This window comes from Bradyrhizobium sp. Pa8, from assembly GCF_052588265.1.
Genome location: NZ_CP176767.1, coordinates 7642360 through 8101439 on the forward strand (window position 1 = coordinate 7642360; position 459080 = coordinate 8101439).

Annotated in this window: 415 protein-coding genes, 3 tRNA genes and 7 pseudogenes; 173 read left to right on the forward strand and 252 right to left on the reverse strand. The window is 63.4% G+C overall.

What is annotated here, in order from left to right; all coding sequences use genetic code 11:
• Positions 1-208: 208 nt before the first annotated feature.
• The 4 genes from ACKWRH_RS36205 (at position 209) to dapA (ending at position 2299) form a co-directional block, all read left to right on the forward strand.
• A complete protein-coding gene (locus tag ACKWRH_RS36205) occupies positions 209-676 on the forward strand; it encodes a hypothetical protein (RefSeq protein ID WP_445217432.1) in 468 nt (155 codons plus the stop codon).
• Positions 677-696: 20 nt separating this feature from the next.
• Positions 697-975, forward strand: coding sequence for a hypothetical protein (locus ACKWRH_RS36210; protein WP_445217433.1), 279 nt, complete (start codon positions 697-699; stop codon positions 973-975).
• Positions 976-1108: 133 nt separating this feature from the next.
• Complete coding sequence (locus tag ACKWRH_RS36215; protein WP_041953127.1) at positions 1109-1363, forward strand: hypothetical protein; 255 nt, start codon at positions 1109-1111, stop codon at positions 1361-1363.
• 18 nt (positions 1364-1381) lie between these two features.
• Positions 1382-2299 carry a 4-hydroxy-tetrahydrodipicolinate synthase gene (gene dapA / locus ACKWRH_RS36220; RefSeq protein WP_445217434.1) on the forward strand — a complete coding sequence of 306 codons (918 nt, stop codon included), beginning with the start codon at positions 1382-1384 and terminating at the stop codon, positions 2297-2299.
• 36 nt (positions 2300-2335) lie between these two features.
• Here dapA and ACKWRH_RS36225 read toward each other — a convergent pair whose 3' ends face one another.
• Positions 2336-2629 (reverse strand): hypothetical protein, encoded by a 294-nt coding sequence (locus tag ACKWRH_RS36225; protein WP_445217435.1) that lies wholly within the window; start codon positions 2627-2629, stop codon positions 2336-2338.
• A 199-nt stretch (positions 2630-2828) separates the two neighbouring features.
• Here ACKWRH_RS36225 and ACKWRH_RS36230 point away from each other — a divergent pair, with 199 nt between their 5' ends.
• From ACKWRH_RS36230 to ACKWRH_RS36250, 5 genes are all read left to right on the forward strand, one after another.
• The gene (locus tag ACKWRH_RS36230) at positions 2829-3020 is read left to right on the forward strand and encodes a hypothetical protein (RefSeq protein WP_445217436.1); all 192 of its coding nucleotides are present in this window, start codon (positions 2829-2831) and stop codon (positions 3018-3020) included.
• 17 nt (positions 3021-3037) lie between these two features.
• The gene (locus tag ACKWRH_RS36235) at positions 3038-3436 is read left to right on the forward strand and encodes a hypothetical protein (protein ID WP_445217437.1); all 399 of its coding nucleotides are present in this window, start codon (positions 3038-3040) and stop codon (positions 3434-3436) included.
• 90 nt (positions 3437-3526) lie between these two features.
• A complete protein-coding gene (locus ACKWRH_RS36240) occupies positions 3527-3655 on the forward strand; it encodes a hypothetical protein (RefSeq protein WP_014492765.1) in 129 nt (42 codons plus the stop codon).
• Positions 3656-3811: 156 nt separating this feature from the next.
• Complete coding sequence (gene upp, locus ACKWRH_RS36245; RefSeq protein WP_445217438.1) at positions 3812-4447, forward strand: uracil phosphoribosyltransferase; 636 nt, start codon at positions 3812-3814, stop codon at positions 4445-4447.
• Between the two features lie 33 nt (positions 4448-4480).
• Complete coding sequence (locus ACKWRH_RS36250) at positions 4481-6049, forward strand: AMP-binding protein (protein ID WP_445217439.1); 1569 nt, start codon at positions 4481-4483, stop codon at positions 6047-6049.
• Positions 6050-6079: 30 nt separating this feature from the next.
• On the opposite strand, the gene ACKWRH_RS36255 is transcribed toward ACKWRH_RS36250, so the two are convergent.
• Genes ACKWRH_RS36255 through ACKWRH_RS36275 form a run of 5 tightly spaced genes read right to left on the reverse strand, consistent with a single transcriptional unit; the run spans position 6080 to position 11472 of the window.
• Positions 6080-7312 (reverse strand): acetyl-CoA hydrolase/transferase family protein, encoded by a 1233-nt coding sequence (locus ACKWRH_RS36255; protein ID WP_445217440.1) that lies wholly within the window; start codon positions 7310-7312, stop codon positions 6080-6082.
• 31 nt (positions 7313-7343) lie between these two features.
• Positions 7344-8510, reverse strand: a complete 1167-nt coding sequence (locus ACKWRH_RS36260; protein ID WP_445217441.1) for an acyl-CoA dehydrogenase family protein — start codon at positions 8508-8510, stop codon at positions 7344-7346.
• Between the two features lie 36 nt (positions 8511-8546).
• The gene (locus ACKWRH_RS36265) at positions 8547-9836 is read right to left on the reverse strand and encodes a TRAP transporter large permease (protein WP_445217442.1); all 1290 of its coding nucleotides are present in this window, start codon (positions 9834-9836) and stop codon (positions 8547-8549) included.
• 12 nt (positions 9837-9848) lie between these two features.
• Entirely contained in the window at positions 9849-10403 is a 555-nt protein-coding gene (locus ACKWRH_RS36270) for a TRAP transporter small permease (protein WP_445217443.1), read from the reverse strand.
• A 40-nt stretch (positions 10404-10443) separates the two neighbouring features.
• Complete coding sequence (locus ACKWRH_RS36275) at positions 10444-11472, reverse strand: TRAP transporter substrate-binding protein (RefSeq protein WP_445217444.1); 1029 nt, start codon at positions 11470-11472, stop codon at positions 10444-10446.
• A 223-nt stretch (positions 11473-11695) separates the two neighbouring features.
• On the opposite strand from ACKWRH_RS36275, the gene ACKWRH_RS36280 reads away from it, so the two are divergent.
• The 4 genes from ACKWRH_RS36280 to ACKWRH_RS36295 are packed head-to-tail and all read left to right on the forward strand — an operon-like array spanning position 11696 to position 15009.
• On the forward strand, positions 11696-12898 hold the full coding sequence (locus ACKWRH_RS36280) for a CaiB/BaiF CoA transferase family protein (protein WP_445217445.1): 1203 nt from the start codon (positions 11696-11698) through the stop codon (positions 12896-12898).
• 46 nt (positions 12899-12944) lie between these two features.
• Positions 12945-13397, forward strand: coding sequence for a MaoC family dehydratase (locus ACKWRH_RS36285; protein ID WP_028160689.1), 453 nt, complete (start codon positions 12945-12947; stop codon positions 13395-13397).
• Positions 13397-14248 carry an HpcH/HpaI aldolase/citrate lyase family protein gene (locus tag ACKWRH_RS36290; RefSeq protein WP_445217446.1) on the forward strand — a complete coding sequence of 284 codons (852 nt, stop codon included), beginning with the start codon at positions 13397-13399 and terminating at the stop codon, positions 14246-14248. Before ACKWRH_RS36285 ends, ACKWRH_RS36290 begins: the two co-directional genes overlap by 1 nt.
• 17 nt (positions 14249-14265) lie before the next feature.
• Positions 14266-15009 (forward strand): IclR family transcriptional regulator, encoded by a 744-nt coding sequence (locus ACKWRH_RS36295; protein WP_208088442.1) that lies wholly within the window; start codon positions 14266-14268, stop codon positions 15007-15009.
• A gap of 10 nt (positions 15010-15019) precedes the next feature.
• Here ACKWRH_RS36295 and ACKWRH_RS36300 read toward each other — a convergent pair whose 3' ends face one another.
• From ACKWRH_RS36300 to ACKWRH_RS36345, 10 genes are all read right to left on the reverse strand, one after another.
• Entirely contained in the window at positions 15020-15436 is a 417-nt protein-coding gene (locus tag ACKWRH_RS36300; protein ID WP_445217447.1) for a hypothetical protein, read from the reverse strand.
• Between the two features lie 143 nt (positions 15437-15579).
• Complete coding sequence (locus tag ACKWRH_RS36305; RefSeq protein ID WP_445217448.1) at positions 15580-16371, reverse strand: transporter substrate-binding domain-containing protein; 792 nt, start codon at positions 16369-16371, stop codon at positions 15580-15582.
• 55 nt (positions 16372-16426) lie between these two features.
• On the reverse strand, positions 16427-17218 hold the full coding sequence (locus ACKWRH_RS36310; RefSeq protein WP_445217449.1) for a fumarylacetoacetate hydrolase family protein: 792 nt from the start codon (positions 17216-17218) through the stop codon (positions 16427-16429).
• Positions 17215-18126 carry an alpha/beta fold hydrolase gene (locus tag ACKWRH_RS36315; RefSeq protein WP_445217450.1) on the reverse strand — a complete coding sequence of 304 codons (912 nt, stop codon included), beginning with the start codon at positions 18124-18126 and terminating at the stop codon, positions 17215-17217. The genes ACKWRH_RS36310 and ACKWRH_RS36315 overlap by 4 nt, the downstream gene beginning before the upstream one ends.
• Entirely contained in the window at positions 18126-18914 is a 789-nt protein-coding gene (locus tag ACKWRH_RS36320) for an SDR family oxidoreductase (RefSeq protein WP_445217451.1), read from the reverse strand. Before ACKWRH_RS36320 ends, ACKWRH_RS36315 begins: the two co-directional genes overlap by 1 nt.
• Before the next feature lie 17 nt (positions 18915-18931).
• Complete coding sequence (locus tag ACKWRH_RS36325) at positions 18932-19903, reverse strand: Bug family tripartite tricarboxylate transporter substrate binding protein (protein ID WP_445217452.1); 972 nt, start codon at positions 19901-19903, stop codon at positions 18932-18934.
• A gap of 40 nt (positions 19904-19943) precedes the next feature.
• Positions 19944-21380 carry an MmgE/PrpD family protein gene (locus ACKWRH_RS36330; RefSeq protein ID WP_445217453.1) on the reverse strand — a complete coding sequence of 479 codons (1437 nt, stop codon included), beginning with the start codon at positions 21378-21380 and terminating at the stop codon, positions 19944-19946.
• Between the two features lie 17 nt (positions 21381-21397).
• Positions 21398-22852: an MmgE/PrpD family protein gene (locus ACKWRH_RS36335; RefSeq protein WP_445217454.1), complete on the reverse strand. Its 1455-nt coding sequence runs from the start codon at positions 22850-22852 to the stop codon at positions 21398-21400.
• The gene (locus tag ACKWRH_RS36340; RefSeq protein WP_445217455.1) at positions 22842-23876 is read right to left on the reverse strand and encodes a PdxA family dehydrogenase; all 1035 of its coding nucleotides are present in this window, start codon (positions 23874-23876) and stop codon (positions 22842-22844) included. Before ACKWRH_RS36340 ends, ACKWRH_RS36335 begins: the two co-directional genes overlap by 11 nt.
• 17 nt (positions 23877-23893) lie before the next feature.
• The gene (locus tag ACKWRH_RS36345; RefSeq protein WP_445217456.1) at positions 23894-25207 is read right to left on the reverse strand and encodes a cation:dicarboxylate symporter family transporter; all 1314 of its coding nucleotides are present in this window, start codon (positions 25205-25207) and stop codon (positions 23894-23896) included.
• A gap of 134 nt (positions 25208-25341) precedes the next feature.
• Here ACKWRH_RS36345 and ACKWRH_RS36350 point away from each other — a divergent pair, with 134 nt between their 5' ends.
• Both ACKWRH_RS36350 and ACKWRH_RS36355 read left to right on the forward strand, forming a co-directional pair.
• Positions 25342-26307 (forward strand): LysR family transcriptional regulator, encoded by a 966-nt coding sequence (locus ACKWRH_RS36350; protein WP_445217457.1) that lies wholly within the window; start codon positions 25342-25344, stop codon positions 26305-26307.
• On the forward strand, positions 26304-27842 hold the full coding sequence (locus ACKWRH_RS36355; protein ID WP_445217458.1) for a hypothetical protein: 1539 nt from the start codon (positions 26304-26306) through the stop codon (positions 27840-27842). The genes ACKWRH_RS36350 and ACKWRH_RS36355 overlap by 4 nt, the downstream gene beginning before the upstream one ends.
• Positions 27843-27848: 6 nt before the next feature.
• On the opposite strand, the gene ACKWRH_RS36360 is transcribed toward ACKWRH_RS36355, so the two are convergent.
• Positions 27849-29150, reverse strand: coding sequence for an MFS transporter (locus ACKWRH_RS36360; RefSeq protein WP_445217459.1), 1302 nt, complete (start codon positions 29148-29150; stop codon positions 27849-27851).
• A 360-nt stretch (positions 29151-29510) separates the two neighbouring features.
• On the opposite strand from ACKWRH_RS36360, the gene ACKWRH_RS36365 reads away from it, so the two are divergent.
• Genes ACKWRH_RS36365 through ACKWRH_RS36375 form a run of 3 tightly spaced genes read left to right on the forward strand, consistent with a single transcriptional unit; the run spans position 29511 to position 33280 of the window.
• Entirely contained in the window at positions 29511-30725 is a 1215-nt protein-coding gene (locus ACKWRH_RS36365) for an ABC transporter substrate-binding protein (RefSeq protein ID WP_445217460.1), read from the forward strand.
• A 7-nt stretch (positions 30726-30732) separates the two neighbouring features.
• Entirely contained in the window at positions 30733-32466 is a 1734-nt protein-coding gene (locus ACKWRH_RS36370) for an FAD-dependent oxidoreductase (RefSeq protein WP_445217461.1), read from the forward strand.
• A gap of 19 nt (positions 32467-32485) precedes the next feature.
• Entirely contained in the window at positions 32486-33280 is a 795-nt protein-coding gene (locus ACKWRH_RS36375; protein WP_445217462.1) for an IclR family transcriptional regulator, read from the forward strand.
• Between the two features lie 137 nt (positions 33281-33417).
• On the opposite strand, the gene ACKWRH_RS36380 is transcribed toward ACKWRH_RS36375, so the two are convergent.
• The 10 genes from ACKWRH_RS36380 to ACKWRH_RS36425 form a co-directional block, all read right to left on the reverse strand.
• Positions 33418-34197 (reverse strand): SDR family NAD(P)-dependent oxidoreductase, encoded by a 780-nt coding sequence (locus tag ACKWRH_RS36380; protein WP_445217463.1) that lies wholly within the window; start codon positions 34195-34197, stop codon positions 33418-33420.
• 57 nt (positions 34198-34254) lie between these two features.
• Complete coding sequence (locus ACKWRH_RS36385) at positions 34255-34845, reverse strand: thiamine pyrophosphate-dependent enzyme (protein WP_445217464.1); 591 nt, start codon at positions 34843-34845, stop codon at positions 34255-34257.
• Positions 34845-35387: a thiamine pyrophosphate-binding protein gene (locus ACKWRH_RS36390; RefSeq protein WP_445217465.1), complete on the reverse strand. Its 543-nt coding sequence runs from the start codon at positions 35385-35387 to the stop codon at positions 34845-34847. Before ACKWRH_RS36390 ends, ACKWRH_RS36385 begins: the two co-directional genes overlap by 1 nt.
• A gap of 319 nt (positions 35388-35706) precedes the next feature.
• Positions 35707-36399, reverse strand: a complete 693-nt coding sequence (locus ACKWRH_RS36395) for a GntR family transcriptional regulator (RefSeq protein ID WP_225005418.1) — start codon at positions 36397-36399, stop codon at positions 35707-35709.
• 116 nt (positions 36400-36515) lie between these two features.
• The gene (locus ACKWRH_RS36400; RefSeq protein ID WP_445217466.1) at positions 36516-37259 is read right to left on the reverse strand and encodes an aspartate/glutamate racemase family protein; all 744 of its coding nucleotides are present in this window, start codon (positions 37257-37259) and stop codon (positions 36516-36518) included.
• A gap of 9 nt (positions 37260-37268) precedes the next feature.
• Positions 37269-38534 (reverse strand): NAD(P)/FAD-dependent oxidoreductase, encoded by a 1266-nt coding sequence (locus ACKWRH_RS36405; RefSeq protein ID WP_445217467.1) that lies wholly within the window; start codon positions 38532-38534, stop codon positions 37269-37271.
• A gap of 3 nt (positions 38535-38537) precedes the next feature.
• A complete protein-coding gene (locus tag ACKWRH_RS36410; RefSeq protein WP_445217468.1) occupies positions 38538-40199 on the reverse strand; it encodes a thiamine pyrophosphate-binding protein in 1662 nt (553 codons plus the stop codon).
• Complete coding sequence (locus tag ACKWRH_RS36415; RefSeq protein ID WP_445217469.1) at positions 40196-41422, reverse strand: pyridoxal phosphate-dependent aminotransferase; 1227 nt, start codon at positions 41420-41422, stop codon at positions 40196-40198. The genes ACKWRH_RS36410 and ACKWRH_RS36415 overlap by 4 nt, the downstream gene beginning before the upstream one ends.
• Before the next feature lie 10 nt (positions 41423-41432).
• Complete coding sequence (locus ACKWRH_RS36420; RefSeq protein ID WP_445217470.1) at positions 41433-41786, reverse strand: RidA family protein; 354 nt, start codon at positions 41784-41786, stop codon at positions 41433-41435.
• 15 nt (positions 41787-41801) lie between these two features.
• Complete coding sequence (locus tag ACKWRH_RS36425) at positions 41802-42719, reverse strand: NAD(P)-dependent oxidoreductase (RefSeq protein ID WP_445217471.1); 918 nt, start codon at positions 42717-42719, stop codon at positions 41802-41804.
• A 237-nt stretch (positions 42720-42956) separates the two neighbouring features.
• On the opposite strand from ACKWRH_RS36425, the gene ACKWRH_RS36430 reads away from it, so the two are divergent.
• The 7 genes from ACKWRH_RS36430 (at position 42957) to ACKWRH_RS36460 (ending at position 47433) form a co-directional block, all read left to right on the forward strand.
• Complete coding sequence (locus tag ACKWRH_RS36430; protein ID WP_445217472.1) at positions 42957-43793, forward strand: transporter substrate-binding domain-containing protein; 837 nt, start codon at positions 42957-42959, stop codon at positions 43791-43793.
• A 6-nt stretch (positions 43794-43799) separates the two neighbouring features.
• Complete coding sequence (locus tag ACKWRH_RS36435; RefSeq protein ID WP_014492727.1) at positions 43800-44462, forward strand: amino acid ABC transporter permease; 663 nt, start codon at positions 43800-43802, stop codon at positions 44460-44462.
• Entirely contained in the window at positions 44459-45217 is a 759-nt protein-coding gene (locus ACKWRH_RS36440; RefSeq protein WP_445217473.1) for an amino acid ABC transporter ATP-binding protein, read from the forward strand. Before ACKWRH_RS36435 ends, ACKWRH_RS36440 begins: the two co-directional genes overlap by 4 nt.
• Before the next feature lie 37 nt (positions 45218-45254).
• The gene (locus tag ACKWRH_RS36445) at positions 45255-45983 is read left to right on the forward strand and encodes an aspartate/glutamate racemase family protein (RefSeq protein WP_445217474.1); all 729 of its coding nucleotides are present in this window, start codon (positions 45255-45257) and stop codon (positions 45981-45983) included.
• 282 nt (positions 45984-46265) lie between these two features.
• The gene (locus ACKWRH_RS36450) at positions 46266-46694 is read left to right on the forward strand and encodes a universal stress protein (RefSeq protein WP_445217475.1); all 429 of its coding nucleotides are present in this window, start codon (positions 46266-46268) and stop codon (positions 46692-46694) included.
• Between the two features lie 76 nt (positions 46695-46770).
• Positions 46771-47223: a universal stress protein gene (locus ACKWRH_RS36455; protein ID WP_445217476.1), complete on the forward strand. Its 453-nt coding sequence runs from the start codon at positions 46771-46773 to the stop codon at positions 47221-47223.
• A gap of 87 nt (positions 47224-47310) precedes the next feature.
• Positions 47311-47433 carry a hypothetical protein gene (locus tag ACKWRH_RS36460; protein ID WP_445217477.1) on the forward strand — a complete coding sequence of 41 codons (123 nt, stop codon included), beginning with the start codon at positions 47311-47313 and terminating at the stop codon, positions 47431-47433.
• 150 nt (positions 47434-47583) lie between these two features.
• On the opposite strand, the gene ACKWRH_RS36465 is transcribed toward ACKWRH_RS36460, so the two are convergent.
• A complete protein-coding gene (locus tag ACKWRH_RS36465) occupies positions 47584-48330 on the reverse strand; it encodes a metallophosphoesterase family protein (RefSeq protein ID WP_445217478.1) in 747 nt (248 codons plus the stop codon).
• Positions 48331-48592: 262 nt separating this feature from the next.
• Between ACKWRH_RS36465 and ACKWRH_RS36470 the strand changes: the two genes are divergently transcribed.
• Positions 48593-50290: a GMC family oxidoreductase gene (locus ACKWRH_RS36470; RefSeq protein WP_445217479.1), complete on the forward strand. Its 1698-nt coding sequence runs from the start codon at positions 48593-48595 to the stop codon at positions 50288-50290.
• A 33-nt stretch (positions 50291-50323) separates the two neighbouring features.
• On the forward strand, positions 50324-50785 hold the full coding sequence (locus ACKWRH_RS36475; protein WP_445217480.1) for a GNAT family N-acetyltransferase: 462 nt from the start codon (positions 50324-50326) through the stop codon (positions 50783-50785).
• Between the two features lie 51 nt (positions 50786-50836).
• Here the strand turns inward: ACKWRH_RS36475 and ACKWRH_RS36480 are convergent, their stop codons facing one another.
• Positions 50837-51448, reverse strand: coding sequence for a TetR/AcrR family transcriptional regulator (locus ACKWRH_RS36480; protein WP_445217481.1), 612 nt, complete (start codon positions 51446-51448; stop codon positions 50837-50839).
• 79 nt (positions 51449-51527) lie between these two features.
• On the opposite strand from ACKWRH_RS36480, the gene ACKWRH_RS36485 reads away from it, so the two are divergent.
• The gene (locus ACKWRH_RS36485; protein WP_445217482.1) at positions 51528-52412 is read left to right on the forward strand and encodes an NmrA family NAD(P)-binding protein; all 885 of its coding nucleotides are present in this window, start codon (positions 51528-51530) and stop codon (positions 52410-52412) included.
• A gap of 50 nt (positions 52413-52462) precedes the next feature.
• Here the strand turns inward: ACKWRH_RS36485 and ACKWRH_RS36490 are convergent, their stop codons facing one another.
• Both ACKWRH_RS36490 and ACKWRH_RS36495 read right to left on the reverse strand, forming a co-directional pair.
• A complete protein-coding gene (locus tag ACKWRH_RS36490; RefSeq protein ID WP_445217483.1) occupies positions 52463-53956 on the reverse strand; it encodes a carboxylesterase family protein in 1494 nt (497 codons plus the stop codon).
• A 23-nt stretch (positions 53957-53979) separates the two neighbouring features.
• Positions 53980-55320: an MFS transporter gene (locus ACKWRH_RS36495; protein ID WP_445217484.1), complete on the reverse strand. Its 1341-nt coding sequence runs from the start codon at positions 55318-55320 to the stop codon at positions 53980-53982.
• 208 nt (positions 55321-55528) lie between these two features.
• Between ACKWRH_RS36495 and ACKWRH_RS36500 the strand changes: the two genes are divergently transcribed.
• Positions 55529-56179: a TetR family transcriptional regulator gene (locus tag ACKWRH_RS36500; protein ID WP_445217485.1), complete on the forward strand. Its 651-nt coding sequence runs from the start codon at positions 55529-55531 to the stop codon at positions 56177-56179.
• 144 nt (positions 56180-56323) lie between these two features.
• Here the strand turns inward: ACKWRH_RS36500 and ACKWRH_RS36505 are convergent, their stop codons facing one another.
• The 6 genes from ACKWRH_RS36505 to ACKWRH_RS36530 all read right to left on the reverse strand — a co-directional run bounded on the left by ACKWRH_RS36505 (position 56324) and on the right by ACKWRH_RS36530 (position 62220).
• Positions 56324-57109: an ABC transporter permease gene (locus ACKWRH_RS36505; RefSeq protein WP_445217486.1), complete on the reverse strand. Its 786-nt coding sequence runs from the start codon at positions 57107-57109 to the stop codon at positions 56324-56326.
• Positions 57106-57918: an ABC transporter permease gene (locus tag ACKWRH_RS36510; RefSeq protein ID WP_445222539.1), complete on the reverse strand. Its 813-nt coding sequence runs from the start codon at positions 57916-57918 to the stop codon at positions 57106-57108. The genes ACKWRH_RS36505 and ACKWRH_RS36510 overlap by 4 nt, the downstream gene beginning before the upstream one ends.
• Before the next feature lie 68 nt (positions 57919-57986).
• Positions 57987-59033, reverse strand: coding sequence for an ABC transporter substrate-binding protein (locus tag ACKWRH_RS36515; protein WP_445217487.1), 1047 nt, complete (start codon positions 59031-59033; stop codon positions 57987-57989).
• A gap of 28 nt (positions 59034-59061) precedes the next feature.
• Positions 59062-60369: an NAD(P)/FAD-dependent oxidoreductase gene (locus tag ACKWRH_RS36520; RefSeq protein WP_445217488.1), complete on the reverse strand. Its 1308-nt coding sequence runs from the start codon at positions 60367-60369 to the stop codon at positions 59062-59064.
• Between the two features lie 15 nt (positions 60370-60384).
• Positions 60385-61101, reverse strand: coding sequence for an HAD family hydrolase (locus ACKWRH_RS36525; protein ID WP_445217489.1), 717 nt, complete (start codon positions 61099-61101; stop codon positions 60385-60387).
• A gap of 36 nt (positions 61102-61137) precedes the next feature.
• Positions 61138-62220, reverse strand: coding sequence for an ABC transporter ATP-binding protein (locus ACKWRH_RS36530; RefSeq protein WP_445217490.1), 1083 nt, complete (start codon positions 62218-62220; stop codon positions 61138-61140).
• 212 nt (positions 62221-62432) lie between these two features.
• On the opposite strand from ACKWRH_RS36530, the gene ACKWRH_RS36535 reads away from it, so the two are divergent.
• Positions 62433-63371 (forward strand): LysR family transcriptional regulator, encoded by a 939-nt coding sequence (locus ACKWRH_RS36535; RefSeq protein WP_445217491.1) that lies wholly within the window; start codon positions 62433-62435, stop codon positions 63369-63371.
• Between the two features lie 20 nt (positions 63372-63391).
• Here ACKWRH_RS36535 and ACKWRH_RS36540 read toward each other — a convergent pair whose 3' ends face one another.
• The 7 genes from ACKWRH_RS36540 to ACKWRH_RS36570 all read right to left on the reverse strand — a co-directional run bounded on the left by ACKWRH_RS36540 (position 63392) and on the right by ACKWRH_RS36570 (position 70892).
• Positions 63392-64543 carry an alpha-hydroxy acid oxidase gene (locus tag ACKWRH_RS36540; RefSeq protein ID WP_038956970.1) on the reverse strand — a complete coding sequence of 384 codons (1152 nt, stop codon included), beginning with the start codon at positions 64541-64543 and terminating at the stop codon, positions 63392-63394.
• A 113-nt stretch (positions 64544-64656) separates the two neighbouring features.
• The gene (uxuA, locus tag ACKWRH_RS36545; RefSeq protein ID WP_445217492.1) at positions 64657-65847 is read right to left on the reverse strand and encodes a mannonate dehydratase; all 1191 of its coding nucleotides are present in this window, start codon (positions 65845-65847) and stop codon (positions 64657-64659) included.
• 13 nt (positions 65848-65860) lie between these two features.
• On the reverse strand, positions 65861-66910 hold the full coding sequence (locus tag ACKWRH_RS36550) for an L-idonate 5-dehydrogenase (protein WP_445217493.1): 1050 nt from the start codon (positions 66908-66910) through the stop codon (positions 65861-65863).
• Complete coding sequence (locus ACKWRH_RS36555) at positions 66907-68313, reverse strand: TRAP transporter large permease (RefSeq protein ID WP_445217494.1); 1407 nt, start codon at positions 68311-68313, stop codon at positions 66907-66909. The genes ACKWRH_RS36550 and ACKWRH_RS36555 overlap by 4 nt, the downstream gene beginning before the upstream one ends.
• Positions 68314-68317: 4 nt before the next feature.
• The gene (locus tag ACKWRH_RS36560; protein ID WP_445217495.1) at positions 68318-68896 is read right to left on the reverse strand and encodes a TRAP transporter small permease; all 579 of its coding nucleotides are present in this window, start codon (positions 68894-68896) and stop codon (positions 68318-68320) included.
• 137 nt (positions 68897-69033) lie between these two features.
• Positions 69034-69993: a sialic acid TRAP transporter substrate-binding protein SiaP gene (locus ACKWRH_RS36565; protein WP_445222540.1), complete on the reverse strand. Its 960-nt coding sequence runs from the start codon at positions 69991-69993 to the stop codon at positions 69034-69036.
• An 89-nt stretch (positions 69994-70082) separates the two neighbouring features.
• Positions 70083-70892, reverse strand: a complete 810-nt coding sequence (locus ACKWRH_RS36570; RefSeq protein ID WP_445217496.1) for a FadR/GntR family transcriptional regulator — start codon at positions 70890-70892, stop codon at positions 70083-70085.
• 147 nt (positions 70893-71039) lie between these two features.
• On the opposite strand from ACKWRH_RS36570, the gene ACKWRH_RS36575 reads away from it, so the two are divergent.
• Positions 71040-72524, forward strand: coding sequence for a mannitol dehydrogenase family protein (locus ACKWRH_RS36575; protein WP_445217497.1), 1485 nt, complete (start codon positions 71040-71042; stop codon positions 72522-72524).
• Positions 72525-72622: 98 nt separating this feature from the next.
• Positions 72623-73030, forward strand: a complete 408-nt coding sequence (locus tag ACKWRH_RS36580; RefSeq protein ID WP_014492699.1) for a nuclear transport factor 2 family protein — start codon at positions 72623-72625, stop codon at positions 73028-73030.
• Positions 73031-73054: 24 nt separating this feature from the next.
• On the opposite strand, the gene ACKWRH_RS36585 is transcribed toward ACKWRH_RS36580, so the two are convergent.
• Positions 73055-73810: an HAD family hydrolase gene (locus ACKWRH_RS36585; protein ID WP_445217498.1), complete on the reverse strand. Its 756-nt coding sequence runs from the start codon at positions 73808-73810 to the stop codon at positions 73055-73057.
• Between the two features lie 143 nt (positions 73811-73953).
• On the opposite strand from ACKWRH_RS36585, the gene ACKWRH_RS36590 reads away from it, so the two are divergent.
• Both ACKWRH_RS36590 and ACKWRH_RS36595 read left to right on the forward strand, forming a co-directional pair.
• Positions 73954-74802 carry an NAD-dependent epimerase/dehydratase family protein gene (locus ACKWRH_RS36590; RefSeq protein ID WP_445217499.1) on the forward strand — a complete coding sequence of 283 codons (849 nt, stop codon included), beginning with the start codon at positions 73954-73956 and terminating at the stop codon, positions 74800-74802.
• 121 nt (positions 74803-74923) lie between these two features.
• Entirely contained in the window at positions 74924-76192 is a 1269-nt protein-coding gene (locus tag ACKWRH_RS36595) for a serine hydrolase domain-containing protein (protein WP_445217500.1), read from the forward strand.
• 59 nt (positions 76193-76251) lie between these two features.
• On the opposite strand, the gene ACKWRH_RS36600 is transcribed toward ACKWRH_RS36595, so the two are convergent.
• On the reverse strand, positions 76252-77139 hold the full coding sequence (locus ACKWRH_RS36600) for a dienelactone hydrolase family protein (RefSeq protein WP_445217501.1): 888 nt from the start codon (positions 77137-77139) through the stop codon (positions 76252-76254).
• 101 nt (positions 77140-77240) lie between these two features.
• On the reverse strand, positions 77241-78467 hold the full coding sequence (locus ACKWRH_RS36605; RefSeq protein WP_445222541.1) for an MFS transporter: 1227 nt from the start codon (positions 78465-78467) through the stop codon (positions 77241-77243).
• A 546-nt stretch (positions 78468-79013) separates the two neighbouring features.
• Between ACKWRH_RS36605 and ACKWRH_RS36610 the strand changes: the two genes are divergently transcribed.
• Positions 79014-79595, forward strand: a complete 582-nt coding sequence (locus ACKWRH_RS36610; RefSeq protein WP_445217502.1) for a MarR family winged helix-turn-helix transcriptional regulator — start codon at positions 79014-79016, stop codon at positions 79593-79595.
• A gap of 14 nt (positions 79596-79609) precedes the next feature.
• On the opposite strand, the gene ACKWRH_RS36615 is transcribed toward ACKWRH_RS36610, so the two are convergent.
• The gene (locus ACKWRH_RS36615; RefSeq protein ID WP_445217503.1) at positions 79610-80542 is read right to left on the reverse strand and encodes a hypothetical protein; all 933 of its coding nucleotides are present in this window, start codon (positions 80540-80542) and stop codon (positions 79610-79612) included.
• Positions 80543-81359: 817 nt separating this feature from the next.
• On the opposite strand from ACKWRH_RS36615, the gene ACKWRH_RS36620 reads away from it, so the two are divergent.
• Positions 81360-82130, forward strand: a complete 771-nt coding sequence (locus ACKWRH_RS36620) for a response regulator transcription factor (protein ID WP_445222542.1) — start codon at positions 81360-81362, stop codon at positions 82128-82130.
• A 122-nt stretch (positions 82131-82252) separates the two neighbouring features.
• Here the strand turns inward: ACKWRH_RS36620 and ACKWRH_RS36625 are convergent, their stop codons facing one another.
• From ACKWRH_RS36625 to motA, 38 genes are all read right to left on the reverse strand, one after another.
• The gene (locus ACKWRH_RS36625; protein WP_445217504.1) at positions 82253-82711 is read right to left on the reverse strand and encodes a hypothetical protein; all 459 of its coding nucleotides are present in this window, start codon (positions 82709-82711) and stop codon (positions 82253-82255) included.
• On the reverse strand, positions 82708-83220 hold the full coding sequence (locus ACKWRH_RS36630; RefSeq protein WP_445217505.1) for a flagellar biosynthesis protein FlgN: 513 nt from the start codon (positions 83218-83220) through the stop codon (positions 82708-82710). Before ACKWRH_RS36630 ends, ACKWRH_RS36625 begins: the two co-directional genes overlap by 4 nt.
• A gap of 39 nt (positions 83221-83259) precedes the next feature.
• Positions 83260-83745 carry a rod-binding protein gene (locus tag ACKWRH_RS36635; protein WP_445217506.1) on the reverse strand — a complete coding sequence of 162 codons (486 nt, stop codon included), beginning with the start codon at positions 83743-83745 and terminating at the stop codon, positions 83260-83262.
• Positions 83742-84161: a hypothetical protein gene (locus ACKWRH_RS36640; protein ID WP_445217507.1), complete on the reverse strand. Its 420-nt coding sequence runs from the start codon at positions 84159-84161 to the stop codon at positions 83742-83744. Before ACKWRH_RS36640 ends, ACKWRH_RS36635 begins: the two co-directional genes overlap by 4 nt.
• Positions 84162-84166: 5 nt before the next feature.
• Positions 84167-84919, reverse strand: a complete 753-nt coding sequence (gene fliR, locus ACKWRH_RS36645; protein WP_445217508.1) for a flagellar biosynthesis protein FliR — start codon at positions 84917-84919, stop codon at positions 84167-84169.
• Positions 84916-86997: a flagellar biosynthesis protein FlhA gene (gene flhA / locus ACKWRH_RS36650; protein WP_445217509.1), complete on the reverse strand. Its 2082-nt coding sequence runs from the start codon at positions 86995-86997 to the stop codon at positions 84916-84918. The genes fliR and flhA overlap by 4 nt, the downstream gene beginning before the upstream one ends.
• A 76-nt stretch (positions 86998-87073) precedes the next feature.
• Positions 87074-87340, reverse strand: coding sequence for a flagellar biosynthesis protein FliQ (gene fliQ / locus ACKWRH_RS36655; RefSeq protein ID WP_014492683.1), 267 nt, complete (start codon positions 87338-87340; stop codon positions 87074-87076).
• Entirely contained in the window at positions 87337-87756 is a 420-nt protein-coding gene (gene flgD / locus ACKWRH_RS36660; protein WP_445217510.1) for a flagellar hook assembly protein FlgD, read from the reverse strand. Before flgD ends, fliQ begins: the two co-directional genes overlap by 4 nt.
• 15 nt (positions 87757-87771) lie before the next feature.
• On the reverse strand, positions 87772-88191 hold the full coding sequence (flbT, locus tag ACKWRH_RS36665) for a flagellar biosynthesis repressor FlbT (RefSeq protein ID WP_445217511.1): 420 nt from the start codon (positions 88189-88191) through the stop codon (positions 87772-87774).
• Positions 88191-88535 (reverse strand): flagellar biosynthesis regulator FlaF, encoded by a 345-nt coding sequence (gene flaF / locus ACKWRH_RS36670; protein ID WP_028147157.1) that lies wholly within the window; start codon positions 88533-88535, stop codon positions 88191-88193. The genes flbT and flaF overlap by 1 nt, the downstream gene beginning before the upstream one ends.
• 54 nt (positions 88536-88589) lie before the next feature.
• Positions 88590-89636, reverse strand: coding sequence for a flagellar hook-associated family protein (locus ACKWRH_RS36675; protein ID WP_445217512.1), 1047 nt, complete (start codon positions 89634-89636; stop codon positions 88590-88592).
• 3 nt (positions 89637-89639) lie between these two features.
• Positions 89640-91115, reverse strand: coding sequence for a flagellar hook-associated protein FlgK (gene flgK / locus ACKWRH_RS36680; RefSeq protein WP_445217513.1), 1476 nt, complete (start codon positions 91113-91115; stop codon positions 89640-89642).
• A 34-nt stretch (positions 91116-91149) separates the two neighbouring features.
• On the reverse strand, positions 91150-92382 hold the full coding sequence (locus ACKWRH_RS36685) for a flagellar hook protein FlgE (RefSeq protein WP_445217514.1): 1233 nt from the start codon (positions 92380-92382) through the stop codon (positions 91150-91152).
• Between the two features lie 97 nt (positions 92383-92479).
• Positions 92480-93061 carry a lytic transglycosylase domain-containing protein gene (locus ACKWRH_RS36690; RefSeq protein WP_445217515.1) on the reverse strand — a complete coding sequence of 194 codons (582 nt, stop codon included), beginning with the start codon at positions 93059-93061 and terminating at the stop codon, positions 92480-92482.
• Complete coding sequence (fliK, locus tag ACKWRH_RS36695) at positions 93012-94337, reverse strand: flagellar hook-length control protein FliK (RefSeq protein WP_445217516.1); 1326 nt, start codon at positions 94335-94337, stop codon at positions 93012-93014. Before fliK ends, ACKWRH_RS36690 begins: the two co-directional genes overlap by 50 nt.
• Complete coding sequence (locus ACKWRH_RS36700) at positions 94334-95524, reverse strand: chemotaxis protein (RefSeq protein ID WP_445217517.1); 1191 nt, start codon at positions 95522-95524, stop codon at positions 94334-94336. The genes fliK and ACKWRH_RS36700 overlap by 4 nt, the downstream gene beginning before the upstream one ends.
• Positions 95521-96861, reverse strand: a complete 1341-nt coding sequence (locus ACKWRH_RS36705) for a MotB family protein (RefSeq protein ID WP_445217518.1) — start codon at positions 96859-96861, stop codon at positions 95521-95523. The genes ACKWRH_RS36700 and ACKWRH_RS36705 overlap by 4 nt, the downstream gene beginning before the upstream one ends.
• Before the next feature lie 6 nt (positions 96862-96867).
• Positions 96868-97569 carry a hypothetical protein gene (locus ACKWRH_RS36710; RefSeq protein ID WP_445217519.1) on the reverse strand — a complete coding sequence of 234 codons (702 nt, stop codon included), beginning with the start codon at positions 97567-97569 and terminating at the stop codon, positions 96868-96870.
• On the reverse strand, positions 97566-99194 hold the full coding sequence (fliF, locus tag ACKWRH_RS36715; protein ID WP_445217520.1) for a flagellar basal-body MS-ring/collar protein FliF: 1629 nt from the start codon (positions 99192-99194) through the stop codon (positions 97566-97568). The genes ACKWRH_RS36710 and fliF overlap by 4 nt, the downstream gene beginning before the upstream one ends.
• A gap of 300 nt (positions 99195-99494) precedes the next feature.
• A complete protein-coding gene (locus ACKWRH_RS36720; RefSeq protein WP_445217521.1) occupies positions 99495-100460 on the reverse strand; it encodes a flagellin N-terminal helical domain-containing protein in 966 nt (321 codons plus the stop codon).
• Between the two features lie 299 nt (positions 100461-100759).
• Positions 100760-101728: a flagellin N-terminal helical domain-containing protein gene (locus tag ACKWRH_RS36725; RefSeq protein WP_445217522.1), complete on the reverse strand. Its 969-nt coding sequence runs from the start codon at positions 101726-101728 to the stop codon at positions 100760-100762.
• Positions 101729-101996: 268 nt separating this feature from the next.
• Entirely contained in the window at positions 101997-102959 is a 963-nt protein-coding gene (locus ACKWRH_RS36730) for a flagellin N-terminal helical domain-containing protein (protein WP_445217523.1), read from the reverse strand.
• A 261-nt stretch (positions 102960-103220) separates the two neighbouring features.
• Positions 103221-103961, reverse strand: a complete 741-nt coding sequence (gene fliP, locus ACKWRH_RS36735; protein ID WP_014492667.1) for a flagellar type III secretion system pore protein FliP — start codon at positions 103959-103961, stop codon at positions 103221-103223.
• Entirely contained in the window at positions 103958-104401 is a 444-nt protein-coding gene (locus ACKWRH_RS36740) for a flagellar basal body-associated FliL family protein (protein ID WP_445217524.1), read from the reverse strand. The genes fliP and ACKWRH_RS36740 overlap by 4 nt, the downstream gene beginning before the upstream one ends.
• A 42-nt stretch (positions 104402-104443) precedes the next feature.
• Positions 104444-105139, reverse strand: coding sequence for a flagellar basal body L-ring protein FlgH (flgH, locus tag ACKWRH_RS36745; RefSeq protein ID WP_445217525.1), 696 nt, complete (start codon positions 105137-105139; stop codon positions 104444-104446).
• Complete coding sequence (locus ACKWRH_RS36750) at positions 105140-105910, reverse strand: MotE family protein (protein ID WP_445217526.1); 771 nt, start codon at positions 105908-105910, stop codon at positions 105140-105142.
• Positions 105911-105977: 67 nt separating this feature from the next.
• Positions 105978-107108, reverse strand: coding sequence for a flagellar basal body P-ring protein FlgI (gene flgI, locus ACKWRH_RS36755; RefSeq protein WP_445217527.1), 1131 nt, complete (start codon positions 107106-107108; stop codon positions 105978-105980).
• A complete protein-coding gene (flgA, locus tag ACKWRH_RS36760) occupies positions 107105-107560 on the reverse strand; it encodes a flagellar basal body P-ring formation chaperone FlgA (protein ID WP_014492662.1) in 456 nt (151 codons plus the stop codon). The genes flgI and flgA overlap by 4 nt, the downstream gene beginning before the upstream one ends.
• Positions 107561-107595: 35 nt before the next feature.
• Positions 107596-108384 (reverse strand): flagellar basal-body rod protein FlgG, encoded by a 789-nt coding sequence (gene flgG, locus ACKWRH_RS36765; protein ID WP_063981298.1) that lies wholly within the window; start codon positions 108382-108384, stop codon positions 107596-107598.
• A gap of 17 nt (positions 108385-108401) precedes the next feature.
• Positions 108402-108731: a flagellar hook-basal body complex protein FliE gene (locus tag ACKWRH_RS36770; RefSeq protein ID WP_014492660.1), complete on the reverse strand. Its 330-nt coding sequence runs from the start codon at positions 108729-108731 to the stop codon at positions 108402-108404.
• A 2-nt stretch (positions 108732-108733) separates the two neighbouring features.
• Complete coding sequence (flgC, locus tag ACKWRH_RS36775) at positions 108734-109150, reverse strand: flagellar basal body rod protein FlgC (RefSeq protein WP_445217528.1); 417 nt, start codon at positions 109148-109150, stop codon at positions 108734-108736.
• Between the two features lie 11 nt (positions 109151-109161).
• On the reverse strand, positions 109162-109542 hold the full coding sequence (gene flgB, locus ACKWRH_RS36780) for a flagellar basal body rod protein FlgB (protein ID WP_014492658.1): 381 nt from the start codon (positions 109540-109542) through the stop codon (positions 109162-109164).
• An 85-nt stretch (positions 109543-109627) separates the two neighbouring features.
• Positions 109628-110713 (reverse strand): flagellar biosynthesis protein FlhB, encoded by a 1086-nt coding sequence (flhB, locus tag ACKWRH_RS36785; protein WP_039153365.1) that lies wholly within the window; start codon positions 110711-110713, stop codon positions 109628-109630.
• A gap of 13 nt (positions 110714-110726) precedes the next feature.
• The gene (locus ACKWRH_RS36790; RefSeq protein WP_014492656.1) at positions 110727-111767 is read right to left on the reverse strand and encodes a flagellar motor switch protein FliG; all 1041 of its coding nucleotides are present in this window, start codon (positions 111765-111767) and stop codon (positions 110727-110729) included.
• A 2-nt stretch (positions 111768-111769) separates the two neighbouring features.
• The gene (gene fliN, locus ACKWRH_RS36795) at positions 111770-112144 is read right to left on the reverse strand and encodes a flagellar motor switch protein FliN (RefSeq protein ID WP_014492655.1); all 375 of its coding nucleotides are present in this window, start codon (positions 112142-112144) and stop codon (positions 111770-111772) included.
• 76 nt (positions 112145-112220) lie between these two features.
• Positions 112221-112532 carry a hypothetical protein gene (locus ACKWRH_RS36800; RefSeq protein ID WP_445217529.1) on the reverse strand — a complete coding sequence of 104 codons (312 nt, stop codon included), beginning with the start codon at positions 112530-112532 and terminating at the stop codon, positions 112221-112223.
• Positions 112513-113454, reverse strand: coding sequence for a flagellar motor switch protein FliM (locus ACKWRH_RS36805; RefSeq protein ID WP_028153460.1), 942 nt, complete (start codon positions 113452-113454; stop codon positions 112513-112515). The genes ACKWRH_RS36800 and ACKWRH_RS36805 overlap by 20 nt, the downstream gene beginning before the upstream one ends.
• Positions 113451-114347, reverse strand: coding sequence for a flagellar motor stator protein MotA (gene motA, locus ACKWRH_RS36810; RefSeq protein WP_445217530.1), 897 nt, complete (start codon positions 114345-114347; stop codon positions 113451-113453). The genes ACKWRH_RS36805 and motA overlap by 4 nt, the downstream gene beginning before the upstream one ends.
• Before the next feature lie 142 nt (positions 114348-114489).
• On the opposite strand from motA, the gene ACKWRH_RS36815 reads away from it, so the two are divergent.
• The 8 genes and pseudogenes from ACKWRH_RS36815 (at position 114490) to ACKWRH_RS36850 (ending at position 124426) form a co-directional block, all read left to right on the forward strand.
• Positions 114490-115290, forward strand: coding sequence for a DUF1217 domain-containing protein (locus ACKWRH_RS36815; RefSeq protein ID WP_445217531.1), 801 nt, complete (start codon positions 114490-114492; stop codon positions 115288-115290).
• 3 nt (positions 115291-115293) lie between these two features.
• The gene (flgF, locus tag ACKWRH_RS36820) at positions 115294-116022 is read left to right on the forward strand and encodes a flagellar basal-body rod protein FlgF (protein ID WP_445217532.1); all 729 of its coding nucleotides are present in this window, start codon (positions 115294-115296) and stop codon (positions 116020-116022) included.
• A gap of 48 nt (positions 116023-116070) precedes the next feature.
• Positions 116071-117396: a flagellar protein export ATPase FliI gene (fliI, locus tag ACKWRH_RS36825; protein ID WP_445217533.1), complete on the forward strand. Its 1326-nt coding sequence runs from the start codon at positions 116071-116073 to the stop codon at positions 117394-117396.
• 847 nt (positions 117397-118243) lie between these two features.
• Complete coding sequence (locus tag ACKWRH_RS36830; protein WP_445217534.1) at positions 118244-118879, forward strand: MarR family winged helix-turn-helix transcriptional regulator; 636 nt, start codon at positions 118244-118246, stop codon at positions 118877-118879.
• Between the two features lie 824 nt (positions 118880-119703).
• Positions 119704-120727, forward strand: a pseudogene (locus tag ACKWRH_RS36835) (ketopantoate reductase family protein).
• A 214-nt stretch (positions 120728-120941) separates the two neighbouring features.
• Entirely contained in the window at positions 120942-121760 is an 819-nt protein-coding gene (locus ACKWRH_RS36840) for a YkgJ family cysteine cluster protein (RefSeq protein WP_445217535.1), read from the forward strand.
• A 105-nt stretch (positions 121761-121865) separates the two neighbouring features.
• Positions 121866-123377, forward strand: coding sequence for an ATP-binding protein (locus ACKWRH_RS36845; RefSeq protein WP_041953082.1), 1512 nt, complete (start codon positions 121866-121868; stop codon positions 123375-123377).
• Positions 123378-123477: 100 nt separating this feature from the next.
• Positions 123478-124426 (forward strand): IS630 family transposase gene (locus tag ACKWRH_RS36850; RefSeq protein WP_445215585.1). Its coding sequence is split into 2 segments (ribosomal slippage): positions 123478-123813 and positions 123815-124426, totalling 948 coding nucleotides; the frame shifts between segments, so codons are not numbered across the junction.
• A gap of 6 nt (positions 124427-124432) precedes the next feature.
• Here the strand turns inward: ACKWRH_RS36850 and ACKWRH_RS36855 are convergent.
• The 10 genes from ACKWRH_RS36855 to ACKWRH_RS36900 form a co-directional block, all read right to left on the reverse strand.
• Complete coding sequence (locus ACKWRH_RS36855; RefSeq protein WP_445217536.1) at positions 124433-126736, reverse strand: TonB-dependent receptor; 2304 nt, start codon at positions 126734-126736, stop codon at positions 124433-124435.
• Complete coding sequence (locus ACKWRH_RS36860; protein ID WP_445217537.1) at positions 126726-127790, reverse strand: HoxN/HupN/NixA family nickel/cobalt transporter; 1065 nt, start codon at positions 127788-127790, stop codon at positions 126726-126728. Before ACKWRH_RS36860 ends, ACKWRH_RS36855 begins: the two co-directional genes overlap by 11 nt.
• Positions 127791-128043: 253 nt before the next feature.
• The gene (locus ACKWRH_RS36865) at positions 128044-128784 is read right to left on the reverse strand and encodes an ABC transporter ATP-binding protein (protein WP_063981254.1); all 741 of its coding nucleotides are present in this window, start codon (positions 128782-128784) and stop codon (positions 128044-128046) included.
• On the reverse strand, positions 128781-129629 hold the full coding sequence (locus ACKWRH_RS36870; RefSeq protein ID WP_445217538.1) for an ABC transporter ATP-binding protein: 849 nt from the start codon (positions 129627-129629) through the stop codon (positions 128781-128783). The genes ACKWRH_RS36865 and ACKWRH_RS36870 overlap by 4 nt, the downstream gene beginning before the upstream one ends.
• Positions 129629-131452, reverse strand: a complete 1824-nt coding sequence (locus ACKWRH_RS36875) for an ABC transporter permease (protein WP_445217539.1) — start codon at positions 131450-131452, stop codon at positions 129629-129631. Before ACKWRH_RS36875 ends, ACKWRH_RS36870 begins: the two co-directional genes overlap by 1 nt.
• 56 nt (positions 131453-131508) lie before the next feature.
• Positions 131509-132666, reverse strand: coding sequence for an ABC transporter substrate-binding protein (locus ACKWRH_RS36880; RefSeq protein WP_445217540.1), 1158 nt, complete (start codon positions 132664-132666; stop codon positions 131509-131511).
• 59 nt (positions 132667-132725) lie between these two features.
• Positions 132726-133310, reverse strand: a complete 585-nt coding sequence (locus ACKWRH_RS36885) for an alkylhydroperoxidase domain protein (RefSeq protein WP_445217541.1) — start codon at positions 133308-133310, stop codon at positions 132726-132728.
• Between the two features lie 12 nt (positions 133311-133322).
• A complete protein-coding gene (locus ACKWRH_RS36890) occupies positions 133323-133946 on the reverse strand; it encodes a CMD domain protein (RefSeq protein WP_445217542.1) in 624 nt (207 codons plus the stop codon).
• Positions 133947-133982: 36 nt separating this feature from the next.
• On the reverse strand, positions 133983-135017 hold the full coding sequence (locus tag ACKWRH_RS36895; protein ID WP_445217543.1) for a putative FMN-dependent luciferase-like monooxygenase: 1035 nt from the start codon (positions 135015-135017) through the stop codon (positions 133983-133985).
• Between the two features lie 124 nt (positions 135018-135141).
• Complete coding sequence (locus ACKWRH_RS36900) at positions 135142-135924, reverse strand: MetQ/NlpA family ABC transporter substrate-binding protein (protein ID WP_038944047.1); 783 nt, start codon at positions 135922-135924, stop codon at positions 135142-135144.
• 157 nt (positions 135925-136081) lie between these two features.
• Here ACKWRH_RS36900 and ACKWRH_RS36905 point away from each other — a divergent pair, with 157 nt between their 5' ends.
• Positions 136082-136354: a hypothetical protein gene (locus ACKWRH_RS36905; RefSeq protein ID WP_445217544.1), complete on the forward strand. Its 273-nt coding sequence runs from the start codon at positions 136082-136084 to the stop codon at positions 136352-136354.
• A gap of 6 nt (positions 136355-136360) precedes the next feature.
• Here the strand turns inward: ACKWRH_RS36905 and ACKWRH_RS36910 are convergent, their stop codons facing one another.
• The gene (locus tag ACKWRH_RS36910; RefSeq protein WP_445217545.1) at positions 136361-137806 is read right to left on the reverse strand and encodes an MATE family efflux transporter; all 1446 of its coding nucleotides are present in this window, start codon (positions 137804-137806) and stop codon (positions 136361-136363) included.
• Between the two features lie 146 nt (positions 137807-137952).
• On the opposite strand from ACKWRH_RS36910, the gene ACKWRH_RS36915 reads away from it, so the two are divergent.
• A complete protein-coding gene (locus tag ACKWRH_RS36915) occupies positions 137953-138531 on the forward strand; it encodes a TetR family transcriptional regulator (RefSeq protein WP_445217546.1) in 579 nt (192 codons plus the stop codon).
• Between the two features lie 58 nt (positions 138532-138589).
• Here the strand turns inward: ACKWRH_RS36915 and ACKWRH_RS36920 are convergent, their stop codons facing one another.
• Entirely contained in the window at positions 138590-139135 is a 546-nt protein-coding gene (locus ACKWRH_RS36920; RefSeq protein ID WP_445217547.1) for a hypothetical protein, read from the reverse strand.
• 263 nt (positions 139136-139398) lie between these two features.
• On the opposite strand from ACKWRH_RS36920, the gene ACKWRH_RS36925 reads away from it, so the two are divergent.
• Positions 139399-141186 (forward strand): peptide ABC transporter substrate-binding protein, encoded by a 1788-nt coding sequence (locus tag ACKWRH_RS36925; RefSeq protein ID WP_445217548.1) that lies wholly within the window; start codon positions 139399-139401, stop codon positions 141184-141186.
• On the opposite strand, the gene ACKWRH_RS36930 is transcribed toward ACKWRH_RS36925, so the two are convergent.
• Entirely contained in the window at positions 141149-142243 is a 1095-nt protein-coding gene (locus ACKWRH_RS36930) for a cupin domain-containing protein (protein ID WP_445217549.1), read from the reverse strand. The genes ACKWRH_RS36925 and ACKWRH_RS36930 overlap by 38 nt on opposite strands.
• A 105-nt stretch (positions 142244-142348) precedes the next feature.
• Between ACKWRH_RS36930 and soxC the strand changes: the two genes are divergently transcribed.
• The 5 genes from soxC (at position 142349) to ACKWRH_RS36955 (ending at position 146054) form a co-directional block, all read left to right on the forward strand.
• On the forward strand, positions 142349-143620 hold the full coding sequence (gene soxC / locus ACKWRH_RS36935) for a sulfite dehydrogenase (protein WP_445217550.1): 1272 nt from the start codon (positions 142349-142351) through the stop codon (positions 143618-143620).
• Complete coding sequence (locus ACKWRH_RS36940) at positions 143607-144155, forward strand: c-type cytochrome (protein ID WP_445217551.1); 549 nt, start codon at positions 143607-143609, stop codon at positions 144153-144155. Before soxC ends, ACKWRH_RS36940 begins: the two co-directional genes overlap by 14 nt.
• 10 nt (positions 144156-144165) lie before the next feature.
• Positions 144166-144633, forward strand: coding sequence for a DUF302 domain-containing protein (locus ACKWRH_RS36945; protein ID WP_445217552.1), 468 nt, complete (start codon positions 144166-144168; stop codon positions 144631-144633).
• 32 nt (positions 144634-144665) lie between these two features.
• Entirely contained in the window at positions 144666-144983 is a 318-nt protein-coding gene (locus ACKWRH_RS36950; RefSeq protein ID WP_445217553.1) for a hypothetical protein, read from the forward strand.
• 756 nt (positions 144984-145739) lie between these two features.
• Positions 145740-146054 (forward strand): baeRF12 domain-containing protein, encoded by a 315-nt coding sequence (locus ACKWRH_RS36955; RefSeq protein WP_445217554.1) that lies wholly within the window; start codon positions 145740-145742, stop codon positions 146052-146054.
• Between the two features lie 529 nt (positions 146055-146583).
• Here the strand turns inward: ACKWRH_RS36955 and ACKWRH_RS36960 are convergent.
• Positions 146584-146970, reverse strand: a complete 387-nt coding sequence (locus ACKWRH_RS36960) for a hypothetical protein (protein ID WP_445217555.1) — start codon at positions 146968-146970, stop codon at positions 146584-146586.
• 247 nt (positions 146971-147217) lie between these two features.
• Here ACKWRH_RS36960 and ACKWRH_RS36965 point away from each other — a divergent pair, with 247 nt between their 5' ends.
• Positions 147218-150592, forward strand: a complete 3375-nt coding sequence (locus tag ACKWRH_RS36965) for an AAA family ATPase (RefSeq protein WP_445217556.1) — start codon at positions 147218-147220, stop codon at positions 150590-150592.
• Positions 150593-151017: 425 nt separating this feature from the next.
• Here the strand turns inward: ACKWRH_RS36965 and ACKWRH_RS36970 are convergent, their stop codons facing one another.
• The 7 genes and pseudogenes from ACKWRH_RS36970 to ACKWRH_RS37000 form a co-directional block, all read right to left on the reverse strand.
• Positions 151018-151716 (reverse strand): VOC family protein, encoded by a 699-nt coding sequence (locus ACKWRH_RS36970; RefSeq protein ID WP_445217557.1) that lies wholly within the window; start codon positions 151714-151716, stop codon positions 151018-151020.
• 515 nt (positions 151717-152231) lie between these two features.
• Positions 152232-155156, reverse strand: coding sequence for a polyprenyl synthetase family protein (locus ACKWRH_RS36975; protein ID WP_445217558.1), 2925 nt, complete (start codon positions 155154-155156; stop codon positions 152232-152234).
• Positions 155157-155296: 140 nt separating this feature from the next.
• Positions 155297-155737: a hypothetical protein gene (locus ACKWRH_RS36980; RefSeq protein ID WP_445217559.1), complete on the reverse strand. Its 441-nt coding sequence runs from the start codon at positions 155735-155737 to the stop codon at positions 155297-155299.
• A 132-nt stretch (positions 155738-155869) separates the two neighbouring features.
• Positions 155870-156784, reverse strand: coding sequence for an encapsulin (locus ACKWRH_RS36985; protein ID WP_445217560.1), 915 nt, complete (start codon positions 156782-156784; stop codon positions 155870-155872).
• A gap of 128 nt (positions 156785-156912) precedes the next feature.
• Positions 156913-157797, reverse strand: a complete 885-nt coding sequence (locus ACKWRH_RS36990) for a DUF3237 domain-containing protein (RefSeq protein WP_445217561.1) — start codon at positions 157795-157797, stop codon at positions 156913-156915.
• A 662-nt stretch (positions 157798-158459) separates the two neighbouring features.
• Positions 158460-161678, reverse strand: coding sequence for a DUF3237 family protein (locus tag ACKWRH_RS36995; protein ID WP_445217562.1), 3219 nt, complete (start codon positions 161676-161678; stop codon positions 158460-158462).
• Positions 161679-161979: 301 nt separating this feature from the next.
• Positions 161980-162273 (reverse strand): annotated as a pseudogene (locus tag ACKWRH_RS37000) (helix-turn-helix domain-containing protein); the annotation flags it as partial.
• A 558-nt stretch (positions 162274-162831) separates the two neighbouring features.
• Between ACKWRH_RS37000 and ACKWRH_RS37005 the strand changes: the two are divergent.
• Positions 162832-163080, forward strand: coding sequence for a hypothetical protein (locus ACKWRH_RS37005; RefSeq protein ID WP_445217563.1), 249 nt, complete (start codon positions 162832-162834; stop codon positions 163078-163080).
• 1552 nt (positions 163081-164632) lie between these two features.
• Here the strand turns inward: ACKWRH_RS37005 and ACKWRH_RS37010 are convergent.
• The gene (locus ACKWRH_RS37010; protein ID WP_445217564.1) at positions 164633-164824 is read right to left on the reverse strand and encodes a hypothetical protein; all 192 of its coding nucleotides are present in this window, start codon (positions 164822-164824) and stop codon (positions 164633-164635) included.
• Between the two features lie 479 nt (positions 164825-165303).
• On the opposite strand from ACKWRH_RS37010, the gene ACKWRH_RS37015 reads away from it, so the two are divergent.
• Both ACKWRH_RS37015 and ACKWRH_RS37020 read left to right on the forward strand, forming a co-directional pair.
• The gene (locus ACKWRH_RS37015; protein WP_445217565.1) at positions 165304-165570 is read left to right on the forward strand and encodes a hypothetical protein; all 267 of its coding nucleotides are present in this window, start codon (positions 165304-165306) and stop codon (positions 165568-165570) included.
• A 195-nt stretch (positions 165571-165765) separates the two neighbouring features.
• The gene (locus tag ACKWRH_RS37020) at positions 165766-166320 is read left to right on the forward strand and encodes a DUF1365 domain-containing protein (protein WP_445222543.1); all 555 of its coding nucleotides are present in this window, start codon (positions 165766-165768) and stop codon (positions 166318-166320) included.
• Between the two features lie 243 nt (positions 166321-166563).
• Here the strand turns inward: ACKWRH_RS37020 and ACKWRH_RS37025 are convergent, their stop codons facing one another.
• The 5 genes from ACKWRH_RS37025 to ACKWRH_RS37045 form a co-directional block, all read right to left on the reverse strand.
• Positions 166564-167226: a LuxR C-terminal-related transcriptional regulator gene (locus tag ACKWRH_RS37025; RefSeq protein ID WP_445217566.1), complete on the reverse strand. Its 663-nt coding sequence runs from the start codon at positions 167224-167226 to the stop codon at positions 166564-166566.
• A 318-nt stretch (positions 167227-167544) separates the two neighbouring features.
• Positions 167545-168900, reverse strand: coding sequence for an HlyD family type I secretion periplasmic adaptor subunit (locus ACKWRH_RS37030; protein WP_445217567.1), 1356 nt, complete (start codon positions 168898-168900; stop codon positions 167545-167547).
• A gap of 12 nt (positions 168901-168912) precedes the next feature.
• Positions 168913-171468 carry a calcium-binding protein gene (locus ACKWRH_RS37035; RefSeq protein ID WP_445217568.1) on the reverse strand — a complete coding sequence of 852 codons (2556 nt, stop codon included), beginning with the start codon at positions 171466-171468 and terminating at the stop codon, positions 168913-168915.
• Positions 171465-173222, reverse strand: coding sequence for a type I secretion system permease/ATPase (locus tag ACKWRH_RS37040; RefSeq protein WP_445217569.1), 1758 nt, complete (start codon positions 173220-173222; stop codon positions 171465-171467). The genes ACKWRH_RS37035 and ACKWRH_RS37040 overlap by 4 nt, the downstream gene beginning before the upstream one ends.
• An 84-nt stretch (positions 173223-173306) precedes the next feature.
• Positions 173307-182330, reverse strand: coding sequence for a peroxidase family protein (locus ACKWRH_RS37045; RefSeq protein ID WP_445217570.1), 9024 nt, complete (start codon positions 182328-182330; stop codon positions 173307-173309).
• A gap of 995 nt (positions 182331-183325) precedes the next feature.
• Here ACKWRH_RS37045 and ACKWRH_RS37050 point away from each other — a divergent pair.
• Positions 183326-184885 (forward strand): hypothetical protein, encoded by a 1560-nt coding sequence (locus tag ACKWRH_RS37050; RefSeq protein ID WP_445217571.1) that lies wholly within the window; start codon positions 183326-183328, stop codon positions 184883-184885.
• A 789-nt stretch (positions 184886-185674) separates the two neighbouring features.
• Here ACKWRH_RS37050 and ACKWRH_RS37055 read toward each other — a convergent pair.
• The 3 genes from ACKWRH_RS37055 to ACKWRH_RS37065 all read right to left on the reverse strand — a co-directional run bounded on the left by ACKWRH_RS37055 (position 185675) and on the right by ACKWRH_RS37065 (position 187937).
• Entirely contained in the window at positions 185675-185833 is a 159-nt protein-coding gene (locus ACKWRH_RS37055) for a DUF2934 domain-containing protein (protein WP_445217572.1), read from the reverse strand.
• A 217-nt stretch (positions 185834-186050) separates the two neighbouring features.
• Entirely contained in the window at positions 186051-186266 is a 216-nt protein-coding gene (locus ACKWRH_RS37060; RefSeq protein WP_445217573.1) for a hypothetical protein, read from the reverse strand.
• A gap of 711 nt (positions 186267-186977) precedes the next feature.
• A complete protein-coding gene (locus ACKWRH_RS37065; protein WP_445217574.1) occupies positions 186978-187937 on the reverse strand; it encodes an IS5 family transposase in 960 nt (319 codons plus the stop codon).
• Positions 187938-188318: 381 nt separating this feature from the next.
• Here ACKWRH_RS37065 and ACKWRH_RS37070 point away from each other — a divergent pair, with 381 nt between their 5' ends.
• Together ACKWRH_RS37070 and ACKWRH_RS37075 are read left to right on the forward strand one after the other, a co-directional pair.
• The gene (locus ACKWRH_RS37070; protein ID WP_445217575.1) at positions 188319-188492 is read left to right on the forward strand and encodes a hypothetical protein; all 174 of its coding nucleotides are present in this window, start codon (positions 188319-188321) and stop codon (positions 188490-188492) included.
• Between the two features lie 8 nt (positions 188493-188500).
• Complete coding sequence (locus ACKWRH_RS37075; protein ID WP_445217576.1) at positions 188501-188878, forward strand: hypothetical protein; 378 nt, start codon at positions 188501-188503, stop codon at positions 188876-188878.
• Between the two features lie 229 nt (positions 188879-189107).
• Here ACKWRH_RS37075 and ACKWRH_RS37080 read toward each other — a convergent pair whose 3' ends face one another.
• Both ACKWRH_RS37080 and ACKWRH_RS37085 read right to left on the reverse strand, forming a co-directional pair.
• Positions 189108-189374, reverse strand: coding sequence for a hypothetical protein (locus tag ACKWRH_RS37080; protein WP_445217577.1), 267 nt, complete (start codon positions 189372-189374; stop codon positions 189108-189110).
• Positions 189375-189758: 384 nt separating this feature from the next.
• Positions 189759-190373 (reverse strand): tetratricopeptide repeat protein, encoded by a 615-nt coding sequence (locus tag ACKWRH_RS37085; RefSeq protein WP_445217578.1) that lies wholly within the window; start codon positions 190371-190373, stop codon positions 189759-189761.
• A gap of 980 nt (positions 190374-191353) precedes the next feature.
• Between ACKWRH_RS37085 and ACKWRH_RS37090 the strand changes: the two genes are divergently transcribed.
• A complete protein-coding gene (locus ACKWRH_RS37090) occupies positions 191354-191563 on the forward strand; it encodes a PRC-barrel domain-containing protein (RefSeq protein ID WP_445217579.1) in 210 nt (69 codons plus the stop codon).
• Between the two features lie 742 nt (positions 191564-192305).
• On the opposite strand, the gene ACKWRH_RS37095 is transcribed toward ACKWRH_RS37090, so the two are convergent.
• Together ACKWRH_RS37095 and ACKWRH_RS37100 are read right to left on the reverse strand one after the other, a co-directional pair.
• Positions 192306-195479, reverse strand: a complete 3174-nt coding sequence (locus ACKWRH_RS37095) for an AAA family ATPase (protein WP_445222544.1) — start codon at positions 195477-195479, stop codon at positions 192306-192308.
• 84 nt (positions 195480-195563) lie between these two features.
• A pseudogene (locus ACKWRH_RS37100) lies at positions 195564-195641 on the reverse strand (zinc-ribbon domain-containing protein); the annotation flags it as partial.
• A 1287-nt stretch (positions 195642-196928) separates the two neighbouring features.
• Between ACKWRH_RS37100 and ACKWRH_RS37105 the strand changes: the two are divergent.
• The 6 genes from ACKWRH_RS37105 (at position 196929) to ACKWRH_RS37130 (ending at position 203660) form a co-directional block, all read left to right on the forward strand.
• Positions 196929-197930, forward strand: coding sequence for an autoinducer 2 ABC transporter substrate-binding protein (locus ACKWRH_RS37105; protein WP_014491732.1), 1002 nt, complete (start codon positions 196929-196931; stop codon positions 197928-197930).
• 112 nt (positions 197931-198042) lie between these two features.
• Entirely contained in the window at positions 198043-199527 is a 1485-nt protein-coding gene (locus ACKWRH_RS37110) for a sugar ABC transporter ATP-binding protein (protein WP_445217580.1), read from the forward strand.
• Positions 199520-200524, forward strand: coding sequence for an ABC transporter permease (locus ACKWRH_RS37115; RefSeq protein ID WP_028150069.1), 1005 nt, complete (start codon positions 199520-199522; stop codon positions 200522-200524). The genes ACKWRH_RS37110 and ACKWRH_RS37115 overlap by 8 nt, the downstream gene beginning before the upstream one ends.
• Positions 200521-201528, forward strand: a complete 1008-nt coding sequence (locus ACKWRH_RS37120) for an ABC transporter permease (protein ID WP_445217581.1) — start codon at positions 200521-200523, stop codon at positions 201526-201528. The genes ACKWRH_RS37115 and ACKWRH_RS37120 overlap by 4 nt, the downstream gene beginning before the upstream one ends.
• 6 nt (positions 201529-201534) lie before the next feature.
• Positions 201535-202950, forward strand: a complete 1416-nt coding sequence (locus ACKWRH_RS37125) for a carbohydrate kinase (RefSeq protein WP_445217582.1) — start codon at positions 201535-201537, stop codon at positions 202948-202950.
• Positions 202947-203660: a class II aldolase/adducin family protein gene (locus tag ACKWRH_RS37130; protein ID WP_445217583.1), complete on the forward strand. Its 714-nt coding sequence runs from the start codon at positions 202947-202949 to the stop codon at positions 203658-203660. The genes ACKWRH_RS37125 and ACKWRH_RS37130 overlap by 4 nt, the downstream gene beginning before the upstream one ends.
• A 1953-nt stretch (positions 203661-205613) precedes the next feature.
• On the opposite strand, the gene ACKWRH_RS37135 is transcribed toward ACKWRH_RS37130, so the two are convergent.
• The 4 genes and pseudogenes from ACKWRH_RS37135 to ACKWRH_RS37150 all read right to left on the reverse strand — a co-directional run.
• Positions 205614-205994: a hypothetical protein gene (locus ACKWRH_RS37135; protein WP_445222637.1), complete on the reverse strand. Its 381-nt coding sequence runs from the start codon at positions 205992-205994 to the stop codon at positions 205614-205616.
• A gap of 51 nt (positions 205995-206045) precedes the next feature.
• Positions 206046-206833, reverse strand: a pseudogene (locus tag ACKWRH_RS37140) (phospholipase effector Tle1 domain-containing protein); the annotation flags it as partial.
• A 17-nt stretch (positions 206834-206850) separates the two neighbouring features.
• Positions 206851-207321 (reverse strand): hypothetical protein, encoded by a 471-nt coding sequence (locus ACKWRH_RS37145; protein ID WP_445217584.1) that lies wholly within the window; start codon positions 207319-207321, stop codon positions 206851-206853.
• A pseudogene (locus tag ACKWRH_RS37150) lies at positions 207278-207530 on the reverse strand (hypothetical protein); the annotation flags it as partial. The gene ACKWRH_RS37145 and the pseudogene ACKWRH_RS37150, both read right to left, overlap by 44 nt.
• 328 nt (positions 207531-207858) lie before the next feature.
• On the opposite strand from ACKWRH_RS37150, the gene ACKWRH_RS37155 reads away from it, so the two are divergent.
• Positions 207859-208059, forward strand: a complete 201-nt coding sequence (locus ACKWRH_RS37155; RefSeq protein WP_445217585.1) for a hypothetical protein — start codon at positions 207859-207861, stop codon at positions 208057-208059.
• Entirely contained in the window at positions 208056-208493 is a 438-nt protein-coding gene (locus tag ACKWRH_RS37160) for a hypothetical protein (protein ID WP_445217586.1), read from the forward strand. Before ACKWRH_RS37155 ends, ACKWRH_RS37160 begins: the two co-directional genes overlap by 4 nt.
• Here the strand turns inward: ACKWRH_RS37160 and ACKWRH_RS37165 are convergent.
• The 4 genes from ACKWRH_RS37165 to ACKWRH_RS37180 form a co-directional block, all read right to left on the reverse strand.
• A complete protein-coding gene (locus ACKWRH_RS37165; protein ID WP_445217587.1) occupies positions 208490-208996 on the reverse strand; it encodes a hypothetical protein in 507 nt (168 codons plus the stop codon). The genes ACKWRH_RS37160 and ACKWRH_RS37165 overlap by 4 nt on opposite strands.
• A 182-nt stretch (positions 208997-209178) precedes the next feature.
• On the reverse strand, positions 209179-209463 hold the full coding sequence (locus ACKWRH_RS37170; RefSeq protein ID WP_445217588.1) for a DUF3892 domain-containing protein: 285 nt from the start codon (positions 209461-209463) through the stop codon (positions 209179-209181).
• Between the two features lie 410 nt (positions 209464-209873).
• On the reverse strand, positions 209874-210317 hold the full coding sequence (locus ACKWRH_RS37175) for a hypothetical protein (protein WP_445217589.1): 444 nt from the start codon (positions 210315-210317) through the stop codon (positions 209874-209876).
• 497 nt (positions 210318-210814) lie between these two features.
• Positions 210815-211069, reverse strand: a complete 255-nt coding sequence (locus ACKWRH_RS37180; RefSeq protein WP_445217590.1) for a hypothetical protein — start codon at positions 211067-211069, stop codon at positions 210815-210817.
• Between the two features lie 542 nt (positions 211070-211611).
• Here ACKWRH_RS37180 and ACKWRH_RS37185 point away from each other — a divergent pair.
• Both ACKWRH_RS37185 and ACKWRH_RS37190 read left to right on the forward strand, forming a co-directional pair.
• Positions 211612-212307: pseudogene (locus tag ACKWRH_RS37185) on the forward strand (alcohol dehydrogenase catalytic domain-containing protein); the annotation flags it as partial.
• Between the two features lie 137 nt (positions 212308-212444).
• Entirely contained in the window at positions 212445-212720 is a 276-nt protein-coding gene (locus tag ACKWRH_RS37190; RefSeq protein ID WP_445222545.1) for a zinc-binding dehydrogenase, read from the forward strand.
• 221 nt (positions 212721-212941) lie between these two features.
• Here the strand turns inward: ACKWRH_RS37190 and ACKWRH_RS37195 are convergent, their stop codons facing one another.
• The 5 genes from ACKWRH_RS37195 to ACKWRH_RS37215 all read right to left on the reverse strand — a co-directional run bounded on the left by ACKWRH_RS37195 (position 212942) and on the right by ACKWRH_RS37215 (position 216720).
• Positions 212942-213181, reverse strand: coding sequence for a hypothetical protein (locus ACKWRH_RS37195; RefSeq protein WP_445217591.1), 240 nt, complete (start codon positions 213179-213181; stop codon positions 212942-212944).
• Positions 213178-214827, reverse strand: a complete 1650-nt coding sequence (tnpC, locus tag ACKWRH_RS37200) for an IS66 family transposase (protein ID WP_445217592.1) — start codon at positions 214825-214827, stop codon at positions 213178-213180. Before tnpC ends, ACKWRH_RS37195 begins: the two co-directional genes overlap by 4 nt.
• 69 nt (positions 214828-214896) lie before the next feature.
• The gene (tnpB, locus tag ACKWRH_RS37205) at positions 214897-215244 is read right to left on the reverse strand and encodes an IS66 family insertion sequence element accessory protein TnpB (RefSeq protein ID WP_445216771.1); all 348 of its coding nucleotides are present in this window, start codon (positions 215242-215244) and stop codon (positions 214897-214899) included.
• Positions 215241-215636 (reverse strand): IS66-like element accessory protein TnpA, encoded by a 396-nt coding sequence (gene tnpA, locus ACKWRH_RS37210; RefSeq protein WP_445216772.1) that lies wholly within the window; start codon positions 215634-215636, stop codon positions 215241-215243. Before tnpA ends, tnpB begins: the two co-directional genes overlap by 4 nt.
• 943 nt (positions 215637-216579) lie before the next feature.
• Entirely contained in the window at positions 216580-216720 is a 141-nt protein-coding gene (locus ACKWRH_RS37215) for a ribbon-helix-helix protein, CopG family (protein WP_445217593.1), read from the reverse strand.
• 334 nt (positions 216721-217054) lie between these two features.
• Here ACKWRH_RS37215 and ACKWRH_RS37220 point away from each other — a divergent pair, with 334 nt between their 5' ends.
• Both ACKWRH_RS37220 and ACKWRH_RS37225 read left to right on the forward strand, forming a co-directional pair.
• Entirely contained in the window at positions 217055-217579 is a 525-nt protein-coding gene (locus tag ACKWRH_RS37220) for a hypothetical protein (RefSeq protein ID WP_445217594.1), read from the forward strand.
• The gene (locus ACKWRH_RS37225) at positions 217566-218516 is read left to right on the forward strand and encodes a DUF2971 domain-containing protein (protein ID WP_445217595.1); all 951 of its coding nucleotides are present in this window, start codon (positions 217566-217568) and stop codon (positions 218514-218516) included. The genes ACKWRH_RS37220 and ACKWRH_RS37225 overlap by 14 nt, the downstream gene beginning before the upstream one ends.
• Positions 218517-218545: 29 nt before the next feature.
• On the opposite strand, the gene ACKWRH_RS37230 is transcribed toward ACKWRH_RS37225, so the two are convergent.
• The 5 genes and pseudogenes from ACKWRH_RS37230 to ACKWRH_RS37250 form a co-directional block, all read right to left on the reverse strand.
• The gene (locus tag ACKWRH_RS37230; RefSeq protein ID WP_445222546.1) at positions 218546-218890 is read right to left on the reverse strand and encodes a transposase; all 345 of its coding nucleotides are present in this window, start codon (positions 218888-218890) and stop codon (positions 218546-218548) included.
• Positions 218891-219221: 331 nt separating this feature from the next.
• Positions 219222-219623 (reverse strand): annotated as a pseudogene (locus ACKWRH_RS37235) (IS110 family transposase); the annotation flags it as partial.
• A 140-nt stretch (positions 219624-219763) separates the two neighbouring features.
• On the reverse strand, positions 219764-220267 hold the full coding sequence (locus ACKWRH_RS37240) for a hypothetical protein (protein WP_445217596.1): 504 nt from the start codon (positions 220265-220267) through the stop codon (positions 219764-219766).
• A 114-nt stretch (positions 220268-220381) separates the two neighbouring features.
• Positions 220382-221506: a DUF3800 domain-containing protein gene (locus ACKWRH_RS37245; RefSeq protein ID WP_445217597.1), complete on the reverse strand. Its 1125-nt coding sequence runs from the start codon at positions 221504-221506 to the stop codon at positions 220382-220384.
• 93 nt (positions 221507-221599) lie between these two features.
• The gene (locus tag ACKWRH_RS37250) at positions 221600-222385 is read right to left on the reverse strand and encodes a hypothetical protein (protein WP_445217598.1); all 786 of its coding nucleotides are present in this window, start codon (positions 222383-222385) and stop codon (positions 221600-221602) included.
• A gap of 669 nt (positions 222386-223054) precedes the next feature.
• Between ACKWRH_RS37250 and ACKWRH_RS37255 the strand changes: the two genes are divergently transcribed.
• The 4 genes from ACKWRH_RS37255 (at position 223055) to ACKWRH_RS37270 (ending at position 228800) form a co-directional block, all read left to right on the forward strand.
• Positions 223055-224275: an AAA family ATPase gene (locus ACKWRH_RS37255; RefSeq protein ID WP_445217599.1), complete on the forward strand. Its 1221-nt coding sequence runs from the start codon at positions 223055-223057 to the stop codon at positions 224273-224275.
• Positions 224265-226790 carry a S8 family peptidase gene (locus ACKWRH_RS37260; protein WP_445217600.1) on the forward strand — a complete coding sequence of 842 codons (2526 nt, stop codon included), beginning with the start codon at positions 224265-224267 and terminating at the stop codon, positions 226788-226790. Before ACKWRH_RS37255 ends, ACKWRH_RS37260 begins: the two co-directional genes overlap by 11 nt.
• 314 nt (positions 226791-227104) lie before the next feature.
• The gene (locus tag ACKWRH_RS37265) at positions 227105-228475 is read left to right on the forward strand and encodes a tyrosine-type recombinase/integrase (RefSeq protein WP_445217601.1); all 1371 of its coding nucleotides are present in this window, start codon (positions 227105-227107) and stop codon (positions 228473-228475) included.
• A 139-nt stretch (positions 228476-228614) separates the two neighbouring features.
• Positions 228615-228800: a hypothetical protein gene (locus ACKWRH_RS37270; RefSeq protein ID WP_445217602.1), complete on the forward strand. Its 186-nt coding sequence runs from the start codon at positions 228615-228617 to the stop codon at positions 228798-228800.
• A gap of 446 nt (positions 228801-229246) precedes the next feature.
• On the opposite strand, the gene ACKWRH_RS37275 is transcribed toward ACKWRH_RS37270, so the two are convergent.
• On the reverse strand, positions 229247-229834 hold the full coding sequence (locus ACKWRH_RS37275; RefSeq protein WP_445217603.1) for a hypothetical protein: 588 nt from the start codon (positions 229832-229834) through the stop codon (positions 229247-229249).
• A gap of 1220 nt (positions 229835-231054) precedes the next feature.
• On the opposite strand from ACKWRH_RS37275, the gene ACKWRH_RS37280 reads away from it, so the two are divergent.
• From ACKWRH_RS37280 to ACKWRH_RS37290, 3 genes are all read left to right on the forward strand, one after another.
• Positions 231055-231471: an eCIS core domain-containing protein gene (locus ACKWRH_RS37280; protein ID WP_445222547.1), complete on the forward strand. Its 417-nt coding sequence runs from the start codon at positions 231055-231057 to the stop codon at positions 231469-231471.
• Positions 231435-231662, forward strand: coding sequence for a PRC-barrel domain-containing protein (locus ACKWRH_RS37285; protein ID WP_445217604.1), 228 nt, complete (start codon positions 231435-231437; stop codon positions 231660-231662). The genes ACKWRH_RS37280 and ACKWRH_RS37285 overlap by 37 nt, the downstream gene beginning before the upstream one ends.
• Positions 231663-233265: 1603 nt before the next feature.
• Positions 233266-233700 (forward strand): bleomycin resistance protein, encoded by a 435-nt coding sequence (locus tag ACKWRH_RS37290; protein ID WP_445217605.1) that lies wholly within the window; start codon positions 233266-233268, stop codon positions 233698-233700.
• 410 nt (positions 233701-234110) lie between these two features.
• On the opposite strand, the gene ACKWRH_RS37295 is transcribed toward ACKWRH_RS37290, so the two are convergent.
• Positions 234111-235145 (reverse strand): IS110 family transposase, encoded by a 1035-nt coding sequence (locus tag ACKWRH_RS37295; RefSeq protein WP_445216185.1) that lies wholly within the window; start codon positions 235143-235145, stop codon positions 234111-234113.
• Positions 235146-235438: 293 nt separating this feature from the next.
• Here ACKWRH_RS37295 and ACKWRH_RS37300 point away from each other — a divergent pair, with 293 nt between their 5' ends.
• Positions 235439-236050 (forward strand): 2-hydroxychromene-2-carboxylate isomerase, encoded by a 612-nt coding sequence (locus tag ACKWRH_RS37300; protein WP_445217606.1) that lies wholly within the window; start codon positions 235439-235441, stop codon positions 236048-236050.
• Between the two features lie 4 nt (positions 236051-236054).
• Here ACKWRH_RS37300 and ACKWRH_RS37305 read toward each other — a convergent pair whose 3' ends face one another.
• From ACKWRH_RS37305 to ACKWRH_RS37315, 3 genes are all read right to left on the reverse strand, one after another.
• Positions 236055-237833 carry an adenylate/guanylate cyclase domain-containing protein gene (locus ACKWRH_RS37305; protein WP_445217607.1) on the reverse strand — a complete coding sequence of 593 codons (1779 nt, stop codon included), beginning with the start codon at positions 237831-237833 and terminating at the stop codon, positions 236055-236057.
• Positions 237834-238156: 323 nt separating this feature from the next.
• Positions 238157-238906, reverse strand: coding sequence for a bestrophin-like domain (locus tag ACKWRH_RS37310; RefSeq protein ID WP_445217608.1), 750 nt, complete (start codon positions 238904-238906; stop codon positions 238157-238159).
• Between the two features lie 33 nt (positions 238907-238939).
• On the reverse strand, positions 238940-240277 hold the full coding sequence (locus tag ACKWRH_RS37315; protein WP_445217609.1) for a TAXI family TRAP transporter solute-binding subunit: 1338 nt from the start codon (positions 240275-240277) through the stop codon (positions 238940-238942).
• Between the two features lie 550 nt (positions 240278-240827).
• Between ACKWRH_RS37315 and ACKWRH_RS37320 the strand changes: the two genes are divergently transcribed.
• The 3 genes from ACKWRH_RS37320 (at position 240828) to ACKWRH_RS37330 (ending at position 242952) form a co-directional block, all read left to right on the forward strand.
• Entirely contained in the window at positions 240828-242093 is a 1266-nt protein-coding gene (locus ACKWRH_RS37320) for a metallophosphoesterase family protein (protein WP_445217610.1), read from the forward strand.
• A 62-nt stretch (positions 242094-242155) separates the two neighbouring features.
• The gene (locus ACKWRH_RS37325) at positions 242156-242590 is read left to right on the forward strand and encodes a hypothetical protein (protein WP_445217611.1); all 435 of its coding nucleotides are present in this window, start codon (positions 242156-242158) and stop codon (positions 242588-242590) included.
• Positions 242587-242952, forward strand: coding sequence for a hypothetical protein (locus ACKWRH_RS37330; protein ID WP_028151240.1), 366 nt, complete (start codon positions 242587-242589; stop codon positions 242950-242952). Before ACKWRH_RS37325 ends, ACKWRH_RS37330 begins: the two co-directional genes overlap by 4 nt.
• A gap of 91 nt (positions 242953-243043) precedes the next feature.
• Here the strand turns inward: ACKWRH_RS37330 and ACKWRH_RS37335 are convergent, their stop codons facing one another.
• The 6 genes from ACKWRH_RS37335 to ACKWRH_RS37360 all read right to left on the reverse strand — a co-directional run bounded on the left by ACKWRH_RS37335 (position 243044) and on the right by ACKWRH_RS37360 (position 247848).
• Positions 243044-243721: a hypothetical protein gene (locus ACKWRH_RS37335; protein ID WP_445217612.1), complete on the reverse strand. Its 678-nt coding sequence runs from the start codon at positions 243719-243721 to the stop codon at positions 243044-243046.
• Between the two features lie 182 nt (positions 243722-243903).
• Positions 243904-244428 (reverse strand): hypothetical protein, encoded by a 525-nt coding sequence (locus tag ACKWRH_RS37340; protein WP_445217613.1) that lies wholly within the window; start codon positions 244426-244428, stop codon positions 243904-243906.
• A gap of 59 nt (positions 244429-244487) precedes the next feature.
• The gene (locus tag ACKWRH_RS37345; protein WP_445217614.1) at positions 244488-246074 is read right to left on the reverse strand and encodes a tetratricopeptide repeat protein; all 1587 of its coding nucleotides are present in this window, start codon (positions 246072-246074) and stop codon (positions 244488-244490) included.
• A 196-nt stretch (positions 246075-246270) separates the two neighbouring features.
• On the reverse strand, positions 246271-246753 hold the full coding sequence (gene greA, locus ACKWRH_RS37350; protein ID WP_445217615.1) for a transcription elongation factor GreA: 483 nt from the start codon (positions 246751-246753) through the stop codon (positions 246271-246273).
• A gap of 99 nt (positions 246754-246852) precedes the next feature.
• Complete coding sequence (locus tag ACKWRH_RS37355) at positions 246853-247338, reverse strand: hypothetical protein (RefSeq protein WP_445217616.1); 486 nt, start codon at positions 247336-247338, stop codon at positions 246853-246855.
• 171 nt (positions 247339-247509) lie between these two features.
• Positions 247510-247848 carry a hypothetical protein gene (locus ACKWRH_RS37360; RefSeq protein ID WP_445217617.1) on the reverse strand — a complete coding sequence of 113 codons (339 nt, stop codon included), beginning with the start codon at positions 247846-247848 and terminating at the stop codon, positions 247510-247512.
• Positions 247849-248101: 253 nt separating this feature from the next.
• Here ACKWRH_RS37360 and ACKWRH_RS37365 point away from each other — a divergent pair, with 253 nt between their 5' ends.
• Positions 248102-248335: a DUF3551 domain-containing protein gene (locus tag ACKWRH_RS37365; protein ID WP_085398745.1), complete on the forward strand. Its 234-nt coding sequence runs from the start codon at positions 248102-248104 to the stop codon at positions 248333-248335.
• 176 nt (positions 248336-248511) lie between these two features.
• Here ACKWRH_RS37365 and ACKWRH_RS37370 read toward each other — a convergent pair whose 3' ends face one another.
• Both ACKWRH_RS37370 and ACKWRH_RS37375 read right to left on the reverse strand, forming a co-directional pair.
• Positions 248512-249030 carry a hypothetical protein gene (locus ACKWRH_RS37370; RefSeq protein ID WP_445217618.1) on the reverse strand — a complete coding sequence of 173 codons (519 nt, stop codon included), beginning with the start codon at positions 249028-249030 and terminating at the stop codon, positions 248512-248514.
• A 38-nt stretch (positions 249031-249068) separates the two neighbouring features.
• Complete coding sequence (locus ACKWRH_RS37375) at positions 249069-250616, reverse strand: acetolactate synthase large subunit (protein ID WP_445217619.1); 1548 nt, start codon at positions 250614-250616, stop codon at positions 249069-249071.
• A gap of 378 nt (positions 250617-250994) precedes the next feature.
• Here ACKWRH_RS37375 and ACKWRH_RS37380 point away from each other — a divergent pair, with 378 nt between their 5' ends.
• Together ACKWRH_RS37380 and ACKWRH_RS37385 are read left to right on the forward strand one after the other, a co-directional pair.
• Positions 250995-251570 carry a L,D-transpeptidase gene (locus ACKWRH_RS37380; protein WP_445217620.1) on the forward strand — a complete coding sequence of 192 codons (576 nt, stop codon included), beginning with the start codon at positions 250995-250997 and terminating at the stop codon, positions 251568-251570.
• 84 nt (positions 251571-251654) lie between these two features.
• Positions 251655-252470: a DUF2927 domain-containing protein gene (locus tag ACKWRH_RS37385; RefSeq protein WP_282523331.1), complete on the forward strand. Its 816-nt coding sequence runs from the start codon at positions 251655-251657 to the stop codon at positions 252468-252470.
• A gap of 58 nt (positions 252471-252528) precedes the next feature.
• On the opposite strand, the gene ACKWRH_RS37390 is transcribed toward ACKWRH_RS37385, so the two are convergent.
• From ACKWRH_RS37390 to ACKWRH_RS37400, 3 genes are read right to left on the reverse strand one after another with little or no spacing between them, the layout of a single operon-like run.
• Positions 252529-253668 carry a DSD1 family PLP-dependent enzyme gene (locus ACKWRH_RS37390; protein ID WP_445217621.1) on the reverse strand — a complete coding sequence of 380 codons (1140 nt, stop codon included), beginning with the start codon at positions 253666-253668 and terminating at the stop codon, positions 252529-252531.
• Entirely contained in the window at positions 253658-254317 is a 660-nt protein-coding gene (locus ACKWRH_RS37395; protein ID WP_445217622.1) for a helix-turn-helix transcriptional regulator, read from the reverse strand. The genes ACKWRH_RS37390 and ACKWRH_RS37395 overlap by 11 nt, the downstream gene beginning before the upstream one ends.
• A gap of 9 nt (positions 254318-254326) precedes the next feature.
• Positions 254327-255454 (reverse strand): threonine synthase, encoded by a 1128-nt coding sequence (locus ACKWRH_RS37400; RefSeq protein ID WP_445217623.1) that lies wholly within the window; start codon positions 255452-255454, stop codon positions 254327-254329.
• A 374-nt stretch (positions 255455-255828) separates the two neighbouring features.
• Between ACKWRH_RS37400 and ACKWRH_RS37405 the strand changes: the two genes are divergently transcribed.
• From ACKWRH_RS37405 to upp (ACKWRH_RS37415), 3 genes are all read left to right on the forward strand, one after another.
• Positions 255829-257085, forward strand: a complete 1257-nt coding sequence (locus tag ACKWRH_RS37405) for a GTP cyclohydrolase II (RefSeq protein WP_445217624.1) — start codon at positions 255829-255831, stop codon at positions 257083-257085.
• Positions 257086-257092: 7 nt separating this feature from the next.
• Positions 257093-258331 (forward strand): URC4/urg3 family protein, encoded by a 1239-nt coding sequence (locus ACKWRH_RS37410; protein WP_445217625.1) that lies wholly within the window; start codon positions 257093-257095, stop codon positions 258329-258331.
• A 162-nt stretch (positions 258332-258493) separates the two neighbouring features.
• The gene (gene upp / locus ACKWRH_RS37415; protein WP_014492299.1) at positions 258494-259123 is read left to right on the forward strand and encodes a uracil phosphoribosyltransferase; all 630 of its coding nucleotides are present in this window, start codon (positions 258494-258496) and stop codon (positions 259121-259123) included.
• Positions 259124-259132: 9 nt separating this feature from the next.
• Here the strand turns inward: upp (ACKWRH_RS37415) and ACKWRH_RS37420 are convergent, their stop codons facing one another.
• Both ACKWRH_RS37420 and ACKWRH_RS37425 read right to left on the reverse strand, forming a co-directional pair.
• Positions 259133-260245 (reverse strand): M48 family metallopeptidase, encoded by a 1113-nt coding sequence (locus tag ACKWRH_RS37420; RefSeq protein ID WP_445217626.1) that lies wholly within the window; start codon positions 260243-260245, stop codon positions 259133-259135.
• 3 nt (positions 260246-260248) lie between these two features.
• Positions 260249-261403: a YjgN family protein gene (locus ACKWRH_RS37425; protein ID WP_445217627.1), complete on the reverse strand. Its 1155-nt coding sequence runs from the start codon at positions 261401-261403 to the stop codon at positions 260249-260251.
• A 305-nt stretch (positions 261404-261708) separates the two neighbouring features.
• On the opposite strand from ACKWRH_RS37425, the gene ACKWRH_RS37430 reads away from it, so the two are divergent.
• Positions 261709-262974, forward strand: coding sequence for a cytochrome P450 (locus ACKWRH_RS37430; RefSeq protein ID WP_445217628.1), 1266 nt, complete (start codon positions 261709-261711; stop codon positions 262972-262974).
• A 98-nt stretch (positions 262975-263072) separates the two neighbouring features.
• The gene (locus ACKWRH_RS37435) at positions 263073-264347 is read left to right on the forward strand and encodes a cytochrome P450 (protein ID WP_445217629.1); all 1275 of its coding nucleotides are present in this window, start codon (positions 263073-263075) and stop codon (positions 264345-264347) included.
• A gap of 228 nt (positions 264348-264575) precedes the next feature.
• Here ACKWRH_RS37435 and ACKWRH_RS37440 read toward each other — a convergent pair whose 3' ends face one another.
• The gene (locus tag ACKWRH_RS37440) at positions 264576-265496 is read right to left on the reverse strand and encodes a LysR substrate-binding domain-containing protein (protein ID WP_445217630.1); all 921 of its coding nucleotides are present in this window, start codon (positions 265494-265496) and stop codon (positions 264576-264578) included.
• A gap of 125 nt (positions 265497-265621) precedes the next feature.
• On the opposite strand from ACKWRH_RS37440, the gene ACKWRH_RS37445 reads away from it, so the two are divergent.
• The 4 genes from ACKWRH_RS37445 to mdlC all read left to right on the forward strand — a co-directional run bounded on the left by ACKWRH_RS37445 (position 265622) and on the right by mdlC (position 270540).
• A complete protein-coding gene (locus tag ACKWRH_RS37445; RefSeq protein WP_445217631.1) occupies positions 265622-266791 on the forward strand; it encodes an acyl-CoA dehydrogenase family protein in 1170 nt (389 codons plus the stop codon).
• A gap of 11 nt (positions 266792-266802) precedes the next feature.
• The gene (locus ACKWRH_RS37450; RefSeq protein WP_445217632.1) at positions 266803-267906 is read left to right on the forward strand and encodes a CaiB/BaiF CoA transferase family protein; all 1104 of its coding nucleotides are present in this window, start codon (positions 266803-266805) and stop codon (positions 267904-267906) included.
• Between the two features lie 15 nt (positions 267907-267921).
• Positions 267922-268773 carry an FAS1-like dehydratase domain-containing protein gene (locus tag ACKWRH_RS37455; RefSeq protein WP_445217633.1) on the forward strand — a complete coding sequence of 284 codons (852 nt, stop codon included), beginning with the start codon at positions 267922-267924 and terminating at the stop codon, positions 268771-268773.
• A gap of 144 nt (positions 268774-268917) precedes the next feature.
• A complete protein-coding gene (mdlC, locus tag ACKWRH_RS37460) occupies positions 268918-270540 on the forward strand; it encodes a benzoylformate decarboxylase (RefSeq protein ID WP_445217634.1) in 1623 nt (540 codons plus the stop codon).
• A gap of 5 nt (positions 270541-270545) precedes the next feature.
• On the opposite strand, the gene ACKWRH_RS37465 is transcribed toward mdlC, so the two are convergent.
• Positions 270546-271322 (reverse strand): SDR family NAD(P)-dependent oxidoreductase, encoded by a 777-nt coding sequence (locus ACKWRH_RS37465; protein WP_445217635.1) that lies wholly within the window; start codon positions 271320-271322, stop codon positions 270546-270548.
• Between the two features lie 76 nt (positions 271323-271398).
• On the opposite strand from ACKWRH_RS37465, the gene ACKWRH_RS37470 reads away from it, so the two are divergent.
• Complete coding sequence (locus tag ACKWRH_RS37470; RefSeq protein ID WP_445217636.1) at positions 271399-271854, forward strand: MarR family winged helix-turn-helix transcriptional regulator; 456 nt, start codon at positions 271399-271401, stop codon at positions 271852-271854.
• A gap of 205 nt (positions 271855-272059) precedes the next feature.
• On the opposite strand, the gene ACKWRH_RS37475 is transcribed toward ACKWRH_RS37470, so the two are convergent.
• Complete coding sequence (locus ACKWRH_RS37475) at positions 272060-272854, reverse strand: SDR family oxidoreductase (RefSeq protein ID WP_445217637.1); 795 nt, start codon at positions 272852-272854, stop codon at positions 272060-272062.
• 93 nt (positions 272855-272947) lie between these two features.
• Positions 272948-273643, reverse strand: a complete 696-nt coding sequence (gene trhA, locus ACKWRH_RS37480; protein ID WP_445217638.1) for a PAQR family membrane homeostasis protein TrhA — start codon at positions 273641-273643, stop codon at positions 272948-272950.
• Positions 273644-273826: 183 nt separating this feature from the next.
• Between trhA and ACKWRH_RS37485 the strand changes: the two genes are divergently transcribed.
• The 4 genes from ACKWRH_RS37485 to ACKWRH_RS37500 all read left to right on the forward strand — a co-directional run bounded on the left by ACKWRH_RS37485 (position 273827) and on the right by ACKWRH_RS37500 (position 279070).
• Entirely contained in the window at positions 273827-275296 is a 1470-nt protein-coding gene (locus ACKWRH_RS37485; protein ID WP_445217639.1) for a YcjX family protein, read from the forward strand.
• On the forward strand, positions 275293-276318 hold the full coding sequence (locus ACKWRH_RS37490; protein WP_445217640.1) for a YcjF family protein: 1026 nt from the start codon (positions 275293-275295) through the stop codon (positions 276316-276318). Before ACKWRH_RS37485 ends, ACKWRH_RS37490 begins: the two co-directional genes overlap by 4 nt.
• 155 nt (positions 276319-276473) lie before the next feature.
• Complete coding sequence (gene nhaA / locus ACKWRH_RS37495; RefSeq protein WP_445217641.1) at positions 276474-277706, forward strand: Na+/H+ antiporter NhaA; 1233 nt, start codon at positions 276474-276476, stop codon at positions 277704-277706.
• Positions 277707-278869: 1163 nt separating this feature from the next.
• Complete coding sequence (locus tag ACKWRH_RS37500; protein ID WP_212452275.1) at positions 278870-279070, forward strand: hypothetical protein; 201 nt, start codon at positions 278870-278872, stop codon at positions 279068-279070.
• 12 nt (positions 279071-279082) lie between these two features.
• Here ACKWRH_RS37500 and ACKWRH_RS37505 read toward each other — a convergent pair whose 3' ends face one another.
• Complete coding sequence (locus ACKWRH_RS37505; protein ID WP_445217642.1) at positions 279083-279325, reverse strand: hypothetical protein; 243 nt, start codon at positions 279323-279325, stop codon at positions 279083-279085.
• A gap of 257 nt (positions 279326-279582) precedes the next feature.
• On the reverse strand, positions 279583-281088 hold the full coding sequence (locus tag ACKWRH_RS37510) for a glycosyltransferase family 39 protein (RefSeq protein ID WP_445222548.1): 1506 nt from the start codon (positions 281086-281088) through the stop codon (positions 279583-279585).
• Between the two features lie 426 nt (positions 281089-281514).
• Here ACKWRH_RS37510 and ACKWRH_RS37515 point away from each other — a divergent pair, with 426 nt between their 5' ends.
• From ACKWRH_RS37515 to ACKWRH_RS37530, 4 genes are all read left to right on the forward strand, one after another.
• Complete coding sequence (locus ACKWRH_RS37515; RefSeq protein ID WP_445217643.1) at positions 281515-283245, forward strand: adenylate/guanylate cyclase domain-containing protein; 1731 nt, start codon at positions 281515-281517, stop codon at positions 283243-283245.
• Positions 283246-283380: 135 nt separating this feature from the next.
• Entirely contained in the window at positions 283381-284580 is a 1200-nt protein-coding gene (gene sorA / locus ACKWRH_RS37520) for a SorA family sulfite dehydrogenase catalytic subunit (protein ID WP_445217644.1), read from the forward strand.
• 12 nt (positions 284581-284592) lie between these two features.
• Positions 284593-284901 carry a SorB family sulfite dehydrogenase c-type cytochrome subunit gene (gene sorB, locus ACKWRH_RS37525; RefSeq protein WP_071917135.1) on the forward strand — a complete coding sequence of 103 codons (309 nt, stop codon included), beginning with the start codon at positions 284593-284595 and terminating at the stop codon, positions 284899-284901.
• A 207-nt stretch (positions 284902-285108) separates the two neighbouring features.
• A complete protein-coding gene (locus tag ACKWRH_RS37530) occupies positions 285109-285309 on the forward strand; it encodes a cold-shock protein (RefSeq protein ID WP_008134691.1) in 201 nt (66 codons plus the stop codon).
• Positions 285310-285479: 170 nt separating this feature from the next.
• Here the strand turns inward: ACKWRH_RS37530 and ACKWRH_RS37535 are convergent, their stop codons facing one another.
• Entirely contained in the window at positions 285480-285941 is a 462-nt protein-coding gene (locus ACKWRH_RS37535) for an Lrp/AsnC ligand binding domain-containing protein (RefSeq protein WP_038954741.1), read from the reverse strand.
• 114 nt (positions 285942-286055) lie between these two features.
• Here ACKWRH_RS37535 and putA point away from each other — a divergent pair, with 114 nt between their 5' ends.
• The 3 genes from putA (at position 286056) to ACKWRH_RS37550 (ending at position 291174) form a co-directional block, all read left to right on the forward strand.
• A complete protein-coding gene (gene putA, locus ACKWRH_RS37540; protein ID WP_445217645.1) occupies positions 286056-289067 on the forward strand; it encodes a bifunctional proline dehydrogenase/L-glutamate gamma-semialdehyde dehydrogenase PutA in 3012 nt (1003 codons plus the stop codon).
• A 116-nt stretch (positions 289068-289183) separates the two neighbouring features.
• Complete coding sequence (locus tag ACKWRH_RS37545) at positions 289184-290389, forward strand: CaiB/BaiF CoA transferase family protein (RefSeq protein ID WP_445217646.1); 1206 nt, start codon at positions 289184-289186, stop codon at positions 290387-290389.
• 137 nt (positions 290390-290526) lie between these two features.
• Positions 290527-291174 (forward strand): glutathione S-transferase family protein, encoded by a 648-nt coding sequence (locus tag ACKWRH_RS37550; protein ID WP_445217647.1) that lies wholly within the window; start codon positions 290527-290529, stop codon positions 291172-291174.
• An 11-nt stretch (positions 291175-291185) separates the two neighbouring features.
• Here the strand turns inward: ACKWRH_RS37550 and ACKWRH_RS37555 are convergent, their stop codons facing one another.
• The 6 genes from ACKWRH_RS37555 to ACKWRH_RS37580 all read right to left on the reverse strand — a co-directional run bounded on the left by ACKWRH_RS37555 (position 291186) and on the right by ACKWRH_RS37580 (position 296616).
• Positions 291186-291353 (reverse strand): hypothetical protein, encoded by a 168-nt coding sequence (locus tag ACKWRH_RS37555; protein ID WP_445217648.1) that lies wholly within the window; start codon positions 291351-291353, stop codon positions 291186-291188.
• Between the two features lie 81 nt (positions 291354-291434).
• Positions 291435-292985: a hypothetical protein gene (locus ACKWRH_RS37560; RefSeq protein ID WP_445217649.1), complete on the reverse strand. Its 1551-nt coding sequence runs from the start codon at positions 292983-292985 to the stop codon at positions 291435-291437.
• Positions 292986-293078: 93 nt separating this feature from the next.
• Positions 293079-294104: a hypothetical protein gene (locus ACKWRH_RS37565; RefSeq protein WP_445217650.1), complete on the reverse strand. Its 1026-nt coding sequence runs from the start codon at positions 294102-294104 to the stop codon at positions 293079-293081.
• A 347-nt stretch (positions 294105-294451) separates the two neighbouring features.
• Positions 294452-294949 carry a TPM domain-containing protein gene (locus ACKWRH_RS37570; RefSeq protein WP_445217651.1) on the reverse strand — a complete coding sequence of 166 codons (498 nt, stop codon included), beginning with the start codon at positions 294947-294949 and terminating at the stop codon, positions 294452-294454.
• Positions 294950-294954: 5 nt separating this feature from the next.
• A complete protein-coding gene (locus ACKWRH_RS37575; protein WP_445217652.1) occupies positions 294955-295875 on the reverse strand; it encodes a TPM domain-containing protein in 921 nt (306 codons plus the stop codon).
• Between the two features lie 132 nt (positions 295876-296007).
• Complete coding sequence (locus ACKWRH_RS37580; protein WP_445217653.1) at positions 296008-296616, reverse strand: LemA family protein; 609 nt, start codon at positions 296614-296616, stop codon at positions 296008-296010.
• A gap of 171 nt (positions 296617-296787) precedes the next feature.
• On the opposite strand from ACKWRH_RS37580, the gene ACKWRH_RS37585 reads away from it, so the two are divergent.
• Genes ACKWRH_RS37585 through ACKWRH_RS37595 form a run of 3 tightly spaced genes read left to right on the forward strand, consistent with a single transcriptional unit; the run spans position 296788 to position 300003 of the window.
• A complete protein-coding gene (locus ACKWRH_RS37585) occupies positions 296788-297642 on the forward strand; it encodes an enoyl-CoA hydratase (protein WP_445217654.1) in 855 nt (284 codons plus the stop codon).
• Between the two features lie 4 nt (positions 297643-297646).
• Positions 297647-298795 (forward strand): acyl-CoA dehydrogenase family protein, encoded by a 1149-nt coding sequence (locus ACKWRH_RS37590; RefSeq protein WP_445217655.1) that lies wholly within the window; start codon positions 297647-297649, stop codon positions 298793-298795.
• 11 nt (positions 298796-298806) lie between these two features.
• Complete coding sequence (locus tag ACKWRH_RS37595) at positions 298807-300003, forward strand: acyl-CoA dehydrogenase family protein (protein ID WP_445217656.1); 1197 nt, start codon at positions 298807-298809, stop codon at positions 300001-300003.
• Positions 300004-300211: 208 nt separating this feature from the next.
• Here the strand turns inward: ACKWRH_RS37595 and ACKWRH_RS37600 are convergent, their stop codons facing one another.
• The 3 genes from ACKWRH_RS37600 to ACKWRH_RS37610 form a co-directional block, all read right to left on the reverse strand.
• Complete coding sequence (locus ACKWRH_RS37600; RefSeq protein ID WP_445217657.1) at positions 300212-302536, reverse strand: xanthine dehydrogenase family protein molybdopterin-binding subunit; 2325 nt, start codon at positions 302534-302536, stop codon at positions 300212-300214.
• Between the two features lie 229 nt (positions 302537-302765).
• Positions 302766-303644, reverse strand: a complete 879-nt coding sequence (locus ACKWRH_RS37605) for a dihydrodipicolinate synthase family protein (protein WP_445217658.1) — start codon at positions 303642-303644, stop codon at positions 302766-302768.
• A 64-nt stretch (positions 303645-303708) separates the two neighbouring features.
• Entirely contained in the window at positions 303709-304674 is a 966-nt protein-coding gene (locus ACKWRH_RS37610; RefSeq protein ID WP_445217659.1) for a VOC family protein, read from the reverse strand.
• 198 nt (positions 304675-304872) lie between these two features.
• Here ACKWRH_RS37610 and ACKWRH_RS37615 point away from each other — a divergent pair, with 198 nt between their 5' ends.
• Both ACKWRH_RS37615 and ACKWRH_RS37620 read left to right on the forward strand, forming a co-directional pair.
• On the forward strand, positions 304873-305739 hold the full coding sequence (locus ACKWRH_RS37615) for a S1C family serine protease (protein ID WP_445217660.1): 867 nt from the start codon (positions 304873-304875) through the stop codon (positions 305737-305739).
• The gene (locus ACKWRH_RS37620; protein WP_445217661.1) at positions 305736-306107 is read left to right on the forward strand and encodes a response regulator transcription factor; all 372 of its coding nucleotides are present in this window, start codon (positions 305736-305738) and stop codon (positions 306105-306107) included. The genes ACKWRH_RS37615 and ACKWRH_RS37620 overlap by 4 nt, the downstream gene beginning before the upstream one ends.
• Before the next feature lie 12 nt (positions 306108-306119).
• Here ACKWRH_RS37620 and ACKWRH_RS37625 read toward each other — a convergent pair whose 3' ends face one another.
• The 4 genes from ACKWRH_RS37625 to ACKWRH_RS37640 form a co-directional block, all read right to left on the reverse strand.
• Complete coding sequence (locus tag ACKWRH_RS37625) at positions 306120-307196, reverse strand: sensor histidine kinase (RefSeq protein WP_445217662.1); 1077 nt, start codon at positions 307194-307196, stop codon at positions 306120-306122.
• Positions 307183-307875, reverse strand: a complete 693-nt coding sequence (locus ACKWRH_RS37630) for a response regulator transcription factor (protein WP_014492257.1) — start codon at positions 307873-307875, stop codon at positions 307183-307185. The genes ACKWRH_RS37625 and ACKWRH_RS37630 overlap by 14 nt, the downstream gene beginning before the upstream one ends.
• Before the next feature lie 100 nt (positions 307876-307975).
• Positions 307976-308554, reverse strand: coding sequence for a hypothetical protein (locus tag ACKWRH_RS37635; protein WP_445217663.1), 579 nt, complete (start codon positions 308552-308554; stop codon positions 307976-307978).
• 342 nt (positions 308555-308896) lie between these two features.
• Positions 308897-311233: a Tex family protein gene (locus ACKWRH_RS37640; protein WP_445217664.1), complete on the reverse strand. Its 2337-nt coding sequence runs from the start codon at positions 311231-311233 to the stop codon at positions 308897-308899.
• A gap of 420 nt (positions 311234-311653) precedes the next feature.
• On the opposite strand from ACKWRH_RS37640, the gene ACKWRH_RS37645 reads away from it, so the two are divergent.
• Positions 311654-312760 carry a ring-opening amidohydrolase gene (locus ACKWRH_RS37645; protein ID WP_445217665.1) on the forward strand — a complete coding sequence of 369 codons (1107 nt, stop codon included), beginning with the start codon at positions 311654-311656 and terminating at the stop codon, positions 312758-312760.
• A 111-nt stretch (positions 312761-312871) separates the two neighbouring features.
• A complete protein-coding gene (locus ACKWRH_RS37650) occupies positions 312872-314341 on the forward strand; it encodes an amidase (protein ID WP_445217666.1) in 1470 nt (489 codons plus the stop codon).
• A gap of 38 nt (positions 314342-314379) precedes the next feature.
• On the opposite strand, the gene ACKWRH_RS37655 is transcribed toward ACKWRH_RS37650, so the two are convergent.
• Positions 314380-314697 (reverse strand): hypothetical protein, encoded by a 318-nt coding sequence (locus ACKWRH_RS37655; RefSeq protein ID WP_212484393.1) that lies wholly within the window; start codon positions 314695-314697, stop codon positions 314380-314382.
• Positions 314698-314858: 161 nt separating this feature from the next.
• Between ACKWRH_RS37655 and ACKWRH_RS37660 the strand changes: the two genes are divergently transcribed.
• Complete coding sequence (locus ACKWRH_RS37660; RefSeq protein WP_445217667.1) at positions 314859-315767, forward strand: PaaI family thioesterase; 909 nt, start codon at positions 314859-314861, stop codon at positions 315765-315767.
• Positions 315768-315835: 68 nt separating this feature from the next.
• Positions 315836-316201, forward strand: coding sequence for a hypothetical protein (locus ACKWRH_RS37665; RefSeq protein ID WP_038942774.1), 366 nt, complete (start codon positions 315836-315838; stop codon positions 316199-316201).
• On the opposite strand, the gene poxB is transcribed toward ACKWRH_RS37665, so the two are convergent.
• From poxB to ACKWRH_RS37680, 3 genes are all read right to left on the reverse strand, one after another.
• On the reverse strand, positions 316198-317934 hold the full coding sequence (gene poxB / locus ACKWRH_RS37670) for a ubiquinone-dependent pyruvate dehydrogenase (protein WP_445217668.1): 1737 nt from the start codon (positions 317932-317934) through the stop codon (positions 316198-316200). The genes ACKWRH_RS37665 and poxB overlap by 4 nt on opposite strands.
• Before the next feature lie 80 nt (positions 317935-318014).
• Positions 318015-318647 (reverse strand): 2-dehydro-3-deoxy-6-phosphogalactonate aldolase, encoded by a 633-nt coding sequence (locus ACKWRH_RS37675; RefSeq protein ID WP_071909642.1) that lies wholly within the window; start codon positions 318645-318647, stop codon positions 318015-318017.
• Positions 318648-318660: 13 nt separating this feature from the next.
• Positions 318661-319575, reverse strand: a complete 915-nt coding sequence (locus ACKWRH_RS37680) for a 2-dehydro-3-deoxygalactonokinase (protein ID WP_445217669.1) — start codon at positions 319573-319575, stop codon at positions 318661-318663.
• Positions 319576-319815: 240 nt separating this feature from the next.
• On the opposite strand from ACKWRH_RS37680, the gene ACKWRH_RS37685 reads away from it, so the two are divergent.
• Together ACKWRH_RS37685 and ACKWRH_RS37690 are read left to right on the forward strand one after the other, a co-directional pair.
• Complete coding sequence (locus ACKWRH_RS37685) at positions 319816-320913, forward strand: LLM class flavin-dependent oxidoreductase (RefSeq protein WP_445217670.1); 1098 nt, start codon at positions 319816-319818, stop codon at positions 320911-320913.
• Between the two features lie 57 nt (positions 320914-320970).
• Positions 320971-321525: a flavin reductase family protein gene (locus ACKWRH_RS37690; protein WP_445217671.1), complete on the forward strand. Its 555-nt coding sequence runs from the start codon at positions 320971-320973 to the stop codon at positions 321523-321525.
• A gap of 279 nt (positions 321526-321804) precedes the next feature.
• Here the strand turns inward: ACKWRH_RS37690 and ACKWRH_RS37695 are convergent, their stop codons facing one another.
• From ACKWRH_RS37695 to ACKWRH_RS37705, 3 genes are all read right to left on the reverse strand, one after another.
• Positions 321805-323658 (reverse strand): sigma-54-dependent Fis family transcriptional regulator, encoded by a 1854-nt coding sequence (locus tag ACKWRH_RS37695; RefSeq protein ID WP_445217672.1) that lies wholly within the window; start codon positions 323656-323658, stop codon positions 321805-321807.
• 234 nt (positions 323659-323892) lie between these two features.
• Complete coding sequence (locus ACKWRH_RS37700) at positions 323893-327195, reverse strand: carboxyl transferase domain-containing protein (protein WP_445217673.1); 3303 nt, start codon at positions 327193-327195, stop codon at positions 323893-323895.
• A gap of 194 nt (positions 327196-327389) precedes the next feature.
• The gene (locus tag ACKWRH_RS37705) at positions 327390-329072 is read right to left on the reverse strand and encodes a methyl-accepting chemotaxis protein (protein ID WP_445217674.1); all 1683 of its coding nucleotides are present in this window, start codon (positions 329070-329072) and stop codon (positions 327390-327392) included.
• 297 nt (positions 329073-329369) lie between these two features.
• Between ACKWRH_RS37705 and ACKWRH_RS37710 the strand changes: the two genes are divergently transcribed.
• Complete coding sequence (locus ACKWRH_RS37710; protein ID WP_445217675.1) at positions 329370-329870, forward strand: hypothetical protein; 501 nt, start codon at positions 329370-329372, stop codon at positions 329868-329870.
• Between the two features lie 11 nt (positions 329871-329881).
• Entirely contained in the window at positions 329882-330355 is a 474-nt protein-coding gene (locus ACKWRH_RS37715) for a hypothetical protein (RefSeq protein WP_354244350.1), read from the forward strand.
• A gap of 142 nt (positions 330356-330497) precedes the next feature.
• Here the strand turns inward: ACKWRH_RS37715 and ACKWRH_RS37720 are convergent, their stop codons facing one another.
• On the reverse strand, positions 330498-331097 hold the full coding sequence (locus ACKWRH_RS37720) for a TetR/AcrR family transcriptional regulator (protein ID WP_445217676.1): 600 nt from the start codon (positions 331095-331097) through the stop codon (positions 330498-330500).
• Between the two features lie 171 nt (positions 331098-331268).
• Between ACKWRH_RS37720 and ACKWRH_RS37725 the strand changes: the two genes are divergently transcribed.
• On the forward strand, positions 331269-331646 hold the full coding sequence (locus tag ACKWRH_RS37725; RefSeq protein WP_445217677.1) for a tautomerase family protein: 378 nt from the start codon (positions 331269-331271) through the stop codon (positions 331644-331646).
• A gap of 121 nt (positions 331647-331767) precedes the next feature.
• Positions 331768-332163, forward strand: a complete 396-nt coding sequence (locus tag ACKWRH_RS37730) for a GFA family protein (RefSeq protein WP_445217678.1) — start codon at positions 331768-331770, stop codon at positions 332161-332163.
• A 48-nt stretch (positions 332164-332211) separates the two neighbouring features.
• Here ACKWRH_RS37730 and ACKWRH_RS37735 read toward each other — a convergent pair whose 3' ends face one another.
• Complete coding sequence (locus tag ACKWRH_RS37735) at positions 332212-333141, reverse strand: CobW family GTP-binding protein (RefSeq protein WP_445217679.1); 930 nt, start codon at positions 333139-333141, stop codon at positions 332212-332214.
• 4 nt (positions 333142-333145) lie between these two features.
• Positions 333146-334636: an amidohydrolase family protein gene (locus tag ACKWRH_RS37740; RefSeq protein WP_445217680.1), complete on the reverse strand. Its 1491-nt coding sequence runs from the start codon at positions 334634-334636 to the stop codon at positions 333146-333148.
• Positions 334637-334973: 337 nt separating this feature from the next.
• Between ACKWRH_RS37740 and ACKWRH_RS37745 the strand changes: the two genes are divergently transcribed.
• Both ACKWRH_RS37745 and ACKWRH_RS37750 read left to right on the forward strand, forming a co-directional pair.
• A complete protein-coding gene (locus ACKWRH_RS37745; protein WP_445217681.1) occupies positions 334974-336104 on the forward strand; it encodes a hypothetical protein in 1131 nt (376 codons plus the stop codon).
• Positions 336105-336527: 423 nt separating this feature from the next.
• Positions 336528-337331 carry a tetratricopeptide repeat protein gene (locus ACKWRH_RS37750; protein WP_445217682.1) on the forward strand — a complete coding sequence of 268 codons (804 nt, stop codon included), beginning with the start codon at positions 336528-336530 and terminating at the stop codon, positions 337329-337331.
• Between the two features lie 87 nt (positions 337332-337418).
• On the opposite strand, the gene ACKWRH_RS37755 is transcribed toward ACKWRH_RS37750, so the two are convergent.
• Complete coding sequence (locus ACKWRH_RS37755) at positions 337419-337952, reverse strand: 2'-5' RNA ligase family protein (protein ID WP_445217683.1); 534 nt, start codon at positions 337950-337952, stop codon at positions 337419-337421.
• 306 nt (positions 337953-338258) lie between these two features.
• Here ACKWRH_RS37755 and ACKWRH_RS37760 point away from each other — a divergent pair, with 306 nt between their 5' ends.
• The 9 genes from ACKWRH_RS37760 to ACKWRH_RS37800 all read left to right on the forward strand — a co-directional run bounded on the left by ACKWRH_RS37760 (position 338259) and on the right by ACKWRH_RS37800 (position 349156).
• Positions 338259-338942: a vWA domain-containing protein gene (locus ACKWRH_RS37760; protein ID WP_445217684.1), complete on the forward strand. Its 684-nt coding sequence runs from the start codon at positions 338259-338261 to the stop codon at positions 338940-338942.
• A gap of 5 nt (positions 338943-338947) precedes the next feature.
• Positions 338948-339712 carry a PP2C family serine/threonine-protein phosphatase gene (locus ACKWRH_RS37765; protein WP_445217685.1) on the forward strand — a complete coding sequence of 255 codons (765 nt, stop codon included), beginning with the start codon at positions 338948-338950 and terminating at the stop codon, positions 339710-339712.
• Positions 339709-341925 carry a protein kinase domain-containing protein gene (locus ACKWRH_RS37770; protein ID WP_445217686.1) on the forward strand — a complete coding sequence of 739 codons (2217 nt, stop codon included), beginning with the start codon at positions 339709-339711 and terminating at the stop codon, positions 341923-341925. The genes ACKWRH_RS37765 and ACKWRH_RS37770 overlap by 4 nt, the downstream gene beginning before the upstream one ends.
• 145 nt (positions 341926-342070) lie before the next feature.
• Entirely contained in the window at positions 342071-344245 is a 2175-nt protein-coding gene (locus ACKWRH_RS37775) for a DEAD/DEAH box helicase (RefSeq protein ID WP_445217687.1), read from the forward strand.
• Positions 344242-344925 (forward strand): DUF2290 domain-containing protein, encoded by a 684-nt coding sequence (locus ACKWRH_RS37780; RefSeq protein WP_445217688.1) that lies wholly within the window; start codon positions 344242-344244, stop codon positions 344923-344925. Before ACKWRH_RS37775 ends, ACKWRH_RS37780 begins: the two co-directional genes overlap by 4 nt.
• 357 nt (positions 344926-345282) lie before the next feature.
• Positions 345283-346023 (forward strand): recombinase family protein, encoded by a 741-nt coding sequence (locus ACKWRH_RS37785; protein WP_445217689.1) that lies wholly within the window; start codon positions 345283-345285, stop codon positions 346021-346023.
• A gap of 324 nt (positions 346024-346347) precedes the next feature.
• Positions 346348-347034, forward strand: a complete 687-nt coding sequence (locus ACKWRH_RS37790; RefSeq protein ID WP_445217690.1) for a hypothetical protein — start codon at positions 346348-346350, stop codon at positions 347032-347034.
• Between the two features lie 85 nt (positions 347035-347119).
• Positions 347120-347770, forward strand: a complete 651-nt coding sequence (locus ACKWRH_RS37795; protein ID WP_445217691.1) for a hypothetical protein — start codon at positions 347120-347122, stop codon at positions 347768-347770.
• A gap of 123 nt (positions 347771-347893) precedes the next feature.
• On the forward strand, positions 347894-349156 hold the full coding sequence (locus ACKWRH_RS37800; protein WP_445217692.1) for a hypothetical protein: 1263 nt from the start codon (positions 347894-347896) through the stop codon (positions 349154-349156).
• Positions 349157-349189: 33 nt separating this feature from the next.
• Here the strand turns inward: ACKWRH_RS37800 and ACKWRH_RS37805 are convergent.
• Both ACKWRH_RS37805 and ACKWRH_RS37810 read right to left on the reverse strand, forming a co-directional pair.
• A protein-coding gene (locus ACKWRH_RS37805; protein ID WP_445215585.1) for an IS630 family transposase occupies positions 349190-350138 on the reverse strand; the annotation gives its coding sequence in 2 pieces (ribosomal slippage) (positions 349190-349801 and positions 349803-350138; 948 coding nt in all).
• 719 nt (positions 350139-350857) lie between these two features.
• Positions 350858-351034 (reverse strand): helix-turn-helix domain-containing protein, encoded by a 177-nt coding sequence (locus ACKWRH_RS37810; RefSeq protein WP_244441931.1) that lies wholly within the window; start codon positions 351032-351034, stop codon positions 350858-350860.
• A 138-nt stretch (positions 351035-351172) separates the two neighbouring features.
• Here ACKWRH_RS37810 and ACKWRH_RS37815 point away from each other — a divergent pair, with 138 nt between their 5' ends.
• The gene (locus ACKWRH_RS37815; RefSeq protein WP_445217693.1) at positions 351173-351589 is read left to right on the forward strand and encodes a hypothetical protein; all 417 of its coding nucleotides are present in this window, start codon (positions 351173-351175) and stop codon (positions 351587-351589) included.
• Here ACKWRH_RS37815 and ACKWRH_RS37820 read toward each other — a convergent pair.
• The 4 genes from ACKWRH_RS37820 to ACKWRH_RS37835 all read right to left on the reverse strand — a co-directional run bounded on the left by ACKWRH_RS37820 (position 351586) and on the right by ACKWRH_RS37835 (position 354763).
• Positions 351586-353418, reverse strand: coding sequence for a DUF6538 domain-containing protein (locus ACKWRH_RS37820; protein ID WP_445217694.1), 1833 nt, complete (start codon positions 353416-353418; stop codon positions 351586-351588). The genes ACKWRH_RS37815 and ACKWRH_RS37820 overlap by 4 nt on opposite strands.
• Positions 353419-353516: 98 nt before the next feature.
• Positions 353517-353591, reverse strand: a tRNA-Glu gene (locus tag ACKWRH_RS37825).
• A 139-nt stretch (positions 353592-353730) separates the two neighbouring features.
• Entirely contained in the window at positions 353731-354321 is a 591-nt protein-coding gene (locus tag ACKWRH_RS37830; protein ID WP_445217695.1) for a DUF2846 domain-containing protein, read from the reverse strand.
• 97 nt (positions 354322-354418) lie between these two features.
• Positions 354419-354763, reverse strand: coding sequence for a hypothetical protein (locus ACKWRH_RS37835; RefSeq protein ID WP_445217696.1), 345 nt, complete (start codon positions 354761-354763; stop codon positions 354419-354421).
• Between ACKWRH_RS37835 and ACKWRH_RS37840 the strand changes: the two genes are divergently transcribed.
• From ACKWRH_RS37840 to ACKWRH_RS37855, 4 genes are all read left to right on the forward strand, one after another.
• Entirely contained in the window at positions 354762-355769 is a 1008-nt protein-coding gene (locus ACKWRH_RS37840; RefSeq protein WP_445217697.1) for an RluA family pseudouridine synthase, read from the forward strand. The genes ACKWRH_RS37835 and ACKWRH_RS37840 overlap by 2 nt on opposite strands.
• Before the next feature lie 216 nt (positions 355770-355985).
• On the forward strand, positions 355986-356885 hold the full coding sequence (rpoH, locus tag ACKWRH_RS37845; RefSeq protein WP_282523267.1) for an RNA polymerase sigma factor RpoH: 900 nt from the start codon (positions 355986-355988) through the stop codon (positions 356883-356885).
• 392 nt (positions 356886-357277) lie between these two features.
• Positions 357278-357619 carry a hypothetical protein gene (locus ACKWRH_RS37850; protein WP_445217698.1) on the forward strand — a complete coding sequence of 114 codons (342 nt, stop codon included), beginning with the start codon at positions 357278-357280 and terminating at the stop codon, positions 357617-357619.
• 287 nt (positions 357620-357906) lie between these two features.
• Positions 357907-358299: a hypothetical protein gene (locus ACKWRH_RS37855; RefSeq protein ID WP_445217699.1), complete on the forward strand. Its 393-nt coding sequence runs from the start codon at positions 357907-357909 to the stop codon at positions 358297-358299.
• A 113-nt stretch (positions 358300-358412) separates the two neighbouring features.
• Here ACKWRH_RS37855 and ACKWRH_RS37860 read toward each other — a convergent pair whose 3' ends face one another.
• The 4 genes from ACKWRH_RS37860 to ACKWRH_RS37875 all read right to left on the reverse strand — a co-directional run bounded on the left by ACKWRH_RS37860 (position 358413) and on the right by ACKWRH_RS37875 (position 361947).
• Positions 358413-359039: a peptidoglycan recognition protein family protein gene (locus tag ACKWRH_RS37860; RefSeq protein ID WP_445217700.1), complete on the reverse strand. Its 627-nt coding sequence runs from the start codon at positions 359037-359039 to the stop codon at positions 358413-358415.
• A gap of 34 nt (positions 359040-359073) precedes the next feature.
• Positions 359074-360285, reverse strand: a complete 1212-nt coding sequence (locus ACKWRH_RS37865) for a GGDEF domain-containing protein (RefSeq protein WP_445217701.1) — start codon at positions 360283-360285, stop codon at positions 359074-359076.
• Positions 360286-360905: 620 nt separating this feature from the next.
• Positions 360906-361517, reverse strand: coding sequence for a LysE family translocator (locus ACKWRH_RS37870; protein WP_445217702.1), 612 nt, complete (start codon positions 361515-361517; stop codon positions 360906-360908).
• 55 nt (positions 361518-361572) lie between these two features.
• A complete protein-coding gene (locus tag ACKWRH_RS37875) occupies positions 361573-361947 on the reverse strand; it encodes a response regulator (protein ID WP_445217703.1) in 375 nt (124 codons plus the stop codon).
• Positions 361948-362066: 119 nt separating this feature from the next.
• Between ACKWRH_RS37875 and ACKWRH_RS37880 the strand changes: the two genes are divergently transcribed.
• Positions 362067-362897, forward strand: a complete 831-nt coding sequence (locus ACKWRH_RS37880; protein ID WP_445217704.1) for an SDR family NAD(P)-dependent oxidoreductase — start codon at positions 362067-362069, stop codon at positions 362895-362897.
• A gap of 114 nt (positions 362898-363011) precedes the next feature.
• On the opposite strand, the gene ACKWRH_RS37885 is transcribed toward ACKWRH_RS37880, so the two are convergent.
• Positions 363012-363818, reverse strand: coding sequence for a lytic murein transglycosylase (locus ACKWRH_RS37885; protein ID WP_445217705.1), 807 nt, complete (start codon positions 363816-363818; stop codon positions 363012-363014).
• A gap of 154 nt (positions 363819-363972) precedes the next feature.
• On the opposite strand from ACKWRH_RS37885, the gene ACKWRH_RS37890 reads away from it, so the two are divergent.
• Complete coding sequence (locus tag ACKWRH_RS37890; protein ID WP_445217706.1) at positions 363973-364905, forward strand: OmpA family protein; 933 nt, start codon at positions 363973-363975, stop codon at positions 364903-364905.
• 547 nt (positions 364906-365452) lie between these two features.
• Here ACKWRH_RS37890 and ACKWRH_RS37895 read toward each other — a convergent pair.
• Positions 365453-366401 (reverse strand): IS630 family transposase gene (locus ACKWRH_RS37895; protein WP_445215585.1). Its coding sequence is split into 2 segments (ribosomal slippage): positions 365453-366064 and positions 366066-366401, totalling 948 coding nucleotides; the frame shifts between segments, so codons are not numbered across the junction.
• A 170-nt stretch (positions 366402-366571) separates the two neighbouring features.
• Here ACKWRH_RS37895 and ACKWRH_RS37900 point away from each other — a divergent pair.
• Complete coding sequence (locus ACKWRH_RS37900; protein ID WP_445217707.1) at positions 366572-366808, forward strand: hypothetical protein; 237 nt, start codon at positions 366572-366574, stop codon at positions 366806-366808.
• Positions 366809-366918: 110 nt separating this feature from the next.
• Here the strand turns inward: ACKWRH_RS37900 and rpoD are convergent, their stop codons facing one another.
• Both rpoD and dnaG read right to left on the reverse strand, forming a co-directional pair.
• Positions 366919-369081, reverse strand: coding sequence for an RNA polymerase sigma factor RpoD (gene rpoD, locus ACKWRH_RS37905; protein ID WP_445217708.1), 2163 nt, complete (start codon positions 369079-369081; stop codon positions 366919-366921).
• 378 nt (positions 369082-369459) lie between these two features.
• Positions 369460-371478 carry a DNA primase gene (gene dnaG, locus ACKWRH_RS37910; RefSeq protein ID WP_445217709.1) on the reverse strand — a complete coding sequence of 673 codons (2019 nt, stop codon included), beginning with the start codon at positions 371476-371478 and terminating at the stop codon, positions 369460-369462.
• A 243-nt stretch (positions 371479-371721) separates the two neighbouring features.
• Between dnaG and ACKWRH_RS37915 the strand changes: the two genes are divergently transcribed.
• Positions 371722-372285: a chlorite dismutase family protein gene (locus tag ACKWRH_RS37915; RefSeq protein WP_445217710.1), complete on the forward strand. Its 564-nt coding sequence runs from the start codon at positions 371722-371724 to the stop codon at positions 372283-372285.
• Here the strand turns inward: ACKWRH_RS37915 and ACKWRH_RS37920 are convergent.
• Positions 372282-372680: a gamma-glutamylcyclotransferase family protein gene (locus ACKWRH_RS37920; RefSeq protein ID WP_445217711.1), complete on the reverse strand. Its 399-nt coding sequence runs from the start codon at positions 372678-372680 to the stop codon at positions 372282-372284. The two genes, ACKWRH_RS37915 and ACKWRH_RS37920, sit on opposite strands and share 4 nt — an antisense overlap.
• Before the next feature lie 205 nt (positions 372681-372885).
• On the opposite strand from ACKWRH_RS37920, the gene ACKWRH_RS37925 reads away from it, so the two are divergent.
• Positions 372886-373692, forward strand: a complete 807-nt coding sequence (locus ACKWRH_RS37925; protein ID WP_445217712.1) for an N-formylglutamate amidohydrolase — start codon at positions 372886-372888, stop codon at positions 373690-373692.
• Here the strand turns inward: ACKWRH_RS37925 and ACKWRH_RS37930 are convergent.
• From ACKWRH_RS37930 to ACKWRH_RS37945, 4 genes are all read right to left on the reverse strand, one after another.
• Positions 373689-374672 carry a DUF3592 domain-containing protein gene (locus ACKWRH_RS37930; RefSeq protein WP_445217713.1) on the reverse strand — a complete coding sequence of 328 codons (984 nt, stop codon included), beginning with the start codon at positions 374670-374672 and terminating at the stop codon, positions 373689-373691. The two genes, ACKWRH_RS37925 and ACKWRH_RS37930, sit on opposite strands and share 4 nt — an antisense overlap.
• An 89-nt stretch (positions 374673-374761) precedes the next feature.
• Complete coding sequence (locus ACKWRH_RS37935) at positions 374762-375379, reverse strand: LysE family translocator (RefSeq protein WP_445222549.1); 618 nt, start codon at positions 375377-375379, stop codon at positions 374762-374764.
• Between the two features lie 71 nt (positions 375380-375450).
• The gene (locus ACKWRH_RS37940) at positions 375451-375984 is read right to left on the reverse strand and encodes a hypothetical protein (protein WP_445217714.1); all 534 of its coding nucleotides are present in this window, start codon (positions 375982-375984) and stop codon (positions 375451-375453) included.
• A 2-nt stretch (positions 375985-375986) separates the two neighbouring features.
• A complete protein-coding gene (locus ACKWRH_RS37945; RefSeq protein ID WP_445217715.1) occupies positions 375987-377435 on the reverse strand; it encodes an LVIVD repeat-containing protein in 1449 nt (482 codons plus the stop codon).
• Positions 377436-377551: 116 nt separating this feature from the next.
• Here ACKWRH_RS37945 and ACKWRH_RS37950 point away from each other — a divergent pair, with 116 nt between their 5' ends.
• From ACKWRH_RS37950 to ACKWRH_RS37960, 3 genes are read left to right on the forward strand one after another with little or no spacing between them, the layout of a single operon-like run.
• A complete protein-coding gene (locus tag ACKWRH_RS37950; protein ID WP_008544842.1) occupies positions 377552-377866 on the forward strand; it encodes an ArsR/SmtB family transcription factor in 315 nt (104 codons plus the stop codon).
• The gene (locus ACKWRH_RS37955; RefSeq protein ID WP_085400444.1) at positions 377859-378329 is read left to right on the forward strand and encodes an SRPBCC family protein; all 471 of its coding nucleotides are present in this window, start codon (positions 377859-377861) and stop codon (positions 378327-378329) included. The genes ACKWRH_RS37950 and ACKWRH_RS37955 overlap by 8 nt, the downstream gene beginning before the upstream one ends.
• Entirely contained in the window at positions 378326-378838 is a 513-nt protein-coding gene (locus tag ACKWRH_RS37960; protein ID WP_445217716.1) for an SRPBCC family protein, read from the forward strand. The genes ACKWRH_RS37955 and ACKWRH_RS37960 overlap by 4 nt, the downstream gene beginning before the upstream one ends.
• A 154-nt stretch (positions 378839-378992) precedes the next feature.
• On the opposite strand, the gene ACKWRH_RS37965 is transcribed toward ACKWRH_RS37960, so the two are convergent.
• The gene (locus tag ACKWRH_RS37965; protein WP_445217717.1) at positions 378993-379763 is read right to left on the reverse strand and encodes a DUF2189 domain-containing protein; all 771 of its coding nucleotides are present in this window, start codon (positions 379761-379763) and stop codon (positions 378993-378995) included.
• A gap of 297 nt (positions 379764-380060) precedes the next feature.
• Between ACKWRH_RS37965 and ACKWRH_RS37970 the strand changes: the two genes are divergently transcribed.
• The gene (locus ACKWRH_RS37970) at positions 380061-382292 is read left to right on the forward strand and encodes an ATP-binding protein (protein ID WP_445217718.1); all 2232 of its coding nucleotides are present in this window, start codon (positions 380061-380063) and stop codon (positions 382290-382292) included.
• A 2-nt stretch (positions 382293-382294) separates the two neighbouring features.
• On the opposite strand, the gene ACKWRH_RS37975 is transcribed toward ACKWRH_RS37970, so the two are convergent.
• From ACKWRH_RS37975 to ACKWRH_RS38005, 7 genes are all read right to left on the reverse strand, one after another.
• Positions 382295-382738, reverse strand: a complete 444-nt coding sequence (locus ACKWRH_RS37975) for a hypothetical protein (RefSeq protein ID WP_028159430.1) — start codon at positions 382736-382738, stop codon at positions 382295-382297.
• A 2-nt stretch (positions 382739-382740) separates the two neighbouring features.
• Entirely contained in the window at positions 382741-383094 is a 354-nt protein-coding gene (locus ACKWRH_RS37980) for a nuclear transport factor 2 family protein (protein WP_445222550.1), read from the reverse strand.
• Positions 383095-383189: 95 nt separating this feature from the next.
• Positions 383190-383657, reverse strand: a complete 468-nt coding sequence (locus ACKWRH_RS37985) for a MarR family winged helix-turn-helix transcriptional regulator (RefSeq protein ID WP_445217719.1) — start codon at positions 383655-383657, stop codon at positions 383190-383192.
• A gap of 12 nt (positions 383658-383669) precedes the next feature.
• Positions 383670-385280, reverse strand: coding sequence for an acyl-CoA synthetase (locus ACKWRH_RS37990; RefSeq protein WP_445217720.1), 1611 nt, complete (start codon positions 385278-385280; stop codon positions 383670-383672).
• Positions 385281-385404: 124 nt separating this feature from the next.
• On the reverse strand, positions 385405-386547 hold the full coding sequence (locus tag ACKWRH_RS37995) for an epoxide hydrolase family protein (protein ID WP_445217721.1): 1143 nt from the start codon (positions 386545-386547) through the stop codon (positions 385405-385407).
• Between the two features lie 127 nt (positions 386548-386674).
• Positions 386675-387130 carry a GatB/YqeY domain-containing protein gene (locus ACKWRH_RS38000; protein ID WP_445217722.1) on the reverse strand — a complete coding sequence of 152 codons (456 nt, stop codon included), beginning with the start codon at positions 387128-387130 and terminating at the stop codon, positions 386675-386677.
• 33 nt (positions 387131-387163) lie between these two features.
• Entirely contained in the window at positions 387164-387892 is a 729-nt protein-coding gene (locus ACKWRH_RS38005; protein ID WP_445217723.1) for an alpha/beta fold hydrolase, read from the reverse strand.
• Between the two features lie 146 nt (positions 387893-388038).
• Between ACKWRH_RS38005 and carA the strand changes: the two genes are divergently transcribed.
• Together carA and ACKWRH_RS38015 are read left to right on the forward strand one after the other, a co-directional pair.
• On the forward strand, positions 388039-389229 hold the full coding sequence (gene carA, locus ACKWRH_RS38010) for a glutamine-hydrolyzing carbamoyl-phosphate synthase small subunit (protein WP_445217724.1): 1191 nt from the start codon (positions 388039-388041) through the stop codon (positions 389227-389229).
• 140 nt (positions 389230-389369) lie between these two features.
• Positions 389370-389891: a cupin domain-containing protein gene (locus ACKWRH_RS38015; protein WP_445217725.1), complete on the forward strand. Its 522-nt coding sequence runs from the start codon at positions 389370-389372 to the stop codon at positions 389889-389891.
• Positions 389892-390011: 120 nt separating this feature from the next.
• Here ACKWRH_RS38015 and ACKWRH_RS38020 read toward each other — a convergent pair whose 3' ends face one another.
• On the reverse strand, positions 390012-390536 hold the full coding sequence (locus ACKWRH_RS38020; protein WP_063985503.1) for a Dps family protein: 525 nt from the start codon (positions 390534-390536) through the stop codon (positions 390012-390014).
• Positions 390537-390651: 115 nt separating this feature from the next.
• Here ACKWRH_RS38020 and ACKWRH_RS38025 point away from each other — a divergent pair, with 115 nt between their 5' ends.
• The gene (locus tag ACKWRH_RS38025; RefSeq protein WP_445217726.1) at positions 390652-391353 is read left to right on the forward strand and encodes a class I SAM-dependent methyltransferase; all 702 of its coding nucleotides are present in this window, start codon (positions 390652-390654) and stop codon (positions 391351-391353) included.
• 54 nt (positions 391354-391407) lie between these two features.
• Positions 391408-391483: transfer RNA gene (locus ACKWRH_RS38030), tRNA-OTHER, on the forward strand.
• 135 nt (positions 391484-391618) lie between these two features.
• Here the strand turns inward: ACKWRH_RS38030 and ACKWRH_RS38035 are convergent.
• The gene (locus tag ACKWRH_RS38035; protein ID WP_445217727.1) at positions 391619-391990 is read right to left on the reverse strand and encodes an ArsR/SmtB family transcription factor; all 372 of its coding nucleotides are present in this window, start codon (positions 391988-391990) and stop codon (positions 391619-391621) included.
• A gap of 112 nt (positions 391991-392102) precedes the next feature.
• On the opposite strand from ACKWRH_RS38035, the gene ACKWRH_RS38040 reads away from it, so the two are divergent.
• The 3 genes from ACKWRH_RS38040 to greA (ACKWRH_RS38050) all read left to right on the forward strand — a co-directional run bounded on the left by ACKWRH_RS38040 (position 392103) and on the right by greA (ACKWRH_RS38050) (position 397566).
• Entirely contained in the window at positions 392103-393272 is a 1170-nt protein-coding gene (locus ACKWRH_RS38040; RefSeq protein WP_445217728.1) for an MFS transporter, read from the forward strand.
• Between the two features lie 144 nt (positions 393273-393416).
• Positions 393417-396881, forward strand: a complete 3465-nt coding sequence (gene carB, locus ACKWRH_RS38045) for a carbamoyl-phosphate synthase large subunit (protein WP_445217729.1) — start codon at positions 393417-393419, stop codon at positions 396879-396881.
• A 211-nt stretch (positions 396882-397092) separates the two neighbouring features.
• Complete coding sequence (gene greA, locus ACKWRH_RS38050; RefSeq protein WP_007596674.1) at positions 397093-397566, forward strand: transcription elongation factor GreA; 474 nt, start codon at positions 397093-397095, stop codon at positions 397564-397566.
• Between the two features lie 116 nt (positions 397567-397682).
• Here greA (ACKWRH_RS38050) and ACKWRH_RS38055 read toward each other — a convergent pair whose 3' ends face one another.
• The gene (locus ACKWRH_RS38055) at positions 397683-398162 is read right to left on the reverse strand and encodes an Lrp/AsnC family transcriptional regulator (RefSeq protein ID WP_028150670.1); all 480 of its coding nucleotides are present in this window, start codon (positions 398160-398162) and stop codon (positions 397683-397685) included.
• A 265-nt stretch (positions 398163-398427) separates the two neighbouring features.
• On the opposite strand from ACKWRH_RS38055, the gene trxB reads away from it, so the two are divergent.
• From trxB to ACKWRH_RS38075, 4 genes are all read left to right on the forward strand, one after another.
• Positions 398428-399393, forward strand: coding sequence for a thioredoxin-disulfide reductase (gene trxB / locus ACKWRH_RS38060; RefSeq protein ID WP_445217730.1), 966 nt, complete (start codon positions 398428-398430; stop codon positions 399391-399393).
• A gap of 5 nt (positions 399394-399398) precedes the next feature.
• The gene (locus ACKWRH_RS38065; protein WP_027534296.1) at positions 399399-400322 is read left to right on the forward strand and encodes a LysR family transcriptional regulator; all 924 of its coding nucleotides are present in this window, start codon (positions 399399-399401) and stop codon (positions 400320-400322) included.
• A 464-nt stretch (positions 400323-400786) separates the two neighbouring features.
• The gene (locus ACKWRH_RS38070; protein WP_445217731.1) at positions 400787-401695 is read left to right on the forward strand and encodes a 4-hydroxy-tetrahydrodipicolinate synthase family protein; all 909 of its coding nucleotides are present in this window, start codon (positions 400787-400789) and stop codon (positions 401693-401695) included.
• 114 nt (positions 401696-401809) lie between these two features.
• The gene (locus ACKWRH_RS38075; RefSeq protein ID WP_445217732.1) at positions 401810-401980 is read left to right on the forward strand and encodes a hypothetical protein; all 171 of its coding nucleotides are present in this window, start codon (positions 401810-401812) and stop codon (positions 401978-401980) included.
• Positions 401981-401986: 6 nt separating this feature from the next.
• Here the strand turns inward: ACKWRH_RS38075 and ACKWRH_RS38080 are convergent.
• Positions 401987-402935, reverse strand: a protein-coding gene (locus tag ACKWRH_RS38080; protein WP_445215585.1) for an IS630 family transposase whose coding sequence is annotated in 2 segments (ribosomal slippage) — positions 401987-402598 and positions 402600-402935 — 948 coding nt in all. Because the reading frame shifts where the segments join, the coding sequence is not laid out codon by codon here.
• 436 nt (positions 402936-403371) lie between these two features.
• Here ACKWRH_RS38080 and ACKWRH_RS38085 point away from each other — a divergent pair.
• Positions 403372-403518 (forward strand): hypothetical protein, encoded by a 147-nt coding sequence (locus tag ACKWRH_RS38085; RefSeq protein WP_014492080.1) that lies wholly within the window; start codon positions 403372-403374, stop codon positions 403516-403518.
• Positions 403519-403593: 75 nt separating this feature from the next.
• Here ACKWRH_RS38085 and ACKWRH_RS38090 read toward each other — a convergent pair whose 3' ends face one another.
• Positions 403594-404271, reverse strand: a complete 678-nt coding sequence (locus ACKWRH_RS38090; RefSeq protein WP_028150667.1) for a ParA family protein — start codon at positions 404269-404271, stop codon at positions 403594-403596.
• A 434-nt stretch (positions 404272-404705) separates the two neighbouring features.
• Positions 404706-405041: a hypothetical protein gene (locus tag ACKWRH_RS38095; protein WP_445217733.1), complete on the reverse strand. Its 336-nt coding sequence runs from the start codon at positions 405039-405041 to the stop codon at positions 404706-404708.
• Positions 405042-405486: 445 nt separating this feature from the next.
• On the opposite strand from ACKWRH_RS38095, the gene ACKWRH_RS38100 reads away from it, so the two are divergent.
• On the forward strand, positions 405487-406431 hold the full coding sequence (locus ACKWRH_RS38100) for an AEC family transporter (RefSeq protein ID WP_445217734.1): 945 nt from the start codon (positions 405487-405489) through the stop codon (positions 406429-406431).
• 24 nt (positions 406432-406455) lie between these two features.
• On the opposite strand, the gene tenA is transcribed toward ACKWRH_RS38100, so the two are convergent.
• Both tenA and ACKWRH_RS38110 read right to left on the reverse strand, forming a co-directional pair.
• Positions 406456-407130: a thiaminase II gene (gene tenA, locus ACKWRH_RS38105; protein WP_445217735.1), complete on the reverse strand. Its 675-nt coding sequence runs from the start codon at positions 407128-407130 to the stop codon at positions 406456-406458.
• A 209-nt stretch (positions 407131-407339) separates the two neighbouring features.
• Positions 407340-407906, reverse strand: a complete 567-nt coding sequence (locus ACKWRH_RS38110; RefSeq protein ID WP_445217736.1) for a DUF4126 domain-containing protein — start codon at positions 407904-407906, stop codon at positions 407340-407342.
• Positions 407907-407941: 35 nt separating this feature from the next.
• Between ACKWRH_RS38110 and ACKWRH_RS38115 the strand changes: the two genes are divergently transcribed.
• From ACKWRH_RS38115 to ACKWRH_RS38125, 3 genes are all read left to right on the forward strand, one after another.
• Entirely contained in the window at positions 407942-408367 is a 426-nt protein-coding gene (locus tag ACKWRH_RS38115) for a hypothetical protein (RefSeq protein WP_445217737.1), read from the forward strand.
• Positions 408368-408413: 46 nt separating this feature from the next.
• Positions 408414-409937 (forward strand): hypothetical protein, encoded by a 1524-nt coding sequence (locus tag ACKWRH_RS38120; protein ID WP_445217738.1) that lies wholly within the window; start codon positions 408414-408416, stop codon positions 409935-409937.
• A 219-nt stretch (positions 409938-410156) separates the two neighbouring features.
• The gene (locus ACKWRH_RS38125; RefSeq protein WP_445217739.1) at positions 410157-411083 is read left to right on the forward strand and encodes an HTH domain-containing protein; all 927 of its coding nucleotides are present in this window, start codon (positions 410157-410159) and stop codon (positions 411081-411083) included.
• Positions 411084-411486: 403 nt separating this feature from the next.
• On the opposite strand, the gene ACKWRH_RS38130 is transcribed toward ACKWRH_RS38125, so the two are convergent.
• From ACKWRH_RS38130 to ACKWRH_RS38155, 6 genes are all read right to left on the reverse strand, one after another.
• Positions 411487-412785, reverse strand: coding sequence for a DUF2235 domain-containing protein (locus ACKWRH_RS38130; protein ID WP_445217740.1), 1299 nt, complete (start codon positions 412783-412785; stop codon positions 411487-411489).
• A gap of 303 nt (positions 412786-413088) precedes the next feature.
• Positions 413089-413862, reverse strand: coding sequence for a S1 family peptidase (locus ACKWRH_RS38135; protein WP_283017711.1), 774 nt, complete (start codon positions 413860-413862; stop codon positions 413089-413091).
• Positions 413863-414021: 159 nt separating this feature from the next.
• Positions 414022-415668 carry a hypothetical protein gene (locus ACKWRH_RS38140; RefSeq protein ID WP_445217741.1) on the reverse strand — a complete coding sequence of 549 codons (1647 nt, stop codon included), beginning with the start codon at positions 415666-415668 and terminating at the stop codon, positions 414022-414024.
• A 106-nt stretch (positions 415669-415774) separates the two neighbouring features.
• The gene (locus ACKWRH_RS38145; protein WP_445217742.1) at positions 415775-416215 is read right to left on the reverse strand and encodes a hypothetical protein; all 441 of its coding nucleotides are present in this window, start codon (positions 416213-416215) and stop codon (positions 415775-415777) included.
• A gap of 81 nt (positions 416216-416296) precedes the next feature.
• Positions 416297-417166, reverse strand: a complete 870-nt coding sequence (locus ACKWRH_RS38150; RefSeq protein ID WP_445217743.1) for a TIR domain-containing protein — start codon at positions 417164-417166, stop codon at positions 416297-416299.
• 30 nt (positions 417167-417196) lie between these two features.
• Positions 417197-417955: a hypothetical protein gene (locus ACKWRH_RS38155; RefSeq protein ID WP_445217744.1), complete on the reverse strand. Its 759-nt coding sequence runs from the start codon at positions 417953-417955 to the stop codon at positions 417197-417199.
• 207 nt (positions 417956-418162) lie between these two features.
• On the opposite strand from ACKWRH_RS38155, the gene ACKWRH_RS38160 reads away from it, so the two are divergent.
• The 4 genes from ACKWRH_RS38160 (at position 418163) to ACKWRH_RS38175 (ending at position 424800) form a co-directional block, all read left to right on the forward strand.
• Positions 418163-418834, forward strand: coding sequence for a recombinase family protein (locus ACKWRH_RS38160; protein WP_445222551.1), 672 nt, complete (start codon positions 418163-418165; stop codon positions 418832-418834).
• 1819 nt (positions 418835-420653) lie between these two features.
• Complete coding sequence (locus ACKWRH_RS38165; RefSeq protein WP_445217745.1) at positions 420654-421469, forward strand: hypothetical protein; 816 nt, start codon at positions 420654-420656, stop codon at positions 421467-421469.
• Between the two features lie 1112 nt (positions 421470-422581).
• A complete protein-coding gene (locus tag ACKWRH_RS38170; RefSeq protein ID WP_445217746.1) occupies positions 422582-424528 on the forward strand; it encodes a hypothetical protein in 1947 nt (648 codons plus the stop codon).
• 134 nt (positions 424529-424662) lie between these two features.
• Positions 424663-424800, forward strand: a complete 138-nt coding sequence (locus ACKWRH_RS38175; RefSeq protein ID WP_445217747.1) for a hypothetical protein — start codon at positions 424663-424665, stop codon at positions 424798-424800.
• 871 nt (positions 424801-425671) lie between these two features.
• Here the strand turns inward: ACKWRH_RS38175 and ACKWRH_RS38180 are convergent.
• The 3 genes from ACKWRH_RS38180 to ACKWRH_RS38190 all read right to left on the reverse strand — a co-directional run bounded on the left by ACKWRH_RS38180 (position 425672) and on the right by ACKWRH_RS38190 (position 428083).
• The gene (locus ACKWRH_RS38180; RefSeq protein WP_445217748.1) at positions 425672-427285 is read right to left on the reverse strand and encodes a tyrosine-type recombinase/integrase; all 1614 of its coding nucleotides are present in this window, start codon (positions 427283-427285) and stop codon (positions 425672-425674) included.
• A gap of 96 nt (positions 427286-427381) precedes the next feature.
• Positions 427382-427458: transfer RNA gene (locus ACKWRH_RS38185), tRNA-His, on the reverse strand.
• Between the two features lie 190 nt (positions 427459-427648).
• A complete protein-coding gene (locus tag ACKWRH_RS38190; protein ID WP_445217749.1) occupies positions 427649-428083 on the reverse strand; it encodes a phasin in 435 nt (144 codons plus the stop codon).
• Positions 428084-428786: 703 nt separating this feature from the next.
• On the opposite strand from ACKWRH_RS38190, the gene ACKWRH_RS38195 reads away from it, so the two are divergent.
• Positions 428787-432227 carry a PAS domain-containing protein gene (locus ACKWRH_RS38195; RefSeq protein ID WP_445217750.1) on the forward strand — a complete coding sequence of 1147 codons (3441 nt, stop codon included), beginning with the start codon at positions 428787-428789 and terminating at the stop codon, positions 432225-432227.
• Positions 432228-432237: 10 nt separating this feature from the next.
• Here ACKWRH_RS38195 and ACKWRH_RS38200 read toward each other — a convergent pair whose 3' ends face one another.
• The 12 genes from ACKWRH_RS38200 to ACKWRH_RS38255 all read right to left on the reverse strand — a co-directional run bounded on the left by ACKWRH_RS38200 (position 432238) and on the right by ACKWRH_RS38255 (position 445438).
• Positions 432238-433791, reverse strand: a complete 1554-nt coding sequence (locus ACKWRH_RS38200) for an FAD-dependent oxidoreductase (protein WP_445217751.1) — start codon at positions 433789-433791, stop codon at positions 432238-432240.
• Positions 433792-434067: 276 nt separating this feature from the next.
• Complete coding sequence (locus tag ACKWRH_RS38205; RefSeq protein ID WP_445217752.1) at positions 434068-435240, reverse strand: acetyl-CoA C-acyltransferase; 1173 nt, start codon at positions 435238-435240, stop codon at positions 434068-434070.
• A gap of 188 nt (positions 435241-435428) precedes the next feature.
• Complete coding sequence (gene serA, locus ACKWRH_RS38210) at positions 435429-437018, reverse strand: phosphoglycerate dehydrogenase (protein WP_071909593.1); 1590 nt, start codon at positions 437016-437018, stop codon at positions 435429-435431.
• Between the two features lie 224 nt (positions 437019-437242).
• The gene (locus ACKWRH_RS38215) at positions 437243-438415 is read right to left on the reverse strand and encodes a phosphoserine transaminase (RefSeq protein WP_445217753.1); all 1173 of its coding nucleotides are present in this window, start codon (positions 438413-438415) and stop codon (positions 437243-437245) included.
• Positions 438416-438494: 79 nt separating this feature from the next.
• Complete coding sequence (locus ACKWRH_RS38220) at positions 438495-438686, reverse strand: hypothetical protein (protein ID WP_445217754.1); 192 nt, start codon at positions 438684-438686, stop codon at positions 438495-438497.
• Between the two features lie 173 nt (positions 438687-438859).
• On the reverse strand, positions 438860-439324 hold the full coding sequence (locus ACKWRH_RS38225) for a GNAT family N-acetyltransferase (RefSeq protein WP_014492057.1): 465 nt from the start codon (positions 439322-439324) through the stop codon (positions 438860-438862).
• A 30-nt stretch (positions 439325-439354) separates the two neighbouring features.
• Positions 439355-439945 carry a glutathione S-transferase family protein gene (locus ACKWRH_RS38230; RefSeq protein ID WP_445217755.1) on the reverse strand — a complete coding sequence of 197 codons (591 nt, stop codon included), beginning with the start codon at positions 439943-439945 and terminating at the stop codon, positions 439355-439357.
• 75 nt (positions 439946-440020) lie between these two features.
• Positions 440021-440908 (reverse strand): outer membrane protein, encoded by an 888-nt coding sequence (locus tag ACKWRH_RS38235; protein WP_445217756.1) that lies wholly within the window; start codon positions 440906-440908, stop codon positions 440021-440023.
• Positions 440909-441076: 168 nt separating this feature from the next.
• The gene (locus ACKWRH_RS38240; protein WP_028151808.1) at positions 441077-441913 is read right to left on the reverse strand and encodes an outer membrane protein; all 837 of its coding nucleotides are present in this window, start codon (positions 441911-441913) and stop codon (positions 441077-441079) included.
• Between the two features lie 220 nt (positions 441914-442133).
• Positions 442134-443402, reverse strand: coding sequence for an MFS transporter (locus ACKWRH_RS38245; RefSeq protein ID WP_445217757.1), 1269 nt, complete (start codon positions 443400-443402; stop codon positions 442134-442136).
• A 306-nt stretch (positions 443403-443708) separates the two neighbouring features.
• The gene (gene glmM, locus ACKWRH_RS38250; RefSeq protein ID WP_071909589.1) at positions 443709-445052 is read right to left on the reverse strand and encodes a phosphoglucosamine mutase; all 1344 of its coding nucleotides are present in this window, start codon (positions 445050-445052) and stop codon (positions 443709-443711) included.
• 218 nt (positions 445053-445270) lie between these two features.
• Positions 445271-445438: a hypothetical protein gene (locus tag ACKWRH_RS38255; RefSeq protein WP_445217758.1), complete on the reverse strand. Its 168-nt coding sequence runs from the start codon at positions 445436-445438 to the stop codon at positions 445271-445273.
• A gap of 105 nt (positions 445439-445543) precedes the next feature.
• Here ACKWRH_RS38255 and ACKWRH_RS38260 point away from each other — a divergent pair, with 105 nt between their 5' ends.
• Positions 445544-446683 carry an alpha-hydroxy acid oxidase gene (locus ACKWRH_RS38260; protein ID WP_445217759.1) on the forward strand — a complete coding sequence of 380 codons (1140 nt, stop codon included), beginning with the start codon at positions 445544-445546 and terminating at the stop codon, positions 446681-446683.
• A 134-nt stretch (positions 446684-446817) separates the two neighbouring features.
• Here the strand turns inward: ACKWRH_RS38260 and ACKWRH_RS38265 are convergent, their stop codons facing one another.
• From ACKWRH_RS38265 to ACKWRH_RS38305, 9 genes are all read right to left on the reverse strand, one after another.
• Positions 446818-447438 (reverse strand): hypothetical protein, encoded by a 621-nt coding sequence (locus ACKWRH_RS38265; protein ID WP_445217760.1) that lies wholly within the window; start codon positions 447436-447438, stop codon positions 446818-446820.
• 14 nt (positions 447439-447452) lie between these two features.
• Positions 447453-448079: a hypothetical protein gene (locus ACKWRH_RS38270; RefSeq protein WP_445217761.1), complete on the reverse strand. Its 627-nt coding sequence runs from the start codon at positions 448077-448079 to the stop codon at positions 447453-447455.
• 67 nt (positions 448080-448146) lie between these two features.
• The gene (locus ACKWRH_RS38275; RefSeq protein WP_445217762.1) at positions 448147-448986 is read right to left on the reverse strand and encodes a shikimate dehydrogenase; all 840 of its coding nucleotides are present in this window, start codon (positions 448984-448986) and stop codon (positions 448147-448149) included.
• 52 nt (positions 448987-449038) lie between these two features.
• Positions 449039-449683 carry a YoaK family protein gene (locus ACKWRH_RS38280; RefSeq protein WP_445217763.1) on the reverse strand — a complete coding sequence of 215 codons (645 nt, stop codon included), beginning with the start codon at positions 449681-449683 and terminating at the stop codon, positions 449039-449041.
• Between the two features lie 66 nt (positions 449684-449749).
• On the reverse strand, positions 449750-451504 hold the full coding sequence (locus ACKWRH_RS38285) for a SulP family inorganic anion transporter (protein WP_445217764.1): 1755 nt from the start codon (positions 451502-451504) through the stop codon (positions 449750-449752).
• A gap of 96 nt (positions 451505-451600) precedes the next feature.
• Positions 451601-451873, reverse strand: coding sequence for a helix-turn-helix domain-containing protein (locus ACKWRH_RS38290; RefSeq protein WP_014492044.1), 273 nt, complete (start codon positions 451871-451873; stop codon positions 451601-451603).
• Between the two features lie 356 nt (positions 451874-452229).
• A complete protein-coding gene (locus ACKWRH_RS38295) occupies positions 452230-454278 on the reverse strand; it encodes an elongation factor G (RefSeq protein ID WP_445217765.1) in 2049 nt (682 codons plus the stop codon).
• Positions 454279-454431: 153 nt separating this feature from the next.
• The gene (locus ACKWRH_RS38300) at positions 454432-454914 is read right to left on the reverse strand and encodes a DUF992 domain-containing protein (protein ID WP_445217766.1); all 483 of its coding nucleotides are present in this window, start codon (positions 454912-454914) and stop codon (positions 454432-454434) included.
• A gap of 172 nt (positions 454915-455086) precedes the next feature.
• On the reverse strand, positions 455087-456289 hold the full coding sequence (locus tag ACKWRH_RS38305; RefSeq protein ID WP_039157959.1) for a pyridoxal phosphate-dependent aminotransferase: 1203 nt from the start codon (positions 456287-456289) through the stop codon (positions 455087-455089).
• A gap of 562 nt (positions 456290-456851) precedes the next feature.
• On the opposite strand from ACKWRH_RS38305, the gene ACKWRH_RS38310 reads away from it, so the two are divergent.
• The 4 genes from ACKWRH_RS38310 to ACKWRH_RS38325 all read left to right on the forward strand — a co-directional run bounded on the left by ACKWRH_RS38310 (position 456852) and on the right by ACKWRH_RS38325 (position 459004).
• Positions 456852-457502 (forward strand): glutathione S-transferase family protein, encoded by a 651-nt coding sequence (locus ACKWRH_RS38310; RefSeq protein WP_063985535.1) that lies wholly within the window; start codon positions 456852-456854, stop codon positions 457500-457502.
• 152 nt (positions 457503-457654) lie between these two features.
• The gene (locus ACKWRH_RS38315) at positions 457655-457831 is read left to right on the forward strand and encodes a hypothetical protein (protein ID WP_445217767.1); all 177 of its coding nucleotides are present in this window, start codon (positions 457655-457657) and stop codon (positions 457829-457831) included.
• An 85-nt stretch (positions 457832-457916) separates the two neighbouring features.
• Entirely contained in the window at positions 457917-458063 is a 147-nt protein-coding gene (locus tag ACKWRH_RS38320; protein WP_200889981.1) for a hypothetical protein, read from the forward strand.
• Between the two features lie 128 nt (positions 458064-458191).
• Positions 458192-459004 (forward strand): PAS-domain containing protein, encoded by an 813-nt coding sequence (locus ACKWRH_RS38325; RefSeq protein ID WP_445217768.1) that lies wholly within the window; start codon positions 458192-458194, stop codon positions 459002-459004.
• The last annotated feature ends 76 nt before the right edge of the window (positions 459005-459080 follow it).

The following is a 459080-nucleotide window of genomic DNA, read 5'->3' on the forward strand; positions in this document are numbered from 1 at the left end:
CTAGGGTCTTTTCAAAAAGCCCTGCTTCTATAAGCCTTCACCTTCGGCGAAGACGGCGGTCGGCGATCTGTCGCTCATACCCGGAAGATTCCGTGCACTTATGAAATCCCTATATCTCCCGTCCCATCCCCATCTCGTTTTCAAATGCGCTTCCAGCCATCTTGGAGAGGCCGGCCGACTGACCGACGCCAATTCCAGGAGGCCTCACATGACCGCCGCTCTCCGACGCCTTGCCCCACCTTCCCTCAACCAGCAGCTTCGCGCGGCACCGGCAATGACGCGCCCGCTGATGCTCGACATCATCGATCTCGCCTGCCGGCGCTTCCCGTCGCGCGGACAGAGCGGGCGCAGTGCGCATATCATGCGCTTGGTTGATGCCGAGGCATGGACCGACGCCGCGCTGGCGCTGATCGAGCTCGAGCTGCCGCTGTGGCAGGTCCGCCGCATCGCCTATGACGAGGGCGAGTGGCATTGCGCGCTGTCGCGCGAGCGCGAATTGCCGGACTGGCTGGACACCGCTGTCGAAGCCCGGCATGCCGATCTCGCGCTGGCATTGCTGTCGGCCTTCATCGAGGTGCAGGCATTGGCCGTGGAGGTATCGCGGCCGAGCGTTCCCACCGTGCGCCCCGCTCCGGACCCGCTCTATCAGCCGGTCGCTTGCGAGAATTTCAGCTAGGCCAAGCGGAGGTTCGCGCCTTGCCGCAATCTTCGAACATGTCGCGGGTCCTCAGCCCGACGCGGGTGATCGCGCGCTTTGCCGTCCGCCTCGCACTGCTCGCCGCCTTCGCAGCCTTCGGCAGCGTCGGCTTTGCACGCAGCCTCTCCGCCCTGCTCTGGATGTCGATCATCCTGTGCGCCCTCGCCGGCCTCGTCAGACGCGAGCCGCTGTTCGGTGTCGTCCTCAATCATTGGGACGAAGGCGTTGCCTTCGGCGCGCTGTTCGCGCTGGTTCAGGTCGTCAACGAGCTGGCCTGAACATCGGGCTTTATGACCTTCCTATGAGATCGTCGCGCAGCCTCACTCGAAATCATATTCGCTTGAAAAGATATTGATCGGGTGGTCGCGGGACACGCACCCGCCGCCCGCGTCAATCGGAAGGAATACGAAAGTGAAACTCGTCGAACCTCCCTCGTGCAGCTCACCCTCGACCGTCGTTTTCATCGGCCGCAACCACAGGGGACAGTGGGTCGCCCAGCAGCAGAACGGCCTCTACGGTGGCCTGTTCGTCAACCGCGCCCAGGCCATCAAATATGCGCTGTTCGAGAACGGACAGCACCCCGAAACCATCATCGAGCTGCCGCGCGAGATCGAGCTCGACATGGGCAGGAGGCCCGATGCCGCCGCTCCCAAGCGCGCCGCCTGAGCTCCTCGGCAAAAAAACATGTTCATCCCACCCTCCGCCTGGTTCACCGGGTTCATACCGGACCTGCCGACGCCGTTCGATTCGGCCGACGCGATCGACCTGAAGGCGCTCGCTGCGCTCTGCGAGCGTCAGATCACGGCCGGCGTGCCTGCACTGGTGGTGTGCGAGACCGCCGGCGAGGCACCGACGCTCTCGCCGGCCGAGCAGGCGCTGGTCATTCGCACCGCGGTCGATGTCGCGCGTGGCCGCGTGAGGATCATTGCCGGCGCCGTCTCGAATTCAACGGGCCACGCCATCGAACTCGCGCGGCGCGCGGAAGCCGCCGGCGCCGATGCCGTGATGTCGGTGGTGCCCGCCTACAACAAGCCGATGCAGGAAGGAATGCTCGCGCACTTCCGTGCCATTGCCGGCTCGATCGGCCTGCCCGTGATCCTGCATGACACCCCCTCCCGCACGCTGCGCCCGCTCGCCGACGAGACGCTTCTGCGTCTCGTCGAATCGCGCCGGTTCGTGGGCCTGCGCGATGCGAGTGGCGACATCACCCGCCCGATGCGCCTGTCCCGCCACCTGCCCGCCGGCTTTCGCTGCCTATCCGGCGACGACACCACCGCCTTCGGCTTCATCGCGGACGGCGGCGATGGCGCGATCTCGGAGGTTGCCAACATCGCGCCGGATCTCTGCCGCACGATTTTTTCACATGTCAGGCAGGGCCGGCTGCAATCCGCCCGGTACCTTGACAGGAGGCTGATGCCGCTCATCGCGTGTCTCGCCAAGGAGAGCCCGGCCGCACTTAAATGTGCACTCGGCGTGCTTGGCCTGATGTCGCCCGCCACAAGGCTTCCGATCGTTCCGCTGGACGCAGCCGCGCAGAGGGAAGTGGTACGCGCATTCGCCGCGATCGCCGACGAGGAGCTGATCGACCGCGTCGGCGCCTGAGGCGTCGCACGGCATCCGGGTATCCCCATGCGGCAATCAATCGAAGGCCCTCACAGGCTGCTCCGTGCCTGGCAGCTCGCGCTGCTGCGATTTGCGGTGACGCTCGATGAGTCCGACAGGCTTAATGTCGCCGCGCTCGCAGCGGAGCTCGATCATCTCGGCAGCGGCGCCAAGAACTCCCTCCACTTCTTTCGGCGGACCAGCTCGCAACTCTGTGCGGCCATCAGCGGGCAGCGCCAGAGTGTGGAAGCGACGCTGGAATGCTTCTGCAAGCAGATCGAGGAACCGCGGCTGCGGAACGCCTTTGCCGCGGCGATCGGGATGACGCATTCGGATCCTGCGCCGTCTCAGGCCCGGCCGAAGCGGAACCCCGGTCTCTTCAGAGGGCTGCCGGCGCGACGGTCGGCATCTTTATAGCATTCCTACACTGGTGCCTCGGCGCTCGTCTCGCAATCCTACGCAACGATGGACATCATACGAGACAGATCGGAGTGGCCGTCTCGCCGCCCGAGGCACAAGGACTTCGAAAATGTCGGTAATGACACATGGCTTTGACCGGCCCTTCGGCGGGGCCGAACGCGAGTCGCGCATTTCCGGGCCGCGCAAGGCCCAGCTCAAGCGCATCGCGCTCAGCGTGCTGACCCTGCTCTCGATGGGCAGCGTGCTCACGGCGCTGATCGCGCTCAAGACCGCGATCTATGTCTGGCATCTCCACGCCTGACGGCATGGGAGACTATCATGACCTTGCAGATGTGTGAGGAAGCCGCCATGGCCGCGATCGCCCTTCAAGCCACGCGTCGCCAGCTTGAGCGACCGACAATGGCCGCGTCCGCGGCGGCACTCAGGCCGATCGACCCGGATGTCATAAGCGCCGCCATCCCCGCCTTCTTCATCGGGCGCAACGGCGCCGGCCTCTGGGTCGCGCGCGAGGCGCATGGGCGCATCGGCGGTCTCTTCCTGTTCAAGAGTTCCGCGGTCGATTTCGCCAACCGGCAGAGTGGACCCGCAAGATGCGCGCTGGTGTTTCCCGCCGAGACCTTCGAGCTCGATATCGAGAACCGCGGCAATCCGCTGATTGCGCTGGCGGAGGGCGCGAGGCGGCTCCTGGCCCGCGCGATGACAAGGCTGCGGACATGATCGAGCTCAAGATCGCCATCCTGGTTGCGGTGATGGGTGCATTGCTGCTCGGCATGCGCATCGGCGTCGCGCCTGCCACGGACAAGTAGCATGCAGCTCCTCAAGGGAAATCTGGAGCAGGCGGTCACGACGACGATCCTGACCATGACTCTGAGCCTGGTCTGGGGCGCGATCCTGACAATCGTGATCACGCTCGTGGCGCGCGGGCTGGGAGTTTAGAACCCGGCATATCGATGGACCGCGAATTGACCATGGCTGCCTACGAGGCGAGCAGCCGGGTGCGTAGCACCGTCGCGATACCCGCCTGAAGCCGCGTCCCCGCGAAAAAATCTGGCCGATCTGGCGCAATTTCACGGAACCGTGTAGATCGGTTTCATGAGCACAAGCAGCGTCAACGTCGTCACCCACCCCCTGGTCCAGCACAAGCTCTCCCTGATGCGGGAGAAGGACCGCTCGACCAAGAGTTTTCGCGAGATCCTGAACGAGATCGGGATGCTGCTCGGCTACGAGGTGACGCGCGATCTGCCTTTGGAGCTGGTGGAGATCGAGACGCCGATCTCGCCGATGCGGGCACCGAAGATCGCCGGCAAGAAGCTCACGCTGGCGCCGATCCTGCGCGCCGGCGTCGGCTTCCTCGACGGCATGCTGGCGCTGATGCCCTCGGCGCGCATCGCCCATATCGGGCTCTACCGCGACCCCGAGACATTGCAGGCCGTGGAATATTACTTCAAGGCGCCGCAGGACCTGTCCGACCGCACCGTGATCCTGATGGACCCGATGCTCGCGACCGGCAACTCGGCCTGCGCCGGCGCCTCCCTGCTCAAGGCGCGCGGCGCCCGCGACATCCGCTTCGTCTGCCTTCTGGCCGCGCCCGAAGGCATCGCACAGTTCCAGAGCGAGCATCCCGACGTGCCGGTCTGGACCGCCGCGATCGACGAGCGGCTCAACGACCACGGCTACATCGTGCCGGGCCTGGGCGATGCCGGCGACCGGATGTTCGGCACCAAGTAGACAGGTTTGCGCGATCGGGTTAGTCCGGTTGCCATGAGCGTCAACCAATTTTCGCTTCAATCGCTGATCGGCACCGAAGGCGCCGAGCCCGCCTTCGCGTTTGACGGCAGGCCGGTCTCGCGCGCGGAATTCTCTGGGAAGGTCGAGCAGACCGCCGCATGGCTTGCCGCACAAGGCATCGGCCAGGGCGACGTAGTTGCGGTCTGGCTGGTCAACCGCGTCGAATGGATCGCGCTGCTGTTCGCCGCCGCCCGCTGCGGTGCGATCGTCGCCGCGGTCAATACCCGCTACCGCAGCGCGGAAGTCGGTCATCTGCTCAAGGTGTCCGGCGCCAGGCTGATGGTGGTTGAGGCCGCGTTCCGCTCGATCGATTTTGCCGCCATCCTCGCCGAGGTCAGCAGGGACGAAGTGCCTGCACTGCAAAGGCTCGCGGTGGTCGGCGGGGATGCGATCCCCGCGCACTGGCCCTGTGCACGCTTCGATGCGTTCGAGAAGTCCTATCCGCCAGCGCCGCCGGCGCAGGATGTCGATCTGCCGGTGCTGCTCTACACGACATCGGGCACGACCAAGGGACCGAAGCTCGTCGCGCATTCGCAGCGGACGCTCGCCACGCACGCCGCCTCCGTCGCCAAGGCGCTAAACCTCTCGCCACGGCGCCATTCGCTGCTGGCCATGCTGCCGTTCTGCGGCACCTTCGGCATGACCAGCCTGCTCGGCTTCATCGCAGCCGGCGCGACCATCCATGTGCTCGATGCTTTCGAGGCGGCATCAGCGTTGAAGGTCCTTGGCGAACACAAGATCACGCACGCCTTCGGCTCCGACGAGATGTTCCGCCGCATCCTCGCGCTCGCCGACGCACCACGGCCATTGCCGCATCTCGAAGTCTGCGGCTTCGCCGCGTTCCAGCCCGGCTGGCGTGAGCTCGCCGCGGAGGCCGAGGCGCGCGACATGCCGCTGTTCGGCCTCTACGGTTCGAGCGAGGTGCAGGCGCTGTTCTCGATCGCCCGCTCCGGTGATGCCTTCGCCGATCGCATCGAAGGCGGCGGCTGGCCGATGTCTCCCGACGCGGAGGTGCGCGTGCGCGATACCGAGACCGGGGAGCTGGCGGCGCAAGGCGTCTCCGGCGAGATCGAGATCAGCGCGCCCTCGCGCTTCCTTGGCTATTTCAACAACCCTGATGCGACGCGCGATGCGATCACCGCCGACGGCTTCTTCCGCACCGGCGATATCGGCCGCTTGCGCGGCGACGGTGCCTTCGTCTACGAGACCCGCGCCGGCGATGCGATGCGGCTCGGCGGCTTCCTGGTTGCGCCCGGCGAGATCGAGGACGAGCTCAAAGCCTGCACGGGGGTTGCCGACGCCCAGGTTGTCGCGGTCGATCTTAGGGGGCAGGCGCGCTGCGTCGCCTTCGTGATTCCGGCCAAGGAGCCGCCGCAGCAGGAGATGCTGGTGGCGCGCCTGCGCGAGCGGCTCGCCGGCTACAAAGTGCCGGCACGAATCTATATCGTCGACGCGTTCCCCGTCACCGACAGCGCCAACGGTGTGAAAATCCAGCGCGCCCGGCTTCGCGCCATGGCGATGGAACGGATCGCCGCCGAATAGGCCGGCCTGTTTCAGATTGCTCGCGAGATTCTAGCGCGCGGCGCGAAGTTGCGCCGACAGCGCGTCACGGTGCCCGGGCGCCGCGATCGCGATCATGCGGCGCGCGCGCTCGGCAAGTCCGCAACCGCGCAACTCCGCAACGCCCCATTCGGTCACGATGGCATCGACGTCGGCGCGCGGCGTCGTCACGGTCTCCACGTTGGCGACAATGCGGCTGGTCCCGTCGGACGCCGTCGCCGGCAGCGCCATGATCGCCCTGCCCTCGGGCGATGCATTGGCACCGCGCACGAAATCGAGCTGCCCGCCGATGGCGCCGATCGCGACGCCGTTCAGCGCCTCGGAATTGACGCTGCCGTCGAGCCCGACCTGGAGCGCCGAGTTGATCGCGACCAGTCGCTTGATCCGCGCCAGCACGTTCTGGCCGTGCGTGTACAACGTCGGTCGCACCGAAACCGCCTTGTTCTCGTGCACGAAGCGATAGAGTCGCTTCGTGCCGATCACCTGGTTCGTCACGGTGATCCCGGCATCGATTCCCTTCTCCGCATTCGTCACCGCACCACGCTCGACCAGATCGACGACGGCGTCGTTGATCAGGCCGGAATGGATGCCGAGATTGCGCGCATGCGACAGCGAGGACAGGATCGCGTCCGGAATGCGGCCCACGCCGAACTGAAGCGTGCTGCCGTCGTCGATCAGGCTCGCCGCCTGTGTCGCGATTTTTCGTGAGACGTCATCAAGCGGCGCCGGCGGCAGCTCGACGGGCGGACGGCGAGCGCCGACCCGCAGATGGATCGGTGCGTCCGCAGGCCATTCAGCGCCAAACGTCCAAGGCGCATCCGGATTGATCTCGGCGATGACGACGCGCGCGCCCCGTGCGGCATCGATGACATAATCGTTGGAGAGGCTAGCGCTCAATCGACCATCGCCGGACTCGGCGAGTTGCACCAGCACCACATCCGCACGATGGCGCCGTGAGGCGAAATCGGCGCAGAAGGCGCTGTAGTTGCTCGGGATTACGTCGAGCCGACCCGCTTTCGCAAGCCGCCGCACATTGCCGATCACGCCATAGCTCTGGAACGAGATGTTGGGCGCGCACGCGGCGGAAAACGTGTCGGAGAACATTGGACCGACCATCATGCGGAACGCCGGCAGATGCGCGGCTTGCGCGACCAGCGCTTCGGTCAGGGTGACCGGCTCAGCCGTTGCCTGACCGCACACGACACGGTCGCCCTCCCGGATCAGGCCGGAGAAGTCGAGGTTCATTGGCGTCCCTGCTAAGCGATCCGCGCGAAGACTAGTAAGATTTCGCCAGTCCGAGCACCTTTTCCGCGATGAAGCTGAGCGCAAGCTGCGGGCTGACCGGCGCGATGCGCGGGATCAGGACTTCGCGCAGGTAGCGCTCGACGTGGAACTCCTTGGCGTAGCCGAAGCCGCCATGGGTCATCACGGCCTGCTCGCAGGCATGATATCCGGCTTCGCCTGCGAAATATTTCGCGGCGTTCGCGCCGGCGCCGCAGGGCAAGCCCTTGTCGTATTGCCAGGCCGCCTGCATCACCATCAGCCAGGCCGCCTCGAGCTCGACCCAGTTGACCGCGAGCGGATGCTGGATGCCCTGGTTCTTGCCGATCGGCCGGTTGAACACCACGCGCGTCTTGGCGTATTCAGTCGCGCGCGACAGCGCGAGCTTGCCGAGGCCGACCGCTTCCGCCGCGATCAGGATCCGCTCCGGGTTCATGCCTTCGAGGATATATTGGAAGCCCTTGCCCTCTTCGCCGATGCGGTCCTCCATCGGGATCTCGAAATCCTCGAAGAACAGCTCGTTGGAATCGACGATCTTGCGGCCCATCTTCTCGATCTCGTGGACCTTGATCTTCTTGCGGTCGAAATCGGTGTAGAAGAGGCTGAGGCCATGGGTCGGCGAGCGCACCTCCTCCAGCGGCGTGGTGCGCGCCAGCAGCAAAATCTTGTGCGCGACCTGCGCGGTGGAGATCCACACCTTCTGGCCGTTGACGATGTAGCGGTCGTTCTTGGCCACCGCGCGCGTCTTGAGCTGGGTGGTGTTGAGGCCTGTGTTGGGCTCGGTGACGGCGAAGCACGCCTTCTCGCGGCCCTCGACCATCGGCGGCAGCATGCGCTTGCGCTGCTCCTCGGTGCCGAACACGACGACGGGATTGAGGCCAAACACGTTGATGTGCACCGCGGAGGCGCCGGACATGCCGGCGCCGGATTCCGCGATGGTGCGCATCATGATCGCGGCTTCTGTGATGCCGAGCCCCGAGCCGCCATAGGCTTCAGGCACGCAGATGCCGAGCCAGCCGGCGTCCGCCAGCGCCTTGTGGAAGTCGTGCGGGAAGCCGCCGTCATGGTCCTTCTTCAGCCAATAGGCGTCCGGAAAGTCTTCGCAAACTTTTGCGACGGCGGCGCGAATGGCTTCCTGCTGATCGGTGAGCGCGAAATCCATGTTCTTGATCTCCTTATTGGGAGCCGAGCTCCGATCCTAGCGCCCCATCTGCGAGGGCAGCCAGAGAATGATCGAGGGAAACGCCACCAGGATCGCGATTGCGATCAGGTGCGCGATGAAATGCGGGAAGGTGCCATGAAACACTTCCGCCACCGGCCGCTTGGCATAGCGGGCAACGATGAAGCAGTTCAACCCTACCGGCGGCGTGATCATGCCGACTTCCGCGGTGACGATCTTGATGACGCCGAACCAGATCGGATCGAAGCCGAGCGTCTTGATCAGCGGCAGCACGATCGGCACGGTCAGCACCAGGATTGCGATCTGGTCCATGAACGAGCCGAGCACGATATAGCCGCACAGGATCAATGTAATGATCACCCATCGCGAGGCCGGCAGGCTGCCGATCCAGGCGACGAGGTCCTGCGTCACATGGGTCAGCGTGAAGAAATACCCGAAGATCGAGGCACCGACCAGGATCATGATGATCATGCAGGTGCCGTGGCAGGCGCGCAGCAGCGTCGCATAGAGCGAGGACGGCGTGATCTTGCCCTTGACGATCGCGAGCAGGAAGGCGCCGAACGCGCCGAAGGCAGAGGCTTCCGTCGGCGTCGCGACGCCGAGATAGATCGTACCCGTCACGATCGAGAACAGCACCACCATCGGCGAGACCTGCCACAGCAGCGCGAATTTCTCGCGCCACGGTACTGATTTCGCGGCCGGCGCGCGCGAGGGATCCTGCCAGACCAGGAAGTAGATCGTCACCATGATGGTGAACGTCACCAGGATCGCCGGGATGATGCCGCTGATCAGCAGCTTGCCGATGTTCACTTCGGCCAGCAGGCCGAAGATGACGAGCGCAACGCTGGTCGGCAGCAGCATCGACAGCGTGCCGGAGATCGCAACGACGCCGGCCGCCATCTTCGGCTCGTAGCCCTGGCGGATCATGGCGGGCAGGCTGGTCGAGGACAGCGTCGCGGCCGAGGCGGTCGAGGTGCCGCAGATCGCGCCAAAACCGGCGCCGGCGAGCGCGGTCGCCATGCCGAGGCCGCCGGGGATGCGGCCGACCCAGGCCGAGGCGGTCTTGAACAGATCGTCTGCGACACCCGACAGCAGCACGAGATCCGCCATCAAGAGAAACATCGGAATGGTGATCAGCTCGTAGGACGAGACGGTCGAGAGCGGCGCGGTCTGCAGGATGCCGAGCAGCGTGCCCCATCCACCGACCATCACGAGGCCGACCGAGCCGGAAAAGGCCATGGCGAAACCGACGGGCGTGCCGAGCGCGAGCAGGCCGAACAGCAAGGCGAGAACGATGAAAGGGGTCATGAATGCCTGCCGTTACTCGAAGCTGCGTGCTTCGCCGACGCCGGTGACCGGCGGCAGCGGATAGAGATCGCGGCCGCTGACGAGGCTCAGCACATTGCCGACGAGCTGCAGCGCCAGCCGCAGCACCAGCACGCCGCAGCCGAACGGCACCAATGCCGCCGAGATCCAGGTCGGCCAGGGGATCGCGCCGGAGAGAACGTCGTGCTGCTCGTAATTCTCCAGCGCGCGCTCGAAGCCGACCTTGCAGATCAGGATGAACACAAACAGGCCGGCGAGCGCGGTGACGATCTCGGACAGCCGACGCCCCGTCAGCGAAAAGCGCGACAGGAGGATGTCCACCCCGACATGGACATGCTCACGCAACGCGTCCGACAGCGTGAAGAAGAACACGCCGGCGAGGAGATAAAGCCCGATCAGATCATAGGTGAAGGAGAGCGGACTGTTCAGCACGTAGCGCATGAACACGTCGGTCACGACCAGCAGCATGATCACGAACATGAACACCACCGCGATCACCGTCAGCGCGCGCTCCAGCGCGCCGAGCACATCTCCTGCCCGTTTGATCACCTCTAGCGCCTCCCTGTTGGATGTCGGACTACCTGGCGCTCTACTTGGTGCCGCCGGCGGCGAGCAGATCGTCGAACTCCTTCAGCGCGGCAGACGCCTGCTTGCCGCGGCTGTCGAGCCCGCTCGCCCACTCCTTGCCGACGCCCTTGAGCTTGTCCTTGATCTCGGTGCGCGTCGCCTCCGGCAGCGGATCGAAGCTGATGCCTTCGTCCTGCATTTGCTTCTTGGTGACTTCGCCTTCCTTCTCGACGCCGGCGCAGGCTTGCGGCGTAATCGCCTCCGAAGCCTCGTTCATCGCCTTCTTCACGTCGTCGGGCAGCTTGTCCCAGACCGACTGGTTGATCGAATAGGCGACGATGAAGCTGCCGAAGCTGACGCCTTCGGTGGCGTGCTTGACCAGCTTGTCGAGGCCGTAGGAGACGACGCTGTCGAGCGGGAACAGCAGCCCGTCCATCGTGCCGCGCGACAGCGACTCGTAGGCATCGGGCGCAGCCATGCGCACCGGCACGGCGCTGAGCGCACGCAGCGTCAGATCCTGCGCACCACCCGTGGTGCGCAGCTTCAGGCCCTGCATGTCCTTGGTGGTTTCCACCTTCGACTTGACGGTCCACACCTGGTAGGGCGGCAGCACCACGGCGAGCAGCAGCTTGATCTTGTTCGGCGCGTATTCCTGCTTGGCGAGAATGCCTTCACGCGCGGTCTTCCAATAAGCGAGCGTGCCCTGGCAGCTGGTTGCGAACGCGCCCGGCAATTGCGCGACCTCCGACAGCGGCATCTTGTCGGAGACATAGGACGGCCCGATGTAGCCGATGTCGACCACGCCGGACTGCGTCAGACGCAGCATGTCGGCTGCCTTGCCGATTTGCTGGTTTGGATAATAGGTGAAGGTCACCGCGCCATTGGTGCGCCTGGTGACGTCGTCCATCCAGGGCTTCAGCATCAGGCGGACGAGATAGTGACCGGCGGGGAAGCTATCGGCGACCTTCAGCTCCAGGGCCTGCGCCTGCAGCGTCGAGACCGGCAGCGAGAGAGCGAGCACTGCTGCGGCCCTGACCAGATTCTTCTTCATGTCGTTCTCCTTGACGCGTCCCCACACCGAACGCGGCAGCGAATTGCTGCGGCACCGTCCGGCCCTCGCTCTATTTCTTGCTTGAAAATGTACATATAGGTGAATTTATATGTCAAGTATATGAATTGTTCATGGAGCTATGCGCCACGGACCGGGTCGCCGAATTGACATAGCCGCTTTATGAACTCTAACTCCACGTATATGAATTTATACAAGAGGCCTCATGGGACCGCTCGCCGGCTTCACCATTCTCGACCTGACCTCGGTGCTGATGGGCCCCTACGGCACCCAGGTGCTGGCGGACATGGGCGCCGAAGTCATCAAGGTCGAAAGCCCCGAGGGCGACATCGTTCGCCAGATCGGTCCGGGCCGCACACCGGGCATGGGCGGGATGTTCCTCAATGCCAATCGCGGCAAGCGCAGCATCGTGCTCGACCTGAAGAAGACGGAAGGCCGCGACACCTTGCTGCGGCTGGCGAAGCACGCCAACGCGCTCGTCTACAACGTGCGCCCACAGGCAATGGCGCGGCTCGGCCTCGACTACGAGACACTTCGCGAAATCAATCCCGCGCTCGTCTATGTCGGCGCGTTCGGCTACGGCCAGTCCGGGCCCTATGCCGCAAAGCCCGCCTACGACGATCTGATCCAGGGCGCGGCCACTATTCCGACGCTGCTTGCGGCGGCCGGCGACGGCACGCCGCGCTACGTCCCCGTCACCATCGCCGACCGCATCGTCGGCCTGATGTTGGTCAATGCGATCATGGGCGGGCTGATGCATCAGAGCCGCACCGGCGTCGGCCAGCGCATCGACGTGCCGATGTTCGAATCGATGGCGGAGTTCGTGCTGGTCGATCACCTGGGTGGTCTGACCTACGATCCGCCGCTCGACCATGGCGGCTACGCCCGCCTGCTGTCGCGCTATCGAAAACCCTACAAGACCAGCGACGGCTATCTCTGCGTCCTCATCTATAACGACAAGCACTGGCGCAGCTTCTTCGAGGCGATCGGGCAGCCGCATTTCCTCGATCGGCCGCGCTTCGCCAACCACGCCGCGCGGACGAAGCATATCGACGAGATCTATCAGGAGATCGGCCACATCTTTCTCACACGTACCACCGCAGAATGGCGCGATCTGCTCGAGCGCGCCGACATTCCGGTGATGCCGATGCATACGCTGGAAACGATCCTCGAAGATCCGCATCTCAATGCGATCGACTTCTTCAGGACGGTGGATCATCCCGTGGAAGGCCGCATCCGCCAGATGCGCGTGCCCTCCACCTGGAGCGTGACCCAGCCGGAAACCGCCGGCCCCGCACCGACGCTCGGCCAGCATGGCCGCGACATTTTGCGCGAGGCCGGCTTCTCGACCGACGAAATCGAACAGCTCGCAGAGCAAAAAGCAGTTCACCTGGCCGCGCCGCCCTAACGGCAGCGCTGGCCAGAATCGCAGCGATACAGGGAGGGAGACCGCGATGGCCGGACTTTATTTCGAAGACTTTTCCGTAGGCCAGGAGTTCAGACATCCGCTGACCCGGACCGTCACGGAGATGGACAACACCATGTTCAGCCTGCTGACGCTCAATCCGCAGCCGCTGCACATCGACGCACATTTCGCTGAAAAGACCGAGTTCGGCCAGCGCATTTTCAACAGCCTTTACACCCTCGGCATCATGATCGGCATGACGGTCTATGATACGACCATGGGCACCACCGTTGCCAATCTCGGCATGACCGACGTCACGTTTCCAAAGCCGGTCTTCCATGGCGACACGTTGCGGGCGACGACGAAGGTGCTTTCGTTGAGGGAATCCAAATCGCGCCCGAGAGCGGGTATCGTCGAGTTCGAGCACCACGCCTTGAACCAGAACGACGAGATCGTCGGCAAATGCCGCCGCATGGCGATGATGCACAAGAGGCCGGTCTGATGCGTTCGATGCTGTTCGTGCCGGGGGATTCCCCGCGCAAATTCGAGAAGGCGAGCGAAGGCAAGGCCGACGCGCTGATCATCGATCTCGAGGACTCCGTCGTCACCGACAAGAAGCCTGAGGCGCGCGGGCTGACGCTTGCGATGCTGAAGGGCTCTCGCGGCCCCCACCAGCTCTATGTCCGCGTCAACGCGCTCGACACCGGCCTGACGCTCACCGATCTCGCCGCGGTGATGCCGGGCAAGCCCGACGGCATCGTGCTGCCGAAATCGCAAGGCGGCGACGACGTGCGCCAGGTTGCAACCTGGCTTGAAGCGCTTGAGGCAGCCGCCGGTATCACGGTCGGCGCGACGCGCATCGTCTGTGTCGCGACGGAGACCGCCAGCTCGATCTTCGGCCTTGGCAGCTACAAGGGCTGCTCCCCCCGCCTCGCAGGCCTGATGTGGGGTGCGGAGGATCTCTCGGCTTCTCTAGGCGCCACGGAAAAAGCCTCGGGCGGCGTGTTCCACAGCCCCTATCGCCTCGCGCGCGATCTCTGCCTGATGGCGGCGGCCGCAGCCGAGGTAGCGCCGATCGACACCGTCTATACCGACATCGACAACCTCGCCGGCCTCGAGCAGGAAACGCGCGCCGCGCGGCGCGACGGCTTTTCGGCGAAGGCGCTGATCCACCCCAAGCATGTCGACGTCGTCAACGCGGCATTCGAGCCGACCGAGGCTGAGCGCACCTGGGCGGAAAAAGTGATCGCCGCATTCGCGGGCAATCCGAACTCCGGCACGCTGCGTCTCGACGGCCAGATGATCGACAAGCCGCATCTTCGCGCCGCGAAGAAGATCCTCGGCCAGACCTAGATCGGAACGCCGCCACCATGATCGTTCGCCAAGCCGCCAACGTCCTGGAGATCATGGAATTCTTCGCGCAAACGAGGAAGCCGGCGACGCTTGCCGAGATCGCCGATCATTTCGGCTGGCCACGCTCGTCGACCTTCAACCTGCTCGCGACGCTCTCGGAGAAGGGCTATCTCTACGAGCCGCGGCCGCGCGCCGGCTTCTATCCGACGCCGCGATGGCTGGCGATGGCGCGAATGATCTCCGAGGTCGAGCCGCTGCCGCCGTGGACGCATCAGCTGATCACCGATCTCTCCGCCGAGACCGGCGAGACTGCATCCATCGTGGCGCCGGCCGGCGTGATGGCCGTGTTCATCGACGTCGTCGAATCCCAGGCCGCGATCCGCTATTTCGCGACCATCGGCCACCGCGTGCCGATCCACGCCACTGCCAGCGGTCGCGCCCTGTTGCTGCAATATTCGCAGGAAGAACGCGACTCCGTCTATCGTAAGATCGAATTCAAGCAATACGGCCCGTCGACGCCGATCAGCATCGAGGCGGTCGAGATCGAGCTGCGCAATTCGATCGCGCGCGGCTACTGCCAGAGCTTCGCCGATTACAGCCGCGACCTCGCCGGCGCGGCGATCCCGCTGCCGATCGGTGATCGCCGGCTCTCCGTCGTCGTCGCAGGGCCGGAATTTCGCATTGGCCCAAAAGTGCCGGAGGTGGCCGCGCTGATCGCACGGACCGTCGACCGGCTGCGGCCGAAGACGACCGCGGCCTAGAGCCGGAGCCTCATTCGAGTCCCTGAACGGGCGGGGTCGAAGTCTCTGCCGGCGGAGCCGGGGCAGCTTGAACTGGCTGCACCGGGGGGGCGGCTTGAGCCGGCGGATTGCTGGCAGCTCCGATCTGGCCGTTGGCATTCATCGCCTCACGTGCGCGCGGCGGAGCGCCGGTCGCGGCTGCGCGGTACGCCTCGCGGCGTGGCGGCTGCTGGTGTCTTGCCGACCGCGAACCTCTCACGCCCCATGACCTCGCGATTGAAGGACCGGCGGTATAGCCAATCACTGCACCCGCGACCGCACCGACCGGACCGAGCACGACGGCGCCGGACACGGCGCCTATCGCCGCAGCACCAGCGCGCTCCTGCGCAACGGCGCTCGCAGGCACGCCAGCCAGCAGCACGACCGCAGTGATCAAAACTTTCTTCATCGGAGCGCCTCCCTCTCGGGAGATCAGTCTTACTCAAATATGGCCGCACGAGGTTTGTTCGTTGCCCAACACGAGGCAATGGCCGATGGAACTCCGGCAATTCAAAGACTCCCGCCGCCAGTCGCGGTTCCAGCGGGGCCAGATCACGGCGCGATCTTGTCGCCGGTAAATCCGTTACCATCGAGCGCACGACGCACGGTGCCGTCGACCTTGGCTTCATCCAGGAAGCGCGCCGCCCAGGCCTTCGCCGCGGCCTTGCCCTTGGGAACGACCACGACCACGCCGGTCGATTGAATCCCTTCGTCCAGCACCTTGGTTCCGGGCAGCTTTCGCGAAAGGTCTTCCAGAGCTCCCATGCCCATCGCCAGAGCATCGAGCTGCCCCTTGCCGATCAATTCGGCCGCCTCTTCCGGCTTCACGAACTTTGTCAGCTTCGCCTGCTTCAAGGATTTCTCGACCGTGCGTGACGTCGATGTCCCCTCGATGCAGCCGACCCGCATGCCGGCGCGATCGACATCCGCGACGATCCGGATGTCCGAACCGGCCCGCACGAGGTAGCCGCTCATATAGGCAACGTAAGCGGGGCCCTGGTCCACGAACTGTTCGCGCTTGACGTCCGCCGGCATGAAGGAGAGATCCCAGACGTCCTTGCTGCTGGCCGCGGCGATCTCGTCGGAGCTCTGATATTCGACGAGCCGGAGCGGAACGTGCAGCTTGTCAGCGGCGGCCCTGGCGAGCTCGACGGTGACGCCGCGCGGCTTTCCGGTGGAAGGATCGCGCGTGGTCCAGAAGGCCGACGCGGCCGGGCCGACGGCCACCGCCACGCGGAGCGCTCCCGTCGGCGCGATGTCGACGGCGCCTTCGGCTTTCAAGCTGGGAATGGAGGTCATGATGAAGACCAAGCCCAACGCAGCAATCAGACCACGCCGCAACATTTTGCGCCTCCAAGGGCGATCCGACCTCTCCCCGCAAGCGGGGAGAGGTAAAGAACTACACAATCTTGATCGACATATCGGGCAGGCCCTCGAGCTTGCACAAGAGCACGTCGCCCTTCACCACCGGGCCGACATTCTCCGGCGTGCCGGAATAGATGATGTCGCCGGCCTTCAGCTCGAACGCTTCGGAGAGCTTTGCTATCTGCTCGGCAACGCTCCAGATCATCTTGCTGAGATCTGAACTCTGCTTGACGGTGCCGTTGATCGCCAGCGAAATGGCGCCTTTCTCGAAGTGGCCGGTCTTGCTCGCGGGGTGGATGGGACCGATCACCGCGGCGTGGTCAAAGCTCTTGCCGATCTCCCAAGGCTTCTTCTCCGCGGCCATGCCGTTCTGGAGATCGCGCCGGGTCATGTCGAGGCCGAGCGCGTAGCCATAGACATGGTCGAGTGCCTTGTCGGCCGGGATGTTGGTGCCTCCCGATTTCAGCGCGGCGACCAGCTCGACTTCGTGGTGATAGTTCTTGGTCAGCGACGGATAGGCATGGTCGGCAACCTGGCCGACCGCGACGTTCTGGATCGCGTCGGTCGGCTTCTGGAAGAAGAACGGCGGCTCGCGGTTCGGATCCGAGCCGCGCTCGATGGCGTGCGCGGCATAATTGCGGCCGATGCAGTAGATGCGGCGGACCTGGAACACACTCGTCTCGCCGACGATCGGGATCGAAACCATCGGGACCGGGAAGATCGGCTTGGGTGCGGCCTGCGCCGCAGCCGGGGCAGTGTCGGCAAGGCCCGCCGCTGTCATCGCGGCTGCGGCCGTGAGCACGCTGCGTCGCGTGGTTTTTGTCATGGCTTCACTCCCTGATTTCGTCGTTTCTTTTCTGAACGCCAGTCATAGAGCCAAACGGAGGGCAGGCCAACGGCCCACCCTGTACGTCTTAAGTCGCGACGCGATCGAAGAACGTGCGAACTTTCCGCGCGCAGACGTCCGGGTCGGTGGCAGCGACGTGGTAGGAATCGCCGGGCAGCACCTCGAGCTTCGAGCCCGGAATCGTCTCCTGCCACGCCTTGACGGAGGTAACGTCGCCAAGCCCCGAGCCGGTCGTCGTAATGACCAGTGCCGGACGCTTGATCGACGGAAGCTCGCCGGTGACGTCGACCGTCGGCACCATCTGAAGGAACGCTTCCAGCGTCGAGGCCTTGGGTCTTCGACATCAGCTTGATCCACCAGTCTAGCGCTTCCGGCGGCAGCGACGAGCCGAGCCGGCCTGCGGTGGTCTCGCGCACCCAGGGCTCGACGCCCTGCTCGCGGATCTGCTTGCGCCAGGTCGGTGCCCGCTCGTTGAACGAAGTGAGCGAGGCCGGCGCGCCGACCGCGGCGACCGCGATCACGCGATCCGGGTGCTTGGCGGTCAGATGCATCGCCAGCGTGCCGCCGATCTTGCCACCGACCAGGAAGACGCGATCGAGCTTCAGCACGTCCAGCATCCGGATGATGTCGTCGCCGAGGCCGGCGAAGCGATAGACATAATCGCCCTGCATCGGCGTCGAATCGCCATAGCCGCGCAGGTCCGGGCGCACCACGAGATGATGCGTGGCGAAATACGGCACCCAGCGCCGGAACGCCTCGCCGCTTTCGGCGAGCCCGTGCAGCATCACGACCGGCGGCTTGGTGTCCCACGGCAGCAGATAGTCGTCGATGCGAACCGCAAGCTCGCAATCCTCGCTGACACCGATCTTCCGCAGTTCGCTAGCCATCAGATACACCTCGTTCCACCGCCATCGACATTGATGCAGGTACCAGTAATGAAGGACGCGCGGTCTGAACAGAGGAACGCGACGATGCCGGACACCTCATCCGGCCGCCCGACACGGCCGAGCGGCACCGAGGCGATGGCAGCGGCATTCGTCGCGCCCTGATCTTGCCCGGCGATCACCGCGCCCTGGGAGATGAGGCTGTCCCAGCGGTCGGTCTGCACCGGTCCGGGATTGACGCCGGTGACCAGCACATTGTCGGGCGCGCATTCCTCGGCGAGCGCCAGCGTGAAGTTGAGCAGCGCCGCGTTGACCGCGCCGCCCGCCATATAGGCCGCGCGCGGCTGGTGACCGCTGCGGCCGATGATGTTGATGACACGACCCCAGCGGCGGTCGCGCATTTGCGGCAGGACATTGCGCGCGCAGCGCATGTAGCCGAGCAGCTTCAGCTCGATCGACTTCGCCCAAATCGCATCGGGCGTCTCGGCGATCCGGCCCATCGGCGAGGCGCCTGCATTGTTGACGAGGATGTCGACGCGGCCGAAGGCGTCACGCGCGGTGTCCATCGCGCGGGCGATGTCGTCGGGCTTGGTCATGTCGCCGGCACAGGCGATCACGCGCCGGCCCGTCTCCCGCGACATCTCCTGTGCGGACGCGGCAAGGCGCTCGGCGTCGCGCGCGACGATGACGACATGCGCCTGCTCGCGAGCGAGTTCGGCGGCAATGGCACGGCCGATGCCGATGCTGCCGCCGGTGACCACGGCGACCTTGCCGCCCAGGTTCAGATCCATGACGCTACCCTAACTCGCTAATCGACCGTGGCGCCGGAGGCCTTGACGAGCTTGCCCCATTTTGCGGTTTCGTCCGTCATGAATTGACCGAATGCGTCGCCGAAAACGGTGCCGGGCTCGGCCCCGAGTTCAGCGAGCCGCTTCTTGACATCCGGCATCTTCAGAATGGTCTCGAGCTCGCCGCTCAGCTTGGCGAGCGCGGGCGCAGGCGTCTTGGCCGGCGCCACCAGTCCGAACCAGGACGAAGCCTCGAAGCCGGGAATGGTGTCGGCCACGGTCGGCACGTCGGGCAGTGCTTCCGCACGCTTGGCGCCCGCGACCGCGATCGCATTGATGGCCTTGCCTTGCACCTGCGGCAACACCGCGGGCATGTTATCGAACATGAAGGGGATCTGGCCTGCAAGCAGATCGTTCATCGCCGGCGCCGCGCCGCGATAGGGCACGTGGACGATGTCCACGCCGGCCATGCTCTTGAGCAATTCGCCCGCCAAATGATTGGTCGAGCCGATGCCGGACGATCCGAAATTGAGCGAGCCGGGCTTCGCCTTGGCCAGCGCGATCAGCTCGCCTACGTTCTTCGCCTGCACCGACGGATTGACGACCAGCACGATCGGGACCGAGGCAATCAGCGCCACGGGCGCAAAGGCCTTCGCGGGATCGAACGGCAGCTTCTTGTAGAGCGAACCGTTGATCGTCAGCGGAGGCGGCGCGGTCAGCAGCAGGGTGTAGCCGTCTGGCTCGGCGCTCGCGACCGTCTCGGCACCGATATTGCCGCCGGCGCCGCCGCGGTTCTCCACCAGGAAGGTCTGGCCGTTCCGCTCGGTCAGCTTCTGCGCGACGATACGGGCGATGATGTCGTTGGACCCGCCCGCCGGGAACGGCACGATGATCTTGACGGGGCGGGAGGGATAATCCTGCGCTAGAGCCGCGCCGGAGAACAGAACGGCCGCACAGGCGGCCAGAAAGGTGCGTCGCATAACCCCGCGCATGGGCACTTCCTTGATGTTTGTTTTGTTGTTGATTGATTCATCACGCCGTCAGCAATGGCCTCAACTTGCCGACGTCGTCAAGCCGTTCGAGATTGCCGATCTGGTCGATCAGCCTCTCGGCCCTGTCACTGCCCAATACCGGTGCAATCAGATCCCGCGTCTTGGCCGCCACTGCTTCCGTGCTCAGCGGGTTTTCCTTGGTGCCCGGCGGATATTTCGTGAAGTGCTCGACCTTCTTGCCATCGATCGATGTCACCTCGACGACAGCACCGCGCGGCGCCGCCGGGTCCATCAGCGACTTGTCGCCGGCGAGCGTCACCTTGGCGCGCTGTTCGAGGATCTTGGGGTCGTGCATCAGCGCGACGTCGTGACTGTCGTTGAACGACACGGCGCCCTTGACCAGCGCGACAGCCACGAGATGCTGGCAGTTGACGTCTGGCATCGCGCTCTCGCCCACAATTCCCATCGCATCGGTCGGCAGCCTGACCAGGATGCTACGCACGTTATCTGGCGTGAGGCTGTGCTGCTTGCGCAACGTCAGCATCGCATCCAGCGGCGACTGGATGGGATAGCCGACCGAAAAGGTCTTGATCGCGGTCTCCGCGACGTAGAAGCGGCTGCCGAGATCCTTCACCATCTCGTCCGGCTTCGGATCGGTCGACAGCGCGATGAAGAGATTATGAGTGCCGTCGAGCACGTCGTCGACGCCGGTCAGGCCTGCCTTCACCATGTCGACTGCCATGACGCCGTTGCGCGCGCCCATGCCGGCGAAGTCGAACGCTTTCTCGATATGGTCGTGGTCCTTCACCCAGCTCCACAGGCCAGAGACCTGCTGCGACGAATAGGAGATCGCGTAACGCATCCCCTTCTCGTCGAGCCGGGCCAGCGAAGCGGCGGCGCCGAGCGCGCCGAAGGTCGACGACGTTCCCTCCGCGCTCCGGTGCGTGCCGCGAACGAGATCCGGGCCGAGCGCCATCAGCAGACGGCAGCTCAAATCGTAGCCGAGCGCCACGGCTCGAATGAACTCCCGCCCACTGCGACGCTCGCGCTCGCCGATGGCAAGCGCGGCAGGCACGACCGAGCATCCCGGATGCGCCTTGGTGACAGGCTCGAAATCGTCGGTCTCGTCGGCATGTCCACACATGGCGTTGGCCAATGCCGCGTTGACCGCCGTGGTGCGGAAATCGGAACCGATCACGGATGCCTGCTCATCACCGCCGAGCGTGCGAATATATTTCAATGCCATCTCGCCCGGCCGCATGCGTGAGCCCGACACCATCGCACCGAACGTGTCGAGAACGCGATGCTTGCATTCGAGCAGGACTTGCGGCGGCAGTTCCTGATCGCGAGCGGCAACCATGTAGCGGGCAAGGCGCTCCGTCACACCGGGGCCTGCTGCGAGAGCCGCACGGCCGCCGGAGGCGGCCAGAGCAGCAATCGAGCCGGCGGATTGCAGGAAACGACGGCGCGACGGCATGGCTCTCTCTTCCGCGGTCAGGACGCGACCGACATCTTTGCGATCTCCGCCGCGCTCGGCAGGTTCTCGACGTTCCAGCAGGCGTCCATCACGCGCCGGATCGCGGCCGCGGGAATGATGCCGTCGGCCAAATCAGAGAACTTGGTCTCGAGCTGCTTGTCGGTCATCGGCACCTCGACGCTGCCTATGGCGTGCTCGATGTAGCGGTTGAGCTTGCGGCCGTCCTTCAGCACGATGGTGAGATCGACTTGCTCCGGCTTGATGCCCGGCGTGATGACCGGGTTGACCTTACCGCGCAGCGCAACGATGGTCGGATCGGTCACGGCACGGTCGCTGAACTGCTTCTCGCCGCCGGCACCCTCGACGATCGCCACCGCGACCGCGTGGTAGATGCTGAACTTGCCTTCGAGACCCAGCTTCGGCGTCTTCTTGCCGGTCAGCTCCAGCACCAGCGGATGGACCTTGAGGTCGACGCGCTCGATCTGATCGGCGGTCACCTTGCTCTCGTTGCGGAGCTGGATCGCCGCGTCGATCGCCGGGTGCATGACGATGCCGCAGGCGAATGGCTTGTAGGTATTGAGCGCGGCCTCGTAGCGTTTGCCGAGGTCACCCAGGATCTCGTTGTAATCCTGCTTGGTGCTGATCGTGTTGGCCCAGCCGCGCTTGGCCTCGATCATGGCGTCGGACGAGGTGAAATTCTTCGAGGCCAGGATCGCCGCGAAAATGCCGCTTGATGCAGCACGGCCTGGATTGAAGCTCTTGTTCATCGAGCCGAAGGATTCGCGCAGGCCCACCGGCTGCGAGGCGGCAAGGCCGAGCGCCCATGTCATCTGCTGCTCGTTCAGCTTCAACAGCTTGCCGACGGCCGCGGCCGAGCCGAACACACCGGCGGTGCCGGTGATGTGCCAGCCGACATCGTAATGGTTCGGATAGACCGAGTTGCCGATCCGGCACTCGGTCTCGACGCCGAGCACCAGCGCGTTCAGGAATTCCTTGCCCGATACCGGCTGCATTTCCGACAGCGCCAGAATGGCCGAGGCCACGGGACCGGCAGGATGGATGATCGTCTTCAGGTGGGTGTCGTCATAGTCGAAGATATGGCTCGACACACCGTTGATGAAGGCCGCGTTCATGATGTCGAACCGCTCGCGCCGCCCGAACAGCGAGGCCTGCTGCGGCCCGGAGAACGGACCGAGCGCGGAGACCGCAATATCGACCGTCTCGTGATGCGATCCGCCGACGGCGACGCCGACCCAGTTCAGCAGCGTGCGCACGCCTTCCTTGCGCACATTGGCCGGCAGGTCGTCATAACTCGCGGTCACGAGATAATGCGCCAGCGCGCGCGTCACCTCCTTGGGTGGCGCTGCGGCGGGAGCTGCGGTGGGTGCCTGCGCGAATGCCGCGTTGGCGCCGACAGTGGCAAGCGGCAGTGCGGCCGCCGCCTGAAGCAGAGTCCTGCGATCAGTGTGCATAGGCAGCCTCCTTGACCTTGATCGATACCAGTTGTGCCGCAAGCCGCACCGCGCTTTCGAGCGCACCGGTCTTGGCGACGCCTGTGCCGACGATGTCGAACGCGGTGCCATGCGACGGCGTGGTGAAGACGGTCTCAAGGCCGGCGGTGACGGTGACGCCGCGGTTGAAGCCGCGCAGCTTGGTCGCGATCTGGCCCTGGTCGTGATACATCGCGACCACGCTGTCGAACTCGCCGGCGAAGGCCCGAACATAGACGGTATCGGCGGGATAAGGTCCCGTGCAGGCAATCCCGGTCTTCGCGGCGGCTTCGACCGTAGGCCGGATCATCTCGATCTCGTCGCGGCCGAACAGGCCGCCCTCGCCCGCATGCGGATTGAGCGCGGCGACCGCGATGCGCGGCTTGGCAACGCCGGCCTTCTTCATCATACGGTCGACCAGCACGATCGCGTCGGTGATGCTGGCCGGATTGATGCCGTCGAGCGCCTCGCGCAGCGACTGATGCCCGGTGACGCGCGACATCCACTGGCCGTCGAGCACGTTCATCTCGGAGAAATAGGTCCTGTGGCCGAGCAGGCTCGCGAACATCTTGTGCTCGTCGGGAAACTTCCAGCCGCCATCGAACATCGCGCGCTTGTTGAGCGGCGCGAACGTGATCGCGTCGACTTCCCCGGCCTTGGAGAAATCGATCGCGCGCGCCAGCGTCTCGCCGGTCAGCCGGCCGGATTCGGCGCTCGCTTTGCCGATCGGGAATTTTGCGGGATCGGTGTTGCCGAGATCAACGAGCTGCACGGTGCCGCGGCCCCAATTGGCAGCCTTGGGCGAGGCGATCCGCTCGACCTTCAGCTTCACGCCGGCATGCGCCATGCCCATCTCGAGCACGCGGGCATCGCCGACCACGACGAGGCGGGCGGCATCGGCGAGCCGGTCGTCGGAGAGGATGCGCGCGATCTGTTCGGGGCCGATGCCCGTGCAATCGCCTGATGTCAGCGCGATGACGGGCCGTTCATTGGTGCTGGTAGCCATATCGAAACCTTGGATCCTTACTTCACTGCCTGGATTTGAGCGGCGGACTGGGCCCAGTCCTCGCGGTTGAATTCCCCGTCCCACTTGGCGACCACGATCGCGGCGACTGCGTTGCCGATGGTGTTGGTGATGGCGCGCGCCAGCGACATGAAGCGGTCGATGCCGAGCAGCAGCGCGAGACCTTCCGCCGGGAGTCCCGCCGCGACGACGGTCGCGGCAAGCGCTGCGAACGCACCGCCGGTGACGCCGGCTGCGCCCTTGCTGGTGAACAGCATCACCACGAACAGGCTGAGCTCCTGCGCAGCGGTCAGCTCGATGCCGTAGACCTGGGCAACGAAGATGGTGGAGAGCGGCAGCGTCAGCGCGACGCCATCGAGATTGAAGGAATAGCCGGAGGGAATGACGAGGCCGGCAACCGCCCGCCCGACACCCGCCTTCGGCAGCTTCTCCATCATGCCGGGAATGGCGGTTTCCGACGACGAGGTGCCGAGCACGACCAGCAGCTCATTGCGCAACAGGCGCAACACGTCCATCAGGCGAATGCCGGCAAGACGGCAGATCACATTGAGGATGACGAAGATGAAGAATGCCATCATCGCCCAGGCCGTGCCGACCAGCAGCGCCAGCGCATAGAGCGTGGCCGCACCGAACTTCGCGACCGTGAAGGCCATGGCCCCGAACGCGCCGATCGGCGCCAGGGCCACCACGACATGGACGACGCTGAACACGAGCTCAGTCACCCGCTCCAGACCCGTGCGCAGCGGCGCGGCCTTTTCGCCGAGCAGCAGCAAGCCGATGCCGCAAAGAAGCGCGAGCACGAGAACCTGAATCACGTCGCCGGTCGCGAACGCGCCGACAAAACTCTCCGGGATCATGTGCTGGATGTAGGCTGACAGCGACCCGACATGGGCCTGCGAATAACGGGCGACGGTCTCCGCCTGCTGCGCCGTGGCATGCGCCACGCCCGCGCCGGGCTGCACCCAGCGCACCACCACGAAGCTGATCAGCAGGCAGATCGTCGTCACGGCCTCGAAATAGGCAAAGGCCTTGAGGCCGATGCGGCCGACCGCCTTCATATCGCCGACCTGCGCGATGCCGGTGACCACCACCAGGAAGATCAGCGGCGCGATCGTCATCTTGATCAGCGAGATGAAACAATCGCCGAGCGGCTTGAGCTCGACGGCAAAGGCCGGGAACAAGGCGCCGAGCAGTGCGCCGAGCGCGGCACCGGCGACCACCAGGACATATTGCTCGCGCCAGAGCGGCTTGCGGCGGCGTTCGGAAACCGGGCTGGATATCGGCTCAGACAGCGGAGTTACGGCGATCTGCAATTGATTTCCTCCAACGCATCGTCGCGCCATGCGGCGTGGCGCCTTGTTCTGGTTTTGTGATGGCATTTACATTGGACCAGCAGCGCCCGAGGCGCTAATGCCGTATCGGCATGATTTGAGGACGAAACCGCATCATGGACCTGATCTGGCTGGAGGACTTCCTCGCCATCGCCGAGGAGGGCGGGTTCTCGCGCGCCGCCCAGCGTCGGCACGTGACCCAGCCGGCACTGAGCCGCCGCATCAGGTCGCTCGAGGAGTGGCTGGGGACGCCGCTGTTCGAACGCTCGACCCACACGATCACGCTGACGCCGGCCGGCGAGAGTTTTCGTTTCGTTGCGGAGGACGTGCTGCGGCGGGTTCTGGTCGGACGCGAGGGAGCGCTCGAAGTGGCGCGGCTGAAGGCCGAGACCATCACCTTTGCGGCCACGCACGCGCTATCGCAGACGTTCTTTCCGGAATGGATCCGCAATTCCGACAGCGCGCGGGCCGATTCCGCCGTGCAGCTCGTCGCCTCCAATTTCGCCGGCTGCGAGAAGCTGCTGCTGGATGCGCAGGCCCACTTCCTGCTGGCCCATCATCATCCATCGCTGGTGACCCGGCTCGACATGGAGCGCTTCCAGCGCTTCGAGCTGTCGAGCGATCTCCTGATCCCGATCACCGCGCCAATGACGAAGCCATCTCGCGGCAGTCGCCGGAGCAAAGCAAAGCCGCGCTACTCCCTGCCCGGCACGGCCGATGCGCCGCTGCCCTATCTCGCCTATCACCCGGGCTCGGGCGTCGGACGCATCGTCACGTCGTTTCTGGCTGTGAAGGAGCCGTCGGCCTTTCTCGTTCCCAGCTTCGCCGCGCCGGTCATGCTGCTGGTCGACATGGCACGCGAAGGACGCGGCATCACCTGGGCTGCGCAGAGCCTTGTTCAGGCCGATCTCGACAGCGGCCGCCTGATGCGCGCCGGCGGAGCGGATTGGACCATCGCCATCACCGTCTCCCTGTTCCGTCCACGCGCCCGCATGACCCGCGCCGCCGAAAATTTCTGGAATACGGTTCGCAAGGGCCGGCCGGGAGGGAAATCCATCGCCGCTGCGCCGCGGACCAGATGACCGTGTCGCGGATCAAGTCGGCCTTCGGGCTGCTTCGGCCGCAGATGCTGCTGATGAGCCTGCTCGCTGCCACAACGTTAGACGCGGCGCGCGCCGGCGACGCATCCATCGCACCCGCCGAGCTGAAAGCGATCGGCACGGTCGATACGCGCTTTCAATCCTACAATATCGAGATGGTGGAGGTGACCGGCGGCTGGTTCTGGAAGCCCTATCCGCGAACGATGCGCGCGCTCGATGAGCGGGATCGTTACGGCGAGAGGCCGCCGATCGATCTTGCCAATGCGCGGTTGCGCAAGCTCGCCGCCGCTTTGGCGCCGGCCTATCTGCGCGTGAGCGGCACCTGGGCCAATGCGACGTTCGTTGCCGACACGGACCGTGCACCGGCCAAGCCCCCGCCCGGATTCAATTCCGTGCTCAGCCGCAACCGATGGCGCGACGTCATCGACTTCGCACGCGCCGTCGACGCGGAGATCGTCACCTCCTTCGCGATCAGTCCGGGAAGCCGCGATGCGGATGGCGCGTGGAAGATCGATCAGGCGCAGCGCCTGATCGACACGACGCGTACTCTGGGTGGCCACATCGCGGCGGCGGAATTCATGAACGAGCCAACGCTCGCGGCGACGAACGGCGCGCCGCCGGGATATGATGCCGTCGCTTATGGCCGGGACTTCAGGATCTTTCGCGAATGGATGCAACGCGCGGCGCCGGAGACGCTGATCGTCGGTCCGGGTTCAACCGGCGACGCGCCGTCGCCATCCGGGCCGGGCATCACCACGCGCGATCTGCTCGCCGTATCCGCCCCCGGCATCGATCGCTTCTCCTATCATCACTACAACACGCTCTCGCCGCGCTGCGGCGGGCGCGACGATCCGGCGCAGGCGCTCTCAGCGGACTGGCTGGCACGCACCGACGCGACGTTCGCGATCTACCGGGCCCTGCGGGACGCATTCGAGCCGGGCAAGCCGATCTGGCTGACGGAGACGGCAAACGCCGCCTGCGGCGGCAATCCATCGGACAAGACGTTTCTCGACACATTCCGCTATCTCGACCAGCACGGACGCCTGGCAAAAGCCGGCGTCCAGGTGGTGATGCACAACACGCTGGCCGCCAGCGACTACGGTCTGCTCGACGAGGGAACGTTCCGTCCGCGGCCGAACTACTGGGCTGCGCTGCTCTGGCATCGGCTGATGGGGACGATCGTGCTCGATGCGAACCCGGTCGCCGCGGCAGATCTCCATCTCTACGCGCATTGCCATCCGGGAATGCGGGGCGCTGTGTCCGTGCTCGCAATCAACGCGTCGCGGCACGCATCATCGACCCTGACGCTGTCACACCCCGCCAAGCGTTACACGATACATGCGACGCGGCTGCAAGACGCGACAGTTCAGCTGAACGGCAAGGCGCTCGCGCTGAGTGCCGATGACGAACTGCCCCGACTTGAGCCGCGCGCAACACCTGCGGGAGCGATCCGGCTTGTGCCGGCGACCGTCACCTTCCTGGCGTTTCCGGACGCAGCAAACCCCGCCTGCCGGTGACCGCGCTTACGACTTCAGCGCGTCGCGCGCCGTCTCCGGCGCCATCAGCGTCGCGATGATCGTGATGACCGACAGCGCGATGATGTAGACCGACACCGCCCAGTACGAGCCGGCCCATGCGAGCAGTGCGGTCGCAATCAGTGGCGAGAAGCCGCCGCTGAGCGCGGCCGCGACGTTAGCGCCAAGCGATGCACCGCTGTAGCGCACCTGGGTGCGGAACAGTTCCGGCATGAACGCGGCCTTCGGCCCGAACAGCAGCGCGTGCGTCAGTGTCATCGTGACGACGAGCGCGAACGTGATCAGCGCCGGCTCCCTGGTGTCGAGGAACCAGAACAGCGGAAACGCCAGCGCCACCGAGAACACCCCGCCGGCGAGATACAGCGCCCTGCGGCCGAAGATGTCGGAGAGCCAGCCGGCGAGCGGCAGCGTCGCGAACTCGACGATCGCGGCATAGACCACCGCGTTCAGGATCACTTGGCGAGGCAAGCCGAGTTTTGTCGTCGCATAGACCACAGTGAAGACGGTGAGGAGATAGGCGAGCCCGACCTCCGACACCGTGATGCCGATCGCGAGCAGAAAACTACGCCAGTCGCGGCGCAGCACCTCCAGCACCGGCTGCGCCAGCACTTCCTTGCGCTCCACGACTTCCTTGAAGTGCGGCGTTTCCGCGAGCTTGAGGCGCACGACAAAGCCAACGCCGACGAGCAGGATGCTGATCAGGAACGGCACGCGCCAGCCCCAGCTCAAAAAGTCGGCCTCGGGCAATTGCGTCATCAGGCCGAAGATGCCCGTGGAGGCCGCGACGCCGACGGGAAAGCCGATCTGCACCAGGCTGCCGTAGAAGCCACGGCGATTGCCGGCGTGCTCGACCACCATCACGACAGCGCCGCTCCACTCGCCACCGAGCCCGATGCCCTGGACGAAGCGCAGGATGATGAGCAGGATCGGCGCCCAGACGCCGATCTGGCTGTAAGTCGGCAGGCAACCGATCAGGAAGGTGCCGAGCCCCATCGCGATCATGGTCGCGACCAGCATGGTCTTGCGGCCGAGCCGGTCGCCGTAATGCCCGATGATGGCGCCGCCGATCGGTCGCGCCACGAAGCCGACCGCATAGGTCGAGAATGCCACCAGCGTTCCGACGAAGGGATCGAAGCTCGGAAAGAACAGCTTGTTGAAGACAAGTGCGGCTGCCGTGCCGTAGATCAGGAAATCGTACCACTCGATCGCGGTGCCGAGCGCGCTTGCCCACACCACATGCGCCGTCGTCGATTTCTCCGCGGCCGCGGAGACCCCCGTTGCTGCCGTCATGCCCTGCCCCAAAGATTCCGGAGCGCATCATGGCCAATCGTGTGGACGGTTGCAACCTGCGGAGGTGTTCGCTCTTCGCCGACCTCCGACGCGAGATTTGCGCGCAGCTGCCTCAACACCCGTCATTGCGAGCGCAGCGAAGCAATCCAGACTCTCTCCGTGGAGACGGTCTGGATTGCTTCGTCGCAAGGGCTCCTCGCAATGACGGGTGTTGAGACAGTCGCGGCTCCGTCGTCCCGTCCACTAGGAGGAACCCCCTCCACCCCCATTATTCGCCATTGACAAACTCATTCGCCATTATCTAATTTACCTCCAGAAATAGCCAGCCGCGCCAAGCGGCCAATAAGAGAGGGAACGACGATGAGAGGGTTTTTGGCCTGCGCCATGCTCGCGGCCATGACTTCGGCTGCCATGACCACGGTTGCGAGCGCGCAGGTCTCCGACGACGCGGTGCGGATCGGCGTGCTGACGGATCTGTCGAGCTGGGGCCGTGACAACAGCGGGCCGGGATCGGTCGAGGCGGCCAAGATGGCGGTCGAAGAGTTCGGGTCGACCGTGCTCGGCAAACCGATCGAGATCATCAGCGCCGACCACCAGATGAAGACCGATGTCGGCGTGCAGATCGTGCGCGGCTGGTTCGACAACGGCAAGGTCGACGCCGTCGTCGACATCCCCAACTCCGGCATCGCGATCGCCGTGCACAACATGGTGCGCGAACGCAACAAGATCGCGCTGCTCTCCGGCCCCGGGGCGAGCTCACTGACCGACGAGCTCTGCAGCCCGAACACCGTGCACTTCACCTACGATACCTACGCGCTCTCCAAGGTGACGGCCTCCGCCGTGATCAAGGAAGGCGGCAAGTCCTGGTACTTCATCACGGCGGACTACGCTTTCGGCCAGCAGCTCGAGAAGGACGCCACGCGGTTCATCAACGAGATGGGCGGCAAGGTGCTCGGCGGCGTGAAGCATCCGACCAACACGGCCGACTTCTCCTCCTTCGCGCTCCAGGCGCAGAGTTCGAAGGCCGACGTGGTGGCGTTCGCCAATGCCGGCCAGGACACCGACAATGCCATCAAGCAGTCCGGCGAGTTCGGGCTGGTGCAGGGCGGCCAGAAGCTGGTCGGCCTCCTGATGTTCGACACCGATGTGCATGCGGTCGGCCTGAAGGCCGCGCAGGGAACCTACATGACGACGGCGTCGTACTGGAACATGGACGAGGCGACCCGCGCCTGGTCGAAGAAATTCTACGAGCGGACCAAGGTGATGCCGACCATGATCCAGACCGGCGTCTACGGCTCGGTGCTGCATTATCTGAAAGGCATCAAGGCCGCCGGCACCGACGACCCCGCCAAGGTGATGGCCAAGATGCGTGAGCTGCCGATCGAGGATACATTCGTTCACGGCGGCAAGCTTCGCGAGGACGGCCGCGTGATCCGCGATATGTATCTCGCCAAGGTGAAGTCGCCGGATCAGTCCAAGGAACCCTGGGACTATCTCGAGATCGTCAAGACCGTGAAGGGCGAGGATGCCTTCCGCCCGGTCTCCGAATCCAAATGTCCGCTGCTGAAGAAATGAGGTCCGCATGACCGGCAACGAGCGCAACGCAATTGAGACTTACGAGTGCGATGTGCTCGTGGCCGGATCGGGGGCCTCCGGCATGTCGGCCGCGATCACCGCTAGATATCGCGGCCTCGACGTGCTGATCGTGGAGAAGGAGCCGCGCTTCGGCGGCACCACCGCCCGCTCCGGCGGCTGGCTCTGGATCCCCGGCACGTCGCTGGCGAAGGCCTACGGCATCGAGGAGGCGCCGGAGCAGGCCCGCACCTATCTGCGGCACGAAGCCGGCAACAATTTTGATGCCGCGCGGGTCGATGCCTTCCTCAGCGCCGGCCCCGAAGCGGTCGACTTCTTCACCAGCAAGACCGCGCTGCGCTTCGACATGCCGCTGGTGTTTCCCGACTATCACGCCGAAGCGCCGGGCGGCGCGCAGGGCGGCCGCTCCATGGTGACGCGCCCGTTCGACGGCCGCGAGCTCGGCGACCAGATCAAGACGCTGGGTAAGCCCCTGCCCGAGCTCACCGTGTTCGGCATGATGCTCGGCTCCGGCAAGGAGATCATCCATTTCATGCGCGCGACGAAGTCGCTGACCTCGGCGGCCTATGTCGCAAAGCGCCTGTCGCGCCATTTGATGGACGTGCTGCGCTATGGCCGCGGCATGACCTTGACCAACGGCAACGCGCTCGCCGGGCGCCTCGCAAAATCCGCGCAGGATCTGAAGATTTCGATGTGGCTGTCCTCGCCGGTGCGCGAGCTGACGGTCGAGAACGGCACTGTCACGGGTGCCATCGTCACCCGCGAAGGACGCGAGGTGCGCGTCCGCGCGCGGCAGGGCGTCGTGCTCGCCTGCGGCGGCTTCCCGCATGACGTCGAACGCCGCAAGAAGATGTTTCCACACGCACCGACCGGCCATGAGCATTATTCGCCGGGACCGACCGGCAACACCGGCGACGGCCTGCGCCTTGCAGAAAGCGCCGGCGGTCATGTCGAGGACCGCCTGCCGAACGCGGCGGCCTGGGTCCCGGTATCGGTGACCAAGCGCAAGGACGGTTCGAGCGGCGTGATGCCGCATTTCATCGACCGCGCCAAACCCGGCGTGATCGCGGTGATGCGGGACGGCAAGCGCTTTGCCAATGAGGGCAATTCCTATCACGACTTCGTCCAGGCCATGGTCAAGGCGGCGAAACCCGGCGAAGAGATCGCCGCGTATCTCGTCTGCGATCACCCGACGCTGCGCAAATACGGCCTCGGCTGCGTGCCGCCGTTCCCGATGCCGCTCGGTCATCACCTCGATACCGGCTATCTCATGCGTGGCGACACGCTGGAAACGCTGGCTGCGAAGGCCGGCATCGACGCCAGGGCGTTCACCGAGACCGTCGAGCAGTTCAATGCGACCGCGCCGCTGGGTCATGATGCCGCCTTCGGCAAGGGCTCGAAGGCCTATAACCGCTACCAGGGCGACGCCATGCACGGCCCAAATCCCTGCATCGCACCGATCAAGAACGGTCCGTTCTACGCCATCAAGATGGTGATCGGCGATCTCGGCACCTATGCCGGCATTGTCACCGACGAGAACGCGCGGGCGCTGGACGCCGAAGGCCGGGTGATTCCCGGGCTCTATGCCGCCGGCAACGACATGGCGAGCATCATGGGCGGCAACTATCCGGGCGCCGGCATCACGCTTGGGCCGGCGCTGACCTTCGGCTACATTGCAGGCCGTCATCTCGCCGACAGCGCCGCGAAGCGCAACGCGGCGTAAGCCACGCGCCAGGAGACGCATGAAGAGAGAAAGCCGCGGCATTCAGTCGATCGAGGTCGGCGGTGAACTGCTCCGCGCGCTCGCCAAAAGCGGCGAGCCGATGATGCTGCGCGATCTCGCCCGCGAGGCCGGCATGACGCCGGCCAAGGCACATCCCTATCTGGCGAGCTTCTCCCGCATCGGACTGATCGAGCAGGACGAGACCACCGGCCGCTACGAGATCGGCGTGCTGGCGCTGGAGCTCGGCCTGATCAGCCTACGCCGGCTCTCAGGCGTGCGCATTGCGCAGCCCAAAATCGCGGCGCTCGCGAACCAGATCGGACATGCGGTCTCGCTGGCAGTCTGGGGCACGCATGGCCCGACTGTGGTGCAGCTGGAGGAGCCCGGCCAACCCATGCACATCGTGATGCGCGCCGGCTCGGTGATGGCGCTGCTGGAGACCGCCACCGGCCGCGCCTTTGCAGCGTTCCTGCCGGAGAAGACCATCAACGCCGCGCTCGAAAGCGGCCTCGACCGTCATGGCGTCGGCTACAATCCGAAGCGGGCTGTGAAAGGCGCGAAGGTCGCCGAGATGCTCACCGAGGTCCGCAAGCACGGCCTCGCCCGCGCGCTCGGCGATCCCCTGCCCGGCGTCAATGCATTCTCGGCACCGGTGTTCGACCATGCCGGTCATGTCGCACTGGTCATCACCGCGATGGGGCCGGAAGGCACGTTCGATGCGCGCTGGGACAGCCCGATCGCCCATGCCCTGCGCGACTGCGCCGGCGGGATCTCGAAGCGGCTCGGCCACGGGATGACGATCGCGGCGGAGTGAGAGTCTCGCAGCCCGACACAACCACCGCGATGCCCCGCGAAAGCGGGGCATCGCGGTCCTTCGGTTCTATCGTAGCCGTCACGGAGTACTGGATCGCCCGGTCAAGCCGGGCGATGACAGCGAGAATAGGTCGCCCCCTACTTCTCCCTCACCGGCACAGTGTAGTTCAGGATCAACCGCCCACCATCGGGATAGATCGTCTGCCCGGTGATGTAAGACGCGTCATCACTCGCCAGGAACGCCACGACGGAAGCCACCTCGCTCGGCTCACCACCACGGCCAGCCGGCGTACGTGACATCACGGTCTTGCGGGCATCCTCCGAGGTGTAGATGGACGATGCCACCATGTCGGTCAAAATCGTACCCGGTCCGACCGCCACGACGCGGATGTTGTGCGGGGCGAGCGCGACCGCGGCGACCGAGGTGAGCTGCTTCATGCCGCCCTTGGACATCGCGTAGGTCGCAAGCGCCGGGATCGCCAGCAGCGCGTTCACCGAGGACATGTTGATGATGACCCCGCCGCCTCCCTGCGCGATCATCTGCTTCGCCGCCGCCTGCACGCCGAAGAACGCGCCCTTCAGGTTGATGCCGATGATTTCGTCGAATTCCTCTTCGGAAATCTCCAGGATGTCGCGGTTGCGGGCGACGCCGGCATTGTTGACCATGATGTCGAGCCGGCCGAATTCCCTGACCGCGGTCGCCACCGCGCGATCGACATCCGCACGCCGCGCGACGTGACATGGCACGGCGTACAATTCCTTGGGCTTGCCCAGCTCGTTGACGGTCTTCTCGAGCTCATCCGTATCGACGTCCGAGATGACGACCTTGACGCCGTCGTCGAGGAACCGCTTTGCGCACGCCTTGCCAATGCCGCGCGCCGCGCCGGTGATGACGGCGACCTTGCCGGATAGTTTCATGGGTCTCACTCCAGGATAGCTGCTCAGGCAGCGAGCTATCCCGGAGAGGACCCCGGTTCAAGCCGCCGCGAAGCCGAGATGAGCACGGAACCGGTTCTTGATAAAGACGGCATCGCGCGAGGGCAGCGAGCGCGGCGGATTTTCCGCCAGAACCTTGATGACAAAAAGCCGCGGGCCATCGGACGGTCCGGCGATCTCTGCGGCGAGGCGTTGCACCTCCTCGAGCGTCCGCACGGTCGCGGTTGCGGCAAAACCACAGGCGACCGCGATCGCGGTGAGATCGACGCCGCGGCCGGTGTGGCTCGCCTGCATCCCGGTCTCGCCAAAATGCTGGTTGTCGATCACCACGATGTCGAGATTGCGCGGGCGCGCGACGCCGATGGTGGCGATGCCGCCGAGCCCCATCAATTGCTCGCCGTCGCCCGTCAAGGCAAGGACGCGCTTGCCCGGCTGCGCCTGCGCGAGCCCAAGACCGATCAGCGCGGCGCCCCCCATCGCGCCCCAGAGATAAAAGTTTCCGTCGTGATCCCCCACGGAATGCAGGTCGTAGGTGGGCGAGCCGAGGCCGGAGACGACCAGCGTGTCCTTGCGGTCCTTCAGGAGCGCGGCGACAGCGGCGCGACGATCGAGTTGAGCTTGCATTGGCATCACCACTTCTTCTTGCCGATCAGGCGTTGCCCGATCAGAACCGCGATCTGCTGATCGGACTCGTAGGCGAGCGATGCCGCCGATTCGACGGTCTCGACCAGATCCTCCGGCGTCTCCGCACGCATCACTTTCAAGCCGATCGCTTCCAGCGACGGCTGCGTCGCCCGGCTCATCGGCACCTGCCACGGATTGAACTCGGCCCATTCGCCGCGCATCGTCACCAGCATCAGCAGCGGAAAGCGCCCGATCGCCGACAGCGACAGCATGTTGATGCAATTGCCGACGCCGCTCGACTGCATCAGCAGCACGCTGCGCTGCCCACCGAGCCAGGCGCCGGCGGCGATGGCGATGCCCTCCTCCTCGGTCGTCAGCACGTTGGTGGTGACGTCGCGGTCGGCCGAGAACATCCGGATGAGCTGGCTGTGGCCGGCATCAGGAACGTAGGACATCTGCCGCACGTCGGCGGCCTTCAGGACGCGATAGAGCTCGGACGGCCAGTCGTCGCCGCTGCGCGCTTCGGGATTAGTTTGAGGGCTGTGCACCGCGTGTCTCCGTGGAATTCGGGCGGCACGCTAGCGATGTTTGACCGCGAAAGCTCTGACCGTCTGGCACGATCAGATATCGAGGGATTGTATAGCTGCGGCAAAGCGCGATGCGCATTGCTGCGCCCTCTTCCCTTGTGGGAGAGGGCATCACCGCAGGTTGAGACATATTCACGAGGGTGAGGGGTTGTCTCCGCGCACTCATGCGCATCCATATGGACGGAGAGATACCCCTCATCCGGCGCTTCGCGCCACCTTCTCCCCCATCCGCCTTCGCCAAGGCTTCGGCGGACATGAGGGGAGAAGGGAAGGAAGAACCTCAATTCGCCGCAGACCTCGCCGCGGCCGGCATGTAGATCTGCGCGTAGCCTTCCTTGATCGCGGAGGTGATGCGGTCGAGGCGGCGGTCGATGTGCTTTTCCAGCACTGACACGCAGGCCTCCTCGTCGCGCGCCTTCAGTCCTTCGACGACTGCGCGATGCTCGGCCTGGGTGTTGGAGCGATTGATGCGGTCCATGTCGATCCAGCGCACGAAGCGGATGCGGGCGTTGACGTTGCGCAGCACGCGCAGCATCTCGGCGTTGTTCGACATCCCCATCAGCCGCTCGTGAAAGGTCTCGTCGAGTTCGACCAGCTCCACCGACGAACGCTCACCGGGATCGGGACCGGTGGCTTCGAGGAATTTCAGGAGCGCATCGATGTCCTCGTCCCTGGCGCGCTTGATGGCGAGGCGGATCGAGGCGACCTCGATCGATTTGCGCAGCTCGTAGAGATCGAAGATCTCGTGGGCGTCGAGCTCGCGGCAGAAGAAGCCCTTGCCCGGCGTGAAGCGCAGGAAGCCTTCGGTGTTGAGGCGGTTGAGCGCTTCGCGCAGCGGCGTGCGGCTGACGCCGAGGCGCTTTGCCAGCTCGCCCTCGTTGAGCCGTTCGCCCGGCTTGAACTCATAGCTCACGGCCATCGCCTTGAGCTGTTCATAGACGCGATCGACGATACTATCGGAAGCCAGTTCCACGTTGCTCTTCACTGCATTCATACCCGAACACAGCCCAATATACCGGGGCTGTACGGACGATTGCAATCCAAACAGCTGCCTAGCACATCTTGTGCAGAGCTTTGCGACAGCCGGACTCAGGCAAACGCGCGCGGGCGCAGTCCAGCATGAAACCAGGTGATCATGGAATAGACGTCGTAGACCGGCAGTCCAACTTCGGCCTGCAGGGCTGCCGCATAAGGCGGCATGTTGGTGCATTCGAGCACGATGGCGCCGACATCCGGGTTTTTCGCAACCAGCTCCTTGCCTGCCTCGACCACGTCACGCTCGGCCTGGGCCACATCCATGTCGTCCTTCTCGGCCTTGATCAGGACGCGAAAGAATTCCTTGCCGTGCTCGGTCCCGACCAGTGGCGTATCGAGCGGCACGCCGGCGCCTTCGAGATGGGCCGGCGTCAAGGTCGAGCCTGACACCGTGACGAGGCCGACGCGCTTGCCCGGCGGCAAGGTCGCCTGCACCCACGGCACCTGCATCAGCGACGAGGTCGCAACGGGAACACCGACGGCGGCTGCGATCTCCTTCTGAAACAGCGAGAGGAAGCCGCAATTGGTGGTGATGGCTTCCGCGCCCAGCCGGACCAGGTCCTTCGCCGCATCGATGAAGTCAGGCAGCAGGCCGGCGGCGCCCTTCAGCACTACCTTCTCCGGCGACGCGCCGCTCACCACGCGATAGAGCACGGGGAACGGCCAGGTCGTGCCGTTGCCCATGTCGCCGGGAATGCGGGGAAAGCGCGCTTCCAGCATCAAGATGCCGAGCGGCGCGCCATAGATGGCCTTGCCGCCGCGGGCGATGCGAGAGGACGAGTTGGCTGGATAGGTCATGGTGCGTTCTCAGAGGAAACGAGTGGGCGCGAACGGCGCGAGCGGAATCTCCGGCTGCTTGCCGCTCAGGAGCTGCGCGACGAGACGGCCGGTGCGGGCCGATCCGACCAGGCCGACATGGCCATGGCCGAAGGCGTAGACGATGTCGCGCGAGGCGCGCGCATGGCCGATGCAGGGCAGGCCATCGGGCATGCTCGGCCGATGACCGAACCAGGTCTTGATGCGCGAGGGCGGAATGTCCTTCGGCAGTTTCGGGAACATGCTGAAGAGGTTGTTGCGCAGGATCTCGGCGCGCTTCCAGTTCGGCGCGGCCTCAAGGCCGGCGATCTCGACCGTGCCGGCGGCGCGCAGGCCCTTGTCGGTCCAGTTCACCACCATGCTGACGTCGGACGCCATCATCGAGCTGCGCGGACCCGATTCCGGGTTCTCGATCATGACGTGATAGCCGCGCTCGGTCTCGAGCGGCAAGGGATCGCCGACCGATGCGGTGAGCTGCTTTGACCGCGCGCCGGCGGAGACCACCGCGGCATCGCAAGCAATCTCACCGGTTTCGGTGAGAACGGCAACGAGCTTGTCGCCTGAAAGCTTCAGACCGGTCGCCCTGGCATGAACGAGCTTGGCACCGCTCGCGAGCGCATGCTGGGCCAGCGCCGCAACGTAAGCGCCGGGATCGCGGCAGCGGCCGGCTTCCTCCACCACCACGCCAAACGTGTAGCGCGGATGCAGATCCGGCTCGCGCTGACGCATCTCGTCGGCGTTGAGCTCCAGCCATTCGACGCCGACCTTCTTGCGCAGGCGCCAGCCGAGATTGCTGTCGAAATTGCCGCGTGACGGGAATACGTGCATCACGCCGTTGCGCTCGACCAACTCAGGCACGCCCGCTTCTTCCGCGAGCTTCTTGTGCAGCAGCGGCGCGTCCTTCAGCAGATCGCGCAGCGCAAACGCCGTCTTCTCGACCCGTGCCTCGGTCCAGCCCGAGAGCAAATACTTGATCAGCCAGGGCAGCGCCTTCGGCAAGTAAGACCAGCGGATCGCGAGCGGGCCGAGCGGGTCCATCAGATAACCCGGCACCTTCTTCCAGAGGCCCGGCTCGGCCGGCGGAATCACCGAATGCGAGGAGAGCCAGCCGGCATTGCCATAGCTCGCCGCCTGTTCGCCACCGGGCTCGCCCGCGTCGATCAAGGTGACGCGATGACCCTCGCGTAGCGCCTCGATGGCGCTGACCACGCCGACCGCGCCGGCTCCGATGATGGCGACGTGGCGGCCTTCGGGCATCGCTTAGGCCTTCACCGCGGGCGTGAAATCCTTGCCGACCGAGATCGCCCTGGAATCGATGATGCAGTGGAGGATCGACGGCTTGCCCGAGGCCAGGGCGCGCTCAAAGGCCGGCGCGAACTCTTCGGTCCGCTCGACGCGCTCGCCATGGCCGCCGAACGCCTTGGCGTACATCGCGAAGTCGGGGTTCTTGAGCTGGGTTCCGACGACGCGGCCGGGATAATCCCGCTCCTGGTGCATGCGGATGGTGCCGTATTGCGAATTGTCGACGACGATGACCACGAGCGGCGCATCGTACTGCACGGCTGTCGCGAATTCCTGGCCGTTCATCAGGAAGCAGCCATCACCGGCAAAGGCGACGACGACGCGATCCGGATATTGCCGTTTTGCGAGCACCGCCGCCGGTACGCCATAGCCCATCGAGCCCGAGGTCGGCGCGAGCTGGGCGGCAAAGCTGTGGAAGCGGTGATGACGATGGATCCAGCCGGCGTAATTGCCGGCGCCGTTGCAGACGATCGCGTCCTTCGGCAGGCGGTCGCGCAGCCAGGTCATGACCTGGCCGTACTGGAATGTGCCCGGCAGCTCACGCGCCTTGTCGGTCCAGGCGAGGTAATCGGCATGCGCCTTGGCGGCCTCGCCCTTCCAGGCAACGGCGCCAGCGGGCTTCAGCGTCTCGACGGCGGCGGCGAACGCGGCGGGCGTCGCCTGGATCGCGAGCGCCGGCTGATAGATGCGGCCGAGCTCTTCGGAGCCCGGGTGCACGTGGATCAGCTTCTGCTGCGGGGTCGGAATGTCGAGCAGCGTGTAGGACGAGGACGGCATCTCCGACATGCGGCCGCCGATGAGGAGAAGGACGTCGGCGCTATCGATACGCGCCTTCAGGCCCGGGCTCGGCCCGATGCCGAGATCGCCGGCATAATGCGAATGATCGGCGTCGATCAGCGAGGCCCGGCGGAACGAGGTCGCGACCGGCAGGTCGAACCGTTCGGCAAAGCGCGCGATGCTCTTGGTCGCCTCATCCGTCCAGCGCGAGCCGCCGAGGATAACGAGCGGCGCCTTGGCGCTTGCGAGCATGGCGCCGACGCGCTCGATATCTGATGGTGCCGGCCAGCTCACGGCCGGCTCGATGCGCATAGCGTCCGCAACGGCCGCCGTCTCGGTCAACATGTTCTCCGGCAGCGCGATTACCACGGGACCCGGACGGCCCTGCATGGCGACGCGGAAGGCACGCGCGACCAGCTCCGGAATGCGATCGGGGCGATCGATCTCGACGGCCCATTTCGCCATGGTGCCGAACACCGCCTTGTAGTCGAGCTCCTGGAACGCCTCGCGCTCGCGCATGCCGGTGTCGACCTGGCCGACGAACAGGATCATCGGCGTCGAATCCTGCATCGCGATGTGGACGCCGTGGCTCGCATTAGTGGCGCCCGGGCCGCGGGTGACGAAGCAGATTCCGGGACGGCCGGTAAGCTTGCCATAGGCTTCCGCCATCATCGCAGCACCGCCTTCGGCGCGGCAGATCACGACGTCGATCGGGCTGTCATGGAGCGCGTCGAGCGCCGCGAGGTAGCTCTCGCCCGGCACGCAGGTGACGCGCTCGACGCCTTGGGCGACGAGCTGATCGACCAGGATCTGGCCCCCGGTGCGGGTGTTGCGAATGGTCATGACAGCTCCCTGCAGGCTTTGGCGATGCGCATCACGGCCTCGCGCAAGTTTTGTTCCGAGGTGGCGTAGGACAGGCGGAAATAAGGTGCAAGGCCGAAACAGCTGCCCGGCACCACGGCCACGTCATGCCTCTCCAGCAGGAAGCGGCAGAACGCGGCATCGCTGTCGATAACGGTCCCATCCGGCGTGCGGCGGCCGATCAGGCCGGCGCAGCTGGCATAGGTATAGAACGCGCCTTCCGGCCGGCGGCAGGTGACGCCATCGATGGCGTTGAGCGCATCGACCACGATGTCTCGGCGGCGCTGGAACGCGGTGCGACGCTCGATCAGGATGCCTCGCGGCCCCGTCAGCGCGGCGATCGCGGCGGCCTGGCTCACCGAGGAGGGATTGGTCGTGCTCTGGCTCTGCACCACCGCCATCGCTGCAATCAATTCGCGCGGACCGCCGCCATAGCCAACGCGCCAGCCGGTCATGGCGTAGGCCTTGGAAACACCATTCACGGTCAGCGTGCGTGATTTCAGGCTCGGCTCGAGCGCCGCTGCGGTCACGAACGGCATGCCGTCATAAATCAGGTGCTCGTAGATGTCGTCCGCCATCAACCAGACATGCGGATGGCGCTTGAGCACATCCAGGATCGGGCGAAGCTGCGCGGCCGAATAGGCGGCTCCGGTCGGATTGGACGGCGAGTTCAGCAGCAGCCAGCGCGTCTTCGGCGTGATCGCGCGTTCGAGATCGGCGGCGTCGAGGCGAAAGCCGTTCTCTTCGCGGCAGGGCACGTCGACCGGCGTGCCGTCGGCGATCCGCACCATGTCGGCATAGCTGGTCCAATAGGGGGCGGCGAGGATGACCTCGTCATCTGGACTTAAGCTCGCCATGAAGGCGTTGTGGATCACCTGCTTGGCGCCGGCGCCTGCGGTGATCTCGTCGGCGGCATAGACGAGATCGTTCTCGCGGCGGAATTTCTCGGCGATGGCCGCCTTCAATTCCACGGTGCCGTCGAGGATGGTATATTTGGTCTGGCCGGCGCGGATGGCGCGCATCGCCGCGTCCTTGGCATGATCGGGCGTATCGAAGTCAGGCTCGCCGGCGCCCAGCACGATCACCGGTCGCCCCTCACGCTTCAGCCGCTGCGCGACTGCGCCGATCTTCAAGATCTCGGAGACACCGATCGCGCTGATCCGTTGCGCAGGGCGGAAGCTCGATGCGGGCGCCTGGACAGTCACGGCCGAGCCTTTACTTGCGTGCGGCGATCGCGATCACCTCGATACGGTAGGCGGGATCGGCAAGCTCGACCTTGCCGCAGGCGCGGGTCGGCGTGTTGCCCGGCACGACCCAGGCATCATAGACCGCGTTCATGGCGTCGAAGTCGTCCATGTTCCTAAGCCAGACCTGCACGCTGAGCAGGCGCGACTTGTCGGTGCCGGCGCGCGACAGCATGTCGTCGACCTTCGCCAGCGCCTCTTTCGTTTGCTGGGTGATATCGGCGGCCTTGGTGTCCGCCACCTGACCAGCGAGGAAAACGAGATCGCCGAACACGGAAGCGCGGCTGCGGCGGGCGTTCTGGTCGATGCGGGTGATATCCGACATGGGATGTCCTTAACTTTACTTGCCGGTGGCGATGATGCGGCGGCAGTGGTCGAGCGCCGCGCCGATGAGGTTGTCGCTCGCCTCGGGCGTGCGGAACGCCGAATGCGCCGACAGCGTCACGTTCGGCAGCTTGGTCACGGGATGACCGGCGGGCAGCGGCTCGACGGTGAAGACGTCGAGGCCGGCATGGCCGATGTGGCCGGAGCGTAGCGCGTCGAGCATTGCGTCCTCATCGACCACAGCGCCGCGCGCCGTGTTGATCAGGATGCTGCCGGGGCGCATCTGCGCGATGCGCTCGCGCGACAGGAAGCCTTTGGTCTCGTCGTTGAGCAAGAGATGCAGCGAGATGACATGGCTTTCGGCAAGCAGCTTCTCCAGCGAGACGAACTCGACGCCGGGATGGGTCTTCGGCGTCCTGTTCCAGGCGATCACCTTCATGCCGCAGCCCGCCGCCATCCGCGCGGCTTCCGCAGCAATGCCGCCAAAACCGATCAGGCCGAGCGTCTTGCCGGTGAGCTGCATCGCATCACGGCGCAGCCAGTTGCCCTCGCGCATACCGCGGTCCATCTCGCCAAAATTTCGCGCAGACGCCCACATCAGCGCGATCGAGCATTCGGCAACGGCCGTATCGCCATAACCCTTGATGGTGTGGACGGAGATGCCGCGCTCAGCGAGCTCTTCCGGATTCATGTAGCTGCGCGCGCCGGTGCCGAGGAAGACGACGTGCTTCAGCTTCGCGCATTTCTCGGCAATCGCTGATGGCACCGCGGTGTGGTCGACGATCATGATCTCGGCATCGCCGAGCAGGCCGGGCAGATCGTCGGGCTTGATCGAGGGATTGCGGTTGATGCTGACCGGCAGGCTCGCAGAGCGCAGCAGCTTGTCGGTCACCGCTGCCAGGGTCTCGTTCGCATCGACGAATAGGGCGCGCACAGGCCTCTCCTTCAGATCACTTCCATGTTGCGTACAGTCTTGTATTCAGACTTAAATGCAATTTACAACCCCTCCCCATCAGGAATTTTACGCAATCCTGCCAAGATATTGGGCTCATTTCTGCCTTGCCGCCCAAACGGTCAGCAAATCAAAATACCGGATTGCATTTTATCCTGAATACAGAAATAGTCCAGCGGCCGGAGACGATCCGACCCAAATTCCAGGGAGACAGAAACCATGAATCGCAGGGACGCTCTCACCACTGTCGCGCTGGCAGGCGCAGCGATTGCCGCCGCGAGCAGCTCGGCCAGGGCCGACGCACCGACCTCGACGCTCGACCGCATCAAGAAGAATGGCGTGCTGCGCGTCGCCGTCATCGTCGGCCAGGAGCCCTATTTCCATAAGGACCTCGCCACCAACGAATGGTCGGGCGCCTGCATCGACATGGCCAAGGACATCGCCGGCAAGTTGGGCGCCAAGCTCGAGACGCTGGAATCGACCTGGGGCAACCAGATCCTCGACCTCCAGGCCGACAAGGTCGACCTCGCCTTCGCCGTGAACCCGACGCCGGAACGCGCGCTCGTCATCGACTTCTCGACCCCGATCCTGGTGCACTCCTTCACCGTCATCACCAAGAAAGGCTTCGCCAAGCCGCAGACCTGGGCCGAGCTCAACAAGCCCGAGGTCAAGATCGCCGTCGACATCGGCTCGACCCACGAGACGATCGCGCGCCGCTACTGCCCGAAGGCGACCATCCTCGGCTTCAAGAACCGCGACGAGGCGATCCTTGCCGTTGCGACCGGACGTGCCGACTGCAACGTCTCGCTGGCGGTGCTTTCCGTCTCGACGCTGAAGAAGAACCCGAACCTCGGCGATCTCGCCATTCCGCGGCCGCTGCTGACGCTGCCGACCAACATGGGCATCCGCGCCGAGAGCGATCGCCGCTACAAGGATTTCCTCAGCGCCTGGGCCGACTACAACCGCTCGATGGGCCAGACCCGCGACTGGATGCTGAAAGGCTTCGAGGCCGTCGGCCTCACCGCCGACGATCTTCCGGCCGAAGTGCAGTTCTGATCGGCCATGTATGTCTGGGACTTCGCGGCGCTCAAGCCGTATTGGGGCCTGATCTGGCAAGGGCTCCTGGTCACCGTGTATTACACGGTGACCACGGTGGTCGCGGGTCTCGCCATCGGACTGTTCGTCGGCATCCTGCGCACGACGGCACCACGCTGGGTCACGGTGCCGTTGCGTCTCTATATCGAGGTGTTCCGCTGCACGCCGCTGCTGGTGCAGCTGATCTGGGTCTACTACGCCCTGCCCGTGCTGATCGGCGTCGACATGTCGCCGGCGATGGCCTGCTTCATCGCGCTATCGCTCTATGCCGGCTCGTTCTATGCGGAAATCTTCCGTGGCGGCATCGAGGCCGTCGACACCGGCCAGTGGGAAGCCGGCCGCGCCATCGGCATGCGCCGCGGCAAGATCTTTCGCCGCATCGTACTGCCGCAGGCAACCCAGGTGATGATCCCCTCCTTCATCAACCAGACCATCATGCAGCTCAAGAACACCTCGCTGGTGTCGGTGGTCGCGGTCGGCGACCTGCTTTACCAGGGCACTGTCATCACGGCGTCAAGCTACAAGCCGCTCGAGGTCTACACCACGATTGCCGTGCTCTATTTCGTCGTGCTGTTCCCGCTGACGCTGGTCGCTGATAGGGTCGAGCTGAAGATGGGAGCGCACCGATGAGTGCTCTGATCGCTGACAACATCCACAAGGCGTTCGGCGACCACGAGGTGCTCAAGGGCGTATCGCTCTCGGTCGCACGCGGCGAGGTCGTCACCCTGATCGGCGCCTCCGGCTCCGGCAAGTCCACCTTCCTGCGCTGCCTGAACCTCCTGGAAATGCCGCAGCAGGGTGAGCTTGCCATCGGCACGCACAAATTCGCCTTCGGCAAGGGCATGCGCGCCGCCGGCGATGCCCAGCTCGCGCTGCTTCGCCGCAGCGTCGGCATGGTGTTCCAGCATTTCAACCTGTTCCCGCACATGTCGGTGCTCGGCAATGTCACCGAAGGGCCGGTGCAGGTGAAGGGCATGGCGCAGAACGAGGCCAACGCGCTCGGCCGCGATCTGCTCGCCAAGGTCGGCCTCGCCGACAAGGCCGACGCCTTTCCGAGCCGCCTGTCCGGCGGCCAGAAGCAGCGCGTCGCGATCGCGCGTGCGCTCGCGATGAGGCCAGACGTGATGCTGTTCGACGAGCCGACCTCGGCGCTCGATCCCGAGCTTGTCGGCGAAGTCCTCTCCGTCATCCGCAGCCTTGCGAGCGAAGGCATGACCATGGTGCTGGTGACGCACGAGATGGCCTTCGCCGCCGACGTCTCCACCCGCGTCGGCTTCATGAACGACGGCATCTTGGCCGAGATCGGCACGCCCGAAGAGACCATCCGCCAGCCGCGCAGCGAGCGGCTGAAGGCGTTCCTGGCCCGGTTTCACGAGACGCATTAGACTGCCGTCACGACCATCCCAGATCGGTGGGTAGATTATGAAACTTCGCGGCGGCTTCACGAATTACGGCGAGACGATCGGCATCCTGATGCTCGATACCCGCTTCCCTCGCCCGCGCGGCGACATCGGCAATGCGCTCTCCTATGATTTCCCGGTGCGCTACAAGATCGTGCGCGGCGCACACGCCACGAGGATCATGGGCGACCATCCCGATCCCGCCCTGCTCGAGCCGTTCGTCGCGGCGGCCCGCGAGCTGGAAGCCGACGGCGTCAAGGCGATCACGACGAGCTGCGGCTTCCTCGCGCCATTTCAGCAGCAGCTCGCGGCTGCCGTGAACATCCCGGTCTTCACCTCCAGCCTGATCCAGGCGCCGTTGATCCATGCCATGCAGCCGCCGGGCAAGGTCATCGGCATCTTCACCGAACGCGGCCACCACATGAACGAGGGGCATTTCCGCGGTGTCGGCTGGTCGCCGGACGAGATCCCCGTCCAGATCCAGGGCATGAAGCCCGATGCGCAGTTTCCCGCAACCTACATTCTCGGCCGCGAGGAACTGGACACCGACGTGCTGCGCGCCGAGATGATCGAGATGACGGAAGCCTTCATGGCGTCCTGCAGAAACCCGGGTGCGATCCTGTTCGAGTGCACCAACATGTGCCCGTTCTCGCGGGACGTCGCCGAGGTGTCGGGGCTGCCGGTGTTCGACATCAATACATTGATCAACTTCTTCTACCGCGCAGCCCATCCCGTGCCGTTCCTGCGCTAGACGGACACAGAGTTCACCGCAAATGCGCTAGAGCATGATGAAATAGGTTTGGCCGGCGGCCTCGGTGCTCACCTCTCCCCACCGGTCGCGTATGAGGTGCCCTCAGCCACTGGCAGCGGCGCGATAGCCGCCTCCGCAGACGTCCGGGTTGTGCCCAATTGCGGACATCCGGATCGCGGCAAGGTGAGCCAATAGGTTGATTTATCTCAAGACTGCAGTCGGAGCGCGAGCTAGCATATCTTCGCAAGGCAGCGATACGTCCAGACAATCGGGAGGTAAAGCATGTACCGGCATATTCTCATTCCGACAGACGGGTCTGAGCTAGCGGAGCGTGGGGTGGCGCAGGGGTTGGCGCTGGCGAAATCCCTTGGAGCCACCGTATCTTTCATCTTCGTTGTGGAACAATTTTCCGAAGTGTCAGGCCGGTTCCTTGAAGCAATCGCAACATATGCTGAGCTGCGCAAGGAACAGGCCAAGAGCGTACTGGACGGTGCGGCAAATGCGGCCAAAACGGCCGGTATTTCCTGCGAGACGATTCAAGTGGAGAGCGGGCAACCCCATCAGGCCATCGTCGCAGCAGCCGCGGATAAGGGCTGCGATCTCATCGTCATGTCGTCGCATGGGCGCGGCGGACTTTCCGCGCTTCTCATCGGGAGCGTGACGAACAAGGTGCTGACGCACGCGAAGACCCCCGTCCTGGTCTGTCCATGAATATGCAGCCCCCTGTTGAAGTCAAACCAGCGCGCCGGAAGATGGCGACAAGGCCGTCGAGAAACGGAGTCTCCAAATGTACACCCGGATTCTCTTAAGCACAGACGGATCGGACGTCGCGAGAAACGGCATCAAGCATGGGATTGCTTTGGCAAAGGCCTTGAAGGCCAAAGTGACAGTCATCGCCGTGACGGAATCACTGCCGATCGACTACGGGAGCGGACACGCCTCGGGATGGATACCGTCGCAGCAGGAAATTGATAGCTTTGACGCTGCCTGCAAGGAACGTGCGGGCAAATTCCTCGATGAAGCGCGTGCCATGGCAGAGCAGGCCGGGATATCTGCAGAGCTCCTGCATGTCCCAAATGCACACCCGGCCACCACGATTATCGCAACGGCAAAGTCCGCAGGTTGCGACTTGATCGTCATGGGCTCTCATGGGCGCCGGGGTCTCAAGAAGCTATTCCTTGGAAGTCAAACATCGGAAGTCCTGGCGGACGGAAGCGTGCCGGTGCTGGTCGTGCACTGATTCCGGAGAAACACTGCGCTTGGGAACGCACAACAAGCACGCTGAACATGCCGGCCCAAAAGTTCGACTGCGCTCGCTGGAGCGTGCTTGTTCGACCTTACGTCCCGCGAGGACGCGCGAAAGGATACCGTCATGATCGAGCTCACGGTCAATGGGATCAAGCGCCAGCCGTGGGCCTGCTGGAGCATCTGCGGCACGATGCATCATTGAACGGCTTCATCCCGCGCGGATGGGCACCCGGTGCCGGCCGCACGACCCCGCCGGGCACGTTTGAGGATCATGTCAAGGATATGGCCCTGTGGGGCGCTGCAGGACAACCGTGTCCGAACTGACGGTCTTGCTTTTGCTGTAGCAGCAAGCCTACTCGCGCTGCTGTTGAACCCAACCCGTCGCAATCGCACTCGCCCAGATGAGCATGCCTTTGCTGCGCGCCAGTGCCGCCATGGCCGTGGTGTCGTAGGGCACGTAGCGGATCGTCGCGGACCAGCCTGCGCCGGCATGCTCCAGAATTGCGTAGCACGCGTGAGGCGTGCCGACTTCGACCACGTAGGGGACAGGCACTTTCCCGTCATAGCCGGGCAACCCGACGCTGCCGGGATTGACGACCAGCCGCCCATCCCTCAAACGCACCACGCGCGGAATATGGGTGTGGGCGCACAGGATGATCTCGGCGTCGATCCCCTCAGCTTCAGCCTCGATCGCGTCGATGCCGCTCGGACGTGGGCAGCCGTCGTCGGCGATGTGGTCGAGCCAGAAAGCTGCGTCATCCCTTGGCGATCCATGGCACAGGAACACCCGTTCCTTATACGTGAGCGTGGACGGCATGCTTGCCATCCACTCGAAATGCTTGCGCTCGAGCTGACGGAAATCGCTGCGAGCGGAGCCGCCGGCCTGCCAGAGCTCGACGAGGATTCGATCCTGGTCGCCCCGGATCGACGGAAAGCCTCGCGCCATCAACAGGTCCGCGGTCTTGGCCGCCTCGAGCGGGCCACTGACGTGGTCGCCGAGGTTCACGACCTCGTCGATGCCGAGCATGGCAATGTCCGCAAGGACGGCTTCAAGTGCCGGACGATTCCCATGCACGTCCGCGATGGCAGCAAATCTCATAGGGCCCCTCCCATTCGGAATGGCCGATTGTTCTCGCTATGCGGGGAATGCAGGACTGGCTAGTCAATTTAGCTACGTCTCTTTAGCTGCATTTGTAGAAGCGCCCGCAAGCTGAGGATCAAATCGGCGCTGGCAGAAGAATTACACGATCGTGGTTGCCAGGCAAGCGATGCGAGTTACGAACTGTCGCGGCAATGCCGACGTGACCTCGGGAAAATAACGCGCTACGTTTCCCGGACAAGACCAAGAGGAAACGCCAATCGTGTACGACTTCATTATCGTCGGCGGCGGCTCGGCGGGGTCCGTGCTGGCCCACCGGCTCTCCGCAAAGAGCGCCAACAAGGTCCTGCTGTGCGAGGCCGGACAGGACACACCGCCCGGCAACGAGCCAGCCGAGATCAGGGACAGCTATCCGGGCACGGCCTATTTCGATCCCCGCTTCCACTGGACCGAACTCAAGGTCACGACCCAGATCGTCAGCCACAACAATCCCAACGAAGCGCGTCCTCCCCTGCGCAAATACGAGCAGGCGCGCGTGCTCGGCGGCGGCTCGTCGATCAACGGCCAGATGGCCAACCGCGGCGCACCGACCGACTACGATGAATGGGACGCGCGGGGCGCCGACGGCTGGAGCTGGAACGACGTACTGCCCTTCTTCAAGAAGGTCGAGCGCGACCTCGATTTCGACGGGCCGTACCACGGCAAGGACGGTCGAATTCCGGTACGCAGAATTCCGCGTGAACACTGGACGCGGCATTCGCAGGCGTTCGCCGACGCCTTCCAGCAGGCCGGCCATCGGTTCGTGCCGGACCAGAACGGCGAGTTCGTCGACGGCTATTTTCCGGTGACGCATTCCAATCAGGCCGAGCAACGCGTCTCGGCCGCGATGGGTTATCTCGATCGTGACACGCGCAAGCGCGCCAATCTCACCATCTCCACCAACACGCAGGTGAGAGGGCTGCTGTTCGAAGGCACGCAATGCGTCGGCGTGAAGGCGATGGTCGACGGGCGGGAACAGGAATTCCGCGGCCGCGAGATCATCCTCTCCAGCGGCGCGATCCATTCGCCGGCGCATCTCCTGCGCGCCGGCATCGGCCCGGTCGGTCACCTCAAGGATATGGGCATTCCGGTCCTGATGGGACTGGCAGGCGTCGGCCAGCGCCTGATGGATCATCCTTCGATTTCGCTGTCGTCCTTTGTCCGCCGCGGCGCGCGCATGAACGAGCACACCAGGCGCCACATGCAGCTTGGCCTGCGCTATTCATCCGGGCTGTCGGGCGTACCGAAGGGCGACATGTTCGTCGTTCTGCTCAGCAAATCGGCCTGGCACGCGGTCGGCGAGCAGATCGGCTCGCTGCTGACCTTCGTCAACAAGACCTATTCCGAGACCGGACAGGTCAAGCTCGCCTCGCGCGATCCCGCCGCCGAGCCGATCGTCGAGTTCAATCTGCTGTCCGACCGCCGCGACCTCGATCGCCTGATGAGCGGCTTCCGCAAGATGGCGGCCGTGCAGATGAGCGACGCGGTCAAAGCGGTGACGGACAAGCCGTTTCCGGCCGCCTATACGGACAAGGTGCGCAAGATCGGCGTGGTCAATACCAAAAACAGGATCCTGACCAAGATCGCCGCGACCTTGATGGACGGGCCGGCGGCGCTGCGCCACTACCTGATCGACAATTTCGTCGTCGAAGGTTTTACCTTCGACCAGGTGATGAACGACGACGATGCGCTGGAAGCCTTCGTCCGCAAGGCGACCATCGGGGTGTGGCACGCCTCGTGCTCATGCCGCATGGGCCGCGCCGACGATCCGATGGCGGTGGTCGATAGTCAAGGCCGCGTCAAAGGCGTTCAGGGCCTGCGCGTTGTCGACGCCTCGATCTTTCCGGTGGTGCCATGCGCCAACACCAATTTTCCGGTGCTGATGTCGGCGGAGAAGATCGCTGCGGCGATGGTACAGTGAACGCTAGCGACTGCCGGGCAAATGGAGGGATCAATGGATTGCACCATCCGCCCGGCGCGCGAAGAGGACAGCGGCGAAATCAGCGCCGTCATTCTGCGCGCACTGCGCGAGACAAATGCGAGGGATTACACAGACGAGATCATCGAGCGGGTCGAGCATAACTTCAGCCCGACCGCCGTTCTGGAACTGATCCGCAAACGCACGGTCCTTGTTGCCGCCGTCGGCAGCCGCGTCGTTGGAACGGCGAGCCTCGACGAAAGCGTCGTCCGCACGGTCTTCGTGGCTCCCGACGTTCAGGCCCAGGGGATCGGCAAACGGCTGATGGCCGAGATCGAGCGCATCGCGCGCGAGCGAGAGATCGCGTCGTTGACCGTCCCGTCTTCAGTCACCGCTGAATCCTTCTATGCTCGGCTCGGGTTCAAGGCTGTGCGCGACAGCTACTATGGCGACGAACGCACAATCATCATGGAGCGATCGCTCGCTGCCCCTATGTAGGCCTGGATTGGCTCGCAGGCAGCCATGCCGCGGGCCGAGCGAACGTCCACGTCAGACCGTACGTTGGGTGGCGGTGACAGTTGGGACGAATGGCCATGCCAACATTGCAAGCTCTACGACGCGGCGAAGCTCGCCGACAGTCGCGCCAGCTTGTGGCAAATTCATTATCGCCTGCAACACACCAAGGTAGTGCCACGCTAATCCGTCGATGTCCGCCGTCGCTGCCAATTCTCCACTTGCGACCGCCTCGCGTAAAATGCCGCCGAGGATCGCGCGCTGCCGCATAAGTCCCTGCCGAGCGACCGACTGGCCTGCCGGAGGCAAATCGACCATCTCAGCGCACGATCGGGCCAGCATGCATCCCGCGGGCCGCGCCGTCTTGCCTTCTCTGGGGAGGAATTCCCGCAACAGCGCTTCGAGCTGTTTGCGCTTCGTCTCGCCTCGAACAGCGCTCATGCGCCGCTCGACGCGCGCGACGTAAGTCGAAAGGACCTCCCCGAATAGCCCGTCCTTGTCTTGAAATCGCTTGTACATACTGGACCGCGACAAGCCCATCGCCGTCGTCAGTTGATCGATCGACGAGGCCGAATAGCCGTGACGCCAAAACACATCCATCGCGGAATTGATCACGGCATCGTCATCGAATTGGGGTTTTCCACTCATGCCATTCCCGCTTGACATCATGGAACGATCGTTCCAAGTATCTTGAACTGATCGTTCCAAGATACGAAAGGTTATCCGGATGTTCAACCCCTCCCAGCGCAGCGCCGGCCGTACGCGCATTGCGGTTGCGGGAGCCACAGGTCGTGTGGGCTCCGCCTTGATTTCGAAACTGTTCACGGAACCGGTTGAGATCGTGGCATTGACCCGCACGTCGGATGCTGGACGTCTGCCGTCCGGAGTTTCGCTTGCGACCGTGGACTTCGACGCGCGATCGACTTTGGACAACGCGCTGCGCGGAGCTGACCGTCTGTTCCTCGCGCACGGCACGTCCCCCCGGCAAGTCGCCAATGAAATTGCGCTGATCGACGCAGCCGTGGCCGCCGGCGTTGGCCACATCGTCAAATTGTCCGTGTTGGGACCACCGTCTCGGTTACATCCTTTCGACTGGCATGCGCAAATTGAGGCGCATCTTGCGACCTGCGACGTAGGCTTCACGGTTTTGCGGCCATCGAGTTTCGTCGATATCCTAGCGCGGGCTGGCGCTCCCGTTGCCAATGACGCATGGGGCGGAGCAGCCGGCGATGGATTGGTCAACCTGATCGACACCCGCGATGTGGCAGACTCGGCTTTCGCTGTCCTTCTCGACGACGCGCACTTAACGTCTCAGCGCGCCTATCATCTGACCGGGCCAACCGCGGTAAGCATGCCTGGGATAGCAAATGAAATGTCCAGATTGCTTGGACGTGTCGTCACATATCAGCACCGAAGCCCTGCGGAGCAGCGTGAGAAGCTAATCGCGTCGGGACTCAACGAATTTGTCGCCGACCTGCTGCTCGGTCTGGATCGCCTTTTCTACGAATCGGTCCTCGCAGAAACCACGTCAACTGTTCGCGCGTTGACGGGCCACGCTCCGCGCCCGGTAACCGATTGGCTGGGCGACAACATCTCCGTGTTTCAGAAATAGCTCAAGCTGAGGCGACGCATCATGGATTCTCATCTCATGGTGCTGCCTTGCTACATCGCAGTCTCGGCTTGGGCCCCGCCGGACTGCGCCAATAACTCCGCCCACACGCGGAAGCGCGCGCCGTCGTTGAGCGGCACGATGTGAAACGGCTGGCCGAAGATCGCGAGTGGCTCATGGCCCGGCTCGAACCGCGGCCAGGCTTGCGCGACATCCGGCCTGCCAGTCGTGACGAAGCGCAGCACGCTCGCCTGAAACCGCGCGGCGACATCGATGTCGGCCGGCGTCATCGGCCCGCCCTTGCGCCTGAGGATCGGCCGATCGATGAAATCAGGCAGATGCGCCCACAGGCAGGCATTGTCCGCGCCATGGGTTGGTCCCTGCGACAGGAACGGCTCCAGCGCCGGGCGATGATCGAACCGGCTCAACCAGACCGCTCCGCCCGCCGCAGCATGACGCCGCGCGAGATCGGCCATGGGGCGATGCCAGAACGCATCCGACAGCAGCGCCTCGTACGGATCCTCGTCGAGGCGCGCGGTGGCGCGATAATAGGACAGCAGGCGACACCAGCCGGCATCACCGAAGGCGGTACGCACCTGGCGTTCGGTGGTGCGGATCATCGCGGCCGGCGGCGCGCTCTTCAGGAACATCACCATCTCATCGCGGCAGGAGCCGAGCCAGAGCGGAATGTCGCGCAAAGTTCCATCGGTGAAGACGTCGCGCGGCTCGCGCGGGATGACCGTGCCGTCGAGCACCGGACCGAACACGGTGCCTGCGTCCGTCTCGTCCGCGAGCCTGCGTCCGACGCGCTCTATCGCCGCGAACAGCTTTGGCAGCGGCACGGACGCAATCGCGCTGGGATCGCGCGCCAGCTCGAGCTCCTCGAGCGCGTGGCGCGCGACATCGTCGGCGTGACCTGCACTCATGATGTCGCGCCCGGGCGCGCTTAGCGCGAGCGCACGGATAAACTTGCCTCTTGCCTGCGGCAGGGTTGCGAGCGCGGTCACCATGGAGGCGCCGGCGGATTGTCCCGACAGCGTAATCGCATCCGGATCGCCGCCGAAGTTCGCGATGTTGGCACGGACCCAATCGAGCGCTGCGAGCGTATCCTGGAGCGCGAGGTTGTTGGCTTCGGTGAGGCCGTAACGATGCAGTTGCAGGAAGCCGAGCGGCCCGAGCCGGTAGTTGATGGTGATGATGACGGCCGGGCCGTGCGCGGCGAGGAAGGAGCCGTCATAGTCGGCACCGCCGCCGGTGACGAAGGCGCCGCCATGGATGAAGAACTTGACCGGCAGCGGGTGATCCGCCGCCGGCGCCCAGATGTTCAGGCTGAGACAGGATTCCTCATCAGCATGATCGAGATGGTCGGGCTGCGGCGCATAAGCGCCGTAGTCCGTGCATTGGCGCGGCTGCGTCCACGCGAGCGGCGGTGTCGCTCTGGCAAAGCGCCGCGCGGTCGCGAACGGCACGCCCTTGAAGGCGCGCAGGCCGGGCTGCTCGGCGCCGATGATCGGCCCGCTGGTGGTCGAAACTGCGTTGGCCAACATGCGATCGCAATCCTGTCTGTCGTTCAAGCGCGCTGCTTGCCGAGATCGGCGATGTCGACATTGTGGGTTTCGCGCGCGGTGGCCGCTGATGCCGCCGAGATCACGCAGCAGCAGGCAACGAAGATTGCCACGGGAATCCAGCCGTTCGGCCCCTCGCCGACCAGGCTCGCACTCACCAGCGGCGTGAAGCCGGCGGCGAGGAAGCCGAGCTGCGTGCCGATCGCCGTGCCGGAGTAACGCACGCGCGCGTCGAACATCTCCGCATAGAACGACGGCCAGATCGCGTTCGGCGCGGCGTAGATGATGCCCGAGAGGATCATCGCCGCGGCGAAGATCGCCAGCGTATTCCCCGATGTCACCAGCATGAAATACGGGAACACCAGCACGGCACAGCCGAGCACGCCACCGATGAACACCGGCTTGCGGCCGATCCTGTCGGCCAGCAGCGCCCACAACGGCTGGGTGACCAGCGCCGTGACATTGCCGAGCACGCCGGCCCACAGCATGGTCGGGCGCGCGACCCCGAACTTGCTGGTGGCATAGCCGAGCGCGAACACCGCGGTCATCGTGCTCACGGTGGCGATCAGCGCGCAGACGATGACGCGAAGCACGTCTGGCCAGTAGTCGCGCAAGAGCGTAACGACGGGGAAGCGCGCCACCTGCGCCTTGTCCTTGATGTCTTCGAAGACGGGCGTTTCCGGCATGGTCCTCCGCACAAGGTAGGCGACCAGCAGCACGAGCGCGGAGAGCAGGAACGGAATGCGCCAGCCCCAGCTCAACAACTGGTCTTCCGGCAGACTCGACACCGGGATGAACACCAGTGTTGCAAGGATCGCGCCGGCCTGGGTGCCGCTCAGGGTCCAGCTCGTGAAGAAGGCGCGGTTCGAATTGGCGGAATGCTCCAGCGTCAGCGAGTTGGCTCCGCTCTGCTCGCCGGCAGCCGACAGGCCCTGCAACAGGCGGAGCAGCGTCAGGATGACAGGCGCGGCGTTGCCGATCGTCTTGGCATCCGGCAACAGGCCGATCGCCAGCGTCGAGCCGCCCATCAGCACCAGCGTAAACAAGAGCACCGTCTTGCGGCCGATACGGTCGCCGAAATGGCCGAGGATGACGGCGCCCACGGGCCGCGCAACATAGCCGATACCGAAGGAGAGCAGCGCGAGCAGCGTCGCGGTCGAGGGATCGACATTGGCGAAGAACACTTTTGGAAAGATCAGCGCCGCCGCGGTGCCGTAGATGAAGAAGTCGTAGTATTCGAGCATGCTGCCGACGAAGCTGACCAGCGCGGCGCGCTTCGGCAGCTTGTTCGGCGTGGCTTCCGCGCTGGATGATGCGCGCAGCGGTGCGGTTGACGTCAACGTCATTGAAAGCTCCTCCCCATGTGGCCCGTGCGGTTCGCGTCAGGCAGATCGCCTCGCGCGCGTTTTCTGGTTCTGGTTGCCGCAACTTTGGTCTGGAGCGATAATGTACGAACTAGTACGTTTATGCAATACGCATTGGATCAGTGCCCGGACGGGTGAAATTTGCCTTCACCTTCAAGGTGATCCGTGGAAACTGGCGGGAGAAACAGTGATGCTCGAGTGCATGCCGCCCCCATCGAAGCGCACCAACGACCCCGAGCGCACCAAGCGCGACATCCTCGAAGTGGCGATGGCCGAATTCGCCTCGGAGGGCTATTCCGGCGCCCGCGTCGATGCGATCGCGGCGCGCACGCGTACGTCGAAGCGGATGATCTATTACTATTTCGGCGGCAAGGAGCAGCTCTATCTCGCGGTGCTGGAGGAGGCCTATCGCAGCATCCGCGCGCTGGAGGACCAGCTCGACATCGGAAGCTGCGACGCCCGCGAGGGATTGCGCCGGCTGATCGAGGCAACCTTCGACCATGACGAGCGCAATCCGAACTTCATCCGCCTCGTCAGCATCGAGAACATCCACCACGGCAAGCACCTGAAGCAGAATCTGCAACTGCGCCAGCTCAACGCCAGCGTGATCGCGACACTCGACGGCATCCTCGAACGCGGCCGCGGCGAAGGCGTCTTCCGCGGCGACGTCGATGCCATCGACCTGCACCTCGCCATCTCCTCCTACTGCTTCTTCCGCGTCGCCAACCGCCACACCTTCGGCGCCCTGTTCGACCGCGACCTCAGCGAGCCCAGGGTGCTGGCAAAGAGCAGGACGCAGATCGTGGATATGATCCTGGCGTGGCTGGCGGCGACGGCTTAACAGCCACCACACACTCGCTGTCATTCCCCGCGAAGGCGGGGAATCCAGTACGCCGCGGCCTCTCGACTCAATCACCACCCTCTCGGAGTACTGGATCGCCCGCCTTCGCGGGCGATGACACCGAGGGCGAAGCGACAGCGCCCCTCACCCGCCTTTCTTCCCCCGCGTGCTCGCCAGCAGCACCAGCATGAACGACGCCGCCGTCATCAGCGTCGAGATCGCGGCAATGGTCGGGTCGATCTCGTCGCGGAGCGCAGTGAACATGCGCTTGGTCAGCGGCTGATACTGGCCGCCGGAGATGAACAGCGCGACGATGGTCTCGTCCATCGCCGAGATGAAGGCGAAGATGCCGCCCGCGACCACGCTCGACTTGATCTGCGGCAGCGTCACCGCGAAGAAGCTGCGCAGGCGATTCATGCCGAGGCTGCGCGCCACCAATTCCTGTGCCGGATCGAAGCTCTGCAGGCCCGCCAGCACCGAGATGACGACATAGGGCAAGCCCAGCATCACGTTCGCCAGCACGAGGCCGGGCATGGTCGCGACCAGGCCGACCTTTGCATAAACGAAAAAGATGCCGACCGCGGTGATGATGATCGGCACCACCAGCGGTAGCAGCAGCGCCATATGGATGATGCGCATGATGCGCAGCTTCGACTGGCTGATCGCGTAGGCCGCCGCAACCCCACATGGCGTTGCGATCAGGACCGTGAAGAACGCGACCGTCAGCGTCACCCGCGTCGCCTGCATCCAGGCCGGATTGGCGAAATATTGCTGGTACCAGCGCAGCGAGAACGACGGCGGCGGGAACGTCAGGAAACGCGCACTGGAAAACGAGATCGGCGCGATGATGAGTACGGGCAGGATCAGATAGACCAGCACCAGTGCGCTGATCACGTAGAGGACAATCCGTGCGGGCGAAGTGCGCGTCATTTCTGCCCCAACACGCGATCGAGCGAGAGGAAGCGGCTGACGGCGAAGAAGATCAGGAGCACGCTGAGGAGCAGCACCACGGCGACCGCGCTCGCGGCACCGAACTGGTTGTAGAGCTCGACATTGCGGCTCACCAGCATCGACACCATCACGGTTCGGCCGCCGCCGAGCAATTCCGGCGTGATGTAGAAGCCGAGGCAGAGCACAAACACCATGGTGCAGCCGGCAAGCACGCCCGGCAGCGACAGCGGCAGGAACACGCGGAAGAAGGTGAGCGACGGGCTCGCCCCCAGGCTCGCGCCGGCCTGCATCAAATCACCGGGGATCTTCTGCATGGTGGCATAGAGCGGCAGCACCATGAACGGCAGCAGGATGTGCACGGTCGCAACCACCGTGCCGAACGTGTTGTGCACCAGCGCGAGCGGCTCAGAGATGACATCGAGATAGCGCAGAAACTGATTGATCACGCCGGTGCGCTGGAGCAGCGCCAGCCAGGCATACGCGCGCACCAGCACGGACGTCCAGAACGGCAGCACCACCAGCGACAGGATGAGGATGCTCCAGCCTTTCGGCACGGCATTGGCGAGGTAGGCCACGGGATAGCCGAGCAGCAGCGCGATCACGGTGACCGCGAGGCTGATCTCGAAGGTCAGCGCAAAGCTGCGCCAGTAGATGTCTTCCGTGAAGACCCGGCGATAGTTCTCCAGCGTAAAACCGTCATGGTAGATCGACTGCCAGGCGAGCCAGCCGACCGGCAGCACGATCAGGAGAAGAATCACGAGCAGCGCCGGCGACACCAATGCCAGCATCAGCGCATGCTCGCGGCGCTGATGCTTTTGGGAGGAATCTGGCACTGTTATCGTCAACGCTGCCTCGCTCACTTCTGCATGAAGGACGCCCAGCGCTTCTCGGCGGCCTCGCCTGAGGGCGAGGACCACCAGGCGTAGGACATCAGCGCCTGCTTGGCCGCGTTCGCCGGCTCGCTCGGCAATTGCGCGGCGCGCTCGGGTTTGATCACGCCGGTCTCGAACGCCTTCGGATTGCCCGGACCGTAGTCGATGTTGAGCGGCAGATTGGCCTGGTGCACGGGATCGACGGCCTCGTTGAGGAATTTCACCGCGGTATCGAGATTCGGCGCGCCCTTGAGGATGCAGAGCGAGGTGCTCTGAAGGACGCCCTGGTTGTAGGTGAACGACACCTTCGCGCCCTCCTTGGCCACCGCGCTGACGCGGCCGTTCCACGCCATCTCCATGTCGACCTCGCCGTCATTGAGCAGCTGCGCCGACTGCGCGCCTGACGTCCACCACACCGTGATGTGCGGCTTGATCTCTTCCAGCTTCTTGAAGGCGCGGTCGACGTCGAGCGGGTAGAGCTTGTCCGGCGCGACGCCGTCGGCCATCAGCGCGGCCTCCAGCGTCGCGAACGGATGGTTGCGCAGCGCGCGGCGGCCGGGAAATTTCTTGACGTCCCAGAAATCGGCCCAGCTGTTCGGCGCATCTTTCGGGAAGGTCTTCTGGCTGTAGGACAGCACGCTGGAATAGAACTCGTAGGACACCGAATAGGGACTGCGATAGGCCTCCGGCATCGCCGCGCCGTTTGGAATCTTCGAGAAGTCGAGCTTCTCGATCAGCCCCTGCTCGCCGCCGCGCAGGCAGTTACCTGTCGGGGTATCCACCACGTCCCAGATCGGCTTGCCGCTGCCGACCTGCGTCTTGATCGCGGGCCAGGCGTCGGGAATGGAGTCCTGGTTGATGGTGATGCCGAGCTTCTTGGCGGAGGGGTCAAGGATCGCCACCGTCTGCGCCGCCTGATAGGCGCCGCCTTGCGAGACGAAGGTGATCTGCTCGACGGCGCGCGCCGCAGTGGTAAATCCGATTGCGCCCAGTACGGCGCAGCCCAATCCAAAATTCCGTGTCGTCGTCATCCTCGCCTCCTCCATCGCCAAAGAGATCTCACTGACCGATCGCATCGAGAAACTGGTACCAGCCGGCGACCATGCGCACGGCCGGCTCGCGCAGCGGATAGAACGGGATCGCCTTCATGCGCCTGATATCGAGCAGCCCGACCTCGGGCGTCTCGCCGCGGACAAAGGCGGCGAGATAGCGGCCCATCAGGCTCGACATCGCAACGCCCGCGCCATTGTAGCCCATCGAGACCAGCGTGCGGTCGTCGAGCCGGCCGATATGCGGCACCGAGTCCAGCGTCATGCCGACGAGGCCCGACCATGTGTAGGCGAGCGGCACATCGGCAAGATCCGGGAAGATGCCGACCATCGCCTTGCGCAAGGCGTCGAAGGCGGCTTGCGAGTCCTGCTTGCCGAAAGCACCGCGGCCGCCGAAGATGACGCGGTTGTCGACCATGCGGAACCAGCGCATCATGCGCTTGGTCTCGGTGTAGGTGCGCCCCGTCGGCATCAGCTTGCCCGCGAGATTGCGCGGCAGCTGCTCGGTCGCGACCATGGCGCTGCGGAACGGGATCAGCGTGCGCTGCATCTGCGCGGTCGCGCTGGTCAGGTCGGAATAGCTGTTGGTGGCGATGATCGCCTGTTTCGCGCGCACCGCGCCTTGCGGCGTCTCGGCGACGATGCCGCCATTCTCGCGCCGGAGCTTGACCACCGGCGACTCCTGGAAGATCGGAACGCCGCGGCTCACCACACCATTCGCGAGCCCGCGCAGATAGTTCAGCGGATGGATACCGCCGGAGCCGGGATTGAGCACGCCGCCGACAAAGATGTCGGAGCCGGTTTCGTCACGCACCCCGCGCTTGTCGAGGATGCGGACTTCGGCAGAGCCCATCTCGCGCGTCATCCAGTTGGCTTCGTCGATTGCGGCCTTCAGCGTCGTCTCGTTATGCGCGGCCTTGACCTGGCCCGTGCGCGTCAGCGCCGCGCTGGCGATGCCGAATTCGGACACCAGCTCCTCGACCATGTCAGTCGATTCATGCGCGATCTCGTACATGCGCTTCGCCATGGCGCGGCCGTGGGTGGCGTCGATCTCGCGGAACGACAGGCGAAACTTCGCGGTGATCACCCCGCCATTGCGCCCGCTTGCGCCCCAGCCGGGACGGTTCGCCTCCAGCACGATGGGGCTAAGCCCGCTCTTGGCGATGTGGTGCGCCGCGGAGAGGCCCGTGTAGCCCGCACCGATGATCACCACATCCGCCTGTCGCTCGCCCGACAGCACGGGAAACGCGCGCGCCGGCTCCGCCGTGGCTTCCCACAACGAGTTGGCCAATGGCAATGCGCTCCAGTCCCGTGTCATGCCGCCGCTCATGCCTTACGCCGCCGGTCCGATCGCCGCGTCGGCCAGCGCCTTCAGTGTCGGGAAGTGGAAGTCCGGCTTGGTCAGCGTCTCCACCGCCGGCGTGCCGCCGAAACCGGCGATGCCCTGGCGGCGCTCGATCCAGCACACCTTGTAGCCGAGCTTTCGCGCGATCCCGATGTCGTGGTACTGGCTCTGCGCGACGTGCAGGATGTCGGACTGCTTGTAGCCGAAGGCGGACTGGCGTCCCTTGTTGTAGGCGAAGAACTCCGGGTTCGGCTTTGCAACGCCGGTATCGTCGGCGCAGACGGTGTCGTCGAAGGGATTGCCGAGCGCGTGCGCGTAGCAGGAGAGCGCGACGCGATCCGCATTGGTCATCGCCACCAGCCGGAACTTCGTGCGCAGGCGCTGCAGCGCCTCGACCGAATCCGCGAACGGCCCCCAGCGCAGCACCGAGAGCTGGAACACGTCGCAGGACGCATCGTCGGAGGGAAGCCCGAGCTCCTTGGCGAGATGGCGATAGACGTGGAACATCGCCTCGCTCGAGCGCTCATAATGCTTGTCGCGGCCGCGCTTGTAGGGCTCGAAGATCTGCTCGTCGCTGAGCTCGGCCGGCGACTTGCCGGAGATCTTTCGCACCGCGGAAAGCACGCCGGTCTCGAAATCGATCAAGGTGCCGACGACGTCGAAGGTGAGAACCTTGAAATTGCTGAACGAGGCTGCTGACGACATTTTTGGTTTCTTCTCTCGGTTGAACAAGGCTTGAGTTCAGTCCCCCGCCCTGGGGACAACGATGGTGTCCTCGGGGTGAAGGGTCACGGTGAGGCTGCCGCCGAGCGGCGGGATGCGGCTGTAGGCCTGGTGATAGCTCGGCTGGCGCAGGCTGAGCGCGATGCCATCGGTGAGCGCCAGGAAGATGCGGAGACTCTCACCCTGGTAGACGATGTCGGTGACCGTTCCGGTCAGCCGGTTGCAGGCGGCATCCTGCGCGCCGTCGTCGATCAATAGCTTTTCGCTGTGCACAGCGAGCATCAGGGCATCGCCTGAGGGAATGGCGCGGGCGCTGCGCAGCAGCGCATTGCCGAGCGCGACGCTGGAGGCATCGACGCGGCGAACCGGTAGCATCGTCGCTTCGCCGATGAAGCTCGCGACGAAGGAATCGGCCGGATGATCGTGCAGCCGCTCGGGCGCGTCGATCTGGATCAGCCGGCCGTCCTTCATGACGGCGACGCGGTCGCTCATGGTCAGCGCTTCGCGCTGGTCGTGGGTGACGTAGATGATGGTGGCGCCGATGCGCCGGTGCAGCGCGCGCAGCTCGATCTGCATGGATTCGCGGAGCTGCTTGTCGAGCGCGGAGAGCGGTTCGTCCATCAGGATCAGGCGCGGCTCGAAGATCATCGCGCGCGCCAGTGCCACGCGCTGGCGCTGGCCGCCGGAGAGCTGCGCAATGCCGCGCTCTTCATAGCCGGCGAGACCGACCATCGCGAGCGCCGCGCGCACCTTGTCGGGCCAGCTCGCTTTCGGCAGGCGCCGTGCGCGCAGGGGAAAGGCGACGTTCTCGCCGACGCTCATATGCGGGAACAGTGCGTAGTTCTGGAACACCACGCCGATGTCGCGCTTGTGCGGCGGCATCCAGGTGACGTCACGGCCGCCGAACAGGATGGTGCCGCGCGATGGCAGGATGAAGCCGCCGAGAATTCCGAGCAGCGTGGTCTTGCCGGAGCCGGAGGGCCCGAGCAGCGAGACGAATTCGCCGGCGCCGACATTCAGCGAGACGTCGTCGAGAGCGCGAACGGCGCCATACGCCTTGCTCGCGGACCTGATCTCGACGCTTTCCGCTCGTTTGTCCAACGATCGACCTCGCCTCGTTCCCTGCAATGGCGTGCCTCACTGCGCGCCATAAGCCTGCTTTATAGACAGGGATTTTGGGCACTCACGGCGGAAGCGTGCACCGCACCAAATCTTCGTTCGCAGGCCCTGTCTTTAGGCTGTGATGCCAATGACACCAGACTTGGCAAAACTCGGCAATTGCCAAATTCTCACCGCGTCCATAACATGGCGTTATGCCCGAGCTGCGCCGGATGCTGCCCTCCAGTAACGCCCTGTTCGTCTTCGACGCAGCGGCGCGCAATGGCAGTTTCACCGCGGCGGCAGCCGAGCTGAACGTCACGCAGCCGGCGGTGAGCCGGATGCTCGGACAGTTCGAGGAGCATCTCGGCGTCCGCCTGTTCGATCGCACCGCAGGGCGCGCGGTGCTCACCGAGGAAGGCGAGCTGCTTTATCGCCGCGTGCTCGAAGGCTTTCGCAGCATCGAGACCGGGCTCGTCGAGATCGAGCGGCGCCGCAAGGGCACCGAGACGGTGACGCTGTCGGTCTCCTCCGCCTTCACCACGCATTGGCTGATGCCGCGCATCGACAAGCTTCAGAAGCAGTTTCCCGAGGTCGATCTGCGCTTCCAGCTCATCTCCGGCGCGCTGCGCGGACCGGTGGAGAATGTCGATCTCGGCATGCGCTTTCGTGACCGCGACGAGCCGTCATCCGGCGGCACGCTGGTGATGAAGGAAGTCATGCTGCCGATGTGCAGCCCCGGCTATCTCGGCGAGACCGATCCCGCCGAAGGCAACACCATCATTCGCCTCGCCGAGACGCCGGGCGATTGGGCGGCGGATTACGCCTCGCTTCTGACCGGCCGCCGCGGGGCGGCCAAGGCGCTGAGCTTCACCGACTATGCCGTCGTGATGCAGGCCGCCCTGCTCGGCCAGGGCATCGCGCTCGGCTGGCTGACGGTGGCCTCGCACTGGCTCCTGACCGGCGCGCTGGTGCCGGCCTCCGATACGCTCACCACCACGCGGCGCATCTGCGAATTCCTGCCGCCGCGCAACCGGCCGATGCGCCCCATCGCCGCCGAAATCCGCGACTGGATCATCGCGCAGATGAAAAGCGAGATCGCCGCGATCGACCGGCTCTATCCGAAACTCGGCGCGATGGCTGCCTGCTATTGAGGCCGAATGATCACGGCGCGCTACCCGGGCCGGAAGCGAAGATTGGCGCGCGATAGCTGGCTGATCGACGTGCATCCCATCAGCTTCATATCGCGCACGAGCTCGGCCCGCAGCAGGCCGAGGGCTCGTTCGACGCCGGGCCGGCCGGCGGCGGCGAGCGGATAGAGATAGTATCGTCCAAGCCCGACCGCCTTGGCCCCGAGCGACAGCGCTTTCAGGATATGGGTTCCGCGTTGGATGCCACCGTCCATCATCACGTCGATGCGGTCGCCCACGGCATCGACGATTTCGGCGAGTTGATCGAAAGCCGAGCGGGAGCCGTCGAGCTGGCGGCCGCCATGATTGGAAAGGACGATCCCGGCACAGCCGATATCGACCGCGCGGCGCGCGTCTTCCACCGACATGATCCCCTTCAGGCAGAACGGGCCGTTCCAGGTCCGCACCATCTCCGCGACATCGTCCCAATTCATCGCGGGATCCAGCATTTCCGTGAAGTAGCGGCCGATCGACATGGCGCCGCCGCTCATGTCGACGTGCTCCTCCAGTTGCGGGAGCCTGAATTTCTCGTGGCTGACATACTGGATACCCCACATCGGCTTGATCGCGAACTGCAGCATGCCCGCAGGCGTCAGGCGGAAGGGAATGCTGAAGCCGGTACGCAGATCGCGCTCGCGATTTCCCCCGGTGATGCTGTCGACCGTCAGCATCATCACCTCGACGCCCGCGTCCTTGGCGCGCTGCATCATGGCGCGGTTGAGACCGCGGTCCCGGTGGAAATAGAATTGATAGACCTGCGGCGTGTCGTGGGCCTTGCGCAATTCCTCGAGCGACACCGTGCCCAGCGAGGAGACGCCGAACATGGTGCCGTAGCTCGCCGCAGCAGCGGCGACGGCACGCTCGCCTTCATGATGAAACAGGCGCTGCAAGGCGGTCGGCGAGCAGTAGAACGGCAGCGCGAGCTTCTGGCCCATGATAGTGACCGAGAGATCGACGTCCTGCACGCCACGCAGCACGTTGGGCAGAAGGTCGCAATGCTCGAAGCTCGCGCTGTTGCGGCGATGGGTGGTCTCATCGTCGGCCGCGCCATCGATGTAGTCGAAGATCGGACCGGGCAGTCGGCGGCGCGCCAGTCGCCGGAAATCGTGGAAGTTATGACACTGTGTCAGGCGCATTTCTCAACTCCGCTCACGGCATGCTCTGCGCGTCGATCATCTTGCCATCGCGCCGCGATGCTGTCTGCGGCCGCCATCGCGGCGATTTCTCGCCTGATGGCGCCGCCGGTCTCCTATCGATGCTCGATCGCCCTGATCGCGCCGCGGAGCTCGGCGAGGCCGCGCAGGCGGCCGATCGCGGTGTAGCCGGGATTGGTGCGCTTGGTGGCGGCGAGATCGTCGAGCATACGATGGCCGTGGTCGGGACGGAACACGATTCTCTTGTCGGGCGAACGCCGTGCGTTCTCCTTCAACAGCGCCTTCAGCACCGCGACCATGTCGACGTCGCCATCGAGATGATCGGACTCGTAGAAGGACAGGCCGTCGGCCTCGCGCTTGGTCGCACGCAGATGGGCGAAGGCGATGCGCGGGCCGAAGCGCTCGGCCATCGCGGGTAGATCGTTCCCGGCGCGCACGCCAAGCGAGCCGGTGCACAGGCAGATGCCGTTCGCCTTGGACGGCACCGCATCGAACAGCGCCTGGTAGTCGTCGGCGGTCGAAGCAATGCGCGGCAGGCCGAACAGCGGGCGCGGCGGATCGTCGGGATGCAGCGTCAGGGAGATGCCGAGTTGCTCGGCGACCGGCGTGACGCGACCCAGGAACTCGGCGAGATGCTGCCGCAGGATTTTTGGCGTGATGTCGCGATAGGTCTCCAGCCGGTCGCGGAATTGCGGGATCGTCATCGGCTCGGTGGTCGAGCCCGGCAGCGCGCTGGCGATGACCATGACGAGGTAGTCGATATCGGCCTGGCTCATCTGGTCGAACAGCTTTTTGGCGCGCGCCTGCTGCTCGGGCGAATACTCCTGCACGGCGGCGGGACGCTTCAGGATATGCAGCTCGAACGCGGCAAAGCGGTCCTGGTCGAAGCGCATGGCGCGGGCGCCGTTCGGCAGCTCCCACTCCAGATCGGTGCGGCACCAGTCCACCACCGGCATGAAATTGTAGCAGATGATCTTGATGCCGGCCGCGGCCACCGCTTCGAGACTCGCGATCCACGCCTCGATCGAGGCCGTCGCCTTAGCCCCGAGCCGCTTGACGTCGTCGGGGATCGGAATCGACTCCACCACCGACCAGGTCAGTTGCGAGCGGCCGGGCTGGCCGTGCTCGATGAAGTTCTTGCGCTCCTCGACCGCCTTGCGTGTCCAGGCTTCGCCGATCGGCACCTGGTGCAGCGCCGAGACGATATCCGTCGCCCCGGCCTGCCTGACATCGTCCAAAGACACCGGATCATCCGGACCGTACCAGCGCCATCCCTCGAGCATCATGTGATCACTCCAATCAGTTCGCGGTCAGCACGACCTTGACGCTCTGCGAGCGGTCGAGCGCCAGCCGCAGTGCGTCCGGCGCGGTCGACAGCGGCCGCTCGGCGGTGACCAGCGCCAGCACGTCGACGCTGCCGGCGCCAATCAGTTCCACCGCGGTCATGAACTCGAAGCCGAAGCGGAACGAGCCGCGCAGGTCGATCTCCTTGGCCATCACCGCATTCGACGGCGTCGGGATCTGCCCGCCCGGCAGATTGCCGATCTGCACCACAATGCCGCCGCGCCTGACGATGCCGATCGCGCTGGCAAGGCCCGCGGCCGTGCCCGAGACCTCGAACGCGACATCATAGGGTCGCGATGCGGCCTGTGCCTTCAGTCCTTCCTCGCCGGCCGAGACGTTCTCGACATGCGAAGCGCCGAGCCGGGTCGCAAAGGCCAGCGGCGCCGGCGCGATGTCCGCCACCGTGATGTCGGCCATGCCGGCGCGGTGTGCGGCGAGCATGGTCAAAAGCCCAATCGGGCCGGCACCGAAGATGATGCCTCGCTTGCCCTCGATGTTGCCGGCGCGGGCCACCGCATGCAGGCAAACCGCGAGCGGCTCGGCCAGCGCTGCGGCCTGATAGGACACGTGATCGGGAATCTTCACGCATTGCGCGGGGATCGCGTCGAAATAGTTGGCGAAACCGCCCTGCATGTGCGGCGTCTTCGAGGCCGAACCCATGAAGTAGATGTTCTCGCAGAGATTCGGCCGCCCCTCGCGGCAGGCGACGCAATGGCCGCACCAGCGCGACGGATTGACGGCGACACGGTCGCCTACCTTCAGGTTCGCTGCGGAACCTGCGATCTCCACGACCTCGCCGGAGATCTCGTGGCCGAGCACGAGTGGCGACTTCACGACGAAATCGCCGGTCCGGGCATGACGAAAATAGTGCATGTCGGAGCCGCAGATGCCGCCCGCACCGAAGCGGATGCGCACCATGCCATCAGCGAGCCTGTCGAGCGGATGCTCGATCATGCGCAGATCTTCGGGGCCGAACAGGGTTGCGGCGAGAGCGGTGGAGGTCATTTGGAGAGTCCCATGTATTTAGGCAGCCAGAGGGTCAGTTCGGGAATGTATGTGATCGCGATCAGCGCGACCATCAACGGCACCAGCCAGGGCAGGATCGCGACCGTCGTGCGCTCGACCGAGAGCTTGGCCACGCGGGCGAGCACGAACAGCACCATGCCGAGCGGTGGATGCAACAGGCCGATCATCAGGTTCAGCGTCATGATCAGGCCGAAATGGATCGGATCGATTCCGAGCTTGAGCACGATCGGCAGCAGGATCGGCACCAGGATGGTGATCGCCGCCGTGGTGTCGATGAAGCAGCCGACGAACAGGATCAGGACGTTGGCGAGCGCCAGGAACACCCATTTGTTGTGGGTGATGCTGAGCATCCAGTCCGAGAGCATTTGAGCTGCCTGCGACACCGTCAGCAGCCAGGCAAAGATCGAGGCCGCCGTGACGATGAACAGCACCGAGGCCGTGGTCTCGATGGTGTCGAAGGTCGCCTTCGCCACGGTCTTCAATGTCATCGTGCGGTAGCGGACGAGGCCGCGGAACAGCGACCAGATCACGGCTGCGACCGCGGCCTCCGTCGGAGTGAACCAGCCGAGCGTCATGCCGCCGATCAGGATCACCGGCGCCATCAGCGCCATCACCGCCGAGAAGTCGAAGTACCAGTCGATCGCGAGCAGCGTGCCGAGGCCGATGACAACGGCCATGTTGGTGGACATGCCGGCCAGCACCATCAGCCAGATCGCGAGCGGGAAAGCGAGCACGATGGCGATTTCGAGGCCGGCCGAGCCGAGTTGCGGCCAGGAGAACGGCGTATCGCTACCCCATTTGTTCTTGTATGCGAAATAGGTGACCGTTGCCATCATCAGCAGCGTCATGAAGATGCCGGGGATGACGCCGCCGAGGAACAGCGCCCCGATCGAAACGTTCGCCATCATGCCGTAGATCACGAAGGGCAGCGACGGCGGGATGATCGGCCCGAGCGTCGCCGAGGCCGCGGTGACGCCGACCGAGAACTCGGTCGAATAGCCGTGGTCCTTCATCGCCTTGATCTCGATGGTGCCGAGCCCGGCGGCATCCGCGATCGCGGTGCCGGACATGCCGGAGAAGATCACCGAGCCGATGATGTTGACGTGGCCAAGGCCGCCGCGCATCCAGCCGACCAGGGCGACCGCGAATTTGTAGATGCGGCCGGTGACGCCGGCGATGTTCATGAGATTGCCGGCCAGGATGAAGAACGGCACCGCGAGCAGCGGAAAGCTCTCGACGCCGGCGATCATGCGCTGCGCCAGCGTGACATCAGGCGTCACGCCGCTGACCAGGATGTAGAGCAGCGACGACGCGGCCATGGCAATCGCCACGGGAACGCCGAGCAGCATCAGGATGAGGAAGCCTCCAAGCAACAGCAGCATAACGTTACCCCTCAAAACCGTCGTAGGCGCCGGGACGTTCGAGGATCGAATAGCCCTGTCGCAAATGTTGGATGGCCACCTGCACCGAGCGCAGGAACATCAGCACGAAGCCCGCGAGCACGGCGTAATAGACGTAGTCCTTCGGCAGATTGATCGTGGTCATCGATTCATCGCCGATGATCTGGATGTAGACCCAGACGAGCTTGATGGCGTAGCCGAAGAAAGCGATCCGGATCAGGTCGATCGCCGTGGACAGCGCGCGCGCCACGACGTGCGGCAGATAGCGGTAGATCAGGTCGACCTGGATGTGCCGTGAAAGCCGTACGCACATCGAGGAGCCGATGAAGACCACGCCGATCAGGCAGTAGGTCGCGATCTCCTCGGTCCAGGCATAGCTGTCGTTGAGGACGTAACGGGTGAAGAACTGGAGGAAGACGGCAAGCGCCATCACCCAGAAGATCACCAGCGCCACCCAGTCCTCGAAAGCGTAGACGCCGAGATCGACCTTCGGCACCGCCTCTTCCTCGAAGGTGTGGGCGATCTCGTCCCCGGTGATCTGCCGGTGCACTTCGACGGTGGACATGGGGTTACTCCTCAAAACCGGTCACGTCGTTCCGGGATGGTGCGTTAGCACCAGACCCGGAACCTTGAGATTCTCAGGCGCGCAATTGCGCACCATAGTTCGGCTCTTCGAGCCGCCGCGGAATGACGACTACGTCGTCATTTCACCGCCTGAATGCGTTCCCAGTCGGCCTTGCGATAACCAAGGGTCTCGAACGGAACGTTCTTCAGCACGATGTCGCGGAACTCGTTCTTGTCGACCTCGGTCACGGTCAGACCCTTCTCCTTGAAGAAGGAAACCAGCTTGGCCTCGTTCTGCTTGATCTCCGCGGTCGCTTTCGCAGCGGCCTCCTGCGCGACGTCGGTGAAGATCTTCTTGTCTTCGTCGCTGAGCTTCTTCCAGAGCGCGCCCGCCACCACCGTGTTGAGGTGGTCGACGATGTGGCCGGTCAGCACGATGTGCTTCTGCACTTCGTAGAACTTCTTGGCCTCGATCGTGGTCAGCGGATTCTCCTGCGCCTCGACGGTGCCGTTCTGGAGCGCGAGATAGACTTCGGCGAACGCGATCGGCGCAGTGTTGGCGCCGCAGGCGCGCGGCATCGCCAGATAGGCCGGAACGTCGGGCACGCGCATCTTCAGGCCCTTGAGGTCGGCGCAGGACTTGATCGGCTTGTTCGACGAGGTCTGGCGCACGCCGTAATAGGTTACCGCGACGATGTGGTGGCCACTCTTGTCCTCATAGCCCTTGGCGAGCTCCTTGAAGATGTCACTCTTGGTGTAGGCAAGGAGATGGTCGGCGTCGCGGAAGGTGTAGGGATAGTAGGTCACGCCGATCGGCGGGAAGCTCTTGGCCGCGAAGCTCGAGCCGGAGATGATGATGTCGACCGAGCCGAGCGAGAGGCCCTGGTTGATGTCGGCTTCCTTGCCGAGCTGCGACGCCGGATAAACGTCGACGGTATAGCGCCCGTTGGTGCGCTTGCCGATCTCCTGCGCGGCCCATACCGAAGCGGTGTGGAACGGCTCCGAGGTCTCGTAGACATGGGCCCATTTGAGCTTGGTCTGCGCCATGCCGGGATTGGTCGCCGCGAACATTGCCGCGACCGAAGTCGCCAGCACCATCGTCATCTTCTTCAACACTGACTTATCCTCCACTGACTAAAGTCTGCTTCTTGTTCGCCCGCCCCAAAACCGGGACGAGCCGCCCAATCTCATCGTCGCCGCACGCTGCCGCTTTTGGCCGGCGTCTTCGCGCGTTTTGGCTTTTCCGGTTTCGCCGGCGTGCGCGCGACCCGGCCTCGCTCCGCGGGCGATCCCGCGGCGGTCTCGGCACCAAAGTTCTGCGCAAAGCGCTCCTGCGAGCGCGCCAGATGCTTGCGCATGGCCTCGCGCGCGGCGTCCGGATCATGCGCCGCAATCGCGTCACGCACGGCGCGATGCTCGTCGAGCGCAGTGCGCCAGGTGCCCGGGCTCTCGAAGTAATGCGCAAGCTGCGCGAAATAGGGATTGAGGCGCTGGTCGAACAGCTCGCCGACCACGCGCACCAGCACGGCATTGCCGAGACTGCCGGCGATCGCGACGTGAAAGGCACGGTCGTGCACCATCGAGGCCTCGCCGGGATGCTCGACATTCTCCATCGCGACAAGCGACGCATCGATGCGGGCGATATCGTCCTTGGTCGCCACGCGCGCGGCCTGCTCGGCGATCGCGCTTTCCAGGAATTCGCGGGCGCGCAAGAGCTCGAACGGACCTTCGATGACGGCGGCCGCCGGCGTGGGCGTGGCCTCCGCGGGCTCGCTCACATAGATGCCTGAGCCGACGCGGATGCGGACGCGGCCCTCGACCTCGAGTGCGATCAGGGCTTCGCGCACCGTCGGCCGCGAGATCCTGAGCTGCTCGGCGAGTTCGCGCTCGGTCGGCAAGCGGCTGCCGACCGCGTACTCGCCGCTGTCGATCAGGTTTCGCAATTGATCGGCGACCTGGCGGTAAAGCCGTCTCGCCTCCACAGCTTCCAGCGGCACGCTGGCCTCCCCGAAAGGGTCTCGCCGGGAAGCATCGCGTCCCGGCGGCCCGCCAATTTTTGGAAAATTGGTCTTACCAATTGACCGAAGCATTGACCGAGGACGGGTGCCATGTCAAGCAGCGGCCAAACACAGGGAGAGACGACCATGCGCCATAATTCAACGCGTCTTGGCCGCGCCAATCTCGACCGGCTGCCGCCCGCCGTCCGCCGCCCCGCCTATGACCGTTCGCGCGTTACGCCCGGCATCGTGCATCTCGGCCTGGGCGCATTTCATCGCGCGCACCAAGCCGTTGTCATCGACGACTGCCTTGCCGCAGGCGGCTCATCCTGGGGCATCGTCGGCGCGAGCCTGCGCAGCCCGGACACGCGCAACGCCCTCGCCCCGCAGGATCATCTCTACACTGTCGCCGTACGTGCCGCCGGAGGCACCGAGCACCGCGTCATCGGCGCGCTGCTCGACAGTGTCGTCGCGCGCGAGAAGCCGGCAGCACTGGTCGAGCGGATGACCGATCCCGCCATTCGCATCGTCTCGCTGACGGTCACCGAAAAGGGCTATTGCCACACGCCGCAGACCGGCGATCTCGACGAGCGGCATCCGGATGTCGTGCACGATCTGAACAATCTTGACGCGCCGCGCTCGGCGGCCGGCTTCATCGTCGCCGCACTGGCGCGTCGGCGCGCACAGGGGCTAGCACCCTTCACCGTGCTCTGCTGCGACAACCTCGCCGCCAACGGCCACACCGTGCAGCGGATCGTGACGCAGTTCGCCGCGCTCCGCTCGAAGGACCTCGGCAAGTGGATCGCCGATGCGGCCACCTTCCCGTCGACCATGGTCGACCGCATTGTACCGGAGACGACGGACGCCGACCGGGATGCGGTCTCGAACGCGCTCGGCATGCGCGACGCCTGGCCTGTGATGACCGAGCCGTTCACGCAATGGGTGGTCGAGGACCGCTTCACGGCGGGGCGGCCCGATTTCGCCGCCGCCGGTGTCGAGCTCGTCACCGACGTCAAGCCGTTCGAGCTGATGAAGCTGCGGCTGCTCAACGCCAGCCATTCGGCGCTGGCCTATCTCGGATATCTCGCGGGCTACGAGACCATCGCCGACACCATGCTGGATCCGCATTTTGCCCGTCTCGCCGCGCAGGTGATGGAAGAGGCCGCGGTGACGCTGACGATGCCGGCTGGCACCGATCTCGCCGCCTATCGCGCCTCGCTGCTCAAGCGCTTCGCCAATCCGGCGCTGCATCACCGTACCTGGCAGATCGCGATGGACGGCTCGCAAAAGCTTCCGCAGCGCCTGCTCGGCGCGATGCAGGATCGCCTGCGCAAAGACCTGCCGATCGCGACGCATGCGCTCGCGGTGGCCGGCTGGATGCGTTACGTCACCGCACGCGACGAGCAGGGCCGCGCCATCGACGTTCGCGATCCGCTCGCCGCCGAGCTCGCCGCGCTGGCGCGCGAGGCGGGTCCCGTCGCCGAACGGCTCGCGCCCGCATTGCTCGGGGTCGAGAAAGTGTTCGGACCGCTGGGCACTGAGCCGCGCCTGCGCGAGGCCGTGACCACGGCGCTCGGCCGTCTCTATAAGGATGGTGCGCGGCGAGCGGTGGAGACACTTGTCTCGGCGTGACCACAAAGCAGGCAATGCTGCACTGCGGTCCAAATCGAACGCAAAGTCGGACGGAAGTCGCGCTTGATTTTTGCCTGCCATTGCCCCACCCGAGAGGCATGGCAAAGGACAATAAGGTCATCGCCGCGAACGCGGCCTTCTACGCCGCCTTTTCAACGGGCGACTTCGACGAAATGGAGCGGATGTGGGCGGATGACGACGCCATTTCCTGCATCCATCCCGGTTGGCCGGCCATCATCGGCCGGGCCACGGTGATCGGCAGCTGGCGCGACATCCTGCAAAATCCGGAGCGGCCGCAAATCGTTTGCGCCGAACCGCAGGCGATCGTCGACGGCGACAGCGCGCGCGTGCTCTGCATCGAGATCGTCGACGGCACCGCTTTGGCCGCGGCCAACCATTTTCGGCGCGTCGGCGACGGCTGGCGGCTGGTGCACCATCAGTCGAGCCCAATCGCGCAGATTGTCGAGCAGGCTGAGGACGATAGAACGAGCCACCGCGTCCACTGACCGCCGCGGGCCGGCGGACGCTTTCTACAGTGCATGGGGTTGTTTTTCAGTTTTTTGTTTTGAGCCCCCGAGTTCCGACAAATCGTCGAGCACGACCTGCGCCGCACTGAAATCATCGTCCCGAAAGAACATGCTTCTGGTGATGAGCACCGGAATGTTCGCCCGCGAGGCCGCGATCAGACCGTTGCGGGAATCCTCGATCGCGACGCAGTCGGCTGCGCCCAGCCTCAGCCGCGCCAGGGTTTCCAGATAGACATCCGGCGCCGGCTTCTTGTGGCGGACATCGTCGCCGGCGACGACCGCATCAAAATCCGCCGCCCAGCGCGTTCCCAGCGCCTGCGACAGCAACGCATCGATATTGCCGTGCGAGGTGGTGGTCGCGATCGCGAGCCGCTGGCCGCGGGCCTTCGCGGCAGTGAGCAGGTCCGCCACGCCGGGCCTTAAGGGACAGCAGCCGGTTTCGATCAGCTCGGCGTAATGCGCGGTCTTGATGCGGTGAAGGGCTGCGATATCGGCATCCGGCAATGGTGGCGCGACCTGCAGCCTCGCGTGAAAGGCGCGCATGCGCTCCTTGCCGCCCGTGACACGCAGCAGCTCCTTGTAGACGTCCCGGTCCCACTGCCAGTCGAGACAGTGGCGAACGAAGGCATGGTTGAAGGCCTGCCGATGCAGCTCCTCGGTTTCGGCCAGCGTACCGTCGACATCGAAGATCAGCGCGGCGGCGCGCCCGATCAACTCCCCGGCACCGCATAGCACTGCAGCCGGCGCTTCTGCCTGCATGACCGACGCCTCCCTCCTGACAAGCGAGCATCGCCTGCCCTGGCCGGCGAGTAAAATTGCAATATCTTTTGCCGGACCCAAAAATCCCTTATGAGCTAACGGCGCGCAGCTCGCGCGAGCGGGAACTCCAGCACGGCAGACGCATGCGGCTCTTCATCCTCGGCCTCGGCTACAGTGCCCGGCACTTCGTCCGCCAATTCGGCGGCACCTTCTCGCATATCGCCGGCACCGTGCGTGATCCCGGCAAGCGAAACGACCTTGCCGGCATCGAGGTGCATGCCTTTTCCGGAAGCAGTCCGACCCGCGAGGTGATCGAGCGAGTCCGCGACGCCGATGTCCTTCTCATATCGATCCCGCCCGGCAGCGCTGGTGACCCCGCAGTTACGGCCTTTGGCGACGCGCTCGCGGGCCGGCGGCGGAAGATCGTCTATCTCTCCACCATCGGCGTCTATGGCGATCACGCAGGCCGCTGGGTGGACGAGAGCACGCCGCCGCAGGCCACGCTCGACCGCACGCGAACGCGCGTTGCGGCGGAGCAAGCCTGGACCGCCGCGGCGCGCGGCGATGTCGCGATCCTGCGGCTTGCGGGCATCTACGGTCCCGGCCGCAACGCGCTGATGACCTTGCGGGCGGGGATGGCCCGGCGCATCGTCAAGCCGGGACAGGTCTTCAACCGAATCCACGCCGACGACATCGCGAGCGCGATCATGGCCGCGGTGAAGCATGGTGACGGCGGCACCTGGAACGTCTGCGACGACGAGCCGGCGCCGCCGCAGGATGTGATCGCTTATGCGGCGAAGCTGATGGACCTTGCGCCACCTCCCGAAGAGCCGTTCGAGACCGCCGAGATGTCGGCGATGGCCCGCAGCTTCTATGCCAGCAGTGCCCGGGTCTCCAACGCGAAACTGAAGCAAGAACTCGGTGTCACGCTTGCCCATCCGACTTATCGGCATGGCCTGGATGCGTTGTGGCGCGCGGGGCAAGGACGATAGGTTTCGGTTATCTCCGACGCGTCCCAGACATGCCCCGCCCGCGGTTGACTTCGCTCTGGCGCAGCCGTGATCTAGCCGCTCGGCGAGCCACCGCAGAACGAGCTCGCCTTGGGAGGATGCAATGAACAAGACGATCGCCATGATCGCGGCGGCGGCTGCCGTCATCACGTTCGGTGCGGCGCGCGCCGCACCACTGCCCGAAGCCAACCCTGATGACGCCGGTTTCTCGAAGCAGGGTCTCGCGCGGCTCGACAGCTTCTTCGCGCGCGAGATCGCCGCCAAGCGCGTCCCCGGCGCCGTCGTTGCGGTGGCGCGGGACGGCAAGCTCGTGCACTACAAGGCCTACGGCATGCTCGATCCCGACAAGGGCACGCCGATGCCGGTCGACGCGATCTTCGCGCTGGCCTCGATGACGAAGCCGATGGCGGCGGTCGCGGGCCTGACGCTGATGGAGCAGGGACGGCTGCCGCTCCAGGCCAAGCTGTCCGATTACTATCCCGGCTTCGCCGACATGAAGGTCGGCACGACCGAGGCCAACGGCTCGCTCAAGCTCGAACCGCAGGCGTCCCCGATCTTCATCCACGATCTCTACCGGCATACGTCCGGATTGATGTATGGCGGCCGCCCCGACTCATCGAGCCCGGTGGCGCGGCAATACCCCGATGGCGTCGCCCCGGCGGTGGAAGGCGACACTGAGGCCTTCATCGACCGCATCACAAAACTGCCGCTGGCGCATCAGCCCTCGACCGAGTTCGAATACGGCTTCTCGATCGACGCGCTCGGCGCCGTCGTCGAGAAGGTCAGCGAGCAGAGGCTCGGCGACTATCTCGCCGCCAATGTGTGGCAGCCGCTCGGCATGAAGGACGCGACCTTCCACCCGACCGACGCACAGCGCCCTCGCCTCGCCCGCCCGTTCGCCAACGATCCGCTGACCGGCAAGCCGCAAGCCATCAAGCTGCTCGACACCCCGACCAAGTTCGACTGCGGCGGCGCCTGCTCGTTCGCGACGATGGGCGATTACATTCGCTTCGGCCAGATGCTGGTCAACGGCGGCGAGCTCGACGGCCAGCGCATTCTTTCCCCGAAGACCGTGCATCACATGACGACCAACCACCTCGGTCCCGAGATCAAGAACAATGTGGCGAACATCGAGCCGCATCGCGCCGGCTTCGGCTTTGGTCTCGCGGTCGCGGTCCGGACCAGCGAGGGGCTGTCGTCGGTTCCCGGCAATCCCGGCGAGTTCAGCTGGAACGGCGCCTACGGGACGCAGTTCTTCTGCGATCCCAAGGAGCGTCTCGTCGTGGTGGTGGGAACGGCGGCGCCGGGCGAGCTCAGGAAATACTATCGCGAGCAGGTGCAGGACATCGTCTATGGCGCGATGGTGAAGTGAGACCGGCGCGCTGGAACAGAAAAGGGCGGCCGCTCAGGCCGCCCTATTCGAATCTGGCGTCAGCTCAACACGCCGTACGTCTTGAACCAGGCCTGGGCCTGCTTCCAGGCATCTTCCGCCGCATCCTTGCGATAGCTGCCGCGATAGTCGGCATGGAAGCCGTGCGGCGCCTGCGGATAGATCTTGAATTCGGCGATCTTCTTGTCCTGCTCGAGCGCGACCTTGAACTGCTCGACCTGGGCCACGGGAATGCCGGTATCGGCGCCGCCATAGAGGCCGAGCACGGGCGCCTTCATGTCGGGGGCGAGCTGAAGCGGGCTCTTCGGCCACACCGGATTGGCGGGATCGACCGGCGCACCATAGAACGCGACACCAGCCTTGAGGGTGCCACTGTAGGCGGCGTATTCCCAGACATTGCGGCCACCCCGGCAGAAGCCGATGATGCCGAGCTTCGTGGTGTCGCCACCTTGCGATCCCGCCCACGCCACCGTCGCATCGAGATCGGACAGCAGCTCGGCGTCCGGCTTGGCATTGACGACCGGCAGCAGATCCTTGATGTCGGTGACCTTGGTGAGGTCGACACCCTTGCGGAAGTAATAGTCGGGCGCGACCGCGAATGCGCCGAGCTTGGCGAGGCGCCGTGTCACGTCCTTGATGTATTCGTGCAGGCCGAAAATCTCCATCGCGACGATGATCACCGGCGCCTTGGTGTTGCCGGCCGGGCGCGCGAAATAGGCAGGCATCTTTTCGGACCCGACCTTGATCCTGGCGTCGCCAGCCTGGAGGCCGCCGGTATCTGTCGTGATGATTTCGGCACGGACCGGACCGGCCGCAAGCGTGTAACCGGCAGCGACGGCCGCGGTGGCGCTCATGAATCCGCGGCGCGAGACCGGGGCGACTTTCGTCAGCCCGACGACGTCGGATGTCATGGTGGTTTCGAAGCTCATCGGTCGATCCTTCCTGACGCTTGGCCCTGATTCCTCAGGCGGCGCATTCGCCGATAAATGCCGGCGAAACGCAAATCACCAGCCTGCGAGCATGTCCGCGTTCAGGCCATGCCCTGACGTCTTTTCACCGGCGCCGTCTCGGGCATCAGGCTCATTGCGACAAGTCCGACGATCGCCGCAAGCAGGAGGTACCAGGCCGGTGCCAGCGGATTGCCGGTGACGTGAAGGAGCCAGGTGACCACGAGCTGCGCCGTACCTCCGAAGCTCGCGATCGCCACCGCGTAGACGGTCGCGAACACGCCTCCACGGATGTTCTGGGGCAGCGCTTCGATGAAGGTCGCATAGAACGCGGTGAACGGCAGCGAGCCGATGATCGATAGCACGCCGAAGCCGATCAGGAGCGACAGCGCACCCGGTGCATGGACGATCCACAGGAAGGTCGGATAGGTGAGCAGGAGGGTTGCGAGCTGCGGCCAGATCATGATCGGCTTGCGGCCGAGACGATCGGCGAGCCATCCGCCGACCAGTGCGCCGACGAACTGAATGCCGTTGCTGACGAGCGACACGGCGAAAGCCAGTGTCGACGACACGTGCAGGGTATTCTGCGCATAGGTCGTCATGTATTGCGTGACATAGGTCGAGATCGTGCCGCTGGCCAGGATCATCAAGGCCAGCGCGATGACGCCGAGGTGACGCCGGGCTTCCGAGAGGTGACCCGTGCGCTCTTTCGCTGCAAGACCGGCATCGGCATGCGGAATCGTCTCGGGCAGTGTCCGCCGCATCCAGAGCCCGAACGGCAGGCAGACGGCCCCGATCAGAAACGCCACCCGCCAGCCGTAGGAGTCCAGCATCTCCGGCGCCATGGTCGTGCTCAGGATGACGCCGACCAGCGCGCCGGCGGTCGCCGCGATCTCCTGGCTCGCCGGCTGCCATGCCACGACCAGCGCCCGATGCTCGGGCGGGGCAATCTCGAGGAGATAGGCGGTGGTCGGTCCGACCTCGCCGCCGAGGGCGAAGCCCTGCGCCATGCGCGCCGCAATCACGATGATGGGCGCGGCAACGCCGATCATGCGATAGGACGGCGTGAGCGCGATGGTCAGGATCGCAGCTCCCATCAATGCAAAGCTCAGCAGCATGGCGGGCCGCCGGCCGATCCGGTCGGAATAGATGCCGAGCACGATCCCGCCGATCGGCCGCGTCACGAAGCCGGCCCCGAACGTCGCCAGCGACAGCATCAGGCTGCCATACTCGCTTCCGGTCGGGAAGAAGGTATGGCCGATCTGGATGGCGAAGAAGCTGTAGGTAATGAAGTCGTAGAATTCGAGCATGTTGCCGATGGTGGCTGCGAATGCTGCTCGTTTGACGTTGAACGGCGCCGCTTGCTCAATTCCCAACGACACTTCGACTTCCCTGGATTCGCTCGTTTGCCGGACTTAACCGTCTGGCTGCATTGCGTCGCAACATCCATTAACCGAAAGAGACGGTTCTCTCCCGGCCAGCCACATCGCCAGGCCTTGCTGGTGATGCGCCTGTTCGCGCATTCGAAACCCCAGGCCGCAACAAATGGGCCCCGCAGTGGCGACTATGACACATCATGTTGCTCAGACGTCGCACATCACCGTCAATTCGCGTGCAAGCTGTCGTGATTTGACTGAAATTTTCAGAAGAGTTGAGCCGTGCGATTTACTCGAACTTTCTGTGTGACGCTCTAGTTCCACGGCCGGAAGTTCCATCTGCACGACGGAGACAACTTCCAAGGCGCGGTCTCTCCATCCGGCAACGGACGAAGATTCGCCCGAGAACTTCATTCTCGTCCACCCAGATTGCGCTACCAAAGGCTCAATTGAATAAAGCTTGTCCCACCTGGAACTGAAATGATTTTGGCTCGCGAAGCGATTGAATTGTTGGGACAGATGGCCCGCATCCTGTGGTTCGAAGGCACCAAGCATGGCTTACGCGACCGCGAATGGATGGCCCTGCGCTTTCTCTCCCGCGCCAACCGTTTCTCGCGGACGCCCTCGGCGCTCGCGAGCTACGTCGGCACCACGCGCGGCACCGCCTCTTTCATTATCGGCGAGCTCGAGCGGCTCGGATATCTGGAACGAAAGCGCTCCGCGACGGACAAGCGTTCGGTGACGCTGAGCGTGACGCAGCAGGGCAAGAAGTTCCTGGTGCGCGACCCCGTCAGCGTTCTCCTCGAGCCGATCGCCGTCCTCGACGACGAGGCCAAGATCCGCTTTCGCGACACGCTCCGGCACGTGCTCGATCAGGCGGACGCGGCCGAGCAGCGGCACCATACCGACGTCTGCAAGCGATGCATCTTCCTGCGCGAGGATCGCACCGCCACGGACGGCAAGCCCGGCGCCGCCGAGTTCAGCTGCCGGCTGTTTCGCGCACCGATCGCCGAGGCAGAGATCGATCTGCTATGCACCAGCTTCGAGCATCATCGCCAATAGGAGGCGGCCCTCGATCACGGCGTCGCCTTGCGTGACGAGTAGATGACGCCGCCGCTGGACTCCACCACCAGACGGCCGTTCTCGTTCTTGATCTCTTCGATGCGGCCAAGCCCGGGTACCTGCTGTCCAAGCACGGCCTCGATGACGCCGTTCGGACCTTGCAGGATCGCAATTCCCTCATAGGCTTGGCGGACCGACCAGCCCTTGACCACCTTGCGCGGCGCCGACGGAGGAACCGAACCCGTGATCTCGGGCGCGGCAACCGAGGCCATCATCGGCATCGTCTGCGAGGGCGGCTGCGAGGCAACGGCCGCCGGTGCCGGCGCCTGGGCCTGAGCCTGGGCGAGCTTGTCCAGCTTCACCGTCGAGGACGAGCTCACCCGCTCGATACGGTCCAGATTCTCGGCGAACCTGCCGAAGCGATCGTTGGTTGCCTTGCTCGACTGATCGACCGCGGTGCGCAGGCCGTCGAGATTTTCGGACACGCCCGACACCTGCTTGCGCAGCAGCGCGACAGTCTCGCGCAGATTCCTGATCTCCGTATTGGCGGCAACGTTGCTTTGGGCGGGCTGCATGGTGAGATAGGCGATCACGCCGGTGCAGGCGCAGACCACCAGGATCGCAGCGACCGCCAATGTTGCGAGCGGCGCGACCCATGTCGGACGCGGCGGCGGCGGCTTGGCCACGATCACGGCCGGCTTCATCACGGTCGGCGCAGGCTTCGGTATCGCCATCTTGTCGAGGCGCGCCTTGGCGCGAATGCGCTTCAGCCCCTCGAGCGCCTCTTTCGCCAGGGTTTCGTCGTTCGCCGCAGCCGACACACGCTTCGCGCTTGCAGCGGGCTTGGCCGTCTGTGTCGTGTTTGTATCGCGCGCATCCGGAGCCGGCTTCGCCGCGGCGGAAACATCAGCGGTCGCGTTGGGACGAGCTTGTCCATCGGACAACATGTGAAAATGCTCCGTTCGGTTCGATCTATCGAACGTTGAAGTTATTTGCCGAAGCTTGCCTGAAACGTGCGCAGCGAAAACTTTTCATCGCGCCCGATGCGACGTCGCATGAGTCAAAAGCGTCATGGACGTGGCGAGAGTGCGACTCGAAAGACACACACTCGCCAAGATTTCGCCAAGCTGGAGTCGCCGCGCCATACATGAGTCGAATTGTCGCATGGGGAAACACCAGCAGGAGAGTCAATCCCGGGTTGAAAACCCCCTTATGCGCACGACCCGCAGCACTGCACAAAACAGCTGTGATTACGCGGGGATGCGGAACTTTAGAAACGCTACGGTGCAAAACTAGTTCGATTATCAAATCAACTGATGCGGTCGCACATACAAAGAAACAACCAGAAACAAATCAACAGCATCAAACACGCATAGCAACCGCTTTGTTGCGCGCGCTTGATCGGAAATCGGCAATTGTTACGGTCCTACTCAAGTGATTCTCGCCAGTTGGCGAGGAGGTCGACAGAGTTCAGGTGCGTTCGAACGCGATAAGCAAGTTGGCGCAACTGTTCTAGGTCTGTCTCAATCCGCTCCGCGGGGTGATCCGTAAGACACCCGCCGAGCCTCACGCAGTAAGCGTTCAGTATCGAGTCGAAGTAGCAGGCCTGCACACGCAGGCACTGAATGCGTAGGGCTGCCCGCGAATATCGAAACCATAATAACGGTTCGCGGGATGGAAATATCGTCAAACAGCATGGTTGCCGAGCCGGGCATCACAACAACCATCCGGCCGCAACAAGTGCGAAACAGGGGCGAAAGACTAATGTATATTATCGTTGACGATCGCGAGAGCGTCACCAACAGCTACGTTGGAGGGCTCGTTCGCGAAGGTGTATCGTCGATCGGCTTCTCCTCCGGAGAATTCTGGGACTGGCTGCAATCTGCGAGTGAACCGGATCTGGCGGCGGTCGACGCCTTTCTCCTCGGGGACTGCGATGCCCGCGGAAGCCTGCCGCGGGCGATGCGCAAGCGTTCCTCGGCGCCCATCATCGCCATGAGCGGCCAGAAGATGCTCAAGAACACGCTTGAGCTGTTCGAATCGGGCGTCGACGACGTCGTCCACGTGCCGATTCACCTGCGCGAGATCCTCGCCCGAACGGCCGCAATCGCGCGCCGCCGGGTGGGCGAGCTACCGAGGCCCTGCGAGACCAGGATCCAGGTCTTCTTCAACGGACGTGACCCCGAGATCGCGGGCCACGCTCTCACCCTGCCCCGCCGCGAGCTGCGCATTCTCGAGTATATGGTCAGCAACCACGGCAAGTGGATCACCAAGACGCAGATCTTCAACGCGGTCTACGGCATCTTCGAGTCGACCTTCGACGAGAGCGTGATCGAGAGCCACGTCAGCAAGCTGCGCAAGAAACTCCGCGACCGCCTCGGCTTCGACGCGATCGTGGCCCGGCGCTACGTCGGATACCGCCTCAACATCCCGGCCGGCGAGACCATCGACGGGCCGATGCAGGAACTCGACGAGGTTGGCATCCTCCTGAACAGGGCACATGCCGCCCCGGCGGCGTACCCGGCCGGAAACTGACGCGGCAGGGCACCGCCACGAAAACGACAACGGCCTCTGCGGAGTACCCTTCGCAGAGGCCGTTGCACTTTCAGCGGCGGGGATGGCGGAACAGCGGCCTCGCGATGCCGGCGCTGCGACAGCTATGGCTTCTGCTGGAATTCTTCCTTCGAAACATAGTTGAAGTCCTCGACCAGGACGTCCTGGACGACGTCGGCCTGCATCCGCTCGTTGACGCGCTGCTTGATGGCCGTCGTGAGGATGGAAAGGTCGTAACGGGCGAGCTTCCTGAAATCGAGGCGGTCGTCGGCATAAATCCTGCGGAAAGCCTCGTCGACGACGAACGGCTCCGGCGGGACGTTGAGCTGGTGCATGGTCCGCGCCTCAACGGTGTAGACGAAGCGCGCCACGATGTAGCCCTGCACGCTGCCGCCTTCGACCATTGGCACGCTCAGCGCCCGCGTCTTCTGGTATTGAAGGCCGTCGAGATATTCGTCCTTCGCCGGCAGCAGGCTGCCGTTTTCCTTCAAATAGGCCACGGCATAGCTCGTGCCCGCGGTGAGGATGCATACCCAGAGCCCGGCCAGCACGAGTCTGATCATTTTCCGTCCTGTGCTGTGCGGCCGGTATAGGTGCCGTCCGACTCGGCTTCCTTGATCGCCTTGACGATGATGGCCGCGACCTCGCGCACCGCATCGTAATGCATTTCGAGGATGGAACGGTTTCGCTCGAGCTTCTCGCGCAACCGCTGGATCTCCTCGGTGATCTCGACCTCGTTGCCGAGGTGCATCCGTGCCCGCATCAAGCGGACGAATTCGAGCATGCTCCGGCTCTTTCGGGCACTGAAGTCGTCGAAATCGATCTTCTTGCCCGTCGCGAGCGCGACCGTCTCCTCTTCGACGATGTTCTCGAGCCGGCGGATCGCAGACAGCAGGCCACTCACCTCGTCCGATCTCGCCGCGTCGGTGCCGTCGTTCACCACGTCACCGCCGAGATTCGGCAGCAGCGCGGGCAAAAACGCATCGCCTGCTGCCGCTTCCAGCGTCATCGCCTCGGCGTCCACGACCGGCTGCTCCACCACCAGGACCGCCGCACCTTCTTGTGCTTGCATAGGAAATTCACCCCTCAACTTCTGTCACCCATTCCCGGATCATGATCCGGTCTTTTCCGTAACGCCGGGCCCCGTCGGATGCGCAGCGGCGAGTTGCTTGGCAATGCCAATGCCCTTGCCCTTTGCCAGCTGAGCACCAAGCTGCTCCGCCAGCATCGACTTCCAGACGCCGCCAGCCGTGCCCTTGCCGAAGACCTCTTCCGATTCCTTCGGCAGCATCGTCTCGACGAAGGTCTGGAGAATGAACGCCTCGAACTTCCGGTACACCTCGCCGGATGCGGGCGCCTTGATCACCCGCACCGGCGGCCCGTTCACCGCACCCGACTGCTGCGCTTCAGCAGCCTGCGCCGCGGATTGATCGGCAGTCGCCGCCTTGGCCTTGCCGGCCTCCGCGTCCATCGTGGCGGCGAAATCGGCGTCCGACGATTTGAGTGCATCGAGCTTCGCGGTCGCCGCCCGCTGCGTCACGGGGTCGGCGGCATCGAGGACATCGAGAACGAGGTCGGGCGTCGCTGTCACGATCATGTCTTGTTCCGGCTGGCTGGCCGTGGCGTCCAGTCGCGCACGGCGGGGCTTATTCCCGTCATCTCTTCGAGCGAACGTGCCTCCGCGTCGCGAAGCTTGTCTGCGAGCGCGGCCTTCGCGACCTGCTCGAGCTGTTTCACACGGCGGGTCTCCGCGCGGACCTGGTCGAGCTGCTGCGACGCCTGCGCCTGGACCGCGCGCGCACCGGCGCTCGTCCTGTTGAGGCGCCGCGCGATTGAATCGCTCGACGACCCCGCCGGCGGCTTGCCCTCGCTGAGAGTTCCTACCAGCCATTCCTGCTCGTCCTGCAAGCTGCGCTCCTGCTGCCGCAGATGCGCGAGCTGCCATTCGGACAGCCGGAGCTGAAGCTTCACGAGCGAGACCATCCGGCAGAGCTTGTCCGCGCGCGACGTCATGACCATCACTCCGCCAGCCACGACGAGACGCCGAGCATGAATTGCGTCAAGAGCTCGTCGCTGGTGAGGTAGAGCAGCAGGAAGCCGCCGAACAGCACGAAGGGCACCGAGATGAAATAGACCGGAATCGCCGGCGTCAGCTTGTTGATCAGGCCGACTGCGAGGTTGACGATGACCGAATAGACGATGAAGGGGCTGGTGATCCGCAGCGTCAGCACGAACGCCTCGGACAGGCGGTTGACGAGCTGGTCGAGCGCCATGCTGCCGCCGATCCTGTTGCCGGGCTGCCAGACGTCGTAGGAGTTCATCAGCCCGCGCAGGACCTGCCAGTGCTGGTCGGTCATGAAGAACAGCGTGGTGACGGCTGCCATGATCAGCGGGACCAGGGCCGGCGCCGGATCGGTGTCGCCGACCGGCGTTCCCGGGATGTTGCTCAGCCCGATCGCGCTCGCCATCACGGTCGCCATGGTCTGCAGCGCGAGGAAGAACACGCGCCCGCCGAGCCCGATGACGCTGCCGACCACGAGCTCGGAGCAGATCAGGAGTGCAAGCGTCAGCGGCGCGGCGTTGTCGGTGAGAGGTTTCAGGACCGAGATCAGGATCGGCGTCAGCGCAAACGTCGTGACGAGCGCGACGAACAGGCGGACCTGGGCCGGAACGTTGACGCTGGAATAGCCGGGCACGAGCATCAGGCAGGCGCCGATGCGGCAGAACACGATGAACGTGACCAGCACGCTGTCGGCAAGGCCGCTGATCACGATATGGCTCCCAGCGCCCTGATCTCGGCACTGCGCGCGACCTCGACATGCGACAGGACCGGCAAGGTCGGGAACACCCGCTCCAGGATCATCCGGACATAGGGGCGGGCTTCCGGGGTCACCGCCAGAACCACGCTGGTGCCGTTCTCGGTGAATTTTCGGATCGCGGCGCTGGCTTCGGTTGCGAACTGCTCGATCAGGCGAGGATCGGCGTCGAATTCGAAGACTTCGCCCTTGGCGTCGCGCTTCAGGCTCTGGTGGAACGCCAGGTCCCAGCGGTTGCCGAGGCGGACGACGTTCAGCACACCGTTGTCGGAAAGGTCGCCGCAGATCTGCTGGGCAAGTCGCGTCCGCACATGCTCCGCGACCTGCTCGGAGCGCCGCACATGGGGTGCGATCTCGGCAATGGCTTCCAGGATCAAATGGAGGTTACGGATCGACACGCGCTCGGCCAGCAGGATCTTCAGGATCGCCAGCAGGCCCGAATAGGAGATCTGCGACGGGCAGAGATCCTCGACCAGGCGCTTGTATTCGGGATCGAGACGGTCGAGCAGCCCGCGCATGTCCTTGTACGACAGCAGCTGCGCGAGATTTGCCCTGAGCACTTCGCTCAAGTGCGTGAGCAGCACGGACAGGTTGTCGACCGGCTTGCAGCCCTGACGCTTCACCTCGTCGGTGAACGCCTCCGTCACCCACAGCGCCTTCATGCCGAAAGCGGGTTCGATCACCTCTTCGCCGGGCACGTCGGGCTTGCCGTCCTTGTCGACGAGCACCAGCACCTCGCCGAGCCGCAGCTCGCCATGGGCGATACGCGTGTCGTGGATCCGGATCTGGTATCCCTTGGGATCGATCGACAGATTGTCGCTGAGCTTGATCTCCGGAATGACGAAGCCGTATTGCTTGGCAAACTTCTTGCGGAGCTTGCTGACCCGGTGTCCAAGCTCGGTGCGCGCGCCCAGCAGATGGACCGACAGATGGCCGCCGAGCGACACCTCGATCTCTGCGGTCTTGAGCGATTCCTTGACGGATTCCTTGGCATCGGCGTGGGCCCGCTCGTCGGCCTTGCGCGCATCCTCTTTCCGCTCCCGCGCCGCCTGCCGCCTCGGCAGCGAATAGCCGACGAAGGCCATGACGCCGCCGAGCAGAAAGAAGGGTGCCATCGGCAGCCCCGGCATCAGGGCGAGCACGAACATCATCAACGCGGCGGCCGACACCGCGCGCGGGTAGCCGCTGAGCTGGCGGAGCACGGCCTGCTCTGCCGAGCCCCTGGTGCCGCCCTTCGAGACCAGCAGGCCCGCCGACAGCGACACGATGAGAGCCGGCATCTGCGATACCAGACCGTCGCCGACGGAAAGTTTCGTGTAGACGTCGGCGGCGCGTGCCAGCGTCAGCCCGTGATGCGTCACGCCGATGATGATGCCACCGAAGATGTTGATCGCCGTGATGAGCAGGCCGGCGATTGCGTCGCCGCGGACGAATTTCGAAGCACCGTCCATCGCGCCGAAGAACGCGCTCTCCTCCTCGAGCTCGCGGCGCCGGCGCTGGGCCTCCTTGTCGTCGATGAGGCCGGCAGAGAGATCGGCGTCGATCGCCATCTGCTTGCCCGGGATGGCGTCCAGGGTGAAGCGGGCACCGACTTCGGCGATACGCGTTGCACCCTTGGTGATCACGACGAAATTCACCGTCACCAGGATCGCGAAGATGATCAGACCGATGACGAAGTCACCGCCCATGACGAACTTCGAGAAGCCGGCAACGACGTGACCCGCGGCTTGTTCGCCCTCCCCGCCCCGCGATAGGATCAGACGGGTGGTCGCGACGTTGAGCGCCAGCCGCAGGATCGTCGCGATCAGCAGCACGGTCGGGAAGGCGGAGAAGTCGAGCGGCCGCTGGATCCACAGCGCGACCATCAGGATCAGCGCGGACAGCGCGATCGAGAAGGCGAGGCCGAGGTCGATCAGGATCGGCGGTATGGGCAGGAACAGGATCGTGAGCATGGCCACGATACCGCCCGCGAAAAAGGCGTCAGCCCCCAATCGTCGCTGGGTCGGCAGGCTAGCAGCTAATGTATCGGCCATGGGTCACCGGCAGAGGGTCCGCCCCGCAATCTGCCGTGCAAAGCTTACGCGAGGGTGGTGGCCGGGCTCTCGCGGATCAGAAGCCGTGCTCGATCCGCGAATAGACCATCTCGGTGAAGGTGGAGAGATGGGCGCCGATGAAGGAGCCGGAAACGGCAACGACCAGGAGGATGACGATGATCTTCGGCACGAAGGTCAGCGTCACCTCCTGGACCTGGGTCAGCGCCTGGATCAGCGCAATGGCGGTGCCGACAAGCATCGCAGCGCCGACGGCGGGGCCGGAGGCGACGATGATGGTCCAGATCGCCGCCTGGACGATGTCGAGGGCGTCCCGCTCGTTCATGACTGGCTGATCGTAAGGCCGGGCCCGACCGCGACCTTCGTGCCGTTCTCAAGGGTCGCGATGGAGCCGTCGCTGTTGATGGAGATCGAAACGACCTTGCCGCTGAAGTTCGCGCCGGTCGCGTCGGTGAAGCTGACGGTCTTTCCGATCAGCCCGTTGGCCTGCGACAGCGACTGCGACGACAGCAGCGCATCCAGCTTCGAATTGGTCTGCATGGCCTGCTCGACCGTCGAGAGCTGGGCGAACTGGCTCATGTATTGCGAGGTATCCATCGGATTGGTCGGATCCTGGTTCTTCATCTCGGCGACGAGGAGCTGAAGAAAGGTATTGTAGTCGACCGTGTTGCTCGCCGTGTTCCTCGTGGAATCGGTCGCACTGGACTTGCTGGTGCTGTCGGTCGCGCTGGTGACGTTCATGTAGCCTCTCCGCTGTCAGGCAGCCTGGAATGGGATCTCGGTGGCGGCGCCGGCCAGGCCGGCCAGGATTGCGTCCTCCACCGGGAACAGCGCCCGGATCCGTTTGAGCGCCTCGAAATAGCGGGTCGTACCGACCAGCTCGTGGATCGCGGCGAGCCCGTCGAGCATCTCTCGGCTCTCGCAAACCGCGAGCAGGGCCGCGTGATGCTCCCCGTAGAGCGCGACTGCGGCGCCGATATCCGTCGGGTTCATCAGCATGAGCTGGACGATGAAATAGAGCTGCCGCATCGCCGTAGTGGCGTCGGAAGCCTGCATGACCTGCCCTTCGAGCAGGAACATCACGTCGTTGACGAGCTCGACTGAGACCTTGCGGTCCACCCGCAGCACAGCGCCGTTGACGTAGATCCGCTCACCCGCCCGCAAGGATATTTTCATCAGAGGGCGTCTCGGATCAGGCGGTTTATTTCGATGAGCTGCATCACGTCGTTCGACTTCTCCTCGCGAAGCCGATCGGCTTCCTTGACGACCCACAGGCCGATCGAGATGATGTCGGCGCGCAGCTTTTCCGGGAGTGCGTTCTCCGGATGGGCGAGATCCTCGATGAAGATCGTCCACAGCCGCCGCACGTAGAGCAGGCTCTCGACCAGATCTTCGAAGCTGAAGCGCCCACCCTGGACCCGCTCGAGCCGGTCGATGCCGAGACTGAGCGCCTGCCGCTCGCGGCCCCGCGCCTCATAGCCGCTATCGTCGACAACCGCTTCATAGGCTTCAAACGTCATTAGAACCACTCTGCGCAGGAGACCGAATAACAAGACAAGGGTGCAGACCCAGACTCAGAGATAGTTGATGAGGCTGATCTGCTGGAGCTGCGACGTCAGCGCCAGCGCCGTCTTGATCTGGGTCTGCAACGTGTTGACCCGGACCGAGGCCTCCGTCGGGTCGACCGCTTCCAGACCGACGATCTGATTGTTCAGAATGTCCTGCTGCGCCTTGAGTTTTTCGGTGGCGCCGGTGACCCGCTGCTGGACTGTGCCCATGCTGCCGCCGAGCGTAGCGAGGTCATTGATGGCGTTACCGACGAGGCCGATGGCCTTGTCCACGACGACCTGGAACGTGTCCTGGCTCAGCTTCGCGTTCCCGAGATCCGCCATCATGGTGTAGGCCTCGGCGAGCCTGCGGAAGCCGATCTGGTTGGCGCTAACGGACGTATCTGCGATCTCGGTCGTGGAGATACGGCTTTGCATGGTCTGGTCGGTGGCCGTTGACCAATTGGTGTTCCAGGCCGGGCTCGCGAACTCGGCATCGAAGGTGGTGTCGAGGAAGGTCTGCATCTGGGCCGGGGTAATGGTGCTCACGCTGGCCGAGGATTGCGAGAAGCCGAAGGTCGCAAAGAAATCGGCGTCGACCTGGTTCTTGCTGGCCGAGCCGGCGGTGTAAGCCGTGATCGGCTGGTTCTGCGTGTTGATGCCCGAGAACAGATACGAGCCGTTATAGGAGACGTTCAGCGCGCCGATCAGGTCCTGGAGGTTGGAGGACGCAGGCGGCAGGATGATCCGCCCGCCACCGTCGGTGCTGCGGGCTGCGATCAGGTCCTTGAGGAAAGAGGTAGCGGTCGTGCCGAGCTGGGTGATCCGGTTCTGCGTCGTGTCCAGGCGCCCCGAGACGAGCCCGTTGGTATCGACGAGTTGATCGGCGAAGCTCAGGTCCGCCCGCAGGGTGACGTCGCTTCCAGTCGTGGCACCAAGCTCGAGGCCGACATCGGCGAAGCGGCCGGTGGTGGCTTCCTTCGACGCCTTGGTCAGCGCGGCCTGATTGTTCGTGATCGAGGACCTCAACGACGAAGACAGCATCAGGGTCGAGATGTAGTTGGCGCTCATCATGACTTAATTCCCCACGGCGGCCAGCAGGCTCTGCAACATTTGGTCGACGGTCGAGATGATCTTCGACGACGCCGAATAGGTCCGTTCGACCTGAAGCATCAAGGACATCTCGTCGTCCATGTTGACGCCGCTGACGTTCGACAGCGCCGCGGAGCTGCGGTCGAGCAGCGTGTTCTGGTAGGTGGCGTTGTCGTCCGCGGCCTTGCGCTGGTTTTCGATCCAGCTCGTCGACGACGCCGCGAAGTCGATCAAGCTGCCGCTCGGCTTGCCTTGCGTGGTTGCATCGAACGGCTGCGACGCATCCATGTTGCCGATGAGCTGCTGCAGCCTGGTCGAGTAGCCGGCATTGCCGGTGGTGTTGTATCTGTAGGCGACGTTGCCGCTGATCGCGCCATCACGCAGCAGGTTGGGATTGCCGCCCTGGGCCGGGTCGACCGACGCGGCAACGCTGATCGAGCCGGCCAGGCCGACCGAGACGGTCGCGCTTGCAGGCATCGCGGGTGAGCCGGGATAGGTGAAGAGGCCGGGCCGGTCGGGCAGCGCCGCGCCGGACTGGTCGACCTCCTTGAAGGATTCGACAAGGCCGCGTGCGATCTCGTCGAGCTGGCTCTGATACGTGACCGTGGCGTTGTCGCGCAACTGGGCGAGGCCGGCGAGCTTGCCGGTCTTGATCGGCATCACGGAATTGGCGCCGGTGACCGGGACACCGTCGATATAGACGGCATTGCCGGTGGTCCCTGGCGTATAGATGTTGGTCGCCGCGAAGCTGACCGAGCGCGCCGTCTTGTCGAACAGCACGACGCCGCTGTCGGTGTAGAGCGCCGCGTCGCCGTTGGCGCGCAGCGTCATCGAGACGCCGACCTCCTGCGACATCTTCGAGACGATGTTGTCGCGCTGGTCGAGATAGTCAGTGACGTCGTCACCGGAGATCGTCCCCTTCACGATCGCGGTGTTGACCTTGTCGAACTGGGTCAGGAGCTGATTGATATTGGCGACCGAAGTCGCCATGTCGGCGTCCGCGCCCTGGCGTACCGTCTGCACGGTCTTGGTGGCCTGGTTGAGCGCGGTCGCCATGTCCTTGGCGGACGTGACCGCCGCCTGCGCCAGCGTGGTGTTGTCCGGAGCGTTGGCATATTGCTGGAGCGCTTGCTTCAGCTTGTTGAGCTGGGCGGCTGGCGACTGCCCAAGTTCGGGATCGTCCACAGTCGAGGCCGATATCTTCTGAAGACCGTCCAGGATCGCATTCTGCTTGGCGGACCCAGACGTCGCGATCAGGACGTTATTATAGAGACCCGAGCTGGCGGCGCGTTGGATCGCCGCCACATAGACGCCGGCCCCGGGGAGATTGTCCAGCACGGCGATCTTGCGCGAATAGCCGGCGGCGCTGGCACCGGCTATGTTGCGCGAGATCGTCGACGACTGGATGCCCGACGCCATGAGCGACGCACGAGCGGAGTCGAGAGCGGCGGTAAGGGACATGATTTGCTCTTGCCCGGAATGAGCGCTTGAGGATTCAGCGCTTCAGGTTGACGACGACGTCGAGAAGATCGGCGCCGGTCTGGAACGATTTCGAATTCGCAGTGAAGCCGCGCTGCGCCTCGATCATCCCGGTGAGTTCGTCCGCGAGGTCGACGTTGGAGTCTTCCAGCGCGCCGGACTGGATCGTGCCGAGCCCGCCGGTGCCCGCATTCGCGGCCTGTGCATTGCCGGAATTCATGTTGGTCGAATAGACGTTGCCGGGCTCCGGCGTCAGATTGTCGGGGCTCGCGACGTCGGCGAGCATGAGGGTGTAGAGCGTCAGCTGCTGACCGTTCTTGAGGATCGCCGTCACGAAGCCCGAATCGTCGACATCGACCTTGTCGATGGCCGACGGAACGCTGCCGTTGACGGTCGCCTTGAAGCTGAAATCGGTGCCGACCTGCGTCATGTTCGACAGGTCCAGGGTCAGCGCCGCACCGCCGGGGACGGTTAAGGCGAGAGTCGTCGGGCTCGCCGCGGCCAGCGTGCCTTTGCCGGTTGCGGTCGTATCGAAGGTGAAAGTGGTGGCGGCACCGACCGACGCACCTGTCGCGGCGTTGTAAGCCTGAATCTGCCAGGTGTCAGAGCCGGCGGCCGTCGCCGTGTGGGACATGTAGACGTCGAGCGTAACGGCCTGGCCGATATTGTTGTAGGCCACGATCGAGCTCTTCGACGAATATGACGCCGGCCCGGGCGGACCGGCGATCACAGCCGCTTTCGGATCCAGATTGCCGGTCGTGAGCGTTCCCGCCGTCGACGGCACGGGCACTTGCGAAACCTGGGCAATGTTGACGATCTGCATGCCGGACAGGCTGTTCTGCGAGAAATTGGTCACCTTACCGGGCTGGCCCAGGAGGTAGTAGCCGGCCGCGTTGACCAGATTGCCCTGGGCGTCCGGCACGAACGAGCCGGCGCGCGTCAGATATTGCTGCGTGTTGTTGGCGTTCGACACCACGAAGAAGCCGTTGCCCTGCACGGCGAGGTCCGTGGTCGACGTGGTGAACTGCGTGTGTCCCGCGTCGCTGATGGCGTAGCGAACCGTCGTCTCGACGGCGCCGGAGTCGTAGTTGCCGGAGCCGCTCTTCAGGATCAGTGACGAGAATTCCGTCGAAGCCCGCTTGTAACCGGTCGTGTTGACGTTCGCGATGTTGTCCGAAACCGTCGACAGCTTGTTGGACTGCGCGCTCATTCCGGAAACGCCGGTGCGCATAACACCATACAGGCTCATGAAGTAGGCTCCTTTGTCAGGTTGTATCTACAATGCGGGTTCTTGCTTGCGCGGGGCTGATGATTGGGATCCGTGCACAACTTTCAGGTTGTAGCGGTCATGTCGTCTTCGGCTGACAGAACGAGCGCGCCTTGTCGGTCCACGCGCCGAAGCCGCTGGACACGAGATGCGCGACGATGTGACAGACGTAGCGCTTCTGCGCGGGCTGATTGTTAGGGCCTGCGTTGTAGCGCGCGACCGCCATGGTCCAGCTGCCCTCGCGCTGCTTCAGTTCTTTCAGGAAGCGTGCGGCGTATTCGACGTTCTTCGCGGGATCGAACATCGCGCGCACCGACGTGAACTTGTCGCCGTGATAATAATGGTTGATCTGCATGCAGCCGAGGTCGATCAGCTTGATGCCCTTGCTGCGCATCGCCTCGAAATTCGCGATCGCGTCGTTCATGTCCTTGGCGAACACGGTCTGGCCGTCGGCGCCGAGCGCGTAAGGGTGGAGCGCGCCGCGCCGCCCGGTCTCGGTGAGGCCGACCGCATAGAGAATGCCGAGCGGGATCCCATGCTGCTGGGACGCACGCGCCATCTCGCGCTCGCAAGGGCGCGCGTTGTCGGTCGCGGCCTCAGCGGCGCCCGCGCTACAGATAAACAGGGCCGCGACGAATCTGCGGCCCCACGTCCTGGTCATGACGCGTCTCCTGGTTGGACTGGCGCTCCTGCCGGGCCTGCTTCGCACCGCCGTCCGATTGCCCGGACGACGTGCCGGCGCCGCCGAACGTGCCTTGCGACTGCGACGATGGCTGTTGCTGGCCGGAGAGCTGCGGCTGCGGCTGGCCGGAGCCGCTCTGGAATCCGTCCAGCGAGCCGTGCTGCACGGGCGCGACGTCGGCGACATAGCCCGCCGACTGCATGAGATCGCGGATCGAGTCGCGCTGCTGATCCAGCATCAGGCTGGTGTCCTTGCGCGCGGCCGCGAGGTGAACTGAAACCTCCGAGCCGACGAGACGAAGGCGTACCGTGACGTTGCCGAGCGCCGGCGGTTCGAGATTGATCGTCAGGATCTTGAGCGGCTCAGGCGCATTGGTCTGCGACGTCGCGAGATCGGGGGCGGTGGACGCCGTCGGAGCCGGCGATTCCTTCAGCTCGGCGACGACTGCGTTGGCGACCTGCTGCGTGGCGCTGAACTGCGCCGGCGGCAGATGGGTCTCCTGCTGGACCACGGTGACCTTGGTCGCTTCGGGCAATGCGTCCCGCGCCGAGGCTTTGACGGCGCGTTCGACATTGGCCGTGACGGCCTCGAAGCCTTGCGTTGCGGGCATTGTCTTCGACGACGCATCGCTGCCTTGCTGCGCGGCTGCCGCCGCCTGCGAAGGCGCGGCCTGCGAGCGCGCGCCCGTTGAAGCGGCCGCGGGCGGCGCGGGTTCGGCAGACGTGACCTTCGCCGTGCCCTGGACCTCACGCTTCGTCGTGGCAGAGCGCTCGTCGCGCGCAGGCGCATCCTTCTTGTCGGCCGCCGGCGATTGCAGCTGCGGCTTCACGGCCGGCATGGCGGCGAGCTGCTGTTCGACGACCGCCGGAATGCTGGATCGGGCCGAAACTTCGGTCTTCGCGCTGTGGTCGACCGGAGTTTGCGTCTCCGGCGATTTTTCAGTTTTCTCGTCGGACGATTTGCGAACGGGTTCGGGCTCGTCATCCGCCTCGGTGCGTTCCCGCACCGTCTTGTCCTTGTCGGCCGGGCGCGCGAGGTGCGTGCGCAACGATCCGGCCTTCGCGCTCGTGTTGCCACCCTCGTCGTTGAGCGCTCGCTTCGCGAGATTCGAGACGGTGTGCAGCAGGTCGTTGAACGACGAATCTGCCGGCGATTTCGCTCCGGCGGACTTGCCCGAGCGCGATGCGCCGCGCATGTTGAGGCTTTCGGCGAGACCCGAAAAGACCTGTCCGGAGGTTCCACTGAGCTTCGTCATGGGCGATCCCTGGTAAGGCGTTCGAGTTCGCCGAGCTGCTTCCCCGCGCGCGCCAGCGTCTCAGTCGACGCGGCGAGATCGAGACGCGCCGGCGTGACCGGAGGCTTGTCGGCGCCGGCGGTGGATCCGCCCGCGAACGGCTTGCGCACATCGAGTGCGAGCTGCAACGTTGCATTCAGCAACGGAACATCGCGCTCGGGCAACTTCGAGCGGTCGAGTGCCTTCAACTCGGCAACACCGCCATCATACTCGTCAGTGAGCGCCCGCGAGACGCCGCGGAGGAAATGTGCGCGCTCGCGATCCTCCGAGGCATCGGCGCTGAGCGTCAGCGCACGCTCGCCTGCAAGCCGGGTCACCGCCAGCCGTCCATGCACCATCGCGGTGCGCGCGATCACGAGATAAAGCTTGAGGCGGCTAGCGCGGTCGATCTGCTCCAGCAGAGTGACGATCCGCGCAAAGCGGCGCTCGTCGAGAGCAATGCTCGATTGCGTCAGGCCGGAAGCGAAGCGCTGCCAGAAGTCCCCGGCATAGACCGAGTTGCGGTAATGGCGGATATAGGCGAGCGTCAGGAACTCGAACTTGTCGAAATCCTCGGCCTGCCCGACCAGCAGGATCTCGCGCCGCAGCGCCGCCTCCTCCACCAGCGTGCCCGGCAAGAGCAGCCGCGCATCGTCCAGGCGCTCGATCGCGAGCGATGCCTCGGCGCGCGCAAACAGCGCGCCCTGGACCAGCGCGACCTGCCCGCCCAGGCCCGTTGGCAGCGTGCGCGGCTTGACGTCCTTGAGCAGTTCGCGCGCTTCGTCCTGGCGGCCTTCGACATAGGCCAGCGCGCCATTGAACAGCCGCTCATCGACGTTCAGCTTGTCGCGCGGCAGCTTTCGGACGACCTGCGGCCCGCCGCCGCTGAGCAAATAGATGATGACGGCCTGGCCGTTCTGCGCGTTGCTCCACACGCCCGGATCGGCGGCGAGGAACTTTTCGCCGACCTGCCGGGTCAGCGCGATGTGGCTGCCATGCGCCGCGGTGTCGCCACGGGCAATGCCATCCTGCACCGCCTGCAATGTGCGCACGAGCTCATAGGGCTCGCCCGAGGTTGAGGCCGGGGACGGTGCCGGATCGGCAAACGCGCATACCGTCGTGAACGGCAGCAGCATCAGCAGTGCGACGCCCAGGAGCGGCCTGGTCAAGGGCGCTTCTCCCGGATCAGGATCTCGATCCGGCGGTTCTGCGCCGCCGCCGGGTCGCTCGGAAGCTTCGGCCGCCGATCGGCGTAACCCTCGACATGCTCGATCCGCTGCGCATCGACGCCGGATCGAACCAGCATGTAATAGGCCATCTGCGCGCGCGCCGTCGACAGCCGCCAATTGTCGTAGGTCTCCGACTTGTACGGTCGATTATCGGTGTGGCCGCGCACGATGATCACACCCTGGCGTTTCGTCAGCAGCGGCCCGATCTTGTCGATCACGCGGATCAGCTCAGGCCGCGGCTCGGCCGAGCCGACCGCGAACATCCCGAAGCTCGCATCGTCGGTCAGGCTGATCAGAAGGCCTTCCTCGACCTGGCGCACCTCGGCCACCGGGCCCGCACCGGCCTTGATGTCCGATAGCGCATCCGCGATTGCAGACTGAAGCTGCTTGACGGTCGGCTGCTGGGTCTGTGCCGCATCGCGCGATTCGGAATTCTTCGCTTGATCGCCGGGGCGTGGCTGCGCGGCGGCATTGGCTTGAGCGCCAGCCTGGGCGCCCGGTTGCGGCGCATTTGCCTGGGCACTGCCATCGCGTTGAGCCTGCGAAGGCGCAGGCCCCGGCGGCAGCAGGGGCGACAGGCTTGCAGACGACGCGTCCGCGTTCGGAGCCACGCTGCCGCCGGCATCGTCCTGCTTGGCACGTTGCGCCTGCGGCTCGCCCTGACCTGTCCCGGACACGTTGTCGCGCGCGGACGCGTTCGGCTTTGGCTCGCTGTCGACGAAGTGATCCGCATCCTTGGACGTCTGCGGCGTCAACTTCCAATAGCCGGGATCGAAGGGATCGCGGTAGGCATCGCCGCCCTTGAGGCCGTCCTCTTCGGCGGAGGTTAGCGCGCCGGCACGGCGCTGGCCCGAAGCCTGGTTCGCGCTGTTGGCGATCTCGGCAAGCGTCGCATAGGGATCGCGGAACAGAACCTTCTCTTCGAAGGAGGCAGGCTTCTCCGCCGTCGGCGAGTCTCCGCGACGTTCTTCGTTCGGCCCGGCCGGCTGACGCTTGCCGTCCTGGCCTTCGAACTGCGTCGGCTCCTTCTTGGTGAGATCCTTGAGGCCCTTCGGGGCGGGTGCGTTCTCCGCGAGCTTGATCGGGTTGAAATAGCTCGCGACCACCTGCTTCTGGTCCTGGTTGAGCGCATTGAGCAGCCACATGACCAGAAAGAACGCCATCATCGCCGTCATGAAGTCCGCATACGCGATCTTCCAGACACCACCGTGATGCGCCTCCTCGGCGAAGGCGCTGCGCCTGCGGATGATCACCAGCTCGTGCTTGACTTCTTCCATGGCGGACTACCGGCGCGCCTCATTCAGACGTTCGCGCCACGCCGCAATCTGCGTCTCGATCACGGTCTGGTCGGCGACAACGCGGACCTCGAAAGTCTCGGCGGCTTCGTATTCAATCCCGGTTCGCCGGGCCGTCTGGAGCTGCGAGCGCACCAGATCGAGCAATTCGCCCGGGCCGGTGATCTTGAACACCGGCACCGGCGAATTGCCGGTCAGCGCCGCGATCTGCTCGACCAGCGATCCGATCGCCTTGTCACGGACGGCGTCGGCGAGGAAAGGCAGCAATATCCGCGCGACCGAGCTTGCGATGTTGGTTTCGATCTCGCGGCAGGCCGTCTCGAAGCCGCTCACGATCGTGGCCGCCTGCTGGTCGGACCATTTGGCCCGCTCCTCGCCGAGCCGGATCGCGCTACGGACGCGCTCCTCGGCAACCCTGGCATCGCCTTCCGCGACACCGGCGGCATGGCCGCGACGATAGGCATCCTCGAGAAGATTGACCGGCGGGGCTTCCGCCTCGGGCGCCGGAAGCGGCGATTGAAGCTGCGGCTGCGATTGGGCCTGACGCGGCGGCTGAGGCTGCGACTCGCGCCGCACTTCCATCGGCCTTGTCAGCACATCCTGGATCTTGGGGGGCGGAGGCGGCGGTGGAGACTTGGCCCGCCCATTCGCGTCGAACTGCGTCAGGAGTTTTCCGATAGCCGCGTTCATGCTGCCTCCTCGCGCCGCATCCAGTCTTTAAGGATTGCTGCCGCCTGCATCTGATCGAGCCGGACGATCTGCTCCAGCCGCTTCTGCGGCGTCCGCTGCATCTTGCCTTCGAGATCCTCGACGAGGTTGAGCTCGGGGTCCTGACTGTCGGCCAATGCAAGGGCTGTTGCAGCTTCGAGCTCGGCGGCCTCGGCCGCCTCGGTCTGCTCCTGCGCTGCGCGATGCGTCAGAATGCCGTTGACCGCAGGGCGAAGGCCGAACCAGACCAGCATCGAGGCAACGGCCAGGATGGTGACCGCATTGATGACGCTGCCGAGCTGCTTGTTGATCATCTCGACGAAGCTGATCGGCGGCACCGGCGCCAGTTCGCGCGAGCCTTCGATGAAGTCGACGGCCGTGACCTGGATCTGGTCGCCGCGCTGCTTGTCCAGCCCGCCTGCCGTCGCCGCGAGCTGGCTGATCTCGGCGAGCTTGCTGTCGACGATGGCCTGGTTGCTCTTGTCGCCGAGATCGGCGACGAGCCGCGCGCGGTTGACCAGCACGGCGATGAAGAGTTTCTTGACCAAATAGCCGTCGCTCACCGTCGTCGTTGTCTTGGACGACACCTCGAAATTGGTGACGTCCTCGCGGCGGGTCTTGTCCTCGCTGGAATTCTTTGTGCCGCCGGCATTCACCTGCTGGTCCGGCAGGTTCTGCTGCACCGTGGTCGGCGTCGAACGGTCCGCATTCTGCGACGATTCCTTCTCGCGCACGTTCCGGACCGAACGCTCGGCGCGGCTCTCCGGGTCGTAGACCGTCTCGTTGGTCTGCCGCTTGTCGGTGGAGAGCTGCGGCGCGACGCTCACCTCGAAATTGTCCAGGCCGAGATATGGCGTCAACGCCTTCCGGATGTTCTCCTGCACCATTCCGCCGACCGTCTTCTGGAGGCTCGCCATCTTGGTCGGGGCCGCACTGGCCTCGTCCTCTTCGGCGAGCAGCATCGAACCATCGGCATCCAGCACCGTCACCTTGTCCCGGCTCATGCCGGGAATGGCCGCCGCGACGAGGTGGCGGATCGACTGCGCCGTGCGCGCCTCGATCGCGCCGTCGGTGCGCAGCACGACCGACGCTGAAGGCGGCTGCTGCGTCGCCCGGAACGAGCCGCGCACCGGCATCACGATATGCACCCGCGCCGCCTTGACGCCCTTCATCAACTGCACGGTGCGCGCGATCTCGCCTTCCAGCGCCCGCAGCTTGGTGACTTCCTGCATGAACGAGGTCAGGCCGAGCGAGCCGATCTTGTCGAACAGCTCGTAGCCGGAATTGGCGCTGGTCGGCAGCCCCTTCTCGGCAAGCAGCATCCGCGCCTGCATGGTCTGGCTCGGGCGCACCGAGACGGCGTCGCCGGCCGTATTGACGTCGAATGTGATATTCTGCTCGCGCAGCGCGGCGCCGATGCGCGTCACGTCTTCGCGATTGAGGCCAGTATAGAGCGTTTCGAACTCAGGCCGGCTCAGATAATAGGCGCCGCCGACGACGGTGACGAGAACGGCAAAGCCGATCAGTCCCAAGGCCATCAGGCGTCGCGGCCCAAGCTCCAGCAGATTGTTGAGCAGTTGCTGTACCTGCGCACGACTGAGCAGCATGTGACCTCGTACCAATGCGAACGTATGGGACACTCCGCTGCCAACCTTGTCTGAAGGTTGCGCCAGGAGGCGAATGTGTCGGTTCGCGGGCGAGGCGTTGCAATTTTACAAGAATCTTGGACGACGCGGTCAGGTCAGGAGCAACAAGCGGACGCACGGCAGCGCGATCGGCTGCGGCGTGTTGCATGACGTCTGGCGTCGGGAGATCTTCCATTACGGGCACATCTTGTGCCGCCACACCCGCCGGTCATGGCGGGGACCGTGCTCCCGGGGGAGCACGGCTGTTTCCAAAGCCGGAGCTTACTTGAACAGCGACAGGATGCTCTGGCTGTTCTGGTTGGCGATCGAGAGTGCCTGAACGCCGAGCTGCTGCTGGGTCTGCAGGGCCTGAAGGCGGGTCGATTCCGCATTCATGTCGGCGTCGACGAGCTGACCGACACCGCGATCCACCGAGTCCATCAGGGTCTTGACGAAGTCTGTGTTGGTCGCGATGCGGTTCTTGACGGCACCGAGATTGGCGGCGGCCGAGGCCACCGTGTTGATCGCGGTCGTGACCTGCGTGATGTAGCTGTCGAGCAGGACCTGGTCGGGCGCCGAGTCGGTCAGTGCGCTGATGCTCAGGGTGCTGACCGAGGCCGCGGCGGGAGCGGGCGTCGGACCGCCGGCGGGCGGAGCGACGGTCGTGTCGAGAATGCCGGTCGGAGATGCGCCGCCGGTGGTGTAGAGCGCGAAGCTCGCGGTCGTCACCGTGATGGAGCCGATGGTGGGCGTGCCGCCAACGCGAGAGTACGACGACACCAGGTTGAAGGACGCCGGCGTGGCCGCGGGACCGGTCGAGGTGTTGATGCTCAGCCAGTTAATTCCGTTGAAGGTCGCGGAGTCGGCCTTGAGCCTCATATCCTGCTGAATCTGGGTGATGTCAGCCTGGATCTTGGTGCGGTCGATACCGGCGGTCTTGGCTTCGACCAGCAGCGCCTGGAGCTTGGTCAGGCCGGAATTCTTGTCACCGATCACCGAGGTCAGAGCGGTGTATTCGGTGTCGACGGTCGCGGCCGACAGACCGAGCGAGTCGGAGACGGCGGAGAGCGCGGCGTTGTCGGAGCGCATCGAGGTCGCGATCGACCAGTAGGCGGCGTTGTCGGACGCGGTCGAGACGCGCTGACCGGTCGAGATCCGATTCTGCGTGGTCGCGAGCTGCGAGCTGACATTGCGGAGGGTCTGCAGCGCGGTCATTGCAGACGAGTTGGTGAGCAGACTTGAACTCATTTTTGACGTCCCCTTGAAACGGATTGAAATTTTTTGGGACATACCGGGCTTGCACCGGTACGACAGGGCGGCATCATGCCTTTGGGCGGCGAAATAGCGGCCCAACCCGTCGTAACGGCGGCGATAGCACGCGAAGTTTGTGCGAGGCTTGTGGCTCCGCGGTGGGCCGGAACACGACGAGCCAGGTCAAGGCGTCAAGTCGAATGTCCGGGCCGGGATCATGGCGCGCGACGAGCTTCCGCCAAAATGGAAAGGCCGCGCTTCGCGAGAAGCGCGGCCCCCCTTGATAGTTTTGAGGCTTAGCCGCGGAACAGCGACAGGATGCTCTGGCTGTTCTGGTTGGCGATCGAGAGCGCCTGAACGCCGAGCTGCTGCTGGGTCTGCAGGGCCTGAAGGCGGGTCGATTCCGCATTCATGTCGGCGTCGACGAGCTGGCCGACACCGCGATCCACCGAGTCCATCAGGGTCTTGACGAATTCGGTGTTGGTCGCGATGCGGTTCTTGACGGCACCGAGATTGGCGGCGGCCGAGGCCACCGTGTTGATCGCGGTCGTGACCTGCGCGATGTAACTGTCGAGCAGGACCTGGTCGGGCGCCGCGTCGGTCAGTGCACTGATGTTCAGGGTGCTGACCGAGGCTGCGGCCGGGGCGGGCGTCGGGCCACCGGCGGGCGGGGCGACAGTCGTGTCGAGAATGCCGGTCGGAGATGCGCCACCGGTGGTGTAGAGCGCGAAGTTCGCGGTCGTCACCGTGATGGAGCCGATGGTGGGCGTGCCACCGACGCGGGAGTACGACGACACCAGGTTGAAGGACAACGGCGTGGCCGCGGGCCCGGTCGAGGTGTTGATGCTCAGCCAGTTAATTCCGTTGAAGGTCGCGGAGTCGGCCTTGAGCTTCATATCCTGCTGAATCTGGGTGACGTCAGCCTGGATCTTGGTGCGGTCGATACCGGCGGTCTTGGCCTGGACCAGCAGCGCCTGGAGCTTGGTCAGGCCGGAGTCCTTGTCGCCGATCACCGATGTCAGAGCGGTGTATTCGGTGTCGACGGTCGCGGCCGACAGACCGAGCGAGTCGGAGACGGCGGAGAGCGCGGCGTTGTCGGAGCGCATCGACGTCGCGATCGACCAGTAGGCGGCGTTGTCGGACGCGGTCGAGACGCGCTGACCGGTCGAGATCCGGTTCTGCGTGGTCGCGAGCTGCGAGCTGACATTGCGGAGGGTCTGCAGCGCGGTCATTGCAGACGAGTTGGTGAGCAGACTTGAACCCATTTTTGATGTCCCTTTGAAGATTGAACTGATTTTGGGGACATACCGGGCTTGCACCGGTACGACAGGGCGGCGTCATGCCTTTGGGCGGCGAAAAAGCAGGCCCAACCTGTCGTAGCGGCGACGATAGCCCGTGAAGCTTGTGCGAGGCTTGTGGCTCTGTGTCCCAGCCGCAACAGGGCAGCCGAAATGACCGCATGCGCGCGGTGGCACGCCAAACGAAAGGGCCGCGCTTCGCGAGAAGCGCGGCCCTCCCCGGATGGTTCGAAGCTTAGCGGAACAGCGACAGGATGCTCTGGCTGCTGTTGTTGGCGATCGAAAGCGCCTGAACGCCGAGCTGCTGCTGGACCTGGAGGGCCGCCAGGCGGGTGGACTCCTGGTTCATGTCGGCGTCGACAAGCTGGCCGACACCGCGATCCACCGAGTCCATCAGCGACTTCACGAAGTCCGTGTTGGTCGCGATGCGGTTCTTGACGGCACCGAGATTGGCGGCGGCCGAGGCCACCGTGTTGATCGCGGTCGTGACCTGCGCGATGTAGCTGTCGAGCAGGACCTGGTCGGGCGCCGCGTCGGTCAGTGCACCGATGTTCAGGGTGCTGACCGAGGCTGCGGCCGGGGCGGGCGTCGGGCCACCGGCGGGCGGGGTGACAGTCGTGTCGAGAATGCCGGTCGGAGATGCGCCACCGGTGGTGTAGAGCGCGAAGTTCGCGGTCGTCACCGTGATGGAGCCGATGGTGGGCGTGCCACCGACGCGGGAGTACGACGACACCAGGTTGAAGGACGTCGGCGTGGCCGCGGGACCGGTCGAGGTATTGATGCTCAGCCAGTTAATGCCGTTGAAGGTCGCCGCATCGGCGGTGGACTTCATCTGCTGCTGAATCTGGGTGACGTCGGCCTGGATCTTGGTGCGGTCGACACCGGCGGTCTTGGCCTGGACCAGCAGCGACTGAAGCTTGGTCAGGCCGGAGTCCTTGTCGCCGAGAACCGTGGTCAGAGCGGTGTACTGCGTGTCGACGGTCGCAGCCGACAGACCGAGCGAGTCGGACACGGCGGAGAGCGCGGCGTTGTCGGCGCGCATCGACGTCGCGATCGACCAGTAGGCGGCGTTGTCGGACGCGGTCGCCACGCGCTGGCCGGTCGAGATCCGGGTCTGCGTGGTGGAGAGTTGCGAACCGACAGACCGCAGGGTCTGGAGCGCGGTCATGGCGGTCGAGTTCGTAAGCAGGCTTGACATTGCGAATGTCCCTTTATGTACGCGTTACATTTTTCACGAGGGGACATACCGGGCTTTCACCGGTACGGAGGGGCGGCATCATGCCTTTGGACTGATGTGGGTGGGGTCCAACCCGCCGTGCCGCATTGCTAGCACGCCGAATCTTGCGCCGAGATTAAGATCGGCTTGAATTTCTCTGTAATATCATATAGTTAACATTACTCTCTGCTAACCATAGACCGGCACTTTTCGCTAACCATAACCGGCCGGCGATCGCGGTCGCTACGAGAACGACCGCACCAGTCCGGAGGCGAGCAGGTTCCAGCCGTCGATCAACACGAAGAACAGCATCTTGAACGGCAGCGCGAGGATCGTCGGCGGCATCATCATCATGCCCATCGACATGGTCAGCGTCGCCACGATCATGTCGATGACGAGGAACGGCAGGATGATGAGGAATCCGATCTCGAACGAGCGCCTGAGCTCGGAGATCATGAAGGCCGGAATGATGACGCGCATGTCGATGCGCTTGTCGTCGAACTTCTTGCGGAAGCTCTCCGCGGCGAGCGCCTCGAAGGTCTGGAGATCCTTGTCGCGGACATGGGCCAGCATGAACTCGCGGAACGGATCGGTGATCTTCAGATAGGCCTCTTCCTCCGAGATCTCGTTCTTCATCAGCGGCTGGACGCCGGTTTCCCAGGCGCGGTCGAAGGTCGGCGCCATCACGTAGAAGGTCATGAACAGCGCGAGGCTGATCAGCACCAGATTGGCCGGCGTGGTCTGAAGGCCGAGACCGGAGCGCAGGAACGACAGCGCCACCGCAAATCGCGTGAAGCTCGTCACCATGATCAGCAGTCCCGGCGCCACCGACAGCACCGTGATCACCGCCATCAGTTGGATGATGCGGCCGCTGGTCGAGCCGTTGCCCGGCGGCAGCAGCGAGTTGAGGTCCGGAATCTGGGCCAGCGCCACCTCGGGCAGCACGACCAGAACCAACGCGAGCAGCAGGACTCTCACTCTCACTGAATCACCAAGGTCTCAATGATCAATTCGCGGATCTTGCCCGACGAGCGGATGTTGGCGCGCTCGGTCAGGTCGTCGCGCAGATGCTGAAGCCCGCGCGATCCCTCGAACTGGCCAACCGATGCCGACCGCAGATAGGTCACGATGTCCTCGCTGATATGGGCGGCCAAGATGCCGGCATCCTCGTCGCTCATGCTATCGGTCACCATGGAGGCTTCGACACGGGCCCAGTTGTTGGCCGGCGCGGCGAGATTGGTCACGATCGGGGACAGCTTTCTCAACCGCGCGCTGCCGGCGTAGCTGGTGGCAATGGGCGGCGGCGTGGCGCTCTTCTTGGCGTCGGCGACGCGCTCCGCGGCCGCGAACAGATGCAGGCCGGCAACCGCGCCCGCACCGATCGCGATCAGGGTCAGCACCACAATGGCCGCAATCAGGCGCATCACGTCCCCTGCCCTCGCGGCGCGGCGCGGTCGGCGCGATTCTCAGAATGGTGCCACGGCGTCATAGATCCGATGTCCCCATCCAGGCTGCTGCACGTCAGACAGATTTCCGCGACCGCCATAGGATACGCGTGCCTCGGCGATCTTCTCGTAGGAGATCGTGTTGGTGCGCGAGATATCGCGCGGTCGCACGATGCCGCCGACGTTGAGCACGCGCATCTCGGTATTGACCTTGAACTCCTGCGAGCCGCTGATCATCATATTGCCGTTCGGCAACACGTCGGTGACGATGGCGGCGATCGACAGCTTGATGTCCTCGGTGCGGTCGATCTGGCCGTTGCCCTTGATCTGGGTGTTGGTGCTGAGGTTGGCGCTGGTCTGGCCCTTGTCCTGCCATCCGGCGACGTCCATCAGCCAGTCCAGCCCGAACTTGATCTGCGAATCGCGCGAGCGGTCGGTCTTGTTGTCGAGCTTGGCCTTGTCCTGCATGGAGATGATCACCGTCACCACGTCGCCGGTGCGCCGGGCGCGGGGGTCACGGTAGAGATCGGTGCCGTCGTCCCAGGTCGAGCGATAGCTGACGGGCGAGCGCAGGCGGGGCGTCACCGGAATCGGATCGGCCTGCGTCCGCAGGCCGCTCCCGACCGGCGTCAAGCGCGGACCGGTCAGGACCTCGGCCGGATCATTGACGCATCCGGCAAGCGATAACAGCGACAGGATGAGGATCAGATTCTTCATCTATTTGGTCTTTCCGTCATCCACGCGACGCATTCCGCCGAGTAGATCAGCAAGGTGCGCCGCGCGTGCCGTCTCCATCTCGTTGAAGATCGCGCTCGAGCTCCTCGGACTGAGTTTTGCAAGCACGGCGGCAGCGGTCTCGTCCGCCATCCCGGCGATCTGGGTCGCCGCGGCATCCGGCTTCATGCGCGAATAGATCTCGACGACGCTCGCTTCGGCCTTCTTCAGGAAGTCGTCACGCAGCGCCATCCACTTCTCGTATTCGGCGCGCTTGGCCTCGACCTCGGCGATCCGCTCCCGGAGCTGGGTCTCGGCCTTCTCCAACTCCCTGAGCTGCCAGGCCAGCCGCGCATCGACGGCGGGGTCGGCGACATTGCTGCAGAACAGGGCGACCTCATTGTCCGCAGGTACCGCAGCCTGTGCCGGTGCGGGCTTCGGCGGCGCCGTGACGCTGCCCGGCTTGGCCGGGCGCACGGGCGCGACTGCGGGCGCCGGCGCAGGCTTCTCGGGGGCCGGCACGGCCCCCGTGATCGCAGGTCCGGAATCTTCGGCGGCCCACGCCGTCGCCCGGAACGACGCATTGTCGCCCGGTATCGACGAGGCCGCCGGATACGGCTTCTGCGGTCCGGCCGCGCGTGCACGCGCGAACGACAACAGGTTGAGCGGCTTCGATTGCTTGGCCTCATCCAGTGCCAGAACGGGCGAAGCGCATCCGAACGCGCAGGCCGCGACCAGGAGGAGGAGTTTGGCTTTGTGATCCAGCTTCAGCATCGGGCCGCGTGCGATTCTCGGTCGAGACCTGAGCATTGAGCGACCAAGCTTGCACGACGCTTGTGCATCATTGCACGATGACATCGGCCTGGAGTGCGCCGGCCGTTTTGATCGCCTGGAGGATCGCGATGATGCCCGACGGCTTCAGGCCGATCTGGTTCAGCCCGCGCACCAGGCGCTGGAGGTCGACGCCGCTCAGGATCGCCACCTGCGATCCGGCCTCGTTGGCCTCGACCACGGTCTGGGGAACGACCACCGTCTGCCCCCGCGAGAACGGCGCCGGCTGCGACACCACGGGAAGCTCGGTGACACGAACTGTCAGGTTGCCGTGCGTCACGGCGACGGTCGATATGCGCACGTCGCGCCCGATCACCACCGTGCCGGTCCGTTCGTTGATCACCACTCGCGCCGGCGTGTCCGGCTCGACAGTCAGCTCGCCGATTTCGGCGAGAAAGCGGACGGGGCCGATATGGCGCGGCTTCGACAGCACGATGGTGCGGTAGTCGCGCTCGAAGGCGATCTGCGCGCGGTAGCGGCCACCGGCGTAACCGTTGATGGCGTCGAGGATGCGCGTCGCGGTGACGAAATCGGGGTTCTTGAGCTCCAGCACCAGGAACTCCATCTCGTGGAGACTTCCCTGCACCTCGCGCTCGACCAGCGCACCGTTCGGGATGCGGCCCGCCGTCGGCGTGCCCTGGCTGACGTTCTGCGCCTGCCCTCCCACACTGTAACCGGCGACCGTGATCGCGCCTTGTGCCACCGCATAGACGGCGCCGTCCGCCGCCCGCAGCGACGTCATCACCAGCGTGCCGCCGAGCAGCGAGGTCGCATCGCCGAGCGACGATACGGTCACGTCCATGCGCTCACCCGCCCCGATCGAGGGCGCCAAATCCGCGGTCACCATGACGGCTGCGACGTTGCGTGTGCGCAGCGTCGTCGGACGCGGGGGATTGTTGGTGCTCGTGGTCTCGTTCCTGACGTTGATGCCCATGTTCTCGAGCATCGATTGCAGGGACTGCTCCGTGAACGGAGCGTTGCGGAGCGTGTCGCCGGTGCCGTTCAAGCCGATGACGAGGCCGTAACCGACGATCTGGTTTTCGCGCAATCCCTTGATGTCCGCGATGTCCTTGATGCGGACGGCCGCCTGGGCGCTGGCGGCGGAAACGAGAAGGACGAGCGCAAGCAGGAATCTGGTCATGATCCATCCACGACCTTGACGGTGCCGTCCGGCTGGACGACGCCCCTGATGATAACGCCGGTGTCGGTGTTTCGCACCGGGATGAGCGCGCCGGTCGCGCCCGACTGCATCGCCGCGCCGTAAGTGACGATCGACAGGCCACTGTCTTCCACCACGACCTTGACCATGGCGCCGCGGGCAATCGTCCAGGGATCCTCCACCGAATTGGTCGGAATCGGCTGACCGGGCAGCAGCGTGCGCCGCGCCATGCGTCCGACCAGGATCTGGCGTCCTTCGATGAACATGGCAACGCCGAGCACGTTCGGCGCGAAGGCGCGTTCCGTGATCATGTCGTCCCGGATCAACTCGCCGGCTCGGATCGAGACGGCCGGCACGGGAAGCCGCTTCTCCTCGGCCGCAGCGAGGCGCGCCGAGACGAGAACCAGCAGCACGGCGGCCAACCCGCGCACCATCAAGCCCACCCTGTTCGACATCGAGAACACCGGAACTAGCGCATGCCCTTCGAGACCGTCTGGGCCATTTCATCCGAGGCCTGGATGACCTTGGCGTTCATTTCGTAGGCGCGCTGCGCCGAGATCAACTCGGTGATTTCCTTGACCGGATCGACGTTCGAGGCTTCGAGATATTGCTGATTGATCTTGCCGTATCCGGAATCGCCCGGCAGCCCGACGACCGGCGTGCCGGACGCCGTGGTCTCGCGATAGAGGTTGCTGCCAAGCGGCTCGAGGCCCGCTTCGTTGGCGAAATTGGCGAGGTTGAGCTGGCCGATCTGCCGCGGATTCACTTCCGTGTCCAGCTTGGCAAACACCTGTCCGGTCTGGTTGACGACAACCTGAACCGTTCCTTGCGGTATCGTGATTGCGGGATCCAGCAGATAGCCGTCAGTGGTGACGAGCTGGCCGTTGGCGTTGGGGCTGAACGAGCCGGCGCGAGTGTATTGCACCTCGTTGTTCGGGCCGAGCACCTGAAACCAGCCGCGGCCGTTGATCGCGAGGTCGTAGGGGTTGCCGGTCTGCGTGAGCGCGCCCTGGATGTGCAGCTTGCGGATGGCCGTCGACTTGACGCCGAGGCCGAGATTGGAGCCTTCCGGGATCGGCGAGGAGCCGTTGACGTTCGCGACGCCCTGCATGCGGTCCATCTGGTAGAACAGATCGGTGAATTCCGCGCGCGCACGCTTGTACGACGTCGAGTTGATGTTGGCGATGTTGTTCGCGATGACTTCGATGTTGGTCTGCTGGGCGTTCATGCCCGTGGCCGCAATGGCGAGCGATTTCACAGCTTCATTCCCTCAGATCAAATCGACATCCGGACGACTTCTTGGTAGGCCTGCACGACCTTGTCGCGAACCGCGACCGCCGTCTGCAGGGCCTGCTCGGCCGACATCAGCGCCTCCACGACCTTCCGGGTCGATTCCTTGCCCTGCATCGCCGAGATCGACGCCGCTTCGCCCGCCTTCAGCGTCCCGATCGCGTCCGTCGTCACCTGCTTCATCACCGATTCGAATCCGACATCGTCGGTGGACTGAATGGCGGTCGGCGCCGCCGGCGCGATAGCCTGCGTCTCGGTCGCGCGGCTCGCCGCCTGCCCGGCGGAAATCGCGGTGGATGAAATCGCCTCAAGCATTGTCAGCTCCTCAGCAGGTCGATGGTCATGCCCAGCATCGACCGCACCTGTTTCACGACCTGGAGATTGGCTTCATAGGACCGGTTGACTTCCCGCATGTCGGCCATCTCGATCATCATGTTGACGTTCGGCAGCTTGACGTAGCCGGCCTTGTCGGCGGCGGGATGTCCCGGGTCGTACTCCACGCGGTACGGCGTGGTGTCGACCCCGATCTCCTTGACTTTCGCAAGCTGCGCGCCCGAAGCGCGGTCCATGGCGGCATCGAAGGTGATAGTCTTGCGCTGATAGGGATCGGCGCCGGCCGTGCGCCCGGTCGAGGTCGCGTTGGCAAGGTTTTCCGAAACGATGCGCATGCGCGTCGACTGCGATTCGAGCCCGGAGCTCGCGACCGTCAATGACGCTTGCAGTGAGTCCAGCATGTCAATTCACCTCAGCTCTTCGCGCTCGACAACAGCATGCGGTGGAACGACCGCACGACCGCCGAGTTCATCGAGTAGTCGCGACTGACGTCGCTGCCCTTGATCATTTCCTGCTCGAGGCTGACGGAGTTGCCGGAGTGAACCACTTCCCAGCTGTCCTTCTTCGCGGTCTTCCGCGTATCGGTCTCGGCCGCGGACAATTGCATGTGCGAGGGCGACGTCGTCGCGAGCCTGACCGGCGTGGCGTCGAGCACCTTGTTGAAGGGCTCGACGTCGCGCGCCTTGAAGCCCGGCGTATTGGCGTTGGCGACGTTGGTCGCGATGGTCGACTGGCGGAGCTCGAGGTACCGCGCCTGCGACGATGCGAGTTCGAAGAGATAAAGCGGTCCCACGACGGCCCCATGCTGATTTCTTAAGATTAAATTTAGGGCCGCAAGCTTTCGTCAGGCTGATGCAGCCGACGCTATGCTCGGAAATCTACTGAACCTTCTCGGTCCGCGGCGCCTGCTTGGACTGCAGGAAGTAGATGATCTCGGCGACCGGCCGGAAGAATTCGGCCGGAATCACCTGGTCGACCTGAACCGCCTCATAGAGCGCGCGCGCCAGCGCCTTGTTCTCGATCACCGGGATCCGGTTCTGCTCGGCGACTTCGCGGATCTTCAGCGCGATCACGTCCATGCCCTTGGCGACGACCATGGGCGCTGCGTTTTCCTCGCGCTTGTAGCGCAGCGCGATCGCGAAGTGCGTCGGGTTGGCGATCACCAGCGTCGCGCGCGAGGCGGATGCGATCATGCGTTGGCGTGAACGGTCGCGCGCCAGCGAGCGCAGGCGCGCCTTGATTAGGGGATCGCCCTCCGCCTGCTTGTGCTCGTCCTTGATCTCCTGCTTGGTCATGCGCAGCTCGCGCCGCCAGTGGAAGCGCGCCCAGGCGAGATCGATCGCGACCAGGACGATGGTGGCGATGCAGATCGCCGAGACGATCCGCATCGCGATGTTGAGAATCATCTCCGGCAGTGCGACCGGATCCGTGTACATCGCCTCGAACGCCCTGGCTTCGGACGAGCGCAGCACGAACACGACGACGACCGTCACCGAGACGAGCTTGAACAGGGACTTGGCGAATTCGACGAGGCCCTGCGTTCCAAACAGCCGGCTCCAGCCGCTGATCGGGGAGATTCGCGACAGCTGCGGCTTGATGCGCTCCAGCACCAGGCGCGGCGCATTCTGGAGCAATGATGCGGCGAGGCCGAACACCGCCAGGGTGACGACCAGCGGCACCAGGAATCGCAGCGCCTCGAGCCCCACCACCGTGAGCAGGTTGCGCGCGTCCGCGCCATTGCTGAGAGGGAAGCCTTCGGGATCGTCGAGCAGGCTCTTCAGCGTCGGCGTCAATTGCTGTACGCCCTGGCCGATCAGGAACGCCTGGATCACCATCAGCGCGGCCATCGAGGCGAAGATAGACGCCTCCCGAGAGACCGGGATTTTGCCCTGTTCGAGCGAATCGCGGACTTTCTTCTCGGTCGGCTCTTCTGTCTTGCTCTCCTGATCGGATGTTTCTGCCATGCCCGTTCAGCGGTCAGCGGAAGACCAGCTCATCCTCCTGCTCGGGGTTGAGCTCGATTTCGCCCTTTTCCGCCAGGTCGAGTGCGAGGTCGGTGATGACGCGGCGCGCCTCCAGCACGTCGCGCTGGTTCGACGGCTCGCCGATGGCGAGTTCGTGTTCGACGACGCGGCGGACGCGCGAGGCAACCGAGGACAGGATAAGCTCGCGGAAATGCTTGTCCGTGCCCTTCAGCGCGATAACGATGCGATCGGTCGGCACCTGGTCGAAGATCATGGTGCGCGCCTTCGGGGTCAAATTGACCACGTCGTCGAAGGTGAACAGCAGTTCCTTCAGAACTTCGGCCGACTTCGGACGCTTCTCCGACAAGCTCTTCAGCATGTCCTCGATATGGCCGCGCTCCATCTTGTTGATGATGTCCGCGACGCGCGCGTAGGTGTCGGCGCCGAGGTTGCGGGCGAAATTGAGCGTCAGGTCCTCGTGCAAGGTCTTCTCGAGGACTTTCATGGCGTCGTCGACGATCGGCTTGAGGCTGAGGACGCGCCGCATCAGCTCATTGCGCAGGCTCGACGGCAGCTGGCTCATCACCTTGGCGGCGCAGGACGGCTTGACCTTGGACAAGATCAGCGCCGCGGTTTGCGGATGCTCCTTGGAGAGGTACGTCGCCAGCGAGTTTTCCGACACCGACGAGACGCGGTCCCACACCGACCGGCTCGAATTGCCGAGCAGGTCCGACATGATTGCCGAGACCTGGTCGGCCGGCAGCACGTCGCCGAGCACGGCTTCGAGTCCGCCGATGGTGCCGAGAATGTTGGCGCCCATCGAGAATTGCTGGGCGAATTCCTCGACGATCGACTCGAGCTCCTGCGCGGTGATCGGCCGCAGCTCGGCCGCGGCCTTGGTGACGATGCGGATATCCTGCGGCTCGAACTGCGAGAGCACGCTCGCGGCCGCCTGCCGGCCCATGGCCAGCAGGAGTGCCGCGACCTTTTCCGTTCCGCCCAGCGTGGCAACGCCTCGCTGCTTGATAGGAGCGACGCCGACCTGTGCCGCCATGATCAGGTATCACCCTGCCCCAGCGGTCCGACGATCTCCGTGAGCGAGACGCCGAAGCGGGAATTGTCCTCTTCGACGACGACCACTTCGCCGCGGGCAACGACGCGGCCGTTGACCACGACGTCGACGGGCTCGCCGACGCGGTGATCGAGCGGAACCACCGCGCCGCGGCCGAGCTTCATCAGGTTCGCGACCGGAATGGTCGCTGATCCCAGTACCACCTGCATCGTGACGGGAATGCGCAGGATGGCATCGACATTGGCGAATTTGCCGGTTTCCTCCGCCGTGCGCGCGGCGATCTCCGCCAGCCGCTCCAGCGGAGACGCATCGGTCTCTCCCGATGCCGATGCAGACTCATATTCGAAAGATTGCGCCATTTGGTATCGCCTCTTGGTATTTCCGCTCCCGGAGCGCCGCGACGGTCCGATCGCACGTGTTCTGCAGGTCCCGAATTCAATGCTTGTTCGCCTCGCCGCTCACGGTTGCGGCCGGTTGGAGCCCGCTCCGCGCGTCGAGTGCCGCGATCGCCTCGTGGGCCTGATCAATCTTCGTGCTCAGCAGATTGGCGAGCCGGCCGAGATTTGCGGTGGAATCATGCGCGGCGGTGATGACGGTGTCGAAGGCGCCCGCCGTCTCGTGGACGATGGTCGAGAACTCGCCCTGGTAGCTGCGCAGCCGCGCCAGTTCGCGATGCATCCGGGTCACCCTCATGCTGGTGAAGGCCAGCGCGATCAGCAGCACGGCATCAACGAGATAGGATATCATCGACGAACTCCCGCTTCTGATCGACGGGATCCGCCACCTGCATGGCGTAATAGCCATCGAGCTGGCCGATCTGACACCAGAACAGCACCTGGTTGTTGCTCTCGAGCCGGGCCAACGTGCGCGGCGTGGCTTCGAGCTCGAGCACCTGCCCCACCTTGAATTGCACGACGTCCTCGAGGGAAATCATCTTCTCGTCGAGCACCGCGCTCAGCGTCACTTCGGTACGGTGAACCTCACTCTCCATCTGCTCGCGCCAGCGCGGATCAGCCGCGCGGCCGTCGCTGACGACGACGTGGGCGAGCTTCTGCCTCAGCGGATTGAGCGCGGAGTGCGGAATGATCAGGAACATCTGGCCGCCGCGATAGAGCGCCTGCACCATCATGTTCGCGCAGATCGACATATTGCTGGCGCGCCCGATCGCGAGCGACGCCATCGCCGTCTCGACTCGCTCGACACGGAAGGTGACATTGGAGGTGCCGGCGAAGGCGCCCTGCAGCGCCTTGGCGAACCGCTCAAACAGTGCCTGGACCAGCCGGATCTCGATGTTCGAGAAGGTGCGCTCGACGTCGAGCGGCGGTTCGGCGCCGTCGGAGCCGAACATCGCCTCGACCATCGTGAACACGAAGTCGCGATCCAGCATAATGATGACGCGCGAGTCCCACTGCTCGGCATAGAGCACGGCGGCAACCGCGTTGCCCTCGTAGTCCTTGATGATGTCGCCGAGCGGGTCGTTGGTGATGCCGTTGACGGAGAAGTAGCACGGCGTTCCCGCCATCGGCTGCAGGCTGTCGGTGCACGATGCCGCCATGCGATCGAAGATCACATTGAGCATCGGCATGCGTTCGATCGATATGCCGGCGGCGTCCAGCAGATAGTTCGGCAGCTGCTTCCGCTGATCGACGTCGAGGTCTTCCGTCATCATGCGCGGGCAGCCTTCGGTTCAGCCTCGGTCGCGACGGCCTTGGGACCTGCGATCGTCTCGTTCTCGACCACGTCGATCGACGGCCGTTCGCCGCTCGCGATCATCTTGCGACCGTGCTCGACGGCGATCTGCGGCATGGCGCCGTTCATGAACGCCAGCAGCGTCTGCTTGACGATGATGTAGGGCCGGCAGCGCTTCTCTCGCGTCATCTTGATCTTCAGCGCGAAGGGCGAGAGGACGCCGTAGGACAGGAAGATGCCGGCGAAAGTGCCGACGAGCGCCGCGCCGATAAAGCCGCCAAGGAGCTTCGGCGACTGGTCGAGCGCGCCCATGGCCTTGATGACGCCGAGCACGGCGGCGACGATGCCGAGCGCCGGCAGCGCCTCGGACACCGTCACCATCGAATGGTAGGGCGCCAGCTTGCCCTTCACGATGGTGTGGATCTCTTCGTCCATCAGCGCTTCGATCTCATGCGTGCGCGCATTGCCCATGATGATGAGGCGGACATAGTCGCAGATGAACTGCAGCAGCGGCGGATCGCCGAGCACGCTCGGGAACGCCTTGAAGATCTCCGAGGACGCGGGATCGTCGATATGCGCCTCGACCTCGTTGCGGCCCTTGCCTCGCAGCTCCCGCATCAGGGCATGGAGCGCTCCGAGCAGATCGAGGTAATAGCGCTCACCCGGCACCGCGCCGGTGATGGCCTGCATGCAGGCCACGCCGGTATCAACGACCGTTTTCCACGGATTGGCGACGATGAAGGTGCCGATCGCGGTGCCCATGATGATCACGAACTCCCACGGCTGCATGAGCACGGCCAGATGCCCGCCCATGGCGGCAAATCCGCCGAGCAGTGCCGCTACCGTGATGAAAATCCCCACGAAACTGAGCAACGCGCCACTCCATCGCCGATCCCACCGGGGATATCTAGTCGGCGACGCTTGCGCGAGGCTGGCTTCGTGGTCGCCAGCCCCGCGCAAGCATTTCGCGGCAGCTTGAGACGAGGTCGCAACGGCGGCCAGAGGGGCGCGTGCCATGCTATCCACGATCGCGGACTACACCAGACTGACCAAGGACATGGGCAAATCGCTGACGCAGGTCGCGACCCAGCCGGACGTCAGCCGCGACACCGATTATTTTCTCAGCCATATCGGCAATGTGAAGACGATCGACGACTTCCTGAAGGACTACCGCCTCTACTCCTACGCGATGAAGGCCTTTGGTCTCAGCGACATGACCTATGCCAAGGCGTTCATGCGCAAGGTGCTGACCGAGGGTGTCTCCGACTCCAAGAGCTTCGCCAACAAGCTGACCGACACCCGCTACCGGCAATTCGCCGCCGCCTTCAATTTCGCCGCCCTCGGCGACAAAGCGACCCAGACCGCCGCGGCCACGAGCGGTACGGCGACCCAATACGTCACGCAGACGATGGAGGAGAAGGCCGGCGACCAGAACGAGGGTCTGCGGCTGGCGCTCTATTTCACCCGCAAGGCCTCCACCATCAGCACCTCCTACCAGATCCTCGCCGACAAGGCGATGACGCAGGTGGTCCAGACCGCGCTCGGCCTGCCGTCGACCATCAGCGCCGCGAACATCGACGCCCAGGCCAAGTTGATCACGAGCAAGATCGACCTCACCGATTTCCAGGACCCGGCCAAGGTCACCAAGTTCGTGCAGCGCTTCGCCGCGATGTGGGATGCGACCCAGGCCCAGAACGACATCAACAATGGCAACTCGACCAACTCCGCACTGGTCCTGATCGGCGGCGCGTCGTCGATGGCCGGCATGGATACCGACATGCTCACGAAGCTTCAGTCCATCCGGTTCGGAAAGTAAGTCATGCAATCGGCCCTCTATGTGGGATTGTCGGCGCAGGTCGCCCTCGAAAAGCGCCTCCAGACGATCGCCAACAACGTCGCCAACGTCAACACGGCGGCGTTCCGCACCGACGTCGTGAAGTTCGAGACCGTGCTGTCGAAGGCCGGCGCGAACCCGGTCGCCTTCTCCTCGCCCGGCGACAACATCATCTCGCGCGAGATGGGCAGCATCACCGAGAGCGGCAACCCGCTCGACGTCGCCGTGGTCGGACAGGGCTGGATCGCCTTCGCCGGCCCGAACGGCACGGTCTATACGCGCGACGGCCGCCTCCAGATCGCCCCCAACGGCGATCTTCAGACCGTGTCCGGCTTCCCCGTGATCGATGCCGGCGGCGCGCAGATCACGCTCGACCCGAACGGCGGACCGATCGCGATCGCCCGCAGCGGCGCGATCACCCAGGACAACAACGAGATCGGCTCCATCGGCCTGTTCAACATTCCCGCCGATGCCAATCTCGAGCGCTACGGCAATTCCGGCGTCACGCCGGACCGGCCCGCGACCGCCATCGCCGATTTCTCCCGCGAGGGCTTCAAGCAGGGCTATGTCGAGGGCTCCGGCGCCAATCCGATGATGGAATTGACGAAGCTGATCGCGGCTTCGCGCGCCTTCGACGGCACCAATTCGATGATCGAGGGCACCGAGAGCTCGCTCCAGAACGCAATCCGGACGCTGGGCGAGCCGGGCAAATAGACTTGCAAGTAGACTGCGCTGCATGCGCATTGAGGGTGGACGGTTTCCTTGAACGCTCTTCGGCAACTCGAGTGGGCGCTGCTGGAGCTTCAGCAGAGCACTCCCCTAGCCAGCGTCAGCGGCGCGATCTCCGAGATCGCTCCGACGCATTTCCGTGTCTCCGGCCTGTCACGCTTCGTCAGGCTTGGTGAACTGATCGGCGTCAACTCCGGCGGCAAGCCCCAGATCGGCGAGGTGGTGCGGATCGACAGCGAGGGCATCATCGCCAAGCCGTTCGACCGGCAGTTCGCCGGCGGCCTCGGCTCGGTCGCCTACCGGATGCCGCCACTGTCCTTCGCGCCCGATCCGAGCTGGAAGGGCCGCGTCATCAACGCGCTAGGCGCGCCGCTCGACGGACAAGGTCCTCTCACCCCGGGATCCCGCACCGTCTCGGCGGAAGCCGAGGCGCCGGCGGCCATGAAGCGGGCGCGCGTCCACAAGCCGCTGCGCACCGGCGTGCGCGTCATCGACCTGTTCGCCCCTATCTGCGCCGGCCAGCGCGTCGGCATCTTTGCCGGCTCCGGCGTCGGCAAGTCGACGCTGCTGGCGATGCTGGCCCGCAGCCAGGGCTTTGACACCGTCGTGCTGGCGCTCGTCGGCGAACGCGGCCGCGAGGTGCGTGAATTCATCGAGGACGTGCTCGGCGCCAACCGCAGCCGCGCCATCACCATCGTATCGACGGGAGATGAAAGCCCGATGATGCGGCGGCTGGCACCGAAGACCGCCATGGCGGTCGCCGAATATTTCCGCGACCGGGGCGAATCGGTCCTGCTGGTGGTCGATTCGATCACCCGTTTCGCCCATGCCGCCCGCGAGGTCGCCCTCGCCGCCGGCGAGCCTGCGGTCGCCCGCGGTTACGCACCGACGGTCTTCACCGACCTGCCCCGCCTGCTGGAGCGCGCCGGCCCCGGCGAGGACGGATCCGGGACGATTACCGGCATTTTCTCCGTGCTGGTCGACGGTGACGATCACAACGAGCCGATCGCCGACACCATCCGCAGCACCCTCGACGGCCACATCGTGCTCTCCAGGCACATCGCCGACCAGGCGCGCTATCCCGCCGTCGACATTCTGGCCTCGGTCTCCCGCCTCGCCCACAACGTCTGGGACCCCGAGGAGCGCGAATTGGTGAGCAAGCTGCGCACCATGATCGCCAAATACGAGGACACGCGCGACCTTCGCCTGATGGGCGGATATCAGTCGGGGCGTGATTCGGGTCTCGACCAGGCCGTCGACATGGTCCCGAAGATCTACAGCGCCATGCGGCAGGACGCCTCGGCAGGGCCGAGCGCCGATCCATTCCGCGAGCTGCGAGACATGCTCAAGGGCGACTAGCCGGGCACGGCCGGCAAGCCCGTCGTCGCGGGCCTGCTCATTATCGCGTCAGTCGATCACGCATATCGCTACGCCTCCGGCGCATGCGCACCCGTTGCCGACTGCCGCCGTCCGTCGCGCGCGCATCAGCCGTTCGGTGGAGATCGTGGCGCCGAGGCGAAAGCGATCCAGCGGACCCGTCTCGCGGTCATTACCACAACAACCGCTGCGTGCAATCCCTACGAGTTCCATTGGCGATTCTGTGACGGATCGCACAAGTTGTGGATGACGCGCCGCTGCGCGTCTCCGTCATGCACAAGCTTCCATCAATTTGCATCAACGGCGGACAGCAACAGGCGTGCAATCAAACCGTCGCACATTTGCGTGCAAGTAGCTTGTTACACTGCGTATTGCGATCACCATCATGTGTCCTGACGAACGAGATTGTCTTGAACGTTACAATCGCTTCGAGCGACAGCCAGTCTTCGGGAGCGTCTCTACTTGATTTTGTTGAGAAGCTCATTCATCGTTTCGGTGGAATACAAGAAACGTCTGCGTGTGACTTGAACTTCAGGGGCTACGGTTGAACAATACCGATCCATCGTCCGGCTGTGACGGCAACTCGGGCTTTCGTTCGACGACGCCACGATTGGCACACCATCATCGACACAGCTTCTCGCGCCGTATCTCGCAGGGTCCATCTGTCGAGGTCGGCGGCAGAACGGTCCGTGCTTTCGCGCGAGAGGCGGGCCCTGCGTATGTGTCGGACATTGTGGTTGATGCGGCTTCTCGCGAAGGACTCGTGCGCAACGACGGAAGGCGGCTCCGGGGCGCCGCAGACGTGATACCCGGGGCAAGGTAGGAATTCATGCCGTTGGCACGCGAGGCCGTCGAGCTGCTGGTTCAGGCGGCCAGAGCCTGGTATTTCGAAGGCAATCAGCACGGGTTGCGCGACAGGGAATGGATGGCGCTGCGCTTTCTCCACCGCGCCAACAGGTTCTCGCGCACGCCGTCCGCGCTGGCCGGCTTCATCGGCGCGACCCGGGCCACGGCATCGCAGATCGTGAAGACGCTGGAAGCCAAGTCCTTCCTGGTGCGAAAGCCGTCGCACGAGGACAAGCGGTCCGTCGTGCTCCACGTCACCGCGCAAGGCGAGAAATGCCTGAGCCAGCACGACCCGATCAATCACGTGGTGAACGCGGTCACGTCTCTCGGCACCGACGAATGCATCAGGCTGCGCGACTCGCTGCGCGAGATCCTCAATCACCTCGACGCGGCCCATCAGCGGCTCGATGCCAGCATCTGCCGCGACTGCATGTTTCTCGCCGAACGCAGTCCCGGCACTGGCAAGGGACGTGCGAGCGCCGAATTCATGTGCCGGCTGTACCGCGCCCCGGTTTCCCTCGAGGAGACCGAGCTCCTCTGCACCAGTTTCGAGCGCACCCGCGACCGCCCGAAGATCGAGGGGCATCTCGAACGCGCGCGCATGGCGAGCCAGGGATGAGGCGGGCGTTCGCGTGATGGAACGCGCAAGTTTCGCGCGGATGCGACGACCGGAGCTTGCGTAAAGTTTCTCAGCAGGATCGTTCCTCGAAACACGGCTCGTTTCCTCCGGTCTCCCGGACGCGCTGACGAAGCACGGGGGCATGGTGGCGCACGCTCCCTCCGCAACGTCATTGCGAGCGCAGCGAAGCAATCCAGAATCCCTCAACGGAAAGACTCTGGATTGCTTCGCTGCGCTCGCAATGACGGAGCAAGGGGCTGCACTGCAGTTCTCAGACATGCACGCGTAGGATGGGTAGAGCAAAGCCGGAAACTTACAGGCAAGACGAACCTGACAGCGCGCTCATCCGGCACGAAGTTTTGGGCTCACGGAGAGCAATCCGCCCTGCCTTTGACCTCTCGCGCCCGACGCTGCCGCGTCCCGGCTCGCGACAGTGACGACACAAGATCGCCCCTCTTGGTGAGCCGGGATGGGCGGCAAATACGACAAATCCGAATTTCTTGAAAACGGAATATGTTCGCCGTGACTGCTTGACAGCGGCACGCTCCAAACCGGTCAGGTGTTTTGCCTGTCGGACAATACCGGTTCGCGAAGGCCCGATAGAGCGAAGCGAAATCCGGCTTCTTTGCCGAGAGCTAAGGCCGCCCCGGATTGCGCCGCGCTCAATCCGGGCGACCGATCACCGCGCCCGCCCGGCAGTCCACTTCGCCTTGTATGCATTATCCCAGTTGCCATCCCCGCGGACTTCGCTTTACATGCCGGCAACTCGCCCGCGGATGACGGCCGGGGCTCAAAAATCACACACATTTTCAAAGGGACGGAATATGGCGCGTAACATCCTGATTCTCGGGGCTTCCTACGGTTCCCTGCTGGGCACGAAGCTGCTGATGGCGGGCCATAACGTGTCCCTGGTCTGCCGCGCCAAGACCGCCGAGCTGATCAACCGTGACGGTACCGAGGTGCGCATCAAGCTGCGCGACGAGGCGGTGCACCGGGCGATCTTCTCGCGCGACCTGCCCGGCAAGCTCGACGCGGTGACGGGCGATGCAGGAGCCGCAATACACCAACCACACGGTCCGTGTTCTCATGGTCAAGATCGCCGCGGCGAAGCTGCCGTGCCTGTCGATCATGAACATGCCGCCGCTGCCCTACCTGAAGCGGATCCCGTCGCTCGCCGACTTGGATCTCGAGGAGGCCTACACCAATGCGCAGGTGTGGGAGCGCTTCGAGCCCGGCCTGGTGACGCTGTGCTCGCCCGACCCGCAGGCCTTCCGTCCGCCGGAAGAAGCCGCGAACGTGCTTCATGTCGGCCTGCCCACGAATTTCAAGGCATCGGCCTTCGCCGACGAGAAGCACAACAAGGTGCTGCGCGAGCTCGAAGCCGACATCGACGCGGTGACGCTCGACGGTCACGACGTGCCGGTGAAGCTGAAAGTGTTCTCTTCGCTGTTCGTGCCGCTGGCGAAATGGTCGATGCTGCTGACCGGCAACTATCGCTGCATCACGCCGCACGAGCCGCAGTCGATCCGCGACGCCGTGCACGGCGATCTGGCGCGCTCGCAGACGATCTACGACCATGTCGACGCGATCGCCCGCCGTCTCGGCGCCGATCCGCAGGACCAGGTGCCGTTCGCGAAATACGCCAAGGCCGCCGAGAGCCTGCTCAAGCCGTCATCGGCCGCGCGCGCGGTCGCAAGCGGTGCGCCCTTCATCGAACGCGTCGACCTGCTGGTGAAGCTGATCTCGCATCAGCTCGGCACCCCCAATGCCGAGATCGACCGCACGGTCGAGACCGTGGACCTGAAGCTGAACGAGAAGATCGTGCAGGGCGGATCGGGCGCGCAGTAGCAGCGTGTCGGCGCGGCCATTTGGGCCGCGCCGACAGCGCCCGGAACCGGCCTTCCCGGGTGTTTTGGCCCAAAGCGGACCATCCTGTGCGACCTCCGTTTGCGCAAATCCCGCATCCATGCGACTGCTAGCCGTCACGCCGGGTGCCGAATTATCCGCAGGTTCCGGGCCGGCGCGATAGCCGGATAGAAGGCCGAAGAACAAGTAGAAGACGATGGATCAGACGGCGTTGCAGGTCGCTCGCGCGGTGGAGGCCGGCGCGACGACGATGAGGGGGATAGTTGACGCGACCGGCTTGTCCCGCCTCAAGGTCGAGCGCGCGCTGAGCACGCTGGAGAAGCAAAAGCTCCTCATTCGCGACGGCCAGGGATTTCGGCCGGCCAACCGGCAGGCGCCGCCACCGCTGACCCGGCAGTGCGGATCGTGCAACGCCTGCTGCGACATTCTCGAAGTTGCCGCCGTCGACAAGCCGGTGAACCAGTTGTGCAAGCACTGGCAGAACGGCACGGGATGCACCATCTACGACCGCCGTCCGCAGATGTGCCGCTCATTCGTCTGTGCCTGGTTGCAGGGCCATCTCGACGACGACTGGTTTCCCGAGAAGGCCGGGCTTATCGTCCATTTCAGCCAGGACGCGGTCAATGTCACCGTCGACGACCATTGCCCCGATCGCTGGCGGGAAGAGCCTTATTTCAGCAAGCTCAGCGAATGGTCGCTGAACGGCATCAGGCGGATCGGAAACCGCGGCTATGCGACCCTCATCGTCTCCGGCGCCGACCGATTCATGCTGCTCGGCCGCACCATCGTGCCGGAACCGACGTTGTTCGGCACCGCGTTCCTGCCGCTGACGTCGGATACGTTCCGCTTCTGGAAGGCGACATCGCCCGAGCATCTGCAGCGGCTGCACGAGCGCATCGCCGAGATCGAGCGTGTCCGGCAGGAATTCGGCTCCTGTGCGATTCCCGAGAACGAGGACGACGATCCGCAGGCGCCCTATCGGCCCGCACTTTTACGGCAATCGAATCACGCCTGAACTCCGCCGTGGGCAACACCGCATGATTCGCACGGTGCCGCTCGACGCGCCCCGGCCGGGTTGATAAGCCCCTGTCCGCGAATGATGGGGACTTGAGTCGGGGACATGACAGTTGCGATCGAGATGGGGCAGACCACGGCAGGCGCCGCGGCCGCCATGGACCTCGAGGAACTGCTGGCGACCCGGCTCCTGGTGCAGGGCAATTCGGGCTCCGGCAAGTCGCATCTGTTGCGGCGGCTGCTCGAACAGAGCGCGCCCTGGGTGCAGCAGGCCATCATCGACCCCGAAGGCGACTTCGTTACCCTGGCCGAGCAATTCGGCCATCTGGTGATCGAGGCCGAGGATCACACCGAGCGCGGCCTTCAGGTCGCCGGCGAGCGCGCGCGGCTGCATCGCGTCTCCACCGTGCTCAATCTCGAAGGGCTGGACGCCGAGAACCAGATGCGGCGTGCCGCGGCGTTCCTCGGCGGCCTGTTCGACGTCGATCGCGATCATTGGTACCCGATGCTGGTGGTGGTGGACGAGGCGCAGCTGTTCGCGCCGGCGGTCGCCGGCGAGGTCTCGGACGAGGCGCGCAAACTCTCGCTCGGCGCGATGACCAATCTGATGTGCCGCGGCCGCAAACGTGGCCTCGCCGGCATCATCGCGACCCAGCGCCTGGCAAAACTCGCCAAGAACGTCGCGGCGGAAGCCTCCAATTTTCTGATGGGCCGGACCTTCCTCGACATCGACATGGCGCGCGCCGCCGACCTGCTCGGCATGGAGCGGCGGCAGGCCGAATCCTTTCGCGATCTCGAGCGCGGACAGTTCATGGCGCTCGGCCCGGCGCTGTCGCGACGCCCCCTGCGTTTGCATATCGGCCCGACCGATACCCACGCGCGCAATTCCACGCCGCGGCTGATGCCGATGCCGGAAGCCGCACTCGAGGATATGCGCGCCGTCATCCTGGCCGCGCCGCCGCCCGATGCCAGCCGCCCGCAGCGCCGGCCCGCGCCCGATCTACTCGAGCAGCTCCGCGCCGCGAAGGCGGCCGCGCCGGAGATCCGGCCTGAAGTGGCCGAGGTGCCGGTCAGTGCCGAGGAGCTCGCAGAACGGCGCGAGCGCGTGGATCGCACGCTTCGTGCCGTGCTCGCCGAGCCCGATGCCGGCTTCCGCGCCGTCGGCGTGCTCTATCAGGAGTTCGTGGTTCGCTGCCGCATCGAGGGCCTCGGCTCCGCCGTGCCCGATCTGAACGAATTCCGCCGCATGCTGACACGCGCACGCGCCGGACTCGGCGCCGAGCATGCCGAGGACGACGCCTGGCAGGACGTGTCGCTGCGCGCCTCGATCCTGCCCGACGACATGCAGGGCGTGTTCATGATGATCGCACGCGCGGCGAAGGAAGGCTGGCCCTGCCCCGGCGATGCCGCCATCGCGCGCGCCTACGGCTCGCATTCGCTGCGCCGCGCCCAGCGCCTGCTTGGCTACATGGAGGAGCAGGGCCTGATCGTCTGCCAGCTCGACGGCGGCGGGCGCCGGATCGTGACGCTGGTGGAGCTGGCCTGGGCCACCGCGCCGGGCGATCCCAACGGCGACGATCTGCCGGCGGAGCCGGTTCCGAGCGCGGCCTCGGCTTGAGATCGCCTAGAGCCTTTCATTGCTTAATTGAATCGGAGGGGATTCCGGTTTTTGGCGGATTGTGATTCAAGATGCTGACTGGATTGGAGGCCAGCATCGCATGACCCGACCTCTTTCCCTGGATCTTCGCGAGCGTGTGGTGGCGTCGGTTTTGGCGGGCGAGAGCTGCCGGTCTGTGGCGGAACGGTTTGGTGTTGCGGTCTCGTCGGTTGTGAAGTGGTCACAGCGGCAGCGGGCGACCGGCTCGGTTGTGCCTGGCAAGATGGGCGGTCACCGCAAGCCTGTGCTTGATCCGCACCGCGCCTTCATCGTCGAGCGGATCACTCAGACGCCGCACCTGACGCTGCATGGTCTGAAGGCGGAACTGGCAACCCGTGGGGTCAAGGTCTCACACAACGCGGTCTGGCTGTTCCTGCGTCGGGAAGGGCTGCGGTTCAAAAAAAACACTGTTCGCCCTCGAACAGGCTCGCGCCGACGTCTCTCGTAGGCGCCAGCGTTGGCGATCCTGGCAGGCCGGACTTGATCCGGGCCGGCTCGTCTTCATCGATGAGACCTGGATCAAGACCAACATGGCCCCTTTGCGGGGCTGGGGCCCCAAAGGGGCACGCCTGCGCGGCTTCGCCCCACACGGTCACTGGCGTACCCTCACATTCCTCGGCGCGCTCCGTCATGACCAACTCACGGCACCCTGCGTCTTCGACGGCCCGATCAACGGCGAATGCTTCCGCGCTTATGTGAAGCACCTTCTCCTGCCAACCCTGCGCGAAGGCGACATCGTCATTCTCGACAATCTCGGAAGCCACAAGTCGAAAGCTGTCAGGCAGATGATCCAGGCTGCTGGCGCCAGGCTCTGGTACCTGCCGCCATACTCGCCCGACCTCAACCCGATCGAACAGGCCTTCTCCAAGATCAAACACTGGATGCGGCAAGCTCAGAAGCGCACCATCGAGGACACTTGGCGCCACATCGGTCACCTCGTCCACGACATCCAGCCTCGCGAATGCGCCAACTACTTCGCCAACGCCGGTTATGCTTCAGTCAAAATGTGAAACGCTCTAGAACGTCCCGGCGACAGTCAGGCGAAAGGTCAGCGGCTCGACCGGGTGCAGCACGTAATCCATCACGCCATTCTGGCAGACCGCCGTCGGCGCGACGCCGCCGGTGCAGAGATTGTACAGCGTGTCGGTCTTGAGCAGCGAACCGTAGGCGTAAGTGATCTGGTTCGCCTGCGTGTTGAAGAGATTGAGCACGTCGAGCTGGATGCGCCAGCCGTTGTCGATGCGATAGCCTAGGCGGCCGTTGAAGATGCTGGTCGCGGACGAGCGGAACGCATTGTCTTCCGTCAGCGGGCTCGACGCCAGATAGCGCCAGCGCAAAGCGCCGAACCAGCCGGTCTTCTCGCCGAGCGTGATGCCGGCCGATGCCACCATCGCCGGCGCGTTCGGGATGTAGTTGCCGGGTGCGTTGCCGATTTGCGCTTCGGGATAGCCCGCGAGCGAGGCGTAGACCTCCGCCTGCTCGCTGTCAGTGCCGCGGAAGCGCGCATGCGTCATGGCGAGATCGGCATCTATGTCGATCCACGAGCGCGGGCGGTAATGATTGGTCCACTCGAAACCGTAGCGGCGGCTGGCGCGGGTCGCCGAGGTATCGCCGGCGTCGCCGGAAAACAGTATCTCGGAATCCTGGTCGAGGATGAAGACGCTGAGCGAACTGTCGAGGCCGGGAACGATTTTGGTGCGGACGCCGACCTCCGCGCCCCTGGTGCGGACCAAGAGCGGCGACGGCGTCAGTCGCGTGGCGGGATCGCTCGGATCTTCCGTCGTGGTCGCGCCGCGCGCGTCGTTCGAGTGCATGCCGTAGCCGGCGCCGAGGAAGAATTCGGTCTGGTTGAACGGGCCGAGCACCATGCGGAATTTCGGGCTGCCGAGCGCGGCGTCGGCGCGGTCGGAATTGTTGACGTTGAACAGCGAGGTGACGTCGGCCGCATAGTAATCGCCGCGCAGGCCGACAGTGGTCCTCAGCCAATCCGTCCAGCGCACGGTGTTCTCGGCATAGACGCCAACGCTGCCCTCGCCGACCTTGTCGCTGCGAATGCTGGAGAGGAAGCCGCGCTGGAACGTGTTGCTCAGCGCCAGATTGATCGAATCATAGCGCGATTGCAGGCCGATCGTGGTCTGCATCGTTAGGCCGGCGAACGAGCCGTTCAGCGTGCGCGAGATGTTGGCGCCCGCCATGAGGCGGTCGTCGTGCTGGTGGAACTGGTCGCCGAGCACGGGATCGCTCAGAAAGTAGGTGAAGTTGTTGAAGAGGTCGAGCTGGCTCTTCACGACATAGGCGTTCGCCTTCCACGAGCCGAGATCGTCGCTCTGCGCCACGCGCCCCGACAGCGCGAAGCGGTTGGTGTTGCCGCCGTCGCTCGGGTCTTCCGAGCCGAACCGATCGAGCAGGCCGCCCGTGATCGCGCGCTGCGGCACCTGATCGGTCGAATTCCATTTGTTGGCATAGGCCATGCCGGTGATGGTCAGGCCATCGGTCACAGTGCCCTGGCTGTAGCGCACGAGGCCGTTCAGCTTGCGTACATTGTCGGGATCTACCCAAGGGCCATTGTAGGCGCCGATTTCGCCGGCGACGAGCAGCGAACCGTCACCGACCTTCGCCGAGTCCATGCCGAGCATGCGCCGATAGCCAAAGCTGCCGGCGGTCACCTGCGCGAGGCCCTTTTCGGTACGGTCGATCAAGCCGATACGCGCACTGCCGACGGAGGCGAAATCGCTCTCGTCGGCGAAGTACGGTCCTTTGCGCACATCCATCGCGCTGATGGTTTCCGGGATCAGCCAGTTCAGGTCCGCATAGCCCTGGCCATGCGCGTGGGTGCGCATGTTGACGGGGACGTCGTCGACATAGATCGCAAAATCGGTACCGTGGTCGAGATTATAGCCGCGCAGAAAATACTGGTTGGCTTTGCCTTCGCCGGAATGCTGGGTGACGATCAGCCCCGGCACCGCTTCGAGCACTTCGCCCGGCCGCGCGAACGGACGCGCATTGATCTCCTCGCCGGAGACAGTGATCTCGCTCGCCATGCTCGGCGGCCCCTCTGCGCCGGAGGCGACGCTGCGCGATTCCGGCGTTTGAATTGCCGCCGGCGTCACCGGATTACGGCTGGCAGCCGGAATCGTGCGGCTGGCCCGTCGCGGCGCGGGCGGCTTCTTGTGACGCGGCGCTTCGCTCGCGACCTGGACCTGCGGCAGTTCGCGCGCGATACCGGCGTCCTGCGCAAGCACATCGCCGCCATCGGCGAGCAGGATGCAGGCCGAGAGCGCCGTCAGCGCGCCGAAGCGCCGGCCGGGCTTAGGTGGCATCGGCGCGCCGAAGCACGTTTGCGCGCGAATTGTCGCTCGCAAACATGCGGCGATAGAGCACGACCGAAACGAGCCAGGCGATCGCGAACAGCGCGATCACGGCGAAGCCGACATTGGCGAGCGACTCGTTGAGGCCGTCGACCAGCGTCCACACCCCGCCGGTTAGACCAAGCCGGTCGGCGATCAGGCCGAGCGCCTCGATGGCGCCGATCAACAGCGCCACCGCGACGGAGGCGCCGGTGATGGTGAGGTTGTACCAGAGCTTTCGCAGGGGATCGACGAAGGCCCAGCGATAGGCGCTGACCATCAGCGCCGAGTCGGCGGTGTCGACCAGCGCCATGCCCGACGCGAACAGCGCGGGAAAGACCAAGACGTCGATGAGCGAAGCGCCTCGCGCGGCTTCGGTTGCGGAGATGCTGAGCAGGCCGATCTCGGTTGCGGTGTCGAAGCCGAGCCCGAACAGGAACCCGAGCGGGAGCATGTGCCAGGGCTTTGTCACCAGGCGGAACATCGGGCCGAGCAGGCGCGCCAGGAATCCACGGCTCGCCAGCAGCGCATCAAGCTGCGCGGCGTCGTGGATGCCCTGCGCGCGCGCGATGCGAAACGTCCGCCAGAGGCCGACGAAGATGGCGAGATTGATGGCCGCGATCACGAGCAGGAACAGCGCCGACACCGATGTGCCGATGACGCCGCCGATATCCCTGAGCAGGCTGTCGCCGCCGAGGCTCACCACACCGAGCGCCAGCAGCATGGTCGCGACCACGACCACGGTCGAATGGCCGAGGGCGAAATAGAGGCCGACGCTGCGCGGCGCACCGCCCGCATGCATCAGCTTGCGCACGACATTGTCGATGGCGGCGATGTGGTCGGCGTCGACGGCATGGCGGAGGCCAAACACCCAGGCGAGCAGCGCGGTCGCCATCACCGTCGGCCGGTCACCGAACGCCGCGAAGGCCCAGGCCCATGCAGCGACGTTGGCGGCGACGAGCCCGCCGAACAGCAGCACGGTGGCGGGCTCCACCGCCCGCAAGGACCATCTCGTCACGAGTATCATTCCGTCCGCACGCCCCCTCGGCCTGCGGTATGATCTTTTCATAGAATGATCACACTAACCAATGCAATTCCAGGGGGCCGCTTTGCAGGAATGCTTGTAACCATCCTTCGAGACGCCCGCTACGCGGGCTCCTCAGGATGAGGCCTGGATTCGCGGCCACGTTGCGAGCAGACCCTCATGGTGAGGAGCCCGCGCAGCGGGCGTCCGGACGATGCTCTGCATCGCCGAGCGAACCATGCAGGCCGAGATGGTGCTACGCAGCCTCGGAACCACCAAGATAGGCATCGCGGATGCGGGGGTCGTCCTTCAGCGCCCGCGCCGGGCCTGAGAGCACGATCTTGCCGGTCTGGAGCACGTAGGCCTCGTGCGCGATCTCGAGCGCGAGGCTGGCGTTCTGCTCGACCATGAAGACCGACACGCCTTCCTGGTTGATGGTGCGGATCAACTCCAGCACGCGGTCGACATAGAGCGGCGACAGGCCCATGGTCGGCTCGTCCATCACGATCATCCTCGGACGGCTCATCAGCGCGCGCGCCATCGCGACCATCTGCTGCTCGCCGCCGGACAGCGAGCCCGCACGCTGCGACAGCCGCTGCCCAAGTTTCGGAAACAGCGTCAGCATCTTGTCGAGATCCTGCGCCACCGCATCGCGGTCGTTGCGCACGAAGGCACCCATCAGGATGTTTTCGCGCACGCTCATGTCCGCAAACAACCGCCGCGCCTCCGGCACGGAGGCGATACCACGACGGACGATCTGCGGCGTGGTGAGCCCAAGCAGCGAGGCGCCGTCGAAGGTCACGTCACCCGAGCGCGGTTTCACCAGGCCCAGAATGATCTTCATCGTGGTCGACTTGCCGCTGGCATTGCCGCCGAGCAGGCAGACGATATGGCCGCGGCCGACCGTGATCGACAGGTCGAAATGCACCTGCGCCTGGCCGTAGAAGGTGTTGACGTTCGAGAGCGCCAGCAGCGGCTCGGATGCGCCAGTCGTCATGCCACGCCCTCCCGTTCCGGCGTCTCCGACAGGCCGTGGCCGAGATAGGCCTCGATCACCTTGGGATCGCCACGCACCACTTCGCCCGGCCCTTCCGCAATCTTCTTGCCCTCGTCCATGACGATGACGCGGTCGGAGAGGCGCATCACCATCTCCAGCTTGTGCTCGATCAGGAGGATGGTCAGCCCCTCGGCCTTCAGCTCGGCGACGAGGCCCTGCATCTCCCCCGTCTCGGTCGGGTTCATGCCGGCGGTCGGCTCGTCGAGCAGCAACAGGCGCGGCTTCAGCGCGAGCGCGCGCGCGATCTCGACGCGGCGGCGGTTTGCATAGGACAGGCTGTAGGCGGGCTGGTCGATCCGCGGCAGCAACCGCTCGCCGAACCGTGCGAGAATGGCCTTCATCTCCTCGCGCAGTCGTTCCTCTTCGTCTCTAACGCTGGCCGGACGCAACAGCGCCAGTCCCAATTCCAGCAGCGGGCCGATCACTGGCACCGCGGGCTTCACCGCGCGCAGCCGCGTGTGCGCGCCGATCAGGACGTTGTCCATGACGCTGAGATTGCCGAAGACGCGACCGAGCTGGAACGTGCGCGCGATGCCGCCGGCAGCAAGCCGTTCCGGCGAGAGACCGGTGATGTCCCGGCCTTCAAAGCCGACATTGCCGGCATCGGGCCGATCGAGCCCGGTCACGAGATTGAACAGCGTCGTCTTGCCGGCACCGTTCGGGCCGATGATGCTGATGAGCTCACCCCTGGCGAGATCGAGATCGATGGCGTCGACGGCGGTGAGGCCGCCGAAGCGGCGCGTCAGTCCGCGCAGGGACAGCATGGGCGTGTGCTGCTCCGCCATCATATCGTCCCCAACAGGCCCTGCGGCCTGAACCGCACGAGCAGCAGCAGCACGATGCCGTAGATCAGGATGCGATACTCCGCCGCGATCCGGAACACCTCCGGCAGGCCGACCAGCGCCACCGCCCCCACGATGGCGCCGACCACGTTGCCGAGGCCGCCGAGGATGACGACGGTCAGCGCCAGGATCGATTGCTGCGTGTTGAAGGTCTCGTGGTTGATGTAGGAATAGAGATGCGCGGCGATGCCGCCGCTGACGCCGGCGGCAAAGCCGCCGAAGATGAAGGCCAGCGACTTGTAGCGGTTCAGGCTGAGGCCATAGGCGCGCGCGGCGATGTCGTCGTCGCGGATGGCGCGAAAGCTGCGGCCGAGATGCGAGCCGAGCAGCCGCCCCTGCAGCAGCGCCAGCACGACCATCACGACGAAGCTGAACCAGTAGATCGAGGTCGGGCTGACCAGATCGTAACCAAACAGCGACAGCGGCGGAATGCCGGAGATGCCGATCGGGCCGCGCGTGACGCTCTCCCAGTTCAAGATCACCAGCGACACGATCTCGCCGATGGCCAGCGTCGCGATCGACACGTAATGCCCGCGCAGACGGAACGACGGCGAGATCAATGCCGTGCCGAGCGCGGCACTCATCAGGCCACCGCCAATGATGGAGAGGCCGACCGGGACGGAGAGATTCAGCGACAGCAGTGCGGAGGTGTAGGCGCCGATCGCGAGCAGCGCGGCATGTCCGAGCGAGACCTGTCCCACCGTGCCCGCAACCAGCGTCAGGCTGAGCGCGAGCATGCCGAGCAGCCAGGCGTTGATCAGGGTCTGGAGCACGTAGAAGGACACCGGGAAGAACGGCAGGATCGCGAACACGCCGGCGGCGACCAGCAGCGCCCAACGCGGAATCCGCACCGGGCGGCTCGGCGCAACGAACGTGCCGGTGAGCGGCTCGGGCGGCGCCTGCCGCGCGCTGGCGAACAGGCCGTTCGGGCGCAGCACGAGCACGACGACCAGCAGCAGGAACGCGAACAGATTGCGGTAGCTGGTGCCGAACACAGCGACGCCGTAGCTCTCGACCAGCCCGAGCAACAAGCTGCCGATCACGGCGCCCGGCACGTTGCCGGCACCCCCGACCACTTCCGCAACGACGCCCTTCAGCGTTGCCTGCAGGCTCATCGCGGTGTCGATCTGGTTGTAGTACATGCCGACCAGCAGGCCGGAGACGCCGCCGAGCGCAGCCGCAATGCCGAACACGGCCTGATTGACGCGGTTGACGTCGACGCCCATCTGCATCGCGGCATCGCGGTCCTGCGCGGTGGCGCGCACGGCCCAGCCGAGCTTGCTGTAGCGCAGGAACACGAACAGCAGCAGCGCACTGGTGAGGCCGACGCCGGCGATCAGCAGATCGAGAGGTCCGATCGTGCCACCACCGACCTGGAAGCGAACGTCAGGCAGCTGGCTCGGCAGCGCGCGCGGGTTGGGCGAGAACGTCAGCATCACCAGCTGATCGAGCACGAAGCTGATGCCGATGGTCGCGAGCAGCGGCGCGATGCGTACCGAATTCTGGAGCGGACGCAGGCCGAACCGTTCGATGATCAGTCCGACGATCGCGGCCGCCACCGCGACCACGATGATGGTCAGCGGCAGCGGCGTATGCAGCTGCACCACCGCGACCCAGCCGATATAGGCACCGACGAGATAGATCGAGCCCTGGGCGAAGTTGATCAGCCGGCTGACGCCGAAGATCAGCGCAAGCCCGACCGCAACGAGGGCGTAGACATTGCCGACGATCAGCCCGTTGATCGTGTAGTCGAGCCAGGAAGACACGCTGATATCACCGCGTAGAGAGGAAAGCGGCCGGAGCCCCCGCTCCGGCCATCAGGTCAGGTCGGCTTGCCGTCCCAGAGCGCGAACTGGCCCTTGCGTACGACGAGCTCGGCATTCATGGCGCCCTTGACGCGACGGGTCGCGACGTCGAACGTCGCGGCGCCGAAGATGACGCTCGGCACCTCCTTTACCTTGGTGAAGGCGTCACGAATGGCGCGGCGATCCGTGCCGCCAATCTTGACGACAGCCGCCGCCATGTTCATCGCGTCGTAGGCGTAAGCGTTGAACGCGTCGGGCTCGAGCCCGTTGTACTTCCTCTTGAAGCCCGCGATGAACTTCTGCACCTCGGGTCGCGGGTCTTCCGGGAAGTAGCGCGTGCCGACATGGACCTCTTCCACCGCCTCGCCGCCCAGTTCCAGAAACTTCGGCGAGTAGACCGAGCTTGCCGCACAGATCACCTGCTTCAGCCCGACCTGTCGTGCCTGGCGCGCGATCAGTGCGCCGTCGGAATAGTAGGAGATCAGGATCAACCCGTCGGGATTGGCATCACGTACGCGCACCAGCGTGGAGCGGAAGTCGCGCTCCTCCGCGATATAGCCCTCGGTGACCGCGATCTCCGCGCCATATTCCTTTGCGGCATTGACGAAATAGTCGCGGCTGGTGCGGCCCCAATCCGTGTTGAGGTGCAGCACCGCGAGCTTCTTGAGGCCGAGGCGCTTCACGGCATAGGACGCCAGCAACGGCTGCTCGTCGGCCTGGCTGACCGAGGTGCTCCACATGAAGTCGCCGCCCTTGGTGAAGTCAGGGTGCGAATTGGTGAAACCGAACTGTACCAGGCCCGCGCGCTGATAGATCGGCGAGGCCGCCATCGAGGCTGGGCTGGAGAAGTCGCCGAGCTCAAGGACGATGCGGGGATCGGAGACGAATTTCTGCGCGATCGCCACCGACTGGCGCGGATCGCTCTGGCTGTCCTCGAAATTGTAGGCAAGCTTGCGGCCGTTGATGCCGCCGGCCGCCTGGATCTCGTCGAGCGCGAGGTCAAAGCCCTGCTTCCATTGCGTGCCATATTGCGCGTTCGGCCCGGTCAGGGGCCCGCTGACGCCGAGCAGGATCGGCTCGGCGGATTGCGCGAAGGCTGTCCGCGAACCGGCTGCTCCCGCCATCATGGCGGCGAGCGAGCCCTTGACCAGGGTACGACGATCGATGTTGCTCATGCACGGCTCCATCCACTCTGTGTTGATATAAACAGCAATTCTTGTGCCGATGGGATTGCCTATTTCGAGGGCTCACCGAGCGACAGCATCAGCCGGTTCGCCCAGTTGAAGAACGACGCGCCATTGATGACATCGACGATCTCGGCATCGTCGAGACCCGCGCGGCGCAGCTCCTCGATATTGTCAGGGCCGAACGCGATCGGCGTCGCCGCCAGCGCCACCGACGCCCTGACCACCGCGTTCCAGCGCTCGCCGAGATCGGCCTTGACGCCCTCGTCGAGCAGGCGCTGCACGTCATCACGGCGCTTGGAATAGGTGCTGGCGAAACGCGCATGTACGGACGCGCAATAGATGCAGCCGTTGTAGCGCGAGGTCGCGGCCGCCGCGAGCTCACGCTCGGCGCGCGGCAGGCCATCGGCGACGTTGTAGAAGATATCCTTGTCGGTCTTGGTACGGGCTTCCAGCACCTCGGGATCGCGCACGAGAAGGCGGAAGTATTCGGACTTGGCACGGGAGCGATCGACCAGGCCCGCGAAATGCCGCTCGGTCAATTCGGCCTCGGGCAGCGGGTCGATCCACGACACCCAGCCGAGTTCGTCCTGGGTGAAGACGACGGGCGGATTGACATTGTTTGCAGCGCTCATGATGCAGTCTCCTTACGCGCCGGCCGCAGCGCTTGCGGTGCCCAGCGAGGCGCCGAGCACGCGGAGGCCCGTGACGACGCGCACCTGGAACGACAGGAACGCGACGAGCTGAGAGAAAGTGACGATGCCGGTGTCGGACCAGCCGGCGGCCAGCAGCGCCTTCATGTCGGCGGACGCGGCATCGCGCGGGCGGAACACCAGCAGATGCGCATGCTCCAGCGCCGCGGCGAGCCTGGCGCCAAGGACGGACTTGCCCTCCGCACTCACGCGATAGATCAGGCCGGCCGTGTTCTCGACTGACAGCCGTCCGGCCGGATATGCACCGTACGGGCCTGACGTCTCGCCGCGTGCGATTTCGACCTCGATCGCCTCGGCCAGGCGCGCACCATCGGCGGTCGCCGCGAGCTTCGCCCGGTAGAAGGCGACCACATTGGGCTCGCGGTGAAGGCCGATCACGAAGAGCGCGACTGCGGCGCGCTCCACAAGCGAAAAATCGCCGGCGTCGATCGGCTCGAACAGCGAGAGATAGCTCTTCTGCGCGTTCTCGCGCGCCTGCAGGCGGTGTGCGCGAATGCCATCCAGAGCCGTTCCCGGTTCGATCCCGGCGAGCGTGTCGATGATATCTTTCGTAGCCATCATTCAGCCTCGTGCAACGCGATCATGTCACTCCGATCAGCCCGCCAGAGCCACGTCAGCCGCCGTCCGGGTCCAGCCCAGCGCCGGCGCGACTTTCTCGGCGACAAGCTCGATCGAGCGCAGGATATGAGGGTGCGGCGCGTCCACTGAATGCGCCTGGAAGACGAGGTCGGTCACCCGCTCCAGGGTGGCGTCAGCGCGGAGCGAGGCGATGACGTCGTCGGCCGCGCCGACATGGGTGTCGAATGCGGTGATCATCTCCTCCAGCGTCTCGCCCGGCCTGGCGTGACCGCCCTTGAAGAACTGCGGCAGCGCGCGACGCAGCCCGATGTCGGCAAGGCGCATCGCTTCGGTCCGGTCGTCGGCGACGAAGACGCTGCGCGAGGCCATGATCCGGGGCTCGCATCCCGGCGGCAGCGCTTCGAGATAGGCATCGATCACCGGATTCTGGATCTCCGCCAGCGTTGCGCGCGGCGCCTCCTTGGTCCGGGGCTGGGTGCGCGACAGCAACAGGCCATCGCCGGCCTTGCCCGCGCGTGCACCACCGGCGACCGAGAACGTCGCCTGCCAGATCCGCTTGTCCAATTGGGGCCGCTGCGGATAGAGCGTATCGCCGCCGGTGAGCGGCTTGCCGACCAGGGCGGTGCGGACCACGTCCAGATTGCGGGCAAAGATCTCGTTGCGCTGGGCGCTGTCGAGGCCGAAAGCGGCAAAGGCCGACGGATTGCCGCCGGTGCCGACGCCGAGCTCGAAGCGGCCGTTGCAGAGGAGATCGAGCACGGCGGCATCTTCCGCCACCCGCACCGCGTTCTCCAGCGGCAGCGTGACGATGCCGGTGCCGAGACGGATGCGCGAGGTTTGGGCTGCGACGTAACCGAGGAAGGTGAAGGGCGACGGCAGGCCGCCCTCGCGCTCGTGGAAATGATGCTGCGCGATCCACGCGGAATCGAGGCCCGCTTTCTCTGCGCGCACGATCTGCTCGGCGGCGAAGCGGTAGCGCTCCGCGGGCGGGGCTTCATCGAGGAGCCGCGTGAAGAACCCCAGTCGTTTCAGGTTTGCAAAGCGTTTCATACGACCCCTGTCGGGCGAGGATGGGCCCCGATGATGTCGGTTGCCGCAGCTCCAGACAAGCGGGCATTGCGCAAGGCTGCCCGCCGGATCGCCCGCTGCGCTGGACCTTGGCTAGGCAGATTGCCTACCAGCTCGGCAGCACCGCGCCCTTGAACTTGGTCAGGACGAACTCCTTCACCTCGGGCGTGTGGTAGCTGTCGACGAGGATCTTGACCCAGGGCTTGTCCTTGTCGGCGGCACGTACCGCGATCAGGTTGACGTAGGGACCCTTCGGGTCCTCGCGCAGGATCGGATCCTTGACGGGATCGAGGCCCGCCTGGGTTGCATAATTGGTGTTGATCGCGGCGGCATCGACATCGTCGAGCGCGCGCGGCGCCTGCGCCGCATCGACTTCGATGAATTTCAGCTTCTTGGGATTCTCGGTGACGTCGAGCACCGTCGGCTTGAAGCCCGTGCCGTCCTTCAGCTTGATCACGCCCTTGTCGCGCAGCAGCAGCAGCACGCGGCCGCCATTGGTCGGATCGTTCGGGATCGAGACCTTGCCGCCTTCAGGGATATCGGCGAAGGCCTTGTGCTTCTTCGAATAGACGCCGATCGGGAAGTTCACGGTCAGCCCAACGGATTCGATCTTGTAGCCGCGGTCGGCCTTCTGGTTGTCGAGATAAGGCTGGTTCTGGAACGAATTGGCCTGGATCTCACCGGCATCGAGCGCGGCATTCGGCACGACGTAGTCGGAGAACTCGATGAGCTGGATGTCGAGGCCCTGCTTGGCGGCGATCGGCTTCACCGCCTCGAAGATCTGCGCATGCGGGCCCGGCGTCACACCGATCTTGATGGTCTCGGCGGTTGCTGCGGCCGACCAGGCGGCAAGCGCGGTTGCGAGGATCAGGGGGAGGCGAAACGACATCTTGGTCTCCAAAACTCAACGAAAATGATTGGAACCGTATTCGCTTCTCCGCGAGGCGAAATCAATGAAATGGAAATCCATATTGCCGGCCTGTTGCGAGGAACACCTTCTCTATTCGGCGCAAAATAGGAAACGAATTGGCAGGTCATAGGGCGCGTTGCGCAAGCGTGATGGGGGCATCACGGCAAAGTGTCGCTCCGGATGCGAGATTGGCGGCAAGATCACCAAGGAGTTCAGCCATGACCGCCCTCGCCGCCTCGAAATTCGCGAGCCGGAACCGCCTCGAAGCCTCTATACCCTGCTCCAGGGCGTGCCGTTCAATTCCGGCGGCGCGCTGACGATGAAGCTGATCAGCGCGTCGTCGCTCAAGCTGCTGAGCAATTTTCTGCTGCTGTCGGCGCTGGCTGTCGGCGTTGCCGGCATCCAGTGAGCCTGTTTACTCGGCGCGCCACGTCCACGGCGACACCATGATCAGGACGCAGATCGCGGCATAGGCGGCGAGCGAGGCCGTGACCATGGTGGCGAGACCCGCCATGCCCGCGCCAAAGCTCGCCACTGCGATCCAGCCGCCGCCGGCCGCGATCAGGATGCGCGCGACGGACGAAGCCAGCGGCCCCATCGCTCGGCCGGTGCCTTGCACCGCGAACGAACTGACAAAACCGAAGCCGAGCGCGGCATAGGCCGGCGCGACGATGCGCAAATAGGTCATGCCTTCGCTGACGACGTCCGTGTCATGGCTGAAGAGGTGGAGCCAGGCCGTCGGGAAGATCGCAACCAGCAAGCCGATCGTGCCGGTCATGATCATGCCGACCACACCGCTGATCCAGCCGATCTTTCGTGCCCGCGCGGTCTGGCCCGCGCCCATGTTGACGCCGACCATGGTCAGCGTCGCCGTGCTGATCCCGAACAGCAGCGGGATCATGATGTAGTCCAGCCGCGAGGCGATGCCGTAGCCGGCGAGCGCGGAGGTGCCGAACAGGCCGACCGCGCCGGTGACGAGAATGACCGTGAGGTTGGTCAGCACCGCGTTGAACGCGGTGGGGATGCCGACCTTCAGCATGTCGGCGAAGATTTTTGCGCGCAACGGCACGATGTGCAGCTTCAAGCCAGTCGCGCCCGTCGACATGTAGCGCAGCAGGAACAGCATCGCCGCGCCGTAATAGAGGCCGAAGGCGATGCCGGCGCCGCCGATGCCGAGCCGCGGGATCGGCCCGAACCCGAAGATCAGTGCCGGCGAGACCGGAATGGTCACGATGGCCCCGACCAGCGTCACCAGGGCCGGCACTTTGACGTTGCCGGCGCCGCGCAGCGCGGCAGCCTGAAGGTTGACGATCCACACCGGGATGGCGCCGGCGAACAGATAGTTGGAATAGGTGGTGGCGGCGGCAAGCGCACCATCGGTGCCGCCGAGGGCACGATAGAGATGCGGACCACCGAGGACGACGCCGAGCGTGAACAGGCCGCCGGCAATGATCGCGAGCACCACGGCATGATACAGCGCCGCCTCGGCATCGGCGCGGCGGCCGGCACCGACCGCGCGTGCCACCGAGGACGCAACGCCGGAGCCGAACCCGCCGTTCGACATCATGGTCATCAGCATGAAGATCGGGAACACCAGCGCGGCGCCGGCGAGCGCATCGGTGCCGAGATAGCCGACATAATAGGCTTCCGCGATGTTGACGGCGGTCTGTGCCACGAGGACGGTCACGGTCGGCAGCGCGAGCTTGAGCAGCGTGGGCAAGATCGGCGCGGTCAGGAGCGCGGCGCGTCTTTGCTCAGCCGCGCTTGGTGCGGGCGGAGCCGCCTGGCGAAGCGGCACCGCGGTGTGGGCCACGAATGGCGCGGCGGACAAGGCTGGCGCGGCGGCATTCTCGACGGACATGGGTTCGATCCTGTGGTTCCCTCGGACCGCCCCCGGTCGGCCAGCACATTGCATTATGATCATAATGTATTATTATGACCGTAATGCAATAGAGCAGACCTCACGTTTTTGTGGCATAGGGGGCGGCGGGTTCGCAGGAGGCGGAATTGGCGCGCTATGACAAGGGACACAGGGACACGACGCGGCGGCACATTCTCGATGTCGCATCCTCGCAGTTCCGCGAGAGCGGCATCGCCGCGGTGGGCCTCGCCGGCATCATGGCGGAAGCGGGCCTGACCAACGGCGCCTTCTACACGCACTTCGCCTCCAAGGAGGATCTGGTGCGCGCGGTACTGCTCGACGCGCTGGAGCGGCGCGAGCAGCGGCACAAGGACAATCTCGAAAACGGCGTCGCGCTCGAGACCGTGATCCGCGACTATCTCTCGCCCAGACATCGCGATCGCGCGGCGACCGGTTGCCCGACCGCGGCCCTCGTCTCCGAGATCGCGCGGCATCCGAAGGCGACGCGCGAGGCCTTCACCGGCAAGATGTCCGACATCCTCGCGCTGATGGCAGCGCAAATGCCTGAAGGCACGCCGGCGGAGCGGCGCGGCCGCGCCATCGCGGCCTACGCCACCATGGTCGGCGCGCTGCAATTGTCGCGCGCGGTGAGCGACAGGCAATTGTCGGAGGAGATTCTCGAGAACGCGGTGGATGCCGCGCTGGCGCTTGCGAAGGGGCGCTAGTGCATTCGCCCCTCCGTTCGCACCGGATCATCGTAGCCCGGGGCGTCCTGCGTGTTGCTCAGCTCCTCGCGTCGAGCTGGCTGCTGCGGCCGGACGAACTTGCTTGCGATGCATAAGCGGAAGCCGCAGCCGATGCCGGTGAATAGTGCGACAGCGATTCGGCGAGTTCTTCGGCGGCCTCGGTGAGCTCCTTCAGGACAGCGTCGCTGTCCGTGGCATGGCCGCCGGAGGAATGCAGCACCTCGAACGAGATTCCATTCGGAAGATCGACATGAACCTTGTCGATCCCGACGGCGTCTGGCGTGTCGCCGTGCTGCGCCTGGTCGGCGTCGGACGCCGGATCACCCGATATCTGCTGGCTCGCGAGCTGCTGCACGAAATCCTCGATGGACTTGAGCGCGCTGCTGTCGAAGCCGCCGCCACCGAAATGGACGATGCCGATCGACATGCCGTTCGGCAGGTTCACCTTGACCTCGTCGTAGGGCGTGCCGCTCTCCAGCAGCGACGAGAACATCGAGGCGCCGTCTTGTGAACCGGCGGATTTGGATGAAGGCGACCCCGCCGCGCTTCCACCACCGATGCTGCTCATGCTGCCGACGCTCATACCCGTACTCCACTGTCATTGCCAACGCACGCTTTGCGTGCAATGCGCATGCCAGATGAGAGCCTCATTGCCATCAAGGGCTTATCGCGAAATCCGGCCGGCATACCTTTCACACCGGCAACTATGTCCCGGCAGAAGCTGCCGATCTCCACGTTCGCCATTTCGTCGCGGGGCCTTGCGGCATCGCCGGCATTGCCGCCTCGCGCACGATGCAACATGATGGGGTAGCGGCGACGATTTTTCTTCGAGGTGGAGGTCATTCGATGAACGAAGACGAGATTCGCAAGTCCATCGCGGAGGTGAAGCAAGGCACGCTGTCGCGGCGCTCGTTCATCCGGACCATGGCTGCGGCCGGGATCGCGGCGCCGGTCGCGAGCCAGATCCTGCTCTGGAACGACGTCGCGATGGCGGATGCCACGCTGCAATACAAGCCGACCAAGGCCGGCGGCGGCGGCCCGCTCAAGATCCTGCTGTGGCAGGCGCCCACCCTGCTCAATCCGCATTTCGCGATCGGCACCAAGGATCAGGTCGCATCGCGCATCTTCTTCGAGCCGCTGGCCGGCTGGGACAAGGACGGCAACCTCATCCCCTGCCTCGCCGCCGAAATTCCGACCAAGGCGAACGGCAGCCTCGCGGCCGACGGCATGAGCGTCATCTGGAAGCTGAAGCAGGGCGTGAAGTGGCATGACGGCAAGCCCTTCACCGCCGACGACGTCGTCTTCACCTGGGCCTATGCGGCGGACCTCGCGACCGCCGCCTACAGCACGGGATCCTACAAGGACATCACCGTCGAGAAGATCGACGACCACACCGTCAAGGTGCTGTTCAAGGCCCCCACCCCGTTCTGGGCCGACCCCTTCGTCGGCTCGGTCGGCCAGATCCTGCCGAAGCATCATTTCGGCGACTATGCCGGCGCGAAGTCGCGCGAGGCGCCGGGCAATCTGAAGCCGGTCGGCACCGGCCCGTACAAATTCGTCGAGTTCAAGCCGGGCGACCTGATCCGGGCCGAACGCAACCCCGACTATCACGTCAAGAACCAGCCGCATTTCGACACACTCGAGGTCAAGGGCGGCGGCGACGCGGTCTCCGCGGCGCGCACCGTGCTCCAGACCGGCGAATACGACTATGCCTGGAACCTGCTGGTGGAGGAGGAGGTCCTCAAGCGCATGGAGGCCAGCGGCAAAGGCAGGGTCGACATCACGCCGTCCGGCAACGTCGAGTTCATCATCCTCAACACGACGGACCCCTGGACCGAGGTCGACGGCGAGCGCTCCAGCGTCAAGACCAAACACCCGACGCTGTCCGATCCGGTCGTCCGCCAGGCGTTCAACCTCCTGATCGATCGCGAGGCGATCCAGAAATTCATCTACGGCCGCGGCGGCATCGCCACGGCAAGCTTCGTCAACCAGCCGCAGCAGTTCAAGTCGGGCAAGCTGACCTACACGTTCGACGTCGACAAGGCGAACAAAATCCTCGACGACGCCGGCTGGAAGCGGGGTGCGGACGGCATCCGCGAGAAGGACGGCAAGAAGCTCAAATACGTCTTCCAGACCTCGATCAACGCCCCGCGCCAGAAGACGCAGGCCATCATCAAGCAGGCCTGCCAGAAGGCCGGCATCGACATCGAGCTCAAGTCGGTCACCGCATCGGTGTTCTTCTCGTCTGACGTCGGCAACCCCGACACCTACTCGAAACTCTATTGCGACATGGAGATGTACAACACGACGCAGCCGCAGCCCGATCCGGAGCGGTTCTTGAACCAGTGCGTCTCCTGGGAGATCGCCAACAAGGAGAACAAGTGGCTCGGCCGAAACATCTCGCGCTGGTCCGATGCCGAGGCCGACAAGGCCTACAAGACCGCGCAGCAGGAGCTCGATCCGGTCAAGCGCGCCGCGCTCCTGATCAAGGTCAACGAGATCTTCTGCGAAGCCAATATTCTGGTGCCGCTGCTCTCCCGCAACATCGTCGGCGCCGGCGTCAATAGCCTCATGGCTGACATCTCGGGCTGGGACGTCACGACCTGGAATCTGGGGAGCTGGTATCGGGTTTGACAACGGGCGCCCGAGGACCCGGCTCCCTCAAAGCGCCGGGTCGCATGCCGTATCTGCGCATGATGGCTTTGCTCAGCGCGCCTTCGGACGCATACCCGACCTCGCCGGCGATCTTCGCGATCGGATCGGAGGTGCCGGCCAGCCGCTTGCGCGCGACCGTCAATCTCAGATCGGACAAGAACGTCATGGGCGCGACCCCCGCGCGCTTTTGAAAAGCGCGCACCAGCGTCGCGCGCGAGGCGATCGCCACCGCCGCCATGTCGTCGAGCGTCCAGTCCCGGGCGAGATCGTTGAGAATCGCCGACACCACACGGGCCGTCACGCGGTCGCGCAACAGCGACACCGTTCCGTTCCCGGAGGCATCGTCCGAAAGATGATCGCGGAGCATCATCACGAACAACGCTCTCGCGAGGTCGGCCGCGACCACCTCCGATCCAACCCGTCCAGCGTCGAGCTCTTCGCGGATGTCGATCAGCAGGCGCCGAAACCGTTCCAGCAGCGGCTCCTCCGCCGTGCGCAGGATGATCTCGTCGGGAAGCGCGGCGATCAGCGGGTTCTCATCCGACGTCTCGAACAGAAAACGGCCGCACAGCAGTTCGGTATCGACCTCGGCCTCGACTGTTGCGCGCTGGCGGACCCCATTGCGGACCCCGGTCGTAACACGCCCGGCAGCGCCGCCCGTCCGGCTGCGGACCGCGTGACTGTCGCCATGCGGCAGCAGAAGGATGTCGCCGGCTTCCAGCCGCTGCGGGCCGAGGCCCGGCCGCTCGACCACGCAAGCGCCGCGCGTGACCATGTGGAATTGCGCCCATCCCTTGCCGTTCGGCGCGTGTAGCGACTCCCAGCTGCCGCCGAATTTGCAGGAATCCTCGAATATTGGACGGATCCTGAACAGCGGCACCATCGCCTTCAACAATTCCGCCGCGTCCGTTTCCGACATCCCTCTCCCCTTGATCCGCCCGGACATGTCTCCGAGCCGCCTGGCCATTCCACGGAGCGGCCAAGCGCATCTAACGTGTGAACGGGCGGTCGCGCGCATGAGTGCCCCAGTCCTCATGGCTTCTAACACAACCTAACGAGCAATCCTCACGGTGTTCGGTCAATGTCACGGCATGAAGGCGGCAGGGATTTCCAGAAATCACGCTTATCGAGGGGAGATCATATGACGTCCAAGACGCCAATCGAGTTGTTGCCACGGCCTGCGAATGTGTCGCGCCGCGGCTTTGTGGGAGGCCTGTCGGCGGGCATCCTTGGCGCGGTGGCGTCCGAGGCGGCGGGCGCCGAGACGCTCGCCGACGTCCCCGATCGCGGGCCCGGCGCCGATCTGAGCGCGCACAGCGAACGCTCCCGGTTTGCAAAACTCGATCGCATCCCCGAGGCCACGCCGGGCAAGCGCAACGTCGATCCCGGCGATGCCATCAATTCCAAGACGCCGCACCAGAAGCTCGTCGGCAACATCACGCCGACCGACCTGCACTACGAGCGCAGCCATTCCGGCGTGCCCGATATCGATCCCGCGCAGCACCGGCTGCTCATCCACGGCATGGTGCAAAAGCCGCTGGTCTTCAGCGTCGACGATTTGAAGCGGATGCCGTCGGTCACGCGCGTCGTGTTCATCGAATGCACCGGCAACGGCTGGGAGAACTGGAAGAAGGCCGATCCTGACGTGACGGTCCAGAACACGCATGGCCTCGTCAGCACCAATGAATGGACCGGCGTTCCGCTCAAATTCCTGATCGACCTCGTCGCCAAGGACAAGGGCTCGAGCTGGATGCTGGCGGAGGGCGGCGACGGCGCGGGCGTCGATCGCAGCATTCCCCTCACCGACGAGATCGTGAACGAGGCTTTCGTCGCGTACGGGCAGAACGGCGAGCCGCTGCGGCCCGCGCACGGTTTTCCGATGCGGCTGGTGATGCCGGGCTTCGAAGGCAACCTCAACATCAAATGGCTGCGGCGCCTCAAGTTCGGCAGCGAGCCCTGGATGACGCGCTGGGAGACGGCGCGCTACACGCAGCTGCTGGCCAACGGCAAGGCGCGGCAGTTTCAGCTGCGGATGGAAACCAACTCCGTCATCACCCAGCCCTCCGGCATGATGCAGATCCAGCCGGGTTATAACCGCATCTCGGGTCTTGCCTGGAGCGGCCATGGCAAGATCGCCAAGGTCGAGATCTCCACCGACGGCGCCAGGACCTGGAAGCCCGCGCAATTGAGCCAGCCGGTGCTGTCCAAGGCGCAGGTGCGCTTCCAGATGGATTGGGTCTGGGACGGCAAGCCGACCAAGATCGTGAGCCGCTCGACCGACGACCACGGCAACGTTCAACCGGACCGGCAGTCCTTCATCGCCGCGATGGGGACCAACGCGCTGTTTCACTACAACGCCCAGCAGACCTGGAGCATCGACGAAGCCGGGAGGGTCCGCAATGTCCTCGCATGACAAGCTGTTTCTCGCCGGCATCCTCACCGCCGGCCTGCTCGCCGCGCCCGCGCTGGCGTTCGATTTCGGCCGTCCGGCGACGCCGGATGAGATCAAGCTGTGGGACATCGACGTCGGTCCTGACGGCAAGGGCCTGCCTGACGGCAGCGGCACGGCGGTGCAGGGCAAGCAGATTTTTGCCGACAATTGCGCGGCCTGTCATGGCGACAACGGCCAGGGCGGCATCAAGGATCGTCTCGCCGGCGGACAGGGCACGCTCGCCTCCAACATGCCGGTCAAGACCGTCGGCAGTTTCTGGCCCTATGCGACGACCCTGTTCGACTACATTCATCGCGCGATGCCGTATCCGACGCCGGGTTCGCTCAGCACCGACGAGACCTATGCCGTCACCGCCTACATATTGAGCCTCAACGGCATCGTTCCCGCCGACGGCAAGGTCGACAAGGACTCCTTGCCGAAGATCAGAATGCCCAACCGCGACGGCTTCATTCCGGAGCCGGAATTCGATCCCGCGCGATTATTCCGCAAGAAGTGAGCGGGTAATCATGAGGCTTTTCACACTGATCCGGATCTTCGCGCTGGTCGCGACATGTTTCTGGGAGACGCAGGCAATGGCTACAGACGGACTCATCACCATCAAGAGCAGCTTTGACCCGCAGGACACGATGACGCGGCTCGAGACCGAGGTGAAGGCCAAGGGCCTCACCGTGTTTGCCCATGTCGATCATGCCGCGGGTGCCACCGCCGTCGGCATGACTCTGCGGCCGACCGATCTCCTCATCTTCGGCAACACCAAGGGCGGCACGCCGTTGATGCAGCAGGCGCAGACCATCGGCATCGACCTGCCGCTGAAGGCGCTGGTCTGGCAGGACGAGCAAGGCGCGACCTGGCTGTCGTACAATGATCCGGCCTATCTCGCCGGCCGTCACGGCGTCGGCGAGCCGGCCAAGACCGCCATCGGCGCGATGACCGCCGCGCTGCATGCGATCGCGACCAAGGCCACCGCACCGTAAGCGCGCCACGACGGCCGCGTGAGGAGAGGCTCATGAACGAGACCAGCGGGCAAACGGCGCCGCCCAAGGCGCAAGACAGCAAGCTCGTCAGATGGCTGGTCATCGCGGTGTTGTGCGCCATGCTCGTCGCTGCGAGCGTTCTCGGCTATCTTGGCTGGACCAGCACGGATACCAGCGTGCCGGCGTCCGGCTATGTCGCGCTGGTGCTCGGCGTCGTCTTCTCGCTGGTCGTCGGCGTCGGCCTGATGGCGCTGGTGTTTTACAGCAGCCGCAAAGGCTATGACGAGCCGGTGGTGCTGATCCGGGAGCCGGAGAGCGATCCGGACGATGGGCAGAGCGGCCCGCGCTGACGCCGGCACCTGCCTGTTAGTGCTCGCCACGAGCCGCTTCCACATCGTCATTGCAAGCGCAGCGAAGCAATCCAGACTGTCTCCGCGGAGACAGCCTAGATTGCTTCGTCGCTTCGCTCCTCGCAATGACAGAACACGGGGCGGAGCGTCACTCTTCTCTCCGCATCTTGACGAGCAGACACGCATTCGCATCCTCGCGGCTTAATTCGCCCGAGCTTTGCTTCGTCGCTCCACCCTCGAAGCCAAGAGAGCGCAGGGAAGGCCGGGTGCTGACCTCGCACCCGCGGTCCGCTGCGCGAAGATGAGCGCAAGGAAACCGCACAGCAGCATACAGGTGGCGCCAGTCACTTGGCCTTCCCTGCGCGATGGTTGGACTGCTTATGCCGTGCTCTCCCGGGAGCCGAATTCCCTATGGCCTCCCTCACGGTTGCGAAAATCACCAGCACCGCGCCGGTTGACGCGATTGCCGCATCCGCAAACACTTGACCGTAGCACCGACTTCTCGGCCGCGAAGATCGCCGTGTTCGCCGCGTCGATTGCTTACGGCGGTCGTTGTACCGCCCTGCTCTGGGGAGTTTCGTGCGAGGAGCTCAAGAAGCGCAGCAGAACGCTAGCATACAAGTAACACAGTGCGCCGTGTTAATGCGGGATCGAGAACGGGAGGTCTTTCGATGATTCTACCTACCGGTGCGACAATAGCAGTCGCTGACGGCGAGACGGTACGCCTATTCCACAATACAGGCGTGAAGCCCGGACTTGGTCGAGATCACGGCAGCTCCGCCTGCGCCCGCCCGCTCTGGCTCGGGTGCGCGACATCACACCGGCTCTGCCAACCCCGATGGCAGGCGGCTCGTCGAGGACGACTTCGGAGCGGGGACGGCGGCGCTCCTGAACAAGCTCAGCCTGGACGGGACTATAGAACACCTGGTCGTTGTGTCCGATCCCAGGACTCTGGGGGAGATGCGCAAGCACTACCACCGCGACTTGAGAGGCAAGATCATCGGCGAGTTCGCGAAGGACTTCAGCCGGCACCCGCTCGAGGACATCGCCTCACTGCTCGCCGACGCCTGACGCCCCCCTGGAGACGGCGGCCGGCGGAAACCTGTCCAGTCATGACCTGTGCGAATAACGGTTGCGACCGAGCCTGAGGACAGCCCCTTAGGGTTCGGGAAGAACCGACCGTTGGAGCCGCGGGGCCTCTCGCCAGGCCAGGGCGCGTCCGCTGACAAGAAAGCGGCAACCTTGGAAGCTTCATGAGTTCACTCGGGCGCGCCGACTCAGACGGCGGTGAGCGACTTCGTCCTTCCCATGGAGCACCGTCAATCCCGACCTAGTCGAGAGTTGATCTACCTTTGGTGAGCACCGTTGCCTTCTTCGAAGGTCGCATCAAAATCTTCGAGCGTTGTGACAGAGTATGCGAAGACGAGCATTGCTAAGCTCTTGGCCACGCACCTCCCGCATCTGAGGCATCTCACTCGCCCGAGAAGCGAACGAGCCAATCGTCGCTCATTCGCGACCCGCGCGACAACCGCTACCGGCAAGCGCAATCGTAGAAAATCGTAGTTTGGCGCACAAGATCGTGCAAATGGCGGAGAGAGTGTCAGTCAACTCTCCTTGAAAGATAAAGCGTTTTCCACATTCCTAGACCAAAACCCACCGTTTGAGCTACGGCCTGAAATGGGAATTCATTGGCGGCAAAAACCTGTTCAGCCAATGGCCCATCATCGACAGCAATTAGTGATAAGGCCCTCCGCCCGACATGCGTCTTCGAGAATGCGCATTTGCCCGTGAAGAGCAGGCAACATGTTCGCTCCTGCGTCGGGTGTGGGCAGACGCAGCTGCGCTCTTCGATGCGGTGTTCATCTGCATCGACTGCGTGAAGCAAGGTCGTCGACTTCCAGAGAACGGTCGGGTGCCCCGAACGGAAAATCAATTCTTCCGGGGGTCGTCCTGGGCAAGGGACCTTCGCCAGCGCATCGATCAGCAATTCGCTGCTCCGAGGTCCCCGCAGACACGGATTCAGCCAACCTTCAGAATAGCGCTCCTCTATACCGATTGCTAGCGCACAGGGCAGGTATTCAGTACTGGATCTTCCAAAGTGTATGATGTCCCGCCCTTGGTATCGCGATTCCGCGCCCATGGGGACGTGCTTTCGCGGTCTTTCTTGTGTAATCTCTTTCTGTAGTTGTGGTGCCAACACTTAGATCGGCGACGCACGGATCACGGTGACCGCGGTGCAACAAATTGCGGACTGGCTCAAAAAGCTCGGCATGTCCGAGTACGCGCAGAGGTTCGCCGAGAACGACATTGATATGGCCGTTCTCCCCGACTTGACCGACCAACATCTCAAGGACCTTGGCGTTTCGCTCGGCCACCGGTTGAAACTGCTGCATGCGATCCGCGATCTCAGCAACGTCTCGGCTGCCGTAACGGCACCTTCTGCACTCGTGGATATCGAGCCAACTCGGCGAGACGACGCCGAGCGTCGCCAACTGACGGTGATGTTCACCGACCTCGTTGGCTCGACCGCGCTCTCGACCACACTCGACCCAGAGGATCTGCGTTCGGTAATCGGCGCCTATCATAAGTGCGTCGCGGAGACGGTCGCCCGGTTCGACGGCTTCGTGGCCAGGTACATGGGCGATGGGGTGCTCATCTATTTCGGCTATCCCCACGCCCATGAGGATGATGCCGAGCGTGCCGTCCGGGCGGGACTGGCGATCATCGAGGCGATTGGCAAGCTGGGTATCCAGGAGCCGCTCCGGGTGCGTATCGGCGTCGCGACGGGCTTGGTCGTGGTCGGCGATCTCATTGGTGCCGGCGAGGCCCAGGAACGCGTGGTGGTGGGCGAGACTCCGAACTTGGCGGCTCGTCTGCAGGGGATCGCTGAGCCGAACACGGTTGTCATCGCCGAAGGCACTCGAAGGCTCCTCGGCAACCTCTTCGAGCTACAAGACCTCCGGCCGAAGAACCTCAAGGGCATCGCCGCGCCAACGCGGGCCTGGGTGGCGTTGCGGGCGAGTTCCGTGGAGAGCCGCTTCGAGGCGCTACACGCTACTGGCCTAACTGCCCTCGTCGGGCGGGAGGAAGAACTCGAATTGCTCCAACGGCGTTGGGCCAGGGCAAAGACAGGTGAAGGCCAAGTGGTCCTGATCGCCGGTGAGGCTGGGATCGGCAAGTCGCGGCTCACGGCCGCGCTTCTGGAACGCCTAGCCGGAGAGCCGCATACGCGTTTGCGCTATTTCTGCTCGCCGCAGCACACCGACAGCCCGCTATATCCGATCATCGGGCAGATGGAACGTGCCGCCAGGCTGGCACACGACGATACACTGCAAGCGAGGCTCGACAAGCTTGATACCCTGCTCGCGCAGACCTCAACCTCGATCGGGGACGCCTCGCTCTTTGCCGAGATGCTGTCGCTTCCGAATGATGGACGCTATCCAGCCCTCGAATTGACCCCGCAGCAGCACAGGCAGCGAACATTCGAAGCGATCATCTCACAATTAGAAGCGCTTACACGGCAAAGCCCAGTCTTGATAATCTTTGAGGATGCGCATTGGACCGATCCTACGAGCCTAGAAGTTTTCGACCGGGACGTGGCCAGGTTTCAGACCCTTCGCGCGCTAATGATTGTGACATTCCGCCCGGAATTCGATCCGCCCTGGATCGGGCAGCCGCACGTGACCGCCATGACGATCAATCGGCTGACGAACCGCCAAGTCGACGCCATGATCGACGGCGTAGTCGGCGACAAGCTGCTGCCGGCGGGCATCAGGCAGGACATCGTCGAACGTACGGATGGCATCCCCCTGTTCGTGGAGGAGATGACGAAGGCAGTGCTGGAGGCGGAGGGCCAGGGCGCGGTCGAACGCACGATTGCCGTCGTTCCGTCCCCGGCCTTGGCAGTCCCCGCAAGTTTGCACGCCCCATTGATGGCACGGCTCGACCGGCTCGGCCCCGCCAAAGAAGTGGCACAGATTGGCGCGACGATCGGCCGGAAGTTTTCGCATGCTCTCCTGGCGGCGGCGGTACGCATGCCAGAGGTGGAACTGGGATCAGCGTTAGACCGTCTCATACAGACTGGTTTGCTTTTCAGGTTGGGCTCGCCGCCGAATGCGACTTACCTATTCAAGCATGCCTTGGTGCGGGACGCGTCCTATGGCACGTTGCTGCGCGAGCCCCGCCGCGCGCTTCATGCACGCATTGCCGAAGCAGTTGAAAGCCAATTCGCCGAGACAGCCGAGAGCCGGCCGGAGTTGCTGGCACATCACTGCACTGAGGCCGGGCTGATCGAGAGGGCGGCGGCTTTATGGGGCAAGGCGGGACAGCGGTCGCTAGCGCGTTCAGCGCTAGTAGAGGCGACGACTCAGCTAATCCGCGCTCTTTCACAGATTGCGACGCTGCCGAGCACACCAGCGCTGCGTGGCGACCAGATCAAACTGGAGGTCGCGCTTGTGAATGCTTTGATGCACACCAAGGGCCACGCGGCCCCTGAGACTCTCGCATCTCTCGATCGAGCCCGCGCCTTCATCGAGCAAGCGGAGTCACTAGGAGAGCCCCCTGAAGACCCGTTGCTCCTGTTTTCAGTCCTCTATGGGTTCTGGGTCACGAACTATATAAAGTTCAAAAGCGACGCTCTCCTCGACCTTGCGACAGAGTGCTTGGCGCTTGCCGAGAAGCAGGGAACAATGGTTCCGCTCATGCTTGGGCATCGTATTATGGGTACGTCTCTGATGTGTACGGGCGTCCTTGCGGAAAGTCTGGCACATTACGATCAGGCGATCGCGATCTACGAACCCGCCGAGCATCGTGCGCTGGCGGCTCGATTTGGCCAGGACATTAGGGTCGCAGCCCTATCCTATCGGTCCTGGGCTCTGTGGCTTCTTGGCTTCCCCGAGGCTGCAGGCAGAGGCGCTGAACAGGCGCTCAAGGAAGCGCGCGAGATCGGCCAAGCAGCCACTTTGATGTATGCCCTGTTCCATACATCCTTTACCCATATCTGCTGCGGAAACTATGCGGCAGCAAGCGCCGAAGCTAATGAACTTGTCCCCCTGGCAGACAAAAGAGGTTCATTGTTTTGGGGGTCGCTCGGAATGGTGGTCCAAGGTTGCGTCTTGGCCCTCACTGGGAAGGCCTCAGACGCGGTCCATGTGATCGACTCGGGTATCATCGCACGTCGGTCAACGGCGGCAACAGCGCTAGTGCCATTCTGCTTGTCGTATCTGGCGGGCGCTCATGCTGAACTCGACCACTTCGATGATGCACGGGACTGCATTCGCGAAGCGATGACCCAGGTAGAAACAACCAAGGAAAGTTGGTTTGAGGCCGAGATCAAGCGCATGGCAGGCGAAATCGAGCTATTGTCGCCCAACCCAAACGCAACGAAAGCGGAAGAATATTTCGAAGATGCGCTGGCGGTCGCTCGTCAGCAGCAGGCAAAGTCCTGGGAACTGCGTGCGGCTGTGAGCATGGCGCGGCTGTGGCACGATCAGGGCAAACGACAGCAGGCCCACGATCTTCTCGCCCCGGTCTATGGTTGGTTCACCGAGGGTTTCGACACGCTGGACTTGAAGGAGGCCAAATCGCTGCTGGAGCAGCTCAAGGCATGAGCGAGAGCAGCGGAACGTCGCGCAATTGATCGCTCGAACAGCCTTAGCGCGCGCATCGATGCCGCCATGACCGCCACCATCGATTTCAAGAACATTCCGTCATGCGGCCTCGACCTTCACGCGGTCGAGCGCGTCCGGCCCGGAAATCCGCTGTGTCGTCAATAGCGCACTGGTCGAGACGTAATAGCCCGGGATTTCCAAGCGCAACACGGCGGCGCCATTTGGCTTGGCGCTGACGATGCGCTGCAGCGGCGGAAGGATCGCCGCGCAACGTCGGCGGATCGAGCTTGGCCGCCAATTCTCGCAAACCGGCCGCGCTCGTTCGGCGCGATGCCGGTGCAGCGGATCGCGATCAAGGCCAATGCGCCGCCGTCAACGGCGAGCATGCCGCCTCATACCATGCGTCGCGCCGCCACGAAAATGCATCACCGGAATCGCATAGTTCGGAGCAAGCGCGAACCGATTGCCGCCTTCGCGACAGGCCCTATCAGGTGACGAATGGGCTCGGCATTGCCGTCCCAAGTGGCCGCTGCTTGAGCAACTTTTGCGAACATCTCGCGGATGCGGGGCTGGAACTCGATCAGTTCTACGATCTCGCACCCCGCGGCGATGGAATTGTACACTGCGTTTGCTTTTTCAGGCGCCACCTCTTCAAGCCGAATTCGTTCCATCGGAGAACCGGCGCGAGCAGGCAGGGAAAAATAGGTGAAGCGGGCGCCCGAAAAGGACATCATCTGCTGGATCGTAGCGCCAGACGCCTTGGTCTGCGCGACGGACCGCTGGTAATCGTGCGGCTCGACGCAAAAACCGCAGTGCTGAAGACCGCTCCTTCCGGCAGCAAGGAAGGCGCGCCAGCTTGACGGCTCATTGTCGAGCGGCTGAATAAGCTCCAGCTGCACCCCCCCGACCTGACAGAATCCGAACATGATCAGCGGGCGTGAGGGCCTCCCCAGATACTTGTTATCAGTGACCACCACCGGACCAACCGTGAGCCAGGGTCCGATACCTTGGTCGATCCAGCGCTTGATGGCTTGCTCAAGATCGGGCACCACATAGCCGAGCTGATCAACGCCTTTCTCAAGCAACGGGATGTCCACATCGATTGGCTTACTGAGGCGCGCCATACGATTCTCCGGTGCTGCCGAATGTTGTCGCGCAGACGTTCCGCGACACTCTACTATAACCTTGGAAAGTTGCAGTAGGACGGCTGCACCGCGGTCGCGCGCATCGTGGCCCGGGGAAAATTCTGGTTCCTAGGAAACATGGTCAATCACCAAATGCGGTTTTACTGCCGAACGAGCAGGCACGTCGGAGTGGTCGTATTCCGGTAACGCTTGATCTATAGTGCCGTGGACCTACGATAGGTGAACCTCGACTTGCAGCAGTTGGGGCCAGTTAGTCGGAGTCTGTGGCCGCTATTTGGGAGCAGCATCCCATGCAACGACCGAATTGTCTTGCGCTGACGACACCGAGGCAAAAAGAAGAACAGAAGCATTGAAGGACGGCGACGAAATCCAGCTCTGGCAGCGCGATCGGTTGGTCGCGGTATTTAAGACCCGCGCAAGTCACTAGCCTTAAGGTCGCAATCGGCCACAATCTCCGGGTCACGATGTCCCCATCCGTTCCAACCTGAACCCGATTACGCGTCGCGCTGGGTCAGGAAGCCTATGCAAGTGCGCAGCCATTCGAGGTCTGGACCTGCAGGCACACCGGCGAACGCCGAGTTGTGGAATTCGCGCGCTGCAGCCTCTGCAAATTCGGCTGCCGCTCGCTGCGCCCACGGGATGCTCCCGCCGTCCGCGATGATCTGGTGTAGCCTCAGCACTTCGCGCGGCAAACGTCGCTCGCGGGGCCGCGCCAGAAAAGTGCTAATCCACGCACGGTCAGTGGGATTCGCCCGGCCGAGGGCGTGCGCGAGCAGAAGCGTTCGTTTGCCTTCCCAGAGATCTCCGTCGATCTCCTTGCCGTAACGCCCAATGTCGCCAACCAGGTTAAGAACATCGTCGGTGATCTGGAAAGCCAGTCCAAGCAGATAGCCAAACCGATCAAACCTACCAAGATTCTGGTCCTCGCCGTTGGCAACGAGTGCACCAATCCGCATGGGGTGAATGAAGCTGTACCAGGCCGTTTTCTTGAGCACGAGCCGCAGATAATCGTCTGTCGTGACTGTGAGATCATTGTCTCGCACCCATCCTAGTTCGTTGGCCTGCCCCTCCAAGGTCTCGACGACCATGTGATCGACTTCGTCGAAGATGCGCAGTGCCGTCACCGGTCCTAGCCGCTCGCCGGTCTTGCGGAAAAGGCGCATGGCGAGTGCGTTCATGGAATCGCCGGTGTTCACGGCAATTGGAATCCCGGCGCGGCGATGCATTGTCGCAACGCCACGCCGCCAGTCGCTGCCGTCTTCAATATCGTCGTGCACGAGAAATGCATTGTGCAGCATTTCCAGGCCGGCGGCGGCAGGAAATGCATCCTCCGCGCGGCCGCCCAGCGCTCTCGTGGTCGCGATGCAGAGGGCAGGACGAAGGCCCTTGCCTGACCGGCCCATGAAATCCGTCACGAGCCCATACAGGTGGCGCTGCGGTTCCCACGTCGGTACACCTTCTGTGAGCATATCGGCCATCATGTCGCGATACCACACCAGGCGGTCCAGGAAGCCGGCCGGGCCTACGATTTCGCCGGCCAATGGCACCGTGTCCGCGACCTTGATCAACGCATCCTGCAGGGTGGGCACATCAACCAAGCGGCGCGCCATCGTCGCCGGGTCGACCATATCAAGCGCGCCGACAGCATCCGCGGCGGCACTGTGCGGGTCGAGGGTGTCGGCGACGGCATGGGTGAACGGCGATACCTGCTCGAGCAGGGAGCTCGCCTGCCCCAGCAGCGGCGACGCACCGCGTAAGGCGTGGGCAGCTACCTGCGCGAGTGAAGCGTCCCACGGCAGGCCGGCCTGGTATCGCGCAGCATCGTGCAGCCGCCATGGCACGAGGATTTCAGGTTCGTGCAGCGGCCACAACTCACAGCGGCTCCCGTCGAAGTTCACGGCGTCGAGCAGCCCATTCACTGCGCGCCGAGCTGCCTCATTGGCTGCCTCCATCGTCGCGAGGTCGGTATGCGTGCGAACGTAGTCCGACGCCAGGAAAAGGTTTGGAATGGCGGTGGTCGCTTCGGGACGCAAGGCCCAGGTTTCGACCAGATTCACCAGCAGCGGCTCGGAATTCCGCAGCCAGCCCGGGCGCGCGGGATCGTCCTCAATGTTTGCGCTGAGGAACCACGAATGCAAATCCTCATCGCGCAGCACTTCATTACCGGCATCATTGACCGAGCGCTTCAGTTGATTCCATGTCTCGCGCACCACTTCTTCACGCGAGCACCGTATGGCTGGGCGTCCGTCCGATCCCGGGGCCGTCCAATCGGAAAGATCGACCGAGAGGATCCCGTGCACATCGCTGTCCTGGAGCAGCTCGGACGGCACATCACGCCAGAACTGAAGCTGCGAAATGCTCGTGAGCGCCCATTCGGTGTCGATGTGAATCACGTGCCCGTGCGCCGACGGCACCGCGCGGTGCAGATAGTACTGCACTCCGATCATCCACTCCAGGTTCGGAGCCAGCGCGCGCAGGTTGGCGAGCGTCGGGTCGGCTGCCGCCAGGCGGTCGCTCACCAGGGGGGCGATGTCCTCGAGCGGAAGCGCCGCCACGTAGTGATCGCCATGCACCATGATGCGCTGGCCCTGCTGGCGAGCGACGACGCCGGTGATCCGTCCGCTCTCGTAAAGGATCTCCTCGACCCGCGCGTTTTTGACGTACCGCACCCCTCTCGACTCGAGATACGCAAGCCACGGATCGATCCAGACGAGATTCGTCGGCCCGTCGAGCACGCGATCAGACGATCCCGCGATCGGGTTCAGGATCGTGAGCACCAGCTGCACAAAGATGTCACCGATGGTGCGCGCACTGGCCTTTCGCGCTTTGGACGCCACCAGTGAGCGAGTAATGCCGGTGGCGAGAAACTTCTGGTATGACGCCGACCGCTGCTCGGCGCCGACGAACTCCCACCAACTCGTGCGCTCGTATTCTGCTAGCCGGCGCTGGTGGCACGAGGTGAGTATCTGCCAGACGCGCGCACCGAAGAATGCCAGATCGTCGGGTGTGAGTCCGGTGGAGTGCTCGAACAACAGCAGGATGTCCCGCAACATGGTGCCGGCATCGCGGGGCGAGAGCGGAAAGCCCGCCGGTACGACGAACGGGGGTTCGTCGTATTGCGTGAACTCCAGTCGCGTGGTCGGCACCAAGTGATCCGCCACCTTGCCCCCGTCAAACGACGGTATGCGGCGCATGGTGTCGATGACGTGCTTGTAGAAACCTGGGAAGAACCGAAACCCGTGCTCGCCGGGCACCCGGTGCTGGATCGACGCCCCATCGCCGTCGGCGAGATGATGTCCGCTGGTGTCCTCGCCCTCGTGGATGACGGGAATGCTGCGGGCCTTGCCTCCCGCAATATCGCCGCTCTCGAGCACCACGACATCAAAGCCGCGCTCGACCAACTCGTGCGCGGCACTCATGCCGGCGACACCGCCGCCCAAAACGATAACCCTAGTAGGCATGCTTCACCGAGCCATGACCACTTAGTCCGACTTTTAGCCAGTTTTGGAAGCGTCACCGAGCGCGCGGGACGCGATACATCGGATCATTTTCGACGATCTCACGACGGCATCGTCTCAAGCTTAGCCCTTGCCAAGTCCGCGTAGAGCCCGTCGGGATGATACTTCAAGAACGCTTCGAGCGCGGCCCTGCTATTGATCTGCAGCGCCAGCTCAAAGCCGCGCCCTGGATCGGCCTGCAGATTGGTCGAAGCGGAAGCCGCGGGTTCGGCGTCCGGCTCAGACTGACGGAATTTTCCTGCTTTCAGATCAAATGCGAGGGGAGTGATGGTAACACTGCCTTCGTCAAGTAAATAAATGGCCAATACACCGTCACGGCGGTTGGTCGGCTCTTCCACAGTGAGCCCGCCTTTCTGGTGCTTCGGTACGATTAGCGCCTCCTCGATCTTCACTATTTTGGTTTGATTAATTTTCTCCTGGGCGGCCTTGTCATCGATCCCAAGGGCAGATTTCAGAGTTTTACTGTCTATTCGGATTTGCATTTGCATCTCCTCCCTAGTTTTTTACTGAGGTGAAGTACGATCAAGCGAGCTTAGACCCCAAGACATTTCTCCGTACACGCCGCGATCACCGGAAAATCTCAATCGCTACGGTGCCCCGAAATTTCGTAGCGCCTATGCCATCAGCCGTATGATCGCATCGGGCTCCTTGATGCGGAGCGCCATCTTCTCGCACACACGGAAGACGAAATTCGGCTCGTCTGTGACTTGCAGGAACTGGACGCATAAGTCTGTGGCGATGACTAGCTCGACTGGCTCGCCGCCAAGCGCCACAACAACGCCGGACCGAAGATTGGGAGCGACGTCAAGCGTGGACGAGCGGAGCAGCGGACCGCCGCCCAAGAAGGGGAGGATGCGATCTTGCGGCAATACAAGAGCTTCCGTTGGCGATTGAGCGACAAGAAACAACGCCTGGTCAAGAACCACCGCGAAAGGTCCGAAGTGTCCCTGCTTCTCCAGGCGGCCAATGGCGTCGGCTATCCCGGACACCAGCTTTGCGTCTCTGTCTGACTTCTGCGATTGAATAGTAACCTGCTCCTGGACAGCGACTGAGGTTGTCAAAAGGCCACGGCTTTTCTGCCCGCCGGTGATTTCCCAAACCCTATTCGGGAACCGAGGGCCGACATCTATAGGAGGGGCAAACCTCTCTTGTCCGGAGTATTTCGCGTTGTATGCTAAGTCTTCCTCTAATCCCCTGAAGACGACAGCGTCCTCAAGACGAGCCAGTACGCTGGCAGCGCGCCGGAATAAGGCCAGCACGCTGGTCATCTCCGGATCGGCCATCTGCGCACCGCGCACGGTCACTCTTACCTGTAGCGTCGCCAACTGGATGACTTCCCTGTCCTTGATAATCATCGCATTCGGCGGGATAAGTTCCTTCCTCACGAAATCGGTATCCCCGGGCAGCGGCCCAAGCAACGGAAGGAATGTCGCCGCGATCCGTACGCGGCTAGCTTCCTCTTGAACGGCTTTGTTGACGCGAGCCCACTGCTCGTCGGTCCAAGGTACTTGCGGGTTATCGGTTGTCATTTCAGAGGCCCCCACAGTTGGATACGTCGGGAATGAAATGCCGTTTGTTTAGCAATGCTTTGCGCACGAACGTATGCAAGTATCTCAAGCTTGAAGCGCCATTGGTGCGCCTCCACCAGTGCGGCTCCTCACGCTACATGCTTTGCGGTCCCCGCCGTTACGACGTATATATCGTAAGCGGCGCGCAGCTTCTTCATGTCCACCCTGCCCACGCCAATACACTGGGCGCGGTTGAGCCAAGCGAGTTCTTTGTCAGCGGTCGCGTAGGTCGGAGCAAAAACGAACGGCGGCAGTATACCGAAATCGCCGCGGATGGCACGTTCGTAGCCGTCGGCACCGAGGTCAAGGACGCCATCATACAAGCAGTCGATCCGCGCGCCAGACCGCGTCTGCAGACACTCTGTCACGTTGACTATTCCAACACCGTCCTTGCGGATGCGCAACCAGTTGGTCCCGCCGGGCCGGACGACCCCCTCGAAGCGCGGCCCATCAAAGCGTCCTTCCGTGACGTGCAAGTTGATCCGCAGTCCATTCGGCATAACGCCGATCACCTCCTTACGGATGGCTACCGTGCTCGCCCCGAGGAACGTGGCATCCCAGTCCCAGCGAGGCTCGCCTGCAGGTAGAGCAGCGGTCTCGACCGGGGCCGCTCCGCAACCCACCTGATACCGGGGACATTTGGCGGACTCCCGTAGGCGCGGAGAGATCGGCTGGCCGGCAAAGCCAAGCACCGGCAGAAACTCCACCGTTCCGCCGGGTTGGCCCGGCAGGAGCGCCCGGAATAGCCGGCCGTTCGCACCGTGGACGCGCGGTGCGGATTGCCCGATTGCCTGACGGACCGGGCCTCCGTTCACCCGGTACTCCACCGTAACAGCCTGACCCGGCCGCACTGGAGAGACCGCGACCGTGACCGATGCTGGGGTTCCCGGAGAAATCACCGCGGGGGGCACAGGCGTATCCGCCTCGCCCCATCGCAACTCCGAGCCGTCCCGTGCGCGCTGCATGGAAGGCATGCATGCTGCCGTAGCTAAAGCTTCATCCGTTTGCAGCGTCAGGGAAGGCGCCGGAGTAAACCGGTCACACGCCGGAATCGGTGAGGGCGTTGCCGCAGCTTCCGCGAAAACGCACGGCCGTCTATTGACGAATCCGCGCGACGGGGAATTCACCGGACGCTCCGCGGCGTGAGATCGAGGCCCCGGCGCACCCGCCATGCTTCGTCTTCCTCGGCGAGGATTTCGAGTGCGCGCGCGACGAGATCGCCGGGATCGGTCATCAGGAGGGGTGCGCCAGGCGCCGCCTGCCGTACCGAGGAGTCTCCCGAGCGCGCAGCGTTTTGGCGTACCGATTGAAGCGCGTCAAAAGGTTGTCGAAGAAGGCCGCGCTTTTGGGCCGCCCCGGTCTGGACGCCAGCCGCATCGGCAAGTCCCGGTAAACGCGACAGCGGCGACGCCCCCGGGGGAGAGAGCCCCGAGTCCTCGACCGCGCTTTTCGATCCATAGCATTTGCCTTGCATTTGCTCGACCGACTTCGCATTCTGGTTCTGTTTAATAGACTACATTGTATTGCGTGTACAGGACAGGGGCTGCTGCCGGTAGTTGGCGACCTGCTGGATCTCCCCACGCCGGCACCAGCCCGCTTGCGACGGCGAAAAACCGCTTGCCAACGGCGCGATGCCCTATCGCAAAGGGAGTCTGTTGAACCCGATATCGTCTTGGATCACTGCGTCCAGTCCGACTGGCACGCGAGCAGGATTCGCCAGATCAAGCTTCCGAAACACGATCTTGTCGCGCCAGACCTTTCGCAAAAAATCCTCAAATACGAGAATTGTCAGTTGTTCACCTGCACATCGTCGGTATCCAAAGCCGAACGGAGCAAAGCCGGCATAGTCACAAACCGGGTAGCTTCGTTCGTCCGCAACGACAAATAAGGTGCCGAAGCCGCTATTTGTAATATGGGCGTTTCGTCCATCCTTGACCTTGAAATTGGTGATGTCGAACGGGCACCGTGCCAGGCCGATTTGCCGACACTTGTCATCGTTGATCTGCGCGCTGGTCGGGACGCGGAGATATCGTTGCGGATCGAACGTATTCGGATCCGTCCAGTGAACCGGATCCAGGCTGGTGCTGGCATGCGGCGTGGATACATAGCTGTCCCTTTCAAACGGCATGCCGAGCTTGTGCTGCGGAGCCCCCCCGCGGACGCTCGATCTCGCATCATGGATGGCGGAGACACTGCCACCGTTCGGCGAAATCACGCGGAACAATTCCATTACGAATAGCTCAAGCGGCGAGAAAGACGCGCCTCCGGCAGCGTCGAAATTTCCGCTCATTGTCTTCTGAAATGATGCTCGCACGGCCTGGTAGCCGCGGTCTTCCGACAAGAGAGACATGACCCGGAAAATCGCATTGCCCCATTGGCTTAGCGCGACGAAATCGTGGAGGCACTCAACGACCATGTCCTTCTTGCTGAAATGACCGCCGTCCTGGGCATTCTTCAGCCAATGCCAGCACATGGTTCTCTCGGGATTTTTGGTTTTGCCCGATTGGATATCGTTGATGCGTTCGCCGATCCATGATTTGAGAAATTCCTGAAGCTCACGAACCTTCATATAGTTTTGGTAGGTAATTGGCAGCAGGGGATCCCGATACGCAAAGACCGTATTGAACGCCTCTCCTATTTCACGAACCTCACGGGGAATATCGCTGCCAACAAGTCCGAGGTGAAGGTCCCAATAGAGGTCGAAATAGTGGTCGAGGTAATGCCGCATGAATGGCCTGTCAGCGAATTTCTGATCAAAAAGCTTGTCAAAAAAAGCTGTCACTTTGGCGCGGTACATCGGCCTATAGAGATCGGGCGTCACCGCCGAAAAATAAATTCGCTTGCGAAGATTATTCTCACCCCGCTTTTCGAGACCTTGCAGGAAAACCATCACGCCCTCGTCAGGGGTCGGTTTCCAGTCACGATAGATGAGGCCAAAAACATCATGAGGTAGTGCATTCTGCTTACTGAAATTAAGGTCAATCATTGGCAACAGCGGCCGCTCCCCTTCGTAAACGTTCGTCAGGAAGAACGGCATGACGACTTTCTCGACGTAGTTCGGATCGAAATTGGCAGGAATCGCGGCGCGAAAACGTTCGATCGCGGTGATGATCTCCTCCGGTATCGGTGACTGTGCTGCCGCGCTGGACGCCTCTTGTACTCGCTCCCCCACCCGCACCTCGTATATGTCAAACTCAGCGCGAAGTGTGGTCATGTCCACCCTTCCCACGCCGATGCACTGGACGCGGTTGAGCCATTCGAGCCGCGGATCCGCAGTCTCATACGTCGGTGTGACCACGGCGGAGATTTGCCGATCATACTCGTCGCGCAGCGCCCGAGCGTAGCCGTCGGGACCAAAATCGGCGACCCCGCCGTAGGCGCCGTACACGCGAACACGTTCTCGCGTCTCGAAACACGCCCGGACGTTGACGATCGCAATTCCATCCGGGCGGATATGCATCCAGTCCGCCGCGCCGGGTAACACGACTGCATCGTGACCCGGCCCAACGAAGGTCCCTTCCGTGATGTGCCAATTGACCCGGAGGCCGTCGGACATTGAACCGACCAATTCTTTGCGGAACATCACCTTCAATGATCCGAGGAAGCTCGTATTCCAAGGCAAGCGGGATGGGGCAGAGGCGGCCTCTTCGGATGCCCTCGAACGAGGGCGCGAGCCGGCGTTCGCCATTCCCCGGCATGCGGCCGAACTGTCGCGGGCGCAACGCGGCGTTTGATCCACCAAGCCAGTGATCACCCCCCGCACCTTGGGGAAAAAGCCCAGCACTTTGGGCGTGAAGCCCCATGCGAGAAGGGTCCGACCTTCTTCCGAGTTCCGGTCGAAGAGCAAAGACCCTGGCATCACCGGCTGCAGCCGAGGGACGACATCGCTTCGCCACTGCCAGCAAACGACCGGCCCCTGCCCGATGCGCGCGGCCGCCGGGTAGACGCATTCGGTACCGCGCGGAAGCGCCTGCAGCGTGATGCCGGCTGTTTTAGCCGCCTGTGCGACCACGGACCAGTATGCCGTCGGATCCCTGGTAAGCTCCAGGTCTCCCTGGACGACGCCACGTCTGTGCTGGTCTTTGATCGACAAGTGAAGCCGGCGTCCGTTGCACGCCATGTCGATGGTCCCGGGCCGCTTGTCGGTACCCATGCGCTCGCGGCCGACGTCGATCGCAAGCTGGGTTGTATCGAGCAGTCGGAACATGTACATCCGCGCTTCGTTCTCATACACCGCCGTTGCGGGATCGAACAATCCATCAAGCATCACAAGCACGCTCGATGCGCCGTTGGAGTCCGCCCTCAGGGACGCCTGGCTTTCGGGAGCATTGTCCGCCACGGCAGCAACCACCATGAACATGGCGGCATACGGCCGGATCGAGGTGTCGGTGAACTTATTCGACCAGAGCTGTGCGATGGCCGCTTGCCTGCCGTCTGCGTACTTCAAGGTTATCGGTCTGTAGCCACTACCGGCCAATGCGGCATTCACCAGAGGCACATTGGAGCACTCGCCGTAGAGGTGCACCATTTGACCGTTATAATACTGAAGCTCATTCGGCACGACTGCGCCGCTCGCGGTCGTATAGGTCTTGCCTGTGATGATGTACTTGTCGAAGAGTGGTTCGTACCGCTCATTATCGACATCGGACGGTGGCGGCGCGAACGCGTCCAAAGTCAACTTGCTCTTCGCTTCTCGGGACAGTTGCTGCTCGAAGGTGCGAAGAACTTCTTGAACGTCTTCTTTGCTATGAGGGATCTGCAAGAGTCGAATGGCATCCGAATTTCCGAGCTCGCCGGCTGCGGCGAGCCTGGAGGCCTCGCGGATCATTCCGCTGCTACGAATCGCTGTGCCCACGCTGGTCTCCTTTGAATAGAATGAACCGCGCCAGGAGCCGCGCCGCTTTGTCCGTTCGGACCATTATTCATGAGCGCGAATGTCGGAACTTATGATATCCTGCTGGTCCTTGCGAGTGCCACACTGATCCACCTCCTGGAAGTGATCCAACTTGAGGCATGTCAAGCGGCTGGCGAAGGCAAATTCTCGTCGCGCCGCTCAGCCTAATCGCCGTCCATCTTTCGGGGAATCCGATCGCAGCCAACCCAAGTTCTGACCCCAGCCGACGTGCCGAGGGCGTCCTCGCTTGCGTCTCACTTTCCGAGCAACTCAGCGCTTCGCGCCGCCACACGCCCGGGCTGACGCCAACCAAGGTCGAAAACATGCGTGTAAAGTGGCTCTGATTGGCAAACCCGGCCGATATTGCGATCTCGGCAAGTGTTAGCCCACGAACGATCATCAACTGCTTAGCCACCTCCACGCGCTGGCGAAGCAGCCACTGATGCGGTGGAAGTCCGACCGAGGTTCGAAACGCGCGAGAAAGATGACTAACCGAGAGGCCCAACTCGGCTGCGATCTCCTGCAATGCAAACTTCCCGCTGAGATCAGCCTGGAGCTGGTGACTGGGCCTGGTCTGTTCCGACGGCACTGGCCGCTGTCGCCATTGCCGTGCGCTAGTGACCGCCGACCGCGGGATTTCGCCAGCGGCCATCCTTCGGCCGCGCGCACCGTGACCGCCAAGCGAACGCCATCACAGAGTATCGCAGTTTTACGCACAAAATCGCGCAAGTGGCGGAGAGAGAGGGAGTCGAACTCACTAGACATGATCGTGGCGCTGAATTCCAACAACCAACCGGCCGCATCATGCTCAGAGCGCGGACGCATTTGACACCATTTCGGAGTAGGCGCGCGAGACGCCGCAGGCTGCCGTCACAAGGCGCGGCATCTGCCATCGGCGAGACCTCGCGCGTTGCTTCACGGCCGAAAGCACAATGGTCGTGCTGGTCGCTCGCCAGCGCTACCGGCAGACCACAAAATCGCGGGAAATCGTAGTTTGACGTAGAAAATCGTACTTTTGGTAGCGGGAGACCGCTACCGCCCTTCCCCACACGATGCAAATCTGCGATATTTCCTCCGATCGTCCGCGTAGCTGGATAACGAAGTAATTCTCTTCGTGCGACGCGCGCACGCCTCGCATCATCTCGGCTTCGACGATGCGTGGATCGCGAAATGTCTCGATCATGCCGCGAGCAAGAAGTCGGAGCAGATCGTGCCGACCATGACCTGCAAGGTTTACAATTACAGCAAGCGTATGAAAGAGAAGCGCGCGATTCTGGACGGCGTCGCAGCCGATCTGCGGTGCATCATCGGCAGGCCGACCGTGAAGGTCGCTAAACGTTCTGACCTGCGGTTCGCAGCCTGATCAGACCGGATCAAATGAGCATCTGATGTCGTTGCCTGCCAGCAACGGCGGCATTCGACATGTGCGCTTGAATCGGACACGGATCGACTTCCTGCTCGCCGAGAGGTCAGGAAAGTATTCGTCGCCGAAAACCGTGCCGCCGCTCGCCGGCACCGACTTGCCGCAGGTGCATGCCGCGCCTGCGCGCACCCAGGTGCTCTTGGCGGCCGAGGGGATGCGACGCAGATCGCGCGCTGCTCGAACTGTGGCTGGACGATGCGGTAGCCTGATGAGGCGTTCGCGAATTTGTGTGCGTGTCAGTCGCGGAGCTCACCATCAATATCTGGACTCTCCGGTTTCACGCGCCATAATGAAGCGATGGGCGGGATATCTAAAACCTTAAATTGTGCGCGTTGCGGCAGACCGCTGGTCCTGATAGCGCGACCGGATGGCAAGGACCCACTCCGGCCGACATGCTTGCATTGCGAGGAAGCCGATCCGATCACGTCGCCCGAGGTCGCGAGGTGGTTTGCTGGAGAATTGCAGCCGCCGAAGGGATAAGCCGTGAGGATCGCTGCCATGGCCGTGACTGCCGCATAGTGCCGAGCTTGAGATGCTCGGGGACAACCGTCGTTGGCCTCAATTGTGTCGACAAATTACAGTACTGATTCGCCAGTGAGCCAGCGTCTCGCAATCGGTTGGTCCTTTGGCCTCTGAACTCACAAGTCACCGACGCGAGTGGCGTGCAATGGGGGCCCGGCCCAGCCGGGCCTTTTGTCCTTTGTGAATTGTGTGCACTCACTGCACCCTGGGCCCACCGCGCCCGCATCGCGACCAAGGACCCTCGTTGGCGCGAACTCACGAATATTTGGCCTGAATTGCCAAGATACAAACTGCCCTTTTTACTATGGCGACCCAGTTGGCCCAACGCACGGGGTGCACTTCGACCGGGGATCGATGACCAATGCGCGTCTTTTTAGTTACTTGTTTTGCGGGGCGCTTCACAGCGCTATCCAAATAAGGCGGCCGGTCGTGGCAAGCGGGCGCTTCGATTGCAAAGCGTGCGGGCAGACACTGCATCGATGGTGGGCCGTATACGACTTTACAGATTGGAAGGGGCCGTTCGACCAGTAGCGGGCGCGGCCAATCCGGGTCGCCGCACCTTGCCGGCCCCGCTTAAATGTTCCTATGCCCGTCCTCCCCGCCGGCGCGATCCGCACCGCAGCGATTGCTGGCACATCCACCTTGACGACATCACGTCGGCAGCATAGCAAAAGCCGTCGGAAACCCAGACTCTTCCGAGGTTTGGCAATGGCAGTGCGGCTTCTATCCCGGCTCGAAGCTCGGCCAGCACCGCAAAGGCTCGGCGCCGTCGTTCGAGGCGGCTCCCGCGGCGTTCGAGGTGGCATGGAGCGAATATCTGCCCAAAAGCACAGAGACCAATTTCCACGCCTCGCGCGTTCATGAGGCGTGGACTCGCCAGCAATAACGCGCGCTTTGATTGCGGCGAACGGATACCGTCGGACTGGCGTCAGCATGGCTGATCCGATGGTTGCTTACGCCGCTTTGACGCTCAGATCGTGCTGCCAGCGGTACCGAGCTCATCACGTTGCGCGATGCGATCCAGCACTTCAGCGAGACGGTGCCGAAACGCGAGCACAAGCACCCTGTACTTCTCGCCGCCACCGCGCTGACCGACGCCGCTGAGGGCCGAACCGCGCGGCGATTGCCTCGGATGACGCTGCGCGCCTCTTATCGTCCGCATCTCAACATATCCTCGCATTGTCGCCATCGTCGCAAATGCGGCCGGGCACGCCCCGGACCGACGGACCGAACCATATTGGAATGCCCTCCCAGACAATCCAGCAGCCGCCGGGGCCGGTATTGAATATATGACAGGGCTTGCCGTGCACCGTGATGCGCGTTGGCCCGGCGGCGAACTTCTCGCGAGCCACGGCGGTCGTTGTAAGGACGGTGGCCGCGATCAATCCAGTCGCCAAGAACTTGATTGTGGTCATCGAGCTTGTCGTTTTGACCCTTGATGGGGGCTGCGACCTTAGCCTGTTTCCTGGTCCAGTGGAGGACCGGATGCGCTTGCTCGTTCGCATCCTGCCTGACGAAGCTCACGGTAGGTAACGGCAAGGACCTATTTGCCCAATAGTCGCAAAGAGTGGCGTTTGGCGCCGGAACGAGGACAAGAGCAAGACGCCCCGGCTCTGTGATTTATTGAGCCTCAAGCGCTTCATGCCGCACGATCTCCGCCGAACGGCGGCGACCTCGGCAGGTGACCTCGGGTCCGATGATGCGTGGATCGCAAAGTGCCTCGACCACTCCGCGAGCAAGAAATCGGAGCAGATCGTGCCGACCGTGACGGGCAAGGTCTACAATCATTCAAAGCGGATGAAAGAGAAACGCGCGGTCCTGGACGGCGTCGCGGCCGAGCTGAGGCGGATCGTCGGCGCGCCTGTCGCTAAGGCCCTGGAGCAGGACGGGCCATGGCTCGCCGCCTGATTGCATGCGGACTGACTTTGAGCCAGGTCACAACTCTCGCGGGCCTCTATTCCCCTGCGCAGGAAGAAGGACATTGACGACCTCTCGAAACGCCTTAGGCTCTTTTCCCGCAACCGGTTCAATCTCACCAGCTTCTTCGACGCCGATCATGGCGACGGCAGCGACGTCCCGCTTCTGACGTAGGCTCGGACCCTCCTGCGACGAGCCGGGTGCCAGGCCAACCAGCTCACGATCAAGCTGTTCTGCCTGCCGCGTATCCTTGGCTACGGCTTCAATCCGCTGAGCATCTATTTTTGCTCAAGACAGGACGGCTCGCCGGAGGCAATCATCTACGAGGTCCACAACACTTTCGGCGAGCGGCACAGTTACGTGCTTCCAGTTCACGCCGCCGCGACGGAGATGATCGAGCAGCACTGCCCCAAGGCATTCTACGTCTCTCCGTTTCTGGGAATGGATCTGTCGTGTGGCTTTCGCGTCCGGCCGCCGGCTGCGCAAGTAGAGGTCTCAATCCACGGCAAGGAGAACGACAAGACCGTCATCACGGCATCGCTTTCCGGAGCGCGTCACGAATTGACCGATGGCGTTCTGATCAAGACTTTTGCCAGCCACCCGCTGCTGACCTTCAAGGTCATTGCGGGTATCCATTGGCATGCGTTGCGGATGGTGCTCAAGGGGTTTCACATCGTCCCACGCGAACGAGTGGTGCACGATGCCATCAAAGCTGTCGGGGGCCGAGAAGTACAGCCGTGAGGTCCGGTTCATCTCTGATATCGCCTAACGCCGTCTCCGGGTCGTCGCGGCTCGCAACTCGGATCATCGGCCAACTGCTCCCTGAGGTAAGATCCGGCCATTTGCGGTTAGTTCTCCCGAATGCTCAACAGATTGATCTGGGCAGACGAGACGGTGGTGGTGACATCACCATCACCGTGCATCGCTGGCGCGCCCCATGGCGCCTGTTTCTGTCCGACGAGACTGGCGAATCCGTTGCCTGTTTCAGGCGTCAAGCGAACGGGGTCGGTACTCGGACATCTTCTGGGCGGCGATGATGACCTCCACCCTGTTCCTGGCCTGCATCTTCTGCATCAGCTCGGTCATGTAGTGCTTGACCGTCTTCTCGGTGATGCGAAGCGTCGCGGCGATCTCTTTGTTGGTCATGCCGCGCAGCAACAGCCGAACGATCTGCCCCTCTCGCTGACTGAGATTGATGGCCTCGGCGACGCGGTGGCGGACGTCGGTGTTGCGGAGCGCGTCGATCACTCGGGCGGCGAAGCCCTGGGTGATGTAGGTCTCATTCTTCAGCACGGCTCGAACGGCGGCCATCAACTCGTCTGCCGACGAACGCTTGAGGACGTAGCCGTGAGCGCCTGCGTCGAGGGCCCGGACGGCATGGTCGACGCCGTGCTGGGAGGTGTAGGCGATGATCTTGATCGCAGGCTGGACGTTGCGGATGGTGCGGATGGCATCATAGGTCTCGTCGGGAACGGAGGGGCTCAGGATCATCAGCCTGGGGACATGGGAACGGGCCAGCCGGACCATGTCGGCGGGGCTGGCGCCGAAGGCGATGATCTTGAGATCGGTCGGCGCCGAAAGAAAGGTCGTGAGGGCCGTCATCATCAAAGGTTGGTCCTCGACAATTGCGATCGTAATGTCGCTCATCAAACCCACCCCAAAAAGGCATCATTAAACGTTCCGCCGTTGGAGGACGACGGTTTCAAAACATTGACGAGGAAGGAAAAATCCCCGGAGCCAAAAGAAAATACCAGTTCGTGAAATTCGTCCCGGGATATTCCGGAGGTGTGGCAAGATGCCCCGGCTGCGATGCTGAGCCGGAAGAACTCCGAACCTCCGCCGAATGTCGCCGGTTCGCGGGTTCCGACGCTCGCCTTCTCTGGAAGGGTTAACGTGAAAAACCCTGACGGCCACCTCAGTGCTCGATGCCATCCTCGGTGTATCGGCGGGAGAATGCGTCATGCGTCAGCGCTCCCGGAAGGCACGGGTCATCTGGTCGGTGACGGGCTTGGCCAGATAGGAGGCCGCGGTGCGCTCCTGGGTCGAGACGAAGACCTCCGCCGGCATACCGGGAACGAGCTTCAGTCCCTTGTGCTGGATCAGGTCCTCCTCGGCCGGAAGCAGGCGGACATGAGCGATGTAGTGCTCTTGACCGTTGGACGGATCCCGGGCCGAGGCCGGCGACACCATCGCAACCTTGCCTTTCAGCTCCGGCGTGGCGGTGCGGTTGAAGGCGGAGAGGCGGATGCGCGCCGGCTGTCCAACTCTCACCTGGTCGATGTCAGCCGGTGAAATACGAATCTCGAACTTGAGGTCAGCGTTCTCCGGCACCACGGTGGCGATCTTGGCCGCCGGGGTGATGACACCGCCCACCGTGTAGGCGAACAGTTCGTTGATGTATCCGGAGGCTGGGGAACGTATCTCGGTGCGCGACAGACGGTCCTCGACAGCGAGCTTACGCTCCTGAAGCTCGGCGATGCGCGCCTCCACCGTGCGCAGGTCCTTCTGGGCCTCGGTCGAGGCATTCTGGTCCACGGCGATGATCTGCACGCGGATCTCGCTGGTCCTCACCTTGGCGCGAGCGATGCTCGCATGGATCTCGCCTTGCTCGCCCATGATGCGGGCGTAGTCGCGTTGGGCGGTATAGACGCGCTGGTACTCGACGATCTTGCGCTCGAATAGCGACTGCAGCTTCTCGCGTTCGGCGCCGACGAGCCTGCCCTCCTCCTCCTTGGCGGCGAGGCGGGCCGCCATGCCCCTGATCTCCTCGCCAGTCTGGGCGATGCTGAGCTTGAGCTGCTCCTTCTGGCTGTCGCGCGCGATCTTGTTGCCGGCGAACAGACGAGCCTCGCCGTGGATCACCGATCCGGCAGTCGAGGGGAATAGCGCCTGCATGTCGTCAGGAAATTCGACCGACGTCAGGTTGTCGCGTTCGGCCACCAGGCGGGCGCGGCGCCCGAGCGCCTCGACCAGCTGGGCGCGCACGATCAGATGTTCGGCCTTGATCTGGACGTCGTCGAGGGTCGCCAACACCTGGCCTTCACGGACCTGGTCGCCCTGCCGCACTGACAGCGTCTTGACGATACCGCCGTCGCGGTGCTGCACCTCCTTGAGGTTCTGATCGACCTTGACCGTGCCGACGGCGACCACCGCACCTTCCAGCATCGCCCAGGCCGCCCAGCCGCCGCAACCGGCGACCAGTAACGCGCTCAGCACGAGGCCGGCGACGATGCGCGGCCACAGGCGCAACGGCCGTTCGCGGGGAGCGTCCATAGCCCGATACTCCGGGCGGATGAGTTCGGAAACATCGACATGCTTCATGGCTTCACTTCCTCATGAATGGATCGATGAGAATTGCAGATGGTGGTGGCCGGTGACTTCGATCGTCATGCCGTCTCCTTCGTCGTTGCCGTAATCGACGTCGATGGCGGTGTACTTGCCGTTGGCGAGCTCCTCGAAGCGGAAGCGCACTGGGCGATTGTGGCCGCCGTCGTTCTCGTCGAGGTAGATCTGTTCGAACAGGTCGGCGACCTGCTCCTCGGCGTCGGAGCCCTCCTTGATCGTGATCTGATAGGTCGCGGCCACGATCTTGTCGCCGACCGTGAAGTCGGTGATCTTCTTCACCACGTCCTGCTGCTGGCCGCCGTCGTCGCCGCGCTCGAACTGGAAGCAGTCGTCGCCGGCGCCGCCGGTCAGGACCACCGGGCCGCTGCCGGCGATGATCACGTCGTCGCCGGAGCCCGTGATGATCTCCTCGAAGCCTTCGATCAGATCCTTGCCTATCTCGCGTCCTTTGGCGGTACCGCTGCGTAGATCGATGGTGACGGTGACCGTGGTCGCCGAATAGTCCAGGGTGTCGTGGCCTGAATTGCCATCATAGGCATCGTCGGCGCCGTCGGCGGACGCGAGCACGACGTCGTCGCCGCAGCCGCCGTCCACCTTGTCGGCCCCGCCGCCGTCGGCGATGGTGTCGTTGCCGGCCCCGCCGGCAAGCGTGTCGGCCCCCGCGCTCCCGGTGATGACGTCGTCGCCCGCGCCGCTGACGACGATCTCGAACTCTGCGATCGCGTCCTCGCCGATGTCCTCGCCGGAGGCCCGCCCCGAGGCGAGATTCACGGCGATCTTCCTGACGGCCGAGGAGTAGTCGAGAGCGTCGGTCCCGGGACCGCCGTCGAGGCTGTCGTCCGCGGCATCGGCCGCAGCGAGAACTAGGTCGTTTCCGGCGTCGCCGGCGACCGTGTCGGATCCGCCTCCGTCCGAGATCGTGTCGTTCCCGGCCCCGCCGGTCAGCCTGTCGTCGCCGCCGCCCCCGGCCACGACGTCGTTTCCTCCGCCGCCGTCGATCGAGGCCGAAGCCGATCCGGCGGCCGTGAGGGTATCGTCACCTGCGCCGCCGACGACGATCTCGAACTCCGCGATCGCGTCGTTGCCGATGTCGGTGCCTGATGCCGTACCCGAGGCCAGATCCACCCCGATCGAACGCGTAGCCGATGAATAATCCAGCGTGTCTACGCCGGCGCCGCCGGCGAAGCTGTCGTCCGCGGCATCGGCGGCCGCCATTACGACATCGTTGCCCACGCCGCCGGTCACGACGTCGTTTCCGCCGCCGTCGGCGATGATGTCGTTGCCGGTCCCGCCGGACATCCGATCCGCCCCCGCGCCGCCGTCGAGATGGTCGTTACCGTCGCCGCCCTCGAGGGTGTCGTCGCCGGCTCCCGCCAGCAGGATGTCGCGGCCCGTGCCGCCGTCGAGGTGGTCGTTTCCGTCTTCGCCCAGCAGGGTGTCGTCGCCTTCCTCACCCCACAGACGGTCGGTGCCGGCGCCGCCGAACACCACGTCGTTGCCCGCGCCTGCGAACACGATGTCGTTGCCGTCGCCCGCATAGACCACGTCGTGGCCCGCGCCCGCCAAAATGTGGTCGTCGCCGGCCCCACCCGATATTTGGTCGTTGCCGCCTCTGGCGTCGATGTTGTCGTCGCCGCCGAGTCCCATGATGGTTTCGGCGCACTGGGTGCCGAGCAGGATGTCGTCGCCCTCTGTCCCGACGATGGGCGGCGCCTCAACCACATTGAAGTAGGCTGTCTGCATTACGATGTGGGAGCCGTCGCTGATCGCGTAGGTCAGTTTGACCTCGCCGAGCATGTTCGGCGCGCGGTCGAATTCCCAGCCGTCCTCGGTGCGGACGAGGGAGCCGGAGGAGGAGAAGATGCCGACTACGGTCAGATTGTCGCCGTCCGGATCTGTGGCGCCGGCCAGCAGCGCCGCCATCGATATCGCCAGCCCATGGCAGGCCACTACGTCGGGAAGATGCACCGCGCCCGAGACGCGAGGCGCGCGGTTGCGGTGATCCGGCGCCGGCGGGTCGCGCGGCCTGTCGCCGCCACCACCACCTCCACCTCCGCCTCCGCCACTGCCGGAACCGGAGCCGGGGTCCTCCTGGCGAGGCCGGTGGTTGTCGTTGGCGACCTTCGGACTCTCGCCCGACCCCTTGTTGTTCGGCTCAGGTCTGTCGGTGCGCGCCCGGGCGCTGAAATCGGTCGCACCGCCGCCTACGGCGCGCTCCTCGTCGTGCGCGACGATCCTCGCCTCCTCGGTCCGGCCAGACGACTTGGCCGCTTCCGGCTGCTCCTCCATTGGTTCCTCGGTCGCGGCGAGCGCGTCCTCCTTCAGGATCTCGTCCTCCTCGCCCGAGCCGCGCGCCTTTTCGCGGTCCTCGCTGGCCCCCAACTTCATTGGTAGGAAGCTCTTGAGGTAGGCCGTGCAGGAACCGACGATGAGGAGGAAGATCAGCGGCACGAAGCGACGGCGGCGGTCCTGTTTCTCCTCGTAGTCTTCGCGGGCGGGGGCGGTCTCGGCGGTGGACTTGCGGGTGGCCTGGACGTTGATCATGCGGGCCTCCGCATTTGGGCCTCGACGGGATTCGTGCCGGCCGGACCCGGCGCGGAAGACTGCAGGACCGGGGTCATGATGTCCTGCTTCTTGCCGAAGGCGACCATGCGGCCGGCCTGGACGATGGCGATGAGATCGACCGCCACCAGCGCGCTCGGGCGGTGCGCGATCACGATAGCGATGCCGCCGCGGGCACGGATGCCTTCGATCGCCGCGGTGAGCGCCGCCTCGCCCTCGCCGTCGAGGTTGGAGTTGGGCTCGTCCATCACCACCACGAAGGGATTGCCGTAAAGCGCGCGCGCCAGCGCGATGCGCTGGCGTTGACCGGCGGAAAGCGCGCAGCCCTGCGGCCCCAGCCTGGTACGATAGCCTTCCGGCAGCCTGACGATCATCTCGTGGACGCCGGCCGCCTTCGCGGCCTCGATCACCTTGCGGGAGTCGGGCCGGGGCTCGAGGCGGCAGATGTTCTCCTCCATGGTTGCGTCCATCAGCGCGACCTCCTGGGGGAGATAGCCGATGTGCCTGCCGAGGTCGTCCTCGCGCCACTGGGGCAGGTCGGCACCGTCGAGCCGCACGCCGCCGCGCAGGGCCGGCCAGATGCCGGTCAGCGCGCGCACCAGCGTGGTTTTGCCACCGGCGCTAGGGCCGATGATGCCGAGCGCCTGGCCGGCCTCGAGCTCAAAGGCGACTTCGCTCAGCACCACCTGTCCGGTCCCGGGGACCGCCACGGTGATCTTCTCAACTGAGAGGCGCGCGGTCGGAGCGGGCAGCCGCATCGGCTCGTCGGCGGAGGCGAGCGCGATCACGGTGTCGCGCAGCCGCTGGTAGGCCATGCGCGCGGCGATGAAGGCCTTCCAGTTGCCGATCGCGAGATCGACAGGAGCCAGCGCCCGCGCCGAGGCGACCGAGACCGCGATGATGGCGCCGGCCGAAAGCTCACCCTTGATGGTGAGGTAGGCGCCGAGCCCCAGCAGGGCAGACTGCAGCACCATACGGAGCACGCGCGAAACCGCGGCGAAGCCCCCGGTGATGTCGTTTGCCCTCGTCTGCAGATCGAGGTGCTCGGCATTGGCCTCGTTGAAGCGGCCGACGGCGCGGCTTGCGAAGCCCATCGCCTTGAGGACCTCGGCGTTGCGCGCGTTGCAGTCGGCGATGCCGTTGCGTTCCGTCGCCGCTTTGCGCGTGGACACGATCAGACGGCGGGTCATGACCTCGCTGACCACAGTGAGCACGACGAGGACGAGCGCGCCCGCGAAGGTCAGTGCGCCGAGCATCGGATGTAGGAAGTAGATGAAGGCCAGATAGATCGGCATCCAGGGCAGGTCGAATAACGCCGAGGGGCCCTGACTGCCTAGGAAGCCGCGGACGGTGTCGACGTCGCGCCCGCGCTCCAGCGCTTCGGAGGTGGAGAAGCCGAAACGCGGCATGTCGATGGCGACGCGATGCGCCAGGGGCGCGATCTTGCGGTCGATCCGAGCGCCAACCCGCACCAGCACCTGGGAGCGGACGACGTCGAAGGCGCCCTGGAACAGATAGAGCCCGATCGCGAGCACCGAGAGCATCACCAGGGTGGGGATGCTGCCGCTGGTCAGGGCGCGGTCGTAGATCTGCATCATGTAGACGGAGCCGGTGAGCGCCAGCACGTTGATCATGCCGGAGACCACGAAGAGAAACAGGACGATGCCGCGGAAGCCCCGGGTCAGCTCGGCCAGGCGCCGGCGCTTCGCAGGGGTGAGCTCTTTCGATTTGGCCATATTTTTTCGGATGCCTCAGGTACGAGAAACAGAAACCTGGTGGAACGGGAGGATGGCCTCCCGTTCCGGCATATTGTCGTGGGGCTAGAGCGTGACGTTGGAGCCGAGGTTCTGGTGGCCCGCGATCTCGATCTTGAAGTCGGCGGCGGCGTTGCCGTCGACGTTGCCCTGGATGACGGTGAAATCCTGACCGTCACGGGCCTCGTAGCTCACCGCGAGTTGCCCGGCCGCGGTGAAGGCGGCGTCGGAAACCAGCGTGAAGCTCTGGTTGCCGTCGGCGGCGTAGTTCGCGTCGATGCCGCTGAGGTCGATGCGGTCTCCCGGCTCGAAGCCGACGATGGTGTCGCCCTTGGCCGCTTCCACGGAGTTGAAGCGGAAGGTGTCGTCGCCGAGCCCTCCGTTCATCACGTTGGCGGGGGTGCCGGCGACGATGACGTCGTTGCCGGAGCCGGTGGTGACGTTCTCGATGCCCCACAGCGTATCGTTGCCGGTCTGAGAGCTGGAGGCGCTGCCGTTCGCGAGTGGGCCTGAGCCCAAGTTGACGGTGACGGCCGTGCTCGCCGCCGACATGTCGAGCGTGTCGATGCCCGCCCCGCCGGTGCCTTCGTCGCCGAAATAGGCGTCGTTGCCATCGCCGATCTCGGCCACGATCAGGTCGTTGCCGGCCCCGCCGAACACGGTGTCGTCGCCCGCACCCCCGTTGATAAGGTCGTCGCCCTGATCGCCGAAGATGCGGTCCGCCCCGGCATCGCCGTAGACGATGTCGGCGTCGGCTCCCGCGAACACATGGTCGTCGCCCGCACCGGCGAAGATCACGTCCCGTCCAGCACCGCCGTTGACGAAGTCGGCGCCCTCGCCAGCCGAGATCGCATCGGCGCCGGCATGGCCGACGGCTATGTCGTCTCCTGCGAAGGCAACGATGTTGTCGTCGCCGGGCGTGCCGACCAGCGTGTCGGACTGCGCCGTGCCGTTCCGAACCACGCCGTCGGTTGCGGTCTCGGTCTCTTCTTCGTCGTCGCCGCCCGCGGTCGGCGTCTCGTCGTCGTCCTCTTCGTCCTCGTCCTCGTCCGGCTCATCGGTCTCGAACTGTGGCGGCATGACGCCCGAGAAGGTGACCGAATGGGTTCCGTTCGAGATAGTCTTGGTGCCGTCCTGGTTCTGGACCAGATGGTAGGTCGCGGGGTCCGCCCCTTCGGGAAGCTCGATCACGTCCTCGGCCTGCAGCGCGCCGATGATGATGTCGTTGCCGCCTTTGGACTTGAACACGATGCGATGGGCCGATGTGAGGGCCGAGATGTCGATCGTGTCGTCGCCCTCGTCGCCATCGATCGTGATGGTGTTGAGGCGCAGGCTCGTCGCGGTGAAGTCGCCGACGACCGTGAACGTATCGCCCGCTCCCGCGCCGCCCGTCGCTCCGGTCGGTTCGATGCCGTTGATGCGGATCTCCTCGATCTCGCTCAGTTCCGCGATCACGTTGGCGAAGGCCGAACCGCCCCGGGTGACGACGATTTCCGGCGTACGCCCGCCGAAACTCGCGATGTCGTTGCCCGCGATGGCATCCCAGGCGGCCAGCGTGTAGATCGTGTAGGCCTCGCTGGAGGTATTGCCATTAATAACGAAGGTGTCGCCCGCGGCGCCCTCGGTGCCGCCATTGACGATGTCGCGACCATCAGTCGGGGTCGCTGTCGCATTGGCGTTCCAGACGATTGTGTCGTCTCCGGCACCGCCGTTGACCGTGTCCGCCCCGGCGTTGAGGCCCGGCGCGGTGACGTTGACCGTGAAATTGTCGACGTAGAAGTTATCGCCATTATCCCAGTTGTTGCCGTCGCCGGTGGTCCGGAAACGGATCGCCGAGTTCGAGCCGATCTGGGCAGCCGCCAGGGCGGCGCTGAAGTTGAAGGTGCCGTTGGCACCGCCTCCCAGCGTTCCGCCGGTCACGACCTCCCAGACGTTGGTGTTGACGTTCCGTGCCTCGACGATGACTGTCTGGCCGCCGTTGAGATTGTCGTCCTCGTAGGTGAACGATACAGTCGCCGCAGTCGCGCCGGCCAGATTGACGGCGCGCTCGATCGTCTCGCCGCCATCGACGCCCTGATTGAACTGAAGGCGTCCGCCGGTGATCTGGATGTCGCCTGCTGTCGCACTGGTCGTCTCACCGCCGCCTTCGATCCAGTTTCCTGTGAAGGCGAGTGAGCCATTGCTGTTCGAATACGACGCCGCTCCGAAGCTGTCGACGTAGGCACCGTTGTTGCTGCCGGCGCCTCCGGTCAACGTGTCGTTGCCATCGTCGCCGTTGAGGGTGTCCGCACCCTCGCCGCCGCGAATGACGTCGTCGCCACCGCCGCCGCTCAGCGTATCGTTGCCGCCTAGGCCGTCGATGAGGTTCGCAGCGCCGTTGCCGGTGATGACGTCGGCGTTGGCGCTCGCCGTGCCGAACGGTGCCGGCGCGGCCTGCGCGAGGATGTAGTCGGACGCGTCGATCGCGGCCGTCGTCGTGTTGTTGACCTGGATGGTGCCGATCGTCGCCAGGGAAGCATCCCTGACCGTGAGCAGAGTATTGGCGCCTACCTGAGTCTCGACGACGCGCGTCGCCAGATTGGCGGCGGTGATGCCGAGGGCACTGAGGTTGATCAAGTCCTGACCTCCGGCCGCGGTCGAGTCGAAGCCGGTGATGGTGTCGGCACCGAACCCGGCCGCATTGTAGACGACCACGTCGTTGCCGTCGCCGACGTTGATGGTGTCGTTGCCCGCGCCGCCGATGACGGTGTCGGTATCGCCGCCGGTGCCTCCGCTTAGCGTATCGTCGCCAGTACCGCCGTCGACCAAGTCGGTGCCGTTGCCCGCGTCGATGGTGTCGTTGCCGCCACCGCCGAAGATCTGGTTGTTGGCGCCGTTTCCGGCGATGGTGTTGGCCAGCGCGTTGCCATTGCCGTTGATGGCATCGGCGCCGGTCAGCGTCAGGTTCTCGACTTCGGCCCCGAGGGTATAGGAGACAGAGGACTGCACCGTGTCGGAGCCGCCGGCCGCGAGTTCAGTCACCACGTCGGCGGCATCGTCGACGACGTAAGTGTCGTTGTCGGCGCCGCCGGCCATGACGTCGGCCCCGGCTCCGCCGTTGAGGATGTCGGCGCCGATCCCGCCGGTCAGCGTGTCGACGTCGTCGCCGCCATTGAGCGTATCGTTGCCGTCGCCGCCGTCGAGCGTGTCGTTGCCCAGACCGCCGTTCAGCGTGTCGTTGCCCGCCAGGCCGCTCAGCGTGTCAGCCAGATCCCCACCGGTGATGACGTTGTTGCCGGCGTTGCCGGTACCGATGAACTGGTCGGCGTCGACGCCACGGTAGGTGAGGTTCTCGACGTTGGCCATATTCGCAATGGAGAGCTCGGCCAGGAAGGTCTCGACGGTGTCGGTGCCCTCGTCCTGGGCCTCGATCGCGACGTCGAGAAGATCGTCGATGCCGTAGGTGTCGTTGCCCGCACCGCCAACCATCGTGTCGGCGCCGACGGCGCCTTCGAAATCGTCGCCAGCGAGATTCAGCCGGGCGTCGAGATCGTCGTTGCCCGCACCGCCGACCAGCAGGTCGTCGCCGAGCCCGCCGACGAGGTCGTCGTTTCCGGTGCCGCCGAAGATCAGGTCGTTGAGGCCGCCGCCGGTGATCTCGTCGTCGACGCCTTGCTCGCCCACCACGAAGTTGGCTTGCGCGTTGGTCACCGCATTCAGCGACATGTCGACGTCGCCGCCTGCCCGGCCGGCCGGATCGGAGCGGCTGATGAAGTAGTCCTCCGCGCCGAGCGCATAGCCGGCGAAAGTCGCGCCGTTGAAGTTGATGCGTTCGACGCCGGTCTGAGCATTGTTGCCGTTGAAGTGACCCGCCACCGTGATGGACTGACCGACGGAGCCCGTGGGCCCGGTCGGCAGGCTATAATTGATGACCAGGTCGCCGGTTTGGGTCGCGGTGCCGCTGTCGAAGGCGTCCAACGCGGTGATCGTCGGCACCGGAAGCAGGGTCACCGGGTCGATGATGGGCTGACCGGACGCGTCGACCGCGTTCGGAGCCTGGATCGAGATGCGGTCGGCGGTGCCGCCGCTGGTGGCATTGACGGCTTCATTGATGAGGTCGTTGCCGTCGCCGAGCCCGAACGCGTAGGTGTCGTTGCCGAGACCGCCGTTGAGGGTGTCGACGCCGCCGTTGATGCCGGGTCTGGCGATCGTGATCGTCAGGTTATCGATGTAGAAATTGTCGCCGTTGTCCCAGTTGTTGCCATCGCCGGTGGTCCGGAAGCGAATTCCCGAATTCGCGCCGATCTGGACAGCGGTCAGCGTAGCGCTGAAATTGCCGTTGCCGTTAGCGGTGGTGCTGCCGAGCGTGCCGAGAACTTCCCAGGCGCCGCTGCCGCTGTTGCGGGCCTCGACGATGACGCTCTGGCCCGCGCCAAGATTGTCATCCTCGTAGCTGAAGGACAGCGTTGCGGCCGTTGCCCCCGCCAGGTTCATCGAGCGTTCGATGGTTTCGCCGCCATCGACGGTCTCATTGAAGCGAAGGCGATTGCCATCGATTTCGATGTCGCCGCTCGTGGCGCTGTTGTTGTCGTTTTCCGTCCAGTTTCCGGCAAAGTTTGCGGCGTTGCCGTCGTTGCCGGAATAGGAGCCCGAATTGAAGTTGTCGGCAATCGTTCCGGTGGAGGAGCCCGGGCCACCGACCAGGATGTCATTGCCGCCGAGACCGTTGAGCACGTCGGCTCCGGCGAGTCCGACGATGATGTCGTCGGTCGCCGAACCGTTCAGCACGGGACGGTTGTCGGACGGCGGGCCCTGCGGGGCGAGGCCATTGTCGCTGAACGGGGTGCCCACGACGATGCCGAGAGTACCGTCGGAAAATTGCAACCGCTCCATGTTGCGCAGCAAGTCGGTGCCGTCGAGCGGATCGAGGCCGCCGGTGTTGGAGACCACGAGGGTGCCGTCGGCGCGCGCCGAGAACGAGTAGTTGGCGCGGACGTCGGAGTAGACCGCGGTGTCGACGTCCGATGCCGCCGCGCCGTCGGAGACGATGTCGCGGACGATCTTGAGCTGGCCGGGATTGATCTGACCCGAGAACACCTTCTGGACCAGCGTCGTCATGCTGTCGTGGAACTCGAGCACGGTGTTGCCTACCGGGCCGTTCTCGTCGAACTCCGACATCACCGCGATGCGCACCCGCAGCCAGCGGTCGCCGTCGATGATGTCGTCGCCGCCGCGGCCTTCGATGAGGTCGCTGCCGCCACCGCCGAGCAGGATGTTGCCGCCGACGAAGCTGCCGTTGGCGTCGAACGAGGCCGGTCCTGCGCCGGCGAGGAGCGCCTGCAGGCCAGTGATGAGGGCGATACCCTCGGCATCCAGGGCGCTGCCGCGAAAGCCTTCGGTCGGCACGAGGTCGGCGGTGACGTCGGAACCGCGGATGACGTCGTTGTGGGCCGATCCGGACGCACCTTCGACCTGGGTGAAGCTGTCGAGCGCCGCGTTGCCCGGAAGCACCGGCAGACCGGGCAGGATCACCCGGTTGAGGTCGACGTCGACCGCCAGATTCATGCTGGCGTAGGTCGTCCAGTCGTAGCCAGACATACCGTCGAACTTGCCGCGGCCTAGGCTGCCGAACCAGATGTCGTCGCCGCCTTCGCCGATGAACTCGTCGAAGCCGCCGTCGCCGTGGAACACGTCGTGGCCTTTGACCGCATCAAGCTGGAACTGGTCGTCGAAATTGTCACCGACCGCGCCGGTCCAGGCGCCGATCTCGATCCAGTCGTCGCCTTCGCCGCCGAGCGTCTGCTCGGTGGTCTTGCTGCCGAGAACGAAGTCGTTGCCGACCCCGCCGAAGGCCTCGTCGAGGCTGTCGGCGCCGAGCACGATGAAGTCATTGCCCTCGTCGGCAACGATCAGGTCGACGCCCTGGCCGGCGTTGACCGCGTCGTGGCCGCGGCCGGTGCGCATGATGTCGTCACCGAACAGGTCGGTGATGATGTCATCGCCGTCTCCGCCGATATACTGGTCGTTGCCGGCGCCACCTTCCATGCGGTCGTTGCCGCCGTCGCCGTAGAGGGTGTCGTCGCCCTCACTGGCGATCAGCGTGTCGGCCTGGTCGGTGCCGCCCAAGAGGACGTGGTCGGCGCCAGTGTAGCGCAGGTAGTGGCTCTCGGGTCCGGCTGTCGACGGATCGTCGCGCAGGACCAGCGGCGTCAAGATTGTGCCACCGGTCGGATCGGCCGAATCGAGCCCCGGATTCCACTGCCGGGTCTGGTCGACCTCAAGGATGAGCCCGGGGGTCGAGAACACGTCGGACGGCAGATGGCCGGCGTCGGCATTGAGGCCGATCACCTTGGCAAAGGTGTTGTTCTCCATTTCGGAGAGCAGATGCAGGCCGTCCAGCCGCTGCAGGTAGTAGAAGCGGTCGCCGTCCTGCAGCTTTTCCAGCTGGACCTCGAACACGAAGTTGAAGGTCGAGCCCAGCATGCCGCCGAACGGCATGACCTTTTCGGCGAGACCGCCGATCCAGAGGTCGACGTTGTCGAGGCCGCCCAGCGAGCCGCCGGCGTAGACACCGGTGGCGTTGAGGAAGGCGATGCGGTCGGTGTTGAAGGCCGCGAGCGCCGCCGGATCGGTGGGGACGACGATATCGCCGAAACTGGTGCCGAAGATCAGCGCCATGGCCGCATCGCGCTTGCCTTCGACCGTGGCCTGGCCGGTGATCAGCGCGTGCGTTCCGTAGGCCGCCACGAAGTTGATGATCGAGGCTTCGTTCTTGAGGTGGCTCGCGAAGTCCACCCAGCTGGCGTAGGGCCGCAGTTCCTCCGCGTGGCTGCTGGCCTCGAAGAAGTCGCGGCGCGCGGCGTTCAACGACGGCACGCCGGCATCGCGTCCGCGAGCCAAGTTGATGGTGGCCAGGTCGAGCGGCAGGCCGAGCAGGTTGTTGCGCAGCGCGCTGGTGACGAACTCGTCGATCTCGTTGCCGACCTGGCGCGTCATGCCGCGGATGATGTTGCCGGCGGCGACGCTGTCGGCGACGGTGTGCGCAACACCGCTGGCGTCGGAGTCGAACTCGACCGGGTTGAGGAAGGCCTGGATCAGTCCGATCTGGTCGTTGGTGAAGCTCGGGTCGAGTCGGTCGATCGTCTCGGTCAGCATCGAGTGGCCGAAGCGATAGACGACGTGGGCGAACTCGGCGACGATGCTGGGATTGATGTCGGCGTGGTAGCCGTCCGGCACGACGAAGAAGTCGATGTTGGGCTGGATCTTGCGGGCGAAGTCCTCGAACACGAGATGCTGGTACTGCATCTCGGTGCCGAACTTGGCGGCTTGGAACAGGCGTTCGCCGTCCCAGACCAGCGCGGCGATCTGGGCCGGCGTCGTCGGCAGGGCGGCGAGATCGACGGTCAGCCATTCGTTGAGGAAGGCCAGGTCGCTCTCGGCGAGCACGATCTCCTTGGTGTGCTCGACCAGCCGGTTGTGCTCGGAGTGAAAGATGTGGTGGACCGCGGTCAGCCCGATGTTCTCGTTGGCGCGGCCGTCGCCGGCGATGAAGTGCGCGTCGAGCAACTCGTTGTCGTAGACCGCCGGGTTGTTGCCGGGGTTGAGAAGGCCGATCTCGATGTCGCCGTCGGCGATGCCGTTCGGCACGGCGTCGTGCGCGATGTCGGCGAGGAAGGCGGCGTTGATGCGGACAGCGCCGGCGACGCTGACCGGCGCCGCCGAGGTGCCGGAGATGACAGTGTCGTCCGCGGTGTTCGGAATGCCGTCGGCGCCGAGGCCGGTGACGACCTGGGCGAAGCCTTGGGCATTGGGAATAAAGTTGCCGTACGCGTCGGTGCGCACCAGCGGCACCGCGCCGACGTCCTGGTCGGTCAGCAGGATGCCGAGCATCTTGGCCTGCTCCTTGACCTCGCCCCAGGTGGCCATGCCGCCGGCGCCGGCGCCGCTTCCATCGGGATTGGCGCCACGCCCTTCGATGAGCTTGCCGGTGGCGTGCGGGACGCCGTTGGCGTCCAGCGCATACTGGCGCAGGAAGACCTGGTGGGAAGCGTGCGAGGTATAGGTCTGGTTCTGGTCGACGAACGGAGTCGTGGTGTTGACCGGCCGGACGTCGTCCGCGGTGCCGAATACGTTGTCGGCGCCCGGGGAGACGGTGGCGCGGGTCAGCACCATGAAGTTGGTCGGGCTGCCCGGCACGTACAGCGGGTCGTCCGGCTGAAGCGGGACGAACACGGTGCCGCTGCCGCCCTTGTTGACCAGATCCAGACCGTGATCGAAGAACTGGCCGAACAACGTGAACCAAGAGTTGAACGGGGCCGACAGCCCGACGTCCGGGGAGACGTTGACGATCTGGACGTTGTCGCCATCCATCGCGACCCCGAACGGCTCGAGGGCCGCATCGCGGACCACGCGGGCGGCTTCCAGATCGGCGAGCGTGAGAGCGTGCGCCGACGTCGCGGTAGCCAGCGCGTCGAGCGCAGCCTGTTCGGCCGGGCCGGGAACGGTGGTGTCGTCGCCGTCGCTGAGCTGGTTGGCCGCCGCCTTGGCGTTCTGCATCACCACGCGGGCCTGATATTCGGCGTCGAGCGCGGGCTTGAAGGCGTTGTAGATGTCCTGCACCAGGGCGACGTTGGCCAGGGTGGCTTCGACGACGCCGCCGGTCTGCAGGCCCTTCATGATCGCGGCCGGATTGGCGAGCGTCTGATCGACGATCAGGTTGGAGATGGTGCGCAAACTCGAATCGAAGACCATCGAACCCGGGTTGTTGGACGGCGCGTAGGACGTCGGCACGGCGGGCGCGCCCGGCGGCAGGAAATTGCCCGGCACGTTTTCGGCGGGCCTGAAGGTCGGGTCCAGCAGTTCGGGGAACGGCATGTCCGCAGCACCCCACTTCTCCTGGCCGGGCAGCAGGTTGTTGTTCTGTCCGTCGACGGTTCGAAGGCCGATGCTGAGATTATAGGACGGAACGGAGCCGACTTGGCCGGCCAGACCGGCTCCGTAGAGCGGCGCGGCGTTCGGGTCGAGCGGATTGGCGATGTAGGCGGCGTGCTTCTCGGCGACCTTGATCTGCGCGAGAATGAAATCCAGATCACTCCTGATGTACGCAACCATGACGGCCTCACCTGTTGTGGCGCGCGGTCCGCTGCGGCGGCCGGGCTGTTGAAATTTTTGCGAGCCGTCCAAGTAGGATGGCTCCTATGGGCTCAGGCTAGATTTTTCTGTGGGCAGCGGGATAGGGTACAAGGTCCAACGACCTCGTGGGACCGAGGTCCGGCGCTTCGGCCGACCATGGTCGTAGGACCTTGGTCCGACCGGCGGACGACCATCCTCGCTCCGCCGGCGCCACGGCGCGGCGCTGCACGGGTCAAGCGGTGTTTTCCGGGTGTTTTCGGAAGACTTGGCCGCGCCGTCCGATCGGAGCAACCGTCGCGTCGATCCGGCATCAGGGCGTGAGGGAACAAGCAAGGCTGGACAGAGGACTGCCGGAGCACGGCGTCGGAGGCGTCAAGCGCGCTCAGGGCCGTCGGCATCTCCGCGCCGTGTCAAGTGAAGACGAGGATGATCACTCAGCGGGCTTTGCAAGGCGCGTAGGTCGACAACGCGCTATGACGGGCTTGTCGCCAACTACCTCGCCTTCATTCAACGCATCAATCTGGCAAAGGCCTTTCGCCGGGCCGCAGACGCCCTCAGGTTCGCTGGTGCCGTTGAACATTGACGCCATCACGGCATTACGCCGCTGAAGGTGTCGGTGCTCGTGGATGCATCGCCGGTGTGCCGACGGAAATATCCTCCTCGAAGTCTGCCGAGGCCTAGGGTCACTTGCGTCCAGGAAAGCAATCAGCCGTGCAGGCATATGCGGCGCATGATCGCTTTAGGTCAAATGTTGACGCCACCGCGCGCCCTCTAATAACCCGCTCAGCAAAGAGCCCGCGCCGGCCGCAGCAGCCAGCATGGCTTGCTGTTCCCCGTACTTGTACAGAACGTTTACTGTGCGGGCCGCGCCCGGCGCGTACGAATGCGATCTGTCCAAAGATATACCTCTTTATAGCTCGCGCGCGGTCTCCCGTAACACCCTAAGATTGTGCTGCAGTCGAGGAGGACTTCCGATGCGCAGGCAGCCTGTTCCGCTTACTCCGGGTGACCTAGTCAATCGTCAATTCGGCACCGACGACAACTTGACAGGCACCCCTGGCGCAGCGACCGCGTTCGGCGATGCTGGTGGCAACCTGTTCGACTCCTCGAAGGGGGGAAACGATACTTTCGATGAAATCGGACTTTCCAATTACACATTCTATGGCGACGTGGTCGGCAGCATTTTTAATTTTGCTCAGGGCGGTAATGACACATTCAACGGACTCACTGCGTCTGGTGTCACGGCCTACGGCGACGCGGGCGCAGACATGTCGGACCACAGTAAGGGTGGCAACGATACCTTCATGAGTGGCTTCGGCAGACAGCAGACCAATACGTTCTTCGGTGATGCTGGCGGCGCCATGTCGGGTCATGCTCAGGGAGGCGACGACACTTTCATAACCCAGACCGTACAGGGCGCCACCCACACCTTTTACGGCGACGCGGGTGGCGACATATCTGGCCACACCAAGGGCGGCAACGACAGCTTCCAGGGCTCCAGACAGGCTACAAACACCTTTTTTGGTGACACCGGGAGCAACATGATCGGTCACGCCCAGGGCGGCGATGACACATTCACAGCCAGAACGGACTCAGGCAACTCATTCTACGGAGATGCCCGCGGTGACATGACCGGCCACAGCAAAGGTGGCAATGACACCTTCAACGGGGCCTTGTTCGCAACGCAGGTGTTCTACGGTGATGCCGGAGGCAACATTTCCGGCCATGCTGAGGGAGGCGACGACATTTTTATCGGCTCGGGTGGGGCGATAATGTCAAAGACCTTCTATGGTGATGCTGGCGGCGACATCTCCGGCTTTGCCAAGGGCGGGAACGATACCTTCACAAACGAAGGCGGCTCCGATGTGTCCTTTTACGGCGACGCCGGCGCCGCATTGTCCGGACACGCGCGGGGGGGCGATGACGTAGCAGCGTTGCAGGGGAGCAAAAGCTTCGCCGTTGGCGATGCTCTTACGATGCTCGGCGCTGCTGTCGGAGGTAATGACAGTCTAAGCGGCGGTGACAGGTCGCTGACAGATGTTGTAAATGAGCTCTATGGGGACGCTCAGGCCATGGGCGGGGCGACCCAAGGAGGCGATGATCTCATTGTCGGCGGCCAGGCCGTCGGCAGCGGCAGGGTCGATAACTTCTTATGGGGCGACGCCGAGCAACTTTCGGCTCGTGCCCAGGGAGGCAGCGATGTCCTCTACGCTGGAACCGCGGCGCCCGGTTGCACGGTCAGCAACGAGATGTGGGGCGATGGCCAACTGCGCGGCAATGCTCTTGGCGGTAGCGACACGTTCGTATTCAAGGACGATGGCGCAACGACGGTCGGCACTCAGAACGTTATCGGCGACTTCAGCCAATGCCAACATGACAAGATTGCTTTCATTGACGTGGCAGGCGCGCAGTCGTTCGATGATCTTGTCATAACCCAAAATGGAGCTAGCACCATTATCATTGCGGGAGCTGATCAAGTTACGCTTGCCAACTTCACCAATTTGATGACGGCGAATGACTTTTTGTTCGCCTGAAAGTCACTTCCGACCAAACTATAAGGGCAGTCCAGCAGCTAAGTAAGCCACTCGCCCTAGCCGACATTGCGCCTGAAGAGTTTACGCTGGCCATCGGCGAAGTGGCAGCGCACCTCGGGAGGAGGTCTGCTCACCGAGGTATGACGGACCGGATTTGCTCACTTTAGTTCTTCGCATTCTGACCCGAAGCCGACTTCCGCCCACCGGCCTCAAACGTTAAGTCTGCTAGTCGGTCACCATCACCGCCCGGACCTCGGCCGTGATCGGTACTGGACGTGCTGCTCGCTCCGGCCTGCTCGAAGTTGACCCCATGTTGAGCGGGCTGAGGGGGCAAGGCGACAGACCTACTCAGCGCTCTGTCCTCACATACGGCCTGAACTCAGGCGTCGGCTGCAAGCCCGGAGCGGCATTCAGTGAGAGTGATGCTCCACCTTGCGGGTGCCGGGACCTTGTTTGCGAATTTCCAAAGATGCCCCAGATAAATACGCTCAACACGAGCGAAACGGCGACCAAGAGCAAAAGGTCACGGACCATGATGTCCTCCCTTTCGCCGTTTCAATGGGGGAATCAGCCCAACGTTCCTAAACGGTCCTAATCCATCCACCCGTTGCCGTGTAAACGCCAGCGCCGACGCAACAGACGCAAAGGTTTCGTCTCGATGATCTTCCTACTGAAATTGACATGCGGCCGTTCCCTCCGGCTGTCGACATGCACGCCAGCTTGAGTGCGTTTTCCAGACACTACTCTCGGTTCTTCCTCGGCATTGATTTTAGCGGTGTATTTCTTTCGCTAGAGCGTATCCGGCGTGCGTCGAGGAGAGCTTTTGTCCTCGTTGATTAATTCTTGCTCGGCCAGGTGCCAGAACTCTTCATCTTGCCCTCCCGGCTTTCCGGCCTGCTCCCACAGCTCGTAAGCGCGGGCCGCAATGGTTTCGTCGATCTTGTTCATGGACGGTCCCTTCTTATTTTGTTCAATTGAGGCGCTTTGTATCGGTCTCGATTTCTACAATGACCGTCTCAACATCGGGGACGCCATCGACGTCCCTGTTGCAGATACACGGCATACCGGCGCCACATTGGCAGCCCCCTTACCTTCGGTCCACGACTGTCCGGATGATTTTCGCAGACCCAACCGAGGCCATGGCAGATTGGACAACTGGGATCGGTCATGCCGCGATGGCCTGTCGATGGCGCTGATATGCTTCAATGGCGCGGTTGGCGAGCATCAGCTTTCGGTGCTCTCCCTTGAGGACCATCTCATCGACTGTCCTCAGGAGAAAGCGGCTGACCTCTGCAGCATTCCCAATCTCGCCGGTACGCTCCAAATAATCCCAGGCGATCTGAATGGAGTCCTCAATCAGCCAAGGGATAGGTTCACTCATAAAAGGAGAACCCGTAGCAATGCCCACCGTTCCTAGTGGAACGTCGGTTGGGACCTCGCCTCGATGACCTGGACGTTCGCGCGCACACCCGCCTTGTGCAATCTCAGAAGGCCTCGTGCCAATTGCCGGAGATCATTCCGCGCAGGACCGACGGGGAGTTTGCGCGCCCGGCGCAAGACCTGTGCGGCATGAATGATCAGCGGAGGCTTCTTCATATTGTTTCGCCCTCAATATGGCTGGCGGCGTCGATGCGAACCCCAACGGCTTCGACAACCTGGCCTGGCTCGACCCACAAGAGGATATTTTTGCGCCGGCTAGCGACTCTTGCGCTCTCGTTATGTTCTATATGGACATGATGGACCGACCCGCGAGCTGGAGCATGCCGAACCCGTAGGAGATGGACAAGATGGCCGCTCTCGTCGGCAGAACGTGCGTCGGGAGACCGGATTGGCTTCCGAAGCCGATCTTCCGCCGGAATACTGGCAGGCGCTTCTGGACGACCCTCGCGCAGAGAGCAGATGGGTCCCTCCTTCCCCAGACGGCAATCCGAGTTTGCGGTTTCCTTGGCCTAGCTCTTGCGCTGGGGTTTCACTCTCTCCCTTCGAGGGCCTGTTGCGTTATCGGCTCTTGAGGCTGAAGCCGTCAGGAGCGAAGGCCTTGGTCCCGGCAATTGCCTGCCAAGATCTGTAGTTGTCGCCCTCGTAGGGCGGCTCACGCGGCGATCGTGGCCCACCGCCTCATGTTGAAGGCGATCGAGGCGAGCACGATTTGCCCGGTCGCCTTGATCAGACCGACGTAGCGGATGCAGGTCAGCCGCATGCGGCGTTTGAGAGTAGCGAAGGTGGTCTCGACCTGGGCTCGGCGGCGCGCGATGAGGAGGTTGTAGCGTTTGAGCCTGGGCGGCAGTTCCGGGTGATGTCTGTTGGGCCGACGAGCGATGCGGGGTTTCTTGCCCTCCGCCTTCAGCCGGGCCCGTCGGGCATGGGTGTCGTAAGCCGCATCGGCCCACACCGCAGCTTCATCGCCCCGGATCAAAGCGTCCGCAGGTGTCGTATCGTTGACGTTAGCGGGTGTGGTCAGCACCGCGCGGATCAAGCCGGATCCTTCGTCCACACCGACATGGGCCTTGTAACCGAAGGTCGAGCCGCTTTTGCCCTGCCGTTTGGCAAACCGGGCATCAGGATCGTTTGAGGGGCGCTCCTGCTTGGGCGGAGCCGAGACTGCCTGGATCAAGGTCGCATCCAGCATCGTGCCGCGCTTGAGGATCACGCCAGCATTCTCAAGCTGACGATCCAGCTCACCAAACAGCTTCTCCAGCAGGCCTTGTTCAACGAGCTGGTTCCGGAAGCGGTTCAGGACCGTGTGGTCGGGCGTCGCATCCTCAAGGCTCAAACCGACGAAGCGCTTGAACGACAACCGGTCGCCCAGCGCTTCCTCGAGCTCGCGCTCCGAAAGACCATACAGCGACTGCAACAGCACAGCACGAAACAGCACCAGCACCGGATAGCCTGGTCGACCGGGGCTCCCTTCATCCCGCAAATGGCCGATCAGCTTCTCGAACCGGTACCACTTGACCAGGCCAGCCAGCCGATCCAGCGCCGCATTGGCGCCGGCCCCCTTCGGCATCAGCGCTTCCACAAAGCTCGGCTGTCCCGTCCGCTTGACCGCCATCGCTACCCTCCAAGGCTTTGCCCTAGGGAATCACAATTGACGAATTACGCAACAGGCCCTTCGAGAGAAAGGCTGGTCGGGAACAGTTCAATAAGATCAATGCATCGCGGCGGTGTATAGCAAAACAGAATTTTTCCGACCGCCGCGAGATAGGAAACAGGCGGTGATGCGCGGGAAGAAGGAGGATCTAGCAGCGGATTATTCGGTCGCCGGGATCCCTTACGCTCGCGACAGGCCTTCGTGGGATTTCGCACATTGACCGAGACTTACGCGAGATTCGAAATAAAAAGTGAAAAGAAGAGCGGGGATATTCCTCAAAGCTGACTTGATCTCTCCCTTCGATTACTTTTCTCCGCGCAACTAATTGATGAGTAAGTAGTGATGACTGATCAGCAATTAGCCTTGGAAGCGATTAGCGACGCGCAACTCATATTGGAAGAATTCCTTCGGCCCCACCCCGAGGATAATGCGCGTATTCTCGAGAAGTTGGTGGAAGTTCTCGAACGGCCTGCGTTGATCGTTGCTGTAAGTCGATTGCAGCAACACGGCAATTGAGCGCGCCCATGAGCAAACCGCTTCAAGCGTTTTCTTTAACCGTTGGCATTGTTGCGCTCTCATCGCTCGAAATGACCGGTCTGCATGCCAAGCAACAATGCAGCGCCGCAATGCCGCCAAATCCGCAAGGGCAATGGTGGTCCTATCGTTTCATCGACGGACGAAAATGCTGGTACGCAGGCAAACCCATGCTGTCGAAAGCATTGCTGGAATGGCCGACAGAGCGGCGTCCCGAACTCGGTTCTCGCGGAGAAGCTACAGGTATCGTCATTGCTAACAAGCCTGGCAATCCTTTCGATGCACAAGCGTTGGCGAAAGAGGGCCATGACACATTTGAAGAGCGATGGCGTGCTAGGATCTCCAGCTCCAACCCCGCGCACGACTGAACAATGCTAATGACGTAGCGATCCTGCATCTCGCCCATCGTTGGCGAGGACTTTCGACCGCCTGTTCGCGGCCGTGCGTTTCGTTTACGTCAAGCCGAGGCTCGCTGTTCAGGCGCAAGGCTACTACATGCGCAAGCTAAAGGATTTTAGGAAACGCTAGTCAGTTTGGCGCACGTGTACCCTCTACGGCAAACTACGGACTTTAGGCTCCGGAGTGCGCGCTCGATGTCTATCCCTTTCGCGCACTGATCATGGGATCATCACCCAATCCTTCAACGGGCGCCCTCCAGCCGAGTGCATCCTTCGCCGTTACCAGCGAAGCGCCGAGCGTTGCCAAGTAGTGTGGCAACTCGCAATCGGGACACGCGTTCATATTGCCGACAAGCGAAGCGACCGCGTTCTTAAGATCGCCTCGGTCGAGATGATCGAAGGCTCGTTGCTTGCAGCGCTCGACATATTTGTCGCGCGCCAGCTCAATTAACAGGGAACGTTCCATTTCGTCTCCCCAACCGATGACTGCTTTCAACCGTGGAGTTGAAACGGAGTGGATTTGGCCGTCTGTTCGAAAGGCGACAAACGGATGCTTTTTTGGTCGCAAGTGTGGGAATTAGGATACAGGCACACACGCGACTAATGCGGTGGTCGAGCCATCCGTCCCGCCCGAGCGATGCCGGTCATCCTAACCGTCGATGAAGCGGGATGTGTGGATGCGCGCGCCGGGCCGAGAGGGAAGAGAAGATAGGACGGCAGAGTGATCGTCCGCTCGGCCCCAAGAAGCGGACCAAGCGCAGACAGTTCAATATGTACGCGATGGACCATGAACAGACATAGCCTCACCCGTCGCGTTGGCGCCGAGCTCTGACCGCCGCTGCAAAGCGTCCTAATAAACCAGGCTAGTGCCGGGCGGCTTCTCTAGCGCGGCGGCCAACGACCGGTACTCCTCGCAGCCAGTCCCGCAAATCGCCGCGATCCGGCTCAAATGATATTGCACTTGATCGCGGTTGCCCTGCTCGATCTGCCATAGACCGTAATATTGCCAGGTCGGCACATGGTTCGGATCTGCTTTCAGGGCGCGCTCGTACCAGACCTGCGAAAGCTTGTAGTGGCCGAGCTTGCGATAGGAGTAGCCGATCAGATTGGCCACATTCGGGTGATCGTCGTGGCCGAGCGTCTTCAACTGCTCAATCGCAGAGGCATAGTCGGTGCGGTCGTAGACCGCCGAATAAGCTGCGCGGTACCCATGAGCAAAGGCGGGGTCGTCGAACAGGGACTGCTTGGCTTTTTTGGCCTTGGGCGCGTGAGTGGCCTTGTTGCCCGACCGCTTCGGGTATGACGAAGGCGGATAAGCGGAGCGTTGCCCCGTCCTGCTATAGTCTGCGTCACTGCCACCTGGCTCGGTGCCCGGGGCCGCAACAGCCGGAGTGACCGAGAACGCAACGATCAGCGCAATCGAACACGTTGCCAGCGTCACAATCCTGATCATCAAGTTGGCCATAGAAACCTCCTGCAGGCTACGCCTTCGAGCTCCCAATCCAGCCGAACATGTTAACTCCGGCTTACCTCAAACATTCCTGGAAAGGTATTTAGAAAAACGAGATTCTGTGTGACAGCAATGTTGTCTTATGAGCCAATCAATGTCCGCAGCGGATCACACGCTGGCGTCGCGACCATATTTGTCCTTGGTCCGTTCGCACCCCGCAAGCCGACGTCAGGGCATAGAAACAGAGAGGCAGCTAAGGGCCAATATCGGAAGTAACGGACACGAAGTTGCGGCGTAGGCAGAGGCAGCGTTCAATCCGACCGACGAGGAATGCGACGTATGGATGCGAGCGCGATGGGATATGAAGCAAAGGCGTTACAGCCTTGCTTGCCGAACGGGCTCGATGCCTCCATGACTTAAGGCAGCGCCGCCAATGCATTTCTGAGTTACACCGCCGTTTTAGCCACCAGACCGCATCAAATACGGATCCAAGGACCCAGCTAACCGGTCCGCCACTTGTATGGCGCCCGGCGTGGACTGCTTTTCGCGATGAAGCGAGCCGACGGAATTCACGACCAGCCCACTACAAGCAAGAACAGCTATCGCAATCGCAGCGAGATATTTGATCCTCATGACGATGGTCCCCTTTATCGCCCCATGAACTAACCGGGCACTCTCAGAAATGGTTCCCGAACGCTGCGGCCCAAATGTTTTCGGCCGCATCGGAAGTTGCTTCCATGGCGCCAGCGACTAGCCGCTAGGGCAGGTTCCTCCTTCGGAATGGAACATCGCGGTCGCGATCAGAAATCAAGGAACGAAAGCGTCCGCCGGGCTTTAGAAAAACTGAGGCCGTCGCTCGCCGGTAGTAACACGGCGCATGTCGCGGATAGCCAAAGGTCGTGGCGAACGACCCGCTGTTCTGAATACAAACGCTCGCGCAGATAGCCAAGCCGCGCGGTTGAGCCGCAGTCGGCTCGGCCGAACATGGATGAACGATGCCGCCGGCGAAGCTTCGTGCATCGACGATTTTGAATGAGTACGGTAAGGCGCAATCCGAATTGATCGGCAAAACCGTCATCCTTACCGACGGAAAGGCAGGCACGGTCGAGAACGTTTGGCTAGATGAACTGCACGGGTTTCGGATTTCAATCAAAGGTCATGACGGAAGATGGCCGCTCTCAACCATCAAGTTCGAGGAGAACTAGACCTTCGCACCCGCTGCGCATCACCCCAATAGCGCGCTATTTCAGAACATTCCGATCAGGATGAAAAACCCGATCTCAATCAGGAACGTCGTGCTCATAACCGCGACCGTAAGGAACACGTCGCTCGCCGAAAGAGGGTTCATGAATGCCTCGCATCTTGCGAAGCCCCGGGAGTAAATCATTCAGGCTAGAAAATGTTTCAGTTCCAAACGCAGACGGCGCGAGATGCGAGCGGGGCGGACATCCGAGGCGGCCTAAGGCAAGGTCCGCTTCGGGTCACAAGCGGACTTCGCTGCGTTGGTCGTCGATGGTCCGCTAACGGCCTAATAGCCGTCATCAATACCGTCGCACACGAAGATTCGCCAAGGGCCACGGGATGGCTTCGGGTTGACTCGTCAGGCGTCCGCAAAAGGCAGCGGTCGTAGAATATGGCTCACGCGGCTCTGTGTCTCGCGGTGCGGATACAGGCGACTGACAAACGTGGGTTTATGGTGCGCTCGGAGGGCGCTCGCATGTTCGGTGATTTCAACGGGTTAGAGTGGAGGTCAACGAGTTTGGTGCATTTCGCGCTCAAAAGTACCTTTGGCCCGGCCGCAGTAGGAGAGCACTGTCCTATGCGAGTCGGGTTGGTCTCACCGCTCATAACGGTCCGGTCCTGCCGGGACCACCAGTCAGCGCCCTGCAGAGAGCCTCCGGCCTCGCTTTGTCGCTTACTCGGCCGCTAATGCCTACACGGACAGATTCAATCAGCGCAACTCTCAAGCAACGCCTTTGCCATCTTCAGATCCGGCGTATCGAAGCCTTCCGTGAACCAGGTGTAAATTGGCGCCAGGAGGTCGTGGGCCTTGCGGCCTAGGCCCTGATCGCGCCACAGGCGGGCGAGGCTGGTGGCGCTTCGCAGTTCGATTGCGCGCGCGTTCTGCTGACGCGCGACATCAAGTGCCTTCCGCAGGCACTGCTCTGCCTGTTGCCACTCTGCGGACGCAATACAAAGCTCACCTCGAAGATGATGAATCCTCGCCTCGCACCATCTCTCACCGGTTACGTTGCCGTGACTAAGAGCCGCTTCCAGCAGCTCCATTGCCTCATCGCGACGACCGGCAACGCTACAAGTCTCGGCAAGAATAAATCTGCCTTGCTGGAGGAACGCGCCGACCCCGCCTCGCTCCCATGCTGCCAACCCACTGCGCGCGAATTGCAGGCCCTCCTCGATCTCGCCGCTGCGCACCAGAGCCCAGCCGCGGAACAGCATTCCTGCGGCTTTCGGCTGGGCGAGCTGATGCTCCTCGCAGAGCGTCAAGGTCTCGGTACTTGTCACCAGGGCCGCCGCCACGTCCGCTCGCAAGATGTGGTACGCGCATACGAACCACAGCGCGTGGGAGAGAGTTGGCGCATGCTCCATTCGTCGTGCGAAGCGCACCGCGCTCTCGGCGTGCTGCGCGGCTCGTTCTGGATGACCTAACATCCACGCCATGATCGCACCGAGCGCGTGGGCGCATACCGCCGGGTCGTGTCCAATGTAGTGGAACGCGTGATGGCGATGCTGCCGCTCATCGTACAGCGCGAGGCCCTGCTCGACCTGCGTATACGCTGTGGCGAAGTCGCCGCACAGCAGGGGCGTCGGCCAGGCAGCATGGTGCGCCTGGAGCAGGAGATTTGTGTCGTTCAAGGTGTGAGCGACCCGGAACAGTTCCTGGATCGATTCCCGTGCCTTCCCGAATTCGCCGCGGGTATTGTGGAACAGCCACAGACCAATGAGAGGCGCCACCAAATCGGCCGAGCTGTCCATCGCACGTGCGAGCCCGAGCGCGCGGTCGTAGACTCTTTCCACCTCGGGCGCGGTCCATCCCTGTACGTTCATCATCGCCGGTCCGAGCTGAGCGAGAATCTTGAGTTCTGCGGCCGCTCGCCCCGGCGTCTCGGGTTCGACTTCGAGCAATGCGAGTGCTCGGCGAAAATGTCGAACCGCCTCCGTATTGGCGGCACGACGCGCCGCGTGCTCGCCGGCGACGGTCCAGTGGGGGATGGCGCTTTTGTGAAGTCCGGCCTCGCCGTAGTGGTAGGCCAGCAGTTCGGGATGGCGTTGGGCGACGGCCGTATCGTCCTGCTCCAATCTCTGCGCGATGGTCCGGTGCAGCTGCCGATGCTGCTTGCGCAGCAGCGTGCTGTAGGCGGCGTCCTGCACCAGCGCGTGTTTGAAGACATAGGACGCTTGTGGTGGGATGCCGGTTTGGAAAAGTAGCCCGGCCTCGACCAGGCGGCCCAACGCACCTTGCACCTCCGTCTGGCTTCGCGGGGTGGCGACTGCCGCAATGAGTTCGTAACAGAACTCTCGTCCGATTGCCGCGCCGATCTGCGCCATTTCCTTTGCCGCTGGGCCTAATCGGTCAAGCCGAGCCATCAGTGAGGCGTGCAGCGTCGCGGGCACAGCGCGCGCGGAAACAGAAGTCCCGGACAGGAGAGCCTTCGTACCGCTTTTGGCCTCGACGACGGCCTTGGTAAGCTCCTCCACGAAGAGCGGCACGCCGTCCGTCCGCGCGACGATTTCATCTACCGCTTCGCCCGGCAAGGTCCCATTGCTGGCTGCGATGCGCTGCACCAGCGCTGCACTTTCGCGCAGGTCGAGCCGTTTGAGGGTCAGAGTGGTCACGTGAGCCTGATCAGTCCAGGGCGGCGAGTACTCGGGGCGGAAGGTGACGAGCAGCAGCACAGACGACCCCTGCACCCGCTCCACGATATGATCGAGCTGGTCCCGCGATGTCGGATCGATCCAATGGGCGTCCTCGTAGACCATCAACACCGGCCGCTGCTGTGCGAGCACGACGAGTTGCCGCAGCAGAGCCTCGAAAGTCAGATCCTTCTTGCGCTGAGGCGTGAGGTTCGGGGCCGCGTAACGGCCAGTGGTGGTGGTCGGGATCGACAGCAGTTCGGCAAGGAGCGCGATATCCTCATTCGAGGCGTGCGTCGGAGTGAACAGGGTTTCCAGCTTCGTGAGCTTGATCTCGGGCAGGTCATCGCGCGCGAAACCAGCAGCGCGCTCCAACTGCGCGATGGTCGGATGCATTGCGCTATCTTGATGGTGTGGAGAGCAAAAATAACGCAATCTTGCGTGCGGTTCGTCTGCAAGCCGCTGTGCGAACGCAGCGGCCACACGCGACTTTCCGATGCCTGGCTCGCCCGATAGCAATACGACCTGACCCTCGCCGGTCTTGGCTCGCTGCCAGCACTGGAGCAATAGATCGAGTTCGCTTTCGCGCCCCACCAGGGGCACTTCCCCACGGGAGGGATGCAATGCTTCGAAGCGACTTTCGACAGTGCTCTCGCGAAGGACACGCCAAGCCGGCACCGGTTCGATAAACCCCTTTACCTCGACCGCGCCGAGGTCGTCGTATTCGAAGAGACCGCCGGCCGCGCGATGCGTCCGTTGGTCGACTAAGACCGCGCTAGGCGTGGCAAGAGCTTGCAGCCGAGCGGCAAGGTTCGGCGTTTCGCCGACCACGGCCTGCTCCTGGGCAGCGCCCGCTCCAATAAGATCACCGACAACGACTAGTCCAGTCGCGACACCGACACGAACCCGCAGCGGCTCCTCTGTGACAGGAAGAGAGCCGACCGCGTCCACAAGTACAAGACCGGCGCGGACCGCCCGCTCAGCGTCGTCCTCGTGCGCCGCGGGATAGCCGAAGTACACGAGCACCCCGTCACCCATATACTTGGCTACAAAGCCATCGAAACGGCGAATAGTCTCTGCAACGCAGTGATGATATGCGCCGATCACGTCGCGCAAGTCCTCGGGATCAAGACGTGAGGCGAGCACCGTCGAGCCAACCAGATCGCAGAACATCACGGTTAACTGCCGCCGCTCGGCGGAGACACTTGATCGCAGCGAGGCGTCTGGTTGCAGTTCCGGCCGTGCCATAGCCGACCCGGCACTCAGCTGGGCACCGCAATCGCCACAGAACTTTGAGCTTAACGGGTTGATGCACCCGCATCGCGGACAGGCGGAGGGCAGCGCTCCCCCGCATTCCGTGCAGAACCGCTTCTCATCGGGCACTTGCGCCCGACAGTTCGGGCATTGCATGCAGCACCTGCATGACGGAAAAAATTCAACCTACCACAGTCCGGCGAGTGTGGATGGGAAAAACACCATTTGGCGATCGTTCTCACCAGCGAGAGCCGGGGCAGCCACGCTGGCAAAAGCCCGGACGGCGGATTTTCGCCCAGGGAGCCTTCGGAGGCGACCGATCACCCCGGCATGGAAGCCGCCACCGTTTCGCATCCGAAACGACCTCGCCAAACAACAACGAACACAATCTAAATCGGACAAAACCGCAGCAAAATCAGCGAGGCCGATCGATATTCGCCGCTCATAACGGTCTGGTTGCAGGTTCGAGTCCTGCCGGGCCCACCAGCGTCATCAATAGCTTAGTTCGTTCTCGTTGCCTGCAGCGCGACGGCCGCACCAGAAACCGCACCAGATACGTCCACTTTTCGTTCGTGCGCAGTTCGCGCACCACAAATCGCCGATGGCGCCAGACCAACTTGGATGATGCGGAATGTAATCGCCGCCTCTCATGGTGGAGATGCTCCGACATAGCCGCCGATTAAGAGGCGTATGATTTGTTAGGGCGATCAATCGGCATTCCGACAAACCGGTCGACAAACCTACATTGAAGCCGCAATGGCATTTCCCTCTGTCGGAATGACCTTTCGGCTGGTAGGTACTACGAATCTACCCCTGTCCTGATTTGTCGGGGGCGCCTGGATCGCCCTCCCCGCGCATAACGTCTGGTCAGGTTTTTAGTTTGTGCCTCGCCACAGTTTGAAGCGAGCTGGTTCTACGCGGCATCTTTCTAGGGCTGCGGCAACCACGCTTCTCGACGGAGTGGAGTAACTCGCTCGAGGCGATCCCCCGCTCTGCGAGCTGTCGGGGGTTCGAGTCGGGAGAGTACTGCCGCCTCTCCCCACACGACGCAAATCTACGATTTTTGCTCCGATCGTCCGCCTGAACTCAGAAGCTGGTCGAACGGTGGGTTCAATTCGGGGACCGCAACAACCTCCCTCAAAGACTTCCGCCGGTCGTGATCTGCTTACGCTTGTAAGGATTTGGTCCGCTCTCTTCGTGAGGGCAGACTTTGGCGGTTGCTAGCTGCAGGTCGGCCATGGCCCTGCCCGGGCATCGCCACAGGCGGGGCTGGCTGACATGTCACTTGCTTGACACCTTTCGTAGCGTTGGTCTCTAATCCCCACGCAAGTCCTGATGCTGGAGGTGAAATTATCGCCGCCAATCAAGAATGAAGCCAACTGCTCCGCCAGGCGAGTGCCGGGTAAAGGAGCGGAGGCTAAAATAGCTTCCTGGGAGGGAACAATGGACAGACGCCAGACACTCAAAATGCTTGGTGGTGCGGCGGCGATCGCCGGTACCGGTTTTCCGGGGTTTGCTTTTGCGCAGGCTCAAAAGGAAATGGTCACGGTCGTGAAGATCGCCGGCATTCCGTGGTTCAACGCTCTTGAAAAGGGAATCCAGAAGGGCGCCAAGGACTTCAGCATCAATGCCACCATGGTTGGACCGGCGAACGTCGATCCGGCACAACAGGTAAAGCTGCTCGATGACCTGATCGCCAAAAAGGTCAACGTGATCGGCTTGGTGCCGCTGGACGTCAAAGTGTGCGAGCCGGTGCTCAAGCGCGCCCAGGCGGCCGGCATCAAAGTCATCACCCATGAGGGCCCCGAACAAGAAGGCCGTGACTGGAATGTCGAATTGATCGATTCCGTTCGCTTCGGTGAAGTGCAGATGGAGCGTCTCGCCAAGGACATGGGCGGCGAAGGCGACTACGTGGTTTATGTCGGGACCTTGACGACGCCGCTTCACAACAAATGGGCCGACGCCGCGATTGCCTATCAGCAGAAGAATTTCCCGAAAATGAAGCTCGTCGCCGACCGTTTCCCCGGCGCCGACGAGATCGATACCAGCCAGCGCACGACGCTTGACGTGATCAAGGCCTATCCGAACCTGCGCGGCATTCTCGGCTTCGGCTCGAATGGACCGATCGGGGCCGGCAATGCGGTGCGTCAACAACGCCTCGGCAAGAAGATCGCCGTGGTCGGCACCGTGCTGCCGAGCCAGGCGAAATCGCTCATCGCGGATGATACCATCCGCGAAGGTTTCCTGTGGAATCCCACCGATGCAGGTTACGCCATGGTTGCAGTTGCCAAGCTCGTGCTTGATGGCAAGCCAATCACGGATGGCGTCGATGTTCCCGGCCTCGGCAAGGCCGCGGTCGATGTGGCCGGCAAGCAGATCAAGGTCGACAAGATCATGCGGATCAACAAAGAAACCATCGACGGACTGATCGCCGGAGGACTCTAGAACTACACCGGCCCCAGCCGCCTCGTCGGATCGCATTCCCGGCTTTCTGGCCGGGAATGCGATCCGCATCGAGGCGATCGCTTGACAAGCGGTCCCATTACAGGACGAAGCCTTGACGACTTTCCTGGAGATGTCCGGCATATCAAAGCGTTTCGGCGGCGTGCATGCGCTTCGCGACGTCGATCTGACGCTGGAGGTCGGAGAGGTGCATTGCCTTGTCGGCGAAAACGGATCCGGCAAGTCGACGCTGATCAAGATCATTTCCGGCGTCGAGGCGCCGGAACCGGGAGGCCGGCTCGTCATTTCCGGCAAGGAGTACCCAAAACTAAGCCCGGTCTACTCCACCCATTGCGGCATTCAGGTCATCTATCAGGATCTATCGCTATTCTCCAACCTCACCGTCGTCGAGAACATCGCCATGGCGCACCATCTTGGCGGCGTCCACACGGTGAACTGGTCCTCTATGCGGGCCATCGCCGTGGCCACAATGGCGAAGGTCGGTATTGAGGTCGATCCGGAAACAAAAGTCTCCGAACTCAGCATTGCGGGACGCCAGCTGGTCGCGATCTGCCGGGCCCTGGCGGCGGATGCCAAACTCCTCATCATGGATGAGCCGACAGCGTCGCTGACCCGCCACGAGGTCAACACCTTGATCAAGCTCGTCAGCGACCTGAAACGAAGCGGTATCTGTGTCGTATTCGTGAGCCATCGCCTCGACGAGGTGCTTGAGATCGCCGAACGCGTGACGGTGTTGCGGGACGGCGCCAAGGTAGGCACCTTTGCCGCAGCGGCCATCGACGGCAGCAAACTCAGTCACCTGATGACCGGGAAAGCTTTCGAGTATCAGAAGCAGGTGCCCGACCTTGCCGTGGGTGCGGTTGTCCTCGAAGTCCAGGGCCTTGGCCGCCATGGTGACTACGACGATGTGAGCTTGCAATTGCGCGCCGGAGAAGTCGTGGGGCTTACCGGATTGCTTGGATCGGGCCGAACCGAGCTCGCACTGTCGCTGTTCGGCATGAACCCGCCCGATCGAGGCACCATGGCGCTTGACGGCCACCCCATCGTGCTGAACACGAATGCAGACGCAATCCGTCGAGGTATCGCTTACGTATCTGAGGACAGGCTTACGCTTGGCCTCATCCTTGACCAGTCGATCACGTCGAACGTCACGCTGACTGTGCTGGAACGTCTCGCAGGTGCATTCGGCCTGATTGGCACACGCGCGCGGCAAAGCCATGTTGCGCGATGGGTCGCCGAACTCGGAATCAAGGTGTCTGATCCCAACAACGCGGTCAAGACGCTCTCCGGCGGCAATCAGCAGCGGATCGTGCTCGCCAAATGGATGGCGACCAACCCACGAGTGCTTATCCTTGATAGCCCAACGGTCGGTGTCGACATCCGCGCTAAGGATGGAATTTATGAGATCATCCGGCGGCTGGCCCGCGAGGGCGTCGCAGTGCTGATGATATCAGACGAAATCCCCGAGGTACTTTATCACAGCCATCGCGTGCTGGTGATGCGCGAAGGGCGTTTGACCGCTGACGTGATGGCCGCAGACACCTCAGAAGATGCGCTTCGGCAGGCGGTCAATGCCTGAATCGCGGTTTGCTTCATTTGGCAGGTTTCGGCGCAGCCACGAGTTCTGGCTGTTGATCGTGATCCTCGTGCTCTGCGCCAGCCTGGGCGCGGCGAACGGCCAGTTCCTGACCATGCAGAATCTGTTTGACCTGCTGACCTCCTATGCATTCGTAGGCATCCTCGCCCTCGGACTGCTCGTGGTGCTGATCGCCGGCGGAATCGACATCTCCTTCACGGCGACGGCATCGGTGGCGCAATATGTCACGCTTACGGTGGCGAACGCATACGGCGCGAACTGGATCTGCGTTTTTGCGATCGCGATCGGCATTGGCGGTGCGCTCGGCGCCCTCAACGCGATCTTCATCCAGAAGCTTCGGATACCATCAATCATCGTGTCCGTCGCAACGTTGAACATTTTCTATGGGCTGCTGATTTTCTTCACGGGCGGTAAATATATCTATTCGTTACCCGACTGGTTCGCGACCGGGATATTCTGGTTCGAGTTCGATTGGGGCAAGGATACGTCCTACGGCGTCAACCTGCAGATCCTCGCGCTCGGGTTCTCATTTCTCTTCACCTGGCTCCTGCTCAATCGTAGCAATATCGGTCGTCAAATCTACGCCATGGGGGGCAATACCGATGCCGCGCAGCGACTCGGCTTCCATGTCTTCGGCCTCAACATGCTGGTCTATTGCTACATGGGGGTCATGGCCGGTATCGCCTCACTGGTCCAGGCGCAGCTTGCACAGTCCGTCGCTCCGACGGTGCTGGTGGGCAAGGAGCTCGATGTGGTTGCGGCCGTCGTGCTCGGCGGCGCCAGCCTGATGGGCGGCGTCGGCACCGTTCTCGGCACGTTTCTGGGGTTGGCACTGCTCGCCATCCTGCAGAATGGAATCATTTTGCTGGGCGTTTCGTCCTACTGGTCGCCATTTTTTGTCGGGTTGGTCATTCTGATCTCGGTCTCGGCAACAGCCTGGTCGCAGCGAGAACGGCGGACCCGGAGCGCGCGGCCATGAGAAATGAGTCCACCCTCGCCCTTCGCGGACGCCTGATCCGTTTTGCCGGCAGCGGGACGATCGCAACCCTGATGCTGTTGTTGGTCGCGCTCTGGTTGGTGTTCGCCATTACCATCGGCGACCGGTTTCTCTCCGTCAACACGCTGCAATCGATGGCCTTCCAGATGCCGGAGCTCGGCATCCTTTCGCTTGCGATGATGCTGGCCTTGTTATCTGGCGGCCTCAACCTTTCCATCATCGCCACCGCTAATCTCTCTGGACTGACCATTGCCTTCCTGCTGACGCACTACATTCCGGGCACTCAGGGCATTGCCTGGGCCGGCGTGCAGGTGCTGGCGATTGCGGCAGGGTTTGCCGTCGCGGCACTGGTCGGCCTTGTCAACGGATTTGTCATCGCCTATCTCGGCGTTTCGCCGATCCTCGCAACCCTCGGCACCATGACACTCTGCAAGGGACTCGCGATCGGTCTGACGCGCGGCAATGTCATCTCCGGATTTCCGGAGCCCATTGTTTTCATCGGCAATGGAACGGTTCTCGGGGTGCCTTTTGCCCTGATCGTGCTGGCGCTCTGTGCGTTGCCCGTCGCGCTCATGCTAAACGCAACGCCCTTCGGGGCAAGGATTTACATGATCGGCTCGAACGAGAAGGCAACCCGCTACTCCGGCGTCGATACCCGCGCCGTCCTGCTCAAGCTATATGTCCTCTCGAGCCTGCTCGCCGGTGTCGCAGCGGTCGTCATGCTGGCACGTTTCAATTCAGCCAACGCGGCATATGGCGAGAGCTATCTGCTCGTCACCATTCTTGCAGCAGTGCTCGGTGGCGTCGATCCATTTGGCGGCTTTGGCAAAGTCGGCGGATTGCTGCTTGCGCTGATCATCCTTCAGGTGATCTCCTCGGCGTTCAACCTTCTCAATCTCAGCCAGTTCCTCACTCTGGCGATCTGGGGTGGCATCCTGATTGCCGTTGCCGCGGTTCCTCATCTGGGCGGCAAAGCGCCCCGGTAGACAACGATGACAAGATCGGAAGCCTCTCCCCGGGTCGCGGTTCTCGACATTGGCAAGACGAATCTGAAACTGCTGGTCGCGAGTGAGGACGGCTGGCCGCTCGAAACGCATTCGATCCCGAATGTGCCGACCACGGCAGGACCATACCTTGCCTATGATCTTGCCGGGCTGGAAGAGTGGTTCCTCGACACCTTGGCCGTGGTGACGCAACGCCACACCATCGGCGCGGTGATCGCGACCGCGCATGGGTGTGGCGCCGTGCTTGTCGAAGGTGACGAGCCAGTGCTGCCGATGATGGACTATGATGCGGTCTCGCCGCCTGAGATCGACCAGGCCTACGCCCGGATTGCGCCTGCCTATGATGAAGTGTTTTGCGGTATCAGCGGCGCGATGCGGCTCGGCAAGCAATTGCTCTGGCAGGAAAGCGCATATCCCGCCGAATTCGCCCGCGCGAAAACCTATCTTACGACTGCGCAGTATTTCGCCTTGCGGCTCGGCGGGTGTGCTGCAAGTGAAATTTCACAGCTCGCGGCTCAGAGCCATATCTGGGACCTTTTCCACCATCAGCCTTCCTCCCTGATGCGCAAGCGTGGCTGGAACCGTCTTCTGCCGGAGCGGGCATCCGCCGGTGCGGTGCTAGGGAGGGTTTCGGAGGCCGTAGCCAAGCGTACCGGCTTGGCGCGCTCGACCGAAGTCCTCTGCGGCGTGCATGATTCCAACGCCAACCTGTTCCGCTACAAGGCCGCCGGCATGGCCGATACCTCGATCCTATCAACAGGCACCTGGATGATCGGCTTTCAGCGCGGCCTCGCGCTAGACAACCTCGACGCCACACGCGGCATGGTGCTCAATATCGATGTCGACGGTGAGAACGTACCCTCCACGCTGATCGCGACAGGCCGCGAATATGACTTGATCAGCAGAGACCACGAAGCTTCTGACGCAGCTGTCCTCACCGCATTGCCGAGTCTACTGGCCCTTGGAACCCTGGCACTCCCCTCCTTCGTTGGGGATGATGGACTGTTCCCCGGTGCAGCTCACCGCGGACGCATTATCGGACCGCGGCCCGAGACGCCAGCCGAATGGCAGGGGTTGGCAGTCCTCTACGCCGCATTCAGCGCAAACCGCTGTCTAGATGCGCTTGGCAGCTCGAAACACATCGTCATCGACGGTGGCTTTGCCGCCAACCTGCCCTTCGCGCGCGCTCTGGCCACGTTGCGGCCATCGCAGAGCGTCTCGGTGAGCCAATCTCGGGATGGAACGGCGCTCGGCGCGGCGCTGCTGTGGCGGAGATTTTCGCGTACGATTCCGGTTTCGAGCGTGGTGCTCGAAGCAGTCACGTCGCTCGGCGAGTACGAGTGCAAACGCCCCCTTTCCGCCGCCTATCAATCCTGGATTTCTTTTTCGGAGCACCCATCGTGACAGACCGCAATCATGCCGATCTCCGCCAGGGCATCGTCGATACCTGCAATGAGATGAACCGGAACGGTCTCAACCAAGGGACTTCAGGCAATCTTTCGCACCGGATCCCAAACGGCATGCTAATCACACCGACAAGCTTGCCCTACGAGCGCATGCGGCCAGAAGACATTGTCGCGATGGATTTTGCCGCGAATTACCAGGGCAACCATCGTCCTTCTTCAGAATGGCGTTTTCATCGCGATATTCTGCGAGCGCGTGACGACATAAACGTCGTGCTTCATACGCATTCCACCTTCAGTACCATTCTCGCCGTGCACGAGCGTGGCATTCCCTGCTTCCACTACATGGTCGCGGTAGCCGGTGGCAACGACATCCGTTGTTCGCCTTATGCCTGTTTCGGCACACAGGCGCTGTCGGATTATGCCGTTAATGCGCTCGAAGGACGAAATGCCTGCTTGCTCGGCCATCATGGCTTGATCGTAACGGCGCAGACATTTGAAAAGGCGCTTTGGCTTGCCGTGGAGGTGGAGACCCTGGCGAAGATGTATGTCCACGCGCTGGCAATCGGCGAACCTCCGCGCCTCAGCGAGAGCGAAATGGCACAGGTCCACGAACAGATGAAACGCATGGGCTACGGCCAGGCGCCCGATCTTGACGACGTCGGTGATGTTCCACGCGCCATGCCTCAGTCGAAACCGGCGCCACATTGACTCAGAGTGTCGTTGAACGCGGCTGGCATTCTCTTCGCTAAAGAAATTTGCAAGCAACTCTACTAGCCGCTGGTGATCAAGCGAAGATTGTCAGACAGCGAGCCAATATCCCTTGTGAACATCGAACTTCACGGCGCCGTCGTCTCGCATCTTCAACACGAGCGATTGGCAATCGTCCTCAAGCTTTATGTTCACGCGCTTCATGATTTCGAAAACCTTCAGAGGCTTTTCGCCAAGGGTAATCAGAATCTTGTCTCGATCAGTCATTGGGGTTCGCTGGTCCAAGATTTTCGGACCCTCGTGCAAGCGTCACTGTCCACCCAAAGGGACCCTGGAAAGGCTTCGAGGTCGAAGTGAAAGGTAAGCTCGCCACCCTAATAGGCGGGGAGGTCTTTCCTCAAGCCCACCACAATAGTGGGGGATACATGGTAGCGGGAGACCGCTACATCGCTAGACCCACTATTTCCGAAGCTCGGTTTTCCTATCGAAGGTCAGCCTAACTCGCCCTTGGTAGTTCGTCGATAGCTGCAGTTCGTACGCAATCCAGGACCGGGCGCAACCACCGATACTAACACTCGGTCCAGGTCGCGGTCCGACTAAGGACGTCCCGCCGTCAGAGCGGCAGGATAGCATTAACCTCGCAAGGCCCCGCGCCACGCGAGCTTGCCGGCTCGATCTTCAGCTGGCCCAGGCTCTCACATATCGGCCGGACGCCGGTCCGCCCGGAGGATACAGGCTACGCGTAGCTGCGCGCGCGCAGGCAGTCGTTCCTCCGCGTGAGCCTCGAGCCAGGCAATCTAGTCGTTGCACCAGCTACTCGGTTCCTCGACCGCACCCGCCAGCCAAGTCGCGGGATCATCGCAGCGCGCTCGTCCGAAACCCAGTAGCTCCGCCTGTTCTTCGACGCCGGGTTGATCACGCCGGCAATATGCCCACCCGCCTACACGGTCGCCAGAACATAAGCTGGCAGATAGACCCGCCCCAGATCCACGGGTGTACCGCACATCGTCAATCGACGAGGATACCGCAGATTGTTCTCCAGATACATGTTGCGGATGTACCAGTACATGGGCCTTGGCAAATCGGTAACGTCCGCGTTCTAGAACAGGAAATCGAAGCACTCGGGCGACTGCGCCGTATTTCGGCGTGCAGCACAGGAGCAACGCCGAAAATGTGCATCGGTGCTATCAGCTTGTTCCGCAGTCAGTTACGACAGGAGAGTCTACATCGATTGAGAGAGTCGGCGCATACGTCGCTCCATTCGCGCGACCAAGGATGTTTGTCTGCTCGTCAGCTTTTCTTGGATCGGCGATGATTTTCCCGCGCTAACACAGATACGGCGCGCAAGAGCTGCTCAATGGGATCAAAAAACGTTCGATGCGAGCGTGATCAGAAGTCCAGGTTTGTAACCCAGATTTGAAGAAATCCGGTCGCGTGAAGCCCTCGCTGAGAATCTCTTGCAGCAGGCCTGCAGCGCGCGCGCAGTTGAGGGTTATTTCACACCAATTTGCGCGCTCGAAGCCGAAAGTCGCTTCGCAACACAAAATAATAGCTTGATCAATCTGTTCTAGATCTGTTGGAGAAAGCCGAATGGCCGCTTACGCGACATACGCATCGATCCCCTCCGGGTTTTTGTCGAAATACTGGAGTGTCTGTCACGAGCACCGCGAACGCCAGAGGTTGCGCGCGCCCCTGTTAGACTTGAGCGACAGGGAACTGATGGATTTCGACACCACTCGCAGTGAGATCGATTATGTCGCCTTACACAGAGATATGGACCCGCGAGGTATTCGATCCACCGATTGGCGCGATATTTTCCGATGCCGGACCACCGGATCCAGTTTACGGGGTAGGGCCCCACTTTCCTTGATTGCTCACACTTGGGACCATTTGTCGTATCCCGGCCAGGAGACAACCGATCGCTATCCGGAGATGGAGGTCAGCGACTGCAGTCTAATCAAGTCGAAACAGCGGCACTCGCCGGAGAACTTGGCTTATCCCCGCTGCCGGATGCGGCCGTGTCGTCTCCTTTGATCTCGGCTTGGTAAACGTTCTCGCTTTGAGATGTTTTTGCAACGCGACAGGTCGGTAGGCCCCGAAGCTCGCGAAATTACGCACCGACTTCATAGCCAGCTGCTCATAGACGGTGGGGTGAAGTTGTGCCGTATCGGGCACCTCCCGAACCGCCTTTGCCCACATGAAGGCCGCGCCGCCCACACCCACTATGCATTCATCATGCATCATGCCGTCGGCCGACGGATATAGTCTTAGCAGGTCCTTGTCGACCATGACTCGACCTGCATCCGGAATCTTCTCGGTGATAAATTCCATCATCCAGGCCAGCGTGATGTCCGACAGGCGCGATTCGTTCTCGGGATAGCTTCCGCCAATATCGGCATGGTTTCCGGCAAACCAGATCTGGTCGAATTGCTCCGGCTCACCCTGTCTACCCAGGGTACCCGCTTGAAGTCCTTTCGGCCTTCATCGATTGATTGCAGATGCCGCGCGTATTGGATGTCGGATGGAAAATGCCGATCGTAAGCCCAGTCGGGAAAGAAGCGTTGCCAGCCGATCGCGGCGACGGCGTCCCAAATTCCGATGAAATAGGCTGAAGCCCCTGCCTCACGCCCGACCTGTGAACAGTAGACATCGCGAAACTGGGCTGCTCGCTCTTCCGCCATCGCGCCATCCCTGGGCATTCCAAGCCAGTAGATGGCGGGCACCGTGTCTTTGGCGACTCTCCTCAACGAATTCGGATCGAGACTGATCGGCTGGCCATTCCGCGCCTTCGTCGGAATACCGCAGAGCCCGAGCACATGCGCGAGACACCTGGCGGTGTAGGCGCCGCGGCTGAAACCAAATAGATAGATGCGGTCTTCCGGCTCCCAGACGCCGACGATTGCGACGTAACAATCGATGATCTTCTTCGTAATGCCGAATCCGAACATCTGCTGAACGGTCTCTTTCACCCCGTCCCAGCTGTTGGTATGTCCGGGCACCGGCGTGCCAATACCGGTAATGTAGAGCGCTAATTGCTTCTTCGGGGCGATGATCGATTCTGGTCCGGTGCGCGTTGCCCGATAAAGTTTGTAGACGTTCGTGCGACTCTCGTCCGGCAGGAGACCGCCTGCGTTGCCCGTGCCATCCGCGAACATCAGGATGTTCTTAGCCATTTCAGTCCCCCTTTTTATCACGTGACGAGAGGTTCGAGCGAGGCATCTGCGACAATGATGCCGGTCGCATCGGTGAAGATGGCAGCAACGTCCCTCGCTTTCTGACGGTACGCATCGTACGTACTTTGGCCAACGAGCGGGATCGCCTCTGCCAGGCTCATCACCTGTCCCTGCTTGGCGGCCAGCGCGGCAGCCTTCAGTTTCTGCTCATCGGAACGGAGACCGGAAATAGCCGCATTAAGGTCGGAAATGTTGGTCGGGGTCACCAGCTTGCCGCCGATGTAGACGAGTTGGCTAAGTCCAGCGATACCCAGGATCGTGTCCGGAACGACGAACGTCGAAAGTTGATTCACGCCTGCCGCAATCAGGCCTCCGATCACGACCAGCCCGAAAATGAAACTCTGATAGCGATATACATCGAAGACGCCATCGGTGGAGAAGAAGTCACGCCAGGTCGCGTTTGACGGGTCGACGATCGTCTTGGCCATCGGAAGCCAATTGCGTCGCAATAGCCATGCTCGGCTCAGACAGCTCGCCGGTCTTAAGCATCGTGTGCATTACTACCGCCAGTTTGCGGGCCACAGCCACGGCAGCTCTTTTGAAGCCGATCCTCTCAAAGCTGCAGCCCCCATGTGCGCAGCGAGCTGTGAGTTGAGCTGCGCGTCAGAATGACCGCTGCCGCTGAGCAGAGAATCCCCACGACCGATTGGCCGGCAGACAAGGCGAGCGAGACAGCGGCAGAACTGGTCGAAAAGTATTTTTCGCCGGGACCGGGGCCATGCCTCGTTTGCTGCCGCCAACGCTCCCCGCAAGTAAGCGTCGAGGTCGAGGCTCTCGCGAAACGACGGCCCTCTTCATCTCGACGTCCTGCCGGCGCGTAAGGTCCGCGACCTCGATGAAGAGGGGCTGGTCCAGATTGCGTTGCGCGTCTCGGCCTGCAACAGCTCGTCGTCACGGCCGAAGATCTGCGCGCAGAGCCCCGCAGATCCAACGCGCGCCTGATCTGGTCCTGCAAGGACCGGCCGGTGCCGATCCCGCTTCGCCTGAACATCCTGAAGATCGTTGCCGACGAGGGCCCGATCGAGCTGGGCCGCCTGCTCGAGACTTTCCGCGGCGACCAAGAGCCCTCGCGGGCGGTGACGGCGCTCGCCTGCGCCGATCTGCTCGAAATCGACCTGTCGTCCGGACCGCTCGGTCCATCCACCATGGTGAGATCCCGCACATGAAGAAGCCCACTCGCGGCGGCCCCTCCGGCACCGTCATTCCTATGCCCCCGAAACGGCGCGACGGCCGTCCCTCGAAGTACCCGGGCACGGTCCTCATCGACCGGCTCTACGATAGAGAGCTCGGCCGGTTCGACGACGGAGAGGATGGGATCGAGCTCAACGACAACTTCGTCCTCGATTCCGAGGAGGACGCGAGTGCGCCGGGCGGCGAGCGTCCAGAAGGGGTCACGGCGATTGTCGGAGTGACGTTCGAGCCCGCTACGACGGCGGACCAGCGTCGCCGGCTCCGCCACGGCCAAGCGATGTGCGCAATCGTCCACGTTCCGAGCCCCGCCTGGGTTGTACGGTCTCGCTCTATTTTCGGTCCGCTTTCGGCGAGCCTGGCGGGCTTCCAGACGGACAGGGTGAGCAAACATTGTCTCGTGCGACTTTAGCGCTTTGGTCGGGACGCCGGTAGAACTTCAATTCTCTTCACCTTCACAACAATGCGCTTCGCAAAGGCGCCGGGTGAATCTTCGGCGTAGTCGGCGGGAACTATTCGAATATCCCTTCGGCAGGCGGGCGACTCAATTCTCTTGATGTCGCCGCAGTCATTTTCCAACGTCTCTCGCTCAGCCGCTGGTTCGATAGACTTTGCGAAAACGACCGTAATCATCACGCTTGAAGGCGCACAGCGATAATCGCCCCTATCGGCGGAGAAGCAGCTCACGTTTCGAATCTCGATAGGCTTCCCAATGAACTTTCCGGGGGCAACATGAAGGTCGTCTGGATCAACGACCTTGAAATCGTTAGAGCTGAAATTCGTATCGATTTCTTTGGTGTTCGCTGTTTCCAGTCCACCGAGAGCGCCAGCGGCCTTGAGCGTTGCAGCGGCTTTGTCGAAGCACAATAAGCGATCTTTGTCGTCCTTCACCGCCGTGCAGCCCATCACTGGCATGACGGCTTCCAGTGCATCCGCGGCGAGCGCGCGCCGTATCGAACAGATTATGATTGCTGCGCCACAAACATATGTAAGCCGCTTCCGCGTTAAGAATGCTTGCCCGTACTTCATCGAAACCAGCTTTCTCCGAATCAATGCGCCCCCGGGCGCAGTTGGCTGAGCTCCGGTCAGTCGCGGTGTCATGGACACTCAGCGAGCAATAGAAGATTGTTTGGATGAATGTCGTCCGCCGCCGTCTTGATGTACTTGTACCCCTCGTGCGTGGCCCACACGACATCAACTCTGCGGCCGTTTTCTTCGACATAGAACTCCCACTCGTTGCTCTCGATGTCTCGGATAGCCTGATCGATGGATCGCTTCCACGGCGTACCGTCGGGGTTTGCCCCGCCAACATGTGAGATTCTTTCGTGAGGGTTCTTTCTGTCCGTCTTGTTGACGTAGCGAATGCGTGCGCGTTTGGTCATTCACGTCTCCTGAATCTGGCAAAAGGCTGAGGACCAGCCTAGTCCACGACGGTTGGATTCGGCGGCCACCAGTCCTGGTAGGTGCGGTGCAGTCCTTTTCCCTGATACAACTTCGCGGCTCCCGGGGCCCGACCGTCACCGCGGGAGCGCGGTGGTCAGCCTTGCCATTCAAGGTGGCCGGGCCGGCCACTGAAGTTAGCGGCGCGTGATAGGGACAGCGCTTGCGTGCTTGCGACGCCCCAAAGCGCCGAGTCGCGTTGTTGCTAATTTCAATGGCAGTGCGGGCGCGATAGGGACAGCGTCGGGCTACGCAATACACCGACGCCGAGTCGCGTCCGCGCTGTTTTTTACCTAATTGTCACCGTGTAACGGGCTAGCGTCGGTGGAGGCGCTACGTCGAGCCGTCAACTTTATGGCGTGGCGCCCTTGTCCAGCGCGTCGTCCAGCGCGTCCGCCAGCGCGTCCGCCAGCGTCGTTAGAAACGGTTGATGCCAATCATATTCATCCGACAGCAGCCAAGCCGGTAGGCTGGCGACGTAGCGGCTCAGTGCGATGGCGCCATCAAGCGTTGTCGGTTTGGAGTGGATGAGCACGTCTCCGTACTGGTCGAGAGCCAACAACCGCTCCTCGCTGATTGCCTCGGCGGCGTCAAATTCGGGTCCTTCGACAAGTTTTGCGGATATGGATGCAGCGGCATCGTGTTGCGCGGAAAGCCCGCGGTGATGCTCAATCACCTCAAAGATCGAATCTAATTCAGTCGCCATGGCGCATTTGCCCCAGACCAAATCAGATCGACACCTGCCGATCCTGGTAGGTGCAATGGAGACCATTGGTCGATACAGCTTGAGGGTCATGCCCGCAGACGCGCACTCCGCTCGGCAGTGCGAGCGCGGCAGGGACAGCGTTGGGCTACGCGGATCCGCCGACACCGAGTCGCGCTTGCGCTGCTTCCTTCGCGAGCCGCTTTGGCCTCGAGATCGGCCCCGGAGTTGGCGAGCAAAGGCGCGGCACCAAGCGCATTTATGAAATCCCCCTATGAAATCCCCCAAAGCCAACGCGCTACCATAGCTCGAGGATGCGGGGCGGAGCGACTAGCCCTTATAGGGATCACCCCAAACCTGCTTTAGCTCCTTTTGAGCCTCGGCAAATTATTTCTCAACCCAATCGTTCAATTGTTCGTCCTTTCGCCTTCTCCTGCAAAGCCGATTTGATGTGTGGTGTCCAAGTCCTTATCAAGAAGTGGGCCAGCGGATAGGGCAATCTCTTGCCCGCATTCTTCGCAAGTCCAGTTTGTTTTGCCGTCGCCCCAAGACTACCGTGTGCTTGCAGGATAGTGGAAAAAGCATCCGGTCTAACATGCTGATCGTCGTTGTTGTTCCCCGCGTTTCAGCTCCAGCAACGATGACGACGCATTTTCGATCTTTTGGTTTGCCTGGATATAAGGTCGAAACACCGCTGGAGCTTCTTTGTAAAAACCCGTTATTCCCAGAAAATGTTTCGTTCGCCTTTCTGACCACGTTGCGCGGTCAGGGCCACGCATCACCCAGGCGCGCAGTGCATCAAGCTGCGCGCCGTATGCCGCAACATCAGCGGCGCGGTCCTTCATGTATTTTCTCGGCCTTGGCAGCCACCTGTATGGCGCGCTCGCTCTTGCTTTGGCCGTCTCTTTTGTGAAGCGGTCTCTTCTAGTCCAGACATACGTGGCGCCAACCCGAATGCCGGAGCCGCCGCATGAGTCCCGATCGCGTTCGGAACCCCGAACGCCTAAGGCGTCCCTGCCGGGACGTGAGCCGAGCCATTCGGCTGATGCTGTTGCATTGCTGACTCAGCAAAGTGCGTCGTCCACATTGAAGGTTCGTCCCGCGAAGCTCCAGCATGCGGCGGCTGATGCCGATCGCAAAGACAACCATGCACCCGGCAGTGTCTCCTCAGCGATTATATGCTTGACGCCCCGGCAGCGATTAGACAACAGCATCAGAAGCGGACTGGCTTGACTGGTGCGACAGCCGTCGGACCGCCTGACTTGAGCCAGATCAAGGCAGAACTTCAGGTCAGCAATATTCTTTGTCACGTAATGATGAGACCGCAGAATAGCTGCGGACCGGTGCTATGCTTGCGCTGGATTACGAGATTGCAGGGAGATCACCCATGATCAAGCCGCGCGATCGAGTTGTTCAAGTCAGCCGTTTCGGTGATCCCGAGAGGCTGGAGGTGATCGACGCTCCCCTGCCGGCTGCTGGTCGGGGAGAGGTGCGGGTCCGTGTACTTGCGTCAAGCCTCAATTACACCGAGGTATTGATCCGACGCCATCTATACCCGCAAACGATGCGCCTCCGCCCGCCGTTCGTAATGGGCTACGACGTCGTCGGGGAAATCGATCAGCTCGGTGAAGGCGTGCACGGTCTTCAGATTGGCGACCGCGTGGCCGACATGACGGTGGTCGGGTCAAACGCCGACTATCGCACGCTTCGGGCGAACGACGTGGTCCGCGTGCCGACCGGCGTAGACGCGGCGGAAGCGGCTACTCTGATCTTGAGCTGGGTGACGGCGGACCAGCTTCTACAACGCGCGGTCCGGGTGCAGCGAGGCCAGCGCCTGCTGGTGCACGGTGCCGCTGGCACCGTCGGCCAGGCGCTGATCATGCTTGGACGGCTGGCCGGTCTCGAGCTGTGGGGTACCGTGCGCGGCGAGCACATAGCGCTCGTCCGAGAGCTGGGGGCAACGCCGATCGACTGCGAACATGAGGACTTCACGCGCGTCGTGCCGGGCGGATTCGACGTCGTCGTCGATGGAGTTGGCGAAGACGGCTATCGCCGCTCATACGCAGCGCTCAAGCCGGGCGGCCTGCTCTGCGTCATCGGCTTCTCTGCGAGCGTGCAGGCACAGCGTCGCATGTTCCACATCCTGATGGAGATCTGCGCCTGTACCTCTGGAGACTGTTGCCCAGCGGCAAGCGCGCTCGCTTTTACTCGGTCAATGCGATGCGAGCGCGACACCCTACCTGGTTCAAGGACGACCTGGGACGGCTGTTCAGGCTCTTGGCGACTGGTGCCATCCGGCCGCGCGTCGCCGAGCGGATCGCCTTCGACGAGGTCGCCGAAGCTCACCGCCGGCTCGAGGCGGGCAGTCTCGAGGGCAAGCTCGTGCTGTGCCCGGATCTTTCACGCGACACGATCGGCGCGCCGCCAGACATGGCGCGCGGCTTGGAGGACCAATCTGGACAAAGTGGCTCGTCAGCTAAGCGAACGACCACGTGAGACCTTGCAATGCGAAACCCCAGTAGAGAGATTTAACGCCTGTGTTGCGTCGACCGGTTGAGCCGGCCGCATCAAATAGGGCGCGACAAGCGCCCACTCGTCATCGGAAACGTCAGAAGGATAAGGCGCGCGGGGAATCGACATCCCGCAAACCTCAACGTCTATGGTTAATCAGTCCTAATAGCCTGTAGATCTGTATCCATTTGGCGTAGGCCGCAGGGTTACCGCCGGAGCAGTCCAGGGTTCTCTTTGTAGAACCTGATCAGCTCGATGAGGTTTTCGATTCCGAAGTCGGTGAACGCCTGGACGCCGTCTTCTCCGACGCCATAGACCCAGATGACGCCGTCCTCGATCTCCATTTCGTTGGCGATGTCCCACAACCAGTCTTCGTCTTCGCCGAGGTCTTTCGCGACCTGGGTGATGGTGGTGACGTGATGGACCTTGTTGACATGGCTGGTCATGCCGCTCGAGCGGAGATCGCTGATGCTGGCGTCCATTTCCAGGGCAGAAGTTCGTCCAGCCGATGAGCCGGATGGGCGGCGATCCGGGCGAGGATATCCGTAAGCCACGCCTGCGGGTCGATGCCGTTCATTTTCGCCGTGACGATGAGGCTGTACATAGCTGTGGCGCGCCGCCCTCCGCGATCAGATCCGCAGAACAGCCAGGACTTCCGTCCAAGAGCGATGCCTCGCAAGCCCCGTTCGGCGGCATTGTTGGAGAGACACACGCGTCCATCTTCCAGGAACAGCGTGAAGCTCGCCCATCGCTTCAGGATGTAGTTGAACGCCTTGGCCAGGTCGTGACCGCGAGACAGTTTGGCGAGCTTTTCGCGCATGTAGACCTGAAGGTCCTCGACCAGAGGCCGGCTCAGCGTCTGTCGCACCTCCAGACGCCCTTCGGGGCTCCTGCCATTGATGGAGCGTTCGATCTCGAACAGCGCATCGATCCGCCGCACGACCTCGATCGCGATCGGAGAGAGCGGGATTTCCTTCTTTCCGGCGCCCTTGCGCCGCGCATTCTCTTCGATGTCGGCCATGGCAAAGAATGGGCGCCTTCCATGCGACCAGCAGGCAGCTTCCCGGATCGGTCCGGGTTGGCGCCCCGCCAGATAGAGCTGGTTGTACCCGTCATAGGCGTCGGCCTGCAGGATGCCGGCATACTGGGCCAGATGCATCTGGGGATGCTCGCCCTTGCGGTCGTGCGAGTGGTAGAACATCGCTGCCGGTGGGCCCGCGCCCCCAAACGGCCGGTCGTCCCGAACGTAGATCCAGCACCGTCCCGTGTCGGTCTTGCCCTTGGCCAGCACCGGCACGGTCGTATCATCGGCATGAAGGCGCTCGGCCGCCATGACATGGGCTTCCACCAGGCGCAGCAGGGGATCCAGCGACGCACAGACCGCCCCAACGGCATCCGCCATGGTCGACAGTGCGATCGGCACGCCTTCGAGAGCATAGCGCTCGGCCTGGCGGTTTAGCGGCTGATGCTGGCCGAACTTCTCGAACATGATCATGGCCAGGAGGCTCGGGCCAGCCCATCCCCGAGCGATGGCATGGTACGGCGCCGGCGCCTGGCTGATCTTCTCGCAGTCGCGGCAGGAGAACTTCTCCCGGACCGTCTCGATCACCTTCCACTGGCGCGGCACTACTTCCAGCGTGCGCGTCACGTCCTCGCCGAGCTTGCGAAGGCGATTGCTGCCGCAGCATTCACAAGCCGTAGGTCCTTCGATCACCACCCGCTCCCGGGGAAGGTGCTCAGGGAAGGTCTGGCGCTCAGCGCGCTTGCGCGTAAATCCGCGCACCGTCGTCGTCTTCGCCAAGGCTCGTTCCGCCGCAAGCTCGTCCTCGGTGGCGTCGGCTTCCAGCTCTTCGAACGTCAGCGCCAACTGCTCGATCAGCCGCGCCGAACGTTCCGACCGTTGCCCGTAGATCTGATGCTTCAGCTTGGCGATCTGCAACTGCTGCTGGGCGATCAGCGCTTCGTCTTCCGACGCTTTCGCGCGGGCGACCGCGAGCTCGGCAGCGATCTCCAAACCCTTCGCACGCTCGACCGCCAGCGCCTCCTTCAGGGCGGCAACATCATCCGGAACAGCGTCGCGGTCGGCATCCATGCGACGCAGTGAATCACAGATTGGACGCGATGGGACTCCCCAAAATGGCAGCAACCGTAGTTTCTTCGCTCAGCCCGCACTCTGCGGTCGCCAACTCAGTTGCGGATTCCGCCAGTCGATGCCCTCGAGCATATAGGCCATCTGCGCCGCTGAGATCGATACCGCGCTGGCCGACGCCGACGGCCAGATGAACTTGCCACGATCCAGACGCTTGGCGTAGAGCGACATGCCCAGCCCATCGTGCCAAAGAATCTTGACGAGGTCACCGCGACGGCCCCGGAAGATGTAGAGATCGCCGGCATAAGGATCGCGCTTTAAGCTCTCCTGAACCGTAAGAGCCAGGCTTTGCATGCCGCGACGCATGTCGGTGTGGCCAGTGGCGATCCAAACCCTGATGCCGCTCGGAATCGGGATCATCGTCGTCGCAGGAGCTCAAGAACCCGCTGCAGCGCCTCGCTGTCGACGTCCCGGTCAACGCGCACACGACAGCCACCGCCAAGCTCGATCTCGATGATTCCAGCCCTTGCACGATGCGCAGGCGGTGAAGACACCGGTTGTGGCGCGTCGCTCGAGACCGGAACCGCCACCGGTGTGATCTCGACGGGAACGAGAGCTGGCCCGGAATCTCCGCCCAGTCGGCCCTGGCGCGCCTGTCGACGCCAAGTGAACAGCAGGCCGTGAGCCACCCCGTGCCGTCGCGCGACGCCGCAGACCGTCTCGCCAGCCTGCAAGGTCTCTTCGACAAGGCGAACCTTCTCGTCGTAACTCCATCGCCGCCGACGCTCGGCGCCCAACACATTGACCTGCATTCGCCACGTGACCTTAAAGCTAGATTTAAGGTCAAATCCTCGGGCCGCCTCTCAAATTACACAAGGCGGCCGCCGCCGGAGGGATACGTAGATCTGGGTGCTTAGCAGGGTGATCCGAGTGGCAGAAGCCACCATACCGTCGAGCGATCTCACGCCGCTTGCGAGAACGCCAGCTACGCACGGCGTAGCCTGCTCCAAAGCCAGCTAGAACGTTTACAACAACAACAACTAAGAAAATAACAACATACATGTCCATCGAGATATCTTCGCCTACGGTGCATATGCGGGATTGCAAACGCTTGAAACGCTTGCTTGTACAATCTGACATCGCGTACGATTCAAGCTCCTTCGATCCAATTTTGACGAATTTGTTCGACGCCGAGGTGGATATCTGACGGGCCGACGATTTAGGTATCCGTACATTCCGACGGCTGCACCTAGACCACACCTCTCGGGGCACATTGGTAGAGAAGCTGTCCAAAGCGGTTGACGATCTGAACACATGAATAACCGCACGCCTGCGCATGCACCACTTCGGGGGAGGCAACAGCAGCGCCCGCCAACGTGATGCAGAGCAGTAACGAACTTCGTAGTATTGAAAATACTCCTACGAGTTAGGCCGCCCGAATTCGGGCTCAAGACATGCCACCACATGACCCATCTTGCATCGAGGAAGTTCTCAAGTTCCCACTCTCAATTTGCGAACAGAGCCAAATGTAAACACAATGAAGCCGAGCAACCAGAGCCCAAATAAACCGATTGCAGCGCCATAGTGGGCCACAGGAACGACTTTTTGCACGAGCGTTAGAGGCAGAGGATCTGCGACAAAGCTGAAAATGACCTGCGCGACGCCTTGTGCAACGAATATACAAGACGATATGAAGAAAAATCTTTCAGAAGCAATTGCATACTTCATGACGCATTATAGCGCGTGTCATGAAGTTTAATATGTGTCGAAGTATCGCCGCAACGTTTCCCGAACAAGCTCGGAGCAAGTGCGATGCTCTAGCCTTCGGACATGCACAAGCTGCCCTGCCATTTCACGAGGCAAGGATATTGAGAGCGTTGCTGTTGTTCGTGCCATAGCCGAGCAACTCTTCTCTACGAGATGAAGCCCGCGCCGGGGTGCGAAGCTGCCGAGATTGCAAACATGACTCTGTTAGCTACAACGGGCGCGTCCTGCGGTCCTACACAGTGTTACGTTGTATTATCCGAGCGGGCCGCTGGGGGGCATTCGAACCCTATGCTCGCGAGCCATCTCCTTTTCAACGCTGCGGACTCCATGGGAGCGTTCTGCAAGGGCACGGCGGAAAGACAAGCGTATAACCTTCCACTGAGTGGTGACCGACGAAGCAATGTCGCTTGCAAATCGGGATCGGGAGATTCACATTCGCGCCCCGGCAACGATGGGGGTTTCCATGGCATTTACCCGGCGATCTCTGCTTTACGGGACAGCTTCTGTGGCACTTGCGGCGGTTCCGCTACCGGCCTTGCCCGCTGCACCGCTGAGCGTGCCGAAGGCCGAAACGTCTTTGTTGCTCGAATCCTTATTGGCTGCTTCGGCGATTGAATCCTGGTCCCGCAATCGCTCCGCCACATGGTGGAAGGTTGATCAGTTGTACGAAGATATCGTGCAGCTCCAATTAGCCGAGAACGGCTACGACTATGCGATGCCGCGACCGGGCGATCCGCCGAATTTCCCGCGCTTCAGCCGCTTCATGCAGCTTTGGGAAGGGCTGCCGCTTGGGAAGCAAGTGCCGTCGTTCTCAAGGCCGTCGCGGGGTGCTTCGAAACCGCGCGCGAGGCCAATCAGGCCGCTGCCTATCTTCTCGTCGCGTTCAACCGCGACGCCCCCGGCGACTGGTATGAAGACAAATTGGAATGGGCACTGCGCACCCTGCGCCACGTGGAGAGCTGAGGTCATTCAGAATGAATATCTTTGAGCGCTTACGTGCCTATTGGCAGGTCAGGTCGGTCTATGGCGCTGGCGTCCTGCCTCGCCCGCGCCCGACATCGCTTTTCCGATGCAGGAATGTTGAAAACTTGGAGCATTTGAAGGCCATCCTTATCGGTCACGGCGTCTACGCTGCACCGGTTGGAGAGGGCGGAACCTTCAACGATCCCTGCGAATGCTTTTACGATATCGATCTTTCTTGGGATGAAGCTGGCGCACGGGACCTGATCCGGCATCTCAAAAACCAAGCACTGACGAAAATCAATCCCACGGTGCGAACCACGATATTGTCCGGCCAGGAAATCAAGCCCCACGAGATCAATTCTGCTGAACAGGCGCTCATTGACCAGGATGAGGAGACTCTCGTCCGGATCATGCGCGACGGGCACCGCGCAATGACTCCAAACATCATCCGTTCTTTGGAGGACACTCAAAAAACGTTGGACCAGATTACGGTTGGAATCTGTTGCTTAACCGAGCATGGCACTTCGCCCTACATGTCATGGTATTACGGCGGCTATCATGCAGGCCTTTGCTTGGAATTCTCGACGGCCTATCCGCCGTTCAATAACACCGCCCCCGTCATGTACTCATCCAAGCCGCCAAAGCTGAAGATTTTGGGTAACCCGTTCAAGGCCCAGATCGCCCGGATGCAAACCAAGGCCACGGTTTGGAAGCATGAAAGGGAATGGCGTCTCTTCTCTCACCCTTCTACCGGGCTCTCTTTACCGTTCCCGCCCGAGGCTCTTCGGTCTGTCTCGTTTGGCCCCTACATGAAGAGGTCCGACGAAGGCGCCAAGAAGATGCAAGCGATCTTGGACATCTTGAGAGAGAGGCAGAAAACGAGCGGCCAGCCGCTTGCCGTGTTTCAGTTTGAAGTTGACCGGTCGCAATACGAATTCACAAAACGACCGATAGAGCTTTAAATTTGCGGCGGATCGCGTTTGAAACGGCTCTATCCGCACGCTCCGGCGCGGCGATCATGGATCGCCGCGCCGCGATTTTCATGCGGCATCCACATACGGTGTAGGACGATGGCCAACTTGCGGGCGACAGCAATGCGCGCTCTGTTGAAGCCGCGCCTTTTGGCAACTTTCATTCCCCACGCCCTGAGTGTTGACCATTTCCTGCTGGAGGACAGCAAGATGGTGGCGGCCTGAACCAGGTGCACGCGCGTCATGGAGTTGCCGAGCCTGGAAATACCCTCTTGATAGTCTGTTTCTCCCGACTGGTACTGCTTTGGTGTGTGGCCGAAATGGGCACCGATATCTTCGTCGTTGGAGAAGCGGAGCGGGGTTATCGACGGCTGTTACAAAGGACAGTGCGATGACCGGTCCTACTCCCGGCGCCGTCATCAGCCGCCGGTAGATCGGGTTGTCTCTGGAAACTGTTTCCACACGCCGGGTCAGAATGGCTAGGTGCTTGCAGAGGTCCTCGTAGAGGTCGAGGGACGGCATGATCCCATCGCTCAACGTGAGGCCCAGTTCGTCGGCCTTGACGAGAGCCGCCATCACTCGCTCGCTGGAGGTCTTGCTGTTGACGTTGCCGCGGGGCACGAGGAGCCCGAACGGCTTGAGGCTGCCGGTGATGTTGTTCTCGAGCCCGACCCTTTGCTGCACCAACTGTTGCCGTAAGGTGAGCAGCGTCCGATCCTCCTGGCTACTGCGAGCGCGGACGGTGACAGGCCGGATAAACTCTCCTCCCATACGCACGAGCTGCGCGAGACCGCGGGCATCGTTCTTGTCCGTCTTGTTGCGGTACGTCTTGAGAAACCGGTGCGCTTGAAAGGCTTCAAGACATATCAACGGCAGCCCCAGCTTCGTCAGTTCGATGTGCAGCCAAGCACTCATCGCTCCTGCTTCAATGCCGATCCTGACGATGGAGGAGATCTGAATATCCTTGGCAACAAGCCAGCCGTGAATGTCGCTTGGCCGCGTCAGGGACTTCCCTTCGACAACCATTTTGCCCTTAGCATCTACAACGCAGATTGCTGTTTGCCGCTGCGATACATCCAATCCAATGTAGCATTCCATAGGCGCTTCTCCTGTTGGGCTGCGGAAAAGCACAGGCTACTTCATTCACCGCAGCACCGGTCCGCGGCTACACTATGGGTAGCAAGCGCAAGGTGGCTCCGAGCGCGGAACGCCGAGGCTCCGCCCGAGGGGCCCCTTCTTCAGGGGATGCGGGTCAAAGGAACGATTTCTTTCAGGCTCCTGGCCTGGGGCATGATCTGGGCGATACATACGGCTTGAAAGGCAAGCGTATAAAGTGTCGACGTATGATAGTCGAAAAGCTCGATCGCCCGTTCTTTGGTGCAGTGTTGGACGGCAGCCACCACCTCACGGATCTTGCCCCTCGGCAGCCATAGGGGCGCGAACCACTCCAACTTCTCCCACAGCAGCGCCTCGTCATCCCGCACTTTTCGTCTAACGTTCAATGACGCATCCCCTTCGGAAGAGATTCTGGGGAAGCACGCTTTCTGACCACCGACCTCCAACACGATGCCCGGCGTCGGATTGAAAGCGCCAACATCACGCGCGGTCGCGACGGGATCGGCCAGCCCCTTGTCGCGGGCCCATCCCGCGATGAGTTCAGGCGTCAAGCCCTCAAGCGACGGCTCGTTTTGCGCTCGCCACCAGATGCCTTTGAAGATGTTCTCAAGATCGAGGGGAGACATTGGGCCAAACGAAACGGGTGGGGCACGGGTCTGGTCGGTGCCTTTTGGGACAGATTCGCTTGCCCGAACAATGTAACATTCTTCGGACATCGGGAGTCCGCCTTTATGGTGGCTTCACCGTTCGCTATGAGCGCCATCTTTGAAGCCCAAGAACAGATCCAGCTTGTCGAGATCGTGGATGCTGGAGACATGATGCAGGAAGGCGATGTTGGCATCGTGCGAAGCGGCAAGGAGATCGCGAAGCAGCTCCGAATTCTGAAGGGCAGTGCCGGTCAGATTCGCTCGATCCGCGGCCACCACGTCCTGCGGTGTTTCGGCGAAATAGCTGTGCATTTTGCCTAACACCCCAACGACGATGTCGGCGAGCTGGATGCCGGGCTCGGCCTTGGAGTCCGCAAAGCGAAAATGCGTGACCGGCTGCCCTCCGCTGGTCAACGGCGTCTTCAGAAAGTGGTCCTGAATTGACTCCTCCATATCGAGGACATGTGTCGAGTGTTTGAATATGGCAATGCGGCCCATGTAGAAAGTGCTGAAGTCGTCAATCAGCATATTTGGCGGATAGCCTTCAATGAAGTCGAGGCTTTCGAGCCTCCGGCCGGCCTTGAGCACGTTCTTCAGCACGATTGCATTCTGAGGAGGTAGCACAGAGCCATAGTGATCCAGCAAGGCGATCAGCTCATCCAGGAACGGCCTCCGGCTTTCGGGTGCCAGGCCAGGATAGCTGTAGCGATAGAAAAGGCCAATCGTGGCCGGAAGATTGCTTCTCAGGATCGCAGCCAGATCGCTTTTCAGCAGCGCATGGTAGTGGATGAGTGTCGGATCGCGGAGTTCGGGCAGAATTGAATCGACGATATCGACAATCGACCAATAGAGCGGGTCCAGTTCATGATAATGAATCATCAGCCCGTTGTCGGTGATCCAGCGCAAGAACGTGGTCAGCTTGGCCGAGCACAATAGCTCAAGAAACTCGCCTTTCGCGACGTGCTCGAGTTTGATTTCACTGGCCGTCTTTTGAATGCGCATGGCTGCGCGCAGAGGCTGAATGTCCATGGGCCTCGGCGCGCCATCATGCACCACGCCGCCGAGGATGAAGACTTTCAACTCGGCGACGTTCAAGCCCTGAGCGGCGACATGCAGCTTGCGGATATTGTTGGTCTCATCATGATAGAACGTATAGCTCCGGTCGGTGAGGCCATACATCCGTATTTGAGAGTCTCTGAACTCATCGATATCAACCAAGAAGCATTTCTCCCGGATTCAGTTGGCTCCGATCATATAAGATGGATCTCGCCCAGGCGAGGTCGTAGCCGGGCGGAAGATCTTCGGAACCGGTTACGACTTCGAGTAGGTCCGGTCGTCGAGCGCAATGTCGATCAGATGGTGGGCGGCGATGAAAAGCAGATAGTCTGAGGTCGCGCTGCCCCGTGCCGGGATTCCAGCGAAACCTGCGAAGTAATTTCCTGGCGCCCCTCCGACATAAAAAATCGGCCCGCCGCTCAGGCCGTCAGCATCGAAGGGCTTATCTCGCTGCATCTTGATCCGGTGCAAGTGCGGCGAACTTGTCCCTCCGTCATAAACGCCCGGCACCTCCAGGGATCGGGCCTGAAGGCGGGACGTCTCGTAGTCAATGAGCTGACGCTCGGTCGGATAGCCAAAGATCATAAAGGGAAGCCGGACGCTGCCCGTAGGCCAAATGCGTTCCTCCTGGAGCGGAAAGAATTCGCTGGTCAGGTTCGGTGCGGGATAGTTTTCAAGGAGAAATTCAAACACCACAAAATCGCCGCTATCGTCGTCCTCGTCGCCGCGCGCGATGGCCGGCCACCGCATGGTCGAGGCCGACATGATCCGATTTTCATGCGAAAGGCGAATGGCGATTTGATCCGGCCTGCAATCGCCGATCTGGTGGCGGCAGCAGAAGAGGAAGTTGCGGCCCGCAATCTTCACTGCCGCGCCGCTGCCGCGGAAGCTGAAGGGGAATTGCTCGTCTCCTGTCAGCACGAAAATATGCTTGCAGAACTTATGGAGCGCGTTCTCCAGGGTCATCGAGTCGTGCCAGAGCGCACCGATCTGGACACTCAGCGCGCCGGTCAAGCCGAGGAGATTTTTCACCACGGCCATGTCGGTCGCGCCTGATGTGCGCGCGTTCGCGCAGTGATCCGTTCCGTCGAATCTAGGGCATGTCGCGAAAACGGCAAGAGATCTGCGCAACCGGCGCGCAGCTCTGTTCGGGTCAGGCACATCAGTCCGGCCATCAACAAGTACCCGCATTCCTCCACCGTTCCCATCACACCAACCCCGTCCTTCTTTCGGCCATGTCGCACCGTTCATCGGCTGTATGGCTGCAAGTGCGTTGCACTCCTCCTCTTCGTTCCGGTCGCAAGCGATGCACCCGCCTCCTTCGTCGCACCGGCCTCCGTCAGAAGGCCGCGATTGGCGCGGTCGAAGCGATGGAGGAGACCATGCAAGTACTTTCGATTACCGAACTGATGCGCCTAACCCGGTCCGAGCTGTGCGGCCTTCTGGCGGAAGCCGAACACATCCTGCGCAGCCCGACCTCCCAGGAGACGGAACAGACCCAGGCGCGAGCCAACATCGCCGCGATGACGCGGGGGTCAGGCGTCGGCCAATATCGACGAAATCGCGATCTTTGCCTCGGGGCACAGCAGGGTTCCACCCGCACGCGGCCGCGGATCAAATGCTTTTACTATTGCATAAATGACCAGCTATCGTGCATAATGCCACCAAATGATGAATATAACACCCTTGGAAGCGATTCGTTAGGCACCCATGGAGCACTTCTCTGTCATACAAACCCTATGCCGTATCGGCCTCGAAGGGACCGATCCGCGGTTTCGCAAGCAGGTTGAACGCCTTCGCGACCGGCTAAGGACCGGCGGCGACGAAAAAGCCGCGACGGCTTTGGAGCGGCTGCTTGCAGGCGTGTCGAGCGAACATAGCCTGACCCCGAGCGCCGTGGAGGTATCGCGCCTGTTGGTCACGGGCGACGAACTCACGGCCAATGTTCATCCGCCGGCCGATCGCGAAACCAGCGTGCCGCTGGCCGAAATCATCCTCGATCCGGGCACGGGACGCGCCGCGCCAATCTACAGCGAGACGCTGACGCTGGCGTTGGATGCGATGCTCGGCGAATGGAAGCAGGTCACGGCCCTGCGGGAGATGGGCGTCGAGCCGTCGCGGTCCTGCCTGATCTATGGTCCGCCCGGCACGGGCAAGACGCTAACGGCTTTCTGGCTGGCGGCACAGCTTCGTCTTCCGGTTATCAACGCCCGGATCGATGGCCTCGTCAGTTCGTTCCTCGGCACGACGGCGCGCAACATCGCGAACCTGTTCACGTTCGCCAATCGCTATCGCTGCATGCTGGTGCTCGACGAATTCGACGCGTTGGCTAAGATGCGCGACGACCCGCACGAAGTGGGAGAAATCAAGCGCGTGGTCAACACGCTGCTTCAGAACCTGGACGCGCGGGCCGGAACCGGGCTGACGGTCGCGATCACCAACCATGATGCGTTGCTCGACCCCGCCGTGTGGCGGCGTTTCGAAAATCATATCCGGATCGATCTGCCGGACGAGCGCACGCGTTTCGTCATGCTGAACACGTTCCTCCGTCCTTTGGACATTGACGAGGACGTGGTGCGAACGCTTGTCTTCATCGTCGGCGAGCGGTCGGGGTCGTTCCTCAAGAATTTTGCCGATGCCTTGAAACGCATTCTGGCGCTGGGCCGCTCAGACGTGTCGGCGACGACTGTTCTGGCAGCCGCGAAGGCCTTGGTGCCAAGGCTCTCGATCGATGAGAACCGATCCTCGCCCGCGTCGATGTTCGTGAGCGACGAAGCAAATTTCGTCGGGGCGCTTCTCCATTCCGGCCTGCCGATCCGGCAGGCGAGCGTCGCAAAGATGCTCGGCGTCAGCCAAAGCACGATTTCGCGTTACGCGCAGGATTACGCTGCGCGTGAAGCGCCGCGGGAGGGCGTAGCCAATGCCCAATAACCCCGTCCAGATTGTGCTGAACGACGATGCGTTTCTGCGGGCGCCCGACCCGAAGCGCGGCGGCAATGACAAGGACTTTTTCGAAGGCCGCGATGCGGCTTTCGTCAAGCATCGCGACGGCCTCCTTGCCGCTCTGCAAAGGATCGAGAACGATGTTGCCCGGTGGCCTTACGGGCCGTTGTGCTATCTGCGGGTCCGGATGCGCATCGAAGCGATCGCGAAGTCGTACCGGCCCAATCGCGCGATCTTCCTGGCCGATCAGTTTCCCTGCGTCGGGGCCGGCGCGCCGGGCGAACTGTATTTCCGGGCGCCTCTGATTCATTTTGCGCGGCTGCGACGCCACATTGCCTTGGCGGAAGACCAGGGCGAGACGCGTATCTCAAGGGAAACCGGGCGCCCTTACCATTACGTCACACGCAATCGTTGTGAGGTCGGAGCCATTGAAACCATTGAGCTCGCGCCGTCCAACCTGAAGCGCTCCTTCGCTGCGGATGCCGCCGTGGCGGCGCTTTCAGATCCGCGCGCGGCAAGCGGCTATATCGTCGAACTGTTCGAGACGCAGCCCTTGATCGACGGCGGCGACCACGACGCCTTGGGATTCCAGCGCTCGCTGGCGACCCTGCAAACGATCTTCCGCGAGGGCGGTCGCGGCCTGCTGGCAACGTTGTTGCCGAGCCCCGGCGGTACGCCCGCGATCGAAATGCTCCTGACTGACGCGTCCGAACCGGCACGGATCGAAGACCGGCGGATTGTTCGCGGCGAAGAGGAACGCGTGATCACGCCGGCCCACCTTGATCGCGACGTGAACCGTCACGAACATATCCTTCAGCGGCTGGCCGACCATCCGCTGGTCCGCCGCATCAGGTTTCCGATCCTTATCCAGCCGACCGACGCGCAGGCCGCCGCAGGGCCGTCGCCCTTCCCTACCATTCGGCGCGTCGCCGATGGCCGCTATCCGCGCGTCGGTGTGATCGACACCGGGATCGACGGTCCTCTTAGAACATGGGTGCTGGACCGTCACGATTTCCTCGACGAAGCTGACTGCGATCCCGACCATGGCACGCTCGTTGCCGGCGTGCTGATCGGCGCCCAGGCGGCGAATTCGCCGCAACTGGCCGTCGAATCCGATGGCTGCGACATCGTCGATGTGCCCCTGATGCCGCGCGCGCCGTTCGGCGTCGTCTATGGCCAGCGCGGCTTTGAAGCATTTCTGGAAGAGCTGGAGGCGGCGCTTACTGAGGCGCGGGACAGCCATGGCGTCCGCATTTTCAATATGTCGTTGAACGTCGTGGCGCCGGTCGATGCCGATACCTACAGCCTCTACGCGGCGCGGCTCGACGACATTCAGGATCGACTCGGCATTCTGATCGTCAACTCCGCCGGCAATCTGTCGAGCGTTGAATGGCGCGGTCACTGGCCTGCGAAGTTAAACCAGGTGCTCGCGGCTTTGGCGGCCAGAACCAACCCGGACACGATCTTCATGCCGTGCGAGAGCGTGCGAACCATCGCGGTGGGCGCCCTCAACCCGCCGGGCTCCAACCAGATTGTGGAGGCGCCGACCACCTACACCCGCCGCGGACCCGGCCTGCGCGTCGGCGTGAAACCGGATGTCGCGCATTTCGGCGGGACAGGTGACGCATCGCAACCGGGCACGACGCATCTGATTTCGTGCGACCCGCAAGGCAATCAGGCACAAACCTGCGGCACCAGCTTCGCGGCGCCGCTTGCCGCGAAGACGCTCGCAGCACTTGATGTTGCAACCGGCGAGCGGCTGGCGCCCCGCACGTTGCGGGCCTTTCTCATCCATAACGCGACGGTTCCCGCGCCGCTCGCCTCGCCCCGCCTGCGGGATGTCGCGCGGCAATTCGTCGGGTTTGGCCGGCCTTCATCGGCGACAACCATGCTGGAAACGGAAGACCATGCCATCACCATGGTCTTCGAAAGCCGGCTGACGGCCGGCGAGCGGAAGCCAGCAATCCTCCGCTTTGACTTCCAATGGCCTGCGGCGCTGGTGGATGCCGCCACGCGCGCCTGCCGGGGCCTCGTCAAAATGACTCTCGTCTACGATGCACCGATCAACCAGGCCTTCGGGTCCGAATTCGTGCGGGTGAATCTCAGCGCCAATCTTCGGCAGCGCCAGCCAGTCGATCGAAAGGACGGCAAGCCGAGCTATAACGACCAGATTTCTCAAGCTTTCCTGCCGCGCACCGGCAAGCTGACCATCCCCGAACGCAGCCTCATCGATCATGGCCTGAAATGGTGGCCGACGAAGCGCTACGCGGCGGATTTCAGCGGCGGGGTCGGCAACTCGGCGGAATGGCGGCTTGAAGTGGAAAGCGTGGTGCGGGCGGAAGCGACCTTCCCGGCCGAAGGCATCCCGTTTTCGTTGATCCTGACTATCGAAGACGAGGAACGCAGCGCCCCGATCTTCCAGACCTTCCGCCAGACACTGCTCGCGGGCCGCGTCGATATGCAGGATATACGCACGGCGGTACGCCTGCGGACGCGCACATAAAAGTAGTCGCGTTTTAAAGAGGCCCAAGGCCCGGAAAAAGGGGCCAAGCCCCAAAAGGCGCTGCCCGCAAGGGGCGCGCCTTGCCTCACCGGCCAGGGGCACCAACTAGGCTGTTCGGGCCCGTTCTCAAACGTCCGCAACCGTCCGCCCAGCGCTCAGAAGCCCTTGTAAAATAGGCCTTTCCGCGTAAATCGGTGTTCGTCACCGTTTGTTCTCATCCGATCCCGGCCGCCCGATTTGTCGGTATTTTTGTCGGTATCTAGAGAACAGACGTTCACGGCGAGTTTCGCTCCGAACGAAGGGATTTTGAGCAGATGCCCGACGAGAATGATGGCGTGTGCGCCACTCCCAAGCAGATCAAGACAGATGTTGACTGCCGCGCTGCGCGACCGAAATTCGACAACGGCACGTGGAGCCCCGCCAAGATCTCCGACGTGACCGGCGGCGGCCTCTATCTCTTCGTCACGCCGGACCGGAGCAGGCCCGGCAATGCTGCCTCCAAGCTCTGGCGGATGGACTACCGCTTCCACACCCGTCGGAAAACCTACTCCATTGGCCCTTACGGCAACGGCAAGGATGGCACGTTCTCGCTCGCCGACGCGCGGCGAGAGCGTAACAAGGCCAAAGACCTGCTCAAGGAAGGCAAAGACCCGAGCACCGAGAAGCAGCTCGACAAGCATAGGCAGACGGCCGCCCGCTCTTTCGGGCAATGGGCCGACGAGTGGCTCGCAAAGAAGAAAATCGAGAAAGTCAAACGGGGCAGGATTGTCGCGGTGCGCGACCCGAAGACCGTCGGGGTGCTCGAGCTGCGTGTCGGCTACGTCAAGGCTCGCTTCGGCAAGTTGAGTAGGCTGGACATCAAGCGTCCGGACGTCCTCGCTTTCATGCGTTCATACGAGACCGAGGGAAAGCTGGAAACGCGCGACCGCGTGCGCAGCATCGGTGAGCAAATCTGCGACTATGCCGATGTCGAAGGCGATGGCTACAATCCATTCCGCAACCTGAAGGGGCAGATGATCGCCAACATTTCGACGCCGCGTCCCGGCGTCACCGAGCCACGTGAGGTGACGCGCGTCTTCAAGCTCATCAGCGCACCGTGGACGAGAGCGAGGTTTGGTGACGTTGTTGGCCTTGCCTTGCGCTTCGATGCGCTGACCATTCCCCGCCCCGGCATGGTCAATGAAATGGAGTGGAGCGAGGTCGATTGGGATGCCGAACGCTGGACTGTTCCAGCCGCCAAGATGAAGACCGGTTGGGACCATGTCGTGCCTTTGTCACGGCAGGCACCCGCAATCCTGCGCAGCGTTCAAAAGCTGACTGGCCATCGCCGGTACGCGTTTTCCTGCTCGAAGGACGCGCCGCCATCAAACAACACGCTCAACAAGCGCTTGCGGCTGCTCGGCATAGACACCAAGACTGATCATTGTGCCCACGGATTCCGGACCACCTTCTCGACCCTGTCTCACCACGAAGAGATCAAGGACGCCAAGGCATGGGATGGCGATGTCGTAGAGCTCCAGCTCGCACATCTCGATAATTCGACTGTGGAAGGTCTCTACAAGAAGCACGGACCGCTCGCGCTGATCGGCTCGCGCACGAAGCTGATGCAGCATTGGGCTGATCGGATCGACCACTGGCTCGATCCCAAGAAGGTGATGCCGATCAAGGGAGGCGCGCAGTGTTGAGTCTATCATCAGGCGTGCTTAATGTTGCCCAATTCAATCCGTGGCAAGCTCATGTGATAGTCGTCGACGCTTGTGCATCTCGTGCTGGAAGCGGATCGATTTTTGGCGGACCTAGACAATCTCGCTCCTGATCTCGACGATGACCGGCGAGTTGGAGGTCAACGAGGGAGCGGCCGTTTCCCGCGCGCAAGATTTGCTTGGCCAGTTGCTCACGGACACTGAAGAGGAGATGTCGCGCCCCGATCCTTCGAAAGTGGCGAGATGGGCGTTGCGGGGCGCTTTCCTTGCCGGAGATCGCGGCAATGCGATCATGCCTTGTGCCTGAAGTGGCAATTCGGACGGCGGGCGAAGGCAATCTCGTGGCAGGACGGGCCGACGCGCTCGCGATTAGAGGCGGGCAGGTCGAGGTGGCGATTGATTGGAAGTCCGATATCAATCCGACTTCAGCCGTTCGAAGCGCGTATGCGGGACAACTCCGTGATTGTTTAGCGGTGTCAAGAGCGGAGCGAGGCATGCTGGTATTTGCAACCCGCGGAGAGATCGCATGGGTTGAAAATCCTGCGCGAGTACCCGTTTCCCGGCCCGCGCGAAGCTCGGCCCCCAAGAATTCAGGTCGTTGTGGTTTTTATCAGCCGCGGCGCGGCTGGTGGGAACATCTTGCGCCGAAGGTGATGCATCGGCGGCGGAGCGAGGTCGAGGCGCTGCTTCGCCAGTCGTGCCAGTCGGACTATGGCGCGCATTGGCGCAGTCGCAGCTCAACGAGCCGACGCGTCAGTTTGGATGAGCAACGCCCGGCACCGCTTGCTTGAAATTGAGCTTCAGAGAGCTGCCGTCCGGATTGACTGTTTCCATTGAGAAGTTGACCTCTGGCATTGCTGGCGCGGTGAAATTCTTTTCGACCCTTTCGAACGGGCCCAGGTAACCAATAAACGAAACAACTCCGGCAGGTAAAACCGTGATTGGACCATACCGTCCGGACTTCTCTACGAGATACATGTGGGAGGAAGTTAGCGGGGATGGCACTGGCTTTGCCCCGCCAAAGGGCTTTGGCAAAAAGCCCAGCCCCTCTACCGCGGCAGTTGAGATTATCGCAGGCGCATTTCCATTGTTGCTTGCGACAAACAGGATGCCGAGCACCGTTACCGGATCCGCATATAGGCGTTTGGTATCATCTCCAGCATTATAGGGGGCGTTGTGTGCAAATGGATTAACGCCAATGAGATTGAGGTAGCGCTCCCAAGTCATATGTTGAGTTACGAAGCCAGCCGCGACAATTCGGACATCCGGTGCCTTAGTCGAAAATGCTTCTTTCAAAATTGGAGCGACAACGCCGAGAATCGAAAGCAGCGCGACAATCATCGCTAGCATTGTACTAGAGAGTTCTACCCTTCTTTCCCAAAAGCGAAGACGTCTCTCGTTCACTTCCGCCTCGCGCAGAGCGTCGCAATTATCTTCCGTTTATCGTCGTTCAGAAGTCGCAGCTTGGCAATGCGAGAAACACATTCCGCGACAACCCTGCAGCACCGCGCCATACCGCTCGCGTCTGTAATGGGGAAACGCGGGGGTTGCAATGTTCCGGCATGTTCTACCCATCGGTCTAGCCCCGCGACGGTCCAGCCGAGCAGAGCCGCGATGACTGAAAATGCTGCGTAAAGTGGAACTACTCCCATTGCCTCCAACGCATCCAAGCATATCACGGGACAGATTCTTGCCGCAGACGGCGGCGTCTCGGCGGTGGGTTCTTGACGGATGCTGGTCAGCCCCCGGGGCGGGCGACGGATCGCGAACGCTGTCCCGCGTCGCCGCAAGCTACAGCTTTTCGGTCAACAGCATTAAAAGGACAGGGCTGATCGTTTCGCAAGCGCCACGTTGGATCAACGTGCAACGCTCCCGTTTGCTTGTCCAACGCGTCCACGGTGACGGGAAAGCCGGCCGCCGAGGAGACCAAGGCACTGCCTTAGTGATCGAGCAGCCCACTACCACTTGCGCACAGACGTAGATCGATCCCTGCTGTCCGAAGGCAGGTGTCAAGCCGGCTGGTGCGATGCAAGGTATACTTTGCGCTTAGCAGTATCACTGTATGCTTCATTTCTGCTCGACACAGCCTGGCGCTACAATCTTTGTCGCAGCGCGCACCAGTTGTGATCTGCTTCATAGTCTTCCGGCGGATTGTGACCGAGGATTTGGTTTTCGGACTGAAGCCCCAGCCTGCAAAATGTCTCACATGGGAGGTTGGAATGCGCCGAGCGGTCAGTTACGCGAGCTGCAGTTTACTCGCCCTTGTTGTCGCCTTCGCCTCATTCGGCACAGCTCGGCCGGACAATCTATTCGGCGGACGAAATTCTATTTTTAACAATCCTGGCCAAATCACTGGCGGGCGCAACTCAGTCATAAATAATCCCGGTCAAATCACCGGCGGCCCCAACTCCGTCATAAACAACCCGGGTCAAATCACTGGCGGACCCAACTCCGTCATAAACAATCCCGGCCAGATTACCGGAGGACCAAACTCCATCATCAACAACCCCGGTCAAATCCCTCAGGGAATCGCAAACGCTCTTAACGAGCTGCAGGCCAGCATGTTGACGGGGCCCACTCTAGAACGAGCGATAGTAGAATCGAGAAATACAGCCATTAACGGTTCTTTGCCGATACCTCCAAACGTGCGGCGCGCCCTGACCGGCTATATAGACGAGGACGCTTTAAACAGGGCAAGATTCAAGATAGGCGACAATGGCTTCATCAATCTCGCTCGTTTGATCGAGCAGGGAGGCCAAGCGTCCGCCGTTACACTGATCGATGTCATCGTCTTTCGAGGGCCGAGTGAAGCAAATGATCTTTCGCTTTGGGCCCATGAACTAACACACGTTGGTCAGTATGCGGCGTGCTCGAAGCGGCCGAGCACTGGAACAAGCCGCGCGGTTGAGCCGCAGTCGGCTCGGCCGAACATGGATGAACGATGCCGCCGGCGAAGCTTCGTGCATCGACGATCTTGAATGAGTACGGTAAGGCGCAATCCGAATTGATCGGCAAAACCGTCGTCCTTACCGACGGAAAGGCAGGCACGGTCGAGGACGTTTGCACGGTCGAGGACGTTTGGCTGGATGAACTGCACGGGCTTCGGATTTCAATCAAAGGTCATGACGGAAGATGGCCGGTCTCAACCATCAAGTTCGAGGAGAACTAGACCTTCGCACCCGCTGCGCATCACCCCAATAGCGCGCTATTTCAGAACATTCCGATCAGGATGAAAAACCCGGTCTCAATCAGGAACGTCGTGCTCATAACCGCGACCGTAAGGAACACGTCGCTCGCCGAAAGAGGGTTCATGAATGCCTCGCATCTTGCGAAGCCCCGGGAGTAAATCATTCAGGCTAGAAAATGTTTCAGTTCCAAACGCAGACTGCGAGAGATGCGAGCGGGGCGGACATCCGGGGCGGCCTAAGGCAAGGCCCGCTTCGGGTCACAAGCGGACGGATCGGCGGACGTCGCCGTAGGTCGGCTAAGGGCCACAAGGAGACATTGGAGCTACATCTCAGGTACGCGACAACTTATTCAGAATAATGCCGAGCAGGACCAGGAATACGATCCACAGAAAGAGCAACCTTGACTCGAGCTTCTGTCGATCTCGTAAGGTCCAAATCTTCTCCCGAAGCGCATGAGGCAGCCCTTCAATGACTTTTGTCCCACGCGGTGACCAAGGCGATTGAACACAGAACGAGAACCACAAAAAGCCTATCTTCGCCGTCTCCTCGTAGCCCTCCCTGTACAAGGGATAAGCTCGCCAGTGGACGAGAATCGGATAAAGCCCGACCACTACTACGCTCCCGATGAAAAGATACTGATGTAGAATGACGAGCATTTTCATTTGAGTTTCGGCTGTTGTTGCCAGCTCTCAGCGAGCGGAAATCGCTATCGGTCCCACCACAAAGATCCAGAGACAGTAGGCCAATTCATTCCTTATCATCCAACCGCGGTATCGCTGGCCGATGTCGCTGAACAGCGTCGGGTCCACCTGAGCTGCAAACCTTCTCAGAAATACTACGTCTTTTCGCTCTACCCCAGGAGCTAGGTTTCGGAGAGCGCTCGTTCCGAGATATATCTCAAGCCCGATCAAAACCGGTATTCCCGCGCCCCAAATGTAGATTAGGCCACGCATTGTTGCCCCCGTCAGGATAAATTGGAGCCGCTGCTTCGGGCAATCTTCCAGGCCAAGGAAGCGGCCACGACAAACGACACGGAACAGAACGCGATCACCCCAAAAGCGCGGACATCATGGCGCGGCTCGTTGAGCCACACGAGAGCCGCCAGGCAAAGGAGCGCCGGGACAGCGCAGACTTGTGTTGCGATATACCGACGCTTCAGCGCCAACGGAGCGCAGTCACCCCAGATAAATGCATCAACCTGAAACTTGCGGGAAATTGCGTCCCCCCGCGGGAGGCACGACCTATCTAGCTCTGCCACGACGGATTGAAATCCCCATCCGGCAATGCCCAGCAGCGAAAGTCCAAGAAAGAGCAAAAACAGCGACACTTCGCGTGTTTAGCAGCTTCAACACAACCGCGCGAGACCAATTGGTCTGCAATGGGTCACACGCTGGCGTCGCGACCATATTTGTCCTTGGTCCGTTCGCACCCCGCAAGCCGACGTTAGGGCGTAGAAACAGAGAGGCAGCTAAGGGCCAAAAGCGGTCGTCAAGGTGTCCGGTGAATGATATCTGATTTTCCCGCAGAGCAGCGTCGTGCCTAAGTGCACTGCATCGACTACGAATGCGGGAGGACTGGCGAGCCATGGAACGACCAACAGATAGATTACCAACTGGGGGCTTTGCCCGGCTCGTCCCTGAGCTAGACGTTTTTGACTTGGGACAGAGCAAGAATTTTTGGTGCAAGATACTCGGTTTCCAGATCGCGTATCAGCGACCAGAGAATCGCTTCGTGTACATCGAGCTACAAGGATCCCAGGTCATGCTGAAGCAACAAAATGGCAACTGGGAAACTGGGACTCTGCAACGACCACTGGGACGCGGGATCAACTTTCAGATGTTCGTCGACTCCGTGGCACCTCTTCTCGATGCACTAAAGCATGAGAAATGGCCTCTCTTCAGAGAGTGTCATGACGCGTGGTATCGGATCGCAGGAGAGGAGCGCGGCAACAGGCAATTCTTGGTCCAAGACCCCGACGGCTACCTCCTGCGTTTCGCAGAGGATTTGGGCAAGAGATAACCTCCTCGAACGGTGCTTTCGCAATGCAGCCGCGTCGAGCGGCCCCCGTCCGCTTTGGGTCCCGTCCGCTTTGGGTCACAAGCCGCCGATCACGCTCAATGTGGCAGACTTCCGCTTTGCGTTCGTAAGCCGACGTTTATGAGTACACGCCCTTCTGTAATGGGCCCGATGATGTCAAGCCTCCCGAGTGAACGTCACGCCGCCGAGCTCATGCTTCTGTCCGTGGTCGACGCCTGGCCGCCACATCATGCTGTCAGAGGGAGCGGTGAGCCTATCTAGATACGCGTGGTTCGTCAGACGACGGCCACTGGGCGTGTAACGGCTTCACCGGATCCACCGTCCCGGCGACGGGACTTCGGGCATTGGGCTTCAGTTCAGCCCGGTTGCGTTCTTAATTTCCTCCGCCTGTTCTATGCCGCTATCGGCCCCGCTTCAGCCCATCGGTAAGTTGTGCCGTCGACCCAGATCCGATGCAAGATCACTGCGAGCTTACGTGCCAGGGCGACTTTTGCGCGCTTCGAGCCTCGCCGTTTGGCGACGTCCATCCCCCAGCGCTTGAGTTTCGAGAACCGTGTGATACGCGATAGCAGAACGTTGGCGGCTTCATACAAGACCGTCCGCACCGTCTCATCGCCGGCCAGCGTGATTCCGCCCGTGACGTCCTTTTCTCCCGATTGATATTTCTTTGGTGTGAGCCCGAACAGCGCGCCTGCTGCCTTTGACTTTGCAATGCGCTTAGGATCATCAATCGCCGATTTGTAGGTAATAGCCACTAGGGGACCAACGCCTGGCACTGTCATCAGCCGGCGACAGACCGCATCGTCACGCACAGCTGCCAGCACAGCCTTGTGTAGCCTTCCGTATTCTGCCTTCAGGGTCGATCGCGCCGAAAGCATCGCATCGGCAATGCGCTCCAATGTCGCCTGGCCCGCAACCAGCTCTCGAATCCGCGCTTCGAAATTCCTTCGCGTCACCGGACCAACCTTCAGACCGAAGCCGCGCAAAATCCCTCGGATACTTAGTTCTACATCGATGAGCCGCCCGAGAAGCTGTTTGCGTGCGATCAGGAGTGCCCGGATCTCTTGCGCGTCAACCGACTTTACGTGTACCGATCGATACCACCCCATCCGGATCAACTGGGCGATCCCGCGGGCATCCTTCCGATCCGTCTTAACCGTCATTGCAGACAACGCGGCCTTCACGTGCCGCGTTTCCAGCAGAACTGTTTCGAATCCTGCACCTCTCAGGCCCGCATGCAGCCATTGCGACAGCGGCCCAGCCTCCAGCCCGATCCGCTTCACTGCAAAGCCGAGCGCCTCAAAAAGCTCAACTAAGGCGCCGGGCTCGCTTGCGACCTTTGCTTCCCTCAGGATCTTACCCTGGGCGTCCACAACACACACGCTCGACAGTTCCAATGACACGTCGATTCCGGCATAATTGTCCACGGCTGTCCTCCGTCTCCAGATGCTTGGGGCCGACTCAAATCGTGACCCCGTTTCATCATCTATCGGGGGACAGCCACCATCATGACCCCTTGCTCGGAGCCGGGCCCATTACCGCATCTAGTCCGCTTCGGGGTCAGAAGCGGTGCTTAGCCGGCGTCGCCGCGAAAGTCCGCCAACGGGCCAGAAGCGGAAATCGCGGCCAGTTGCGATTGCGGGACGCGTTACCCCTTCCTTGAAGCGCGCGTTGCGATGATCGACAATAGAGGTGTCAAGCCTGACGACGGGAGATCCAGATGGCTCCATCGCAGATTGATTTCTGGTTTACTATGGGCAGCACGCATTCATATTTGAGCGTGTCGAGACTCTCCGATGTGGAGCGATCCACCGGGATTTCCTTCCATTGGCGCCCCTTTCACCTGCTCGTCATCTTGCAGGAAATGAAGCACGTGCCGTTCGCCGATAAGCCAGCCAAACTGACTTATATGTGGCGTGACATCGAGCGGCGCGCTGCGATGTACGGCTTTCCAGCAAATCTTCCCGCGCCCTACCCCGCCAAGCATTCAGTCGTCGCAAATCTCATCGCAACCGTGGGTATGCGCGAAGGCTGGGGGCCGGAATTTGTTCGCGCAGCCTACCGCCGCTGGTTCACGTTGAGACAGGAAACCGGCGACGAGCCCAATATATCGGGAAGTCTACGGGACATCGGGCAAGACCCGGAGCGTGTGCTTACGTTGGCTAAGGCAGAGACCACGAAGGCCGCACTTGAAGCGGAGACGAGCGCGGCGCGAGATCTGGGCATCTTCGGATCACCGACGTTCGTCGTGGATCGTGAACTGTTCTGGGGCGACGACCGGCTGAACGACGCAATTAGCTGGTGTCGTTCTGGCCGCGTCCAACATGGTTGACTGGTTATTGTTGCGGCATTCCTGCCTTGCGCAACCCTTCACTGTAATTGTTGCGATCATCTTCACGTTTGAATGGACGAATCACTTCCGCAATCGTTTTCTCGGAGTGCTCGCTTGCCAGGAGATCACCCAACGCCGTTTTTGCGGGCTCGATCATGTCGAGCTGCGCGTAGCTCGCCGCCAGTACGCGGCACGCGGTGTGAAACCAGCGTTGTCCAAGGCTCTGCCGCGCCGTCTCAGCGGCTTCGGCGTAACGCCTGAGCAGATACAAGGTCGATGCCCGTTGGGCGAGCCAGGCGAAGATTTGCGGATCATTGGGACTGAGCCGTTGCGCCCGATCGATTGCCGCGAGGGCTTCCTGGGGTAGACCGAGAAAATTGCTTGCCACCGCCAGGGCAAAATAGCCGAGAGCAAAATTATCATTCAGCTCGATTGCTCGCCGAGCGAATTTGACCGCGGTCTCGCAATCGTCGTTATGCGCCAGATTGAGTGCCAATATGTAGCAGGCGGAAGCGCTGTTAGGGTCGAGTGCAAGAGCACTTTTTGCGGCGGAAGCAATTTGAGCATTGACATCGCACCCTGAGCCGAGCCGGTAGGCACGAGTGCTGAATAACGTCCGCGCAATACCCACGTAGGCGTCGGCCAGCGTGTTATCCAGCTCAATTGCGCGATTGAAACAGGCAATGGCCTTGTGTGCATCCTCCTTGCTAAACTGGTGGAAGTGCCACATCCCGCGGAAATAGTGGTCTCTCGCGACCATTTGTTCCGGCGTCTTGCGCCGGGCGCGTTCGATTTCGGCTTTTGAGACCGCTGGTTCTATCGCAGTGGCAACATCTTGCGCCACTTCATCCTGAATCACAAACCCATCGGTCAGATCACGGTCATACCTGTCTGCCCATATGCTGGTGCCCGTGGCGGTTTCTACAAGCTGCGCCGTCACGCGAACCCGGTTGCCAGCCCTTCGAACGCTTCCCTCAAGGAGGTAATGTACGCCCAATTGCCGACCAACGTCTCTGACGTCAACCTGGCGGCCCTTGTAGGAAAAGCTCGAATTGCGAGCAATCACAAAGAACCAGCGCCACTTCGACAACGCCGTGATGATGTCTTCGGTGATGCCGTCCGTGAAGTAGTCCTGCTCCAGCTCGCCGCTCATGTTTCGGAACGGAAGCGCGGCAATCGAGGGCTTATCAGGGAGCGCGAGAAGTTGGCTCGGCGCGGCAGGAACAGCCTTTGAAACCGCCGAAGTCGAGACCTTACCCAGTTGCATTCGCCAGACGCGCATCGGCTCGGCGATATTCTTCAGTGCCTGTAAACCCAGATCGTCAAAGCAAATATCAAGCTTGCCGCGGAGTTGGCGTTGGGCGTCATCGGAAATGCATACGCCTCCCGGCTCTGCAATCCCCTCCAGACGCGCGGCTATGTTGACGGCATCGCCAAAGATGTCGTTCTCGTCGATGATAATATCGCCGACATGAATCCCGACCCGAAACTCGATCCTTTGATCCTGTGGTACGGCGGCATTCCGCTCTGCCATGCTGCGCTGGACTGCAACGGCGCAGCGACCTGCGTCCACGGCACTGGCGAACTCGACCAGCATGCCGTCACCGGTCGTCTTTACAATGCGGCCACGATGCTCGGCGATAGCGGGATCGATGAGTGCTTTCCGGAACGACTTGAGCTGCGCCAGCGTGCCTTCCTCTTCGCGGCCCATCAAGCGGCTATAGCCGGCGACATCCGCCGCTAACACAGCCGCCAGGCGCCGCTCCACGCGCTCGCTGCTCACAGGTTCCTCCCGGCTCGGGAGATTGAACAGACAGTATAGCAATTTGGTAGCGCATTGTCCGGCTGCCAATGTCAGTATGGGTCACGTGCAGACCTTGGCGCGCACGCCGCCTTAAGCCGCCCGACCCGGCCGCCAGGCCGCGTAGAGACCGACGAGGGTCCCGATGACAACCAGCCCGGCCGCATCGTCGGCTTAAGGGCGCATAGCTCAGCGGGAGAGCGTTAGCTTCACACGAGGGAGGTCCATGGTTCGATCCCATGTGCCCCACCATTGATCCTGGATTTCAAGAGTCGCTGAAAGCTCCCTTGCGAGGCGTGCGAACGTTAGGGACCGAGCGGCGTGAGGGCGCTGCGCAGTGGCGCGCTGGAAATCTGCATCAAACCCGCAAATGGCTGCCCCAATTCCAGGACCAGGTAGATCGCCCCGGCGGCCGACAGTGCAAAAACGAACAGCGAACCGAAAACGGTTGCGCTGGGTTTGGCAAACAGGCCGAAGCTTCCAAAGATGATGGTGAGCCAGAAAATCAGCACCACCAGGAACGGCATAGGGATCGAGTTGTTCGTCTGCGCGTACAGCAACAGGCGGGTTTGCGCAATGTCGGTGGCGATCTGTATGGCCCTGGCCTGCAAGGAGCGCTGGGAATCGTTCTGCGGCGAAAGCTGCTGAAGCTTCGCAAAGAATGCTTCGCTTGCGGCGCTCGCCTCGAAGGGGTTCGCCTTGGCGACCTCGGAAGTTTTCTCGCGCCACATTCGATCGACTAAACCAACGATGGCACGCCGTAACAGATTGCGTTCGTCATTCGTCTCCGGTCCGTACTGCTCCAGCAGATTGTCGAGCAGGACAACATTACTCGTCATCTGCGTGACTTGGGTGCTCTGCGTGTCGTAGGAACCCTTCGCCGAGGCGATCAGCAGGCCGAGGACAAGCGCGGCTATCGTCCCGATGAGGCCCGTGCCCAGCCTGACCACATCCTTGTCGTCCGTGCTCAGGTGATGCCCAGGAAGGAACATACCGAGCAGGGCACCGCCTGAGATGCATAGAAACGTGACGCACGATAGCGCGATTGCATTCATGGTTCACCAGTGTGTTGCGAGGCGTGTCGTGACTTAGCGTTGTGTCGCCTTCGCCGCGGAGGCAACTGCGGGTCCCCTGGCGATCAATCTGCGTCGGTCGTGAATCAAGCTCTCCAGCCGGTGGGCTGCCACGTTCAATGTGGCATCATCCACCGCGCTCTCGTCTCCAGCAGCGGATTTGGCGCGCTCCGCCTTTAGAATGCCGTCGATTTCGTCTTCGATATCCGAAAGTTCAGCCTCCGTGTCGACCTTCCGAATCCGGCGCGCCAGGGCATAGAGAGAATCGAGCGGGCCTTCGGGTGCCCGGTTGCCGACGCCCAGGAATTTCCACGCCGCCGCAAGCATGGTGGCAGCGCCACCCAGTACCATCGGCGTCAAATAGATCCAGTTGCCGTATTCATCCATGAAGCTCTGCGTGGTGCTGTTGTAGACGGCTGCCGCGCCAGGGTGCAGCGGAAGGTAGGCATCCTGGTCGGTGCTGGGCGCGGTGATCTGCGCGAAAATCGGCTGCTCGCGCAGAAGATTCCTGCGCGCGCTCATGATTGCCTCCGTGAGGTCGGTTACCAGATCAGTGCCCAGCTTCTTTTGCGCAACCAGGTATAGCGAGGTCCTCAGGGTCGTCAGGTCATCTTCCGGGACCGGCGGCGATCCCCGCAGCGTGCCCTTCGGGACGTCAAAGCTCTCAAAAGCGCGTTCCCTCTCTGCAATTGCCCCCGCGGACTCGATTGGGATCAGCACCGGGGTCTTTTTACGGTCGAGCTGAAAAAATCCGCGAACGAGCGAGAGATATTTTTCGGCGAGCGGGATCACGACAAGCAGGGCACCGACTTGTTTTGACTGAATGGCTTGCCGGACATCCGTCAAAGCAAGGTTCTTGAATACAACTTTCGCGCCCGCCAGATCGTATTCCTTGGTCAACACATCGACAATTTTGGCGTTCACTGCTCCGCCGACCACGCCGACCGTGCGTCCCTTCAGGTTAGCAATGCTGTCGATGGACGATCCCGGCGGCGCGATGATCAGTACGACCATATGGCTGACGACGACGACGGCTTGCGCCTGCGACAAGTCGCCGACATCGCCGCGAACCACAGCGAGATCGACCTTACCGGCGGAGAAAGCGGCAGCGGCCTCGAGCGCAGTGCCGCTGTCGATGACCTTGAGCCGGACCGGTGCGTTCGTTGAAACGAACTCCCCTGCCATCGCTGACATTGCCTTGGCCGCCTCGCCGTCGACCGAACCGACCGCCACGGTCAGCGTTACCGGGCGGCTGTAGTACCGATAGGCAAGAAGACTTGCGCCTGCCGCAAAGACGACGACGCCGACAAGCAGGACAAAGCGAAGCCACAGCGGCAGTTTTATCGACATCATGCTCGCCACTCCAGACGCGTCGGCCGATGGACATCGCCGCATGGCTCAATTGCAGCGCGTATAACCGCAATACCAAAGGCTCGTAGTTCCAACCATACGGAAGCCGGCAGGCTCCTGTGTGAGCTCGCCATGTCCTTGCCGCTGTATTTTTGCGGGCCTGCGATGCCCGCAAACGTCCGCGGCCAGAAAAGCTGCCAGCCGGCGCTCTGCGTGCTCGCTGCTCAAGGCGCCCCCCAAGCTCGGGGAAATTGAATGGTATATATCAGAATTGTGGGCCGATGTCCGGCTTTGCCCTCTTCAGCCGAATTTCATGCTCTGGCGTTCTTGGACCGTTGGGATGCCGCGGCTGGTGACGACGTTGATCTATATCAAGCTTGTCCGCCGCTGAAGGTCCACGGAAAACAGTCGGCAAATCGGGCCGTTTGCGCGCCCGATGCGGCGCCTCGTTCCCTCTCCTCGATCAGGGGTGATCATTATGCAATCCTCTTGGCCTAACGAGCCCAGTCGTCGCCTGGTTCTAGGCGCACTCGCAGCACTGCCCGCATTCTCCGTGCCACGCGTTGCCGGTGCCCAGACACAAACAACGACCGCGCAAGCACCGCTTCCCGCGGCGGCCGGCTTTTCATTCGTGGCGGTCGGCGATACCCGACCGATGATGTACCTCCCATTGAAAGAGGGGCAACCGGACCTCAGCAAGTTCTTCGTCGAGATGTTCGGGTTGGTCATGCCGGAGAAGGTCGCCGAGGCCGTCGTAGCGAAGGATGTGAAGATGATCTTCGATCCGGTCACAAAGGACCTGATCAAGGTCGTCATGCCGTTCGCATCCAAGACGGAAGTGATGACCCTGACGGTAGACAAGGGTTGGGTCACCGAGGCATCCGTTGAAGACGTGAAACTGCTTCCCGGAGTGCATCGAACCATGTTCCGGCTTCAGGGCGGCGAATGGGTGACGCGCGAAATCGTCAAGGACGTTCAGTCCGGTCGCGCCAAATTCGTGGTCAATAGCGGTGACGCTGTGTGGTGGGGCAATCAGGGCTTGACGGTGAGTGACAGCCCATACTGGAAGCGCGTGAACGAAACAATGTTGAAGAAGCTACCAGCGCCGGACGACGAGATGCGCGCAGCCGGTCTGGATGGCCGCTTTTTCATGAGTGTGGGTAATCATGAGGTGTGGGCCGACCCAAAGATTGAGGGCGTACTTTCGGCTGTGCCGTATCTGAAAAAATTCGGCGTCACGCCGGAAAACCTCATCTACAAATTCGACTTCAAGGGCACCCGCTTCATCTATCTCTGGAGCGGCAAGTACGATTACCGTTCGCCGTCGCAGTGGGACGCTGATCGGCCAAAATATGCCGAGCAGATGACCCAGCTTCAAAAGTGGATGGACGAGGCGAAGGCCAATGGCATTCGGAAGGCGTTTATCGTCTTCCACTATCCCGTGTTTGCGCGGTCAGGCTTAGGCCCGATCCCGGCTCCCGATAACCCGCACAAGGTGATTGCGTCGTATGCCAGGGACATGGAGGTGGTCGTGTTGAACGGGCACGTCCACACTACGGAAATCTACGATGTGGATGGGGTAAAGTATCTGATGTTGGGCGGTGGGGGCGCAGAACAAGACCCAATCCTGCCGGGGCGAACCAGCATCAAGGTGCCCGCCGACTATCCGCAGGACCTTTACTGGAAGGGCCAGCCTCCGCAAGAGGAGTACAACTACGTGCTGGTGGACGTTGAACCCGGCCAGAAGACGAAGTTCACCCTCAATCGCTTCCGGCCATGGTCAGCAGAGCCATTCGGAACCGAGGAACTCTTCACGTGACAGCGAGCGGGCAATAGGCCGGGGGTGAGGTTCTGACGACAGTACTCCTGATTATTCACGGCTTGGTCGCCGTTGCATTGCTTGGCGCGATTACGCACCAGACTTTGGCGACGTGGGCGACTGTGGGAACGCGCCCCAGCTCGTTTTTCGGCCGCTTTCGCTCCGTGCCATCGGCCCGGTTCGCCGACGCCGTCGTCGTCCTGTATGCCATCTCCATCCTGCTCGGTGGGATCATCTATCTGTATTTTCGCGTCGACATCAGGCCAGAGTTAGAGCGCGCCGGTCATTGGCCAGCCCTGGGCTTCTTCGACCTCAAGGAGCACTTCGCCGCTATCGGTTTTGCGTTGCTACCTGCCTACTGGGTTTGCTGGCGACGGCCGCGTGCCGAGGAGCCTGCTCAGACGCGCACGATGCTCACCTCGATCCTCGCCTTTGTCATCTGGTGGGGCTTCCTAACTGGCCACGTCGTAAACAACATGAGGGGTTTCGGCGCATGACGTTATCGGCTGCGTTCCGCCGCTTTGCATTCGCGTTCGGGACGACATTTGGCTTCCTCTACGTGGTTGCACTCGCAAAAGACCTTGCGCTTTTCACCGTTTTCCCGTCGCTCGGCATCGTGCTGGCGGGCACGCATCATTCGCGAGACGTTGCTGACCCTGCGATGGGATTTCTAGCTCCAGCGATGTACTGGTACGGGTGGGCCGCGACGGCCGCGCTCGGGGCACTGATCGTCGCCCTCGTTGCTGCGTCGCTACCCGGACGTTCAGTGCGAAACTTCTGGTCGGGATGGGTGTGGGTAATTCCCATCCTCTCGATGATCGCTTGCGTCTATCTCACCCTGCCTTGGTTTAGGCTCTGACTTGGGTGCTTCCGCAAATGGATCATGACCGACCAAGCTCAAAGCGAGCTCTCTGGTCGGAAAACCGCTTCGCGCTCTTCCGGATCAAGCTTCAAGCGGCCTGATCCGGCCGCCAGGCCGCGTAGAGGCCGACGAGGGTCCCGATGGCGACCAGGCCAGCCGCCAGCAGCACCTGCAATTCCCCATCATCGGTGGCACCCGCGGACGACACCAGTCTGGTCACGATGACGAACAGAATGCCCACGGAAGCCGCTGCACCCACGCAAAGATGGGCGAGCTCTCGCGTCAGGTTCCGGCCGAGAAGTCCGAGTGCCGTGAAATACATCGCGCAAGCGTTGGGATGAACGAACAAGGCAACACGCGCATAAGGACCATAGGAGTCGAGGAGGGACTCGCATCGGCTCAGTGCCGCTTTTGAGGCAACCCGCTGCAACATCGGTCTGAAAAAGCGAGCCTGTCCGTAACTCAGAACGGCGCCCACGATGATGGCCGCCCACGCCACGACAAAAACCGAGACATCCGCGGGCTTCGGATTGAGCGCCACGGACATCAGGATGAGGGCGGTTCCGGGAAAATAGCCGAAATACGGAAAGACCGACTCCAGGAGCACGCAAGCGAACATGAAGACCGGAAACCATGGTGAACCGGTCGCACCCTGGACGATCGCGTTCAAGTCGAACAGGTTCGTCTTGTACAGGACGAGGTACATGCACATGGCCAATCCGGCCAGCGCGTAGAACGGCAACGCCCCCGACAGAAATCGTCTCATCCAGCCGCCGCGCTTTGTTTCGCGGACACGGCGGAGACCTTCGATATCGGGACAAGACAACCGAAACGCATGGCCGATGTTTTAGGCGAATGAGATCGCCCCTGTCGATAGCAATCCTCGCCCCAGCTGCGCGGGCCATTCGCCGCATTGAAAATGCTCGCTGATCTGGAAGGCGCGGTCAATCACAGACCCAGTGTGACTTCGGCCCAGTGCATCGCGGTGCTGCCGCCCAGAAACTCGATCACGCGGGGTTCGATGGCCTCCGGCCGATCGTGGCCAATGACAGCGGTCGCTGCGATCATGTCGCAACGTTCGTTGTAGACGACCGACACCAGCGTTTTGCCGGGAGCGCCACGTGAGTTGAGCGTGTAGGCGCGGCTGCGACCGTTCATCGACGCAATCCTGATGGGATGGCCGGAACCGCGTGGAGAGACTTCGCCCAGGAGAACGGTATCGCCCATGCGATCGAGGTCATCATCATCGGCGACGCCGGTCGCGCAATTACAAAAACCTATCTTGGCGCGCAGGTACAGCGTCACCTCGACACCGCAGTCGGCCGCCTTGCAGCGGAACGCCTTTCCTTTGCCCCATTGGTCAATCGAGAACGGCCAAGTCACCTCGTGCCACACCGGCGTGGCGGAATTCGCGGCAGCATGCCGTGGCACATGGAGCCACACGAGCGATGCCGCCAGCGCGCTTCCCAGCACGACTGCTGCGACGGCGATGGCGGCTGCCCTTCTCATCATTCCACCGTTCTCGTTCCGGCTCAGTTGCTGGCGAGGTATTGCTTCGCCGCCGCGACCTCGGGGCGTTCCGGATCGGCACTGGCCGTCAGCGTTACGAGCTGCTGACAGTTCTGTCGTGCCGCTTCCCTGTCACCAAGGGCTTCGGCCGCCTTGGCCGCCCCCGCGAAAGCGTGCAAGCGGTTCGGCTCTTTCGCCTTGGTTGCCTCGAATGCCGCAAGCGCCTCCTTGGCCATGCCGCGATCGAGCAGCATGAAGCCGTAAAGCTCGCGCGCCGGCGCCAGCGGTCCGGGCGTGATCACGTGCTTTTCCGTCTTGTCCTCTGCATCCGCCGCGGCACTCATCGCATTGAGCGCCTCATCATACTTGCCTTCGGCGTAAAGCACCCAGGCGACGGCGACCTGACGCTGAATGTTGACGATTCCGGACCAATAATTGTCCTTGGCGTCCTGCAGCTTGTCGCGCAATTCCGCCAGCTTCTGGATGTCGGCCTTGGCGGCTTCCGGTTTGCCGGAGCGAGCCGCGCCGAGGGCCCGGGCGAAATGCGTTACTGCCATCGCAAAGTTGAGGCCGCTCGGCCTGACCGGCAGCTGCGAGGCACCCTCCCAATCGCCACGGTCGATCGCATAACGCGCCGGCGAAGCCGCCAGCGCGTAATCTGCCGCTGCGACTGTCGCCTTGAAGTCGGTCTCCTTGATCATGTCGTCGATGACGGCACGCGCCTGCTTGTCCTGGCCGAGCTGCAGGTAAGCATAGACCATGTAGTCTTGTGCATGCAGATAGTTGCCGACCGACTTCTCGGCCATCGCGGCTTTCACGGACGCGGTGTTGGAGTCGATCGATTCCTTCCAATAGCCGACGCGTGTGTAGATGTGGGAGGGCATGTGCTGGGCGTGCGGCGCGGCCGGTGCGATCTTGGCGTAACGATTGGCGGCATCGAGCCCTTTCTGCGCCAGCGCCGGGTAATCGTAGAGATGGATCAGATAATGCGTCACGCCCGGATGCATCGGCAGCCGCCTGGAGATCGGCTCGAGAATCGCCGCGCCCTTGATTTGCTGCGCGTAGGTCTTGTCGTTCAGATCCGCCGACGTATTGAGCGTAATGGCGTAGGCGATCTGGGCTTCGTCGTCGTCTGGATATTTTGCCGCGACGCGCGCCTGCGCGTCACGCAGCATGCGCATCCGCTGGACGTGAGGGATCTTGTCGTAATCGGCATACATCACCATCAGCGCATCGATGTAGTCGCGTTCGCGCTCGGTCGCGGCGCCGATCTCCTTGGCCTTCATGATCGCGGCGAGGCCCGGCGCCAGGTTCGGCTTTGGAATCGCATTGTGCGGATTGTCCATGTAGGTGAGCGCAATGCCCCAATAGGCCATGCTGCATGTCGGGTCGGCCTTGATGGCTTCCTCGAAGATCTCCTTGGCGTTGGCGTACCAGTAGGAATGCTGATAGCGCATCCCGCGATCGAAACGACGCTGGGCCACATCGTTGCAAGAGGTCTGGAAATGAACGCTGCCGAGCTGCTGATCTACATCGTCTTGCGCGGCCAGAGCCTGTGGTCCTGATAGGCCGAGACCGGCTACGATGACGAGGAACAGGGACTTCCGCATGGATCCCTCCCTTTGCCTGACACGCAATAAATTGGTCTTGATACCCCCTCACTATATGACGTTCGCGGTTTTGGCTGAACAGCTAAGTCGCGGCAGCGCAACTGACCCAGGAGCGCCTCGAAGTTGGCGAAACCCGATCGGAAGCCAGAGCTGTCGGAGTTCGATCCGCGCACCATGCGGGCCTCGGATCGCATCGCTACGCGATCGACAGAATCTCGATCTCTTGCGCGCCTGAACCCACGACATCCCCGACCGCCTTCCCGATCAGCGACTTCGCAACCGGTGCCACGAACGAGATCGATCCGGCCTTTGGATCCGCTTCGTCCTCGCCGACGATGCGATAGGTCTGCACGCGGCCGTCGGTACGGCTGAAGGTCACGGTGCTGCCGAAGGCGACGACATCGGTCGACGCCGGATCGGGAATGACCTGCGCCGTGCGCAGCCGTTCGGTCAGATAGCGAGCGTCGCGCAGGGGCACCGCCGACTGCCGGCGCTTTTCGTTGACGTCCTCGATGGCTTGCGCGGCTTCATAGGCCTCGCGCGCCTGGCGAAGCTGCGCCTGCAGCGCCTGCAAGCCTGCTTCCGTCACGAGATTTGGATGAGGCGAGATCGGCCGATCCGGCAACAGCGTCTCGGACGCGGTTTCGGCGCTTTCTTCCTTGGTAAAGGCGACGCTCAATTCAAAATCCTGTCGAACTGTTTCGGACACCCGCTCGCGCCTCGTCCCGCGCCCCACAGCGGGGAATCGCGCCGAACAGCCGCCGGTGATTGTCCCGGACTATATCTCAAGTTCGACGAAACGGCGCAGCTTGAAGACCAGGTCTGGCACGGCCTGGCGGAACCGCGTCGCGTTCTGGAACGTGGTCGAGAACGGCGCGAAGGTGATCATCGCGTTCCAGTGCTTGTAACCGTAGACCGTGACGGAGGCGCCGGTCGCCGGAAAATTCTCCAGCTTGCGCAGTTCGCCAAGCACAAGATCGGCAATCGCCTCGGCGGGAAGCAGCTTCTTGCCATCAGGCGTCGTGGTGATTTTCGCTGGCCGCTCGACCGGCTTCGCGGCAGCCGGCTCGGCATCGGGCGCATCGTCGGATTCGGCCGGTGCAGGATCGGTTGTGGACGGCTCGATCGGCTCGAACCCGTTCGTCGGCGCTGTCGGCGGAACCTCGGTGAGCGGCGGCGGAGCACTGCTGTCTGCGCGCTTGTTGCCTCCCAGGATGCTGCTGATCATGGCCACAAGGCCAGCATCCTTCACGTCGTCGCTCATTTCTCCCCCCGGGCTTCGGCCTACTCTAGCACCGCTCTCGCAGACCGCCACTGGGGATGTATGGCCGGATTGCGCCTGGCCAAGGCGCTACGACAAGGCGTCACGCCTAGGCCGCCACACGATGGCACCGGCGGCCCGACGTCCGATCACGTCGCGCCGCCGTGAGATCCGTCACTGCTTATCGAACGGAATGTACCGCTGGTACTGCTTGGGCACAGAGCTGCGGTAGCGCGCGGGCACGGTGCCGCTGTCGACCGAATGATCGATCTCCTGCTGCCTCGTCATCTTCTTCTTCGCCGGCTTCTTCGATGCGCTCTTCTTGGAGTCGGCCGGCTGGCTGGAGGTGTCGCTGGTCGCGGCCGGCGTTGTCGTCGTCGCTGCCGGCGCAGTGGTTGTCGCGGCAGGCGCTGCGGTTCCGCCGGCGGCCGGCGCACTCTGGGCCAGCGCGAGCGGTGTTTGGATGAGAAGCGCCAGCGCTGCTGTCGCAGCCAGCAAGTGTGACCTTTGCATTAGAAGCTCCAAAATACCTGATCCGAATGAGACAAGCGTAGTTCTCCGGGATCGACGCGCGCAAGTCTGCTCAGGATAGCCCGGCCCCCCACCGCGAACTGTGGCGGAGATCACATTGCTGGCCGCCGGCTGCGTCATGATGTGCCACGTCGCGAACGCACGGCATTCCGGCGACACCAAGATAGGCATGACATGCCTCAGACGAGCCCGGCTCGCTGACGTTCCCGTCCATCCGCTCTCGAAGGAGATTGAAATGCGTCGCATCATCCTCACTCTCGCATCGTTCGCCGCCCTGGTCGCCGTAGCATCCCCGGCCGCCCAGGCACATCCTGCAAACGATCGATATTGCCTGCAGGGACGCATGTGGGGCTATCCCGGCAACTGCCAGTTCGCGAGCTATCAGCAGTGCCTCGCCACCGCCTCCGGCACGTCGGCCTCTTGCGGCATCAATCCGCGCTACGCGTTCTCGCAGCAGCGTGCCTATTGACGAAGTTGCGGCGTGCGCGCATGACGCCCACGCCGCAACACTTATTACATGAAGACGATCCGCTTCGCCGACAGTCCGCTTCGGCGAGGCGAAGGCCCGGGCATCAACCGTCCTTGTACCACGTGACAAGGCGTGGATGGCCGGGACAAGCCCGGCCATGACGCTGTGGAGACGGTCTAATGCGCGGCCCCGAGACCGTTCTCCGCGAGGCGCGCCGCAAACCATAGCGACAGTGGCTGATCCACGACGCCGCTGACATAGACCTCCGAAATCGTCACATGCTGCCTGTCCAGCACCAGCAGCACGCCGATCCAGTACGCGAACCAGACATGGGCGTCGGTCAGCGCCATCAGCTTGTGCTGATCGTGCTCGAGCGAGGTGTGATTGCTCGCCTTGCGGATCTCGACGGCGAGCAGATTGTTCGGGATCTCGCGCTGATGCACGACGACATCGGGGTAGATCGACTTTCCCAGATGATCGTCGGTGGAGACGATCGTGCCGTGCGGCAGATGCAGCGTGCGCTCGCCGAGGCGGTCGTAGTTGCAATCGACCGACCAGCCGGAGAATTGCCGCTCCAGATAGACGGCGAAGCGGTGCGTCAGCGCCCGCTCGCCGACGTCCTTCTCGAACAAGAATCCTTCGTGGGCGTAGAGGTCCCGGAGCGCCGCGATCACCTTGTTCAGCTCGGCCTGCATCTTGCCCCCCGGCCCTCGGCGCTCCCTGATGCTGCGCCCTACATCTGGACTTCGATCAGCCGCGGCCCGGGCTCGGCGACGGCTTCGGCGAGAGCCTTGTTGAACTCTTCGGCATTGGCGACGGCGCGGCCGGGCACGCCCATGCCCTTCGCCAGCGCGACGAAGTCCAGCGTCGGACGGTCGAGCCGCAGCATGTCGTTGGCGCGCTGGCCGGGCTCGCCGGCGCCGACATTGTCGAACTCGCCGCGCAGGATCTGGTAGATGCGGTTGGCGAACACGATGGTGACGATGTTGAGGTTCTCGCGGGCCTGCGTCCACAGCGACTGGATCGTGTACATCGCGCTGCCGTCGCCGACCATGGTGATCACCTTGCGATCCGGACAGGCGATCGCGGCGCCGATCGACAGCGGCGTGGAGAAGCCGATTGAGCCGCCCATGTTCTGGAGCCAGTCGTGCGGAGCGGCCGCCGCCGTCGGCGGGAAGAAGCCGCGGCCGGTGGTCAGGGATTCGTCGACCATGATCGCGTTCTCGGGGATGGCGCATGCGATCGCCTGCGCGATCGAGGCGAAGGTCAGCGCGCCGGTCGGCTTCACCAGCTCAGCCAAGGCGTGCGGCTTGACGTCCTTCGCGCTCGCCTTCACCGCGCCGGCCAGCGCTTCGAGCGCCGCGACCGAATTCTCGCCCCAGGTGGTCATGCGGTGCACCTCGCAGCCCTCGGGCTTGAGCATGCTCGGCTTGTTCGGATAGGCGAAGAACGCCACGGGATCATCGGACTCGACCAGCACGATGTGGCGGAACTTCTCCAGCATCGGCAGCGCGTTCTCGATCACGTAATGGATGCGGTCGATCGAGAAGCGGCCGCGGCCGCGCGCCATCTTCGGGCGGAAGGTCGGCCCCATCACGGTGCAGCCGGTCTTGCCGGCGATGCGCTCGGCCAGCGCCAGGCCCTTTTCGCTCAGCGCGCTGCCGGTCATCAGCAGCAGCGTGCGCTCGCCGTCGCCGTGCAGGATTTTTGCGGCCTGCTCGACAGCCTGCGGCGAATAGCTCGCGCGCTGCTGCTCGGCAGGCACCTCGACGATGTCGTCGGCCTCGTTCCAGGCGGTGTCGGCGGGCAGGATCAGGGTCGCGATCTGCGGCGGCGCGCTCTTGGCGGCGGCGATCGCCGCGGCGCCGTCGGCGGCGACCGATTTGGAATCCGGCGAGGTGCGGACCCAGGACGACATCGGCCGTGCCAGGCCCTCGATGTCGGAGGTCAGCGGCGCGTTGTAGCCGATGTGGTAGACCGCATGCTGGCCGACGATATTGACGATGCCGGAATTCGCCTTCTTGGCGTTGTGCAGATTGGCAAGGCCGTTGGCGAGGCCGGGGCCGAGATGCAGCAGCGTCGAAGCCGGCGTGCCCTTCATGCGGAAATAGCCGTCGGCGGCGCCGGTCACCACGCCTTCGAACAGGCCGAGCACGCAGCGCATGCCCGGCACGCGGTCGAGCGCCGCGACAAAATGCATCTCGGAGGTGCCCGGATTGGTGAAGCAGACGTCCACCCCACCCTTGACCATCGTCCGCACCAGGCTTTCCGCACCGTTCATTCTTCAGCTCCCGCGACCGGCAATGTCCAATAATCCGTCCGATCAATCATTGTTCGCTCGTCTCGTCAAAGCAATAGCCGGCATCGCGGCCCTGCCCCGCGCCGCAACGCGCCGGTTTGGCTAATGCCCCGTTCCGATAGAATCGGAACGGGGCATTAGATTCTTGTTTTGACGCGTTTTCCTGATACGAACCGGTATCCACTTCGCGTGAAAACGCTCTAAGCTTTCCGGCAAATCGGCGCCGTTGCCGATTTGGTAACGCCAATCGTTAAGCATGGCGTATTCGTAAAGGACTTGCCTCACGGGGCCGTGGCTTGCGAAATGCCTGCAAATATGGCCTTTGGCTCTTGTTGAATCGATCTTTTGCTGGGGGAAACAATGATCCGGTTTTTTGCCGCACCGATTGCCGCCATCGCATTGCTGTCGACTGCCGCCGGCGGCGCATTCGCCGAGGGGTACGACTCGCGTGACATCATGGGCTTCGGCCCGAGCTTCTTCGGTGGCGGTTCGAGCCCGATCCCCCGCACCACCGTCATGTATAACGGCAACTACGCCCCCGGCACGATCGTGGTGAACACCAGCGAGCGGCGGCTCTATCTGGTGCTCCAGAACGGCCAGGCGCTGCGCTACGGCATCGGCGTCGGCCGCGACGGCTTCCGCTGGGGCGGGGTGCACAGGATCACCGCCAAGAAGGAGTGGCCGAGCTGGACGCCGCCGTCGCAGATGCTGGCCCGCCGGCCGGACCTGCCGCGCCACATGAAGGGCGGCATCGAGAATCCGCTCGGCGCGCGCGCGATGTATCTCGGCTCGACGCTCTACCGCATCCACGGCTCCAACGAGCCGGAGACGATCGGCCAGGCGGTCTCCTCGGGCTGCTTCCGCATGACCAATGACGACGTCAGCGACCTCTACAGCCGCGTCTCGGTCGGCACCAAGGTGGTCGTGCTCAACTAGCCGTCGCCGCACTGCGGGAACCCGCAGGGCGCGTGAATATGCGGTCTTGTGCGTCGCTTCCGAATACGGCAGCGTCGGGTAGCAATGAGCGCATTGGCCCCGCCTTCGTCCGGCTTTCGCATCGCCCTGCTGGCACTCGCCACCTTCGCGTTCGTCCCTGACACCGCTACCATCGCCGTCGCGGGTGAACTGCCCGCGATCGCCTCGCGCCAGCGCGCCGAGAAGAAGAGCTTTACCGACGGCGAGATCGTCGAAGGCTTTCTGAAGACGGCGTTCGGCGCCGAATACCACCTCGCCGGCCGCGTCGACCGCATCCGGAAATTCGACGGGCCGGTGCGCGTCTACGCCGAGAGCGAGCGCGCCGACCGCAAGACGCAGCTCGCCAAGGTCGTGGCCGACATCGGCAGGCGCGTGCAGCATCTCGACATCGCCATGATCGACACCAGCGAAGCGGCGAACGTGCGGGTGAAGCTGGTTCGCGACCGCGACCTGTTTCGGACGATTTCCAGCTTCTACGGCGCGGAAAAGGCGCGCGAGATCCGCACCTCGCTCGATCCGCAATGCCTGTCTGGCTTCCGCAAGAACGACAATTTCGAGATCGAGCATTCCGACGTGATCCTCACCGTCGACAACGGCGATTTCACCTTCCTCGACTGCGCCTATGAGGAACTGCTGCAATCGCTCGGTCCGATCAACGACACCGCGAGCGTGCCGTGGACCATGTTCAACGACAATGTGTCGATGGGCTATTTCGACGTCTACGACCAGTACATCCTCAACCTGCTCTACGATCCCCGCATCAAGGCCGGCATGACCGTGCAGGAGGTCAGGGCGGTGCTGCCCCAGGTGCTCGCCGATGTGCGCGCCTGGGTGAAGCGCGTGAATGATCTGAAGGAGTGAGGCGCTCCTTACCCTCCCCTGGAAGGGGGAGGGTAAGCAAGGCCCCGCGACGCACTTCCTACCACCCATTGATCCGCGGCCAGACCGCGCTGACTCCGCCTTCACCATCCAGCACCTGATAGCGATCATATTGTGCGCCGGTCGCGCAGGCGTGGTTGGTGAGGATGCGGATGCGGGAGCCAATGGGCAGGTCGGGCAGCGCGGCATTCGAGCCTTTTCGAAGCGCGATGATGCCGTGCTCCTGGTTGGCATCGGCGACGATGAGGTCCGGGTACGGCTTTCCGGCGAGATCGCAGACCACGCCATAACCCTGGTCGAGCGCCTGTTTCGCCGTGCTGCGGTCGCGCGACAGCGCCATCCAGCCGGCATCAGCGATGATCCAGCCTTTTGCCTTCTGGTGGCCGATGACGGTGGCAAGCACGGAGAGCACGAGATCGTCCATTGCCACCGAGCTGACGCCGGCCTGAAAGAGGTCGCCGAACATGAAGACGCCGGCGCGCACCTCGGTAATGCCTGTCAGGTCCCGCACGTAACGCGCGGTCGGTGTCGCGCCGACGCTGACGACGGGACAGGGCAGACCTGCACTGCGCAAGGCGTTCGCCGCAGTCACGGCGGCGATGCGTTCCGCTTCTGCCGCATCCGCGATGGCTGCGGGATCGTTCAGTGCGTAGCTGTCGCCAGCGTGCAGCAGCACGCCGCGCAAGGTCGCGCCACCCGCGACCAGACGCCTGCCGATGGCGACCAGCGTTGCCGCGTCGGTCGGAGCGACGCCGGAGCGATGGCCGTCCGCGTCAACCTCGATCAGCGCCGGAACCGCGTCGCCGGTGCTCGCGGCATGTTCGGCGACGGCGTCGGCCTGCTCCAGGCTGTCGAGGATCACGGCAAGATCGGCGCCGGTGGCACGGATGGCGGAGACGCGATCGAGCTTCGCGGGTGCGATGCCGACGGCGTAGATCATGTCGCGCACGCCGCCGGCCGCGAAATATTCGGCCTCGCGCAGCGTCGAGACCGTTGCCGGCCCAGTGGCCGAGGTCATCGCGATGCGGGCGACGTCGAGCGATTTCGCGGTCTTCAGATGCGGGCGAAAGGCCACGCCGAGAGGCGCGAGATGCGCCTTCATCCGCGCGACATTGGCGCGGAGCCGCTGCTCGTCGAGCAGCAGACAGGGCGTTTCGAGGTCCAACAAATTAGCGGGCATCGGCATACACCGTGGCACGCGACACCCCGAGATGGGCCGCAATGATGTCCGAGGATCGCCGTACCTGCATGCAGCCGGCGTCCCGCAATTCGTGCAGCAGTGCGCGGCGATCTTCGGTGTTGAGCGCGCGGGGCGTGGTGGCGCGGCGCGCGGCGAACTGGTCGATATGGGCGCGGATGGCGTCCGCGCCCACGGGAATGAGCTGCTCGCGCGGGCTGTTGTTCGCATCGACGCTGACGAACTGACCGATGGCGCTCTGCAAGCCCTGGAACAGCGTCAGGTCGACGTTGAGGCAGAGCGCGGCAACGTAAGAACCGTCCGCATCCTTGATACCGATGGAGGTGCTCTTGGCCTGCCTTCCGTCGGCAAAGCTGTTGGCGTAGTTCGAAATCACCTGCGCATAGTCGGGGTCGGCAACGCGTGCGAGGCCAAGCTCGGTCGCGGGCTGGCCGACCTTGCGGCCCGAGAGGTTGTTGTGAATCGCGACGATCGCCTGCCGGGGATCGGTGAGATCGTGCAGCACGACCTCGCAGAACGGCGCGAAGGTCTCGCCCAGCCCTTGCGCGATCTGCTGCAACTGATCGAACAGCAGTTTGCGCTCGGCGGCAATCTTGCTCGATGCGGCGGGGGCGGACTTGGCTCGATTCATCGCCCTCCCCTACTGCACGAGATCGGCGACGGTGGTTGCAGCCTTGAGGCCTGTACCCGTGAGGACAGCGACCGTGGTCTCGTTCGCCTTGATCGATCCGGCAGCGGAGAGTTTTTCCAATGCGGCGGCCGCGCCGGCGCTGGTCGGCTCCGCGAACAGGCCCTGCCGCGCAAGACGCCGCAGGGCGGCGACGATCTCGTCCTCGGTCAGTGCAACGGTGCCACCGCCGCTCTCGCGCAAGGCAGCGATGATCTCGCGCAGGCGCAGCGGATTCTTGATCGCGGTGCCCTCGGCGATGGTCTTGCTCACCTCGCGCGCGACGGACGTATCGACGCCGGCCTTGAAGCTGGCATCGATCGGCGAGCAGTTTAGCGGCTGCGCCGCGAACAGGCGCGGCAGCTTCGCGATCTGCCCGGCTTTCAGCAGCTCGCGAAAGCCGAAGGCGCAACCGAGCAGGCTGCTGCCGGCGCCAACGGGAACGATGACGTTGTCGGGCGCGCGAAAACCGAGGTCTTCCCAGATTTCATAGGCGAGCGACTTGGTGCCTTCGAGGAAGAACGGCTGCCAATTGTGGCTGGCATAGAAGGTCTGGCTCGACTGGCGGATGGCCTCGGCCTCCGACTCCTCGCGCGGCCCCTCGACGAGCTGCACCGCGGCGCCATAGGCGCGCACTTGCGCGATCTTGGCCGGCGACGTCGACGCGGGCGCCAGGATCTTCACGCGCATGTTGCCGGCGGCACCCAACCCGGCCATCGACGAGCCACCATTGCCGGAGGAGTCCTCCAGGATCGCGTCGACGCCGATCTGCCGCAGGAACGACAGCATCACCGAAGAGCCCCGGTCCTTGAAGCTGCCGGTCGGGTTGAACCATTCGAGCTTGAAGAACGGGCGCAGGTCGCGCCACTCCTGCTGAACCAGCGGCGTGCAACCTTCGCCGAGCGTGATCGGATTCTTGATCTCCACCGGCAGCGCCGCCCGGTAGCGCCACAGTGATCGTGCGCGGCTGTCGATGTCTTCGCGCGAGATCCCTGCCCCCGGCGTCACCAGCAGCGGCGTGCGCTCGTCCGAGCACCAGCGCGGCTGCTCCAGCGCGTAGAGCTTTCCATTACGGGGGTCGATGTAGCTGGCGGCGGGCATGGCGGACTCCGGAGCGAGACGACTTATACTTTTTGTCTGATTATATACGTTTTGTCCAGTCTCGCACGGCCACCACAACACCCTCTTGAAAACATGAAAAATAAAACTATTTCAAATCCTTAGACCTATCGCGCGGATCGAATAGCAGGGTTCGGCCGGGGCGAAGGCGCGGCATCCAGGCGAGCCGGACCTGCCCGTCGGTGACGGGAATTTGGCCATGCTCGCCTGCCCGGCGCGGTACCATTAACTTGTCTCTCGTCGCCGGCCGCTACAATATGTTGGATTGAGCTCGCGTCGCCGGTGTTCGGCACCGGTAACGCAAGTGAGCCAGGCCCGTCCGAGCGGCGGGCCGTCGGCTTTTTGGGAGCCTGGACATGAGCCGCGCGAACCGTACCGATCACATCCGCCTTACCTCCCATCCGGAGCCGGGCAAGAAGGCCGCGTTTCCGATTCACTGGGGCGCAGCCGACGCGCGCGCCCGGGGGCCGATCATCGGCACGGTATCGCGCGCTGGGGCTCGCAACGTGATCGGCAGCCATGGCGGCTCCTACGCGATGTACCGGGCGCTCGCGGTGTCCGCCGGCGCGCTCGATCCGATCCGCCGTCCCGACCTCACCAACACCTTTCCGGCCGCGACCATCGGGCCGTTCGAGCAATGGCGCGATCCCGACAAGATCGTCGCGCTCGATCCCTGGGGGCATCTCGTCGCGGAGAATTTCGGCAAGGACATCGCCGAGGGCGTCGACATCCGCCCGAGCATCGCGGTGACGCGCGCGCGGCTCGACCTGCCTGAGATCCGCGAGGCGCTGGCCGCAAAACGGCTGCGCGCCGACGGCGAGGTCGTGCATGCCAATGGCAGCGTGTCCGTGGTGAAGATCGCGATCGATCCGGTCTGGTACCTGCCGGGCCTTGCGACGCGCTTCGGCACCGGCGAGACCGAGCTGCGGCGCACGCTGTTCGAGCAGACCGCCGGCATGTTCCCCGAGCTGGTCACCCGGCCCGACATGAAGGTGTTTCTGCCGCCGATCGGCGGCACCACCGTCTATATGTTCGGCGATGTGACAAAACTGCCGGACCACCGCACCAAGATCACCTGCCGCGTGCATGACGAGTGCAACGGCTCCGACGTGTTCGGCTCCGACATCTGCACCTGCCGGCCCTATCTCATCCACGGCATCGAGGAATCCGCGCGCGGCGCACAGGAAGGCGGGCTCGGGCTCGTCATCTACAACCGCAAGGAAGGCCGCGCGCTCGGCGAGGTCACCAAATTCCTGGTCTACAATGCGCGCAAGCGCCAGGAGGACGGCGACGCGGCGGCCGCCTATTTCGAGCGCACCGAATGCGTCGCCGGCGTCCAGGACGCGCGCTTCCAGCAATTGATGCCGGATACGATCCACTGGCTCGGCCTGAAGCGCATCGACCGCTTCCTGTCGATGAGCGACATGAAGCATGACGCGCTGACCTCGCAGGGCATCGACATCGTCGAGCGCGTGCCGATCCCCCCGGAGCTGATCCCGGCCGACGCCTATGTCGAGATCGCCGCGAAAAAGGCTGCGGGCTATTACTCGACCGACATCGCGCCGGAGAAGGACGTGAACGGCGTGGTCGGGCGCTCGCTGGAAAAATACTGATCGCGCGATGGCGGAGGCTTTGGAACAACTGGCCCGCTCCCTGCTCTGCGCAGGAGCGGTTCGCGCGCGTGCCGCAAAAATGCTCGATATCGGCCTTGCCGGCGGGCTCCGGCACTTCACGATCGACCTCGACCGCATGGACGGTGTGGCGGAGGCCGTGATCGCGGTCACGCGCAAGGCCTATCCGACGCTGGACATCCCCTTCCATGCGCGATGGCGGCATTTCGTGCTCGGCGGCGTCGATCGCTGGGCGGGCCTTGCCGACAAAGTATCATGGCCGGATCGCGCGGCACGCGCGCGCGCCGAGTTCGACCTCGCCATCGTCAGCGTGCTGCTCGACGCAGGCGCGGGAGCTACGTGGCGCTATCGCGACGCCGTGACCGGCGAAAGTATCGGCCGATCCGAAGGGCTTGCCATCGCGAGCCTCGACATGTTTGCAGGCGGCCTCTTCTCCGGCGATGCGCGTGCGCCGTTCGGGGCCGATGCAGACGTGCTGGCGAAACTACCGCTCGCCTCCCTCACCTCCGCCTTTCAGGTGAGCGATGCCAATCCGCTGCTCGGTCTCGAGGGACGCACTGATCTGCTGCGGCGTCTGGGCAAGCTGGTTGCCGAGCGTGCGGACATTTTCGGCCTGCACGATACGCCGCGGCCAGGCGGCCTGTTCGATCACATCGCGGCGCAGGCTGTGGGCGGCGCGGTCGCCGCGCCCGCCATCCTGTCCGCAGTGCTGAACCAGCTTGGACCGATCTGGCCGTCACGGCTCGCGCTCGCCGGGATTCCACTCGGCGATTGCTGGCGCCATCCGGCCATCAAGGCGGACGACGGAACGGCAGGCCTCGTGCCGCTGCACAAGCTGTCGCAATGGCTGAGCTATTCGCTGATCGAACCGCTGCAGCGCGCCGGCTTTGACGTCACCGACATCGACGGCCTGACCGGACTTGCCGAATACCGCAATGGCGGCCTGTTTGTCGATCACGAGGTGCTGCGCCTGCGCGATCCCGCCGATGCCGAGCGTGCGCATGCAGTGGATTCCCTGCTCGTCGTGGAGTGGCGCGCGCTCACCGTCGCGCTGCTCGACCGGCTTGCGGGCAGCATCCGCGCCAGGCTCGGCCGCACGCCCGAGACATTGCCCCTCGCGAGCATTCTCGAAGGTGGCAGTTGGGCCGCCGGCCGCGCCATCGCCTTCGCGCGCCGGCCCGACGGCGCACCGCCGCTCAAGGTCATCAGCGACGGCACGGTTTTCTAACCCTCTCCCCTTGTGGGAGAGGGTGGCTTCGCGAAAGCGAAGCCGGGTGAGGGGTCTGTCTCCACGGGCGCATCTCTCACTGGAGTTCGCGGAAACGACCCCTCATCCGGCGCTTCGCGCCACCTTCTCCCACAAGGGGAGAAGGAAGAAAGGCATCCCATCATGGAAGGCGTCACGATCGTCGATCATCCGCTGGTGCAGCACAAGCTGACGCTGGTGCGGGACAAATCCATCTCGACCAAGTCCTTCCGCGAGCTGATCAAGGAGATCGGCATGCTCCTGTGCTACGAGATCACGCGGGATCTGCCGCTCGCCGATACCGTCATCGAGACGCCGCTGGCGACGATGCATTCGGCCAAGATCGCCGGCAAGAAGCTGGTGTTCGTGCCGATGCTGCGCGCCGGCACGACCTTCGTCGACGGCATGATGGATCTGGTGCCGACCGCGCGCGTCGCCCATATCGGCCTCTACCGCGAGCCCCACAGTTTTGCCGCGGTCGAGTATTTCTTCAAATCGCCGTCCGATCTCAGCGAGCGCCTGGCGATCGTGGTGACCCCGGTGGTCGCGACCGCCAACACGGCCGTCGCCGCAATCGACCGGCTGAAGGAGCGCGGCGCGCGGGACATCCGCCTCGCCTGCCTGATCGCGGCCCCTGAGGGGCTCGAACGGCTGCGCGGACTGCATCCCGACGTTCCGATCTGGACGGCTGCGGTGGACGAAGGCCTCGACGAGAACGGCTTTATCCTGCCGGGCCTCGGCGATGCCGGCGACCGCGCTTACGGGACAAGGTAGGCGCGGAGCTTAGATCTTCCCGCTGCCGCAAATCAGCTTGAGCGACTGCCATTCCTTGTCCGTCAGCAGCGGCGGGCCGCTGGCGGGACGATCTTCCTTCGTCATGCGCGAGAGGCGGTCTTCGGTGAGCGGGTGGCTCGCCAGGATCGTGGTGAGGCCGGAGCCGCCTTCCTTGCCGGTGATGCGGAACATCAATTCGGCCGCGGGCTTCGGCGAGCGGCCGAGCTTGTGCATGATCTCGATCGCGAACGTATCGGCGTCGGTCTCGGCCTCGCGCGAATAGGAGGCTTCGACCACGCTGCGCGAGGCGAAGATCACGGCGCTCGAGCCGGTGACGTCGCCGAACAACAGGCCGATCAGGAACGAGGTGCCGCCGTTGTAGATCAGCCCGCGCATGTTGTCGTAATGCTTGAGATGGCCGAGCTCATGGGCAAGGATGCCGGCGAGTTCGTCGGGGTTTTCGGCCTTGTCGACCAGGCCCCTCAGCACGTACACCTTGCCGCCGGGCAGCGCGAATGCATTCGGCACCGAGGTCGGCAGCACACCGGCCGTCATGGAATCGTCGTCGAGGCCGGCGGCATCGCGCAGACGATTGACCAGTTTTGTGAACGCGGCCTTGCCCGCGGGGTCTTCGCACGCCTTGCGGCCGAAGATGGTTTTCACCTGGACTTCGGAGGCGTCGCCGATGCGCCGTTCGATCGGCTTGGGCACCAGCGGCGCGAGCCGGTCCGCAGCGAGCGGCACACCGAACAGCACGACGCAAACGATGGAGACGGCGGCGGCCACCGACCAGCCGACGATCTTTGCGACACCGCGACGCGACGTCTGGTGCTCGTCGAGACGCATGCAGCGGGCGGTCACGTCCGCGGCGAGCGCGGCGTCGCGAATTTCAAGCCGCGCCAGCGGCGGCGCGGAGGTCGAGGCCAGGCGCAATATCCCGGCCGGACTGTCGGCGCGGCGAATGTCGGCATAGATCCAGCGAACCGGCGCTCCGCCCTCCTCGACGATCTCGAGCGCGTCACCGAGCGCCAGCGACACCTCCCGCCTGCGGCTCGACACGCCGTCGAAGAAGATCGTCGGCTTGGCGGACTGCGCTGGAACCTCGGTGGACAACTCACTCACAGATCAGAATCCCGCGACATCGAGCCCGTCGGCAAAGCCTTCGCCGAGCGCGCTGGCAAGCTCACCGCTGCCGCGTACATCCGCCGCGGCTCCGATGTTGTGCACCTCGACGGTTTCCAGCACCTTGGCCCAGAGATCGCGCTGCAGATAGACCCGCATGACGATGTTGATCGCAAGCGCCACGGCGAAATAGCCGACGACCATCATGACCAGCATCGGGATGCTCTTGCCCGCATTTCCGGGGCCGAAGACCTGATCGGCCGGAACGCCGCTCAGCTGGACGACGAGCAAGGCGCCACCGCCCATATAGGCGGCGAAAATGGTCGAAAGCAGCATCCACCAGCCGATCACTTTCCAGTACAGGCCGTAGAACGCGTTGTGCGGCAACTCCGAGGACAGGCTGACACCGCCGATGCGGATGCCATCGAGCCACCAGCGCCATTCACGCGCCTTGAACTCGGCATAGAAGAACGGGGCGAGCGGGAAGATCACGATTGCGATCGGGCTCAAGAGCCACAGCCACCAGCCGCGCTTGAAGAAGGTCCAGCCGTCGCCTTCGAAATCGCCGGAGAGATCGCCGTAATGGGTGTGCCGCATCTTGTAGCGTTCGAGCGACGCCTCGCGCCAAGGCAGCGCCAGGCCGAGGGTGAGGAACACAAGCAGGCCCCACGCCATGGCGCGGAACGAATAGGCCCAGCCCGAGCCGTCCATCCAGAACCGGACCCCGCGCCAGACCGTGCGCGTCAGGCGATAGCGCCGCGCGCGAAAAATCGCGAACTGGCCGAAGGCATAGAAGCTGATGAACAGCGGCGTCGAGGCAAAGCCCTGCCAGCGCTCGAACTCGATGCCGATGAGAAAATAAGCGAGGTAGATCGGCACCAGGATCGCGAGCGCGAACAGGAAGCCGACCAGCAGCTCCTTGGCCCGGCCGGTGTATTCGGCGGCATCGCCATCGACCGCGGTGTTCGTCCACAAATGACGGCGGATGTCGGTGACCAGCCAGAACCGGTAGAAGCCGAAGGTGACGAGCTCAAGCAGGGCACCCTTGGTGACCATTTTGCGGAACTCGGAGCGGTTGCCGGTGAAATCGACCCGCGTGGGCGGCAGCGGCGGGGGCAAGGGTTCGGAGCCGATGGGGGCCCATTGCATGTCGTTCACGGCGGCAACCTCGGGGTGCGGACCTGGTACGGTCAAACTATAGATCAGAGATTGGTCGATCCCCAAGATGGCTGGGTTCGATTTACCTCGATTTCAGTCCATTTCTCGCACGATTCCCTCTCCAACGGCGTGCGGGGAGATCACGTTGACACATCCGCGTGACGGCCCGCTCAAATCCTCTCGCAAAGGTTGGATGCGGCAAAACTCTCCCTTGCTCCGACGCAGACAACCGGCTGTAATTGCAAATCAAATACCGCAGCGCAGAATTCAACGAGAACGCGCGGTTCATGTCAGGGAGAGCGGTCATGCATGGGACCATCGAGAGCACGGCGAAGCTCGACGAGCTACGCGCGCGCGCCACGTCACTGCCGCTGGAGCAGTTCGATCCGGGCGATCCCGAGTTGTTCAGGACGGATACGTTCTGGCCGTATTTCGATCGCCTGCGCCGCGAGGATCCCGTGCACTATTGCAAGGACTCGATGTTCGGGCCGTACTGGTCGGTGACGCGCTACAACGACATCATGGAGATCGAGACCAACCATTCGGTGTTCTCCTCGGCCTCCGCGCTCGGCGGCATCACCATCCGCGACATCGACCCGGACCTGCGCCGCGAGAGTTTCATCTCGATGGATCCGCCGCGCCATGCGGCGCAGCGCAAGACCGTGGCGCCGATGTTCACCCCGACGCATCTGGACAATCTCGCACTCAGCATCCGCGAGCGTTCGGCCGAGTGCCTGGACAATCTGCCGCGCGGTGAGGTGTTCGACTGGGTCGATCGTGTCTCGATCGAGCTCACCACGCAGATGCTCGCGGTGCTGTTCGACTTTCCTTGGGAAGACCGCCGCAAGCTGACGCGCTGGTCTGACATCGCCACCACCATTCCCGGGCCGGACGGCCTCGTCGCCACCGAAGACGAACGGCAGGCCGAGCTGACGGAATGCGCGGGCTATTTCGCGCGGCTGTGGAAGGAGCGCATCGAGCAGCCGCCGAAGAGCGACCTGCTCTCGATGATGGCGCATGGCGCCGCGACGCGCGACATGGATGCAAAAAACTTCCTCGGCAATCTCATCCTTTTGATCGTCGGCGGCAACGACACCACCCGCAACACCATGTCGGGATCGATCTACGCGCTGAGCCAGCATCCGGAGCAGTATCGCAAGCTGCGCGAGAACCCCGGCCTGCTCGACAGTTTCGTGCCGGAGGTGATCCGCTGGCAGACGCCGCTGGCGCATATGCGCCGCACCGCGCTTGCCGACTTCGAGTTCCACGGCAAGCAGATCAAGCAAGGTGACAAGGTCGTGATGTGGTACGTCTCGGGCAACCGCGACGAGGAAGCGATCGAAAAGCCCTACGATTTCATCATCGACCGCGCCCGCCCGCGCACGCATCTGTCCTTCGGCTTCGGCATTCACCGTTGCGTCGGCTTGCGGCTTGCCGAACTTCAGCTCAAGATTATCTGGGAAGAGATCCTCAAGCGCTTCGACCATATCGACGTCGTCGGCGAACCCAAACGGGTCTATTCGAGTTTCGTAAAGGGACTTGAAACCTTGCCGGTGAAGATTTCTGCGTGACGCGTGAGAAAGCTGCCTCTTCCCCCATCCGACTTCGCCAAGGCTTCGGCGGACGGGCGCGGGGAGAGGCAAAGCAAGAACCAACTGGAGCCACGACCATGAACATCCAAACTCCGGTCAAAACCGACAAGGCCGAGCGCATGCGCAGGGCGCGCGAGGAAGCCTATGCGACCCCGCTGGCGCAGTTTCACCCCGGCGCGCCCCGGCTGTTCCAGGACGACACCCTGTGGCCGTGGTTCGAGCGGTTGCGCAAGGAAGAGCCGGTGCACTACTGCACCAATGCGCCGATCGAGCCGTACTGGTCGGTGGTGAAGTACAACGACATCATGCATGTCGACACGAGTCACGGCATCTTCTCCTCGGACTCGACGCTCGGCGGCATCGGGATCCGCGACGTGCCGCAGGGCTATGACTGGCCGAGCTTCATCGCGATGGACCAGCCGCAGCATTCGGCGCAGCGCAAGACGGTGTCGCCGATGTTCACGCCGACGCATCTGGACGAGCTGGCAAAGCTGATCCGCCAGCGCTCGCAGACCGTGCTCGACAACCTGCCGCGCAACGAGACCTTCAATTTCGTCGAGCGCGTCTCGATCGAGCTGACGACGCAGATGCTGGCGACCCTGTTCGACTTCCCCTGGGACGAGCGGCGCAAGCTGACGCGCTGGTCTGATGTCGCGACCGCGCTGCCCAAGAGCGGCATCGTCGCCTCGGCCGAAGAGCGCCGCCGCGAGATGGACGAGTGCTACGCCTACATGTCCAAGCTCTGGAACGAGCGCGTCAACTCCGCGCCGCGCAACGATCTCTTGTCGCTGATGGCGCATAACGACGCGACGCGCTTCATGGACCCCGACAATCTCATGGGCAACATCATCCTGCTCATCGTCGGCGGCAACGACACCACGCGCAACACCATGAGCGGCTCGGTGCTGGCGCTGAGTGAGAACCCGGACCAGTTCGACAAGCTGCGTGCCAATCCGGAGCTGATCGACTCCATGGTGCCCGAGGTGATCCGCTGGCAGACCCCGCTGGCGCATATGCGGCGCACCGCGCTTGCCGACACCGAGATCGGCGGCAAGCACATCAAGAAGGGTGACCGCGTCGTGATGTGGTACGTCTCGGGCAACCGCGACGAGGAGATGTTCGAGAAGCCGAACGACTTCATCATCGACCGCCCGCGGCCGCGCACCCACCTCTCCTTCGGCTTCGGCATCCACCGCTGCGTCGGCATGCGGCTGGCCGAGCTGCAGCTGCGGATCGTCTGGGAGGAGATGCTGAAGCGGTTCGACCGGATCGAGGTCGTCGGCGAGCCCAAGCGGATCTATTCGAGCTTCATCAAGGGCTATGAGGCGCTGCCGGTGCGGATTCCGGGGTAGGCTCTATCCTCCGTCATTGCGAGCGCAGCGAAGCAATCCAGAATCCCTCGGCGGAAACAGTCTGGATTGCTTCGCTGCGCTCGCAATGACGAGGTCTTGGATGCACACGCGCGTCACGGCCACGGCGACACCCCGGCTATAAAATTCCGGCATGACAGCTCGCTCAATATGCGAAGGGCCAGGCGCGGGCGTGTGTCCTAAATCCTCCTGAGCATTCAGCGTCGGCCGTCACGCGAGCCTGATGTCCCACAGGCCTTCCTTGCGGCAGGCCGCGACTTCCTCGCGCAATAGCGTCGTGATGGCGAGCGACGCCGTCGAGGCCGGACGGTCGATCGGAGAGGCGAATATGAGCTCGCGCGTCATCGGCTTGGATACGGGCGCGGTCTCCAGCCGTCCGTCGGCGACCTCGCCGTGGACCGACGAGGGCGGCAGCAGCGCGAAGCCGAGGCCTTCCTCGACGAGGCTCGTCAGCACGCGGAACGAATCCGCCTCGAGCTGGACGTTGAGCTTGATCTTGCGCTGGGCGGCCGCGTGCTCGATCAGCGCGCGGAGACCGTGGGAATGACTGGGCAGTACCAGCCGCTGGCGCAGCAGCCAGCCGACATCGACGCTCTTCTTGCGCGCGAGGCCGCAGCCGCGCGGACCAACCGCGACGATATTGTCGCGGCCAAGGCTCTCCACGTTGAGATGCAGATCGGCGGAGCGGCCGTAGAGAATGGCCAGATCCATCTCGCCGCGATGCAGCCATTCGACGAGATGGCCGCTGTAGCTCTCGACGATGCGCAGCGAAATGCCGGGAAATTTTTCGACGCAGCGCCGCGCGAAACGCGCCGACAGCACGCAGCTCACGGTCGGAACCAGGCCGAGCACGACTTGGCCGGACGGCGGCCCCTTGGTCGACTGGATGTCGTCGCGGATCTGGTCGATCTGCCGCACGATGCCGGAGGTGCGTGCCAGCAGGAGACGCCCGGCTTCCGTCAGCACCATGCCGCGGCCATTGCGGGTGAACAGCTCGGTGCGCAGCTCGTGTTCCAGCAGCTTGATCTGCCGGCTGAGCGCCGGCTGCGCCACGCGCAACGTGTCGGAGGCCTTGGAGAGGCTGCCGAGCTCCGCCACGCAACTGAAGGTCCTGAGCTGCCGGAAATCCATGCTTGCCAATCCTGGAAGGCTACTTCATACGCTATAGCAAATGAGCATAGGGGGCTGGCGATGTTTTCACAACGCCAGAGGATCGGCCGGCGTTATCTTGATTGCCGCTATCGATGGAAAACGCCATGAGTGAACAACACCACACCGAAGATCACGCCGATATCCGCGAGGCCGTCGCAAAGCTCTGCGCGCAGTTTCCCGGCGAATACTGGCGCAAGCTCGACCGCGAGATGGCCTATCCCAAGGCCTTCGTCGATGCGCTGACGCAGGCCGGCTATCTCTCGGTGCTGATCCCCGAGGAATATGGCGGCGCGGGCCTGAAGCTGTCCGCCGCGGCTGCGATCCTCGAAGAGATCCAGCGTGCCGGCTGCAACGGCGGCGGCTGCCATGCCCAGATGTACACGATGGGCACCGTGCTGCGGCACGGCAATGACGAGCAGAAGGCGAAGTATCTGCCGAAGATCGCCAGCGGCGAATTGCGGCTTCAGGCGTTCGGCGTCACCGAGCCGACCAGCGGCACCGACACCTCCTCGCTGAAGACCTTTGCGCGCAAGGAAGGCAACGACAGCTACATCGTCAACGGCCAGAAGATCTGGACCAGCCGGGCCGAGCATTCCGACCTGATGGTGCTGCTGGCGCGCACCACGCCGAAGGAGCAGAACAAGAAGCGCACCGATGGTCTCTCGGTGTTCATCGTCGACATGCGCGAGGCCAAGAACAATGGCCTCGAGATCCGCCCGATCCGCACCATGATGAACCACGCCACCACCGAAGTGTTCTTTACCGACATGAAGGTGCCGGCGGAGAATCTGATCGGCGAAGAAGGCAAGGGGTTCCGCTACATCCTCTCGGGCATGAACGCCGAGCGCATCCTGATCGCGGCCGAATGCGTCGGCGACGCCAAATGGTTCATTGCGAAGGCCACGAACTACGCCAAGGAGCGCGCGGTGTTCGGCCGGCCGATCGGCCAAAATCAAGGCATCCAGTTTCCGATCGCCAAGGCCTACGCCTCGATGCGCGCGGCCGAGCTGATGGTGAAGGAAGCGACGCGCAAATACGAAGCCGGGCTCGACTGCGGCGCGGAGGCCAACATGGCCAAGATGCTGGCCGCGGATGCGTCCTGGGAAGCGGCGAACGCCTGCATCCAGACCCATGGCGGCTTCGGCTTCGCCGAGGAGTACGACGTCGAGCGCAAATTCCGCGAGACGCGGCTTTACCAGGTGGCGCCGATCTCGACCAACCTGGTGCTGTCCTACGTCGCCGAGCACGTGCTCGGCATGCCCCGCTCGTACTGAGGTCGCGCGCCATGGGAGCATTGGACGGGATCAGGGTGATTGCGGTCGAGCAGGCGGTCGCGGCGCCGTTCTGCTCCTCGCGCCTGGCGGATGCCGGCGCGGAGGTGATCAAGATCGAGCGGCCGGAGGGCGATTTCGCCCGCGGCTATGACGCGGCGGCCAAGGGCCAGAGCAGCTATTTCGTCTGGCTCAACCGCGGCAAGCAATCGGCGGTGGTCGATCTCGCAACGAAAGAAGGCTGCGCTGAGCTGGAGAGGCTGATCGCGAGCGCGGACGTGCTGATCCAGAATCTCAAGCCGGGCTCGATGGACAAGCTCGGCTTTTCGCGCGAACGGCTGCTGAAGGACTATCCAAAACTGATCTCGTGCACGATCACCGGCTATGGCGACGAGGGCCCGTACGCCCACCGCAAGGCCTATGATCTGCTGATCCAGGCCGAGAGCGGCCTCGCCTCGATCACCGGCAATCCTGATGGAGCCTCGCGCGTCGGCATGTCGATCGTCGACGTCGCGACTGGCGCGACCGCGCATGCGGCGATCCTGGAAGCGCTGATCGCGCGCGGGCGCACCGGCAAGGGCTGTGACATCCGCATCTCCATGTTCGACGTGATGGCGGACTGGTGCACCGTGCCGCTGCTCAACTCCGAAGCCGGCAATCCGCCGAAGCGCATGGGCCTCCGCCATCCCTCGATCGCGCCCTATGGCGTGTTCACCTCGAAGGACGGCAAGGACATCCTGATCTCGATCCAGAGCGAGCGCGAGTGGAAGACGCTCTGCGTCAAGGTGCTCGACCAGCCCGATTTGCCGGCCGATCCGCGCGTCGCCAACATGGTCGAGCGCGTGCGCAATCGCGACTTCACCGACACGACGGTCGCGGACATTTTCGGCAAGATGACGCGCGACGAGCTGTTGAAGCGGCTGTCGGACGCCGACATCGCGTTTGCCGAGGTCAACACCATGGCCGACCTCACCAATCATCCGCATCTGCGCCGCATCGAGGTCGACACGCCGCAGGGACGCGTCAGCTATCCCGCGCCGGCGCCGATCATCGTCGGCGAGACCCGCGCTTACGGCGCTGTGCCCGCCATCGGCGAGCGGCCGGCCAAGAAGTCATAACAAGAGCGAGGCGTGATGACCGAGAAGCTCGACATCGATCACTTGCGGCAATGGATCGGCCGCAGCACCGAGGCCACCGACATCGTCACCGCGCAGCTCGTGAAGGGCCTGCGCGCGACCCTGTTCCAGGAGGTCGGCGAGCCCAAAAAGGGTGACGCCGCGCCGTTCACGGTGCATTGGTGCTTGGCTCAGCCGGTGTTTCCAATGTCGATGCTGGGCCCCGACGGCCACCCGACCCGCGGCGGCTTCCTGCCGCCGGTGCCGCTGCCGCGCCGGATGTGGGCCGGCGGCGAGATCGAATTCCTGCAGCCGCTGCGCGTCGGCGATGAATCGACGCGGACCTCGCGCATCGCCGACGTGCAGGTGAAATCGGGCTCGACCGGCACGCTGTGCTTCGTCTCGGTCGAGCACAGCATCTCCTCGCCGCGGGGCGTTGCCATCCGCGAGCGGCAGGACATCGTCTATCGCGAGATGACGAGCAGCGCGCCCGCCGGCGCCAAGGCCCCGCCCCCGCCGCCCAAGGCGCAGCACCGCGAGACGCACGTGTCCGATCCCGTGCTGCTGTTTCGTTATTCCGCGCTGACCTTCAACGGCCACCGCATCCATTACGACCGCGACTACGTCACCAAGGTCGAGGGTTACCCGGGTCTGATCTTCCACGGGCCGCTGCAGGCGGCACTCATCGCCGAGATGGCGGCAAAGCTGCACGACGGCAAGGCGCCGAAGAAGTTTTCGTATCGCGGCCTTCAGCCGCTGTTCGAGGGCACGGAGTTCTCCATCAACGCCAACGAGACCGAGGCGGGCCTGGAGCTGTGGACTGCGAATGCGGAGGGACAGCCGACGATGAAGGGCACGGCGGTGTGGTGAGGCTCTGCTCTCTCCTCGTCATTGCGAGCGCAGCGAAGCAATCCAGAATTCCTCCACGGTGACAGTCTGGATTGCTTTGTCGCAAGGGCTCCTCGCAATGACGGTGAGGCTGATAGCGTCGATAAACAACAGGGGACGGAAACCATGGCCAACAACGGCAAGAGCGGCAGCAAGTCCGTCACCGTGAAGCAGGCGACGCTCGATCTGCTGCGCTCGCTGGGCATCGACAGGGTGTTCGGCAACCCCGGCTCGACCGAACTGCCGTTCCTGAGCGACTGGCCCGACGACATCGACTACGTGCTGGCGTTGCAGGAAGCCTCCGCCGTCGGCATGGCCGATGGTTACGCGCAGGCGACGCGCAATGCCGGCTTCGTCAATCTGCATTCGGCCGCCGGCGTCGGCAACGCGCTTGGCAATATCTACACCGCGCACCGCAACCAGACGCCGCTCGTGATCACCGCGGGCCAGCAGGCGCGCTCGATCCTGCCGCTGCAGGCGTTCCTCTATGCCGAGCGCGCTTCCGAATTCCCGCGGCCTTACGTGAAATACAGCGTCGAGCCGGCCCGGCCCGAGGACGTGCCGGCCGCGATCGCGCGGGCCTATTACACCGCGATGCAGCCGCCCTGCGGGCCGACCTTCGTGTCGATCCCGATCGACGACTGGGCGCATGCGACCGCACCGGTCGAAGCGCGCAAGGTCAGCCGCGAGATCGGGCCCGAGCCGGACGCGATGAAGGCGCTGGTCGCGGCGCTCGGCTCTGCAAAACACCCTGCCCTCGTGGTCGGCCCAGGCGTCGACCGCGCCGGCGCGGTCGATCTGATGGTGCGCGTGGCCGAGAAAGCCAAGGCCAGCGTCTGGGTCAGCCCGTTCTCCGCGCGCTGCTCCTTCCCCGAGCGTCATCCGCAGTTCGCAGGCTTCCTGCACGCCTCGCCCGCGCAGCTGTCCGACGCGCTGCGCGAGCACGATCTCGTCGTCGTCATCGGCGCGCCGGTGTTCACCTTCCATGTCGAGGGCCATGCCGCGATCTTCGATGGCGGCGCGACGATCTTCCAGATCATCGATGATCCGGACGCGGCAGCGGTGACGCCGGTCGGCACCAGCATTGTCGCGACCATGAAGCCGGCGCTCAGCCTGCTGCTCGACCTGCTGCCCGAGAGCAAACGCGCGACGCCAAAGGGGCGTACACTGCCAGCAGCGCCGCAGGCCGCCGATCCGTTGCCGGTCGAATTTCTGCTGCATTCGCTGTCGCAGGCGATGCCGGACGACGCCTCACTCGTCGAGGAAGTGCCCTCGCACCGGCCGGCGATGCAGAAGTTCATGCCGATGCGCGGCCAGGACAGTTTCTACACCATGGCGAGCGGCGGCCTCGGTTACTCGCTGCCCGCCGCGGTCGGCATGGCGCTCGGCAAGCCGAAGCAACGGACGGTGTGCCTGATCGGCGACGGCTCGGCGATGTATTCGATCCAGGCGCTGTGGACCGCCGCGCAACGAAAGCTGCCGCTGACCATCGTCGTCATCAACAATTCCGGCTACGGCGCGATGCGCTCGTTCAGCCAGGTGATGCAGGTGAGGAACGTGCCGGGGCTGGAGCTGCCGGGGATCGATTTCGTCAGGCTCGCCGAGGGCATGGGGTGCCATGCGGTGCGGGTGAGCAAGGCCGCGGAGCTGGGCGCGGCGCTCAAGCGCGGAATGGCGTTCGAGGGGACGAGCCTCGTCGAGGTCGTCGTGGATTCGGCGGTGCCGGTGCTGTACGGGCAGAAGCATTGACGACGCTACGACGCTAAGAATCCTCCGTCCGCCGCCAGCACGTGCCCGACGACATAGGATGACGCGTCGGACGACAGCCACACCACGGCCTCCGCCACTTCCTCAGGGCTCCCCATCCGCCGCAGCGGCAGGCCCGCACTGACGGTCGCGACATCGCCGACACCGGCGCGCAGCATCATGTCGGTGACGACGCGGCCGGGGGCGATGGCGTTGATGCGGATGCCGCGCGGGGCATTCTCCATCGCGGCCGAGCGTGTCAGCGAGATCGCAGCCGCTTTCGAGGCCGAGTAGAGCGAGAAGCCGGGATTGGGATTGCGCACGCCGCTGACGGAGGCATTGACGACGATGCTGCCGCGGCCTTGCGCCAGCATCGCCGGCAATTGATGGCGCAGGCACAAAAACAGCGCACGGACATTGGTGTCGAACACCGTGTCGTAGATCTCCGTGCCCTGCTCTTCCAGCGGCGCGCGGCGCTCCTGGAATCCGGCATTGTTGAAGGCGACATCGAGCCGACCGCAGCGCTCGACCGCCGTGCGAACCAGACGTTCGACGTCGTCCTCTCGCGTGATGTCCGTCTTTATCGGGATGGCCTTCGCGCCGAGTTCGCGGCACGCTGCGGCGGTGGCTTCGATTTCGGCCTCCCGCCGTCCCGCAACGACGATCGCCTCCGCGCCCTCCGAGGCCATCCGCAGCGCCGTGGCGCGGCCGATGCCGCTGCCGCCGCCCGTGACGAGGCAGACCTTGCCTCTCATCCGCATCCCGGCCGGCAAAGTTCCGCTCATGGGTCACTCCAAAACGCTTGCGCGCGACGTTGCGCGCATATAGTTGTATTGTACAACTATATGCGGTGAGTCAAGCATGACCGAGCCTTCGCTGATCGACGACATCCGCGCCGCCTCGCGTTTGATGGTGCGGGAGCTCGGCTTCATGGATGCGACGGTGGCGGCCTCGGACTATCCGCCCTCGGCGGTGCACACGATCCTGGAGATCGGGATCCGCGGCCCGATGAATTCAGGCGAGCTCGGCGATTTCCTGCGCCTGGAGAAATCCAGCGTCAGCCGCATGGTGCGCAAGCTGGTCGATTGCGGCGAGCTGCGGGAGACGCCTGATGAAGCCGATGCGCGCAGCAAGCTCCTGTCGCTGACGGCGAAGGGCCGGCGCACGCTGGAGGCGCTGCACGCGTTCGGACGCCAGCAGGTGCGCGGCGCGCTGGCCGCGCTGACGGAGGCCGAGCAGCGCACGGTGCGCGAGGGCATGATGCTCTATGCGCGGGCGCTGCGGGAGAGTCGGATGGAGGACGAGGCGGCGGCGTAGCCCCACTCTCGGTGTCATCGCCCGGCTTGACCGGGCGATCCAGTATTCCGAGACGCTTGTGGTTAAGTCGAGGGGCCGCAGCGTACTGGATGCCCCGCTTGCCGCCTACGCTAAAGCTTCGGCGCCCCTAGACCTCAGCCCCGGCGAAGCCTTGGCGTAGCCGGGTCGCGGAGCATGACAGCGTCAGCCGTGGAAACACCGTTGGCTACTTCCCGAACTCGTCCCGCATCTTCGCCTGGATCTTGGCCATGCCGCCGATCCAGCGGTCGTAATTCTCGGTCTTCTTGCGCATGTAACCGAGCACCTGGGGGTGCGGCAGGATCAGGAACGTCTCCTGCTCAAGGCCGGCGAGCACGTCTTTCGCGACCTGCTCCGGCGTGAGATCGCCGTCGCCGGATTGCGGGCCCTTCGGGATCGAGCGCAGCATGTTGGTGTCCACGCCCTGCGGGCAGAGGATCGAGACCTTGATATTGTGGGCCTTGTGTGAGATCGCGAGGTTTTCGGCAAAGCCGACTGCGGCGTGCTTGGTGGTGGAATAGGCCGGGCTGCCGACCTGCGACAGCAGACCTGCCGCCGAGATCGTGTTGAGGAAATAGCCGCCGCCGCGCGCCTTCATGCGGGGAATGAGATGCCGCGCCGCATAGACATGGGCCATGACATGGATCGCCCAGCTCCGCTGCCACGGCTCGTCGGAGGCGCCGCCGGCATTGACCGACATCGGATCGAAGCCGCCGCCGATGCCGGCATTGGAGCAGAACAATTCGATCGGGCCGAACTGCCGTTCGGTCTCCTCGATGACGTGGGTGATCTCTTTTTCCTGCGCGACGTCGCATCTGAAGGCCGCGCCATCCACCGTGGCGGCGACGGCTCTTGCATTGGCGGCGTCCATGTCCGCGACGACGACCTTGGCGGCACCCGCCTTGTGGAAGGCCTCGCACAGCGCCTTGCCGATGCCGTTTGCGCCGCCCGTGACGACCACGACCTTGCCGGTCACCTGCATGCGACGTCTCCTCTTTGTCTGGTAGCGCTTCTCTTTTCGGATAGCGCTTCGCTATCTTATACCGCTTCGCTTATTCCGCTTCGCGGATCTTGCTCAGCTCAACACGAGGTCGAGCACCGCGGTATAATGGCACGCCGCGCCGGCCAAGACAAAGCCGTGCCAGATCGCATTCTGGAAGCGCAGCCGCCGCCAGGCATGGAAGATCACGCCAAAGCTGTAGAGCAGGCCGCCCGCAAGGATGAAGCCCAGCACCAGCGCAGGCAGCGCCCTGACCACAGCGTCGTAGACCATCACGCCGCTCCAGCCCATCGCGAGATAGATGCCGACCGCGACGCGGTCGAACCGGCCGGGATAGAGAAGCTTCAGCACGATGCCGAGGATCGCGACGCACCAGACGCCGGCGAGCAGCACCAGCGCGAACACGCTGTCCCTCACCTCGAGGATGAACGGCGTGTAGGTCGCCGCGATCAGCAGATAGATCGCGCAATGGTCGAACCGCCGCAGCAGCCATTTGGCCGGAGAGACCGGCCATAGATTATAGGTCGCCGACAACACCAGCATCGAGAGCAGGCCGGCGACATAGATCGAGACCCCGACGATGTTGGTGGCGTCGGCATAAACCGCCGTCAGCACCACCAGGACCGTGGCGGCAACGATGCCGCAGAACACGCCGATTGCGTGGATGACGCCGTCCGCGATCAATTCGGCACGGTCGTAGTTCCAGCCGATCACATCGGCTGCGGCGTGGACAGAGGTGGATGCGAGCTGTTTCAGCTGGAAGACGGTCATGGCAATCCGCAAAGGCTAAGACAATTCCCTCTTGTAGGGGTCTTTCGAGATCGGCGCGTCGTTCAAACGGCTGATTTGCCGACAAAGGCGGTGGAAGTATGAAGCTTGATTTTCTTCAAGCAGTTGCCACTTTTGTGACTAGTCCTTTTTGCGTATCTGCCCTCGCCCGAGATCCCCGTTCATATGGCATTCAGTTTCCAGGATATGGTCGAGGAGGCGCGGCTGTCGGCGAGGGCGCTGATCGACTATGGCGAGCACTTCTTCAACCCGACGGTGCGGCTCGGGGTCACCGGCCTGTCACGGGCCGGTAAGACCGTATTCATTACAGCGCTGATCCACGGCCTCACCCGCGGCGGCCGCTTTCCGGTGTTCGAGGCCTATGCCTCGGGCCGGATCGCGCGGGCGCATCTGGCCCCGCAGCCGGACGACGCCGTGCCGCGCTTTGCCTATGAGAACCATTTGCGCGCGCTGCTCGAGGAGCGGCGCTGGCCGAACTCGACCGTCGACATCAGCGAACTCAGGCTCGTCATCGACTATCAGCGCCAGAACGGCGCCGACCGCACATTGACGCTCGACATCGTCGATTATCCCGGCGAATGGTTGCTCGACCTGCCGCTGCTCCAGAAGAGCTATGAGCAATGGTCGGCCGAAAGCCTCGCGCTGTCGCGCGAGGCGCCGCGCGCGCATCTTGCGGCGGATTGGCACGCGCATCTCGCGGCGCTCAAGCCCGAGGCGCGCGAGGACGAGCAGGCGACGCTGACGGCGGCAAAGCTCTTCACCGGCTATCTGCGCGCCTGCCGCGACGAGCGCTTCGCGATGAGCCTGCTGCCGCCCGGCCGCTTCCTGATGCCGGGCAATCTCGCCGACACGCCGGCGCTGACTTTTGCACCGCTCGACGTGCCCGTGGGCGGCCAGGCGCCGGACGGCTCGCTGTGGGCAATGATGGTCCGCCGCTTCGAGGCCTACAAGGACGTCGTGGTGCGGCCGTTCTTCCATGATCATTTTGCCCGGCTCGATCGCCAGATCGTGCTGGCCGACGCGCTCGCCGCGTTCAACTCCGGCCCCGAAGCGCTGCACGATCTCGAAGCCGCGCTTGCCGGAATTCTCGACTGCTTCCGCATCGGCCGCAGCACTTTCCTCTCCAGCCTGTTCCGGCCGCGTATCGACCGCATCCTGTTCGCGGCGACCAAGGCGGACCATCTGCATCATTCCAGTCACGACCGGCTCGAGGCGGTGCTGCGCCGCGCGGTCACCCGTGCGGTGGTGCGCGCGGAAGATACCGGCGCAGAGATCGACGTGGTGGCGCTCGCCGCCGTTCGCGCCACGCGCGAGGCCCAGGTCGCGCATGGCCGCGACAAATTGCCGTCGATCCTGGGAACGCCGGCGGCCGGCGAAAGCGCAGGCGGCGAGTTCTTCGACGGCAACACGGAGGTTGCGACCTTTCCGGGTGACCTGCCGCCGGACCCCGAGCCGCTGTTCAACGGCACCGACGCATTCCGCGGCCTCTCGACCGAAGCCGCCGAGAAGAGCGATTTTCGCTTCCTGCGCTTCCGTCCGCCAAAGCTCGAACGCGAGGGCAATGACCAGCCGGCGCTGCCACACATCCGCCTCGACCGTGCCCTGCAGTTCCTGATCGGAGACAAGCTGTCATGAACGACCGATCCAAGCCGCGGCGGCCGGCGACGTTCCGGCTCGACGATCCCGGCGTCGTCGTCACCGAAGCCGACGAGGCGGCGCGGCTTGGCCGCACCACCATCCAGATCACGCCGGAGCACGATCCGCAGGCGCTGCCGGTACCGATCGAGGCGGCGCTCCCCGCGCGGCGCGGCTTTCCCTGGGGCACGCTGTTCTGGTCCGGCCTCGGCGGGCTGACGCTGCTCGGCACCGGGCTCGGCGTGGTCCGTCTGATCGAGGATCTGTTTGCGCGCAGCGAAACGCTCGGCTTCGTCGGCCTCGCATTCGCCTTCGTCACCGCGCTCGGGCTCGCGGTGGTGATCGGGCGCGAGGCGTTTGGTCTGGCGCGCCTTGCAACCATCGAGAAGCTGCATGCGCGCGCCGCCGCAGTCCTTGCCAGTGACGACCGCAAGGAGAGCCGCGTCATCGTGCAGGACCTGCTCAAGATCGCGCACCAGAACCCGCAGCTCGCCCGCGCCCGCGCCACGCTGGAAAGCCACACCGGCGAGATCATCGACGGCGCCGACATGATCCGGCTTGCCGAACGCGAATTGATGTCGCCGCTGGATGCGGAAGCGCGGCGGCTGGTGTCGTCGGCCGCGCAAAAGGTCTCGATCGTGACCGCAGTTTCGCCGCGCGCGGCAATCGACGTGATGTTCGTGTTCGTGGCCGCGTTGCGCCTGATCCGTCAGCTTGCCTATCTCTATGGCGGCCGCCCCGGCGCGCTCGGCATGATCCGCCTGCTCCGCCACGTGATCGCCCATCTCGCCATCACCGGCGGCATGGCCGCGAGCGACAGCCTGGTGCAGCAGATGCTCGGCCATGGCATCGCGGCAAAGCTGTCGCAGCGGCTCGGCGAAGGCGTGCTGAACGGATTGCTGACCGCGCGGCTGGGTCTGGCCGCGATCGACGTGACGCGGCCGCTGCCGTTCGCGGCGCTGCCGCCGCCGAAGCTGTCAGATCTGGCGACGGATCTGCTGCGGAAGAAGGACGAGGAGTAACGGTGCTGCGAACGCCCGATCACCGTTTTTGACCCATAGTGGACTGACGGTTGCCTTCCCCGCCTTGTCGTGTAGAAGGGTCTTACGGGTGCTCACTGCAACGGGCAGTGACAGGTTAAGCGATGGTCGGGCCGCCACGCAGAACGCGTGCGCCCATGAACGACCAGCAACCAAACAGAATCCACTCTGCCGTCCAACTTCTGACCGAGAGAGCGCTCGCCACGCTCCAACATTTCCTGCATGTCGAAGCTATCAGCGGCATAGTGCTGCTAGTCGCTGCGGCCGCTGCATTGCTCTGGGTCAACTCGCCCTTTGCACATTCTTACCACGACCTCTGGAACCTGCCGATTACGCTTCGGCTGGGCGAGTTCGTCTTTGTCAGGTCGGTGCATTTCTGGATCAACGACGCGTTGATGACGGTCTTTTTTCTGGTCGTCGGCATGGAGATGCGCCGCGAAATTCACGAGGGCGCACTTAGCCGGCTCGATCAGGCCATTCTACCGGTGCTGGCGGCCTGCGGTGGGGTTATCGTGCCTGCGCTCATCTATTTGGGGTTCAACAGCGTTGCGGGTAGAAGCCATGGCTGGGCGATCCCAACCGCAACGGACATAGCCTTTGCTGTGGGCGTGCTTGCACTGCTGGGACGGTCGATCCCGTCAAACGTGCGGGTGTTTCTGCTGGCACTCGCGATAATCGACGACATCATTGCAGTTCTCATAATCGCGCTATTCTTTAGCGGTGGGCTCGAACCGAGCGGCTTCGTCGTCGCAGCCTCCGGAGTTCTTTTGGCGCTCGCGCTGCAACGGCTCGGTTTCGGCTCCGCGCTGGCCTACGTCGTACCAGCCTTCATCGTCTGGGCCGGCTTCCTCATCGCTGGCGTGCATCCGACCCTTGCAGGCGTCGTGCTCGGCCTGATCACGCCGGTCCGCTCGACTGGTCCAGAGACGGTGCCGCCCGTCGTCCGAGTTGAGGCGGCGCTACATCCTTGGGTCGCCTACGCAATCATGCCGCTGTTCGCGCTCGCGAATGCTGGCGTCGATCTTAGGGGCATCGAGTTCGGTGGCGGCGCGCAGTTCGTGGCGCTGGGCATCGGACTTGCGCTTTGCGTAGGAAAACCAATCGGTGTGATCGGTGCGACCTGGCTCGCCGTGCGTTTCGGGGGATGCCGGTTGGCCGCGGACGTGTCGTGGGCCGGCGTCTGCCTCATCGGGCTTCTGGCTGGCATCGGCTTCACTATGTCCGTCTTCATTGCGACGCTTGCATTCACCGACGACAAGCTGCTGGACGCCGCGAAATTCGGCGTGTTGGTCGGCTCGCTGATTTCGGTGACGTTCGGCCTCGGATGGGGCGCGGAATACGCTCAGCGACAGCGTAACGCCCAATCATGAAGACTTCCGTTCCTGGACCCTAAGCAGAAGTGTTCGATCGGACCGGCCAGCGCAACAAGATGCTTTCGTTTGAATCTCGGCAGAGGTCACTTCCGCTAATCACCCTTAACGACAGGCCGGCCGGTTTGCTCTTGACGTCCGACAACCGCCTCTAGCGGACTCCACTCCTGATGCGCGCCGCCTGAATGAGCGAAGCTTAAGCTCGCGGTTCGTCGGGAAAGTCAAAGCTGGCAATGATAAACCCGACCGCACCAAACACCAACAGCGCCAGGAACAGTGCCGCAACAGCAAAGGACCACACAAAAGGCTCCGAGCAGCTGAGTGCCATCCAATCGAGCCAACGAGCGGATTATCATCCCTCGCCGGCTGATCTGAGGCAGACCCGGACGGGGTTAACTGGCAATTGTCCGGCAAAACGACCTTGCTCAGTCAAGCCGCGCCTCGCAAGCGAACTATCGAGTTAGCCCTTTCGAGCATTGGAAGATTATCTGCCGCGGTTTTGGGCAACTGAGGACAAGGAGGCGGCAATTCAAGTCGTCGCTTTTAAGTCAGCCTCTGGCCGCCCCATACCACGGCGCATCAACCCGTTAAGAAACTGGTTACCAGTCAATGTCACCATTTGCATATTAGGCCGCCATAAGCGGCGCGCATTCTGAAAACGGCTCAATATTTCGACACGCCCGGTTGGCGGTCTCTTTCAGGAGAGGCCCAATGTTTAAGGGCTTAATGGCAGCGCTTGTGGCGCTGATCAGCACACTGCAACTGGATCGATACCTGACCAACGGTCGGTACACCGACGCGGCTACGGATATGCTGCGGCAAATCAGGCGCGCGTTTGGATTTTGAGGTGCACTGGACGATTTGAGGCCGGTGATGAAGGGCATCCCCTGGACTGATCTCGATGCGGAGGAGCAACGCGCCATTGCGATATTGGGAGCCGGGCTCTCCATCAAACTGTGTGACCCCGTCGCTCTGCCAAGATTGAGGCGGCTCGGGCTGATCGCAGGGTCTCGTTTGACCGCTGCTGCACACGAGCTGCGGAGGCGCGTTGTTCTGGAAGAACTCAGTGCGCGGGATTGAATCGTACAGCCAATTGGCACGCTCGATCCTCACTTGGTCGGGGAGTGCCCTGACGGGGCTAACAAGGCTTGGGGAGTTTGATGGTGGCAGGTGCAATTGAGCTGATCGTGGAGGGCTACGTTTCTCTCAGGGACCAAGCAGCTCTTGATGAGCTTCGGACACAGCGCCGCAAACTTGTCGCAGATCTCGATGCATGTACCGGGATCGACTGCACGAGTACGATCCGGCAGATCGAGGAAGACATCGTCGTGATTGAGGCCGGGCTGGCGCGGTTGGCGGCCTAGTCGGCCGGACGTTCAGAGATTGCCCGGTGTCGTGTCGGCAACGGTGCACTCGGTGTGGATCAGGCCCTTCTTGGTCACCCGCACGCTGCCAAGATAATAACCTCGTTCCTGGACGGCTGCCCTGATCTCGTCGCTGACCTTGAGAACTCTCGCTCTGCTCTTGCGCCATTTGTTGGAAGAGTAGAGCGCGGGCATCGGAGAGCCGTTGCTGACGACGAGGAAGTCCCGCTTGCCATTGCGATAGACATCAAACATGTCCTATCCCCGCAGATAATATCAATAAGAGAAAATATGTTTCGTCAGGATAGCTCCAGCTTAATGGCTTAGATGCTTGAGCGGGTGGTAATCTGGGATGGCGGCCTGTGAATGTCGGGAAAAACGCTGGTTGCAGCTAAGCGATCACTCAGATTTCCGTTGGTATGTTGTTCTCATGCCACGCTAGGCCGCCTCAACGCGTGGCCTCGTTTGCCTTTTGGGACCCCACAAGGGGAGAAGGGAAGAAGGGTGCCTCGCTAGGCGAGCGTACGCTTCTCGAATTCCCCCGCCAGCACCCGCCATTGAAACAGCGGTGAATCCGCTGGCGGCGAGAGCTCCGGCGTCCAGCCGGTGAGCTTCTCAATCACATAGGTGTCCGTCAGAATGCCGCGCCAGCGGCGCTCAACCTGGCCGAGCTGCTCGCGCTTGGCGGGGATATTCCCCCACACCGGTGCGCGATTGTCCGGCTCACGCCCGACATAGATGCCCGCATGCCCGCTGATCCGATCCATGCCTGGATCGCGAAAATCCTGGAAGCGGCCGCGTTCGTTGATCTCGATGACGGGCACGCGGCCCCTGAACAGCCAGCGCATCATCGCGTAGGTGCGATAGTCCATGGTCGCGATCCAGGTCGCGCCGGTCTCGTCGAGCGCGGCCTGCGCACGCGCCGCGACCTGATCGTAGCCCGCCTCGGCGCCGACCGGATCGATCTTGCCGAGGAGATTCCAGGGCGAGGCGACGTAGTACAAGAATACGATGACAACGAAGGCGATCCCCGTGACGACCGCCGTGTTGAGCCAGAAAATGCTCGACCGGATCATCCGCGCCGACCAGCGCTCGCGCGACAGCATGACGAGGTTGACCGCGGCGGCGGCAAAGCCGACCGGCCACATGAACATCGGCCAGGTGTCGCCGACCCTGAGTGTCGTCGACTTGAACAAGAAATAGAGGAAGGGCACCAGCACCGCGGTCGACAGCAGGATCGCGACCGGCTCGCGCGTGCGATAGCCGCGCCACGCCGACATCACGAGGCCTGACAGCACGACAGGCAGCATGACGAAGCCGACCAGGCCGAATTGCAGGCCGATGTAGTCGCCGATGGTGCGCAGCGAGATGCCGTAATTGGCGGTGGCCCGCACACCCTGGAAACGGAACGAGGCCCAGTCGTGCTGCGCGTTCCAGATCAGCACCGGGGAGAATACGGCAATCGCGATCAGCACCGCGAGATAGGGGTAAGGACTGCGCAGCCAGCGCCAGCGCCAATCCGGCACCAGCAGAAACGCGGCGACCGCCGGCGCGAACATGATCGCGGTGAACTTCGACAGCATCGACAGTCCGGCGAACAGGCCCGCCGCCAGCCACCAGCGTCCGTCGCCGCCCTGCGCGAGCCGCACCAGCGACCATATCATCGCCACCGCAAACGGGATCATGGCAACGTCCGGCGCGACCTTGGCCATCAGCAGGCCATAATAGAGCGCGGCCTCCGGCATCAGCACCGCGAACATGATGGCGCGCGCATCATGGGTGAGGCGGCGGACAATGTCGGCGAGCAGCAGCTGCGTCACCAGCATCGCGACGATGCCGCCGAAGCGGACGCCGAGCACGGTGTCGCCGAAGATCGCGGTGCCAAAACGGATGAACCAGGCGATCATGGGGGGATGATCGAGGAAGCTGAGCGCTCCCTCCTTCGACCAGGTCCAGTAATAGGCCTCGTCGGTACGCAGCTCGATGGCGGAGGCGTAGACGATGCGCAGCAGCGTCATCGCGGCGATGACGAGCACGGCCACGAGGAGGGGACGGCGCGCGGCGCCGGCTGGGGGCTCGGTGATATCGGGGGCTGTCGTCACGGCCGCGCTTTTCGCCAACCTGGGAGGGGGAGTCAATGCGGGCAGCCGCGCATACCGCTGTCGTCCCGGGGCGCGACATGGTCGCGAGCCCGGGATCCATAGCCACAGGGAGGAGTCGTGGCGCGAGCTGGTAACCACGAGTCTTCGTCAAACGCCTCCCTGTGGCTATGGATCCCGGATCGGCGCGCCACTTGTCCGGGATGACAGCGGTGGGTGTGGCGCGCGCCTTTGCCCACCCTACGGTTTGGTAACCTTGCCGCGCATGTGATCAGGCCAGCTGTCCGCCCCTGGAATTAAACGCTACGCTGGCTGTTCTCCTTCATGAACTGATACAACCGAATCATGGCCACCGCATCCTCACGATTGTCCGAACTTTCCCGCGCGACCAGCATGCGGCAGGTTCGGCTGGTCTGCGGCGTCATCCTGTTCTGCTACGTGGTGAGCCATTTCCTCAACCATGCGCTCGGCAACATCTCGGTCGATGCCATGGAGATCGGGGTCTACTATCACACGGCGTTCTGGCGATTCCTCCCCGTCGCGATCGTGTTCTATACGGCCGCGCTCACGCATATGGGGCTCGGCATCTACGCGCTGTATCAGCGCCGCCAGTTCCGCTGGCGGACGATCGAGCCGCTCCAGCTCGTGCTGGGCTTGAGCATCCCCGCCCTCGTCATGGCCCATGTGATCGGCGTCCGGCTCGGCTACACGCTGTACGGACACCAGAAGCTCTATCCGCAGGAACTCTATCTGTTCTTCGTCGCGTCGAACCGGATCTGGACCATGACGATCCTGCTGATCATCGCCTGGGTCCATGGCTGCATCGGCATCTATTTCTGGCTCCGCCTGAAGCCGTTCTTCGCGCGCGCCGCGCCCTATCTGCTCGCCGCCGCCGTGCTGATTCCGACGCTGTCGCTGCTCGGCGTCTACCAGGGCGGACGCAGCGTCCAGATCGAGGTCGACGACGGCGAATGGCGCACGCACAATCTCACCCGCCGCCAGCTCGGCTCGACCGCGGAAGCCGCGACGCTCGACCGCATCACCGGCGGCCTCACCATCGGCTATGTCGGCCTGCTCGGACTGGCGCTGGCGGCGCGCGGCGTGCGCGCCTTGCGCGAACGGCGCCGCGGCATGATCGCGCTGTCCTACGGCAACGGCAAGACGGTGCGCGTGCCGAAGGGCCTCTCCGTGCTGGAGGCGAGCCTGCGCCACAATGTGCCGCATGCCAGCGTCTGCGGCGGCCGCGCCCGCTGCTCGACCTGCCGCATCCGCATCATCGGCGATCATGCCGCCCTGCCCGAGCCGTCGCAGCGCGAGGCCTTCGTGCTCGCGCGCGTCGGCACCGCCGATCCCTCGATCCGGCTTGCCTGCCAGCTGCGGCCGGACTCCGACCTCTCCTTCTTTCAGCTCTTCACGCCCCACACCCATTCGGCGGACGGGCAGGCCTCGACATCGGCCAGAATCGGCCAAGAGCGCTACCTCGTCAGCCTGTTCGTGGACATGCGCGGTTCGACGCAGCTTGCCGAGAAGCGGCTGCCGTTCGACACCGTTTTCATCGTCAACCGTTTCCTCGGCGCCGTATCGCGAGCCGTGATCGAGAATGGCGGCCAGCCGAACCAGTTCGTCGGCGACGGCATGCTGGCGCTGTTCGGGCTGTCAGCCGATCCGGAAACCGCCTGCCGGCAAGCGCTGAAGGCTGCCGCCGACATCGCCACGCATATCGACGAGCTCAACGAGCTCCTGAGCCACGATCTCCGCCAGCCGATCCGCTTCGGCATCGGCATTCACGGCGGCGAGGTCATCATCGGCGACATCGGTTATCGCGATCACATCGTCTTCACCGCGCTCGGTGATGCCGTCAACGTCGCTGCCCGGCTCCAGGACATGACCAAGACGCTGGCCTGCGAAGCGATCGTCTCGGAGGAGGTCCGCCGTACCGCGGGCCTTGCCGACGATGCGCTGCCGCAGCAGGAGGTCGCGATCCGCGGCCGCGACGAGCCCCTGGCCGTGCGCGTGGTCGCGGACACGAGGCAGCTGTCGGCACTGGTCGATAGCGGCACGCGCGTCGCCGCGTAACACCGGCTTGCTGCAACGCAGCGGCATGGGCCTGCTGCGAAAGCACGAATTGACTTCATCTCAATCGTTGCGACAGATGAGCGCGGGATCGCGGTGATGACCGCTGTCCAACGAAAGCTCCGGGAGGAGACGAGAATGTTCGATCGACGCGACCTGCTCAAAGGAGCGGGCCTTGCCGCTATGGCGGCCACACTGAATTCCACCAAGGCGCTGGCACTCGACACCGTCACGCTCCCCTTCGCCAATGGCGAACGGCCGCTGGTGAAATATCCGCAGAAGCGGCCGATGATCGGCCTGACCAGCCGACCGCCGCAGCTCGAGACGCCGTTCGCGATCTTCAACGACGGTCCGATCACGCCGAATAACGCGTTCTTCGTGCGCTACCACCTCTCGGACCTGCCCTACAATCTCGATCCCGACAAGTTCACGCTCGAGGTCAGGGGCAAGGTCGACAAGCCGCTCAAGCTGTCGCTCAAGGACATCAGGAAGATGAAGGCGACCGAGATCGTCGCCGTCAACCAGTGCTCCGGCAACAGCCGCGGCTTCTCCGAGCCGCGTGTCGCCGGCGGCCAGCTCGCCAATGGGGCGATGGGCAATGCGCGCTGGCGCGGCGTGCCGCTGAAGACCGTGCTGGAAATGGCGGGCGTGCAGAGCGGCGCCAAGCAGGTCACCTTCAACGGCATGGACGGCCCCGTCAGCGACAAGACGCCCGATTTCGTCAAGGCGCTCGATCTCGATCACGCCACCGACGGCGAGGTGATGCTGGCCTATGGCATGAACGGCGAGGACCTGCCGTTCCTCAACGGCTTTCCGCTGCGCCTGATCGTGCCCGGCTATTACGGCACCTACTGGGTCAAGCACCTCAACGAGATCACCGTCATCGACAATGTCTATGACGGCTTCTGGATGAAGTCGGCCTATCGCATTCCGGACACGCCGAACAATGCGGTCGAGCCAGGCACCGCGCCGAAGGCGACGATCCCGATCAACCGCTTCACCATCCGATCCTTCATCACCAGCGTTCCCGACGGCGCCAAGCTGAAGGCCGGCGGCACGACGCTGCGCGGCATCGCCTTCGACGGCGGCAAGGGCATCAAGGACGTCCAGGTTTCCACCGACGGCGGCAAGACCTGGGTCAGTGCCAAGCTCGGCAAGGATCTCGGCAAATACTCATTCCGTGAATGGAAGCTGCCGGTGAGGCTCGCGGCGGGCGCCCACGAGCTCAAGGTGCGCGCCACCGGCAATGGCGGCGAGACCCAGCCGGATGCGCCACGCTGGAACCCGGCGGGTTATCTGCGCAACGTCGTCGAAACCGTCCGCGTGACCGTGGCCTGAGGGAGAATGATCATGCAGCGCACCGTTCTCCTCGCCATCTCACTTGCCGTCGCCGCAATGGTGGGTTCGGCACTTGCAGCGCCGCTCAACTACAAGACGCCCGACGAGGTCGCCGCTTTCAAGCCGGGACCCAATCTCGAGGTCGTGCAAGGCAATTGCAGCGCCTGCCACTCTGCCGATTACGTCAACACGCAGCCGCCGATGAAGGACAAGAAGGGTTTTTGGCAGGCCGAGGTGACCAAGATGATCAAGGTCTATGGCGCCCCGATCGACGATGCCGATGTCGGCAAGATCGTCGATTATCTGGCCGCGACTTATTGACGGATGGCGCGCGGCGTGCCGATCAATTGACCGCGAAACGGGCAAAATCGGCAAAAACGCTGCGAAGTTGAGCGGAATTCGGCGAAATGCCGATATGGTTTGAGCTACCAAGCCGGCCACATTCCGCGTATCCTGTTAGGACCGAACCGGCCGGTTGGCGGGGACTGGCGTTCGAGATCTCGGAGGAAGACCCGCGGAGAAGACGTGATGGCTAAAGGTACGGTCAAGTGGTTCAACCCGACGAAGGGTTATGGATTTATCCAGCCTGCGTCGGGCGGCAAGGATGTGTTCGTGCATATCTCGGCAGTGCAGAAAGCCGGTCTGTCGTCCCTGAACGAAGGACAGACGGTGGAATACGAAGAGATCGCAAACCGGGGCAAGACCTCCGCAGAGAACCTCAAAGTATAAGCCCGGCAGCCTTTGCTGCCTCCCGGATCTGTCCGGGAGCCGGGCCAAAATAATTTTAGAAGACGGCCAGTGCATTCGACGACAGGCGTTGCGACTGCACACGGAGAGCTATTTTCCCGCGAAGACCGCTCGTTCAACGCCACAGCAATGACAATCGCGACGGTCCTTCGTTAGTCCACCGGCAATGGTGCGTCGCGCTTGATCTCTTCCATCACCGCATAGGTTCGCGTCTCGCGCACGCCCGGCATCGACAGCAACGTCTCGCCGAGGAAGCGTCGATAGGCGGTCATGTCCGCAAGCCGCGCCTTCACAAGATAGTCGAAGCCGCCTGCAACCATGTGACACTCCAGCACCTCGGGTGCGAGTTTCACCGCGCGCGCGAAGCGCTCGAAATTGTCCGGCGTGGTCTTGTCGAGCAGCACCTCGACGAACACCAGAAGCCCGAGGCCGAGCCGGTGCGGGTTGAGCCGCGCGCCGTAGCCTTCGACAAAGCCCTCTCGCTGCAACCGCTTCAGGCGCTCTCCGACCGAGGTCGGCGACAGCCCGATGCGCTCGGCGAGCTCGACATTGGCGATGCGCCCGTCCTGCTGCAGAATTGAGAGGATCTTCCGGTCGATTCGATCGAGTTCCATATTTTGTATGGCCACTACACAAATGATCTTCATTTTCTAAGGCAAAATAGCTAATTTGTCTATCGAACTACGGTCTAGCGGGCCTTATCCTGAATTTGACCCACAGGACACGCCATGCCGAACATCCCGCCGCCTTTCACCGCCCCCTACGCGCCCGACGATGCCGAGATTGCCGCGCGGCTCTTGCCCGCTTCGCATCTCAGCCCGCCGCAGGAGGCGCGGATCGACCGCACCGCGACGCGGCTGATCGAGGCGATCCGCAAGCGCGACGACCGGCTTGCAGGTGGTCTTGGCGGGGTCGAGGACATGCTGCGGGAGTTCGCTCTTTCGACCAAGGAGGGGCTCGCCCTGATGGTGCTGGCCGAGGCGCTACTCCGCGTGCCCGACGCGCGCACCGCCGACCAGTTCATCGAGGACAAGCTCGGCGAGGGCGACTTCATCCACCACGAGACCAAGTCCACCGCCTTCCTGGTCAACGCCTCGGCCTGGGCGCTCGGCCTCTCGGCGCGGGTTATCCAGCCCGGCGAGACGCCCGACGGCACCATCGGCCGGCTGGTGAAGCGGCTGGGCGCGCCGGCGGTGCGCACCGCCACGCGCCAGGCGATGCGGCTGATGGGCAATCATTTCGTGCTGGGGGAGACCATCGAGCAGGCGCTGGAGCGGGGCCGTCCACGATCCGGTGAGAGGCCGCGCTACTCCTTCGACATGCTCGGCGAAGGCGCGCGCACCGCGGCGGATGCCAGGCGCTATTTCGACGCCTATGCCAGTGCGATCGAGACCATCGGCAAGGCGGCCGGCAGCCATCCCCTGCCCGACCGGCCCGGCATCTCGGTCAAACTGTCAGCGCTGCATCCGCGCTTCGAGGCGATCAGCCGCGCGCGCGTGATGGCCGAACTGGTGCCGCAACTGCTGGACCTGGCGCAGCGCGCCAAGGCCCATGATCTGAACTTCACCGTCGACGCCGAGGAAGCGGACCGGCTGGAGCTGTCGCTCGACGTAATTGCGGCAACGCTCGCCGATCCCTCGCTCAGCGGCTGGGACGGCTTTGGCCTGGCGATCCAGGCCTATCAGAAGCGCGCCAGCGCCGTGATCGACTATGTCGACGCGCTGGCGCGCGCGCATGACCGCAAGCTGATGGTGCGACTGGTCAAGGGCGCCTATTGGGACACCGAGATCAAGCGCGCGCAGGAGCGCGGGCTGGACGGCTATCCCGTGTTCACGCGCAAGGCGATGACGGATCTGAACTACGTCGCCTGCGCGCAGAGGCTGTTGGCCCTTCGGCCGCGCATCTTCCCGCAATTCGCCACCCACAACGCGCTGACGGTCGCGACCGTGCTGGAGCTTGCGCAAGATGGCGGCGGCTTCGAATTCCAGCGCCTGCACGGCATGGGCGAAGCACTTTACGAACAGCTCGCCAAGGATCACCCCGACATCGCCTATCGTACCTATGCGCCGGTCGGCAGCCATCGCGACCTGCTCGCCTATTTGGTGCGGCGGCTGCTGGAGAACGGCGCCAACTCGTCGTTCGTGGCGCAGGCGGCCGACTATCGCGTGCCGGTTATCGCGCTGTTGCAGCGTCCGGCGGATGCCATCGTCCGGCCGCAAGCGGCGGCCCATCCCAGAATTCCGTTGCCGGGCGATCTGTTCGCGCCGGAGCGGCGCAATTCGCGCGGCGTCGAATTCGGCGCGCGCGCCGCGCTCGACCGGTTGCTGGCAGACGTGAAGGCCGAGGCAGCCGGCCCCAAGCCGATCGCGGATGCAACGACGGGTCAGGCTAATGCGGCGGTGACTGCTGCGCGCGCCGGTTTTGCCGCCTGGAGCCGAACGCCGGCGGCCACGCGCGCGGCCACACTGGAGCAGGCCGCGCATCTTCTGGAGAGCCGGAGCGCCCATTTCATCGCGCTGCTGCAAGCCGAGGGCGGCAAGACGCTGGACGATGCGCTGTCGGAGCTGCGCGAAGCCGCCGACTTCTGCCGCTATTATGCCGCACAGGGCCGAAAGCTGTTCGGCGTTGATGCCGCCATGCCGGGCCCGACCGGCGAGAGCAACGCGCTCGCGATGCGCGGGCGCGGCGCCTTCGTCGCGATCTCGCCCTGGAATTTCCCGCTGGCGATCTTCCTGGGCCAGGTCACGGCGGCGTTGATGGCCGGCAACAGCGTCGTCGCAAAACCCGCCGAGCAGACGCCGCGCATCGCCCGCGAGGCCGTAGCCCTGCTGCACGAGGCCGGCATTCCCAGGAGCGCGCTGCATCTCGTCACCGGCGACGGCCGCATCGGCGCCGTGCTGACCGCGCATGCCGACATCGCCGGCGTCGTCTTCACCGGCTCGACCGAGGTCGCCCGCCTGATCAACCGGACGCTCGCCGCCAAGGACGGGCCGATCGTGCCGCTGATCGCGGAGACCGGCGGCATCAACACCATGATCGCGGATGCGACCGCGCTGCCCGAGCAGGTCGCCGACGACGTCGTCACCTCGGCCTTCCGCTCCGCCGGCCAGCGCTGCTCGGCGCTGCGGCTGCTGTTCGTGCAGGAGGATGTCGCCGACCGCATCATCGAGATGATCGCGGGAGCCGCGCGAGAATTGAAGATCGGCGACGCGAGCGATGTCGCGACCCATGTCGGGCCGGTGATCGACGCCGAGGCCAAGCAGCGCCTCGATGCGCATATCACGAGGATGAAGAGCGAGGCGCGGCTGCACTTTGCCGGCACTGTGCCCGACGGCTGCTTCGTCGCCCCGCACATTTTCGAGCTCAAGGACGCCGGCCAGCTCACCGAGGAGGTGTTCGGCCCGATCCTGCACGTCGTGCGCTATCGCGCGGAAAACCTCGACCGCGTCCTGCAAGCGATCGAGCGCAGCGGCTATGGACTCACGCTCGGCGTTCACTCCCGGATCGACGACACCATCGAGGCGATCATCGATCGCGTGCAGGTCGGCAACATCTATGTCAACCGCAACATGATCGGCGCCGTGGTCGGCGTGCAGCCATTCGGCGGCAACGGGCTGTCCGGAACCGGCCCGAAAGCGGGCGGCCCGCATTATCTCGCGCGCTTTGCGACCGAGCAAACCGTGACGATCAACACCGCGGCAGCCGGCGGTAATGCCGCGCTGCTTGCGGGGGAGGAGTGAAGCCCTGCGCCTGGCGCCGTTGCATCCCGCCGAAACATCGGTCTAATGCTGCCATGACTCGGCCCGAGCCAATTCCAGCGCGCGGGAAACAACAAGAGCGAGGGAGCTACGCCGCGATGGAAAAGGGCATTTTTGCAGGGCTCAAGGTTCTGGACTGCGCGAGCTTCATCGCAGCGCCCGCGGCCGCGACCGTGCTGTCGGATTTCGGCGCCGACGTCATCAAGATCGAACCGCCCGGCGCCGGCGACCCTTACCGCAATCTGCCCAACATTCCGGGCTATCCGACCAGCGAGCACAATTTCGCCTGGCTGCTGGAAGCCCGCAACAAGAAGAGCATCGCGCTCGACCTCTCCAAACCGGAGGCGCAGGCCGTGCTCTACAAGCTGGTCGAAGAGGCCGACGTCTTCATCACCAACATGCCGCCGCCGGTGCGCGCCAAGCTCGGCATCACCTATGACCACCTCGCCCATCTCAACGACCGGCTGATCTACGCCTCCTTCACCGGCTATGGCGAGAAGGGCGAAGAGGCCAACAAGCTCGGCTTCGACAGCAACGCCTATTGGGCGCGCTCCGGCCTGATGGACCTCGTCCGCGCCGACCCCCACACGACGCCGGCTCGCTCGGTCGCCGGCATGGGCGACCATCCCTGCGCCATGGCGTTCTATGGCGCCATCGTCACCGCGCTGTATCAGCGCGAGAGGACCGGCAAGGGCTCGCATGTCGCCTCCAACCTGATGGCCAACGGCGTGTGGGCGGCGAGCGTGCTGGCGCAGGCAAAGCTCTGCGGCGCCGAGTTCGCTGAGAGACGCCCGCGCGAGCGCGCACTGAATGCTGTCGCCAATCACTACCAGTGCAAGGACGGCCGCTGGCTGATCCTGTCGCTGCTGAGCGAGGAGAAGCAGTTCCCGACGCTGGCCAAATGTCTGGGCCGCGAAGACCTGATCACCGATCCGCGCTTCGCCACCAAAGCTGACCGCCATGCCCGCTCGGTCGAGCTGATCAAGATCTTCGACGAGACGTTTGCGACCAGGGACCTCGCCGAGTGGCGCAAGATCCTCGACGGCAACGGCCTCGTGTTCGGCATCGTCGGTATTCTCGACGACATCCCCAACGACAAGCAGATGCTCGATAACGAGGTGCTGGTGCCGTTCGAGAACGACACCATGCTCACCATCTCCAGCCCGATCTGGATCGACGGCGCCAAGAAGGTGCAGCCGCGCAAGCCGCCCGCCGTCGGCGAGCACAGTGACGAGATTTTGCGCGGGGCGGGATACGACGAGAAGGCGATCAAGCAGCTGCGAGGCTCCGGAGCGGTAGGCTAGCTAGGCGGCGCGCCGCCGCAACCACGTCATTGCGAGCGGAGCGAATGCATTGCTGGATTGCTTCGCTGCGCTCGCAATGACGGCGCGGGATGATCTCGCTATAAACTCACGACAACATCGCGTCTCGTGAGGCCCTCATGCCCAACTACCGCCTGCACTACTTCCCGGAATCCGGCAACAGCTACAAGCTGGCGTTGATGTTGACGCTTTGCGGCGAGAGGTTCGAGCCGGTGTGGACCGATTTCGGCGGCGGCGTCACGCGCACGGCGGAATGGCGCAAGGCCGTGAACGCGATGAGCGAGATTCCCGTGCTCGAGGTCGACGGCGTGAAGATGACCCAGACCGCGCCCTTGCTGCTGAAGCTTGCCGAGCAGTACGGCCGTTTCGGCGCCGAGACCGAGGACGAGAAGTTCGAGCTGCTGCGCTGGCTGTTCTGGGACAACCACAAACTCACCGGCTACATGGCGACCTATCGCTTCATGCGGGCGTTCACTGAGAAAAACGACCCGCAGGTGCTGAAGCACTTTCGCCGGCGGCTTGAGGACTTTCTCGGCATTCTCGACGGACATCTCCAGCACAATGCCTTCGCGATCGGTGCAAAGCTGACGGTCGCCGACATCTCGATGATGGCCTATCTGCACTATCCGAGCGACGAGCACGGTTTTGATTTCGCGGCGAGCCACCCTGCTATTCACGCCTGGCTCGGCCGCATGGCCGCGCTGCCCGGCTGGAAATCGGCCTATGAGCTGCTACCGGGACAGCGGATGACGAATTACGCGAAGTGAGGGCGCTCACACTAACCCTTCAGCGCCAGCCAACCAAGCGTGAACAGAATCCCGCCGACGATCACGACCACCGCGACCGCCCAGGTGCTGACGCGGATGCTGCCGGTGACCTGCTTGGCTTCCTCATTGCGCGCGATCTCGCGATTGCGCTCCTTGTCGGCGTCGCTGGTATCCGTCATGGGTCATCCAAATCGGTTGCCGGTTTTATCTGGCGCGTGATCTTTTCAAAAAAACCGCTACACACTTTTTCGGATCACGCGCTAACGCGTCTTGATGAAGCACATGCCGATGCGGCTCGATGCCGCGGCAGCCTGACAGGTGAGACCTTTAGCACAGCTCCATGACGTAAAACTCCTGTCCGACGTTCCCGATCCCGCATTTTGCAGGGAACAATGGGCGCCCCAGCCGTCCTGATATTCGGTGCCGGCAAGCTCCTGGCTGCCGCGGGTCTGCGGCCGGCTGGCAAATCCGCGTGAAAAATCAGGGCGTTTGCCCGCGGCGAATGCGGTCAGGATGTCGCGGCGGCGAACCTGGTCGCCGAAGAAGTGCGGCGAGGCCGGCACGATGGTGGAATTCGACGGCTTGTCCGCAAGCCAGTCGACGCCCGGGAAGTGGAAGCCGCCGATGCCGCGGGTCTGGTGGCAGCCGGCGCAGGTGACGTCGTTGAGGCGGCGCTGGAAGCCTGCGATGGAGCGGATGTTCTGCATGTCGATGCCACGCGCCGCCGCCTGCTTCAGCGCGCCGACCACGTCGTTGTCGGTGAAGACCGGCTCGCCCTTGTTGTTGTCCCTGTCCTCCCCTTGCACCATGCCGAACTCCGGCTGCAACGGCGAAGCGTCAAGGCCCGCGGCCGTCGGCACCACCGCCGCCTTGGCCAGGAATTTCTCGGGGATCAGTACCGTGCCGCGATCGAACTCGCGGAGATTTTCCGGCGCAAGCAGCCAGGCCTTGAGGTCACGTCGAAGCGCGTCGTCCGTAACGATCCGGTCGCGGTCGATCTGGTTCTCCAGCGTCGATTCCTCGAACGTCTTCGTCGCGGCGTTATACTTGAACACCTTGAGCAGATAGTCGGAGCGGAAATCGTGCAGTGCCGATTTCGGCGCGATCGAGATCTGGATATTGGTCTCGATGCGATCGAGCATGGCGTCGGAAAGGGAGATGCCGCCGCCGATCAGCCCCTGCCAGTCGCCATTGTCGAGCCAGCGCCGCGCGACCTCGGCGCAGGTGACAGGCTTGCCGTTCGCATCGGTCTGGCGCGCATCGCGTGCCTTCATCACCAGATTGAACGTCATCGGCAGGCGCGTTGCGGTCTTGCCACCGTCGGACGTGGTCTCGAAACGCGCGAGACGGTAGATCAGCCGGATTTCGCCGCAGGACTCCTCCGAGACGTAGGCCCGGTCCATGCGGTTGACGATGCCGGCCAGCACGAAGCGGGTGTCGGGGGATTTCAGATTGGCCCGATCGAACAGCTGCACGTCAAAGCCTTCGCCGACGCCGATGGTCTCGGTCGGATATGCCGCTTTCTGCTGCACGATGTAGCGGTCGAACTCCGCGTCGATCGCCGGCGGAATCTCCTTGAGCTGAGACAGCGACGAGAACAGCAAATCGGTTGTCAGCGGAAAGTTCGCGCTCCGCTCCGGCCACAACAGGTGCGAGATCGTGAGCGAATCGTTCTGGTCGAGTTTGCGGAGCAGATCGGGATCGGTGATCGCGGTGCCGCGCGTCAGCTGCGCGTTCTCCGCGGCGAAAAGCGATACGGTGCCGCCAAGCAAGACGGCGGCAGCAACGAGAATTCGCAACGCGCGGCTCATGCCTAAGGTAACACCGCGTAAGCCGGCCTATTCAAGTCAAAAGGCGCTTCACATGGTGGTGAAGCGCCTCTTCGTAAGTCGAATGTCCAGCGCTCAGCGCGCGACGATCAGGCCCTTGCTGGTGACGACGACCCAGCGGCCGTCCTGACGGCGGATCGCATCGACGCGGCCAATTCCGGGGATGGGGTCGCCGGCATAGACCTCGTAGAGGCCGCCGCGGCCCTCGATCAGCGCGCCGCCATTGGCGACGTCGCGCAGCACCCAGCCGTCGATCGTCGGCAACCGGCCGACCTCGGTCTTGGGCGCGGCAGGGGCCGGAACCGGTGCGGCGGCGGCGGTCGCAACCTGGGTCGGCGCGATCGAGCCGGTGGTTTCCTTCGCGGCGGCTGCCGCGGCCTGCGCGGGGGCCGCGGGCGGCGTGGCGCGGAGCTTGTCGACGGTCTCGGACAGCTTTGCGATCTTGGCCATCGGCTCGGCCTGGGACTTCTCGAGCTTGTCGAGGCGGTCGTTGGTCCGGTTGAACTGACCAAGGCCGGTCTTGGAGGTGTGCTCGACATTCGCCTTCAGTGCGACGACATCGGCATCGATCCTGGCAACCGAGGATTCGAGCGCGCTGGTGTCGGCGACCTGCGCCGGCACGGGGGCCGGGGCTGCGAAGTGCATCATGCCGGCGGTCGCGAGCGCGCCACTGATGGCGCCGACGCTGGCTGCAATCGCCACCACCGCGGCCATCGCCGACAGGCGGCGCTTGTCGCCGGTCTCGCGCGGCTCGTCCGCCTTCACATGCGGGGCAAAGTCCTCGCGCTCCCAGGAGCGCTCCGACGGTGCCATGACGATGAGCTTGCCGGGCTTCGGCTCGGGCTTGGTCTCTGCTTTGGCTTCGAACTTCGGCGCCTCGATCCTCGATGCCTCAATTCTCGATCCCTCGATTCTTGGCGGCTCGACCTTGGGGGCTTCCACCTTGACGGGATCCGGCTTGGGCGGCGACTCGTGGTCCGGGGCGATCGAGGGGGCCTCGATGCCGGCAGCCTCGACGGCAGGCGCGGTCGCTGCGGGTTCGACGACGCTCGTCTGTTCGCCGATCTCTTTGCCGATCTCTCGGGCAGCCTGCTCAGCCATTGGTTCGCTCACAGTTCGAATACTCCACTCTGGATTGACCTTTTGGTAACTTTCATTGCTTGCGAAATCCTTACTTCGGGACCCGCTTACCGAAATTTTAGGAAGTCATCCGGGGCCGAATTTGGCCGGGAACGTGGAACCGGTGTGGCGGGCGTCAAACAAATTGTAAGCGCGGGAAGATGAACGGCCGCGCAACGGCCGGGCCGTCGCCCTTCGAGGGCCGCTGAAGAAGCGGCCACCTCGGGGTGACGGTCAGAGAGTTGAGCGCGCTGCATCCACCTCGTCATTGCGAGCGCAGCGAAGCAATCCAGAGCCTTTCCGCAGGGGCGGTCTGGATTGCTTCGTGGTCACATCACCACCGGCGCATCCGGCAGCTCGTTCGCATGCGGGCCTTGCGGCGGGAAATGTCGCGACAGCTCGCGCGACACCGTCGCGATGCCGCCGATCACGCCGCGCTCGAACTGGCCGGAGGCGAACTCGGCCTCCATCGCGCGGCAGATGCTCTCCCAGCCCTCGTCACCGACCTTCGCGTGAATGCCGCGGTCGGCCACGATCTCGACGTCGCGGTCGGCGAGCAGGAGATAGATCAGGACGCCGTTGTTGTGCGCGGTATCCCAGATGCGCAAGTGAGAGAACACATCGAGCGCACGCGCGCGGGCCGGCTGGTTGCGGAACAGCGGTCGCCCGTCGAGCGCGCCCTCGACGACGAAGCGGACCTGGCCGGAATGCGTGCTCTCACCCTGCTTGATCGCCTGCTCGATGCGGGCGAGCACGGCTGGTGGAAAGATCTGCTTCGCGCGCCAATGATGCTGCACGAGATGTCTGGCAATGCGCTTGATGCTCATGACCGCTACCAGCTCCCCGAGGCGCCGCCGCCGCCAAAACTGCCACCACCGCCGCTGAAGCCGCCGCTGTCGCTGGACGATGATCCGCTGCTCCAGCCACCTCCCGAGGAGCCGCTCGACCACGAGCCGCCGCGCGACGCCCCCGAGCTTGGCGCCATCGCCGCAAACAGATCGGCGATGAAGCCGATGACGAAGCCCAGCGCTCCGAGAGCGAGCGCGATTGCGAAGGACCCGAGAATGAGCCAGCTCAGCGCTGCGATGATGCCGCCGGTCGCCAATGAGCCAAGCAGCCGGCCCAGCATGGCCCGGAAGAAGCCGCCCACCCCGATCGCGGCGAACAGCGTCACAATGAACAGCGGCGCAATATCGTCCAGATTGCCGAAATTCACAGTCGGCGAAGGTACCGGCAGCGGCTCGCCGTCGATCACGCGGATCATGCGATCGACGCCATCGGAGATACCGCCGGCGAAATCGCCCGTCCTGAATTTCGGTGTGATGATCTCGTCGATGATCCGCCGCGAGGTGACGTCGGTGAGCGCGCCCTCGAGGCCGTAGCCGACCTCGATGCGCAAGTGTCGGTCGTTTTTGGCGACGACGAGGATCGCGCCATCGTCCACCTTCTTGCGGCCGATCTTCCAGGCGTCCGCGACGCGGATCGAGAACTGCTCGATCGTCTCCGGCTGGGTCGTCGGCACGATCAGGACGGCGACCTGGCTGCCCTTGCGAGTCTCGAAATCACGCAGCTTTTGCGACAGCGCGGCGACGTCGGCACTCGACAGCGTGCCGGTCTGGTCAACCACGCGGCCGGTGAGTTGCGGCACGGCGACATCGGCAAGGGCGGGGAAGGCAAAGGTAAGTGCAAGCGCGAGCAAGAGGGCAACGCACAGTGAAACAGCAGAACAAGCGCGCCACAACCTCGCTGTCATCGCCCGGCTTGACCGGGCGATCCAGTATTCCAGAGACGCCGGCGGATTACGCAGAAGCTGCGGCGTACTGGATTCCCCGCTTTCGCGGGGAATGACAGCGGAGGATGTGGTGCGCATCGGGGCTGAGCGCGCTTACTTCGACGGCGCAGGCGCCGGATTGAAATCGACCTTCGGCGCGGTCGAGATTTCCTTCTCGTTGTCGACCGAGAAGTTCGGCTTCTCCTTGTAGCCGAACATCATCGCGGTGAGATTGCTCGGGAAGGAGCGAATGGTGACGTTATAGTCCTGCACCGCCTTGATGTAGCGGTTGCGCGCGACCGTGATGCGGTTCTCGGTGCCTTCGAGCTGCGACATCAAATCCTTGAACAGCGCGTCGGACTTGAGCTGCGGATAATTTTCCGTAACCACAAGAAGCCGCGACAGCGCGCTGGAGAGCTCGCCCTGGGCGGCCTGGAACTTCTGGAAGGCGGCGGGGTCGTTCAGCACCTCGGGCGTTGCCTGGATGCTGCCGACCTTTGCGCGCGCATTGGTGACGCCGAGCAGCACGTCCTTTTCCTGCTGCGCAAAGCCCTTCACCGAGTTGACCAGATTGGGCACGAGATCGGCTCGGCGCTGATACTGGTTCACGACCTCGGACCAGTTGCCCTTGATCTGCTCGTCCTCGCTCTGGATCGCGTTGTAGCCGCAATTGGTCAGGCTCAGCGAGGCCAGAGCCGCCAGCACGGTCAGGATCTTGCGCATCAAATTCCTCCCGGTGAAATCTGGCGTAAACTATCAGATTGAACGCGCGCGGTGCCAGACATCTTGTGCCGGCGGCGCGAAAAGCAGCCGACTGACGCAAGCCCCTTGCCTATCCCTGGCCGACATAGTCAACTTGAGCAAAACAAGAACGGAAACGCCAAGGGGAACGCGATGAGCTCGTTCGAGACCATCCTCGTGGAGCGGCCGGAGCCGGCGATTGTCCGGATCGTGATGAACCGGCCCGAGGCGCGCAACGCGCAGAACCTGCAGATGACCTACGACCTCAACGCCGCCTTCGACGAAGCGGCGCAGGACGACGCGGTCAAGGTGATCATCCTCGCCGGCAACGGGCCGCACTTCTCCTCGGGGCACGATCTGCGCCCCGGCGGCAAGAACGCCGCAGGCGTCGATTTTCCGCCGGTAGGAAATTGGGGTGGCTTCGCTGAGCCCAACGCCCACGGCCGCTTCGCGCGCGAACAGGAGATCTATCTCCAGATCACGCGGCGCTGGCGCAACCTGGCCAAGCCGACCATCGCCGAGGTGCACGGCAAGTGCATCGCCGGCGGGTTGATGCTGGCCTGGGCCTGCGACCTCATCGTCGCCAGCGACGATGCGCAGTTCTGCGATCCCGTGGTGACCATGGGCGTCTGCGGGGTCGAATGGTTCGTGCATCCCTGGGAGCTTGGCCCGCGCAAGGCCAAGGAGTTCCTGTTCACCGCCGACGCATGGAGTGCGCAGGAGGCGCATCAGCTCGGCATGGTCAACCGGGTAGTGCCGCGCGCGGAGCTCTCAGCGTCGGTGCTGGAGCTGGCGCGCCGGATCGCATCAAAGCCGTCCTTTGCGCTGAAGCTGACCAAGGAGGCGGTGAATCGCTCGGTCGACGTGATGGGGCAGCCCGCCGCGATCGACCAGGCCTTTGCGCTGCATCAGCTCTGTCACGCCCATAACCTTCAGGAGTTCGGCATGGTGGTCGATCCATCCGGACTGCATCCCTCCGTGCGCAAGCCGCCGGCGGCCGCGGAGTAACGACATGGACCTCAATCTGAGTGACGAGCAACGGCTGCTGCGCGAAAGCGCGGAGCGTTTCGTGGCCGAAAGCTACGACGCCGATCATCGCCGCAAGATGGCGAAGGATCCGCTCGGCTACAGCCCCGCGGTGTGGAGGCAGTTTGCTGAGCTCGGCTGGCTGGCGCTGCCGATCCCAGAAGAGTGCGACGGTCTCGGCGGCGGCGCGGTCGAGATCGGCATTCTGATGGAGGCCTTTGGCCGCGGGCTGGTGTCGGAACCATATATCGCGACGGTCGTGCTCGGTGCGGCGCTCATCGACAAATGCGGGAGCACCGCGCAGAAGCGGGCGAGGCTGCCCAAGATCGCCGAAGGATCGCTGAAACTCGCCTTTGCGCATTCCGAGCGCGCGGCGCGGTTCGATCTCGCAAAAGTCGCGACCTTCGCCCACAAGACGGCGCAAGGCTGGCGCATTGCGGGCAGCAAGATCGCCGTGCTCGACGGCCACGCCGCCGACGAGATCATCGTCTCCGCACATATCCACGACCATCAGGGACCATCGGGGCGGATCGGCCTGTTCCTGGTCCCGGCGAAGACGCCGAGCGTTGTCATCACCGACTATGAGCGTCTCGGCGGCGGCCGGGCGTGCAACATCGAGCTGTCCGACGTGCCCCTGCCGGAAGACGCCCTGCTCGGTGACGGCAGCGACGCGCTGCCCGCGATTGAATGGGCCGTCGATCGCGCCATGGCCGCGCTTGGCGCGGAAGCCGTAGGCATCATGCAGACACTGCTCGACACCACGCTGGAATACACCAAGATCAGAAAGCAGTTCGGCCGGCCGCTCTCAGCCAACCAGGTGATCCGCCACCGCCTCGCCGACATGGCAATGCAGGTCGACGAGGCGCGCTCGATGGCGCTGCGCGCCGCGCTGAAGGCGGATAGCCCGCCGGTCGAGCGCGCGCGGGCCGCTTCGGGTGCGAAAGCGAAGATCGGCAAATGCGCGCGCTTCGTCGGCGAGCAGTCGATCCAGCTCCATGGCGGCATGGGCGTCACCGAGGAGCTCGAAGTCGGCGCCTATTTCAAGCGGCTGGTCGCCTTCGACACGCTATTCGGCGGCAGCGCGCATCATTACAGCCGGCACGCCCAGCTCGGCCGCACCACCGTGCCAGCCTGAAAGAGCACACCATGGATCTATCCTTCAATGCCGAAGAGCGTGCCTTCCAGGACGAGGTGCGCGGCTTCGTTGCAAAAAACCTCACCGAAGAGATGAAGCGCGCAACCGCGCTGACGCCGTCGGTGTTCTCCGACCCTGATATCGGCATGGCCTGGCAGCGCGCGCTGAACCGGCAGGGCTGGGGCGCACCGGGCTGGCCGGTCGAATATGGCGGTCCGGTCTGGACGCCGGCGCAGCGCTGGATTTTCGAAACCGAAAGCGCACGGGCCGGCGTGCCGAACGTCAACGTGATGGGCGTGAAGATGGTCGGTCCCGTCATCATCGGCTTCGGCTCGCCCGAGCAGAAGAACTTTTATCTGCCGCGCATCCTCTCCGGCGAAGACTATTGGTGCCAAGGCTATTCCGAGCCGGGCTCCGGCTCGGACCTGTCCTCACTGAAGACACGCGCGGTGCGCGACGGCGACGACTACATCATCAACGGCACCAAGATCTGGACCACGCATGCGCATCACGCCAATCGCATGTTCGCGCTGGTGCGCACCAGCGACGGACCGCGGCAGCAAGACGGCATCAGCTTCATCCTGATCGACATGACAACACCGGGCATCACGACGCGACCGATCCTGACCATCGGCGGCGACCACGAGGTCAACCAGGTGTTCTTCGACGACGTGCGCGTGCCCGTGGCCAATCGCGTCGGCGACGAAGGCAAGGGCTGGACCTACGGCAAATATCTGCTCGAGTTCGAGCGCGGCTCCGGCATTGCCTCGGCGAAGCTGCGCGAGGGGCTGAAGGCGATCGCGGAGCTGGCCGAGTCGGATTTGACGGGACGCGCGATCGACAGCCCTGACATCGCCGCGCGCATCTCCGAGGTCGAAATCGACATCGACGCGCTGGAGATGACCGAGCTGCGCGTGCTCTCGGCGCTGCAAACCGGGCAGAATCCCGGCGCGGTGTCGTCGATCCTGAAGCTGCGCAACAGCGAGATTCGGCAGGTCGTGACGCGGCTGGGGGTCGACGTGATCGGCCACGACGCGCTCGCAGTCGAGCCGATGCGCCCGCTCTACAAGCTCAACCACGAACCGGCGCTACCAGAGGACATGCTGACGGTGGTGCCGGAATATCTCAACGGTCGGGCCTATACGATCTTCGGCGGCACGTCGGAGATCCAGCGCGACATCATTGCGAAGATGATGCTGGGGATTTAGGCGCGTAGTCCGGATGGAGCCACCTACTCGGTGTCGTTTCCGCGAAAGCGGAGACACATAACCACAGGCGGATTTGGTTACGGGGACTCGGAGTTGGCGGCTTCGCGTCAAACCACGCCCTGTGGTTATGGGTCCCGGGCTCGCGCTGTGCGCGCCCCGGGACGACAGTTGGGTATGAGGCGACAACTCGCGCAATAACGCCTTCCGCTTAGCCCGCCACCTTCGCGTCCCGGATCGCCTTCCAGATCTTCTGCGGCGTCAGGGGCGTGTTGAGTTGCGTGATGCCGAGCTCGGCGAGCGCGTCCATCACACCGTTGGTGACGCAGGGCGGGCCGCCGATGGCGCCGGATTCGCCGCAGCCCTTGGCGCCGAGCGGATTGGTGCGGCAGGGCGCGGAATCGTCCAGCGTCACCACAATCGGCGGCACGTCGTCGGCGCGCGGGATGCAATAGTCCTGGTAGCTGGCGGTAAGGAGCTGGCCGTCGGCATCGTAGGAGACGCCTTCATACAGTGCCTGGCCGATGCCCTGCGCGACACCGCCATGGATCTGGCCGGTGACCAGCATCGGGTTCACGGCGACGCCGACGTCGTCGACGGTGGTGTAGCGCACGACCTTGGACACGCCAGTCTCCGGGTCGATCTCGACCTCGCAGATATGGGTGCCGTTCGGCCAGCTCGGGCCATCGACCTCGCCTTCGGAATCGACGCTGAGCTTGGCGCCGCCCTCCTTCTCCGCGAGATCGAACAGGCTAATGCGGCGGTCGGTGCCGACCACGGTGAGCATGCCGCCTTGATATTCGATGTCCTCGACCGAGGTCTCGAGCACGTTCGCGGCCTTCTCACGCGCCTTCTGGATCAAATCGTTGGACGAGACCGCGACCGCCGTGCCGCCGACGAACAGCGAGCGCGAGCCGACGCTGCCAAAGCCCATCGCAAGATCAGTGTCGCCCTGGACTACGTCGATCTTGTCCATGGCAATGCCGAGCGTGTCGGAGATCATCTGGGTGTAGGTGGTCTGCAGCCCCTGCCCCATCGCCATGGTGCCGGAGTGCAGGACGACGCGGCCCTGCGACGTCGCGTGCAGGCTGACCTTCTCAGTGTGCGCGCGGCCGCCGGTCCACTCGATGTAGGACGTGAGCCCGCGGCCGTAGAGCAGGCCCTTCTTCTTCGCCGCCTTCTTGCGCGCGGCAAAGCCGTCCCAGTCGGCCAACTTCACGGCGCGATCGAGCATGTGCGCAAAGGCGCCGGAATCGTAAACCTGGCCAGCAGCGTTGGTGTAGGGCAGCTGCGCCGGCTTGATGTAATTCGCTTTACGGATCGCACGCGGATCCATGCCGATCTTTCGCGCAGCGGCGTCGAACAGACGCTCGACGATGAACACCGCTTCGGGCCGGCCCGCGCCGCGATAGGCGCCGACCGGTGCGGTGTTGGTCATCACCGACTGCACTTCGAAATGCACCAGCGGCAGATCGTAGACGCCGGTCTGCACGAACGGCCCGAGCACCAGCGGGATGATGTTCGCCGCGCCCGAGGAATAAGCGCCGGTGCAGCCGATCGACTTGACGCGATAGGCCAGTACCTTGCCCTTCTCGTCCAGCGCGAAGGAGGCGGTCGAGGTGAGATCGCGGCCGTGGGTGCCGCCGACGAATTCGTCCGTGCGGTCGCCGCGCCAGCGGATCTTCCTGTTCAGCTTGGTCGCGGCATAGGCGACGATGCCGTCTTCCGGATAGAGGTTGGTCTTCTGGCCAAAGCCGCCACCGATGTCGCCGACCAGCACGCGCACGCTGTCCTTGGGACGCTTGAGCACGGCTTCCGCCAGCACGTCGCGGGTCGAGGCCGGCGTCTGCGATTGCACATGCAGGAGGAGACGGCCGGTCTTCTTGTCGATCTCGGCAATGGTCGAGCGCGGCTCCATCGCGGAGGGCACCAGGCGCTGGCTGACGATGTCGAGCTCGACCGTATGCGCGGCCTTGGCGAACGCCTCGTCCGCCTTGGCGGCATCGCCGTAGCTCATCGCACCGACGATGTTGTCGGGCGCCTCGGGCCACACCACGGGCGCGCCGGGTTTTACGGCCTCGACGGGATCGACAACCGCGGGCTGCACGTCATATTCGACCACAATCGCTTCGGCCGCGCTCTGTGCTTCCGCGCGGGAGGAAGCAACCACTGCCGCGACCGCTTCGCCGGCATAGCGCACGACCTCATGGGCGAGCAGGCGGCGCGGCGGCACCGTCATCGGCTTGCCGTCGGGGCGCTTGAAGATGCTCAAGGTCGGAATGGTGCCGATATCGTCCTTGACGAGGTCGGCGCCGGTGTAGATCGCGGTGACGCCCGGCATCGATGCCGCGGCGCTGGTGTCGATCGAGACGATCTTCGCGTGGGCATGCGGCGAGCGCAGCACATGCAACCACAGCGCGCCCTCCTCCGGCTTGTCGTCGATGAACTGACCCTTCCCGGTGAGCAGCCGCTGGTCTTCCAAACGCTTGACGGGCTGGCCCGCTCCGAAACGCAAATTGCCGGGAAGAATATTCATTCCGTGGGGTCCTCAGGGTCTTTTCGAAACTGCGGGCAGCCTTTTAGCGGATCGATCAAGGGCATGCCAGCCGCGGTTTTGGGCGGGATATCCACGATTTCGGCATGCCGTCCCGCAAATCCACGATTCCGTAGGGTGGGCAAAGGCGCGCTTGCGCCGTGCCCACCATCTCTCAATGGATGCGACCAGGATGGTGGGCACGCTACGCTTTGCCCACCCTACGGCACTGCTACGGAGAAAGCTCCCTCAACGCCGCTTCCACGACCTTGCGGGCGTCGGCCGACAGTGCGGCCTGCGGCGGGACGGGATCGCCGACGTCGTAGCCCTGGATCGCCAGCCCCGCCTTGATGCAGGCGGCGAGGTTGAAGCGGGCGAAGGCCTCGTTGATCCGCCACAGCCTGCGCTGAAGCGCCATGGCCTCGTCCCAGCGACCGGCCTTGCAGAGGTCGTAGAGTGCGACGCTGTGGCGCGGGATGATGCAGGCAGGTCCCGCCATCCAGCCGAGCCCGCCGATCAGCATCACCGCCGCCGGGATATGGGCTGAGGCCGAGAACACCCGCAAGGCATCGCCGCAGCGGTTCATGATCGAGAGCAGCCGGCCGGTATTGGTCGAGGCGTCCTTGATGTAGCCGATGCGCGGATGTTCAGCGAGGCGCGCGATCATGTCGAGGGTAAGGTCGGAGCGCTGGAATTGCGGATTGGTGTAGATGACGACGGGGATGTCGACAGCATCGGCAATGGCGCGGAAGTAGGATTCGACCTGGGCATCGGCGAGCGGAAAGTACGCTTCCAGGATCGCCAGAATGCCGTCGGCGCCAAGCCTCTCGTAGGCTTTCGCCTGCGCCACCGCATCCGCCGTCGAGGTGGAGGCGACGCCCGCGATGACCGGCACGCGACCCTTCGCGGCCTCGATGGTGGTCTGCACAATCGCGGTGCGTTGCGCGGCATTGAGATAGGCGAACTCGCCGGTCGAACCCAGCGGCGTCAGCCCGTGCACGCCCGCGCCAATCAAATCGTCGCAGAGCTTGCCGAGGACTTCGGTGCGCACGGCGCCTTCGGCATCGACGGGCGAAACGAGATAGGGAAAGACGCCGTGAAAATCGGGCATGTCAGGCTGAACCCCGGAAAACTGGCTAGCGCCTGACCGGTATTAGCAATGCCCGCGCCGGCAATCAAACCCTGACCAGGCGCACCCGCGTGCCCCAGGGATCGACGGCCTCCACACCGTTGGCGAGCGCCGTGACCTGCGCACCGCCCTTGCGTAGGCGCTCCTCCTGCGCGGCGAGAATGTCCTGCTTCGCCATCACCAGCGAGAACCAGGCGAGCCCCGTCGTCTGATCGTCGCGTTGGCCGGCCCCCTGGCTCTGCCAGACGTTCATGCCGAGGTGATGGTGATAGCGGCCCGACGACAGGAACGCGGCGCCGCCACGGCGGCGGGTCGGATCGAGGCCGACCGTGCCGTGATAGAACCGTTCGGCCTCGGCGAGATCGCCGACACGCAGATGCATGTGGCCGACGCGGAGACCGTCCGGCGCCTTGGCGTAGTCTGCGACGCGCGTGTTGGTCAGCGATAGGAGGTCAGGGATGTTGAGCTCGTCGCTCGCCATCTTCACGCTGCCCTCGCTCCACTGCCATTGCGAGGGATCGCGGTCGGCATAGATCTCGATGCCGTTGCCTTCGGGGTCGTCGAGATAGACGGATTCGCTGACGAGATGATCGGCGAAGCCCGACAGCGGCACGCGATGCGAGGCGGCATGCACCAGCCAGCGCGCGAGATCTTTGCGCGACGGCATCAGGAAGGCGGTGTGGTAGAGGCCCGCGGCATTGCGCGGCTCGATCGCGGCCTCGGGACGGGCTTCCAGCACGAGCAGCGTGACGCCGGCCGTGCCGAGCGTCGCGGCGGTCGCGGAGCGCTCCTTCACGGTGAGCCCGATCACGTCGCGATAGTAGTCCGCGACCTTGTCGAGGTTCTTGACCCGGAGCGTCACCATGCCCACCCGCATCGGCGTGCGGCTGGCATAGGTCGGCCCCCCGCCTTGCGGCAGGCCCTCGGCCCGAGCGGCGGCGGCGGCCGCCATCGCGAGCGAGGTCGCACCGGCGAGTTGAAGCAGGGTGCGGCGGGTGAGGTCGACGGTCATCGGTCGGGGCTCGCTGGAAACGCCTAAGGTCGTAGTGCAATTCCTGGATTGCTACACGTTCCCGTGAGGGCGTCCCAATCACATGTTCGTCGGCCGTGCCCGTGCGGAGGCCGGTCCGCCCCGTCAGTCCTGGCCACCCGGCCAGTTTCGCAATCGCTCGCGACATCCCAGATTGAGGACAACTTACAGGAGCCTTCCATGACCGACCCCACTCCTCTGTCGTCCCTTTCGTCCGCACTCGCGGATGTCGTGACGCGCACCGCGCCGTCCGTCGTCGCCGTGCATTCGCATCGCTCCCGCGCCACCGGCTTCGTCTGGAAACCCGGCTTGATCGTCACCGCCGACGAAGCGCTGGCCGACGAGGGCGATATCCAGATCAGCCTCCCCGACGGCAGCACCGCGGCCGCCACGATCGCCGGCCGCGACCATACGACCGACATCGCGCTGTTGCGCACCGATGCCAGTCTTGCGCCGGTCAAGCTGGCCGCGACCGTTCCGCCCCTCGGCACGCTGGCGGTCGTCGTCGCCACCGATCGCGATGCGCCGAGCGCGGCGCTCGGCATGGTGTCACTGTCCGGCAAGAGCTGGCGCTCCTTGCGCGGCGGCGACATCGATGCGCGGATCGAGCTCGACGTGCGCCTGCGCTTCGCGCAGCAAGGCGGGCTCGCGCTCGATGCATCAGGCGACGCCTTCGGCATGGCCGTGCTCGGGCCGCGGCGGGTCCTGGTGATCCCGACGGCGACAATCGAGCGGGTCGCGGCACAGCTCGAGACGCGCGGCCGCATCGCCCGCGGATATCTCGGCCTCGGGCTCCAGCCGGTGCGGCTCGACGATGGCATCGGCGCGATGGTGATGAATGTCGACAAGGCCGGCCCTTCGGCTGCGGCCGGCATCCGCCAGGGCGACGTCATCGTGGCGGTCAACGACCAGAAGCTCTCCGGCGTGCGCGCGCTGTCGCGGACGCTGGGACCTGCAAGCGTCGGCACGGTGGTCGATGTCGCGGTGCACCGCGGCGGCGAGCCGGTCAGCTTCAAGGTCACTATCGGCGAGAGGCCGGAGGCGTGAGCGAGGACAACGCGCCCGAGATCGTGCTCGCCCTGGAGATCGACGATCCCGCCCTCGCCGATCGCCTGGCGATCCTGCTCGGCAACATCCCCGGGCTTCGGCTGGCCACGCCCGGCGAGGCCGCCACGGCGACGGTCATGGCCCGCGATCCGCGCATCATGCCGGAAGACATCGCGCTGACGCAGCGCGAGCTCGATGTCCTGGCGCTGATGGCGGAAGGCGCGTCCAACAAGCTGATCGCGCGACAGCTCGGCATTTCCGTGCACACGGTCAAATTCCACGTCGGCTCGCTGCTCGACAAGCTGGATGCCACCGGTCGCACCGACGCGGTCGCGCATGCGGCACGCCGCGGCGTGATCGAGCTATGACGCCGTCAGCTCCTATCGCGCTGATGTCGCCGGGAAGCTGAGCCGGACCGTGAGACCCGGCGCATTATCGTGCAGCGCAATCTCGGCGCCATGGAGGCCGGCAACGGCCAGGACCAGGCTCAGCCCCAGACCGTTGCCCGGCGTGTAACGGCTCTGTTCGAGCCGGTAGAAGCGCTTGAACACGTGATCGCACTCCCCGGTGGGAATGCCCGGACCATCGTCGGCGATCGCGATCACCGCTCCGCCGCCGGCGCTGCGACAGGTCACGGTGACCTGCCCGCCCGCGCGGCCGTGCTTGATCGCGTTGTCGACGAGATTGGCGATGGCGTCGAACAGCAGGTCGCGGTCCCCCGTAATCGCCACCTCGCGATCGCCGTCAAGGCTGAGGCGGGTCGCCACCTGCTCGGCCGCGGCGTCGTAGAGCTCAACGACCTCGCCGGCGATTTCAGCGAGGTCGAGCGTGCGAAACGCACTCCGGCGGGCGCGGGTCTCGATCTCGGAGATCCGCGTGATGGAAGCGAACATCCCGAGCACCGAATCGAGATCGGCGATGGTGTCACCGATCAGCACGGCATCGGCCTCACCGTTGCGCGGGGTGTGATAGGCTTTTTCCAGCCGGCCGCGCATGCGTGTCAACGGCGTGCGCAAATCGTGGGCGACGTTGTCGCTGACCTGCTTGACCTCGCCCATCAGCGTCTCGATGCGGTCGAGCATCTGATTGAGGTTTTCGGCGACGCGGTCCCACTCGTCGTGACTGCCGCGCAAGGGAATGCGCCGGTCGAGCCCCGACAGCATGATGGCGCGGCTGGTCGCATTGATCTCCTCGATCCGGCCGACCGTGCGCCGCGTCACCAGCACGGCGGCGAGACCGGCCAGCACGGCCAGCAGCACGGCGACGGCGACCATCGCGAGCTCGATCATCGCGGTGAAGCCGCTGTGATCGCCGGCGTCGCCGACCCGGCCCTGCACATAGGCGATCGTGCCGAAATAGACATAGGCCATGATCGCCGCGACGATCAGGCCGAATACCGCGATCGCGATCAGCGCCAGACGGAAGGTCGAGGAGCGGAGCGTCTTAGCCAGGAGCACGGAGGCAATATCCGATGCCGCGGATGGTATGGATCAGCGGATAGGCCTGGGCATCGTCGACCTTGCGGCGGACGCGCCCGACATAGACGTCGATGATGTTGGTGGAGGGATCGAAATGCAGGTCCCAGACATGCTGGAGCAGCATCGCCCGGGAGACGACGCGGCCCTCGTTGCGGACGAGATATTCGAGCAGCTGAAACTCGCGCGGCAGCAGCGGAATTTTCCGGCCGCGCCGGCTGGCGTTGCGCGCGATCAGGTCGATGGCGAGATCGCCGACCCGCAAAATCGTTTCCTTGGCGACGGTCTCGCTGCGGCGGCCGAGCGCCTCGAGGCGCGCCAGCAGCTCGACGAAGGAGAACGGCTTGACGAGATAGTCATCGCCGCCGGCGCGCAAACCGCGCACGCGATCGTCGACCTCGCCGAGCGCGGAGATGATCAGGAAGGGTGCGGCGATGCCATCGTCGCGCAACTGGCGCATCACGGCGATGCCGTCGATGTCGGGCAGCATGCGGTCGATGGTGATCACGGCATAGTCGCGGGCGACGCCGTGGCTCAGGGCTTCACGACCCGTCGCGGCAAGATCGACGTCGTAGCCCGAGGTGGTGAGTTCCTCGACGAGCTGGCCTGCGGTTTCCGGATCGTCCTCGACGACCAGGATGCGGCGGTGACCTCCGGTCATGCAAAACTCCGCGCGACGATCGCCACCAGACTATCCCGTTCCGGGGCTGAGCGGAACCGCCCGGTGGCGATCGCGACAATGGTGCGGTACCGCGATGCGACTACCAATAGTCTCCGCACACATTGACCAATTGCCACCCATAGGGCGTCAAGCTCCTTTGCCAGCAGCCATCGTCGTAATAGTTGCCATAGTTGGCATAGAAGAACGGCGCGCCGACGAAAGCGAACCGGTTGAAGCGGTGACGGTGGAAGAAGGCATGGCGACCAATGAACGGCCTGCCGTGCCAGCCCGGGCCAGCAAACCGCGGGCCGAAAGCGGCGCGGGTCGCCAATGGTGCACCGACAAAGCGCGGCCCCATGGCGGCACGGGCGGCCATTGGCGAACCGGCGAACCGTGGACCACCGAAGCCCGGGCCGCCAGCAAAGCGCGCGCCGCCCATCCCGCCGACACGCATGCCGCTAAAGCCGCCTGCGCGCATGCCGCCGCCGAAGCCACCCGCATGCATTCCGCCGCCGCCGAAATGCCCGCCACCGCCAAAGCCACCGTGGCCGCCACCGCCGAAGCCGCCACCGCCATGCCCTCCGCCACCGCCGCCGCCACGGGCAAGCACAGGTGAGGCGAGCGCCATCATTGCGGCGAGCGTCACCGCAGTGACGCCTTTGAGAAGCCTGTTGTCCATCGAAGCATCCTCCGTGCTGCGCGGCGATCTTTCTGCCGCGCGAGGAGGATCAGATGAGAGGAAGGGACAGGCACCTTCAACTTACAAACGCGCCAGATTCTGACGCAGGTGTTAGGGACGAACGCTCTTTCGCTCCCTCGCCCCGTTCTGACGGGGAGAGGGCGGGGTGAGGAGCTGCGTCCGCGAATGCGATCTAAAAAGTGATCGCAACGCTTGTCCCGAGCACCATCAAGTTACGAGTCGGAGGGACCTTTGATCCGGTCAACCGCATGCTTTGCCCCTCACCCGGATCGCTAGCGCGATCCGACCTCTCCCCGCAAAGAGCGGGGAGAGGTTCAAGTATCACGCCCGCTTGCCGCCGTTCTTCTCGGCCGCGCGGCGCATGGCTTCGGCAAGGGCACCGCCGCCGGAGGATTCCTGATTGCGCGGCGCCGACGACGTCATGCGCGCGGGGTTTCGCGAGCTGTTGTCCCGCTGCATGCCGGGCGCGTCCTTCTTGGCGCCGACCTCGTCGTCGAGGCGCAAGGTCAGCGAGATGCGCTTGCGGGCGACCTCGAAGTCCAGCACCTTCACCTTGACGATGTCGCCGGGCTTCACCACCTCGCGCGGATCCTTGATGTAGGTCTTGGACATCGCGGAGATGTGAACGAGGCCGTCCTGGTGCACGCCGATGTCGACGAAGGCGCCGAAGGCGGCGACGTTGGTCACGGTGCCCTCGAGGATCATGCCCTTCTGGAGATGCTTGATCTCCTCGACGCCCTCCTTGAATACCGCGGCCTTGAACGCCGGACGCGGATCGCGGCCGGGCTTTTCCAATTCGCGCAGAATATCGGTGACGGTCGGCAGACCAAAGGTCTCGTCGACGAAATCCTTGGGCTTCAGCGTACGCACGATCTCGCTGCTGCCGATCAGCGCCTTGATGTCACTCTTGGTGGCACTGAGAATCCGCCGCACCACCGGATAGGCTTCCGGATGCACGCCGGACGCATCGAGCGGGTCCTCGCCGCCGAGAATGCGCAGGAAGCCCGCGCATTGCTCGAACGCCTTCGGGCCGAGGCGCGGCACGTCCTTGAGCGCCTTGCGCGACTTGAACGGGCCGTTGGCGTCGCGGTGTGCCACGATGCTCGAGGCGAGGCCGGAGCCGACACCGGACACGCGGGCCAGCAGCGGTGCCGAGGCGGTGTTGACGTCGACGCCGACAGCGTTCACGCAGTCCTCGACCACGGCATCGAGCGACTTGGCGAGCTTGGCCTGGCCGAGGTCGTGCTGATACTGGCCGACGCCGATCGCCTTGGGCTCGATCTTGACGAGCTCGGCGAGGGGATCCTGAAGCCGCCGCGCGATCGAGACCGCGCCGCGCAGGGTGACGTCGAGACCCGGCAACTCTTCCGAGGCGAAGGCCGAGGCCGAATAGACCGACGCGCCGGCTTCCGATACCACGATCTTGGTCATCTTCAGCTCGGCCAGGCCCTTGACGAGATCGCCTGCGAGCTTGTCGGTTTCGCGCGAGGCGGTGCCGTTGCCGATCGCGATCAGCTCGACGCGATGCTTCAGCGCAAGCTTGCCGAGGATCGCGAGCGCCTCGTTCCACTGCCGCTGCGGCTCGTGCGGATAGATCACGGCGGTATCGACCACCTTGCCGGTCGCGTCGGTGACGGCGACCTTGACGCCGGTGCGGTAGCCGGGATCGAGGCCCATGGTGACACGGGTGCCGGCGGGTGCCGCGAGCAGCAGGTCGCGCAAATTGGAAGCGAATACGCGCACGGCCTCGGTCTCGGCGGCGTTCCACAGCCGCATGCGCAGGTCGATGTTGAGATGCACCTGGATCTTGGTACGCCAGGCCCAGCGCACGGTGTCGATCAGCCAGCGGTCGCCGGCGCGCTTGAGGTCGGCGATGCCGAACCGCTTCATAATCTTCAATTCATAAGCGCTCGGCACGCCCGGCGGCGGCGCTTCGACTTCGGCCTGGATCTGGAGATCGAGGATCTCTTCCTTCTCGCCGCGGAACATCGCGAGGATGCGGTGCGACGGGAGCTTCGTCAGCGGCTCGGAGAACTCGAAATAGTCGGCGAACTTCTCGCCCTCAGTCTTCTTGCCGTCGCGCACCTTGGAGGCCATGCGCGCATTGGTCCACATCTCCTCGCGCAAAGCACCGATCAGGTCGGCGTCCTCGTCGAAACGCTCGACCAGGATGGCGCGGGCGCCATCGAGCGCGGCAGCGGCATCGGCGACGCCCTTCTCGGCGTTGATGAAGGTTTCGGCCACGACCTTCGGGTCGTTGCCCGGCTCTGCCATCAGCTGATTGGCGAGCGGCTCGAGCCCGGCTTCCTTGGCGATCTCGGCCTTGGTGCGGCGCTTCGGCTTGAACGGCAGGTAGATGTCTTCCAGGCGCGCCTTGCTGTCGGCGGCGAGAATGGAGGCTTCCAGCGCGGCATCGAGCTTGCCCTGCTCGCGGACCGATTCGAGGATCGCCTTGCGGCGGTCTTCGAGCTCGCGCAAATAGCCCAGGCGCTCCTCCAGGGTGCGCAATTGCGCGTCGTCGAGCGCACCGGTCGCTTCCTTGCGGTAGCGGGCGATGAAGGGAACCGTGGCGCCGCCGTCGAGCAACGTCACCGTCGCCTCGACCTGCTCCGCCCGTACCCCAAGCTCCTGCGCAATTTTCTGGTTGATATTTGCCACGCGAGAATCCCTCTATCCAAGCACGCGACGCGGGGGCGAACCACCGGCAGCGGGACGCCGCTTATGGACCAACCGAGGTTGATTCATCAAGGTGCGGCGCGCAACCGTCGACAGAGGATTTTTTGTTGAACCGGATGCGATCTCGCCACATTCGTGGGGATGCACGGGGTCTTCTTGCTTCGCGGGAAACCAAAAATGGCCGATCCGTCATCCTGAGGTGCTCCGCATGGGACGCATCGCGTTCCATGCGGAGCCTCGAAGGATGAACGGCCGGGATGCAGCCGGGGCCGTCGCCCTTCGAGGCTCGCTTCGCTCGCACCTCAGGGTGACGGTGAGGGGACATCGCGTACACCTTGACATGCGCCTCCGTTCCACGGCTGGTTGACCCGCCGGACCACCGAACTCCACACGAGGGCTGCAATGCGGACAGCATCGGTCGGCGTCTTCAAGGTCGCCACCAAGGGCCCCGGCGACGTCTCCGGCCTCATGGCCATGATCGGCTCCGGCGCGATCGACCCGACAACGATTTTGGCCATCCTCGGCAAGACCGAAGGCAATGGCGGCGTCAATGATTTCACCCGGGAATATGCCGTTGCTGCGTTGTGCGCGGCGCTGGCGCCAGAACTCGGCCTTTCGCCAGAGGCGGTCGAGCAGCGCATCGCCTTCGTGATGTCGGGTGGCACCGAAGGCGTGCTCAGCCCGCATATCACGGTGTTCACGCGGCGCGAGGCTGAGCGCCCGGCAGGCATGTCCGGCAAGCGCTTGAGCATCGGCATGGCGCACACGCGGAACTTCCTCCCCGAAGAGATCGGCCGCTCCGCACAGATCATGGAAACTGCCAAGGCGGTCAGTGCCGCGATGGCGGATGCCGGCATCACCGATCCCGCCGACGTCCATTTCGTGCAGATCAAATGCCCGTTGCTCACCAGCGATCGCGTCGAAGCAGCAAACGCGCGCGACAACAAGACGGCCACGACCAGCGCCTACAGCTCGATGGCCTATTCGCGCGGCGCCTCCGCGCTTGGGGTCGCGGTCGCGCTCGGCGAGATCGCTTCCGATGTCAGCGACGACGACGTGCTGCGGCGCTACGATCTGTTCTCGTCGGTTGCGTCCACCTCGTCAGGGATCGAGCTGATGCACAACGTCATCATCGTGCTCGGCAACTCGGCGTCTTCAGCGAGCGAGTTCGAGATCGGCCACGCCGTGATGAACGATGCGATCGATGCCCCGGCGGTGGTGTCGGCGCTGAAAGGTGTTGGCCTTGGCGTCGCGCCGCAAGCCACCGAGGGCCGCGAGCTCGTCAATATCTTCGCCAAGGCCGAGGCCTCGCCTGATGGCAGCGTGCGCGGCTTCCGCCACACCATGCTGGAGGATACCGACATCAGCTCGACGCGCCACGCCCGCGCGGCCGTCGGCGGCCTGATCGCCGGCCTTGCCGGCACCGGCGCGGTCTATGTCTCCGGTGGTGCCGAGCATCAGGGGCCCGCCGGCGGCGGCCCGGTTGCGGTGATCGCGCGGCTGTCTTAATGACGCGGCGACCTCTCCGCCCGGCGCAACCCTGCCCTTCGCGCCGGCTCAGTTGATTCACGCAGGCCCTTGCGAAAAAGGTGACGCCGCACCCACGGGGATTTTGACTTCATGACTTTGCCGATGAGCTGGAACGAATGGGCGCAGCACGATGGCGTCGGGCTGGCGGCGCGCGTCCGCAAGGGCGAACTGACGGCGAAGGAGCTGGCACGCCAGGCCGCCGCGGGCGTGGCCAAGGTCAATCCGGCACTGTCGGGCGTGGTCGAGCTGTTCGAGGACGTGATCGCCGATCCGGCCAGGGACGGCGCCAATCTCGCCGGCCCGTTCGCCGGCCTGCCCTTCCTGATGAAGGACCTCGGACCGACCATGAAAGGCCGGCTGCAGGAGATGGGCTCGCTGCTGATGCGCGACAATCGCGCCGCGGCCGATACGTTCCTCACCGGTAAATGCCGTCAGGCAGGCCTCAACCTGATCGGACGCACGACGACGCCGGAATTCGGAGTGTGCAGCTCGGCCGACAATCCCGCCGTCTACGTGACGCGCAATCCCTGGAATACCGACTACACCACCTGCGGCTCGTCGGCGGGCAGCGCGGCGATAGTCGCGGCCGGCGTCGTCCCGATCGCGCATGCGACCGACGGCGGCGGCTCGATCCGCATTCCCGCCGGCGTCAACGGCAATATCGGTTTGAAAGTGTCGCGCGGCGTGTTCTCGCTCGCCCCGCACATGTCCGACCTCACCGGCCTCGTCTCGATCCAGGGCTGCCAGTCGCGCTCGGTGCGCGACACCGCGGCCTTCGTCGATCATGCCCGTGGACCCGCGCCCGGCGAGTTCATGCCGTTCTGGACCACGGCGCAGCCCTATTCCGAGATGATCAAGCGCGATCCGTCAAAGCTTCGCATCGCGCTGTCGCACACCTGGGGCGATTACACCGCAACGCCGGAGATCGCCGCCGAGCTGGAGAAGACCGGCCGCTTCCTCGAAGGCCTTGGCCATCACGTCGAATACGCGTTGCCTGAGCTCGACTTCCGCGCCGCCTTCGCGGCGCAGACCACCTGCTATATCAGCAATTTTGCCGTGGTGATCTCCAACATGCTCGCCGCACGCGGGCTGGAAAAGCCGCCGGAAGATCTCATCGAGCCCATGAACATCAGGATCTGGGAAGCCGGACGCCACACGAGCTTCGCCGAGCGGGCGAAGATGCAAGGCGTGTTCAACACCACGTCACGCGGCTTCGGCGCGTTCTTCGAGCAGTGGGATGTGATCCTGACGCCGATCACCGCGTTGCCGACGCCGAAGGTCGGCACCAGGGAATATCTCACCATCTCCGACAATCCCGATGTGCTCGACTGGTTCGGCAATCTCTGGCGCTTCTTCGCCTTCACGCCGCTGGCCAATCTCTGCGGCATGCCGGCGATCTCGATGCCGATGGCAGAGCAAGGCCACGGCCTGCCGCTCGGTATCCAGGCCATCGCCAAGCAGGCCAATGACGGCCTGCTCCTGCAACTCGCCGCCCAGATCGAGCGCGCGCTCGACGGCAAGTGGAACGGCAGCAAGAAGCCGAAGGTGCATGTGGGCTGAGAGATTGCGATCGCATTCAAAAGCGATCGCCCGCGATCTCAGTTCTTCACCGTCGGGATCACCTCCGCCGGCTGCTGCTGCCCCTGCTTGTACATCGCCAGCGCCTTGTCGAGCGCTTCGCGCAAGGCCAATGCCGCGGCCACGCTGCAACGCAAGTGCGCGGTCTGGACCACGTCGACCCTGACGGCGGCACCGACCGGCATCAGCAGGTTCGCGGCGAGCTCGATCTGGATCGCGCCGTTGTGGTGTCCGAAGCAGGATGCGCCGTCGAAATAGATGATCGGTGCCCGTTCCGAGCTGGAGCTCGAAATGGTCACGGGCCCCTGATTGGTGGCGGGTGTTTCGGGGTCGGCCATGGGCACTCCTTGGGGCTAGTCGACGGACGAAGCGCCCACCATCGTTGCTTCGGCACGCCGTGTCGAGGCCAAACCGGCCCTGACAGACCTGCCTGCGGACCTGCCGGATAAGCCCCTTTCGGGGTTTTGCGCGGCGCCCGACACTGGTCTAGAACGTCGTCATGTCCAGTTCAGCCACCACGCTTCCGTTCGAGGAACTCGCCGAGGCGATCAAGGGCCGCCGCTCCGACTACGGCCATATCAGCGGGCTCCAGCTCGACCGCTTCGCCCCCGCCGAAGCCTGGTCCAGCCTGCCCTATCGTCCGGTCTTCGTCGGCGACACCGAGACCGGCGTGCTGCATGGCGGCGTCGTCACCGCGATGCTGGACGAGAGCTGCGGCATGGCGGTGCAACTTGCGCTCGACGGCACGCGCGCGATCGCAACCCTGGATCTGCGCATCGATTATCAGAAGCCGGCGACGCCGGGCCTCGACATCAAGGCGCATTCGGTCTGCTACCGCACGACGCGCTCGATCGCCTTCGTGCGCTCCACCGCCTATCAGGAATCCGAGGACGATCCGGTCGCGACCGCGACGGCCTGCTTCATGATTGGCGCCAACCGCACCAACATGCTCGCGGACCGCAGGATGGACTCGCGCAGCATCCCGACGCTGGAGGCGCCCGACGATCCGGACGGCCCGTTCGCCAACAGCCCGTTCGCGCGCTGCCTCGGCATTCGCGTCAATGACGACGGCACGCTGACGATGCCGTTCTCGCCAAAGATCATCGGCAATCCGATCCTGCCCGCGATCCATGGCGGCATGACCGGCGCCTTCCTCGAGACCACCGCGATCCTCGGCGTGAGGCGCGAGCTCGGCATCGCCGCGCTGCCCAAGCCGATCGGGCTCACCGTCAACTATCTGCGTTCCGGACGTGCCCTCGATACCGTCGCCAATGTCTCGATCGTGAAACAGGGCCGGCGTATCGTCGCCTTCGAGGCGCGGGCCTGGCAGGACGATGCGAGCAAGCCGATCGCCACCGCTTTCGGCCATTTCATGCTGCGGCCAACGCCCGGAAGTGACGAGGAATAGGCGTATTTTCCCTTGACGACCGGAGTTCCGGCCACAACGATAGCGCGTTTCCTGCGAGAGGTATTAGGTTGCGGCATCCGCTCGACATCATCGCCATGTTCGCTGCGCTTTGGCTGCTGGCGTCGATGGTGCTCGACGCGCTGACGCCGAAGGAGCTGACCGCGGTGATGATCGGCATCGCGATCGGGCCCGCCATCGTCATCACCGCCGTATTCTATTATTTGCGCTGCCCGCGCACCGATTTCGCGGTGATGTTCGCAGCGCTATGGCTGATCTCCGATATCGCCATTGCATTCATCTCGCCGACGCAGCTGCCGTATTTCCTGATCGCACTCGGCTTCGTGCCAGCCCTGCTGATCGGCATCGTGCTGCACTGGCAGCGCTTCCAGCACCGCCACGAGCGGCTGCCCGCGCCTTCGGTGAAGCGGGGCTAGCGCGGTAGCAGATTTGTTTTAGCGAGATCGAGCACCTCGTCACCGCGCCCGTTCATCACCGCCCGCAGCACCCAGAGGCTGAAACCCTTGATCTGCTCGGGCGTGATGGTCGGCGGCATCGACAGCTCCTGCTTCGCCGTGACGACATCGAGCAGCGCGGGTCCGTCATGGGCCAGCATCTCCTTCACGGCCCCCGGAAGCTCGCCGGGATCCTCGACGCGTTTGGCGAAAATGCCCATCGCGCGCGCCATCGCCGCGAAATCGGGATTCTCAAGATCGACATTGGTGTCGACGAAACCGGCCGCCTTCATCTCCAGCGCGACGAAGCCGAGCACGCCGTTGTTGAAGACGACCACCTTCACCGGCAGCTTCATCTGGGTCAGCGTAATGAGGTCACCCATCAGCATGGTGAAGCCGCCGTCGCCGGAGAGCGAGATGATCTGGCGGCCGGGCTGCGAGGCCTGCGCGCCGATCGCCTGCGGCATCGCGTTGGCCATCGACCCGTGCACGAACGAACCGATCAGCCGGCGGCGACCGTTCATGTCGAGATAGCGCGCGGCCCACACCGTGGGCGTGCCGACATCGGCGGTGAAGACGGCGTTATCAGACGCATGGTCGCTGATGACTTTTGCCAGATATTGCGGATGGATCGGCTTGCTGCCCGGTGTCCCCTTCGCAAGCGAGTCGAGCCCTTCGCGCGCCTTCTTGTAATGCGCGATGGCGTCGTCGAGATGTTTCCGCTGCGTCTTGGTCTTGAGCAGCGGCAGCAGCGCCTCGATTGTCAGCTTGACGTCGCCGACGAGGCCGAGATCGATCCTGCACCGCCGTCCGAGATTTTCCGGGCGGACATCGATCTGCGCGACCTGCGCATCGGTGGGGAAGAATTGCTTGTAAGGGAAATCGGTGCCGAGCATGACCAGCGCGTCGCAAGCGTGCATGGCGGCGTAGCCCGAGGAGAAGCCGATGAAGCCGGTCATGCCGACGTCGTAGGGGTTATCGTACTCGACATGCTCCTTGCCGCCGAGCGCATGCACGATCGGGCTCTTCAGTGCTTCGGCCAGCTGCATCAGCGGCGCATGCGCGCCGGCGCAGCCGCGGCCGCAGAATAGCGTGATGCGCTCGGCGCCGTTAAGGAGATCAGCAAGCGCCTTCAGCTCATCGGCCTGCGGCACGACCTTCGGCGCCGACAGCGCGAGCCCGCGCGTCGTCGACAGCGCGCGCTTGGGCGGGCTGCGGAACGCGACGTCGCCGGGCATCGCGATCACCGCGACGCCACGCAGACCCACCGCCGCGCGGATGGCGTTCTCGATCACGTAAGGCAGCTGGCTCGCATCCGACACCAGCTCGCAATAATGGCTGCACTCCTTGAACAGGTTTTGCGGATGGGTCTCCTGGAAATAGCCACCGCCAATTTCCGCCGATGGAATCTGCGCCGCGATCGCAAGCACGGGGACGCGACTACGATGCGCATCGAACAGCCCGTTGATCAGATGCAGATTGCCCGGGCCGCAGGAGCCCGCACACACCGCGAGGCTTCCCGTCATCTCGGCTTCGCCAGCGGCGGCGAAGGCCGCGACCTCCTCGTGCCGGACATGGATCCATTCTATGGTGCCGCGGCGGCGCAGCGCCTCGGTGAGACCGTTCAGACTGTCGCCGACGATGCCGTAGATGCGCTTGACGCCGGCCTGTTCGAGCGTTGCCACGAACAGATCGGCTATGTTGTTGATCGCCATGTCGGTCTCCTGATCTCGCTGGTGCAGCAGGATAGGATACAAATCCGCGACGCCGGGATCACGGCTTGTTTATTGCTGTGTCAGTCTTTCGCAATCGCCCGATCATAGGCCGCGATTGTCACCTTTGCGCGAGCGGCGACATCGGCGGCCGTCATGCCGGGCTTGTACAGGCTGGAACCGAGCCCGAACGCGGTCACGCCGCCCTTCATGTACTCGGCAAAATTCTGGTCGGAGACGCCGCCGACGGCGGCGATCATCACGCCCGCCGGCAGCACGGCGCGGATCGCGGCAATGCCGGACGCGCCGAGCACGCTGGCCGGAAAGAATTTCAGGCCCGATGCGCCGGAACGCGCCGCGAGCAGCGCCTCGGTCGGCGAGAACACGCCCGGCAACGTCACCATGGCGTACTGATGTGCACGCGTGAGCACCTGCGTATCCACATTCGGCGAGACCATCAGCTTGCCGCCGACGTCATTGAGACGATCGACATCTGCGGCGGTCAGCACCGTGCCGGCGCCGATCAGGACGCCGGCCGGCGCGAGCTTCGCGGCAGTCGCGATCGAGCGGAACGGCTCCGGCGAATTCAGGGGAATCTCGATCGCGGTCATGCCGGCCTCGATCAGCACGCCGACGATCGCCTCGGTCTCCTCGGGCTTCACACCACGCAGGATCGCGACCAGCGGACGCTGCATCGGCGGAAAGGGAACGCTCATCTCAAGATTCCTCTCATTTCGTCCAGATCGCGGCCGCCGCCATCGACAGGCCGCGGCGAACGGCTTCATCCGCATCGATCGGCTGCACGGTCACCGACAGCGCATCGAAGGCGAGCCGGTACAGCATCGCGAGCCGCCCCGAAGCAATCAGCGTGATGCCCGCTTTCGGCACAGTGCCGGAGAGCCCTGCTGCCAGCTCGGCGCCGATCAACGTGCCCGACAGCGTCTCGCGCGCGGCAGCCGGCGAGCCACCGAAGAGGAGCTGCCGCGACCGCGCGCCGAACAGCAGGTTGGCCGCGAGGGCCGGCGCTTCATACGCGGCTTTCACGGCCGCCTTGAAGCTCGCGACATCCTCGGCGTCATCGGCACCGGCGACCGCGAGCGACAAGATCGTCTCGCGCGAGACCACGCTGAAGAGCTCGCCGGTCATGAAGGTGGAGAAATGCGCGACCGTGCCGTCCTTCACGCGCACCCACTTCGAATGCGTGCCGGGCATGCAGACCAGCGCTTCGCCTGCGGCCTCGAGACCGAGTGCGCCGAGCAGCTGCGTCTCCTCGCCGCGCATCACGTCCGGCGCCCTGGTATCACGCTGCGCGATGCCGGGCAGGATGCGAATATCGCGCGTCTCGCCGGGCACTGGCGCGGCCTGCTTCAGCACAGCGGAGAGCGGCGCAGGCGTGTCAACATAGCCGGCCTCGACCCAGCCGGTCTTGGCGCCCGCCATGCCGCAGACAAGCACCGGCAGCTGGGCCGGGGCTTCGACTGCTTTGAGATGCGACTGCAGCACGCCGGCAAAGCCGGCCTTGGCCGCGGCCAGCATGCCCTCATCGCTACGGCGCTCAGCCAGCACCTGGCCGGCGCGGTCGATCAGCCAGAGGCGGAAGCTACTGGTGCCCCAGTCCACCGCGACATAGGCGGGTTCGCTCATCTCAACACGTATCCTTGGTCTCACCGACAAGACGCCGTCTCGCGACAATGAGACGGACGCCCGCAAATCTGCCCCGGGATATCGGCTATTGCCGCCTCAAACCAGCGATTTTTCGCAGGTCTGAGCCGCTCGCCGCGGCGGCACACCGCTTGCGATGCGGTGGCACACCGCTTGCTAAAGCTGTCCTGTTCAAGTCCAGGAACGCGCAACAAGACGCGTCAACATCAGATGAGGAAACCCATGGAGATCGGCTATTTCACGATGCCTTCGCATCCGCCGGAGTGCGGCCTGAAGGAAGGAAACGACTGGGACCTGCAAGTCATGCGCTGGCTCGACGAGCTCGGCTATCAGGAGGCCTGGGTCGGCGAGCACCACACCGCGCCCTGGGAACCCAATCCCACGCCGGACCTCCTGATCGCGCAGGCGCTGATGCAGACCAAGAATATCCGCATCGGGCCAGGCGGCTTCCTGCTGCCCTATCACCACCCGGCCGAGCTCGCCAACCGCGTCGCAATGCTCGACCATCTCTCCGAGGGCCGGCTCAATTTCGGCGTCGCTGCTTCGGGCCTGCCGAGCGACTGGGCGATGTTCAACGTCGACGGCATGAGCGGACAGAACCGCGACATGACCCGCGAGGCGCTGGAGATCATCCTGAAGCTGTGGTCCGATCCCGCGCCCTTCACCTACAAGGGCAAGTTCTGGACGGTGACCAAGCCGGACACGATGTTCGACTTCCTCAAGCCGCACATCAAGCCGCTCCAGGCGCCGCATCCGCCGATCGGCGTTGCCGGGCTCTCGAAGAACTCGGACACGCTGAAGCTCGCCGGCGAGCGCGGCTTCATTCCGATGAGCCTCAACCTCAACCCGGCCTATGTCGGCAGCCATTGGGACTCGGTCGAGATCGGCGCCGCCAAGACCGGACGCAAGCCGAACCGCGCGGACTGGCGCCTCGTACGTGAGGTGTTCGTCGCCGACACCGACGAAGAGGCGTGGAAGCTCTCGACCGGTGACATGATGGGCCGGATGATGCACGAGTACTTCCTGCCCCTGCTCGGCCATTTCGGCTTCAAGGACTATCTGAAGCACGCGCCCGACGTGCCCGACAGTGACGTCACCGTCGAATATTGCGCCAAGCGGAACTGGATCGTCGGCTCGCCCGCAACCGTCGCCGAGAAGATCGAGAAGATCTACGACGAGGTCGGCGGCTTCGGCGTGCTGCTGGTGTTCGGCTTCGACTACAAGCACAAGCCGGAGGCCTGGCGCCACTCGCTCTCGCTGCTCAGCAACGAGGTGATGCCGCGCCTGAAGCATCTCGGCTCCGCGAAGAAGGCCGCTTGACGCGCGGCGGGTGCGGCGCAATCGTGTCGCACCCGCCCCCGTTTCGGAGATTTCGGCGTGAGCGTCGACGCAAAGGATTTCAAACTGGCAATGCGCCAATGCGCCGGCGCGGTTGCGCTGGTCACGGTTGGCGCCGAGCACGGCAAGCGCACCGGGCTGACGGTGACATCAGCCTGCTCGCTGTCAGACAATCCGCCGTCCCTGATCGTCTGCGTCAACCGCAACGCCAGCGCACATACGCGCATCCGCGAGGAAGGCGCCTTCGCGATCAACTTTTTGCACGAGGACCACGCCCTGCTCGCGCTCACCTTCAGCGGCCAGAAGGGCGTCAATGGCGACGACCGATTTGCGTTCGGGCAGTGGACGCGCGGGGTGACCGGCGCACCGGTGCTGACGGATGCGGTCGCCGCGTTCGACTGCGTGCTAGCGCAGGAATTCGAGACCAAGACGCATTCGATCTTCGTCGGCGAGGTGCGTGGCGTCACGCATTCCGACGAGGCCGCGCCGCTGGTGTATCTGCGCAGCAGCTTCCACGTCCCTCACGAGATCCGCGGCACCGTTTCAGTCGGCGACCTCGATTCCCGGCATCTGAGCTGGAGCGATTTTTCGTAAGGACGAGCTGCCTTCCCTTCTCCTCTTGTGGGAGAAGGTGGCGCGAAGCGCCGGATGAGGGGTCTCTCTCCGCGAGTCTGGAATTGTAGGGTGGGCAAAGGCGCATTTGCGCCGTGCCCACCATCGATCCAACACCGCAACAGAAGCGGTGGGCACGCTTCGCTTTGCCCACCCTACGATATCTGTGATCGCGGAGAGAGACCCCCCAACCGGCTCGCCGCTACGCGGCGAGCCACCCTCTCCCAGAGGGGAAGAAAGAACGCCGCATGCGACTGAGCGCTACTGCGTCGTCTCGATCTTTAACTGCTTGATCTTGCGATACAGCGTGGCACGACTGAGCTTCAGCGCACGCGCTGCCTCCGTAACGCGGCCGCCATGCTTGCGTAGCGCCTCGACGATCGTCGCGCGCTCGGCCGCGGCCAGATCCGGCTCCGTCCTCCCGCCGGACGGAGGCAGATCGAGATCGGCATCCATGATGACGCCGTCCTCCGCCGTGCAGCCGGCGAGCCGCAGCACGTGGCGGAGCTGGCGCATGTTGCCGGGATAGGGATAGGCCGAGAGCAACGCCCAGGCCTCGTCCGACAGGCGGCAATCCGGCGCCTCCTCGCGCGCGATCTGGCGGATGATATCGTCTCTATCGGCCCGCTCGCGCAACGCCGGCAGTCGCACCTCCATGCCGCGCAGGCGGAAGTAGAGGTCGGCGCGGAACGCGCCCTCCTCCGCCATGCGGCCGAGGTCGCGATGGGTCGCGCTGATCAGGCGGATGTCGACCGGCACCGGCTTGAGCGCGCCGAGCGGCCAGACCTCGCGGTTTTCGAGCACGCGCAAGAGGCGGGTCTGCAGCGCGATCGGCATGTCGCCGATCTCGTCGAGGAACAGCGTGCCGCCGTCGGCCTGCACGATCAGACCCTTTGAGCCGTCGCGGCGCGCCCCGGTGAAGGCGCCGGCCTCGTAGCCGAACAGCTCGGCGTCGATCAGGCTCTCCGGCATCGCCGCGCAGTTCAGCGCGACGTAATGGTTGCGGGCGCGGTTGCTCGCCGCGTGAATGGCGCGCGCGAACACGTCCTTGCCGACGCCGGTCTCGCCGTGCAGCAGCACCGGCAGATTGTGGTCGCCGATGCTCCTCAGCCGTTTGACACTTTTGATCAGGCCGGGATCGCGGCCTGCGAGCCGATGCAGCGAATCGAAACGATCGACGGGAACGTCACGACGCCGAGTGGACGGCCTCGCCCGCAGCGGCGGCGCGACATGTCCCTGCCCGAGCGCGCTGCCGTCGGCGCGGCGCAGTTCGACGACCTCGTCCGCACTACGCGCAGTATGGTGATCGAACTTGATATAGCGCGACAGATCGATGCCGGATGCGATCAAACCGTCGGTGAGGCCCAGCAGCGCGCGCGCCGAGCGGCAGGCGCCGACGATGCGGCGATCGTCGTCATAGGCGAGCAGGCCGCTGCCGCCGTCGCCCGGCACGGTGGCGATCCAGGCGTTGCGGAAATGGCCGCGGAAGATCGCGCCCTCCATCCGCCGCGTCGCCTCCATCGTTACCGCGAGCGCGAGCTGATGCGCGGCGCGTTCGAGATCCTCGCGGCAAGAGGTAATGTTGATGGCACCGGCGAGCCGGCCGGCCTGGTCGAACAGCGGCGCCACGGCGCAGGAAAACATGTGCCACTGCGCGCGAAAATGCTCGTCGCGATGCACCAGGATGGGCTTCTCTTCGGCAAGCGCAGTGCCGAGCCCGTTGGTGCCCTCGAAGGTCTCGGCGAAATTCGAGCCGGTGTAGATCTTCCAGTCCAGAAACATCTTTGCGTCGGCTTCGCCCGGCAGGCGGCTGAACAGCATGGTCGCGTTTACGTCAGCGAGATTGACGCAGTAGCCGGCGTCGCGGAGCACGCGGGCGAGGTCGTCAAGCTCGGGCGTTGCGAGCCGGATCGTCTCCTCCATGGGCTCGGCGATATGGCGAATCTCGGCTTCGGTGAGCGTCTGCGGCGGGCCCTGACGGGCGGGGTCGAGCTTGTGGCTGATCAGGCAGCGCCGCCAGGAATCGGCAATGCGCGACGAGGCATCGACGTCGGCCACGTGATTGGCGACGGACAAGACACGGGCGACATGGTTCGAGGCCGAAAGGCTGGCCATCGCGGACGTCTCCACCCTGTATTATTGTGCAAAGTCTGGCAGCACAGGCGAGGATGTCAATCGGGAACCGGGAAGGCGATGCTCTCGCATCCTCGTCATGGCCGGGCCTTGTCCCGGCCATCCACGGACTGCCGCGTGTGCGAAAGAACGTGGATGCCCAGGACAGGCCCGGGCATGACGATGCGGAAGCAGATTGCCTAGAAGCTCAGGGCGCTCGAAATTGCTGCACCGCCTTCACCACGTATCGATGCACGGCCGCTTCTTCTCCGTCCGCGCCGGCGCCTTCGGCACCGAGCGCACGCCCGCCATAATCCAGCGCCGCGTCTCGGCGGGGTCGATGACGTTGTCGATCTCGAACACCGAGGCGATCGAGACCGCCTTGCCGTTGGCATAGAGCTCGGCCACCTTGTTGCGATAATAGGTCTCGCGCTCCTCGGGGTCGGCGATCGCCTCCATCTCCTTGCGGAAGCCGAGGCGGACATAGCCCTCCAGGCCCATGCCGCCGAATTCGCCGGTCGGCCAGGCCGCGGTGAAGAAGGAGGCGTGGAAGCCGCCGCCGATCATCGACTGCGCGCCGAGCCCATAACCCTTGCGCAGCACGATGCCGAACAGCGGCACGGTAAGGCTCGCGCCTGTCACGAACATGCGCGAGACGTGGCGCACGATCGCGGTCTTCTCGGCCTCCGGGCCGACCATGAAGCCGGGCGTATCGCAGAGCGAGACGATCGGCAGATCGAAGGCGTCGCAGAGCTGAAGGAAGCGCGCGGCCTTATCGCCGGCGTCGGCATCGATCGCGCCGCCGAGATGGCGCGGATTGTTGGCGATCAGGCCGAACGGCTTGCCCTCGATGCGGATCAGCGCGGTGACCATACCGACGCCGTAGTCTCGGCGCAGCTCCAGCACGGAATCCTTGTCGGCGACGAGATCGATCACGCTGCGGATGTCGTAGACGCGCAGGCGGTTCTCCGGGATCGCACGACGGAGCAGGCGCTGGTCGGCCGCTTGCCACTCCGTCACCGCGCCCTGGAAATAGGACAGGTATTTTTGCGCCACCCGCGTCGCCTCCTCCTCGTCCTCGACGAGGATGTCGATCACGCCGTTCGGCGACTGGAACGTAACAGGGCCGACCTCGGCCGGGTGATAGACGCCGAGACCGCCGCCTTCGATCATCGCCGGACCGCCCATGCCGATCGAGGCGTTCCTGGTGGCAATGATGACGTCGCAGCAGCCGAGCATCGCGGCGTTGCCGGCAAAGCAATAGCCGGAGACCACGCCGACAACCGGCACGAGGCCGGAGAGCTTCGCGAACTGGACGAAGGACGGGCCGTCGAGGCCGGTCATGCCGAGCCGGTCAGTGTCGCCGGGTCGGCCGCCGCCGCCTTCGGCATAGAACACCAGCGGGACGCGCCAGTCTTCCGCCAGCGTCAGCATGCGGTCGATCTTCTTGTGGTTCATGTGGCCCTGCGTGCCCGCGAGCACGGTGTAGTCGTAGGCCACGACGATGCAGCGGCCCCCCTCGGGGCCGAACTTCTCGGCATTCACCGTCGCAACACCCATCACCAGGCCATCGGCCGGTGTGCTCTTGATGAGATCGTCGAGCCTGCGGCGGCGTCGCTGCGCTGCAATCGCAAGGCTGCCATATTCCATGAACGAGCCGTCATCGACGAGCTGCGCGACGTTCTCGCGCGCGGTGCGCTGATTGGTGTTGCGGCGGCGCTCGACCGAGGCCGGCCGGTTCGCATCGAGCGTATTTGCCTGGCGCGCGATCAGCTCGGCAAGATCTGGACGAATATGGTCGAGATCGACATCGGCTTCCGCGGCCGACGCATCGGCCGCGACGTCGAGCGGCTCCAGATACATGATCGGTTCGCCATGCATCAGGGTCACGCCATCGCCGGCGACGAGCTTCATGACGCGGCCGCCCTGCTCGGCCATGACCAGATGCTCCATCTTCATGGATTCGATCACGGCGAGCTGCTGGCCCGGGCGCACGATCTCGCCTTCCTTCACCTGGACGGTGACGATGGTTCCCTGCAAGGGCGCAGCGACCATCACCGCCCCTTCGGGCACGACTTGCGCCACGTGCGTCTCCGCGCCATGGCCGCTTCGCTCGGTCGCGGTAAAATAGAGCGGCTTTGCCGCGCCATCGGCCGCCTCGACGAGCTTTGCAATGTTGCGATCGATGAAATCGGTTGCAATGCGGTTGGTCCTGAAATCGGGATGTGCGAGCACGGCCTGGAGAAAGGCGATGTTGGTGACGACGCCGTCGATCCTGAACTCGCGCAAGGCGCGCGAGGCTTTTGCCACGACGTCGTGCCAGGCTTCGCCCGGCGTATGCACGATGACCTTGGCCAGCAGGGAGTCGAACGCCGCGCTGGTTTTATAGCCGGCGTAACCAAAACTATCGACGCGGACGCCGGGCCCCGACGGCGGCTCGAACACGGCGAGCACGCCGCCGGTCGGATGTGTCGCCCCCAGCTCGTCCAGCGTCTCCATGTTGACGCGGAGTTGCATGGCATAGCCACGCGGCTTTGGGATGGAGCCCTGTGCCAGGCCAAGGGAGGCCAATGTTGCCCCGGCTGCGACCGCGAGCTGGGCGCGGACGAGGTCGAGGCCGAGCACTTCCTCCGTCACGGTGTGCTCGACCTGAAGCCGCGGATTGGCCTCGATGAACGCAAAGCTGTCCTCGGCCGTGCCGTCGACCAGGAACTCGAAGGTGCCGAGATTGTCGTAAGACGCCGCGGTCGCGAGCTGCTTCGCAGCTTCGATGATGCGGCCGCGCAAGGCGTCGCTGAGCGACGGGCTCGGCGCCACCTCGACCAGCTTCTGGTGCCGGCGCTGGATGGTGCATTCGCGCTCCCAGAGATGAGAGATCGCGCCATGACGGTCGCCGATGATCTGCACCTCGATGTGGCGGGCCTGGCGGATCAGGCGCTCGGCATAGACGCCGTCGAAGCCGAACGCCGCCCTGGCCTCGGATTGACAGCGCGCATAAGCTTCCGCGAGATCGGCGGCATTCTCCACGACGCGCATGCCGCGGCCGCCGCCACCAGCCATCGCCTTGATCACGATCGCCGCGCCCTTGCCCAGGGATTCGAAGAATGCTGTGATGTCCTCGAGGCTCGACGGCCCGCTGGTGCCGGCGATGATCGGCACGCCGCAACGCTTCGCCAGTTGCCGGGCCGCAACCTTGTCGCCAAACAGTTCAAGCGCCGCCGGCTTCGGCCCGACGAAGGTGATACCTGCGTCAGCGCAGGCCTTGGCGAACGCGGCGTTCTCGCTGAGGAAGCCATAACCGGGATGCACCCCGTCGCAGCCGGCGCGCTTCGCCGCCTTCACCACCGCTTCGATATCGAGATAGGCCCGCGCGCCGCGGCCGGGGATTTCGATCGCCTCGTCGGCAACGCGCATGTGCAGCGACAAAGCGTCATCGGCCGGATGGATCGCGACCGTCGCGATGCCGGCATCGGCCGCCGCGCGCGCGATGCGGATGGCGATCTCGCCACGGTTGGCGATCAGGAGTTTCTTGAACGACATGCGGCGTCTCCATGCCCGCGGGCCGAGGCGCGGGTCGGCAGGTTCGATGATCCTGCTTCTTCACTTTAGCCGCAGCCGTCAAGGGCGGGAAAGCCGGTCGCGGTGACCGGTCCCGCGGGCCGGAATATCAATCGCCCGCGCGCGCCGTGACGAGGCGGATAATCCGCGCCACGGCAGATAGTATGAGCACGATGTCAGGCCGCCCGCACGCCCGCAACGAAGGTGCTGACCTCGTTCTCCAGCGATTGCAGCTTCTGCGACAGCCGGCCGCTCGATTGCAGCACGAGGCCCGCGGCCTGGCCCGTTTCGGCCGTGGCGTCGGTGACGCCGGAGATGTTCTGCGAGACCTGGTCGGTGCCGGACGCTGCCTCCTGCACGCTGTGGGCGATCGCCTGCGTCGCGGCGCCCTGCTCCTCGACCGCGGCCGCGATCGACGAGGAGATCTCGTTGACCTCCATGATGGTCTTGCGGATGCTCTCGATGTTGCCGACGACCTGGTTGGTCTCGGCCTGGATCGCGGTGATCTGCGCGCCGATCTCGTCGGTCGCCTTCGCGGTCTGGCTCGCCAGCGATTTCACCTCGCTCGCGACCACGGCAAATCCCTTGCCGGCCTCGCCGGCGCGCGCCGCCTCGATGGTGGCGTTGAGCGCGAGCAGGTTGGTCTGCGAGGCGATCTGGTTGATGAGGTCGATGACCTCGCCGATCTTGTGTGCGGCGGCGGCCAGCCCCTGCACGGTGTCGTTGGTGCGCTGACCATCCGCGGCCGCCTTGTCGGCCACGCTTGCAGCCTGCGCGACACGCTGGCTGATCTCTGTGATCGAGGACGACAGCTGGCCGGCGGCGGACGCCACCGTCTGCACATTGCTCGACGCCTGCTGGCAGGCGGTCGCGACGAAGCTTGCGCGGTCGGTCGCCTTGTTCGCGGTCTCCGACATGCCTTGCGCGGCCTGCTGCATCGCGCGCGCCTCGGTGAAGACATCGCGGACGACGGCCTGAACGCTCGCCTCGAACCTACCGGCGAGATCGGCCATCGTCTTGCGTTTCTCGTCGTCGGCCCTCTGCTTCGTCTCCTGCTGCTCGGCATGCATGCGGCTCACCGCCGACGCATTGTCCTTGAACACGGCAAGCGCCTTGGCGAGGCCGCCGACCTCGTCGCTGCGTCCGGTGTAGGGCACCTCGAACGCGCTGTCGCCGGCGGCGAGCCGCTCGGTCAGCGCGGTGATTTTCGCGAGCGGCCGGGTCACGCTGCGGCCGATCACGAAGGAGCAGGCTAGCACCAGGACCAGCACGGCCAGACAAATGTAGGCGAATGTCGTCGCATTCTGGCGGAAAACGGCGTCGACGTCGTCGAGATAAATGCCGGTGCCGATGATCCATCCCCAGGGCGCAAAGCCCTTCACATAGGAGATTTTTCCGACCGGCTGCTCGAAGCCCGGCTTCGGCCAAAGATAGCCGTAGAAGCCAGCGCCCTGCTTGTTGACGACGTCAACGAAGCCCATGAACAGCGCGTTGCCGGCAGGGTCCTTCATGCCGGAGAGATCCTTGCCGTCGAGCTCGGGCTTGATCGGGTGCATGACCATCTTGGGGGCCATGTCGTTGATCCAGAAATACTCGACCTTGTCATAACGCAGGCTCTTGATCGTTGCGATCGCGGCGGCCTGCGCCTGCTCGCGCGGCAGCTTCCCCTCGCTCTCGAGCTTCTGATAGTGCGTCAGGATGCCGTAGCCGACATCGACCATGTGCTGCGTCTTGGCCTGACGGTCGGCGATCATCTGGGCGCGCAGGGTCGAGAGCGCGATCGGCACCAGAGCGATCATGCCGAGGAGGCTGATGCCGACAATCAGGACCAGCTTGAAACTGATGCGGGAGAAAAACATCGGTGCTCGCAAGAATTGGAAGGGCTGATATGCCAGTTTATCCCGCACCCCTTAGCGAAGCTTTAAGCATTCGGGTTCCTCAAATCCCCGCAAAGTTGCGTCGGCGGCCGCCGGCGTACTGCGTGCCGCTTTGCAGGCTGGCGAGGCTTGGCTGCATCCGGGATCCCGGCTCTTTAGATCTAGAAGACCTCGATATCGGGACTCCGAGCGTTGACTTGCGGTCGGCTCTGGCGGAACGATCGGCGCAGATCATCAGCGCCAGCTGTGGCGTGAGCTGCATGGAAGGCCAGAGGCTCAATGCATCAATCGACATATGGCAAGTCCGTCGACCTTCCCGCGCTGTGCGCGGCGGAGCGGCTCTTCATCTGGGGATTTCGGGCCAAGGCACGCAGCGGAAGCGCCGTTCCGACCGCGGCCGATATCCAGCAAGTGTACGACCACTTTCGCGTCGGCGACGCCGTGCCATCGCTGGAATCCATCATCGAGATCTTCGCTTGCACGGCGCATACGGCCATCGAAGTTCATTGCCCGACCTGTCCGAAGATGTCCGACAGCGAGCACGGGATCTTGCGGGCGATCGCCGCGGCACAGCAGGAACGCATCGACGTCGCGCGCGAGCAGTTCGAGAGCTGGTTGCCGCCGGTCGGTGCCGATTGGGCTCTCGCGCCCGTGCGGGGGCTTGCAACGATCTTCCGCATGGCTGGCCTCATCCTGCCCGACCGACACGTTCGGTCTTTCGACCATGACCGGACGATGGCGATGAAGAGCTGGCTGGTCGGAAGTCCCACGCTGCACTGACGGGATCGTTCATGCTCCACGATACGTGCGGTTCTGCGCCAGTCGAGAAAGCCGGCCAGCCGCGGCTCTGTCCGCTCCAGGCCGCGCTTGCGGCGCGTCCCTGCGTCGAGAGCTACGATGAATTTTCCCGCGTCGCGCTGTCGCTGTTCCGATTCATCGGAGCCGCCTATGCGACCGGCGCCTCCGATTGCTGGGAAGCGGCCTATCGCTTCGCCGACGAGGCGCCGGGCATCGCCGACAGTCCGCTGCTGGTGGCGCGCGCTGCTGCGCTCGTCAGGATCCTGCGCAGCGGCCGGCCGTGCGAACTGTGCTTCATGCCGCCCTCGTGCCGGCGCCTGTCGCAGGACGAGGCGGAATTGATGCGACTGCTGGCGGTCGCACGCCGCAACCAGCCGGGCGAACTCGAATCCATCGTTTGCCAGTACGTCGGGAACGAGAACGAGATCGCGACAACGCGGGCCGTCAACGCGCTTGCCTTGTGCTGACGCTTTGATGGGTTCTAGTCGCATCTCAAGCGACCTTGCGCTATCAACATCGCCATGGAGACGCAGTGCTCGATGCCCTCCATAAAACCTCCAGACGGCCCCAGGGATCACCACCGCTGGGGTCGTCGTTTTGCGAGTTGACCTAGCCGCCCTTCCTGCCGAGCACGAGATCGATGGTGTGAGCCGCGATCTTGCGCAGCTGCGGCTCGTCGCCGAAGGCACGTTCGAGCACGCCAAGGCCGCGCGTCACCGTGATGATGTGCAGCGCTGCTGCCGCAGGATTGCCATTGAACTCGCCGCGCTCTGCGCCTGCCGCCAACGTCTCTTGAACCAGCATGGTGATGCGCGAGATGAGGCTCGCAAAAGCCTGACGCGCGTCCTCGTCCAGGCCCTCCCCTTCGGCCGCGCCGAGCTCCATCAATCCGCGCGTGGTCGGACATCCCCGCGGCGGCGAGCCCGAGCGGAAGTTGGTGATGGTCAGCTCGAAGAACGCGGTAAGGCGTTTTCGCAATGAGCCCGCGCCGAGCGCCTTTTGCAGGGTGAGGAGATAATCGCCCGCATAACGCTCATAGGCCTGGAGGAACAGCGCCTCCTTGCTGCCGAAGGCATTGTAGAGGCTGCCGCGCTGAACACCGGCATCGCGCGCGATGTCCGACAGCGACGTGCCGCGCACGCCCTTGCGCCAGAACTGGTCGAACGCGATACGCAGCACGTCGTCGTGGTCGAATTCGCGCGGCCTCAAATCCTGCTCCTCGGCATGGCAAAAATATTTGACACGATGTCAAGAACGTGTTTTCTCGACACCACGTCAAAAACTAATTGGGATTGATAGCCCGTTCCGTCAATGGGTCCAACGGCCGGCGCTTGCATGCGCCCTGGCCGATCGAGCCCGCATGCCAAAAGGGACCCGCCCATGCCTCTCCTTCACATCTCGATGCGCGCCGGCAAACCGGAAGCCTATCGGCAGGCGATCCTCGATGGTTTGTACCGCGCCATGCGCGAGGCGCTGAACGTGCCCGAGGGCGACGAGTTCATGACCATCAGCGAGCATGACGCCTCGAACTTCCGCTGCGGCAATGCCTATGGCGTCAAGCGCAGCGATGACGCCGTGCTGATCCAGATCACCGTGTTCGCATCGCGCACGGCGGAGCAGAAAAAGGCGCTGTACCGCCGGATCGCGGAGCTTCTCGCCGAAAACCCGGGCATCCGCTCCGAGGACGTGTTCGTCAACGTGCTCGATGCTCCCGCGGAGAACTGGTCCGTCGGAAACGGCATCGCGCAATTTGCCTGACCCTGCCAGACCTGCAGTTATCCTCTTGAGAATTCCCGGCGCGGAGGGTCTGATGAAGTCCGGAGCAAACCTCCGCTGAAGGAAGCGATCGCGAAGCCGGCCGAGCCGGATGGAGAGTGAGATGACCGCATTCCAGGGAAGCTGCCTCTGCGGCGAGGTCGCGTTCCAGGTCGAGGGTCCGTTCGATCGCTTCCTCAACTGCCATTGCTCGCGCTGCCGCAAGGCGACCGGGACCGCCCACGCCTGCGAGGTGATCGTGAAGGCAGGAGCGCTGCGATGGTTGCGCGGTGAAGCATCCGTCGTGCGCTTCGACCTGCCCAACGCGCGAAGCTTTGCGACGGCGTTCTGCAAGATTTGCGGCAGCCCGATGCCACACCTCACACGCAGCGGGCGCGAGGCGATCATCCATGCCGGCGCATTCGACGAGCTGCTAGGGATGACACCGGACCGGCATGCGCATTGGACGTCGCGCGCGGAGTGGTATGTGCATGGGGATGGACTGCAGGTGGAGGATTGAGGCGCCGCCTGATTTGATCGGGTGCACCTATGCGCGCTGCAGACCACGCTACCCGTAGGCAACGCACGCCGCCATGATCCCGTCGAGCTCGGCCTTCGAGAGCACGCCGAGCTCGGCGATGAAGACGATCCGCGATCGCGGCACGCCTTCCGCCGGTGCATTACCCGGCGCGAGCGTCGCGCGGCCGGCGGCGAACTGAAACACCATCTGGCGCCCGGGTTGCTCGACGGTCTCGAACAGGCCTTTTGCGCGCGCAAGCTTTGGCGCAAGACGGCCGATCGCCTGCTGCAGGCGCGGCAGCGACAGCGGCTGATCCGAGGTCCAGCTCAGCGTCTCGAAGCGCTCTTCTGCCGGGCGTTTCGGCCCCGGCTCGCGCGGCGCGGACGCGCGATCGACAGCCGCGGGGAACAGCAGCGCGGACGGAATCGCGCCGTGCCTGGCATCGACCACCACGGCGGGGACGCGCTGCGCGCGGATGGCTTCGCGAATGCGGACGCCTGCGCCCTCGTCCGCCAGATCGAGCTTGCTCAGCGCCACGATATCGGCGACGCGCAATTGCGAACGATGGAGCGCATCATCCAGGGCCGCCGGTAGCGTCGCCGCATCCATCACGCAGAGCACCGTCTCGAGCGGCGCCTCGCGCAGGATCACAGGGTCCATCAGGTTGCGGACGATGTCGGCGGGATCGGCAACGCCGCTGGTCTCGATGACGATGTATTCCGGCTTGGGATCGCGCCGCAGCAGCGTCGAGAGCGTGCGCAAGAGGTCGCCTTCGAGCGAGCAGCAGATGCAACCATTGGCGAGGCTGACCACGCCGTCGCTCGCACCCGCGATCAACTCCGCGTCGATGTTGATCGCGCCGAAATCGTTGACGATTGCCGCGATCCGCCGTCCCTCCGCATTCGCCAGCAGATGGTTGACGACCGTGGTCTTGCCGGCCCCCAGAAAGCCCGTCACCAGGAGAATGGGGACCGGCATGGGATCAGCCCTCGACGACGGGACGGCGCACGGGGCGGCCGGGCCGCGCCGCCACGTCCAGCACGCCATCGCTGATCAGCGGCTGGCCGCTGACGATCAGATGCCGCACGCCCTCGGAGGGCCGGTTCATCGCCGTGAAGGTCGCGCGGTCGCTGAGCTTTTCGTAGTCGAACACGACGATATCGGCATCGGCGTCCTTCGCGAGCCGGCCCTTGGCACGCATCGCCGGCGTGCTCTGCGACAGGATCTCTGCGGGGATCAGCGCGCATTTGCGCACGCCTTCCAGCAGCGACACAGCCTTGCGCTCGCGCACCCATTCACGGATGAATTTCGTGAAGCAGCCGGCCGAGCGCGGATGCGAGGTGGCGTCATCCGGCAGCGGCCAGGCATCGCCGGTGTAGGTCTTGCCGTCAGACGTCGTCCACGGCATCGCGTCGGAGGCGATCGCGCCGCCGGGATACAGCACCGACATGTCGAGCAGATCGCGATGATGCGCATTGTTGTCGGTATCGAGGATGTGCCAGAGCACCAGCGAGGACGGCTCTTCGGCCTGCGCCTTCAGCAGCTCCTCGCGATCGCGGAAGCGGTGACCGTCGGTCACGCGCTGCACTGAATCGTAACCAGTTCCGTTGCGCTCGACGAACTGGGGATCACTGAAGAAGGCCGCGGCCAGCACGGTCGAGCCGGTGCCGTAGGGATAGGCCTCGACCGTGATCGGGAGGCCCTGCGCCTGCGCCTTCTCGACCAGCACGCGGCAGCGCTCGATGTCAGTCTTGCTCGACGAGTTGAAATGGCAGATGTGCATGTGCGCGCCGGTGGCGCCGGCATAGCCGATCAGGCGGATATAGGCTTCCGCCGCACTTTCGGGGTCGACGCGCGACATGTAGGCGACGTGGGTGAAGGTCGGCACGTCCTGCCTGGCCGCGAGCTGGCAGACCGCGGTCAGCTCCTGCACGCCGGCACCCGGCGCATAGGCGTTCAGGATTCCGATGCCGATGCCGCCCTCGTTCAGGCCGCGCGAAAGACGTTCGAGGATGCCTGAGACCTCCGCATCGCTCGCGACGTTGTCCATCCAGCGGCGATCGCGCATGGCATTGCCGAACGCCTCCAGCGAGCTCTCCGCATTCGAGCCCGTCATCGCGCCGATGCGCGCAAACGCCCAGTTGGTGGCGGCGCCGTAGTTCAGCACGCGCCCCTTCCGCGCCTGGCGCTCATACCAGGAGGCGACCGGCAGCACGCCGGCCTCGAGATCGAGCGTCGTCGTCACGCCGTCGAACGCCTGCATGCGGTCGGCGGGGATCGACTGGCCATGCGCGTGCAGGTCGATGAAGCCCGGCGCGACCACGAGCCCTGTCGCGTCGATCACCCGCTCGGCGCCGCCGAGGCCCGTGCCGACCGCGGCGATCTTGCCATCCATCACCGCCACATCGCCAATGGCATCCATCCCGCTCGCGGGATCCACCACCCGGCCGCCAGAGATCACCAAGCCGCTCATGTCAAAACTCCTCCGCGCTGAATTTGCATAGAGGCAGATTCCGGGAGGAACGACCACCTCCACTGAAGCCGACACAGCATGCATATGGCTGCGCGGCTATGCTGGTAGCGCACAAACCGGGCGCAGTCTCGGGTTGCATCGCGGCAAATGCCAAGCTATTGGATGCGCGCAATTTCGTTTTTGGAGGCGACCATGTCTACGACTGCACGCTTCCCGGGTTCGACGCGCGATATTTGACGCGCCCTCCCGGGATTGATTCCCGGGTGACATCACAACACCCCCGTATCAAATCGAATCTGCGGCGGCCTATCCGTGCCGCGATTGCGAACCTGTGCTCATGACATCCAATCTCCTGCTGGCCCCTCGTCAGGGGGCTGGGCGCTTCGACCTGCTCGAGCGCCGGCTTCGGCGATATCATCCGCGCTTCCAGGGAGCCATACGCGCCCTGGTCGCGCGGCACCCGCGCATTGCCGACCTCGCCGCGAGCTTTCCCGCACTTCTCTTCGCGCTGGCTGTTCCGCAGGCGCGGCTCGATCCCGCACGCGCGATTGCGTGCGTGATCGATGGTGCCACCCTCGCGCAAGTCGCCGCACTCGCCGATCTGCCCTTGTGGCTGCGCAAGCTGCCGCCGGAGGCGTTTGTGCGTCCGATCCCAAGATTGCCCCAGGGCGAGCTTTTTCGCCGACAGATCGCGAACCACCTTCCGCGTTCCCCCAAGCTGGCACCGACATGGCTTCAGCTCGTGGCCGGTGTCGCGGAACTCGCGCATGAGCCGATGGCGGCGTGGATCGCGCGCGAGTTGGTCCGCGAGTCGCAGCGGGTGAGGACTGCGCGGTTGCGGATGATCTGCCTCTGGGCCTGGTTTTCTTCCGAGCCCGCGACATTGGGGCATGATCTGATCGAGAAGCCGTGGACGCCGGACATGCGCATCGATGCCGTCCGTTCGGCCGCGGAGGATTGGCGAGCGGTCGTTGCCTTGCATATCAACCTCGGCCGGCTGCCGATCGCCGACATGTGGCTGCGTCCCGGCCGGATGGCAGGTTACGAATTCGTACCTCTGGATTCGATTGCCGCCATCACCGACGAGGCGAAGGTCATGAGGAATTGCCTCAACACTTATGGCCAGAACCTCATGCACAATCGGTCGCGGGTCTGGAGCGTACGCAAGGACGGCGATCGGGTCGCAACACTACGGATCGCCCGCCGCTATCGCGATCCGCTGCCGAACATCGTCGAGCTCAAAGGGCCGGGCAATGTGGAGGTCTCGCACGAGCTGTGGTGGGCGGCACGTCAATGGCTGCACAAGCACGATCTGTCGCAGATCGACATGGCGGAACGTCGCTGGGGAACTATGCCGCTGGACCGTGGAAGCTGGGTGTCGCTGTGGCGGCCATACTGGCTCGCCAAGCGCCGCATCCCGGACCGGTTGCCGATGACCCCGTCGCGCGAGGCGCTCGACGCGCTGTGAGTTGAAAAAGCACCCCACCGAACTTCATCGCAGCCTGATCGACACGCGCTCTCATTCTCGCGGAGCGAGGGATTGGCGACGGGTCCAGACTGATTTGCCCGACGCGCAACGGCTCAACAAGCTTCCGGTAGAACAATGGAAAAGATCGCTATAAGGTTGCCGTCGCGACCGGTCGTGCTGCCAGTGTCGGGATCATCGGCCAAGTGTCGCGCAGGGGGCGAAATGTCGACAATGTCAAATCGAGGCCTGCGCATCGGCTGCAGGGCAGCTTTGATCACCTCTATCGTGGCCTCGGCAGCGAGTGCGTTTGCGGCCACCCCACAAGACCTGAACGATTGTCAGGACAGCACCGATGTCCCGCGCATGATGGCAGCGTGCAGCAGCCTCTCCCAGGACGCCAGATTGCCTGCTGGTGCAAGATCCATGGCGCTGCTCAAGCATGGCTTCGGAAATTTTGCACTCGGCAACATGGATGCCGCTCAAGCCGACTTCACCGAGGCGGTCAGGCTCAACCCGAAGAACAACTACGCCCATCACGAGCTGGGACTGACCTTGGCCAAAAAGGGCGACACCACACGCGCAATCGCTTCGCTCACCGAGGCCATCAATCTTGATCCCTCAGGTGCCGCAAGCCGGTTCATTCGCGGGCAGATTTATATGTCCGAGGACAGGCTGAACGAGGCGATCCGGGATTTCACCGATGCCATCAGGCTTGGGCCCGACAAGAACACCACCTTCGCGAAAGACCAGGAGGTGAGTCGTCTGGAGGCCGATCGCGTCGCGACTGACTACTACGCGGCGCGGGGAGATGCGTACTATCGGAGAGGCGATTTCAGGGATGCCGCTTCGGACTATGACCGGGAGGCGCGGTTTTCCGATCCCGATGGCTACGGCGTCATTTGGGGATCGGTGGCGCGGATGCAGGGACGATCTGCAGATGCGGGCATCGCGCTGTCCGCTGCACTCGACAAGGGCCAGCTCAGGGATTGGCCGAGAACCGTTGGCGAATTGCTTGTCGGCCGGATCACGCCCGCCGCAGCCCTGGCTTCGGCCAGGAATGCAGATCAAACCTGCGAGGCCCACTACTACGCTGGGATCGTTCAGCTCAAGAGCAAAGATACAGTCGCGGCCCGGAACGAGTTTGCAGCCGCGCGAGACGGATGCCCGACCTCGTTTCGAGAGTATCGTGCCGCCATTGCCGACCTGAAGCGATTGCAAGCGCAGTGATGCTTGCACCGCAGGAACATCGCGTCTTACAACTTGAGAATTTAGTGCAGTGGCATCGTAATCCATCGCGTTCGAAGCGCCCCCCGACTACGACGGCAATCTCCGCTCGGCGATGATCCGTACGGGCGGGAAGGTAACGCAATCCACCACGTCGAACAGTACTTCAATGCTGCGATCAAACGCCCGTGCAAAGGCAATCGCATCATCGCGCCGTTCGTCGGCAACGCTCGTGCCGAGCGTGCAATGGGGCGTCCAAGCGCCCGGGCGGTAGTGAGGACGACAATGTGCTGGATCGATTGCCGCGCTGACAGCGCCGTGGATGCGGGTTAGGGTCTCGTTGACCGTCGGCTCCGCCCAGAGGACAGGCGGAGAACCTTCGAACCAGCGAATTCGTTTGAACTCGATCCGCAGTTGCGTTTGGCCAGCAATAGCTGCCAGCATGACGTCCCACGCAGCCTTCTCGTCAACCGCAGGCGAGTCGTAGATCGCAAATGTAAAATGTGGCCGGTAGCCAAGGGCGCGCATCGAGGGCTCGACCTCGAACACGGCAACCTGATCCCACAGCCGCTCGATCTCGCCTGCTGAATCGTTGTCGGCCCGGATATTGATCGCCAATGCCACAGGTTCACCCAAGGGGTGGAACAATCAAATCGAGATCAAGGGAAGGCTGGCTTCAAGGCGATGGCGCTCCCTAGGGGAAACACCAATCAACACACTAAGGCACTGAACCATAAAGCATTTCTAGCTACCCGCCGATTCAATGTGTAGCACCGCGAGTTGCCCCCGTCGAGGGGAGTGCGTCAACAATGGATCGAAATGTGGGGTTGCGGGCAGGTTGTATAAAGCTGCATGTTGCCGGTCGCCTTGAGTCTGGCACCGCCTGAGGCCACCTATTGGGCAAGCACCGCGTTTTATCTGGGGGATTAGATGACAAACATTGAACAACAACCATTTGGCGATGCCGAATTTTTGGACAACCCGCAGCCTAGGTGCCCCTGCATTCTTCTGCTTGACGTCTCTGCATCCATGTCGGGTGCCCCCATCGATCAGTTGAACGAAGGATTGCGTTACCTTCAGGAAGAAATCCAGAGCGACAGTCTCGCAGCCAAGCGTGTTGAGATTGCCATCGTGACTTTTGGCCCCGTGAACACGGAAATGGAATTCACGAACGCAACCAACTTTTTCCCGCCGCATCTGTCTACCCAGGGAAACACCCCCATGGGGGAAGCGATCGAGGTCGCGCTTCGAATGCTGCGTGAGCGGAAGGATCGCTATCGCGCCAATGGAATCAGTTTCTATCGCCCGTGGGTATTCCTCATCACCGATGGTGCGCCTACCGACAACTGGAAGCCTGCCGCGCAACTGGTTCGGGACGGTGAAGCGTCAAAGGCCTTCATGTTCTATGCGATTGGAGTTGAGGGCGCCGACCTCGGAACCCTCTCCCAAATTTCCGTCCGCCAACCCCTCAAGCTTAAGGGACTTCAGTTCAAAGAGTTCTTCCAGTGGCTCTCTAATTCGCTGAGTGCAAAGTCTCGCTCCAATCCGGGCGAGGACGATCAGGTTAGGCTGGAGAATCCAACAGCACCGGACGGTTGGGCTGTCGCCGGATAGACGCGATGGACTGGTGTTACGCAGTCGCATGCGTGGTCGGCTCGTCGCATATTCGTGCCGGAACGCGGCTTCAGGACGCCAAGAGTTGTTTCGTCTCTGACAGCCATATCGGAGACCGCCGGTTCTTCGCCGTCATAGCGGACGGTGCGGGTTCCGCCGAATTTGGCGGTCAGGGGGCGTCCATCATATGCCGCACGGTGAGCCGCGAAGCCCGAGGTGCATTCCGCGAGTCAGCCGGCTTGCCGGGGGACGACGCTATTTGGTCATGGCTCGACATCGCGCGGGACCGCATACAATTGGCAGCAAGACGACGCCAACGCACGCCTAGAGATTTTGCCGCAACACTGGTGTTGACTATGGCATCGCACGATGAGGTTATCACGGCGCATGTGGGTGATGGGGCTGTCGTTGCCCGAATTAACGGCAGAGCCGAATGGACCGTGCTGAGCAAACCACATCATGGCGAGTACGCATCTACAACTTACTTTGTGACAGATGATCCTCAGCCCTCTTTGCGCATTAGCAGGCATCCAAATCAGTTCGACGCGCTGGCCGCCTTCTCTGATGGCATCGAGAATCTTGTCCTCGACAACGCAACGGGCCAACCGTCCGCTGGTTTTTTCGAGCCGATGGCGCGACCGCTAGCCGCATCGACAGCCGTTGGAAAAGACGTCGCTCTCAGCAAGAGCCTATCGGCCTTCTTAGCCAGTGACCGCCTGAATGAGCGGACGGACGATGACAAGACCCTTGTTATCGCGGTGCAAAAGTGAAGGCGGCCAAGCTTTTTGCAAGCGGCCACGAACTACACACCGACAAGCGCATCGGGAAAGGCGGAGAAGGAGAAGTTTTCGCCATCAGCAATATGCCGGGATTCGCGGTGAAAGCCTATTTGCCTGGCATCGGGCCTGAGCGCGAAAAGAAGATTCGGGCGATGGTCGATATCCGCATTGCCGACAATGCACCCACAGTTGCCTTCCCACACCAAGTTGTCGTCGATGGACGCGGCGCTTTCGTTGGCTTCGTGATGCGCCTTGTCGAGAAGCACAAGGAAATCCACGAACTTCAAACCCCATCATCGCGACAACGACACTTTCCCAAGGCTGACTACAGCTTCATTGTGCGTGTGGCGCTCAACATCGCTAGGGTCTTTACCCAAGTGCATGGTACGGGCTGCATCGTTGGCGACATCAATCAGCGCGGAATATTGGTTTCCACCAACGCTACTGTCGCCTTGATCGATGCTGATAGTTTTCAGATTATCGACGGTTCGCAACGCTTTCTCTGCGTAGTGGGCGTTCCCGAATACACGCCGCCCGAGCTGCAAGGCAAACCCCTAAAATCAACAGTCAGAACCACCGACCACGACGCGTTCGGACTGGCCGTATGCCTATTCCAACTACTTTGCATGGATCGTCATCCGTTCTCGGGCCGGTTCACAGGCAAGGGGGAGATGCCGCTGGAGAAAGCCATCGCGGAGTATCGCTTTGCCTACTCATCCCGGAACACCGGTATGATTTCCCCTCCCGGCACAGTACGACTTGACGACTTTACGCCAAAGGTTGCCCAGCTATTCGAAGCGGCGTTTTCACCAAACCACGTCGGCAGCCGCCCATCCGCATCTACGTGGATTGATGCCCTCAGCGAATTGGAAGGCTCGCTTCGGGCTTGCAACCGTAGCAAGCTCCATCGCTATGCCCGGAACGCCAAGGAATGTCCGTGGTGCCGGATGGAAACCGAATACGGACGCCCGCTATTTCTCGATACTGACTTCACGAATATTCATGTACAGAAAGGCCGTCTGGACCCGGCAGCAGGATACGTTCTGGACATTGCTGCGCTCATGTCCGCGATCAATGCCGTTAACATCCCTCCTTCAATTTCGGTGGCAATCCCACAACTACCGAATACGCCCGGGAGAAGTCAGGCTGCGGCTGACGCGCTATCCAAACAGCGGTTGGGCCCAATGGTTAGGATCGCTGGCGTGGCCGTTTTGCTTGGCGCTTTGGCTGCATTCGCTTCCGGGATACCCGGCATCGTCGCTCTCGGCTTAGCCGGCTTCGGGGCCTGGCTTTTATTTCGCACGCCGTCTGCGGTTGACGGATTGCATTCTGAATATAGAAAACACGCAGCCGCGCTTTCTTCACACGTCGAGCAGCTTCAGCGTACTTCTCCGGTTGATCGGTTACTAAGGAAGAAGGCCGAAGCCCTCGACGCAATCGATGACTTCCAGAAGCTAGCGTCGGTCTTCGCAAATATTCGAACCGAGTACGACAAGCATAGAAAGCAGAAACAGCTAGAGGATCACCTTTCTCAGTTTGCTATTCGCGGCGCACGCATTCCTAAGGTCAATTCGACCGATCGCGCCCAACTTGCATCGTACGGCTTTACTACGGCGCTGGACGCCAAGCGGCGCGATGTGCAACAGGTTCACGGCATCGGCCCGGTCAAGGCTTCCAATATCGCGGCTTGGGTTCGTCGCTCCGAGGACAAATTTCAATTTCAAAGCACCTACACACAGGACGATCATCGTAACATTCAAAAGGCGCAAAACGAGATCATCACCAAGCAACAGGGGCTTGAGGAACGCCTGAAGGCCCTTGTCGGCGAATTCCGCCAGCAAGCGCAGGATTTCGAAAGATGGAAGTTGAGCCCTGATCCCGGACTAGTGAGGTTTACACAGCAACTCGCCCAAGCTGAAGCTGACCTATTGTATGTCGGAGCACAGTTGCCTCATCGGCCGAGTGTTCCTCCCCTGCCGGTTCCAGCGCTCTCGACATTTCGCGGCGCTCGGCCCTCGAATCTTGGTACCACGTTCAGCGGAGGAGCGCCGAATGCCCCTCCTCCTGCACAGCCAAGTTCGGTCAGCTGTCCTCGATGTGGCAACCAAATGGTAAGGCGAATGGCTCGCAAGGCTCCCCACGCGGGTAGGCCGTTCTGGGGCTGCTCAGGCTATCCGCGCTGCACCGGAACCCGATCCATCTAAGCCTCGCCCATAGTGATTTCACGGCCGCGACCTCTTGAATCAATTTTCAATCTCGCCGCCGCAAATGTATATAGCTACCGTCGGCCCCCTAAAGCCGAGCAATGCCCGGTGCTCAGGCCAAAACGCCGAACGAAAAAGGATCAATATGAACGTCACAATTCCGGATATTGATCGAGAGCTAGACATCATTTTCGGCGAGTTTCGCGACCCCGAAGTGGTCCAATCGTTTGTACGCGGCGTGCGTGAAGCGGGTCTCACAGGCACCCTATACGTGGGCTATCCCGTTCTCGCCATTGACGACGGCCGCGTGGAGTTCGATGCCGTCTTAGTCTCACGCGATCGCGGAGTCGTCATCTTTGACATCTATTCATTTGCTGGTCGAACGCACGCCGAAAGCAGCGGGTCCGCCCCTTCCGAAGTCGATGGTAGGCAAGAGCAACTATATGCTGCGCTTTTCAACAAGCTGAATTCCTTCAAAGAGCTACGACGCGGCAGACAGCTTTTAGTCGACATTATTACGGTAGCAATTGACCCGCTCGTGGACGTAAGTTCATGGGACGATGACGCCGAAACCCATGTCGTCAGCTTAAACAGCCTTGGTGTCATCCCACAGCTTGCGCCGTCCGACCGCATCAGTGACGTCGAAGTTCAGCACCTGAACGCTGCCATACAGCGAATTTCAAATCTTCGCCCCCCAAAGAAACGCGACAACGTTACCCGTCAGAACTCCAAGGGAGCCGCGATCAAGGCGATTGAAGCGCAAATAGCCAATCTTGACCTTTGGCAGAAGCGAGGCTCGATCGAATACGTTGATGGGCCCCAACGTATTCGCGGCTTGGCTGGCTCTGGCAAGACAGTCGTTTTGGCACTTAAGGCGGCCTACTTGCATGTGAAGCGCCCGGACTGGAAAATAGTTGTAACTTTCAACACTCGCTCCCTCTACCAGCAATTTGAATCGCTAATACAGCGCTTCGTGTTTGCGCAGATCGGCGACGGCCCGGATTGGGAAAAGCTTACCGTCATGCACGCTTGGGGGGCGTATGACCGTCCCGGCGTCTACTCTACGATCACATCCGCCTTAGGCATACCGTTTCGCGACTTCGGCACAGCTTCGCGCATGTTCGGCTACAATCAAGCCTTTGATGGAGCCTGCAAGGAAGTCGTCAGTAGCATCAGCGATCGAGACCTTGCTCTCTATGACGTGATGCTGATCGACGAAGCTCAGGATCTTCCTGCTTCATTTTTTAAAATAGCTTATAGAGCAGTAAAAGAACCACGGCGCATAGTCTGGGCATACGACGACCTTCAAAACCTGGGCGACTTCCATATGCCTTCCGAAGCCGAACTTTTCGGCTGGCAAAGTGATGGTACGCAACGGGTCACACTATTAAATAACGACGATCAGCCGCAGCAGGATATTGTGTTACCGAGGTCTTACAGAAACCCACCCTGGACGCTTGTAACTGCTCATGGTGTTGGCTTCGGAGTCAATCACGATCCAATGATTCAGATGTTTCCTGACCCAGCACTTTGGCTCCGCTTAGGATATCGGGAGACTCAAGGCGAGTTGGATTTCGATCGCAACGTGGTGATTGAGCGGGACCCCAAAAGTGTCCCAGACTTCTTTGGAAAGCTATTGAATCCAGAAGACTCGCTTCAAGTTCGGACGGTCGAAAGCCAAGACGTCCAATACGACGTCGTCGCCAAGACAATCGCTCACCTTCTCGCCGAAGAGGAGCTGCAGCATTCTGACATACTTGTCGTAATACCGGACACGATGACAAGCCGCAGAACAAGTGCTCGCATATTAACGGCACTTCGTGAAAATGGCCTTCAAGGCCATGTCCCCGGAATAACATCATCGCGAGACGAAATCTTCAAGGATTCTTCCATCGCGGTGACGCACATTCACCGAGCGAAAGGTAACGAAGCCCCAGTTATCTTCGTGGTCGATGCGGACTATTGCGAATCTGCGTTCGATAAGAAGAAGCGTCGTAACGTCCTTTTCACAGCGATCACACGGTCTCGCGCTTGGACCTACGTTATCGGCGTTGGGCCAGGCATGCAGCAGATAGAGAATGAAATTCTACAAATTAGGAACAACAACTACCGACTCTCGTTCCACTATCCCTCTCAGCAAGAAGCAGCAGCACTTGCCGCCTCGTCCGACTTGCCAAGACCCAGCATCGCCGCCGGTCGCGAAGCCGTTGACGATCTGAGAGTTGCACTCAAGAAGGCAAAAAAGGAGCAGTTGCTCTGGGATGACCTACCGGATGACCTGCAACGCGACTTCCAAGAGATATACGGTCCCGGCGCATGAGACCGCGTGCGCTCTGTAATAAGGTCAATGAGTTTTTTGAGAGAGGTCTAGAAGAAGGGATCTTTCTGGCTATCCAACCGCACCTGTTGCGCGGAGTTATTGGAAGCGAGATACTTGAGCCCCCCTCCAACATTGGAATGCTCACCGCTGGCGGCGTTTCTGTGCCTGAATACATTGAGCTGCTAGATGCTGATCGCTACTCCGCAGTATTTGACGACCATGCCCTCCTTATGGTCCAGTGCATGTTCGAGGGAAATGCGATCCGCAATCACCGTTACGGGTACATCCCCTGCCCAATAAAACCCCAGCTCATGGCAGAGCGTCCGGAGGAAATATCAATAGCTGACTGGGTACGATCAGTAATTTCATCGGCTGGGGTAGAGTCTTTCCTAAGTCTTGGCACCTACAGATTCGACTTTACGAAGAAGCCCCCCTCAAAGTCGACCGATCCCCATCCCGCGTCTCATTTCACATTCGCATCCGCCGGCTGCCGACTTCCGGTTCGCGCCCCGATGAGTATCGGGCATCTGCTAAACTTTCTATTTGATAATTTCTATCGGAGCCATCGGTCGTTCTGGAATGACTTCGCACCACACCTTGCTGGGGCCGATGTTATCGACACGATCACCGCACAAGAGCAGATGACGCATCATATTACTTGGGCTGACGCTCCCTATTAGCCGGACTTCCTTCGTAATCATTACCGCCGTCGATCTGGGCATGCGTCTGGCTCAGAACTTTGGAAGGCCCAGACTTCGTATGAACTCCTTTGGCCACTCTTGTCACTCAACGAGCCTCTGAATCCGGCGCTAATCAAAATAGGTTAGAAAATGTGAGACCTCACGTCATGGCAGCGGCGGTCATGTATCCCCCGCCCCCCCATCCCGACTTCTTCGACTTGCCCGTTGTCTTGCGACCGATCTAGTTCCGCGCATCATTCGAATTTGCACACCCGAGTCAATTTGACTCATTGTCCTGCTTAGCTGTGGCGCCAACACTTGTGTCAACGGACGTTGTTGCAAATGTTGGAGCCCTTCATGTCACCTACAATCAGCCGCTTCGTTGCTTACTATCGTGTATCGACCGCTAAGCAGGGAGCATCCGGGCTGGGACTGGCTGCACAAAGGTCGACCGTAGCGGCTTACCTGAAGGAGCACGGACAAGTCATCGCGGAGTTCAAGGAGGTCGAGAGCGGACGCCGAAGTGATAGACCGGCCTTAGAGCAGGCTCTTGCAGCGGCCCGCGTTCATCGGGTTCCCATTGTGGTTGCTAAAGTGGATCGCCTTACGAGGTCAGTCGCGTTTCTTTCGCGCCTGCTTGAATCCGGCGTCGACGTCCGCTTCGCAGACCTACCCGCAATCGAAGGCCCCACCGGCCGGTTTATGCTCCAACAAATGGCCGCCGTGGCGGAATTAGAAGCGGGCCTTATCTCCGCACGAACCAAGGCGGCGCTCGCAGCAGCCAAGAAGCGGGGCGTCAAGCTCGGGGGCTTTCGGGGTGCGTCGATGACCAAGGCAGCGCATCAAGCAAGCAAGATTGTACGCGAAAGATCAGCCGCCCAACGTGCCCACGATCTCATGCCGACACTCAGAGAACTGCAGAGCAACGGGGCGAAATCCAATGAAGCGCTGGCTCGCGCACTCACCGGCATGCGTATCCCCACCTCACGGGGACGCACCGAGTGGACAGGGGTGCAGGTCGCGCGGGTCCTGCGAAAGGCAGCGTCATCAGTCACACAGACCGACCAATCGACTGGAGTAGCCCAATCCACGCCTTAAGCTGCGGTGCCTGGCAAACGTCTAACGTGCATGGGTCTCGGCATGTCTGGACCAAGCGGCGCGACCGGTCTTTGTCGGTGCCAAACGGACCACAGTCGGCCCGGAGCTAAAGGTCTAGCCCTGAGGAGGCTAGGTAGACACCGCCCGCTCCTCCTCGGTCGGGGGGTGGGTAATATGCTGCTTGCCCGTGACCTCGGTGCTGGGCCGGAACGAATTGCATAGCCAGACGAACATGCTTATGAACCGAGAGTCAAAAGCAGCTGGTCTTGACATGGCACAATTGATTAACGTTGAGACCGAGAATCAGCCTAGCGGAATTCACTGATGACAGATGAACGTCATGCGTTCGCGCAAATTGAGACTTGGACCTCTGAAGCTATTGCATCGACGCGGGACCCTGCGAAGAAATACTCTCCGCCTCCATTAGAGGCCCTATCGGAAGCGTTGGAGGGCAAACTTTTTCTGTCGGTAAAAGTCGATACGCGAGACCAACAAGGCAGGTCTCTCTTTGGTTTGACGGTGCGCGGCCCCAAGGAAGCAGACCCTAAAGTTACAAGATACATGCTTCCAGTGCACGCAGCACTCACCCGAGTTCTTGAGCTGGGCGGGGCCAAGATCGGCCTTGTTAGGGGAAGTGGCGGGGGCATCGAACGGTACTACTTTGACTTGAAAATTGGATCGAAAGTTCGCACCGCGCTCCATCATTTCCTGTTTGGCGTACCATCACTAGGTCGCCTGTGGGAGCGTCAAGAAACTGAGACGGGCTATCGGTACCTGCTTCCGGGAAATTATTTGCTTGGGTCAGGAATTAGCCGAAAGCGGACTCTAGCTGCCCTTCATGATCAGCTAACGAACAGGCCGCAGCAGCAGGTCGTTTCCAACCCGGACAGTATCGTTGCGCTCCTGTCCAGCCTTCTTGGCCTTGCCGACCATTGGCACTGGGGCGAATTGGAACGCCAATCGTCAACCAGCGACAGTGAGCGGTTTCTTATCGATGACCCGTACGGTTAGGCGCTCAACAGGCATAAAAGGGAGAATTGCCAAAGGCGTCGATGCATTGTCCCGGTGCACAATTCCCGGATGCGCGAACGAGACGATGGCAGCCTCAGGGAAAGGCCTAGCTGCCTTTCATTGCCGCAAACATGTCGAGCACAAAGCCCGGCACGGATCGCACTGGCATGGAACGTACAGCGCGGCAGAACTAAAGCCGTATCTTACTGCCGCAACCTCGTATGTTCGGCTTCGGGCTGAATCCGATCGGTTTATCAAAGCGGCACTCAACGCCGTCGCGCTGCTTCTCGAAGAAGCCGGTCCTACCGAGATCGCCACACGGCTGAGGGGCATGTCGGCAAACCGAAGGGCTCGCATCGCATTAGCCCGGCTTCGTGTCGCAGGCATTAAACCTGAGCGGCTCGTCGCCATCGTGCTGGCCGTCACTGCGCTGATTGAGGAAGACCCCGGCTCGCACCGGACGAAAGAGTTCCGCATGGTCCAGATCGCAAAGGCCCTGCATCGTCTTGCAAGCGGCACCCATAAACGCTGGCCATTCTTGGACCATCAGGGCAGGCAGCGCCAAACCGAACTCCACGCCTTTCCCAGGTCGTCTGGGCCGGTATTGCGACTGATCGGACGGGCCGTCGAGCAGCCGTGCGAATGGGTGGTGGAAAGGCACCTTTCCGCAGTCCTCGCCCTGAAGGTGAAACGGTATGGACGCCATCCCGTGCTTCGGACAGCAGGCCTCGAATAATTTGCGGTGACAGGCTCTCGCACGTCATATCTGGTGGCCGGATAACGGTACGCACATGTTGGGGCAATAAGCCGGTCACTTTGAGCATACATTCTTGGAGCCATAACACTGAGTAATCAGCACATGCGGTTCGATCCGCAGTTGCGGGCGAGAAGTCCGGAATTGAAGGAGGCCATCGGCCGGTTCACACAACATCTGATCGCCCAGGAAGACGAGTTCGGCCTTCGCTCTCGTGCCCGCAAAGATGAAGACCGGCGCAAATTTACCATCGCTGTTGAGGCCGTTGCCTGCAATCTGCTTATGCAGGGCCTCCTTCGTGAAGATGCGGCGCTTGCCGTTCCACTCGACAACAACATGATGTGGGGTGCAAACCGCTACCGGAACCCGGTCTACGGCCAGCACTTCCTTGGCTTGCTTGACCTCTTGGAGCGGCTGAAGCTCCTCAAACGCGTCACGACAGGCTATCGCTTCTCAAGAACGGCTAAAGCTCCGTCTCTCTTCAAAACGGTCACCGATCTCGGGAAACGCTTTCCGAAGGTGACGCCCGCCTCGTTCTGTCGCGAGCAAGAGCCGGAGATTCTTGTCCTCAAGTCGGGCAGGGACGATGATGGCAAGGCGACCTTGATAAGTTACGTAGAGAGCCAGAAAACGAGAACGCTTCGCAGGCAAATTAAGCGCATCAATGACTGGCTCCTCGATGCCGACATCGAATTGACCGGCACCCGCACCGCAGCCCGCCTCGGCGAGGAGGGCGAGGTCATCGCCTCGTACCGCCGGACGCTCCGCAGGACGTTTAACAATAAGAGTTGGCAACAGGGCGGCAGGCTTTCTGGGGGGTTCTGGCTCACTATGCGTCGCGAGGATCGCTTCCGTCTGATCCGGATGAATGGCAAGCCGGTGGCCGATGTCGATTACCAACAACTCTTTCCGCGCCTCGCTTACGTCCGCGCCAGAGCAACGCAGCCCGCCGGAGACCTTTACGATGTGACGGGAGACGGCACCGGGCGCGATGGCTGGAAACTGCTCCTCAACGCTCTGCTGTTTACCCGAGGCCCCCTGAAGCGTTGGCCACGCGATTGCAGTCCGTTGCTTCCCCAGTTGAACCTCAAGCAAGCGTTGGCACTGCTAGAGCAAAAGCACGAACCGATTGCCCATCTGTTCGGAACCGGCATCGGCTTTGAACTCATGTTCCTCGAAAGCGAACTGTTGATTGCCGTGGTCACGCACCTCTTTGAGAGCGGCATCCCGGCGCTGCCCCTTCATGATGCCGTCCTTGTGGCGGAGCCGAATGCGGCAGCCGCCAAGGCCGCTATGAAGCACGCCTTTTGCGCGGGTTCGGGCCAGTCTCGCGCGTTCATAAAAATCGAGTTTGGCCCCGTAAAATAGGCCTTTTCGGCCTTACGTCTCTGCTAGAGCGTTTCACATTTTGACTGAAGCATAACCGGCGTTGGCGAAGTAGTTGGCGCATTCGCGAGGCTGGATGTCGTGGACGAGGTGACCGATGTGGCGCCAAGTGTCCTCGATGGTGCGCTTCTGAGCTTGCCGCATCCAGTGTTTGATCTTGGAGAAGGCCTGTTCGATCGGGTTGAGGTCGGGCGAGTATGGCGGCAGGTACCAGAGCCTGGCGCCAGCAGCCTGGATCATCTGCCTGACAGCTTTCGACTTGTGGCTTCCGAGATTGTCGAGAATGACGATGTCGCCTTCGCGCAGGGTTGGCAGGAGAAGGTGCTTCACATAAGCGCGGAAGCATTCGCCGTTGATCGGGCCGTCGAAGACGCAGGGTGCCGTGAGTTGGTCATGACGGAGCGCGCCGAGGAATGTGAGGGTACGCCAGTGACCGTGTGGGGCGAAGCCGCGCAGGCGTGCCCCTTTGGGGCCCCAGCCCCGCAAAGGGGCCATGTTGGTCTTGATCCAGGTCTCATCGATGAAGACGAGCCGGCCCGGATCAAGTCCGGCCTGCCAGGATCGCCAACGCTGGCGCCTACGAGAGACGTCGGCGCGAGCCTGTTCGAGGGCGAACAGTGTTTTTTTTGAACCGCAGCCCTTCCCGACGCAGGAACAGCCAGACCGCGTTGTGTGAGACCTTGACCCCACGGGTTGCCAGTTCCGCCTTCAGACCATGCAGCGTCAGGTGCGGCGTCTGAGTGATCCGCTCGACGATGAAGGCGCGGTGCGGATCAAGCACAGGCTTGCGGTGACCGCCCATCTTGCCAGGCACAACCGAGCCGGTCGCCCGCTGCCGCTGTGACCACTTCACAACCGACGAGACCGCAACACCAAACCGTTCCGCCACAGACCGGCAGCTCTCGCCCGCCAAAACCGACGCCACCACACGCTCGCGAAGATCCAGGGAAAGAGGTCGGGTCATGCGATGCTGGCCTCCAATCCAGTCAGCATCTTGAATCACAATCCGCCAAAAACCGGAATCCCCTCCGATTCAATTAAGCAATGAAAGGCTCTAAAGGACTAGGAGGGGAAGAGCTAAGGGAAGAGGAACTTCGAGGATTGTCTTAGAGGTGCGGCTTGAGCTGATCCTCTAAAGCGGCGATGCCAGCCAGACCGTCATTACCCGAGCCTACCCTAGTGGGCAGACACCTACAGAGGGGACGGGCACAGTAGACACCCACCTCCACCGCCCCTACCCCTTGAAGGCAAACCTTCATGGCCTCCACTCACGACACGCTCATGGGGGTAACCTTGAGGCGACGATGCCAACCCCGCCATAGCCATCCCAGGGTCTTCCTGAGGGAGCACCTTGAAGGGATGGGTAAGAGTGCGGCAGCTACCCACCATCGGCCCCCACCCTCGAAGGGTAACCTCTAAGGCCTCCGCCGGGGGCCTTAGAGGGCAGCCTAAGATGGTCGAGTACCGAGAAGGTCATCATCACCCTAGCGGCCTGCTCACCGGCTACGCCAAGGGTCCTTCGAGGAAGCCCCTAGGGAGAGGGAGGACACGGCCGATCCACAATCATAGAGGCCCTGCTTCAGATAACGATCAGGGTCACCCAACTCCCCCTTTGAGTAAGTGCTCAAAGTGATCAGGCAGGCACCGGACGAGATTCAGCCAATGCTCCCCCTGCACTATCGGTCAGCGTGACTTCTTGGCTTCATCGAACAGGAAACGGATCGGCGTCTCCAATGCTTGAGCAACGTGCCAAAGGCTAACAATGGTCGCGTTCCGATTTCCCTGCTCCAAGCCGCTGATATAGGCCCGGTCGACACCCACTAGATCGGCAAGCTCCGCCTGCGTAATTCCAGCCGCCATCCGCAACCTCTTTACGTTGCTACCTACCAAGCGCCGCACGTCCTCTGACATGCGCATATAGCGACAACTTGTTGCAATATAATGCGACGCAATATATTGCACATTTGTTGCAGCATTTTGGATTGCCGGGAGCAGCTAGTGACGAAGGTTATTCTCAACTGCCGAACCATCAACCTGGCGCACGATCAGATGGTCAGCCTCCGCAAATCGGGGCATCTTAACCTCGGAATTGACAACAATCTGGCAGCGCAAATCTCTGCTGCGCGGACAGGCTCCAAGATGACAAGCGCATCAACGGCACATACGTTCTGGCGTCTCGTGGCTCTTGTCGTTGTGATCGGTGGAATTTACCTGTCGGTTACCTCTCATTGGTGGTGGTTCATCGTCGGCATTGTCGGCGCTATCGCCATCAGCAAGGCAAACCAAGGCGCTAATGCTGAGAACGTGCTGGATGCAGCAATAATCGACCGCGACTTCTACGAACGGGTGCGGAAGATCAATGGATGGCAGTATCAGATCGACGAGGCTGAAGCTCAGAGGTATCGCGCGGCCTAACCTCGGGCGGCGTTCGGTCGTGACCAACTCAGTTGGCGCAGATCGGTGGGAGCTTGAACCTCATCTATCGCCTTCGCGAGTGGCTTCAGCGAAAAGCCCTTGCCGTACGAACGGCCAACCCCGCCGCCCGAGTGACCTGTGAGGGCATCATGCATTTCTTCGGGGATGCCAGCGTCACGGGTCATCCGCTTAAAGGTATGGCGGAAGGAATGAAAAACCTTAGTGGTATCCGCCACGCCGCACGTCGAGCGCAGATAGCGACCGAACCACTTTGACCATGCTGATGAACGTGTCCGCTCACCCTCGGCATTGACCTCCGGCCACAGTGGGCTCTCCAAGCTGGCACCTTGCTTAAGCAGCGCCTCCCGGTACTTCAGCAAGCCGATGCGCTTCAATTCCCGGTGCAGCGGCACATGGCGGATGGATGAGTTGGTCTTCGTGGAGCGTCCGCCAGTTCGGTCGATGTCGAAATACCACCGCTTCGTGTCTTCGTCCTGCCGGAGATCGCATATCCGCAACTGTGCGATTTCGTCGAGGCGTATCCCGGAGAGGAGACCGATAAGCGGAAACCAGAAAGCCGCTTCGCCGCCACCACCGGCAGGACGATCATTATTCGCATATACAGGTGACGCGAAGATTGTCTTCAGGTCGAGCTTCTCGAAATGCTTGCGCCGCGTCTGGTGGTTATCGACTGAGAACCGAATGGCCTTCCCAAATGGATTTACAAAGCCCGTCACCTTATCAAGGAAACCTTCGCGTTCAGCCCGAGAGATAATCCCACCAAGCACCTGAACGATCTTATTCACGGTGGTTGCCTCTCGGGGCTTGAACCCGGAAAGGTCCCGCTTGAGCAATTCCGGCAGGGGAAGCTTGCGGAAATCGCGCGGCAATGCGGCGGGCACCATGGCGACCGCATCACGAAACTCGCGGGCCTTCTCGCGGGTAATCTCGCCAAGCCGCAGATCGCCGTGCAGTTCCCTGAAGTACCGGATGGCTTGCTCCGCCTCCGTCACCGTGTTGGCATTTGGCTTCTTAGCATTGTGCGCCGAACCACCGGCAGCCCATGACGCCAGCGCCTCGGAGAGCTTGGGCCCCCGCTCATCGGTAGACGGCTCGGCCGCTATCGGAGTCGGTATGATTTCCCCGCGCTGCCGTTTCTTCATGGCATCGTAAGCCCGCACATGGGCTTCAAGGACCACGAGGGCGGCCTTCTGAAACTCCGGCGAGGATTTGCTCAGGTAGATGCCACGCGCTTTCAGGGCGACGTTAGTCTCGGGATAGACGATCTTCGGATCACGTCGCGCGTAGGCGGCTCGGAACTCGTCTTCAAACACCGGCAGCAGTTCACCGTACATGTGAGCATGATCGGCGGACATTCCCATCTGAGTGCTTGGTGGCACCGCCACGAGGTCGGGCCACGCCGCTCGCTGCTGAGGGGTTTGCAGATGCCGCCGGTCATCACCATCCGTCCGCTCAGCTTCATCCTCCGCAAGCAACACGGCAAAGACCTCATCGCCTAATTGCTTCAGGTCGATGTCCACGGGCAGCGCCACGACGGCGGGCGGCTTCAGAGCTTCTAGCGCTACGTCAAATAGCTGAGCCGCCTTCAAGGCCTCCTGATGGTCACGCCGCTTTGCCTGCTTCAGTTCCTTCGTCGCGAGGGAGCGAACAAGTTCACGCTTGAAGCGTTGCGTTTTCGGATTGATGAGGTCGGGGAAAGCATCGCGCATGTGAGACGGCACGGGCTTCCCGGCCAGCGCTTCAGGCAGCCTTTTACGAAACTCGTAGGTGCCGGACGCACGCCGTTGCATGTAACTCAAAGCCGCCATTGTGGACCACCTTTGTGGGCTACGTTTGTGTAGCAAGGCGGCCTCTCTAAGCTCATGATTGCTTAGAGTTTTCAGCTTTTCAATGGCTTAGGATTTAATGGCGCTCCCTAGGGGAATCGAACCCCTGTTTCAGCCTTGAGAGGGCCGCGTCCTAACCGCTAGACGAAGGGAGCGTGAGGGACAGGACATAGCCGCGAAATCCGCCGGCGGCAAGCCTCGATCGGGGGCGAAACCCCCGGATATGCACGGTCATTGCGGCTCAAGCTTAATTGCGCGGCGGGCCACCGCGCCCCGCGAAATCGCCGGGAACGCTCACGGCTGCTTCAGTTTCTCGAGCGCCGCAGCGCCGGCGGCCGGCTCCAGGCGGAACAGGCCTGCGCCCGCAAAGGCGGATTTGAACGGCGAAGAGGAGCGGATCTGCTGGCCGCTGCTGCCGGCGACGGCCTGGTTGAGGAGGTCCTGGCCGATGGCGCCTGTCCGCTGCGTCCCGACGCCGAAATAGTAGGTCTTGCCGGCCTCGACGGAGACCTCGACCTCATAGTCCGTCATCGACATCTTCATGTGGGAGGCGATCTTGTGGACGCCCGGCGGCCGGTCGACGAAGAAGAACGTCCCCATGTCGACCTTTCCGACGGACTTGCCGTCGATCAGGATTTCCGACGAGGCCGCCATTCCGCCCATCGCGCCGAAAATGCCCTTCTCGCGCAGGAAATAGAGCCGTGCGTTCCGCGAGCCCGTTGGCTTGGCCTGCGCCGCGGGTTGCTTGGCCGGCGCGGCAAGTCCAGCCTGCCTGGCTGGCGCTGCGGGCTGCGTGGCCGGCTCTGCGAGCGCCGCAAATCCAGCGTATCCGTACGATCCGACAACGAGTGCGATTGCGACGACGCGCGACTTGATACGTCCCATTCCCAGTCCCAGCCCAACTTCCCAAGCCAAGAGCTAAATCAGAAGTTGCGCGGCAAGACAAACTGGACCGGAGTACGATCAACAGCCGCGGCCAGCCTTACGGCTCATTGGCAAATTTCAGCTTTCCGGCCGGCTTCAGGGTGTGGGCGTCGAAGGTGCGGATCTCGATGACGCCGCCCACGTCCAGCGTGACCACGAGGCGGTCGCCAGCGACCCCGGTCGAGACGATCTTGGCGCCCTTGGGCAGGGCGGCGGTGACGTCGGCGGCCACGTCGGACGCCCTTCCCTCCGACTTGAAAAGGCGGTAGCCCACCGCGATCAGGACGGCGCAGATTGCCAGCGCCGTGGTCAACCCAGCGATCAGCATCATCCGCCGCACCCGCGCGAACAGCGCGGCCTGCTCGGGGCTCGGTTCGGGAACAGTGGTATCAGACGTCGTCATGGATAACTCAGGCTCTGCGCAAAGGTTGGAAGTTGTCGTCGCCGGCGACGAGGGCTCGGCCCGGCTCGACCGCGTGCTGGCGGCGCACCTCACCGACCTGTCGCGATCGAGGCTGAAAGCCCTGATTTTGGCGGGCGCGGTGAGCCTCAAGGACGCCGCGCTCCGCGACCCCGCTTATCACGTCACATCCGGCGATACGATCACAATCGAAGTGCCGGAGGCGGCCCCGCCGGAGCCCAAGGGCGAGGATATCGCCCTCGATATCGTGTTCGAGGATGACGACATCGTCGTCCTCAACAAGCCGAAGGGCCTCGTCGTCCACCCCGCGGCCGGCCACGAGACCGGCACGCTGGTCAATGCGCTGATCGCCCATTGCGGCGGCTCGCTCTCCGGCATCGGCGGGGTACGCCGGCCCGGCATCGTGCACCGGCTCGACAAGGACACGACCGGGCTGATGGTGGTCGCCAAGAACGACCTCGCCCATGCCTCGCTCACCGCGCAATTCGCCGACCACGGCCGGACGGGCGCGATGCGCCGCGGCTACATGGCCTTCGCCTGGGGGCTGCCGGGACGCCACCGCGGCACCGTCGATGCGCCGATCGACCGCCACCCGTATGCTCGCGAGAAGATGGCGGTGCGCCAGGGCGGCCGCGAGGCGGTGACGCATTGGGAGCTTCTGGAGAGTTTTGCGGGGCGTGACGGCAAGCCGATCGCCTCCCTGCTCGCCTGCGAGCTCGAGACCGGACGCACCCACCAGATCCGCGTCCACCTCGCCCATATCGGGCACCCTCTAATGGGGGATGCGGTCTACGGCCCACATTTCAAGACCAAGGCCAACCACCTCGGCCCCCAGTCGCAGACGACTCTCGCCACGCTTGGGCGGCAGGCCCTGCATGCCTATTTGCTGGTATTGGAGCACCCGCGAACCGGAGAATTACTCCACTGGGAAGCGCCGCTGCCGAAGGATTTGCTTCTCCTACAGGGCGCCCTGAAAGCGGCGCTATGACGCAGGCCGCTTTGAAAAAGCGTTACATTACAAAAAGTTATAGCTGCCACACGGGGACGTGACGTCAGCAATCCTTCCCTTTTTGACCCCCCATGGGGTATATTGCCCTTGCGTTGGAAATGACCAACGGAACATCGCAGCTACGGCCGGCTTTAACACAGCGGTCGTCTGCCTGGCCCGCCGCTATCGGGGGCCTGAACCTTGGAGGGCTTCATCATGGCCCGTACCGCTGCTTTGCCGGTCCTCAATGGAGAATCCGGCCTTTCTCGCTACCTCGCCGAGATCCGCAAGTTCCCGATGCTGGAACCCCAGCAGGAATACATGCTCGCCAAGCGTTGGCGTGAGCATGACGATCGCGACGCGGCGCACCAACTCGTCACCAGCCATCTCCGCCTCGTGGCCAAGATCGCCATGGGCTATCGCGGCTACGGCCTGCCGATCTCCGAGGTCGTCTCGGAAGGCAATGTCGGCCTCATGCAGGCGGTGAAGCGTTTCGAACCCGAAAAGGGGTTCCGTCTCGCCACCTACGCGATGTGGTGGATCAAGGCGTCGATTCAAGAGTACATCCTGCGTTCCTGGTCACTCGTGAAGATGGGCACCACCGCGAACCAGAAGAAGCTGTTCTTCAACCTGCGCAAGGCGAAGAGCAAGATCAACGCGCTGGACGAGGGCGATCTCCGCCCCGACCAGGTGAAGATCATTGCCAAGCGCCTCGGCGTTACCGATCAGGACGTGATCGACATGAATCGCCGCCTCGGTGGCGACGCGTCGCTCAACGCACCGATCCGCGATGACGGCGAAGCCGGCGAGTGGCAGGACTGGCTGGTCGACAACACGCCCAACCAGGAAGCCCTGCTGGCGGAGCACGAGGAGTATGACGAACGCCGTGACGCGCTGAACGGCGCCATGGGCGTGCTCAACCCGCGCGAACGCCGCATCTTCGAGGCTCGCCGCCTCGCCGATGAGCCGATGACGCTGGAAGACCTTGCCGCCGAGTTCGGCGTGTCGCGCGAGCGCGTCCGCCAGATCGAAGTCCGCGCCTTTGAAAAGGTGCAGGCCGCGGTCAAGGGCACGATCGCACGGGCGGAACAGGCCGCGCTGGAAGCTGCGCATTAAGCGGGCTTTTCTCGCGGTAAGATATTGGCGGATCGACAAGAGACAGAAAGCCGGCGGCAACGCCGGCTTTTTTGTTTGTGGCGATGCTCTGTTTGAGTGATCCGCCGTGCTTTCTCTGCGTGATGCGAAGCGCGCCGCACTCGCTATCATCGACTTGGCGAGCAGAAAAAGTGTCGGCTATGTCCCCGAACACCGGTCGGTCATGTCCCCGGGCTGAACATCGAACCGGGCGATGACAGCGGTGGTTGTGGCGGAGAGTCCTGCCAAGTTAGGCCACCATCACAGTCTCTTTCCCCTGGCCGACGTAGAACCGGGCTTGCCTTGAACCCGTGCGTCCGGTCGACCGACCCAGAATGATCGGGCCGGCGGCCTCAACTGAACGGACACCAACCGTGTCGATCATCCTGCAATCCACCGTTGGCGGCTTCTCCGCCCAGTTCATGCGCAAGCTGCCGCTGGTCGAGCAGGCGATGCGCGAGCACGAGCTCGATCCCGCGGAGTTCGTCATCTCCAAGGACTATGCCTCGACCGCGACGATCCCGCTCATGGGCCCGTTCTTCTATAATTACAGCGTGTTCTTCGGCGACGAACAATTCACCGTCACCGAGCCGAACGACATGGTGTTCCTGGATTACTTCTTCAAACGCGTGCTGGCGTCGGACGGTCCACCGGAATTGCCACGGCGGCCGGGACTGATGCGACGGCTGTTCGGATGGATGGCGCAGCCGGTTTAGCTCGTCATTCCGGAGTGCGTCATGGATGCTTCCCGCTCAATCGTCCTTGTCGATCACGCTTGCCGTGGGACGCTTGCTGATGTATGTGCTGCCGCCCGGCGCGATATCGCGCCTTTGTTGTTCAGCGCAACCAAGGGAGGCGGCATGAAAAGTAGATCGATACGTTCTGACCGTCGACCTCTTTGATCGGCAATCGGTCATAAGCTGAACGCCGCTTCGCGGCTGTTCTCCATTCATTGCATCTGGCTGCGAGGGGCGCACGCAACAAGGCGTCGCGTCGTGTCGTCATGTATTTGCGGTTCGTTACACCGCTCATCCACCCGCACAGTCGCGTGGAGAGCGGCTTCTTTCGTGCGTCCTGGTATGTCCAGCGAAACAACTGTCCGGACTGGATCCGGCATGAGCTCTCGGGCCAGTTCGATTGGTTCGCGCAGCATCTGCCGCTTCCCGGACGCATCGCGCGTCACTTCAAGCGGCGCGATTCGATCTGGGGCATTTGCTGGTTCGATCCTCAAGCCCGCGAGGCAGTCAGCCGCGCGCGCTACTGCGCTTGGCTGCTCGAGGAGGGTGGCCTGCCGGTGCGCATGATTACAACCTCGCGCCAGTGCGAAGTGATCTGGCGCGACGCGCACCAGATCGTCACGAAGCCTTCCGCCGATCTTCCCAAGGCATTCCCCTGAGCCTGGGAAGACCCGGTGGACTTAGGATGGCGATGAGAGCCGATAGCGATCGCTCTCGATGGCCGTCCGGCACCGGAGGTTTCGGCCTTCGGTTTGCCGGACGCGCCTGCTCGTCACTCCCCCCAAATCCGCGCCAGCGTCGCAAGCCAGCAGCCTTCGCAATAGCGGGCGTCCTTGTAGTCGATCCAGTTGTGCGCATAGACGTGGTCGAGCGGGATGCCGTAGCGCGCGCGCAGCACCTTCACGAGGATCTTCCATGCCGCGACCTGCGCCTCGGTCGGGCCCGCGGTGACATCCGGATAGTTGCCGGCGAACTCGACGCCGATCGAGTTGTCGCGCACCACCTGGCGGTAGGTCGAGCGGTTGTCGATATACTTGTTGTCGTTGCGGTTGGCGCCGTCGCCATGGGTCGGCACCAGGTTCTCGGCGACCGCCCAATAGACCGTGCCGTCGGTCTCGACCCACACGGTGACGCCGCGGCGGGTCGGGTTCTTCGACTGCTCCGCCGCGCCGCCGCGCGCCGAGCCTGTCGGCCCCTCGGTCTGGTGCACGATGATGTTGCGCCAGGGATGGGCGTCACGGACATCGCCCCATGGCGCGAGCCAGACCATTTTCAGTCCGGGAATGTCGGGCGTGCCGGAGACGCGCGCGAGCTTTGCGAGCTCGGCGTCCGTTGCGGCGGCTGGGGTGAGCAGAAAAAGGGCGGCGAGAAGAGCCGCGAGCAGGCGGAAGATCATCATACGGGTCCAAGCCGGACCCAGATCCTAGCAGGCTTTATGCGAATTTGCGCGCGGCCTCGCCGAGCCCGGGTGGCTCAGGCGAGAGCGGCGGGGCCGGATCGTAGGCGGCAAAGTCGTTCTTGCCGTTCTTCTTGGCGGCATAGAGCGCGTGGTCGGCATGGGCGATGAGGCGGTCCGGAAACTGGCCGATGCCGCGGTCCCATTCGGCAACGCCGATCGAGATCGCGATCGGGATGTCCTTGGTGGTACAGGCCGCGGCGTCCTGGCGGCAAACCTCGAGCACGCGGCGGGCGATCGCGGCAGCCTCGCGCAGGGTCGAGGACGGCAACACGACGCAGAACTCGTCGCCGCCGGTGCGGGCCAGCATGTCGCCGGGCCTTAAGCGCGTTTGCGCCATCAGGGTGAAGTGCCGCAGGCAGGCATCGCCCGCGGCATGACCATGGGTGTCGTTGATGGTCTTGAAGCCGTCGAGATCGATCACCAGCAGCGAGAACGGCTCGCCGCTGCGCTCCGACCGGGCGCATTCCTCGGACAGGCGCTGCAACAAATGCCGCCGGTTGGCGACGCCGGTGAGATCGTCGAGCAGTGCGAGATCGGCGACCTCGTTGCGCAAGCGATCCATCGCCATCAGCAGGAAACCGAAATTGAGCGTCATCGACAGGAACAGGAGGCCCAGGGTCATGACGGCATGGCCCTGACTGCCGGCCACCGCCGAAAAATCGCCGCCAAGCATATTGCCCACGGCACGGGCTACGAAGATTGCGATGATGGTGATGATGACGATGCTGGACAGCCATGCCCCGGGACTGACGCGGCCCTCCTGGGGCAACAGCAGCAGGCGCAACGCCAGCAGCAGAGGAACGGCCTGCCCGAGCGTGTAACTGATCATGCGCAGCGGCATGTGGTCGAAGACCAACATGAAGAACACCGTGCCGCCGACGCTCAGGGCGCCCGTCGTGATCATGATGCGCCAGGAAACCGGCCGGTCGTAGAAGCGCTGAATGCCCATTGTCGCGAGGCAGCTCGCCGCGATGATGCCGGCGGCCCCAAACAGAAGGGGCGCGGGAGAGGTGACGAACAGACGGACCAGCGCTGTCATCGCGCCCATCGCGCCGACGAAGGCCGATGCCATCCAGAACCGCGCGGCCGCAAATTTCGGATAGGAGCGCGTCACGTAGGCCCAGATCAGGCCAAGCGCCAGGAAGTTGACGACGAAGACCGTCCAGAGTGTCGGTACGTTCAGCATGGCGCGTGCGGCACGCGCAGCGTCGCACCCCCCGTCCCTGGCAGCCGTTCGTCCATGACCCTTTCCCCGCGTTCTTGCGGAGAAGAATGCGCGGATTGCACTTAACGGAACCTCACTGCGATCTGCGAAAGCTCGCCCTTGGTTTTGGATTCATGAACAGCGCGCGGCAATTATCGGATCGTTAGGCATGTCGCGGCCTCCCTGCGCGGCCACGCCGATGCGCATCGCGATGCGGATTCGCGGGCAAAAATCACCCGAAAATGCATCTGAGCTGTGGATAACGTAATGACACAGATGTGACAGCACGGGGCAGCCGCCCGCGAATCTGCTGAGTTTGTCGTCGAGGATGTTGCGAGGCTGGCCCTCCGCCGAGCATCCCTCGTGTCGCGTTTAACCATGAACCCTTGAGAGGATACTATGGCTAAGAAAGCGAAGAAGGCGAAGAAGGCGACGAAGAAAAAGGCCAAGAAGGCCGCGAAGAAGAAGTAGCCAGCATGTTCTTTGCCCGGGTGGAGCCTCGCTCCGCCCGGGCGTCGGGTAAGGGTCGAGAGAGTTTGAGGATGGCGGGCACAAGGCCCGCTTTTTTGTTGCTCCACCTTCAGCTAACGCGACGGAGAAGCCTACCGCTCCGCAAACGCCAGCTTGGCACCAAGCGCGGCAAAGCCGGCGGCAAAGCTGCGGCGCAGCCAGGCCATCACACGCGGGCGGGAGATGACGCGCTCGCGTACCGACGCCGCGCAGAGGCCGTAGAGGACGAACACCGCGAAGGTCATCGCCATGAAGGCGCCGCTCAACTCCAGCATCCGCGCCAGCACATGGGCTTCATCCACCGCAATGAACTGCGGCAGAAAGGCCAGGAAGAAGATCGACAGTTTCGGATTGAGGATGTTGATCAGAAAGCCGGTGACGATGACGCGGCGGCTCGACCGCTCCTTGATCTCGCCATCGACCGCCAGCGCTCCGGTCTCACGCAGCGCCTGCCAGGACATGTAGAGCAGATAGGCGACGCCGCCCCATTTCAGCGCGGCAAAGGCGAGCGCGCTGGTGTGCAGCACCGCGGCAAGCCCGAGCATCGCAGCTATCATGTGCGGCACGATCCCGAGCGTGCAGCCGAAGGCGGCCGCGATGCTCGCGCGCGAGCCGCGTGTCAGCGCCGCAGCCAGGGTGTAGAGCACGCCGGTGCCGGGCGAGGCGACGACGATGAGCGAGGTGAGCAGGAAGGACAAGGTCATGGGCAGACCCTATCACCGTGCCTCGCGGCAAGAAAGCGAGCTCCCGGATTGGCCGTCAGGACAGTTGCGCGAGCTCGGCCTCGCGGAGCACGTCGAGCGGAGCCCACGGCTTGGCCCAGAATTTCGCGCCGTCGGGCAAGGGCTGCGCCAAGGGGCGGCCGGAGGTGACGACGATGTCGAGCCTTGGATTGCGGTCCTTGGCGACGTGCGCGAGCTCGACCCCGTTCATGCGCCCCGCGAGCTGGACGTCCGTCAGCATCAGACAGAGCGCGCCGGCGCTCTTGTCGAGCACCCGCTGGGCAGCCTCGGCGCTGTCGCACTGGATGACCTGATAGCCGCTCTCCTCCAACAGAAGACTGAGCATCTCCCGTTGCATGACGTCGTCTTCGACGATCAGCGCCGTTGCGCGAAATGGTTCTGCCTGTCCCATGGGCCGCTCCAATGCTTGCTTGTGTAACCTATGTTAAGGAGCTAGTTCGCCGGTGGTTCAGTTCCATCCTGAAAAATGTAAATCTTGGTTCCGCCTGACGGGCTTGATTGGGGGACATCATGACTGCCATTCGCGGCGCCGCCGCCATCACGGGAGCGGCGAGCGGCATCGGCCGCGCGCTGGCGATCGAGCTCGGCAACCGCGGCTGCGATCTCGCGCTCGCCGATCGCGACGAGGCTGGATTGAAGACGCTCGCCGCCGAGATCGGAGCCGCACGCAAGGTCACCGTGCATCGCGTCGACGTCAGCGAGCCCGGCGACATCGCAGAGTTCGCGCGTGATGCGATCGCCGCGCATCCCGCGCTCGGCATCGTCATCAACAATGCCGGCGTGGCGCTGATGGGGACGTTCGAGGAGATCGACCAGGCGCAGATGGAGTGGCTGTTCGACATCAATTTCTGGGGCGTGGTGCGCGGCACGCGCGCCTTCCTGCCGCATCTGAAGACGCTGGCGGAGGCCCATATCGTCAACGTCTCCTCGATCTTCGGCATCATCGCGCCGCCCGGACAGTCGGCCTATGCCGCCGCTAAGTTCGCGGTGCGCGGCTTTTCCGAGAGCGTGCGGCACGAGCTTGCGGTCGCGGGCAGCCCCGTAAAACTGTCGGTGGTGCATCCCGGCGGCGTCGCCACCTCCATCGCGCGCAATTCGCGCACCGGGGTCGGCGTCACCGACAATGCGCGCCGCGCGCAATCGATCGAGCGGTTCGAGAACGCGGCAAAGACCACGCCGAAAGACGCCGCGCTGCGCATCATCAAGGGCATCGAGAAGAACCAGCCCCGCATCCTGATCGGCAACGACGCCCGCTTCATGGACATCCTCCAGCGCTTCCGCCCGGGCACCTATTGGGCGCCGTTGCAGCGGAAGCTGGAGAAGATGGCGAAGGGGACGTAGTCGCATGGCACGACAGCGTCGCCACATCCCCCGCTGTCATGCCCCGGCTTGACCGGGGCTGTCTCTGGAATACTGGATCACCCGCTTTCGCGGGTGATGACACCGAGTATGTGGTCACTGCCCCGCCAGCCGGTCCGCAAAATAGCCGATCGTCTTGCGGTAGACCACCGCCCTGTTCCACTCCCGCATCGCCTCGAAATTGGCGGTGCCCTCGCCGTAGGGCTGGCCCATCTTGAAGCCGCTGGTGTGAAGCAGGTTCGCGGTCGAGGCGAGCACGTCGGGCACGCTGTGGCGCAGATCGACGTGGCCGTCGCCGTCGAAATCGACGCCGTATTTGATGTAGGACGACGGCAGGAACTGGGTCTGGCCGATCTCGCCGGCATAGGCGCCGATGAGGTCGCGCAGCGGCAGGTCGCCACGCTGCACGATCTTGAGCGCGGCGAGCAGTTCGCCCTGGAACAGCTCGGTGCGGCGGCAATCATGCGCGAGCGTGGCGAGCGTCCGGATCACCGGCAGCTTGCCGATGTCGCCCTTGCCGAAATCGCTCTCCAGCCCCCAGATCGCGACCAGGATATAGCGGGGCACGCCGAACTGCTGCTCGATGCGCGAGAGCAGCGCCGCGTGGCGCTGCAACAGTGCCCTGCCGCCATTGATGCGGCCGGGGCCGACGCGGGTCGAGACATACTGCTCAAAGCTCTTGTTGAAGGTGTAGCGCTGGCGCCGGTCGAAGGCGAGCACCGCGCCATCCTGGGCGATGCCGCTGAAGGCTGCGCTGGTCACGCTCGCCGAGACGCCGGCTCCTTGCGCCTCCGAGGTCATGCTGGCGACGAAGCTGTTGAAGTCGCCGCCGCAGCGCGCGGCCTGCGCCGATCCGCCGGCCAGACAGAGGATGAAGGCGGTGGCCAGGGCGTGTCTCGACATGCGGGAAAATCCTTTGAAGAATGAACGCGGAAGCGTGCGATCATGCCCGGGAACCGGATTCCGGTCAAAGCGGCAGATCCTCGCCAGAACCGATCGTATCTTGGGCGCGACAAATGAATTGCGCTCGCCCCGTCCCCAACCGATCGAGATGACCATGCCCATTCCGCACCGGATGCTCGCTGTCCTCGCCCTGCTCTCCTTCACCGCCACCACCGCCGCCGCGCAGACCCGCGATGTCGCAGGCAGCCGCGACTATCCCGGCATCGGCCGCTTCACCGGCAGCGTCATCACCGGCTACATGATGAAGGATTTTGACGCCGCCCGGATGCAGGCCGCCGCCTTCAGGGACGGCCAGCCGGCCGATGCGCGGCTGCTCGAAGGCCGCATCTTCCGCATCGCCTATCGCACCAATCCCGGCCCCTCGATCCTGGAAGTGTCGCGCAATTTCGAGACGCAGCTTGCGAAAGCCGGCTTCGAGACCTTGCTCGCCTGCGACACCGACGCCTGCGGTGCGATTCCCTTCACCGAGGCGGTCGACACGCTGCCGGTGCCGCAGATGTGGGTCGACGGCTTCAACTACCGCTATTTTGCCGGCCGCAAGACCGAAGGCGGACGCGAGACCTATGCCAGCGTCCTCGTCAGCCAGAACAACCAGGACATCACCGCGCAGGTCACCGTCGCCGAGCTGGGCGCGATCGCGAACAAGATGGTCGATGCTGCCGCGATGGCGAAGGGCTTGGGCGAGACCGGCCACATCGCGCTCTACGGCATCTATTTCGATACCGACAAGGCGGTGCTGAAGCCGGAGAGCCGCCCGACGCTCGAGCAGATCGCAAAGCTGCTGACGAGCCAGCCGCAGCTCAACGTCTTCATCGTCGGCCACACCGACAGTCAGGGCGCTTACGAATACAATCTCGATCTCTCGAGGCGTCGCGCCGAAGCGGTCGCAGCCGAGCTCGTGAAAAGTTTTCGGATCGCGCAGACGCGGCTGCGCACCGCCGGCGTCGGATTGCTGGCACCAGTCGGCTCGAATGCCACCGACGCCGGCCGCGCGCTCAACCGGCGCGTGGAGCTGGTGGCGCCGTGACGGCCTCACTCATCTTCCCGCCTGCGCTCTGAGCATCTACTGAATCGCATTTTTGTGGAAAAGCGGCTCGCCGTACGGGAACTCGGCAAGCGCGCGCAGTGAGGTGTGCACCCGCGGGCATGGAACTTATTCGCACGATGGAACACAACCTGCGCACGCGGACGGAAGACGTGCAGGCGAACGCACCTTTCTTACAAAGCGTGCACCTCTCGTTGCGTTGCGAGAGCGGGAAATATGAACAAAGTGATTTGGCCGTCCAAACAATTGCTTTGATGCGCATCGAAACCAGATGTCGCGACCGGCGCATATCTGACGCGCGCGATGCGACATCACAGCGTCACCGATTTGCCTTGCCACGGCATGACGCAGATTATAGTCTTCTATTCTAGGTTGTCGCCCCGCCAGCCCCGGGCGACGCTGAAGACCAAGAATAAACGGCGGGCTTCGCGGCCCGCCGTTTATTGAGCGAAGGGTCGCAGCAGGCGCCTGGCGCCGCTCCTCGATGAGCAACCGCAATCAAGACAGCACCACTGCTGGTTAGAGCGTTTCACATTTTGACTGAAGCATAACCGGCGTTGGCGAAGTAGTTGGCGCATTCGCGAGGCTGGATGTCGTGGACGAGGTGACCGATGTGGCGCCAAGTGTCCTCGATGGTGCGCTTCTGAGCTTGCCGCATCCAGTGTTTGATCTTGGAGAAGGCCTGTTCGATCGGGTTGAGGTCGGGCGAGTATGGCGGCAGGTACCAGAGCCTGGCGCCAGCAGCCTGGATCATCTGCCTGACAGCTTTCGACTTGTGGCTTCCGAGATTGTCGAGAATGACGATGTCGCCTTCGCGCAGGGTTGGCAGGAGAAGGTGCTTCACATAAGCGCGGAAGCATTCGCCGTTGATCGGGCCGTCGAAGACGCAGGGTGCCGTGAGTTGGTCATGACGGAGCGCGCCGAGGAATGTGAGGGTACGCCAGTGACCGTGTGGGGCGAAGCCGCGCAGGCGTGCCCCTTTGGGGCCCCAGCCCCGCAAAGGGGCCATGTTGGTCTTGATCCAGGTCTCATCGATGAAGACGAGCCGGCCCGGATCAAGTCCGGCCTGCCAGGATCGCCAACGCTGGCGCCTACGAGAGACGTCGGCGCGAGCCTGTTCGAGGGCGAACAGTGTTTTTTTTGAACCGCAGCCCTTCCCGACGCAGGAACAGCCAGACCGCGTTGTGTGAGACCTTGACCCCACGGGTTGCCAGTTCCGCCTTCAGACCATGCAGCGTCAGGTGCGGCGTCTGAGTGATCCGCTCGACGATGAAGGCGCGGTGCGGATCAAGCACAGGCTTGCGGTGACCGCCCATCTTGCCAGGCACAACCGAGCCGGTCGCCCGCTGCCGCTGTGACCACTTCACAACCGACGAGACCGCAACACCAAACCGTTCCGCCACAGACCGGCAGCTCTCGCCCGCCAAAACCGACGCCACCACACGCTCGCGAAGATCCAGGGAAAGAGGTCGGGTCATGCGATGCTGGCCTCCAATCCAGTCAGCATCTTGAATCACAATCCGCCAAAAACCGGAATCCCCTCCGATTCCATTAAGCAATGAAAGGCTCTAGCGCCGCGGCTCGACGCCGGTGTCGACAAGCCGCCGAAGTCATTTGACTGCGGGCCCCTGATCGACGACAAGCCGCCATGGCCAAAAAACCTGGAACCAATCCCAAAGGCGAATTCGCCTTCTTCAACGTCTTCTATGAAGACGATTCCCAACGCTCCAACCGCCGCGTGCCCTCGGAACTGCTCGGCGGCCTCGACGGCGACGAACCCGCGCGCGGCTTCATCATGGAGCAGGACCGCGAGATCGCCGAAAAGTCCGGCCGGCCGGTGCTCGAGATCAAGCGGATCGAGCGGGTCGGGGCGAAGAAGAAATAGGCGCTGGCCGCGAGGCGCGAAGCGTCAGCACAAACAACAACGGCGGGCTTTTGGCCCGCCGTTTTCGTTTGGATGAATGCCCAGGTCAGGCCCGGACACGACGATCCGAATTAGTTATCCAAAAAGCTCCGCAGCTTCCGGCTCCGCGACGGATGCTTCAGCTTCCGCAACGCCTTCGCCTCGATCTGGCGGATACGTTCGCGGGTGACCGAGAACTGCTGGCCGACTTCTTCCAGCGTGTGGTCGGTGTTCATGCCGATGCCGAAGCGCATGCGCAGGACGCGCTCTTCGCGCGGGGTGAGCGAGGCGAGCACGCGCGTGGTGGTCTCGCGCAGGTTCGACTGGATCGCGGCGTCGATCGGGAGGATCGCGTTCTTGTCCTCGATGAAATCGCCGAGATGTGAATCCTCTTCGTCACCGACGGGGGTTTCGAGCGACAACGGCTCCTTGGCGATCTTGAGGACCTTGCGGACCTTCTCTAGGGGCATGCCGAGCTTCTCGGCGAGCTCTTCCGGGGTCGGCTCGCGGCCGATCTCGTTGAGCATCTGGCGCGAGGTGCGCACGATCTTGTTGATCGTCTCGATCATGTGCACGGGAATGCGGATGGTACGCGCCTGGTCGGCGATCGAGCGGGTGATCGCCTGCCGGATCCACCACGTGGCGTAGGTCGAGAACTTGTAGCCGCGGCGATATTCGAACTTATCAACGGCCTTCATCAGGCCGATGTTGCCTTCCTGGATCAGGTCGAGGAACTGCAGGCCGCGGTTGGTGTACTTCTTGGCGATCGAGATCACGAGACGGAGGTTGGCTTCCACCATCTCCTTCTTGGCCTGGCGTGCCTCGCGCTCGCCCTTCTGCACGGAGTGCACGATCTTGCGGAACTCGACGATCTCGAGGCCCGTAAGCGCGGCGAGCTGGTGCACCTCGTGACGGAGGTCCTTGATGCGGTCCTTCTCGATATGGACGAAGTTCTTCCAGCCCTTGGCCGAGAGCTTCGAGACGCGGTTGAGCCAGCGCGGATCGAGCTCCGAGCCGGTGTAGTTGCGCAGGAAGTCCTCACGCGCGACGCCATGGCTGTCGGCGAGGCGCATCAGCCGGCCCTCGTGCGATACGAGGCGCTTGTTGATGTCGTAGAGCTGCTCGACCAGTGAGTCGATACGCGCCTGGTTCAGGCGCAGCGACTTCACCTCGACGATGATCTCGTCCTTGAGCTTGCGGTATTTGCGTTCCTGGTGCGGCGAGAGCGAGGGCCCGTGCGAGGTGCTCTCGAGCTGGTTCTGGATGTCCTGCTCCTGAAGCTTGCGCAGCTTCTTGTAGCTGTCGGCGATCTTGTCGAAGATCTCGACGACCTTCGGCTTGAGCTCGGCCTCGATGGCCGCAAGCGACATCTGGTTCTCGAACTCGTCGTCCTCGTCCATGTCGGCTTCGGCGGCGGCTTCACCCGGATCCTTGTCCTCGCCACCCTGGCCGCCGGGGGCGGGCTGCGCGGCGCGGAACGGGGTCGGCGACGGCGGCGCGGCGGGCGGCGCGACATGCGCCGGCGCAGCTCCGTTCACGGCTGCGGCTTCACCGCCCTCGGCCGAGGCTTCGCCGTTCTCGCCGGTGGGACCGCCGATCATGGCGGTGTTCATGCCGCCCTTGGCGTCGGGGCCGGCATAGGTCGCTTCGAGATCGATGATGTCGCGAAGGAAGATCTTGCCTTCGTTGAGCTCGTCGCGCCAGATGATGATGGCCTGGAAGGTCAGCGGGCTTTCGCAGAGACCTGCGATCATCGCCTCGCGGCCGGCCTCGATGCGCTTCGCAATCGCGATTTCGCCTTCGCGGGACAACAGCTCGACCGTGCCCATCTCGCGCAGATACATGCGCACGGGATCGTCGGTGCGCTCGCCCGGCTCGCTCTTCTTGACCTCGGTGACGGCCTTCTGGGTGACCTCGACGAGCTCGTTGTCGGTCTCGTCCTCGCCGCCCTCGTCCTTGTCCTCCTCGCCGTCGCTATCGTCGGCTTCGGTGACGTTGATGCCCATGTCCGAGAGCATGGACATGATGTCCTCGATCTGCTCCGGGGAGGTCTGGTCGGACGGCAAAACTTCGTTGAGCTGATCGAAGGTCACGAAGCCGCGCTTCTTGGCCTGCTTGATCATCTTCTTCACGGCCGCGTCGGACAGATCGAGCAAGGGCGACGGCGCGTCCTGGGAGTCCTTCTCCGGCGCGTCCGCTGCCTTGTCGTCTTTCTCTTTGTCCTTCGCCTGCAGCGTCTTTGCCTTGGTGGCCATCCATTGCTCCTAAACGCGCTTCATGCAGAAGGCCGAACGGCCCGCCCGCCTGAATTCACTTGAACCTGTTGTTCGACGCTCTCGCTTCGTCAGATCGCGACACGGAAAGGGCGGCGCGCCTATCTCTCGCCACCCCGACCTTTCTCTCGCCGGATTTGCCTAACGCTTCGTGAGCCCCTTTGTCGCAGCGGATGCAGGTGTAGTGCCAACAGCGATTGCGCGGATTCATTCCTGACGCGTCTGTTCTGCCTGCGGCCGCCTGGTGGCCAAAGTGCTACAAGACCGTTAAGCCTCGATTAACCCTGTTTTTGCCGCCAAACCTTGGATTTGGCGAGTCTTTTAGCGGTTCCGGTCCCGGCCGTCCGCATGATTCTTTCATCATACGCTCTTCTGGAACCGGCCCGACAGCTCGCCAAAACCCTCGATCAGGGCCTCGGTACCGTCGACTTCTCCTATCCGAGCCTTGACGTCACGCAGCCACGCCAAATTGGCCTCGCTGGGGTCCTCCCCCAAGGCCAGCTCGGCGTCCTTCAGCTCTCTAAGTAGTGAATGGTATTGCCGATGCAAGGCAACGAGTTGGTGCCAGGTGGCGAGAACGTCATCCCGTGCCGCCCCCTCACGGGCACCCCACACCGCCGCGGTGGTGATGCCATTCTCAACCCTTTGAAGAAGCTGCGAAAATCCACCCTTCTCGATGTCGGCTCGCATCTTCTCGGCCAGCTCGCCGGGGTCCGGAGAATGGTGATGATCGTTGGCGAAGGCGGCGATGATGCCGGCCCGGAGCTTATGGGCCTCGGGATGGGCCAGCTCCAGGGCGGCGACCTCCTCAAGGTGGTCGTGCAGCAGCCAGGGATGGTTGATCAGGATCTGCAGGATCAGGGCTTCGCGCCGGGATATGGCGCTGCGCTGCCCCTTCATGATCGGACTTGCCGCCAGCTGGGGGCTCGCCGCCTGGTAGGGGCCTGAGGGAATCATGGCAGGCCCCGGGGCTCCACGCCGCCCCTGGCTACCGAATCCCTGCCCCCCGAATCGATTCGCCTGTCCCCCGTTGCGGGGCTGGAAGGAGCGGCCGGAATTGCCTTGGAAATTGCTCCGGCCGGCAAAGCCGCCGCGTCCGCCCTCGGGCGCGAAGGTGCGTCGAAGCCGTTCGGCAAAATCGTCGCGATAATAGCGCCGCACCACCTCGTCGCGGATGCCGTTGGACAGCTCCTTGACGCGCGCTTCCAGCGCGGCGCGACGCTCGGGCGTGGCAAAGTTGCCGCCTTCGAGCTCGCGCGACCAGATCATCTCGGCGAGCGGCTTCGCCGCCGCGATGACATCCTCGATCGCGCCGCGGCCACCCGAGCGGACGAGATCGTCGGGATCCTGACCTTCCGGCAGCAGCGCAAAACGCAGGCTCTTGCCCGGCGCAAGAAATGGCAAGGCGAGGTCGGCTGCGCGATAAGCCGCCTTCTGTCCGGCGCGATCGCCGTCGAAGCAGAGGATCGGCTCGTCCGCCATCTTCCAGAGCAGCGCGAGCTGGTTTTCGGTCAGCGCAGTGCCGAGCGGCGCCACGGCACCTGCAAAGCCTGCCGTCACCATGGCGATGACGTCGACATAGCCTTCGACCACGATCAGCGCGCTGCCATCGTGGGTGGCCTTTCGCACGGTCTGGTGATTGTAGAGATTGTCGCCCTTGTGGAAGAGCGGCGTCTCCGGCGAGTTCAGGTATTTTGCCGGAACGTCCTTTTCCAGCGCGCGTCCGCCGAAGGCGATGACGCGGCCACGCAGATCCGTGATCGGAAACATCACGCGGTCGCGGAAGCGATCGTAGGGCACGGGAATATCGTTGCCGGCAACGAGCAGGCCGGTCTCGATCATGTCCTCGACGGAGACGCCGAGCTTGCCGAGATGCTCCTTCAGCGCGAAACGCTCGGGTGGCGGCGGCGCATAGCCGAGGCGGAACTGCACTTGCGTCGCCGGAGAGATCGCGCGATCGGCGAGATAGCCGCGCGCCTTGGCGCCGACGCGCGAGGCCAGCGTCTCGGCGAAGAATTTTGCGGCGAGTTCCATCACGTCATGCAGCGTGCGGCGCCGCTGCTCGTGCCGCGCCGCATCCGGCGTCACCGCCGGCAGCGGCAGGCCCGCCATGCCGGCGAGCCGCTCGACGGCCTCGGCGAACGGCAGGCCGTCGGTCTCCATCACGAAGGTGATGATGTCGCCGTGCTTGCCGGAGGAGAAGTCGTGGTAAAATCCCTTCTGGTCGTTGACGTAGAAGGACGGCGTCTTCTCCTGCTGGAACGGCGACAGCCCCTTCCATTCCCGCCCGGCCTTCTTCAGCTTCACGCGCTTGCCCACGACTTCGGAGACCGAAAGCCGGGCACGAAGCTCGTCGAGGAACTGGGGCGTGAAGCGCATGGCGTGTGTGTAACGCGAATCCGGGTGAGTCGGGCGAAGGATCAGGGATATAGGTGCGGCCCGGCCAAAAGTCAGGTTTAGGCGGGTTATCCGGGTTATTCGACCTATACACAGGCCGTCATTCCCGGGCTGCGTCACCCTGAGGTGCTCGCCGCTCCGGCGAGCCTCGAAGGATGACGGGACGGGTGGCCCGGAATGACGGGAAAAGCTTGAATCCGGCCCGCTTCCACGCTTCCATAGGCCATGTTCAGGACGTTTCGAGGCGGCCATAGCGGGGGTTGGCGCGTCACCTCGATTTCGAACGTGACGGGCGAGCCCCTGCCCTTCATGCCGGCGCTGTCGGTCGTCGACAGCGAGGCCGTCGCATTGCCGCTGGTGCCCTCGCGCAATGCGTGGCGACTGGCGGGCGTCGCGAGCAGCTTGCGCTATACCGAGCGCGCCGAGCAGCAGCAGCTCGCCGCGGTGCAGGCCGGGCTCGGCCGGCTCGAGGCCACCTCTGCAGCGCTGATCCCGATCCGCAAGTCGCAAGCCTGGTGGGAGCTGACGCAGGAAGAGCGCCGCAATATCTTCGAAGACAAGTCGCACCACATTGCGAGCAGCCTGCGCTTCCTGCCAGCGATCGCCCGGCAGCTCTATCACAGCCGCGACCTCGGCGGCCCCTTCGACTTCCTGACCTGGTTCGAGTTCGCACCCGCAGATGCCTCGCTGTTCGAAGAGCTGGTGGCGATGCTCAGGGAGACCGAGGAGTGGACCTATGTGGAGCGCGAGGTGGACGTGCGCGTGGTGAAGGAAGTGCTGTCGGCTTAATGATCCAGGAAGCGGCCGGTCGCGATGAGGGGCAGACCGCCGACGGGCCAGTTATAGACGTAGGTCCAGGCCTTCTCCGTTGTGCCATCAGGCAACGTCACGTCGATCAGCTCGCGCAGATATTCGGTCGGCTCCGGAAAGCCCTCGCCGCAGGCTTCGTACATGTCGAGCTCGCGCAGGAGCTCGTCGGGCACGCGCAATTGAAAAAGCTCACCATGGACGACATCGGAGGCCGCGTTCGACAGCAGCAATCCGGGATAATGCTTCACAAGAACAAGCCGCCCGCGACACGTCGCGTCACCCAAAAAGTCCGCATGTCCTGCAAGCAGCCGCGCCATTGGATGGTCGAAGCCGCGCATCAGGGTGCCGTAGACGAAAAGACGATCGGAGGTCATGGGGTGTCTATAGCCGTCAATCGAGCGAAACGACAGCCGCACGTTTCCTCGTCCCAGCGAAGTCCCGGGGGCAAGCGAGATTTGGTCTTGTGATGAATCGCCGGCAACGGCATCGTCTGGCGATCATGATGATTTTGGGTGGACCGACTTGCAAGCGATTGCTGCCCAATTCAGACGGTAGCTGCTTTTTCCATAGGCAATCAGGATGGACTTCAACACGGCCGACGCGACCGATCAACTGCTCGGCGCGGGTGACATTCCGCCGGTGCATGAGATCAATGCGGATGGGGCATCGCCCTTCCTGCTCACCTCGGACCATTACGGACGGATTCTGCCGCACGCGCTCGGCGACCTCGGCGTGGCGGAAAGCGAGCTGACGCGGCACATCGCCTGGGACATCGGCATTGCCGGCGTCGCCGAGCGGCTGGCAGAAATGCTCGATGCGCATCTGATCGCACAGCGCTATTCGCGGCTCGTGATCGACTGCAACCGCTCCCCCGGCGTTGCAAGCTCGATCCCCGTGATATCCGAGGCGACCGCGATCCCGCGCAACGAGGGCATCTCCGAGGGCGAGCGCGCGGCGCGGCAGCGCGAGATCTTCGATCCCTATCACCGCCGCATCGATGCCGCGATCGACCGCCGCCTGCACGACACGCGGCCGACGGTGCTGGTGTCGCTGCACAGCTTCACGCCGGTTTATGCCGGCGTCGCCCGGCCCTGGCACATCGCCGCGCTGTATAATCGCGACACCGTGCTGCCGCAGCTGCTGCTGAAGCATTTGCGCGCTGAAGGCGATCTCGTCGTCGGCGACAACGAGCCCTATGCGGTGAGCGATCTCAGCGACTACACCATCCCCGTCCATGGCGAAGCCCGCGGGCTCGTCAACACCGGCATCGAGATCCGTCAGGACCTGATCGCGGATCGGTCCGGCCAGCAGCAATGGGCGGAGCGGCTGGCGAGAATTTTTGCGGAGATTGAGCTGGAATTGCGCAGGGAGAGGCTGGTCGACTAGCTGCCCCGCGTCGCAACGACCACCGCGAGCGCAGCGAAAATCGCAGCGATGCCCCACAGCAGCCAGGCGATGCGGACGGGGCCGCTTGTATCGAGCGTTGCCTCGGCCGGGTTGTCGGGATTGACGCGCACCTCGACGGTCGCGCCGTGCTTGTAGCGCGACATCAGCTTCTTCAACATCTCGTCGGACCCGGACCGCGTCCCGGCCGCGACTCGCGCGCATTCATTGGTGTAGCTGACGTTCCGATAGCGATAGGTGTAGGTCACGCGTTTGCCGAACATCTCGGTGCCGCGGCGCTCGCCCGGCTCGCTGGCCTCGTGATATTGCTCGACCCCCGACAGCTTGATCGTGCCCGGCACCACCGGCCAGCGCGCCGCCTTCAACGCCTGCCGCCGCACCCCATACCCCATCAGCGCGATGACGAGGCCGAACGCGCCGAAGCCGACGACGAGGCCCGCGAGGTCGGGCCGCCCGATGTGGTGCGCAAGGTAGGCATAAGTCTGATTGAGACCGAACGCCGAGCCGAACACGATGCCAAACGCGATCGCCGTGCCGATGCCGAGGCAGCTCCACAGTCCCTTGGGCAGGTCGCGCTCGAGCACGGCCTGATCGGGATGGCGCGGATTGTAATAGACGGTGACGATGCTGCCGGCGGGATATTTTGCGAGCTTCTCGGCGACCTCGAAATTGCCGAGATCCTCGCCGATCGAGATGCGGTTACAGCTCAGCTTGCGGCTGCCGACCGGATATTCGTAAGTCACGTTCGCAAAATTGCGGCTCTCGAGCCGATAGCCTTCCTCGCGGTCGCTGTCGGACACCCTGACCTCGCGCACCTCGGCGACCGAACGAACGACCTTGCCCGATGCCTGCGGCCAGCTTCGCGCCTCGCGCACCTGCCAGGTCTTCACAACGGCGGCGACCAATAACAGCCCGAGCGGTGCGAACAGCATCGCATAGACGAACCAGGGCAGATCGGGCACGGCCAAATTCCTTCGTCAGCGGCAATGCCCGATTGGACGCATCGCCGTAGACGAAGGTTCAATCGGCCGATCGGCTTACTTGATCCTGCTCATTTCGCCCGGATCAACGCCAGCCAGATGCCGCCGCCGATCATGAAGCCGCCGGACATGCGCGACACCATGCGGGTGCGGCGCGCCGAGAAAAAGCCGCGGACCTGACCGGCAAGCAGCGCGTAGATTCCGTCCGTCAGGCCGGCAAGCACCATGAAGGTTAATCCGAGCACCAGGACCTGCGACAGGTGATCCTTGCTCATGTCCATGAATTGCGGAATGAACGCGCCGAAGAACACCAGCAGCTTGGGGTTCGACAACGCCACGACAAAGCCCTGCAGAAGAAAGCCACCGCGAGGGGGAGGCGGCGGCGCGTCGGTGTCGACGCCTTCAACCGGAGAGCGGATCAGCTTGATGCCGAGCCAGACCAGATAGGCCGCGCCGGCAAAGCGCACCCAGTTGAACCAATAGCCCATCGTCGCCATCAGCGTGGTCAGGCCGACCGCGAGGATGCCAATCACGATCAAGAGCCCCATCTGCACGCCGAGAATGTTGGTCAGCGCCGCGCGCGTGCCGTAGCGCAGGCCGTTGGCGATGACGAGGGTTACGATCGGCCCCGGCAGCAGCGCGAGCGCGATGCAGGCGGCGACAAAGGCGAGATAGGCTTGCATGGACATCATGGGAGGGACTCGGCTGAGGGCGGTCTGGGATATTAATGCACGATGGAGGCGGGAACGGAAGGCCTCCCTCACCGCCCATCGAGCGCGGCAGCCACCCATTCCCTCATCGCTTCCGTGTCGAGAAACGCCAGCGCCGCACGCTGCACCGCGTTCGCCTCGCCCGCGCATTGGGCCACCGCGACAAGTAGATCGCAGCGGCGTGACAGTGCGAGGCCGGCGGCGGCATGGTGAGCACCGTCGGGCATGTCGAGATCGTAGTGCCTGACACGGCCTTGCATGGCGGCAACGCTGACGACCGCGCCCGGCGCGATGGCCATGAAGCGCGGACTGATCAGGTCGATATCGGTGACGCGGTCGACCTCGTCGTCATCGGCAACACCCGTGTCGCAATTGCAGAAGCCGCGCTTGGCGCGGACGTAGAGCTCGGCGCCATCACACCCGCCCGAGGTGCAGCGGAACGCGCGGCCCGCGGGCCAGCCGTCGCGAGGAAACGGCCAGGCAATCTCTCGCCATTGCATCGCGCTTTCCGCGCCATCCGCGCGCATGCCCGACAGCGCGCCGAGAGCGATCATGGCCATCAGCATGATCGTCCTGTGCCGCATCGTCAGTTCCTCGGCAGGCCGGCGGCCGCGCGCGCCGGTCCGGTCAGCTCGAGGATATGCAGACCAGTGTTGGCGCGGTCGACGATGTAGATGTAGCCGCGATCATCGGTCTCGACATTGTTGGTCTGGATCGCGACCTTGCAGCGCTCGCCGCCCTCGACGGGAATGCAGCGCTTGTCGGTGGCCTGCGTGATCGCCGGGATGAAATAGCCGACCTCCTTCGGGTGATAGGGATCGCGGATGTCGAGCGCGCGCACGCCCGCATTGAAGAAGGCGATGAAGGCCATCTTCTTGTAATAGACCGGCGCCATGCTCTCGTTCGACGAGTGCGAGCCGAAGCGGCCGCCGCGCTGGCAGAACTGTCCGCCCGCCTCCGGCACGGTGTAGCTCGAGATCATCATCGGCCGCGTCTCGGTGGTGACGTCGGCGAACCACACCATCTGCCGCGCCTCGCCGCATTCGTTCAGAATCGCCTCGTCGACGATCATGACGATGTCGCGGGTCTTGCCATCCTTGTCCTCGGCGAATTCGGCGACGGGCATGTCGAGCATCGGGAACGTCGTATGCGCGCCGTTGAAGGCGGACATCGGCATGCGCGAAATCTCGGGATAGCGCAGATTCTCCGGTGTCGGCTCCTTCGGCCCGTTCAGCAACTTGTCGCGATCGACGATCTGCAAAATGCCGCCCTTGTTGGTGCCGTAGCCGAAGAACACGCGATTGCCGTCGGGTCCGGTCGAGATCGGCCCGTGCAATTCGGTCGGCACGGCGCCGGTCGAGCCGGGCTCCTGGCCGGGCAGGCCAAAGTCGCGGATTTTCTGCGGATGCGCGGGATCGCTGAGGTCGTAGACCTGCGTCATGCGCCGCGTGCGCCAGTCCGGCGCGCCGGAGACGAGAAAGGCGATGCCGGTGTCGCACTCCCACCAACTCTTGTGGGTGTCCTTCAGCCCGCCGATGCGGGTAACGAGCACGGGATTTGCGGGATCGGCGACGTTCCAGATCTCATGCGCCTCGCTGCCGAAGGTGCGGAGCATGTAGACCGCATTGGGATCGCCCTTCGGCAGCGACTTGCCGTCGCAAACCCGTACCATCTGCGCGCCGCCGGATTCGTACTTGCCTTCCTGGCCCGGCAGATGCCGCAGATATTTTGGACGCGCGGGATCGGTGACGTCGACGATGGACGTTCCGTTCGGTTCGGCCTGCCCCGTCATCGGGTTGACGGGCGCGGGCACGTCGTCGGTGCCGCCGTGATGGCCGAAATAGGCGATCCAGCGAGCACCCTGGTGATGGATGGTCGGCTGGTACGCGCTGCGCGCCTGCAGGTCGTTGGTGCCGACCAGCTTCATATTGGACGCTTCCGGCGGCGCGCCGATGGTCTGCTTCTGTTGTGCCTGGGCCGTGGTGCTGCAGGCGAAAAGGACAAGGCCTACAGCGAGTGGGACGCAACGGAACATCAAAGCTCTCCCGGAACCAATCTGCGTTGGCTGAGCTTCAAGGCTAGCACAGCCATTTCCGGGCGCCAAAGACACCATCTTGACATGCAACCATTTGGTTGCCTATTATCGCCGCCATGGATGAGGTCTTCAAAGCGCTCGCCGATGCGTCACGACGGTCGCTGCTGGACAGGCTTCACGCCAGGAACGGCCAGACGCTGAACGAACTCTGCGAAGGCCTCGCGATGACGCGCCAGGCCGTGACCAAGCACCTTGTCATTCTCGAAGAGGCCAACCTGGTCACGACCATCAGACATGGCCGCGAGAAGCTGCATTACCTCAATCCGGTGCCGATCCATCAGATCGGCGAACGCTGGATCAGGAAATTCGAGCGCGGCAAGCTCGCCGCGCTCAGCGAGTTGAAACGTCAGTTGGAGAAGCGCGATGAGTAAGCCCCAATTCGTCTATGTGAGCTACATCGAGACCACGCCGGAGAGACTGTGGGAGGCACTGACGTCGAGCGAGTTCACCAGGCAATACTGGTTCGGCGCCGAGGTCCGGTCGGACTGGAAGGTCGGCTCCCCCTTCGCGCTCACGCTCGACGGCGAGGTCACGGATTCCGGCGAGATTCTGGAGGCCGATCCGCCGCGCCGCCTATCCTACAGCTTCAAGCACCAGAAGTTCGAAGAGCTGCGCGGCGAGCCGATATCGCGCGTCGTCTTCACGATCGAACCGTTCGGCTCGCTCGTGCGTTTGACCGTGCTGCATGACGGCTTCGTCGAGGGTGGCAAATATCTCGGCGCCGTCTCCAATGGCTGGCCGGCGATCCTGTCCCAGCTCAAGAGCCTGCTCGAGACCGGCAAGCTGCTCGGCATTCCGCGCGCTGCCCTCAACAAGGGATTCGACGCAAAATGAACCTCGATCAGTTCAAACCGCTGACGGTCTACACCATCTACATCGTCTCCACGCCGGACAAGGTGTGGGAAGCGCTGACCTCGGCCGAGTTCAGCAAGAAGTACTTTTCCGGCTTTGCGGTGGAGATGGAACGGAGGCTCGGCGGCAGTTTCATCGTGCGCGCGCCTGACGGTTCGGAGCACATCTCGGGTGAAGTGTTCGAATACGATCCGCCGAACAAGCTGACGGTGACATGGAACATCAACTGGCCCGACCTCGTCGCAAGGCTCGGCACCACGCTCGTCACCTACGAGATCGAGCAAGCCGGCGAGGCCGTCCGTCTCACCATGAGCGAACGCCACGACCGCGCGCTCAGCGACGACATCCTCTCCGGCGGCCGCACCGGCTGGCCCGCGATCCTGTCGGGGCTGAAGAGTTTGCTGGAAACCGGCAAGGCGCCGCAGATCAAAATGACACCGCCAGCGCAGATGCTGGCGGCATTGAAGGCGATGGGGATCAAGACGCCGTGAGCGAGACGGGTCTGTCTCCGCGAACTCGGAATCGTAGGTTGGGCAAAGGCGCACTTGCGCCGTGCCCACCATCTTTCTGAATGGTAGGCACGCTTCGCTTTGCCCACCCTGCGACATCCCCAAGGGGAGAGCGAAAGCAGCAAAGGCGACGATCTTACACCGGCACCACCAACCGCCGGTAAAGATGCCATGTCGCATGTCCGAGCACGGGCAACGTCACGACCAGTCCGAGAAAATACGGCAGCGCCGAGACGATCAGCAGCATCACGATCACCGCCGCCCACGAGATCATCGGCAGCGGGCTGGTCACGACCGCACGCACGCTCGTCACCATGGCGGTGACGAAATCGACCTCGCGGTCGAGCAGCAGCGGAAACGACACCACGGTCAGCGAGAACAAGATCAGCGACAGCACGGCGCCGACCGCGTTGCCGATGGCGAGGAACAGCAAGCCCTCATTCGTCGTCAGCACCACCGTCATGAATTCCTGCAAGCTCGAGAACGAGGCGTGCAGGCCGAGCAGCAGCGCGATGAGCAGCCGCACCTGGTACATCCAGATCACGAACACGAACAGCGTAACGAAAGCCATCCAGCCGATCTCGCTGCGCGCGCGTATCGCCGACCAGATGGCGCCGAAGGAGACCGGCTCGCCGCGCTCGCGGCGGCGGCTGACCTCGTAGAGGCCGATCGCCACGAACGGCCCGATCAGCGCAAAGCCGGCCGCAAGGGGATAGACGAGATAGACCATGCCGAAGGCGGTGAGACAGAGCATGATCGCGATGCCGCCGCCTGCGTAGAGCGCGCCGAAGCAGAGCCCGTAGAGCGGCAGCGCCTGGAAATCGCGCAAACCCTCGACCAGCGCCTCGGCAATGTCGGTCGCCGCCACGGGACGCACCACCGGATCGACTTTGCCCGAGATCGACATGCGACTCCCTCTCATCACCGGCACGATCTCCGTCGCGCGCGATCCCGATATTAGCGCCCTCGCGACCTGCGCGCACGCGCGCGTTGATTGCGGGATGACGGTATCCCGGGAGGCCCGACACCAGCCCAACAGAGCCTCGCGGGCGAACTTTCCGGGGACTCATCCGTGACGTGCGCAGCCGAAATCTTTCCCCGCAGGGCCTTTTCGGCGCGATGCCTATGGACTGAGCGGAGGGTGGTGCCGCAGATTGCATCTTCGAACCAGCACGCGCGACGACCAAATTGGACCGCCCGACCGATGAGCTTGCGTACCCGGCTACTGATACTCGTCATTGCGGCCATGCTGGTGCCGGCCATCCTCGTCGGCTTGCGTTTCGTGCAAAATCGCAGCAGCGAAATCAACGCAGCCCTGGCCAATCTGACCGCGGCAGCCGACGACATTGCAAGCGACCTGGACGAGAAGATTCAGGGCACGACCCAGCTTCACTATGGTCTCGCCCGTGCACGCGACCTCGACACGCGCGACAAGGCGGCGTGCTCGGCGTTCCTGTCGGAAGTCCGCGAGGAATACCCACAGTTCACCGGGATATTGACCATCGATCCCGACGGCAGCCTGTTCTGCGATTCGCTGCGGACCAACCGCACGCTCGACCTGCGGGATCGCGCCTATTTCAAGCAGGCCATTGTGTCGCGCGGCATCGCGCTCGAGCCGGTATTCGGCCGGCTGACCGGACTATCGGTGCTCCAGATCGCCTATCCGGTGCGATCGGAGACGAGCGCCCTGAAGCTGGTCCTGCTCGCCTCCTTCAACCTGCGCAAATTCGCGGAGTTTCACGACAAGCGGCTGCTCGGCCAGAAGGAGATCCTGCTTCTCGACAGCAAAGGAACGGTTCTGGTCGCCCCCTCCCGCGGAGGCTGGACCGATCCGGTTGGCACGTCGATCGCGGGATCCGACCTGCTCCGCTTCGCCGCAACGCCCGACCGGAAGGCGTATCAGGAGGTGACCGATCGCGACGGCCGGACGCATGTCTGGGCTGTCGCCGCCCGCTCGCCTTCGACCCGCGATGCCGGCCTCTACATCATGGTCGGACGGTCCAAGGACGGACTTGTCGCGGCGGCCAATCGCCGGCTCTACGAGGATGTGGCGATACTCGCGGTGGCCTCGCTGCTGCTGCTCGCGGCCGTCTGGATCCTTGCGACCGTGAGCGTCGGGCGTCAGGTCGGACGTCTCGCCACCATGGCGAAGAAACTTGGGCTCGGAGATCTCAGCGCGCGAATTCCGCCTCCCCACCCGGGCGGCGAGCTGGGCGGATTGATGACCCTGCTCAACGACACCGCCGAGTCGCTCGAGCAGCAACGCGCCGCCATCGCCGACCTCAGCCACAAGCTCAGCCAATCCCAGAAGATGGAAGCCATGGGCCAGCTCACCGGCGGCGTGGCGCACGATTTCAACAATCTCTTGACTGTCATTCTCGGCAACTCCGAGCATCTTGCCGACAGGCTGGCCGGCAACAAGGAATTGCACCGGATCGCCAACGACATCGCGACCGCCGCCGAGCGCGGCTCCGACCTGACGCGAAGCCTGCTCGCCTTCGCGCGCAAGCAGCCCCTCCGGCCGCGAGACATCGACATCGCCGTGAAGATTCACGAGATGGAGCAGCTGTTGCGCCGGCCCCTGGGCGAGCACATCGAATGCACCTTCGCGCTCGAACCGGATGTGTGGCTGACCAGCGTCGATCCTGGCCAGCTGACAACGGCGCTGCTCAACCTCGTGCTCAACGCGCGCGACGTCATGCCGCGCGGCGGCAAGCTGATGATCGAGGTGCGCAACACCTCGCTCGGTGAATCCGACCTGGACGTCAACGGCGAGCCGCGGCCGGGCGACTACGTCATGGTGGCCGTGACCGACACCGGCAGCGGCATGACTGCCGAGGTGGCGAGCCGGGCGTTCGAGCCGTTCTTCACCACCAAGGAGGTCGGCAAGGGTACCGGCCTCGGCCTGAGCATGGTCTACGGCTTTGTGCGGCAATCCGGCGGAGTCGTGCAGATGCAGTCCGAACCGGGACAAGGCAGCGTCGTCAGGCTGTTCTTTCCCCGCCTTGCGACGTCACCGAACGAGCAGCCGTCACCCGCGGAACGGATCGTCGCCCCCGACGGAAGCGAGACCATTCTTGTCGTCGAGGACGACGACATGGTTCGGGCCTATGTCGAGAGCGAGCTGAAGACGCTCGGCTATCGCGTCATCGCGGCGCCGAACGGTCCCGCGGCTCTCGAATTGTTGCGCCACCCCGGCGACGTCGACCTGCTGCTCACCGACGTCGTGATGCCCGGCGGCATGTTCGGGCCGGAGCTTGCCAGGCAAGCGACCAGCTTGCGGCCCGGGCTCAAGGTGCTCTTCACCTCGGGCTACACCCAAAATCCCGTCAAGACGCCCGACGGGGTCGGCGACGCCCGCATCCTGACAAAACCGTTCCGGCGGAAGGATCTTGCCGCGATGCTGCGGTCCGCCCTGTCGGCGCCCCAGCTCTGAAATCAGGAGGAGAACGCCAGCCGGAGCGCTACGCCGAGATTGGCTACGAACAGAGCCGCGTCGATGACGAAGATCCTGAGCATCGGACCTTTCAGCACGGGCCAGTAGGCCACCCCGACGCGCCCTCCGCGCATCAGGACCGGAAGGTTATAGGCGAACTGGCTGAAGTGGCAGGCGGCAAAGAACAGGAACAACGCGAGCTGCGCCTCGATCGGCTGGAAGAAAGCCGGACGAGCGGCCAGAAGGTAGAACGACAAAAGCCCGATCGGCAGATTCATCCCGCCCAGGAACGCCACGCTGGCCGCCAGCGTCGGCGCGATCGGATTGCTGCGCTCTTCGCGCGGCAGGAGTATCTTCAGCGTGTTGCCCTGGGCGACGCTGAACTGGATGAAGGCGCCGCCGAACCAGAGCGTGTTGAGGAGCAGGACGAAATCCGAAAGGTGCATGATCATTTTCCGTAGAAGGCTTCGCTGCGCACCACACGGCCCGCATCGTCGAAATCCATGAACTCGCTGGCGCGCGTATCGCCGAGCTGCCACCACACCGTCAGGCGCGCGATCGCCTCGTCCCAGCTCCAGCTCAGGATCTTCAGGTCGGCGCTCTCGATGTGGCCATAAGCCTCGCGCCAATAAGCACGGATGTTCTCGGCGCCGGTGACGACCGGAGAACCGGTCAGTGATAGTGCCAGAGGGCTGCGCATCTGCGCATCGTCGGCGAAATGCGCGACGACAGCGTCGATATCGACCCGGCACCAGCTCACGCACCATGCCGCGACAAATCGCTCGGCGGCTGCGCGATCCATTATCCGTCCGCTCACGGCGGAGCCCTCCCCTGGCTCGTTGCCGGGAAAGTGGCAAAGCTCGCACCTCATGTCAACTATGTTGACTTCAGGAATCGTCAGTTGTTGTCGGCGATCGCCCCCATGACGGCAATCCATGCCGCCGCACCCGACGCCCCTGCGCGATCGAACGCTTCGCGCAGGACCCTCCGTTCGTGATCCGATGCTTTTTGCTCGATGCGTCGCCCGGCCTCCGTCAAGCGCAACAGCTTGGAGCGATGCTGCTCGGGCGCTCGCTTCGACGTCAGGAGCTTGCGCTCCAGCAGCAGGTTGAGCGGCCGGTTCAGGGCCTGCTTGGAGATGCCGAGGATCTCGATCAGCGAGCCGATCGCGATATCGGGCCGGCGCGCCACCACGTAGAGGATGCGATGGTGTGGACGCGACAGGCCCTGCTTCGCAAGATATTCATCGGCCTCCAGCGTCATCCCGCGCCAGCCGTAATACATGAGCTCGAGCGCAACATCGAGATCGTGCAGCTTCGGAAGTGAAGCGCGGTGAAGCCCCGCAGCTTGAGACATCTTTGCCATTGTTGAAAGAGCCTAACCCCGTGCCCGCAGCTCGCGCCGCAGCACCTTGCCCGTCGCCGTCATTGGCAATGTCTCCGCGAACTCCACGAAGCGCGGATATTCGTGGGCGGCGAGTTGCACCTTCACGAACTCCTGGATCTCGCGCGCGAGCGTGTCGCTTGCCGCGAAGCCGGGACGCAGCACGATCCAGGCCTTGATCGATTCGGTGCGGATCGGATCGGGGATGCCGACCACCGCCGCCATCGCCACCGACGGATGCTTCATCAGCGTGTGCTCGATCTCGGACGGGCCGACGCGGTAGCCGGCGGTGGTGATGACGTCGTCCTCGCGGCTGACATACCAGAAATAGCCGTCCTCATCCCGGGTACCGAGATCACCGGTCAGCAGGAATTCGCCGGCATATTTCTTCGCCGTCGCGTCCGGATTGCGCCAGTATTCGAGCATCGTGCACGGGCACGGCTGGCGCACGCCTATGATGCCGCGCTGTCCCGTCGGCAGCTCCTCGCCCTTGTCGTTGACGATGCAGACGTCGAAGCCCGGCGTCGCCTTGCCCATCGAACCCGGACGGATCGGAAACAGGTTCGAGTTGCTACCGATCACGAGGTTGCACTCGGTCTGGCCGAACACTTCATGCGCGTCGATGCCGAACGTCTCGCGCACCCAGCCGAGCAGCTCGCCGCCGAGAGATTCACCACCCGTGAAAATGCTGCGCAGCTTGACGCCGGAATGCTTCACGCCGGCCTGCCGCATCAGCTTCAGCGCGGTCGGCGGCAGGAAGACGTTGCGGACACCGAGGTCGGCCATCATCTGCATCGCCGCCTGCGGCTCGAACTTTCGCGCGCGGTGACCGACCAGGGGGATGCCGTGATACCAGAACGCGAACAGGCCGTTGACGAGGCCGCCGATCCACGCCCAGTCCGCCGGCGTCCACATCAGATCGCCGGGGCGCGGCAGGAAGTTGTGGCACATCTCGACATTCGGCAAGTGGCCGAGCACAACGCGATGCGCATGCAGCGCGCCCTTCGGATTGCCTGTCGTGCCTGACGTGTAGATGATCAGGGCGGGGTCATCGGCGGAGGTGTCGACGGTCGCAAAGTCCTCGGACGCGGTTTCGATCGCCGACCAGAACGGTTTTGCGCCGGCATGGACCGCGCCGCTCGTGATATAGATGTCCTGCAAATAGGGCAGCCGATCGCGGACCTTCGTGAGCTTCTCCCAGCCCGCTTCATCAGTGATGATGGCTCTTGCTTGCGAGTTCGACAGGCGGAATTCCAGCGCGTCCTCGCCGAACAGCGCGAACAGCGGGATCGAGATCAGCCCGGAGCGGAACGCGGCCATGTGCGCGATCGGCAGCTCCAGCGACTGCGACAGGAACACCGCGACGCGGTCGCCGCGCGCAAGCCCATCGGCCTTCAGCACATTGGCGAAGCGGCGCGACATCTCCGCGACCTCGTCGAACGAGGTGCGCGTGGTTGCGCCATTCTCGTCGACATAGACCAGCGCGAGGCGGCCCGTGCCGTCGGCATGGCGGTCGCAGCACGCTTCCGCCATGTTGAAGCGCGCCGGGACGTCCCAGCGGAAGTTGCGATAGAGCTCGTCGTAGGTTGCGGCTTCGGTGAGCATGGTCGTTTCCCGGCAGCATCGTCATGGCCGGGCTTGTCCCGGCCGTGCACGTTCTTGTTTGAACCAGAGTTTAAGCGCGTGGGTGCCCGGGACAAGCCCGGGCATGGCGACGCGGGGGCATCCCCTAACGGCGCACCGTCCGGAAGAATTTCCTGACGTCGCCAACATACAGCTCCGGCTGCTCGAATGCGGCGAAATGCCCGCCCTTCTCCATCTCGCTCCAGTGCGTGATGTTAGGAAAGTTCGGCTCCATCCAGCGCCTGACCGGCGTGATGATCTCCTTGGGGAACACGGCGACGCCGGTCGGCACCTTCACGACCGGGGTCGTTCGGCGCCTGCCAAAACTCTCCCAATAGAGCCGTGCGGAGGAGGTCGCCGTCTCCGTTGCCCAATAGAGCATGACGTTGTCGAGCAGCTCGTCCTTGTCAAAAATGTTTTCGGGATGGCCGTTGCAATCGGTCCAGGCCCAGAATTTTTCCAAAATCCAGGCCGCCTGCCCGCTCGGCGAATCCGTCAGGCCATAGCCGAGCGTCTGCGGCCGCGTCGATTGCTGCTTGGAATAGCCGGAATCGAGATCGACATAATGCTTCAGGCCGGCGAGCGCGCGCTTCTCTTCCGCCGTCGGCTCGCCCTCGACCTTCGGCGCCGCGTTGAAGGCGAGCGTGATGTGAATGCCGGCGCAGTGCTCGGCGTCCTGCGCGCCCAGCGATGTCGTCACCGCCGAGCCCCAGTCGCCGCCCTGCGCACCGTAACGCGCGTAACCGAGCTGATCCATCAGCTTCGCCCACGTCGCGGCGATGCGGTCGACGCCCCAGCCGGTGGTCCTTGGCTTGGCGGAGAAGCCAAAGCCCGGCAGCGACGGGCAGATCACGTGAAAGGCATCCGCGGGATTACCGCCATGCGCGGCAGGATCGACCAGCGGCTCGATCACCTTCTGGAATTCGACGATGGACCCTGGCCAGCCATGGGTGATGATCAGCGGCAATGCCGACGGCTCCTTCGAGCGCGCATGCAGGAAGTGGATATCGAGCCCGTCGATCTCAGTGATGAACTGGTCGAAGCGGTTGAGCTTTGCCTCGCGGGCACGCCAGTCATAGCTGTTGGCCCAGTAGGCGCATATCTCCCGGATCCATTTCAGCGGCGCGCCCTGGCTCCAGTCGTCGACCAGCTCCGCCTCCGGCCAGCGCGTGCGGGCGAGGCGCGATTTGAGGTCGGTGAGGATGTCGTCGCTGATGGCGATGCGAAACGGTTTGATGGCGCCGGTCATCGTGCCTCCCCTTGTTCTTCTTGTCATTCCGGGGCGCGCGAAGCGCGAGCCCGGAATCCATTTCGCAACGGAGCAGGTGGCACGATGGATTCCGGGCTCGACGCTACGCGTCGCCCCGGAATGACGCCTAGCCCGTCAGCGCGGCCTTCACCAGGCCGCTGGCCTTGCCGAAATCCATCTGGCCGGCGTACTTCGCGCGCAACAGCGCGATCACCTTGCCCATGTCCTTCATGCCGGCAGCGCCGGTCTCGGCGATCGCGTCCGCGATCGCCTTCTTCACCTCGTCGTCCGACATCTGCTTCGGCAGATAGGCCGAGATCACCGCGATCTCCTCGCGCTCCTGGGCAGCGAGCTCGGCGCGGCCGCCCTTGTCGTAGAGTTCGACCGATTCCTGGCGCTGCTTGATCATCTTCTGAAACACGCCGAGCAGGTCGGCGTCCGACAGCGGCGGCTTGCCGTTGCCCCGCGCCTCGATGTCGGCGTTCTTGATGGTCGAGTTCACCATGCGCAGGGTGGACAGCTTGCGCTCGTCCTTGGCCTTCATGGCCTCCTTGACCGCGTTGTTGATGTCGTCGCGCAGCATGATCGTGATCCCTTCGAATATCCGAGGCCTGATCTAGGCCGTTCGCGGCCCTGAGACAACCGGGCTCCCCAGCCATTCGACCAGCGCCCGCGTCGTCGCCTCGGGCTGCTCCGGCTGCGGCAGGTGCCCGCAACGCTCGAGGATCACCAGTCTCGCGCCCGCTATGCCCTCCGCCATCTCCTTGGAGAACGCGTTCGGAATCGTGTTGTCCTGATCGCCTGTCAGCACCAGCGTCGGGCATTTGATTGTCGCCAGCGTCGGCCGTGAATCCACCCGCGCAATGATCGCGGTCTGCTGTCGCAGATAGCCTTCGACGCCGACGTCCTCGCCCTGCTCGTGCACGAGCTTTCGAATGCCGGCATCGTCGCGGCGCGAAGGATGCACCAGCTCCGGAAACATCTCCTCGCGCGCCGCGCGCAGCTCGCCGCGCCTCGCCCGTTCCATCAGGCCGCGGCGGCGCGCGGTCGCTTCCGGTGTATCGGGCCGGGCCTGGGTGTTGATCAGCGCGAGCTTCAAAACCCGCTCGGGCACCTGGCGCATGATCTCGAGCGCGATATAGCCGCCCATGGAGTGGCCGGCGAGCGCGAAGCGCGGCGGGGCCTCGCTCAGCACGCGCCGGGCGATCGCCGCCATGCTGTCGTCGCGGATATGGTTGGCAATCATCACCGGGCCGAACCGCCAGAGTGCGGGGACCACCGGGGCGTAGATCCGGGCCGAGGAGGCCAACCCCGGAACCAGCAGAAGCGGGGTGGTCTGGTCCATTATTGCCTCGCGAGCCCGGGAAATTGGCGGAAATTATCCTGCCAAGCTTAAGTGCCTGAGGAGACCTGTCAAATATGCAAAAACGCATGTGAATCGGCGCTTGTCTGCTTTGACGGCGGCGACGGCCCAGACTATGAACCGGGCTCATGACACAACATGACAACGATACCGCTTGGCCGGACCACAAACCGACCGCGCTCCTCGTGCTCGCCGATGGCACGGTGCTGGAAGGCTTCGGTCTCGGCGCCGAAGGCCATGCCGTCGGTGAGGTCTGCTTCAACACCGCGATGACCGGCTATGAGGAGATCCTCACCGATCCCTCCTATGCCGGCCAGCTCATCACCTTCACCTTCCCGCATATCGGCAATGTCGGTACCAACGAGGAAGACATCGAGACGGTGAACATGGCCGCGACGCCGGGCGCGCGCGGCGTGATTCTGCGCACCGCGATCACCGATCCCTCGAACTACCGCGCCACCAAGCACCTCGACCAGTGGCTGAAGGCACGCGGCATCATCGGCCTCTCCGGCATCGATACCCGCGCACTGACCGCGCTGATCCGCAGCAAGGGCATGCCCAATGCGGTGATCGCGCACGCCAGGAACGGCGAGTTCGACCTGCATGGCCTGAAGGAAGAAGCGCGCGAATGGCCGGGCCTCGAGGGCATGGACCTCGTGCCGATGGTCACCTCGGGCCAGCGCTTCACCTGGGACGAGACGCCCTGGCTGTGGGACAAGGGTTTTGGCCGCCAGGACAAGCCCGAGTTCAACGTCGTCGCCATCGACTACGGCATCAAGCGCAACATCCTGCGCCTGCTCGCCGGCGTCGGCTGCAAGGTGACGGTGGTACCGGCGACGACCTCATCGGAAGACATCCTGGCAATGAAGCCGGACGGCGTGTTCCTCTCCAACGGCCCCGGCGATCCGGCCGCGACGGGCAAATACGCGGTGCCGGTGATTCGGGACGTGATCAAGTCGGGCACGCCGACGTTCGGCATCTGCCTCGGTCACCAGATGCTCGGCCTTGCCGTCGGCGCCAAGACCAAGAAGATGCATCAGGGCCATCACGGCGCCAATCATCCCGTGAAGGACGAGACCACCGGCAAGGTCGAGATCACCTCGATGAACCATGGCTTTGCGGTGGACGAGGCGACGCTGCCGAAGGGCGCGACGCAGACCCATATCTCGCTGTTCGACGGCTCCAATTGTGGCATCCAGCTCGACGGCAAGCCGGTGTTCTCGGTGCAGTATCACCCCGAAGCCTCGCCGGGCCCGCGCGACTCGCACTATCTGTTCCAGCGCTTCGCGGATCTGATGCGGCAGAAGAAGAGCGCGTAACGCTGGCTCTCCTGCAATTGCCTTGACGACATCGAGCCCGGGCCTTGACCCGGGCTCCTGTCATTCCGGGCTCGACGCTGCGAGGAACGTCGTCTCACGCCCCTCGTTAATTCCTGCTACGCTCACGCAGGAGCCCTGCCATGCCCGTTGTCAGCGACAATGCCGAGCCACGCGCCATCGTGTTCGAAGATGACGGGCTCGTGCCGAACAACATCCTTCCCTTCCTGGTCTATCAGGGTGCGGTGAAGCTCGATTCCAGGCGTCCCGAGGAGACCATCGAAAACCTGTTCGAAGCGAATAGCTGGGGCGGCACGTGGCGCAACGGCGTCTACGACTATCTGCACTATCACGCGACGGTGCATGAGGTGCTCGGCGTCGCGCGCGGAAGTGCCCGCGTGCGCTTCGGCGGCGATCACGGCCAGGAGCTGGAGATCAAGGCGGGCGACGTCGCGATTCTGCCGGCCGGCACGGGGCATCAGTGCATCAGCGCGAGCAGTGATTTCTGCATCATCGGCGCCTATCCGCCGGGATCGAAGATGGTGGTGACGCGGGCAACGCCGGAGAACCATGCCAGGGCACTGAAGACGATTCCCGAGGTCGCGCTGCCGCCGGCCGATCCGGTGACGGGCAAGGACGGGGCGTTGATGCGGCTGTGGCGGTAGCGACAAGCGCGGTGCTGTAGGGTGGGTTAGCCGAAGGCGTAACCCACCACTGTCTACATCCGCGGAAGCAGAAGAAGTGGGTTACGCTGCGCTAACCCACCCTATGCAGTCGCGTACTCCTTACGCCTCGTTGCCGCCTTCCTGGCGGGTGGCCTCGAACAGGAACCACGTCCGGCGCTCGGTCTCGTCGATGAAGTTTTCGAGGATGCTGGCGCTGGCGACATCGCCGGCGTCATCGCAGACCTCGTGTGCCTTGCGCATCGCGCTCGCGACGTGCTTGTTGTCCTGCATCAGCTCGCGCAGCATCTCGCGCGGCGGGACGTAGTCCTCGTTGTTGTCCTTGATGGTCTGGAGCTTGGCGACCTGTCCGATCGACTTCAGCGTGGTGCCGCCGATCTTGCGGACGCGTTCGGCGAGCTGGTCGGTGGTGGCGAAGATCTGGTCGGACTGCTCGTCGAGCAGCAGATGATAGTCGCGGAAATGCCGGCCGCTGATGTGCCAGTGGAAATTCTTGGTCTTCAGATAGAGCGCGAACGCATCGGCCAGAAGCACGTTGAGCGCCTCAGAGACCTTCTTGACCCCATCGGGCGACAGATCGGTGGGGGTATCGAGATCGGGCGAGACCTTGGTGGGGGCTTTGCTCACGGGAAACCTTCCTGTTAGGACGCGGACATTGACGGCGCGCCGTCGCACCCCTAACGCAAGGCGGGCAGCGCCGGTTCCTTGACAGGAACCGTTTGGCCGGGACCTACGAAATACCATGGACGATTGGATCGATTACTACGACTCCACGCATACGATCTATGTCAGCAAGCTGCATCGCGACTTGCACTTCCAGATCATCGCGCGGGACATCATCGGCTACATCTCATCGCCCGAGGCGACCGTGCTCGACTATGCCTGCGGCGAGGCGCTGTCGGCGAGCCAGGTGGCCGCGGCCTGCGGCAAGCTGATTCTCGCCGAGCCCGCCCCCGGCGTGCGTGGCCGGCTGATCGCGCGATTTGCCCCGAACACCAAGATCCGCGTCCGCTCACTCGACGACGTCCGCAAAATGCAGGACCAGTCGATCGACCTCGCGGTGATGAACTCGGTCGCGCAATACATGACGCCGGACGAGCTCGATGCCGCGCTTGTCAGCATCCGGCGATTGCTGACCCCGTCCGGCAAGCTCGTGCTCGGAGATATCTTGCAGCCCAATGTCGGCATGTTCAGGGATGTGATGGCGCTGCTCAGCTTCGGCCTGCGTCACGGCTTCCTGAAGGACGCGCTGATCGGGCTGATCAGCACCGCGCTGTCAGATTACCGTCATCTGCGCACGCGCATCGGGCTTCAGCGCTATAGCGAGGACGAGATCGTCGCCAAGCTGACCGCGGCCGGCTTCGCTGCCCAGCGCGCCCACACCAATATCGGCCATAATCGCTGGCGCATGACCTTCATCGCGCGGCCGCCTCTGGTCCGTTAAGCATAATGACTGCCCGAGGTGGCTTGTCGCACGCCGATCGGCAATGATCGCGACGGCCCGGTGGCGGAAGCGTCTACGCGAGGGCGGTGCAACGCTCTTCATCCTGGTTCAAATCCAGGCCGGGTCTCCACGCTTCGCCCCTGTGGGGCTACGCGTGGCGCAGCCACGCAAGGCCCGAAGGGGCGCAGCGTGTCCGGCGTAGCTGTAGCGAAGCGAAAGCGAAGACGGACGGGATCTCAGCCGTCTGCGCGCAACCCTCTCAACTTCAATCCACTTCGACCGTTTCGCACTCGGACAGCAGCTGTAGCCGGTCGGCATCCTTGGCTGCGGAGCTGAGGACAGCATCGAGCAGCCCCGGAAAGCGCCCATCCAGATCCTCGCGGCGGAGCCGCATGAAGCGGTTGGTGCCCGCCACGCGCGTCAGCATCAGGCCGCATTCGCGCAGCTTGGCGAAATGGTAGGCGAGGTTGGATTTGCCGGCGAGGCCGCTGAAGTCGCCACAGCAGAGCTCACTGCTGACACGTTCCTGCCGGGCGAGCTGATAGACGATGGCCAACCGGATCGGATCGCTCAGGCAATCCAGAACCATCGGCAGCTCGATCTGCTCGCGGGTGGGATGAAGGGGTGCACGGCTCATGGTCCGGAATCATAGCAAACTGGCCACGATGTTCAATAGTTCTTGAACCAATTGACATCTCAGCCGTCGCATTCAATAGTTCAATAAATGTTGAACAAAGGGATATCGTCCAATGAGCGTGTTCTGGCTGGCTCTCGCGGCCTTCGCGATTGGTACCGAAGGCTTTGTCATTGCAGGGCTTTTGCCGTCGATCGCCACCGATCTTTCGATTTCCGTCCCGGCCGCCGGTCAATTGGTCACCGCCTACGCCCTCACCTACGCGGTGGGTTCGCCGATCCTGGCGGTGACGCTGAACAATATCGACCGCCGCACCGTGCTGGCCCTGGCGCTATCGACCTTCATCGCCGGAAATCTCGCCGCGACGCTGGCTTCCAGCTACGCCCTGCTGCTGGCCTCCCGCATGCTGATGGCGCTGGGCTCCGGACTGTGCATGCCGACGGCGCTTGCCGTATCGGTGGCCGTCGCCGCGCCCGAACGGCGCGGCCGCGCGGTGGCGCTGGTCACCTCGGGCCTCACGGTTGCCACCGTGATCGGCGTCCCGCTCGGCAATCTCGTCGGCAGCCTGCTCGGCTGGCGCGCGACCTTTGCCATGGTGGCCCTGATCGGCGCGGTTGCGCTTGCCGGCCTGCTGCTTGGCTTGCCCCGCGGCCTGCCGCGCAACACCGCCTCGCTCAGCGAACGGCTGGCGGTGGCGCGTCACAGCAATGTCGTGATCGCGCTTCTGATCACGATCTTATGGGCGCTCGGCGGCTTCACCGTGTTCACCTATTTCGCCGTCCCGTTGCGCGGCCTCGGCTTCGACGCCGCGCAGATCAGTCTCGCGCTGCTGGTGTTCGGCGGCGCCGCCGCCATCGGGAACATGATGGGCGGTGTCCTGGCCGACCGGCTCGGCACGCTCGCCACCGCAGGCCTCGGGCTCGCCGGCATGGCGAGCGCCCTGATCCTGCATTCGCTGGTCCTGAAGCTGATGCCCGGACAGGCGCATTATGCAGTGCTGGGCGCGATCTTCCTCTGGGGCGTCTCGGGCTGGGCGTTCTATCCGGCTCAGATCGCCAGCATCATCCGGATCGAGCCGCAGGCCTCGATGATCGCACTCTCGCTCAACGCCTCCGCCATGTATCTCGGCTTCGCCATCGGCGGGGCCCTGGGCGGCGCGGTGCTGGCCACGCTCTCGCCGACCGACCTTGGCTGGATCGGCGGATCGAGCGTTGCGGCCTCGCTGCTGGTGCATCTCGCCCGTGGCTGGCAGGCACGTCCAAAACCCGTCAAAATTGCCGGTTGATGGGCGTTTTTCGGGGTTTCGCCGCCCCGAAAACTGGTCTAAGACCCACCCGCGCGCGAGGGAGACCAACGCGCTCTCGGCCACAGGGGACGCGCAACAAGCGCGCCCTTTTTTTGTGCCTAAATTCCACTTCGGCGAGAGTTGATGCCCAAACGTACAGACATCACCACCATCCTGATCATCGGCGCCGGTCCCATCGTGATCGGCCAGGCCTGCGAGTTCGACTATTCGGGCACGCAAGCGGTGAAGACGTTGAAGGAGGAGGGCTATCGCATCGTCCTCGTCAATTCCAACCCGGCCACCATCATGACCGACCCGGAATTGGCCGACGCCACCTACATCGAGCCGATCACGCCCGAGATCGTCGCCAAGATCATCGAGAAGGAACGTCACGTCATTCCCGGCGGCTTCGCGCTGCTGCCGACCATGGGCGGACAGACCGCGCTGAACTGCGCACTGTCGCTGCGCCGGCAGGGCACTCTGGAAAAGTTCGACGTCGAGATGATCGGCGCGACCGCGGACGCGATCGACAAGGCGGAAGACCGTCAGCTGTTCCGCGAGGCCATGACCAAGATCGGGCTTGAGACGCCAAAGTCGCGGCTCGCCAACGCGTCCGAGTTGAAGAAGTCCTTCCGCGACAAGCACCGGGCCGAACGCGAGAAGCTGTCGGGTGCCGCCCTCGAGGAACACGAACGGCAATGGGTGCTCGGCGAAAGCGACCGCCGCAAGCGCTACCAGGAATATGCGCTCGGCCAGGCGCTGATGGCACTGTCCGAGATCGGCCTGCCCGCAATCATCCGCCCCTCCTTCACGATGGGCGGCACCGGCGGCGGCATTGCTTACAACAAGGAAGAGTTCCTCGACATCATCGAGCGCGGGCTCGACGCGTCTCCCACCAACGAAGTACTGATCGAAGAATCCGTGCTCGGCTGGAAAGAGTACGAGATGGAGGTCGTGCGCGACAAGAAAGACAATTGCATCATTGTCTGCTCGATCGAGAACCTCGATCCGATGGGCGTGCACACGGGCGACTCCATCACGGTCGCACCGGCGCTCACGCTGACCGACAAGGAATACCAGATCATGCGCGACGCCTCGCTGGCGGTGCTGCGCGAGATCGGCGTCGAGACCGGCGGCTCCAACGTGCAGTTCGGCGTCAATCCCGAAGACGGCCGCATGGTCGTGATCGAGATGAATCCGCGCGTGTCGCGGTCGTCCGCACTGGCCTCCAAGGCCACCGGCTTCCCGATCGCCAAGGTCGCAGCCAAGCTCGCGGTCGGCTACACGCTGGACGAGATCGCCAACGACATCACCGGCGGCGCGACGCCGGCCTCGTTCGAGCCGACCATCGACTACGTCGTCACCAAGATTCCGCGCTTCGCCTTCGAGAAATTCCCGGGCGCATCGACCACGCTGACCACGTCGATGAAGTCGGTCGGCGAAGTGATGGCGATCGGCCGTACCTTCCAGGAGAGCCTGCAGAAGGCGCTGCGCGGACTCGAGACCGGCCTGACCGGGCTCGACGAGATCGAGATCGAGGGGCTAGGCCAGCACGACGACAAGAATGCGATCCGTGCCGCGCTCGGCACGCCGACGCCGAACCGGCTGCTGCAGGTCGCCCAGGCCATGCGGCTCGGCTGGTCGAACGAGGACATCTTCAACTCCTGCAAGATCGATCCGTGGTTCCTCAGCGAGATGCGCGGCATCGTCGACATGGAGGAGAAGGTCCGGAAGAACGGCCTGCCGGGCAACGCCTTCGGCATGCGCACGCTCAAGGCCATGGGCTTCTCCGATGCGCGGCTCGCTGTGCTCGCCGAAACGACGGAAGCTGACGTGACGGCGAAGCGCCACGCGCTCGGTGTCCGCCCCGTCTACAAGCGCATCGACACCTGCGCGGCCGAGTTCGCGTCGCCGACCGCCTACATGTATTCGACCTATGAGGCGCTGTTTGCGGGCGCGCCTGCGGACGAGAGCTCGCCGTCGGACAAGAAGAAGGTCATCATCCTCGGTGGCGGGCCCAACCGGATCGGTCAGGGCATCGAGTTCGACTATTGCTGCTGTCACGCCTGCTTCGCACTGCATGACGCCGGTTACGAATCCATCATGGTCAACTGCAATCCCGAGACGGTGTCGACCGACTACGACACCGCCGACCGGCTCTATTTCGAGCCGCTCACCGCCGAGGACGTGCTGGAGATCATCGCGAAGGAGCGCACCAACGGCACGCTGCACGGCGTGATCGTGCAGTTCGGCGGCCAGACCCCGCTGAAGCTGGCGCGTGCGCTGGAAGCCGCCGAAGTGCCGATCCTCGGCACTTCGCCCGACGCCATCGACCTTGCCGAAGACCGCGACCGCTTCAAGCGCGTGCTCGACAAGCTCCGGCTGAAGCAGCCGAAGAACGGCATCGCCTATTCGGTCGAGCAGGCGCGCCTGGTCGCAACCGATCTCGGCCTGCCACTGGTGGTGCGCCCGTCCTACGTGCTCGGCGGCCGCGCGATGCAGATCATCCGCGAGGAGAACCAGCTCAGCGATTATCTGCTCGGCACGCTGCCGGAGCTGGTGCCGGCCGACGTCAAGGCGCGCTACCCGAACGACAAGACCGGGCAGATCAACACCGTGCTCGGCAAGAACCCGCTGCTGTTCGACCGCTATCTATCCGACGCCACCGAGATCGACGTCGACTGCCTCTGCGACGGCAAGGACACCTTCATCGTCGGCATCATGGAGCACATCGAGGAAGCCGGCATCCATTCCGGCGATAGCGCCTGCTCGCTGCCTCCGCATTCGCTCGACGCGAAGATGATCGAGGAGCTGGAGCGGCAGACGCGTGAGCTGGCGCTCGGCCTCGACGTCGTCGGCCTGATGAATGTGCAGTACGCGATCAAGGACGGCGAGATCTACGTGCTCGAAGTCAACCCGCGCGCCTCCCGCACGGTGCCCTTCGTCGCCAAGGTGGTCGGCACGCCGGTCGCCAAGATCGCAGCGCGCATCATGGCCGGCGAGAAGCTCGCCGACTTCAAGCTGAAGAAGGCGGACTTCAAGCATGTCGGCGTGAAGGAATCGGTGTTTCCGTTCGCCCGCTTCCCCGGCGTCGACACGGTGCTCGGCCCCGAGATGCGCTCGACCGGCGAGGTCATGGGCATCGACAGCTCCTTCGCGGTGGCATTTGCCAAGAGTCAGCTCGGCGGCGGCACGCGGGTGCCGCGCAAAGGCACGGTGTTCGTCTCGGTTCGCGAGAGCGACAAGACGCGCATCGCCGAGGCCGTTCGCGAATTGCATTCGCTCGGCTTCAAGGTGCTGGCGACATCGGGCACGGCGCGCTTCCTGACCGATCAGGGCATCCCGACCGAGAGGGTCAACAAGGTGCTTGAGGGACGGCCGCACATCGTCGATGCCATCACCAATGGCGATGTCCAGCTCGTCCTCAACACCACCGAAGGCCCGCAGGCGCTCGCCGACAGCCGCTCGCTGCGGCGCGCGGCCCTCTTGCATAAAGTGCCGTATTACACCACTCTTTCCGGGGCCGTGGCGGCCGCGCAGGGCATCCGCGCCTATCTGGGCGGGGACCTTGAGGTTCGGACCCTGCAGAGCTACTTTTCGGAAACCTGATCGCTAGTGGCGGCTAGGCTGCCGGTAAGTGATTGGCAATGAAGCCACAATGGCCGGAGGAACTGCCCGGGCATTGTGGTTGTTCTGTTCCGGCGCCAGACCCACATAACGCTCCGGCGGCGGCGTGTTTAGCCCCCCGGACATACTGACGAATCAAGGTTGCCGCGCCCTCTGTTTTCGTGGGGCGCGCGATCGAAGGACGAGAGAAGAGATGGAAAAGGTTCCGATGACAGCGGGCGGCTTTGCCGCGCTCGGGGAAGAATTGAAGAAGCGCCAGTCCGAGGACCGTCCGCGCATCATCGAGCATATTGCGGAAGCGCGCTCGCACGGCGACCTGTCGGAAAACGCGGAATATCATGCCGCGAAGGAAGAGCAGTCCCACAATGAGGGCCGCATCGCCGAGCTCGAGGACAAACTCGCGCGCGCCGATATCATCGATATTTCCAAGCTGTCCGGCGACACCATCAAGTTCGGCGCCACCGTGACGCTGGTCGATGAGGACACCGAGAAGAAGACGGTGTGGCAGATCGTCGGCGAGGTCGAGGCCGACGCCAAAAAGGGCCGCATCTCCATCACCTCGCCGCTCGCGCGCGCGCTGATCGGCAAGAAGAAGGGTTCGACTGTCGAGGTCAACGCCCCCGGCGGCGCCAAGGCGTATGAGATCACCAAGGTGGAGTGGCGGTAAGCATTTGCCGCTACGTATGATGTTTCGAAAAGGCCGCGCACTGCGCGGCCTTTTGTTTCGGGGTATTGCCGGGTGCTGTGTGCCTCCCCCCGTAAGAACGGGGAGAGAGAGAAGACTTACCTTCTTCCCTTCACATCAAGCGGCACGGCCGCCTCGTATTTCGAATTATGCAGCACCAGCGACGTCCGCACGTTACGCACATGGGGCGCGGCGGTGAGGTGCGTCACGAAATCCTGGAAGGTGGCCATGTCGGGCGCGACGCATTTCAGGATGAAATCGACCTCGCCCGACAGCATCCAGCATTCCCGCACCAGGGGCTCGGCGCGGACGAACTCCTCGAAGGCGCGCAAATCCGCCTCGGCCTGGCTGGACAGGTGCACCGCGGCGAACACGGTGACGTCGAAGCCGAGCTTGCGGGCGTCGAGCAGGCCACGATAACCATGGATATAGCCCTCCTCCTCCAGCGCGCGGACGCGGCGGAGGCAAGGTGGCGGCGAGATGCCGACGCGCTTGGCCAGCTCGACATTCGTGATTCGACCGTCGGCCTGGACCTCGGTGAGAATTTTCAGGTCGATCTCGTCTAGGTTCCGCGACACGTGATTGGAACTCCTGGCCTTTGCGGCTGTATTGGTGGATTTGACGCAATCCTCATAGCCAGTCCGCAGCCATTGCGCAATTTTATTGCGCGTGCAGCGCAATCGACTTTTGTTCCCTGTTGGAAAAATCCGCCGATAGGGAATGCAATTCTTGCATAGCTCACCAGAAGGCTTAGATTAGCTCTGATATTTCAGCGCTTCCGCGAGGCCTCCCGGCACGTTCCGCACCCGCGCTGCAGATCCCCCGTGAAAGGCGTCCGTCAAAATGTCTGCCACTGTTCATGCAAAGGTCGTCATTATTGGCTCCGGCCCCGCCGGTTACACGGCGGCAATCTACGCCGCGCGCGCAATGCTCGAGCCGATCCTGATCCAGGGGATCCAGGCGGGCGGCCAGCTCACCATCACCACCGACGTCGAGAACTATCCGGGCTTCGCCGACGTGATCCAGGGCCCCTGGCTGATGGAGCAGATGGAGAAGCAGGCGGTCCATGTCGGCACCAAGATCGTCTCCGACCTGGTCACCAAGCTGGAGACTATGCAGCGGCCGTTCCGCCTCACCTGCGACAGCGGCGACGTCTATCTCGCCGACACCGTCATCCTCGCCACCGGCGCGCAAGCGCGCTGGCTCGGGCTGCCGTCGGAAACGAAATTCCAGGGCGGCGGCGTGTCGGCCTGCGCCACCTGCGACGGCTTCTTCTACCGCAACAAGGAAGTCGTGGTGGTCGGCGGCGGCAATACCGCGGTCGAGGAAGCCCTCTACCTCACCAACCATGCCTCGCAGGTCACCATCGTGCATCGTCGCGATCACTTCCGCGCCGAACGCATCCTGCAGGAGCGTCTGTTCAAGCACCCGAAGATCAAGGTGGTCTGGGACTCGGCTGTTGACGAGATCTGCGGCACCGAGAACCCGAACAAGGTCACCCATCTGCGACTGAAGAACGTCAAGACCGGTGCCTTGACCGATGTGCGGACCGACGGTGTCTTCATCGCCATTGGACACGCGCCGGCGACCGAACTCGTGAAGGATCAGGTCAGGCTGAAACGGTCGGGCTATGTCGAGGTCGCCCCGAACTCGACCGCCACCTCGGTGCCCGGCCTGTTCGCCGCCGGCGACGTCGCCGACGAGACCTATCGTCAGGCCGTGACGGCCGCCGGCCTCGGCTGCATGGCAGCTCTCGAAGCCGAACGTTTCCTGGCCCTGCGCGCCAGCGAGCGCGCTGCAGCGGAATAAAGATCATGCCTCGAACACGCGACGGATTTACGGATATGGATTGGGACAAGCTGAAGGTGTTTCACGCGGCGGCGGAAGCGGGCAGCTTCACGCATGCGGGCGAGCAGCTCGGCCTGTCGCAATCGGCGGTGTCCCGCCAGGTCTCGGCACTGGAGCAGGAGCTCTCGGTCTCGCTGTTCCACCGCCACGCCCGCGGCCTGATCCTCACCGAGCAGGGCGACCTGCTGTTCCGCACCGCGCATGACGTGTTCATGCAGCTGCAGGCAGCGCGCGCCAAGCTGACCGACAGCCGCGAGCGGCCGAGCGGCGACCTCAAGATCACCACCACGCCCGGCGTCGGCATCAACTGGCTGATCCCGCGGCTCGGCGAATTCACTGCGCTCTATCCGGAGATCCGGATCTCGCTGATCGTCACCGACGAGGAGCTCGACCTGTCGATGCGCGAGGCGGACGTCGCGATCCGCACCCGCAAGCCGACGCAGCCGGATCTCATCCAGCGCAAGCTGTTCGCGATGGGCTTCCACGCCTATTGCTCGCCGGATTACATCAAGCGCTTCGGCACGCCGCGCACGCTCGAGGAGCTCGACTCTCACCGCATCATCACGCTGTCCGACGGCAACTTCGCGCCGCATCTTCAGAACCGCAACTGGCTGGTCGAAGCCGGCCGCAACGGCTCTGGTCCGCGCGAGGCCTATTTCAGGGTGAACAACATTCTCGGCCTCGTCCGCGCCTGCCAGCAGGGCCTCGGCATCGCGGCGCTGCCGGACTATCTGATCGAAGAGCAGAGCCGCCTGGTGCAGCTGTTCGGAGAATCGGATTCGATCCAGCTCGACACTTATTTCGTCTATCCCGAGGAGTTGAAGACGGTCGCGCGCGTGCAGGTGTTCCGCGACTTCGTGGTGAGCAAGGCGCAGCGCTGGCCTTCCTGATTTCCGCATGTCTGACATGCGGCTTGGACGGTTGCTGCATGGCGCTCGTCGAGCCCATACTGCTTGCACGCTGAGCCTTCGCGTTGCGCATTTGTCCCCCTCCTCCAGTGGCGCGGGAGTTCAGTAATCCCTCTTGGAAGGTGATTGTGTCGGCCTCACGTGGCCAATACCTTAAGCCGGGCTCGCTTGAGCCCGGCTTTTTTTCTGTCCCGTTCGAGTATCGCGTTCCGCGTGTATTGACAGTTCCACGTACACCCCGCATCATTTGCCAATGATCACGAAGTCGTGCGCAATCTCATTCAAGGCAGTCGCCTCGAAAAAAGGCCCCTATCCGGGGACCTCGGATTTTTGCGCGCGCTAACACAGCTTCGTCATCGCAAGCAAATCCCGAAAACCCCGCCGCCTGGACGGGGTTTTTTCATGTGCCCTCCGTCTCAGGTTTTTTCCCGAGAAGGAGATGGAACATGACCGGCCTACACGATCATTTGCACGGACTCTGGCTGCCGCTGGTGACGCCGTTTCGCGACGGCGCTCTCGACGAGAGGTCGCTACGGCGCCTGACGCGACATTACAGCGGACAGGCCGTCGACGGCTTCATCCTCGGGGCGACCTCCGGCGAAGGCATGACGCTGCGCGCGGCCGAGCTTGAACGCCTCGTCGCCATCGTGCGCGACGAGATGACGGCGGGGCGCCGCAGCATTCCGATCTGCCTCGGACTGTCGGGCGCGGACACCTCGCGGCTGAAGGAACGCCTCGACGAGACCGCGGACTGGCCGATCGACGGCTATCTGATCGCGAGCCCCTATTATGTGCGGCCCTCGCAGCGCGGGCTCCTGGCTCATTTCGAAGCCCTTGCCGATCACGCCGCCTGGCCGATCGCGCTCTACAACATCCCGTATCGCACCTCGGTCAACATCACCAACCAGACGCTGCTGCGGCTTGCCGAGCATCGGAACATCGTCGGGCTGAAGGATTGCGGCGCGAACCGCGAGCAATCCATCGCGCTCCTGCGCGACAGGCCGAAGGGCTTTCGCGTGCTCACCGGCGAGGATGCGAACTATTTTGAGGCGCTCACCGACGGCGCCGACGGCGGCATCGTGCTGTCCGCCCATGTCGAGACCGCGACGTTTGCGGCCGTGCATGCCGAGGTGAAGCGAGGCAACCACGACGCGGCGCAAGCGCGTTGGCGCGAGGTCGCCGAGCTGACGCGCCTGTTGTTCACCGAGCCGAGCCCCGCGCCGGCGAAGTACTGGCTGTGGCGGTGCGGCCTGATCGACAGCCCCGAAGTGCGCCTGCCGATGGTGGAAGTGAGCAGCGAGCTCGCAGCCCAGATCGACCGCGAAATCGAGCGACGAATGAAAGTCGCCGCGTAGCGCCACCGCTTCCTCTCTTCACACGCATGCTGCCACCCCCTTCTCCCCGTGCGGGAGAGGGAAGGCAGCGTCGTGTCCGCTCGACACCATCTCAATCCGGAAAGAGATCGACCTATGGACATTCGTCAGTGGCGCGAAGCGCTGAAGGCGGCATGGCAACGCGTTTCATATGCCAGCGAGTTATCCGACTGGCTGCGGCGCGATATCGGATTGACCGCGGATGAGGTGAAATCGCGCGCGGACTACATCGACGAGATCAGAAGGAAATACAGTGAGTGGGTCTAGAGCGTTTCACATTTTGACTGAAGCATAACCGGCGTTGGCGAAGTAGTTGGCGCATTCGCGAGGCTGGATGTCGTGGACGAGGTGACCGATGTGGCGCCAAGTGTCCTCGATGGTGCGCTTCTGAGCTTGCCGCATCCAGTGTTTGATCTTGGAGAAGGCCTGTTCGATCGGGTTGAGGTCGGGCGAGTATGGCGGCAGGTACCAGAGCCTGGCGCCAGCAGCCTGGATCATCTGCCTGACAGCTTTCGACTTGTGGCTTCCGAGATTGTCGAGAATGACGATGTCGCCTTCGCGCAGGGTTGGCAGGAGAAGGTGCTTCACATAAGCGCGGAAGCATTCGCCGTTGATCGGGCCGTCGAAGACGCAGGGTGCCGTGAGTTGGTCATGACGGAGCGCGCCGAGGAATGTGAGGGTACGCCAGTGACCGTGTGGGGCGAAGCCGCGCAGGCGTGCCCCTTTGGGGCCCCAGCCCCGCAAAGGGGCCATGTTGGTCTTGATCCAGGTCTCATCGATGAAGACGAGCCGGCCCGGATCAAGTCCGGCCTGCCAGGATCGCCAACGCTGGCGCCTACGAGAGACGTCGGCGCGAGCCTGTTCGAGGGCGAACAGTGTTTTTTTTGAACCGCAGCCCTTCCCGACGCAGGAACAGCCAGACCGCGTTGTGTGAGACCTTGACCCCACGGGTTGCCAGTTCCGCCTTCAGACCATGCAGCGTCAGGTGCGGCGTCTGAGTGATCCGCTCGACGATGAAGGCGCGGTGCGGATCAAGCACAGGCTTGCGGTGACCGCCCATCTTGCCAGGCACAACCGAGCCGGTCGCCCGCTGCCGCTGTGACCACTTCACAACCGACGAGACCGCAACACCAAACCGTTCCGCCACAGACCGGCAGCTCTCGCCCGCCAAAACCGACGCCACCACACGCTCGCGAAGATCCAGGGAAAGAGGTCGGGTCATGCGATGCTGGCCTCCAATCCAGTCAGCATCTTGAATCACAATCCGCCAAAAACCGGAATCCCCTCCGATTCCATTAAGCAATGAAAGGCTCTAGCGGCGGCGCGAGTCCTTCACCCTCCCCTGGAGGGGGAGGGTCGATCGCGCGAAGCGCGAGCGGGGTGGGGTGATCTCTCCGCTCGGGCACTGTTCGATGCTGAGAGACTGTCACCCCACCCCGCTAGGCATTTCGCTTCGCGCAATGCCTAGCGACCCTCCCCCTCCAGGGGAGGGTAAGAACGCGCCCCGTCGTTAACCCAGCGCTGACGCGCGCACCGCGCCGGCATGGTTAATCCGTGGTAGCACCTGTGTTCGAATGCGCCCGAAATTGCGACCCGGAATCTTAAAACATCCCGGCTATCACTAGCGCCCATAAGCGAAGAAATCGCGGGGGCGTTTTGTGAATATCCAGAATGAAGTGGCGTCGCATTACGACGCCGGACAGCAGAGCTTTACCACCGAGGACATTCTCTGGGCCGCCGGCATCTGGTCGGTGATCCTGACGCTCTCGCCGGTCATCGTGTTCTACATGCTGATGGTGGCGTAACTCGTCTCCACCGGACCAAAACGCAAAACGCGCGGACTTCCGCGCGCTTTCCGTCCGGGGATTGATTAATGAAAATTATGCCGCCTGCTTGTGCATTGCGCCGGACGCCGACGCCGTGCCGCGAATAGCCTTCACTGAACGCTCGATCGCCGCCCACAGCCTTGCGATTTCCTGGGCCGCACGGCTCTCGGCCTGATACTCGCGCGCGCCTTCGCCGTGGCTGAGCGCCATCAGCAAATCCGAACGGTTGGTGATCTGGCCGCCCCACACCGGAGCGCGGAATTTCGCCAGCGCCTCGCGGGCGATAGTGACGATCGGGCTTTCGGACTCGTCGCGGCGCGCCGGCGCACCGTTGAGCACGACCGCGTAGGGCTTGCGCGCCGCGCGGCACATCTGGATGGTTTCCTGCACCGCGTTGACGTCGAACACGCCGGGACGCGCCGGAATGACCACCATGGTCGCGTTCTTGATCGCGTCGTCGACGACGGCCGACAGATTCGGCGGCGTGTCGATCAACACCCATTCATAACCGTCGCGCTTGGCAGCGGAGACGATGCCGCTGACCGAGTTCACGGCAGCCTTGATCGGCGGCTCGTTGGTGCCGCGCAGCTTGTGCCACAGCGTGAGCGAGCCCTGCGGATCCGCGTCCACGAGCATGACCTGCTTGCTCGCCTTGATCTGCGCGGCAAGATGTGCGGCGAGGGTACTCTTGCCCGAGCCGCCTTTACGCGATGCAAAAACAATAACGTTCATACCCTTGGCCTCCAGATTGACCCCAGGTCACGAAAATGAATCACCGCGCTGATTCGGGAAAGAAAAATTTATCGGCAGTTGCCTCAGCGCCACGAAATAACAAGACGTGTTGGCTTTTGAGTCACACTGCGTCGCGCGACCAGGATACCAATCGCAACGAAACGCCCTTCACGTCGGCAATCCCACGCTTTTTCGGCAGCAACGCGGGAAAAAACGGAATGCAACCTCGCCGGGTAAACCCTCTCGCGACTCTTTTCCATCGAACGCGCTGGTAATTGTCGCAGGCGTCCGCACAAGGAGGCGAACAAAAGGAGTCCGGAGGCTGGCGCGCAGCTGATGCCGGCAACGCACATGCTGGGGACGTCGACGCGACGGCGCTTCGCGCTGTTGACCTGACATGACGAGCTTCAAAGAAGGAACGCAGGGTCCCGCGCTCAGCTTTCGCTGGATTTCTTCTTCTTGGCCGTCTTCTGCGAAGGCTTGGTGCTCTTCTTGGCCGTCGACTTGCCGGCGCGGGCCTCGCCGGGCTCGGGTCCCTGCCGGAAGAACACTTTGCACTGCGGCGAGAGTTGCGCCTTCTTCTGGATCATGCAGGCGGTGATGGCATCGACGTTCGGAACGAACTCGCCGCACAGCCGCATCGCGTCCGGCGAGCAGGCCTGCTGCTCCTCCTGCGTGTAGGCGAAGCCGGCACCGGGATCGACCAGGACGGCGAGCGCAATGCCCGAGATCGCAGCAGCCAAGGATTTTTGAAAACGGAACGCCGGCATCGATCCCCCCAAATGTAGAGTCGAGGGAATAGTGGGTGAACGCGGGTTCATTGGCAACGAGGGGGAAGGCGAAAGCTCGGACGTGTGCGGTCTCGGCAACAGGGTGCGGCACCAGCCACACTCTCAGGTGTCGTCGCCCGGCTTGACCGGGCGACCCAGTATTCCAGAGACGTCTGACGTCCCCCGAGGGGCCGCTGCGTACTGGATCCCCCGCTTTCGCGGGGGATGACGGCGGTGGGCGAGGTTCGACCGGGTGCCGGCCCCAAACCAAAACCGCGAAAACAACCCCATGCACAGTAGCGAAGCCCATGCGAACACTACGAATTCGCAATCGCTTCTTGCGGATTTTACGAAATCGATTTGACCCGTCGGGCAAAACAGTGGCATGATGGCATGATCGAGGACGTGGGGTGGTCGTGTGATGTCCCCGTGAGGTGAGGACTGCATGGCCACCGTGTTGATCGTCGCGCCGGTGTTCGCCCTGATCGCGGCCGGCTATGCGTCGGTGCTGTTTCGCTTCGTCACAGAGACCGCGCACAAGGGCATCTCCGAATTCGCCTTCAGCATCGCGATTCCCGCGCTGCTGTTCCGCACCATCGTCGTGTCGGAATTCCCCGCTGTCAGCCCCTGGCGGATGTGGGGCGCCTATTACGGCGCGCTCGCCGTCACCTGGATCGCGGCGCTGGCGCTCTCGGCCCTGCTGCGCGAGCGGCGCGAGGACCGCGAGGACGGCGTCGTATTCGCGATCGGCTCGGTCTACGGCAACATCGTGATGCTCGGCATTCCGCTCGTGCTCTCGGCGCTCGGCAACGAGGCCGCAGGCCCGATGTCGCTGATCCTGTCGGTGAACACGCCGCTGCTCTGGCTCTGCGGCATCCTGCAGATGGAGCTTGTCAGCCGCAAGCGGACGGGCTCGGTCCTGTCGGTCATCCGCCCAGTGCTCGCGGATCTCGCGCGCAACCCGCTGATGCTGGCGATCGGCTTTGGCGTGGTCTGGCGTTTTACCGGCCTCGGTCTCAACCTCGTCGTCGACAGAACGATCGAGCTGCTCGCGCAGGCGGGTTCGCCGGCGGCGCTGATCGCGCTCGGCATCAATCTGTTCCGGTTCGAGGTGAAGGGCGAGATGTTGAGTGTCGTGGTGATGAGCGCGCTGAAGCTGCTGGCGATGCCGGCGGCGGCGTTCGTGCTGGCCAAGCTGCTCGGTCTGCCTCCGGTCGCGGCCGGCGTGATCGTGCTGTTCGCGGCGATGCCGACCGGCGCGAACGCGTACATCTTCGCGGCGCAGTATCAGCGGCTGGTGAACCCGGTGTCGGGAGCGGTGGCGCTGGGGACGCTACTGGCGGCGGTGACGTTGCCGGTGGTGGTGGTGATCGTGGCGGGGGTGAGGTAGTGCGCCTGACGATTGCCGAGACCGCTATTCGACGCGCTGGCCCGCGCGCCAGGCCATCTCCCAGAAGTCTGCCTCGAGTCGGGTGGCTTCCTTGAAGATCGCAATCAGCTCGGCCTCGCGGGCCGGCGTGGCGTAGAGATCGGCGAGATGCTCCATATGCGCCCGCGCTTTGGCAGCGACCTCCTGGTACGGCACGCCGGCGTACTCGGCGATCCAGACGCGGTAGGCGTTCGTCGCAGCGTCCGCATCGGGGTGCGAGGCGAGCCGCGTTGCGATCTCCGCGTACCCGATCACGCAGGGGGCAAGCGCCACCTTGAGTGCCAACAGATCGCCGCGCATTCCTGCGTCGAGCACGTAGCGTGTATAGGCCAGCATCTCGGCCGCCGGGGGGGTCTGTTCAAGGTCGGCCGGGGATAGACCCCAATCGGCACAGAGCTTCACATGCAGGTTCATCTCGACATCAAGGATGGCCGAAAGGCCGGCCGCTGCTTCACGCATGTCGGCAAGCTTGGGCGACTTGTAGACCGCGAGCGCGTACGCGCGAGCAAACTCGATGAGGAACAGGTAGTCTTGAACGAGATAGTGACGAAATGCCGCTTCGGGGAGCGAGCCGTCTGCCAATCCGTTCGTAAAGGGATGTTCGGTGTAGGCCCGCCACTCAACGGATGCTTCTGTCTTGAGACGCTCGAAGAAACTCACGATCTTTTCCGCCTGGCTTGTTTTTCCATGAACGTCTTTGGCTCGCTACCGATATCGCATTGCGAACCGAGGAGCTACAGCGACAACGCACAAAACTGGCTTTGAGCGTTGCGGATAGGGCCCTCCCCGCGTCGAAAGTTTGGTGCACTGTCACCGTAATTCGTGGTGATCGTGGCGGGGGCGAGGTAGCCGCACGAGCAGTCACGCGGTCATCCCGGTTGATCCGTGCGAGGAGCTGACCTCCGCAAGCGCAGGATCAAACGTATCGCCAACCAGAGCATCAGAACGACGAGCACGAAGGCGGCAACCGGCGCAGCCAGGGCAAGAAGCGACACGAGGAGTGCACCGCCCAGTTCGGCGGTCGCAACGGTTGAGTTGCCGAGGCCAGCCGTCATGACTGTCGACTTGGCCCGCACGGCCGCGGTGACGCCATGCACGATGCCGGCCGCGCCGCCGCCCGCGACGATGGCGGCCGTCCATTTCATCATCGGCGGAAGGTCTGCCATGGTCGCCGCTGAGAGGATGGCTCCGGCGATCACCGCGACAGGCGCGGCGATGACATCGAGCAAATTGTCCACGCCGGGAACGAAATGCGCACCAACCTCCAGGAGCGCGGCCACACCAAGCATCAGCATTGCAGCAGGTGTTCCAAGCCACGCGAAACCGTCGCCCAAAGGAAGCGAACCCGAGTAAGCGGCCACGCTGGCAACCAGCATCGGCAGGAACACACGGAAGCCCGTCGCGGCCGCAAGCCCGACACCGAGCGCAATCGACAACGCGAGATCGGAGTTCGACATGAGATCCCCAACGATTGTTGCGCTCGAATTTCCTCGAGAAGGCCAGACGTGATGCGGCCGAGGTCATTGGGATGAGAACGGCCATTGACGCAGATCGCAATGCGCAATCAGGCTACATCGCGGAGGATGAGCAAACCAAGCCAGAAATGTTGACGCAGCCGATCACTCTGCGCATTTCTTCCGCTGCGAGGTCAAAGACAAGGAGCATCGCAGTGATGGGCGTGCTCAAGCTTCTGGCGACGCCGGCAGTCGCGTTCGTGCCTGTTCGCGGCAATGCCGACCGGCGCGAAGGCGTATATTTTTGCGGTTCAGTACCGACGGCTGGTGAACCCGGTGTCGGGCGCTGTGGCGCTGGGGACGCTGCTGGCGGCGGTCACGTTGCCGGTGGTGGTGATGGTGGTGGCGGGGTCAAGAGACTTGTGCTCATGGATAAGGTATAGGGCTCAGGAAGGGACAATTTCTACGCAAGCGCGGTGATTTTTCTCGATGACATCAGACACCACAGATGCAGAGCTAGAAAAGCTATCGAATGAGTTCGACCGATATTTCGAGCTGTTCGAGCAAGCCTTCGATGAGCTTCATGCGACGGTGGTCGCTCAGGTTAACCGGCCGGGGCAGCATGTTGGCCCACACCACGACTACCCGATGATGTCGGGGCTCGACAGTGGCTTCCCTCACTTCCATGAGGCGGGTTTTTATAAAGACACTAGTCCACGAAATTATGTGGGGAGGGTGCGTCCCAGCGGACTTCTCGGCGCGATTGCGGGGGGATACTCAAAATCCGAATTGCCAAAAGGCACCGAGCTCGCGAGGTTCCTGCGAACCCACGATATTGGCAAAAGGCTGGACCTGAACCGTTTTGTTTACAACGGCAGGGCTTCGGATGCTCGTGTCGATAATCTGGTTGGCGAGGCAGTCGAGCGCTATTTGCATCTGTATGGGCTCAAGGCATCGATCGATCCCAAGTATCGCGAATCCGTTATTCGGCCTTTGATACTGGGAACGATCTTGCAAAAGCTTGATTTTCGACTTGTCGTCCCGGTCGCAATGACCCACTTCGACGTCGATCATTTCCGGCTCAACGAGACGACGTACATTACCCGGCTGCCCAGAAAGCTCCAGTTGGCGAGGGCGCGCATGAGCACGCTGGGATCCGGAGCGGTACGGATGGTCGTCGGCGCCGCGACACACGCCTTCGTGTCCAATGTCTGGAGCCTCGAAGTCGATAACATTTATGAAGTGAGCGGGTCGCTCAGTGAGGCGTCTTCGAATGTCCTGGATGCCATTGATAGCTTCTTTGGTGCACTCAGAATCGCGACCGGTATCAACACGGGCTACGCGCAATTTCTCTGGGTTCCGCGAGGCTGGGCACTTGAATATTTCTGCGACCTGACGCCGATCTATGGCACCACCCTCCGCCGCTATCCGGAGGAATACGACAGGTATGGCTGGACCGAACCGGGGGCGACGGTTACCGCCGACGATCTCAAGGAGGTACGCCGTATTTATCAAGCGGTAGTTAGCAGCCAAAGCGAAGCCATCAGGCTTGCGTTGAGCCGCCTGAATGGATGTCTCACGCGAACCGACGCGGCCGACGCGATCCTAGACGGTACGATTGGGCTCGAACTTCTTCTCGGCGACGATCAAAACCAGTCGCTGTCCTACAAGCTGCGGCTTCGGGCCGCGGCTCTTGCGTTGTTGCACGCTGATCCGGCTTATCCGGCAAGCGAGGTCGCGACTAAGGTGAAGCGCCTCTATGAGGCAAGATCGGGCATCGTCCATGGTCGCCGCAAGAAACGTTCACAGAGAGCATCCGAGCCACTCGATACAAGCCATGCCGAAGAGCGCCTGGTTGCTTCAGACCTACTCCGCTTTGTGTTGAACGTCCTTCTGACCAATCCCCAATACCAAGAGCCCGCGAAAATCGATGAGGGCCTACTTCTTAGAGGAGATGATTTGACCAAGCCAATTATAGCCGAAGGTCGTCGCAGGCGACCTCCGAAAGCGTAGTACATGCGGGAGCTACAATGACGGCAAGCGCTTCTCTGACCAACTTGTGCATTGTCACCGCAATTCCGAGATGATGCGGCGGGATCGCCGGCCCGCTCGGGCTAATGCAGTGAACATATTTCAACAATGGCCTGTGGAAGATGTCCAGCTCGTCCCTTCTTGAACGACAAGGGTTCGGCATACTCTCCCAAGGCAAGTGAACGCGCCTAGGGGCAGGAAATGGCGGTTTTGACCTTCTTAGGATTAGCTGAACGCGTGCTTACAGAGGAGCGTCGCCCTCTATCGCCATCCGAAATTTGGAAGCTTGCAACCGCCAAAGGATACGAACGAGACCTGCGATCTCAGGGCAAAACTCCAGCGCAGACTTTGTACACGGCAATTTTTGAGAACGCGCGCGACAATCCTCAATCGAGATTTATCAAAATCGGCGATAGGCCCGCTCGCTACTATCTCAGAAGTCTCGCCAAGGAAAAGCAGCCGTCTGAGTTGGAACAGGCCGCGTCCAGTCCTGCGTCGATTCCTGAGAAATACCATTACAAGGAAGTTCAACTACATCCATTTCTCGCTCGATTCGCTTACATCCAATTTGGAGCCCGATGCAAAACCATTAGACACGGCACATCAAAGAAAAATGAGTTCGGCGAGTGGATACATCCGGACATGATCGGCGTGTACTATCCAGCCTGGCGGGATGAGGTGCTTACTTTTAGCCAGATGACGGGTGGCTTTGCCGTCAAACTATTTTCCTTCGAAATCAAGAAAGCACTATCGTTCGCGAATCTCCGAGAATCGTTCTTTCAGGCTGTATCAAACTCGTCATTCGCACACCAAGGCTACTTAGTCGCTGCTGATATCTCGACTGACGAGGACTTTAGGAGCGAGCTGCAGCGCCTATCCACCTCGTTCGGCATCGGAGTCATTGAGCTGGACATTGAAGATCCTGCCGCTTCTCAAGTCCTCTTTCCGTCCGAAGAACGGGACTCGTTAGATTGGGAAGCTCTCAATAAGGTGGCAATGAATCGAGACATCCAGGAGTTGCTCAAGCGTATTGGCACAGACCTACGTGCTAAGGAGGTTAGGCACGAAGAATATGACACCGTGCTTGAAGCCGACCAACTGGTCGCGACAATTGGGAAAATGCGATAGGTGCGGTAACCTACGATCGCGCTCTGTCCCCCCCGCGGTGCTAGCTTTTCTTAGTAGCTTCGAGAACGAAGGTCTGGAGCAGAGCTTCTTAAGTTATTGGATTTATTGGTACAGTTGGGTGGGAACCACGAACCGACCAATTCAGCATTGAAAAACCTAGCGAATTTACGCTCGCAAACCGGTTCTTTGTATCCGAGTTTTGTATTTCTTGGCAACCGGCTTGCCTGCTCAAAGTCGGATTGCACCCATCCGCCTTCAAGATCAAACTCACGTCGGATGATATCTGGCTCGCCCATCACGTTCAGCCAGCGAAGCCCCCTGCGCTCATGTATTGAGCAAGAGCATTAACGCGTTTGGGTCTAGGGGGTGATCCGGTGACAGCTCGACGCCTCCGCTCCGGCCTTTATGGGTCCGATACGCCAACGCGAGGATCGTCCGCGCGCACGGAAGTCTGAAACTGAGCCGGATCAACTTTCTTGCGCCGCGCCCACTCGACAAGATTGGCTGGACGATACGTGGGGTCGGCGCGCCACCGCTTGAACACGTTGGCATCTATCGTCTCGTTTACATTAACGTGACTTCCGTCGTCTCGAATGTCGGGTTCTTGTCCAATGGTGCGATAAAGCGGCGGAAAAATCCAAGCGTACACTCCCGATCCAAACGACCTATACGAATCGGCAATTTTTCCTGTCATATCATCGCCATCGAGGTCCACTTCGGAACGGAACGAAAGCCCTTGGGATTCGGCCTTCTTCATCATCCAGCGCAGCGGTGCTTGTGCAAGTAGATCGGTCTCGTAGCCTCCCCCGACGTTTGCGTGAGCGCCCACGAACCACCGCTGCTCCACACCCGAGAGCGGGCGGACCTGTGAAAGATTCTTCGGATCTTTATGATGAACGTCCCAGAGCGTGGGGGCAAAGTCTTTGCGGTGCTCGTCAACAGCAAGAGCATAATAACCGTTCAGAATGTGGATGCGAAGTCCGGTTTGCAGATAGTCAAACGAAGAACGGCTAACGCCGGGAATGTTCCCAGCGGCCAACCCCACTGACCCTACCGTGTCCCAAACTCCGACGACCTTTATTTTTGTAGGCAATGAGTATTTGAGCAGCCATCTCTCCTGCTCCGTCATCTTGCTTGCTTCCCCAGCCGCTTCCTTGTCCCTTAAATCCCAGATGCTCTCTTCGTTTCCCTTCTTATAGCGCTCAAACAACTCAGCCACGCCAATCGGCGCTCCAGCTTTCAGAATGCCATCAATGGCGATCAATCCCGCAAAGCTTCTAGCCGTGAAGGCTCCTCGGCTAAATCCGAAGATGAAGATTTCATCCCCGTCGTTGTAGTTTTCAATAAGCCATTCGTAGGCGAGACGAATGTTATCATCGAGCCCTTGGCCGAATACTCCGCCTAGGAACCCGTTGACACCAACGGAATAGTAAACGAGCTGGGATTTTCCATCCTTGCTCTTCGCTGCGCATAGCGCCCGCATGCGCCATACGTTTGTGTTGCTATCGACGCTGTTCCAGGTGCCATCGAAGAAGACCACAAGGCGCTTTTGCTGTTGCTCTACGTTTGTAAAGTTTGGCTGGTAGCCACTCTTCTCTGCGGGTCGACCAATTATCACCCCAACCGCTACAATGGCCACGATGGCTATCAATAGGCCAACCCAGTGCGCAAAACGCTCGAATATCCGCCAAGCTGTTCTCACGATGATGCCCCCGCGATATCCGCCCCAAGCAGAAGCGAATCGACCCAAGCCCCGAGGGTAGCCGGTTTGATGGCCATATGCACGCGATACGCTTATTTTAATGCCACGCTACTTTTGCGAGCCGGGCCCCATATCGGCCCATGGGACCATTCGGGCGCAAGCCTGTCTTGGCTTGCTGCTCCAATAGGTCGAAGAACTCGAACAGCTCTTGTGTCGAACTGGGCTCAACCTTCACGAAGGCAATCTGCATTGCCTGTAAGAATAGCTCCAAGAAGATAGGGCAGCGGAATTTCCCGTGACGCTTCATAGGCTATCTCTTCGATTTCCCCGTGTAATTTCTTCAACGAAGCTTGCTGGCCACATCAGGCCTAATTGCAGATTGTCGTCTGGGGCGCCTACTCTACCTGAGTAAACGCCAATGAAGCGGGTTGCGACTCCTCCCATGATTCCCTTTTGCCCTTCAAGCGAATGTGCGCTCCAGCTACGGCGTATGACCGGAGCACCAGACATGCCCCTCCGAGACGCAGTATCCAAGAACATGTAGAGTTGCTGATCAAATATAAGACTCGGCTCACTCGCGATGCTTGCCCGCTTCCAAACTGGGAGGCTTGTTTTGCCTATGCCGAACGGATAGCCGAGCACGTACACATCCATCCCGACTTGGATATCAAGTGGTTCGGAGTTCATTTTGTTGATCGGCGTCGGCAGCGCCTCCGTTGGGATGTTGATCGGAATTGCAACAACATCGACGGACCGCCCGTGCTTCGGATGGACGAACCAGTTGGGCTGCCCTTGATCATCACGGAGCCGGAAATGGACAGACCAACGATCCGTCGCCCCCTCTCGCATAGGAAAATACACGACAACCGCGTCCGGCTCACCAGCATGATCTGCGAGATGTTTTCCGGTGAAGGGATTCATGCCCGCGACGTTGTGCCAGTTAGTGATCAGATAATGCCGATCAGAGTGCCAAATGAAGGCCGTCGCCGTAGCGAGTTTGGTTTTGTTGAAAAGCAGGTCCACCGGCAACGCCGCAACGGAATAGACATCGACGGGGAGAAGCAACCGTTCGATCATCTCGAAACTCCGACAATCAGTGCGTCCCGATATTGGACGGCGGGAAGCCAAGGCAAAAACGGAATCACTGGACCATGTCGGACGATGATGCCCAGTCCCGCGCGGCGGCCCTCATCAGATACTTTGACGACCTCACACAGCGAACAGGCCATAGGCGCCCTAGTCCTCCCGGCTTGCGTTGAAGAGAAGCCCAACGGCCGAACGGTGGGTTTTCTGGTGCTCTTCCTTGAGGGCGCGAAACTTCTTCGGAAGATCCTTAAGTTTGGGCACATCAACGGATTGATCAATCGCTGTGCCGAGAAGGCTGACGCCCGGAACTCCGAAGGCGGATGCAATCTGGATCGCACCCTTCGCGATGCAGCTTCCCAGTTCGACCCCAGCAAAACGCCACTTCTTTCCAGTCAACTTCCTCAGGTTCTTGCGGTGTTCGTCAAAGGCGTCTTGAATGTTCTTGATCACCTGGTCGCCGGTCCGGTGAAAGTTATCAGGCCGAAGCTCCATCAAAGTCTCAACGCCCTGTGAGAGCATTTGACGCAACTCGGGCATAACGTTCTGCTTTCTCATTTCGATGAGCGCTTCGATTGGCACCTTACCTAACCACTCCATTTCGTAGTCAGCCGCATTTTGCAGAGCACGCGTCATGTGCAAATTGAGATCAGACCCTTCTGACGAACCTTCCGCGTCGTAGGCAAGCTTCCAAGAGAAATACTGCCACGAAGTCGGTGCGTCGATCAGAGGCGTTCCCCCAAGCCATGCGGACCGACGAAGTAAGTCTGTAGCTTGGCGCATTCGACCCATGGCAGACGACAGAACAGCGAGACCGGCGACACCTTCATAGAACTCGCTGAAGTAGTCTCGCATGTATTCTTCGATTTGCTGCTCCAGTGGGGCGTTATCACCGAGATGGAACAGCAACCTCTTTTGATCGGCTAACTTGCCAGTTACATCCTGTGGGGACTTTAAGCCCCTGAGGAACCGTTCGGCTTCCTCGATAGAGCCGAAAGGCACGCCAAACAGAGCCCTTAGATGCTTGATGACGCTCGGCTCCGAGTACTGCACCATCGCCTTTCGCTGTTCATCGTCAACGTAAGTAGCATCGGGTGCAATGACCACCAGCGGCACCTTGACGTCAGCCAAGGCCGCCTCGCGATAGTTCAAGAGCGCCATCGCCGATTTCACACACCAGCGAACAGCATTTGCATCCTCTCGCTGGGCAAACACTTTCGTACGGAGAAATGGATCTGGCAAAACAATGGTGTCTGTGTACACGCCAGAACTTGAAACGACGTTCTTCCTGCCGGATGGAAACGTTTCGCCGCCAAAGACGGCCTTGAGACCCGTGAGGTCTTGAACGTGGTAGTGAGCACTGTCCCACGTTTGCTCCCACAGATCATCAATCATCTCTAAGAACTTGGGCAGGTTGGCCTTGAAATCCGCAACCGCATCCGGGTTGGCGGCTAACGCAGCGCCTACTTGCGATGGACTAGCCCCCTGCTCCTTCATCTTGGTGTGAAGCCAACCGAAGTTTCTCTCGATATAGGTGAAATAGGTCTCTTGTAGGTCTCGGAGAGACACTGCTTCGGTTGCTTCGCGCCTTTGTCGAAAGTGAGTGACGACGTTAGCCAAGGATCGAACACTGCCATCGACTGTGGAAAGGTCAACCTTGCCATCGGGGCCGTAGCGAACGGCCTTAAGACTATCGATCACCTTCATGTCTTTGGCAAAGCGGAGCCTTCCGGCCTCTAGCTCCTCTCGGACTATCTGCAGGCGCGCCCTCAGTTCATCGTCCTGATCGACTTCTTCCATGACGTCTTCCGGTCCAATAATTCGGCGCAACTAACATGTGCTCGTCCATGCCTGGGCACACCAGCCACTCAAGGCGTGATCCCCAAAGACTTCGACGCAGTCACGCTCAGTCGGACCTTTTTGGTGGTTCTTTGCCCGCGATAAGGTCTTCTAACGAGTACTCTTCTTCATCGGCTTGTCGACGGGTGTCCAGTGCCCTAACGCGCTCTATCTCGGCGAAACAGGATGCAGACGCCATTCCAATCCACATAAACGATCCGTAGAGACCAACTGCCAAAGCGAAGAACAACCAAAGCGCTGTCTGCTCGCCCAGCCAGATTATGATCTTCTGCAGCCCCACAAGGTCGGTATGCGGCAGACCCAGCCCGACATCATGCAGAAAGTCGAAGACGGCGTACTTCGGCCATTCGCCTATCTTGATCCAACTCACAACATTGATGCCAAGCCGCCCGATCCAGCAAATACCGGCTCCCAAGGATAGTAGCCCGGAAGCAGCTGCTAGGCCCGCAACGAACGTACACCCCGCTCTGTCCCAATCAATTGCCACTCTCGCCTCCCGTTAGGTGTCGAACTTCAAGTAGCCGCTTCCTACGCTCCGAGCAGAGGCACAGCTGAACCCCTGCGAAGCTCAGAGGACCTTGTTGAAGTCGACCTCGTAACCGGCCGCGCGCAACTCCCTGCAGAGCGGCAGCCGCCACTCTCCGTCCAGGGGAATGTAGACAACACCGTCAAAATCGGACGGGCGCTCCACTTGGCTGCTCACCAACGCGGCGACCCGCTCTGGACCCAACGCACCAATGAAGAAGCCCAGTTCAAATATGACGTTCTGACGCGCTCGTGGTTGGGGCTCTCCATCGCGGATCCCTCCGATGTCGTCCGGTGTCATTAGCACGATGGCAAAGCCGATATCCGCCGCAACCTCTCGGAATTTAGCGATGAGCGCCCGGCCTCTGTTGGGCTGCTCATGAAGAATGATGGCTTCGAACCCGAGCTGTTCAAGAAAACGGGCCACCGTTTCTCTGTGCTCTCCGTCCCTACCGTGAACAACAAATATTCTACGAGAAAATTCCGGAGCCGCGTTGTCGTCCTCGACCAACAGCTCCTGACCGCCGCTGCTGCTAGCGAGATCTGCCTGCCTTTCTTTCAAACCTTGGATGGCCTGTTCGAGCAGCGCAATGGACTGAGAGCGGCTCTTTTCATAGTAGGGCCGCGGGTCAATCCCTCGACCGCCCCCTATAGCCATCGGACCTCCGTTCAGCACAGCGGCCGGGCTATACCGCCTGTATTCCGTTGAATAGGCACCGAAGATTTCTTCCAAAGTTTGCTCAATCGAAACCTTGATGCCCCGGATTTCAGGTGCGCCTCGCTCTCGCATGGGAACAAAGTTAAGGTTCTTCAGGTCAGCAATCCTCCTTTCGATCCGAGGAATGGCCCGTTCGATTTGTTCTACATTCAACTCTGCAGGGCGATAGGTGGGTTCGGCGGGACGCTTGACCATGCTCATTCTCTAAGTAGTGGTGGGCCTGTGTTAGCTCTTCCTTGGCTTGATCCCCTGCCGAACCTCGGAGGGCGTCGGGCGGGCGCGCTTCCGTTGTTTGGAGGTTTCAGAGCCTCTGAGAGCAATTGGCTGATCTCGGTGAGGTAACTTAATCAGCCCTTCACGCTCCAAATCGGCGAGCTTGCGCGCTTCGTTTGCGGCGGCGACCAGGTATTTGAGCGCTGAAATCGGATTGCCGGCAACTCCGATCAGGACCTCGCATGACGCATCGTCAAAGCCCAGCATGTGCCCGGCCTGCAAAACTAGCGCGCGGGCTTCGTCGCTGCCCTCAGCCAAGTCGTCGCTTACCTCGAACTTTTTCTTAGGTCTCCGTAAACTCTTGCGGCGCTCAAAAAACTTATCAACTTTGGCCCACAAATCGATGAAGGCGCTACCAGTCGCAATCCAAGAGCGAGCTACCCGAGACAGAAGCAACAGCACGACCAAGACACCACTGAGCTCCATGGCGCCCGGTGAGTGATAGGTAAACGATTTTAGCTTGAGGCTCTCCTCTTTCGGGATGGCCCGATAGAGCCATTGACCAAAATGCCGTGTATCGATGTCGCCTGACCAAAACTGTTTGCGGACCAAATCTTGTAGCTGCTTCCGCACGTCATCATCTTGGGCGACCAGCGGATAGAAGAGCCCGTAGGTTTCAGACAGGCTTTCCGCAAGCGCTCTCAGGTCCTCGATGTCCCAAGCACCATCGACGGGAACAGTTATGATTCCAAGTTGAGAAGTAGAAGCCATCCGTATGATTCGTCCTCGCGCTCCCATTATACCGATTCTCGGTATAGCAACGGGCAGGGCACAAGTTTTGCGCGAAGCAACTCACAGTTCTCACAGCGTTCCACGGAAGCCATGCAAAAGGGAATCTCAGGGATTCCGAAAAAGCGCTCGTATAAAATCTAAACGGACGTATAGATCTTAGACAAGCAGCGCTTGGAGGATCTCGACGTGACCACGGCTCCCCTCATCACCTACATCCGCGTTAGCACCTCCGGCCAAGGCCGCTCCGGCTTAGGCATCGAGGCCCAGCGGCAGACCCTGGCCCACTTCGCGTCCTCTGAGGGATACGAGGTGGCCCGCGAGTTCGTTGAGGTGGAGACGGGCAAGGGCTCGGATGCTCTTGACCGCAGGCCGCAGCTGAAGGCCGCCCTGGCCGCCGCAAGGAAGCTCAAGTGTCACGTGGGCGTGGCCAAGCTCGACCGGCTCAGCCGCGACGTCCATTTCATCTCGGGTCTGATGGCTCACAAGGTGCCTTTCGTGGTCGCTGAGCTTGGCCCTGACGTTGATCCCTTCGTGCTCCACCTCTTTGCCGCGCTGGCCGAAAAGGAGCGCGCGCTGATCTCCACACGCACCCGGCAAGCCCTATCGGCCGCTAAGGCCCGCGGGGTCACCCTGGGCAACCCAAGGCTCCATGCGGCTCGCAAGGGCGCCGTGGAGGCCGTGAAGGCTGAGGCTGACCGCTATGCTGCGAACGTGCTGCCGATCATCCGCGAGGCCCAGAAGGCGGGCGCGAGCACCCTCAGGCAGCTGGCGGACGCGTTGAATGCTCGGGGTATCCCTACGGCTCGCGGGGGCCAATGGTACGCCCAGAGCGTCGCGAACATTCTAGAGCGCGCGTAAGGAGAGCCGCGATGTCACAGCTTGGAACACTGTTGGTGATGCTCTCGTCGCTTCTCACTATGCTCCAGGCCTCAAGGAGCGCAGGCGTGCTCCTCATCGTTGGCCTGTGGATGATCTACCGCGGGTGAGGCCTGCCCGGCGCGCACGAGACACCACGCGAAAACTTTGGGTCCCATCGCGGGCAAGGGATCCTAATCTGGCATCAAGGCCCCACCCGATTTCAAAGCTTCTCGGTTAAAGCGGCGGCGGCGGCGGAGCTTACGACTGTGGTGTGCGTCGTAATGCGGTGCGTGTGCGCGCTTGAAACCCGCCCCCGGTCTTCGGTAAACATCAATCCGTAGGTGGGGGGCTGACGATGCGGGCGCTGATTGTCATCGGAGCTATTGCTGCGTACCTGTGGGTCTTTGGGCCACCGGCATTCTTAAGCCCGTACACATACAGGGCTGAAGTAGGATACTACAACGGCGGCGCCCAAGCGTGGTACGTTGGCAACGACACGTCCTACGACAACTGCATGTCGGAGGCTCGAACGCTCTTCAACAGTTACAACGCGAAGAGCCCTAATCGTGCGTTCTCTTGGGCATGTCGGAAGATGCAGGGGGAAAGCTTTCTGGACCGGGTCCGGTAGCTTGGGTCGAGTGCCCATCAGCAGCGCCGCGAATTTTGGGTCCCATCTAGCCTAAGGGATCCTAATTTGGCGTCGAGCCCTCATCCGACTTCAAAGCTTCTCAGTTAAAGCGACTGCGGCGGCGAAGCTTGCGGCTGTTGTGTGCGCTGGCGCCCCCAACGGGTCCCTTGTTCAACACTGGATTCCGTATGGGTCCCATCGGCCCGCGCATTACATGGGTCCCCATTGATTTCGCTGGGCATCTCCGAAGCCATCAAGGACTTAGCGTTCAACCTTGACCCGTTATACACCAAAGGCGACCTCGAAAGGACCTGTCCTCTGATGGCTTCCCCTGGTGTCCTAGCGGCGCGCGTTTCTGAGGAGCACGGCGGGCGTGGGCATGGACCCGTTTTCCAAGAGAGGGGCCATTGAAATCATTGAGGAGTTACTGCGGCCGTCAAGCACTTAGCGACTAGACGCCCCCACCTACAGAGGGAGACGCTGAGCCACGAAGGTCCCGCGCGGATCCTAAGCAGCCGATTTCAGCCCCTTCGGTCGAGACGCCAAGGACTTAGCAATCAAGCGCACGCACCTACACAGGAAGGGGCAATGCCGGTGTGAGCAGCACGCAGCGCCCACGATGGGCCGGTGGCCACAAAACCCGCCTAGTCGAACACCTTCGGCCGCGATGCCAATGTCTTAGAGGCCAATCCCGACCCGTTAGAGAGGGAAGCGCAGCCACCGTCCCCAGTTGGACCCCAAGGCCGCCCCTCGCCTTCCACTCACCCCTCAACGTCAAACGTGAACGCATCACCATCAACCACCACACCCAGCGGGCCAACAGCGGCGCCCGACTTCACGAAGATCCGCTCCTATCTCCGCACCATCCAACACCGAGAAGCCCTTGGCGGCTTCATCAGGGCCGGGTGGTCGCCCTCTGAACTCACGGAGCTTGCTCGCCGACAGGCCTATCCCGCTCCAGGCAAAACCCGTCCTCCCACTGCCGCCTCCTATCGACATGCCATCGAGAAAGGCGCCGACGATCCGCACGCGGTGGAGACCTTTGCGTCCCTCCGCAAACATCATCCGACAACGAAGCTATCCTGAGACACATCTCATCCACCGATGCCTTTAGAAACTGCCACTTTCATTTCAGACTTGGTTACCTCGAACCCCGCCGCCTCCGACCCGATGGCAAATGCCGACGACCACATGCGGCTCATCAAGGCGACGCTCAAGAACACCCTCGCTCACACCGGGGCCCTCACGAACACCTCGGGACAACTCATCCCAGCGGATGGCACCAGCACCAAGCCCGCGTATTCGTTTGGCTCAGAGCCAACCTTAGGCCTGCAGCGCACCGCGGCCGGCGTGATGTCGGTGGTAGGTGGGACACTCAAGGGCACGCGCACCGTTGGCGAAGTCGCAATGTTCCTCAAGGAGCCACCGAGCCTCGGCAAGACCACCACGGACACCGGCAAGGACTGGCTGGAGCTGAACGGCGCAACTTACAACGTCACCGACTACCCGGCGCTGGCTACGTTCCTTGGTGTCTCCTCGGGCATCTTCACGCTCGACGACATGTACACCTCCGGCCGCTTCCCGCGCTCGCGCACGGCTACCACCGCGGCCCGTACGGCCCAGGCGGATACCGTGGGCCCGCACACGCATCCTGACGTCACGCCGACGACTGCTGCTGAAACGCAGGAGCACACGCACACGTTCTCGGGCACGACCGGCGCGATGAACGCCAACGCCGCCCATACGCATTCCATCGGAAGCGGCGCTAACCTCCTTCAGGCGGGCGGTGGCAACCCCGGCATCACGGGCTCGGCTGCGTTGGGTGTTACCCAGATCAGCGCAGTCACGAACGCTACCAACATCGACCACGGGCACACGTTCAGCGGCACCACGGCGGGCCGCTCTGCTTCGCATAACCACACGGTCACCGTGAGCACCCCTGCGAACACTGGCACGACAGAAACGCGCCCCGTAGCGCTGTCATTCGTGTTCGCTGTGAAGACCTGATGTGCCCTAAGGCTCACTCAATGCTGAGCTGGGGAAAGTAGCTACCAGCTGACAAGCCATTGGCCTCCCTTCGGCCCTCCTGTGGTTCAATTCATGGACCTTAGGAAGCCGAGGGGAAGCACATGCCTGACCGCGATAGCCCAACGTTCTCAGCACAAGAACGTCAGCAAGGCGCAGTGCTGTACGATGTTGTGGAGGTGTTTTGCCGCGCTCGCCCGAAACGAATGACCGCATCTCTCGTGAACACGTTCCTCAACGTCATGATACACGAAGGCCTCACCGTGTCGGAGCTGGCGGCACGCTGCGGCGTAAGCGGCGCTGTGATGTCCAGGCACGTCGGTGAGCTTGGCGCCCGCAACCGACGACGTGCGGCCGGCTTAGGCCTCGTTACGACAGTCCAGCATGTCTACGGGGACCACAGGGAACGGCGGGTGGTCCTCACGCCCAAAGGTGCCGCTCTTGGTCACCAAGTTCTCGCCGCGATGAGGGGAGAGGGCCCCATGGCCAACCGGAAGCGGAAGAGAGCCTGAGCCAGAGGAAGACGGAGCCCACGGTCCCCCGCAGAAACCGGTGGGACACCTTGGTGCTCTTAGGTGACACCGAGCACCCAAGGACACCAATGAATCCTCAGGCTCTCTGCGGGAGTCGCTGAGAGGCCTTTGGGCCGTGGGGGCAGTAGAGCACCACGGCGGCCTAAGTGAATCCTGAGGCTTCTCTGGGGGTCCTAGGGGCCACCTAGTGAGAACGCTCAAGGGAGAGAACACCCACCACCTTTGTAACAATATCAAAGCTGATTTCCGTGGGCCTTGAGATACTCAGGGCTGCTCTAAGCCTGCCAAGTTCATCTCAGAGGAGAACACCCAAAAGCATTCACCACAGAAAGGTCCCCCTGAGACCTCTAATGGATATCTCTCTTAGAGCCTTGAGGGGGTGTTTTAACAACACCAATCCTAATACTGCCCCTGAGACCAATACCGCTCTCTTAGAGCCTTCAGGGGCCGCCTTCTGACTGGTCTTTGTCAGACCAACAATCCTTCAACATTCACAAGCCCACCCTGGTGTCCCTTAGGATCACTAGGCGGCTTGTCGTGTCCCTAACAGGAACACCAAGCATGAATATCAATCTAGCATCTCCAGCCCATTACGCGCTGGTGTGTCCGCAGGATTTCTCATCACGGATGAACGATTACTGGACCTCACCGCGCCCTATTGGCCTCGGACAACATTCCTCTGCACCTCTGAAGATCCTATGGAGGATCATGGGCGAGAATTTCAGAGCCGCCATTGAGGAAGCCTCCCTTGGTGTTCAATCACCTTGGCGCATCTTGCAGCCTCCCACGGGCAGCGGGAAGACCCAAGGGACCTGCGTGTATGCGGCGATGCAGGCGCAACGAAATCTTGAGGGCCACCTGAAGCCTATAGGGATGCTCGTGGTGACGCGTCTGATTGAGGAGGCCGACAAGATCAGGGACACCATCAACGCGATTGCAGGGCGTCCGGTGGCCATTGTGAACCACTCCAGCAACGCGGCTGGCCCTGAGGCGCTACGAGCGAGTGACGTAGTGGTGATCACGCATCAGGCGTTCCTCAACGCCAAAAGAAACCTCAAGGGCGACAACTGGGCAGCATGGGAGCGGCTGGTGTCCTGGCGCGGCGGGAAGCGCCTTCTGACGGTAATTGATGAGGCCTTGGCTAACGTGGTCGATGAGAGCAGCGCGACGGCAGATAATTTAGCCTTCGTGCTCGGCATCATTCCCCAAGCTGTGCGGCAGGCTCTCCCCGAGCAAGTGCAGGTGCTGGAGCAGGTCTACAGCGTTCTACTCGCCTATGTGTCGGATCAAGACGGTGACAGCGCTATGTCAATGATCTGGGGCGAAAAGGAGGCTCCAGGCGCCATAGACCTCTCACCACTTCGGGCCGCGATGGGGGAGCTGCGCTATGACCGCCTAGTGGGCACCCGCAGCAATCACAAGAACCACGCTTGGTTGGCCGCGCGTGTAGCAGAGACGCTGGAGGCTGTTCAATCGTGCCTCGACCAATTCGCCTACTACGCCAAGGAGGGGAAATATCATTCGATCAACTCGGCCGCCCTGGCGGTGCCCTTGAACACCCCCGGCCCCGTGGTGCTGGATGCGACCGCAAAGAGCAACTTCCTGTGGGACTTGTTTGAGGAGAGGCACGTATGCCCCCCGGTGCCCAGTCACGCCCGCGACTATAACAACGTTACGCTCCACGTCGCTCGTGGCACTCGGCTGGGGAAGAACGCCATGATAGATCACATCAAGGAACGCCTGCCACGGGTCCGGCGAGCTGTTGAGGCTGCGCTTGGCGGGGGCCGTTCGTTGTTCGTGTGCGCACACAAGGACGTTGAGGACACCATCGTCAGAGGGTGGCGCGATAAGTCGGCGATGATGGTTGATGTCGGCCACTGGAACGCCGTCGATGGCAGAAACGATTGGCAGGACTTCGACGCTGCTTTGATCCTGGGACTACCGTACCGACCTCAGACGTGGGCCACCAATATGTTCTGTGCGCTGCAAGGCTCTCAGGACGACAAATGGCTCCAGTCCCCCGAGTGGAAGCAGTTCAAAAATGTGCGCAAAGAAATGGAGCGGCGCCAGATGTCGGTGTCAGTGATCCAGGCCATCAACCGCATTTGCTGCAGGCACGTTATCGACGCTGAGGGCAACTGCCCGCCCGCAGACATTTTCATCGTGTTGCCGCAGGACGCCGTGGGAGAAGCTGTGTTGGACGCTATCAAGGCTGACATGCCCGGAATCGCCGTGCGGCAGTGGGCCTTTGAGCTGGATCCGCCGAAGCAAAAGCGCCCCCGCGAAAGCTCTCACACCCGCCTTATCGCCTATATGGAAGAGCTGCCTGCCGGGGCCGTATCGCTCTCAGAGATCCAGCACTCCCTGAAGCTCACTAGCCTCAAGAAGCTACGCGAGACGCTCAACGCGGCCGACCACCCGACCACGCAGGCGCTCGCAGAGTTGGGTGTGACGTACGTAGCTGGTGTCGGGCGGGGATCAAAGAGCTTCCTGATGAAGGCTGCTTGAGAAGGCAGCACCACCCCCCACACCCCGCGTTGTTCATTCCCTTGATCGCCACCCGTATTTTTCCCAGTATCTCTTTTGCCCCGGTTCGGCTTCTTCCCCGTACTCAGCGAATCACGCGTCTTCGGAGAAATAAAATGTCTATCAGTATGAGCGAATTAGCCGAGAAGCTCGAACGACTTGAGAAGCAGTTCAGTCACTACAAGCAAGAGGTCGAGAAGGCCGTAATCGGGCTCAACGAGCGGATCAAAAAGCTCGAACAACAAGCCAAGTAGCGACGACAAGAGCGCCCACAGAGGCAAAAGTTGCAAATACCGGCCGCTCCCAAGGTTTCCATCAGGATCCCGCGGGGGCGGCCTTTTTGCTTCACTGGCAGGTCGTGGTGGTGCCAAACGTGTTGCAGCGTATCGGCTGGCGGAACGTAGGCTGTGGCGGTGGGTCCGATGATTTGCCTATCGCCGATAGAGACGCCCCAGCGGCCTGAAGAGCGTCCGCAGCCGCCTCGCGCCTTGCAGCCTCATTTGCTGCCTCGAATGCCGCCCTCTGTTGATCCTGCACATACAGGTTCTCAAGGCATTTGCTGTTGTCGGGCGTGCCCCGCTGGTAGCCGAACGATGCACAGCGCTTCTCGCGTTCAGCTTGGGCGACTTGCTCAGCTGCGGCCTTTTTAGTGGCTATCTCCTGCGGTGACGCACACGCTGCCAGCAGCACGCACGAGAGGACCACAACCGCCCCCGACTTGATGATCACGGCGCAGAGCCTCAAACGCGACACGCACGGTCAAGCAGTGGCTCCAATACGTCTGCGGTCATGTCGATGCCGAGCCGAGGAGCAACGCGCTCAGCGAAGGCCTCAAGAGCCATCCCTGCCGCCCCAACGCGTGCGCAGAGCCTCCACAGGACGGCCGGCACCCATGGCAGAGTGTCAAGCCGCGCATACCAGCGGGCCCCTGCTTGTTCTAAAGCCGATCCGGCGGTGAGAGTTTTGGTGACCAAGGCGGCGGCGGTTTTCTTTGTGATGCTAGTCATGGTGCGAGATTCTTTCATTGATGCCCGGTGAGCCCCAATGCCCTGCCGGTTGTGCTTGCCACGTGTACGCCGCACACTCCCGCAAGAGACACGTGACGGTCCCTCGGGGCAAACACCATCAATCGAGTTTGTATCGGGGATACTTCTTCAGGGCCTCGGCCATAGCGGCCGGCGTAGGTGCTCCGTACTTTCGGCCCTCAGTGGCCTGGGTGTGGCCAGTGATCGCGTCATTCATCTTCTCGGGCATCCCAATCTCGTCTGCGCGCCGCTTGAACGTGTGGCGCCAAGCGTGGTTAGGACTGAGTTCAGGGTCATTGACGCCCAGCCCGCGGACCCATTCCCCGAGGTGTGCACGGGCGGTGTCTGCACGAGACCGCGACGGCTTCATGGGATCGGCACTCAATCGCTGGGGTGTCTTGTCGTTGTAGAACAGCGCGCCCTTGCCTACCCGCTCCACCATCTCAATGAAGCCCTGGGCCAGTAGGTGCTCGTGGATGGGCACAGTACGAGGCTTTGCAGTCTTGATCGTGCCGGCGTCCGGCGTGAGCTTCATCACGAACAGGCCCTTGCGGTCCTCAATGTCGATGCCCCGAAGCTGCGTGATTTCTCCAGGCCGCGCTCCCGAGTAGGCACACAGCCACGGCACCCAACGGCGCGTCCGCTCAGTAGGCGTGGCGGGCTTCTGGATGGCTAGGCTCGCTTTAAGAATGGTGCTTGCTTCTACATCGGTGAAGCTGCGGCCGTCCTCGCGGGTCTGCACCCTTCGCGGAACATCCACCCGCACTTCCTTGAATGGGTTTTGCGCGATGCGCTTATGCTCGCGGGCCCAGCCAAACACGCGCCGAGAGGACGATAGCCAAACCTCTCGCACGGTGATTGCCTGACGCCCCTCGGTGATCAGCCCGTGCACCCACTTACGCGCGGCGTCCTCCGTGATCCCATTTGCCCCGACCTCTGCAAACTCCCGCTGCATCTCAAGGAACACGGCACGCCATCGGGTCACCGTCTTAGGCGCGGGCTTCATTGCGAGAACAAAGGCCTCGAAAAGCTCCCAGCAGCTCACGCTCGGCGCGCGTGAGGCCCCGTCTGTGAAAGGCGGGAAGCTGTCGGGCCGTTCGTCTGGGGAGTAGTCGCCCTGGGCTCGCTTCTCTAGTAGCTGGATCGCGGGCAAAAGATTGTCGCTGACAGCATCCGCGAACAGGGCATACGCGGTCGAGTTCAGTGCCTTCCCCTCGCTAGCGAGAAAGGTGGCGACGCGAGCCAACTCAGCGATCTGCGGCCTTACGGCGTCCCGCACCTCTGGGTCGTTCTGCCAGTCTGCGTGCGGGTCCGACCTCGAATCCTCCTCATAGCTTTCTGGCGCCTCCGGGCGAATGACGTTCCAGACGACGTGGTCCCCGAAGTCCCGCCAATACTTGGGCTGCCCCGGGTCCGCCTCGTGTTGCTTCACGAACCAGTTGTACCAACGGCCCGCGAGCGCGATTGCGTTGAGCTTGGTGAGCGGCTGGCCCTCGCCGTTCCTTTGGGCTCGCAGGGTTGCGATGCGCGTCTCAACCTCAGCCTCCCACTCTCCGAGGCGAGCCTTGGCTTCATGCTTCGGAGTGCCGGCCGGAAGCTTGAGGTGGGCTTCGCGCTTGTGCCCGTAGAGACGCTGGTAGTCCTCGCGGACGTCCTGGGGAATGCCCTTCCGGGCGAACCACCGACCATCTGCGGCTCGATTCAACGCGACCATTCGCAACGCCATTTGTGCAGCCTTTTGTATTCTAGGCGGCGCAAATCCACTCGGTCTATCAATAAGATGCTGGGAATGCGGAGTTATCCGCAACGGTGGTACAGTTGGGTGGGCTCGAACCACCGACCTCCTGTTCCACAGACAGGCGCTCTAACCAACTGAGCTACAACTGCATCCTTGCGAGCCGCCTTGGGCGCCTGGACGGGCCGTCGACCTAGGGGGGCTGGACGGGGCGGAAACTAGGTGCAACGGGCGTTTTTGGCAAGGCCGCAAAACCCGAGAATCGCCCTTCGGATGAGGTTATTTCCAAAGCAAAACCCGGGCTCTAGGCCCGGGTTTCTTAATTTAAACCAGCCGGCCTGATCAGGCGGCGGGCTTGTAGAACTTCGAGGCCGAGGCCTTGATCGGCTCGGCGGTCTCGGCGGCGACGCGCTGGGCGAGCTCGACCAACTCCTTGGCCTGGGACTGGAAGGTCTCGAGCTGGGTGCGGGTGTGGCCGGTCCACAGCTCCAGCGCTTCCGCCGGCGACTTGAGGCCGAACAGCTGCTGGGCGAAGTCCAGCTGGGCGCTGGTGTTGGCCTTCATGAACTCCACCAGCTTGGCCGTGTACTCGCTCGCGCCCTTGTTGGCCGAGGTGAACACGGCCTCGACGGTGCCGTTGTGGGTCTCGGCCGCGTCCTTGAACTTGGCATAGCTCTCGCGCGCCTGCGACACGCCCTTTTCGGCGAACGCACGCATCTGCTCGGGAACCTCGAACGGGATGATCGAGGCAGAAAACGGATCAGTCGCAGCTGTCATAGTTGGTCCCTCACGCTAATGAAAAATGGAGTGAGCCTTCTGGCGCTGCCCGCCGGCCCCGACCTAGGCCTCAAATTCAGCGGGAACGAAGACTGGAAACGCAAAACGAATGAGATGGCTCGTCCAGCGCCCATCACTATCGCTGCCTAAGATGTCAACATTGTGCAACGCAAACGTGATCCGGGCTGCGCCGCGAAATTTAATCGCGGTCAGGATGAGGTTCCTGAGCGAGGGAACCGGTGGTTGAGGTATGTCGGTGCGGAAAACGTGGTGAGATCAGCGCTCGCTGGCGTCTTACCCTCCCCTGGAGGGGGAGGGTCGATCGCGCGAAGCGCGAGCGGGGTGGGGTGATCTCTCCACTCGGGCACCGCCTCCATTGAGAGGCTGTCACCCCACCTCGGTTCGCATGCCGCTTCGCTGCATGCGAACCGATCCTCCCCCTCCAGGGGAGGATGGGCACCTGTGATGCCGCTGACGATCTGGCGCATTTCGCTGGGCTGCCCCGCCCGCGAATCCTGCGGATGCCGCCGGGCTGCGGCTTGCGGGGTTGGCACCATTAAGGTTATCGCGGCTTTAGGCTTCGCCGTGTAGACCGGAGCCGTGGACCTGCCCGCGCCTGCGCGCGATAGTAACCCTTTCTTAAGGCTGTCATTCCGGCAGCCTTGCACCCTGATGCTGACAAGCGAGACTTGAAGCCGGTCGGATGACGAGTTCGGATTTCCAGTTGCGAGGCGTGGGCGATCCCCGGCTGGCCGTGCACGCGACCTCTCCGCTGCCCGCCTGGCTCTGGTCGATCGACGGCACGCGGGTGCTCTGGGCCAATCCGGTCGGCGCAAAACTGTTCGGCGCGGCCAATGCCACAGCGCTCGCGGACAGGACCTTCGGCCCGGCCGACGGCCATCGCCGCCAAATCGCCCGGCTCGCGCGCCAGCTGACGCCGAACGGCGCGATCAGGCTGGAACGGCTGCGCGGCTTCGGCGCCCGCCTGGGCATGCTGATGACCTGCGCCTGCGCCCGCCTCGACTTCGCCGATGGAAGCTCCGGCGTGCTCGTCACCGCGATGGATCCGACGCTGCGCCCCATGCCGCTGGTCGAGCGCCTGCATCGTCTCGTCGAGGGCGCCAGGGTGCCGATGGCGGCGTTCGCGCCCGACGGCCTGTTCATCGGCGCCAGCGAAGCCGCCCGCTCCCTGCTCGGCTTCCGCGATCTCGGCGATGCCGGCCTCGACCAGGCCCGCAGCGATGCGCTGGCGAAAGGCCGCGCCGAGACGCCGATCGGCATCGGCCAGATGGTGCTGCAACGGGTCGGCGTCGGCGCCGATGTCGGCCTGGTCGCGCTGATCGAGCCGGCCGCCCGGCCGGCGGCGCCCGATATCGAAGAGACCATCGCGCGCGAACAAGCCGCGCAGCCCGCGCCTGACGCTCCGCCGCCGCTCCCTCCTGTCGCGGTGCAGGACCAAGCGCCGCCGGCGCTGGCGAACGCGGCTGCATCCGAAATCGCGCTGTTCGACGCCTTCGCCGAACCGGTCGAAACGCCGGCTCCGACCGAGACCGCCCCGCCATCGGAGACGCTCGCGGACGCGCACACCGCGAGCGACGCGATGCCGGAGGTCGTCACGATCCAGGAGGCGGCCGAACCGCCTGTCCAGGAAAGGATCGGCGAAGCAATCGACGCGGCGCCCAAAACTCCGGTTGAAAACCGCCCCTCAGCCATTGTGTCGCCGCAGGCCGCGCCGATCACCTCACACATGGTCGAACCGCCGTCAGCGGAGCCTCCCGCACCGCGTCTGCATCCGCTGCGCTTCCTGTGGCAGATGGATCCGCAGGGGCGCTTTGTGCTCGCAACCAGCGACTTCACCCACCTGATCGGCGCGCACACCGCCGCCGGTTTCGGCCGCCCCTGGCGCGAGATCGCCGACGAGTTTGCGCTCGATCCCGAAGGCCGCGTGGCACAGGCGCTTGCAAGCCACGACACCTGGGCCGGGATCACCGTGAACTGGCCGGCCGATGGCGGCGAGCATCTGCCGGTCGAGCTCGCGGGCCTGCCCGTCTACGACCGCGAGCGCAATTTCGCGGGCTTCAGGGGCTTTGGCGTCTGCCGCGATCTCGACGGACTCAACCGGCTCGATGCGCTCAGGCGCTTTGAGCTGTTGGCCGCGCCGCCCGCACAGTACGGCCTCTCCGCCGACGCCGTCGATCCCGAGCCGGAGCCCGTGGCGGAGGCGCCGCCGCCGAGCGAGCCGCCCGCACCCGAGCCCGAGCCTGAGCGAACACCTGAACCTGAACTGCCCGAACCCGTAGCCGACGCGAATTCACATCCAACCGATCCGGAAACATCAGTGGAAACGCCTCCCAATGTCGTGCCGTTCCGCCCGCCCGGCGATGCGCGATCGCCGACGCTGACCCCGGTCGAGAACAGCGCGTTCAACGAGCTTGCCCGGCAATTGTCCGAGCGACTCGAACGCGAGCGCGAGACGATCGCCGCCGTCGCGGCCGAGCCGCCGGCCGCGGAGCATGCGCCCGAACCTCCGATGCCGGAACCCGAGGCGCCGCACGCGCCGGCCGAATGGCTGACCGAGCCCGCGCCGCCCGCGCAGGGCCACAGCGTGCGCGACCGCGCGCTGCTCGACCTCGTGCCGACGGGCATGCTGATCTACCGGCTCGACCGGCTGCTCTACGCCAACCCCGCCTTCCTCGCGCGCATGGGCTATTCCAGCCTGGGCGCGCTGGAGGATGCCGGCGGGCTCGATGCGCTGTATGTCGAGCCGGGCGTGTCGTCGGCGAGCAGCAGGTCGCAAGCAGGCACGCCGGTGACAATCAGCGCGACGGTGGCGAACGGCGAAGAGCCGCTTCCGACCACCGAAGCGCATCTGCACACGATCGACTGGGACGGCGCGAGCGCGCATGCGCTGATCTGCGCGCTGCCGCAAGCAGCAACAGTCGTTGCCGCGCCTGCCGTCGCGCCACCTGTCGTCGTCGAACCCGTCGTCGCAGAATCCTTCCCCTACGCGCCCGAGCCCGAGCCCGAGGCCGGCGATGCCGACGCCGAGGATCTCGCCGCGATCCTCGACACCACCGCCGAGGGCATCGTCATGTTCGATGCCGAAGGCAACATCCACGCCTGCAACCGCAGCGCGGAAGCGCTGTTCGGCTATGACGGCGAAGCGCTGATGCAGCGGAACCTGGTGACGCTGTTTGCGCCGGAAAGCCAGCAAATCGTGGTCGACTATCTCGAAAGCCTCAAGAGCCAGGACATCGCGAGCCTGCTCGACCACGGCCGCGAGGTGCTGGGCCGCGAGAAGAAGGGCGGCGTCATTCCGCTCGCCATGATCATGGGCCGCACCAGGCCCGACGGCCCGAACTTCTTCGCCGTGTTCCGCGACCTCTCGCAGAGCAAGAAGGGCGAGAGCGAGCTCAAGAGCGCCCGCCGTCTCGCCGACGGCGCGGCGAATGCCAAGGCCGACATGCTGGCGCGGATCAGCCACGAGATCCGCACGCCGCTCAACGCCATCATCGGCTTCGCCGAGGTGATGATCTCCGAACGCTTCGGCACGCTCGGCAACGACCGCTACGGCGAATACATGAAGGACATCCGCGCCTCCGGCGAGCGCGTCATCACCATCATCGACGATCTGCTGGAGCTGTCGCGGATCGAGACCGGCAAGCTCGATCTCAATTTCGCCAACCTCAACCTCAACGATCTCGTCGAAGCCTGCGTCACGGTGATGCAGCCGCAGGCCAACCGCGAGCGCATCATCATCCGCACCTCGCTCGGGCATGCGTTGCCGCAGGTGAGCGTGGACGCGCGCGCGATGCGGCAGATCACCATGAACCTGATCTCGAACTCGATCCGGCTCGCCAGCGCCGGCGGCCAGGTCATCGTCTCGACCGCGCTCACCGACCGCGGCGAGATCGCGTTGCGGATCCGCGACACCGGCCACGGCCTCAGCGAGCGCGAGGTCGCCGCCGCGATGGAGCCGTTCCGGACGCCACCGCCGGGCGACGCCGCGGACAGTTCGGCGCTGAGCCTGTCATTGACCAAGGCCCTGGTCGAAGCCAACCGCGCCCAGTTCAACATCAAGAGCGCGGGCAATTCCGGCACGCTGATCGAGGTGGTGTTCGCACCGGCCCTGGCGAAGGCTTAAGCGACGGCTCTCAGGGACATTCGCGCGCCGCTGTCGAATCGCCGAACCATCGCGACGCGGCCTGAGCGGCCTCCACATGGTCGGGTGCACCGTCACTGGCCCAGGCGACAATGCCATCGGGGCGCACCAGCACGGCGCTCAGGCCCAGCCGATCCCTGGGCTCATCCGCGACATAATCGATCCGGCCACCCCAGCGGCTTGCAAGCGCTTGAAGCGGCGCGCGAGCGTCGAAGTCCAGCAATATCCCCCGCGCCGTCCTGAGGCGCTCTCCGGCCGTCGTCCCGTCAAGCAACTCGAAATCGGGGATACTCCGGCCCACGAGCGAATGGCCATTGCCGAGATCGTAGCGGAGCGAAACGCCGCGCACGCGCTCGGCGAAATAGGTGGCACCGTCGCGGGTCTCGACGAGATCGCGAATGATGGCCTGAAGTGCGCGGGCGCTCGGCGTCGGCCGCATGATCGCGACCTGCGCGCGCGACCAGTCGAGGATTTGCGCGCCGACAGGATGCCGCTCGCGCGAATAGGTATCGAGGAGATCGGCCGGTGCTTGCCTGCGGATCGTGGCCGCCAGCTTCCAGCCCAGGTTCATCGCATCGCCGAGGCCGAGATTGAGGCCCTGGCCGCCCAGCGGCGAATGGATGTGGGCGGCGTCGCCCGCCAGCAGCACGCGCCCCCTGCGATAGGTCGTTGCCTGATGCGCCCGATCCGTCCAGGTGGCGGCGAGCCGAAGAGCCATGATGGTGACGTCCGTGCAGGAGACGCGGCGCAAGACGCCCTGCACATGCTCGCGCGTGATCGGCTTGGTGCGGTGAAACGCACCAGCGTCGAAATCGACCATCGCGATCGTCCCAGGCTGCGCAAAGGTATACATGCCCGTGGGCGTGTAGTTGCGGCCCGGTCGGAGTTTTTCCGGATCGGCCAGCTCGATCTCGACGGAATAGCCGGTGAACTCCGGATCGGTGCCGACAAAGTCGAATCCGCTCAGCTTGCGCACCGCGCTGCGGCCGCCGTCGCAACCGACCAGCCAGCGTCCGCGGAAACTCTCGCCGCCCGCCTCGACACTTACTTCATGGTCTGAAGCGGTGATGGCATTGACGCCAAACCCGCGCCGGATATCGACGCCTATGCTGCATGCGCGCGCGGCCAGAACGGATTCGAGCGTTTCCATATCGACGGCGACATTGGCATCGGCCGGCGTCGGCAGGCGCCAGGGCCACTTCACGGCATCGATGTCGTCCTGATAGAACTGGATGCCGGCGAAATGGCCCGCGGGTCGTCGCGTCTGCTGTATCCAGTGGGCCGCACTCTTGATCGCGCCTGACGCGCGTTGCTGCGCGGCCTCGATCTCTTCCAGCAAGCCACGCCGGTGGAAGGCCTCGAGTGTCGGGACCGAGAGGCCGCGGAGGCCAAACGGGAGTTGCTTCAGGGCCGAATGCGGGTCCCGTGCCTGCTCCAGCATCAGCACCGAGAGACCGGCGAGCCGCAGCTCGCACGCGAGAAACAGGCCAACGGGGCCGGCACCGACAATGACGACGTCGTAGAGATCAAAGGATTGATTGGGCATGAGACGCTCCTGTGGTCGATGTTCGACCGGAGCGTTCCCTGAGGCTTCGAGAATCACACGGACGAACGATGGGGCGCCTCTCGGGCGTCCGATGTTCGTCGCGGGGATCTCGTGCACAAGGCCAAAGACCAGAGCTTTCGTTACCGAAAGGATTTGGGCTTACCAGACCAAATCTGCCTTTTCCGACACGAGGCTTATAGTTTCGTGGCGGTCGGTCCGCAACGAAAAAGGCACGGCGCTTGCGGCGCCGTGCCTTTCACATTCCTGTGGCTTATCTCAGCTGTAGATCTCGAACAGGCCGGCGCCGCCCTGGCCGCCGCCGATGCACATGGTCACGACGCCCCACTTGGCCTTGCGGCGCGCACCTTCCTGGAGGATGTGGCCGGTGAGACGCGCGCCGGTCATGCCGAAGGGATGGCCGATCGCGATCGAGCCGCCGTTGACGTTGTACTTGGCGGGATCGATGCCGAGCTTGTCGCGCGAGTAGAGGCACTGGCTGGCGAAGGCCTCGTTGAGCTCCCACAGATCGATGTCGTCGATCTTCAGGCCGGTGCGCTTCAGCAGCTTCGGGATCGCGAACACCGGGCCGATGCCCATCTCGTCGGGCTCGCAGCCGGCCGTCGCCCAGGCGACGAACCGGCCGAGCGGCTTGAGGCCGCGCTTCTCGGCATCCTTGGCTTCCATCAGCACCACGGCGGCGGCGCCGTCCGAGAGCTGGCTGGCATTGCCGGCGGTGACGAACTTACCAGGGCCCTTCACCGGCTCGAGTTTTGCCAACCCTTCCAGCGTGGTCTCGGGGCGATTGCATTCATCGCGATCGACGACGTAGTCGACGATCGATTCCGCTTTGGTCGCCTTGTCGACGACCTTCATCCTGGTCTTCATCGGGACGATCTCGTCCTTGAACTTGTTCGCCTGCTGGGCCGCGGCCATGCGGCGCTGCGATTCCAGCGAGAACTCGTCCTGGTATTCGCGGCTGAGCTTGTAGCGCTCGGCGACGATGTCGGCCGTGTCGATCATCGCCATGAAGATATCGGGCGCGACCTTGAGCAGTTCCGGATCGATCGATTCCTTCGGCGAGCCGCCGCCGGGGATCGAGATGCTCTCGACGCCACCGGCAACGATGCAGTCGGCGCCGTCGGAGCGGATCGAGTTGGCGGCCATCGCGATGGTCTGCAGGCCCGACGAGCAGAAGCGGTTCACGGAAACGCCGGCCGTGGTCGTCGGCAGGCCCGCGAGCAGCGCGGCCTGACGGCCGATGTTCGGCGCGCCATGGGCGCAATTGCCGAGATAGCAGTCCTCGACATAGTCCTTCTCGACGCCGGCGCGGCTCACAGCGTGCTGGATGGCGTGGGCCGCGAGCGACATCGGCGGCGTGATGTTGAACCCGCCGCGGCCGGACTTGGCGAGGCCCGTGCGTGCATAGGAAACGATGACGGCTTCACGCATTGTCTTCTCCCTTTTCGTACGATTTTGAACGGAGCGTCCTCGCGCCATTGGTACACAAAGTTCGGCTGGCTTGGGAGAAATAAAGCGGGCCGCTGCATCAACAAAAACGCCGCCCTCTCGGGAGGGCGGCGTGGTTGTTCCGCAGGTCGGAATATATGATGGCCGTCATTCCGTGGCGCGCGAGCGCCTCAGAACGTCAGTGCCTTGACCTGCTTGACCTGCGGCAGGGCCTGCACCTTGGCGAGCAGTTCGGGCGGCACGACACCGTCGACCTCGATCAGCGCGATGGCATCGGAGCCCGGCGCGACGCGACCGAGATGGAAGGTCGCGATGTTGATCTTGGCGTCACCCAGCAGGCTCGCGAACTTGCCGATGAAGCCCGGCTTGTCCTCGTTGGTCACGTAGATCATCGACTTGCCGAACTCGGCGTCGACGCGGATGCCCTTGACGTCGACGAGGCGCGGCTTGCCGTCATGATACACGGTGCCGGAGACCGAGCGCTCCTGGCGCTCCGTCGCCACCGTGACGGTAATCAGGCTCTCATAGTCGCTCTGGGCGGCGCGCACGATCTCGTCCACCACCATGCCGCGCTCCTTGGCGACGACCGGGGCGGACACCACGTTGACCTCGCCCAGCATCGGCCGCAGCAGGCCCGACAGCACGGCCGAGGTGATCGCCTTGATCTTCATCTCGGCGACGTGGCCCTCATAGGTGATCTGCACCTTGAGGATGCCGGATTCGGTCAGCTGGCCGGCGAACGAGCCGAGCTTCTCGGCGAGCGAGATGAACGGCTTCAGCTTCGGCGCTTCTTCCGCCGTGATCGACGGGAAGTTGACGGCGTTCGAGATCGCACCGGTGAGCAGGTAATCCGACATCTGCTCGGCGACCTGGAGCGCGACGTTCTCCTGCGCTTCCGTGGTCGAGGCGCCGAGATGCGGCGTGCAGATCACGTTGGGATGGCCGAACAGCACGTTCGCGTTCGCCGGCTCCTCGACGAAGACGTCGAAGGCGGCGCCGGCAATGTGCTTGGAATTCAGCGCATCGACCACCGCCTGCTCGTCGACGAGGCCGCCGCGGGCGCAGTTGATCAGGCGCACGCCCTTCTTCATCTTGGCGATCGCGGATGCGTCGATGATGTTCTTCGTCTTCTCGGTGAGCGGGGTGTGCAGCGTGATGAAGTCGGCGCGCTTCAAGAGGTCGTCGAGCTCGACCTTCTCGACACCGATGTCCTTGGCGCGCTCCGGCGACAGGAACGGATCGAAGGCGACGACCTTCATGCGCAGGCCGAGCGCGCGGTCGGCGACGATCGAGCCGATGTTGCCGCAGCCGACGACGCCGAGCACCTTGCCGGTGATCTCGACGCCCATGAAGCGGTTCTTCTCCCACTTGCCGGCCTGGGTCGAAGCGTCGGCCTGCGGGATCTCGCGGGCCAGGGCCAGCATCAGCGTGATGGCGTGCTCGGCGGTCGTGATCGAATTGCCGAACGGCGTGTTCATCACGATGATGCCCTTGGCCGTGGCGGCGGGAATCTCGACATTGTCGACGCCGATGCCGGCGCGGCCGATCACCTTGAGGTTGGTCGCCTTCTCGAGGATTTTTGCGGTCGCCTTGGTCGCGGAGCGGATCGCGAGACCGTCGTAATTGCCGATGATCTCGGCAAGCTTGTCCTTGTCCTTGCCGAGGTTGGGCTGGAAGTCGACCTCGACGCCGCGATCCTTGAAGATCTGAACGGCAGCGGGAGAGAGCGCGTCGGAAATGAGAACTTTGGGTTTGGTCATGGTGTCTTCCTTCACACCCTCCCGGGATGGGGAGGGTCGGCGCAAAGCGCCGGGGTGGGGTGAAGCTACAGATTCGAAACTCGCCGGTGCACCGCGTGGAGAAATCACCCCACCCCGCCGCACCTGCTTGTTTGAGCATGATCTTCTCGGAAAACCGGATTCCACTTTTCCGGATCATGCTCGCCGGCACGTCGACCCTCCCCCTCCAGGGGAGGGTCAGAGGCTCAAGCCGCCTTGGCGAGCTGTGCCTTGGTCTCGGCGAAGGCCCAGTCGATCCACTGGGTCAGGAGCTCGACATCCTTCGCCTCGACGGTGGCGCCGCACCAGATGCGCAGGCCGGCCGGCGCATCGCGGTAGTAGGCGAAGTCGTAGCCCGCGCCTTCCTTCTCGACCAGCGCGACCAGCTTCTTGGAGAAGTCGGCCTGCGCGTCCTCGGAGAGCGAGGTGATCGCGGGATCGGTGAACTTCAGGCACACCGAGGTGTTGGAGCGGATCGCGGCGTCCTTGGCCAGGAAGTCGATCCAGGGCGTCTTCGCCTTCCAGTCGGCCAGCACCTTGGTGTTGGCGTCGGCGCGCGCGATGAGCGCCTTCAGGCCGCCGATCGACTTGGCCCAGTTCAGCGCATCGAGATAATCCTCGACGCACAGCATCGACGGCGTGTTGATGGTCTCCCCGACGAAGATGCCTTCGTTGATCTTGCCGCCCTTGGTCATGCGGAAGATCTTCGGCAGCGGCCAAGCCGGCTTGTAGGTCTCGAGCCGCTCCACCGCGCGGGGTGACAGGATCAGCATGCCGTGCGCGGCCTCACCGCCGAGCGCCTTCTGCCAGGAGAAGGTGACGACGTCGAGCTTGGCCCAGTCGAGCGGCTGCGCGAACGCGGCAGACGTCGCGTCGCAGATGGTCAGGCCTTGGCGGGTCGCGCTGATCCAGTCTGCGTTCGGCACGCGCACGCCTGAGGTGGTGCCGTTCCAGGTGAAGACGACGTCGCTGTTGGGATCGACCTTCGAGAGATCGGGGATTTCACCGTAGGCAGCGTTGAGCTTGGTGACGTCTTTGAGCTTCAATTCCTTGACGATGTCGCTGACCCAGCCCTCGCCGAAGGATTCCCAGGCGAGCGTGGTGACAGGCCGCGCACCGAGCAGCGACCACAGCGCCATCTCGACCGCGCCGGTGTCGGACGCCGGCACGATGCCGATGCGATAATCGGCGGGCACTTCAAGCACTTCACGCGTCAGGTCGATCGCGAGCTTGAGCTTGGTCTTGCCGACCTTCGCGCGATGCGAACGGCCGAGCGCTGCGTCCTTGAGATTTTGGGCGTTCCAGCCGGGGCGCTTGGCGCAGGGGCCGGAGGAGAAATGCGGCACGTTCGGCCGCGAAGCGGGCTTCGCTACAGTCATGATCTACCCTTCCAGATAGTAAGCCTCCCGTTGGGGGGAGGTGTCCCGCCGCGGCTGATACGGGAAACGGGAAGAGTCGTCAAGGAAGTTCCGGCGTCTCACGCTGGAGTGAAGGCAATTCCGGCGCAATCTTGGGGGATTCGACCACGGCAAGCGCGTTCAGCAAGTCCGTGGCATCGCTGATCAATTGCGCGGCACGACGGCGGCTGCCGACTTTCAAAATGCATTTGTCGTTGGCCTGCACGACGTAATCGTTGCCGACCTTGATCATGGAATAGCTTGTCATCGAAATCCCCGAACCGACCGAGCCCGGTGTCTGACGCTGCCGTAGCACCGTTCGTTCCCGGCTCAACGTGAACGACGGCTGGGTAGTTTACCGGCTCTTAATATGAACGAATGCGCGATCCGAATTTGCTGATCGCGCAAGGCTCGCGACGAGCTGCGTCAAAAGCGGACAGTCATGCCGACATGACTCGCAGCGAAGCCGAGCCGCTTGTAGAAGCGCTGCGCATCCGTTCGCGTCTGATGCGTCAGCAGTTCGACCAGATTGCAGCCGCGCGCTTTCGCTTCCGCGACCGCCCATTGCACCAGCTGCTCGCCGATGCCGCGGCTGCGACAATCGGAAGCAACGCGAACGTCTTCGAGCAGACCGCGGATGCCGCCTTGCGTGCTGATGCCCGGCAAGATCGCGAGTTGCAGGCAGCCGACCACCCTGCCCTCGCTCTCTGCCACCACGAGCGTGAGATTTTGATCGCGCTCGACCCGCTCGAACGCCTGATAATAGGACGCAGGCAGGGGATCCTCCACGCGCTCGCGGGCGCGCCCGAGATGATCGTCGGCAAGCATGGCGACGATCGCCGCAACGTCCTCGCGGCGCGCGGGACGGATGGAGACGGACTTCTCGTTCATGTCGGGAAACTCCAAGAATCAGCGCGGCTCTCAGCGCGCCGGTGGAAGGCCGAGCCAGGCTTCGGCCTCGCCGATCCAGCGGCGGATGGCGGCATGGCGGCCGAGATCGAAGCCACCTTCATGCGCGAGGCGGGTATAGGCGAGCAGCGAGACGTCGGCGAGCGAAACTTCCTCGCCAGCGAAGAAGCGGCTTGCCGCAAGCTGCTGCTCCATGCGGTCGAGCGCCGCATAGCCGCGCTTGACCTTGTCAGGATCGAGCTCGGATGCGTCCTTGCCGAGATAGACCAGTTGGAAGCGGCACACTGCGATATAGGGCTCGTGACTGTACTGTTCCCAGAACAGCCATTCGTCCATCTTGGCCGCAGTGAAGGCATCGCGCGGAACGAGCGCGCTGTCGCGGGCGAGATAGCGGATGATGGCATTGGACTGCGCCAGCGTGCGGCCGTCGTCGAAGGCGACGGTGGGCACCTGGCCGGCACCGTTCATTTTCAGGAATTGCGGCGTGCGCGTCTCGCCCTTGCGGGTGTCGATCTCGATCCATTGGTAAGGCAGCGCGAGCTTGTCGCAGACCCACTTCACCTTGAGACAATTGCCGGAATTCGTGTCGCCGTAGATCTTCATCGCCGCCGCCCCGTTTTGGAGCGACAGAGCATCAGGACGGAGGGAACCTGTCAACCGCAGCGCGGCGAAGAAGCGTCAGAACTTGTAACCGAGCCCGACGCGCGCATTGTTCAGCGTCACCGACGTGTTCATGACGGGAGAGAACTTCACGTATTCATATTCCACCCGCGCGAACAATCCTTCCCACAGGCAGTATTCCAGTCCGAGGCCGGCGACCCAGCCGACCACGAAATTATTGGTCCTGTGCTGGGTCTGCGTCTGCGACTGCGCCGGAACTTGCTGCGGCGTTCCGATGATGGTGATGACGTTACCAAATGGATCCTGCACGGTCGCATCCTGACGCAGCTTCACATCGCTCGTCACGGTGCGGGAGACGTCCATGCGGCCGACCGCCGCGCCGGCGAACGCGTAAGGCATGAAATCGCCACCGTCCCAACCCACGCGCCCGCGGAGCGTGACCATGTCCTTGACCGTCGCCGACGCGGTGCCGGTCAATGTCGTGAGATAGTGGTTGGTCACGCCGGTGGGCTGGACGTCACCAGGCGGGTTGACGATATCGAGCGAATTGGAGCCGGACGACTGCGAGGAAATCTTGTTGAAATAGGTGTAGGTGCCCTCGAGACCGAGAACGGCATCGTACCATTGCCAGTTGCGGCCGACGAAGCCGCCGAAATTCGTGCCTTGCGTCGTGGTCTTGTTGAGGAGCGACCACGACGATGTCGGCCCTTGCAGCACGCTGTCGCGGAAGATGAAATTGGTGAGGCCGACGACGCTTTGGCTGAAGTCGGTTGATGCCGAGGAGTAGCCGAAGCTGCCGCCGGCATAGAAGCCGTCCCAGTTGCGCGTCGTCTTCGACAGGCCGTCGGTGAAGCCGCCGCGCAGGATGGGCAGATCCGGCATGTCGGCCGCTTGCGCGGCAGACACCGTTCCCAACATCGCCGCTGCCAACATCAGCCTACGCATTGCAACGCTCCATCGAACTCGAACTTTCGCTCGTGATCATGGCTCGTTAACCTTAACCAATGGTTGCGTCTGACGTTTTCGTCGCCGCTCGCCATGAAAAATATGCAAAGCAAAACGGCGCGGGATTATCCCGCGCCGTTAAGAGACGTTAAACGATGGAGCTGACGATCAGCCCTTGGTGACGAGCGGCGGCGGCATGTAGGCCGGCGGGCTGCTCAGGTCCCAACGCACGCCGAGCTTCACGTCATGCGAGGTGATGTCCTTGACCTTGATCGTCGACGGGCCCGAGATGCTGTTGTCGTAGGCGCGGAAGTTGCCGGGATTGGCGTCGCCGAGATCCATGTAGCTGTAGGCGAGTTCGACGGTGAGGCCGGGGCTGACCTTGTAGGCGAGACCGGCGTGGGCGGCCCAGGCAAAATTCCACTTACCGTTGTCGGCGAAGTAGGTCACGCTGTTGGAAAGCCCGCCGGGATTGATCCGGGTGCCGTCGTCACGGAAGCCGCTGAGCTTGTTGTAGGAACCGCCGACACCGGCGCCGATGAACGGGGTGATACACCACCAGGTGCCGAGATCGACATAGGCGTTGGCCATGACGACCCACTCGGACTTGCTGCCGGAGTAGTTATTGGCTTCGAAATCGGTCGCGCTGAGCGTGACGTTGTCGGAACCGTGCAGATTGGCCTTGCCGCGATACTGGCCGATCACGTCGGTGCGGAACCAGTTGTTGAAGCGATAACCGACGCCGAGGTCGAACAGCGGCGAGCTGTCGAAGCCGAGGCCCACGGTCTGGGTCGGGAACGTCTGCGCGGTCGCGCTGTCGATCCGCTTGGCGCTCTGGTTGGTCATGCCGATGTCGCCGCGGAGATACCAGCCGCCGAAGTCGGCGGGCGGAGCCGGCGGCGCGTACATGGGAGGCGGAGCGGCGATCGGCATATCGGCGGCGAACGCCATCGACGAGATGAGGGTCGCCGCACCTGCGGCAAGGAGAGACTTAACGCTACGCATTTGGCTTCGTCCTTATGGCCGGTGAGGCAAAATGCTGACGCCCCACGTTCTGGAAACTCACGGGAGGACGATGGCACCAAATGTTTAAGCGCCACTTAACCCTAATTTTTAAGGTTGATTTTTTCTCACCACTCGCGCGCATGCAGCAGAAGCGTTGCAAAAATGCGGCGCCCCAATTGCTAACGATTAATGAAGCCGCAATGCAGCGAGACAGGATTTGTTAACGCAGGTGCTGCGGCAGCTTGGGCAGGAACACCGCAAGCAGGCCGATCGCCGGCAGCCAGGCACAGACCTGGTAGACGAACTCGATCGAGGTGTGATCGGCGAGCTTGCCGAGCACGGCGGCACCCAGGCCGCCGATGCCGAAGGCAACGCCGAAGAACACGCCCGAGATCATGCCGAAGCGGTGCGGCACCAGTTCCTGCGCGAACACGATGATCGACGACGTCGTCGAGGAGATGATCAGGCCGATGATCACCGACAGCACCGCGCTCGCATAGAGCCCGGCATAGGGCAGCGCCAGCGTGAACGGCAGCGCGCCGAGGATCGAGATCCAGATCACGATCTTGCGGCCGAAGCGATCGCCCAGCGGACCGCCGAAGAATGCGCCAACCGCATTCGCGGCAAGGAAGATGAAGAGATAGATCTGCGCCGCCTGCGTCGACACGCCGAAGCGATCGATCAGATAGAAGATGTAGTAGCTCGACAGGCTCGAGACGTAGAGCTGCTTCGAGAACAGCAACGCCACCAGCACTGCAAGCGCAACCGCGACGCGGCGCGAGCTCGGCGCGTCGGGATGGGCCTGAACCGTCGCCGTCTTCTTCGCCTTGATCTGCGGCTCATACCAGCGGCCGATGCGCCAGAGGATGAGGATCGCGAGGAAAGCGATCGAGGAGAACCAGGCGATGCTGCCCTGCCCGAACGGCACCACGATCAGCGCGGCCAGCAGCGGCCCCATCGACGTGCCGAAGCTGCCGCCGAGCTGGAACACCGATTGCGCGAAACCATAGCGGCCGCCGGAGGCGAGCCGCGCGATGCGCGCCGACTCCGGGTGAAACACCGCCGAGCCGAGTCCGACCAGCGCGGCGGCAACCAGGATGACGAGATATTGGTGCGCGGCGCTGAGCAGCAGCAGGCCGAAGAAGGTCGAGGCCATGCCGATCGCGAGCGAATAGGGCTGCGCCTTCTTGTCGGTGTAGTGCCCGACCACCGGCTGGAGCAGCGAGGCCGTGAACTGGAAGGCCAGCGTGATCATGCCGATCTGCGCGAAGTCGAGCGCGTAGGTGTCCTTCAGGATCGGATACACCGAGGCGATCAACGACTGCATGGTGTCGTTGAGGAAGTGCGAGAAGCTGATGCCGGCAAGCACGACATAGGCCGGCCCTGCGGCTGCCTTGACGGTGGCAGGCTTGGCGTCGAGCGCCACATCGCTGACGACGACGACCGGCTCGGTCAGCGTTTCCGCAGGTACGACGACAGGCTTGTTCAATGGAGCATCCCGGCGCGGCACGACAGATTGCCGCACCGCCTAACTACGATGCTGGCTGCGGCCGATCCACCGCCAATCGCCGATGGCTGGAATGCACGGGTGCCCTCGTCGCTTACCCTCCCCTGGAGGGTCCGGGACGAGCGTAGCTCGCCCGTGGGTCGGCTCACATTGAGCGCAGCGAAAATGTGAGACGGGGTGGGGTGACAGTCTCTCCGCGTCGAACAGTGCCCGCGTGGAGAGATCACCCCAGCCCGCTCGCGCTTCGCGCGATCGACCCTCCCCCTCCAGGGGAGGGTAAGGAAGACCTCAGGCCGCGGCCTGTCCGAGCGCGGAGACGATGGTGTCGACGACGTCCTCGACCAGGAGGCGGTCCTCGCCCTCGCCCATGACCCGGATCACGGGCTCGGTGCCCGACGAGCGGATCAGAAGGCGGCCGTGGCCGTTGAGCCGCTTCTCGCCGTCGGAGATCGCCGATTTGACGTCGGAATCCTCAAGCGGCTTGCCGCTCTTGTAGCGGACGTTCTTCAGGATCTGCGGCAGCGGGTCGAAACGGTGGCAGACCTCCGACACGGGCCGGCGCAGCTTCTGCACCACGGCCAGCACCTGCAGGGCCGCAACGAAGCCGTCGCCGGTGGTGGCATAGTCGGACAGGATGATGTGGCCGGACTGCTCGCCGCCGAGATTGTAGCCGCCTTTCAGCATCTGCTCGAGCACGTAGCGGTCGCCGACCGGCGTGCGCACGAGATCGAGCCCCTGCCCCTTGAGGAAGCGTTCGAGGCCGAGATTGGACATCACGGTGGCGACGATGCCCGGCCGCGACAGCCGGCCGTCTTCCTTCCAGCTCTGCGCGATCACCGCGAGCAGCTGGTCGCCGTCGACGGTGTGGCCGCGCTCGTCGACCAGGATGACGCGATCGGCGTCGCCGTCGAGCGCGATGCCGATGTCGGCGCGCATCTCGCGCACCTTCTTCGACAGCGTTTCCGGCGAGGTCGAGCCGCATTCCTTGTTGATGTTGAAACCGTCGGGCTCGACGCCGATCGGCACGACGTCGGCGCCCAATTCCCACAGCGCCTCCGGTACCACCTTGTAGGCGGCGCCGTTGGCGCAATCGACCACGACGCGCAGGCCGTCGAGCGAGAGATCGCGCGGCAGCGTGCGCTTGGCGAATTCGATGTAGCGGTCATGCACGCCGTCGATACGGCGGGCGCGGCCGAGGCTCGCGCTCTGAGCGAGCCGCTTGTCGAGGGATTCGTCGAGCAGCTGCTCGATCTGCTTTTCGACGTCGTCGGAGAGCTTGAAACCCTGCGGGCCGAACAGCTTGATGCCGTTGTCCTCGAACAGGTTGTGCGAGGCCGAGATCATCACGCCGAGATCGGCGCGCATCGACTTGGTCAGCATCGCCACCGCCGGCGTCGGCATCGGGCCGACCAGCAGCACGTCCATGCCGACCGAGGTGAAGCCCGCGACCATCGCATATTCGATCATGTAGCCGGACAGACGCGTGTCCTTGCCGATCACGACCCGGTGGCGATGGTCACCGCGCTGAAACGCAAGGCCTGCGGCCTGGCCGACCTTGAGCGCGAGCTCCGGCGTGATCAGTCCGTTGGCGCGGCCCCGGATCCCGTCCGTCCCGAAATATTTGCGGCTCATATCGTCCCCCACGCAACAACCAGGGACCCCTCTACAACTACGGGATGCCCGAAAGGGACCCGCATCCCTGATTTGCTGAGACGTTATAATGCCTTCGAGGCTAACTTGGCTTCAAAAAATGTGATTAATCATTACGGGACCGGGCCCAAGGCGCCCCGGTAACTTATTGTTAGCACTATATTTCCGGCCGACAGGGCGGAACGGGGTGGAACCCGCCCCTAGTCGGAGCGCTTCACATGGCCGTCCTGGCGGCTCGGCGCCGGCTGGGTGACGTTGACGGGATCGGACCCCGGGAAGGTCTCTTCCAGACCCTCGTCCAGCGCGTCGTCGAGATCCTGCTTCTCCTTGATCTCTTCCGGTGTCGGCTGGCCGTGCGGTTTGCTCATGGCGCCCTCCTCCCAAACGATTTGGCTGTGCATCCAACCATGCTAGATGACCCCTCGATCTTCCGATGCAAGACTTCTGATGCAAGACGGGCCGGGGAAACGTTCATGAAGCACATCACCTGTATCGACGACCTGCGCACGCTGCATCAGCGCCGCGTGCCGAAGGCGTTCTTCGACTATTGCGACCGCGGCTCCTATGCCGAGGAAACGCTGCGCGCCAACCGCGAGGACATGCAGGCGATCAAGTTCCGCCAGCGCGTCCTGGTCGACGTCTCGAGGCGCGACACCTCGACCATGATCCTCGGCGAGTCCTCGACCATGCCGTTGATATTGGCGCCCGTCGGCCTCCTGGGCATGCAGCATGGCGACGGCGAGATTCATGCCTGCCGCGCCGCGCAGGCCGCCGGCATCCCGTTCACGCAGTCGACGATGTCGATCTGCTCGATCGAGGACATCGCCGCCAATGTCGAGAAGCCGTTCTGGTTCCAGCTCTACGTGATGAAGGACCGCGGCTTCATCAAGGAATTGATCCAGCGTGCGATGGCGGCGAAATGCAGCGCACTCGTGCTGACCGTCGATCTCCAGGTGATCGGCCAGCGCCACCAGGACATCAAGAACGGCATGACGGTTCCGCCGGAATGGTCGCTGTCGAAACTGATCGATTTTGCCACCAAGCCGGCCTGGGTGTCGGGCGTGCTACAGGGCAAGCGCCGCACCTTCGGCAATCTCGCCGGTCATCTGAAGGTCAGCGACGACATCACGTCGCTGTCGACCTGGATCAACTCGCAGTTCGACACCTCGCTGAACTGGAACGACATCGAGTGGATCCGCAGCATCTGGCCGGGCAAGCTGATCCTGAAGGGCATCCTCGACGTCGAGGACGCCGAGCTCGCCGCGAAGACGGGCGCGCAGGCGCTGGTCGTCTCCAACCATGGCGGCCGGCAGCTCGACGGCGCGCCGTCCTCGATCGAGGTGCTGCCGGAGATCGTCGACGCGGTCGGCTCGCAGATGGAGATCATGTTCGACGGCGGTGTCCGCTCCGGCCAGGACGTGATGCGCGCGCTCGCGCTCGGCGCGAAGTCCTGCATGATCGGCCGCGCCTATGCCCATGGCCTCGGTGCCGGCGGCCAGGCCGGCGTCGCCAAGGCGATCGACATCATCCAGAAAGAGCTGCTCACGACCATGGGCCTGTGCGGCGTCAACAGCATCGACGAGATCGACGATCATATCATTGCGGTGCCGTAGGGTGGGTTAGCTCTGCGGCTGCGCGAAGCGCAGTCCGCTGAGCGTAACCCACCAACTTCGGTTCGCATTTGCGGAAGCATGGTGGGTTACGGCTTCGCCTAACCCACCCTACAGGTCCTGCGCTGGCCGCGCCCTCACATCGGCGGCGTGATCCCATCCCTGCCGACGTTCACCCGGTTGGCTTCCAGCGTGCCGTCGTCCTTCTTCGCCGCGCCGAAGATGATCAGCTTGGCGCCGGGCTTGATCTCGGATTTGTCGCTGGCGACGAAGGTGACGATCGGCGTATCCGGCGGCACCACCACCTTCTTCTCGCCGTCCTTGTACTTGACGGTGATGTTCTGGCCGTCGGTGCCTTTCACCGTCTGCGCCACGGTCGCATTGGTCATGGTCGAGTTGGCGCGCGCATCCCAGGGACGGAAACCTTCGGCCGCGCCGCGCTGGTTTTCCGGGAAGATGTGCACGGCGATCGCCTTCTGCGTGCCGTCGGGCTCGGGCATGCCGGTGACGCCGATATAGGAGCCGTCCTTGATCTCCGACAGTGAGGTCTTCACCACGGCGAAGACCGCGACGTTGTCGGTCATGCGCACCTTCACGTCGCTGCCTTCGCGCGTCTTGATGCCGAGCGTGTTGCCGTCGACGCTCTCGATGGTGCCGCGGATGCGGACCGTCGGCGACTGCTGCGCCGAGGCGGAGAACATGGAAGTGACGGCGAACGCGGCCACGAACAGGCGTGGCATCCAGCTTGATTTCGACATGTTGCGATTCTCCATCACATCGGCGGTGTCAGGCCGTCGCGGCCGACACTGACGCGGTTGGTTTCGAACGAGCCGTCCGGCAGCTGCTTCATGAAGGCGACGACTTTTGCGCCGGTCTTCAGCTCGGATTTGTCGCCGGGCACGAAGGTCACGACCGGCGTGTTGTCGGCGACGAACACCTTCTTCTCGCCGTCCTTGTACTTCACCAGCAGCGTATGGCCGTCATTGCCGACCACGCTCTCCGACACCGTGGCATTGGTCATGGTGGAGTTCGGCTTGAGGTCATAGGGCCGCGAGCCCTCGCCGGTGCCGCGCATGCTCTCCGGAAACACGTGGACCTCGACCGCGTTCTGGCCGCCGTCCGGACCCGGCACCGTGGTGGCGCCGACGAAGGAGCCGACCTTGATGTCGGCGAGTGAAATTTTGGTAACGCCCGACACGTTCACGTCAGGGGCGATGCGAAGCTTGACGTCCTCGCCGCTACGCGACTTGACCTGCATGGTGTCGCCATTGACGCTCTCGATCGTGCCGCGCACGCGCGTCGGCACCGGCGCCCTCTGCGCGACGGCATAGAGGGTGGAAGCGGCCACCATCGCGACGGCGATGAGCGGACGTGTGAAAGTTGCACGTTGAACAGGCATGACGGTCTCCGGATTGTCCCCACGGGGATAGAACTCCGGAGATGGGGTGCTATTCGCCGTTACTCTTTCAAGTCTTTGTGAGATCGGCCTCGACCAGCGCGCGCAGCTCGGCCGTGACAGCAGGCCTTTGGCCGAACCACAGCTCGAAGCCGCGCACCGCCTGGTGCAGCAGCATGCCGAGGCCGTCGGCGGTGCTCAGGCCGCGCGCCTTCGCAGCCGCCAGCAGCGGCGTCACCAGGGGAACGTAGACGAGGTCGGCGACGACCGCCCCGTCCGACAGGCGCGCCACGTCGACATCGAGTGAAGGCTGGCCGTGCATGCCGAGCGAGGTCGTGTTGACGAGAAGTCTTGCGCGCGGCAGCAAATCGTTGATGCCGTCCCAGGGAATCGGATGCACGTTCGGCCCGAACTGTCTTGCCAGCGTCTCGGCGCGCGCGATGGTCCGGTTGGCGAGGTGAATGCGCTTGATGCCGCGTTCGAGCAGGCCGAACACGACCGCGCGCGAGGAACCGCCGGCCCCGAGCACCAATGCTTCTTCCGCCCTGTCCCAACCGGCCGCTCCGGCATCGAGATTGCCGATGAAGCCTTCGACATCGGTATTGGTCGAGCGCAGCTCGCCGTCGGCAAACCACAGCGTGTTCGCAGCGCCGACGGCCCTGGCACGCGCGTCGGGTGTGGACAGCGCCAGCACGTCCTCCTTGTGGGGGATGGTGACGTTGGCGCCGACGAAGCCGCGCAGCGACAGCCGCAGCACGAAGTCGCGCAGATCCTCGGGCGGGACCGCCTCGATGACGTAACCTCCCTCGATCCCGAGCGTGCGCAGCCAGTAGCGATGGATCAGCGGCGAGCGCGAATGCGCGGCCGGCCATCCGATCAAACAGGCTGCGGGAGTCCTGAGCGGGGTCATCTTTCCCTCGGGTCGTGTTCGAGGCGATCCATTTCGCGTCCCGCCGGCTCTGTCAAGCGCGCGGCCGCCGCATCGCCGCAGCCACGATCGCAGCCAATGCCAGCGCCGCGGCAGCGGCGAACCAGATCGCGGCCAGGTTGATCCGGGCATAGCCGAGCGCGCCGCCCGCCGAGCCCGCAACGAGCGCCGCCCACAACAGCAGGTTCGGCGCCCAATTCCAGCGCGGCCCGCCGGTGAGGCTCACCGCGAGGAACTGGCCGACCTTGACCAGCGCGCCCGTGACATAGGTGAGGCCGAGGCCCGCGCCGCCATCGATCTGGAACACGGCGTTCTCCAGGCCCATCGCGAGCACGATGGCCGCGATCGCGAGGTTCGACAGGCCGTAGGCATGGCAAAGTCCGGCACCCGCAAGCAGCCCGGTTTCAATGAGAAGCAGCCAGGGCTGCCGCTCCGCTCCGCCGCCGAGCACGACGAGGCTGCCGGCCGCAGCACCGGCCACGAACAGCGCGATCAGGCCGAGGGCGCTGGCGGCCTGCCACCACTGCGCTTCCGCAAGGCTGACGCCGAGGCGCGTGGAGTTGCCGCTCATGAACGAGACGAACAGGCCGCCGAGATGCAGGAAGCCGATGCCGTCGACATAGCCTGTCAGCATGCTGAGCGCGCAGGCCAGCGCGATATTGCGACGCGAATCCAGCATTCCCTGCACCACCGCCGTGACGCGGCAGTGTCGATCAAATCGGTCGGCTTGAGAAGCGCGCCGCCGTCAGGTCGCGGCCGCGTCATCGGCCACGGGCTGCGCCGCGCCGCCCTTGATGTCGGCTACGGCACGCGCGATCGTCTCGCGATAGCGCGCACGCGGCGGCGTCACGCCATGGGTGAGCAGCGCGCGACGAACCGGGGACGACGCCCCCGTGATGAACAGCCGGATGCCTTGGCGGTGCGCCTTGGCGGCGACGCGGCCGAGCACGTTGGCAGCCGTCGAATCCAGGAACGGCACCGCGGCGAAATCGACCACGAGACCCTTGCGCTGCTCGGCGATGCCGTCGAGCACGTTTCCGATCGCCGAGGCGGCACCGAAGAAGAACGCGCCGGTGATGCGATAGACCAGCACGTCGCGATCGATGGCGAGCGCGGGATCGTAAGGCACGCGCTCGCCATTGCCGTCATCGGGACGATCGGCAGCCACCAGCGGGGAGCGCTCCTCGATGCCCGTCATCTCCGCCATGCGGTGGATGAACAGCACCGCGCCGAGCGCGAAGCCGACCAGGATGCCTTCGGTCAGGTCGCGGAAGATGGTGAGCAGGAAGGTCGCGAGCAGCACGACGGCATCGCCCCAGGAGGAGCGCAGCAGCGTCGCGAATTCGTGCTTCTCCGCCATGGTCCAGGCGACGACGACGAGCACGGCGGCGAGCGCGGCCAGCGGAATGTAGCTCGCGAGCGGCGCCGCGATCAGCATGAACAGCAGCAGGAAGATCGAATGCAGCATGCCCGCGAGCGGCCCGCGCGCGCCGGCGCGGATGTTGGTGGCGGTGCGCGCGATCAGGCCGGTGACGCAGATGCCGCCGAACAGCGCCGAGCCGATGTTGGCCGCGCCTTGCGCCACCAGCTCGCAATTGGAGCGGTGACGGCGTCCGGTCATGCCGTCGGCCACCACCGCCGACAGCAGCGATTCGATCGCGGCGAGCAGCGCGAAAGAGATCGCATCCGGCAGCACGGCCGTCGCCTTCGCAAGCGAGAACGCCGGCAGCGCCGGCGACGGCAATTCGCGCGGAATGCCGCCGAACCGGCTGCCGATGGTTTCGACCGGCAGCGACAGCACGGCAGTCGCGACCGCCGCGAGCACGACCGCGATCAGGATGCCGGGCCAGGACGGCCGCCAGCGCCGCAGGCCGGCAATGACGGCAATGCTGACGATCGCGACCGCGACGGCGGACGGATTGATGGTGTGCAGGCCTGCGGCGAGCGCAACGAGTTTCGGCACGAATTCGCCGGGCTCTTTCCCGGCCAGCGTGATCCCGCCGAGATCGCGGAGCTGGCTGGCGAAGATGATCACGGCGATGCCCGCGGTGAAGCCGACCGTGACGGGGTAGGGAATGAACTTGATGTAGGTGCCGATCCGCAACAGGCCCGCGGCGATCAGGACCATGCCCGCCATCAGGGTGGCAAGGATGACGCCCTCGACGCCGTGCCGCTCCGCGGTGACCGCGACCAGCACGATGAAGGCCCCGGCGGGCCCGCCGATCTGGAAGCGACTGCCGCCGAGCAGCGACACGATGAAGCCGCCGACGACAGCGGTGTAGAGCCCGCGGTCCGGCGTCACGCCCGAGGCGATTGCGATCGCCATCGACAGCGGCAGCGCGACGATGGCAACCGTCAGGCCCGCGAACACATCGGCGCGGACATCCGCGAGGCCGTAGCCTTCGCGCCAGACGGTGACGAGCTTGGGGAGATAGAGTTCGGCAAAGGTCGGCCGACGCAGCTGATGCAGCTTGCCTGCGTGTTCGCCTGTGATGCTCATGTCCGCAGAGTGCTCCGCTGCCCACAATGCTCCGGTGCATCGTGCAGCGCGCGCGTGCGACGATGCGCTAGCCCATCCCGAGCACGATCAACGCGATCATGCTCCCACGCGGCGCGGCGGTCCCGGCTCCTTCAGGCGAACGCCCCGCCCGCCGCTGTCGCTGCGGGCCTGCTCGCCGATCAGCTCGACGCCGGCCCGGTCGAACGCCTCGACCACCTTGATCAAGGTCTCGACCACGCCGCGCACATTGCCGGTGCTGGCCTCCATCCGCTGGATGGTCGGCAGCGACACGCCGGCAAGCTCGGCCAGGGCTTTCTGGTCAATGCCAAGCAGCGCGCGGGCTGCCCGCATCTGGAACGACGTGATCACCGTGGCCTCACGTATTAGAGCTTATAAGTGATATCTGGAGCATGCACAATGATGTAAAATACATCATCATGAGACGAATGCAAGGGTCGTCCGTCATCGTCATGCCCTGCTCCGTCATCCTGAGGTGCGAGCGAAGCGAGCCTCGAAGGATGGGCGGCCCGGATGCAGCGGGGCCGTGCATCCTTCGAGGCTCGCCGCGCAGTGCAATGCACTGCGCAACTCGCACCTCAGGATGACGGAGTTACGGATTCGCCGCGCTCGCAATGACGCGTGGAGAGAGCGCAGGCTCGCTCCCTCTCCCGCGAGGACGGGAGAGGGAGCGAGAGAGTTGCGCGTGCTTTACCGCGCGAGACGGATCACGCCGCGTGCTGATGCGCGGCGATGATCTGGTCGGCGGCGCGGCCGGTCACCTCGGCCATGTGGTCGAACTGACGGGTGAAGCTGCCGGCTCCAGCCGTGGCCGAACGCAGCTCGACGATGAGCTCGCCGATCTCCGCCTCCGGCATCATGGCGCGGACGCAGTCCCATCCGCTCCAGCCGTCACGGGTGTCGAAGCCGAGGATCTGGCCGCGCCGCGCCGACAGGATCGCGTTGATCTTGGCGGTGGCGTCGGTCGGGCAGACGATCTCGACCACGTGGATCGGCTCCAGCAGCACCGACTGGCATTGCGGCAGGCCTTCGTTGAGTCCGACCCGCGCCGCCGTGCGGAAGGCGAGGTCGGAGGAGTCGACGCTGTGATAGGAGCCGTCGGTCAGCGTCACCTGCAGATCGGTGACGGGGAAACCGAGCGGGCCGCGTGTGAGCCCGTCGACAACACCCTCTTCCACCGCGCCGATATAATTGCGCGGCACCGCGCCGCCGACCACCTTCTCGGTGAACTTGAAGCCCTCGCCGCGCGGCAGTGGCTTGATGTCGAGCACGACGTCGCCGAACTGCCCGTGGCCACCGGACTGCTTCTTGTGCCGGCCGCGCTGGACGATCGGCTTGCGGATGGTCTCCTGGTAGCCGATCGCGGGTGGATGCGAGGTGATCTTGACGCCGAAGCGGTCGCGCAGCCGCTCGCTCGCCACGCGCAGATGCATCTCGCCCTGGCCCCACAGCACGGTGTCGTGGGTCTGGGCGTTCATCACGATGCCGAGCGAAGGATCCTCCTCGTGCAGCCGGGCAAGGGCCTGGCCGAGCTTGACGTCGTCCTTGCGGTCGGTGGCGGCGACCGAGATCGCGAGCACCGGCGGCGTCGGCTCCGGGGCGACCAGCGCAGCCGGCGGGGACTTGCCGCTCGAGACCGTGTCGCCGGTCTTGATCGGGTCGACCTTGGCGAGCGCAACCGTGTCGCCGGCATCGGCCGCCGCACGCTTGGTATCGTAGGCGCCGTTGACGGCGAGGATGCCGGAGATGCGGCCGCTCCCGCCGGAGGCGGATTGCAGCGTGGCTCCGTCGTCGAGATGGCCGGCGAGCAATCGCGTCAGCGACAGCTTTCCGCCATGCTGCGAATGCAGCGTCTTGAAGACGTAGCCGAGCGCCTCCTTGCTGGCCGGTACGCCGAGACGCTTTGCAGTTTCCTCGATGCCGGGCGCCTCGTGGCGCAGGGCCTTCATCAGGCGCAGCACGCCGTTTTCGCGCGCGGCGGCACCCAGCAGCACGGGGCAGATCTGCCCCTCGCGCAATTCGCGGGCGAGATCGTCGAACACCGCATCGCGCGGCGGCTGGATGTCCTCGAGCAGTTGCTCCATCAGCGCGTCGTCGTGATCGGCGAGCTTCTCCAGCATCGAGAAGCGGGCCTCCTTCTCGCGATCGAGATCTCCGCCTTCGAGCGCGACCACCTCGGAGGCCTTGTGCTCGCGGTAGATGAACGCACGTTCCAGCGCGAGATCGACGAAGCCCTCGATCAGCTCGCCCTTCCAGATCGGGATCTGGCGCAGCACTAGCGGTACGCGCGAGGCCGGCTGGAGCGTTGCCAGCGTCTCGCGGATGCGCTTGTTGGCGCGGTCGATCTTGTTGAGGAACAGGAAACGCGGGATCTTCAGCTCCTCCAGCTCACGCAGGATGATCTGAAGCTGCGGCAGCTTCTTCTCGTCGGCCTCGCAGACCACGACCGCGGCGTCGACAGCGGGAAGCGCTGCGCGCATGTCGTGGGCGAACTCAACGGAACCGGGACAATCGAGGAAGGTGTAGCTGTCGCCCATGAAACTCGTGGTGGCGGCAGTCAGGCCGACGGTCATCTTGTGATGACGGGCCTCCGCAGAGGCGTCGCCGACCGATGTTCCGGCGTCGACGCTGCCGGCGCGGGGGATTGCGCCCGTTCGCGCCAGTATTGCTTCGAGAAGTGTGGTTTTACCGCTTTGGAATGGGCCCACCAGTGCGATGCACCGTGGACCTCGGGGACTTCTGACGTCTTGTCCCATTCGCCGCCTCCTTGGTGTGGAGCTCGGCCCATGATTGGGTCGGCAAACGCCGATGCTCTGCCCGTCCCCGAGATTTGGCAAGCATCAAACGTCGCTGCGGTGCGTCGTTGCCGAAATCGCGTCGGACCGACGCGATCTGCACACGCGAAATTGTCAACGACCCGGACGGAGTTCCAGACTCTCGAGGCCGGCGGCGACGTTGAGGCCGACCTGGCCCTGCACACTGAGCGGCTGGAGCGCGATCGAATTGTTGGAGCCGCCGACCAGCACGTTACCCCCGAGGCCGACGCCGACCGATGCGCTGCCCTGCGCGCCCGCGTAATTGCCGGAGAGGTCGCCGGGGCCGAGCCGGTCGACCGGCGCGAACACGCCCCACGCCAGCGCCGTCTCCTGGGTGATGCCGATGTCGAGACCGACTTTGCGGATGGTCGCGACGTAGCGATCATCCGGCAAGCCGTCGGCGCGCAGCACGCAGCCAAGATGGGTCACCGAGCCCACGATGAAGCCGACGCTGGCGCCGCCGCGGCATTCGAGCACGCCGACCCGCGCCATCCGCGGCTGCTGCGCGCCGCTGTTGGCGACGGAGGCCACGAGGCTCGCGACAGTGAGCCCGGCGAGGACGAGTGAGCGGCGCATGAATATCTCCGGCGATGAATGTGATGCGAGCAGAGCGGCGCGCCTGCAAGCGGTGCGCGACGTTCTATGCCACAAGAGCCGTGGTGGTGCCAGATCACGCGTGACGATAAGCGTGCAAACAATAAAAAGGCCCGCCGGAGGCGGGCCTTTTCGATAGGTATTCGCGACAGGCTCAGCGGAGATTACCGCAGAAGCGCTGGATGCGCTTGCAGGCGTCTTCGAGGTCGGAGGTCTTGGTCGCGTAGGAGATGCGGAACGCCGGGCCGAGGCCGAAGGCCGAACCCTGCACCACGGCGACGCCTTCGGTCTCCAGCAACTCGGTCACGAAGGTCTCGTCATTGTCGATCACCTTGCCCGACGGCGCGGTCTTGCCGATGGTGCCGGCGCAGGAGGGATAGACGTAGAACGCGCCTTCGGGCCGCGGGCACTCGATGCCCTTGGCCTGGTTGAGCATGGAGACGACGAGGTCGCGGCGCTCCTTGAACACCTTGTTGTTGGCGGGGATGAAGTCCTGCGGACCGTTCAACGCTTCCACCGCGGCCCATTGTGCAATCGACGACGGGTTCGAGGTCGACTGCGACTGGATCGTCGACATCGCCTTGATGAGCTGCGCCGGACCACCGGCGTAGCCGATGCGCCAGCCGGTCATGCAATAGGCTTTCGACACGCCGTTCACGGTGAGCGTGCGGTCGTAGAGTTTCGGCTCGACCTGCGCGACCGTGGTGAACTGGAAGTCGTCATAGACGAGATGCTCGTACATGTCGTCGGTCATCACCCACACATGCGGATGCCTGACCAGCACGTCGGTGAGCGCCTTCAACTCGGTCCTGGTGTAGGCAGCACCGGTCGGGTTCGACGGCGAGCACAGGATCACCCATTTGGTCTTCGGCGTGATCGCACGCTCGAGCGCCTCGGCCTGGAGCTTGAAGCCGGTCGCGGCAGTGCAGACCACCGGCACCGGCTCGCCGCCGGCGAGCGCCACCATCTCGGGATAGCTGACCCAGTACGGCGCGGGGATGATCACCTCGTCGCCCGGATTGATGGTCGCCATCAGCGCGTTGTAGAGCACCTGCTTGCCGCCGGTGCCGACGATGATCTGGTTCGGCTTGTAGGCCACGCCGTTCTCGCGCTGAAACTTGCCGATGATGGCTTCCTTCAACTCGGGAATACCGTCGACGGCAGTGTACTTGGTCTTGCCGGCCTCGATGGCATGGATTGCAGCCAGCTTGATGTTGGCGGGCGTGTCGAAGTCGGGCTCGCCGGCGCCGAGGCCGATGACGTTGCGGCCCGCCGCTTTCAGCGCACGTGCTTTATCCGTGACCGCGATGGTCGCGGACGGCTTCACACGGTCGAGCGCAGCGGCAAGGAAGGACATCGTCATCTCCTGACAAGCGTCGTGAACCCTTTGGCCTCACGACTCCGATTGTGGGAATGAGCCACCCTAAAACGTGTGCCGCTGCGCCGCAAGAAACTTCGGCCCGATCTCGAAAAAGTTTACGGATCTGGAGCGCTTCCAGACGCGTTTTCCCGCAATTTTCCGTAACTTTGCCACCGGAATCCCTCATATCCGGCAAGGCCTGTCCTCGGAGCAATTTTGCGCTTTGCGTGCCGCCATGAAGCTGACGGCAGTCTGACGCTCGATAGGACGCTTGAGACAACCTTTGAGCGACTTGCTTTGAAAGACTTTGGCCCGTCAGCGGCCGAGGCGATTACGATCGTTCAACCGTCCCGCACGAACGTGCGGCCGCGCGCTAACGCAAGCGTGATCTGACTTGCAGCGTCGCACGAAAATGATCTTTCGCGGCATTGCGGTGCGGTAGGGTTTTCGAGTTTTTCTATGGCGCGGGTCTTGCGGCGGATTCGCAACGGCATCATTGTTTAGCCGCGGTGCGGGGCAACGAACACCGCACCTTCCCGTCCTCGGAACGAACTCCAGAATGTACAAGCTCTATTCGATGCAACGCTCCGGCAACAGCTACAAGGTCCGCCTTGCGCTGGCCCTGTTGAACGTGCCTTACGAAGCGGTCGAGGTGGACATTCTGCGCGGCGAGAGTCGCACGCCGGACTTTCTGACCAAGAACCCGTCGGGCCAGGTGCCGCTGCTAGAGGTCGGCGACGACCGCTATCTCGCCGAGTCCAACGCCATCCTCTGGTACGTCGCGGTCGGCACGCCGCTCGCGCCCGAGAACCGCATCGACCGTGCCGAGGCGCTGCAATGGATGTTCTTCGAGCAGCACGCGCTCGAACCGAACATCGGCGCTGCCTATTTCTGGCTGTCGCTGGTCAAGGGCGGCCGCGATCTCCAGACCCACTCCCTGGAAGACTGGATGGAGCGCGGCTATGGCGCGCTCCAGGTGATGGAGAACCACCTCAAGACCAACGCCTATTTCGCCGCCCGCCAGCTCACGGTCGCCGACATCGCGCTCTACGGCTACACCCACCTCGCCGAGCGCTGCGACTTCGACCTCTCGACCTTCCCGGCGATCCGGGACTGGCTGAAGCGCGTGGAAGCTGCACCCGGCTTCGTGGCGATGGACTGGCGGCCGGCCGACGTCGACGACCCCGCCAGCATCGCGGCGGGCGCCTGACGGGGCGCTTGCTCCGGGAATAACGGGCATAAGGGCAGCCCATGCCGCATTCTCGCCATTTTCGACGCTATGGCCGCCGCAATATTGCCGGTTGAAACAGGGAAATTGTTCGAGTCGCGGGTGATTCGCTCGCACGTTGAAGGATTTAGACCATGATTCGGGCGTCCGGCACGGCAGGCTTTCGAAGCCAAACCGTTACCGTTTCGTCTTCCCGGCTGACCAACGCGGTCGTGGCCTCGCTCGCCGTCGCCGCGCTCTCGCTGTGCCTGATCGTCACCCTGACAGTGCTGTCGACCAAGGCGACCATGGCGATGGGCCTGCCGGTCTGATCCCCGTTTCATCCCGGACCCGCCTTCAAGGTGCCGCGCGGCCCGCGCCGACCGGCATCGCGACAGGACACCGATGAAATCGCCTGTGGTAGTCGTTGCAATCACCCTGACTGCGGCCATCCTGGTCGCGGCATCGCTGTTGATTTTCACCGGCATGCGCAAGAGCCCGGGGACGTCGACGCTGAATGCGCCGGCGCAGCAGCAGCGCCTCAGGCACGCGCATTTGGCTTAAAATCATCCGAAAGCTTTGCCCTTGCCGGCAACCGCCCCTTAAGCGGACCGCATGAAATCGCATCGCATGGGCGCAACGATCGGCCAGTGTTGCGGCCTTACCTCGTTCGGGAGGAGCGAGACTGGCCCATGCGGTTCGGATGGCGTGCGATCTCCGGTCCGGCGCTGACAGCGGCAATTGCGCTGCTGGCGATCCTGCTCGATCGCTATATCCATGTTCCCTCGCCTGCGCCGCTGTTCGTCTGCATCGTGGCGCTCGCCGGCTCGCTGTCGGGTCTCGCTTCCGCCATGACCAGCGCTGCCGTCGCGGTGATCGGCGCGGCGTTGTTCTTTCTGGCCCATCGGGTCCTGCCGGGCTATGCGGCGGCGGATCTGGTCCGGCTCGGCCTCCTCGCCGTGACGACTGCCGGCACGGCCGCAATCACCGGCCTGATGCGCGAGCGACTGCTCGGCACATTCGCCGCCGAGCGCCAGAGCCACGCCACCGCCGCGCGGCTGTCGGCCGCGCTCGACCAGGTCGACATAGGCATCGTGCTGCTCGACGCCGAGACGCGTGCCGAATTCATCAACCGCGCATTTCGCGACTATTTTGCGCTGCCGGACGAAGTGGCCGACGGCAAGCCGCCCTTCATTGCGCTGATGTATCACGGCCGCGACACCGGCGCGTTCGAGCTGCCCGTGGACGAGCTCGGCACCTTCATCGCGCAGCGGATGGAAATGGTGCGGATCGGCGATGCCACGCCGATCAACATCGCCTTGCGCAATGGCGAGGTGCTGCGCTTCGTCTGCGCCGCCCTGCCCGATGGCGGACGCATGCTGAGCTACACGCCCGTGACCGACCTCGTGCGCCACACCGACCCGCCCGCGCGCGCCGAGTACTACCGCTCGCTGCGCGATCCCGCGGGCCGCAGGCTGATGCGGTACTTGCGTGTCGCGGAGTGATGCGACGGCGCGATTGATCGGCAGTGCGGGCATCACGTATGAAGGACGCTTCACCGCCTTGCGTCCTCCGAGATCG

Bases quoted from the DNA above. Each gene is read 5' to 3' on its own strand.
- ACKWRH_RS37490 (WP_445217640.1), top strand. From the start codon at position 275,293: ATGAACGACCGATCCAAGCCGCGGCGGCCGGCGACGTTCCGGCTCGAC.
- ACKWRH_RS38035 (WP_445217727.1), bottom strand. From the start codon at position 391,990: ATGAGCCGTGCACCCCTTCATCCCACCCGCGAGCAGATCGAGCTGCCG.
- ACKWRH_RS36920 (WP_445217547.1), bottom strand. From the start codon at position 139,135: ATGAGCGTCGGCAGCATGAGCAGCATCGGTGGTGGAAGCGCGGCGGGG.
- fliK (WP_445217516.1), bottom strand. From the start codon at position 94,337: ATGACGAAGCTCAGTGGAACCTCCGGACAGGTCTTTTCGGGTCTCGCC.
- ACKWRH_RS37315 (WP_445217609.1), bottom strand. From the start codon at position 240,277: ATGATGTCGATAAAACTGCCGCTGTGGCTTCGCTTTGTCCTGCTTGTC.
- ACKWRH_RS36940 (WP_445217551.1), top strand. From the start codon at position 143,607: ATGTCCTCGCATGACAAGCTGTTTCTCGCCGGCATCCTCACCGCCGGC.
- ACKWRH_RS37180 (WP_445217590.1), bottom strand. From the start codon at position 211,069: ATGAAGGACCGCGCCGCTGATGTTGCGGCATACGGCGCGCAGCTTGAT.
- ACKWRH_RS36445 (WP_445217474.1), top strand. From the start codon at position 45,255: ATGAAACTTCGCGGCGGCTTCACGAATTACGGCGAGACGATCGGCATC.
- ACKWRH_RS37965 (WP_445217717.1), bottom strand. From the start codon at position 379,763: ATGTCGATCTCGGGCAAAGTCGATCCGGTGGTGCGTCCCGTGGCGGCG.
- ACKWRH_RS36280 (WP_445217445.1), top strand. From the start codon at position 11,696: ATGGGACCGCTCGCCGGCTTCACCATTCTCGACCTGACCTCGGTGCTG.
- ACKWRH_RS37795 (WP_445217691.1), top strand. From the start codon at position 347,120: ATGGCAGCCTCAGGGAAAGGCCTAGCTGCCTTTCATTGCCGCAAACAT.
- ACKWRH_RS38090 (WP_028150667.1), bottom strand. From the start codon at position 404,271: ATGAACGTTATTGTTTTTGCATCGCGTAAAGGCGGCTCGGGCAAGAGT.
- ACKWRH_RS37900 (WP_445217707.1), top strand. From the start codon at position 366,572: ATGGCCAAAAAACCTGGAACCAATCCCAAAGGCGAATTCGCCTTCTTC.
- sorB (WP_071917135.1), top strand. From the start codon at position 284,593: ATGCAGCGCACCGTTCTCCTCGCCATCTCACTTGCCGTCGCCGCAATG.
- ACKWRH_RS36455 (WP_445217476.1), top strand. From the start codon at position 46,771: ATGTACACCCGGATTCTCTTAAGCACAGACGGATCGGACGTCGCGAGA.
- ACKWRH_RS36375 (WP_445217462.1), top strand. From the start codon at position 32,486: ATGAAGAGAGAAAGCCGCGGCATTCAGTCGATCGAGGTCGGCGGTGAA.
- ACKWRH_RS37865 (WP_445217701.1), bottom strand. From the start codon at position 360,285: ATGCTGAACGTACCGACACTCTGGACGGTCTTCGTCGTCAACTTCCTG.
- ACKWRH_RS37090 (WP_445217579.1), top strand. From the start codon at position 191,354: ATGCCGCCGGCGAAGCTTCGTGCATCGACGATTTTGAATGAGTACGGT.
- ACKWRH_RS37265 (WP_445217601.1), top strand. From the start codon at position 227,105: ATGCCCGACGAGAATGATGGCGTGTGCGCCACTCCCAAGCAGATCAAG.
- ACKWRH_RS37585 (WP_445217654.1), top strand. From the start codon at position 296,788: ATGAGCTCGTTCGAGACCATCCTCGTGGAGCGGCCGGAGCCGGCGATT.
- ACKWRH_RS38230 (WP_445217755.1), bottom strand. From the start codon at position 439,945: ATGAAGATCTACGGCGACACGAATTCCGGCAATTGTCTCAAGGTGAAG.
- ACKWRH_RS37885 (WP_445217705.1), bottom strand. From the start codon at position 363,818: ATGTCGAGACACGCCCTGGCCACCGCCTTCATCCTCTGTCTGGCCGGC.
- ACKWRH_RS37995 (WP_445217721.1), bottom strand. From the start codon at position 386,547: ATGACCGGCGCCATCAAACCGTTTCGCATCGCCATCAGCGACGACATC.
- ACKWRH_RS37060 (WP_445217573.1), bottom strand. From the start codon at position 186,266: ATGAGTGAACCTATCCCTTGGCTGATTGAGGACTCCATTCAGATCGCC.
- ACKWRH_RS36805 (WP_028153460.1), bottom strand. From the start codon at position 113,454: ATGATGACGGAAGACCTCGACGTCGATCAGCGGAAGCAGCTGCCGAAC.
- ACKWRH_RS38015 (WP_445217725.1), top strand. From the start codon at position 389,370: ATGCCCGTTGTCAGCGACAATGCCGAGCCACGCGCCATCGTGTTCGAA.
- ACKWRH_RS37950 (WP_008544842.1), top strand. From the start codon at position 377,552: ATGGATGAGGTCTTCAAAGCGCTCGCCGATGCGTCACGACGGTCGCTG.
- trhA (WP_445217638.1), bottom strand. From the start codon at position 273,643: ATGACCGTCTTCCAGCTGAAACAGCTCGCATCCACCTCTGTCCACGCC.
- ACKWRH_RS37925 (WP_445217712.1), top strand. From the start codon at position 372,886: ATGGACTTCAACACGGCCGACGCGACCGATCAACTGCTCGGCGCGGGT.
- carA (WP_445217724.1), top strand. From the start codon at position 388,039: ATGACACAACATGACAACGATACCGCTTGGCCGGACCACAAACCGACC.
- ACKWRH_RS36980 (WP_445217559.1), bottom strand. From the start codon at position 155,737: ATGCAAATCCGAATAGACAGTAAAACTCTGAAATCTGCCCTTGGGATC.
- ACKWRH_RS38065 (WP_027534296.1), top strand. From the start codon at position 399,399: ATGCCTCGAACACGCGACGGATTTACGGATATGGATTGGGACAAGCTG.
- nhaA (WP_445217641.1), top strand. From the start codon at position 276,474: ATGAACGACCAGCAACCAAACAGAATCCACTCTGCCGTCCAACTTCTG.
- ACKWRH_RS38295 (WP_445217765.1), bottom strand. From the start codon at position 454,278: ATGGGACAAGACGTCAGAAGTCCCCGAGGTCCACGGTGCATCGCACTG.
- ACKWRH_RS36400 (WP_445217466.1), bottom strand. From the start codon at position 37,259: ATGACCTATCCAGCCAACTCGTCCTCTCGCATCGCCCGCGGCGGCAAG.
- soxC (WP_445217550.1), top strand. From the start codon at position 142,349: ATGACGTCCAAGACGCCAATCGAGTTGTTGCCACGGCCTGCGAATGTG.
- ACKWRH_RS38205 (WP_445217752.1), bottom strand. From the start codon at position 435,240: ATGCGTGAAGCCGTCATCGTTTCCTATGCACGCACGGGCCTCGCCAAG.
- ACKWRH_RS36440 (WP_445217473.1), top strand. From the start codon at position 44,459: ATGAGTGCTCTGATCGCTGACAACATCCACAAGGCGTTCGGCGACCAC.
- ACKWRH_RS37880 (WP_445217704.1), top strand. From the start codon at position 362,067: ATGACTGCCATTCGCGGCGCCGCCGCCATCACGGGAGCGGCGAGCGGC.
- ACKWRH_RS37485 (WP_445217639.1), top strand. From the start codon at position 273,827: ATGGCATTCAGTTTCCAGGATATGGTCGAGGAGGCGCGGCTGTCGGCG.
- ACKWRH_RS37380 (WP_445217620.1), top strand. From the start codon at position 250,995: ATGATCCGGTTTTTTGCCGCACCGATTGCCGCCATCGCATTGCTGTCG.
- ACKWRH_RS37165 (WP_445217587.1), bottom strand. From the start codon at position 208,996: ATGCCAGTGATGGGCTGCACGGCGGTGAAGGACGACAAAGATCGCTTA.
- ACKWRH_RS36380 (WP_445217463.1), bottom strand. From the start codon at position 34,197: ATGAAACTATCCGGCAAGGTCGCCGTCATCACCGGCGCGGCGCGCGGC.
- ACKWRH_RS36565 (WP_445222540.1), bottom strand. From the start codon at position 69,993: ATGGTGCTGGCGACTTCGGTCGCGGCAATGTTCGCGGCGACCAATCCC.
- ACKWRH_RS38255 (WP_445217758.1), bottom strand. From the start codon at position 445,438: ATGAGCAAACCGCACGGCCAGCCGACACCGGAAGAGATCAAGGAGAAG.
- ACKWRH_RS36705 (WP_445217518.1), bottom strand. From the start codon at position 96,861: ATGGAAGAAGTCAAGCACGAGCTGGTGATCATCCGCAGGCGCAGCGCC.
- ACKWRH_RS37330 (WP_028151240.1), top strand. From the start codon at position 242,587: ATGACGTTATCGGCTGCGTTCCGCCGCTTTGCATTCGCGTTCGGGACG.
- ACKWRH_RS36260 (WP_445217441.1), bottom strand. From the start codon at position 8,510: ATGGATTTCGCGCTCACCGATCAGCAGGAAGCCATTCGCGCCGCCGTC.
- uxuA (WP_445217492.1), bottom strand. From the start codon at position 65,847: ATGATGCTCGAGGGATGGCGCTGGTACGGTCCGGATGATCCGGTGTCT.
- upp (WP_445217438.1), top strand. From the start codon at position 3,812: ATGAGCACAAGCAGCGTCAACGTCGTCACCCACCCCCTGGTCCAGCAC.
- ACKWRH_RS37405 (WP_445217624.1), top strand. From the start codon at position 255,829: ATGAGCCGCGCGAACCGTACCGATCACATCCGCCTTACCTCCCATCCG.
- ACKWRH_RS38100 (WP_445217734.1), top strand. From the start codon at position 405,487: ATGGCCACCGTGTTGATCGTCGCGCCGGTGTTCGCCCTGATCGCGGCC.
- ACKWRH_RS36450 (WP_445217475.1), top strand. From the start codon at position 46,266: ATGTACCGGCATATTCTCATTCCGACAGACGGGTCTGAGCTAGCGGAG.
- ACKWRH_RS38270 (WP_445217761.1), bottom strand. From the start codon at position 448,079: ATGCCTGTTCAACGTGCAACTTTCACACGTCCGCTCATCGCCGTCGCG.
- ACKWRH_RS37290 (WP_445217605.1), top strand. From the start codon at position 233,266: ATGGAACGACCAACAGATAGATTACCAACTGGGGGCTTTGCCCGGCTC.
- ACKWRH_RS36365 (WP_445217460.1), top strand. From the start codon at position 29,511: ATGAGAGGGTTTTTGGCCTGCGCCATGCTCGCGGCCATGACTTCGGCT.
- ACKWRH_RS37010 (WP_445217564.1), bottom strand. From the start codon at position 164,824: ATGCGGACGATAAGAGGCGCGCAGCGTCATCCGAGGCAATCGCCGCGC.
- ACKWRH_RS36725 (WP_445217522.1), bottom strand. From the start codon at position 101,728: ATGGGTTCAAGTCTGCTCACCAACTCGTCTGCAATGACCGCGCTGCAG.
- ACKWRH_RS37170 (WP_445217588.1), bottom strand. From the start codon at position 209,463: ATGACCAAACGCGCACGCATTCGCTACGTCAACAAGACGGACAGAAAG.
- ACKWRH_RS36945 (WP_445217552.1), top strand. From the start codon at position 144,166: ATGAGGCTTTTCACACTGATCCGGATCTTCGCGCTGGTCGCGACATGT.
- ACKWRH_RS37615 (WP_445217660.1), top strand. From the start codon at position 304,873: ATGACCGACCCCACTCCTCTGTCGTCCCTTTCGTCCGCACTCGCGGAT.
- ACKWRH_RS38305 (WP_039157959.1), bottom strand. From the start codon at position 456,289: ATGTCCTTCCTTGCCGCTGCGCTCGACCGTGTGAAGCCGTCCGCGACC.
- ACKWRH_RS36555 (WP_445217494.1), bottom strand. From the start codon at position 68,313: ATGCTGCTGTTGCTTGGAGGCTTCCTCATCCTGATGCTGCTCGGCGTT.
- ACKWRH_RS36550 (WP_445217493.1), bottom strand. From the start codon at position 66,910: ATGACCTCCACCGCTCTCGCCGCAACCCTGTTCGGCCCCGAAGATCTG.
- ACKWRH_RS37440 (WP_445217630.1), bottom strand. From the start codon at position 265,496: ATGGATTTCCGGCAGCTCAGGACCTTCAGTTGCGTGGCGGAGCTCGGC.
- ACKWRH_RS37700 (WP_445217673.1), bottom strand. From the start codon at position 327,195: ATGTCGTTCAAGAAACTCCTGATCGCCAACCGTGGCGAGATCGCCATC.
- ACKWRH_RS36495 (WP_445217484.1), bottom strand. From the start codon at position 55,320: ATGACGTTGACGTCAACCGCACCGCTGCGCGCATCATCCAGCGCGGAA.
- ACKWRH_RS38260 (WP_445217759.1), top strand. From the start codon at position 445,544: ATGAAGCACATCACCTGTATCGACGACCTGCGCACGCTGCATCAGCGC.
- ACKWRH_RS36285 (WP_028160689.1), top strand. From the start codon at position 12,945: ATGGCCGGACTTTATTTCGAAGACTTTTCCGTAGGCCAGGAGTTCAGA.
- ACKWRH_RS37135 (WP_445222637.1), bottom strand. From the start codon at position 205,994: ATGATGGAATTTATCACCGAGAAGATTCCGGATGCAGGTCGAGTCATG.
- ACKWRH_RS36435 (WP_014492727.1), top strand. From the start codon at position 43,800: ATGTATGTCTGGGACTTCGCGGCGCTCAAGCCGTATTGGGGCCTGATC.
- ACKWRH_RS37635 (WP_445217663.1), bottom strand. From the start codon at position 308,554: ATGGACAACAGGCTTCTCAAAGGCGTCACTGCGGTGACGCTCGCCGCA.
- fliQ (WP_014492683.1), bottom strand. From the start codon at position 87,340: ATGAACGAGCGGGACGCCCTCGACATCGTCCAGGCGGCGATCTGGACC.
- ACKWRH_RS36605 (WP_445222541.1), bottom strand. From the start codon at position 78,467: ATGCTCGAATTCTACGACTTCATTACCTACAGCTTCTTCGCCATCCAG.
- putA (WP_445217645.1), top strand. From the start codon at position 286,056: ATGCCGAACATCCCGCCGCCTTTCACCGCCCCCTACGCGCCCGACGAT.
- ACKWRH_RS36490 (WP_445217483.1), bottom strand. From the start codon at position 53,956: ATGTTGGCCAACGCAGTTTCGACCACCAGCGGGCCGATCATCGGCGCC.
- ACKWRH_RS38150 (WP_445217743.1), bottom strand. From the start codon at position 417,166: ATGGTCAAGCGTCCCGCCGAACCCACCTATCGCCCTGCAGAGTTGAAT.
- ACKWRH_RS37745 (WP_445217681.1), top strand. From the start codon at position 334,974: ATGACATCCAATCTCCTGCTGGCCCCTCGTCAGGGGGCTGGGCGCTTC.
- ACKWRH_RS37385 (WP_282523331.1), top strand. From the start codon at position 251,655: ATGAGCGCATTGGCCCCGCCTTCGTCCGGCTTTCGCATCGCCCTGCTG.
- ACKWRH_RS37195 (WP_445217591.1), bottom strand. From the start codon at position 213,181: ATGACCAGCCATGTCAACAAGGTCCATCACGTCACCACCATCACCCAG.
- ACKWRH_RS37600 (WP_445217657.1), bottom strand. From the start codon at position 302,536: ATGAATATTCTTCCCGGCAATTTGCGTTTCGGAGCGGGCCAGCCCGTC.
- ACKWRH_RS38135 (WP_283017711.1), bottom strand. From the start codon at position 413,862: ATGATCGAACGGTTGCTTCTCCCCGTCGATGTCTATTCCGTTGCGGCG.
- ACKWRH_RS37760 (WP_445217684.1), top strand. From the start codon at position 338,259: ATGACAAACATTGAACAACAACCATTTGGCGATGCCGAATTTTTGGAC.
- ACKWRH_RS37040 (WP_445217569.1), bottom strand. From the start codon at position 173,222: ATGGCCAAATCGAAAGAGCTCACCCCTGCGAAGCGCCGGCGCCTGGCC.
- ACKWRH_RS38310 (WP_063985535.1), top strand. From the start codon at position 456,852: ATGTACAAGCTCTATTCGATGCAACGCTCCGGCAACAGCTACAAGGTC.
- ACKWRH_RS36815 (WP_445217531.1), top strand. From the start codon at position 114,490: ATGCTATCCACGATCGCGGACTACACCAGACTGACCAAGGACATGGGC.
- ACKWRH_RS38300 (WP_445217766.1), bottom strand. From the start codon at position 454,914: ATGCGCCGCTCACTCGTCCTCGCCGGGCTCACTGTCGCGAGCCTCGTG.
- ACKWRH_RS37535 (WP_038954741.1), bottom strand. From the start codon at position 285,941: ATGGAACTCGATCGAATCGACCGGAAGATCCTCTCAATTCTGCAGCAG.
- ACKWRH_RS36405 (WP_445217467.1), bottom strand. From the start codon at position 38,534: ATGCCCGAAGGCCGCCACGTCGCCATCATCGGAGCCGGCGCGGTCGGC.
- ACKWRH_RS38195 (WP_445217750.1), top strand. From the start codon at position 428,787: ATGACGAGTTCGGATTTCCAGTTGCGAGGCGTGGGCGATCCCCGGCTG.
- ACKWRH_RS36225 (WP_445217435.1), bottom strand. From the start codon at position 2,629: ATGCGTCATCCCGATCGCCGCGGCAAAGGCGTTCCGCAGCCGCGGTTC.
- upp (WP_014492299.1), top strand. From the start codon at position 258,494: ATGGAAGGCGTCACGATCGTCGATCATCCGCTGGTGCAGCACAAGCTG.
- ACKWRH_RS37980 (WP_445222550.1), bottom strand. From the start codon at position 383,094: ATGGATCGCGCAGCCGCCGAGCGATTTGTCGCGGCATGGTGCGTGAGC.
- ACKWRH_RS37225 (WP_445217595.1), top strand. From the start codon at position 217,566: ATGAATATCTTTGAGCGCTTACGTGCCTATTGGCAGGTCAGGTCGGTC.
- ACKWRH_RS37790 (WP_445217690.1), top strand. From the start codon at position 346,348: ATGACAGATGAACGTCATGCGTTCGCGCAAATTGAGACTTGGACCTCT.
- ACKWRH_RS36620 (WP_445222542.1), top strand. From the start codon at position 81,360: ATGTATATTATCGTTGACGATCGCGAGAGCGTCACCAACAGCTACGTT.
- ACKWRH_RS36265 (WP_445217442.1), bottom strand. From the start codon at position 9,836: ATGACCCCTTTCATCGTTCTCGCCTTGCTGTTCGGCCTGCTCGCGCTC.
- ACKWRH_RS36885 (WP_445217541.1), bottom strand. From the start codon at position 133,310: ATGAGCGCTGCAAACAATGTCAATCCGCCCGTCGTCTTCACCCAGGAC.
- ACKWRH_RS37075 (WP_445217576.1), top strand. From the start codon at position 188,501: ATGAGCAAACCGCTTCAAGCGTTTTCTTTAACCGTTGGCATTGTTGCG.
- ACKWRH_RS38075 (WP_445217732.1), top strand. From the start codon at position 401,810: ATGGACATTCGTCAGTGGCGCGAAGCGCTGAAGGCGGCATGGCAACGC.
- ACKWRH_RS37510 (WP_445222548.1), bottom strand. From the start codon at position 281,088: ATGACGCTGCTGCGCATCGTCTACGCCTCCGCCATCGAGCTGCGTACC.
- ACKWRH_RS37955 (WP_085400444.1), top strand. From the start codon at position 377,859: ATGAGTAAGCCCCAATTCGTCTATGTGAGCTACATCGAGACCACGCCG.
- ACKWRH_RS37660 (WP_445217667.1), top strand. From the start codon at position 314,859: ATGTCCAGTTCAGCCACCACGCTTCCGTTCGAGGAACTCGCCGAGGCG.
- ACKWRH_RS37105 (WP_014491732.1), top strand. From the start codon at position 196,929: ATGGACAGACGCCAGACACTCAAAATGCTTGGTGGTGCGGCGGCGATC.
- ACKWRH_RS36230 (WP_445217436.1), top strand. From the start codon at position 2,829: ATGTCGGTAATGACACATGGCTTTGACCGGCCCTTCGGCGGGGCCGAA.
- ACKWRH_RS37470 (WP_445217636.1), top strand. From the start codon at position 271,399: ATGACCGAGCCTTCGCTGATCGACGACATCCGCGCCGCCTCGCGTTTG.
- ACKWRH_RS37300 (WP_445217606.1), top strand. From the start codon at position 235,439: ATGGCTCCATCGCAGATTGATTTCTGGTTTACTATGGGCAGCACGCAT.
- ACKWRH_RS36895 (WP_445217543.1), bottom strand. From the start codon at position 135,017: ATGAAACGCTTTGCAAACCTGAAACGACTGGGGTTCTTCACGCGGCTC.
- ACKWRH_RS37740 (WP_445217680.1), bottom strand. From the start codon at position 334,636: ATGAGCGGCTTGGTGATCTCTGGCGGCCGGGTGGTGGATCCCGCGAGC.
- flhB (WP_039153365.1), bottom strand. From the start codon at position 110,713: ATGGCAGAAACATCCGATCAGGAGAGCAAGACAGAAGAGCCGACCGAG.
- ACKWRH_RS36520 (WP_445217488.1), bottom strand. From the start codon at position 60,369: ATGACACGGGACTGGAGCGCATTGCCATTGGCCAACTCGTTGTGGGAA.
- ACKWRH_RS38125 (WP_445217739.1), top strand. From the start codon at position 410,157: ATGGCGGTTTTGACCTTCTTAGGATTAGCTGAACGCGTGCTTACAGAG.
- ACKWRH_RS38265 (WP_445217760.1), bottom strand. From the start codon at position 447,438: ATGTCGAAATCAAGCTGGATGCCACGCCTGTTCGTGGCCGCGTTCGCC.
- flgF (WP_445217532.1), top strand. From the start codon at position 115,294: ATGCAATCGGCCCTCTATGTGGGATTGTCGGCGCAGGTCGCCCTCGAA.
- ACKWRH_RS37985 (WP_445217719.1), bottom strand. From the start codon at position 383,657: ATGGCAAAGATGTCTCAAGCTGCGGGGCTTCACCGCGCTTCACTTCCG.
- flbT (WP_445217511.1), bottom strand. From the start codon at position 88,191: ATGAAAATATCCTTGCGGGCGGGTGAGCGGATCTACGTCAACGGCGCT.
- ACKWRH_RS37435 (WP_445217629.1), top strand. From the start codon at position 263,073: ATGAACATCCAAACTCCGGTCAAAACCGACAAGGCCGAGCGCATGCGC.
- ACKWRH_RS36630 (WP_445217505.1), bottom strand. From the start codon at position 83,220: ATGCAAGCACAAGAAGGTGCGGCGGTCCTGGTGGTGGAGCAGCCGGTC.
- ACKWRH_RS36595 (WP_445217500.1), top strand. From the start codon at position 74,924: ATGAACAAGACGATCGCCATGATCGCGGCGGCGGCTGCCGTCATCACG.
- ACKWRH_RS36510 (WP_445222539.1), bottom strand. From the start codon at position 57,918: ATGCTGGCATTGGTGTCGCCGGCGCTGCTCGTGATTCTTCTCCTGATC.
- ACKWRH_RS36250 (WP_445217439.1), top strand. From the start codon at position 4,481: ATGAGCGTCAACCAATTTTCGCTTCAATCGCTGATCGGCACCGAAGGC.
- ACKWRH_RS37190 (WP_445222545.1), top strand. From the start codon at position 212,445: ATGCGAGCGCGACACCCTACCTGGTTCAAGGACGACCTGGGACGGCTG.
- flhA (WP_445217509.1), bottom strand. From the start codon at position 86,997: ATGGCCGATACATTAGCTGCTAGCCTGCCGACCCAGCGACGATTGGGG.
- ACKWRH_RS36370 (WP_445217461.1), top strand. From the start codon at position 30,733: ATGACCGGCAACGAGCGCAACGCAATTGAGACTTACGAGTGCGATGTG.
- ACKWRH_RS36340 (WP_445217455.1), bottom strand. From the start codon at position 23,876: ATGGCTACCAGCACCAATGAACGGCCCGTCATCGCGCTGACATCAGGC.
- ACKWRH_RS36950 (WP_445217553.1), top strand. From the start codon at position 144,666: ATGAACGAGACCAGCGGGCAAACGGCGCCGCCCAAGGCGCAAGACAGC.
- ACKWRH_RS36480 (WP_445217481.1), bottom strand. From the start codon at position 51,448: ATGAGTGGAAAACCCCAATTCGATGACGATGCCGTGATCAATTCCGCG.
- ACKWRH_RS36985 (WP_445217560.1), bottom strand. From the start codon at position 156,784: ATGACAACCGATAACCCGCAAGTACCTTGGACCGACGAGCAGTGGGCT.
- ACKWRH_RS38000 (WP_445217722.1), bottom strand. From the start codon at position 387,130: ATGCTGCGCGACGACATCAACAACGCGGTCAAGGAGGCCATGAAGGCC.
- ACKWRH_RS36860 (WP_445217537.1), bottom strand. From the start codon at position 127,790: ATGATACTCGTGACGAGATGGTCCTTGCGGGCGGTGGAGCCCGCCACC.
- ACKWRH_RS38325 (WP_445217768.1), top strand. From the start codon at position 458,192: ATGCGGTTCGGATGGCGTGCGATCTCCGGTCCGGCGCTGACAGCGGCA.
- ACKWRH_RS36590 (WP_445217499.1), top strand. From the start codon at position 73,954: ATGCGGCTCTTCATCCTCGGCCTCGGCTACAGTGCCCGGCACTTCGTC.
- ACKWRH_RS37095 (WP_445222544.1), bottom strand. From the start codon at position 195,479: ATGGCACGGCCGGAACTGCAACCAGACGCCTCGCTGCGATCAAGTGTC.
- ACKWRH_RS37875 (WP_445217703.1), bottom strand. From the start codon at position 361,947: ATGGGACAGGCAGAACCATTTCGCGCAACGGCGCTGATCGTCGAAGAC.
- ACKWRH_RS36410 (WP_445217468.1), bottom strand. From the start codon at position 40,199: ATGACCATTCGCAACACCCGCACCGGGGGCCAGATCCTGGTCGATCAG.
- ACKWRH_RS36525 (WP_445217489.1), bottom strand. From the start codon at position 61,101: ATGTCGTCAGCAGCCTCGTTCAGCAATTTCAAGGTTCTCACCTTCGAC.
- ACKWRH_RS37430 (WP_445217628.1), top strand. From the start codon at position 261,709: ATGCATGGGACCATCGAGAGCACGGCGAAGCTCGACGAGCTACGCGCG.
- ACKWRH_RS36710 (WP_445217519.1), bottom strand. From the start codon at position 97,569: ATGAACGCGGCTATCGGAAAACTCCTGACGCAGTTCGACGCGAATGGG.
- ACKWRH_RS36505 (WP_445217486.1), bottom strand. From the start codon at position 57,109: ATGACGCGCACTTCGCCCGCACGGATTGTCCTCTACGTGATCAGCGCA.
- ACKWRH_RS37035 (WP_445217568.1), bottom strand. From the start codon at position 171,468: ATGATCAACGTCCAGGCCACCCGCAAGTCCACCGCCGAGACCGCCCCC.
- ACKWRH_RS38025 (WP_445217726.1), top strand. From the start codon at position 390,652: ATGGACGATTGGATCGATTACTACGACTCCACGCATACGATCTATGTC.
- ACKWRH_RS37530 (WP_008134691.1), top strand. From the start codon at position 285,109: ATGGCTAAAGGTACGGTCAAGTGGTTCAACCCGACGAAGGGTTATGGA.
- ACKWRH_RS37285 (WP_445217604.1), top strand. From the start codon at position 231,435: ATGCCGCCGGCGAAGCTTCGTGCATCGACGATCTTGAATGAGTACGGT.
- ACKWRH_RS36975 (WP_445217558.1), bottom strand. From the start codon at position 155,156: ATGAGTGCCGCGCACGAGTTGGTCGAGCGCGGCTTTGATGTCGTGGTG.
- ACKWRH_RS36315 (WP_445217450.1), bottom strand. From the start codon at position 18,126: ATGGCTAGCGAACTGCGGAAGATCGGTGTCAGCGAGGATTGCGAGCTT.
- ACKWRH_RS37575 (WP_445217652.1), bottom strand. From the start codon at position 295,875: ATGACAGCGAGGTTGTGGCGCGCTTGTTCTGCTGTTTCACTGTGCGTT.
- ACKWRH_RS36385 (WP_445217464.1), bottom strand. From the start codon at position 34,845: ATGCCAATGCAAGCTCAACTCGATCGTCGCGCCGCTGTCGCCGCGCTC.
- ACKWRH_RS36610 (WP_445217502.1), top strand. From the start codon at position 79,014: ATGATTTTGGCTCGCGAAGCGATTGAATTGTTGGGACAGATGGCCCGC.
- ACKWRH_RS36360 (WP_445217459.1), bottom strand. From the start codon at position 29,150: ATGACGGCAGCAACGGGGGTCTCCGCGGCCGCGGAGAAATCGACGACG.
- ACKWRH_RS36790 (WP_014492656.1), bottom strand. From the start codon at position 111,767: ATGGCGGCACAGGTCGGCGTCGCTCCTATCAAGCAGCGAGGCGTTGCC.
- ACKWRH_RS37970 (WP_445217718.1), top strand. From the start codon at position 380,061: ATGAGCTTGCGTACCCGGCTACTGATACTCGTCATTGCGGCCATGCTG.
- ACKWRH_RS37730 (WP_445217678.1), top strand. From the start codon at position 331,768: ATGACCGCATTCCAGGGAAGCTGCCTCTGCGGCGAGGTCGCGTTCCAG.
- ACKWRH_RS36540 (WP_038956970.1), bottom strand. From the start codon at position 64,543: ATGCGCCTGACACAGTGTCATAACTTCCACGATTTCCGGCGACTGGCG.
- ACKWRH_RS37355 (WP_445217616.1), bottom strand. From the start codon at position 247,338: ATGAGCGACGACGTGAAGGATGCTGGCCTTGTGGCCATGATCAGCAGC.
- ACKWRH_RS36290 (WP_445217446.1), top strand. From the start codon at position 13,397: ATGCGTTCGATGCTGTTCGTGCCGGGGGATTCCCCGCGCAAATTCGAG.
- poxB (WP_445217668.1), bottom strand. From the start codon at position 317,934: ATGGCGATCAACAACATAGCCGATCTGTTCGTGGCAACGCTCGAACAG.
- ACKWRH_RS37160 (WP_445217586.1), top strand. From the start codon at position 208,056: ATGAAGAAGCCCACTCGCGGCGGCCCCTCCGGCACCGTCATTCCTATG.
- ACKWRH_RS37345 (WP_445217614.1), bottom strand. From the start codon at position 246,074: ATGCGGAAGTCCCTGTTCCTCGTCATCGTAGCCGGTCTCGGCCTATCA.
- glmM (WP_071909589.1), bottom strand. From the start codon at position 445,052: ATGAGCCGCAAATATTTCGGGACGGACGGGATCCGGGGCCGCGCCAAC.
- ACKWRH_RS37375 (WP_445217619.1), bottom strand. From the start codon at position 250,616: ATGAACGGTGCGGAAAGCCTGGTGCGGACGATGGTCAAGGGTGGGGTG.
- ACKWRH_RS37830 (WP_445217695.1), bottom strand. From the start codon at position 354,321: ATGGGACGTATCAAGTCGCGCGTCGTCGCAATCGCACTCGTTGTCGGA.
- ACKWRH_RS36420 (WP_445217470.1), bottom strand. From the start codon at position 41,786: ATGTCGGATATCACCCGCATCGACCAGAACGCCCGCCGCAGCCGCGCT.
- ACKWRH_RS38140 (WP_445217741.1), bottom strand. From the start codon at position 415,668: ATGGAAGAAGTCGATCAGGACGATGAACTGAGGGCGCGCCTGCAGATA.
- ACKWRH_RS37935 (WP_445222549.1), bottom strand. From the start codon at position 375,379: ATGTCCATGCAAGCCTATCTCGCCTTTGTCGCCGCCTGCATCGCGCTC.
- ACKWRH_RS36255 (WP_445217440.1), bottom strand. From the start codon at position 7,312: ATGAACCTCGACTTCTCCGGCCTGATCCGGGAGGGCGACCGTGTCGTG.
- ACKWRH_RS37975 (WP_028159430.1), bottom strand. From the start codon at position 382,738: ATGCACCTTTCGGATTTCGTCCTGCTCCTCAACACGCTCTGGTTCGGC.
- ACKWRH_RS38225 (WP_014492057.1), bottom strand. From the start codon at position 439,324: ATGAACGAGAAGTCCGTCTCCATCCGTCCCGCGCGCCGCGAGGACGTT.
- ACKWRH_RS37255 (WP_445217599.1), top strand. From the start codon at position 223,055: ATGGAGCACTTCTCTGTCATACAAACCCTATGCCGTATCGGCCTCGAA.
- ACKWRH_RS37270 (WP_445217602.1), top strand. From the start codon at position 228,615: ATGACCGGCGAGTTGGAGGTCAACGAGGGAGCGGCCGTTTCCCGCGCG.
- ACKWRH_RS37840 (WP_445217697.1), top strand. From the start codon at position 354,762: ATGGATAACTCAGGCTCTGCGCAAAGGTTGGAAGTTGTCGTCGCCGGC.
- ACKWRH_RS36575 (WP_445217497.1), top strand. From the start codon at position 71,040: ATGCGCCATAATTCAACGCGTCTTGGCCGCGCCAATCTCGACCGGCTG.
- ACKWRH_RS37860 (WP_445217700.1), bottom strand. From the start codon at position 359,039: ATGATGATCTTCCGCCTGCTCGCGGCTCTTCTCGCCGCCCTTTTTCTG.
- ACKWRH_RS38190 (WP_445217749.1), bottom strand. From the start codon at position 428,083: ATGACAGCTGCGACTGATCCGTTTTCTGCCTCGATCATCCCGTTCGAG.
- ACKWRH_RS36615 (WP_445217503.1), bottom strand. From the start codon at position 80,542: ATGTTGTCCGATGGACAAGCTCGTCCCAACGCGACCGCTGATGTTTCC.
- ACKWRH_RS37065 (WP_445217574.1), bottom strand. From the start codon at position 187,937: ATGGCGGTCAAGCGGACGGGACAGCCGAGCTTTGTGGAAGCGCTGATG.
- ACKWRH_RS36970 (WP_445217557.1), bottom strand. From the start codon at position 151,716: ATGGCGCGCCTCAGTAAGCCAATCGATGTGGACATCCCGTTGCTTGAG.
- ACKWRH_RS37055 (WP_445217572.1), bottom strand. From the start codon at position 185,833: ATGAACAAGATCGACGAAACCATTGCGGCCCGCGCTTACGAGCTGTGG.
- ACKWRH_RS37680 (WP_445217669.1), bottom strand. From the start codon at position 319,575: ATGAGCGAACCCGCCTATGTCGCGGTGGACTGGGGCACCAGTAGCTTC.
- ACKWRH_RS37215 (WP_445217593.1), bottom strand. From the start codon at position 216,720: ATGGCACGAACAACAGCAACGCTCTCAATATCCTTGCCTCGTGAAATG.
- ACKWRH_RS36515 (WP_445217487.1), bottom strand. From the start codon at position 59,033: ATGACGACGACACGGAATTTTGGATTGGGCTGCGCCGTACTGGGCGCA.
- ACKWRH_RS37735 (WP_445217679.1), bottom strand. From the start codon at position 333,141: ATGCCGGTCCCCATTCTCCTGGTGACGGGCTTTCTGGGGGCCGGCAAG.
- ACKWRH_RS37050 (WP_445217571.1), top strand. From the start codon at position 183,326: ATGCGCAGGCAGCCTGTTCCGCTTACTCCGGGTGACCTAGTCAATCGT.
- flgC (WP_445217528.1), bottom strand. From the start codon at position 109,150: ATGCTGGACTCACTGCAAGCGTCATTGACGGTCGCGAGCTCCGGGCTC.
- ACKWRH_RS37360 (WP_445217617.1), bottom strand. From the start codon at position 247,848: ATGCAAAGGTCACACTTGCTGGCTGCGACAGCAGCGCTGGCGCTTCTC.
- ACKWRH_RS37945 (WP_445217715.1), bottom strand. From the start codon at position 377,435: ATGTTCCGTTGCGTCCCACTCGCTGTAGGCCTTGTCCTTTTCGCCTGC.
- ACKWRH_RS38240 (WP_028151808.1), bottom strand. From the start codon at position 441,913: ATGCGTAGCGTTAAGTCTCTCCTTGCCGCAGGTGCGGCGACCCTCATC.
- fliN (WP_014492655.1), bottom strand. From the start codon at position 112,144: ATGGCGCAATCTTTCGAATATGAGTCTGCATCGGCATCGGGAGAGACC.
- ACKWRH_RS37835 (WP_445217696.1), bottom strand. From the start codon at position 354,763: ATGACGACGTCTGATACCACTGTTCCCGAACCGAGCCCCGAGCAGGCC.
- ACKWRH_RS36690 (WP_445217515.1), bottom strand. From the start codon at position 93,061: ATGACCAGGACGTGGGGCCGCAGATTCGTCGCGGCCCTGTTTATCTGT.
- tnpC (WP_445217592.1), bottom strand. From the start codon at position 214,827: ATGGATGCCGACCGCGACGCTGTTCCGGATGATGTTGCCGCCCTGAAG.
- ACKWRH_RS37630 (WP_014492257.1), bottom strand. From the start codon at position 307,875: ATGACCGGAGGTCACCGCCGCATCCTGGTCGTCGAGGACGATCCGGAA.
- ACKWRH_RS36475 (WP_445217480.1), top strand. From the start codon at position 50,324: ATGGATTGCACCATCCGCCCGGCGCGCGAAGAGGACAGCGGCGAAATC.
- ACKWRH_RS37610 (WP_445217659.1), bottom strand. From the start codon at position 304,674: ATGACCGTCGACCTCACCCGCCGCACCCTGCTTCAACTCGCCGGTGCG.
- ACKWRH_RS37990 (WP_445217720.1), bottom strand. From the start codon at position 385,280: ATGCTCACCGAAGCCGCAACCTACGACGAGCTCTATCGCAACTTCCGC.
- ACKWRH_RS37410 (WP_445217625.1), top strand. From the start codon at position 257,093: ATGGCGGAGGCTTTGGAACAACTGGCCCGCTCCCTGCTCTGCGCAGGA.
- ACKWRH_RS37475 (WP_445217637.1), bottom strand. From the start codon at position 272,854: ATGCAGGTGACCGGCAAGGTCGTGGTCGTCACGGGCGGCGCAAACGGC.
- sorA (WP_445217644.1), top strand. From the start codon at position 283,381: ATGTTCGATCGACGCGACCTGCTCAAAGGAGCGGGCCTTGCCGCTATG.
- ACKWRH_RS37915 (WP_445217710.1), top strand. From the start codon at position 371,722: ATGTTCAGGACGTTTCGAGGCGGCCATAGCGGGGGTTGGCGCGTCACC.
- ACKWRH_RS37395 (WP_445217622.1), bottom strand. From the start codon at position 254,317: ATGAATCGAGCCAAGTCCGCCCCCGCCGCATCGAGCAAGATTGCCGCC.
- ACKWRH_RS37240 (WP_445217596.1), bottom strand. From the start codon at position 220,267: ATGTCTCCCCTCGATCTTGAGAACATCTTCAAAGGCATCTGGTGGCGA.
- tnpB (WP_445216771.1), bottom strand. From the start codon at position 215,244: ATGATCCCGATTCCGAGCGGCATCAGGGTTTGGATCGCCACTGGCCAC.
- ACKWRH_RS37465 (WP_445217635.1), bottom strand. From the start codon at position 271,322: ATGAGCGGAACTTTGCCGGCCGGGATGCGGATGAGAGGCAAGGTCTGC.
- ACKWRH_RS38070 (WP_445217731.1), top strand. From the start codon at position 400,787: ATGACCGGCCTACACGATCATTTGCACGGACTCTGGCTGCCGCTGGTG.
- ACKWRH_RS38165 (WP_445217745.1), top strand. From the start codon at position 420,654: ATGCGGCTCATCAAGGCGACGCTCAAGAACACCCTCGCTCACACCGGG.
- ACKWRH_RS37590 (WP_445217655.1), top strand. From the start codon at position 297,647: ATGGACCTCAATCTGAGTGACGAGCAACGGCTGCTGCGCGAAAGCGCG.
- ACKWRH_RS37710 (WP_445217675.1), top strand. From the start codon at position 329,370: ATGCATCAATCGACATATGGCAAGTCCGTCGACCTTCCCGCGCTGTGC.
- ACKWRH_RS37015 (WP_445217565.1), top strand. From the start codon at position 165,304: ATGCCGCACGATCTCCGCCGAACGGCGGCGACCTCGGCAGGTGACCTC.
- ACKWRH_RS36335 (WP_445217454.1), bottom strand. From the start codon at position 22,852: ATGCACACTGATCGCAGGACTCTGCTTCAGGCGGCGGCCGCACTGCCG.
- ACKWRH_RS36500 (WP_445217485.1), top strand. From the start codon at position 55,529: ATGCTCGAGTGCATGCCGCCCCCATCGAAGCGCACCAACGACCCCGAG.
- ACKWRH_RS36560 (WP_445217495.1), bottom strand. From the start codon at position 68,896: ATGTCCACCGTCGAAGTGCACCGGCAGATCACCGGGGACGAGATCGCC.
- ACKWRH_RS37650 (WP_445217666.1), top strand. From the start codon at position 312,872: ATGACTTTGCCGATGAGCTGGAACGAATGGGCGCAGCACGATGGCGTC.
- ACKWRH_RS36325 (WP_445217452.1), bottom strand. From the start codon at position 19,903: ATGCGCGGGGTTATGCGACGCACCTTTCTGGCCGCCTGTGCGGCCGTT.
- ACKWRH_RS37605 (WP_445217658.1), bottom strand. From the start codon at position 303,644: ATGCCCGATTTTCACGGCGTCTTTCCCTATCTCGTTTCGCCCGTCGAT.
- ACKWRH_RS37220 (WP_445217594.1), top strand. From the start codon at position 217,055: ATGGCATTTACCCGGCGATCTCTGCTTTACGGGACAGCTTCTGTGGCA.
- ACKWRH_RS37505 (WP_445217642.1), bottom strand. From the start codon at position 279,325: ATGTTTGATGTCTATCGCAATGGCAAGCGGGACTTCCTCGTCGTCAGC.
- ACKWRH_RS36930 (WP_445217549.1), bottom strand. From the start codon at position 142,243: ATGAGGACTGGGGCACTCATGCGCGCGACCGCCCGTTCACACGTTAGA.
- dnaG (WP_445217709.1), bottom strand. From the start codon at position 371,478: ATGCGCTTCACGCCCCAGTTCCTCGACGAGCTTCGTGCCCGGCTTTCG.
- ACKWRH_RS37555 (WP_445217648.1), bottom strand. From the start codon at position 291,353: ATGACGGATACCAGCGACGCCGACAAGGAGCGCAATCGCGAGATCGCG.
- ACKWRH_RS37370 (WP_445217618.1), bottom strand. From the start codon at position 249,030: ATGCAGGCCGAGCTGAACAAGGTGATCGCGGCGCTCCGGGACCTCTAC.
- ACKWRH_RS37855 (WP_445217699.1), top strand. From the start codon at position 357,907: ATGTATTTGCGGTTCGTTACACCGCTCATCCACCCGCACAGTCGCGTG.
- carB (WP_445217729.1), top strand. From the start codon at position 393,417: ATGCCCAAACGTACAGACATCACCACCATCCTGATCATCGGCGCCGGT.
- ACKWRH_RS36770 (WP_014492660.1), bottom strand. From the start codon at position 108,731: ATGCTTGAGGCGATTTCATCCACCGCGATTTCCGCCGGGCAGGCGGCG.
- ACKWRH_RS37085 (WP_445217578.1), bottom strand. From the start codon at position 190,373: ATGGCCAACTTGATGATCAGGATTGTGACGCTGGCAACGTGTTCGATT.
- ACKWRH_RS37870 (WP_445217702.1), bottom strand. From the start codon at position 361,517: ATGACCTTGTCCTTCCTGCTCACCTCGCTCATCGTCGTCGCCTCGCCC.
- ACKWRH_RS36870 (WP_445217538.1), bottom strand. From the start codon at position 129,629: ATGGCGGAGCAGCACACGCCCATGCTGTCCCTGCGCGGACTGACGCGC.
- ACKWRH_RS37655 (WP_212484393.1), bottom strand. From the start codon at position 314,697: ATGGCCGACCCCGAAACACCCGCCACCAATCAGGGGCCCGTGACCATT.
- ACKWRH_RS37725 (WP_445217677.1), top strand. From the start codon at position 331,269: ATGCCTCTCCTTCACATCTCGATGCGCGCCGGCAAACCGGAAGCCTAT.
- ACKWRH_RS37125 (WP_445217582.1), top strand. From the start codon at position 201,535: ATGACAAGATCGGAAGCCTCTCCCCGGGTCGCGGTTCTCGACATTGGC.
- fliF (WP_445217520.1), bottom strand. From the start codon at position 99,194: ATGCTGCTCAGTCGTGCGCAGGTACAGCAACTGCTCAACAATCTGCTG.
- ACKWRH_RS37450 (WP_445217632.1), top strand. From the start codon at position 266,803: ATGGGAGCATTGGACGGGATCAGGGTGATTGCGGTCGAGCAGGCGGTC.
- ACKWRH_RS37570 (WP_445217651.1), bottom strand. From the start codon at position 294,949: ATGAGCATCAAGCGCATTGCCAGACATCTCGTGCAGCATCATTGGCGC.
- ACKWRH_RS37145 (WP_445217584.1), bottom strand. From the start codon at position 207,321: ATGGCCAAGACGATCGTCGACCCGTCAAACGCGACCTGGCGTGACTTC.
- ACKWRH_RS36880 (WP_445217540.1), bottom strand. From the start codon at position 132,666: ATGAGCAACATCGATCGTCGTACCCTGGTCAAGGGCTCGCTCGCCGCC.
- ACKWRH_RS37175 (WP_445217589.1), bottom strand. From the start codon at position 210,317: ATGACCCTCAAGCTGTATCGACCAATGGTCTCCATTGCACCTACCAGG.
- ACKWRH_RS37890 (WP_445217706.1), top strand. From the start codon at position 363,973: ATGCCCATTCCGCACCGGATGCTCGCTGTCCTCGCCCTGCTCTCCTTC.
- ACKWRH_RS36830 (WP_445217534.1), top strand. From the start codon at position 118,244: ATGCCGTTGGCACGCGAGGCCGTCGAGCTGCTGGTTCAGGCGGCCAGA.
- ACKWRH_RS38095 (WP_445217733.1), bottom strand. From the start codon at position 405,041: ATGCCGGCGTTCCGTTTTCAAAAATCCTTGGCTGCTGCGATCTCGGGC.
- ACKWRH_RS37765 (WP_445217685.1), top strand. From the start codon at position 338,948: ATGGACTGGTGTTACGCAGTCGCATGCGTGGTCGGCTCGTCGCATATT.
- ACKWRH_RS38280 (WP_445217763.1), bottom strand. From the start codon at position 449,683: ATGCTGGATTCGCGTCGCAATATCGCGCTGGCCTGCGCGCTCAGCATG.
- ACKWRH_RS38275 (WP_445217762.1), bottom strand. From the start codon at position 448,986: ATGACCCCGCTCAGGACTCCCGCAGCCTGTTTGATCGGATGGCCGGCC.
- ACKWRH_RS36320 (WP_445217451.1), bottom strand. From the start codon at position 18,914: ATGGATCTGAACCTGGGCGGCAAGGTCGCCGTGGTCACCGGCGGCAGC.
- ACKWRH_RS38040 (WP_445217728.1), top strand. From the start codon at position 392,103: ATGAGCGTGTTCTGGCTGGCTCTCGCGGCCTTCGCGATTGGTACCGAA.
- ACKWRH_RS36295 (WP_208088442.1), top strand. From the start codon at position 14,266: ATGATCGTTCGCCAAGCCGCCAACGTCCTGGAGATCATGGAATTCTTC.
- ACKWRH_RS37595 (WP_445217656.1), top strand. From the start codon at position 298,807: ATGGATCTATCCTTCAATGCCGAAGAGCGTGCCTTCCAGGACGAGGTG.
- ACKWRH_RS36625 (WP_445217504.1), bottom strand. From the start codon at position 82,711: ATGATCAGACTCGTGCTGGCCGGGCTCTGGGTATGCATCCTCACCGCG.
- ACKWRH_RS37030 (WP_445217567.1), bottom strand. From the start codon at position 168,900: ATGAAGCATGTCGATGTTTCCGAACTCATCCGCCCGGAGTATCGGGCT.
- ACKWRH_RS36205 (WP_445217432.1), top strand. From the start codon at position 209: ATGACCGCCGCTCTCCGACGCCTTGCCCCACCTTCCCTCAACCAGCAG.
- ACKWRH_RS36865 (WP_063981254.1), bottom strand. From the start codon at position 128,784: ATGACGACTGGCGCATCCGAGCCGCTGCTGGCGCTCTCGAACGTCAAC.
- ACKWRH_RS37695 (WP_445217672.1), bottom strand. From the start codon at position 323,658: ATGGCCAGCCTTTCGGCCTCGAACCATGTCGCCCGTGTCTTGTCCGTC.
- ACKWRH_RS38200 (WP_445217751.1), bottom strand. From the start codon at position 433,791: ATGCCCAATCAATCCTTTGATCTCTACGACGTCGTCATTGTCGGTGCC.
- ACKWRH_RS37120 (WP_445217581.1), top strand. From the start codon at position 200,521: ATGAGAAATGAGTCCACCCTCGCCCTTCGCGGACGCCTGATCCGTTTT.
- ACKWRH_RS37515 (WP_445217643.1), top strand. From the start codon at position 281,515: ATGGCCACCGCATCCTCACGATTGTCCGAACTTTCCCGCGCGACCAGC.
- flaF (WP_028147157.1), bottom strand. From the start codon at position 88,535: ATGACGTTTGAAGCCTATGAAGCGGTTGTCGACGATAGCGGCTATGAG.
- ACKWRH_RS36675 (WP_445217512.1), bottom strand. From the start codon at position 89,636: ATGATGAGCGCCAACTACATCTCGACCCTGATGCTGTCTTCGTCGTTG.
- ACKWRH_RS37780 (WP_445217688.1), top strand. From the start codon at position 344,242: ATGAGACCGCGTGCGCTCTGTAATAAGGTCAATGAGTTTTTTGAGAGA.
- ACKWRH_RS37580 (WP_445217653.1), bottom strand. From the start codon at position 296,616: ATGCGCAAGATCCTGACCGTGCTGGCGGCTCTGGCCTCGCTGAGCCTG.
- ACKWRH_RS36275 (WP_445217444.1), bottom strand. From the start codon at position 11,472: ATGAAGAAGAATCTGGTCAGGGCCGCAGCAGTGCTCGCTCTCTCGCTG.
- flgK (WP_445217513.1), bottom strand. From the start codon at position 91,115: ATGTCCCTTACCGCCGCTCTCGACTCCGCTCGTGCGTCGCTCATGGCG.
- ACKWRH_RS37070 (WP_445217575.1), top strand. From the start codon at position 188,319: ATGACTGATCAGCAATTAGCCTTGGAAGCGATTAGCGACGCGCAACTC.
- mdlC (WP_445217634.1), top strand. From the start codon at position 268,918: ATGGCCAACAACGGCAAGAGCGGCAGCAAGTCCGTCACCGTGAAGCAG.
- tnpA (WP_445216772.1), bottom strand. From the start codon at position 215,636: ATGCAGGTCAATGTGTTGGGCGCCGAGCGTCGGCGGCGATGGAGTTAC.
- ACKWRH_RS37280 (WP_445222547.1), top strand. From the start codon at position 231,055: ATGTTGACGGGGCCCACTCTAGAACGAGCGATAGTAGAATCGAGAAAT.
- ACKWRH_RS37400 (WP_445217623.1), bottom strand. From the start codon at position 255,454: ATGCCCGCCGCCAGCTACATCGACCCCCGTAATGGAAAGCTCTACGCG.
- ACKWRH_RS37800 (WP_445217692.1), top strand. From the start codon at position 347,894: ATGCGGTTCGATCCGCAGTTGCGGGCGAGAAGTCCGGAATTGAAGGAG.
- ACKWRH_RS38170 (WP_445217746.1), top strand. From the start codon at position 422,582: ATGAATATCAATCTAGCATCTCCAGCCCATTACGCGCTGGTGTGTCCG.
- ACKWRH_RS36585 (WP_445217498.1), bottom strand. From the start codon at position 73,810: ATGCAGGCAGAAGCGCCGGCTGCAGTGCTATGCGGTGCCGGGGAGTTG.
- ACKWRH_RS37310 (WP_445217608.1), bottom strand. From the start codon at position 238,906: ATGAATGCAATCGCGCTATCGTGCGTCACGTTTCTATGCATCTCAGGC.
- ACKWRH_RS37260 (WP_445217600.1), top strand. From the start codon at position 224,265: ATGCCCAATAACCCCGTCCAGATTGTGCTGAACGACGATGCGTTTCTG.
- ACKWRH_RS36600 (WP_445217501.1), bottom strand. From the start codon at position 77,139: ATGAGCTTCGAAACCACCATGACATCCGACGTCGTCGGGCTGACGAAA.
- ACKWRH_RS38005 (WP_445217723.1), bottom strand. From the start codon at position 387,892: ATGGACCAGACCACCCCGCTTCTGCTGGTTCCGGGGTTGGCCTCCTCG.
- ACKWRH_RS37390 (WP_445217621.1), bottom strand. From the start codon at position 253,668: ATGCCCGCTAATTTGTTGGACCTCGAAACGCCCTGTCTGCTGCTCGAC.
- ACKWRH_RS37705 (WP_445217674.1), bottom strand. From the start codon at position 329,072: ATGTTTTTCTCCCGCATCAGTTTCAAGCTGGTCCTGATTGTCGGCATC.
- ACKWRH_RS37820 (WP_445217694.1), bottom strand. From the start codon at position 353,418: ATGGCGGCTTTGAGTTACATGCAACGGCGTGCGTCCGGCACCTACGAG.
- ACKWRH_RS37250 (WP_445217598.1), bottom strand. From the start codon at position 222,385: ATGGCCGTGGTGAAAAATCTCCTCGGCTTGACCGGCGCGCTGAGTGTC.
- ACKWRH_RS37335 (WP_445217612.1), bottom strand. From the start codon at position 243,721: ATGAGACGATTTCTGTCGGGGGCGTTGCCGTTCTACGCGCTGGCCGGA.
- ACKWRH_RS37920 (WP_445217711.1), bottom strand. From the start codon at position 372,680: ATGACCTCCGATCGTCTTTTCGTCTACGGCACCCTGATGCGCGGCTTC.
- serA (WP_071909593.1), bottom strand. From the start codon at position 437,018: ATGACCAAACCCAAAGTTCTCATTTCCGACGCGCTCTCTCCCGCTGCC.
- flgA (WP_014492662.1), bottom strand. From the start codon at position 107,560: ATGGTGCGCGGGTTGGCCGCCGTGCTGCTGGTTCTCGTCTCGGCGCGC.
- ACKWRH_RS36310 (WP_445217449.1), bottom strand. From the start codon at position 17,218: ATGACAAAAACCACGCGACGCAGCGTGCTCACGGCCGCAGCCGCGATG.
- ACKWRH_RS37455 (WP_445217633.1), top strand. From the start codon at position 267,922: ATGACCGAGAAGCTCGACATCGATCACTTGCGGCAATGGATCGGCCGC.
- ACKWRH_RS38180 (WP_445217748.1), bottom strand. From the start codon at position 427,285: ATGGTCGCGTTGAATCGAGCCGCAGATGGTCGGTGGTTCGCCCGGAAG.
- flgI (WP_445217527.1), bottom strand. From the start codon at position 107,108: ATGACCAGATTCCTGCTTGCGCTCGTCCTTCTCGTTTCCGCCGCCAGC.
- ACKWRH_RS36330 (WP_445217453.1), bottom strand. From the start codon at position 21,380: ATGCCGTCGCGCCGTCGTTTCCTGCAATCCGCCGGCTCGATTGCTGCT.
- ACKWRH_RS36580 (WP_014492699.1), top strand. From the start codon at position 72,623: ATGGCAAAGGACAATAAGGTCATCGCCGCGAACGCGGCCTTCTACGCC.
- ACKWRH_RS36890 (WP_445217542.1), bottom strand. From the start codon at position 133,946: ATGGCTACGAAAGATATCATCGACACGCTCGCCGGGATCGAACCGGGA.
- ACKWRH_RS37775 (WP_445217687.1), top strand. From the start codon at position 342,071: ATGAACGTCACAATTCCGGATATTGATCGAGAGCTAGACATCATTTTC.
- ACKWRH_RS36465 (WP_445217478.1), bottom strand. From the start codon at position 48,330: ATGAGATTTGCTGCCATCGCGGACGTGCATGGGAATCGTCCGGCACTT.
- ACKWRH_RS38175 (WP_445217747.1), top strand. From the start codon at position 424,663: ATGTCTATCAGTATGAGCGAATTAGCCGAGAAGCTCGAACGACTTGAG.
- ACKWRH_RS36300 (WP_445217447.1), bottom strand. From the start codon at position 15,436: ATGAAGAAAGTTTTGATCACTGCGGTCGTGCTGCTGGCTGGCGTGCCT.
- ACKWRH_RS38285 (WP_445217764.1), bottom strand. From the start codon at position 451,504: ATGAGCATCACAGGCGAACACGCAGGCAAGCTGCATCAGCTGCGTCGG.
- ACKWRH_RS37545 (WP_445217646.1), top strand. From the start codon at position 289,184: ATGGAAAAGGGCATTTTTGCAGGGCTCAAGGTTCTGGACTGCGCGAGC.
- ACKWRH_RS36635 (WP_445217506.1), bottom strand. From the start codon at position 83,745: ATGATCGTGACAGCGACGCCCGACCTCGTTCTCGATGTCCTCGATGCC.
- ACKWRH_RS38120 (WP_445217738.1), top strand. From the start codon at position 408,414: ATGACATCAGACACCACAGATGCAGAGCTAGAAAAGCTATCGAATGAG.
- flgH (WP_445217525.1), bottom strand. From the start codon at position 105,139: ATGAAGAATCTGATCCTCATCCTGTCGCTGTTATCGCTTGCCGGATGC.
- ACKWRH_RS38315 (WP_445217767.1), top strand. From the start codon at position 457,655: ATGATTCGGGCGTCCGGCACGGCAGGCTTTCGAAGCCAAACCGTTACC.
- ACKWRH_RS37810 (WP_244441931.1), bottom strand. From the start codon at position 351,034: ATGGCGGCTGGAATTACGCAGGCGGAGCTTGCCGATCTAGTGGGTGTC.
- ACKWRH_RS36740 (WP_445217524.1), bottom strand. From the start codon at position 104,401: ATGCGCCTGATTGCGGCCATTGTGGTGCTGACCCTGATCGCGATCGGT.
- ACKWRH_RS38235 (WP_445217756.1), bottom strand. From the start codon at position 440,908: ATGCGTAGGCTGATGTTGGCAGCGGCGATGTTGGGAACGGTGTCTGCC.
- ACKWRH_RS37960 (WP_445217716.1), top strand. From the start codon at position 378,326: ATGAACCTCGATCAGTTCAAACCGCTGACGGTCTACACCATCTACATC.
- rpoH (WP_282523267.1), top strand. From the start codon at position 355,986: ATGGCCCGTACCGCTGCTTTGCCGGTCCTCAATGGAGAATCCGGCCTT.
- ACKWRH_RS36845 (WP_041953082.1), top strand. From the start codon at position 121,866: ATGACAGTTGCGATCGAGATGGGGCAGACCACGGCAGGCGCCGCGGCC.
- ACKWRH_RS37045 (WP_445217570.1), bottom strand. From the start codon at position 182,330: ATGGTTGCGTACATCAGGAGTGATCTGGATTTCATTCTCGCGCAGATC.
- ACKWRH_RS36750 (WP_445217526.1), bottom strand. From the start codon at position 105,910: ATGCTGAAGCTGGATCACAAAGCCAAACTCCTCCTCCTGGTCGCGGCC.
- ACKWRH_RS36855 (WP_445217536.1), bottom strand. From the start codon at position 126,736: ATGCCACCTAAGCCCGGCCGGCGCTTCGGCGCGCTGACGGCGCTCTCG.
- ACKWRH_RS37785 (WP_445217689.1), top strand. From the start codon at position 345,283: ATGTCACCTACAATCAGCCGCTTCGTTGCTTACTATCGTGTATCGACC.
- ACKWRH_RS36640 (WP_445217507.1), bottom strand. From the start codon at position 84,161: ATGACGTCGCGCGCGGACAAGCTCTGCCGGATGGTCTCGCTCGTGAAG.
- ACKWRH_RS37560 (WP_445217649.1), bottom strand. From the start codon at position 292,985: ATGAGCCGCGCGTTGCGAATTCTCGTTGCTGCCGCCGTCTTGCTTGGC.
- ACKWRH_RS37750 (WP_445217682.1), top strand. From the start codon at position 336,528: ATGGCGCTGCTCAAGCATGGCTTCGGAAATTTTGCACTCGGCAACATG.
- ACKWRH_RS36485 (WP_445217482.1), top strand. From the start codon at position 51,528: ATGTTCAACCCCTCCCAGCGCAGCGCCGGCCGTACGCGCATTGCGGTT.
- ACKWRH_RS36720 (WP_445217521.1), bottom strand. From the start codon at position 100,460: ATGAGTTCAAGTCTGCTCACCAACTCGTCTGCAATGACCGCGCTGCAG.
- ACKWRH_RS36430 (WP_445217472.1), top strand. From the start codon at position 42,957: ATGAATCGCAGGGACGCTCTCACCACTGTCGCGCTGGCAGGCGCAGCG.
- ACKWRH_RS37645 (WP_445217665.1), top strand. From the start codon at position 311,654: ATGCGGACAGCATCGGTCGGCGTCTTCAAGGTCGCCACCAAGGGCCCC.
- ACKWRH_RS36730 (WP_445217523.1), bottom strand. From the start codon at position 102,959: ATGTCAAGCCTGCTTACGAACTCGACCGCCATGACCGCGCTCCAGACC.
- ACKWRH_RS38155 (WP_445217744.1), bottom strand. From the start codon at position 417,955: ATGGCTTCTACTTCTCAACTTGGAATCATAACTGTTCCCGTCGATGGT.
- ACKWRH_RS36305 (WP_445217448.1), bottom strand. From the start codon at position 16,371: ATGTTGCGGCGTGGTCTGATTGCTGCGTTGGGCTTGGTCTTCATCATG.
- ACKWRH_RS36800 (WP_445217529.1), bottom strand. From the start codon at position 112,532: ATGATATCCTATCTCGTTGATGCCGTGCTGCTGATCGCGCTGGCCTTC.
- rpoD (WP_445217708.1), bottom strand. From the start codon at position 369,081: ATGGCCACCAAGGCAAAGACGCTGCAGGCGAAGGACAAAGAGAAAGAC.
- ACKWRH_RS37115 (WP_028150069.1), top strand. From the start codon at position 199,520: ATGCCTGAATCGCGGTTTGCTTCATTTGGCAGGTTTCGGCGCAGCCAC.
- ACKWRH_RS36240 (WP_014492765.1), top strand. From the start codon at position 3,527: ATGCAGCTCCTCAAGGGAAATCTGGAGCAGGCGGTCACGACGACGATC.
- ACKWRH_RS36840 (WP_445217535.1), top strand. From the start codon at position 120,942: ATGGATCAGACGGCGTTGCAGGTCGCTCGCGCGGTGGAGGCCGGCGCG.
- ACKWRH_RS36535 (WP_445217491.1), top strand. From the start codon at position 62,433: ATGCCCGAGCTGCGCCGGATGCTGCCCTCCAGTAACGCCCTGTTCGTC.
- ACKWRH_RS37025 (WP_445217566.1), bottom strand. From the start codon at position 167,226: ATGAGCGACATTACGATCGCAATTGTCGAGGACCAACCTTTGATGATG.
- ACKWRH_RS37675 (WP_071909642.1), bottom strand. From the start codon at position 318,647: ATGAGCGTTCCCTTTCCGCCGATGCAGCGTCCGCTGGTCGCGATCCTG.
- ACKWRH_RS36235 (WP_445217437.1), top strand. From the start codon at position 3,038: ATGACCTTGCAGATGTGTGAGGAAGCCGCCATGGCCGCGATCGCCCTT.
- ACKWRH_RS37940 (WP_445217714.1), bottom strand. From the start codon at position 375,984: ATGCGGCACAGGACGATCATGCTGATGGCCATGATCGCTCTCGGCGCG.
- dapA (WP_445217434.1), top strand. From the start codon at position 1,382: ATGTTCATCCCACCCTCCGCCTGGTTCACCGGGTTCATACCGGACCTG.
- ACKWRH_RS37275 (WP_445217603.1), bottom strand. From the start codon at position 229,834: ATGATTGTCGCGCTGCTTTCGATTCTCGGCGTTGTCGCTCCAATTTTG.
- ACKWRH_RS37565 (WP_445217650.1), bottom strand. From the start codon at position 294,104: ATGGCTGAGCAGGCTGCCCGAGAGATCGGCAAAGAGATCGGCGAACAG.
- ACKWRH_RS37550 (WP_445217647.1), top strand. From the start codon at position 290,527: ATGCCCAACTACCGCCTGCACTACTTCCCGGAATCCGGCAACAGCTAC.
- flgD (WP_445217510.1), bottom strand. From the start codon at position 87,756: ATGAACGTCACCAGCGCGACCGACAGCACCAGCAAGTCCAGTGCGACC.
- trxB (WP_445217730.1), top strand. From the start codon at position 398,428: ATGTCTGCCACTGTTCATGCAAAGGTCGTCATTATTGGCTCCGGCCCC.
- ACKWRH_RS36900 (WP_038944047.1), bottom strand. From the start codon at position 135,924: ATGTCGTTTCGCCTCCCCCTGATCCTCGCAACCGCGCTTGCCGCCTGG.
- ACKWRH_RS37685 (WP_445217670.1), top strand. From the start codon at position 319,816: ATGGAGATCGGCTATTTCACGATGCCTTCGCATCCGCCGGAGTGCGGC.
- ACKWRH_RS37080 (WP_445217577.1), bottom strand. From the start codon at position 189,374: ATGGAACGTTCCCTGTTAATTGAGCTGGCGCGCGACAAATATGTCGAG.
- ACKWRH_RS36355 (WP_445217458.1), top strand. From the start codon at position 26,304: ATGACCGTGTCGCGGATCAAGTCGGCCTTCGGGCTGCTTCGGCCGCAG.
- ACKWRH_RS37365 (WP_085398745.1), top strand. From the start codon at position 248,102: ATGCGTCGCATCATCCTCACTCTCGCATCGTTCGCCGCCCTGGTCGCC.
- greA (WP_007596674.1), top strand. From the start codon at position 397,093: ATGGAAAAGGTTCCGATGACAGCGGGCGGCTTTGCCGCGCTCGGGGAA.
- ACKWRH_RS38215 (WP_445217753.1), bottom strand. From the start codon at position 438,415: ATGACTGTAGCGAAGCCCGCTTCGCGGCCGAACGTGCCGCATTTCTCC.
- ACKWRH_RS36350 (WP_445217457.1), top strand. From the start codon at position 25,342: ATGGACCTGATCTGGCTGGAGGACTTCCTCGCCATCGCCGAGGAGGGC.
- ACKWRH_RS38220 (WP_445217754.1), bottom strand. From the start codon at position 438,686: ATGATCAAGGTCGGCAACGATTACGTCGTGCAGGCCAACGACAAATGC.
- ACKWRH_RS36910 (WP_445217545.1), bottom strand. From the start codon at position 137,806: ATGTCCGTCGAGAATGCCGCCGCGCCAGCCTTGTCCGCCGCGCCATTC.
- ACKWRH_RS36990 (WP_445217561.1), bottom strand. From the start codon at position 157,797: ATGCCTTCCATGCAGCGCGCACGGGACGGCTCGGAGTTGCGATGGGGC.
- ACKWRH_RS37715 (WP_354244350.1), top strand. From the start codon at position 329,882: ATGCTCCACGATACGTGCGGTTCTGCGCCAGTCGAGAAAGCCGGCCAG.
- ACKWRH_RS36925 (WP_445217548.1), top strand. From the start codon at position 139,399: ATGAACGAAGACGAGATTCGCAAGTCCATCGCGGAGGTGAAGCAAGGC.
- ACKWRH_RS36685 (WP_445217514.1), bottom strand. From the start codon at position 92,382: ATGAGCCTGTATGGTGTTATGCGCACCGGCGTTTCCGGAATGAGCGCG.
- ACKWRH_RS37445 (WP_445217631.1), top strand. From the start codon at position 265,622: ATGAGTGAACAACACCACACCGAAGATCACGCCGATATCCGCGAGGCC.